Annotated in this window: 403 protein-coding genes, 8 pseudogenes and 1 other annotated feature (2 of these 412 cut by a window edge); of the genes and pseudogenes, 163 read left to right on the top strand and 248 right to left on the bottom strand. The window is 60.8% G+C overall.

Features of this window, described 5'->3' with window-relative positions; all coding sequences use genetic code 11:
- Positions 1-738: the 5' portion of a citrate synthase gene (locus tag J3R84_RS34185; protein WP_203528715.1), read on the bottom strand. Its footprint begins 390 nt before the window's first position; 738 of the gene's 1,128 nt are visible here — the first part of the coding sequence; its start codon is at positions 736-738; the stop codon falls past the left edge of the window.
- A 73-nt stretch (positions 739-811) separates the two neighbouring features.
- On the opposite strand from J3R84_RS34185, the gene J3R84_RS34190 reads away from it, so the two are divergent.
- A complete protein-coding gene (locus J3R84_RS34190; RefSeq protein ID WP_203528717.1) occupies positions 812-1,900 on the top strand; it encodes a citrate synthase/methylcitrate synthase in 1,089 nt (362 codons plus the stop codon).
- A 132-nt stretch (positions 1,901-2,032) separates the two neighbouring features.
- Here J3R84_RS34190 and J3R84_RS34195 read toward each other — a convergent pair whose 3' ends face one another.
- From J3R84_RS34195 to pdxR (J3R84_RS34240), 10 genes are all read right to left on the bottom strand, one after another.
- Positions 2,033-2,854, bottom strand: coding sequence for an alpha/beta fold hydrolase (locus J3R84_RS34195; protein WP_203528737.1), 822 nt, complete (start codon positions 2,852-2,854; stop codon positions 2,033-2,035).
- A 137-nt stretch (positions 2,855-2,991) separates the two neighbouring features.
- A complete protein-coding gene (locus tag J3R84_RS34200; protein WP_025430079.1) occupies positions 2,992-4,629 on the bottom strand; it encodes an MFS transporter in 1,638 nt (545 codons plus the stop codon).
- Positions 4,626-5,087, bottom strand: a complete 462-nt coding sequence (locus J3R84_RS34205; protein ID WP_192435251.1) for a DoxX family protein — start codon at positions 5,085-5,087, stop codon at positions 4,626-4,628. Before J3R84_RS34205 ends, J3R84_RS34200 begins: the two co-directional genes overlap by 4 nt.
- 13 nt (positions 5,088-5,100) lie before the next feature.
- Entirely contained in the window at positions 5,101-7,086 is a 1,986-nt protein-coding gene (locus J3R84_RS34210; protein WP_156408088.1) for an amidohydrolase, read from the bottom strand.
- A complete protein-coding gene (locus tag J3R84_RS34215; RefSeq protein WP_025430081.1) occupies positions 7,086-7,373 on the bottom strand; it encodes a DUF1427 family protein in 288 nt (95 codons plus the stop codon). The genes J3R84_RS34210 and J3R84_RS34215 overlap by 1 nt, the downstream gene beginning before the upstream one ends.
- Before the next feature lie 79 nt (positions 7,374-7,452).
- Entirely contained in the window at positions 7,453-8,109 is a 657-nt protein-coding gene (locus J3R84_RS34220; protein ID WP_057210453.1) for a hydrolase, read from the bottom strand.
- 213 nt (positions 8,110-8,322) lie between these two features.
- Positions 8,323-9,243: an AraC family transcriptional regulator gene (locus J3R84_RS34225; protein WP_057217638.1), complete on the bottom strand. Its 921-nt coding sequence runs from the start codon at positions 9,241-9,243 to the stop codon at positions 8,323-8,325.
- A gap of 179 nt (positions 9,244-9,422) precedes the next feature.
- Positions 9,423-10,391, bottom strand: coding sequence for a helix-turn-helix domain-containing protein (locus J3R84_RS34230; protein WP_225906389.1), 969 nt, complete (start codon positions 10,389-10,391; stop codon positions 9,423-9,425).
- Between the two features lie 19 nt (positions 10,392-10,410).
- Positions 10,411-11,049, bottom strand: coding sequence for a helix-turn-helix transcriptional regulator (locus J3R84_RS34235; RefSeq protein ID WP_203528719.1), 639 nt, complete (start codon positions 11,047-11,049; stop codon positions 10,411-10,413).
- Between the two features lie 629 nt (positions 11,050-11,678).
- Positions 11,679-13,187, bottom strand: a complete 1,509-nt coding sequence (gene pdxR / locus J3R84_RS34240; RefSeq protein WP_082555668.1) for a MocR-like pyridoxine biosynthesis transcription factor PdxR — start codon at positions 13,185-13,187, stop codon at positions 11,679-11,681.
- A 214-nt stretch (positions 13,188-13,401) separates the two neighbouring features.
- Between pdxR (J3R84_RS34240) and J3R84_RS34245 the strand changes: the two genes are divergently transcribed.
- Complete coding sequence (locus tag J3R84_RS34245) at positions 13,402-14,478, top strand: D-alanine--D-alanine ligase family protein (protein ID WP_057220004.1); 1,077 nt, start codon at positions 13,402-13,404, stop codon at positions 14,476-14,478.
- Between the two features lie 104 nt (positions 14,479-14,582).
- On the opposite strand, the gene J3R84_RS34250 is transcribed toward J3R84_RS34245, so the two are convergent.
- Positions 14,583-15,164 carry a dienelactone hydrolase family protein gene (locus J3R84_RS34250; protein ID WP_203528721.1) on the bottom strand — a complete coding sequence of 194 codons (582 nt, stop codon included), beginning with the start codon at positions 15,162-15,164 and terminating at the stop codon, positions 14,583-14,585.
- Positions 15,165-15,267: 103 nt separating this feature from the next.
- On the bottom strand, positions 15,268-15,495 hold the full coding sequence (locus J3R84_RS34255) for an amidohydrolase family protein (protein ID WP_025430089.1): 228 nt from the start codon (positions 15,493-15,495) through the stop codon (positions 15,268-15,270).
- Between the two features lie 128 nt (positions 15,496-15,623).
- Between J3R84_RS34255 and J3R84_RS34260 the strand changes: the two genes are divergently transcribed.
- Positions 15,624-16,625 carry a hypothetical protein gene (locus tag J3R84_RS34260; RefSeq protein ID WP_025430090.1) on the top strand — a complete coding sequence of 334 codons (1,002 nt, stop codon included), beginning with the start codon at positions 15,624-15,626 and terminating at the stop codon, positions 16,623-16,625.
- Between the two features lie 71 nt (positions 16,626-16,696).
- Here J3R84_RS34260 and J3R84_RS34265 read toward each other — a convergent pair whose 3' ends face one another.
- The 4 genes from J3R84_RS34265 to J3R84_RS34280 all read right to left on the bottom strand — a co-directional run bounded on the left by J3R84_RS34265 (position 16,697) and on the right by J3R84_RS34280 (position 22,420).
- A complete protein-coding gene (locus J3R84_RS34265) occupies positions 16,697-18,307 on the bottom strand; it encodes a GMC family oxidoreductase (protein ID WP_203528722.1) in 1,611 nt (536 codons plus the stop codon).
- 7 nt (positions 18,308-18,314) lie between these two features.
- Entirely contained in the window at positions 18,315-19,535 is a 1,221-nt protein-coding gene (locus J3R84_RS34270) for a mandelate racemase/muconate lactonizing enzyme family protein (protein ID WP_203528723.1), read from the bottom strand.
- Positions 19,536-19,561: 26 nt separating this feature from the next.
- Entirely contained in the window at positions 19,562-20,980 is a 1,419-nt protein-coding gene (locus J3R84_RS34275) for an aldehyde dehydrogenase family protein (RefSeq protein ID WP_025430093.1), read from the bottom strand.
- 381 nt (positions 20,981-21,361) lie between these two features.
- Complete coding sequence (locus tag J3R84_RS34280; RefSeq protein ID WP_203528724.1) at positions 21,362-22,420, bottom strand: adenylate/guanylate cyclase domain-containing protein; 1,059 nt, start codon at positions 22,418-22,420, stop codon at positions 21,362-21,364.
- A 153-nt stretch (positions 22,421-22,573) separates the two neighbouring features.
- On the opposite strand from J3R84_RS34280, the gene J3R84_RS34285 reads away from it, so the two are divergent.
- Positions 22,574-23,032, top strand: coding sequence for an SRPBCC family protein (locus J3R84_RS34285; protein WP_057217652.1), 459 nt, complete (start codon positions 22,574-22,576; stop codon positions 23,030-23,032).
- 72 nt (positions 23,033-23,104) lie between these two features.
- Here the strand turns inward: J3R84_RS34285 and J3R84_RS34290 are convergent, their stop codons facing one another.
- From J3R84_RS34290 to J3R84_RS34340, 11 genes are all read right to left on the bottom strand, one after another.
- Positions 23,105-23,698 (bottom strand): histidine phosphatase family protein, encoded by a 594-nt coding sequence (locus tag J3R84_RS34290; RefSeq protein ID WP_203528738.1) that lies wholly within the window; start codon positions 23,696-23,698, stop codon positions 23,105-23,107.
- A gap of 407 nt (positions 23,699-24,105) precedes the next feature.
- A complete protein-coding gene (gene leuB, locus J3R84_RS34295) occupies positions 24,106-25,218 on the bottom strand; it encodes a 3-isopropylmalate dehydrogenase (RefSeq protein ID WP_207932871.1) in 1,113 nt (370 codons plus the stop codon).
- Between the two features lie 45 nt (positions 25,219-25,263).
- Positions 25,264-26,655 carry an amidase gene (locus tag J3R84_RS34300; protein ID WP_057217155.1) on the bottom strand — a complete coding sequence of 464 codons (1,392 nt, stop codon included), beginning with the start codon at positions 26,653-26,655 and terminating at the stop codon, positions 25,264-25,266.
- A 57-nt stretch (positions 26,656-26,712) separates the two neighbouring features.
- Positions 26,713-27,687, bottom strand: coding sequence for an ABC transporter ATP-binding protein (locus J3R84_RS34305; protein ID WP_082557397.1), 975 nt, complete (start codon positions 27,685-27,687; stop codon positions 26,713-26,715).
- The gene (locus J3R84_RS34310; RefSeq protein WP_057217153.1) at positions 27,684-28,697 is read right to left on the bottom strand and encodes an ABC transporter ATP-binding protein; all 1,014 of its coding nucleotides are present in this window, start codon (positions 28,695-28,697) and stop codon (positions 27,684-27,686) included. Before J3R84_RS34310 ends, J3R84_RS34305 begins: the two co-directional genes overlap by 4 nt.
- The gene (locus J3R84_RS34315; protein ID WP_025430101.1) at positions 28,694-29,554 is read right to left on the bottom strand and encodes an ABC transporter permease; all 861 of its coding nucleotides are present in this window, start codon (positions 29,552-29,554) and stop codon (positions 28,694-28,696) included. Before J3R84_RS34315 ends, J3R84_RS34310 begins: the two co-directional genes overlap by 4 nt.
- Positions 29,554-30,504, bottom strand: a complete 951-nt coding sequence (locus J3R84_RS34320; RefSeq protein ID WP_025430102.1) for an ABC transporter permease — start codon at positions 30,502-30,504, stop codon at positions 29,554-29,556. Before J3R84_RS34320 ends, J3R84_RS34315 begins: the two co-directional genes overlap by 1 nt.
- 158 nt (positions 30,505-30,662) lie before the next feature.
- Positions 30,663-32,138, bottom strand: coding sequence for an ABC transporter substrate-binding protein (locus tag J3R84_RS34325; RefSeq protein ID WP_025430103.1), 1,476 nt, complete (start codon positions 32,136-32,138; stop codon positions 30,663-30,665).
- Positions 32,139-32,276: 138 nt separating this feature from the next.
- Positions 32,277-33,023, bottom strand: coding sequence for an SDR family oxidoreductase (locus tag J3R84_RS34330; protein WP_025430104.1), 747 nt, complete (start codon positions 33,021-33,023; stop codon positions 32,277-32,279).
- A 20-nt stretch (positions 33,024-33,043) separates the two neighbouring features.
- Positions 33,044-34,483 carry an aldehyde dehydrogenase family protein gene (locus J3R84_RS34335; RefSeq protein ID WP_203527580.1) on the bottom strand — a complete coding sequence of 480 codons (1,440 nt, stop codon included), beginning with the start codon at positions 34,481-34,483 and terminating at the stop codon, positions 33,044-33,046.
- A 1-nt stretch (position 34,484) separates the two neighbouring features.
- On the bottom strand, positions 34,485-35,168 hold the full coding sequence (locus tag J3R84_RS34340; protein WP_025430106.1) for a GntR family transcriptional regulator: 684 nt from the start codon (positions 35,166-35,168) through the stop codon (positions 34,485-34,487).
- A gap of 211 nt (positions 35,169-35,379) precedes the next feature.
- Here J3R84_RS34340 and J3R84_RS34345 point away from each other — a divergent pair, with 211 nt between their 5' ends.
- The 8 genes from J3R84_RS34345 (at position 35,380) to J3R84_RS34380 (ending at position 45,175) form a co-directional block, all read left to right on the top strand.
- Positions 35,380-36,162, top strand: a complete 783-nt coding sequence (locus J3R84_RS34345) for a GntR family transcriptional regulator (RefSeq protein WP_025430107.1) — start codon at positions 35,380-35,382, stop codon at positions 36,160-36,162.
- Between the two features lie 27 nt (positions 36,163-36,189).
- Positions 36,190-37,302: an ABC transporter ATP-binding protein gene (locus J3R84_RS34350; RefSeq protein ID WP_025430108.1), complete on the top strand. Its 1,113-nt coding sequence runs from the start codon at positions 36,190-36,192 to the stop codon at positions 37,300-37,302.
- Between the two features lie 8 nt (positions 37,303-37,310).
- Positions 37,311-38,240: an ABC transporter permease gene (locus J3R84_RS34355; protein ID WP_025430109.1), complete on the top strand. Its 930-nt coding sequence runs from the start codon at positions 37,311-37,313 to the stop codon at positions 38,238-38,240.
- 5 nt (positions 38,241-38,245) lie between these two features.
- On the top strand, positions 38,246-39,127 hold the full coding sequence (locus tag J3R84_RS34360; protein ID WP_025430110.1) for a carbohydrate ABC transporter permease: 882 nt from the start codon (positions 38,246-38,248) through the stop codon (positions 39,125-39,127).
- Between the two features lie 31 nt (positions 39,128-39,158).
- Positions 39,159-40,727 (top strand): extracellular solute-binding protein, encoded by a 1,569-nt coding sequence (locus J3R84_RS34365; RefSeq protein WP_025430111.1) that lies wholly within the window; start codon positions 39,159-39,161, stop codon positions 40,725-40,727.
- Positions 40,728-40,792: 65 nt separating this feature from the next.
- Positions 40,793-43,117, top strand: coding sequence for a heparinase II/III domain-containing protein (locus tag J3R84_RS34370; protein WP_084813984.1), 2,325 nt, complete (start codon positions 40,793-40,795; stop codon positions 43,115-43,117).
- 18 nt (positions 43,118-43,135) lie between these two features.
- Positions 43,136-43,885: an SDR family NAD(P)-dependent oxidoreductase gene (locus tag J3R84_RS34375; protein ID WP_025430113.1), complete on the top strand. Its 750-nt coding sequence runs from the start codon at positions 43,136-43,138 to the stop codon at positions 43,883-43,885.
- A gap of 9 nt (positions 43,886-43,894) precedes the next feature.
- Positions 43,895-45,175 carry an SGNH/GDSL hydrolase family protein gene (locus tag J3R84_RS34380; protein WP_025430114.1) on the top strand — a complete coding sequence of 427 codons (1,281 nt, stop codon included), beginning with the start codon at positions 43,895-43,897 and terminating at the stop codon, positions 45,173-45,175.
- A 214-nt stretch (positions 45,176-45,389) separates the two neighbouring features.
- On the opposite strand, the gene J3R84_RS34385 is transcribed toward J3R84_RS34380, so the two are convergent.
- Positions 45,390-46,052: a phytochelatin synthase family protein gene (locus J3R84_RS34385; protein WP_025430115.1), complete on the bottom strand. Its 663-nt coding sequence runs from the start codon at positions 46,050-46,052 to the stop codon at positions 45,390-45,392.
- A gap of 58 nt (positions 46,053-46,110) precedes the next feature.
- Positions 46,111-48,105 (bottom strand): transcriptional regulator, encoded by a 1,995-nt coding sequence (locus tag J3R84_RS34390; protein WP_128090364.1) that lies wholly within the window; start codon positions 48,103-48,105, stop codon positions 46,111-46,113.
- Between the two features lie 135 nt (positions 48,106-48,240).
- Here J3R84_RS34390 and J3R84_RS34395 point away from each other — a divergent pair, with 135 nt between their 5' ends.
- The 8 genes from J3R84_RS34395 (at position 48,241) to J3R84_RS34430 (ending at position 55,016) form a co-directional block, all read left to right on the top strand.
- Positions 48,241-49,086: a class I SAM-dependent methyltransferase gene (locus J3R84_RS34395; RefSeq protein ID WP_057225794.1), complete on the top strand. Its 846-nt coding sequence runs from the start codon at positions 48,241-48,243 to the stop codon at positions 49,084-49,086.
- A gap of 325 nt (positions 49,087-49,411) precedes the next feature.
- Positions 49,412-50,338 (top strand): amino acid ABC transporter permease, encoded by a 927-nt coding sequence (locus tag J3R84_RS34400; RefSeq protein ID WP_025430118.1) that lies wholly within the window; start codon positions 49,412-49,414, stop codon positions 50,336-50,338.
- On the top strand, positions 50,335-51,099 hold the full coding sequence (locus J3R84_RS34405; protein ID WP_025430119.1) for an amino acid ABC transporter ATP-binding protein: 765 nt from the start codon (positions 50,335-50,337) through the stop codon (positions 51,097-51,099). The genes J3R84_RS34400 and J3R84_RS34405 overlap by 4 nt, the downstream gene beginning before the upstream one ends.
- 32 nt (positions 51,100-51,131) lie before the next feature.
- Positions 51,132-51,995 (top strand): ABC transporter substrate-binding protein, encoded by an 864-nt coding sequence (locus J3R84_RS34410; RefSeq protein WP_025430120.1) that lies wholly within the window; start codon positions 51,132-51,134, stop codon positions 51,993-51,995.
- Between the two features lie 21 nt (positions 51,996-52,016).
- Positions 52,017-52,790: a GntR family transcriptional regulator gene (locus J3R84_RS34415; RefSeq protein WP_128090338.1), complete on the top strand. Its 774-nt coding sequence runs from the start codon at positions 52,017-52,019 to the stop codon at positions 52,788-52,790.
- A gap of 26 nt (positions 52,791-52,816) precedes the next feature.
- Positions 52,817-53,557, top strand: a complete 741-nt coding sequence (locus J3R84_RS34420; protein ID WP_025430122.1) for a BtpA/SgcQ family protein — start codon at positions 52,817-52,819, stop codon at positions 53,555-53,557.
- Positions 53,554-54,072, top strand: coding sequence for an ureidoglycolate lyase (locus J3R84_RS34425; RefSeq protein ID WP_025430123.1), 519 nt, complete (start codon positions 53,554-53,556; stop codon positions 54,070-54,072). The genes J3R84_RS34420 and J3R84_RS34425 overlap by 4 nt, the downstream gene beginning before the upstream one ends.
- A complete protein-coding gene (locus J3R84_RS34430) occupies positions 54,069-55,016 on the top strand; it encodes a carbohydrate kinase family protein (protein ID WP_025430124.1) in 948 nt (315 codons plus the stop codon). Before J3R84_RS34425 ends, J3R84_RS34430 begins: the two co-directional genes overlap by 4 nt.
- 111 nt (positions 55,017-55,127) lie before the next feature.
- On the opposite strand, the gene J3R84_RS34435 is transcribed toward J3R84_RS34430, so the two are convergent.
- On the bottom strand, positions 55,128-55,643 hold the full coding sequence (locus J3R84_RS34435; RefSeq protein WP_025430125.1) for a BA14K family protein: 516 nt from the start codon (positions 55,641-55,643) through the stop codon (positions 55,128-55,130).
- 392 nt (positions 55,644-56,035) lie between these two features.
- On the opposite strand from J3R84_RS34435, the pseudogene J3R84_RS39200 reads away from it, so the two are divergent.
- The 5 genes and pseudogenes from J3R84_RS39200 to J3R84_RS34450 form a co-directional block, all read left to right on the top strand.
- Positions 56,036-56,554, top strand: a pseudogene (locus J3R84_RS39200) (GAF domain-containing protein); the annotation flags it as partial.
- A gap of 537 nt (positions 56,555-57,091) precedes the next feature.
- Positions 57,092-57,715 (top strand): annotated as a pseudogene (locus J3R84_RS39260) (sigma-54-dependent Fis family transcriptional regulator); the annotation flags it as partial.
- Between the two features lie 114 nt (positions 57,716-57,829).
- Positions 57,830-57,940, top strand: coding sequence for a helix-turn-helix domain-containing protein (locus J3R84_RS39210; protein ID WP_371412240.1), 111 nt, complete (start codon positions 57,830-57,832; stop codon positions 57,938-57,940).
- Between the two features lie 161 nt (positions 57,941-58,101).
- Positions 58,102-59,178 carry a 2,3-butanediol dehydrogenase gene (locus J3R84_RS34445; protein ID WP_025430127.1) on the top strand — a complete coding sequence of 359 codons (1,077 nt, stop codon included), beginning with the start codon at positions 58,102-58,104 and terminating at the stop codon, positions 59,176-59,178.
- 77 nt (positions 59,179-59,255) lie between these two features.
- Positions 59,256-61,058, top strand: a complete 1,803-nt coding sequence (locus J3R84_RS34450) for an NAD(P)/FAD-dependent oxidoreductase (RefSeq protein ID WP_057225800.1) — start codon at positions 59,256-59,258, stop codon at positions 61,056-61,058.
- A 116-nt stretch (positions 61,059-61,174) separates the two neighbouring features.
- On the opposite strand, the gene J3R84_RS34455 is transcribed toward J3R84_RS34450, so the two are convergent.
- From J3R84_RS34455 to J3R84_RS34465, 3 genes are all read right to left on the bottom strand, one after another.
- Positions 61,175-62,569, bottom strand: coding sequence for an NAD(P)/FAD-dependent oxidoreductase (locus J3R84_RS34455; RefSeq protein WP_156408065.1), 1,395 nt, complete (start codon positions 62,567-62,569; stop codon positions 61,175-61,177).
- Between the two features lie 15 nt (positions 62,570-62,584).
- Positions 62,585-62,962, bottom strand: coding sequence for a cupin domain-containing protein (locus tag J3R84_RS34460; RefSeq protein WP_158268916.1), 378 nt, complete (start codon positions 62,960-62,962; stop codon positions 62,585-62,587).
- 76 nt (positions 62,963-63,038) lie between these two features.
- Positions 63,039-64,760: an amidohydrolase gene (locus tag J3R84_RS34465; RefSeq protein ID WP_203527576.1), complete on the bottom strand. Its 1,722-nt coding sequence runs from the start codon at positions 64,758-64,760 to the stop codon at positions 63,039-63,041.
- Positions 64,761-64,961: 201 nt separating this feature from the next.
- Here J3R84_RS34465 and J3R84_RS34470 point away from each other — a divergent pair, with 201 nt between their 5' ends.
- The gene (locus tag J3R84_RS34470; protein ID WP_203527574.1) at positions 64,962-65,858 is read left to right on the top strand and encodes a response regulator transcription factor; all 897 of its coding nucleotides are present in this window, start codon (positions 64,962-64,964) and stop codon (positions 65,856-65,858) included.
- 65 nt (positions 65,859-65,923) lie between these two features.
- Here J3R84_RS34470 and J3R84_RS34475 read toward each other — a convergent pair whose 3' ends face one another.
- The 9 genes from J3R84_RS34475 to J3R84_RS34515 form a co-directional block, all read right to left on the bottom strand.
- The gene (locus J3R84_RS34475) at positions 65,924-66,718 is read right to left on the bottom strand and encodes an ABC transporter permease (protein WP_057217113.1); all 795 of its coding nucleotides are present in this window, start codon (positions 66,716-66,718) and stop codon (positions 65,924-65,926) included.
- Positions 66,719-66,727: 9 nt separating this feature from the next.
- A complete protein-coding gene (locus J3R84_RS34480; RefSeq protein ID WP_057217111.1) occupies positions 66,728-67,612 on the bottom strand; it encodes an ABC transporter permease subunit in 885 nt (294 codons plus the stop codon).
- Positions 67,613-67,624: 12 nt separating this feature from the next.
- Positions 67,625-68,695, bottom strand: a complete 1,071-nt coding sequence (locus tag J3R84_RS34485; protein WP_203527572.1) for an ABC transporter ATP-binding protein — start codon at positions 68,693-68,695, stop codon at positions 67,625-67,627.
- Positions 68,696-68,731: 36 nt separating this feature from the next.
- The gene (locus J3R84_RS34490) at positions 68,732-69,838 is read right to left on the bottom strand and encodes a polyamine ABC transporter substrate-binding protein (protein ID WP_203527570.1); all 1,107 of its coding nucleotides are present in this window, start codon (positions 69,836-69,838) and stop codon (positions 68,732-68,734) included.
- 388 nt (positions 69,839-70,226) lie between these two features.
- Positions 70,227-71,213, bottom strand: coding sequence for a carbohydrate kinase family protein (locus J3R84_RS34495; RefSeq protein ID WP_057217106.1), 987 nt, complete (start codon positions 71,211-71,213; stop codon positions 70,227-70,229).
- A gap of 10 nt (positions 71,214-71,223) precedes the next feature.
- Positions 71,224-72,426 (bottom strand): trans-sulfuration enzyme family protein, encoded by a 1,203-nt coding sequence (locus J3R84_RS34500; protein WP_025430136.1) that lies wholly within the window; start codon positions 72,424-72,426, stop codon positions 71,224-71,226.
- A 47-nt stretch (positions 72,427-72,473) separates the two neighbouring features.
- Positions 72,474-73,310: a carbohydrate ABC transporter permease gene (locus J3R84_RS34505; protein ID WP_025430137.1), complete on the bottom strand. Its 837-nt coding sequence runs from the start codon at positions 73,308-73,310 to the stop codon at positions 72,474-72,476.
- Between the two features lie 3 nt (positions 73,311-73,313).
- Positions 73,314-74,216 (bottom strand): carbohydrate ABC transporter permease, encoded by a 903-nt coding sequence (locus J3R84_RS34510; protein ID WP_025430138.1) that lies wholly within the window; start codon positions 74,214-74,216, stop codon positions 73,314-73,316.
- Positions 74,217-74,273: 57 nt separating this feature from the next.
- Positions 74,274-75,527: an ABC transporter substrate-binding protein gene (locus J3R84_RS34515; RefSeq protein ID WP_203527569.1), complete on the bottom strand. Its 1,254-nt coding sequence runs from the start codon at positions 75,525-75,527 to the stop codon at positions 74,274-74,276.
- Between the two features lie 148 nt (positions 75,528-75,675).
- Between J3R84_RS34515 and J3R84_RS34520 the strand changes: the two genes are divergently transcribed.
- The 3 genes from J3R84_RS34520 to J3R84_RS34530 all read left to right on the top strand — a co-directional run bounded on the left by J3R84_RS34520 (position 75,676) and on the right by J3R84_RS34530 (position 77,970).
- Positions 75,676-76,533 (top strand): MurR/RpiR family transcriptional regulator, encoded by an 858-nt coding sequence (locus J3R84_RS34520; protein ID WP_082523560.1) that lies wholly within the window; start codon positions 75,676-75,678, stop codon positions 76,531-76,533.
- A gap of 19 nt (positions 76,534-76,552) precedes the next feature.
- Positions 76,553-77,230, top strand: a complete 678-nt coding sequence (locus J3R84_RS34525) for a phosphoribosylanthranilate isomerase (RefSeq protein WP_057217101.1) — start codon at positions 76,553-76,555, stop codon at positions 77,228-77,230.
- A gap of 506 nt (positions 77,231-77,736) precedes the next feature.
- On the top strand, positions 77,737-77,970 hold the full coding sequence (locus tag J3R84_RS34530) for a BrnA antitoxin family protein (protein WP_057217099.1): 234 nt from the start codon (positions 77,737-77,739) through the stop codon (positions 77,968-77,970).
- Between the two features lie 192 nt (positions 77,971-78,162).
- On the opposite strand, the gene J3R84_RS34535 is transcribed toward J3R84_RS34530, so the two are convergent.
- The 7 genes from J3R84_RS34535 to J3R84_RS34565 all read right to left on the bottom strand — a co-directional run bounded on the left by J3R84_RS34535 (position 78,163) and on the right by J3R84_RS34565 (position 85,735).
- Complete coding sequence (locus J3R84_RS34535; protein WP_025430142.1) at positions 78,163-79,329, bottom strand: AI-2E family transporter; 1,167 nt, start codon at positions 79,327-79,329, stop codon at positions 78,163-78,165.
- 73 nt (positions 79,330-79,402) lie between these two features.
- On the bottom strand, positions 79,403-79,903 hold the full coding sequence (locus J3R84_RS34540) for a hypothetical protein (RefSeq protein WP_371412234.1): 501 nt from the start codon (positions 79,901-79,903) through the stop codon (positions 79,403-79,405).
- A gap of 69 nt (positions 79,904-79,972) precedes the next feature.
- Complete coding sequence (gene ppk2, locus J3R84_RS34545) at positions 79,973-80,812, bottom strand: polyphosphate kinase 2 (RefSeq protein WP_057207266.1); 840 nt, start codon at positions 80,810-80,812, stop codon at positions 79,973-79,975.
- Between the two features lie 671 nt (positions 80,813-81,483).
- A complete protein-coding gene (locus J3R84_RS34550) occupies positions 81,484-81,894 on the bottom strand; it encodes a type II toxin-antitoxin system VapC family toxin (RefSeq protein WP_107026926.1) in 411 nt (136 codons plus the stop codon).
- Positions 81,891-82,124, bottom strand: a complete 234-nt coding sequence (locus J3R84_RS34555; protein ID WP_107026927.1) for an AbrB/MazE/SpoVT family DNA-binding domain-containing protein — start codon at positions 82,122-82,124, stop codon at positions 81,891-81,893. Before J3R84_RS34555 ends, J3R84_RS34550 begins: the two co-directional genes overlap by 4 nt.
- A 294-nt stretch (positions 82,125-82,418) precedes the next feature.
- Complete coding sequence (locus J3R84_RS34560) at positions 82,419-84,869, bottom strand: GcvT family protein (RefSeq protein WP_057225814.1); 2,451 nt, start codon at positions 84,867-84,869, stop codon at positions 82,419-82,421.
- Between the two features lie 83 nt (positions 84,870-84,952).
- A complete protein-coding gene (locus J3R84_RS34565) occupies positions 84,953-85,735 on the bottom strand; it encodes a DeoR/GlpR family DNA-binding transcription regulator (RefSeq protein WP_057207335.1) in 783 nt (260 codons plus the stop codon).
- Positions 85,736-85,948: 213 nt separating this feature from the next.
- Between J3R84_RS34565 and J3R84_RS34570 the strand changes: the two genes are divergently transcribed.
- Entirely contained in the window at positions 85,949-86,998 is a 1,050-nt protein-coding gene (locus J3R84_RS34570) for a GlxA family transcriptional regulator (protein ID WP_057217089.1), read from the top strand.
- Positions 86,999-87,076: 78 nt separating this feature from the next.
- Here the strand turns inward: J3R84_RS34570 and J3R84_RS34575 are convergent, their stop codons facing one another.
- The 3 genes from J3R84_RS34575 to J3R84_RS34585 all read right to left on the bottom strand — a co-directional run bounded on the left by J3R84_RS34575 (position 87,077) and on the right by J3R84_RS34585 (position 91,452).
- Positions 87,077-89,083: a putative 2-aminoethylphosphonate ABC transporter permease subunit gene (locus tag J3R84_RS34575; RefSeq protein ID WP_057217087.1), complete on the bottom strand. Its 2,007-nt coding sequence runs from the start codon at positions 89,081-89,083 to the stop codon at positions 87,077-87,079.
- Positions 89,084-89,085: 2 nt separating this feature from the next.
- The gene (locus tag J3R84_RS34580; RefSeq protein ID WP_373688506.1) at positions 89,086-90,249 is read right to left on the bottom strand and encodes a putative 2-aminoethylphosphonate ABC transporter ATP-binding protein; all 1,164 of its coding nucleotides are present in this window, start codon (positions 90,247-90,249) and stop codon (positions 89,086-89,088) included.
- Between the two features lie 180 nt (positions 90,250-90,429).
- Complete coding sequence (locus J3R84_RS34585) at positions 90,430-91,452, bottom strand: putative 2-aminoethylphosphonate ABC transporter substrate-binding protein (protein ID WP_057220021.1); 1,023 nt, start codon at positions 91,450-91,452, stop codon at positions 90,430-90,432.
- On the opposite strand from J3R84_RS34585, the gene J3R84_RS34590 reads away from it, so the two are divergent.
- On the top strand, positions 91,451-91,786 hold the full coding sequence (locus J3R84_RS34590) for a hypothetical protein (RefSeq protein ID WP_203527568.1): 336 nt from the start codon (positions 91,451-91,453) through the stop codon (positions 91,784-91,786). The genes J3R84_RS34585 and J3R84_RS34590 overlap by 2 nt on opposite strands.
- Here J3R84_RS34590 and phnY read toward each other — a convergent pair whose 3' ends face one another.
- The 4 genes from phnY to J3R84_RS34610 form a co-directional block, all read right to left on the bottom strand.
- Entirely contained in the window at positions 91,787-93,241 is a 1,455-nt protein-coding gene (phnY, locus tag J3R84_RS34595; RefSeq protein ID WP_057220022.1) for a phosphonoacetaldehyde dehydrogenase, read from the bottom strand.
- Between the two features lie 10 nt (positions 93,242-93,251).
- Positions 93,252-94,520, bottom strand: a complete 1,269-nt coding sequence (gene phnA / locus J3R84_RS34600; RefSeq protein WP_057220080.1) for a phosphonoacetate hydrolase — start codon at positions 94,518-94,520, stop codon at positions 93,252-93,254.
- A gap of 21 nt (positions 94,521-94,541) precedes the next feature.
- Entirely contained in the window at positions 94,542-95,744 is a 1,203-nt protein-coding gene (locus tag J3R84_RS34605) for a 2-aminoethylphosphonate--pyruvate transaminase (protein ID WP_057217082.1), read from the bottom strand.
- Positions 95,745-95,845: 101 nt separating this feature from the next.
- Positions 95,846-97,504, bottom strand: a complete 1,659-nt coding sequence (locus J3R84_RS34610) for a Na/Pi cotransporter family protein (RefSeq protein WP_057217080.1) — start codon at positions 97,502-97,504, stop codon at positions 95,846-95,848.
- A gap of 112 nt (positions 97,505-97,616) precedes the next feature.
- On the opposite strand from J3R84_RS34610, the gene J3R84_RS34615 reads away from it, so the two are divergent.
- A complete protein-coding gene (locus J3R84_RS34615) occupies positions 97,617-98,540 on the top strand; it encodes a LysR substrate-binding domain-containing protein (RefSeq protein WP_025430158.1) in 924 nt (307 codons plus the stop codon).
- Positions 98,541-98,740: 200 nt separating this feature from the next.
- Here J3R84_RS34615 and J3R84_RS34620 read toward each other — a convergent pair whose 3' ends face one another.
- The 8 genes from J3R84_RS34620 to J3R84_RS34655 all read right to left on the bottom strand — a co-directional run bounded on the left by J3R84_RS34620 (position 98,741) and on the right by J3R84_RS34655 (position 112,038).
- Positions 98,741-98,953 carry a hypothetical protein gene (locus tag J3R84_RS34620; protein WP_025430159.1) on the bottom strand — a complete coding sequence of 71 codons (213 nt, stop codon included), beginning with the start codon at positions 98,951-98,953 and terminating at the stop codon, positions 98,741-98,743.
- Positions 98,950-100,185 carry a DUF2092 domain-containing protein gene (locus J3R84_RS34625; RefSeq protein ID WP_225906223.1) on the bottom strand — a complete coding sequence of 412 codons (1,236 nt, stop codon included), beginning with the start codon at positions 100,183-100,185 and terminating at the stop codon, positions 98,950-98,952. The genes J3R84_RS34620 and J3R84_RS34625 overlap by 4 nt, the downstream gene beginning before the upstream one ends.
- 224 nt (positions 100,186-100,409) lie before the next feature.
- A complete protein-coding gene (locus J3R84_RS34630) occupies positions 100,410-102,014 on the bottom strand; it encodes a bifunctional aspartate transaminase/aspartate 4-decarboxylase (RefSeq protein WP_025430161.1) in 1,605 nt (534 codons plus the stop codon).
- Positions 102,015-102,129: 115 nt separating this feature from the next.
- Positions 102,130-103,311, bottom strand: a complete 1,182-nt coding sequence (locus tag J3R84_RS34635; RefSeq protein WP_025430162.1) for a porin — start codon at positions 103,309-103,311, stop codon at positions 102,130-102,132.
- A gap of 133 nt (positions 103,312-103,444) precedes the next feature.
- Entirely contained in the window at positions 103,445-105,136 is a 1,692-nt protein-coding gene (gene aspT, locus J3R84_RS34640) for an aspartate-alanine antiporter (protein WP_025430163.1), read from the bottom strand.
- 225 nt (positions 105,137-105,361) lie between these two features.
- Positions 105,362-108,088 (bottom strand): aminotransferase class I/II-fold pyridoxal phosphate-dependent enzyme, encoded by a 2,727-nt coding sequence (locus J3R84_RS34645; protein ID WP_025430164.1) that lies wholly within the window; start codon positions 108,086-108,088, stop codon positions 105,362-105,364.
- Positions 108,089-108,328: 240 nt separating this feature from the next.
- A complete protein-coding gene (gene aspT / locus J3R84_RS34650; RefSeq protein ID WP_025430165.1) occupies positions 108,329-110,020 on the bottom strand; it encodes an aspartate-alanine antiporter in 1,692 nt (563 codons plus the stop codon).
- Between the two features lie 323 nt (positions 110,021-110,343).
- Positions 110,344-112,038: a SulP family inorganic anion transporter gene (locus J3R84_RS34655; protein ID WP_025430166.1), complete on the bottom strand. Its 1,695-nt coding sequence runs from the start codon at positions 112,036-112,038 to the stop codon at positions 110,344-110,346.
- Positions 112,039-112,509: 471 nt separating this feature from the next.
- Here J3R84_RS34655 and J3R84_RS34660 point away from each other — a divergent pair, with 471 nt between their 5' ends.
- Entirely contained in the window at positions 112,510-112,647 is a 138-nt protein-coding gene (locus J3R84_RS34660) for a hypothetical protein (RefSeq protein ID WP_156408444.1), read from the top strand.
- Positions 112,648-112,658: 11 nt separating this feature from the next.
- Here J3R84_RS34660 and J3R84_RS34665 read toward each other — a convergent pair whose 3' ends face one another.
- The gene (locus tag J3R84_RS34665; protein WP_025430167.1) at positions 112,659-113,753 is read right to left on the bottom strand and encodes a YihY/virulence factor BrkB family protein; all 1,095 of its coding nucleotides are present in this window, start codon (positions 113,751-113,753) and stop codon (positions 112,659-112,661) included.
- A 181-nt stretch (positions 113,754-113,934) separates the two neighbouring features.
- Here J3R84_RS34665 and J3R84_RS34670 point away from each other — a divergent pair, with 181 nt between their 5' ends.
- Both J3R84_RS34670 and nadE read left to right on the top strand, forming a co-directional pair.
- Positions 113,935-114,339 carry a GFA family protein gene (locus J3R84_RS34670; RefSeq protein ID WP_203527567.1) on the top strand — a complete coding sequence of 135 codons (405 nt, stop codon included), beginning with the start codon at positions 113,935-113,937 and terminating at the stop codon, positions 114,337-114,339.
- Between the two features lie 45 nt (positions 114,340-114,384).
- Positions 114,385-115,227, top strand: a complete 843-nt coding sequence (gene nadE / locus J3R84_RS34675) for an NAD(+) synthase (RefSeq protein ID WP_239637611.1) — start codon at positions 114,385-114,387, stop codon at positions 115,225-115,227.
- 199 nt (positions 115,228-115,426) lie between these two features.
- On the opposite strand, the pseudogene cysG reads toward nadE, so the two are convergent.
- The 9 genes and pseudogenes from cysG to J3R84_RS34720 form a co-directional block, all read right to left on the bottom strand.
- A pseudogene (gene cysG / locus J3R84_RS34680) lies at positions 115,427-116,569 on the bottom strand (siroheme synthase CysG); the annotation flags it as partial.
- On the bottom strand, positions 116,541-119,198 hold the full coding sequence (locus J3R84_RS34685; RefSeq protein WP_057220026.1) for a nitrate reductase: 2,658 nt from the start codon (positions 119,196-119,198) through the stop codon (positions 116,541-116,543). The gene J3R84_RS34685 and the pseudogene cysG, both read right to left, overlap by 29 nt.
- A 2-nt stretch (positions 119,199-119,200) precedes the next feature.
- Positions 119,201-119,536, bottom strand: coding sequence for a nitrite reductase small subunit NirD (gene nirD, locus J3R84_RS34690; protein WP_025430172.1), 336 nt, complete (start codon positions 119,534-119,536; stop codon positions 119,201-119,203).
- 4 nt (positions 119,537-119,540) lie between these two features.
- Positions 119,541-122,003 carry a nitrite reductase large subunit NirB gene (nirB, locus tag J3R84_RS34695; RefSeq protein ID WP_203527566.1) on the bottom strand — a complete coding sequence of 821 codons (2,463 nt, stop codon included), beginning with the start codon at positions 122,001-122,003 and terminating at the stop codon, positions 119,541-119,543.
- Between the two features lie 6 nt (positions 122,004-122,009).
- A complete protein-coding gene (locus J3R84_RS34700; RefSeq protein ID WP_025430174.1) occupies positions 122,010-122,810 on the bottom strand; it encodes an ABC transporter ATP-binding protein in 801 nt (266 codons plus the stop codon).
- 14 nt (positions 122,811-122,824) lie between these two features.
- Entirely contained in the window at positions 122,825-123,718 is an 894-nt protein-coding gene (gene ntrB, locus J3R84_RS34705) for a nitrate ABC transporter permease (protein ID WP_057207243.1), read from the bottom strand.
- Positions 123,719-123,776: 58 nt separating this feature from the next.
- Positions 123,777-125,069 (bottom strand): CmpA/NrtA family ABC transporter substrate-binding protein, encoded by a 1,293-nt coding sequence (locus tag J3R84_RS34710; protein ID WP_057220027.1) that lies wholly within the window; start codon positions 125,067-125,069, stop codon positions 123,777-123,779.
- Between the two features lie 354 nt (positions 125,070-125,423).
- Positions 125,424-126,650: a CmpA/NrtA family ABC transporter substrate-binding protein gene (locus tag J3R84_RS34715; protein ID WP_373688510.1), complete on the bottom strand. Its 1,227-nt coding sequence runs from the start codon at positions 126,648-126,650 to the stop codon at positions 125,424-125,426.
- Between the two features lie 121 nt (positions 126,651-126,771).
- Positions 126,772-127,359: an ANTAR domain-containing response regulator gene (locus tag J3R84_RS34720; RefSeq protein WP_025430178.1), complete on the bottom strand. Its 588-nt coding sequence runs from the start codon at positions 127,357-127,359 to the stop codon at positions 126,772-126,774.
- A gap of 400 nt (positions 127,360-127,759) precedes the next feature.
- Between J3R84_RS34720 and J3R84_RS34725 the strand changes: the two are divergent.
- Positions 127,760-128,409, top strand: a pseudogene (locus tag J3R84_RS34725) (glutathione S-transferase family protein).
- A 178-nt stretch (positions 128,410-128,587) separates the two neighbouring features.
- On the opposite strand, the gene J3R84_RS34730 reads toward J3R84_RS34725, so the two are convergent.
- From J3R84_RS34730 to J3R84_RS34745, 4 genes are all read right to left on the bottom strand, one after another.
- Positions 128,588-130,441, bottom strand: coding sequence for an ABC transporter ATP-binding protein (locus tag J3R84_RS34730; RefSeq protein WP_057220029.1), 1,854 nt, complete (start codon positions 130,439-130,441; stop codon positions 128,588-128,590).
- A 303-nt stretch (positions 130,442-130,744) separates the two neighbouring features.
- Positions 130,745-131,251 (bottom strand): peptide-methionine (S)-S-oxide reductase MsrA, encoded by a 507-nt coding sequence (gene msrA / locus J3R84_RS34735; protein WP_057220030.1) that lies wholly within the window; start codon positions 131,249-131,251, stop codon positions 130,745-130,747.
- Entirely contained in the window at positions 131,248-131,694 is a 447-nt protein-coding gene (gene msrB, locus J3R84_RS34740) for a peptide-methionine (R)-S-oxide reductase MsrB (RefSeq protein WP_057220082.1), read from the bottom strand. Before msrB ends, msrA begins: the two co-directional genes overlap by 4 nt.
- Before the next feature lie 110 nt (positions 131,695-131,804).
- On the bottom strand, positions 131,805-132,680 hold the full coding sequence (locus tag J3R84_RS34745; protein ID WP_082555591.1) for a LysR family transcriptional regulator: 876 nt from the start codon (positions 132,678-132,680) through the stop codon (positions 131,805-131,807).
- Positions 132,681-132,872: 192 nt separating this feature from the next.
- Between J3R84_RS34745 and J3R84_RS34750 the strand changes: the two genes are divergently transcribed.
- Complete coding sequence (locus J3R84_RS34750) at positions 132,873-134,111, top strand: bifunctional alpha/beta hydrolase/OsmC family protein (protein WP_057220031.1); 1,239 nt, start codon at positions 132,873-132,875, stop codon at positions 134,109-134,111.
- Positions 134,112-134,425: 314 nt separating this feature from the next.
- Complete coding sequence (locus J3R84_RS34755; RefSeq protein WP_025430185.1) at positions 134,426-134,638, top strand: hypothetical protein; 213 nt, start codon at positions 134,426-134,428, stop codon at positions 134,636-134,638.
- A gap of 210 nt (positions 134,639-134,848) precedes the next feature.
- Here J3R84_RS34755 and pdxR (J3R84_RS34760) read toward each other — a convergent pair whose 3' ends face one another.
- The gene (gene pdxR / locus J3R84_RS34760) at positions 134,849-136,270 is read right to left on the bottom strand and encodes a MocR-like pyridoxine biosynthesis transcription factor PdxR (RefSeq protein ID WP_057220032.1); all 1,422 of its coding nucleotides are present in this window, start codon (positions 136,268-136,270) and stop codon (positions 134,849-134,851) included.
- Positions 136,271-136,378: 108 nt separating this feature from the next.
- On the opposite strand from pdxR (J3R84_RS34760), the gene J3R84_RS34765 reads away from it, so the two are divergent.
- From J3R84_RS34765 to J3R84_RS34775, 3 genes are all read left to right on the top strand, one after another.
- Positions 136,379-136,804 (top strand): cupin domain-containing protein, encoded by a 426-nt coding sequence (locus J3R84_RS34765; RefSeq protein ID WP_057220033.1) that lies wholly within the window; start codon positions 136,379-136,381, stop codon positions 136,802-136,804.
- Positions 136,805-136,808: 4 nt separating this feature from the next.
- Complete coding sequence (locus J3R84_RS34770) at positions 136,809-137,264, top strand: carboxymuconolactone decarboxylase family protein (RefSeq protein WP_025430188.1); 456 nt, start codon at positions 136,809-136,811, stop codon at positions 137,262-137,264.
- Positions 137,265-137,350: 86 nt separating this feature from the next.
- A complete protein-coding gene (locus J3R84_RS34775) occupies positions 137,351-138,316 on the top strand; it encodes an NADP-dependent oxidoreductase (protein WP_203527565.1) in 966 nt (321 codons plus the stop codon).
- A 45-nt stretch (positions 138,317-138,361) separates the two neighbouring features.
- Here the strand turns inward: J3R84_RS34775 and J3R84_RS34780 are convergent, their stop codons facing one another.
- From J3R84_RS34780 to J3R84_RS34790, 3 genes are all read right to left on the bottom strand, one after another.
- Positions 138,362-139,303 carry a DMT family transporter gene (locus J3R84_RS34780; RefSeq protein ID WP_025430190.1) on the bottom strand — a complete coding sequence of 314 codons (942 nt, stop codon included), beginning with the start codon at positions 139,301-139,303 and terminating at the stop codon, positions 138,362-138,364.
- Between the two features lie 174 nt (positions 139,304-139,477).
- A complete protein-coding gene (locus tag J3R84_RS34785) occupies positions 139,478-140,257 on the bottom strand; it encodes an SDR family NAD(P)-dependent oxidoreductase (protein ID WP_203527563.1) in 780 nt (259 codons plus the stop codon).
- A gap of 79 nt (positions 140,258-140,336) precedes the next feature.
- Positions 140,337-141,128, bottom strand: a complete 792-nt coding sequence (locus tag J3R84_RS34790; protein ID WP_057220035.1) for an SDR family NAD(P)-dependent oxidoreductase — start codon at positions 141,126-141,128, stop codon at positions 140,337-140,339.
- A gap of 196 nt (positions 141,129-141,324) precedes the next feature.
- Between J3R84_RS34790 and J3R84_RS34795 the strand changes: the two genes are divergently transcribed.
- Complete coding sequence (locus tag J3R84_RS34795) at positions 141,325-141,546, top strand: DUF2798 domain-containing protein (protein WP_025430193.1); 222 nt, start codon at positions 141,325-141,327, stop codon at positions 141,544-141,546.
- A gap of 26 nt (positions 141,547-141,572) precedes the next feature.
- On the top strand, positions 141,573-142,523 hold the full coding sequence (locus J3R84_RS34800; protein ID WP_057220036.1) for an alpha/beta fold hydrolase: 951 nt from the start codon (positions 141,573-141,575) through the stop codon (positions 142,521-142,523).
- Positions 142,524-142,536: 13 nt separating this feature from the next.
- On the opposite strand, the gene J3R84_RS34805 is transcribed toward J3R84_RS34800, so the two are convergent.
- From J3R84_RS34805 to nirK, 4 genes are all read right to left on the bottom strand, one after another.
- Positions 142,537-143,442, bottom strand: a complete 906-nt coding sequence (locus J3R84_RS34805; protein ID WP_203527561.1) for a LysR family transcriptional regulator — start codon at positions 143,440-143,442, stop codon at positions 142,537-142,539.
- A 328-nt stretch (positions 143,443-143,770) separates the two neighbouring features.
- The gene (locus J3R84_RS34810; protein ID WP_025430196.1) at positions 143,771-144,472 is read right to left on the bottom strand and encodes a Crp/Fnr family transcriptional regulator; all 702 of its coding nucleotides are present in this window, start codon (positions 144,470-144,472) and stop codon (positions 143,771-143,773) included.
- A 120-nt stretch (positions 144,473-144,592) separates the two neighbouring features.
- Complete coding sequence (locus tag J3R84_RS34815) at positions 144,593-145,510, bottom strand: SUMF1/EgtB/PvdO family nonheme iron enzyme (RefSeq protein ID WP_203527559.1); 918 nt, start codon at positions 145,508-145,510, stop codon at positions 144,593-144,595.
- Positions 145,511-145,620: 110 nt separating this feature from the next.
- A complete protein-coding gene (gene nirK, locus J3R84_RS34820) occupies positions 145,621-146,763 on the bottom strand; it encodes a copper-containing nitrite reductase (protein ID WP_057217232.1) in 1,143 nt (380 codons plus the stop codon).
- A gap of 335 nt (positions 146,764-147,098) precedes the next feature.
- On the opposite strand from nirK, the gene J3R84_RS34825 reads away from it, so the two are divergent.
- A complete protein-coding gene (locus J3R84_RS34825) occupies positions 147,099-148,322 on the top strand; it encodes an NnrS family protein (RefSeq protein ID WP_057217023.1) in 1,224 nt (407 codons plus the stop codon).
- Between the two features lie 339 nt (positions 148,323-148,661).
- On the opposite strand, the gene J3R84_RS34830 is transcribed toward J3R84_RS34825, so the two are convergent.
- The 5 genes from J3R84_RS34830 to J3R84_RS34850 form a co-directional block, all read right to left on the bottom strand.
- Positions 148,662-149,513 carry a DUF1214 domain-containing protein gene (locus J3R84_RS34830; RefSeq protein WP_244494261.1) on the bottom strand — a complete coding sequence of 284 codons (852 nt, stop codon included), beginning with the start codon at positions 149,511-149,513 and terminating at the stop codon, positions 148,662-148,664.
- A 126-nt stretch (positions 149,514-149,639) separates the two neighbouring features.
- On the bottom strand, positions 149,640-149,948 hold the full coding sequence (locus tag J3R84_RS34835; RefSeq protein ID WP_025430202.1) for a metal-sulfur cluster assembly factor: 309 nt from the start codon (positions 149,946-149,948) through the stop codon (positions 149,640-149,642).
- Positions 149,935-150,471 carry a DUF2249 domain-containing protein gene (locus J3R84_RS34840; protein WP_057220038.1) on the bottom strand — a complete coding sequence of 179 codons (537 nt, stop codon included), beginning with the start codon at positions 150,469-150,471 and terminating at the stop codon, positions 149,935-149,937. Before J3R84_RS34840 ends, J3R84_RS34835 begins: the two co-directional genes overlap by 14 nt.
- A complete protein-coding gene (locus J3R84_RS34845; protein WP_057217020.1) occupies positions 150,468-151,832 on the bottom strand; it encodes a hypothetical protein in 1,365 nt (454 codons plus the stop codon). Before J3R84_RS34845 ends, J3R84_RS34840 begins: the two co-directional genes overlap by 4 nt.
- A 135-nt stretch (positions 151,833-151,967) precedes the next feature.
- The gene (locus J3R84_RS34850; protein WP_057220039.1) at positions 151,968-152,258 is read right to left on the bottom strand and encodes a DUF2249 domain-containing protein; all 291 of its coding nucleotides are present in this window, start codon (positions 152,256-152,258) and stop codon (positions 151,968-151,970) included.
- A gap of 226 nt (positions 152,259-152,484) precedes the next feature.
- Between J3R84_RS34850 and hemN the strand changes: the two genes are divergently transcribed.
- Positions 152,485-153,837 (top strand): oxygen-independent coproporphyrinogen III oxidase, encoded by a 1,353-nt coding sequence (gene hemN, locus J3R84_RS34855; RefSeq protein ID WP_057220040.1) that lies wholly within the window; start codon positions 152,485-152,487, stop codon positions 153,835-153,837.
- A gap of 69 nt (positions 153,838-153,906) precedes the next feature.
- On the opposite strand, the gene J3R84_RS34860 is transcribed toward hemN, so the two are convergent.
- From J3R84_RS34860 to J3R84_RS34885, 6 genes are all read right to left on the bottom strand, one after another.
- On the bottom strand, positions 153,907-155,808 hold the full coding sequence (locus J3R84_RS34860; protein WP_057217016.1) for a nitric oxide reductase activation protein NorD: 1,902 nt from the start codon (positions 155,806-155,808) through the stop codon (positions 153,907-153,909).
- A 10-nt stretch (positions 155,809-155,818) separates the two neighbouring features.
- The gene (locus J3R84_RS34865) at positions 155,819-156,631 is read right to left on the bottom strand and encodes a CbbQ/NirQ/NorQ/GpvN family protein (protein ID WP_025430208.1); all 813 of its coding nucleotides are present in this window, start codon (positions 156,629-156,631) and stop codon (positions 155,819-155,821) included.
- 67 nt (positions 156,632-156,698) lie between these two features.
- Entirely contained in the window at positions 156,699-158,045 is a 1,347-nt protein-coding gene (locus J3R84_RS34870; protein WP_025430209.1) for a nitric-oxide reductase large subunit, read from the bottom strand.
- Between the two features lie 24 nt (positions 158,046-158,069).
- The gene (locus tag J3R84_RS34875) at positions 158,070-158,522 is read right to left on the bottom strand and encodes a c-type cytochrome (protein ID WP_025430210.1); all 453 of its coding nucleotides are present in this window, start codon (positions 158,520-158,522) and stop codon (positions 158,070-158,072) included.
- 172 nt (positions 158,523-158,694) lie between these two features.
- Positions 158,695-158,973 carry a cytochrome C oxidase subunit IV family protein gene (locus J3R84_RS34880; protein WP_057217014.1) on the bottom strand — a complete coding sequence of 93 codons (279 nt, stop codon included), beginning with the start codon at positions 158,971-158,973 and terminating at the stop codon, positions 158,695-158,697.
- A 4-nt stretch (positions 158,974-158,977) separates the two neighbouring features.
- Positions 158,978-159,535: a cytochrome c oxidase subunit 3 gene (locus tag J3R84_RS34885; RefSeq protein ID WP_025430212.1), complete on the bottom strand. Its 558-nt coding sequence runs from the start codon at positions 159,533-159,535 to the stop codon at positions 158,978-158,980.
- Between the two features lie 123 nt (positions 159,536-159,658).
- Between J3R84_RS34885 and J3R84_RS34890 the strand changes: the two genes are divergently transcribed.
- From J3R84_RS34890 to J3R84_RS34900, 3 genes are all read left to right on the top strand, one after another.
- Positions 159,659-159,820: a hypothetical protein gene (locus tag J3R84_RS34890; RefSeq protein WP_164474911.1), complete on the top strand. Its 162-nt coding sequence runs from the start codon at positions 159,659-159,661 to the stop codon at positions 159,818-159,820.
- 120 nt (positions 159,821-159,940) lie between these two features.
- Positions 159,941-160,357 carry a hemerythrin domain-containing protein gene (locus J3R84_RS34895; protein ID WP_057247457.1) on the top strand — a complete coding sequence of 139 codons (417 nt, stop codon included), beginning with the start codon at positions 159,941-159,943 and terminating at the stop codon, positions 160,355-160,357.
- Positions 160,358-160,366: 9 nt separating this feature from the next.
- Positions 160,367-161,059, top strand: coding sequence for an NnrU family protein (locus J3R84_RS34900; RefSeq protein ID WP_057220042.1), 693 nt, complete (start codon positions 160,367-160,369; stop codon positions 161,057-161,059).
- Here the strand turns inward: J3R84_RS34900 and J3R84_RS34905 are convergent.
- Positions 161,008-161,634 carry a UbiX family flavin prenyltransferase gene (locus J3R84_RS34905; RefSeq protein WP_057220043.1) on the bottom strand — a complete coding sequence of 209 codons (627 nt, stop codon included), beginning with the start codon at positions 161,632-161,634 and terminating at the stop codon, positions 161,008-161,010. The two genes, J3R84_RS34900 and J3R84_RS34905, sit on opposite strands and share 52 nt — an antisense overlap.
- The gene (locus tag J3R84_RS34910; protein ID WP_057217006.1) at positions 161,631-163,142 is read right to left on the bottom strand and encodes a UbiD family decarboxylase; all 1,512 of its coding nucleotides are present in this window, start codon (positions 163,140-163,142) and stop codon (positions 161,631-161,633) included. Before J3R84_RS34910 ends, J3R84_RS34905 begins: the two co-directional genes overlap by 4 nt.
- A 113-nt stretch (positions 163,143-163,255) precedes the next feature.
- On the opposite strand from J3R84_RS34910, the gene ubiT reads away from it, so the two are divergent.
- From ubiT to ubiV, 3 genes are read left to right on the top strand one after another with little or no spacing between them, the layout of a single operon-like run.
- Entirely contained in the window at positions 163,256-163,762 is a 507-nt protein-coding gene (ubiT, locus tag J3R84_RS34915; protein WP_057220044.1) for a ubiquinone anaerobic biosynthesis accessory factor UbiT, read from the top strand.
- Positions 163,753-164,730 carry a ubiquinone anaerobic biosynthesis protein UbiU gene (gene ubiU / locus J3R84_RS34920; RefSeq protein WP_057217002.1) on the top strand — a complete coding sequence of 326 codons (978 nt, stop codon included), beginning with the start codon at positions 163,753-163,755 and terminating at the stop codon, positions 164,728-164,730. Before ubiT ends, ubiU begins: the two co-directional genes overlap by 10 nt.
- A gap of 4 nt (positions 164,731-164,734) precedes the next feature.
- Complete coding sequence (gene ubiV / locus J3R84_RS34925) at positions 164,735-165,658, top strand: ubiquinone anaerobic biosynthesis protein UbiV (protein WP_057220045.1); 924 nt, start codon at positions 164,735-164,737, stop codon at positions 165,656-165,658.
- A gap of 244 nt (positions 165,659-165,902) precedes the next feature.
- On the opposite strand, the gene J3R84_RS34930 is transcribed toward ubiV, so the two are convergent.
- From J3R84_RS34930 to J3R84_RS34945, 3 genes are all read right to left on the bottom strand, one after another.
- Positions 165,903-166,088: a twin-arginine translocase TatA/TatE family subunit gene (locus J3R84_RS34930; RefSeq protein ID WP_025430220.1), complete on the bottom strand. Its 186-nt coding sequence runs from the start codon at positions 166,086-166,088 to the stop codon at positions 165,903-165,905.
- A 367-nt stretch (positions 166,089-166,455) separates the two neighbouring features.
- Complete coding sequence (eglC, locus tag J3R84_RS34935) at positions 166,456-167,889, bottom strand: endo-1,3-1,4-beta-glycanase EglC (RefSeq protein WP_057207209.1); 1,434 nt, start codon at positions 167,887-167,889, stop codon at positions 166,456-166,458.
- A gap of 1,057 nt (positions 167,890-168,946) precedes the next feature.
- Entirely contained in the window at positions 168,947-170,335 is a 1,389-nt protein-coding gene (locus tag J3R84_RS34945; RefSeq protein WP_057216991.1) for an FAD-binding oxidoreductase, read from the bottom strand.
- Between the two features lie 88 nt (positions 170,336-170,423).
- On the opposite strand from J3R84_RS34945, the gene J3R84_RS34950 reads away from it, so the two are divergent.
- The 4 genes from J3R84_RS34950 (at position 170,424) to J3R84_RS34965 (ending at position 173,723) form a co-directional block, all read left to right on the top strand.
- Entirely contained in the window at positions 170,424-171,455 is a 1,032-nt protein-coding gene (locus tag J3R84_RS34950; protein ID WP_057207207.1) for a GlxA family transcriptional regulator, read from the top strand.
- A 153-nt stretch (positions 171,456-171,608) separates the two neighbouring features.
- Positions 171,609-172,541: a LysR family transcriptional regulator gene (locus tag J3R84_RS34955; protein ID WP_203527551.1), complete on the top strand. Its 933-nt coding sequence runs from the start codon at positions 171,609-171,611 to the stop codon at positions 172,539-172,541.
- Positions 172,542-172,683: 142 nt separating this feature from the next.
- Positions 172,684-173,397: an SDR family NAD(P)-dependent oxidoreductase gene (locus J3R84_RS34960; RefSeq protein ID WP_057207205.1), complete on the top strand. Its 714-nt coding sequence runs from the start codon at positions 172,684-172,686 to the stop codon at positions 173,395-173,397.
- A gap of 86 nt (positions 173,398-173,483) precedes the next feature.
- On the top strand, positions 173,484-173,723 hold the full coding sequence (locus J3R84_RS34965; RefSeq protein ID WP_057207204.1) for a tautomerase family protein: 240 nt from the start codon (positions 173,484-173,486) through the stop codon (positions 173,721-173,723).
- 238 nt (positions 173,724-173,961) lie between these two features.
- On the opposite strand, the gene J3R84_RS34970 is transcribed toward J3R84_RS34965, so the two are convergent.
- The gene (locus J3R84_RS34970; RefSeq protein WP_057207203.1) at positions 173,962-174,387 is read right to left on the bottom strand and encodes a LysR substrate-binding domain-containing protein; all 426 of its coding nucleotides are present in this window, start codon (positions 174,385-174,387) and stop codon (positions 173,962-173,964) included.
- 108 nt (positions 174,388-174,495) lie between these two features.
- On the opposite strand from J3R84_RS34970, the gene cmoA reads away from it, so the two are divergent.
- The 5 genes from cmoA to J3R84_RS34995 all read left to right on the top strand — a co-directional run bounded on the left by cmoA (position 174,496) and on the right by J3R84_RS34995 (position 178,958).
- A complete protein-coding gene (cmoA, locus tag J3R84_RS34975) occupies positions 174,496-175,257 on the top strand; it encodes a carboxy-S-adenosyl-L-methionine synthase CmoA (protein WP_057207202.1) in 762 nt (253 codons plus the stop codon).
- Positions 175,258-175,278: 21 nt separating this feature from the next.
- Positions 175,279-176,016, top strand: coding sequence for a methyltransferase family protein (locus tag J3R84_RS34980; protein WP_225968651.1), 738 nt, complete (start codon positions 175,279-175,281; stop codon positions 176,014-176,016).
- Positions 176,017-176,241: 225 nt separating this feature from the next.
- The gene (locus J3R84_RS34985; protein WP_057207331.1) at positions 176,242-176,895 is read left to right on the top strand and encodes a response regulator; all 654 of its coding nucleotides are present in this window, start codon (positions 176,242-176,244) and stop codon (positions 176,893-176,895) included.
- A 6-nt stretch (positions 176,896-176,901) separates the two neighbouring features.
- Positions 176,902-178,224, top strand: coding sequence for a histidine kinase dimerization/phospho-acceptor domain-containing protein (locus tag J3R84_RS34990; RefSeq protein ID WP_057207200.1), 1,323 nt, complete (start codon positions 176,902-176,904; stop codon positions 178,222-178,224).
- Positions 178,225-178,283: 59 nt separating this feature from the next.
- Entirely contained in the window at positions 178,284-178,958 is a 675-nt protein-coding gene (locus J3R84_RS34995) for a phosphatase PAP2 family protein (protein ID WP_051509367.1), read from the top strand.
- A 98-nt stretch (positions 178,959-179,056) separates the two neighbouring features.
- Here the strand turns inward: J3R84_RS34995 and J3R84_RS35000 are convergent, their stop codons facing one another.
- The 3 genes from J3R84_RS35000 to J3R84_RS35010 all read right to left on the bottom strand — a co-directional run bounded on the left by J3R84_RS35000 (position 179,057) and on the right by J3R84_RS35010 (position 181,264).
- Positions 179,057-179,623, bottom strand: coding sequence for a tyrosine-protein phosphatase (locus J3R84_RS35000; RefSeq protein WP_057207199.1), 567 nt, complete (start codon positions 179,621-179,623; stop codon positions 179,057-179,059).
- 64 nt (positions 179,624-179,687) lie between these two features.
- On the bottom strand, positions 179,688-179,840 hold the full coding sequence (locus tag J3R84_RS35005) for a hypothetical protein (RefSeq protein ID WP_203527547.1): 153 nt from the start codon (positions 179,838-179,840) through the stop codon (positions 179,688-179,690).
- 8 nt (positions 179,841-179,848) lie between these two features.
- Positions 179,849-181,264, bottom strand: a complete 1,416-nt coding sequence (locus J3R84_RS35010; protein ID WP_203527545.1) for an aldehyde dehydrogenase family protein — start codon at positions 181,262-181,264, stop codon at positions 179,849-179,851.
- 92 nt (positions 181,265-181,356) lie between these two features.
- On the opposite strand from J3R84_RS35010, the gene J3R84_RS35015 reads away from it, so the two are divergent.
- The 5 genes from J3R84_RS35015 to J3R84_RS35035 all read left to right on the top strand — a co-directional run bounded on the left by J3R84_RS35015 (position 181,357) and on the right by J3R84_RS35035 (position 186,969).
- A complete protein-coding gene (locus tag J3R84_RS35015) occupies positions 181,357-182,250 on the top strand; it encodes a LysR family transcriptional regulator (RefSeq protein ID WP_057207197.1) in 894 nt (297 codons plus the stop codon).
- A 192-nt stretch (positions 182,251-182,442) separates the two neighbouring features.
- Positions 182,443-182,910, top strand: coding sequence for a hypothetical protein (locus tag J3R84_RS35020; protein WP_146160872.1), 468 nt, complete (start codon positions 182,443-182,445; stop codon positions 182,908-182,910).
- 91 nt (positions 182,911-183,001) lie between these two features.
- The gene (locus J3R84_RS35025) at positions 183,002-184,489 is read left to right on the top strand and encodes a nucleobase:cation symporter-2 family protein (RefSeq protein ID WP_107026964.1); all 1,488 of its coding nucleotides are present in this window, start codon (positions 183,002-183,004) and stop codon (positions 184,487-184,489) included.
- 85 nt (positions 184,490-184,574) lie between these two features.
- Positions 184,575-185,180: a nucleoside deaminase gene (locus J3R84_RS35030; RefSeq protein ID WP_057207196.1), complete on the top strand. Its 606-nt coding sequence runs from the start codon at positions 184,575-184,577 to the stop codon at positions 185,178-185,180.
- 439 nt (positions 185,181-185,619) lie between these two features.
- Positions 185,620-186,969 carry a DUF2778 domain-containing protein gene (locus J3R84_RS35035; RefSeq protein WP_225906221.1) on the top strand — a complete coding sequence of 450 codons (1,350 nt, stop codon included), beginning with the start codon at positions 185,620-185,622 and terminating at the stop codon, positions 186,967-186,969.
- A gap of 200 nt (positions 186,970-187,169) precedes the next feature.
- On the opposite strand, the gene J3R84_RS35040 is transcribed toward J3R84_RS35035, so the two are convergent.
- The 10 genes from J3R84_RS35040 to J3R84_RS35085 form a co-directional block, all read right to left on the bottom strand.
- Positions 187,170-189,302 (bottom strand): adenylate/guanylate cyclase domain-containing protein, encoded by a 2,133-nt coding sequence (locus J3R84_RS35040; RefSeq protein ID WP_225906220.1) that lies wholly within the window; start codon positions 189,300-189,302, stop codon positions 187,170-187,172.
- A 167-nt stretch (positions 189,303-189,469) separates the two neighbouring features.
- The gene (locus J3R84_RS39215; protein ID WP_435526103.1) at positions 189,470-189,778 is read right to left on the bottom strand and encodes a hypothetical protein; all 309 of its coding nucleotides are present in this window, start codon (positions 189,776-189,778) and stop codon (positions 189,470-189,472) included.
- Between the two features lie 28 nt (positions 189,779-189,806).
- Positions 189,807-190,571 (bottom strand): 2-dehydro-3-deoxy-D-gluconate 5-dehydrogenase KduD, encoded by a 765-nt coding sequence (kduD, locus tag J3R84_RS35050; RefSeq protein ID WP_025430245.1) that lies wholly within the window; start codon positions 190,569-190,571, stop codon positions 189,807-189,809.
- The gene (gene kduI, locus J3R84_RS35055) at positions 190,568-191,407 is read right to left on the bottom strand and encodes a 5-dehydro-4-deoxy-D-glucuronate isomerase (protein ID WP_057220084.1); all 840 of its coding nucleotides are present in this window, start codon (positions 191,405-191,407) and stop codon (positions 190,568-190,570) included. The genes kduD (J3R84_RS35050) and kduI (J3R84_RS35055) overlap by 4 nt, the downstream gene beginning before the upstream one ends.
- Positions 191,408-191,453: 46 nt before the next feature.
- Positions 191,454-193,328: a DUF2264 domain-containing protein gene (locus tag J3R84_RS35060; RefSeq protein ID WP_057216976.1), complete on the bottom strand. Its 1,875-nt coding sequence runs from the start codon at positions 193,326-193,328 to the stop codon at positions 191,454-191,456.
- Positions 193,329-193,387: 59 nt separating this feature from the next.
- The gene (locus J3R84_RS35065; RefSeq protein WP_063978356.1) at positions 193,388-194,674 is read right to left on the bottom strand and encodes an ABC transporter substrate-binding protein; all 1,287 of its coding nucleotides are present in this window, start codon (positions 194,672-194,674) and stop codon (positions 193,388-193,390) included.
- Positions 194,675-194,785: 111 nt separating this feature from the next.
- Positions 194,786-196,072 carry an ABC transporter substrate-binding protein gene (locus J3R84_RS35070; protein ID WP_057220054.1) on the bottom strand — a complete coding sequence of 429 codons (1,287 nt, stop codon included), beginning with the start codon at positions 196,070-196,072 and terminating at the stop codon, positions 194,786-194,788.
- Between the two features lie 34 nt (positions 196,073-196,106).
- Positions 196,107-197,189, bottom strand: a complete 1,083-nt coding sequence (locus J3R84_RS35075) for an ABC transporter ATP-binding protein (RefSeq protein ID WP_057207189.1) — start codon at positions 197,187-197,189, stop codon at positions 196,107-196,109.
- 47 nt (positions 197,190-197,236) lie between these two features.
- Positions 197,237-198,085, bottom strand: a complete 849-nt coding sequence (locus J3R84_RS35080; protein ID WP_057207328.1) for a carbohydrate ABC transporter permease — start codon at positions 198,083-198,085, stop codon at positions 197,237-197,239.
- Positions 198,086-198,122: 37 nt separating this feature from the next.
- Entirely contained in the window at positions 198,123-198,965 is an 843-nt protein-coding gene (locus tag J3R84_RS35085; RefSeq protein WP_225906239.1) for a carbohydrate ABC transporter permease, read from the bottom strand.
- A gap of 237 nt (positions 198,966-199,202) precedes the next feature.
- Between J3R84_RS35085 and J3R84_RS35090 the strand changes: the two genes are divergently transcribed.
- From J3R84_RS35090 to J3R84_RS35100, 3 genes are all read left to right on the top strand, one after another.
- Positions 199,203-200,393, top strand: coding sequence for a glycoside hydrolase family 88 protein (locus J3R84_RS35090; protein ID WP_057207188.1), 1,191 nt, complete (start codon positions 199,203-199,205; stop codon positions 200,391-200,393).
- Positions 200,394-200,457: 64 nt separating this feature from the next.
- Positions 200,458-201,516, top strand: coding sequence for a LacI family DNA-binding transcriptional regulator (locus J3R84_RS35095; RefSeq protein WP_057220055.1), 1,059 nt, complete (start codon positions 200,458-200,460; stop codon positions 201,514-201,516).
- 139 nt (positions 201,517-201,655) lie between these two features.
- Positions 201,656-203,101 carry a sulfatase family protein gene (locus tag J3R84_RS35100; protein WP_057220056.1) on the top strand — a complete coding sequence of 482 codons (1,446 nt, stop codon included), beginning with the start codon at positions 201,656-201,658 and terminating at the stop codon, positions 203,099-203,101.
- Positions 203,102-203,400: 299 nt separating this feature from the next.
- Here J3R84_RS35100 and J3R84_RS35105 read toward each other — a convergent pair whose 3' ends face one another.
- Both J3R84_RS35105 and oiaX read right to left on the bottom strand, forming a co-directional pair.
- Positions 203,401-204,702 (bottom strand): four-carbon acid sugar kinase family protein, encoded by a 1,302-nt coding sequence (locus J3R84_RS35105; RefSeq protein WP_057216967.1) that lies wholly within the window; start codon positions 204,700-204,702, stop codon positions 203,401-203,403.
- A gap of 3 nt (positions 204,703-204,705) precedes the next feature.
- Positions 204,706-205,962, bottom strand: a complete 1,257-nt coding sequence (oiaX, locus tag J3R84_RS35110) for a 3-oxo-isoapionate-4-phosphate decarboxylase OiaX (protein WP_057216965.1) — start codon at positions 205,960-205,962, stop codon at positions 204,706-204,708.
- Between the two features lie 150 nt (positions 205,963-206,112).
- Between oiaX and J3R84_RS35115 the strand changes: the two genes are divergently transcribed.
- Positions 206,113-206,829, top strand: a complete 717-nt coding sequence (locus J3R84_RS35115; RefSeq protein ID WP_057220057.1) for a transcriptional regulator NanR — start codon at positions 206,113-206,115, stop codon at positions 206,827-206,829.
- 24 nt (positions 206,830-206,853) lie between these two features.
- On the opposite strand, the gene apnL is transcribed toward J3R84_RS35115, so the two are convergent.
- The 13 genes from apnL to J3R84_RS35180 form a co-directional block, all read right to left on the bottom strand.
- The gene (gene apnL / locus J3R84_RS35120; RefSeq protein WP_063978357.1) at positions 206,854-208,719 is read right to left on the bottom strand and encodes a D-apionate lactonase; all 1,866 of its coding nucleotides are present in this window, start codon (positions 208,717-208,719) and stop codon (positions 206,854-206,856) included.
- On the bottom strand, positions 208,716-209,750 hold the full coding sequence (locus J3R84_RS35125) for a Gfo/Idh/MocA family protein (RefSeq protein ID WP_057220058.1): 1,035 nt from the start codon (positions 209,748-209,750) through the stop codon (positions 208,716-208,718). The genes apnL and J3R84_RS35125 overlap by 4 nt, the downstream gene beginning before the upstream one ends.
- Positions 209,751-209,752: 2 nt before the next feature.
- On the bottom strand, positions 209,753-210,820 hold the full coding sequence (locus J3R84_RS35130) for an ABC transporter permease (RefSeq protein ID WP_057220059.1): 1,068 nt from the start codon (positions 210,818-210,820) through the stop codon (positions 209,753-209,755).
- Positions 210,820-212,364, bottom strand: coding sequence for a sugar ABC transporter ATP-binding protein (locus J3R84_RS35135; RefSeq protein WP_057220060.1), 1,545 nt, complete (start codon positions 212,362-212,364; stop codon positions 210,820-210,822). Before J3R84_RS35135 ends, J3R84_RS35130 begins: the two co-directional genes overlap by 1 nt.
- A 2-nt stretch (positions 212,365-212,366) precedes the next feature.
- Positions 212,367-213,005 (bottom strand): DUF2291 family protein, encoded by a 639-nt coding sequence (locus tag J3R84_RS35140; protein ID WP_057220061.1) that lies wholly within the window; start codon positions 213,003-213,005, stop codon positions 212,367-212,369.
- Between the two features lie 69 nt (positions 213,006-213,074).
- Positions 213,075-214,016, bottom strand: a complete 942-nt coding sequence (locus J3R84_RS35145) for a D-ribose ABC transporter substrate-binding protein (RefSeq protein WP_057220062.1) — start codon at positions 214,014-214,016, stop codon at positions 213,075-213,077.
- 117 nt (positions 214,017-214,133) lie between these two features.
- Positions 214,134-214,961: a phosphogluconate dehydrogenase C-terminal domain-containing protein gene (locus tag J3R84_RS35150; protein ID WP_057220063.1), complete on the bottom strand. Its 828-nt coding sequence runs from the start codon at positions 214,959-214,961 to the stop codon at positions 214,134-214,136.
- 633 nt (positions 214,962-215,594) lie between these two features.
- Entirely contained in the window at positions 215,595-216,719 is a 1,125-nt protein-coding gene (locus J3R84_RS35155; protein WP_192433894.1) for an ABC transporter substrate-binding protein, read from the bottom strand.
- A 62-nt stretch (positions 216,720-216,781) separates the two neighbouring features.
- Positions 216,782-217,783 (bottom strand): ABC transporter permease, encoded by a 1,002-nt coding sequence (locus tag J3R84_RS35160; protein WP_057207177.1) that lies wholly within the window; start codon positions 217,781-217,783, stop codon positions 216,782-216,784.
- The gene (locus tag J3R84_RS35165; RefSeq protein WP_057207176.1) at positions 217,780-218,760 is read right to left on the bottom strand and encodes an ABC transporter permease; all 981 of its coding nucleotides are present in this window, start codon (positions 218,758-218,760) and stop codon (positions 217,780-217,782) included. Before J3R84_RS35165 ends, J3R84_RS35160 begins: the two co-directional genes overlap by 4 nt.
- Positions 218,757-220,271 (bottom strand): sugar ABC transporter ATP-binding protein, encoded by a 1,515-nt coding sequence (locus J3R84_RS35170; protein WP_057207326.1) that lies wholly within the window; start codon positions 220,269-220,271, stop codon positions 218,757-218,759. The genes J3R84_RS35165 and J3R84_RS35170 overlap by 4 nt, the downstream gene beginning before the upstream one ends.
- Positions 220,268-221,116 (bottom strand): sugar phosphate isomerase/epimerase family protein, encoded by an 849-nt coding sequence (locus tag J3R84_RS35175; RefSeq protein ID WP_057207175.1) that lies wholly within the window; start codon positions 221,114-221,116, stop codon positions 220,268-220,270. The genes J3R84_RS35170 and J3R84_RS35175 overlap by 4 nt, the downstream gene beginning before the upstream one ends.
- A 7-nt stretch (positions 221,117-221,123) precedes the next feature.
- Positions 221,124-221,990: a sugar phosphate isomerase/epimerase family protein gene (locus tag J3R84_RS35180; RefSeq protein ID WP_158071660.1), complete on the bottom strand. Its 867-nt coding sequence runs from the start codon at positions 221,988-221,990 to the stop codon at positions 221,124-221,126.
- A 162-nt stretch (positions 221,991-222,152) separates the two neighbouring features.
- On the opposite strand from J3R84_RS35180, the gene J3R84_RS35185 reads away from it, so the two are divergent.
- On the top strand, positions 222,153-223,187 hold the full coding sequence (locus J3R84_RS35185) for an AraC family transcriptional regulator (RefSeq protein WP_203527543.1): 1,035 nt from the start codon (positions 222,153-222,155) through the stop codon (positions 223,185-223,187).
- Positions 223,188-224,190: 1,003 nt separating this feature from the next.
- Here J3R84_RS35185 and J3R84_RS35190 read toward each other — a convergent pair.
- The gene (locus J3R84_RS35190) at positions 224,191-224,436 is read right to left on the bottom strand and encodes a hypothetical protein (protein WP_084814252.1); all 246 of its coding nucleotides are present in this window, start codon (positions 224,434-224,436) and stop codon (positions 224,191-224,193) included.
- 510 nt (positions 224,437-224,946) lie between these two features.
- On the opposite strand from J3R84_RS35190, the gene J3R84_RS35195 reads away from it, so the two are divergent.
- The 3 genes from J3R84_RS35195 to J3R84_RS35205 all read left to right on the top strand — a co-directional run bounded on the left by J3R84_RS35195 (position 224,947) and on the right by J3R84_RS35205 (position 227,582).
- Positions 224,947-225,195 (top strand): hypothetical protein, encoded by a 249-nt coding sequence (locus J3R84_RS35195; RefSeq protein ID WP_203527541.1) that lies wholly within the window; start codon positions 224,947-224,949, stop codon positions 225,193-225,195.
- A gap of 181 nt (positions 225,196-225,376) precedes the next feature.
- Positions 225,377-225,673, top strand: coding sequence for a PRC-barrel domain-containing protein (locus tag J3R84_RS35200; protein WP_082523550.1), 297 nt, complete (start codon positions 225,377-225,379; stop codon positions 225,671-225,673).
- A 316-nt stretch (positions 225,674-225,989) separates the two neighbouring features.
- Positions 225,990-226,045, top strand: a sequence feature (sul1 is cis-regulatory element that is thought to sense ions involved in sulfur or methionine metabolism; They are found in Alphaproteobacteria).
- Positions 226,046-226,115: 70 nt separating this feature from the next.
- On the top strand, positions 226,116-227,582 hold the full coding sequence (locus J3R84_RS35205) for a SulP family inorganic anion transporter (RefSeq protein ID WP_203527539.1): 1,467 nt from the start codon (positions 226,116-226,118) through the stop codon (positions 227,580-227,582).
- Between the two features lie 158 nt (positions 227,583-227,740).
- On the opposite strand, the gene J3R84_RS35210 is transcribed toward J3R84_RS35205, so the two are convergent.
- The 3 genes from J3R84_RS35210 to J3R84_RS35220 are packed head-to-tail and all read right to left on the bottom strand — an operon-like array spanning position 227,741 to position 230,319.
- The gene (locus J3R84_RS35210) at positions 227,741-228,148 is read right to left on the bottom strand and encodes a flavodoxin (protein WP_225906236.1); all 408 of its coding nucleotides are present in this window, start codon (positions 228,146-228,148) and stop codon (positions 227,741-227,743) included.
- On the bottom strand, positions 228,048-229,151 hold the full coding sequence (locus J3R84_RS35215) for an aldo/keto reductase (protein ID WP_203527537.1): 1,104 nt from the start codon (positions 229,149-229,151) through the stop codon (positions 228,048-228,050). Before J3R84_RS35215 ends, J3R84_RS35210 begins: the two co-directional genes overlap by 101 nt.
- Positions 229,152-229,161: 10 nt before the next feature.
- Positions 229,162-230,319 carry an aldo/keto reductase gene (locus J3R84_RS35220; protein ID WP_203527535.1) on the bottom strand — a complete coding sequence of 386 codons (1,158 nt, stop codon included), beginning with the start codon at positions 230,317-230,319 and terminating at the stop codon, positions 229,162-229,164.
- Positions 230,320-230,532: 213 nt separating this feature from the next.
- On the opposite strand from J3R84_RS35220, the gene J3R84_RS35225 reads away from it, so the two are divergent.
- Positions 230,533-231,423 carry a LysR family transcriptional regulator gene (locus J3R84_RS35225; RefSeq protein ID WP_025430281.1) on the top strand — a complete coding sequence of 297 codons (891 nt, stop codon included), beginning with the start codon at positions 230,533-230,535 and terminating at the stop codon, positions 231,421-231,423.
- A gap of 291 nt (positions 231,424-231,714) precedes the next feature.
- On the opposite strand, the gene J3R84_RS35230 is transcribed toward J3R84_RS35225, so the two are convergent.
- The 7 genes from J3R84_RS35230 to J3R84_RS35260 form a co-directional block, all read right to left on the bottom strand.
- Positions 231,715-233,334, bottom strand: a complete 1,620-nt coding sequence (locus J3R84_RS35230) for a dihydroxyacetone kinase subunit DhaK (RefSeq protein ID WP_203527533.1) — start codon at positions 233,332-233,334, stop codon at positions 231,715-231,717.
- A 12-nt stretch (positions 233,335-233,346) separates the two neighbouring features.
- Positions 233,347-234,342, bottom strand: a complete 996-nt coding sequence (locus J3R84_RS35235; protein WP_057220070.1) for an ABC transporter ATP-binding protein — start codon at positions 234,340-234,342, stop codon at positions 233,347-233,349.
- Positions 234,335-235,432: an ABC transporter ATP-binding protein gene (locus J3R84_RS35240; protein WP_057216945.1), complete on the bottom strand. Its 1,098-nt coding sequence runs from the start codon at positions 235,430-235,432 to the stop codon at positions 234,335-234,337. Before J3R84_RS35240 ends, J3R84_RS35235 begins: the two co-directional genes overlap by 8 nt.
- 3 nt (positions 235,433-235,435) lie before the next feature.
- The gene (locus J3R84_RS35245) at positions 235,436-235,624 is read right to left on the bottom strand and encodes a hypothetical protein (RefSeq protein ID WP_025430285.1); all 189 of its coding nucleotides are present in this window, start codon (positions 235,622-235,624) and stop codon (positions 235,436-235,438) included.
- Complete coding sequence (locus tag J3R84_RS35250) at positions 235,621-236,562, bottom strand: carbohydrate ABC transporter permease (RefSeq protein WP_025430286.1); 942 nt, start codon at positions 236,560-236,562, stop codon at positions 235,621-235,623. Before J3R84_RS35250 ends, J3R84_RS35245 begins: the two co-directional genes overlap by 4 nt.
- Complete coding sequence (locus tag J3R84_RS35255; RefSeq protein WP_025430287.1) at positions 236,559-237,506, bottom strand: carbohydrate ABC transporter permease; 948 nt, start codon at positions 237,504-237,506, stop codon at positions 236,559-236,561. The genes J3R84_RS35250 and J3R84_RS35255 overlap by 4 nt, the downstream gene beginning before the upstream one ends.
- Before the next feature lie 101 nt (positions 237,507-237,607).
- A complete protein-coding gene (locus J3R84_RS35260; protein ID WP_057220071.1) occupies positions 237,608-238,945 on the bottom strand; it encodes an ABC transporter substrate-binding protein in 1,338 nt (445 codons plus the stop codon).
- 275 nt (positions 238,946-239,220) lie between these two features.
- On the opposite strand from J3R84_RS35260, the gene J3R84_RS35265 reads away from it, so the two are divergent.
- Both J3R84_RS35265 and J3R84_RS38960 read left to right on the top strand, forming a co-directional pair.
- Complete coding sequence (locus J3R84_RS35265) at positions 239,221-240,243, top strand: LacI family DNA-binding transcriptional regulator (protein ID WP_057217224.1); 1,023 nt, start codon at positions 239,221-239,223, stop codon at positions 240,241-240,243.
- Positions 240,244-240,250: 7 nt separating this feature from the next.
- The gene (locus J3R84_RS38960) at positions 240,251-240,568 is read left to right on the top strand and encodes a hypothetical protein (RefSeq protein ID WP_347376836.1); all 318 of its coding nucleotides are present in this window, start codon (positions 240,251-240,253) and stop codon (positions 240,566-240,568) included.
- Here the strand turns inward: J3R84_RS38960 and J3R84_RS35270 are convergent.
- Positions 240,548-240,745 (bottom strand): hypothetical protein, encoded by a 198-nt coding sequence (locus J3R84_RS35270; RefSeq protein ID WP_156408447.1) that lies wholly within the window; start codon positions 240,743-240,745, stop codon positions 240,548-240,550. The genes J3R84_RS38960 and J3R84_RS35270 overlap by 21 nt on opposite strands.
- 21 nt (positions 240,746-240,766) lie before the next feature.
- Here J3R84_RS35270 and J3R84_RS35275 point away from each other — a divergent pair, with 21 nt between their 5' ends.
- Positions 240,767-241,141 (top strand): hypothetical protein, encoded by a 375-nt coding sequence (locus J3R84_RS35275; RefSeq protein ID WP_156408448.1) that lies wholly within the window; start codon positions 240,767-240,769, stop codon positions 241,139-241,141.
- Between the two features lie 276 nt (positions 241,142-241,417).
- On the opposite strand, the gene J3R84_RS35280 is transcribed toward J3R84_RS35275, so the two are convergent.
- The 6 genes from J3R84_RS35280 to J3R84_RS35305 all read right to left on the bottom strand — a co-directional run bounded on the left by J3R84_RS35280 (position 241,418) and on the right by J3R84_RS35305 (position 247,638).
- Positions 241,418-242,170 (bottom strand): ABC transporter ATP-binding protein, encoded by a 753-nt coding sequence (locus J3R84_RS35280; RefSeq protein ID WP_057207163.1) that lies wholly within the window; start codon positions 242,168-242,170, stop codon positions 241,418-241,420.
- On the bottom strand, positions 242,167-243,018 hold the full coding sequence (locus tag J3R84_RS35285) for an ABC transporter ATP-binding protein (RefSeq protein ID WP_057216941.1): 852 nt from the start codon (positions 243,016-243,018) through the stop codon (positions 242,167-242,169). Before J3R84_RS35285 ends, J3R84_RS35280 begins: the two co-directional genes overlap by 4 nt.
- A complete protein-coding gene (locus J3R84_RS35290) occupies positions 243,015-243,899 on the bottom strand; it encodes an ABC transporter permease (protein WP_203527531.1) in 885 nt (294 codons plus the stop codon). The genes J3R84_RS35285 and J3R84_RS35290 overlap by 4 nt, the downstream gene beginning before the upstream one ends.
- 9 nt (positions 243,900-243,908) lie before the next feature.
- Positions 243,909-244,958: an ABC transporter permease gene (locus tag J3R84_RS35295; RefSeq protein ID WP_057220072.1), complete on the bottom strand. Its 1,050-nt coding sequence runs from the start codon at positions 244,956-244,958 to the stop codon at positions 243,909-243,911.
- 87 nt (positions 244,959-245,045) lie between these two features.
- Complete coding sequence (locus J3R84_RS35300) at positions 245,046-246,632, bottom strand: ABC transporter substrate-binding protein (protein ID WP_057216937.1); 1,587 nt, start codon at positions 246,630-246,632, stop codon at positions 245,046-245,048.
- Positions 246,633-247,011: 379 nt separating this feature from the next.
- Entirely contained in the window at positions 247,012-247,638 is a 627-nt protein-coding gene (locus J3R84_RS35305; RefSeq protein ID WP_057216935.1) for a helix-turn-helix domain-containing protein, read from the bottom strand.
- 384 nt (positions 247,639-248,022) lie between these two features.
- Between J3R84_RS35305 and J3R84_RS35310 the strand changes: the two genes are divergently transcribed.
- From J3R84_RS35310 to J3R84_RS39220, 11 genes and pseudogenes are all read left to right on the top strand, one after another.
- The gene (locus J3R84_RS35310) at positions 248,023-249,552 is read left to right on the top strand and encodes an ABC transporter substrate-binding protein (protein WP_057220074.1); all 1,530 of its coding nucleotides are present in this window, start codon (positions 248,023-248,025) and stop codon (positions 249,550-249,552) included.
- Between the two features lie 64 nt (positions 249,553-249,616).
- Positions 249,617-250,555: an ABC transporter permease gene (locus J3R84_RS35315; protein WP_107026990.1), complete on the top strand. Its 939-nt coding sequence runs from the start codon at positions 249,617-249,619 to the stop codon at positions 250,553-250,555.
- A gap of 9 nt (positions 250,556-250,564) precedes the next feature.
- Entirely contained in the window at positions 250,565-251,416 is an 852-nt protein-coding gene (locus J3R84_RS35320) for an ABC transporter permease (RefSeq protein ID WP_082555597.1), read from the top strand.
- Entirely contained in the window at positions 251,413-253,068 is a 1,656-nt protein-coding gene (locus tag J3R84_RS35325; RefSeq protein WP_107026992.1) for a dipeptide ABC transporter ATP-binding protein, read from the top strand. Before J3R84_RS35320 ends, J3R84_RS35325 begins: the two co-directional genes overlap by 4 nt.
- Positions 253,055-254,515, top strand: a complete 1,461-nt coding sequence (locus J3R84_RS35330) for an amidase (RefSeq protein ID WP_057207156.1) — start codon at positions 253,055-253,057, stop codon at positions 254,513-254,515. Before J3R84_RS35325 ends, J3R84_RS35330 begins: the two co-directional genes overlap by 14 nt.
- 5 nt (positions 254,516-254,520) lie before the next feature.
- Positions 254,521-255,441 carry a MurR/RpiR family transcriptional regulator gene (locus J3R84_RS35335; protein WP_239637612.1) on the top strand — a complete coding sequence of 307 codons (921 nt, stop codon included), beginning with the start codon at positions 254,521-254,523 and terminating at the stop codon, positions 255,439-255,441.
- A 30-nt stretch (positions 255,442-255,471) separates the two neighbouring features.
- Positions 255,472-256,662 (top strand): serine hydrolase domain-containing protein, encoded by a 1,191-nt coding sequence (locus J3R84_RS35340; protein WP_057216928.1) that lies wholly within the window; start codon positions 255,472-255,474, stop codon positions 256,660-256,662.
- A gap of 360 nt (positions 256,663-257,022) precedes the next feature.
- Complete coding sequence (locus tag J3R84_RS35345; protein ID WP_156408058.1) at positions 257,023-258,906, top strand: patatin-like phospholipase family protein; 1,884 nt, start codon at positions 257,023-257,025, stop codon at positions 258,904-258,906.
- Between the two features lie 407 nt (positions 258,907-259,313).
- Positions 259,314-260,003 carry a helix-turn-helix domain-containing protein gene (locus J3R84_RS35350; RefSeq protein ID WP_225968652.1) on the top strand — a complete coding sequence of 230 codons (690 nt, stop codon included), beginning with the start codon at positions 259,314-259,316 and terminating at the stop codon, positions 260,001-260,003.
- Positions 260,004-260,197: 194 nt separating this feature from the next.
- A pseudogene (locus J3R84_RS35355) lies at positions 260,198-260,347 on the top strand (helix-turn-helix domain-containing protein); the annotation flags it as partial.
- Between the two features lie 175 nt (positions 260,348-260,522).
- Positions 260,523-260,720: pseudogene (locus J3R84_RS39220) on the top strand (hypothetical protein); the annotation flags it as partial.
- A 350-nt stretch (positions 260,721-261,070) separates the two neighbouring features.
- Here the strand turns inward: J3R84_RS39220 and J3R84_RS35365 are convergent.
- Positions 261,071-261,365, bottom strand: a pseudogene (locus J3R84_RS35365) (LysR family transcriptional regulator); the annotation flags it as partial.
- Positions 261,366-261,545: 180 nt separating this feature from the next.
- Here J3R84_RS35365 and J3R84_RS35370 point away from each other — a divergent pair.
- On the top strand, positions 261,546-262,238 hold the full coding sequence (locus J3R84_RS35370) for a hydrolase (RefSeq protein ID WP_203527529.1): 693 nt from the start codon (positions 261,546-261,548) through the stop codon (positions 262,236-262,238).
- Between the two features lie 256 nt (positions 262,239-262,494).
- Positions 262,495-263,169, top strand: a complete 675-nt coding sequence (locus tag J3R84_RS35375) for a DUF1275 family protein (protein ID WP_057216925.1) — start codon at positions 262,495-262,497, stop codon at positions 263,167-263,169.
- Positions 263,170-263,371: 202 nt separating this feature from the next.
- Here the strand turns inward: J3R84_RS35375 and J3R84_RS35380 are convergent, their stop codons facing one another.
- On the bottom strand, positions 263,372-264,199 hold the full coding sequence (locus J3R84_RS35380; RefSeq protein WP_057216924.1) for an NmrA family NAD(P)-binding protein: 828 nt from the start codon (positions 264,197-264,199) through the stop codon (positions 263,372-263,374).
- A gap of 61 nt (positions 264,200-264,260) precedes the next feature.
- The gene (locus tag J3R84_RS35385) at positions 264,261-264,863 is read right to left on the bottom strand and encodes an NADPH-dependent FMN reductase (protein WP_025430311.1); all 603 of its coding nucleotides are present in this window, start codon (positions 264,861-264,863) and stop codon (positions 264,261-264,263) included.
- Between the two features lie 136 nt (positions 264,864-264,999).
- Between J3R84_RS35385 and J3R84_RS35390 the strand changes: the two genes are divergently transcribed.
- The gene (locus tag J3R84_RS35390) at positions 265,000-265,962 is read left to right on the top strand and encodes a LysR family transcriptional regulator (protein WP_057216923.1); all 963 of its coding nucleotides are present in this window, start codon (positions 265,000-265,002) and stop codon (positions 265,960-265,962) included.
- 138 nt (positions 265,963-266,100) lie between these two features.
- On the opposite strand, the gene J3R84_RS35395 is transcribed toward J3R84_RS35390, so the two are convergent.
- Positions 266,101-266,973, bottom strand: a complete 873-nt coding sequence (locus J3R84_RS35395; protein ID WP_057216922.1) for an SDR family NAD(P)-dependent oxidoreductase — start codon at positions 266,971-266,973, stop codon at positions 266,101-266,103.
- A gap of 74 nt (positions 266,974-267,047) precedes the next feature.
- On the opposite strand from J3R84_RS35395, the gene J3R84_RS35400 reads away from it, so the two are divergent.
- Both J3R84_RS35400 and J3R84_RS35405 read left to right on the top strand, forming a co-directional pair.
- Positions 267,048-267,512: a MarR family winged helix-turn-helix transcriptional regulator gene (locus J3R84_RS35400; protein WP_057216920.1), complete on the top strand. Its 465-nt coding sequence runs from the start codon at positions 267,048-267,050 to the stop codon at positions 267,510-267,512.
- Between the two features lie 403 nt (positions 267,513-267,915).
- On the top strand, positions 267,916-268,284 hold the full coding sequence (locus J3R84_RS35405) for a hypothetical protein (protein WP_057207146.1): 369 nt from the start codon (positions 267,916-267,918) through the stop codon (positions 268,282-268,284).
- A 55-nt stretch (positions 268,285-268,339) separates the two neighbouring features.
- Here J3R84_RS35405 and J3R84_RS35410 read toward each other — a convergent pair whose 3' ends face one another.
- Both J3R84_RS35410 and J3R84_RS35415 read right to left on the bottom strand, forming a co-directional pair.
- Positions 268,340-268,690, bottom strand: coding sequence for a hypothetical protein (locus J3R84_RS35410; protein WP_057216916.1), 351 nt, complete (start codon positions 268,688-268,690; stop codon positions 268,340-268,342).
- A gap of 99 nt (positions 268,691-268,789) precedes the next feature.
- The gene (locus tag J3R84_RS35415; RefSeq protein WP_203527527.1) at positions 268,790-269,410 is read right to left on the bottom strand and encodes a hypothetical protein; all 621 of its coding nucleotides are present in this window, start codon (positions 269,408-269,410) and stop codon (positions 268,790-268,792) included.
- An 834-nt stretch (positions 269,411-270,244) separates the two neighbouring features.
- On the opposite strand from J3R84_RS35415, the gene J3R84_RS35420 reads away from it, so the two are divergent.
- The 4 genes from J3R84_RS35420 to J3R84_RS35435 all read left to right on the top strand — a co-directional run bounded on the left by J3R84_RS35420 (position 270,245) and on the right by J3R84_RS35435 (position 272,495).
- The gene (locus tag J3R84_RS35420) at positions 270,245-270,547 is read left to right on the top strand and encodes a DUF982 domain-containing protein (RefSeq protein ID WP_057207143.1); all 303 of its coding nucleotides are present in this window, start codon (positions 270,245-270,247) and stop codon (positions 270,545-270,547) included.
- Positions 270,548-270,673: 126 nt separating this feature from the next.
- Positions 270,674-270,919, top strand: coding sequence for a DUF982 domain-containing protein (locus J3R84_RS35425; RefSeq protein WP_025430319.1), 246 nt, complete (start codon positions 270,674-270,676; stop codon positions 270,917-270,919).
- Between the two features lie 186 nt (positions 270,920-271,105).
- Positions 271,106-271,297 carry a hypothetical protein gene (locus tag J3R84_RS35430; protein WP_057216906.1) on the top strand — a complete coding sequence of 64 codons (192 nt, stop codon included), beginning with the start codon at positions 271,106-271,108 and terminating at the stop codon, positions 271,295-271,297.
- Positions 271,298-271,625: 328 nt separating this feature from the next.
- Complete coding sequence (locus J3R84_RS35435) at positions 271,626-272,495, top strand: DMT family transporter (protein ID WP_057221071.1); 870 nt, start codon at positions 271,626-271,628, stop codon at positions 272,493-272,495.
- A gap of 204 nt (positions 272,496-272,699) precedes the next feature.
- On the opposite strand, the gene gcvA is transcribed toward J3R84_RS35435, so the two are convergent.
- Complete coding sequence (gene gcvA / locus J3R84_RS35440; RefSeq protein WP_203527525.1) at positions 272,700-273,629, bottom strand: transcriptional regulator GcvA; 930 nt, start codon at positions 273,627-273,629, stop codon at positions 272,700-272,702.
- A gap of 107 nt (positions 273,630-273,736) precedes the next feature.
- Here gcvA and J3R84_RS35445 point away from each other — a divergent pair, with 107 nt between their 5' ends.
- Together J3R84_RS35445 and J3R84_RS35450 are read left to right on the top strand one after the other, a co-directional pair.
- Positions 273,737-274,441, top strand: coding sequence for an SDR family oxidoreductase (locus tag J3R84_RS35445; protein ID WP_203527588.1), 705 nt, complete (start codon positions 273,737-273,739; stop codon positions 274,439-274,441).
- Positions 274,442-274,792: 351 nt separating this feature from the next.
- Positions 274,793-275,167 carry a VOC family protein gene (locus tag J3R84_RS35450; RefSeq protein ID WP_057207140.1) on the top strand — a complete coding sequence of 125 codons (375 nt, stop codon included), beginning with the start codon at positions 274,793-274,795 and terminating at the stop codon, positions 275,165-275,167.
- Between the two features lie 135 nt (positions 275,168-275,302).
- Here the strand turns inward: J3R84_RS35450 and J3R84_RS35455 are convergent, their stop codons facing one another.
- The 6 genes from J3R84_RS35455 to J3R84_RS35480 all read right to left on the bottom strand — a co-directional run bounded on the left by J3R84_RS35455 (position 275,303) and on the right by J3R84_RS35480 (position 281,070).
- The gene (locus J3R84_RS35455; RefSeq protein WP_203527523.1) at positions 275,303-276,094 is read right to left on the bottom strand and encodes an inositol monophosphatase family protein; all 792 of its coding nucleotides are present in this window, start codon (positions 276,092-276,094) and stop codon (positions 275,303-275,305) included.
- Positions 276,091-277,113, bottom strand: a complete 1,023-nt coding sequence (locus tag J3R84_RS35460; RefSeq protein WP_082523543.1) for a sugar phosphate isomerase/epimerase family protein — start codon at positions 277,111-277,113, stop codon at positions 276,091-276,093. Before J3R84_RS35460 ends, J3R84_RS35455 begins: the two co-directional genes overlap by 4 nt.
- A 63-nt stretch (positions 277,114-277,176) precedes the next feature.
- Positions 277,177-278,235 (bottom strand): ABC transporter ATP-binding protein, encoded by a 1,059-nt coding sequence (locus J3R84_RS35465; RefSeq protein WP_203527521.1) that lies wholly within the window; start codon positions 278,233-278,235, stop codon positions 277,177-277,179.
- A 2-nt stretch (positions 278,236-278,237) separates the two neighbouring features.
- On the bottom strand, positions 278,238-279,026 hold the full coding sequence (locus J3R84_RS35470) for an ABC transporter permease (protein ID WP_057207136.1): 789 nt from the start codon (positions 279,024-279,026) through the stop codon (positions 278,238-278,240).
- A complete protein-coding gene (locus tag J3R84_RS35475; RefSeq protein ID WP_025430329.1) occupies positions 279,023-279,907 on the bottom strand; it encodes an ABC transporter permease in 885 nt (294 codons plus the stop codon). Before J3R84_RS35475 ends, J3R84_RS35470 begins: the two co-directional genes overlap by 4 nt.
- Positions 279,908-279,951: 44 nt before the next feature.
- Complete coding sequence (locus J3R84_RS35480) at positions 279,952-281,070, bottom strand: ABC transporter substrate-binding protein (protein WP_057216896.1); 1,119 nt, start codon at positions 281,068-281,070, stop codon at positions 279,952-279,954.
- Positions 281,071-281,293: 223 nt separating this feature from the next.
- Here J3R84_RS35480 and pdxR (J3R84_RS35485) point away from each other — a divergent pair, with 223 nt between their 5' ends.
- Entirely contained in the window at positions 281,294-282,778 is a 1,485-nt protein-coding gene (gene pdxR, locus J3R84_RS35485) for a MocR-like pyridoxine biosynthesis transcription factor PdxR (RefSeq protein ID WP_203527519.1), read from the top strand.
- Between the two features lie 132 nt (positions 282,779-282,910).
- On the opposite strand, the gene betA is transcribed toward pdxR (J3R84_RS35485), so the two are convergent.
- The 5 genes from betA to speB form a co-directional block, all read right to left on the bottom strand.
- Positions 282,911-284,596 (bottom strand): choline dehydrogenase, encoded by a 1,686-nt coding sequence (gene betA, locus J3R84_RS35490; RefSeq protein WP_057207133.1) that lies wholly within the window; start codon positions 284,594-284,596, stop codon positions 282,911-282,913.
- 16 nt (positions 284,597-284,612) lie between these two features.
- Positions 284,613-286,076, bottom strand: coding sequence for a purine-cytosine permease family protein (locus J3R84_RS35495; protein ID WP_082523542.1), 1,464 nt, complete (start codon positions 286,074-286,076; stop codon positions 284,613-284,615).
- On the bottom strand, positions 286,073-286,249 hold the full coding sequence (locus J3R84_RS35500; RefSeq protein ID WP_203527517.1) for a hypothetical protein: 177 nt from the start codon (positions 286,247-286,249) through the stop codon (positions 286,073-286,075). The genes J3R84_RS35495 and J3R84_RS35500 overlap by 4 nt, the downstream gene beginning before the upstream one ends.
- A 120-nt stretch (positions 286,250-286,369) precedes the next feature.
- Complete coding sequence (locus J3R84_RS35505; protein WP_057207132.1) at positions 286,370-287,878, bottom strand: aldehyde dehydrogenase family protein; 1,509 nt, start codon at positions 287,876-287,878, stop codon at positions 286,370-286,372.
- A gap of 27 nt (positions 287,879-287,905) precedes the next feature.
- Complete coding sequence (gene speB / locus J3R84_RS35510; RefSeq protein WP_025430335.1) at positions 287,906-288,877, bottom strand: agmatinase; 972 nt, start codon at positions 288,875-288,877, stop codon at positions 287,906-287,908.
- Positions 288,878-288,968: 91 nt separating this feature from the next.
- On the opposite strand from speB, the gene J3R84_RS35515 reads away from it, so the two are divergent.
- Positions 288,969-289,901: a LysR family transcriptional regulator gene (locus J3R84_RS35515; protein ID WP_203527515.1), complete on the top strand. Its 933-nt coding sequence runs from the start codon at positions 288,969-288,971 to the stop codon at positions 289,899-289,901.
- Between the two features lie 178 nt (positions 289,902-290,079).
- Here J3R84_RS35515 and J3R84_RS35520 read toward each other — a convergent pair whose 3' ends face one another.
- From J3R84_RS35520 to J3R84_RS35570, 11 genes are all read right to left on the bottom strand, one after another.
- Positions 290,080-291,096, bottom strand: coding sequence for an ABC transporter ATP-binding protein (locus J3R84_RS35520; protein ID WP_025430337.1), 1,017 nt, complete (start codon positions 291,094-291,096; stop codon positions 290,080-290,082).
- Positions 291,093-292,088, bottom strand: a complete 996-nt coding sequence (locus J3R84_RS35525; RefSeq protein WP_203527513.1) for an ABC transporter ATP-binding protein — start codon at positions 292,086-292,088, stop codon at positions 291,093-291,095. The genes J3R84_RS35520 and J3R84_RS35525 overlap by 4 nt, the downstream gene beginning before the upstream one ends.
- A complete protein-coding gene (locus J3R84_RS35530; protein ID WP_203527511.1) occupies positions 292,081-292,989 on the bottom strand; it encodes an ABC transporter permease in 909 nt (302 codons plus the stop codon). The genes J3R84_RS35525 and J3R84_RS35530 overlap by 8 nt, the downstream gene beginning before the upstream one ends.
- Positions 292,980-293,915 carry an ABC transporter permease gene (locus J3R84_RS35535; RefSeq protein WP_025430340.1) on the bottom strand — a complete coding sequence of 312 codons (936 nt, stop codon included), beginning with the start codon at positions 293,913-293,915 and terminating at the stop codon, positions 292,980-292,982. The genes J3R84_RS35530 and J3R84_RS35535 overlap by 10 nt, the downstream gene beginning before the upstream one ends.
- Before the next feature lie 12 nt (positions 293,916-293,927).
- Positions 293,928-295,505, bottom strand: a complete 1,578-nt coding sequence (locus tag J3R84_RS35540) for a nickel ABC transporter substrate-binding protein (RefSeq protein WP_203527509.1) — start codon at positions 295,503-295,505, stop codon at positions 293,928-293,930.
- 552 nt (positions 295,506-296,057) lie between these two features.
- On the bottom strand, positions 296,058-297,455 hold the full coding sequence (locus J3R84_RS35545) for an amidohydrolase family protein (RefSeq protein ID WP_225906219.1): 1,398 nt from the start codon (positions 297,453-297,455) through the stop codon (positions 296,058-296,060).
- 102 nt (positions 297,456-297,557) lie between these two features.
- Positions 297,558-298,373: an aspartate/glutamate racemase family protein gene (locus J3R84_RS35550; protein WP_272502220.1), complete on the bottom strand. Its 816-nt coding sequence runs from the start codon at positions 298,371-298,373 to the stop codon at positions 297,558-297,560.
- A complete protein-coding gene (locus J3R84_RS35555; RefSeq protein ID WP_203527586.1) occupies positions 298,373-299,029 on the bottom strand; it encodes a flavin reductase family protein in 657 nt (218 codons plus the stop codon). Before J3R84_RS35555 ends, J3R84_RS35550 begins: the two co-directional genes overlap by 1 nt.
- Positions 299,030-299,790: 761 nt before the next feature.
- A complete protein-coding gene (locus tag J3R84_RS35560) occupies positions 299,791-300,507 on the bottom strand; it encodes a GntR family transcriptional regulator (protein WP_025430345.1) in 717 nt (238 codons plus the stop codon).
- Between the two features lie 214 nt (positions 300,508-300,721).
- Entirely contained in the window at positions 300,722-301,918 is a 1,197-nt protein-coding gene (locus J3R84_RS35565; protein WP_203527504.1) for an amidohydrolase, read from the bottom strand.
- A gap of 26 nt (positions 301,919-301,944) precedes the next feature.
- On the bottom strand, positions 301,945-303,321 hold the full coding sequence (locus J3R84_RS35570) for an amidohydrolase family protein (RefSeq protein ID WP_203527502.1): 1,377 nt from the start codon (positions 303,319-303,321) through the stop codon (positions 301,945-301,947).
- 164 nt (positions 303,322-303,485) lie between these two features.
- On the opposite strand from J3R84_RS35570, the gene J3R84_RS35575 reads away from it, so the two are divergent.
- From J3R84_RS35575 to J3R84_RS35605, 7 genes are all read left to right on the top strand, one after another.
- On the top strand, positions 303,486-305,060 hold the full coding sequence (locus tag J3R84_RS35575) for an ABC transporter substrate-binding protein (protein ID WP_203527500.1): 1,575 nt from the start codon (positions 303,486-303,488) through the stop codon (positions 305,058-305,060).
- A gap of 160 nt (positions 305,061-305,220) precedes the next feature.
- The gene (locus J3R84_RS35580) at positions 305,221-306,186 is read left to right on the top strand and encodes an ABC transporter permease (RefSeq protein WP_057221085.1); all 966 of its coding nucleotides are present in this window, start codon (positions 305,221-305,223) and stop codon (positions 306,184-306,186) included.
- Positions 306,186-307,082 carry an ABC transporter permease gene (locus J3R84_RS35585; RefSeq protein WP_025430350.1) on the top strand — a complete coding sequence of 299 codons (897 nt, stop codon included), beginning with the start codon at positions 306,186-306,188 and terminating at the stop codon, positions 307,080-307,082. Before J3R84_RS35580 ends, J3R84_RS35585 begins: the two co-directional genes overlap by 1 nt.
- Position 307,083: 1 nt before the next feature.
- The gene (locus J3R84_RS35590; protein WP_203527498.1) at positions 307,084-308,823 is read left to right on the top strand and encodes a dipeptide ABC transporter ATP-binding protein; all 1,740 of its coding nucleotides are present in this window, start codon (positions 307,084-307,086) and stop codon (positions 308,821-308,823) included.
- Complete coding sequence (locus J3R84_RS35595; protein ID WP_156408056.1) at positions 308,820-308,957, top strand: hypothetical protein; 138 nt, start codon at positions 308,820-308,822, stop codon at positions 308,955-308,957. The genes J3R84_RS35590 and J3R84_RS35595 overlap by 4 nt, the downstream gene beginning before the upstream one ends.
- A gap of 138 nt (positions 308,958-309,095) precedes the next feature.
- The gene (locus J3R84_RS35600) at positions 309,096-310,292 is read left to right on the top strand and encodes a cyanate transporter (RefSeq protein WP_203527497.1); all 1,197 of its coding nucleotides are present in this window, start codon (positions 309,096-309,098) and stop codon (positions 310,290-310,292) included.
- A gap of 188 nt (positions 310,293-310,480) precedes the next feature.
- Entirely contained in the window at positions 310,481-311,185 is a 705-nt protein-coding gene (locus J3R84_RS35605; protein ID WP_025430353.1) for a GntR family transcriptional regulator, read from the top strand.
- 464 nt (positions 311,186-311,649) lie between these two features.
- Here J3R84_RS35605 and J3R84_RS35610 read toward each other — a convergent pair whose 3' ends face one another.
- Genes J3R84_RS35610 through J3R84_RS35620 form a run of 3 tightly spaced genes read right to left on the bottom strand, consistent with a single transcriptional unit; the run spans position 311,650 to position 315,112 of the window.
- The gene (locus J3R84_RS35610) at positions 311,650-312,357 is read right to left on the bottom strand and encodes a sulfite exporter TauE/SafE family protein (protein ID WP_057216871.1); all 708 of its coding nucleotides are present in this window, start codon (positions 312,355-312,357) and stop codon (positions 311,650-311,652) included.
- Positions 312,354-313,754: an amidohydrolase gene (locus tag J3R84_RS35615; RefSeq protein WP_203527496.1), complete on the bottom strand. Its 1,401-nt coding sequence runs from the start codon at positions 313,752-313,754 to the stop codon at positions 312,354-312,356. Before J3R84_RS35615 ends, J3R84_RS35610 begins: the two co-directional genes overlap by 4 nt.
- Entirely contained in the window at positions 313,751-315,112 is a 1,362-nt protein-coding gene (locus J3R84_RS35620; RefSeq protein WP_225906218.1) for a uracil-xanthine permease family protein, read from the bottom strand. The genes J3R84_RS35615 and J3R84_RS35620 overlap by 4 nt, the downstream gene beginning before the upstream one ends.
- Before the next feature lie 136 nt (positions 315,113-315,248).
- Between J3R84_RS35620 and J3R84_RS35625 the strand changes: the two genes are divergently transcribed.
- The gene (locus J3R84_RS35625; RefSeq protein WP_025430357.1) at positions 315,249-316,253 is read left to right on the top strand and encodes a substrate-binding domain-containing protein; all 1,005 of its coding nucleotides are present in this window, start codon (positions 315,249-315,251) and stop codon (positions 316,251-316,253) included.
- Between the two features lie 43 nt (positions 316,254-316,296).
- Here the strand turns inward: J3R84_RS35625 and J3R84_RS35630 are convergent, their stop codons facing one another.
- From J3R84_RS35630 to J3R84_RS35675, 10 genes are all read right to left on the bottom strand, one after another.
- Positions 316,297-317,229 carry an XdhC family protein gene (locus J3R84_RS35630; RefSeq protein ID WP_203527494.1) on the bottom strand — a complete coding sequence of 311 codons (933 nt, stop codon included), beginning with the start codon at positions 317,227-317,229 and terminating at the stop codon, positions 316,297-316,299.
- Between the two features lies 1 nt (position 317,230).
- Positions 317,231-317,818: a UbiX family flavin prenyltransferase gene (locus tag J3R84_RS35635; protein WP_203527492.1), complete on the bottom strand. Its 588-nt coding sequence runs from the start codon at positions 317,816-317,818 to the stop codon at positions 317,231-317,233.
- A gap of 3 nt (positions 317,819-317,821) precedes the next feature.
- Entirely contained in the window at positions 317,822-319,195 is a 1,374-nt protein-coding gene (locus J3R84_RS35640; RefSeq protein WP_203527490.1) for a UbiD family decarboxylase, read from the bottom strand.
- 60 nt (positions 319,196-319,255) lie between these two features.
- Positions 319,256-320,200: an amidohydrolase family protein gene (locus J3R84_RS35645; RefSeq protein ID WP_025430361.1), complete on the bottom strand. Its 945-nt coding sequence runs from the start codon at positions 320,198-320,200 to the stop codon at positions 319,256-319,258.
- Positions 320,201-320,218: 18 nt separating this feature from the next.
- A complete protein-coding gene (locus J3R84_RS35650) occupies positions 320,219-321,142 on the bottom strand; it encodes an amidohydrolase family protein (RefSeq protein ID WP_025430362.1) in 924 nt (307 codons plus the stop codon).
- 400 nt (positions 321,143-321,542) lie between these two features.
- Positions 321,543-322,670, bottom strand: a complete 1,128-nt coding sequence (locus tag J3R84_RS35655) for a CobW family GTP-binding protein (RefSeq protein WP_373688509.1) — start codon at positions 322,668-322,670, stop codon at positions 321,543-321,545.
- Between the two features lie 2 nt (positions 322,671-322,672).
- Positions 322,673-324,979, bottom strand: a complete 2,307-nt coding sequence (locus J3R84_RS35660) for a xanthine dehydrogenase family protein molybdopterin-binding subunit (protein ID WP_203527486.1) — start codon at positions 324,977-324,979, stop codon at positions 322,673-322,675.
- Positions 324,976-325,458, bottom strand: a complete 483-nt coding sequence (locus tag J3R84_RS35665; protein ID WP_025430365.1) for a (2Fe-2S)-binding protein — start codon at positions 325,456-325,458, stop codon at positions 324,976-324,978. The genes J3R84_RS35660 and J3R84_RS35665 overlap by 4 nt, the downstream gene beginning before the upstream one ends.
- The gene (locus J3R84_RS35670) at positions 325,455-326,318 is read right to left on the bottom strand and encodes an FAD binding domain-containing protein (RefSeq protein WP_203527484.1); all 864 of its coding nucleotides are present in this window, start codon (positions 326,316-326,318) and stop codon (positions 325,455-325,457) included. Before J3R84_RS35670 ends, J3R84_RS35665 begins: the two co-directional genes overlap by 4 nt.
- A gap of 73 nt (positions 326,319-326,391) precedes the next feature.
- Positions 326,392-327,783, bottom strand: a complete 1,392-nt coding sequence (locus tag J3R84_RS35675) for a nucleobase:cation symporter-2 family protein (protein WP_057207097.1) — start codon at positions 327,781-327,783, stop codon at positions 326,392-326,394.
- Positions 327,784-327,943: 160 nt separating this feature from the next.
- On the opposite strand from J3R84_RS35675, the gene J3R84_RS35680 reads away from it, so the two are divergent.
- From J3R84_RS35680 to J3R84_RS35730, 11 genes are all read left to right on the top strand, one after another.
- Entirely contained in the window at positions 327,944-328,840 is an 897-nt protein-coding gene (locus J3R84_RS35680) for a LysR substrate-binding domain-containing protein (RefSeq protein WP_057207095.1), read from the top strand.
- Between the two features lie 327 nt (positions 328,841-329,167).
- Positions 329,168-329,968: an aldolase gene (locus J3R84_RS35685; protein WP_203527482.1), complete on the top strand. Its 801-nt coding sequence runs from the start codon at positions 329,168-329,170 to the stop codon at positions 329,966-329,968.
- Between the two features lie 176 nt (positions 329,969-330,144).
- Positions 330,145-331,455 carry an amidohydrolase family protein gene (locus J3R84_RS35690; protein WP_255569795.1) on the top strand — a complete coding sequence of 437 codons (1,311 nt, stop codon included), beginning with the start codon at positions 330,145-330,147 and terminating at the stop codon, positions 331,453-331,455.
- A gap of 52 nt (positions 331,456-331,507) precedes the next feature.
- Positions 331,508-332,500: a BMP family protein gene (locus tag J3R84_RS35695; RefSeq protein ID WP_082523540.1), complete on the top strand. Its 993-nt coding sequence runs from the start codon at positions 331,508-331,510 to the stop codon at positions 332,498-332,500.
- Between the two features lie 76 nt (positions 332,501-332,576).
- Positions 332,577-333,671 carry an ABC transporter permease gene (locus J3R84_RS35700; protein WP_057221097.1) on the top strand — a complete coding sequence of 365 codons (1,095 nt, stop codon included), beginning with the start codon at positions 332,577-332,579 and terminating at the stop codon, positions 333,669-333,671.
- 50 nt (positions 333,672-333,721) lie between these two features.
- Positions 333,722-334,654 carry an ABC transporter permease gene (locus J3R84_RS35705; RefSeq protein WP_057221098.1) on the top strand — a complete coding sequence of 311 codons (933 nt, stop codon included), beginning with the start codon at positions 333,722-333,724 and terminating at the stop codon, positions 334,652-334,654.
- 5 nt (positions 334,655-334,659) lie between these two features.
- A complete protein-coding gene (locus J3R84_RS35710; protein ID WP_203527480.1) occupies positions 334,660-336,204 on the top strand; it encodes an ABC transporter ATP-binding protein in 1,545 nt (514 codons plus the stop codon).
- A 70-nt stretch (positions 336,205-336,274) separates the two neighbouring features.
- The gene (locus tag J3R84_RS35715) at positions 336,275-337,189 is read left to right on the top strand and encodes a LysR family transcriptional regulator (RefSeq protein ID WP_025430374.1); all 915 of its coding nucleotides are present in this window, start codon (positions 336,275-336,277) and stop codon (positions 337,187-337,189) included.
- A 200-nt stretch (positions 337,190-337,389) separates the two neighbouring features.
- Positions 337,390-338,736: an adenylate/guanylate cyclase domain-containing protein gene (locus J3R84_RS35720; protein WP_203527479.1), complete on the top strand. Its 1,347-nt coding sequence runs from the start codon at positions 337,390-337,392 to the stop codon at positions 338,734-338,736.
- Between the two features lie 293 nt (positions 338,737-339,029).
- Complete coding sequence (locus J3R84_RS35725) at positions 339,030-340,058, top strand: four-carbon acid sugar kinase family protein (protein ID WP_203527478.1); 1,029 nt, start codon at positions 339,030-339,032, stop codon at positions 340,056-340,058.
- Positions 340,059-340,060: 2 nt separating this feature from the next.
- Positions 340,061-340,762 (top strand): FadR/GntR family transcriptional regulator, encoded by a 702-nt coding sequence (locus tag J3R84_RS35730; RefSeq protein WP_057207083.1) that lies wholly within the window; start codon positions 340,061-340,063, stop codon positions 340,760-340,762.
- A 175-nt stretch (positions 340,763-340,937) separates the two neighbouring features.
- On the opposite strand, the gene J3R84_RS35735 is transcribed toward J3R84_RS35730, so the two are convergent.
- The 3 genes from J3R84_RS35735 to J3R84_RS35745 are packed head-to-tail and all read right to left on the bottom strand — an operon-like array spanning position 340,938 to position 344,213.
- Positions 340,938-342,056, bottom strand: coding sequence for an iron-containing alcohol dehydrogenase (locus J3R84_RS35735; RefSeq protein ID WP_057226000.1), 1,119 nt, complete (start codon positions 342,054-342,056; stop codon positions 340,938-340,940).
- A gap of 7 nt (positions 342,057-342,063) precedes the next feature.
- Positions 342,064-343,020 (bottom strand): 4-hydroxythreonine-4-phosphate dehydrogenase PdxA, encoded by a 957-nt coding sequence (gene pdxA, locus J3R84_RS35740; protein ID WP_203527477.1) that lies wholly within the window; start codon positions 343,018-343,020, stop codon positions 342,064-342,066.
- Entirely contained in the window at positions 343,017-344,213 is a 1,197-nt protein-coding gene (locus J3R84_RS35745; protein ID WP_057226002.1) for a sialidase family protein, read from the bottom strand. Before J3R84_RS35745 ends, pdxA begins: the two co-directional genes overlap by 4 nt.
- Before the next feature lie 237 nt (positions 344,214-344,450).
- Here J3R84_RS35745 and J3R84_RS35750 point away from each other — a divergent pair, with 237 nt between their 5' ends.
- The 6 genes from J3R84_RS35750 (at position 344,451) to J3R84_RS35775 (ending at position 351,322) form a co-directional block, all read left to right on the top strand.
- Positions 344,451-345,335, top strand: coding sequence for a DMT family transporter (locus J3R84_RS35750; protein ID WP_084814069.1), 885 nt, complete (start codon positions 344,451-344,453; stop codon positions 345,333-345,335).
- Between the two features lie 27 nt (positions 345,336-345,362).
- A complete protein-coding gene (locus tag J3R84_RS35755; RefSeq protein WP_057207073.1) occupies positions 345,363-346,862 on the top strand; it encodes an ABC transporter substrate-binding protein in 1,500 nt (499 codons plus the stop codon).
- Between the two features lie 91 nt (positions 346,863-346,953).
- Positions 346,954-347,865: an ABC transporter permease gene (locus tag J3R84_RS35760; RefSeq protein ID WP_025430383.1), complete on the top strand. Its 912-nt coding sequence runs from the start codon at positions 346,954-346,956 to the stop codon at positions 347,863-347,865.
- Between the two features lie 11 nt (positions 347,866-347,876).
- Positions 347,877-348,800: an ABC transporter permease gene (locus J3R84_RS35765; RefSeq protein ID WP_025430384.1), complete on the top strand. Its 924-nt coding sequence runs from the start codon at positions 347,877-347,879 to the stop codon at positions 348,798-348,800.
- Complete coding sequence (locus tag J3R84_RS35770; RefSeq protein ID WP_203527475.1) at positions 348,793-350,412, top strand: ABC transporter ATP-binding protein; 1,620 nt, start codon at positions 348,793-348,795, stop codon at positions 350,410-350,412. The genes J3R84_RS35765 and J3R84_RS35770 overlap by 8 nt, the downstream gene beginning before the upstream one ends.
- A 28-nt stretch (positions 350,413-350,440) precedes the next feature.
- The gene (locus J3R84_RS35775) at positions 350,441-351,322 is read left to right on the top strand and encodes a dihydrodipicolinate synthase family protein (protein WP_057207066.1); all 882 of its coding nucleotides are present in this window, start codon (positions 350,441-350,443) and stop codon (positions 351,320-351,322) included.
- Positions 351,323-351,396: 74 nt separating this feature from the next.
- Here J3R84_RS35775 and J3R84_RS35780 read toward each other — a convergent pair whose 3' ends face one another.
- From J3R84_RS35780 to J3R84_RS35805, 6 genes are all read right to left on the bottom strand, one after another.
- Complete coding sequence (locus J3R84_RS35780) at positions 351,397-352,467, bottom strand: ABC transporter ATP-binding protein (RefSeq protein ID WP_203527473.1); 1,071 nt, start codon at positions 352,465-352,467, stop codon at positions 351,397-351,399.
- Positions 352,464-353,291: a carbohydrate ABC transporter permease gene (locus tag J3R84_RS35785; RefSeq protein ID WP_203527472.1), complete on the bottom strand. Its 828-nt coding sequence runs from the start codon at positions 353,289-353,291 to the stop codon at positions 352,464-352,466. Before J3R84_RS35785 ends, J3R84_RS35780 begins: the two co-directional genes overlap by 4 nt.
- On the bottom strand, positions 353,288-354,190 hold the full coding sequence (locus tag J3R84_RS35790) for a carbohydrate ABC transporter permease (protein WP_057221109.1): 903 nt from the start codon (positions 354,188-354,190) through the stop codon (positions 353,288-353,290). Before J3R84_RS35790 ends, J3R84_RS35785 begins: the two co-directional genes overlap by 4 nt.
- Before the next feature lie 306 nt (positions 354,191-354,496).
- A complete protein-coding gene (locus tag J3R84_RS35795; protein ID WP_025430390.1) occupies positions 354,497-355,729 on the bottom strand; it encodes an ABC transporter substrate-binding protein in 1,233 nt (410 codons plus the stop codon).
- A 59-nt stretch (positions 355,730-355,788) separates the two neighbouring features.
- Entirely contained in the window at positions 355,789-356,691 is a 903-nt protein-coding gene (locus J3R84_RS35800; RefSeq protein WP_203527471.1) for a sugar phosphate isomerase/epimerase family protein, read from the bottom strand.
- Positions 356,692-356,700: 9 nt separating this feature from the next.
- A complete protein-coding gene (locus J3R84_RS35805) occupies positions 356,701-357,735 on the bottom strand; it encodes a Gfo/Idh/MocA family protein (RefSeq protein WP_203527469.1) in 1,035 nt (344 codons plus the stop codon).
- Positions 357,736-357,871: 136 nt separating this feature from the next.
- Between J3R84_RS35805 and J3R84_RS35810 the strand changes: the two genes are divergently transcribed.
- Entirely contained in the window at positions 357,872-358,888 is a 1,017-nt protein-coding gene (locus J3R84_RS35810; protein WP_057216795.1) for a LacI family DNA-binding transcriptional regulator, read from the top strand.
- A 10-nt stretch (positions 358,889-358,898) separates the two neighbouring features.
- Here J3R84_RS35810 and J3R84_RS35815 read toward each other — a convergent pair whose 3' ends face one another.
- From J3R84_RS35815 to J3R84_RS35840, 6 genes are all read right to left on the bottom strand, one after another.
- Entirely contained in the window at positions 358,899-359,999 is a 1,101-nt protein-coding gene (locus J3R84_RS35815) for a glycoside hydrolase family 88/105 protein (RefSeq protein ID WP_203527467.1), read from the bottom strand.
- Positions 359,996-361,561, bottom strand: a complete 1,566-nt coding sequence (pglA, locus tag J3R84_RS35820) for a polygalacturonase PglA (RefSeq protein WP_203527465.1) — start codon at positions 361,559-361,561, stop codon at positions 359,996-359,998. The genes J3R84_RS35815 and pglA overlap by 4 nt, the downstream gene beginning before the upstream one ends.
- Before the next feature lie 73 nt (positions 361,562-361,634).
- Entirely contained in the window at positions 361,635-362,900 is a 1,266-nt protein-coding gene (locus J3R84_RS35825; protein ID WP_025430396.1) for an ABC transporter substrate-binding protein, read from the bottom strand.
- 40 nt (positions 362,901-362,940) lie between these two features.
- Entirely contained in the window at positions 362,941-364,035 is a 1,095-nt protein-coding gene (locus tag J3R84_RS35830; RefSeq protein ID WP_025430397.1) for an ABC transporter ATP-binding protein, read from the bottom strand.
- On the bottom strand, positions 364,028-364,921 hold the full coding sequence (locus J3R84_RS35835; RefSeq protein ID WP_225968628.1) for a carbohydrate ABC transporter permease: 894 nt from the start codon (positions 364,919-364,921) through the stop codon (positions 364,028-364,030). The genes J3R84_RS35830 and J3R84_RS35835 overlap by 8 nt, the downstream gene beginning before the upstream one ends.
- A 6-nt stretch (positions 364,922-364,927) precedes the next feature.
- Positions 364,928-365,809 (bottom strand): carbohydrate ABC transporter permease, encoded by an 882-nt coding sequence (locus J3R84_RS35840; RefSeq protein ID WP_057221118.1) that lies wholly within the window; start codon positions 365,807-365,809, stop codon positions 364,928-364,930.
- A gap of 202 nt (positions 365,810-366,011) precedes the next feature.
- On the opposite strand from J3R84_RS35840, the gene J3R84_RS35845 reads away from it, so the two are divergent.
- Complete coding sequence (locus J3R84_RS35845; protein WP_107027040.1) at positions 366,012-366,938, top strand: helix-turn-helix domain-containing protein; 927 nt, start codon at positions 366,012-366,014, stop codon at positions 366,936-366,938.
- Between the two features lie 143 nt (positions 366,939-367,081).
- Here J3R84_RS35845 and J3R84_RS35850 read toward each other — a convergent pair whose 3' ends face one another.
- The 4 genes from J3R84_RS35850 to kduI (J3R84_RS35865) all read right to left on the bottom strand — a co-directional run bounded on the left by J3R84_RS35850 (position 367,082) and on the right by kduI (J3R84_RS35865) (position 370,825).
- Positions 367,082-368,218: a mandelate racemase/muconate lactonizing enzyme family protein gene (locus J3R84_RS35850; protein ID WP_203527463.1), complete on the bottom strand. Its 1,137-nt coding sequence runs from the start codon at positions 368,216-368,218 to the stop codon at positions 367,082-367,084.
- A 23-nt stretch (positions 368,219-368,241) separates the two neighbouring features.
- Entirely contained in the window at positions 368,242-369,153 is a 912-nt protein-coding gene (gene kdgD, locus J3R84_RS35855) for a 5-dehydro-4-deoxyglucarate dehydratase (RefSeq protein ID WP_025430402.1), read from the bottom strand.
- 107 nt (positions 369,154-369,260) lie between these two features.
- Positions 369,261-370,004 carry a 2-dehydro-3-deoxy-D-gluconate 5-dehydrogenase KduD gene (gene kduD / locus J3R84_RS35860; protein ID WP_057207041.1) on the bottom strand — a complete coding sequence of 248 codons (744 nt, stop codon included), beginning with the start codon at positions 370,002-370,004 and terminating at the stop codon, positions 369,261-369,263.
- Positions 370,001-370,825 carry a 5-dehydro-4-deoxy-D-glucuronate isomerase gene (gene kduI / locus J3R84_RS35865; RefSeq protein ID WP_203527460.1) on the bottom strand — a complete coding sequence of 275 codons (825 nt, stop codon included), beginning with the start codon at positions 370,823-370,825 and terminating at the stop codon, positions 370,001-370,003. Before kduI (J3R84_RS35865) ends, kduD (J3R84_RS35860) begins: the two co-directional genes overlap by 4 nt.
- A 248-nt stretch (positions 370,826-371,073) precedes the next feature.
- Between kduI (J3R84_RS35865) and J3R84_RS35870 the strand changes: the two genes are divergently transcribed.
- The 9 genes and pseudogenes from J3R84_RS35870 (at position 371,074) to J3R84_RS35910 (ending at position 379,039) form a co-directional block, all read left to right on the top strand.
- Positions 371,074-371,868, top strand: coding sequence for an NAD-dependent epimerase/dehydratase family protein (locus tag J3R84_RS35870; protein ID WP_203527458.1), 795 nt, complete (start codon positions 371,074-371,076; stop codon positions 371,866-371,868).
- A 3-nt stretch (positions 371,869-371,871) separates the two neighbouring features.
- Positions 371,872-373,389: an aldehyde dehydrogenase (NADP(+)) gene (locus J3R84_RS35875; protein ID WP_057221122.1), complete on the top strand. Its 1,518-nt coding sequence runs from the start codon at positions 371,872-371,874 to the stop codon at positions 373,387-373,389.
- An 82-nt stretch (positions 373,390-373,471) separates the two neighbouring features.
- Positions 373,472-374,209 carry a FadR/GntR family transcriptional regulator gene (locus tag J3R84_RS35880; protein ID WP_203527457.1) on the top strand — a complete coding sequence of 246 codons (738 nt, stop codon included), beginning with the start codon at positions 373,472-373,474 and terminating at the stop codon, positions 374,207-374,209.
- A gap of 83 nt (positions 374,210-374,292) precedes the next feature.
- On the top strand, positions 374,293-375,042 hold the full coding sequence (locus tag J3R84_RS35885; protein ID WP_057207033.1) for a FadR/GntR family transcriptional regulator: 750 nt from the start codon (positions 374,293-374,295) through the stop codon (positions 375,040-375,042).
- 62 nt (positions 375,043-375,104) lie between these two features.
- On the top strand, positions 375,105-375,419 hold the full coding sequence (locus J3R84_RS35890; RefSeq protein ID WP_057207316.1) for a cupin domain-containing protein: 315 nt from the start codon (positions 375,105-375,107) through the stop codon (positions 375,417-375,419).
- 109 nt (positions 375,420-375,528) lie between these two features.
- A complete protein-coding gene (locus tag J3R84_RS35895; protein WP_025430410.1) occupies positions 375,529-376,551 on the top strand; it encodes an ABC transporter permease in 1,023 nt (340 codons plus the stop codon).
- A pseudogene (locus J3R84_RS35900) lies at positions 376,551-377,437 on the top strand (ABC transporter permease). The gene J3R84_RS35895 and the pseudogene J3R84_RS35900 overlap by 1 nt, the downstream one beginning before the upstream one ends.
- Before the next feature lie 4 nt (positions 377,438-377,441).
- Positions 377,442-378,278 carry an ABC transporter ATP-binding protein gene (locus tag J3R84_RS35905; protein WP_025430412.1) on the top strand — a complete coding sequence of 279 codons (837 nt, stop codon included), beginning with the start codon at positions 377,442-377,444 and terminating at the stop codon, positions 378,276-378,278.
- Positions 378,278-379,039 (top strand): ABC transporter ATP-binding protein, encoded by a 762-nt coding sequence (locus J3R84_RS35910; protein WP_057207032.1) that lies wholly within the window; start codon positions 378,278-378,280, stop codon positions 379,037-379,039. The genes J3R84_RS35905 and J3R84_RS35910 overlap by 1 nt, the downstream gene beginning before the upstream one ends.
- A gap of 306 nt (positions 379,040-379,345) precedes the next feature.
- Here J3R84_RS35910 and J3R84_RS35915 read toward each other — a convergent pair whose 3' ends face one another.
- The 6 genes from J3R84_RS35915 to J3R84_RS35940 all read right to left on the bottom strand — a co-directional run bounded on the left by J3R84_RS35915 (position 379,346) and on the right by J3R84_RS35940 (position 385,889).
- Complete coding sequence (locus J3R84_RS35915) at positions 379,346-379,705, bottom strand: VOC family protein (protein WP_057221123.1); 360 nt, start codon at positions 379,703-379,705, stop codon at positions 379,346-379,348.
- A gap of 381 nt (positions 379,706-380,086) precedes the next feature.
- The gene (locus J3R84_RS35920) at positions 380,087-381,685 is read right to left on the bottom strand and encodes an ABC transporter substrate-binding protein (RefSeq protein ID WP_203527455.1); all 1,599 of its coding nucleotides are present in this window, start codon (positions 381,683-381,685) and stop codon (positions 380,087-380,089) included.
- Positions 381,686-381,773: 88 nt separating this feature from the next.
- Positions 381,774-382,403 carry an SGNH/GDSL hydrolase family protein gene (locus J3R84_RS35925; protein ID WP_025430415.1) on the bottom strand — a complete coding sequence of 210 codons (630 nt, stop codon included), beginning with the start codon at positions 382,401-382,403 and terminating at the stop codon, positions 381,774-381,776.
- Positions 382,404-382,421: 18 nt separating this feature from the next.
- Positions 382,422-383,570: a mandelate racemase family protein gene (locus tag J3R84_RS35930; RefSeq protein ID WP_025430416.1), complete on the bottom strand. Its 1,149-nt coding sequence runs from the start codon at positions 383,568-383,570 to the stop codon at positions 382,422-382,424.
- A 688-nt stretch (positions 383,571-384,258) separates the two neighbouring features.
- The gene (locus J3R84_RS35935) at positions 384,259-384,930 is read right to left on the bottom strand and encodes a DUF542 domain-containing protein (protein ID WP_239637613.1); all 672 of its coding nucleotides are present in this window, start codon (positions 384,928-384,930) and stop codon (positions 384,259-384,261) included.
- Positions 384,931-385,028: 98 nt separating this feature from the next.
- Positions 385,029-385,889: a ferritin-like domain-containing protein gene (locus J3R84_RS35940; RefSeq protein ID WP_225906217.1), complete on the bottom strand. Its 861-nt coding sequence runs from the start codon at positions 385,887-385,889 to the stop codon at positions 385,029-385,031.
- A 242-nt stretch (positions 385,890-386,131) separates the two neighbouring features.
- On the opposite strand from J3R84_RS35940, the gene J3R84_RS35945 reads away from it, so the two are divergent.
- The 7 genes from J3R84_RS35945 to J3R84_RS35975 are packed head-to-tail and all read left to right on the top strand — an operon-like array spanning position 386,132 to position 394,938.
- Positions 386,132-388,345, top strand: coding sequence for a 4Fe-4S binding protein (locus J3R84_RS35945; RefSeq protein WP_373688508.1), 2,214 nt, complete (start codon positions 386,132-386,134; stop codon positions 388,343-388,345).
- 23 nt (positions 388,346-388,368) lie between these two features.
- Entirely contained in the window at positions 388,369-390,288 is a 1,920-nt protein-coding gene (gene nosZ / locus J3R84_RS35950; RefSeq protein WP_025430420.1) for a TAT-dependent nitrous-oxide reductase, read from the top strand.
- On the top strand, positions 390,288-391,658 hold the full coding sequence (locus J3R84_RS35955) for a nitrous oxide reductase family maturation protein NosD (protein WP_203527450.1): 1,371 nt from the start codon (positions 390,288-390,290) through the stop codon (positions 391,656-391,658). Before nosZ ends, J3R84_RS35955 begins: the two co-directional genes overlap by 1 nt.
- Positions 391,655-392,566 (top strand): ABC transporter ATP-binding protein, encoded by a 912-nt coding sequence (locus tag J3R84_RS35960; protein ID WP_025430422.1) that lies wholly within the window; start codon positions 391,655-391,657, stop codon positions 392,564-392,566. The genes J3R84_RS35955 and J3R84_RS35960 overlap by 4 nt, the downstream gene beginning before the upstream one ends.
- Positions 392,563-393,390, top strand: a complete 828-nt coding sequence (locus tag J3R84_RS35965) for an ABC transporter permease (RefSeq protein ID WP_057207023.1) — start codon at positions 392,563-392,565, stop codon at positions 393,388-393,390. The genes J3R84_RS35960 and J3R84_RS35965 overlap by 4 nt, the downstream gene beginning before the upstream one ends.
- Entirely contained in the window at positions 393,387-393,941 is a 555-nt protein-coding gene (locus J3R84_RS35970; RefSeq protein ID WP_057216768.1) for a nitrous oxide reductase accessory protein NosL, read from the top strand. Before J3R84_RS35965 ends, J3R84_RS35970 begins: the two co-directional genes overlap by 4 nt.
- The gene (locus J3R84_RS35975) at positions 393,934-394,938 is read left to right on the top strand and encodes an FAD:protein FMN transferase (protein WP_192433389.1); all 1,005 of its coding nucleotides are present in this window, start codon (positions 393,934-393,936) and stop codon (positions 394,936-394,938) included. Before J3R84_RS35970 ends, J3R84_RS35975 begins: the two co-directional genes overlap by 8 nt.
- Before the next feature lie 41 nt (positions 394,939-394,979).
- On the opposite strand, the gene J3R84_RS35980 is transcribed toward J3R84_RS35975, so the two are convergent.
- Both J3R84_RS35980 and J3R84_RS35985 read right to left on the bottom strand, forming a co-directional pair.
- On the bottom strand, positions 394,980-395,309 hold the full coding sequence (locus tag J3R84_RS35980; RefSeq protein ID WP_203527448.1) for a DUF6522 family protein: 330 nt from the start codon (positions 395,307-395,309) through the stop codon (positions 394,980-394,982).
- 145 nt (positions 395,310-395,454) lie between these two features.
- On the bottom strand, positions 395,455-395,661 hold the full coding sequence (locus J3R84_RS35985) for a hypothetical protein (protein WP_128090348.1): 207 nt from the start codon (positions 395,659-395,661) through the stop codon (positions 395,455-395,457).
- 296 nt (positions 395,662-395,957) lie between these two features.
- Here J3R84_RS35985 and J3R84_RS35990 point away from each other — a divergent pair, with 296 nt between their 5' ends.
- Entirely contained in the window at positions 395,958-396,407 is a 450-nt protein-coding gene (locus tag J3R84_RS35990) for a group III truncated hemoglobin (protein WP_225906216.1), read from the top strand.
- A 104-nt stretch (positions 396,408-396,511) separates the two neighbouring features.
- Here J3R84_RS35990 and J3R84_RS35995 read toward each other — a convergent pair whose 3' ends face one another.
- From J3R84_RS35995 to J3R84_RS36005, 3 genes are all read right to left on the bottom strand, one after another.
- Complete coding sequence (locus J3R84_RS35995) at positions 396,512-398,713, bottom strand: tetratricopeptide repeat protein (protein WP_082557400.1); 2,202 nt, start codon at positions 398,711-398,713, stop codon at positions 396,512-396,514.
- A 367-nt stretch (positions 398,714-399,080) separates the two neighbouring features.
- The gene (locus J3R84_RS36000) at positions 399,081-400,094 is read right to left on the bottom strand and encodes an HAD family hydrolase (RefSeq protein ID WP_057216761.1); all 1,014 of its coding nucleotides are present in this window, start codon (positions 400,092-400,094) and stop codon (positions 399,081-399,083) included.
- A gap of 85 nt (positions 400,095-400,179) precedes the next feature.
- Complete coding sequence (locus tag J3R84_RS36005) at positions 400,180-401,844, bottom strand: arylsulfatase (protein WP_057207015.1); 1,665 nt, start codon at positions 401,842-401,844, stop codon at positions 400,180-400,182.
- Between the two features lie 336 nt (positions 401,845-402,180).
- Between J3R84_RS36005 and J3R84_RS36010 the strand changes: the two genes are divergently transcribed.
- The 5 genes from J3R84_RS36010 to J3R84_RS36030 all read left to right on the top strand — a co-directional run bounded on the left by J3R84_RS36010 (position 402,181) and on the right by J3R84_RS36030 (position 406,887).
- Positions 402,181-404,064, top strand: a complete 1,884-nt coding sequence (locus tag J3R84_RS36010) for a sensor histidine kinase (RefSeq protein WP_057216758.1) — start codon at positions 402,181-402,183, stop codon at positions 404,062-404,064.
- 3 nt (positions 404,065-404,067) lie between these two features.
- Positions 404,068-404,700 carry a response regulator transcription factor gene (locus J3R84_RS36015; RefSeq protein ID WP_057216756.1) on the top strand — a complete coding sequence of 211 codons (633 nt, stop codon included), beginning with the start codon at positions 404,068-404,070 and terminating at the stop codon, positions 404,698-404,700.
- A gap of 73 nt (positions 404,701-404,773) precedes the next feature.
- Complete coding sequence (locus tag J3R84_RS36020; RefSeq protein ID WP_057216750.1) at positions 404,774-405,178, top strand: response regulator transcription factor; 405 nt, start codon at positions 404,774-404,776, stop codon at positions 405,176-405,178.
- A 201-nt stretch (positions 405,179-405,379) separates the two neighbouring features.
- Positions 405,380-406,720, top strand: coding sequence for an arylsulfatase (locus J3R84_RS36025; protein ID WP_225968629.1), 1,341 nt, complete (start codon positions 405,380-405,382; stop codon positions 406,718-406,720).
- Positions 406,717-406,887: a hypothetical protein gene (locus J3R84_RS36030; protein ID WP_225968630.1), complete on the top strand. Its 171-nt coding sequence runs from the start codon at positions 406,717-406,719 to the stop codon at positions 406,885-406,887. Before J3R84_RS36025 ends, J3R84_RS36030 begins: the two co-directional genes overlap by 4 nt.
- A gap of 153 nt (positions 406,888-407,040) precedes the next feature.
- Here J3R84_RS36030 and fabI read toward each other — a convergent pair whose 3' ends face one another.
- From fabI to J3R84_RS36065, 7 genes are all read right to left on the bottom strand, one after another.
- Complete coding sequence (gene fabI, locus J3R84_RS36035) at positions 407,041-407,826, bottom strand: enoyl-ACP reductase FabI (RefSeq protein WP_057216745.1); 786 nt, start codon at positions 407,824-407,826, stop codon at positions 407,041-407,043.
- A 140-nt stretch (positions 407,827-407,966) separates the two neighbouring features.
- Entirely contained in the window at positions 407,967-409,145 is a 1,179-nt protein-coding gene (locus J3R84_RS36040; protein ID WP_057216742.1) for an acetate/propionate family kinase, read from the bottom strand.
- Between the two features lie 3 nt (positions 409,146-409,148).
- Entirely contained in the window at positions 409,149-410,105 is a 957-nt protein-coding gene (locus J3R84_RS36045) for a phosphate acetyltransferase (protein ID WP_057216740.1), read from the bottom strand.
- 10 nt (positions 410,106-410,115) lie between these two features.
- On the bottom strand, positions 410,116-412,359 hold the full coding sequence (locus tag J3R84_RS36050) for a DUF3141 domain-containing protein (protein ID WP_203527446.1): 2,244 nt from the start codon (positions 412,357-412,359) through the stop codon (positions 410,116-410,118).
- A gap of 255 nt (positions 412,360-412,614) precedes the next feature.
- Positions 412,615-413,574 carry a DUF2950 domain-containing protein gene (locus J3R84_RS36055; RefSeq protein ID WP_025430439.1) on the bottom strand — a complete coding sequence of 320 codons (960 nt, stop codon included), beginning with the start codon at positions 413,572-413,574 and terminating at the stop codon, positions 412,615-412,617.
- Between the two features lie 21 nt (positions 413,575-413,595).
- A complete protein-coding gene (locus tag J3R84_RS36060) occupies positions 413,596-414,975 on the bottom strand; it encodes a DUF3300 domain-containing protein (protein ID WP_203527444.1) in 1,380 nt (459 codons plus the stop codon).
- Positions 414,976-415,932: 957 nt separating this feature from the next.
- Positions 415,933-417,654, bottom strand: coding sequence for a SulP family inorganic anion transporter (locus J3R84_RS36065; protein WP_373688504.1), 1,722 nt, complete (start codon positions 417,652-417,654; stop codon positions 415,933-415,935).
- 213 nt (positions 417,655-417,867) lie between these two features.
- On the opposite strand from J3R84_RS36065, the gene J3R84_RS36070 reads away from it, so the two are divergent.
- Genes J3R84_RS36070 through J3R84_RS36080 form a run of 3 tightly spaced genes read left to right on the top strand, consistent with a single transcriptional unit; the run spans position 417,868 to position 421,138 of the window.
- Positions 417,868-418,326: a (2Fe-2S)-binding protein gene (locus J3R84_RS36070; protein WP_025430442.1), complete on the top strand. Its 459-nt coding sequence runs from the start codon at positions 417,868-417,870 to the stop codon at positions 418,324-418,326.
- A gap of 3 nt (positions 418,327-418,329) precedes the next feature.
- The gene (locus J3R84_RS36075) at positions 418,330-420,483 is read left to right on the top strand and encodes a xanthine dehydrogenase family protein molybdopterin-binding subunit (protein ID WP_203527442.1); all 2,154 of its coding nucleotides are present in this window, start codon (positions 418,330-418,332) and stop codon (positions 420,481-420,483) included.
- A 13-nt stretch (positions 420,484-420,496) separates the two neighbouring features.
- Positions 420,497-421,138, top strand: coding sequence for a hypothetical protein (locus J3R84_RS36080; RefSeq protein ID WP_057206999.1), 642 nt, complete (start codon positions 420,497-420,499; stop codon positions 421,136-421,138).
- Positions 421,139-421,182: 44 nt separating this feature from the next.
- Here the strand turns inward: J3R84_RS36080 and J3R84_RS36085 are convergent, their stop codons facing one another.
- From J3R84_RS36085 to J3R84_RS36095, 3 genes are all read right to left on the bottom strand, one after another.
- Positions 421,183-423,156 (bottom strand): elongation factor G, encoded by a 1,974-nt coding sequence (locus tag J3R84_RS36085; protein WP_057206998.1) that lies wholly within the window; start codon positions 423,154-423,156, stop codon positions 421,183-421,185.
- 540 nt (positions 423,157-423,696) lie between these two features.
- Positions 423,697-424,260 carry an OmpA family protein gene (locus tag J3R84_RS36090; RefSeq protein WP_225906214.1) on the bottom strand — a complete coding sequence of 188 codons (564 nt, stop codon included), beginning with the start codon at positions 424,258-424,260 and terminating at the stop codon, positions 423,697-423,699.
- A gap of 32 nt (positions 424,261-424,292) precedes the next feature.
- The gene (locus J3R84_RS36095) at positions 424,293-424,793 is read right to left on the bottom strand and encodes a hypothetical protein (RefSeq protein WP_200951453.1); all 501 of its coding nucleotides are present in this window, start codon (positions 424,791-424,793) and stop codon (positions 424,293-424,295) included.
- A 423-nt stretch (positions 424,794-425,216) separates the two neighbouring features.
- On the opposite strand from J3R84_RS36095, the gene J3R84_RS36100 reads away from it, so the two are divergent.
- Complete coding sequence (locus tag J3R84_RS36100; RefSeq protein WP_113567885.1) at positions 425,217-425,444, top strand: hypothetical protein; 228 nt, start codon at positions 425,217-425,219, stop codon at positions 425,442-425,444.
- Positions 425,445-425,545: 101 nt separating this feature from the next.
- Here the strand turns inward: J3R84_RS36100 and xth are convergent, their stop codons facing one another.
- Positions 425,546-426,316: an exodeoxyribonuclease III gene (xth, locus tag J3R84_RS36105; protein WP_057221266.1), complete on the bottom strand. Its 771-nt coding sequence runs from the start codon at positions 426,314-426,316 to the stop codon at positions 425,546-425,548.
- Between the two features lie 269 nt (positions 426,317-426,585).
- Here xth and ku (J3R84_RS36110) point away from each other — a divergent pair, with 269 nt between their 5' ends.
- Positions 426,586-427,485: a non-homologous end joining protein Ku gene (gene ku, locus J3R84_RS36110; RefSeq protein ID WP_203527438.1), complete on the top strand. Its 900-nt coding sequence runs from the start codon at positions 426,586-426,588 to the stop codon at positions 427,483-427,485.
- Positions 427,486-427,500: 15 nt separating this feature from the next.
- Positions 427,501-428,307 (top strand): non-homologous end joining protein Ku, encoded by an 807-nt coding sequence (gene ku, locus J3R84_RS36115; RefSeq protein WP_057221151.1) that lies wholly within the window; start codon positions 427,501-427,503, stop codon positions 428,305-428,307.
- Positions 428,308-428,398: 91 nt separating this feature from the next.
- Here ku (J3R84_RS36115) and ligD read toward each other — a convergent pair whose 3' ends face one another.
- The 5 genes from ligD to J3R84_RS36140 all read right to left on the bottom strand — a co-directional run bounded on the left by ligD (position 428,399) and on the right by J3R84_RS36140 (position 444,539).
- Entirely contained in the window at positions 428,399-431,053 is a 2,655-nt protein-coding gene (ligD, locus tag J3R84_RS36120; protein WP_203527437.1) for a DNA ligase D, read from the bottom strand.
- Between the two features lie 568 nt (positions 431,054-431,621).
- Complete coding sequence (locus J3R84_RS36125) at positions 431,622-432,953, bottom strand: HlyD family type I secretion periplasmic adaptor subunit (protein ID WP_203527435.1); 1,332 nt, start codon at positions 432,951-432,953, stop codon at positions 431,622-431,624.
- A 19-nt stretch (positions 432,954-432,972) separates the two neighbouring features.
- Positions 432,973-435,474: a cadherin-like domain-containing protein gene (locus J3R84_RS36130; RefSeq protein ID WP_203527433.1), complete on the bottom strand. Its 2,502-nt coding sequence runs from the start codon at positions 435,472-435,474 to the stop codon at positions 432,973-432,975.
- Positions 435,471-437,222 (bottom strand): type I secretion system permease/ATPase, encoded by a 1,752-nt coding sequence (locus J3R84_RS36135; RefSeq protein ID WP_057221155.1) that lies wholly within the window; start codon positions 437,220-437,222, stop codon positions 435,471-435,473. Before J3R84_RS36135 ends, J3R84_RS36130 begins: the two co-directional genes overlap by 4 nt.
- 69 nt (positions 437,223-437,291) lie before the next feature.
- On the bottom strand, positions 437,292-444,539 hold the full coding sequence (locus J3R84_RS36140; RefSeq protein WP_203527431.1) for a peroxidase family protein: 7,248 nt from the start codon (positions 444,537-444,539) through the stop codon (positions 437,292-437,294).
- Between the two features lie 425 nt (positions 444,540-444,964).
- Here J3R84_RS36140 and J3R84_RS36145 point away from each other — a divergent pair, with 425 nt between their 5' ends.
- Together J3R84_RS36145 and J3R84_RS36150 are read left to right on the top strand one after the other, a co-directional pair.
- A complete protein-coding gene (locus J3R84_RS36145) occupies positions 444,965-445,627 on the top strand; it encodes a response regulator (protein ID WP_057221157.1) in 663 nt (220 codons plus the stop codon).
- A gap of 340 nt (positions 445,628-445,967) precedes the next feature.
- A complete protein-coding gene (locus J3R84_RS36150; RefSeq protein ID WP_203527429.1) occupies positions 445,968-446,309 on the top strand; it encodes a helix-turn-helix domain-containing protein in 342 nt (113 codons plus the stop codon).
- A gap of 257 nt (positions 446,310-446,566) precedes the next feature.
- On the opposite strand, the gene J3R84_RS36155 is transcribed toward J3R84_RS36150, so the two are convergent.
- Positions 446,567-447,067: a dihydrofolate reductase family protein gene (locus J3R84_RS36155; RefSeq protein ID WP_203527427.1), complete on the bottom strand. Its 501-nt coding sequence runs from the start codon at positions 447,065-447,067 to the stop codon at positions 446,567-446,569.
- Between the two features lie 270 nt (positions 447,068-447,337).
- Positions 447,338-448,024 (bottom strand): TetR/AcrR family transcriptional regulator, encoded by a 687-nt coding sequence (locus J3R84_RS36160; RefSeq protein WP_057221159.1) that lies wholly within the window; start codon positions 448,022-448,024, stop codon positions 447,338-447,340.
- A 143-nt stretch (positions 448,025-448,167) separates the two neighbouring features.
- Here J3R84_RS36160 and J3R84_RS36165 point away from each other — a divergent pair, with 143 nt between their 5' ends.
- The 3 genes from J3R84_RS36165 to J3R84_RS36175 are packed head-to-tail and all read left to right on the top strand — an operon-like array spanning position 448,168 to position 451,095.
- On the top strand, positions 448,168-449,178 hold the full coding sequence (locus tag J3R84_RS36165) for an efflux RND transporter periplasmic adaptor subunit (RefSeq protein ID WP_203527425.1): 1,011 nt from the start codon (positions 448,168-448,170) through the stop codon (positions 449,176-449,178).
- A gap of 7 nt (positions 449,179-449,185) precedes the next feature.
- Positions 449,186-450,427 carry an ABC transporter permease gene (locus J3R84_RS36170; protein WP_203527423.1) on the top strand — a complete coding sequence of 414 codons (1,242 nt, stop codon included), beginning with the start codon at positions 449,186-449,188 and terminating at the stop codon, positions 450,425-450,427.
- On the top strand, positions 450,424-451,095 hold the full coding sequence (locus tag J3R84_RS36175) for an ABC transporter ATP-binding protein (RefSeq protein ID WP_057221161.1): 672 nt from the start codon (positions 450,424-450,426) through the stop codon (positions 451,093-451,095). The genes J3R84_RS36170 and J3R84_RS36175 overlap by 4 nt, the downstream gene beginning before the upstream one ends.
- Positions 451,096-451,304: 209 nt before the next feature.
- Here the strand turns inward: J3R84_RS36175 and J3R84_RS36180 are convergent, their stop codons facing one another.
- The 4 genes from J3R84_RS36180 to J3R84_RS36195 form a co-directional block, all read right to left on the bottom strand.
- Complete coding sequence (locus J3R84_RS36180) at positions 451,305-452,108, bottom strand: hypothetical protein (protein ID WP_057221162.1); 804 nt, start codon at positions 452,106-452,108, stop codon at positions 451,305-451,307.
- 157 nt (positions 452,109-452,265) lie between these two features.
- The gene (locus tag J3R84_RS36185; RefSeq protein WP_057221163.1) at positions 452,266-453,057 is read right to left on the bottom strand and encodes a hypothetical protein; all 792 of its coding nucleotides are present in this window, start codon (positions 453,055-453,057) and stop codon (positions 452,266-452,268) included.
- 300 nt (positions 453,058-453,357) lie between these two features.
- Positions 453,358-454,791 carry a DUF1254 domain-containing protein gene (locus J3R84_RS36190; protein WP_057221164.1) on the bottom strand — a complete coding sequence of 478 codons (1,434 nt, stop codon included), beginning with the start codon at positions 454,789-454,791 and terminating at the stop codon, positions 453,358-453,360.
- 166 nt (positions 454,792-454,957) lie between these two features.
- Positions 454,958-455,479 (bottom strand): hypothetical protein, encoded by a 522-nt coding sequence (locus tag J3R84_RS36195; RefSeq protein WP_225906213.1) that lies wholly within the window; start codon positions 455,477-455,479, stop codon positions 454,958-454,960.
- 140 nt (positions 455,480-455,619) lie between these two features.
- On the opposite strand from J3R84_RS36195, the gene J3R84_RS36200 reads away from it, so the two are divergent.
- Positions 455,620-456,630 (top strand): AraC family transcriptional regulator, encoded by a 1,011-nt coding sequence (locus J3R84_RS36200; protein ID WP_057221165.1) that lies wholly within the window; start codon positions 455,620-455,622, stop codon positions 456,628-456,630.
- A 58-nt stretch (positions 456,631-456,688) separates the two neighbouring features.
- Here the strand turns inward: J3R84_RS36200 and J3R84_RS36205 are convergent, their stop codons facing one another.
- From J3R84_RS36205 to J3R84_RS36220, 4 genes are all read right to left on the bottom strand, one after another.
- Positions 456,689-457,141 (bottom strand): DUF2721 domain-containing protein, encoded by a 453-nt coding sequence (locus J3R84_RS36205; protein WP_025430469.1) that lies wholly within the window; start codon positions 457,139-457,141, stop codon positions 456,689-456,691.
- Positions 457,142-457,253: 112 nt separating this feature from the next.
- The gene (locus J3R84_RS38965) at positions 457,254-459,281 is read right to left on the bottom strand and encodes a mechanosensitive ion channel family protein (protein ID WP_203527421.1); all 2,028 of its coding nucleotides are present in this window, start codon (positions 459,279-459,281) and stop codon (positions 457,254-457,256) included.
- Between the two features lie 365 nt (positions 459,282-459,646).
- Positions 459,647-459,889, bottom strand: coding sequence for a hypothetical protein (locus J3R84_RS36215; protein ID WP_225968654.1), 243 nt, complete (start codon positions 459,887-459,889; stop codon positions 459,647-459,649).
- An 80-nt stretch (positions 459,890-459,969) separates the two neighbouring features.
- Complete coding sequence (locus J3R84_RS36220; protein WP_082555607.1) at positions 459,970-460,770, bottom strand: DUF2092 domain-containing protein; 801 nt, start codon at positions 460,768-460,770, stop codon at positions 459,970-459,972.
- A 209-nt stretch (positions 460,771-460,979) separates the two neighbouring features.
- Here J3R84_RS36220 and J3R84_RS36225 point away from each other — a divergent pair, with 209 nt between their 5' ends.
- A protein-coding gene (locus tag J3R84_RS36225; RefSeq protein WP_082555620.1) for an AraC family transcriptional regulator crosses the window boundary here: on the top strand, positions 460,980-461,373 show its beginning. Its footprint extends 536 nt past the window's final position; only the first 394 of its 930 coding nucleotides appear in the window; the start codon lies at positions 460,980-460,982; its stop codon lies off the right edge, out of view.

Consider the following 461,373-nt stretch of genomic DNA (forward strand, 5'->3'; position numbering starts at 1 on the left):
GCCATGGCGGGGGCCGGTCAGTGTTGCAAGTCCGGAGAGGACAGCCGCCGAAAGAGCCGCACCGGACGAGGCGGTCACGCGTGCTGCAAACGCGGAAACATTCAGTTCGTGCTCCGCCGCCAAGACAAGCGCTTTTCGGATGGGCTCGACCGCCGCAGGTCGTTTCCATCCGATTGCCAGCCGCTGATGCAACGGCAGCGGCTCGGGCCATGGCGCCAGTGCCGCCGCCACGGTCGACAACACATCAGCGGCCTCAATCCTCAAGATGGGCGAGGCACGACCAAGTGCCGGCAGGTCGTCAGCTACCCGCGCGGCAAGACTGATCAAGGCTGCGGCCAAACGAGGTCGATCCGCCAACACATAATTGGCTGCATGGACAGTGACCTTCGGTGTCTGCCAGAGCAGGGTCGCGACATCTTCCAGATCGGCTGTCAACGAAAGCTCAACCGCATCATGGCCACGATAAGACAGGCGTCCATCGGCAATACTGGAGATCGTCGTGGGTAGGACCGGGTCGCCCCAGCGGATCGCCTCGGCGGCGACGGCCGATGCGCGCGGGCGGCCCGCGTGACGTTCCGCCAGCCGCCTGACATCGTCAGCCTGATAAAGGCTGCGGCGCGAGTCGACTGGATCAGCCTTCGCGCGTATGCGCCCACGGCTCACATTCGCATAAAGCGTCTGCGGTTTGGTGCCGAGCTGACTGAGCGCCTCCTCAGCGGTGATCCAGAGCGTGTTCATATTGATCAAATTTATCAAGATTGACGTCAATACATCTTAGCCGGACCATTCTCCCGGTAAAGGAGAAACATCTATGAAAAACGGACTTGAAGATGTCATCGCCGCTGAAACGCAGCTCTCGGATGTGGATGGCGAGGCCGGTCGACTGGTCATTCGTGGTGTGTCGCTCGAACACCTCGTTGATGACGCCAGCTATGAGGATGTCGTTATCCTTCTGCTTGGTGGCCTGATCGAAGGAAATCTGCAGAAGGAGGAACTGCGCCGGCGTCTGGGGCACATGCGGACAGAGGTCTTCGCAGATATCCGGACCATCGACGACCATATACTGGAATTGCCACCCGTCGACATCATGCGCGCGCTCATCGCGCGGCTGCCTGATGGTGACGATCTCGAGGCAGCGCTCCGCCTGCTTGCTGCACCCGCCGTCTTCCTGCCGGCAATCCTGCGCCTGAAGAATGGCGACAAGCCGATTGCCCCATCGTCGTCGCTCTCCCAATCGGCAGACATTCTCGCGATGCTTGGCGGCGGGCTGCCGAGCGCGGAAAAGGTCAAAGCACTCGATGCCTATCTCGTGACGATTTCCGACCATGGCCTTAACGCTTCGACTTTCGCGTCAAGGGTGATCGCCTCCACCGGAGCCGGCCTCACCTCGTCCGTCCTCGGGGCGATCGGTGCCCTCAAGGGGCCACTTCATGGCGGCGCGCCCGGACCGGTGCTCGACATGCTCGATGCGATCGGAACGCAAGAGAACGCGAAAGCATGGCTCAATCAGGCGCTTGATCGCGGCGAACGGCTGATGGGGTTCGGCCACAGAGTGTACCGCGTCCGCGATCCACGCGCCGATGCGCTAAAACTTGCTCTGAAGCCACTGATCGACGTTGGGCAGGTCGATCGCGAACGCATCGAGCTCGCCAATGCCGTCGAACAGGCAGCACTCATGATATTGAAGGAGCGCAAGCCGGATCGCCCGCTCGACGTCAATGTCGAGTTTTATACAGCACTACTGCTCGATGCGTTGGGCTTCCCGAGAGATGCTTTCACCGGCGTCTTCGCCATCGGCCGCACCATCGGCTGGATCGCCCATGCACGCGAGCAGGCGCTCAAAGGTCGCCTGATCCGCCCGCGCTCCGTTTATGTCGGGCCGCTGCCACGGGCTGCCTAAGTCACTGACATGGCGCCTGCGGCAGGCAACCGCGCAGCCGCCACCCGCTTTGTTCAGCCTTTGCCGAAGAGCCGTTGGAGCCGGGTCGAAAAACCCGGCTCCAACGGCTGCATGACAAAGACACGCCCGATATCAAGCCTTGATGAAGGCCAGGACGTCGGCGTTGAACTTGTCGGGCTCGATCTGGGCCAGGCCATGTGCCCCACCCTTGTAAACGATGAGCTTGGCGTCCCTTACGATCTTGGCCGTCTTTGAGGCGGATGCGGCAAACGGAACGATCTGGTCGTCATCGCCGTGGATCACCAGCGTCGGGCGATCGATCTTCTTCAGGTCGTCGGTGTAGTCGACTTCGGAGAATTCGCGGATGCAATCATAGTGACCCTTGATCGAGCCGGCCATGCCCTGCAGCCAGAAGGATTCGCGAAGCCCGTCATTCATCTTCGCGCCTTCGAGGTTGAAGCCATAGAAGGGAAGAGTGAGTTCCTTGAAGAACTGCGAGCGATCGCCCGCGGTGCCCTTGCGAATGCCGTCGAAAACCTCAATCGGCGTTCCTTCTGGGTTCGCCGCAGTCTTCAGCATGAGCGGAGGGACCGCGCCGACGAGAACCACCTTGGCAACGCGCCCGCTGCCGTGACGGCCGATATAATGGGCTACTTCGCCGCCGCCGGTCGAATGCCCGATCAGGATCGCATCCTTGAGGTCGAGTTTCTCGATCAGTTCCGCCAGATCGTCGGCATACTGATCCATGTTGTTGCCGTCCCACGGCTGGTCCGAACGACCATGGCCGCGCCGATCGTGGGCGATGACGCGGTAGCCGTTCTGCCCGAAGAACAGCATCTGGGCTTCCCAGGCGTCGCCCGATAGCGGCCAGCCGTGGGAGAAGACGATCGGCTGTCCCTTGCCCCAATCCTTGTAGAAGATGTTGGTGCCGTCCTTGGTAGTGATGAAACTCATGGGGTTCTCTCCATCTGGTGTTGGGATCGGGTTCTGGGCGCCAAGGCCGAGGCCGGGCAGAAACAAGGTGGCGCCGACTGCGCCGGCGGTCCTGAGGACCGTTCGGCGGGCAACTGGAAAAAGCGCGTTCCAATCTGTCATGGCGTCTCCTTGATGTTGTCTCTCGCCTGCGTCAGGCGCTCCGGCCCGACAGTCAGCAGGTGGCGAACGAGCGGAGCTGCGTCGCCGCGATGGAATTTGCGCACCTCCTGCTGCAGGTCGGCATCGGCCTTGGAGACCCGTCGATGCTGGCGCAGATGCTCGGCCCAGGATTCGACGAAGAACCATTCGACCATGATCTCGGCATCAGCAGTGTCTTCCGTCACACCCCAGCCATAGGCACCGTCCCGCCGCCGTTCCGAAGAAAGCCTGTAGAGAGCGCTCGTGAATCCCTGTCGGTCGGCGGGATCGACGCGATATTCTATGGTGATCAGCACGGGGCCGCGGTCATTGTCGATCGGCGAGGCCGTCAACGGCTCGGGCCAGTGATTGGAGGCGACCAGATCAGCCTCACCGGCAGGCAGCTTCACGAGGTGAAACACCACGCCAACGACCACCAACCCGGCGGCGCCGACCAGAAGGGTCGCCGGAACGCCAAGGAGTTCCGCTATGGCACCCCAGGCCAGGCTTCCGGCGGTCATCGCGCCGTTGAACACCGTGAGGTAGACCGCAAGCGCCCTACCGCGCACCCAGTTCGGCAGGATCGCCTGAGCCGCGCCGTTGAGTGTCGTCAGCGCTGATATCCATGCGGCTCCGAGGCTCAGCAACAGGATGATCGCCACCCATTGCGGCGGTGCAGATGACAGGCCGGCCATGACGACGGCCGTGACCAGCGCGGCGGCGAGCAACAGCCCATCTGCACTGAGGAGCCTACGCAGCCGCGGCATGACGAGGGCGCCGCCAATCGCTCCGGCTCCGACGGCCCCGAGAAGGACCCCGTAAAAGCCGGCATCCCCGCCGAGCAGGTTGCGTGCAACGAGCGGCAGCAGCGCCCAGACGGCGCTCGAAAACGCGAAGAACACGGCAGCGCGCAGCAGCACCACGTGCAGTTCGCGGCTGGCGCGCGCATAGCGCAGACCCGCACGAAATGCGCCGGCGAACTTCTCCGACAAGCCATCGTCCGCACCGGGGGCGCGCCGCCACCAAAGCAGGGCCGCGATGACGAAGAGATAGCTCGCAACGTCGGTTGCATAGGTGATGGCCGCACCGAAGCTCGCAAGGATGAGCCCGCCGACCGCAGGGCCAATGGCACGCGAGATGTTGATGCCGAGCGAGTTCAGGGCGACGGCGCTCTTCAACTCCTGCCGCGTGACGAGTTCGGGAACGATCGATTGCCAGGTGGGTGCCATCAGCGCAGCACCTATACCACCGAGAAAGGTCAGCGCCACGAGCGAGCTGACGCTCTGCAATCCGGTCGCTGAAAGCAGCATGAGCCCGATGCTGACGGACGCCAGCAGAAGCTGGATGACGATCAGAAACCGGCGGCGATCGAGGATATCAGACAGAACGCCCGCAGGTATGGCGAGCAGGAAGATCGGCAGGGTCGCAGCCGCCTGAACCATGGCAACGGCCGCCGGAGCACCGGAGAGATCGGTCACCAGCCATGAACTGGCGACGTCGCGGATGAAACTGCCGGTATTGCCGATGACGGTGGCCACCCAAAGGACGGCAAAGACGGGCTGGCGCAGCGGTGCAAAACCGCCTGCGGCCGGCGGCGGCGTGACATTCTGGGTCATGGCAGCGGTTTGCCTCCCGCCTCGTTTCGACGGTCAAGATCGTACCACGCGACCAGCAGGAAGGCGCCGGCAAGGCCGAGATGCTCGAAGAAGGCGTTGGTCGCCATGAACCGTTCCTGGCCGGGGGCCAGCTCCCAGAAGCGCAAGGCGATGAAGGTTGCGGCGAGCGTGAACGCGGCGAGGCCGAGAGCGGCAAGCCAACGCAGAATGCCTGCGAGGATCATGGCCGAGGCGAGAAGTTCGAAGACGATCACCGCCACCGCGAACAGCGCGGCCGGCTGAAGTCCGAAATGGTTCATCTCGCCGAGAGCGGCATCAAAGTCGAGGATCTTCGTCAACGGCCCCTGGATATAGGCGGCGCAGAGCCCAAGATGGGCGATGAACCGAATAGCGGGCGTGGTCACAAACGGCTGGACACCGGCCGCCAGCCGCGACGCAATTGTGGAGGAATGTGTCATTGCGGCTCCCTCCTCACACCGCCCAGCAGGCGCAGCCGAGCGCGCCGAAGAAACCCTTGAGATCGGCGATCGGCAGGCGTGATGTCCAGGCGCCGGCATGGTCGTGGCCGTGGACATTGCAGTCGTTCAGGCATCCGCATGTGGAGATTGCGGTGCGGCGAAGGCTCCGTTTGCCGGCACCTTCCGGTTCGCCCCAGGCGGCATAGCCACCGAAGGTCCTGACCGGCGACCAGTCGGGCATGGCGGGCGGCACCGGGTTTTCGTCATGGGTGGCGAAGTCACCGGCGGCATAGACGACCTTGCCGCCGACCACCGTCAGCTCGGACGTCAGGAACGAGATCTCGTCCTCGGCACAGGCGAAGAAGTCCTTGTTCGGCACGATCAGGTCGGCGAACTGGCCGTTTTCGATCCGGCCTTTCTTGCCTTCCTCGTTGGAAAACCAGGTGACCTTTTCGGTCCACATCCGCAGCGCCGTCTCGCGATCGAGGCAATTGGCGCGGGGGTAGAGTTGCAGCCCGCCCACCGTCTTGCCGGTCACCATCCACGACAGCGAGACCCAGGGATTGTAGGAGGCGACACGGGTGGCATCGGTACCGGCGGAAACATTGACGCCCTTGTCGAGCATCCGTTTGATCGGCGGTGTCGCTTCGGCGACGCCGTGGCCGTAGCGCTCGACAAAATATTCGCCCTGATAGGCCATGCGATGCTGGGTTGCGATGCCGCCGCCAAGCGCCGCGATCCTGTCGATCGAGCGCTCGGAAATTGTCTCGGCATGGTCGAAGAACCAGTTCAGGCCTTCAAGCGGGATGTCCTTGTTGACCTTCTCGAAGACGTCGAGGGCGCGGGAGATCGTCTCGTCATAGGTGGCATGAAGACGCCAGGGCCAGCGGTTTTCGGCAAGGACCCGCACCACCTCTTCCAGTTCGCCTTCCATTTCCGGAGCCATCTCCGGGCGCGGCTGGCGGAAGTCTTCGAAGTCCGCAGCCGAAAACACCAGCATCTCACCGGCGCCGTTGTGGCGGAAATAGTCGTTGCCCTGCTTGTACTTCACCGATGATGTCCAGTTGAGGAAGTCCTGCTTTTCCTCCTTCGGCTTCTGGGTGAAGAGGTTGTAAGCCAGCCGCACGGTCATGTGCCCCTCATCGGCGAGCTTCTGGATGACCGCATAGTCGTCCGGATAGTTCTGGAAACCGCCGCCGGCATCGATCACGCCGGTGACGCCGAGCCGGTTGAGCTCGCGCATGAAATGCCGGGTCGAATTGACCTGGTATTCGAAGGGCAGCTTCGGCCCCTTGGCAAGGGTCGAATAGAGAATGCCGGCATTGGGCTTGGCCAGCAGCAGACCGGTCGGATTGCCCTGGGTGTCGCGGGTGATTTCGCCGCCCGGCGGGTTCGGCGTATCCTTCGTGTAGCCGACAGCCCTGAGCGCCGCACCGTTGAGGAGCGCACGGTCATAGAGATGCAACAGGAAGACCGGCGTGTCGGGCGCGACCGCGTTGATCTCGTCGATGGTCGGCAGGCGCTTTTCGGCAAACTGGTGTTCGGTGAAGCCGCCGACGACCCGCACCCATTGCGGCGCTGGCGTGATCGCCACCTGCCGCTTCAGCATATCCATCGCGTCGGCGAGCGAACGTACCCCGTCCCATCGCAGCTCCATGTTGAAGTTCAGACCGCCGCGAACGACGTGGGTGTGGTTGTCGATCAGCCCGGGCAGGACGCGCTTGCCCTTGAGATCGATGATCCTGGTGTCGGGACCGGCGAGCGCCATGATCTCCTGATCCTGGCCGACGGCGAGAAACCTGCCGTCCTTGATCGCGACCGCGCTGGCGTTGGGATTGGAGCGGTCAAGCGTGGTGACGAGCCCGTGATGCAGGATAATATCGGCGTCCATCGGATTGTCTCCCTTGGTCGAAACGGTGTCGGCGGCAAGCGCCGGCGAAAACAGCGAGGGGAAGGCGAGCGTCGAGGCTGCCCCCAGAAAACCGCGGCGTGTCGGCATCAGCCCACCTCCCCTTTCGAAGAACGGTCGCGCGTCGCCACGTCATGGTCGGTTCCCGTCGGCAGCGCGCCGAAAACGTGGGGCACGCAACGGCTGTTGAACCAGGAGACGGTGACCGGCGCGCCAGAGACCAGCCGCTTGACGAGCGGAACGGCCTGTTCGCCGACGAGGATGCCGAGCAGGCCAAGCAGGGCGATCACGGGCGGCGCCGGCGAGCGCACATTCAGCAGTCCGTAGATGACACCGACCAGCAGACCGACGCCGAGCGACAGAAGATACATTTTCATCGAGTTCTCCTCACGGGACGGGTTGCCCGCTTCTCCGTCCCGCCGACTGGCGAGACGGCAACCTTCGGAATGAGGACGATCAGTGGCCTTCGGAGGCGCCGAACATCGTCTTGGCGTAGATAATGCCGAGGCCGTAGGCGCCGCCGAACTTCTTGGCGATACCGGTCGTCATGTCGTAGGTCTCGGTGCGGGCCCAGTCGCGCTGGAGTTCCAGCATATATTGCAGCGACGTCATCGGCCGAACGCCAGCCTGGACCATGCGGTCCATCGCCCGATCGTGTGCCTCGTCCGAGACGTCACCGCAGGCATCGGCAATCACATAAACCTCGAAGCCCTGATCGAGCGCAGAGAGCGTCGGGCCGACGATGCAAACGCTGGTCCAGAGGCCGCAAAAGACCAGCCGCTTCTTGCCGATGGCGTTGACATTGTCGATGACGGCGGCGTCTTCCCAGGTGTTCATCGAGGTACGGTCGAGAAGGCCCTGGCCTGGAAAGGCATCGGTGATCTCTGAGAACATCGGGCCCGAGAAAGCCTTCTCCGCCACCGTCGTCAGAATGGTGGAAACGCCGAAGCCGGCGGCCGCATGCGCGACCAGCGCCGCATTGTTGCGCAGCAAGACAGCATCGATCGACTTCGTCGCAAAGGCCATCTGCGACTGGAAATCGATCATGATCAGCGTGTGGTCTTTCGGCGAAACCAGGAGGCTGCCGGGCGTCGGCGTGGCGTTTAAGGTCATGGTCATCATCTCCTCGATGTCCTGGATTCTGAAGATCCGCAGGGAATGACCCGACTATGCCCGAGCCGGGCTGCCCGTTCTTGTCGGATATGCTGATGTTTTGAACATTCTGCCCGAGATACATCGCAAGCAAGCGCAAAAGTCATATTGGAAGCAACGGCATAAGGATGGAGCGCGTGCCGCCGCAAGCAAGGCCCGCGCGCGGCCAGACCGCTAGGCCCTGCGACTGCGCCGCCAGGCGCCGGGGGATGCCCCCGTCGCCCGGGCAAAGACGCGCGTGAAGTGGCTCTGATCGGCAAAGCCGCTGGCGACCGCGATTTCACCGATCGTCAGCGACGAAAATTCCAGCATGTCGCGCGCCCTGTCCAACCGCTGCTGCAGGAACCATTGGAACGGCGTGATACCCAGTGTTTGGCGAAAGGCGCGCAGGAACGTGCCCTGTGACAGATGACAAGCCTCAGCGAGTTCCTCGATCGACAAATCGCCGCCAAGCCTGCTTCGCATTAGTTCCTGCACCATCGACAGGCTGCGCGCCGAGAGCCTGCGCCCCTTGATCGCTGCCCCCGACGTCGTGCGGTGGCTCGCACTGCCGTAGTGTTGAGCGACGTGGATTCCGATCGCCACCGACAATTGGTCGACGAACAAGGGGCTTCTCTCCAATTGGCCGTTCATGTCTGCAAACAGCGCCGCCATCAGCCCGCCCAACACTGGATCGGCTCGCTCGCCGACCGCACACAGTTCGCGGACGCCGCTCAGATCGGCGCAGTCGGCCATCCGCTCGATCGCGCTGTGCCCCACCTCGAGCAAAACAAAATCGAAGCTGCCGGAGAGATCCGCCTGATAGGGATCGTGAAAGTTTCGGAGGTAGACGGAGTTCTCGTCGAACTCATGCATTGTCTCGTGGTGTTCGTGAAGGATCCGCCGGCGATGGCCCCCCGACAGTGACAGGCCGAGCAGATAACCGCGGTTGTTGGCCGGCGTGTGCACGCGCTCGCGCGGTGCGGCCTGCGCTTTCTTGCGATAAAAAGTCAACCCGGCGCCGTCAATCCGCCGGTCTTCGTCGAGGCCAGCCACTGTACATCCGAAACTGTCGCGGGGTGGAGGTGCGATCGCGATCGAAGAAGCTGCTGTCATACCTCCGCCTCCGCACAACTTCGCTGCCTGTCCGCGACCACGAGGGTGCCGACTGCGGCGGTCTCAACTTTTGCACGACACCGCTTCGCCAGCGTGCTTGCGCAGCATTGCGTCCGAACATCACGATCATATGAACCGAATGGCTGTCTTGTCGATGGCATCGCGACTATTGTCTTCCGTCACAGGGGCGCTTTTTCCAGCTCCAGGCGTCGGGTACGCCGGAAGCGCGCTGGCGTTTCGCCGGCGATCGCCACGAATGTCTTAGTCATATGGCTCTGATCGGCAAAGCCGCAGGATATGGCAATCTCTGCGATCGGCACGTTCTTCAACAACAACTCCTTCGCACGGGTAACCCGATATTCGGCCAGCCACCGCAAAGGCGTACAGCCGAAGCTCACCTTGAATGCCTTGATGAAATAGCTTTTCGACAACGCACAGGCCTCGGCAAGCTCGCTGAGCGAGAACTGCCCATCGACATGGCCCGAGAGAAAGTCGAGCGCCCTTTTCTCCTGCCACGCAGCCAGCGTCCCCTTGCGCTCTTTGGGTAGATAGAGCCCGCCATAGGTCTGCATCAAATGCGTCAGAATCGCGAGGCTCACCTGGTCGAGAAAGAGCTGGCTTGCCTCTTGCGGTCTCTCGAAAGCTGGAAGCAATGCCTGCGCTAGCCCCAGCATGACGCCGTCATGCGTGCCCGGCGCACAGCGCAGACCGGTAAAGTCAGGCCGTCCCTGTTCAGTCGCAAAGGCGCGCATCTGCGAGAACGGTATCTGAAGGCGCACATTGTCAAAGGGCGACAGGTGATGGCAGCGCCATTCCTCGCGCAGGTCGGTGATGGCAAGCGCTCCCTTGCGATGCCCGCCCTCAAAGACAAGGGTGCCGCCCCGCCACAGCCGATGCAGGCGAAAATCACTGAGCTGGGTGATGATGTTGAACGCCTCCTCGCGCCTGTTGGCAACCGCCGGACCCAGGTCGCAGCCATCACTGCTCAACCGCGTCAGGGTTATGGGGGGAACACGCAGGATCGATCGGCGCAAGGCGCCCACTTCGCTGGCCGTTTCTGGACGAGACTCTAAATTCAACAAAATTCCCCGAAAGTGCACCAGGCATTCAAGCAATGCAGAATACGATACACTGCCGCCAACAATCAATTCCGTCCCGCGACCGGCGCTAATGCAGAGGTGCGCTCCGCCAGGCTTGTGGTGTCGTACCGGTCTCCCCCAGAAACACCGTCGTGAAATGGCTGAGGCTGCTGAAGCCGCAAAGGAACGCGATCGAGCCCAGAGGCAGTGAACTCGCGCGCAGAAGCTGCTTGGCCTGAACAACGCGCCGGCGCATCTGCAATTGATGGGGCGCCCGTGTCGCTTCCTGCCGAATGTGGAACGCCGTCGGATCATTGGATCCGTCGAAAGGATTTCCGCCGTCGTCGCCCTCCATCTCGGCCGAATGGTGGTGCAGAAGATGGGCGCAAACGGCCACGGCGACATGCTGCAGCAGCTCGGGTGGGCTGCTGTCCATACGTTCAAAAAGGGCCAGAAGCGCCAGTCCGAGACTGCAGAGTATCGAGTCCACTTCGCCACGCCGGCACACCAGCCGTTGTGGCTTGACCGTCGGTGACAGGGCGGCGACTTCCGCGATCAGCGTCTTGGGAAGGACGAAGGCAAGCGCGCTCAGGTCGCTATGGAGCGCGATCGAGGCCCCCTGGCGCAGATCGACGAGACATATCGAGCCGCGCACGTATCGGCGAACAGCAGACCTCTCGCCGTTTACCTTGATGTCCGCATGTTCGGCATCATCGAGGTAAAGCATCAGAAAATAGGCTTCACATGCGGGCAGAGCCACTTCTGGCCGCTGCGCCCGTGTCAAACGCCTTCGAATTCGGGTGACCGAAAAGACCGCTGCCTCCATCGGGATCGTCGTGAGGCACGGAGCGTCCGGCGTTCCAAAATAGCGCCCCACGCACCCCATTTCCGGACAAGGAGAAGTCAACTCTAGCCTCCCAACCGACGCACTGCGTCATGGCCAAAGCATTGCAAACATTTGATCAAAAACCTCGGTGCATCCGAGACTGGCATGCAAGACCCATCATGGCACGAGACCGTTTTTCGCGACCGCTCTGGCCTCATGGAATGTCTACCGGTTCATCTTTTGCCCACCGTAGGGGCAATCCGCGCGCAGCGACAAGGGCTTCGCGCGGATTCAGTCGGGAATGTTCAAAAAGGAAGACCGTCGTTCAATAAGATGGGATCCGCCTAGCCAAAAATCGCGCTGGGCCAGACGTTCATGGCTATCGCCAGAAGCGTTTCGCATCCACCAGATCGACACACAGACGTCTTCGGCCGCGTCAACAGGGCCCCTTCTTATTGCCCTTTGCGATCAGGACGCCGCTGCCGGAACCCCGGACAGTCTCGGACGTTGCATTGACCGGTCACGTAATTCTAACCAACATCGGGAGTTCTGCGAAAATCTCCGCGCTTGAAGACCTCCGCCAGGATCCTGGTCCCCATATCTGCTTCTTGTTCGGAGAGCCCCGAAAATCCAAGCAGCAACCTGGATGTGTCCGATGAAGCGACATTCATGCGGGAAAGGGGCATCACAACAACGCCTTTCTTTAGCGCAGCCTGTGAGACGGCGGTGTCGTTGCTCCAGGTCCCTGTGCTGCGCACGGTCAGATTGATGCCCTGATCCGGCAGCAAAATGCCGAGATGTTCGCTGGTACGATCTTTCAAGAGATTTGCAAGCAAATCGCGTGAGGCACGCAGACGCTCCCTGAGCCGGCGCAGATGCGCCGGAAAATATCCCTCATTGAAAAAGTCGCCGACGACACGCTGCTGAAACGTCGGGGGACAACGGTCAAGCGCGGGACGCACGGCCCTGAATACTGGTACCAGATCCATCGGAACCACGAGATAGCCGATGCGCAGGCTCGGCAGCAGGGCCTTGCTGAACGTCCCCGTATAAAGCACCCGGCCGGCCTGATCGAGGCCCTGAAGCGATGCGATCGGATGCCCATCGTAGCGAAACTCGCTGTCATAATCGTCCTCGACGATCCAGCAGCCATTCTCCCGCGCATAAGCGAGCAACTCCAGCCGCCGGGGCAGCGAGAGGACGGAACCGACGGGGTACTGGTTGGATGGCGTCACATAGAACAGCGTCGGTGGCGGGGAGCAGGCAGCCAACTTCTCCGTCATGATGCCGTCGGCATCAACGGGAAGACCGATGATTTTTACGCCATTCAGTGCCAGGCATTGTCTGGCCGGCGGATAACAGGGGTCTTCGACGACAGCCGTATCGCCCGGCGTCATCAGGACGCGGAACGCGAGATCAAGCGCTTGCTGTGTCCCGGCGGTGATAAATATCTGCTCGGCCGCGCAACGCACCCCGCGTGAAGCGGCCAGATGGGCCGCAATGGCGCTCCGCAGCTCGAATTCGCCCTGAATGTCGCCGTAGCCTTCAGCGGCATAGTTCATGTGCCGGCCAGCAATGCGGTTTAGCAATCTCGCTGTCCGATCGTCATGAGCGATGCGCCCCGTGACAAACGGCAAAACCTTCTGCGGTTCGAGGCTAGGCCCGGAGGTGAGAACTCTCGTGGCAGCGTCGGAGACAGCGCGGCGGGTCGAGTAGGCGATCGTCTCATTGCGATGGTCGATTCTGGACAGCCCGCCTGGAACGCCTGACGCAATATATGTACCGGACCCATGCCGGGCGACCGCAAAACCTTCCGCGACGAGGATTTCATAGGCTTCGGCAACCGAGCCGCGTGAAAGCTTCCATTCCTTTGCGGCCAGACGTGTCGATGGCAGCCGTTGCCCGGCATCCAGCCGACCGTCAGCAATTGCACCGCGCAGGGAAAGATAGAGCTGTCTCACCAAGGGTGCTGGCGAAGAGGTATCGATGCTTGGCCGAAAACCCACCGACGGGCTCTCTCTTCGCCGTTTCAGTGTCATGGGCGCCTTTCGTCAGAGTGGCTCATCAATCTCGCCAATAGTGGCTCTGTAATCTTCTCATATGTTGAATTTAAATCGAGCCACTTTCAAGCCGCCATCACAACGACGTCGGCCGGAAATTGAATTGCACCTGCGCCTACACGGGACACCGATACGGGAAATGGCATTGCCGTCAGTCTCTGGCCATTTACGCTCTGTCATTTTGGAGACTTTCATGACCCCTTCTTCGACCAGGCTGCGTATTGCCGTCCTCTTCGGCGGACGCTCGGCCGAACACGACGTTTCCGTACTTTCGGCTACCAATGTCATGCGCGCTCTGGAGCCTGCAAAATATGATGCCGTGCCGATTTTCGTGACGCGCGAAGGTCAATGGTTGTTGAGCCACTTCGACAATGGTGTGCTTGCCAAGCCTGCGAGCGGCACGCAGATCAGCCTTGTTCCCGGCGGGCACGGGCGGATGGTGGCGATTTCGGCCGAGGGAAAGATGAGCGATGCCGGCACCATCGACATTCTGTTTCCGGTCTTGCACGGCCTTCATGGTGAAGATGGCTCTGTGCAGGGGCTTGCAGAGGTGGCGCGCGTACCGCTCGCCGGTTGCGGGATTCTCGGCTCGGCGACCGCACTCGACAAGGATATTGCCAAGCCGCTTCTGAGGGCCGCCGGCCTCCCGGTCGCGCGCTCGGTGACGATCCACAAGGATGCGGCACCTGATCTCGCTGTGCTCGAAGGCGAACTCGGGCTGCCGCTGTTCATCAAACCCGCCCGGCAGGGGTCATCCGTTGGCGTTAGAAAGGTATCAGGCAGCCAGGAGTTCGCGCCGGCGTTGGTCGAAGGTTTCCAGCATGATGGCAAGCTGCTTGCCGAGGAATATGTCGCTGGGCGCGAGATTGAATTCAGCGTGCTGGAAGATCCGAAAGGTGGCCTTTTCGTCTCTCGTCCCGGCGAGATCATCCCGGCCGAATCCCACGGCTTTTACAGCTACAACGCAAAATATATCGACGAGGACGGCGCGGCGCTCAAGGTACCAGCGGAACTGCCGCCCGAAGTTGAGGCAGAGATGAGGGCGGCGGCGGCAAGGGCATTCAGGGCTTTGGGCTGCGATGCCATGGCGCGTGTCGACTTCTTTCTGACGACGGGCATGACGTTCGTTGTCAACGAAGTGAACACCATTCCCGGTTTTACCGACATCAGTATGTATTCCAAGGCGATGGCGGCAAGCGGCGTCAGTTATGCCGAAATCATTGAAAGGCTCATTGCCCATGGCCTGACACGTGCCGGCCGAAGCGTCTGAACATGCAAACACAGACCCGTCAGCCGAGCGGGCGGATCAAACGAATCCGCCCAAGGACGAGGCCCACTTTCGAAAATGAGCTCAAGCCAAGACGCCGGCATGGATCAGACGCGATCGAGGAACTCGAGCACTCGGATGGTGAGCAACGCGGTCGCATCCGCGTTGTACGACGGGAGCGAACTGTCGGCGAAGTAGTGCTGATCGCCGGGGTACAGGAACAGCTCTGCGTCCTCGACCTTCTCCACGATCTCGCGGGCCGCGTCGATGTCGCCCTCCCCGACGAAGATCGGGTCGTTGTCCATACCGTGGATCTGGACCGCCACGTCGTCCGGCCAAGGCCCGAGGGCCCACTCGCCGCTGATCGGCAGGCAAGAGTAGAAGAGCAGAGCTCCGCGGGCTCCGGGCCGCGTCTGTGCCAGCTTCTGTGCCGGCAGCACACCGAACGAGAACCCGGCGTAGACGAGTTCGGAAGGCAGTTCGTTCGCGACGCGGACCCCGCGCTCCCGCATTTCGTCGAATCCGACCTTGCCGATGTAGGCTAGCCCCTCGTCGATACTCTCGAACGTCCGTCCATCGAACAAGTCCGGCATGTGCACGATGTGACCGGCGGCCCGCAAGTCGTCGGCGAACGCCCGCACACCCGAGGTCAACCCCTGTGCGTGGTGGAACAACAGGACCTCAGCCATATGGAGCCTCCGGGTGTGATGGTCGGGCGCACGTTTCATCACTCTACAGCGACGTCGCCCGGCCCGGAAGAATGCGGACACGTTATAGAGATTTCGTCCCCAGCTAGTCTTGGCCGCTACCGAGTTCGTCGTGAACGACCCTGCCACCAAGCAGCGTCAGCACCGAGCGCAGCCTATGGATGTCGGATGCCGGCATTGTCAGATACGGCCTATCCAGGACGGCGATGTCAGCCAATTTTCCCGCCGACAAGCTGCCTCGCTCATTCTCGTCAAAGGCGATCCAAGCGGCATTGTTGGTGTAGAGCCTCAGCGCCTCATGTCGGTCGAGCAAGCATGGTTCGTTCCAGCCGCCAGCGGGTTTTCACTTTGCCCGTGATCGGTGGTTGCCACATCGGCTGCCAGGTTCTACCATAGGTTTCTCTGTCGGTTATCACTTGGGTATCTTTGATGAGGCCCCCGATGAAGATATTGCTGTCCACACTAGCGCTATCCGGCCACTTGATTTCTTCAGCCGTGGCCGAAGACGGGAAGATTCCAGCCTATTTCGTTCTGGATCAAACCTATGGAGGTGGCTTTGACACCGCCGCCTGGCAGGCCGCGATCGATGCCATCAAGGGTCATGGGAGGCTGGTGCATACTTACAATTTTGCTGGAGACAAACAGGTCGTCAGCCAAGCACAGCAGGACGTAGCCAAGGCAAACGCCCAAAAGCCGATCTACCTGGTGAATGAGAAAGTGGCCAAGGATTCCACCGAACTCCGGCAATCGCTGGCCACGTTCAAGGAGCAGTTGCGGAACGATACGAATTCCAAGGGATCGCAGGTAGTCGCCGAATGGCCGATGTGTGCGCTCGTCGAGCAAGGGTCGGAAGGTGCGGTCCGAGCCATGCAGGGCGGTGTGATCCTGTTGATCGACCACCCGCAGGCCGCAGCTCATTGCTACGCGATGGTACAATCATATTTCCTCACTCCGGCCGCCCCGGACGGCAAGCGGGCCGCGCCGGTCAGCGTCGACGCTACAACCGTCGCGATGCAGGCTAAGTTGCCGCCCATGAAGCTCGCCAGGCACATATTGGCCGATAAGGCGGCATCCAAACGGGGAGATTTTGTCGAGCGCCCGACAAACGTCTTTAAGCCGGGCGAAGAGATCTTCGTCTATGCCTATTTCGAGAATGTCGGGCGGATCAACGTCGGCACGCCGATGTCAAGCTACGAGATCGGGCTCGATATCGAGGTGCGGGACCCTGCTGGCAAGGTTCTCAGGACATTCCCCGACGCGCACGTGTTCAAGGCCGAATCTCCCCCGCCATTTCCGGTTTCCGCCAAGCATTTTACCAATTTCGCGACTGCCGGCATCGCCCTGCATGACCCGGGAGACTATGTCGTGGCATACATCTTCCACGACCGCTCGCGGCCAGAAACGCCGCCGGTGACCGCCGCGTTCGAGGTGACTGTCAAGTAGCAGCCCCAGTCATACGATGGCGCCGTGTTACTCAGTCGCTTCACAGCGTCGAGAGAATAACGAGATGCCGGCTAGCTTCCGGTGATGATCATAGTCGCGGCTTTTTCGGCGACCATCATCGTCGGGGCATTGATGTTTCCGGCCGTGATGTTGGGGAAGATCGAAGCGTCAACTATTCGCAAGCCATGCAACCCATGCACCTTTAGCGATGCATCGACGACTGCGGTGGAATCATCCGGGCCCATCGCTGCGGTGCCGCACAGGTGATAAATTGAACCGCTATGCTCCCGAAAATAGTCCAGGAGCTCGGCGTCGGTGGAAGCTTCTGCAGAAGGAGGCATTTCGCTTGCAGTAATCGATTGCAGTGCCGGTGCGCTCATGATTTTGCGCGCAAGCCGACTTGCCTGAAGCGCCTCCGCCTCGTCATGGGCAGTCGTCAGGTAGTTGGGGTTGATGCGCGGTGCAACGGTGACATCGGGCGACGCGACCGTGACACTGCCTCGGCTGGTGGGCCTGCATGCATTGAACGCCAACAGGAAACCGGAATAGGGCTCCGGCTTCAGACCGGCGCGCGGGTCGGACGGAATACGATAGGAAAGCGGGTTGAAATAGAGCTGGATGTTTGGCCTCTCCTCACCCGGCTCGCCGCGCAGGAAGCCTCCGGCCTGGTTGACGCTGAGAGCCAAGGGACCGCGTCTTGTCAGCACGTAGCGCAGCGCCTGCCGCGCCTGACCGAACAGGTTCCCCAGCTCGTCGTTCAGCGTCGGAACGCTTGAGCGGTAGTAGAAGCTCGCGCAAAGATGATCCTGAAGGTTTCTCCCAACCGCCGGCAGATGTCGGACGACGGGGATACCGAACGTTTGCAGCTCTCGGCCATCGCCGATACCGGAGAGCTGCAGCAGCTTCGGCGTATCGACCGCACCGGCACATAGGATCACCTCGTTCCGGGCGGAATAGATTACCATCCCATCGGGTGTGGCAACCTCCACGCCGGTCGCCCTTCCTTCCTCGACGACAACCCTTCTGGCATGGCTCCTGCGCAGGATGGAGAGATTGGGGCGGTTGAGAGCCGGCCGCAGATAGGCGAACGACGAGGACGAGCGCACGCCATTTCGCGTATTGATATCGTAAATCCCTGCGCCCTCGATCGACGCGCCATTGAAGTCGGTATTGAGCGGCAGTTGCAGTTCGGCACAGGCAGAAAGGAACCGCGCGGCAATCGGATGGGTCTGGCCGCGCATCGGCGTGACGTGGATGGGGCCGTCCCCGCCATGAAATTCGGACTGGCCATGCGCATGGGTTTCAAGTTTCTTGAAATAGGGCAGCACGTCCTCATGGGCCCAGCCGGGATTGCCGGCCTTAGCCCAGTCGTCGAAATCCGCCGCGGCGCCCCGCACGAAGATCATGGCGTTTATCGAACCCGAGCCACCTTGTACCTTGCCGCGCGGCGCATAGATGCGGCGATTGTTCAGGGCGGCTTCCGGCTCGGTCCAGTACATCCAGTTGACGTTCGGGTCATAGTAAGACCGCGCATAGCCGACCGGGATGCGAAACCACGGTGAACTGTCGTTGCCGCCCGCCTCGAGCAGCAGCACGCTGTGTTTGCCTGTCTCGCTCAGGCGCGCCGCAACGATACAGCCGGCGGATCCCGCCCCGACAATGATGTAGTCGTAAGTGGTCATGTGTTCCTCAACCGCGCGCCGGGGCAAATGCCTTGATGTCGGCGGGCTTGTCGTCCATCTGCAGGTGCAGACGCTTTCCTTCGTAGGGCGAGTGCTTTTCAACCACCTCGAGATTGAGCTCCACGCCGAGCCCCGGTTCGCAAGACGGGATGAGATAGCCATCGTCGAACTGCAATGGCGTCTTGAGAATCTCGGCGTAGAAGCCTGAGAAGTCGATGATCGCCTCGTGGATGAGGAAATTGGGGGTGGCCGCAGCGAGCTGGATGCTCGCCGCCGCCCCGATCGGTCCGTTGTAGAGGTGCGGTGCGATCTGCGCATAGTGCGCCTCGGCCATGCCGGCGATCTTCTTTGCCTCCAGCAAGCCGCCGCACCGCGCGACGTTCATCTGCAGGATCGAGGCTGCGCCCGTTTCAAGCACGCGCTGGAACTCGTATTTGGTCGTCAGCCGCTCGCCCGTGGCAATGGGGATAGAGGTTGCCTTGGCAACAGATGCCATCGCTGCCTCCTGACCAGGCGGCACCGGCTCCTCGAACCAGAGCGGATCGTATTTTTCGAGCCGTCGCGCAAGGCGAATGGCCGAGGACGGCACCATCTGGCCATGGGTGCCGAAGAGCAGGTCGGCTCGCCCGCCGACCGCGGCACGGACCTTGGCGCAGAATTCTTCGCACCGCTCCATGACGCCAAGCGAAAGCTGGTGGCCGGAATAGGCGGTGTAGGGGCCGGCCGGATCGAACTTGACGGCGGTGAACCCCTTCGTGTCGACCATTTCCGCCGCGAAGTCGGCGGCAAGCTCTGGATCGTTGTAATCATATTCGCCGGCTGCATTCTTGGGGTAGAGATAGGTGTAGGCACGCAGCTTTTCGTGCACGAGGCCGCCCAGCAGCTTGTGCACCGGTCGGCCGGCAGCCTTGCCGATGATGTCCCAGCAGGCGATTTCGAGACCGGAGACGACGCCCATGATCGTCGGGTCCGGGCGCTGCGTGAAGCCGCTCGAATAGGCCGAACGCCAGAAGCGCTCGATATCGTGCGGATCGTGGCCGAGGAGATGGCGCTCGAACACATCCTCGATCAGCGGCACCAACGCGTTCGGATGGAAGGCGGTCGCGTAGATTTCCCCGACCCCTTCGATGCCGCACTTCGTGGTGAGCCTGACGAAGATCCAGTACATCCCGCCGATATGGGGCGGTGGGACGGCAACGACATGAACGGCGAGCGAAGCGATCTGCATGTTGAAGTTCCTTCTGACGAATCCGATCAGTGCTTCAGCACCACGAGACGAGTTTGTGTGAATTCGAGCATGCCGTGCTTGCCGTCATCGCCCCCGAGGCCCGAGCGCTTCCAGCCTGCATGGAATCCCTGATAGGGATCCGCCGGGAAGCGGTTCACATAGAGTTCGCCGGCCTCGATGGTGTCGGCAAAGCGCATGACCGTGCTGTAGTTGTTGGTGAAGAGAACCGAACTCAGACCGAACTGGTGATCGTTGGCAAGCGCCAGGGCTTCCTCGACGCTGTCATAGGAAAGCACGGCGAGAACTGGGCCGAACACCTCTTCGGCGACGACGTCCATCTCCTGCCGGCAGTTGGAAAGCAGGGTTGGCGGGTAGTAGTTGCCCACGCCTTCCGGCAGTACGCCGCCAGCCTCTATGCGTGCCCCCTGCTCCACCGCATGGCGAACCATCGCGTGAACATTGGCCTGTGCCGATTTCGTTTCAAGTGGTCCCATACGCGTCGGATCGCTGGCGCGGTCGCCGAACGTCCTTGCCGCAAAGCCGGTGCGAAGCCGCTCGAGAAGTGCGTCGTGGATGGACGTATGCACATAGACCCGTTCTGGCGCCGTGCAGACCTGCCCGCAATGATTGGTCTTGGCGGCAACGAGCTGAGCGGCAACCGCATCGATATCCGCATCGGGTTCGACAATGACAGGTGTCTTGCCGCCGAGTTCCAGTGATGGCTTGGCGATATTCGCCTTGCAATATTCGAGAACGACGCGGCCGGCCTGCAGGCTACCGGTGAGCGTTATCATGCCGACCGACGGCTGGGTGCAAAGTGTCGCGGCGACGTCATGCGACATGGTCAAGATGTTGACCAGCCCGGCCGGAAGGTCCGCGTCGAGCGCCGCCTCGGCGATCTCGAAAGCGGAGGCAGGCGTCGAGTTGCTCGGCCGCACCACAACGGCGTTGCCAGCGATCAGTGCGGGGGCAATCTTGCGCACCAGCGTATAGACCGGAAAATTGAACGGGATGAGGCAGGCAACGACCCCGATCGGCTCGCGCTTCAGAAGCAAGGTCTCGCCCGGATTGTCGCTCTGGATCACTTCCCCTTCGATCCGGCGCGCCCACTCCGCATGATAGCGCATCAGCTCGACGCCATAGATCGCTTCTGCCGTGGCATCGGCGAGGCTCTTGCCGGACTCGAGGGCGAGCGCCGCGCCGATCTGGCCGGCGCGCGCCTCGATTGCCGCCGCGAAACGGCGCAAGGCATCCCCGCGAGCGATCGCCGGCAAGGCTTTCCACGTCTTCTGCGCTGCGGCTGCGTTTTCAACCGCTGCGATTGCCTCCAGCGCGCTCGCCGCGGGCACCCTCGCAATGACCTCTCCGTTTGAGGGATCGAGCACCGGGACCAGGTCCGATGCGGGCTGAAACGCGCCGGCGACAAAGTTGCGATAGTCGGTCAAGACGATATCCTTTTATGTTTCCACCATAGGACAGGCTTCAGAACGTGCTCCGGCCGGGAGCCGCATCGAGCAATGTTCTTGTGTAAGGGTGGCTCGGGTCAAGGAGCACTTTCGCTGCCCCGCCCCGTTCGACGATCTCGCTCGCTGAGGCACCAGAGATGAAGACGAATCGCGCTCGGCCCGCAGAGATTGTTTGCAGGTTCAGCCTGAAGGCTCGCCTTGACAAGACCGTATTCTGAACGAAAGCGCCGCGCGTCTTATCAGACACGCAAAGGTCGCTGCAGCACTTCGAAATGCTGCGAAAGCGCCCAACGTTGACTAGAACTGGCGATGGTTGCACCGAGACAATCCCGCCAACGATCGACTTCGGCCGCGAACCGCTCAGGTATCCGGCAACGTGAAGACTGCGCAAGGCGCCGCGATGCCGCGCAGCACGTGTTCGCCCAGCGACACCAGCGGCGTGACGGTCTCGGCGGCGACCGCGCCCGAGATCAGCACCGACCGGCCGAGCGGCCGGCAAAGGCCCTCCAGTCGGCTGACCAGGTTTACCGCGGGACCGATTGCGGTGAAGTCCAGCCGGTCGGCCGCGCCGATATTGCCCCACAGCATTTCACCGAGATGCAGCGCTGCGCCGAAGGGCAGCGGCGGCAGCCCCTCTGCCTGTCGCAGGGCATCGAGGTGGGCCATGCCTGCGCGGGCGGCGGCGACCGCTCGCAGCGCCGCTTCGCAGGCGTCAACCGGTGCACTGGCAACCGGGAAGATTGCCAGCACGCCATCGCCGACAAACTTCAGCACCTCACCACCGAAGGCGTGTATCGCACCGGCAACACGGTCGAACCAGGCGTCGAGGACAGCGATCATTGCCGCAGGTTCCGTCGCCTCGGACAGGGCGGTGAAGTTCCGCAGATCGGCGCAAAGCAGCACAGCGCGGATAGTTTCTCCGGTGCCGCGGTGCAGCGCGCCCGCCTGCACCCGGGCGGCACTGCGTCGGCCGAGATAGGCCTCGAGCAGCGTTGCAAGGGCCGCCCGCTCGGCCAAGGCAGCCAAAGGCGCGGTGGCGAAGCGCGCGGTCTGCCGCAGTCGGCCGATCTCAGCAGGGTCGAACAGACGCGCGCCGGCCCAGCCAAGCAACCGCCCGTCCGGCTCTGGGCCGACCGTGTCCTCCTGCACCGGGCCAAGCGCACTCAGCCAATCACCCCCAGCCTGGCTTTGCGGGCTGTCGGCAAAGCCCAGTGCTTCGATCACTGCTCCGGTCTCGGCTCGCCACAGCCACGTGCGGCGGGTAACGATCGGATGCGGCACTGCCAGTGTCAGGGTACCGCCGACCAACGGAAAGCCGTTAGCCAGCAGCCGGCCGCCGAGTTCGGCCAAGAACCGGTCGGGACCAGGCGAGGCGCTGGCCTCGTCCACCAGCCAGGCGAGGTGTGTGGGCAGATCCATGCACGATCATACCGTCAGGTCCCCCAACCTGTCATCCGTGCAGGTGGTAGCGCAGTTGGCCCAGCGGGCATATCATCGTGGAAGGAGCTGATCCGATAGCCGTCAATTCTGCGCCGCAGTCTGGGCAGATCATAGCAACCAAAGGGGAAGCCGATGCAAGAGGCCCTCATCGTCCGCCGTGAAGCACACATCCCGGCTCCGCCAGCCGCGGTGTTCGCTCTGCTGACCGATCCTGAGAAAATCCTGCGCTGGATGGGAACGGAGGCGCAGATCGAGCCGCAGCGCGGCGGGCTCTACCTCGTCAACGTCACCGGGGCCCGTTTCGCTCGTGGTTCCTTCCGCGAGGTGGTGCCAGTGCACCGCCTGGTATACAGCTTCGGCTGGGAAGACAGCGAAGTGGTGCCGCCGGCGTCAAGCCTTGTCGAGATCGACCTCGTCGAACAACCACCGGACGGAACGTTGCTTCGCCTCACCCACACTGGCCTGCCAAGTGCCGAGCAGTGCGCCGGCCACGAGGAAGGCTGGGCCCATTACCTAGACCGGTTGGCCGAGGTTGCCGCCGGGCGTGATCCGGGGCCGGACCCCTGGCACGGCCGCACTGGTAGGGAATGACTCCGCGGCCAGTATCTTGGCACCTGAGCCTGCCGGCCTGCATTGGCGCTCAGCGATCAAAGGATGAACCCGTTAGGCGAGCATGCTGGGTACGGGATCACTTACTATACTGAATTCACCGTCGCAAAGGCGGTAGAACCCGTCTTGAGGAACGGGCAACTCCAAAATTTCGCGCTTCGAAAGACCGGAATACACGCCGCGCACCAATCTACCAAACAGCCCATGAGAAACTGCTACGGTTGGTCCACGTATATCCGCGATCCAGTCCTTTGCCCGGGAGCACGCAGCATCGAAGCTCTCTCCGTCCGGAGATTTGAAATACCAGTCAAAAGCGTCGGAGCCATCCAGCATTCCCGGAAACTCGTTGTCGATCTCGAACCTAGTCATTCCGTCCCAATAGCCGACGGAGACCTCCATCAGGCGGGCTTCTTCGTGTGTTACCAGTGGCAGCACCCGCTTCACGCGTTCTGCAGTTTGTCGCGTTCGGCCTAGGGGGCTGACGTGCATTTGGAATGATTGCCTACTTTCCGAAATTTCCTTCTGAAGGAGTTTCGCGACGCGATCCGCCTGTTCGATGCCGCGCTCCGTAAGGGGCGAATCTTTCTGCCCCTGGAACCGACCCAAGGTGTTCCAAATGGTCTCGCCATGGCGAAGCAGGTAAATCATCAATGTTGCCCCAGACGAAGTCGTGCGTTGGATTAAGTGCGTTATTGGACCGAAGGGTCGGCCACTTGTCACGGCTAATTTGCGCGGCACATCGATGAAGATTGGCGGCCCTAACGTTTGGCGTAGATTGGTTGCATTTCCTACTTCAATTCGCGCTTCTTGAAAAACGTATTGTCGCTGCGAAAGAAGTTCGACAAGCACGACCGCCTCGTTCGGGTCGAGACCGATTTGAGCTTCATCGTTCGTTTTCTCCATACGGCCTCCGCTGGTGATGATGGATCGTTATGAGCATGACGAGTTCTACCAGCCGCCAAATTCAAGACAGTACAACGTAAAACACCTCCGGATTGCTCCGGAGGTGTTTTGAAGAATTGCGTGGCGCCGCCGACTAAGGGCGCTCTTGCAGATCAGGCAGACAGTGCCTTGAACTCGGAGAGGATGGCTTCGCCCATCTCGACGGTTCCGACCTGGCGTGCGCCTTCGGCCATGATGTCGCCGGTGCGGATGCCCTTGTCGAGCACGGCGGCGATCGCCTTCTCCAGGTTGTCGGCTTCCGTCACCAGGTTGAAGGAGTAGCGCAGGCACATGGCAAACGAGGCGATCATGGCGATCGGGTTGGCGATGCCCTTGCCGGCAATGTCAGGCGCCGAGCCATGCACCGGCTCGTAGAGCGCCTTGCGCTTGCCGGTGACACCATCCGGTGCACCGAGCGAGGCCGAAGGCAGCATGCCGAGCGAGCCGGTCAGCATCGCCGCCACGTCCGACAGCATGTCGCCGAACAGGTTGTCGGTGACGATGACGTCGAACTGCTTGGGCTGGCGCACCAGCTGCATGCCGCCGGCATCGGCCAGCATATGCTCGAGCTGGACATCGGAATATTTCGCCTTGTGGGTTTCGGTCACCACCTGGTTCCACAACACGCCCGACTTCATGACGTTGCGCTTTTCCATCGAGCAGACGCGGTTGTTGCGGGTGCGGGCCAGTTCGAAGGCAACGCCGGCGATGCGCTCGATCTCGTAGGTGTCGTAGACCTGGGTGTCGATGCCGCGCTTCTGGCCGTTGCCGAGATCGATGATTTCCTTCGGCTCGCCGAAATAGACACCGCCGGTCAACTCGCGCACGATCAGGATGTCGAGGCCTTCGACCAGTTCCGGCTTCAGCGACGATGCGGCGGAAAGCGCCGGATAGCAGATGGCCGGGCGCAGGTTGGCAAACAGCTGCAGGTCCTTGCGCAGGCGTAAGAGACCGGCTTCGGGACGGACCTCGTAAGGCACCGCATCCCACTTCGGACCGCCGACGGCACCAAACAGCACCGCGTCGGCGGCAAGCGCCTTTACCATGTCCCCTTCCGAAATCGCCTGGCCGTGGGCGTCATAGGCAGAACCGCCGACAAGGCCTTCGTCCGTCACGAAGCCGGCACCAAGCTCGGCATTCATGTAGGCGATGATTTTGCGGACTTCCGCCATGGCTTCCGGGCCGATGCCGTCGCCGGGAAGGATGAAAAGCTTACGATCGGCCATTTCGGCACTCCTGTCGTTTCAGTGTTTGTGTTGGTGCAGGGCGGCTCATGCGGTGACCTTCGGCCATGGCCGCTGTTGCGGACGCAGGGTCTCGAATGCTCGTGCAAGGCGCAAGACCCCGATATCGTCAAACTGCTGGCCGATGATCTGAAGCCCGATCGGCAAACCGCTGGCAGTATAGCCGCAATTGACCGAAATCGCGGGCTGTCCACCCATGTTCACCGCGACCGTAAAGGCGATGTGCTCGAACGGCTTCTGTGGGTCATTGATCGGCGAGGCCCATTCGGCGGGATAGGACGCGGTCGGTGCCGTTGGCGAGAGGATGAAATCAAAACCGGTCAACGCCGCATGGATGGCGTTGCGCATGGCGTCGATCTGGGCGAAGCCGGTATAGACGTCGCGGCCGGAAAAATCCTTGGCCGTCTCGATCCAGTTGAAGATGTAGGGCAGTATCTGCGCCTGCTGTTCCGGCGAAAGACGCGAGACGTCTTCCCAACCGCGCGCACGCCAGAAGCGATCGAGGCCATCGATCATCTCGCGGGTGAGGAAGGGCTCGACAGGCTCAATGATGACACCGGCGTCCGCGAAGAGTTTTGCCGCTTGGCTGACCGCCTGCTCGGTTTCCGCGCTAACCGCCTGGCCAAAGCCGGCATCGAGCCAGAGGCCGATCTTCAATCCCCTGACATCGCGTTTAAGGTCGAGCCAGGGGATATCGGCATAGGGCAACGACATGGTGTCGCGTGCATCCGGCTTCGACAAAACGGACATGTAAAGCGCCGTATCGGCGACAGTGCGGGTCATCGGCCCGGCGACGCGGCCGATGAACGGCGGATTGATCGGGATCCGGCCCGCCGAAGGCTTCAGACCAACGACGCCGCACCAGCCGGCCGGCAGGCGGACGGAACCGCCGATATCGGTGCCGATATGGAGCGGACCGTAGCCGGCGGCTGCGGCCGCACCTGCTCCGGCGCTCGAACCGCCGGGATTGGTCGACAGGTCCCAGGGATTGCGCGCCAGCTTGTGAAAACTGGAAAGGCCGGAAGACAGCATGCCGTAATCAGGCATGGTGGTCTTGGCCAGAATGACGCCACCCGCCTCGCGGGTGCGCGCCGCCGGCGGCGCATCGGTCAGGGCCGGCACCAGCGGCACGGCCGCGCAGCCAAGCGGCACAGCCGTTCCCTTTGTCGCAATGTTCTCCTTGATCGTCACCGGCACGCCATCGATCGCGCCCAGAGGCTCACCCTTGCCCCAACGTGCCTCGGACGCCTTCGCCGCCTTGCGCGCCTCGTCCGGATCGTAGGCCCAAAGCGCATTGAGTTTCGGCTCGGATGCATCGATGCGCGCGATGACAGCATCGACGACTTCGACGGGAGAGAGCTTTCGCAGGCGGTAAGCCTCGACAAGATCGACGGCGGTGAAATCGGCAAGATCGGACATGGGCAATAATTCCTGCAACAAGAGCAACTCCGGAGAATTGCAGAATTTCAAAGAGTTCTAGGCAAAGTGACAGCGGGCGGACCAGGCCGGCGTCACCGGCTTGGCCATGGGCGTTTGGGCGAGACAGATATCCTGCCTGCGCGGACAGACGGCGGCATAGGCGCAGCCCTCTGAGGTCGTGGCGGTATGGACAGGCGTTTGCGGCGGGGCGTTCGACCGGACCCGCTTGCGGCGTCCGGCAAAGGGTTTCGGCACGGCGGCGACAAGCGCCTGCGTGTAGGGGTGACGCGGGTTGTCGAACACCTCGTTGGTCGGTCCCTCCTCGACGATCCGCCCGAGATGCATGACGGCGACCCGGTCGGTGATGGCGCGAACCACGCCCAGATCGTGGCTGATAAACAGATAGGAGAGCCCGAGCCTCTCCTGCAGATCCATCATCAGGTTCAGCACCTGCGCCTGGATCGAGACGTCGAGCGCCGAAACCGGTTCGTCGGCAACAATCAGCGCCGGTCGGGTGATGAGTGCGCGCGCAATGGCAATACGCTGGCGCTGGCCACCGGAAAACTCGTGCGGATACTTGTCGACTGACGCCAAGGGCAAGCCGACCGCCTCCAGCACCTCCTCAACGCGCCGGTTGCGCTCAAGCGCGCTGGTTCCGCGTTCCAGTGAGACGATGGGTTCGCAGATGATGGTCCGCACCGTGTGGCGCGGATCGAGTGACCCGTAGGGATCCTGGAAGATCGCCTGAAATCCCTTGCGCGCCTCCCGCAACTCTGATCGGTCCAGCGAATAGATATCCTTGCCGGCAATGGTAACCTGCCCCGATTGCGGGCGTTCAAGCCCCATGACGGCGCGCGCAAGGGTCGATTTTCCCGAGCCGCTTTCGCCAACGATGCCGAGGCTCTTGCCGGCGCCAAGCTCGACGCTGACACCGTGCAGCACGCGCAAGCTGGTCTGCTTGGAAAAGATCGATGGGCGCGGCAACTGGTACTCGCGCACCAGATCGATGGTCCTCAGAATGACATCGCTCATGGTGCCACCATCCTTTCGCGTGGATGAAAGCAGGCGGCGCGATGCTCCACATTACTGTCGGTATCGATCAGATCCAGTGGCGGTATCGCCCGCCGACAGTCGGGCTGAACGAAGGCGCAACGCTCAGCAAAGGAACAATGAGCCGGCCGCGCAAAGGGATCGGGGACGATGCCCGGGATTGCGTTCAGCCTTGGCCTTCCTCCGGTCTGGCGCGGAGCAAGAGCAGCTCCGTGCGGAGACGCGGCGAACAGGCCCCTCGCATAGGGATGCGCCATGCGCGCGAATACGTCGTCGGTGCGCCCCGTTTCGATGACGCGCCCGGCATACATGACGGCGATACGGTCGGTCATTTCCGAGACGACACCGAGATCGTGGGTGATCAGCATCAGTGCCGTGCCGGTGTCTTCGATCAGGTCGTCGAGCAGATCGAGGATCTGTGCCTGCACCGTCACGTCGAGCGCGGTCGTCGGCTCGTCGGCAATCAACAGGTCCGGTTCGCAGGCGATCGCCATGGCGATCATCACGCGCTGCCGCTGGCCGCCGGAGAGTTGATGCGGGTAGAGGTCCAGATTGAAGCGCGGCGCCGGCAGACCAACCCTGTCCAGCAAGGATCGCGCCTTCTTTTCCGCATCGGCTCTGGTTTCGCCAAAATGAAGGCGTCGCCCTTCGGCGATCTGGGCGCCGATCGACTTGACCGGGTTGAGGGCGGTCATCGGCTCCTGAAAGATCATCGCAATGCGCCGGCCGCGATATCTGCAGAATTCGGCTTCGGGCAGATCTGCGAGGTTGCGGCCATCGAACATCAACTCGCCGCGCACCCGCATGCGCTGCGGCAGCAGTCCCATCACGGCGAGCGCCGTCATGGATTTGCCGCTGCCGGATTCTCCGACGATACCGAGGCGTTCGCCGCGATTGAGCTCAAGATCGACATCGCAAACGATATCGACCTGGGTCATGCCCGCTGACAGCTCGACCGACATTCCGACCATTCGTAGCAAGGGTGCCGTCATCTTTGTCGCCTCACGCGCGGATCGAGAATGTCGCGCAGGCCATCACCGAGGAGGTTGAGGCCGAGCACGGCGAACGTGATCGCAAGTCCCGGGAAGATGGCGAGCCATGGGGCCTGATAGATGAAGGTCTGGGCATCGTTCAGCATCTTGCCCCAGCTTGGCATCGGTGGCTGGGTGCCAAGACCGACATAGGAAAGCCCAGCTTCTGCAACGATTGCTAAGGCGAACTGGATCGTCACCTGGACCAGGAGCACGTGGTTGATGTTGGGCAGGATGTGCAGAAAGGTGATCGCCACGTCGCCGCGACCGGCGCAGCGGGCCGCCTGCACATATTCGCGCTTCCAAAGCCCCATCGAAGCGCCACGGGTCACGCGGGCAAAGACCGGAATGTTGAAGATGCCGATGGCGATCATGGCATTGGTCGCGCCGGGGCCGAAGATGGCCGTGATGATGACCGCCGTCAGCAGTGCAGGAAAGGCAAAGGCAAGATCGCTCATGCGCATGACCAGGCCATCGACCCAGCCGCCGCGGGCCGCAGCCCATGCACCGAGCGGCACGCCGATGCCGGCGCCGACGAGCACCGCGACGATCGAGACCGCGATCGAGTTGCGCGCCCCGGCCATGATCATCGACAGGATATCGCGGCCGAAATTGTCGGTGCCGAACCAATGGGCGAGGCTTGGTCCCTGAAGCTTGTCGCGGAAATTCATCGCCGTCGGCGAGAAGGGTGTCCAGACGGTGGAAACCACGGCCATCGCAATGAGGATGGCGGTGACCGTCAGGCCGAACATCAGGCTTCGGCTACCAAAAAGCTTGGCCAACAGGCCTGGTTCCGAAGTGATTGCCGAGGTGCTCATCAGTGGCCTCCCCTCGACAGGCGCGGATCCAGATAGCCGTAAACGAGATCCACGAGAAAATTGATGGTGATGACGGACGCGGCAAGCAGCGTCACGAGCGTCTGCACGGTCACCAGATCGCGCTGCGCGATCGCCTGAAAGACCAACCGGCCGACACCCGGCAGATTGAAGACGTTCTCGATGATGATCGTGCCGGCAAGCAGAAACGAAAACTGCAGGCCGATGATGGTGACGACGGGGATGAGTGCGTTCGGCACCGCATGCCTCCAAAGCGCACCAGCGCGCGAGAGGCCCTTGGCGCGGGCAGTGCGGATGAAATCCTCCCCGAGCGTTTCGATGACGGCCGAGCGGGTGACGCGTCCGAGAATGGCGGCGAGTGGCAGGCCGAGCGCAAAGGCTGGAAGAATGAGCGAGTGGAGGCCGCTCCAGATACCGTCCTGCCAGCCGGCAAAGCCCGAGGCCGGAAACCATGCAAGTTTCAGCGCGAACAGCAAAATGAACAGAAGCGCGAGCCAGAAATTGGGGATGGCGACGCCAACTTGCGCGATGCCCATGACGACCGTGTCGCCGGCCTTGCCGCGATTGGCCGCGGCATAGACGCCAATGGCGATCGCAACCACGACCGAGATCGCCATGGAGAGGAGAGCCAGGGGCAATGTCACCAGGATGCGGGGTCCGAGTAGTTCACGGATCGGCACCGAATAGGTGAGACTCATGCCGAAATCGCCGACGACAAAGCCACCGATCCACTGGAGGTAGCGGATCCAGATTGGCTGATCGAGGCCCAGCTGCCGGTGCAGCGCCGCGATCGCATCCGGGTCGGCGTTCATGCCGAGCATCAGCACTGCCGGGTCGCCGGGCAGCACCTGCATCAGCAGAAAGACGATGATAGAGGCGACCAGGGTCGTCAATATGAGCGACACAAGGCGACCGCCAACAAAGGAAATCACATCAACCTCCCGGAATGAGCGAGCGTTGACCGGCGCCGGGGACGGTCAACGGCTGATCTGCATCCGCCCCCATTTGTGGAGGGGCGGATGCTGGAGCGGGATGAGGAAAAGTGTGTGCGGTTTTCAGCCCGCATACCGCTCCACCTCATGAGAAGCGATCAATTCTCCCAGTAGGTCTGGGTCTGATCGTCCGCCGGCACCGGCATGTTCTTCCACAGACCCTTCACCTTCTTGTTCCAGACGCCGATCTTCGGAAGAGCGTAGAGGAAAACGTTCGGTTCATCGGCCGCCAGTTTACGCTGAAGCTGGCCGACGAGATCGAGCTGCTCAGCTTCCGTCGACGCGAGCGTGAAGGACTTGTAGAGCGCCTTGTAGTCCGGGTTCTGGTAGTTGAAATAGTATTTGTCGCGAGCGTAAATATCGAGATCGCGGGCTTCGGCGTGTGCGATGATCGTCGCGTCGAAATCCGAGTTCTTGAACACCTGGTCGAGCCATTGCGCGAACTCGATCGGAACGAGGTTCACCTTGACGCCGACTTCGCTGAGCATGGCCGCGATGATCTCGCCGCCGCGCCGGGCATAGGCGGGTGGCGGCAGCATGATGGTCATTTCCAGACCTTCGACACCGGCCTCCTGCAGCAGTTGCTGCGCTTTGCCCGGGTCATAGGGATAGGTTTCGTTCAGATCGACATAGCCGGGCTCCACCGGGGAATAATGCGAACCGATCGTCTCGCCGAAGCCCGAATAGGTGCCTTCGACCAGGGTCTTCCGGTCGATCGCATGGGCAAGCGCCTGACGAACCCTGACGTCGTCAAACGGCTTGCGCGCATTGTTCAGCGCAAGAACCACCTTGCCGGAGGTGCTGCCGACCTCGACCTGGAGGTTGGGATCGCTTTGGAACTGGCTGACGAGTTCGGCGGCCTGGAACATCGGGAACGCATCGACGTTGCCGGCAAGAACGGCGGCTGCGGCTGCGGATGGGTCGCTGATGAACTTGAAGGTGACTTCCGTCAGCTTGGCCGGTTCGCCCCAGTAATCGGCGTTCTTGTTCAGCACGACCTTGTCGCCCTTCGCCCATTCCTTGAACGCGTAGGGGCCAGTACCGACAGGCTTGGTCTTGTTGTCGGCGGCCGATGACGGCGCGATCATGACCGCGTCACCCCATGCCATGTTGAACAGGAAGTTGGATGCCGGGCGCTTCAGGGTCACGACTGCGGTTGCCGGATCCGGGCACTCGGTCTTTTCGATCGGCTCGAAGAGGCCCTTCTGCGCATTGGTAGAGTCCGCTGCGACGGCGCGCTCATAGGAGAATTTGACGATCGAGCAGTCGAAGGGCGTGCCGTCGTGGAACTTGACGCCCTGACGAAGCTTGAACGTGTAGCTCTTCTGATCGTCGGAGATAGCCCAGCTCTCGGCCAGGAGCGGCTTGACGGTGCCATCTTCAACCACGCGCACCAGACCTTCGAACAGGTTGCCGTAGGTGATGTAGCGGATCGGCGCGGCGGCGCCCGCGGTCGGGTCGAGGCCCGGCGGTTCCAGCACCTGGCCGACGGTAATCGTGTCCTTGGCCATGGCTGTGGTCAGCGATGCGGCGATGAAGCACGAAGCAAGTGCCCATTTCGTCAAGTTAAGCATGGTTCCCCTGCTTTGCGGTTTGGTTGTTTATGGTCCCACTGCATGTTTCCATTAATCGCATCCGATTGAAGGAAACCTGCAGTCAATCAAAGTGCCGCGACTTTCGTGCGCCCTAAGAGACGCGCGGCGCTGTCGTCATCAGATCGAACGCCCGCCATCGACGTCAAGTGCAACGCCGGTGATCATAGACGCCTGCGGCGATGCGACGAAGGCGGCGGCCTCGGCGAGATCCTCGGGCTTCAGCAACCGGCCCAACGGAATGGAATCGCGGAACTTCTGGCGAATTTCCTCGGTATCCTCGCCCATGAAGGTCGTCAAAAGCGGCGTCTCGCCGGCAACCGGATTGAGGGCAACGACGCGAATGTTGAACGGAGCAAGTTCGATCGCCAGCGCCTTGGTCGCGGAGACCACCCAGCCCTTCGTCGCATTGTACCAGGCAAGGTTCGGCCGCGGCCGGTTGGCGCCAGTCGAGGCGATATTGACGATCACGCCTGTCTTGTTCTGTTTCATGTGCGGCAGCAGCGCGCGCGTCATGAGATAGACGCCACGCACGTTGACGCCGAGGATCCTGTCGAACTCGTCCGGCTCCACCAGCTCGGCGTTTTGTGGCTTGTGGCCGATGCCGGCATTGTTGATGAGAATGTCGACGCGGCCGAACTTCTCGAGGCTCGCGGCAACGGCGGCGTCGACGTCCGATGATTTGGAGATGTCGCATACGACGGCAAACGCATTGCTGCCGAGTTGCTTGGCCACGCGCTCGGCCCCTGCGGCATCGCGGTCGACAACGACCACCTTGGCACCGCCGTCGATGAAACGCTTCGCAATGCCCTCGCCGAAACCGGAGCCTGCACCGGTGATGAGAGCGATCTTACCTTCTAGTGACACTTGTTCCTCCCGACGCTGAACTAGCCGTGGTAAACCGAGATGGTTTTCATGCTGGCGAAGCCGTAGAGGGCTTCGAAACCCTTCTCGCGGCCATGGCCCGATTTCTTGACGCCGCCGAAGGGCAGCTCGACGCCGCCGCCGGCGCCATAATTGTTGACGAAGACCTGACCGGCGTGGACGGCGCGCGCCATGCGCAGCTGCCTACCACCGTCGTTTGTCCATACCCCGCAGACGAGACCATAGGCGGTGCCGTTTGCGAGGCGAACGGCCTCCTCTTCGCTGTCGAACGGCATGATCACCTGGACCGGGCCGAAGATTTCGTCCTGTACCGTGCGGTGCTCGTGCGGCACGTCGCGTAGCAATGTCGGTGCGACATAGGCGCCGTCAGCGGGTGCGTCGGCGACGATCTCGCCCTCAGCCGCGATCTTCAGGCCATCCTTGGCGGCATCGGCAAGGAAGCCCTCGATGATCGCCTTTTGCCTATGCGAGACCACCGGGCCAAGCGACAGATCGGCGCTGGCCGGTCCGACCCTGAGCGCGCGATATCTTTCGCTCATCTGCGCCACGACGTCTTCGTAGATGGCGCGCTCGACGAGGATGCGTGACGAGGCCGAACAGGTCTGCCCGGCGTTCTGGATCCCGGCGTTGACCAGGAATGGCATGGCACGGTCGAGGTCCGCATCGGCAAAGACGATCTGCGCCGACTTGCCGCCGAGTTCGAGCGTCACCGGCACGGCATTCTTCGCCGCCGCCGCCTGCACCATCTCACCGGTGCGCACCGAACCGGTAAACGAGATGTGGTTGACATCAGGGTGTTCGGAAAGCGCGGCACCCGCCTCCGCGCCCAGCCCGGTGACGACGTTCAGCGCTCCGGGTGGCAGGCCCTCTTCTTCGGCAATGCGTGCAAATTCCAGGATTGTCAGGCACGCCTCCTCGGCCGGCTTGACCACGGCCGCATTGCCCATGGCAAGGGCTGCGCCGAGGCTGCGACCAAGGATCTGCATCGGATAGTTCCACGGGATGATATGACCCGTAACCCCATGCGGCTCGTAAATGGTCAGCACGGTAAAGCCGTTCTGATAGGGGATGGTGTCGCCATGCACCTTGTCGGCGGCGCCGCCATAGAACTCCAGATAGCGCGCGAGCGCGACGACGTCCGCCCGCGCCTGTGTCAGGGGCTTGCCGACATCCCGCGCTTCAAGCTCCGTCAAAAGGTCGATGTTGCGCAGCACTGCTGCCGAGATCCGGCTGAGCACCCGTCCGCGTTCGGTTGCCGTCATCTGCCCCCATTGGCCGCCAAGCGCCGAGCGCGCCGAGCGCACGGCCAGGTCGATGTCGTCCCGGTTTCCCCGGGCAATGCGCGCGAATATCTCACCGTTGGAGGGATCCCTGACGGCGATTTGCTCGCCGCCAATTGCGTCCTGCCACGTGTTCGCGATGAAATTGCCGTAAGTCTTCACATCATGCCTCGTTGTCAGTCTCGCCCTGCGGGAGGAGCGTTTTCAATCTCATGGCCGTCGCATGGATATGCGCGCGCGCCAGCTTCTCAGCCTGATCAGGGTCCCTTGCCGCTATCGCCTCGACAATGAGCCGATGCTCGGCAACGGCAGTGCTGGCGCGTTCGCTGGAAAGCGAAAAGGCCGGAGCGAAGACCTGCGATGTCATCCGCAGAAGCGGCCCCAGCGACGCCAGCGACGCATTGCGCGAAGCACTGACGATGGCCTCGTGAAAGACGACGTTGGACTGGGTGTAGGCGCCGGGATCCCAGCGCTCAACGACCTTCTGCTGCTGATCGATCTGTTTCGCGAGTGCTTTGATTTCGGATGCTGTGGCGCGCTCGGCGGCATTGCGCGCCGCCACGCCGTCCATCGCCTCGCGCACGGCATAGGCATCGAGAAGTTTCGGCAGGTCGGCGGTGGCCACCCTGACACCGCTGCCCGGTTTGTTCACAACGAGCCCGTCGCGCTCCAGCACCCGCAAGGCCTCGCGAAGCGGCGTACGGCTGATGCCGAATTCGGCAGCGATCCGCTCCTGACGCAACGTCGCTCCAGGCGCATAGACGCCGGCATAGATGCGCTCGCGAAGCGCCTGGGCAACTTCGTCGAGCAGGCGCGACTGGCTTCGCCATTCAAAGGTTTGACTCATCGATCCCTCCCAAGATCGAGGCAAATTGTATCCAGGATACAGACGATGTCAATTGCGATTGATGGACCAGCGAACCGCCACGCGGGATCGGGACCGGAAGAGGCGTGATTTTCCGACGCAGACCCCTCGCTCAACGACAAAATTATTTACGGTTGACAATCGCACTCTAAGACATCAATCTTGCAACTAAGATATCAGTTAGCGGATAGATATGTCTGAGATTGTCACCATACCGGCACTTCCACTTGACGAGCTCCTTCGGCCGTCCCTGATCGAGGGTGCGGGCAACACGACGTCAAAGGTCTATCGCCTGCTTCGGCAACTGATCGTCGAGGTGAGGTTGCTGCCTGGCCGCGCGTTGCCGGAAAAGGAGGTCGCCGCGATCCTCAACGTCAGCAAGACACCGGTTCGCGAAGCGATCATCCGCCTCTCGGAGGAAGGCCTGATCAAGGTCGTGCCGCAGGGCGGCACGTTTGTCGCGACGATCGAGGTCCAGCGCTATATCGAGGCGTGCTTCATTCGCTTTCGGTTGGAGGCCGGAGCGGCCGCAGAGGCGGCCAAGCGCCACACGTTCGAAGATCTCGGCCGCCTTGAACTCTGCCTCAACCAGCAGATTGCAGCCGTAGAGGGCGAGGATTACACGAATTTCTTCGAGCTCGACGAGAGCTTTCATAAAGCCATCTTCGCAGCCGCGCGTCTGAGCGGTGTGTGGACCTTCGTCAACCAGGCGAAGGGCGAGATCGATCGCATGCGCCATTTGAAGATGGTCTTCGGCGTTCGCCGCACTGCAGAAGTCATCGAGGAACATCGGGCGATCGTCGATGCCATTCGTGAAGCTTCGCCGGATGCGGCCGTGGCGGCAATGAGCCGACACCTCGGCTCGCTCGAAAGCAAGATTACCGAGCTCTCACGCGACCCGAAGCTGTGGAGCTACATTGAATCGATCAATGCGACAACGACAGAAAAACGGAGGCCGCGGCGCAACCTGACCTAAGGGGTTCGCGCCGGCGGGAGGAATCAAATGTCTGCAGTTGAACTGAACGACGTAGTGAAACGCTACGGCGCACTCGAAGTCGTGCACTCCATCAAGCTGTCGGTATCACCGGGAGAGTTCGTCGTTCTGGTCGGACCGTCGGGCTGCGGCAAGTCCACGACCCTGCGCATGGTGGCCGGGCTCGAAGACATTTCAGATGGCACGATCTCGATCGGTGGCCGCGTCGTCAACCGGGTCGCGCCGAAAGATCGCGACGTCGCCATGGTGTTCCAGAACTACGCGCTCTACCCGCACCTCAATGTCGCGGAAAACATCGCCTTTGGACTGCGCGTCCGTGGCGAGAAGAACGACGTCGTCGAAGCCGCTGTCAACGAGGCGGCCGCCATTCTCGATCTGATGCCCTATCTGAAGCGCAAGCCCGCGGACCTTTCGGGCGGCCAGCGACAGCGCGTGGCGATGGGTCGCGCGATTGTGCGAAAGCCACAGGTGTTTCTGTTCGACGAGCCGCTGTCCAATCTCGACGCCAAGCTGCGCACCCAGATGCGCGCGGAGATCAAGCGGCTGCACAAGCGCATGGACGTCACCAGCATCTACGTGACGCACGACCAGGTGGAGGCCATGACGCTTGCCGACCGCATCGTCGTCATGAATGGCGGACGCGTCGAACAGGTCGGCTCGCCCATGGAGCTTTTCCTCAATCCGGCCAATGCGTTTGTTGCGAGCTTCCTGGGATCGCCGCCCATGAACCTCGTGGCAGCGCGCGTGGAAGCGGCAAACGGCGCTGCCGTTGCCTGCGTCGACGGCAACGTTCCGGTCCAGTTCCGCATGCCGGCTGCAATCGCCGCCGGCATGCGCGCCGGCCAGAAAGTTCTCGTCGGCCTGCGTCCCGAACACCTCGATATCGAAGTCGGCCGCCCGGGGGCCGACACCCAGGAGATAGCGACGGCCGTGGACCTCGTCGAGCCTCTCGGTTCGGAAGCGCTGCTTCATTGCAGGATCGGCGGCCAGCCGGTCGTCGCCAAGGTCGATACGCCCGTGGACGGGAGAAGCCTGTCGGATGTCGCCAGGCTGGCGATCCCCACCGCCAGACTTCATGTCTTCGACGTGGAGACCGGCAAAGCCATCAACGGACAGGCGTGAGGCAGATGATGGGATCGAAGATCGCCCAGCATATCAAGGACCTGGCGGAGGATCTTCGCCGAGACTGGCAGCTTTATGTGTTGTTGTTGCCGATGCTCGTCTGGTTCCTGCTTTTCCTCTACAAGCCGATGGAAGGCTTGCAGATTGCCTTCAAGGACTTCAGCCCGTTCCGTGGCGTTGCCGGCAGTCCCTGGGTCGGGTTCGAAAATTTCCGGACGCTACTCAATGACCAGATCTTCATCCGCGCCTTCATCAATACGATCACCATCAGCGGCCTGGGGCTGATCTTCGCCTTCCCGGTGCCAATCATCCTGGCCTTGATGTTCAATGAGCTGCAGAGCGAAGTCGGCCGGCGTTTCTCACAGACCGTCGTCTACCTTCCACACTTCATTTCGGTGGTGATCGTTGCAGGCATCGTCATCAACCTGCTGTCGCCAACCACGGGCGTGGTCAACCTCGTGCTGTCCAGCCTCGGCTTCGATCCGATCTACTTCCTGACACAGCCGGAATGGTTCCGAACGGTGTTCATCGGCTCCAACGTCTGGAAGGAGGCAGGCTTCGAATCGATCGTCTATCTCGCTGCCATCGCCGGTATCAGCCCGACACTCTACGAATCCGCCCGGGTCGACGGCGCCTCGCGCTGGCAGATGATGTGGCGCATCACCCTGCCCTGCATTCTGCCGACGATCATCATCATGCTGATCATCCGCATCGGCAACCTGGTCGAGGTCGGTTTCGAATACATCATCCTACTCTACCAACCGGCCACCTACCGCACCGCCGACGTTGTCTCGACTTATGTCTACCGGACCGGCCTGCAGGGAACCCAGTACGACCTGGCGACTGCCGCCGGCCTGTTCAACGCGGTCATCGCGTTTGCCCTCGTCTTCACGGCCAACCGGATCAGCCGGAAGGTCTCATCAACCTCGCTCTGGTGAATGTCATGGCCACTTTCAGCCTATACTCGCGCGGCGATCGTATTTTCGGATATGCGAATGCGGCCCTGATCGGACTGTTCGTCCTGTCGACCCTCTATCCGTTCATCTATCTGCTGGCGGTATCGATCTCGTCAGGTGCGGCGGTCACCTCCGGGCAGGTCATTCTGTTTCCCAAGGACCTGACGCTTGCGGCCTATGAATTCGTGCTGTCCGACCGACTGTTCTGGATCGCCTACGGCAATACCTTCATCTACACGTTCGGCGGCACCGCGGTCAGCTTGGCGATCATGATCCCCGGCGCCTATGCGCTGTCACGCGCTAGGCTGCGCGGACGCAAATTCCTGAACCTGATGGTGGCATTCACCCTCTGGTTCAATGCCGGGATGATCCCCTTCTTCCTGAACATGCGCGACCTTGGCCTCCTGGATTCGCGTTTCGGCCTGATCATCGGCTTCGCCTGCAATGCCTTCAACGTCATCCTGCTGCGCAACTTCTTCGAGTCCGTGCCGAAATCCTTCGAGGAAGCAGCGAAGATGGACGGCGCCAGCGAATGGCAGCTGCTCTGGAAGGTATTTATTCCACTGTCCAAGCCGGCCATCATCACCGTCGGTCTGTTCTGCATCGTCTCGCGCTGGAACAGCTACTTCTGGGCCATGGTGCTGCTGCGCGGCGAGGAAAAGATCCCGCTCCAACTCTACCTGAAGCGCATCATCGTCGACCTCACCGCCAACGACGAGTTTGCCAGCAGCCTGCTGAGCTCGCGCTACTCATTCGAAACCGTCACAGCCGCGATCATGATCGCCTCGATCATTCCGGTGCTGCTGATTTATCCGAGCATCCAGAAATACTTCAACAAGGGCATCACCCTTGGTGGGGTCAAGGAATAACGGCCAGTTCTGTTCAAGGAGGAGAAATGGAATGAGACGTTTTGGGAAAAGGCTTTCGCTACTTGCCACCTGTGCGCTTCTGCAATTGGGCAGCGCCGCCGCCGAGGACGCGTCGACGAAGATTGTCGACGATCCGCTCGAACTGACGATCCACTTCCATTTCCGCGACAAGTACGTCTACACGGAGAACTGGCCCGTCGAGAAGAAAGCGGCGGAATGGACCGGAATCCACGTCAAGAACGTGGCCTCGCTTGCCACCAGCAACAGCCGCGACGCCTTCAACCTGTTGATGGCGTCTGGCGATCTGCCTGATATCGTGGGAGGAGATGTGACAGGCGGCCTCAAGGACGACTTTATCCGCTACGGGATGGAAGGCGCCTTCCTGCCGCTTGACGACCTGATCGCCGAAAACGCCCCCAACCTGAAGAAGTTCTTCGACGATCATCCCGTGGTGCGCCGCGCCATCAGCGCGCCCGATGGGCATATCTACTTCATCCCTTATGTTCCGGAGGGAGAGTATTCGCGCGCCTGGTTCATCCGCCGGGACTGGCTGGAGAAGCTCGGTCTCAAGGAACCGCAAAATGTCGACGAGCTCTACACTGTGCTCAAGGCATTTCGCGAGAAGGATCCCAACGGCAACGGCAAGAAGGACGAGGTTCCCTATTTCGCCCGCGAGCCGATCGAAGCCGTGCGGCTCATCAACATGTGGGATGCGCGCGTCTCGGGGTCGGAACGCTACGGCGACTTCATGGTCGAGGACGGCAAGATCGTCCACCCGTGGACGACGGCAAACTACAAGACCGGGATTTCAAAGGTTGCCCAGTGGTTTGGCGAAGGGCTCATCGACACGGAAGTCTTTACTCGCGGCGCACGCGTTCGCGAATACATGCTCGGTAACAATATCGGCGGCATGACCCATGACTGGTTCGCCAGCACCTCGAACTATACCGAGGCTCTGAAGGACAGCGTTCCCGGTATCAATTTCGCACCGATGCTGCCACCGAAAACGGTATCGGGAAAGCGCTTCGAGGACAGTCGGCGTGCGACCGTTCAGCCTGCCGGCTGGGCGATCTCCTACACCAATCAGCACCCCGCCGAGACGATCAAGTACTTCGACTTCTGGTTCTCCGAAAAGGGTCGCATTCTCTCCAACTGGGGTGTCGAGGGCGTCAACTACGACATGAAGGACGGCAAACCTGTCTACAAGGACAGCGTCCTCAAGAACCCAAAGCCGGTGAACGCCCAGATGTGGGAGATCGGCGCCGGCGTGCCGCGCGGCTACTGGGCCTCCTACCCGTCCGAACAGCAGTGGACCAACAAGATGGCCCTCGACGGGATCGCCATGTACGAGACGGAACCCGGCCTGCTGCAGCCCGAATTCACCGGCGTCTCGATGAGCGCCGAGGAACGGGCGGTCTACGACAAGTACTGGCCGAGCCTGCTCACATACATGACCGAGATGCAGCAGACCTTCGTGCTCGGCGCACAGAATGTCGACGCCTCCTGGGATGCCTATCAGGCTCGCCTCGAACAGCTCGGCCTGCCCGAGGTCATCAAGGTCATGCAGACGGCCTACGACCGCCAATACGCCAAGAACTGACACATCAGGGCGCGGCGCGGCCGCGCCCTATTCACTCCCCGACTTGTTAAAGGACGTCATTTTCGATGCCCAAAGCTGACGAAGCCCCACGACTGCATTATCTCGACGAGCCGAAACCCGGCACGCTGACGATCACCTATCAGCCGAACGGCTCCGCCATCCAGGAGAACCCGCCGCGTTTCAGCTGGCTGCCGGCGCTGGACGACAATGCCCGCTATGCCCTCAAGGTGTCCCGGAATCCATCCTTTCCACCGGCCGATACGCTGCTGTTCGAAGACCTTAATTGGAACTTCTTCACGCCGGACGTAACCTTCGAGCCCGGCGTCTATCACTGGGCCTTCGCGCTATGGGATGGCGCATCCAAAACCGTTGTGTCCGCCTGGAGCAGCGTTCGAATATTCGAGATCCTGCCCGGCTTGCCGGAAACACCGCTGCCGCGCGCGCAAGTCCGCTGGAAGGCTGCGGATCTACGCCATCCCCGACTTTGGCTCGGTCCGAGCGAAGTCGGTGATTTTCGCGAACGCCTGGAGGCAGATGCCGATCATTGCGGCTGGCAGGGTTTTTTCGACAAGTCTGTCGCGCCATGGCTCACGCGCGATTTCATCGCAGAGCCTGCCCTCTACCCCAACAACGTGCGCGTCGCGAAACTCTGGCGGCAGATGTACATCGATTGCCAGGAAGCCATCTACGCGGTGCGCCATCTGGCGATCGCCGGCGTAATTCTCGACGATCCCGCGTTGATCACCAGGGCGCGTGAATGGCTGCTGGCGATCGCGCGATGGGATCGTACGGGCGCCACCGCGCGTTCCTACAACGACGAGGCAGCCTTCCGCGTCGTCACCGCACTCGCCTGGGGCTACGACTGGCTGTGGGATCATCTCGACGACACGGAACGGACGGAGGTCCGCGACGTCCTGCTGGCGCGGACGCGCGAAGTTGCCGATCATGTCCTGTGGCGTGCGCGCATCCATGTCTTCCCCTATGACAGTCACGCCGTGCGCTCGCTATCGGCCGCATTGACGGCCGCCTGCATCGCTCTTGCTGGAGAAAGCGACGAGGCGGAAAGCTGGCTCGACTATACGATCGAATTCCTGTTCACACTCTACTCCCCATGGGGCGACGCGGATGGCGGGTGGGCCGAGGGTCCGCATTACTGGATGACAGGCATCGCCTACCTGACGGAGGCCGCCAACCTCATCAAGAACTTCCTGGACGTCGACCTCTACAAGAGGCCGTTCTTCCATAAGACCGGCGACTTCCCGCTCTACACCAAGGCACCGGGTACCCGTCGCGCCTGTTTCGGAGACGATTCCACCCTCGGCGACCCGCCGGGAGTAAAGGTCGGCTACAATGTCCGCCAGTTCGCAGGCGTCACCGGCAATCCTTACTACCAGTGGTACTACGAGCGCCTTAAGGCCGACGCCGCCGGAACCGAGATGGAGTTCTACAATTACGGCTGGTGGGATCTCAATTTCGACGATCTCGTCTATCGCCACGACTATCCGCAGATCACGGCCCAGGCGCCAAGCGACCTGCCACCAGTGAAATGGTTCAAGGATATCGGCTGGGTCGCCATCCAGAAATACATGGACGACCCTGCGCGGCATATCCAGTTTCTGTTCAAGAGCAGCACCTTCGGCTCGCTCAGCCACAGCCATGGCGACCAGAACGCTTTCCTGCTCTATGCCTTCGGCGAAGATCTGGCCATCCAGAGCGGCTACTATGTGGCCTTCAACTCCACCATGCACCGTAACTGGCGGCGCCAGACCATTTCCAAGAACGCCATCCTCATCGACGGCAAAGGTCAGTATGCCGACGGCGATAAGACGATTGCAAAAAAGGCCGGGGGGCGGATTGTCACCGTGCGCGAGGAGCCGTCCCATGTCTTCATCAGCGGCGATGCGACGGCGGCCTACCGGGCCGCAGATCCTGACGTGTTGCGCGCCGAACGCGACGTCTATTTCACCGCAAGCGATTTCGTTGTGCTCGTCGACCGCGTCGAGTGCTCCCGTCCAAAGCCCGTTCAATGGCTGTTTCATGCGACAAGACCGATGGACGTCGGCACCAACAGCTTCCGCCTGACCGGAGAGCGCGCCGGCCTTTACGGGCAGTTCGTCCACTCGACCTCCGGCCCGCCCAATGTTCGCCTGGTCGAAGGTTTCGAAGGGATCGATCCCGCCGACGTCGAGGGCATGGATACCCAATACCATATCGAGGCCAGCCTGCCGTCGGCGAGCAAGCACACCCTCGTCACCCTGCTCGTTCCCTATTCGCTCGATGAGCCGCGGCGGGTCTTTAACTTCATCGACGACCAGGGGTTCAGCGCCGACATCTACTTCACCGATGTCGACGACAACCAGTTGCGCATCGTCATCCCAAAGAACTTCTGATCACGAAAGGATATTTCCATGAACGGACTGAAAGACAAAGTCGTGCTGGTCACCGGCGGCGGACGCGACATCGGCAAGGCCTGCGCCGAGCGACTTGCCAAGGAAGGCGCAAAGGTCGTCGTCACCTATTTCGGCTCGGCATCAAGCGCTGAACAGAGCGTCGGCGCTATCAATGCGGCGGGCGGCAAGGCGGTCGCACTTAGAGCGGACATGACCAATGCGGCGGATGCCCAGGCCGCGGTCGACAAGGCCGTGTCGGAATTCGGCAGGCTTGATGGCCTCGTGCACGTCGCCGGCGGCATCATCGCCCGCAAGACGCTGTCCGAGATGGACGAGGCGTTCTTCCGTGAAGTGATCGACGTCAATCTGACGTCGTTGTTCAATGCAACCAAAGCCGCGGTGCCCGCCATGAATGAAGGAGGCTCGATCGTCACCTTCGCGTCCCAGGCCGGCCGTGACGGCGGCGGTCCCGGCGCCGTCGCCTACGCGACCTCCAAGGGGGCCGTGATGACGTTCACGCGTGGCCTGTCGAAGGAACTCGGCCCGAAGATCAGGGTGAACGCCGTCTGCCCCGGCATGATCTCCACGGCTTTCCACGACACCTTCACGAAACCGGAAGTGCGCGAGCGGGTTGCGGCAGCGACACCGCTCAAGCGCGAGGGACAATCGGCCGAGGTCGCAAGTCTGGTCGCGTTCCTCGTCTCCGACGAGGCTGCCTTCATCACCGGCGCCAGCTACGACGTCAATGGCGGCACGTTCTTCTCGTAGGACCAGAACATGACAGTCACATCTCCGATCCATGGGAGCAGGGTCGCCCTGCTCGGGACCTCGCTCGTCCAGCAGAACCACGATGCCGGCGAGCGGCATATCCGATCGTCGGCCAGGGGCTGGTCGACATGGGCGGAGGTGCTGACCCATGGCCAGCTCGATATCACCGTCTTCCACGACCCACGCGTACATCCTGGATGGGAGCCGAGCGGGCGGGTGGGTGACTCGCGCGGCTTCGGTGGCCTTAACGCCGGTGTCTCAGGCCAGAAGGCCCTAGATATCGCCAACCGGATCGACCAGGTCCTTGCGCTTGATTTCGACCTCATCATCGTTGACGCGGGAACCAACGACATGATGGTGGAGACCAAGGAAACCATTCAGGCGATCCGCGAGGCGATCGTGTCCCGCCTGCTCGATGCCGGCAAGCTGGTCATCCTGCTGCCGATCCTTGCCCGCGGGACGCAAAAATGGTCGGCCGGCGGATCGGAGCGTGCCAAGGCGCAATGGATCAACCAGAAGAGCCGTGCCTTCGCGGCCCGAAGACCCCGTTGCCACATCTTCGACTGGAACAGCGCCTGGGTCGACTGGCATAGCGCGGACGGCGTTCCACACGCCGGATTCTCCGATGACGGCACGCATTTTTCTGTGCCGGGCGGTCATGCCGTCGGCAAGGCGTTGGCCGAGTACCTCCGCGGGCTGCTTGCTCCGCACGTTCCCGAACGGTGGGCGCGGGACGATCGTTTCGACCCGGTTCACAATCCCCTCGGAAGTTTTGTTCCCGATCCGCTTCCGGGCAACGCAAAGACGTTTGCGGGGCCGCCGCCCGATTGCAACGTCACGGCCAGCCGTGCCGTAAGCAGCACCGGTCATCCGGCAGGCTGGCAAGAAATCAGTCTGGAAGGCGGCCATTGCGTCCTGGAGATCTTGCCGGAAGGTTTCATCAATCCGCTGCCGGCAGGCGCCTGGGTCCGGGCGAGCTGCGCGGTCGAGGTCGACGCGCATGATGGCTGGCGGGACATCTCCCTTGTGCTTGAAGACTGTGGCCCGGAAGGTCTGACGGCACAGGCGCTTGCACCTTTCGATCTCGGTGACGGCAACCTCGCGTCCTATCCGACCGAGGCATGGTCAGGCATGCTGAGGACACCGCCGATCAAAATCAAAACGCCATCCCAGAGGCTTCGGCTCGCGCTCAACCTGCGCATTGTCTCATCTGGGCGCCCGGCAACGATGCGTTTCTCCACGCCGCAACTACGCCAGGTCGACCCGCCCGCCCTGGGCTGGCACCGCTAAACCATCTGGGACACGCTTCCTGCCTTATGGTAAGCAATCAATGCTTGAGACTCTACATCGCAGAGTGACCTCCGCATATGGTCGTAACGCCCGCCTGCGGTCGAGCAGGCCGAACCGATTGACCGGTTCGCCGTCTGCAGGACATTCCCGGTGCCCCGAGGGACTTCGAAGACCTGCCTATCCAGACACGCCCGCTGCGAAAGCGACAACGCGGTCAGGGGCCGCCGATTTGAAGCAGGCCTCTTTTGCTATCACCGTCGAGAGTATCCATGGCGGCAAACAAACGATCGCGCTCGATGAGCCAGGGCTTGAACTGCTCATTCACGTCCAGGACGAACACCAGATCTTCGGCCTCCAGATATCCCGCCACGGGTGAGTGGTGTCCTGCTCCCGCTCCAAAAATCGTCCTACGATCGAAGTTGATGATGTAGCGACGGTCGGGATCGTTAGCGTGCGTCATGTGCTCACGGAACTGCTCGGCGGTCAGGTTCCGCAGCACGGTGACCTGGTGGCTCGTCTTCTTTCGCGCAAGCTCAGCCAGCTCGTCCAAAGTGAGCCCCATTATGCAGTACCCCGTCCAGCACGTACCTGTTCCGGACAGGACGTCGGCCTCGGTCGTTTCGTCCTCACCGATCGAGCGGAAGCTGTTTGCAAGGCTTGCAGGTCCACACCGCGAACCGTTCGACTGCCACGTGACGCGTTTGTCAAAGGCAGAAGCGACCGGGAGGCTCCAGGCTTTTTCGAGAAGATCTGAACTGCGAATGACAGATGTCTCGATCGCTATGGGAGCAACGGAGGTCCGAGAAGGCACGACGAATGTCGCCGCAACGAGCAAACCCAAGGCGGCCGCAAAGCCAAGCACGACCCGATGTTTCATTGTCTGATCCCCACAATGCAAGGACGATCAGAAACAATGAACCAGGGACAAGATGTCATCAATGGAGGCCGATCTGCCTTGCACCTTCGCGAAACAGCGTCTGCTGTTCGGGCCCCAGATGAAACGCGGTCAGAAAATCGCTCAGGCTGTAACCTGAAAACCGATGATGGATCGACGCCACGTAGCCACGCCCTTCGTCGAGCCGGCCGATGAGCGCCAGCGATAGCGCCGCGATCGCCAGAATGTGGGCATGGGCATTCGGCCGAGCCGCAGCCTTGATGGCCCAGCCGGCGGCCTCCTCAAAGCGTCCGAGGCGCACGAGTGCCAGCGCCCGGCTTGCCAGCATGCCGAAGAGCAGCGGATCAAATGGACTGAGTTTTCGCGAAAGATCAGCCGCCACAATAGCTGCCTGCGCATCGCCGGACTGAGCCTGGACGAAGGCGAGCGAATAATGACCAAGCGCAAAGCTGGGGCTGAGTTCGACCGCCTGTTCCAGCTCGCCGACGGATTGGTCATGCAGCCCCCGCAGCCAGAGCGCTCGGCCGATTGCCCAATGCGCGGCCGGGTCGCGGTCATCGGCCATCATGCTTTGGCTGGCTGCCCGATACGCGAGCTCGACCTCCACGTCCTGATCCGCCCAGTGCTGGAAGGCGCTTTGAAAATGGGTGAAGGAAAGGCCCGCGTGAGCGCGGGCGAATGTCGGATCGAGGTTTATCGCGGTCTCGAAGAAGTGTTGGGCCTGTTCATTGTTGCTCCTGGTGAAGCGATACATGTGCCAGAGCCCACGGTGATGCGCCTCCCACGCATCGAGAGAACTAGGTGGCTTCAGGATTGCCCGGTTGCTCTCAAGCGCTTCGACCTCACGCTCGATGGTGACGACGATCCGACTGCCGATCTCGTCAAGCAGAAGAAAGGTCTCCGCAGCATCGTACTCGAAGACCTCGGCCCAGACGATACGGGCGGTTTGCGCCTCCGTAAGTTCGACGCAGACGGTGATGCGCCTTCCGAGGCGCTGGAACGAGCCGTTGACGACATAGTCGACGCCGAGCATCCGGCCAGCCTCGTGCGGTGTGTACCGGCGGTCGCGCAGGGCGAACATGGTGCCCTGGGCGATCACGCTGAGGCTTCGCTGTCGGGCGAGCCGTGTGATGATGTCGTGAACGAGCGCATCCGACGACCCACCCGGAATGGCCATCGGCGACGTGTCATCGAAGGGCATGATGGCGATCGAGGCACGGCGATGCGTCTGAGGTGCTGCTGTTTCGCTCGGCGCCGTTTCGGCGACGGGCGCCGGATGCACTATGAACGTCTCGTCAGCCTGAGCCCTGGCCGTGCGCCAGATCTCTCGAAGAGGTTTGCTGTCAACGCCTTCACTATCGAAAAGCTTGGCAGTCGCTGCCAGGTGCTCCTCTCCTTCCCGAACGCGCCCGTCGGCAGCAAGGCTTTGCAGCAGCAGCTCGTGGGGACGAAGGTCAAAGGAGGCAAGGGCAATCCAGCGATCGAGATAGCTGCGCACTTCCTCATGGCCGGCGCGTTGTACGATGTGATCGAGGAGAGCCGCATGGGTATCGCGCAATCGGCGCCGTTGGAACGCCAGCCAGCTGTCAAATGCCGGGCAGCGCTCAATCGCAAGGCCGTCAAGAAAATCGCCGACAAAAAGATCGGCCAGGGATCGCAACTGTTCCGGTGCAAGCGTCCTAAAGCCGTGTCGATGGGCTGCGGTAACCTCGATCGCATCGACCGAGCAATCCGACAGATCGAGGGCGATCGTATCGCCCTTGGCACGGACGCGCTGCTCACCGATCAGCGACCGGATCTTGCTCAGACACCATCGCAGTTCACCGCGCGGATCGTCGGGAACATCCCACAGAAGGTCGCAAAGCTGAGCCCTTCCAGAGGGATGAGGCGAAAGCGCCAGATAGGCAAGAAGAGCACGCACCTTGCGCGATCCGGGCAACGGCACGTCCACGCCTTCACGGCGAATTGCCAATGGTCCGAGCAGTCGGAGCGTTAACGACGGCATGTCGATCTGCCTTCGCCCGTAAGGTTCCATGGTCATTACCACGCCGGCTCCCACGCCGGTTCCCACGCTCTCTGCCTAAACCAGAAGCCGCGGAAGATCAGATGCTCGAAACAGGCCTGTGACAGACGCACCATGACCCAATCAAACTGCCTTAAGGAGGAAAAAATGTCCACATCCGCAGCTCTAGCCGACCAGAACCACCAGCCTGCCGTCGACTTCGGCGCGCTCAAGGCCCGGCAGCAAAACGCGTGGTCTTCAGGCGATTACGCCGTCGTCGGCACGACCCTGCAAATTGTTGGCGAGAGCCTCTGTGAAGCGCTCGATCTGCGCGCCGGTTCCAAGGTGCTCGACGTCGCCGCTGGCAACGGCAACGGTGCGCTTGCCGCCGCCCGGCGCTGGTGCGACGTCACCGCGACGGATTACGTCCCTGCGCTCCTGGAGCGCGCTCGTGAGCGCGCCAAGGCAGACCGGCTCTCCATCACCTTCCAGGAGGCAGATGCAGAAAACCTGCCCTTCGCCGATCAGTCGTTCGACACTGTGCTCTCGATTTTCGGCGTGATGTTCACGCCCGATCAGGAGCGGGCTGCCGGCGAGCTCCTTCGTGTCTGCAAGCGCGGCGGCTCCATTGGCCTTGCGAACTGGACCCCCGATGGCTTCATCGGGCAGGTGTTCAAGACGATCGGTCGCCATGTCCCAACGCCGGCAGGTGCCCGCTCGCCGGCGCTCTGGGGATCGCGCCCGCGTCTCGAGGAACTGTTCCCGGCCACGTCCGCCTCGGTTGCGGCAATGCCGCGGCAGTTTGTGTTCCGCTACAAGTCGCCCGAGCATTGGCTTGAGGTCTTCCGGACCTTCTACGGCCCTGTTTTGAAGACCTTCGCCGCCCTCGAACCCGCGGGACAGGACGCGCTCGCTACCGATCTGCTGGCGCTCGTTGCACGCTTCAATCGCGCCGATGGCGGTACCATGGTGGTGCCGAGCGAGTATCAGGAAGTCGTTGTTACAAGGCTCTGAGTCAAGGCTATGTTGAACCATGTCACCGCCGCGCACGCGTCTCGATCCGTGCTCGGCGGTGTACATCGAAACGGTCCAACCTTTCGACGATATGTCATCGATGAACCTCCCAAGCGAGCGATCAACGTAACGCCGACGACACTCACCCTCTCACTGGATAGTCCAGCGCCACGAACTGGCTGCTGATCGCGGACGTGCACGCGACCTGTGATCACGTGCCCATTTTCCCGACAACGCGCTTGTTTTTCCTTCGGCGGTCGGCCCGCTTGACTCCGCTAAAGAACGCATCTAGTAAGTTGTAGGCCTAACCCTACATTTGGACATCATGACCCGATCAACCTCGAATGCAACTCCCACGCTGTCGCTGACAGACCTGCCAGGCCCGGACGTGCCCATTCGCCGTTTGAGCCACCCTTGGCGCTGGATAAGCGGTGGTGCCGTCATCCTGCTGCTGGCAGTGATCGGTCGCGCCTTTGCGGTTGGTCAAATCCAGTGGACGGTCGTCGGGCAGTTTCTAACGGCCGGCGTCATCATCACCGGTTTCGGCTGGACCCTTTTGATCTCGGCTTGCGCGCTTGCACTTGGCGTGGTCCTCGGCTTCGCCTTCGGGATCATGCGCCTTTCGGAAAATCCAATCCTGCGCTTTGCCGCCTGGCTTTACGTCTGGATATTTCGCGGCACGCCGGTGCTGCTCCAGCTTCTCATCTGGTTCAACATCGCACTCGTCTTTCCCCGTCTCTACATTCCGGGCCTGGTCGACGAGCGCATGGTTGATGTGGTGACGCCCTTTGTCGCTGCCGTTCTTGGTCTCGGCGTCAACGAGGGCTCTTATCTGACGGAAGTGGTGCGCGGCGGAATCTCGTCCGTCGATCGCGGCCAGAAGGAAGCGGCCCACACACTCGGCATGACGCCCGGCCAGACGATGCGGCGCATTATGCTGCCGCAGACCCTGCGGTTGATCCTGCCGGTTCTTGGCAACAGCGCCATCGGCATGCTGAAATTCTCCTCGCTCGCCGCCACGATCGCCATGGGCGAAATGCTGAACGCGGCCCAGCGGATCTACTTCATCAACGGCGCGGTCATCGAGCTGCTGTTCGTGTGCGCCGCCTGGTACCTCGCCGGAACGACGGTCCTTTCCATCGGTCAATATTATCTCGAACGCCATTTCGGCCGCGATGCCGCTGCCGCTGCCAGCAATCGAAGCTGGTTCAAAGGACGGGCGCGGCGTCTCGCCGCTGTGAGGGAAGCATGAGTCTCGCGGTCAAGGCGGTAGGTATCCGCAAGAGTTTCGGCAGCCACGAGGTATTGAAGAACCTCGACCTCGAAGTCGCCTATGGTGAAGTGCTGTGCATCCTCGGCCCCTCGGGCAGTGGTAAGAGCACGTTCCTTCGGTGCATCAACCATCTCGAAACGCCAAACGGCGGTTATGTCTGGGTCGATGGTGCGATCATGGGCTACGCGCTCCATCGCGGCGCCCTACAGGAGCTGCCCGTCAAGCGACTACGCGCACAGCAGAGTCAGCTCGGCATGGTGTTCCAACACTTCAATCTGTTCGCGCATCTGACGGTGCTCGGCAATGTCATCGAAGGGCCGATGGTCGTGCGCGGATTGCGCCGGGCCGAAGCCGAAGCCCGCGCCATGGATCTGCTGGAGCAGGTCGGCATGGCGGCCAAGGCCGAAAGCTATCCGTCGCAGCTTTCAGGCGGCCAGAAACAACGCGTGGCAATCGCCCGGGCGCTCGCCATGGAGCCACGGGTGATGCTGTTCGACGAACCGACCAGCGCGCTCGATCCGGAGCTTGTCGGCGAGGTGCTGGAGGTCATGCGCAATCTGGCGCGCGGCGGTACCACCATGATTGTCGTCACCCATGAGATCGGCTTTGCCCGCGAGGTGGCAGACCGCGTCGTGGTGATGATCGACGGAGAAATTCGCGAGACCGGCGCGCCGGAACAGGTCCTCAGCAACCCCGGTGATCCGCGCGTGCGCACATTCCTCAGCCGCGTTCTGGCCTGAGAAATTTCAGCTTAAAAATGGGAGAACAGAAAATGAAACGACTGCTGCCAATAGTTCTGGGACTTGCCTCCACCACATTCATCAGCCTGTGTGTAGCCGGAGGGGCCCATGCCGCGGCCGATGAGAAGCTGGCCGCCGCCCTGCCCGAAGCCGTGCGCGCCGCTGGCAAACTAAACGTCACCATCAGCCTTGCCTATCCGCCGATGGAATACAGCGATGCCGGCTCGACCGACCTGAAGGGTTTCGACATCGATCTCGCCAAGGCCGTCGCCGAGCGCCTCGGCCTGACGGCCGAGTTCCAGAACGTCGAATTCCCGCAGCTCATTCCTCAGGTCGTCACCGGCCGGTCCGACATGATCATGACCGCCTTCTCCGACAAGGTCGAACGCCAGACACAGCTCGATTTCATCGACTACTTCAAGACTGGCAACGTCTTTTATTCCACGGCCGATCAGCAGGGAGAGATCAAGGTTGAAACCGATCTCTGCGGCAAGACCGTGGCCGTGGCGACGGGCACCAGCTGGGTCACATGGGCGGAAAATGTCGGCAAGACCAATTGTGCTGCCGACAAGCCGATCACGGTCATCCAGATCCCCACACAGGCCGAGCACATCATGCAGATCCGCCAAGGCCGTGCACAGGCCTCGGTCATCGGCCTGGAGGGCCTGCTCGATCTGATGAAGCAGGAACCGGGCAAGTTCTACCAGATCGGCAAGGTCGACGAGATCAATTACTACGGCATCGCCTTTGCCAAGGCGAATGGCCCCTTGCGCGATGCGGTTCTTGCAGCGCTCGAGGCGCTGAAGGCGGATGGTACTTATGCACAGATCCTCGATCGTCATGGCTTGAAAGATGCTGCCGTGGAAGAGTTCAAGGTGAACGGAACCACGAAGTAACGGAGCCAAACGGAGCCCGCCTTGACCCATCCCTCCATGCCTGACGCCCCCATCGCCGCCGACGACAGATTGTCGAGATTGCGCCTCGATCTCTATTCGAGCGAGCAACTTTACCGGCAGCTCTACCGGGCGCTTCGAGCCGCAATCCTGAGCGGCGATTTTTCCGAAGGGGAAGCCATTCCCTCGGAAAACCAAATGCGTGACCAGTTCGGCATCGCCCGGACCACGGTGCGCAATGCGATGGCGCTTTTGGTGTCGGAGGGACTGGTCCAGCAGGTTCGCGGCCGGGGCACGATCGTTTCGCACCGGCCGATCAGCCACAATATCTGGAACTTCGGCAGCTTTACGGAACTCGCCCGCCGACAAGGCCAACGCCCGACGACGCGGGTACTGGAGCATCGGGTTGAGAACGGTGAACTGTTCCTGGTGCGCGCTCGCGGGCTTGCCAACGGCGAGACCGTCAACTGGCTGAACGTCGATACGTCGCAGCTCGATCTCGCCCTCTATCCAGGCATCGACCGCTACGATTTCGCGGCGCAATCACTCTACGAGGTATTGCGCCGCGACTATGACCGCAACCCCATTCGCTCGGAATTGCTTTTGACGGTTGTGCCGCCATCCGACCGTTTGCGGGAGGTGTTTGCTCCGGCACACGACGTGCCGGGCTATCTTTGCGCCAGCGGGGATGTGCTCGACGCCAACGATCGGTTGGTCGAACGCACGTCGATCGTCTACTCGCCGGCGGTCCAGATGAAATTCGCCACCCGTTGGGGGCGTGATACCGCGCCGGCCTGATGGCGGCGCGACGCAGGAGAACGAACATGAGCCGCTTCGGCGAGACCTTTACGACGCCAAAACCCATTCTCGGCATGTTGCACCTGGCAGGCGACAGCCCCGAGGGCAAACTCGCCCAAGCCGAGGAAGAAGCCCGCATTATGGCGGGTGAAGGTGTCGATGGATTGGTAGTTGAGAATTATTTCGGCCACGCCGAGGATGTGGAGCGGGTGCTGGAGCGGCTGTTCGGCCTTGATCTCGGCACGCGCATCGGCGTCAATGTGCTACGCGATGATGCGCGCGCATTTGAACTTGCCCGACACTATCCCGTCGCCTTCATCCAGGTCGATTCCGTTGCCGGTCATTTGCCGCCCGAGACGGATGCTCCCTTCGCCGCAGACCTTGCCACCCGCCGTGAAGGCGTCTCGGCGCTGCTGCTCGGGGGCGTGCGGTTCAAATATCAACTGGTCCTGTCCGGCAGGCCGGAAGCAGAGGACGTGCGCATCGGCGCCTCGCGTTGCGACGGCCTCGTGGTGACCTCCGATGCGACGGGCCGGCCGACCGACATGGACAAGGTGGCGCGTTTCCGTGCCGCAACCGGGGGCGGTGTACCGCTACTGATCGGAGCCGGCCTTACCGAGGCCAATGCCGCCGAACAGCTTGCCCACGCAGACGGCGCCGTCGTCGGAAGCTGGTTCAAGCACGACCATAAGGACACCGGCCGGGTTGAAGCGGCCCACGTCGCCGGCTTGATGCGCGTCGTGCGTGCTGCAAGGAGTGCCGCATGAGCGCTCCGGATGCCGTCCTCGCCCGGCCGGTGACCGCCGAAAACTTTTCGCGGTTCGGTACGACCTACAACCTGACTGACGATTCAGATCCCAAGGCGATATGGACGGCGGGCGACGGCTGGCGAGACGGGTTCACCACCGCACCGCTGATTGAGGGCTCTGGCCACCTTGGCATCACGCGCGGCGGCGGCGGACCATGGCTCTGCGCGGCAATGGAGCGGCACCTGGGAACCGAAGAGGCGCTGTTCTGCGCATCCCAACCGATCGTGCTGGCCGTCGCGCCCGCATCCGACGCAGAGGCACCGCATCGCGATGACCTTGAAGCATTCGTGATTGCGCCGGGGCAAGTGGTAGTGATGCATCGTGGCGTCTGGCACGACGCTTGCCGCGGCGTTTCGGGCCCTGCGCCCTACTATTGGATGGCGATATGTGGCTTCGGTGAAAGCCCCTGGGTGCCTGTGGCTGGCGGACCACGCCTGATCAAGGCGGCCAACCAGGAAGGACTGAGCGCATGACAACCTTTTTCATCGGTGACGTGGCGCTCGACGAATATTACACCGCCGATCGCTGGCCGGGTCGTGCGGACAAGGGCATGGTCGCCGAACTGCCGGCGGAAACCGGCGGCTCTATCGCCAACGCCGCTGTGGTACATGCGGCACTGGGCGGCCGAACGCAGTTCATCTCATTGCTCAACGACAGCCCGCTGTCAAAACGGCTGATTGCCGACCTCGTGGAGAACGGCGTCGGCGTCAGCCACATGCTGACCGACCCTGCTATTCCCGAATCGCGCAACCTGATCTTCCTGGTCGATGGCGAGCACATCGTGCTGACTGTTGAGATGGGCGAACAACCGATGTGGCTGTCACCGGACAGTTTGACGGCGCTGCGTCAGCCCGGATTGATGTATACGACCCTCTATCGTGTCCGCCGGCTGCACGTGCGGACGGAAAGCGGCATTCTGAAACAGGCCGGACTTCTGGCCGACCTGCGCCAGCACGGGCGCCGCGCCATCTTCGATCTCGACGTCGGCGGCTGCACGCCTGAGGACATGCCCTATCTCAAAGGTGCGGCGGTGGTCATCTTCAACCAGGTCGGCTTCCGTACCGCCTTCGGCCATGAAGACCTGTCGTGCATCGGAGACTGGATGCGCGATCATGACATCGACTGGGTGGTGCGCACGCTGGCGGCCGAGGGCGCAGAGGCGCGTAACGGTGACACGATACTGCGCGCTAGCGGGTTTCCCGTCGATGTCGTCGACGTGACTGGCGCTGGCGATACCTTTGGCGGCGTGCTGACCTGGTGTCTTGAACAGAACCAACCCTTTGCCGATGCCTTGAACTTCGCCGTGGCTGCCGCAGCCCGCTCAGTCACCGTCCATGGTCCCCGCGGCGGCAAGGCCAACGCCGACGAAATCCTTCGCTGGTGCGATGACAGAACCCGGCACCGGCCGCGCCATTGAGCGCGGATTTCGATGATATATCGTCCCGGGCGACGGTACAGATTGCTTGCCAGCAGTCCAAACCCGTCCAGATAGCGGATGAATCCGTTTAACGGCGTACCTCAACCGCGCTCAATAGTAAGGTGAGACGCACGCTTGTCGCGGACCGTAATAGGGCTGGAATGTATCGTCGTATGCCCTATAGGAACGGTAGCGCGCGTAGCACCAGCGCATATGTGCACTGCCGCCGCCGTAGACTTGGCGGTAGTAGCGTGGCGCATAATAGCGTGGCGCATAATAGCGCTGCCGGTAGTAGTTCCCGCCATAGTAGTTCCCGCCATAGTAGTTATTGCCGTAGTAGTTCCCGCCGTAGTAACCGGGGCCATAATATCTGGGTTGAGCCAGCAGCCCGCCGATAACGGCGCCGGCGGCAAGCCCACCCAGTGCCCAAGCCCAATCGTCACCACCACCGTTGTGATGATGTCCGTGGTTGTACCCGCCGTAGCCGCCGCGATATCGCCTGTACTGAACCAGCTGGGCTTGCGGCGCCTCAATCCCTGGCGCGGCAATTGTGGGAAATGCCATGACCGGCGGAGCGCTTGTCAGCGCAGTCGCAAGCGACAAGGCAACGATTGCAAACCTTTTCATTGGCTTCACCTTTCCTCTGCAGCGCCACACGTCGAATTCGGCGCGCAAAGGACACTGCAGTCCTTTAAATCGCGGCCTAATTCTACCCTAAAATCGAACTTGAGTTGAGGAATTATATATCGGCCGGAAAGCATCCCGTTCCGCTCACGGACGCTTGAATGAAATGCTTCGAATGCGGGAATGCCTGCCTTCTCCGCAAACCCTGGAAGGTGCCCCGCTTCAACAGCTACCGGTCGCGCTGAGACCCGTTCGCACGCAGTTTGTGTTTTCGACCAGGCGATCGCGCTCAAACTGAACGAAATGTCCGCCGGCCCTTTACAAAGCCGTTTCGCCATGGACACATTCGCGTTCGGAGGAATGGAGGAGCGTGGCAGCAATGCCATTGAAGTTCCATGGTTTCACATTCTGAACATGTCCGCGAGATCGAGCGGGTGGGACAGGGCCTGGCAACGGGACGCGACGACATTGTCGTCAAGTCGTGGCTGCGGTGCCTTGATCTGCACAAGCTGGATCCAGCGCAGACATGCGAAGCCTACATCCTGCCTGAACAGCGCCTTCGCGAGCATCGGCAGGAAGCCGAGGACCTTATCAGGATCGCGCGGTCAGGCCTTGAAAACCTCTACAACCAGGTCGCCGGACAGAACTACGTTCTGCTGCTCTCCGACAGGAAAGGCGTGACAGTCGAATTTCTGGGCGATCCTTCCTTCGACAACAACCTGCGCCGGGCCGGCCTCTACCTTGGATCCGACTGGGCCGAAGCGCGGGCGGGTACCTGCGCCGTCGGCGCCTGTCTCGAGACCGGAGAAGCCTTGACGATCCACCAGAGCGACCATTTCGACACAACGCATACGCCGCTCTCCTGCACCGCAGCGCCGATCTACGATACAGAAGGCGGGCTTTCGGCCGTTCTCGACATTTCTCTGCTCAGCTCTCCAATCCTGAAGGCAAGCCAAAACCTTGCGCGCCACCTTGTGGCCGCCACCGTGCGTCGTATCGAGCTCGCCAACCTGATGGCTCGGACGCGCCATGAATGGGTGCTGCGCTTTGCCCGCGCGCCCGAGTTTCTCGACGTCGATCCTGAGGCGGCGATCTCGATCGACGGCCGCGGCCACATCATCGGCATGACCCATGGCGGCGCACGGATCCTGGCGCGTTCGGCCGGGCTCGACTGGCGTGACCCGCAAAACCTCATCGGGCAACCGATGTCCCGTTTCTTCGATATCGGGGTTGATGGCCTGGTGGAGTTGACCCGTCGCAGGCCGACTGAGGAACGGCTTCTGACCGCGCGTGACGGAAATGCTCTCTTTGCCCACGCGATCGAACCGCAGTTTCCTGTCGGCCGGTCGGCCGGCAAGATCGCAACGGCCTCGCCCTCTCGACGGCTCGGCGGCCAGGTGCCGGTGATCGCAGCTCTTCAGGATCGGATCACCAAACTCGCGCCGACCGCATTGCCGGTCCTCATCCAGGGCGAGACCGGTTCGGGCAAGGAGCACCTCGCCCGAACAATCCATGACTGCAGCGGCCTCAAGGGTAAGTTCGTTGCGATCAATTGTGCCGCGTTGCCCGAGCATCTGATCGAGAGCGAACTCTTCGGCTATCTGCCCGGCGCCTTCACCGGGGCATCGCCCAAGGGGCGCAAGGGCCTGATAGAACAGGCCGACGGCGGAACCCTCTTCCTCGACGAGATCGGCGACATGCCCCTCACCCTGCAGACAAGATTGCTACGGGTCCTGGCGGAACGGGAGATCCTGCCGATTGGCGGGCAGGAACCGAAATCGGTGAACCTGCGCATCGTCTCGGCAACGCACCGGCCGCTGCAGCAACTGGTGCAGGAGGGGCGCTTCCGCGAAGACCTGTTCTATCGTCTGAATGCCGTCGTGTTCCATATGCCGCCGCTTCGCGATCGGGCGGATTTCGAATGGCTGCTCGCGACACTCCTCGAAAAACACCGCACCGAGGAGCGACCTTTGCACATCTCGTCGGACGCGCTGGCCGCGCTGAAGGCGCATGGCTGGCCCGGGAATATTCGCGAGCTGGATAACGTTCTCGCCGTCGCCGCTGCCGTCTGCGACGAAAACAGGATTGAACTCGGCGACCTGCCGGACCACCTCACAGCGACGCCGACAGGCAAGACTGAAGGTCCTTCCCCAATCGGAAAGACCGATGACGGCACGGCGCTCGAGATCATGCTCTCTTCCTGCGGCTGGAACATCTCCGAGGCGGCCCGGCGCCTGGGCGTCGATCGCTCCACCGTCCATCGTCAGATCAAGCGCCACCGGCTGCGCGCCAAGCACTAGCATGCAACAGGTGTGGCACCACACCTGTTGCATCCGCCTCAGGTGGACGATGCCCACCAGGTCGAGCTACGCCATTGATTAGCAACGATATTCAAACCTGACCCAGCCCTGGCACGCCCCTTGCTCCGTACTGTCGCAACAAAAGGCAGAACGGAGGAAACATGCGCGCACTCAGATTTCATGCAGCCAGGGATCTGCGGCTTGAACAGATCTCGCCACCCGATCGCAATCCGGGGCCAGGCCAGGTCCTCATCCGCAATCGCTTTGTCGGCATCTGTGGCACGGACCTGCACGAATACGCCTATGGCCCGATTTTCATTCCAAGCGAACCGCACCCGTTCACCGGCGCGCGGGCGCCACAGATTCTCGGGCACGAGTTCGGTGGCATCGTCGAGGCGATCGGCGACGGCGTAAACACCATTGCGGTCGGAGACAGGGTATCCGTTCAACCGCTGATCATGCCGCGATCCGGCGACTACTTTGCCGATCGCGGTCTTTACCACCTCAGCACCGACCTCGCCTTGGCGGGCCTCAGCTGGCAGTGGGGCGGGATGGCGGAACATGCCACGCTCAACGAATACAACGTCCAGAAGATCCCCGATGCGATGAGCGACGAGGAGGCAGCCCTTGTCGAACCGACTGCGGTTGCCGTCTATGCCTGCGATCGCGGTGGCGTGACGGCGGGAAGCAGCGTGCTCGTCACCGGTGCCGGACCGATCGGCATCCTGACACTGCTGGCGGCAAGGGCAGCCGGCGCAGCACAGCTGTTCGTCTCCGACATCAACGATGCGCGGCTCGATTTCGCAAGATCGATCCTGCCCGATCTGATCACGATCAATCCCAAACGGGACAATCCCGGCGACATCGTTCGGGCGACGTCGGAAGGCAAGGTCGGTTGCGATGTCGCGATCGAATGCGTCGGCAACGAACATGCGCTGAAAGCCTGCGTCGATGCCGTGCGCAAGCAGGGTGTCGTCGTGCAAACGGGTCTGCATCCGCACGAGAACCCGCTCGACTGGTTCCAGGTGACCTTCAAGGACATCGACCTGCGCGGATCCTGGGCCTACCCGACCCACTACTGGCCGCGCGTCATCCGGCTGATCGCATCGGGTCTGCTTCCGGCCGCCAAGGTTGTGACGAGCACCATCACGCTCGACCGGGCCGTTGCCCAAGGCTTCGACGCCTTGCTCGATCCGGCCGGCAAGCAACTGAAGATCCTGATCGACCTTACAAAATGATCATCCGGGCACGCCGGGGAAGGAGGAGCTTCCCCGGCGTTTGCCACCTGACACTCGAGCAACACGGAGGAGATACCATGCTTGAAGACAGCCCCAACACGAAGATAGACGCAGCCCTTGCCAAGCTCGGCAAGGCGCTGGAGCGCGGAGATGTCGAAGCCGCGGTCAACCTGTTCCAGGCTGACTGCTATTGGCGGGACCTGGTCACGTTCACCTGGAACCTGCGCACGATGGAGGGCCACGACCAGATCCGCGACATGCTGACAAGGCAACTGAAAACAATCAAACCATCGCGATTTCGCCAGGATGAGAAGGAACTGGCAAGCGACGGCGACGGCATCACGCAGGGCTGGTTCGAATTCGAAACGGATGTTGCGCGTGGCTATGGCCATATCCGTCTGAAGAATGGCCTGATCTGGACGCTATTGACGACGATGAGCGAGCTCAAGGGGCATGAGGAACCCAAGGGTCTGAAGCGACCGATGGGGGCGGAACACGGCCACGACCCCAATCGCAAGACCTGGAGCGAAAAACGCCAGGCGGAAGCCGCCGGACTTGGTTACGAGACGCAGCCCTACGTCGTCATCATCGGCGGCGGCCAGGGCGGCATTGCGCTCGGTGCGCGCCTGCGCCAACTCGGCGTACCTACGATCATCATCGAGAAGAACGAGCGACCCGGCGACAGCTGGCGCAAGCGATACAAGTCACTCTGCCTGCACGACCCCGTCTGGTACGACCACCTGCCCTACATCCCCTTCCCGGAGAACTGGCCGGTCTTTGCGCCGAAGGACAAGATCGGCGACTGGCTGGAGATGTACACCAAGGTGATGGAGCTCAACTACTGGAACTCGACCACCTGCAAATCCGCTTCCTATGATGAGGACAAGCAGGAATGGACCGTCGTTGTCGAGCGCGATGGCAAGGAAGTGGTGCTGAAGCCCAAACAACTTGTGCTCGCCACGGGCATGTCCGGCAAGGCCAACGTTCCCAAATTCATGGGACAGGAGATTTTCAGGGGCGAGCAGCAGCATTCCTCCCAACATCCGGGCCCCGACGCTTACAAGGGCAAGAAGGTGGTGGTGGTCGGGGCCAACAACTCGGCGCACGACATTTGCGCCGCACTGTGGGAGGCGGGCGCCGACGTCACCATGGTCCAGCGCTCCTCGACCCACATCGTACGATCGGATTCGCTGATGGAGATCGGGCTCGGCGACCTCTATTCCGAGCGGGCGGTTGCGGCCGGCATGACGACACGCAAGGCAGACCTCATCTTCGCCTCGCTGCCCTATAGGATCATGCACGAGTTCCAGATCCCGCTCTACGACAAGATGCGCGAGCGCGACGCCAAGTTCTACGCGGATCTCGAAAAGGCGGGCTTCATGCTCGACTGGGGCGCCGACGGCTCCGGCCTGTTCATGAAATACCTGCGCCGCGGCTCGGGATATTACATCGATGTCGGCGCCTGCGACCTCATCATCGACGGCTCGATCAAGCTGAAATCCGGTTCAGACGTTGATCACCTGACCGAAACGTCGGTGGTACTCAAGGACGGCACGGAGCTACCGGCGGATCTGGTCGTCTATGCCACCGGCTACGGCTCGATGAACGGCTGGGCGGCCGATCTCATCAGCCGCGAGGTGGCCGAAAAGGTCGGCAAATGCTGGGGTCTGGGCTCCGACACGCCAAAGGACCCCGGCCCGTGGGAAGGCGAGCAGCGCAACATGTGGAAGCCGACACAGCAGGAAGCCCTCTGGTTTCACGGCGGCAACCTGCATCAGTCACGGCACTATTCGCAGTACCTCTCCCTGCAATTGAAAGCCCGCCAGGCCGGCATCGAAACGCCGGTCTACGGCTTGCAGGAAAGCCATCACCGCGGCTGACGCCGTGAGGATTGGCCGGAGCCAGTCTTCGGCCAATCCCGTCCATCGCTTGCGCTACATAAAAATCAGGCAGGCCCAGGCGTTCGCGAGCTGAGCCCTATCTAGAGGATTGCCACTCAACTCAACGGAAAGCCCATTGCCGAAACCAGCCTGAGCCACGGCTTGCGCCATCCGCCCTTTTGGTCGGCCGTATCGAGCGCATACATCGTGACCTGGGCCCCGAGCCAGCGGAAGGGTTCCGGCGGCACGACGTTGGGCAGCTGCGTTGCGAAATCCAGCCTGCTCTCCGAAGTCTTCGAGCCGTCGAGAATGTCGAGCGCTATGCGTGCGCCGAACCTCGACGCGGAGACCCCAAAACCCGAGTAGCCGCCGGCATAAACCACCTTGCCTGCGTGGTATCTCTGGAAATGCACCGCCATGCGTGTGCTGAGATCGATCGGGCCGCTCCAGGCATGCGTGAAACGGTGGCCCTGCAACTGCGGAAACGTATCGAAGAACGCGGCCGCCAGCGGCTCATAGGTCTCGACGTCGCTATCCACGCTTGGCGACGTCGTGCCCGCGAAGGCATAGCCGAGCCTTCCCCCGAAGATGATCCGGTTGTCTTTCGTCAGGCGCATATAGTTCATCTGGGTCCGGGTATCGTAAACACCCTGCCGGTTCTTCCAGCCGACCGACGCCAGCTGTTGCTCAGACAACGGCTCGGTCGCGAGCACCCGATCTCTGACGGCGACAACACGGCGCTTGATGCCGGGATGGCCGGAAGCGAATGCGTTGGTGGCCAGCAGCACCTTTGGCGCGGTCACCGAGCCGAAGGGCGTCTTGACCTTGATCTTGGGCCCGACCTCATCGAGCGCCAGCAACTCCGTATTCTCAAAGATCTCAACGCCGAGAGAAAGGGCCGTTCGTTTCAAACCCCAGGCGAGCAAGGCCGGGTGCACCGTGCCGCTGATATCCTTTGACCAGATCCCCGCCTTGTAGCGCGGCGATCCGATCTGCGCCTGGACCGCGTCCTGATCTAGAAACACGGCCTGATGGCCATATTGAAGGTGCAGTTCATGCTCCCTGCGAAGAGCTTCGAGATGGTCTGCATCCACGGCAACGGTCAGTTCGCCGCCCCACTCGGCGTGGCAGTCGATACCATGGTCGAAAATGGTCTGCATGAACCCATGCATGTTTTTCTTGCCCAACCGCTCCAGCTCGGCGATGTCGTTGGGGAACACGCGCACCGCATTGGACAGGCCGTGCATCACCGACGTGGAGACGACGCCGCCCGGGCGACCGGAAGCGCCGTTTGCGACGGTGCTCTTTTCGATCAGCACCACATCGAGATCGGGTTGCGCCTGTTTGGCCTGGATTGCGCCCCAGAGGCCAGTGAAACCGCCACCGACGATCAGCAGATCAGCCTTTCGATGGGCCGTCAGCGGCGGCAGCGCCTCGGGAGCATCCGGCCGATCCAGCCAGAACGGCGACATCTTCACGTCGGCAAGCGACGCTACCGACGGTCGTTGCATTGGGTGTGCCATAGGTCACCCGTCAGTCTTTGCTGTATGCAAGACGTAGACTTTGCGCATCGTCTCCAGCACCTCGAACCGGACCTCAACCCCCTGCGGCAGCAGGTAGCTTTCGCCGGCTTGGAACGTCTCCACCGATCCGTCCGGGCTGGTGATCGAGACTTTTCCCGAGAGGATGACGCTGTACTCCACCCCGTCAGGGTAGGAGAGCATTTCGGCATAGGGCGTCGATTGCCATGTACCGACGACGATCGAGCCGTCGGCGCTCTCGAAGTGGACATCGCCCATCTCGTCGGCAAAACCCGATAGGATCGCTTCGACGGGCACGACGCTGCACTTTTCCAACTCGCGCAGGCCGACGCCATTGCGATCGATTTTCATTACCTTGGACATGTATGCTCCTGAATGCATGGTCAGTGGTTGGCGGGACGGGAGGCTGCCCGGCCCCGCCGGATGCGGTTTGGGGCTGCTATTTCGCCCGATAGACTTCCGTTCCGGCGACATAGGTCGCCTCGACATGCCGCTTGCGAATGGACCGGTCGACGGGGTCGGGAAGCTTGGCGTCGAGCACGACGAAGTCTGCCCATTTGCCGGTCGAAATCGAGCCGATCTCATTGGCCCACGGCGTCATGTTGGCGCCGGCCTGGGTGTAGGCGAACAGGGCCTCGTCAAAAGTGACCGCCTGCTCGGGGTGCCATGGACCATCGCCGAGCCCGAACGGGCTTTCGCGGAAAACGGCATCGTTGATCTGGGTCAGTGGGCTGAGCGGCGATGTCGCCCAGTCGGATCCGAACACGACGGGAACCTTGTGCTGCAGCATCGACTTCCAGACATAGGCATGGCTTTCGCGCTCATGGCCTACCCGCTCGGTGATGTATTTTCCGATCGTGCCGGTTGCGTGGTTCGGTTGCATCGACGCGACGATGCCGAGCTTCTTGAAACGCTCGATATCGGGCGGAGAGATGATTTCGATATGCTCGACGCGATTGGGGTATTTGCCGGGTGATTGTCCCTTTTCGAATGCGTTCAGCGTCATCTGCACGCCGGCATCGCCAATCGCGTGGACGGCGGTCGGGAAACCGTTGTCGTTGGCAGCCTTGATCAGTGCGCTGAGATCAGCCTCCGACTGGAAGGGCTCTCCCTTCCATCCCGTGCGATCCGAGTAGTTTTCAAGCAGGTAGGCCGTGTGGGTCGACAGCACCCCGTCGACGACCGACTTGGCGTAACCGACCGTCAGGAGTGGCCCCTTCACCATGGTCTCGCCGCTGGCAGCCACGCGGCTGTCGACGGTCTCACGATCCTTTGCCGCCGCCGGAATATTTGCAGCCTTGTCCTCGAAGAAACCGTACCAGACCCGCAATGACAGGTTCTTGTCCTCGACGAGTTTCAGATAGTCGTAGACAGCGGCGATGGACGACATGTCATGAACGCCGGTCAGGCCGACGCTGTTGGCAAACTTCACGGTCTGCAGCAGCGCTTCGGCGCGTTCCTTGTCGGAATAGGCCGGCTTCTTGTTGGTGATGAGGTCGCCAGCGCCTTCTAGCAGGATCCCGGTCGGATCTCCGGTCTTGGCGTCGACGACGATCTCGCCCCCGGCGGGCACCTCGGATTTCGCGGTGACGCCGCCGATTTCCAATGCCTTGGTGTTCACCCAGATCGAGTGGAAATCGATATCGCGCAGAACGACGGGGCGATCCTTGACCACGGCGTCGATGTCTTCCTTCGTCGGAAGCTCGCCCTCCTTCAGCGTATAGTCCCAACCGCCTCCGGTGATCCACACGCCTGGCGGCAGGCGTTCATCCGCCTCCTTGATCTTCTTCAGCCACGTTTCCTTGTCTGGGATGTAGGAGAGATCGACGCCAGTGACGTAGTCCGTGCCGCTTGTCAGATGCGTATGTCCATCGATGAAGCCGGGCGTGACAGTCTTACCGCCGAGATCGAGCACCGTGGTCTTGCCATCGGCGAGCGACCGGATCTCGGCGCTGGTGCCGACCGCCACGAACTTTCCGCCCTCGACGGCAAAGGCTTCCGCTCGAGGCGTATTCGGATCGACGGTCCGCACGTCGCCATTGACGGCGATAAGGTCGGCAGCTGCATTCGCAACCGTCGACGATGATCCGGCCGCAAGCGCGGCGAGCATGGTGCCAGCCAGAAGCTGGTGCAGCAGAACAGGTGATTTCTTGGTGCGCACGTCTTTCCCTCCCGAGGTCCGAACAGATGAAGCGGATGCATGGAGTAAGCGGCAATGCGGCCGGATGCGGAATACTCCAAAGGGCTAGGTTCGCCGATCGGCGGTTGGCGCGGGCGTTCCGACCATGTCCGCAACAGGCCATGGCCATGTCTTGCGGCCGTTTCGAAACTCACCTACGCTCGCGCGAGGGAGGACATTTTCATGAACGGGAGTATCGCGACGAGCGAGCCAGGCACGGTTACGCAGTCGCCTGCAATCAATGAACTGGCAATGTCACTGATCGGCAATATCGGTCGACTTGATTTCCAGGAGCGCTTGACTGAGGCACTGAAGCAGCACGTTTCCGTGGATGCGGGGCTGATCCTGCTCTATCGCGGCGACAGTGCGCCGAAGATACTCTTCAACGATTGGCAGACGCATCGCGGCCTGTCCGACATCCGGCATTACCTTCAGGGCCCCTACCGGCTCGATCCGTTCTATCAACTCGCTGTCGAGAACGAAGATGACGGGCTTTATCGCCTGAGCCAGATCGCGCCTTCGTTCGATCGAACCCAGTACTACCGCGAATACTACCAGCATTCCGGACTTCATGACGAGTTCAACTTCATCGTCAGCCTCGACGATGCCTCGAAGATCGCGATCTCTCTCGGCCGCAAGCGGTCGAGCATCGCGTTCAGCGCACAGGAAGTGCAACTGCTCGAGAGCCTCGCTCCGATCCTGCGCACGGCAGTCATCCGCCATTTCCGCGACCTCAGACCCGAGACGCTTGATGGCGAGGCTTCCGCGTTGCAGAAGGCGCTTGCCCAGGCGATAGGCAATTTCGGCCGCAGCGTCCTGACGGAGCGCGAATGCCAGGTCGCTCAGCTCGTTCTGCGCGGCTACTCCGTCAAAGGGGCTGCGGCGCGACTCGGCATCTCGCCGGCAACAGTGAAGCTCCACCGCCGAAATCTCTACTCGAAGCTGGATATCACGTCACAAACGGCGCTGTTTGCGTTGTTCATAGATGCAGTCTCTTCGGCCAGGAACGTCTACGAAGACCCGCTATCCGGCTACCTCGCCAAGCGCGGGCAGCTCACGGGCGAACTTGCCTGCAACTGACGGATGTCCGTTGCAGGCGACTGAGGCCTTATTAACGCTATGGGCTCCGCCACCGGACCGAACGCCTAAACGGCAAGACTGCTCTTTGCCGATGGCCTGGACACGATGCGTGACGCCACCAGGCCGAAGACGACGACACCAAGGATGATCGTCGAGATGGCGTTGACCTCAGGGGTCACGCCGAACTTGATCTGCGAATAGATCTTCATCGGCAAGGTCGAGGCTCCGGGCCCGGTCGTGAAACTCGATATCACGAGATCGTCGAGCGACAGCGTGAACGACAGCAGCCAGGCCGAGACGAAGGCCGGAACCATGTTCGGCACGGCCACCTTCACGAACGCCAGGAATGGCGGGCAGCCGAGATCTCTTGCGGCCTCCTCCAGCGACGGATCGAGTTCGGCCAGTCGGGATTGCATCACCACTGCCGCAAAGCACATGGTGAAGGTGGCATGGGCAAGCGTGATCGTTACAGGGCCGCGATCGATGCCCAACGTCACGAACATCAACAACATCGACACTCCCATTACCACCTCCGGCATCACCATCGGCGCCACCAGCATGCCGTTGAAGATATGATGGCCACGAAAGCGCCGAATTCTGACAGTCACGATCGCCGCAAGCGATCCGAGAACGGTCGCGAATGTTGCCGAGATCGCCGCCACGAGAAAGCTGATCTTGGCGCCCTCGACGATCGACTGATTGGTGATCGCGGCCGTGTACCACTGAGTGGAGAACCCGCCCCAGACGGTGACCAGCCGCGAGGCGTTGAAGCTGTAGGCAACCAGAACCACGATCGGCAGGTAGAGGAAGGTGAGCCCGGTGAAAATGGAAAGCCGGTTGAACCAGGATGGCTGGGGCATAGTCGCTCCTCACTTAGAGGTTCGAGACAAACGTGTCTGAAACAGGACGATGGGTATCACCAGGATGACGAGAAGCAGCACGGTGACGGCGGAGGCCACCGGCCAGTCCCGGTTGTTGAAGAACTCGATCCAGATCGTCCTGCCGATCATCTGTGTGTCCGCACCTCCAAGCAGGTCAGGCACGACGAATTCGCCGATGACCGGGATGAAGACCAGTGCACATCCTGCGGCAACACCCCTCAAACTGAGTGGAAAGGTGACGCGCCAGAATGCCGCCATGCGCGAGCAACCGAGATCGCGTGCCGCCTCGATCAAGGTACGGTCGCTGGCACTGAGATTGGCGTAGATCGGCAGCACCATGAACGGCAGGTAGGTGTAGACGATGCCGATATAGATCGCGGTCTCGGTGTTCATGATCCGCAGCGGCTCGGAGATGATGCCGAGGTTAAGGAGCAGCGAATTCAACAGCCCGTCGTTGCGCAGAATGCTCATCCAGGCATAGACGCGGATCAGCATCGAGCTCCAGAACGGCACGATCACGAGGAAGATGAGGAAGGAGCGCGACGCCGGCGCGCAACTGGCGATGCCGTAGGCTAGCGGATAGGCGATCGCCAGCATCAGTGCCGTCGAAATCGCCGCCACCTTCAGGCTCGTGAGATAGGCAAGGAGATAGGTGTTTTCACCCAGCACAAAAATGAAGTTCTCAAGATTGAGCCGAATGCTGAGCAGCGATCCCTGCCAGGCAAATAGCGGCTCATAGGGTGGCATGCCGAGGCGAACGGACGAGAGGCTGATCGCCAGCACGAGCAGAAACGGAATGAGAAAGAAGACGGCCAGCCAGCCGTAGGGCACGAGCACCAGTGCGCGCCGGCCGAGATCAGGTTTTGATTGCATCGTGTCGTTCCCCTAGTCGGCCAGCAGACGGGCGGCCTGCGGCATCCATGAGGCATAAACGGTGTCACCGACCGCCAGATCGTCCTCAGCGCCCAGATTGACGCGCAGCGCGTCCAGCGTTGCCCCGCTCTTCAGGCGCACCCGATAGTGGCGCCCTGCCCCGGCGTAGCTGAATTGCTCGATGACGCCCTCAAGACCGCTGGCCTGTTTGTTGAGCTCGACCCTCTCCGGCCGCACCGACACCCAGAAGCGGCCATTGGCGGAGATATGGTCACTGGCGGTGGCAAAGATCGAACCGCCTGCCTCAGCACTTTCGACCGTCAGCTCGTTGCCGGAACGTTTGGAAGTGCCGCCTTCGAACACATTCGCCTCACCCAGGAACTTTGCGACATAACGCGAAACCGGTGTTTCGTAGACTTCGGCCGGCGACCCGATCTGCAGTACCTTGCCCTGCCGCATGATCGCGATGCGCGACGACACGGTCATTGCCTCATGCTGGTCGTGGGTGACGATGATGAAGGTTAGCCCCAGCTCCCGCTGAAGCCTGACCAATTCGTGCTGGGTTTCGGTGCGCAGGTTCTTGTCAAGCGCACCGAGAGGTTCGTCCAGCAACAGCACCTTCGGCCGCTTGACCAGTGCCCGCGCCAACGCGACCCGTTGCCTTTGTCCTCCAGACAGCTGCTGCGGCTTGCGATCCAGCAGCGCCGTCAGTTGCAGCTTTTCGGCCACCTCGCCCACACGCTGCCGGATCTCAGCTCCTGCCAGCCGGTCCTGCTGCAGGCCGAAGGCGATATTCTTGCCCACTGACAGATGGGGAAACAGCGCGTAGGACTGGAACATCATGTTCGTTGGTCGGCGATGGGCCGAAACGTCCGTCACATCTTCCCCGTCGAGCCGGACGACCCCCGATGTCGGCGTTTCGAAACCGGCGATCATGCGCAGCAGGGTCGACTTGCCGCATCCGGATGGACCAAGAAGCGAGAAGAATTCCCCCTTCCCGATACCGATCGAGATATTGTCGACGGCGCTGAACAGACCGAAGGACTTGGAAAGATTCTCAATTGATACGTAAGATTGCAACACGGATGTCCTTCTGCTCCCGCTTTTCAGGCAAGACATTCAGTTGCCGGCCCTAAACGCAGTCCACACCCGGGTACGCTCGCGCGCCTGGCGTGGCGGCAGCGACTTGTCGACGAAGAGCTTGGCGCGAACTTCCGCGGGCGGATAGACGTTCGGGTCCGTGCGGATCACCTCGTCGACCAGCGGCGTGGCAGCAGCATTGGCGTTGGCGTAAAACACGTGATTGCTGATGTCGGCGACTGTCTTCGGCTCGAGAACGTAGTCGATGAAGGCCAGTGCCTGCTCCGGATCGGGCGCATCGCCGGGCACGGCCATGGTATCGAAGGAGATGATCGTGCCTTCCTTCGGGATTGAATAATTGACCGCGATGCCGTTGTTGGCTTCCTCGGCGCGCGCTGCAGCAATGCCCGCGTCACCGCTCCACATCATCGCCAGGCACAGCTGGCCGGATGCCATGTCCGCCACCAGTTGGCCGCTCTGCATGTGCCGGATGTAGGGGCGCAACGTCAGGAGCAGGTCCTTGGCCCTGTCAAGATCTTCCTGTTTTGTCGAATAAGGATCGAGCCCGAGATAGTTCAGAGCGATTGGAACCACCTCGTTCGGCGCATCGACGATGCCAATGCCGCAGTCCTGAAACTCTTTCGCCAGTTCCGGCTTGAAGAACATATCGAGGCTGTTTGTCGGGGCGTCGCCGACCCGCTCCTCAACGAGCTTCGGATTGTAGGCAATCCCTGTCGTCAGCCACATGTACGGGACGAGGTACTGATTGCCCGGGTCGTGTTCGGCAACGAGCTTCAGGAGATCCTTGTCCAGATTCTTATAGTTTTTGAGACTGGAAGCATCGATCGGCTTCAGTGCACCCGATTGGATGAGCCGCTCGCCGACAGTCGCGCTTGGAAAGGCAACATCGAAACCGCTTCCCCCTGCCAGCAAGCGTGTCTCCAGGACCTCCAGCGAATCGAAGAAATCGACACGCGCGTCCACGCCGCTACGCTTTGCGAAGTTAGAAACTGTGTCTTCGGCAAAATAGTCGGAGAAGTTATAGATAAACAGCTTCTCATCGGCCCTCGCTCCCCCCTGCCCATAGAGCAAGGCGATCGAAGCGATGGCAACCGAGTGCATCAGCGAACGGCACGAACCAGACATGTTCCCTCCCAAGGCAGAATGGCCTTCGTTTCGGGAAAAACTGCGGGGCCAGGCGCAATGGGTCAACACTCCCTTTGGCTAGGCTGGGCGGCTGTTCGATGCCGCTGCACATGATCTTCAGCTTTAAAAGCCCATGTTTCCAAGGGCTCAGCACGACTATGTCGCGCCGGATCCTGATGCTGTGTAGAGGAACGCAGGGAGTGATTTCAGCCGAAGCACAGATTGCCTGCGGCTCCGATTTGAGCGCGTTGCCGGCGACATTGCGCCAGCGGCGTCATTGGCCGAAGCCGCCAGAAAAGGTGACGGGCAAGGGCGCCTCGTCGAGCGAACAGAGACATACGCCTGCCAGCCCGTTTCGGTGTGAATCCTGCAGGACTTGGGCCGAGAGTTACTGTCGTCCCAATTGTTCGTCGGAGCCCGCTATGCCAGGTCTGTTGCCGTTACTGACGGAGATCAGCTTCATGACTTCCTCCAGCGCGGGCATCGACAACCCTGCTCCCTGCCGGGTCACCGCAACGGCGCCGAACGCATTTGCAAGCCGGCAGCATTCGGATCCAGGCAATCCCGACACGCGCCCGATTATATGTCCTGCCGCGAAGGCATCACCTGCCCCTGTCGTGTCGACCGTAGCGACGGAAAACCACGGCGCGCTTTCAGCCCCGGAGTTTTGGTAGAGAGACGAACCCGTGACATCATGCTTGAGCGCGATCCTTCGCACGCCCTGACGCAACAGGGACTTGATCGCCTCTTCAACAGGAATTTCGGAGCCTTCTCCCGCAAGCGGTGCAAGATCGGCCCTGCCGAGCATGATGGTATCGAGCTTCGGCAGCAGATTGCGCACATGCGGCGCGACCGACAACGCAACACCGGCCGGAATATCCAATGTCACCGGGATCCCGTGCCGCTGCGCAAGCTCGATCGCTCTATAAGCTGCGTCGGATTGCGGGTTTTGCAACAAGGCGTAGCCGGAGAGATGAAAGAGCGCTGCATCCTCGAACGGGGCGTCGACGATCGATGCCGGGGACAGGTGTGCGTTGGCCCCGCGATAGGCAAACATCGTTCGCTCACCGCTCTTGCCGACGGTCACGATGTTCGTTTGCGTGGGCTCCGACGGGTCCCGGCCGATCCACGCCGTCGAAACACCGATGTCCTCGAGCCACGACAGCGCCTGCTCTCCCAAGGCATCTTGCCCCACGCGCCCGATCAGCCGGCAGTCGTGGCCGGCGCGTGACAGCGCGATAGCGGTATTCGTGGCTGAGCCGCCCAGCATGTGCCGCTGGGCCGTTGCGATCGCCTCTCCTCCCTCGAGCGGATACTCGGGGATATCAAGCACGAGGTCGATATTGATATCGCCAAGGAGGACGATCGCTGCCATTGCGCAAACCCTAGAGATCGAGATGCATTTGTTCTATCGCCTGATCTACGTCGGCGATGATGTCGTCAACATGCTCGATACCGACCGAGAAGCGCACCAGGCCATCGACAACGCCCATCGCCTCCCGCTCCTGGCTGGGAATATCGAGAAAGGCCATGGTCGCCGGCATCTGCGTCGTGGTGCGCAGTCCGCCGAGGCTTGCCGCGAACGAACCGAGCTTCAGCCGCTTCAAGAGCCGTACGCCCGAAGCCTCGTCTTCGACGCAGAAGGAGAGCATGGCGCCACCGCCGCGCAACTGCTCGCTCGCCGAGGCATGGTTCGGATGCGAGGGCAGCCCCGGATAGAAGACACGTTTGACCTTGGGATGCGCTTCAAGATGTTTTGCAAGGGCAAGCGCATTGGCGCACTGCTTTTCCAGGCGCAACGCAAGCGTCTGTGCCCCGCGCAGCAACAGCCAGGCATTGAACGGCGACAGCGGCGCGCCAAGCTTGTTGAGCGTATTCCAGCGGACGTCCTCCAGCCAATCCGCAGGCAGGATGTCGGACTTCAGCGTGATCACCCCGCCGACCGCGTCGTTGTGGCCGCCGATGAATTTGGTGGCGCTTTCGACCACGACGTCGACGCCGAATTCGTGAGGCCGGCAAACGGCCGGAGACGCGAAGGTGTTGTCGCAAATGACCACGATGCCGCGCGAATGGGCGAGCTCCACCAGCGCTTTGAGCGGCGGCACCTTCATGGTTGGATTGGCGATCGCCTCGACATAGAGAACTTTGGTCTCATCGGTAAACGCGTTTTCGACCGCTCGGACATCGGTGCAATCGACAAGGCTCACTTTCAGCCCGAAATCGCCAGCGCGGTGATCGAAGAATTCGTGCGTGCTCGAATAGGTGGTGAGATCGGCAACGATGTGGTCGCCCGCTTTCAGGATGCCGAACAGCGCATGCGAGATCGCGGCCATTCCGGAAGCGGTCGCCAGGCATGCCGTGCCGCCTGTTAGCTGGGCGATATGTTCCTCGAACTTGTATTCGGTCGGGTTGCCGCAGCGCGAATAGATGTTCACTTCCTTGCGCGCACCGGCGACGATCTGGTCGTAGATGTCGCCGCCATACTGGAAATTCGCCGACATGTAGATCGGATAGCTGATCGACTGGGAATGCTCTTCGGGCGTGTAGAAGACTGCCCGGCTGGCAAAATCGAGCTCTTTAGGCGACATGAAACTTCTCCTGCATTGGACCCGGACTTGAGCCGGGTCATTAACGGCTATTCCTTGACGGCACCGCCGAGCAAAGCGGCGGTGATCTGGCGTTCGAAAAAGATGAAGAGAACCAGCGGCGCGATGGCGGCGATCAGGATGGCCGCCAGCATCACCGGATAATTGGTGATGTGCTCGCCGACGAAATCCGTGAGGCCCACGGGCAACGTCTTGCGCGCCGGATTGTTGATGAAGACGACCGGAAACAGGAAATCGTTCCAGACCCAGATCATGTTGACGATCGCCGCGGTGAACATCGCCGGGCGCGCGATCGGCAGCGCGACGCGGGCGAAGATGGACCACTCGGAAGCACCATCCATGCGCGCCGCATCGAAGAGTTCGCGCGGCAGCGTGTTGAAAAAGGCCTGCATGATGAAGATCGTGACCGGTACGTTGAAGGCGGCAGTCGGCAGCACGACACCCATATGCGTATCGAGCAGTCCGGCGCCACGAAGCATCACCACCAAGGGCACGAGCGCGACATAGGCGGGGATCGCCATGGCCGCCGTCAGGCTGAGTTCGACGGCAGGCATCCAGCGTGGCCGATAGACTGCCAGCGCGTAACCGGCGAGGGTTGACACCGCCACGGTGAGAACCGTCGCGCCGGCCATGATCAGCAGCGAGTTGACAGCGTAGCCGCCAAGCGCGCCGCCGCTCCAGGCGCCGACATAGGCGTCAAGCGAGAAGCTCGTGGGCAAAGACCAGACCGAGCGCATGAACTCCTTGTTGGTCTTGAAGGTGCTGTAGATCATCCAGATGAACGGGAAGACAACCAGAAGCACATGCAGCGTCAGGAGAACGAGGACCACCGTATTGGTGACTGTCCAGCGGCGAACGGCAGCCATGGCTCAAGTTCTCCCGCCGACGCCGGCTCTTTTCAGATACCGGAAGACGAGCCACGCGCCGACCGCCGTCAGCAGCATCTGCGTGAAGCCGATGGTTGCCGCATAGCCCATCTCGAAACTGCCGAAGCCCATCTTGTAGAGGTAGGTGGAGACCACCTCGCTTGCGTGGTTCGGGCCGCCATTGGTGAGCACAAAGACGAGCGAGAAGGTCTTGAGCGAACCGATGATCGCCAGCAGGGAATTGGCGCGAACCGCGTCGCCGACCATGGGGATGGTGATCGAGAAGAACTTGGTGAAATGGCCGGCCCCATCGATCTCGGCGGCCTCGTAGACGCTTTCGGGCACACTCCTGACCGCCGCCACGAATAGCAGGACATAAAGGCCGAGATAGGTGAAGCTCATCACCACCACTACGGCTGAGAAAGCCGTGCCGGATTCGCCGAGCCAACCGCGCTTCAGGCCATCCAGCCCAAGCGCACCGAATGCCGCGTTCACCAGACCGAAATAGGGATTGTACATGAAGCGCCAGAGCAGCCCGATGCAGATCTCGCTGACCATCACCGGCACGAGATAAAAGAACAGGAATATTCGGCTGAACGCAGGCACGATGCGCACCAGGCAATAGGCGATGCAGAGCGCAAGAAACACCTGAAAGACCATGGCCGAAAGCGCGACGAGAAGGTTGCGGCCAAGCGCCCGCCAGAAGATCGGGTCGCCGGCAAGACGGACGAAATTGCCCGCTCCCTGAAATACCGGCGCAGACGCTCCGTCCCAACTGAAGAGCGAGAGCCAACCGGCATAGACGACGGGATAGGCGACGAAGGCTGCAATGAGCAGGAATGCAGGCGACAGAAACAGGAGCGCCGCTCTGTTGTGGCTGTTGGCAAAGCCCTTGTTGGTACTCATCGTTCTTGGGCTCCATGGAGGGCTCGCGCGGCGAGCGGCTTGCCGCGCTGGCGCCAACTACTTGTCGGTCCGCAGCGCATCCTCGAGGCGCTTGGCCGCATCGGCCGGCGGCACCGAGCCGTCAAGCACACCCTGGAGCGACGTGTAGTAGATGTTGGTCGCAGCCGGCGGCATGGCGGTGTCATAGAAGGGATCGAGGTGGCCTGCCTTCGCCATCAGCTTGCCGCTGATATCGAACAGGACAGGTCCTGCGGCTGCCTCGGTCGTTGCGTCCTTCACCGTCACCATCGTCTTTCGAAGCTCGACATACTTCGTCATGACCTGGCTCGACGTCAGGAACTTGAGCAAGGTCACGGCATCGGCCTTGTTTTCCGCCTTCTGCGAAATGCCGAAGGTGGCGGCGACGCCGGCCAGGACGTCGGACTGGTCACCAGCCCCGTCCTTGACTGTCGGGAATGCGAAATAGCCGAGTTCGAAGCCTTCGGGCGCATCGGCGGACGCGCCGATCTGCCAGGTCCCGTTCAGCATCATGGCTGCCTGGCCGTTGAGGAAGAGCATGTTGGCTTCCTGGTCGCCCATGCCGTTGAAGCCGATCGGGAAATAGCCTTTGCTCGAAAGCGCGGCAACATGTTCCAGCGCCTTGGTCGCCTCGTCGCCGAGCGCGGCATTGGCATCCTTGTTGACGAAGGCGGAAACGACGCCGGATCCCTTGAGACGCATCTCGAGATACTGGAACCAGAACGTCGCCGGCCAGGCATCCTTGTTGCCAAGCGCAAACGGGACAATGCCCGCGCCCTTGATCGTCTCGGCCAATGCCAGAAGCTCATCGTAGCTCGACGGCACCGTCCAGCCGTTTTCCGCAAAAAGCGCCTTGTCGTACCAGAAGACGACGGAGTCGACATCGACGGGAACGGCGTAGGCGTGACCATCCTTGCTTGTCTGCGCGAGGGCGCTTTCGAGGAAACTGTCGCCCCAGCCGTCCTTGGCAAGGTCTGCGTCGAGCGCGTACATCTGCCCGCCATTGACGAAGGCATTCAGAAAGCCGCCGGGCAGCGTGTAGAATACGTCAGGCGGGTTGCCCGACGCCATGGCCGTGTTGAGCTTGGTCTTATAGGCCGACTGTTCGGCCGCAACGACATCCAGCTTGATGTCGGGATGCGCCTTGGCGAATTCGTCCAGGGCGAAATTGATGAAGTCGACCTTGTCCTGTTGGCCCGCATAGGCGTGCCAGAAGGACAGCTCACCGGCCGCGGCCGGAAGGGCGGTCAGCACCATGGCCGCACCAGCAATCAACAAACGCTTCAGTCCCATGACATCCTCCCAGAAGTCCAGCAGCGCATCTTCTCGCGTTGATGTAGTGATGCCACATCATATAAGTCGTGTCTATAGTGACACCACAACATGACTATGCTAGCCTCTTCGCCAAGGCGCACCGCCAACCCGAAAAAAGGCCCCGTCAATGGTCAATGATTTGCGAGGCAACAGCAGCATTCCGGCCAGCATCCGGCTGCGAAGTGTGTTGCCGAAATTGTCAGATTCCGAACGGCGCGTGGCGCTTTGGATGCTCGACAACAGCGACAGCGCAATCCGCCAGTCGATGTCGGCAATCGCCCAGGCGACGGATGTCAGTGATACGACCGTGCTGCGCATGTGCCGCACCGCGGGCTTTGAGGGATTCACCGATCTCAAGCTGGCGATGGCTCAGGAGCCGCGCATCGTTCAAGCCGAAATGTCGTCCGAGCCGCAGACAAGCGACCTGCAGGCCGCAAGCCGATTGTTTCGCGCAATTGGCCAGGCCCTGACCGATACGCTCGGTGTTCTCGATGAAAAGACCCTGGCTGCGGCGATCGATCTGATGGCCGGTGCCAAGCACATTTTGGTCGGCGGCGTGGGCGGGTCCGGCATCGTCGCGCAGGCATTTTATCAACGCTGTATCCGGCTGGGACTGCGATGCGATGCGCCAGTCGATTCCCAACTGCAGATCATGCATGCGGCGCTGACTGGGCCGGGCGATCTCGCCGTCGCCATTTCCTATTCCGGCATTACAAGCGATCCGGTTCTCGTGCTGCAGGAAGCCAAGGCGCGCGGCGCCTCAACGCTCTGCATCACCGGAAATAGCAGCTCGCCGCTAGCGCGACTCGCCGATGTCGTGCTCGTCAGCGTCTCGCATGAGCAGGGCAGCGAGCCGATGGCAGCGCAGATCGCGCAGATGACATTGGTCGATGCGCTCTATGCCGTTTTTGCCGCACGCAATGCCGAGCGGGTTCAACTCACCGAGGAGCGCATGGTCAAGGCGATCCTCCCGAAATCAATCTAGCCAAAACACGAGCAGGGCATTGAAAACACAAATCTATACCATGCAGACAGTTGCCGAGGCCCTGGCTGCGGCGAAAGTCGGCGTCGACTATCTCGGCCTCACGCCTTCGAACCGGGGCTTGCCCGGCGAGATCAGCTTCGCCACTGCGCGCGAGATCGCCGATGCCCTTAAGGGCAAGGCACAACGGGTGGCGCTGTCGGTGGAGAGTGATCTCGAGGCGATCGCCGAGATGGTGGACGCGGTGCAGCCTGATGTGCTGCATCTGTGTGGCGACATCGAGCTCGTGACCCCTGAGCACGTCAAGACGTTGCGCACGAAGCTGCTGGCAAAATACCCCGACCTGAAGATCCTCCAGGCCATACCGATGACCGGGCCGGAGGCGCTTGATCACGCAGCGCGCTTCGAGCCGTTTGCGGACATCTTCATCCTGGATTCCGTCGCTGCCCATATCGGCGGCATTGGCGCTGCCGGCGTCACCCATGACTGGTCGCTCAGCCGCGAGATCGTAAAACGCAGCAAACGGCCGGTGATCCTGGCGGGCGGCCTCAAGCCGGAGAACGTCGCAGCTGCGATCGAGGCTGTCCGGCCCTGGGCGGTGGACTCACTCACCCATACGAATCGCGCTCTTCCCGAAGGTGGCTTTCGCAAGGACATCGACAAGATTGCGACCTTCGTGGCTGCCGCGAAGCACGCCTGAAATGATACTTTCATCTCGATCTTCCGGTATGGCTTGACGAACCCGAGCACCTCGGCCGCCAGGCAGTTCGGGAGAGACGAGACTTGTCCTACTGCATGTTTCCTTAAATCGTCTTTGATTTAAGGATAAAAACATGCAGCAATTCAAAGTGCTACAGCGACCTTTGCGCGTCTAATAAGACGGGCGGCGCTGTAGCTTTCGCCGGCGTGGTCGTCTTGCAGGTCCACCAGCGCCCGCCGATCCGCCGCTGTCACCGCGCAATAGGGTGACCGGCACCCGATTGTATTGACGAACCTTGTGGGGGAACGCCCTGGCCGGCCGCTGCAATTTCGAACGCTTGGCACGCCGCTGCAGCAAGACCATCGAAACGGACAGAATACGGCGGGTCGCGCGCATATGGGTCTGTTTCAGTGGCGTGCCGGTCTGCCGCCTGTTACTGAAGCAATGTATCGCTTAGTTGAACGAGCGGGACGACAGGACCCCATCGGCCACGAAAGGAAGCGACCATGGCGACGACACCACGAAGACCATCCAATCCAAAAGATGCCGCCGAGGCGCTGTTCAGGCCGGCGAAGAAGGTGGCAGCTCCCGCCGTCGAAAGACCTGCGATCCCGAACACCAAGGAACTCGTATCGCTGAAGATCGACAGCGATGTGCTCGCCCATTTCCAGGCGGACGGGCCCGGCTGGCAGGATCGTATCAACGATACCTTGCGCGCCGCCATGAAACCGTCAGATTGATCGTCGGCGCTGAACGCGGCGTAATTTAGCGCGCCTTGAGCGTCATCGAACCGCAGATCTCTCACTCATCGCTGCGCGCTATTGCTGCCCCCCCGGCGCCTTTGGGAAGGCATCGCCCGTCCGCGAAGGCGCTTCGGGTAGCCGGACGCCCAAATAGCGAGGGGAGCGCGACGGCGCCAACGGCATCATAGGCTAGCCTTGAATACCGGTGTCAGAAACGACTCCGCCGCTTTGCCGGGCCGGGCGCTGATCTGGCTGCGCAGCTATCCTGTCTGAACGGATCCAGACGGCAAGAAGGTCATAAAAGACGCTGAGCACAATCGGGCCCAGAAACAGGCCGATCAATCCATAGGCAAGCGTACCGCCGAGCACCCCGACCAGGATGACGAGCATTGGTGTGGAAAGGCCACGAGCGACCAGAATGGGCTTCATAATGTTGTCGATCAACGCGATCGGAACGAGGAGAAGCGTCATGAGCAAGGCTGACTGGAACTCCATTGTCATCCATCCCCACACGATCAGGGGCAGGAAAACAGGAAACGGCCCGATTTGCACGATACACAGGATCATCACGACAAACGCGATCAACCCGGCTGCGGGCACCGCGAAGAGCTTCAGAACCAACGCGCACAATATCGTCTGAATGAAGGCCACGCCGATGACGCCTCTTGCGACGTTTCGGATCGTGGCGGTTGCAAGACGTACGAACCCTTGCCCTCGCTCTCCGGCGATCCTGTGCGCAAACACATTCAAGAACTCGGAGATCTTCAAGCCAGGGCGAAACAGAAAGCCGGTGACAATCACCGACGCAATGAAACCTACAAATCCCAACCCGATGCTGGCAAGAACGCCGATGGCCTTGCTGCCGGCTTGCAGCAGTGCCGGTTGGAACCGGTTAAGGGCGGCCGCCAGATTGTTTGAAGCAAGACTCCAGGCATTGTAGATCCGCTCTCCGATGATGGGCCAGTTCCGAACGGCCTCTGGCGGCGCCGGCATGATTGCCTCGCTACCCTTGAGCTTTTCGTACACCACTTGCGCGCCGTCGAGCGAACCGAAGATGAGAGCCGACAATGGGCCGATAATGAGGGAAAGGTTCACCAGCGTAATGAGCACGGCCGCGAGCTTTCCGCGACCACCAAGCATTTTTTCAAGCCTGCGATAAAGCGGATACTGCGCGACTGCCAGGATAGCGGCCCATATGCCGATAATGGCAAAGGGTACCACTAGCGTCAGCGACCAATAGGCAAACAGCCCAACAATACCGAACCGGACGAGGTCCGTGATCCGTGTTTCGATTGAGGCCGTCGCCACCGGAGCAGGCGCTAAACTATTGCTTTTACCAAGTCGATCGTCATCCATGACAGCGCCCCCGCCCCCTCGTAGGACGAACATATGGCAAGGCAGTTAGATCCTGCCCTGCCACCATTTCGAGCTAAGCTATTGGCGCTTCCCAGTTCAGGAAGAAGCCGATATCCCCGGGTATCCCTCCAGGGAACGTGACCACCATTGCCTTCAGCTTGTAGCCCTGAGGTTGCGCGGCAGCTTTAAATCGATCGTACAGTTCCTTGGCCTTGCCCTGCAGCGTCTCGGGCCATTGCGGATCGGCATTGTTGATTGCCCTGCCGTTGTCGGTGCAGAAATCGGAGGGAAACGTGTAGACGAGCGCCTCCATCTTTCCATCTGCAACAGCCCGCATGACCACCTTGCGGATGATTGCCCGCTCCGCTTCGCCGACGTGATCCTTGAAGAATTCATCGGCGAACTTCGCGCGTTCCTCACGCTCCCGATCCCTGATCTTGTCGTCGCGTTCCATTGCGGCGAGCTGTTTTTCGAGCAAGTTCTTGCGCAGATCGGCCGCGGTCGGAATGGCGGCGGGCTGTCCTGTATCTTTTTCCGCACTCATCGCTTTATCTCCAACAGATTGTTCGCTCATCGAGTGGTTCAGGCATCGAACGGGGAATGCAGGCGTCCCAGCACCATCGCTCCGTCGTTGCCTGCATTTCTAGTGACCGGCGGATCCCTGGATATCCGGCACCACATTACGCGGGCTCGTGTCTTCAATAAAGCCCGACGGCCGCTTCTGACGCTTACCGAGCTCGGGTTCTTCGAACTTCACGCGCTCGTAGGGTATCGATTTGAGGATGTGCGAGATGCAGTTGATGCGCGCGCGCTTTTTATTGTCCGAGGGAACAATCCACCAAGGCGCGAGTTGGCTATCCGTCATCCGGATCATCTCGTCATAGGCACGCGTATAATCCCACCAGCGGCGATAGGATTCCAGATCCATTGGGCTCAGTTTCCATTGCCTCAACGGGTCATCGATACGGCGGCGGAAGCGACGCTCTTGCTCATCCTCGCTCACTGTCAGGAAATACTTCAGCAAAGTGACGCCATTCTCGACGATCGCCGCTTCAAACCGCGGCAGCGCCTCGAGAAAGTGTCGCGCCTTCTTTTCCGTACAGAACCCCATGACGCGCTCGACCCCCGGCCTGTTGTACCAGCTGCGGTCGAAGATCACGACTTCCCCGGCGGCAGGCAGATGAGCAATGTAGCGCTGCATGTACATCTGGGACTTCTCCCGGTCCGTGGGTGCAGGCAGGGCGACCACACGGAAGACCCGTGGGCTCACCCACTGGGTTATGCGCTTGATGACGCCCCCCTTGCCGGCGGCATCACGTCCCTCGAAGATGATGACGATACGTGCTCCTGACTTTTGCACCCAGGACTGCAGATGCGACAACTCGACCTGCAACTTTACGAGGCGCTTTTCGTAACGGCGCGCCTCTTTCTTCGTTTTTTTTTCACTTTGTGCCTCAATGGGCCTATCGGTTATGTCGTCCATTTCTTTGTCCTCACGTTTCTCCACCCTTCGATTTATTGCCTTGTCGAAAGCACGTCGTTTGCCCGGCTCAACAGGCGCACACGAAGGGATCAGTTCGCGCGTCAATGGAACGCGTCCTGCCCGAAAGCCTTCTTGGCGACCGAATAAGACTTGCTGCGCTCGCCCTTGCCTGTGCGGGTTTCCTCAACGACACGAGTTGAGGGTTCCGCACCCGGTCCGGGGCATCGAATTCGGGGCTTGATTGCATACGGGTAAGCTGTGTTTCTAATTCAGCGTCGGTCGGCGTTGTCGCGCAAGCCGCCTCCGAGCCGCCTTCAATGCCAAAATCCATGTTCTTCCCCCCAAAGTCTTAAGGAGGGCGCACGAGCCAACACCGCCGGTATGCTCGCCGCGTGTTTGCGCTCGTGCCGCACAACGTCAGGCTACATTATTATCTATGCATATGCGAATGTTTTGTCCGGACAATAATGCCTATCATTAACGATCCACGTCGCTCCAAGCCGGAACACTTTGGCGGCACCTTTGACCGGAAGTTATTGCCGTGTCGGACATGGTGATGCGGGAGCCTCTGTGCCAACACGGACCATTCAGAGCGCACCCACGGCATCCAGTTCCAATAATCGCGACGGCTTGCCCGGCGCGCCCATTTTGAAGCGGAGCGCGCCGCGTCTCTACGTCGGCAAATGCGGCGCGATCAACGTCAAAGTGGGGAAATAGGTCCGATAGCGGCCGACATCACGCGTCAGCAACGGCAAGCCGCTGACGGCCGCGTGCGCGCCGATGAAAAAGTCGGGGAGCACGCCGGTCCTCGTCCCACCCGCCTTGCGATATCGGGTAAAGACCTTGCTAGCCAGAAAGAGAGCTTCGCGAGGCACCGATGTCAGTTCCAAGCCTGCCTGGTCGACGAACGTTTCGACATCTTCGATACGGTCGTAGCGAACGGAAAGCTCGGCATAGACGATGTCGTTGATCCACAGTTTCCCACGAAGACTTGCGTTTTCGAGCTGGGTTATGGACCAATCAGCCCATGTCGGATCGTCGGTGACAACGTCGAGAAGAACATTCGTGTCGACAAGTATCACGGTTCGCCACGCGTCAGGGCCATGATCGCGTCAGTATCCAGCCCTTTACCGGCGTGCCCTCGCAGCTTCGAGAAGCGGCTGGGCTGCTGCTTCTTGGCCGCATGTACCAGCACGATGCTTCCATCCGGGGCGCGCTGGAAATCAACCTTGCTTCCAGGCACGATACCCAAGAGGTCGCGCACTGCCTTCGGGATCGTAACCTGCCCCTTGGCTGTAACTGTCGTGGTCATTGTCGGTACCGTTGTAAGGAATGGTTTCATCAAGGTATTACTTCGCAGCCCGGCTTTCAAGAGGAGCGGCCGCACAGTGTCTGGTTGCGACACGCCTCCTCAGGCTAAAGGTCGGCCGACGCAATGGGACACACAATCTCAGCCCGGTGAGGTGCGTGGATTATCCAGACGCCGAGGCGGTGGCGGGTATACGCGTTCAAGTCGATACGCATTCCGGAGTGCAGCAGCACTGTGCACGGTTTTCAAACAAAATCGCTCGCGGATGATCGGGAAACCGCTCACCCGCGAATATCCTTACGCCTTGACGCGCAAACCCTTTGGATCATAGGCCGGGGACAGATGCGCGGTCACGGAGAACCGGTCACCAGCAAGCTCGACTTCGAATCTCCCGCCCTCCAGGAATTCCTTGTTGACGCCAGAGGAATGTTCGATCAGGCCAAGGGCGACGGAGCGGCCGAGCGTGTGGCCGTAGGCCGCCGAACGGACTTCGCCGACGGGCTTGCCATCGCGAAGAACCAGCTCACCGCCCCATAACATCGGCGACGGATCATCGACGGTGAACTGCACGATGCGCCGCGTGGGCACCCCCTTCTCCTTTGCGGCGATCAACGCGTCACGGCCGAGAAAGCCGTCCGGCTTGTCGAGCGAGAGCGCGAAAGCAAGGCCCGCCTCGTAAGGGTTGACATCCGGCGTCAGCTCGCGGCTCCAGGCGCGATAGCCCTTTTCCAGCCGGAGCGCCTCGAGCGCATAGTAGCCGCAATCGCTCAACCCGAAATCACGCCCGACCTCGTGCAGCGCCTCATAGACGCCGACGGCGAACTCCGTCGGCACAATCAGTTCCCAGCCGAGTTCACCGACATAGGTCATGCGGTTGGCATAGGCCGTGGCATAACCGATATCGATCTCCCGGATCGTCGCGAAGGGAAAGGCGGCATTGGAGAGATCGGCTGATGTCAACCGGGACAGGATATCCCGCGCGCGCGGACCCATGAGCGCCAGAACCGCGTAGGCAGAGGTGACGTCAGTCAGCGTCACATGCGCTTCGGCCGGCAGGTTCTTGCGGATCCAGTCGGCGTCGTGCACCGGCTGCGCCGAACCGGTGATGAGGAGGAAGCGGTCCGCCGCCAGCCGCAGCACGGTCAGGTCGCTTTCATAGCCGCCGCGCACATTAAGGAGCCCGGTATAGACGGAACGACCGATCGCAACGTCGATATCGGCGGCGCAGATGCGGTTGAGTGCTGCTGCAGCATCGCGCCCCTGGACAAGAAGCTTGGCGAAGGAGGTCTGGTCGAAGATGCCGGCCGCCTCGCGCGTTGCTTTCATCTCGCGCTTGACCGCCTCGTGCCAGTTCTGCCGGCCGAAGGCATAGTCCGTGACCGGCTTTTCGCCCTCGGCCGCAAACCAGTTGGCACGCTCCCAGCCCATTTTCGAGCCGAAGCAGGCGCCCTTTGCCGCAAGCCGATCATAGAGGGCTGAGCGGCGGAAAGGTCGCGCCGTGTCCAGCTCGCGATTGGGCCAGGGCATGGCATAGTGCAGCCCGAGCGTCTCCTTGACGCGGTCATGCAGCCAGCGCGGATTGTTGTTGAAGTTTGCAAAGCGACGGATGTCGACCGGCCAGAGGTCCATGGTCGGCGCGCCGTTGACGATCCATTCCGCCAGCGCACGCCCGGCGCCACCGGCGCTCGCAATGCCCATCGAGTTGAAGCCCGCGCCGACGTAGAAGTTCTTCAGTTCCGGCGCCTCGCCGAGCATGAAGTTGTTGTCGGGCGTGAAGCTTTCAGGACCGTTATAGAACTTCTTCACCTCTGATGTCGCCAGTTGCGGCACCCGTTGCAGGGCGCTTTGCATCAGGATTTCGAACTGGTCCCAGTCGTCAGGAAGCAAGGCGAATTCGAAATCATCCGGAATGCCCGCCATGCCCCACGGTTTTGCTTCCGGCTCGAAACCGCCCATGACCAGGCCACCCACCTCTTCCTTGAAGTAGATGTAGCCATCGGGGTCGCGCATGACCGGCAGATCCGGGTGAACGCCTTCAATCCTGCCGGTTACAATGTACATGTGTTCGGCCGAATGCAGCGGCACCGACACGCCGCACATCAGCCCGACCTTGCGCGCCCACTGGCCGGCGCAATTGACGACGATCTCGGCGGCGATCGTCCCTTGATCCGTTTCCACACCGGTAACCGCGCCATCGGCAGTGACAATGCCGGTGACGCGCACACGCTCGATGATGCGCGCGTCCCGATTGCGCGCGCCCTTCGCGAGCGACTGCGTCAGATCGGTCGGATTGGCCTTGCCGTCACCCGGCAGCCAGACGGCGCCCACCAGGTCGTCGATGGCCATCACCGGCCAGAGATCCTGGGCCTCTTTCGGCGAAATCACCTCGATGGCGACGCCCTGCGCGCGGGCTGACGCGGCCGTGCGCTTCAGCACCGTCATACGGTCGGCCGATCGAGCGACGGAAACGGAGCCGCAATTCTTCCAGCCGGTGGCGAGCCCGGTTTCAGCCTCCAGCTCGCTATAGAGCTGCGTCGAATATTTGATCAGGCTGGTCATGTTCGCATGGCTGCGCAGCTGGCCGACAAGGCCGGCTGCGTGCCAGGTGGTGCCGCCGCTCAATTGCCCTTGCTCCAAGAGCACGACGTCCGTCCAGCCGAGCTTGGTGAGGTGATAGGCGACCGAACAGCCGATAATGCCGCCGCCGATGATGACGACCTGTGCCTGCGTTGGAAAATTCTGAGCCATGAAACAGCCTCCCGAAGCCATGGAAGGCCACACCATAACAACGGAAGAGCAAATAACAAGACAATAAGTTACAAAATATTACATTACGTCGCGACAATCAGGCCTGGACCTCGGCGCTCCAGCGCTTCGCAGATCGCCTGCGGCGGTCGCGCATCGACGATTACCCCGGCTGCCAATTCGAAGCGCGGAATGCGCAGCGGCGTCAGCCGGCCGAACTTCGAGCTATCGAGAATGAAGTAGGCCTTCGCTGCCATCGCGATCATGCGCGAGCGCTGCTCGGCACCATTGCGGGTAAAGTCAGTCACCTCACCGTCCGGCGACAATCCGCCGCCGCCGAGGAAAGCCACATCCACCCGGAAATGGCTGATCGCCTCAAGTGCATCGATGCCGACAGCCGCCTCCTCTGCCGGATCGATCTCACCACCAAGCATATGCACCCGCACCAGCGGCTGGCGACACATCTGCAGCGCTATCGAAAGGGAAGTCGTACAAATCGTTAGGTTTTTTCGCTCTGACAGGGCATGGGCCACCGCAAGCGTCGTCGTGCCGGAATCGAGAAACACGACCATGCCGTCGCGCACGAGACCCGCTGCAGCCCTGCCAATCGATGCCTTCGCCGCAGCATTCTCACCACGCCTCTCCGTGAAGGCGGCCTCGGTCGGCTCGAACAGCGTCGCGCCGCCGTGAACGAGATCAAGTTGGCCTCGCTCCGCCAGGTGTTTCAAGTCACGACGGATCGTCTGGCGCGACACATCGAAAAAATCGGCAAGCTCGGTGATGCTGACCGTGCCATCGGCGGCTAGACGGCGGAGGATTTCGCCATGACGGCGGGGAGCAAGGGCACGAGCGCTTTGAGTATCTGACATGCGGATATCTGCGATCATTTTTGGTGTTTTGACAAGACGCGTCGCAAAACGCGTCACCGCAACCCAACTTCGCCTTCATTCTCCCGGTCTGAAGCGCATCAAACCACGGGCCCGCGCATAATCACGCATGAAAGATGTCTATTTATGTTGCATAATGTGACTCTTCTTTGCATCTTGATCTCAAGCACTCATTGACGCAAAGGGAGGCAGGCAGTGCAACAGGCATGCACACAAGGCCGTCGATTTACCTTCTACCTGCTCGACGGCTTCACGCAGCACGCATTCACCTCCGCGCTTGAAGCGCTTCGCCTCGCCAATGATGTCCTGGGCAGGCCTCACTATTGTTGGCGTACCGTGACACGCGACGGCCAGCCTGCGCTGTCAAGCTGCGGCATGCGCTTGATGGCCGACGCAGCGCTCACCTCTGAGCGGGACGGGCTGCAACAACCTGAGCGTCCCCACATGATCGTAGTCTGCGGCGGCCGCGCCATTCCCCCTGCCGACGGAAAGGCCGAAGGCTGGCTGCGGCTGTCCCGGCGGGGAAGCATTGCCATCGCTGGACTCGCAGGCGGCCTCTACAGCCTGGCACGGGCCGGCGTGCTCGATGGGCGTCGCTGCGCCGTGCATTGGGAGCACTTTCCGGACTTCTCCGAACGGTTCTTCACGACGAAAGCCCGCCAGACGGCCTTCGAGATCGACAGCGACCTCTATACCTGCGCCGGCGGCAATGCCCCGTTCGACATGTTCCTGCGCATTGTCGAAGATGATCTCGGACGGGACGTAGCAAATCGCGTTTGCGAGCTGGCTCTATCGGAACGGGTCCGCAGCGCCGGAGAGCGCCAGCGGCTGCCGCTTCAGACCCGCGTCGGCATCGATAACCGTCTGCTGATCGACATCATCGAGCAGATGGAGGCGAACCTCGCCGATCCATTGAAACTTGCCCACATAACTCCCACGACTGGATTGTCGCGCCGTCAGATAGAACGCCTGTTTCGGCGCGAGATGGGGCGCTCCCCCAAGCGCTACTATCTCCAGCTGCGGCTGGAGCGCGCGCACCTGCTTCTCGTCAATTCATCGCTTCCCGTCTTCGAGATCGCCGTGGCATGCGGATTTTCCTCGGCCTCGCATTTCTCCCGGACCTACAGGGAGACCTACGGCTGTACGCCGCAGCGCACGCGCCTGGCAGAACTGGCGCACCGCCGGCCTTCGCGATCGACCTCAGGAGAGCCTGGTCGTGTGCTGCCCGACATGAAGGTCGCCTAGGCGACCGGCGGGGCCTCAGCCCATTGCCAAGGGAGAAGCCCGGCAGCCGAACGCCACCCTGTCCCGACACCGTAAGGCCTACCGCCACGCCTGCGTGCGCGCGAGTAGCCCGCGTGTGACCCCCGCATGGATGAGCTTGGCGACGACATTGGTGTAGAAGATCATCATGCCCATGGCCGCAGCCGGCGCGATGTCGCCGGCATCATCCATGTTGAGCACGGCGACCGACGCAAGCTTGGTGTCGGTTGAATAGAGAAAGACCACGGCGGAAACCGTCGTCATGGCGTTGACGAAGAGATAGATGCCGATGTTGAGGATCGCCGGCAGGCAGACCGGCAAAGTGACCCGGAAGAACAGCCGGTGGAAGGGCTGCTTGAGCGACGCCCCGACGGATTCGAATTCCGGATCCATCTGCTTTAGCGCGGTCAGCGCCGTCAGGTGCGCCACAGTGTAGAAGTGCGTCACCGTGCAGACGACGAGGATCGTCATCGTGCCGTAAATGGAGCTGAGTGGATTGGCCGGGTTGTTGAAGAAGAAGATATAGGCCAGGCCCAGCACCATGCCCGGCACGGCCATCGGCATCATGGCGAGGAAATGAAAGACGCCCCTACCGAAGCGGAACCCGTCGGCCTTCTCGACCATGTAGGCGCCGGCAAAGACGATCACCGAGCCGAAGAATGCCGTCAGCAAGGCGAGCTTGATCGAATTGGCATAGGCCGCCCAACCGCCGCCATCCATCAGGTCGAAGGCGAAATTCTTCGTCGTCAACGTCAAGTCGTAGGGCCAGAACTTCACCAGTGCCGCGATCTGACACATGGCGATCATGCCGAGAATGTACAGGCTGACGAGGCACGAGAAGGCAAAGCAGAAGCCGTCCATGCGGACATTGCGCTTCGGCGCATAGGGCACCGCCCGCGCCGACAGCAGCGCCACCTGGCGCTTCTGCATCCTGCGGTCGACGGCAAAAGCGAGCACCGCCGGCACCAGAAGAATGACCGAGACGACAGCACCCATCTCGAAATTCTGCTGGCCGATCACCTGCTTGTAGATATCGACTGCCAGCATGCCGTATTGCCCGCCGATCACCTTGGGCAGTCCGAAATCGGTGATGACCAAAGTGAAGACGACGAAGGCGGCCGACACGAGGCCATAACGCGCGCCCGGCACCGTCACGGTGGTGAAAGTACGCCATTTGCTGGCCCTGAGCGATGCCGCGGCCTCGTAGTGGCGCGCATCGGCAACGGACAAGGCGGTCAGAATGATGAGGAAGGCATGCGGCAGCGTGAAGAACACCGAGCCGATGACGATGCCGATCGGACCGTAGATGGAATAGCCCAGCAGCCAGTCCTTGAAGACGCCCTGATTGCCGAAGAGATAGACCAGCGCAATGCCGGGCAAAAGCGACGGCACGAGGATCGGTATGGTGAGGATGCCCCGGAACAGCCCCTTGAGCGGCATGCAGCTGCGCGTCAACGCATAGGCGAGCGCAAACGCGATCGAAACCGTCACCACCGTGCTGATCGACGCCATCAGAACCGAGTTGTAGATCGAACGGGCGAGCGCCGGCGTCGAGAAATAGGTCTTGAAGTTTTCGACGCCGATGGTGCTGGCCGGGCGCAACACAACCCGGCGGAAGGTGGCGGAATCATATTCGCGCCACTCGGTGCCCTTCTCCAGCGTGGAGCCGGCGAGAAACGCCGTATCGTCCGTCATCCCACGAATGCGGTAATGGACGGGGCTGCGAAAATTGAACTGCGGGAAGAATTTCGTAGCGGCCAGGCGGCCGTCCGAATTTGTGGCCAGGTCCTTCTCGGTGGCAACGCCGAGTTCCCGGTTGAGCGCATCCGCAGTGACTGCCGTCGCCCAATTCTTCCCCGTCTCGTCGCTCACCTGAAATTCGAAGGCGCTCAGATCGAAGCGGTAGGTTGACATCGACTTCGACAGCATGACGAAAAGCGGCGCGCCCAGTGCGACGATCAGGTAGAGCCCGATGACGGCCATGAAGCCGAGTTTGACGAGGTCGTCGCGCGAGGCCTGCTGGCGCAGTCTTTTGCCCGGTGGGGCGTAGTCGATCGTTATGCTCATTGTCAGATGCCCCTCGGATAGAGCAATAGGCGTTCCCGCGGTATCTCGACCTGGATGACCCCGCCCGTTTCGATCCGCAGCCGGCGCACCGCATTGACCGAGAAATCGGCGACGAGGGGCCGATCTCCGAGCCGCGGCGCGGTCAGCCGCGTCCGCCAGAACATGCCGAGGAACTCCATCTCGTGCACTTCGGCATCGATCAGATTCTGCGGCGTCGCCGGCCGATCGAGCGAATGGACCGCGTGTGCGTCGGCGCCGTGCGGGATGATATCGACAGGGCGGACCACCGCCGTGGTCGGATCCCCGACGGCAAAGCCATCCGTTGGACAACAGAAGGCGGAATTCCCGATCTCGACCTGACCATCCGGCAGGACCTTTGCCTGGAACTGGTTGGTCTCGCCGATGAAGTCGGCAACGAACAGGGTCTTGGGATGACGATAGATTTCGGTCGGCGATCCGACCTGTTCGATGACGCCGTGGTTCATCACGACGATCCGGTCGGCCATGGCGAGCGCTTCTTCCTGATCGTGCGTCACCATGATGGTCGTGACACCGAGCTTCCTTTGCAGCGACTTGATCTCATGGCGCAGATGAACGCGCACCTTGGCGTCGAGGGCAGACAGCGGTTCGTCGAGCAGAAGCAGCCCAGGGGATATGGCGATGGCGCGGGCAAGAGCGATGCGCTGCTGCTGTCCGCCGGAAAGATGGGCGGGATATTTCTTGGCTTGCGCCGAAAGCCCAACCGTTTCAAGCAGTTCGGCAACACGTGCCGCGACGTCCGCCTTCGAGCGGCCGGTGTTTTCCAGGCCGAAGGCAATGTTCTGCTCGATGGTGAGGTTGGGAAAGAGCGCATAGGACTGGAAGACGATGCCGTAGTCGCGCTTCGACGCGGGCAGAACCGAAATGTCGCGGCCATCCTGCCGAATGACGCCGCGTGTCTGCAGATCGAGGCCGGCGATCGCCCGCAAAAGGGTCGTCTTGCCGCAGCCCGACGGGCCGAGGAAACAGACGAATTCACCCTTGCCGATATCGAGCGAGATGTCGCGCAGCGCCGTGAAATCGCCATAGCTCTTCCAGAGATCGCGGATTTCGAGACAGGGGGATGACGGTGTGGTCTCCTGGTCAGAGGCGCGGGGAATGCTCGTGGGTGTCGGTTCAATCGACATGGCATGTCTCATCTGCAAGCTCCGCTGGCTGTCAGGGATTTCTGCAGCGCCGCGCGTCATAAGGGACGCACTAAGGTCACTGTAGCACTTTGAATTGCTGCATGTTTTCATCCTTAAATCGAATGCGACCCAAGGAGAGAATGCGACAGGCGGAGCGCGCATGCGCTCCGCCTGGGCCGATCAGCTCTTCGGTTCCGACTTTGCGTCGTAGCGCTTCTGCCATTCCTTCAGAATGGAGGCGCGATTGTTCGCGGCCCACTCGAAGTCGTTGTCGATCATCTTTGAAGCGATGTCGGTGGGCAGATGCTCGACCGGCTTGGCGACACCCGGATAGGCGACCACGGCATAGCCGGCATTGTACATTTCGTTGGCTTCCTTGGTGACCGACCAGTCGACGAGGGTCTTGGCGGCTTCAAGGTTTGCCGTGCCGGCAATGATCGCCGTCGCCTCGGCTTCCCAGCCCGAGCCCTCGCTCGGGAAGATGATGTCGATCGGCGCGCCGGCGCTCTTGGCCTTGGCGCCGGGGAACTCGAAGGAAACGCCGATGACAGCCTCGCCAGCACCGGCCATCTTGCAGGGCTTCGAGCCGGAATGCGTGTAGGCCGAGATATTCTCATGAAGCTTGTCCATGAAGGACCAGGCCTTCTCCTCACCCCACATCTGCATCCAGCCGGAGACGTCGAGGAAGCCGGTGCCCGACGAGCTCGGGTTCGGCATGACGATGTGGCCCTTGTACTCAGGCTTCGTCAGGTCATCCCAGCTTGCAGGGGCCTTCAGCCCGAGCTTTGCGCCCTCGACCGTGTTGTAGCAGAGGGCCGCAACATAGGCGTCCATTCCCACCCAGCTCGGCGGTGTGTCACCGTCGACGAACTTCTTGTCGAGCGCCTCGACGCCCTTGGGCTGATACGCCTCCAGCATGCCCTCAGTCTTCAGGAGAAGCAGCGATGTGGCAGCAAGTCCCCAGACGACGTCCGCCTGCGGGTTGTCCTTTTCGGCGAGCAGTTTTGCCGTCATGACGCCGGTTGAATCCCGGACCCAGTTGATTGTGATATCGGGATGCGCCTTCTCGAAGGTTGCCTTGTAGCGATCAAGGTCGACAGCTTCGACAGCGGTGTAAACGGTGAGCTCGGTCTGGGCGGAAGCAATGACGGGAAGAGCCACGGACATGGCGCCGGCAAGCATAAAAAACACGTGTCTGTTCATGCTGAAAATCTCCTCTGGAGGCCTGGAAAAATCCGGAAAGCATGGCGGGCAATCTGTCGCTGCCCTTGTCTTGCACGCTTCAGGAGCCATTCTGCGTGGGTGCATTCAATTAGTAAAATTTATTATTCTTATCATTAGCAAAGTAGAATCTATAGGTCTTCTGCCGTCTCACTGGCATCTGCTGCCGATTGATGAAGAAGCGAACGCCTGCATCAGCGAGCGGCAGATGCAGACAATGCGGCTCGCAACAGGCCCCAAGAAAAAGGGAGCTGTCGGTCGACAACTCCCAGAAATGGTGGTCAGGCAGGGGACACCCGGATCACCAGGGCCCTGATCACCAGGGCAGGGAAAACGTCTTGACGTTGGTGAAGCTCTTCATCGCTTCGATCACACCTTCTTTGTAGCCATTGCCGGAATCCTTGATGCCGCCGAAAGGAGACATCTCGATGCGATAACCGGGCACTTCCCAGATGTTCACCGTACCGACCCTGAGACCGGCGATGTATTTCTGCATGCGGCGGAAGTCGTTGGTGCAGACGCCCGACGACAGGCCGAAGGCGGTCGAGTTGGACAGCGCAATCAGGGCATCGTCATCATCGGGTGCCCGCACGATCGGGATGATCGGCGCGAAGGTTTCCTCCATCACGAGTTCGCTCGAATGCGGCACGCGATCGACCACGATCGGCGGCAGCAGGGCGCCGCGGCGGCCGGGATCGTAGAGGATCTCCGCTCCCTCTTCGGCAGCCTTGTGCACGCGACGCTCGAAGGTTTCGGCGGCTCGGGCATGGACGACCGTGCCCAGTTCCGTTGCCCGATCCATCGGGTCACCGAAGCGCAGCTTCTTGGCCCGTTCCAGAACGAGCGGCACGAAGCGGTCGGCCACGCTTTCCTGGCACAGAATACGTTTGACGGCCGTGCAGCGCTGGCCCGAGTTCTTCGTCGCGCCGGCGACCGCCAGGTCCGCCGCCTTTGCCAGGTCGTCATCCGACAGATCATTGAGGATGATCAGCGGGTCGTTGCCGCCGAGTTCGAGGATCTGGCGCTTGTAGTGGGCGTTCGCCGCGATCAGCTTTCCGACTGGCACGCTGCCGGTAAAGGTGATGAGGTCGAAGTTTGGGTTGGTCATCATTTCCATCCCGATATCCGCCGGCCAGCCGGTCACCACCGACAGCATTTCCGGCGGCAATCCGGCCTCATAGAGAATGTCGGCGAAAATGAGCGCCGTCATCGGCGTCAGCTCCGTCGGCTTCAGCACCACGCAGTTGTTGGTGGCAATGGCCGGCGCAACCTTGTGCGCCACCATGTTGAGCGGGTGGTTGAAGGGGGTGATCGCCGAGATGGCGGTCAGCGGCTCGCGCATCGTGAAGATCTTGCGCGCCTTGCCGTGCGGGGTGAGATCGCAGGAGAAGATCTCACCGTCATCGCGAATGCACATCTGACCCGACAGCGTCAAAACGTCGAAGGCGCGGCCGACCTCGTAGAGCGAGTCCTGCTTCGATATGCCGAGCTCCAGCGTGATGACATCGGAGATCTCCTCCTTGCGGGCGACCAGCATTTCGGCCGCCTTTAGCAAGATGCGCTGGCGCTCGTAGCGTGTCAGCTTCGGCTGGTAGGCCGCCGCGATCTCGAAGGCCCTGCGAGCATGTTCGGCGTTGCCGGCTGGAACGGTGCCGATGACGGCATCGTTCCAGGGATAATGCACCTCGATCAGCCCTTCGGCATCGACGTGTCTGCCGGCGATACGCATCGGCTCATGGCGAATGGCGAATGTCGTTTCCACCTTGGTCATCGTCCGCTCCCTAGTTTGCCGGCTGCGCCGCCGCGACGAGCGCATAGTAGAAGGCGTCGAAGTTGCGCAGCGTGGCCGCGGAAACAAGTTCGGGCAACTTGCGGTTCGAGATGAAGGGCACCTCCTGCTCGGTGAGGCCGCCATGCGAGCGTAGCGGTTCGTTCAGCGCAGCAAGATCGTGGCGATGCTCGCTGGTGCCAAGCGTCTTGTTCTCCGACGAGATGATGACGATATCGCCGATGCGGTCATCCGGCAGTTCGAAACGAATGCAGGCTTCGGGCCGCGAAAGCACGAGGTCGATGCCGTCGATCGCTGCCAGCCGCTCGATGATCTCTTCCTTGTCGGCGCGTTCCGGCAGGTAGGCGGTCGCAAACGAACCAAGCGCACCATGGTGCACGACGTAGGGATCCGTGATCGGCAGGATGACGCGGGCAGCGTCCTTTCCGAGCCACTCGTCGAGTACGTCCTGCACGTAGATGACATCGGGAGAACCATCGGCCTTGTGCTTCGGCTTCATGCCGTGATCGGCCGTCACGATGATCGCCGCACCAAGCGCGTCGAGTTGGGTCAGGTACTTGTCGAACATCTCGTAGAAGGCGTTCGCCGCCGGGACGCCCGGCGCATATTTGTGCTGCACGTAGTCCGTGGTCGTCAGGTACATGACGTCAGGAGCGAATTCCTTCAGCAGTTTCACACCGGCTGCAAAGACGAATTCCGAAAGTTCCGCCGAATAGACCTCCGGCACCGGGCGCCCAAGCCAGGCCGAGGCATTATCGATGCCGTGTTCCGCCTTGGTCGACGTGTCGGACTTTTCGGACGAGAAGCAGACCGCCCTGCCCTCGTCGAACTTGAGGCCGTGACCGAGAAGCGCACGGAGCTTGTCCTTGGCGGTGACGACCGCGACCTTCGCGCCGGCATCGTAGAAGGCCTTGAAGATGGTCGGCGCGCGCAGGAAGCGGGGATCGTTCATCATCACTTCGTTGCCGGTCTGCGGTTCGTAGAGGTAGTTGCCGCAGATGCCGTGAATGGCCGGCGGACGGCCGGTCGCAATGGAGAGGTTGTTGGGGTTGGTGAAGCTCGGGATGACGCTGAGCGCGGTGCGCTCCGTGCCCGTCTGGCGCATGCGGGCAAGTGTCGGCATCAACCCGGCGTTGATGGCCTCGTCGAGATAGGCCGGCTCGCAGCCATCGAGGCAGATGGCGATGGCTGGGACGTTTGGCCAGGGATAGCTGCGCCGGTTCGCGGTGACGGCGACGTTGATCTTGGACATCTGGTTCATCGGGAAAATCCTATCGTTCATTCAGGCGGCGAGACGGCTGCGTTCGGCAAGGGCGATCGCCGGAGGCGCAGCATTGGCGACCCCCATTTCGGTGAGGGATGCGCGCGCGGCCTCGACCACGCGGCGCATCACATGTTCATCCATGCGGCCGATGCAGCCGACGCGGAAGCTGTCGACGACCGTCAGCTTGCCGGGATAGATGATGAACCCCTTCTCCTTCATCAGGTCGTAGAAGCGATCAAAGGCGAAAGCCGGATCGGCAGGGCTGAAGAAGGTAACGATGATCGGCGACAGCCACCGGTCGGCAAGCAGGGTCTCGAAGCCTGCCTCGCGCATGCCGGCGACCATGACGTCGCGGTTGCGGGCATAACGCGCGCCGCGGGCGGAGACTCCGCCTTCCTCGCGATGCAGCCGAAGGGCCTCCAGGAATGCAGCGACGACATGCGTCGGCGGCGTGTAGCGCCACTGACCGGTCTTGTTCATGTAGTCCCATTGCGCGTGCACGTCGAGGCTGAGCGAGTGGCTGCGGCCCTTGGCGGCCTCCAGTTCGCTTTTGCGGGCGATGACGAAGCCGAAGCCAGGCACGCCTTCGATGCATTTGTTGGCTGAGGAAACGATCGCCTCGTAGCGGAAGTCGGCAACGCCGGCCGGTACGGCACCGAAGGCGCTCATCGAGTCGACCAGCAGCTTGCGGCCTCTGGCATAGACGACCTCGGAGATTTCCTTCAGCGGATTGAGGATGCCGGAGCTGGTTTCGCAGTGGACGACGACCACGTGGGTAATGGCCGGATCCGCGTCGAGCGCAGCGGCAACCTCGGGTCCGCGTGGCGGCATGTAATCGCCCTTGTCGATCGTCACGTGGTCGCGGCCGAGATAGGCGAGCGTCTGGGCGATGCGCTTGCCATAGGCGCCGTTCATCAGCACCAGCACCTTGCCGTCGCGGGGAACGAAGCTGCCCAGCATCGCCTCGACCGAGAACGAACCGCTGCCCTGCATCGGAACGCAATCGAACTCGCCCTTGGCATCGCCGGCAATATCGAGAAGCTGGCGACGCAGGTCGGCAGTCATCGCACGGAAATCACCGTCCCATGATCCCCAGTCCCTAAGCATAGCCTCCTTGACTTCATAGGCCGTCGTCAGCGGACCGGGCGTCAGCAGATAGGGCTCGCCCAGTCTCGGCGTTTCCAGCGGTGCGATGGTTCTGTCAGAAGCGGTGTTTGGCATTGTCCGTCCTCACGTTGGCGTCTCCGGAACCGACAATGCGGTGGACGGATATATATGTAAAATCGTTCTTTTGTATGAATCTATAAGCCTCACTTATACATCTATGCCGCCGGAACGAGGCGGCTTTCGAGCAGATCCCCGGTCTCGCGAAGACGGGGATAGGCCATCGTCGTGACCAGTGAATTGAGCTCTTTCAGCGCACGCACGATCTCCAGATGCATGTCGCTGGATTGGATGCTGGCAGCAATTCCCTGCCTCAGCCGCTCAAGGTGGCTTTGACTGCTTTCCTGCACCAGCCGGCGCACGTGTTCCTTCTGGCGCACCATCTCGCGGGCAATCACCGGTTCGGGCGAGACCAGCAGATTGGCGGCAAGTTTCACGTTCGAAAACACTGCGTCATGCAGCGCCGTCAGTTCGTGCCAGCCGGCTTGCGAAAAGGCGCCCGCCCCTTCCAGCCGCTCCTCCGCCATGCGCAACAGGCTCTTCGACACCACGTCGCCGGCATATTCCAGATGAATGGCCGCCTCGGTGAGTTCGATGCCGCGCCGGGACTGCTCCTCCGTCAGCACACCTCTATTAACTGCGGCGATAAAGAGCTTGATCTCGCTATGTGCGCGATGGATGTCGCCGTCGATGCGGCGCAGCGCATCGACCGTCTCGGGCGTTGGCGACGCGATTACCCCCATGACCGGTTCGAGTAAACGCGTGATCAGGTTGCCCATATGGAGCACTTCGCGAGCGGCCGCCGCCAAAGCCTGCGCCGGCTTTTCGATCAGAGACCGGTCGAGCGCACTGACATGCGCTGCAAGACCGGCATCTTTTCCCCCAGCGTTGTCAGGCGTGAGAACGCGAACGATGCGCGCCATCAGACCACACGATATGAGACCCAGGAGCACCAGTGCAGCATTGAACAGCACGTGCAGATTGACGAGCTCGGCAGCGACCGTCGTGCCAGGCAGCCACGCAAAAGAGAGCTGCGCGGAAAACAGCGCAAAGACTGCGGCACTGAACAGCGCGCGAAAGACGAGATTGCCAAGCGGCAGCCGCCTGCCTTCCACCGGCAGGCCTCGGGTCAGCCACAGGGCGATCAGCCCACCACCAAGGTTGACGCCAAGGATCAGGGGAATGCCGACATCGAGCGGCAGCAGGCCCTTTGCGGCAAAGGTCAGGATCAAAAGGATGGCCGCGACGCTGGAATGCAGGCCCCAGGTGAAGACCGCAGCCACGATCATGACCGTGAGAGGGTCTTTGCTCAGCATGTCGATCGCTGCCGGCAGCAATGGGCTTTGACCAAGCGGAAGGGTCGCATGGCCGATCATCTGCAGCGACAGGAGCAACAGGCCGATCCCGAGAACCGCACGCCCGGCCTCGACCGGCTTGCGAGCGCACGCCTTGAGATGCAGGAGGCCGCCGGCGGCAATCAGCAATGGCGCCAGCCAGTGCAAATCAAAACTCAAGATCTTGACGACAAGGGCAGAGCCCAGGTCCGCGCCGAGAAGGACCGCCAGCCCGACTTCGAGGCTCAGAGCTCCGCTCACGGCAAAGCTGGCGGCGAGCATCGCAACCGCCGTCGAACTCTGCAGGGCAATTGCAATCAAACAGCCGTAGGCTGCCGCGCGGGGCCTGCCGCCAGCCCCTCCAACGGCACGGGTGACCACGTCGCCGCAGGCAGCTTCGACGCCCTTCTTGACGAGGCTGACGGCATAAAGCAGCAGGACTGTTGCGGCGGTAAGTTCAAGGGCGACAGCCGAAAGATTCATAGGCGCGCTCCGGAAAGGGTTAACTCCGGAAATTATCTTTTGCCCCTTTACATAAATCAAATCGTTCGTTCTGATGGTTCCATAGATAGAATTTATCTGTGGGGATGTTACCGTGCGCTATGTCCAGCTCCGTGCCTTTCACAATGTGGCCATCCACGGCGGCTTCTCGCGGGCAGCCGAGGCGCTCTTCCTGACGCAGCCCGCCGTCTCCGATCAGGTTCGCAAGTTGGAGGAGGAGTATGACGTCCTGCTCTTCAATCGAAACAAGAAGCAGGTGACGCTGACCCAGGCGGGCCAGCAGCTTCTCGAAGTCACCCGGCGCATGTTCGACGTCGAGCAACAGGCACTCGATCTTCTCTCGGAGTCGCGCGCATTAAGGGCTGGAAAGCTGCGGATCGTCGCGGATGCCGCACACCATCTGCTGCACATCCTGGCCGCCTTCCGGCGGGCCTACCCGACCGTGCAGGTTTCGATCGATGCGGGCAACACGGAAACCGTCATCACCAGCCTGCACGCCTATGAAGCGGATATCGGCGTTCTCGGCGAAGTCCCGCAGGCCGGCGACTTCGACGTTCTGAAGCTCAATTCGACGCCGATCGTCGCCTTCGCAAGCCGCGATTATCCTTTGGCGACATGTCAGAGCGCCACCTTCGCAGAGCTTGCAAAACATCCGCTCGTCATGCGCGAGCGAGGTTCCAAGACCCGCCAGAAGCTCGAGGCCATGGCCGCACAATGCGGCGTCACGCTGACGCCGCTGATCGAGGCCGAGGGCCGCGAGGCGGTTCGCGAGATCGTCGCTGCCGGCGGCGGCGTCGGTTTCGTCTCATCCGCCGAGTTCGGCCAGGACACGCGTCTCGTGCCGATCAAGATCGATGCCCCGGAAATGCTGATGGACGAAGCGCTCATCTGCCTGCGCGAACGCAGCAACGGGAAACTTGTCCATGCATTCTATGAAATAGCGCGCAAACTTACACAAAGTGCAGAAGACGTCACGGCAGGCGATGCCAAGCCGTCGGGCGCAGCAACTCGCGCCTGACCGGCGATAGACCGCAGTTTTAGGAGCAACGCCTTCGCAGCGGTTCACCACGCAATTGGAGGCATGCAGAAGACCCGCTCCAGCCTTGACGGCAAAAGTGTCGGAATGTGCTGGAGCCGAGATAGTGCGGGCCGAACAGCATCAACCGTCCGAATTCCTATCCGAAATCGGCCATGCCTGCCGAACGGCCACGCGCTCTTCTAGCAGTTATAAACGCCTGCGGCACAGCGCCGGGTCGTGCGCCGCGCGGCACCGGCCACACTGACCGGCGTCAACGGCCGGCCGACCACGGCAACGGCGTCAGAGGTAAAGGTGGGGATCGCGAGAACTGGCACATCCTTCGCCAGCTCGCCGATGCCAAACAGAACTGCCCAAACAAGGCAGATCATTGCTGCGCGCTTACGGAAGGTCATTTTTTATCTCCTACCTTGAAGTTCTCTGGCAATTCACCCAGGTTGTGCTGGAGGTCGTTCACATCGATCTTTTCGGCATTCGACGCATTCTTGAAGTCGAAATCACCCGGCGCAACGGCCGCCCCGGATTTCCAATCCCTGATCTGGATGCTGTATTCCGGCCCACCCTTCACCTGCCCGGAGGTTATGACCAGGCGGCAGGGATAGGGCTCTGCCCCGTGCGCGATCCAGATCTGGAAATCGACATCGTCTTTGCGGAAGGCGAGAGAATCGCACTCCACGCCATTGACGACGCCGCTTCCCAGATCCTTAGAATCATACACCCCTTGCATCAATTCGTCATATGCACCGGTCATCAACAGGTCGGCGGCCGGCAAAGGCAAGTTGTACTTGTCCTTCAGCTCGTCGATCAGATGATCGACTGTCCCGGGTATTTCGACCTGCGTGTATTTGTTGAGGTTCTTGCCCAGGAGTGTCAGCGTCTTTCCATCGAACAGCGCCTCGCTGTCGACAAAGCCGCCCGAACGGGTCGTGTGTACCTTGTCGGGCCGACTGAGGGTCACTGTCCCCGAGCTTGCCAGTCCGAGTTTCTGATCACTGTTGGTGACGACCTGGAAGGTGGAATCATAGCCGAACGACAGGGCATTCTGAGCCGCCAGGTAGTCGGTCATGGCCTTGAGCAGTTTCTTGGCTTCGGCCGAGTCGGTGACCCGGACGAGCTCGACGCGGCGGTTGAGAGCCCGGCCATCGGCCGTATCGTTGCTGGCAATCGGCTGGGCCTGTCCGACGCCTCCCGTCGTCAGCCTGGCGGCATCGATTCCGCGTTCGACGAGAGCCGCCTTGATGACCTCTGCACGCTCGGCGGAAAGGCGCAGGTTGGTCTCCTCATTACCGCTGGTATCGGTATGGCCGACAATTCTCAGGCCCCATTCAGGGAAGTTCTTGAGCGCCGCAGCGATGTCGTCAAGAAGTCCTTCCGCTCCAGGTCGCAATGTCGCTTCCGACATTGCGAAGCGCAGACCGTGAACGTCGTACTGTTCCCTGGTCTCTAGTGCCTGTTGCATCTCTTCCTTGCTGTATTGCTTGGAAGGCTCCTGCATGTTCTGGGCCAAGGTGGGGGCGGCCGCCAAAAGGGCGACCGTCACGAGCAGTCGTCTGATCAACCCGCGATGCCGCGATGTGATCCCGCCGGCTCTCTGTCCGATACCTTTGTGTTCCTTGTAGTCGAGCATCGTTGTGGATGTGCTTAGCATCGAATGACTCCTTCTCACTGACGTGTGAATTTGACTATCGCGCACTGCTTGCTGGTACGAACAACATCTACCTCTGACGGTAGATACCTCGTCGGACGTCTTGCGCCGCAGCGAGCCGAGGCCGTGACTCGCGCAGCGAGAGCGGTTCGCAGTAATTTGCGAACCGCTGTTGGAAAATCTGCCGGCATGCCGGAAGGGGAGTGTTACTTCCCTTTCAGCGCGTTGAACGTATCCACATAACCGCGCCCGACTGCACGGACCCCGCGGCCGATGTCGTCGTAGACATCGTCTGGAAGATTGGCGAAGGAGACTCGGACGCTCCAGTTCGGCGCATCGAAGCCGCCGCCATTGAGCAGCACGATCGAATGATCCTCCGCCAGCCGGTAGACCAGATCGAGCGGATGCACATTCGCTTTCAGCCAGGCCACCATCTCCTCGCCGACATATTTGCGCAGCCAGAACTCGAAATCGATCGTTCCATAGTAGCCGGCAAAGTTTGCATTCGGCTGCAGGTCGAGCGGCAGTCCCTCGAGCAGCATGTTCACCCGGTCGGTGCAGATCGCCATGCAGGCCTTCTGGTAAACCTTGTCCGTGTCCATCAGTTCGCTGATCGAGAACATGGTCATCATCACCTGTTGCGGTAACGAGAGCCCCGCGGTGTGATTGAGCGCGACGTCGCGGCTATCGGCAACGATGCGATCGATCATCTTGAGCTTGCGCGGTTCGAGCGTGATCGAGCGGTATCGATTGTCCAGCGCCTCCAGTTCCTTGGCCGGGAGCTTGGTCAAGAGATCGTCGAGAATGTTTTTCTCGTTGATGCCGATGACGCCGAGACGCCATCCCGTGCAGCCGAAATACTTCGAATAGGAATAGACGCAGATGGTGTTGTAGGGCAGCTCGCACATCAGCGAGCGGAAGTTCGGCACGAACGTCCCGTAGACGTCATCGGTCAGAAGGATGAGGTCCGGCCGCTTGGTATTGACCAGATCGACCAGCTTTTTCATCGTCTGCGGATCGATTGCCATCGACGTCGGATTGCCCGGATTGACGACGAAGAATGCCTTGATCTTCGGGTCCTCGAGCTTGCGGATCTCCTCGTCGGAATACTGGAAGCGGTGCTCCTGCGTCGCTCTGACATGGACGGCCTTGAACGCATAGTCCTCGAGTTCCGCAATCTCGATATAGGGGGTAAAAATCGGCGTGCCCATCGCGATCGTGTCGCCCTTCTTGAGGATGCGATTGGCGATCAGCGACTTGAAGATGTAGCACATCGCCGCCGTTCCCCCTTCAACGGCGTAGAGATCGAACTTGCCGATCGGCGCATTTGCGCCCATTGCCCACATCAGGTAGCGATGCGCGACTTGCTCGGCATGCACCAGCATCCGGTCCGGGACGGGATAGTTGTCGCCGATTATCGAGTCCGTCAGTTCGAAAACGAAGGCGTCGGCATCGAAACCGAACATCTTGACGCCGTGCTCGACCATCCTCGACAGGAAGTCGGCGCCCGGGTCCTCGGCATGTTTTGCCAGCCACGCGTCGAAGCGCGCCGCGATACCCTTCATCTGGGGCATGCCACCGAGGCCCGCCGCCGGGTTGTCCATGGTCCGCCGGCTTTCGGTCAGGGCGAACTGGCCGAAGAGGAAGAACCCCTCGCGCGGGGTCGTTGCGATCCAGTTTGGATTTCCACGGCCGGCATTGAGCAGAGCATTCGTCGATTTCTGTGCGCTGCGCTTGGCAAGCTTCATGAGGCCGTCCTTGATTTCGAACGGGCTCATCTTCTCGTATTCGCGATAGTCGATGTCTGCCATGAGTCATTCCTCCCTGTGAACTGCAAGGTCCGCCGAAGCGGCCAAGTCGAAACAATAGTGAACGAATGCACGATGATCGTGTGGCACGGCCGGCAGCACGCTGCCGACTGTTGCTTCAGAACTTTATTCTGGCGCCGCCCAGAACAGCGAAGCTATCCTGGAGGTCGGCGGTCTCTTGATCTAAGGAGTAGGTCCGGGCTCCAAGATAGAGTTCCGTCTGCAGATAGTCGAGATTCTGGACAATCTGTGCCCCGAAGGAATCGCTGTTGCTGCCCTTGCCCGCAATGTCCTTGCCGAAATAGGCGTCGACCGAAAACGCGGTTTTGCCGACGTCGAAAATATCAGTCTGATAGCCGACCTTCACGTAGCCATAGTGTCCATCGACGGTTTCCTTGTCGGAATAGGCCGCGGCAAGGGTGAGGCTGAGACCGGTATCGATATGCAAGACGGAAACGGACGCGTCGTAAATCGAGTTGCCGTCGCCTGGCCTCGAAAAGGCAACTGCGGCACCGACCTTGAAGGCATCATAGGTCTCATCGTATCGAACCGCCATGTCCCACACGGTAACGTCGGTTTCTTCGGGCACGACCTGTGTGCCGACCGAACTCGCAAAGCTGAATCCGCCATACGAAGGCGTGTCATATCGGGCGCGGAACTTGCGACCGAGACCATCATAGTTGGTGAACGCGTCCTTGACCTTGACCGTCGAAAGCGTCCCGTCATCGTTGCGGAAAAACGGTCCCCCGGCCATATCAGAAACAAGCGAATAGCCTACCACGCCCGTGCCGGACAGATCGACCTCGGCCGTCGAGTCCGACGCCATGCTGCCCTGGCCGAGCCAGAACTTGCCGTATTCCTTCGAGTCGAGGTAAATTTCCGCCTTGCGCAGCAGGTCAGTCCCCCAATCATAGTGGTCCTTGTTCAACTGGTTGACGTTGGTTGTCGAATAAGGGTTCCATTCCCATTCGAGATTGGCGCCGAACGACCAACCCTTTTCCATGAGGGTGTATGCGCGAAAGCCCGCCCGCGTGGACGAGTTGCCGTTGTCGACCGGAAAGTAGTTATCCGTTGCCCCGCCGTCATCGTAGACCAGCAGGCCCTTGTTGATCTGGCCGTAGAATTCAAAATAGGCATTGTCGTCGCCGACCCGCAGCTTGGGAATCCAGTGTTCCGGAGCCTTGCTGGCCTCCGTGGGCTGCACCGCCGGTTTTACCGCCTCCTGCGCCGACACAGGCTCTGCGGCCGCCAGTGCAGCGATGAGAAGTGCGGGCGGAACAATGTATAGTGTCTGTCGCATCAAAAGCACCTTTCAGATCATTGGCGATTCGCATCGTCGATTCGCATTCAGTATTCGTCTTTTTACTGTGAAAGTCTGTTGCGAATTCTAGCATGCAGCAGCGTCGCCGCTGATTGATTAAACCTGCCTATTTTCATCCCGCGACGATACCGACAATGACCGTTCCCCAAGTCGTGAGCAGGATATGGCCGATGGGGACCGCCGGCGTGTAGCCAAGGACGGCAACGGTGCTTCCCGACCTGTCCTGAACGGCCGCCATGCCGGCTGTCATGGTCTGCGCCCCTGCGAGCCCGCCCAGCAGCAATATCGGGTTCATGCCAAGCACGTAGCGCCCGAAGTACAGACCAACGATCAGCGGTATCATGGTAACGATCATACCGCCGAACAGAAGACCGATACCCGCTTCGGCGATGGCGGAGGCAAACACGGGTCCGGCATGAAGGCCGGTCATCGCGACAAAGGCGGCAAGACCAAGCGAGGTCATGAGCGACACGGCGGCATCCGGTATTCGGCCGAAGAGCGGGAAGCGCGTGCGCAGATGCCCCACCGTTAACCCAGCCAGGAGCGTGCCCACACTGGTGCTGAGCGAAATCCGCATGTCACCGATGGGAAAAGTGACGAGAACGCCGACAAGCCCACCAAGGAATATCGCAAAACCAAGGACCAGGAAGTCTGTCGCCGTCGTCGGCGCGACCACAACGCCAATGCGCTTGGCGGCGCTCGACACGACGGCTTCCGGCCCCACCAGGCGCAGGATATCACCACGCTCCACCGTAATCCCCGGCGCGATAGGAATATCCTGCCCCCCGCGCGTAATGGCGCGCAGGTAGAGGCTGCGTGTCCAGCTTTCCTTAGCGACATCCGCGATGCTTTTCCCCTTGAGATCAGGGCTTGTCAGCAGCACATCGGAAACCGATACCGGGACATCGAGCAGTTCACGGTCCTCGATCTCCTCGGCGCGCGGCCCAAGGACGCTGACCAGCGCCTCCCTCGTCCCGGATACAGCGACGATATCACCGGGGTTGATCACGACCTCCGGGGCCGCCTCGATGATTGCGCCCCTCCGACGCAGGCGCTGAATGAAGAGCCTGTGCTCTGGATACGTCGCCTCGGCGGCGGCTATTGACAGGCCAGCGACTGGCGCGGCGTCCACGATCTGGTAAGCGCGAATTTCGAACCTGTGCCAGGCGGAGGAGACACCGGCCACCTTGCGGGTAATTCCGTACTCCTTCTCCAGTTTCAGCGCCTCGGCAACGAGGTCGATGCCAAGCAGCCTGGGGCCGACGACACTGCAAAACAGAATGACGCCAACCGCGCCGAAGACGTAGCAAACAGCGTCAGCCACAGCGATATGCGCCACAAACCGCGCGCGATCCGCCTCGGGCAGCGGCAACGCATTGATCGCTTCGGTTGCCGTGCCCATAGCCGGGCTTTCGGTGAGGGAGCCGGACAGAAGCCCGGCTGCAAAGCCGGGATCGAGACCAAGGATTTTGGCGACCACGACAGACATGAGCAGCCCGGTCACACAGACGACGACCGCAAGGAGTACGGGCTTCATCCCGTCCCGCTTCAGGGCTTGCAGGAACTGCGGTCCGACCGAGTAGCCGATGCCGAAGAGGAACAAGAGAAAGAGCAGCGATTTCGCCATCCCGGCAATCGGCACATGGGCGAACTGCCCGATCAGGATGCCCGCAAACAGCGAGCCGGTAACGGGTCCGAGGCTGAAGCCACCGAACTTGAGACCGCCGATCAGATATCCAATGCTGATAGCAAGGAATACGGCAAGCTCGGGATATTTGATCAGGAATTGCTCGACCCAAACCATGTCCAGATTAGCTCCCCCCTCGCCCCGATCCGGGGCTACGACGCCTTCACTGCCGACCCCAAACGCTCATGCAAAAAGTTAAGCCATAAAAAAGCGACCACGACGCACCGGGTCGTAATCACCCAGCCAACCGCTGTAGCTGGCTGCCGCTCCGGTCGCCCGTGCGCGCTGGATCGCCACGAGAATGACCAAATCGAAACAATTGAGCGCCGATATATCCCGGCGCTACCGTGCTTTTGATTGACGCTTCGCCTTGGTGGCGACTGCGTCTGGCTTGACCAGCTTCAGTCCGCGCGCCTTCTCGTAGCCATGGATCTCCTTCACATCCAGTTTGCGCATGAAGTCGATCGTCTCCTGCGTCAGTACCTGACCCGGCACCATGATCGGAAATCCGGGCGGATAGGGAATGACGAAGTTGGCGGAGACCATTTCCGGCCCGTCCTTCAGGCGCCGATCGCATTCGGCACCGATGAGCGGCACATATTCGCACACAGACGCGTCATAGGCGTTGAAGAAGGCGGCTCGCATATCGCCCTCCGGCGTCGTTCGCCCTGCATCGCTGCGATACACTTCGTGGAAGTGGCTGAAATTGGGAAGGTCGGGCACATCGGTCATCAGCGACTTTACCCGTGCCGCGAAAGCCGCACGCTCGCCCTCCCCGCCGTCGGCCAGGCGCTTCTCGATGCCACGGCAGATCTCGACCAGAACACGGATTAGATGCGCAATATCGCTGCGGGTATTGTTGATGTTGGACTGTAGCAGCACACTGTTGCGCGACGTCTTGTTCAGCTGGATATCATATTCGTTCGCCAACAATCCCTTGAACTGCGTTCCATCAAAACCAGCCGTCCCGCACACCAGCGTCATGCGCGTGGGATCGAGGTAGAACTCGTCCTCGTTCATCGCCTTGACCGCTGTGGCCCAGGTCGAGCCGGGCGCCAGATAGTCCTTGAATCCTGATTGCCGGTACTCCGCCGGGATCATCTCATCGGCACCAAGAACACGGAAGTATTTCGAAATCAGCGGGTGCTCGTTGATCGCCCGGCGGATCTTGAGCGCGATCTCGATCGCGTTCATCACCAGTCCGTAACCGTCGAGTTCCATCTGCCTGCGTGCAATGTCGAGGCTGGCGATCAACTGCTGGTTCGGACTGGTCGAGGCATGGGTGAATACCGCCTCGTGGAACTGGGCCTCGACGTTGTGAAAATCGACATCCTTGACCAGCAACATTGAGCCCTGCCGGATCGCCGACATTGATTTGTGCGTCGAGTTGGTCTGGTAGACCCGAAGGCGGACAAGGCGCGGATCTGGGATCAGGCGAGCGGCGAGCAGTGCTTCATCGGAGGGATCCTTGCCGAGGTCGGCGCGCTGCTTTTCATAAGCGTCGACCGAGGCCGGATCGCGCAGCCAATCCTCGATATCGGCTGCCGCCCCCATGGCCGTGCGTGGACGCAGGAAGGGCGAAAACCGGGCAAACCCGGACCACGCCTCGTCCCAGAGGAAGATAAGGTCTGGCTTGATGGCTAGGCATTCCTCCATCACCCGCCTGACATTGTACATATGTCCGTCGAAAGTGCAGTTGGTGAGGTCAAGCAGCTTCAGCCGGTCGAGGCGCCCTTCCGCCCGCAAGGCCAGCAGCGCGCGCTTGATGGTGGCGAGCGGCACGGCGCCATACATCGAATACTCCGTCATCGGGAAAGCTTCGACGTAATAGGGCTGTGCGCCGGTCAGGACCATGCCGTAATGGTGCGACTTGTGGCAGTTGCGATCGACAACCGCGATGTCGCCGGGCGCCAGAAGCGCCTGCACCGCCATCTTGTTGGAGGTGGACGTGCCATTCGTCACGAAGAAGACGTGGTCAGCGCCGAAGGCGCGTGCGGCCAACTCCTGAGAGCGCTTGATCGTGCCGGTAGGCTCCAGGAGACTATCAAGGCCGCCTGTCGTCGCGCTACTTTCCGCCAGGAACAGGTTGAGCCCATAGAACTCGCCCATGTCGCGGATCCAGTCCGACTTGAAGACGGACTTGCCGCGGGCGATGGGCAGGGCATGAAATGTGCCGATAGGCCGCCGCGCATATTTCTTCAGATTGTCGAAGAAGGGCGTTTCGTAGCGCGCCTGCACGCCTTCAAGGATGGCGAGATGCATCTCCAGCGGTTCCTCGACCGCGTAGAACACACGCCGAACCGCATCTGCGGCCGGATCGCCGGCGATCTTTTCCACCTGACGGTCAGACAGCAGATAGACGTCGAGCTCCGGCCGGATCCGCTTCAACCCGCGCGCCAGACGCAGCGCCGACATGTCCGGTCCCTCGGCTTCTCCAAGCGGATCAAGCACGGAGCGGAGCACCGGCGCGTCGTGACGCGAGCGATAGGGAAAACCCTCGGCGAGCACGACGGCAATGATGGCCGGGTTCAATGCGGCCGCACAGAACGCATCCTCAAAGGATCCCACCAGAACAGGCTCGTAGATGAAGCCATCCTCGGGCCGGCGTAGCCTGCGGATCTCGGCTGCGAACGCCTCCCACCGCACGGCCGGCTGGCTGTTGACGAACAGAACTTCGAAGTATGGCCGGCGGCCGCCCGCTTCCCCGGTTCCGGGAGGCATGATATCGGGCACGTCTGTCACGGACATCTCGTCATGGACATCCCACTCGCTCGGGCGCCCGCGATAGGAATGGGAAAGAAGCCCGTTGGAGATGCGCCGCGCGAGTTTCGCCGCCCCGCCGGCATCGTTGGTGGCGATGCGCTCGGCCAGCGCCGAAAGCAATCGCCCACCCGGATAGGCGTGGTACTCCTCGGCCGGTGCCACTTCGGCGATCGCCGCCTCCAGCGCTGTCCGCTCACCCCGGTTAGCGGCCCAGGCATCGGCCAATGTCGTGATCTCGCGCCAATTATCGGCCCGTGCCGAATGGATGAGCAGAAACTGATCTACATGTGTGGTTTTGCTTGGCATAACGCGCTCCCAACTCTGTTCTGAATCGGCTGTCCACTGTCACCAGTCCGCGGCTCTCACTCAGTGGCAGCTACAATTCCGGTCGCAAAATGAGACTTATGCACTTCGAAAGACGATCCCTTACGGTCCGAAACAGGTCGCTAGAGCGTTTCCGATTTAAACGGAGTCGCAAACGCACTATCTCTTTGTCTTTACGCATTTCCTGACAGAAGACCGCTTCGCACTGTTCCTCGAAAAGCTCTAGGTCATCATCATCACAAGCACCATGCCCCAGATCGTCAGCAGGGTGTTGCCGACGGCATAGGTAACGGTATAGCCGAGCCCGGGGATCTGGCTCTTGGCGCGATCGTTGATCATGCCGAGGGAGGCAGTCGTCGTGCGCGCGCCGGAGCAGCACCCCAAGAGAATGGCGGGGTGGAACCGGAACACATATTTCCCGACATACATTGCCAGTACCAACGGCACGGTCGTTGCGAAAATGCCCCAAAGGAACAGGCTGAAACCAAGCTGCTGCAGGCCTGCAACAAAGCCTGGCCCTGACGATATGCCGACCACGGCGATGAAGACATTGAGGCCGACTGAATTCATGAACCAGACCGTCGATGTCGGTATGCGTCCGAACTTCGGCCGCACGGAGCGCAGCCAACCGAAGAAGAGCCCGGAGATCAACGCCCCCCCTGATGTGGACAGCGTAAATGGCACATCGCCGACCTTATAGACGAGTGCGCCGATCAAAGCGCCGATTGTAATCGCAGCGCCGATGAACGCGACGTCGGCAACGTCGCTCGGACGGTCGGCCACCCCGAGTGCCTTGGCGGCCGCGGCAGTATCTTGCGTCCGTCCGACGATCGTCAGAATGTCCCCGCGATGGATCTGGGTGTTCGGAAGGATCGGAATTTCCGTCGCCGTGGCACCACGCGCGATCCGGCGCAGGAACACGCCACGCGATGACGGCCATTGCGCCAATTCGGCCAGCGTCTTCCCGTTCGCTTCTTTGGTCGTGACAAGGACATCGACACCTTCCACAGGAACGGCCAGCAACTCGCGATCGTCGACTTCTTCTGCAGCATGACCGATCAGGCTCACCAGCACTTCGCGTCGGCCTGCCACGGCAACGACATCGCCCGCCTGGATGACCGTGTCCGCCGTTGCATCCTCGATCTTCGATCCTCGGCGGATACGCTCGATGAAAACCCGCTGCTCGGGGATCAAGGATTCGGCTTCACGTGCCGTCTTGCCGACGACCGGCCCTCCCTCCCGAACGCGATAGGCGCGCAACTCGTAGTGATGCCAAGCGGTTCCCGCCCCGCCAACTTCCTTCTTGCCGCCCTGTTCCGCCTCGTAGCGCTTGCATTCCGCCTCCAGATCGATACCCAGAAGCGCGGGGCCGATCAGGGCCAGCACAATAGCCGACCCCACCGTGCCGAAAATATAGGTGACGGCATAGGCGACCGGCATCGCGTCCAGCAGCCGCTTGGCTTCTTCCGGTGCCAGACCAAGACGATTGATTGCGTCCGTTCCCAAACCCATCGACGCGGAGATTGTCTGCGAACCGGCATAGAGCCCCAGCGCGGAACCGACATCATAACCGGCTATCTTGGCGGCAATAAAGGGCGCCCCGAGGCAAAAGACGCACACAACCACGGCGAACAATGCCTGCGGGATGCCATCCTTGGCAATGCCGCGCACGAATTGCGGCCCGACACCGTAGCCGATCGCGAACAGGAACATCAGAAAGAACGTAGCCTTGAGCGGTGGCGATATGGTGATCCCGATCTGCCCGATGATGACGGCAGCAACGAGCGTGGCGGTCACTGCACCAAGGCCCAGGCCCTTGTAGGTGAACGAACCGAAGTAGTATCCAAGCGCCAAAGAGAGAAATATTGCAATTTCGGGATAAGTGCGAAGCGTATTTACAAACCAGTCAATCATAGAGCTTCCCCTGTTACTCGGAAATCGGGAACCAAATCTGACTAAATCCTCATCGCTATTTCTGCGAGAATACACCCTTACACACTCGTTTCAAGGCGTTATTCAGAATAAAAATAGTATGATATCCGAAACTTTCAAATACGGCGCCAAACCAAGGAACACACAGTGTTTTGGTTCTTTTCTGGCCCTTGAACTGATTGATGCGTCATTACTTCCCGAGTTTGGTCGGAAGGCGCATCCACGCCTTGGAACTATGCTCCAGGAGGAGCGGCCGAAAACAAACACAGCGAAGCGCGAAAGCCGGATCCCGGTGCGCCGACACGTCAGGTCGTTGCCGCACCGGGCTGTGACGGCGCGACCGTGAGGCTGTCCTGGTGGTGGCGGATACCAGAGCGGGTATTGAAGAACATGCGGTCAGGGCCAAGCTGGTCGGCAAACCCCGATGCCCTGATATAGGCGAGCACATCCGGGTTGAGGCCTGCGAGCCAGAGTTCGATGCCCCCGCGCGCAAGGCTTCGCTCGCCATCAATGATCATCTGGAGTGCCGAGTATTCGATGTCGAAAACGCGACTAAGGTCCAGCATCAGAACGCGCGGCTTTTGTTCATTGGCCAGCGTACGAATACGGTCGCCGACCTGCTGGGCGTTCACGAAGAAGAGCCTCCCCTCCGGGCGCACGATCAGCATTCCCTCGAAGGTTTCGTCGTCTGGATGCTCGGCCGAAAGCGGCCGCAAGACGTCTGCGCCGCGTTTGCGGCCTACGACATGGACGCGCGGGTTTGCCGCCTGGCCCGAGAGACCGACGAGCGACAGAGTGATAGCGACCAGAATGCCCTGGAGCGTGCCGAACAAGAGCACGCCGAGGAAGGCGGCGAGTGCCCAGCGAAACTCCATCCGGCGAACCTTGCGTATCGAGACGAACTCGGTGGGTTTGATGAGACCGACGGAGTAGACGATGACGATGGCCGCGAGCACGGCCTGCGGCAAGAGGCCGAGCAACGGTGCAAGAACGAGCATCGTCGCCGCTGCCGCCGCTGCCGTGACCAGCGAGGCCTTTTGTGTGCGCCCACCGACGGCGCGCACCACCGCCGTCTGCGATGTGCCGCCGCCTGCCGGCATCGCGCCGAACAGCCCGCCGGCCAGATTGGCAGCGCCCGTCGCCATCAGTTCGCGGTTTGGCTGGATCGGAGGCTCACCCGCGACCGAGAAGGCTCGCCCGGCAGCAATCGTCTCGGTGAAGCTCATCAATGCGATGCCGCACGCCCCAGGGATGAGCTGCAGGACCAGGTCGATATTCGGCAGTACCAATGAAGGCAGAGCCTGCGGAATGTGCCCGACTGTGGCGACGCCTGCCGGTCCAAGGCCCGCCAACCACGAGATCGCTATCCCGGCCGCGACTATAGCGAGCGGAGCCGGAGAATGCGGCCAACGGCCTTCCATGACCAGCAGGAGCACCAGCGCCGTGGCACCGACTGCGAATGTAACGAGCGACGTCTCGGGCAAATGGTGGACGAGGCTCAGAATATCCCGGAAGAACCCCTCCTTGGTAAAATGCAGCCCGAACAGTTTTGGCACCTGGTCCAACACGATGACGAGGCCGATCCCGGCCTTGAAACCCGTGAGCACCGGCGACGAAATGAAATTTGCCACGAAACCCAAACGAAGCGCCGAAGCCGCGATCAAAAGCAGTCCCGTGAGCGCCGTCAGCGTTGCGGTCGCTGTGAGCAATCGTTCAGGGTTCCCATCCGGTACGACGAGCGCAAGCTGGCTCGCGGTCAGGATCGCGAGCGTGGTCGTCGAACTGACGCTGAGCACGCGCGAGGTGCCGAGCAGGGCATAGACGATCATCGGTACAAAGGCGGTGTAGAGCCCGACGCTGACAGGAAGGCCGGCAACGGTCGCATAGGCCATGGCCTTCGGCAGCACCACGGCAGCCGCCGTCAGGCCCGCGATCATGTCCGGGCGCAGGGTACCGGCCGATGAATGGGCGGATTGGTCGGCATGCGGTAACGGGACCATTATCTTGCCCTCTTATGGCTATGTGCCAGGTCAAAACGACCATCACTTGCCACGACAGCGCAGAATCATCCGCTCGCCACCCCGGAGATCCCCACGCGCAACAATCTGAACACGATCACGATCGCTCGCCAAGCCCTCTTAGATTTGACGAGGATAAATTTCGGGTTTCGCATTGTGAGCACCGGCGTGCAGGAGGCGGCAGCCAGTTTTGCTCGCCACAAACAATGCATGCTTCAGACGAGAACGTGCGCCTAAATGCAGAACCGTCGGTGCATCGAGGCAAGGCTCGACCAGGCCGGTAACGCGGGTATCCGCTGGCAAACATGAAGGGTATCCCGCGCTCCGTCAGGCGGTATGCCACGGGGGATGATTGTTTGCCGGCCAGGTTGATGTCCAGGATGGCGAAATCGAAGTCTTCATTGTCCGCGGCAGCCAAGGCGACTTCTACCGCATCGCCGGCCCAATGATCTGATGGCCAAGATCGCTGACCGTATCTTCAATGAGCGTGGCAACGAGTATTTCGTCCTCAACAATAAGTATCCGCGCGATTTAGACACCGCCCGCCGCCGGCTTGTAGGCGAACCGACAGATTGCACCGCGCCGCATTGATCTGGCGCTTACTAGTTGACGATCCTGCCAATGTTGTCGGCCATGTACGCTCCACGCGCTCCCATCGGCAGTGGAGCGCCAGTCGTAGTGTCTCGAGATGTCTGGTGCTCGAGTTCGGCATTGAGTTCGGCCCCGACGATCAGAATGCATACCGATAACCAGATCCACATCATAAACCCAACGAGACCGCCTAAAGCGCCGTAGGTTGCATTGTAGTCGGCGAACTTGTCGAGGTACCAGGAAAAGCACAGGGTCATGACTACCCAGGCCAAGGTGGAGAAGAGCGCGCCCCAGGTCAGCCACCTAAGCCTGGCGGGCTGCCGGCTGGGCCCGAAGCGGTATACGGCGGTCATCGCCAGCAACGATACGAGCATGAGGATGGGCCAGCGAACAAGCAACGCCAGCGTTTCCTTCCATGGCTCGAGCCAGACAAGTTGCAGGATCGCAGGCAGTAGCGCCATTACGCCTATCAGGAAGACTGCGGCGAGTATTGCGCAGAACGTAAACGCAAGCGCTATCAGGTTCAATTTGACGAAGCGACGCTTCTCGTTTTCCTCATAGGCCACATTCATTGCGTCAAACACAGCCAAAGTGCCGTTGTGCGTGCTCCAGACAGCGATCATGAGCCCAACGAGGAACGCTATCCCGAGGGTGGTGTCTCGCCGCTCGACAAGGGCATGGAGTTGCTCCGAGAAAACTTCGAACGTTCCGGGTGGAAGCATGCCTGCCAGGTCGCGGAGATGGTCGGAAATAACGGCCGGATCTGCCATCAACCCATAGAGCGATACGAGAGCAGCAAGCGCTGGAAACAAGGCGAGCAGCAAGTAGAAGGTCACTCCGGCCGCAACGAAAGCCACCCGATCTTCAGCAACCTCATGCACGACTCGCCAAAACACATCGCGCAAACCTCGCGCTGGCAATTGTTCCGGCACCGATGCATAGCGTCCGTGCTCATCCTCCACAATCGAATGCTGGTCATTGGACATCGATACTCCTCGCGCGCGTATCGCTGTCTGCCGGGATAAAAGGAAACTGACGGCGACCATCGCTACCGCAACTACGGCTATTGCCGCCGCAGGATCCGTTGTGATGCGTTTCGGTAACATCAGACGCTCCGATGATTTCAAGGCGTCAACGTTTGACCCTCCATTTGGATGCATTGGGCTTGGCAAATACTACCGGCTTTGGCTCCCTTCATTTTCGAGGCCCAGCAATGGCAATCTGGATCCCGGTGAGTCATTGATGATCGAACCAGCCCCCGCCTGTGGAGGAACCGGAGCCACAACCATGACGAAGAGATCAGGTAGCTGCCTCTGCGGGCAGGTCAAATACGAGTTGAAAGGCGAACCCATCCGAGTTGGTATCTGTCACTGCGCCAATTGCCGTCGGGAGAGCGGATCGGCATTCACATTCTACGCCATTTGGGCCAGAGACGATTTCGCCGCTAGCGGGGAGACGACGCTTGCCCATAACGGACAGCGTTTCTGCACACGCTGCAGCTCCCACATGTTTGCCTATGACGAAGATGAAGCCGAGGTCCAGCTTGGCACCTTGAACGATGCACCGACCAAACTGGTTCCGACCTATGAATTGTGGGTGAAGAGACGTGAGCCCTGGCTTGCCCCAGTGCCGGGCGCCGAGCAACATTGGGAAGACCGCCACACAAGACGAACAGGCGATGACAGCGCTTGACGCGGACGCGTCGAATGGGAGGCAGATTTGACCGGAAATTGGTCAGTGGATGAGCAATTCGAGATCATTCGGGCACTCGGCGTGCCAGGTGCGTTCGATGCAGAGAGGGAAGCAAGAGAGCGGATTGCTTTTTTGGCCGGCTATTTGCGACAGGCAAATGCCCGGGCCTATGTATTGGGTATAAGCGGTGGGGTCGATTCCCTGACTGCCGGCTTGCTTGCACAGGCCGCCGTCCGGGCGTTGCGCGAGGACGGCTATCTCGCGCAGTTCATCGCCGTTCGGCTGCCCTATGGGACACAGGCTGACGAAGCGGCCGCTCGCGAATGTCTGGCGGTGATCAACCCCGATCTTGGCCTGGAAGCAAATGTCAAAACGGCTGCCGACGCTTTGTTCACTGAGGTTCGAAAATCCGCTGGCGATCTTTTTGGCACGGCGCGCGACGACTTCCACCTCGGCAATGTGAAGGCGCGTCAGCGGATGATCTACCAGTACGCGATCGCCGGTGCCGCAAACGGGCTGGTGATTGGAACGGACCATGCCGCCGAGGCCCTGATGGGCTTCTTCACCAAGCACGGAGACGGCGCCGCAGATGTCGTCCCTCTCAGTGGGCTGAACAAGAGACGGGTACGCGCCATCGCCACTTACATGGGCGCACCGTCCGATCTCGTCTCCAAGGTCCCCACAGCCGATCTGGAGACAGACGCCCCGCTGAAGCCCGATGAAGAGGTCTATGGAATTGGCTATGACGCGATCGATGACTTCCTCGAAGGAAAGACCATAAGCAAGTCGGCCGCCGAGCGAATTCTTGCTGCGTATCGGGGGAGCGGACATAAACGTGCGCTGCCGATCGGCCCTGCTTTCGTCGCGGATCCCGCAGCGGCGCCTTGATCAGAGTTCATGGTGGCGCTTCGCCCAGGGCGAATGACAGAGATGCTGCAGCGGCCGGTCCCAGAGGAAGTGACGACGCTACTGGCGGTTTGCTGCCTATAGAACCACAGCGCGAAATGCGCATCTAAGATGCGTCCCTCAACTGTCGCCTTGCGATCGTTGTCAATAAAGGCGGTCCGCGTCGTCACGCCCAACGGGAGATGGGATCGCTATGATCCCGGTCTCCAACCGGGACGCACACGCGTGCCGCCATGGCGCTCGCCGCCGCGATGCCCGGGACGACATCGACCGCAATGCCCCTTTCTTCCAACCGGGCGATCTCCTCGCGGCTACGGCCGACAATCGCCGGGTCACCGGATTGCAGCCGGACAACCCGTTTGCCGGCGCGTGCCCAGGATACCATCATGTCGTTGAGGTCTTCGTGGCTGCAGTTCGCGCGCCCACCACGTTTGCCCACCAGCAGACGCTTGGCTTCGCGACGGGCAAGCTCCAGCACCTCATCGGAAACGAGACCGTCGAAAAGGATGACATCGGCCGCTTGCAGGGCACGCACCGCCTTCAGCGTCAGGTGCTCCGCGTCGCCCGGCCCGGCGCCGACGAGCGTGACGCGGCCGGTGTCGGTCCGGTTCGCCGCGAGGCGATCCATCTCCGCCACCAGCCGCATCTCGACACCCTCCTCCGGTGTCTCCTGAAAGGCACGATCGACAAAACGCTCCCAAAAGGCGCGGCGTGCCGCGCCGGGCTTGAGGCGCGCATTGACCTTGTCGCGGATCGCCTGTGCCAGCGACGCCCAATCCTTCAGGACCGGCGGCAGCAAGGTCTCGATGCGCCGGCGGATCGCTTGGGCAAGAATGGGCGCGGCGCCGTCAGTCGATATGGCGACAATGACCGGCGAGCGATTGACGATGGAGCCGAACTGAAACTGGCAATAGACCGGTTTGTCGATAATGTTGACCGGCACGCCAGCCGCATTGGCCGCCTCGAAGAAGGACCGCGCGTCCTCATCGCCCTCGCAGTCGGCAATCGCAAGCGCCGCACCAGCGAACGCTTCCTTTGTCCAGGCCTCGCGGTGATGGGTGAACCTGCCGCCTGGGTGAGAGGAACCGGCCTCGAAAAGGCGGGCGCAGGCCTCTCCGATTTCCTCAGGCGGTGCATAGACATGCACCTCGGCACCGCAGGCCGCCAACAGTTCCGCCTTCCAGGCGCAGGCGTCGGAGCCGCCGGCCACAACGACACGGCGGCCTTCGAGCGCAAAGAACACGGGCAGCTTCGCTAAAGGCATCATGCGCGGCGGGTCCACGCGCAGGCGCCTTTCATTCCGCGGCAGCAGCAAGGCATCCATCGACGATCCCCCTGATCTCGGCGCGGCACGAGCCGCAATTGGTTCCGGCATTCAGCGTCTGGCCGATAGCTTCGACCGAGCGGCAGCCGCCACGGACGGCAGCAACGATCTGGTTGATCCCGACATTGAAACAGGAGCAGACGGTTGCTCCCGGATCGGGCTTATCCGCACCCGGTCGGCCGGCCACGAGCGCAAAGCGAAGTCGCAGATCGGCATGCGAGGCGCCGAGCTGCTCGACCACCCAACTGCGGGCAACGGCGACGGGTTCTGGCGCGAGATAAAGCGCCAGCAACAGCTTGGCGCCATCGAAGAAGGCGAGCCGGCGATGGCCGGACGGCCCGTCGGCATAGCCGATCGGCTCGATATCCACCGGGATATCGAAGATGCGTCGGCACCACGCGACCCAATCATCAGGCTCGGTCTGCGATGCCAGTTCGAGCCGCCACCCGGCCCTTGCCTTGGCCAGCGCCCAATAGGCGCAATCAAGCCCTTCCGGCCTTGCGGCACTGACTGCAAATCCATAGGTGGAGGCTGCGAAACGGCGGGCGGAAACGGCAACGTTCTTGGAGGCGGGCTGGCCCGAAACAGGATCGGTGATCGGCGGCACCAAGGCATCGATGCGCGCCTTAGCCGCGAACTGGTCGTTCCAATGCATGGGCACGAAGAGATTGCCGCGCGCCTGGCGGTCGGTGATCAGTGCTCGGACGACCGCCGCACCAAAGGGGCTTTCCAGCACCACGAGATCAGCCGGCGAAAGATCAAGCTCCATCGCATCGCGGGGGTGGATCTCGACGAAGGGTTCGCCGATATGAGCGGAGAGCCGCGCGCTCTTTCCCGTCCGGGTCATCGTGTGCCAGTGGTCGCGAACGCGGCCGGTATTGAGGGTGAAGGGGAAGGCATCGCTCACGCGCTTGGCAATCTGGCTTGTGGTCGCGATGAAGCGCGCGCGACCATCCGGATGGTAGAATCCGCCATCGGCGAAGAAGCGCGTCACAGTACTTGCCTTACCGCGCGGCTGCGGCCATTGGAACGGCATGAGTGCATCATAGCCGGCACCATCGATTTCGGCATAAGCGCCGACATCGAAATCGCGCCGGCCATCGTTCTCGAAACCGGAAAGACCGGCATGTTCGGCAAAGATTTCGGATGCCGATGCGTAGGCAAAGGCGCCGGCAAAACCCATGAGGCTGCCGACTTCGGCAAGTTGCCACCAGTCCGCCCGGGCTTCACCAGGAGCCGTCAGGAAACTGCGCTGGCGGGAGATGCGGCGCTCGGAGTTCGTAACGGTGCCATCCTTCTCGCCCCAACCAAGCGAAGGTAACAGCACATGCGCATGACGGGTCGTATCTGTTTGCCTGATGACATCGGAGACCACGACGAAGGGACAGGCCCTGAGCGCCGCCTCGATCGCATCGGCATCCGGCATCGACACGACCGGATTGGTCGCCATGATCCAGATCGCCTTGATGCGCCCGTCGGCGACAGCGCGAAACATGTCGACGGCCTTGAGGCCCGGTCTTGCGGCGATGGCCGGCGCGCCCCAGAAACGTCTGACCTGATCGCGGTCTCCCGCCTTCTCGATGTCCATATGGGCGGCCAGCATATTGGCAAGACCGCCGACCTCGCGGCCGCCCATGGCGTTGGGTTGGCCCGTCAGGGAGAACGGTCCCATGCCGGGTCGGCCGATGCGGCCGGTCGCCAGGTGACAGTTGATGATGGCATTGACCTTGTCGGTGCCGGAGACCGATTGGTTGACCCCCTGGCTGTAGCAGGTGACAACCTTTTCGCTGCTCTCGAAAAGTTGGAAGAAGGCGGCTAGTTCCTGTTCGGCGAGCCCAGTTAGTCGCGCCAGTGTGGCTTGATCGAAGGCGCTTGCTGCGGCGAAGGCCTCGGCGAATCCGCTGGTGTGCGGCGAAATGTAGCCCTGATCAAAAGCCGGGCTGGAGGCCAGGTGCGCAAATAGACCATTGAAGAGCGCGACGTCGCCATCCGGCCGGATCGCCAGATGCATGTCGGCGATATCGGCCGTCATGGTGCGGCGCGGGTCGATGACGACGACCTGCATTTGCGGCCGTGCAGCCTTGGCAGCAACGAGGCGCTGGTAGAGTACCGGATGGCACCAGGCGAGGTTGGAGCCCGTCAGCACCACGAGATCGGCAAGCTCCAGATCCTCGTAGCAACCTGGAACGGTGTCCGATCCGAAGGCGCGGCGATGACCCGCCACCGATGAAGACATGCAAAGGCGCGAGTTGGTGTCGATATTCCCCGAACCGATGAACCCCTTCATCAGTTTGTTGGCGACATAGTAGTCCTCGGTCAGCAACTGACCGGAGACATAGAAGGCGACAGAATCTGGCCCGTGCTCGGCAATCGCCTGCGAAAAGCGATCGGCGACGAGGTCGAGCGCCTCATCCCACTCCGCGGCCTGTCCACCGATCTCGGGATAGAGCAGCCGCCCGTCGAGATCGAGCGTCTCGCCAAGCGCTGCCCCCTTGGAGCAAAGCCGGCCGAAGTTGGCCGGATGATCCGGGTCGCCTTTCACACCGATGCCGCCGTCATCGCCAACCGTCGCGACCACGCCGCAGCCGACACCGCAATAGGGACACGTGGTTTTGACTTCGGTTGCCATGACTACTCCGCCGCGATCATCAGGCTTTCGAGTGCGATAAAAAGCGCACCGCCATCGTTGCGCACTGGGATGGTGCGCACGCCCCCCTCGTCTGCACCCAGCGCCTTGCCGGTTTCGAGCGAGATCACCCAGTTGTGCAGCGGGCAAGTGACGGCCGTCCCGTGGACGATGCCCTGCGACAGCGGCCCGCCCTTGTGCGGGCAATGGTCTTCGATCGCAAAGACCTCGTTTTCGGCGGTGCGGAAGACGGCGATCTTGCCCTCGGGCGTGCGCACGCAGCGTGCGCCGCGAAGCGGGATGTCGGAGATGTCACCGATTGAGATCCAGTTCATGTCCATCCCCTCACTCCGCTGCTTCTGAAAATCCGACCGTCGCCATCGGCCGGAACTCGTGCTTGTCCTTGCCGGAGACACGCTCCGACCATGGGTCGACCTGGGCGAATTTCTGGCTGAAGACGAAGCGGTCGAAGAGCGCCTTGCGCCGTTCGGCATCGTCCATGATCTGCCGGCGGATTTCTTCAAGACCGATGCGCTTGGCCCACTTGTAGATGCGCTCGAGATAACGGGCCTGCTCGCGATACATCTGCGTCAGCGCCACGATATGTTCGAGGGCGTCGTCCGCGGTCCTCACCAGACCAAGAACCTCGGTGCCCTTGATGTCGAGCCCGGCTGCACCGGCGAAGTGGATCTCGAAGCCGCTGTCGACGCAGATGACACCGATATCCTTGCAGGTGGCTTCTGCGCAGTTTCTCGGACAGCCGGAGACGGCCAATTTCAGCTTGGCCGGCGTCCAGGACCCCCACATGAATTTCTCGATGCGGATGCCGAGGCCGGTGGAATCCTGGGTGCCGAAGCGGCACCAGTCGGAACCAACGCAGGTCTTCACCGTGCGCAGGCCCTTGGCATAAGCCTGGCCCGACACGAAGCCGGCTTTGCCGAGATCGGCCCAGACGGCCGGCAGGTCTTCCTTCTCGATGCCGAGCAGGTCGATACGCTGACCGCCGGTGACCTTGACCATCGGGATCTCGAACTTGTCGACGACGTCGGCAATCGCGCGCAATTCCCCAGAGTTTGTGACGCCGCCCCACATGCGCGGAACGACGGAGTAGGTGCCGTCCTTCTGGATATTGGCGTGCACACGCTCGTTGATGAAGCGCGACTGGTAGTCGTCGGCATATTCGTCCGGCCAGTCGCAGACGAGGTAGTAGTTGAGCGCCGGGCGGCATTTGGCGCAGCCGCAGGATGTCTTCCACTCCAGTTCCTGCATCACGGCGGGAATGGTCTTCAGGCCCTTGGCCTTGATCAGGCGGCGGACATCGTCGTGGCCAAGCTCGGTGCAGGTGCACATCGGCTGGACGGCGGCGGGATTGTAGGTTTCGCCAAGCGTCAGCGACATCACCTGCTCAACGAGCCCGGTGCACGAACCGCAGGAAGCGGACGCCTTCGTATGCGCCCTGACATCGTCGAGCGACGTCAGTCCCTTGCCCTGGATCGTCGCCACGATCTTGCCCTTGCACACGCCGTTGCAGCCGCAGATTTCTGCATCATCCGGCAAGGCTGCAACGGCCGCCATAGGGTCCAGCGGGGACCCTCCCTGATAGGCCTGGCCGAAAATGAGCGTTTCGCGCATTTCCGAGATATCGGTGGCTTTCTTCTTCAGATCGTTGAACCAGGCGCCATCGGCGGTTTCGCCATAAAGCACTGTGCCGATGATGCGGTTGTCCTTCAGCACCAGCCGCTTGTAGACGCCGCCGGCTGCATCGCGCAGCACGATCTCCTCGCGATCGTCGCCTTCGGCAAAGTCTCCGAGGGAGAACAGGTTGATGCCGGTGACTTTGAGCTTCGTCGGCGTGTCGGAATGCACGAAGGCGGGCGAGCGATCGCCCGCCAGATGCGATGCGGCGATGCGCGCCATTTCGTAGAGTGGTGCGACGAGGCCGTAGACCATGCCGCACACCTCGGCGCATTCGCCAAGCGCCAGGATATCGCCATCGGAGGTCTGCATGCCGTCGTCGACGACGATGCCGCGATTGACCGCTAGGCCGGCTTCCTTGGCGATGCCCGCGTTCGGCCGGATGCCGACAGCCATGACGACGAGTGTCGCGGGAATGATCGTGCCGTTGTCGAGCTCGATGCCCTCGACCTTGCCATCGCCGATGATTGCCTTGGTATTGGCCCTGCAGATGACCTTGATGCCGCGCTCCTCGACGGCTTTCTGCAAGAGATAACCAGCCGCCGGATCGAGTTGGCGCTCCATCAGAGTTGGCATCACGTGCAGTACGGTCACATCCATACCTCGCGAGGCAAGTCCGGCGGCCGCTTCAAGCCCGAGCAGGCCACCGCCAATGACGACAGCCTTTTCGCGCGACTGCGCGGCAAGCAACATTGCCTGCACGTCATCGAGGTCGCGGTAGGTAATAACACCGGGCAGATCTTTGCCGGGAACCGGGATGATGAAGGGCACTGAGCCTGTTGCGATGACAAGCTTGTCGTAGCTTTCGGTCACACCGTGATCAGAGGTCACAGTCTTCTTCGCGCGGTCGATCGCCACGACCTTGTGGCCTTTGTAGAGCGTGATCCCGTGCTTGATGTACCAACCATCGCCGTGGATGATGATCTGCTCGTAGTCTTTTTCGCCGGAAAGGACCGGCGAAAGCATGATGCGGTCGTAGTTGACGCGCGGTTCGGCGTTGAAGATCGTGACCTGATATTGCCCCGGCGCCTGTTCGAACAGGTGCTCCAGCATGCGTCCGGGCGCCATGCCATTGCCGATGATGACGAGTTTTTCGGGCGTTTGGTGAGCCATGGGAAATTACTCCGCAGCTTCGACGAAACGGTGGCGCTCGTAGAGGAACTTGAGCACCGCTTCGCGGCATTTGAGGTAGGTTCGGTCGGCCGCCAGTTCGATGCGCCGGCGCGGGCGGGCTAGCGGCACATCCAGGATTTCACCGATGCGCGCCGAAGGTCCATTGGTCATCATGACGATGCGGTCGGAAAGCAGCACCGCCTCGTCGACATCATGGGTGATCATCAGCACCGTATTGCCGAGCTCGGCGTGGATCTGCATCACCTGGTCCTGCAGATGGGCGCGGGTCAGGGCGTCGAGCGCGCCGAACGGCTCGTCGAGCAGAAGAACCTTCGGTTCCATGGCCAGCGCCCGGGCGATGCCGACGCGCTGCTTCATGCCGCCGGAAACCTCGGACGGACGCTTGTCGGCGGCATGCGCCATCTGCACCAGCTCGAGATTGCGCATGGTCCATTCGTGACGTTCGGCCTTGCCCTTGGTCGCGCGGAAGACCTTGTCGACGCCGAGGCGGACGTTTTCGTAAACCGTCAACCAGGGCAGCAGGGAATGGTTCTGGAAGACGACGGCGCGGTCCGGTCCCGGCTCGTCGGCAACGCGGCCATCGAGGAGCACGACGCCGGTGGTCGCCTGCGTCAGGCCGGCGACGATATTGAGCAGCGTCGACTTTCCGCAGCCGGAATGGCCGATGATCGAGATGAATTCGCCCTTGTCGACGGAAAGCGAAACCTGCTTCAGAACGTCCGTCCTGACGCCGCCGCGTTCGAAGCTCTTGTCGATAAGCTCAAGCGAGAGATAGCTCTTGGTCATGGTCTTTGCCTTTCTCACGCAGTTGCCGTGCCGCGGGTGACGACGCGGCCGATGAGGGCGATGAGACGATCGAGGAGGAAGCCGACGATGCCGACGTAGATGAGCGCAACGATGATGTCGCTGATCAGCGACGAGTTCCACGCATCCCAGATGAAGAAACCGATGCCGACGCCGCCGATCAGCATCTCGGCGGCAACGATCGCCAACCAGGAAAGACCGATGCCGATGCGAAGGCCAGTGAAGATGTAAGGGGCAGCAGCCGGCAGCATGATCTTGCCGAAATATTCGAAGGCATTGAGCCGCAGCACCTTGGCGACGTTCTGGTAGTCCTGCGGAATGTTGCGGATGCCGACCGCGGTGTTGATGATGATCGGCCAGATCGCGGTGATGAAGATCACGAAGATCGCCGAGGGGGTGCCGTCCTGGAAGGCGGCGAGCGACAGCGGCAGCCAGGCGAGCGGCGGCACGGTGCGCAGCACCTGGAAGATCGGATCGAGCCCGCGCATGGCAAGGGCGCTCTGGCCAACGAGTGCGCCGAGCGCGATACCGACGACAGCGGCGAGCGCATAACCGATCGCGACGCGCTGAAGGCTGGCCGAGATATGCCAGAACAGGCCTTGATCGACGCCCTGTCCGACATAGAACGGATGCGCGATCAGCTCCCAGCTTTCCTCCAGAACACGTGTCGGCGCCGGCAGGCTCGAGTCGGGCGCAGAACAGATCACCTGCCAGGCGACGAGGATAAAGCTCAGGGTCACCACCAGCGGGACGAGGTTGGTCAAGGCTGTGGCGAGTGCTGCCGGCAACCGGCGGCTACCGCCGGGCTTCGTCGCACGGGTAAAGGCGATGACCCGGGCCACGGGCCGCTGAGCAGCCTCCTGGGGAAGCTTGAGATTGGTGACGGACATACCGTTCTCCTAAAGGTTCAAGTCGAGCGGCGGCGGGCTCGCCCGCCGCCACGAAGGCTCAGGCGACGCGCGAAATGCTCAGGCTCTTCAGGTAAGCCTGCGGATCTGCCGGATCGAACACCTTGCCGTCGAAGAATTTCTCGATGCCGCGTGAGGTCGAGGTCGGGATGTCGGAGACGCCGAGCTCCTTTGCCGCATCGCGCCAGATATCCTCGCGGTTGACCTTGGCAACGAGCGCCTTGATGTCGGTGTCGGGAGCAAACTTGCCCCAGCGGATGTTCTCCGTCAGGAACCAGCTGTCATGGCTCTGGAAGGGATAGGAGGCGTGGTTGCGCCAGAACTTCATGAAGTGCGGGCTGTCCTCGACGAGCTTGCCGTTGCCGTAGTCGTATTCGCCCTTCAGCCGGTCGACGATGTCCTTCGGCGGCACGTTGAACCAGCTGCGTTTGCCGACGATCTTCGCCAGCTCTTCCTTGTTGGCCATGTCGTCGCACCATTGCGCCGCTTCCTGGATGGCCATGGTGAGCGCCCTTGCGGCGCGCGGGTTCTTCTCCACCCAGTCAGCCCGCATGGCGAAGGATTTTTCCGGATGCTCGTTCCAGATTTCGGCGGTGTTGACGGCGGTGTAGCCGATCTTCTGGTTGACGAGCTGCTCGTTCCAGGGCTCGCCGACGCAGAAACAGTCCATGGTGCCGACCTTCATGTTGGCGACCATCTGCGGCGGCGGCACGACGATGGTCTCGACATCGGAATCCGGATCGATACCGCCAGCGGCAAGCCAATAGCGCAGCCACAGGTCATGCGTGCCGCCGGGGAAGGTCATCGCCACCTTGGCGGCAGCGCCTTCAGCCTTCTTCTTGGCAAAGGCTTGCTTCAGCGCCGATGCATCGAGGCCGACCTTGAGATCGGCATAGGCGCCACCGACCGAGATTGCCTGCGCGTCGAGATTGAGGCGCGCGAGGATCGCCATCGGCAGAGGCTGGTTGTTCTGCGTCACCTTGCCGGTCGAGATCAGGTAAGGCATCGGCGTCAGGATATGGGCGCCATCAATACCGGCGCCGGCCGAACCGAGCACGAGGTTGTCACGTGTGGTGCCCCAGGAGGCCTGCTTGACCACGTCGACTTCGGTCATGCCGTATTTGTCGAACAAGCCCTTTTCCTTGGCGACGATCAGCGGCGCGGAGTCTGTCAGAGCAATGAAACCGAGAACCGCCTTGGTAGTCTCGGGACCGGTCGACTGTGCAAAGGCGCCGGTCGGGAAGGCCGTCTTGGCGGCACCGAGTAGAGCGGCCGTCGCTGTGGTTTTCAGCAGGCCGCGGCGGGTCAGTCCGCCAGTCGAAAACTTGATCATGCGCAGGTTCCTCTGCTGCTGCCGGGCAAAACCGGACATAAAAAAACGCCGCTTGGAGATTGCGTCCGGGATCAGGAGGATTCCTCGGGAAACAAAAACCGTGCGACGTCAGTGTCTCTGGCAAACGCGATCTGGCGTTTGAACTCGCTTCAATCGCCGTTGACCGAAGCAATTTCTTAAAAGCAAGAGCCGTGCCAGTTCGACAAGCCAGGAACTAATAGTTTGATATCGAATGATAAAAATACGAACGAGCGTAATTGCCCAGCAAAACAGCTATTGTAGAATCTGCTGAATTATTGTGCGCTGCACACAGCCGGCTCGGCCGCTCTGCCCAAACAAGCAGCGGCCGAACCATCAGTTGTCAGCGCCAGATGCGGTCGCGCCGCCCTCTGCACGCACAGGAAACGCCTCGACATAGGCCTCAATCGCGGCAGGATCGAAAACATGGCCGTCCATGAAGCGATCCTCAGCGGATGCGCCCTCGATCCTGATATCGGCTTCCGCCGGTGCCGCATCGGCCCCGAGCGCAAGCCGATAAAGGTCAGGGCGATAGGCCGAAGCTGCCGCCGTCGTCGCTTCCGGGCCCAAGTCGGCCTGTCCCCAGCGCGCCATCTGGCTGTAGATCCAGAGTGCATGGCTGGGGCGGGGATAGTTGGCGAAGTTGCGGTGGAAGACGAAATAGTCGTCGATGACCCGACGCTGTCCTTGAGCGTCGATGGTGAACTCACCGGAAAGCACGCGGCGGATGATTTCGACCGGGGCGCCGACATAGCGCTGGTCGGCGAGCGCTTCGGACAAGGCGTCGCGATTTTGCGGATCGTCGCACCAACGGGCGGCAGCATCCAGCGCCACGATCAACCGCGAAACCGTTTCTGGATTGGCTTCGGCCCACTCGGGGCGCATGCCGATGACCTTTTCGGGCGCCGACGGCCAGATATCCTGCTTGGCGGCGACAATACGTCCGACGCCGCGCTCGGATGCAACCATGTTCCAGGGCGCGCCGACGCAGAAACCATCGATCGCGCCGGCTTCGAGCGCGTCTGTTGTCATCGGCGGCGGCACGACGACAAGCTTGACGTCACGATCCGGATCAACGCCGCCGGCAGCCAGCCAGTACCGGAATTCGTAATTGTGCGAGGAGAACGGATAGGTGACGCCCAAGGTCGGCGGCGCATCGCCATTCGCTTTCATGCGACCAAGTACGGCGGCGAACGCTTGCGCATTGGCAAGCGCGTTCTCGGCGCCTTCAAGCCCCCCCTCCTCCACCATACGGGCAAAGAGCCGATTGGACAGCGTGATGGCATTACCGCCACGCCCGAGCGAGAAGGGCGTGATCGTCGGCGAAGGATTGGAGCCAAGCCCAAGCATGGCCGCAACCGGCATGGGGGAAAGCATGTGGGCAATATCGAACTGGCGGAACGCCAAACGGTCGCGGACATTGGCCCAGGAGACATCCTTGACCAGATCGAGTGTCAGACCTTCGCTGCGGGCAAAACCGAACTCGCAAGCGGCGATCAGGACCGATGCATCGACGAGCGGGATGAAGCCGGCACGAAGCGTGCGGGCGCCCTCGCTGCGCATCTTTTGCGGCGCCGGTAAACCATGACCGGACGAGGTGAGGCCGCTGCCGATATCGCCGAGATTGGCCATGCTGTTCACTCCACCTACTCCTTGCGACAAAGCCGGTACGCGGCGCCCGCCATCACATCAGCAGGCCGGCGGCCGTCACCACGCTTTGCGCGATTTCAGACATCTTCTTCTTTTCGTTCATCGCCGTCTGCCGCAGCAGGGCAAAGGCTTCCTCTTCCGAGAGACCACGGATCTTCATCAGAATGCCCTTGGCGCGCTCGATGACCTTGCGCTCCTCGAGCGCGGACCTGGCATCGGCCAGTTCCCGTTGCAATCGGCTGAAGGCGTTGAAACGACTGACGGCCATGTCGAGGATCGGCTTGACGCGCTCCTTCTTGAGACCATCGACGATATAGGCGGACACGCCTGCCTCGACCGCTGCCTCGATCGAAGCGGTGTCGGAGCGATCCACGAACATCGCGATCGGCCGCCCCACCGTGCGCGTCAGCTGGAACAGATGCTCCATCATATCGCGATTGGGGTTTTCGATATCGATGACGATGACATCGGGCCTAAGACTGTCGATGACGCGCGCGACACCCTGCACCTCATGGATGACAGTCACCTTGCGATGCCCGGCCTCATGCAATCCTTCCTCGATGATCGAGGCACGAATGGCGTTCTCGTCGATGACGAGAATGGTGAGGTCGCGGTTTGTCATGAGGCGATCATGATGCAGCGCAGCAAATTCCGCAACAGAATTGCCTATTTTCTTAACAAATTCTTCGTTGCTTATTTTTTAATCGATTCCGCAGCATTTGCAAGGTCGGAACTTTGCTCCAGACAGCGCTTCCTGACCCGAAGCCGCAAACTTCTTTAGATTGCTCGCAAGACCATAAAATCCGGCAAGATCACGGGGCATTCTGCGATCGACTGGCCTCTCAGTAGTCAGGTAGTGGCGAGGCGCCATGCAATTGCTGCCAAGTCTGATCTTCGCCGATATGATGCCCGCAGGGCATAGGCCAGAATTGCAGTAATACCCCCCGAGCAATCGCGAGCACGGAGCGTCGGAATCTCGCTTAGTCAATCGTCTTCAAGACAGACAAGCTAGGAGAACAGCGATGACTATCACCATTACCGCATTTGAACGATCGCCCGATCGCGGCAGGGGCATGGCGCGTGACATGCGCGTTCGCTGGGCGCTCGAAGAAGTGGGCCAGCCTTACGACGTTCGTCTTGTTTCGTTCAAAACGATGAAGGAACCCGCGCATTTAGCGCTTCATCCTTTCGGACAGATCCCGACCTATGAAGAAGGCGATCTAGCCCTGTTCGAGTCCGGGGCCATCGTGTTCCATATCGCCGAACGCCGTTCGGGCCTGCTGCCACACGATGCGAATGCCCGGGCGCGATCACATGGATGTTTGCCGCGCTCAACACGATGGAGCCGCCGATCGTGGATCGCGAAATCGCCAGGTATCTGGAAGGCGATGAGACCTGGTACGAGCAGCGGATGTCTGCCGTCGAGGGCCGCATCCGTAAACGGCTGAGCGAACTTTCCGGGAGGCTTGGCAATGCCGATTGGCTCGACGGCGAGTTCAGCGCCGGTGACCTTCTTATGGTGACGGTGCTGCGCAGATTGGCAGGATCAGGCATATTGGACGAATATCCGAACCTCGCCGCCTATATCACCCGCGGCGAAGCGCGACCCGCCTACCAGCGTGCTTTCGACGCTCAATTAGCGGTTTTCACCGCTGCATCAACAGGCCGATAAAGGTCCGCTACGATGGGCGTTCCAGACGGAAATCTTTACCGGCCGCCTTCAGCCGGAGCATTTGCGTGAACATGGACGCAACGGCGGAAAACGATTGAACACACGGCAGGCTTCCAGGTGACGGTATGTTGGAAACCGCTCCGATGGCCCATCTCGCCACCAACTGCCTGTCTCAGGGCTAGCCTATCTCTTCAGGAATGAAGCCGCCGGTCTGGCGTTTCCACAGACGGGCAAACAGGCCATCCTGTTCAACCAGTTCTTCCGGCCTGCCTTCTTCCACGATGCGCCCCTGATCGAGTACGATTATCCGGTCCATCATGGCGATGGTCGAAAGGCGATGTGCTATGGCAATCACCGTCTTTCCCTCCATCACCAGGTTGAGTTTTTCTTGGATGGCAGCCTCAGATTCGCTGTCGAGAGCGGAGGTCGCTTCGTCCAGCACGAGGATCGGCGCATCCTTCAGCAGAACGCGGGCGATCGCCACGCGCTGCCGTTGACCGCCCGAGAGCTTGATGCCGCGGTCGCCGACGAAGGCGCAATAGCCCTTACGGCCTTCGCCATCAGCAAGATCGGCGATGAACACATCGGCCCTTGCCGTTTTGGCCGCCTCTTCGACCTCTTCCTGCGTCGCCTCCGGTCGGCCGTAACGGATATTGTCGCCGACCGAACGGTGCAGTAGCGCGACGTCTTGCGCGATGACCCCGATGTTGCGGCGAAGACTTGTCTGTGTGACATCGCGGATGTCCTGCCCGTCGATCAGGATCGCGCCTTCGTTGATGTCGTAGAAGCGCAGCAGCAGGCTCACCAGCGTGGTCTTGCCGGCCCCGGAGAGGCCGACCAGCCCCACCTTCTCCCCCGGCCGCATCGTCAGCGATAGGTTGGCGATGACGGGCTTGCCGGACTTGTATGCGAAGCAGACGTCTTGGAAGCGGATCTCGCCGTTGTTGACCACGAGGGTCGTCGCGTCAGGCCGATCTGTTATGGTCGGCGGCGTCGTCATCACGGGCATCGCATCCTTGATCGTCCCGATCGCCTGGAAGATCTGCTGGCCCATCTGCAGGAAGGTGAAGGTGTGCCCGGACAGCCTTTGGAGGATATAGACCGCCCCGACGAACTCGCCGACCGTGAGAAAGGCGTTGACGAGGCCCGAAAAACCAATCGAAAGCATCGCCAGCCAAAGTGCCATGTTCAGCGCCACGACAATGAGTTCGGACGTGCGATAGATGCGCTGTTCCCTGTGCTGCGTCTGTATGGTTTTGTGAATGATGCGACGGATCGCGCCGGCCTCGCTGTCTTCGGCAGCGAACTGCTTGATCATTTGCATGTTGGTGTAAAGGTCGGTGATGGCGCCTGACACCAAGCTTCGCTGCTTGGCAGTGCTGCGCGAGCGTTCCACGAAAATCGGCGCCATCTTGACGGCGAGTGCCACATTGAGCCCTATCCAGACGATGACGGGCAAGGCGAGCTGCCAGGATAGGGCGCTCAGCAAAACGACGGAACCGACCATCTGCAGCAGGAAACGTGGAATGGACTGGAAGGCGGCGATGATCTGCTGCTGAACGGCGGATGATACTTGTGACAGGCGCGAAGCGACCTGTCCGGCAAAAAGATCGTGGAAAAACGCCAGATCCTGCCGCTCGACCGCCTTGTGACCCTGCCATTGGATTGCGGCCGGCATGCCGACGCCGAGCGTATGCGAGTTGAGTGTGTTCAATAGAAACGAGGCGACCGGCATGGCCGGAAAGATCAGCAGCCCGAGAAAAGTCAGGAGGGGCCATTCGCTGTGCAAGAAGGCGGATGCACCGTTCTGCGATACGCCATCGACGATGACAGAAAGCCCCCAGACGATAGTCAGGTTGATGGCCTCAATCGCCATGGAGGAAAGCGCGAGCGCGATCAGCACGCCACGGAACATTGATATGAAATGCAGAAGGACGGTTGCGGGCCCCTTGGACGGCAGCGGTCGGTAAGGAATATCCAGGGGTCGGATCAAGGTTTCGAACGGACGGTAGATCGCATCTGAAATCGACATGGGCCACTCGGTCAAATAGCGGATGGGAAAGTCAGCGACGCAGATCGCACCTTACCACCCTCTTCCTGCAATCTTAATTAGAATATTTTGGTAAAATTCGGGACTTTTGCAACTACTGGGAGGGAGCGAAGACCTCGTATATGTGTTCCCAGACCCGGCGTCTTTACCAACCACGCACGGTTGCCGAAAAGCGACCGCGGGCATATGTGCTCGCGATCGCATCCGTGTACTGAGGCATCCCAGTGTTCCGGCAAATCACCAGAACGCTGGGATGCCATTCTCTTGAAGCTGACGTACCGGCAGTTACGCGGCCGCTTCCCGCTTGGGCAGCACCCAGTTCGCGCGCGGAAAATGGCAGGTGTAGCCGTTAGGATAGCGCTCCAGGTAGTCCTGGTGCTCCGGTTCCGCTTCCCAGAAATCTCCGGCCTGCTCGACTGACGTCACGGCTTTTCCTGGCCAAAGTCCCGACGCGTCGACGTCGGCGATGGTGTCTTCAGCTATTCTTCTTTGCTCATCGCCAAGAACGTAGATCGCAGATCGGTACGAACTGCCGATGTCGTTGCCCTGCCGGTCGACCGTCGTTGGGTCGTGAATCTGGAAGAAATACTCCAGAATCCGGCGATAGCTGATCGTCTCGGGGTCAAACACGATCTCAATACCTTCGGCGTGGGTGCCGTGATTGCGATAGGTCGCATTCGGTACATCGCCGCCGGTATAACCCACCCGGGTCTTGATGACGCCGGGCAACGCTCGGATTAGATCCTGCATGCCCCAGAAGCAGCCACCGGCCAAAACAGCTTTCTCGGTCATTTGATAGTCTCCACTTGGTTGAGATAGGCACCATAGCCCTCGGCCTGCATTTCGCCGAGCGGAATGAACCGCAGTGCCGCGGAGTTGATGCAATAACGCAATCCACCCCGATCTGCCGGACCGTCGGTGAACACGTGGCCGAGGTGACTATCGGCATGAGCTGAGCGCACTTCGGTGCGGATCATGCCATGAGTACCATCAGACAATTCGCGAACATTTGCATGTACGATCGGCTTCGTAAAACTCGGCCAGCCGCAACCGGATTCGAACTTGTCGGCAGAGGCAAACAGAGGTTCGCCTGAAACGATGTCGACGTAGATGCCCGGTTCCTTGTTGTCATTGTACGACCCGGTAAAGGGCCGTTCCGTCGCATTTTTCTGGGTCACTTGGTACTGAATCGACGTCAGCCTGGCGATCGCGTCATCGGTCTTCGTGTACTTCAAAGCCATTACTCCTATTGGACTTGCTGCCAGAATATGGCGCTGGGTCGGCGATTTTCCCAATAGAGGGCGTGCATAGATTCAATAGCGATGCCATGCGGCGTTTCAGCGCCTCAGGCCCAATCGTGACGGGCTGCCATCTGGGCGATCTTGCGCATCTCAAGTGGCGTGCCGGAACCGGAAACGGATGCCAATACCACCTCTCGTTCCAATGACATGCCTTCGATCCTGCGGGTCACTATCCCCTCAACCACGACCGAACGCTCGGGCATAATGCAGATCGCGCGGCCTTCCGCCACCAGTTGCTGGACCCAGTCCTCACGATCGGCACTGAAACGTGGCTGCATCACCGCGTTGTGGTTCATCAGGTGCTCTGTCATCTGGGTATGGAACTCGCAAGCGAGCCGGTCGACATATGGATACGAGGCGAGGGCCTTGACGCTGACGACGTCATTTTCAGCAAGTGGGTGCCCATCAGCGCAGGCGAGGAGAAATCGCTCACGAAACAGCGGCACGATGTTGAGCTTGGGGTTGAAACGCGGCGCTTCCGGAAGGATGCAGGCATGATACTTGCCCGACAGCACCTCCAGCGCACCCTCGCCGGCCGACAACTGATGCATGTTGAGGTTTACGGCAGGGAGTTGGCTGAGCACTTTGTCAAAGAATGCCGTGAACTTGGCGGGGCCGATCGTCGGGGCAACGGCAATGTCGAGAATACGGCGGCGGCCGTGGACCGTGCTTTCTGAATGTTCGCGCACGTTTCGAAGAGCGAGTTCCACCCGCATGAATTCAGCCTGGACGTCGCGACCAAGCGCCGTCAGGCGGCTGTCCTTGCCATCGCGGTAGATCAGTGGACTGCCCAGTTCTTCTTCGAGGCGCTGAATTGCGCGCGTCAAGCTCGGTTGCGACACGCCGCTTCGACGCGCGGCTTCCGTGAAGTTCAACGTTTCAGCCAGATTGAGGAAGTATCCGACCTGATTGATATCCATGTCTGATGCTCCACGTTGGTTGCCTGGCTGCAGTCGCAAAGTTGGCGCGCTTGTCACCCGCGAGAACGCAGCTTGCCGCAACGCTTGGCTCAGGTGAAGGGCACGAGCAGAATGGGTCCGGAACGAATCCGGGTAGCCGGTCGTCGCTGCTCATATAGACTGCGCACGTCCCAGCAGCGAAGGAGCATTCCTATGGCTTTCAGTTCGCAACGGCTTCAATTTGCCGGCCATTCCGGAGCAACTCTTGCCGCCCGGCTCGACTTCCCCAGCGGGCCCCTGCGCGCCTACGCTCTGTTTGCCCATTGTTTCACCTGTTCCAAGGACCTGGCGTCGGCGCGCCGGATCGCAGCGGAACTGGCCCGAGAGGGTATCGCTGTCCTACGTTTCGACTTCACGGGGTTGGGATCGAGTGAAGGCGAATTCGCATCGACGAATTTCTCCTCGAATGTTGCCGACCTTGTCTCGGCGGCCGACTATCTACGTCATCACTTCCAGGCACCCTCGTTGCTGGTCGGTCATTCGCTCGGCGGGGCCGCAGTGCTCGCGGCGGCCAAGGACATTGCTGAAGTCCGCGCGGTTGCAACGATTGGCGCACCGGCCGATGTCGGCCACGTGTTGAAGAACTTGGGCGCGAGCCTCAAGGAGATCGAGACGTCCGGTTCGGCGGAAGTGGATCTCGCCGGACGCAAGTTTCTCGTCAACATGCAATTTGTCGAGGATGCGCGTGCGCACCGCATCAAGGACGCCGTCGCGTCGCTGAAAAAGCCGCTGCTCATTTTGCATAGCCCCTTGGACGAAACCGTCGGCATCGAGAACGCTACCGAAATCTTCGGCGCAGCCAGACATCCCAAAAGCTTCATATCGCTGGACAAGGCAGACCACCTGCTCACAAATCTTGAGGACGCGGCCTTTGCCGGACGGGTCATTTCAGGATGGATGACGCGCTATCTCGCTGCCGATACGCCGCAAGGCGCGGAGCCGGTAGAGCATGTGCGGGTGACGGAGACAGGCGGCGGCAAATTTCAGAACACCGCCCAGGCCGGCAGCCATCGTCTTTTCGCCGATGAACCCAAGGCAATGGGCGGCCTCGATTCCGGCCCGTCACCCTATGACTTCCTGTCCATGGCGCTCGGCGCCTGCACGTCGATGACGCTGCGCCAATACGCCGAATACAAGAATCTGCCGCTCGGACGCATCGGCGTTGATGTCTCCCACACGAAGATCCATGCCAGGGATTGTGTGGAATGCACGGAATCTGAGCGCAGCACTGGCGGCAGGATTGATCGCTTCGAACGCGTCATATCAATCGACGGCGAGGTCTCAGAGGAGCTTCGAGGCAAGATCGCTGAAATCGCCGACAAATGTCCGGTCCATCGTACGCTGGAGGGTGTCGCAAGGATAGAAACGGTCGTGAAAGCGCCGTTGCGATAACCGCTCTCGATAGAGGCGCCGCCGCAATCCGCCTGCGCGGATACAAATGATTACAGAAACGCCCCTAGGCAGACATATCCGGTATACGCGATCGCAGGAAGATGGGTTCGTTGGCATCAGATACAAACGCTTGAGAAATCAAGGTTACGTCTACATGCGCAACGAATACCAGTGTTCCAGGTGCGTTATCGATCTGTGTCAAGGCGTCGAGACTTGCCTGCAGGCCATGTGGTTTGACGGTAAATGGTCGGGGCAAGCAGTACCTGGAACACTGGCCGCGGATTGGGCGCCAATATCAAAGCAAGGCACGTGAAATGTCCGGCATCATCAACCTTTTCCTTGCCTTCTGCGTCGCCGCAGCGGCCTCCCTGTTTTACTCGGGCGATTTCAAGAGGGCACCGTTCGTGCCAATCAGTCGGTCCAGTGCCGGTCTCCTCGCCACAACTGAGGCACACGGAACGCTCGCTCCGCCTTTTCATTTCGAGGATCTCGATGAGGAGTTCTCACCCAGAACCCCGCGCCTCTAGCTAACAAGCACCGGCTGCGATCGATCTCGACCACCCCTTCCTCCTATACGCTGCCTCCCTTGCTGGCCTCAGGTCTCGTTCTATCGCCCCTGTGCGCACGAGTGGCGGAGTATGTTGACGCTACCTTCGAAGGTGCCACCACCTTGATTGGCGCATTGGATCCGTGATCAGGCTGTCAGAAAAGACCGACGGATTGGGCCGGTGCCTTCCTCATCGCGACGATGTGCAGCGATGAATAATTTCGAGAAGGCGGTCACAAGACCGCTCGACATATTGCTGAGGACACGTGGCAACGCCCAAAAGCAGACCGGGTTTCGCGAAGGCCGGCGACGCGTGCCATACCGACAAGGGTGCCGGTGCCAGGCCGAACGGTAGCGTTTCGCGCACGATGGAAACATCCGGCGCGCCATCGGGGAGGCGCAACAGAACGGCCAGACCCGCCGTATCAACGATTATCCCGTCTGCGCGCGCCTCCAGACACCGCAGCAATGCGTCTCGGCGTGCCGTGTATGCGCGTTTCGTGCGCCGCAGATGCCGCAAGAAATGCCCCTCGCAAATAAACTCCGCGGTGGCGAGTTGTACGGATGGCCCGGGCGGAGGCGCCAAACATGCCGCCACCTCGGCGAAGCGGGCTTCCAGAGACCGCGGCACGAGGACAAAGCCGAGGCGCAATGTCGGACTTATGGTCTTGCTGAACGAGCCGATATGGATGACCCGGCCTGCACGATCAATCGAGGCGAGTGCCGGCGCGGCGCGGCCTGTCAGTTGCAACTCGCCCAAATAATCATCCTCGATTACCCAAGCTCCCGCCTGATCCGCCCAATCAAGAAGATGCAGCCGTCGCCCGAGCGAAAGCGTCATTCCAGTTGGAGCCTGCTGTCCAGGTGTCACAACGACTAGCCCCGCGTCCGGAGCGATGCGAAGGCCGTAGTCGACATCGATGCCGTCGGCGTCAACCGGGACAGGGACAGGCAACAATCTCGCCAACTCAAGCCCGCGCCGCGTGAACGGAAATCCAGGATCCTCCATCCATGCCTTGCGTCCTTCGAGCCCAAGCGCGTGGAGGGTCAATCCAAGGCCGCTGGCAAAACCGCAAGTGATGAGGATCTGAGAGGGCAAACACTCGATCCCGCGCGCAATGGCAAGATAGGCGGCGATCTCTCGCCGCAGCTCGAGTTCGCCGCGTGGGTCCGGATACATCGCCGGTGCGCTCGCCTCGGCGCGCACACTTTGGGACCGGATCCTGGCGAAGAGTTTTGCGGGAAAGGTCTCCTTCGCCGGCACGCCCATCTGGAAGATTGCCGGGCCCGCGATCATCTCCTGATACCGCTCCATGAAGGAGCCAGGCTCCGGTGGGGAATCCTGTCGCCGGGATAGGATCGGTCGCTCCGTTACACGCGTTCCCGTTGCGCGAGATGCAACGATAAGCTGAGCCGCCGCCAGTTTATCGTAGGCCAGCCGAACGGTGCCACGGGCGACGCCAAGTTGGGCCGCCAAGTCTATCCAGGAGGGTAGGCGCGCGCCTGATGCCAATACGCCACTGTCGATCGCGGCAGTGATGCCCATGCAGATCTGGTCCGCCAGCGGGGTCTTCGCAGTGCGATCAATCTGCAGCTCAAGCGGTTTAGCCATTCCGTCCCGTGGTACAAGATTTTCGTGCGTTCCTGGTGCTTAATACAGGACCAGTCGAGGGGTATTTATAGCGAGTAGATGAACAGGCCACAAAGGAGAAATGTCATCATGAATGCACGATCCATCATCGGTGCAGCCTGCGCCGCAGTCGCCATGGCCGTTGCGATGCCCGTCGCCGCGCATGATCCCCTCGAAACAGTTACGCCGGCCTTCGAGCAGAATATTCCGAACATTCCCGGCAAGTCGGTTCGCGCCGTGGTCGTCGATTACGGTCCAGGCGGAGCGTCACTGCCACATGTCCATGCAAAATCGGCGTTCATTTTTGCCTATGTTCTGTCGGGAGAAATCGAGTCACAGGTGAACGATGAGCCCAAGAGGACCTATCGTCCCGGCGAAAGCTTCTACGAGACCCCTGGCTCCAGCCACCTCGTAAGCCGCAACGCGAGCAAGACCGAACCCGCGAAGCTTCTGGCTGTCTTTGTCGTCGACACCGACGACAAGGAACTGACCACCACAGCCAAAGCAAAGGAATGAACCGATGTCAGCCCGTCTGGACTATAACCAAATCGCTCCTGCCGGCGCGAAAGCGCTGGGCGGTGTCTACGGTTACGTCATGCAAAGCGGCCTCCCATCCGTTTTGCTCGAGCTGGTCTATCTGCGTGTTTCCCAGATCAACAACTGTGCCTATTGTCTCGACATGCACACGCGGGATCTTTTGAAGAAGGGGCAGCAGATCGAGAAGATCGCGTTGCTTCAAGCCTGGCGGGAAGCCGGCCCTCTCTTCGACGAGCGCGAGCGTGCGGCGCTCGCATGGGCCGAAACAGTGACGCGCGTGGCAGAGACGGGTGTGCCTAGTGACGCCTATGACGCTGTCAGCGCCGTCTTCAGCGAACGCGAACGCGTCGATCTCACGATCGCGATCAGCCTCATGAACGCCTACAATCGGATGGCCATAAGCTTCAGGAATGTGCCCCACGCGGCGATTGGCAGATAGCCTCGAAACAGCGCTCGCGGTGGAGCCCGGGCTGTTTCACTGTGAGCAGCGCGCTCGTCACTGCACTAACATCGAGAGGAAAACACATGCCGGATGTCTCAAAGACCTTCTCAGGAAAGGCATGGCGCGTCCATCAGTTCGGGCCGCCAGATGTAATGCAGTTGGAGCGCGTGGACACTCCAGAGCCAGGGATGAACGAGGTCATCGTCAAGGTCCATGCGGCTGGTGTTGGCCCTTGGGATGGGTGGATTCGCGCCGGCAACAGCGCCCTGCCCCAGCCTCTCCCGCTCATTCTCGGTTCGGACATCTCAGGCGAGGTCGTCGCGGTCGGCGCTGGGGTCCCGCGGTTCAAGGTTGGAGATGATGTCTATGGCGTCACCAACAAGCGCTTTTGTGGTGGATACGCGCAATACGCAGTCGCCAGTGCTTCCATGCTCGATCACAAACCAGTGCTGATTGACCACGTCGCTGCGGCATCGCTGCCCGTGATCGCGGTGACAGCATGGCAGGCACTTTTCGATCAGGCTGGTTTGGAAAGGGGCCAAACTGTGCTGATCCACGGTTCGGCGGGAAACGTCGGCGCCTATGCCGTGCAATTCGCCAGAGAAGCGGGCCTTCGGACAGTGTGCACCGCCGCGTCAGGTGACATCGAAAGCGTTGTTGCTCTCGGTGGCGAAACGGTCATCGACTATACAAAAACCAGATTTGAGGACGAAATTCGCGATGTCGATGCCGTCATCGATCTGGTGGGCGGAGAAACCCAAACGCGATCGTTCCGGGTGCTGAAAAAGGGAGGGCGATTGATTTCGGCCGTTTCGGTTCCGGACCAGGCTCTGGCCGCACAGCACCAGGTCCTGTCCAAATTTTTTCTCGTCGACGTATCGACCGAAAGCCTTGCCCGCATCTCCTCTCTCGTCTCCCGAGGTGCCCTCCGGATGAATGTCGGGGCGACATTACGGTTTGAGCAAGCGAAGGACGCGCACTTGATGCTCGAAGGCGAGCTGCCGAGACCGAAGGGAAAAATCGTCCTGGCAATGGGTGAAGCCAACTGACGAAAATCGCGCCAGGCTACCGGAGAAATGGAATGATGGGTCGCTTCAACAGGCCCTTCTTCCGTGGAACACACGGATCGCCAGAACGACCCCGGCGATCAGTATCGCAACGCCGGCGCCTTCCAAAACCGTCGGTATTCGAGCATGGACAATGAGCCCACCAATGACGCCGAAGGCCGTTTCTGAAACGATCAATTGAGCCGCCAGCGCGACCGGCAGGCTGCGCGCGGCCACATTCCAGGTCCAGACGCCGCCAACTGTCGCCACCAGAGCGAGCGACACACCCCACAGGTACAATGGTGCAGCGGTGCCCCATCCGAAACCAAGCTTGGGAAGCTGGAACAGCCCCATCGCTGCGCCAATCGGGTAGAAAACCAGCATCAAAATGCCGCCGCCGATGAGGATGAGAGCCGACCACACACCTGAAGGCATGCCCGGTCTGGCGGCCAGTGCTGCCTGGTTAGCAATGGCAAACCATACCCACAACACGACGGCTGCGATAGAAAGTGGAACCCCAATCCAGAGTGAACGCACAGAATCCAATCCGACCTCGGTGAACGCGGCGCTGTTGACAAGAACAAGACCGAACAACACCAGCATGAGCGGCATCATCAAAAATCGCCACGGCAGGGATCCCTGCCGCCGATTGCCGATGAGGGCCAGAACGATCGGGACAAGTCCGAGGAATGCGGGCGCAATCACCGGCCCGGCATAGATGGCCGCGCCCGTAACCGTGAGGAAATAGCCGACATAGCCGATGAAGGCGAGCCACGTGGCGATGAGCCAGTTGCCGGGGGTAAGGTACTGCGCCACCCCCTTGGTGATCACCAAGATATACACGCCAACCACCGCCGAAACGACATGGCGGATCAGAGCAAAATCGAAGGTAGAGTAATCGCCGATGACGAACGGCACGATGAAGTTGAGGGAAAAGGCGAATGCGGCAAAAATCGCCGCGAAAACGCCGATATAAAACTGCCTGTCCATAACTGGCCCCGATCTGCCAAGCCAAGCGAGGCGGTCCCGCCGTCTGCTCGTTCCATGGCCAATGTTTCTCTATGCTACACAGCGATAGAGCCTTCGCGCTTCCCTTGATCTAAGACGTTCGTTCGAGGGCACTGCCGGGCGTCGACGTTGTCGCCCGTGTGCCCTCAATGGTGGTCAGTTGGCCAGGTAGCGGTCGGCGGGTTTGTTCGTAGACAGATTGTCGGCCATCGCCTGGCGGGCAGCCTCGAAGGTGTCCCACTGGCCGACATCGTGAAGGCTGGGGATCGTAACGAATTCGTTGCGGGCGAGACCCATGAGCGCGGCGTCGACCAAGGCATCGGCCGGCATGACGATTTCCTGGGGCAAGTGCTGCACGGGCAAGCCGGCGATATCCCAGAAGTCGGTCGCAGTGGCGCCTGGCAACACGACCTGCACATGAACGTTGCTGTCGGCGAGCTCCTGACGCAGGCTCTGGCTGAAGGCGAGAACAAAGGCCTTCGTGCCGCCGTAGACGCCATTCAGTCTCTCAGGTGCAACCGCCACGATCGAAGCGATATTGATGATGGTGCCCCTGTTCCGCTCGACGAAGGCAGGCACTGCGGCATAGGTGAGGCGCATCAGAGCGTCGACGTTGAGTGCGATCATCGCGCTCATGGCGTGAGCGTTAGATTGGAGCAGAGGCGCAGTTGCGCCGACGCCGGCATTATTGACCAGCATGGTTATCCGCGGATCACCGGCGATCTGCGCCGCGACCCGCGCCACATCGTCCGCGACCGTCAGGTCGGCCGTGACCGTTTCAACCGTGCGGCCCGTCTGCTCGTGAATGGTTGCAGCAGCTCGCCGCAGCCGATCGCCGTTTCGCGCGACGAGGATCAGATCATAACCCTTCCGAGCCAGGCGATCAGCGTAAAGCGCACCGATACCGCTCGCTGGCGAGCTTCGGTCTCTGCTCATGCCCTTTAGATTAGGCTGGACACCCAGCGACCGGTACTGAGGGGAAATGAGAGCCAGCCTCTCGTTTCGTAGTCTCGGGTCAGACAAGGCGCCGATATCGCGGCGCCAACTCGCCATTCACGAGATCATCGAGCAGCGTCTTGCGCGCGTGTTCGTACCGCGCCCATTGGCTTGCCTTCGCCAGAGAGGGAATGGTCAGCGGCTCGCGACGGTCGAATCCGACCAATGCGGCATCCACCACGTCGGCGGCACTCATCATTCCGGGCAGAAGTTCGGCTTCACATCCCGCAAATGGCCAGACATCGGTGCGGATTGCGGCGGTCAGAACCAATTGTACATAAACGCCGTGATGTCCCAGTTCGTGTTGCATCGTGCGGGCCAGGGCGATCAGGAAGGCCTTGCTCGCGCCATAGACGCCGGTTGCAGTTTCGGGTGCGATGCCGACGGCCGACGCCACGTTGATAATCGCACCGTGGCGCCGAAGGGCCATGCTCCGGGCGGCGGCCGCCGAAATGCGCGTGTATGCCCTCACATTCGTGCCAATCAGGCGGTCGAGATCTGCCGCAGAAGCTTCGGCCAGTGACTTGCCGGGAGGCAGGCCGAGATTATTGACGACGACGTCAAAGCCGGTTCCTCGCGCGAAACTGGCTTCCACGTCATCCAGGCCGCGATCGGTGCAAAGGTTTGGAGTGATGATCTCGACCGCCGCATCGGTTTCGGCTTGCAGAATACGCGCAAGCGCGGCTGGTCGATCAGCACCATTTGCAAGCATCACAACATCGTATCCGCGGCGCGCCAGCCGATCGGCATAAAGGAGACCGATCGCGCATGACGCGTAGGTCACAAGGGCCTTCGGGTGCGTTCGCGACATGACATTTCGTCCTTTCGCGACCGGTGTATGTCATTCCGCCCCGTTTGGGACTTGCCGACATCAAGAGGCTGCCTCTCGCATTCTTGCTCTACCGGCCGCGGGCGTGGCGCTCAATTCTTATGCCAGGTCCTGAGCGCGTCGCTGACGACAAGCAGGCTGATTGAGCCACTATTTCCGAGCCTTCTGGGAGAAAGACATGCACATACATCTGAAACGGAAAATCGCATTCGCCCTGTCGATGGGCGTCGTGACGACGGGGATCATCTCCTTCTCGCTTCTCGCCTTCAATCTGGGCTTTTCGAATGGATTTGTCCTGACGTGGCTGCGTTCCTGGGGGATCGGCTACGTGATCGTCATTCCCGCAATCCTCCTGATCGGCCCTCGCCTTCAGGCGCAAGTCGATCGCCTGGTCTACTGATCTGACGCTACATTGAGGAAACTGACATGCCAAAATCATCCATTCGGACGTTGTTTGCAGCCGCCGCGGTGCTTTGCTCGGCCATCGCACCGGCAAGCGCCGAAGACACCCGGCAACCAAAGGCCAACATCGACTTCCTGAAGATCGATGCAGACATCACGCTTAGAAGAATGGTGGTGCACAACCCGAGACCGAAAGGGACCGTTCTCTTCCTGCATGGGTTTCCGGAGACCCTCTATGCCTGGAAAGATGTTTCGCTCGCCCTTGGCAATGACTACGAGGTTCATGCTTTCGACTGGCCAGGCTACGGCCTCTCATCAAGGCCAGCGGTCGACAGATTTTCCTATGCACCCAAGGACTACGCGCGCGTCTTGAACGAATACGTGGCGAAGGCGGATATCGACACATCGAAGCTGACGATCTACGCAACCGACATCGGAGCCCTGCCGGCGCTTCTCCTGGCGTTGGAAAACCCTGATATCGCCAGGACGATCATTGTCGGTGACTTCGCTCCCTTCAACAGGCCCCAATACATGTACGAGAGCCTGCAAAGCCTGAAGGTGGCGGGAGCGACCGGTCAGGCGCGTGCCCAGCTGAACAAGAATCGCGCGGATATCCTCGAGAACGCCTTCAGACGAGGCCTGCCCAAGGAAGCGCAGTTCGAGGTTTCGCAGGAATTCAAGGACGACATGGCCAACGGCTGGAACCACGGCGCTATGACGACGGCAGACGCTTTCTCATACTACTATTCTCACTTCACGCGGGACCAGGACTATTTTGAATCGCAATTGGCCCGGTTCAAAACACCCGTAAATGTGGTTTGGGGTGAGAACGACCTCTACATCAAGAAGGAAATGGGGCTCGAACTCGCCTCAAGGCTCCCCGCAAAACTCAATCTTCTTGCCGGCGTTGGGCATTACCCTCATCTGCAGAGCCCGAAGCAAACGATCGAAGAGGTTCGAGCTTCATTTCGGTGACGGGGCGTAGCTGTCAGGCCGCCGATCCATACCCACTGCAAGTCGTACGGAGCCGCGGCAGGGCCCAGTCGATGAAGGCGCGCACCTTCAATGCGAGTAGCCCTTGACGCGAATAAACGATGTGGATCGGTTTCGCCTCGCCGCCATAACCTTGCAGGATCGGCACAAGCGCGCCGGTGGAGAGCTCCTCTGGCACCTGGTAGTCAAAGACCCTGGAGATGCCGACTCCACCTAACGCTGCGGCAACACAATTTGCCGCCGTGTTGACTTCGAGCCGGGTGACCGGAAGAGCTTCGATCAGTTTACCGTCGACGTCAAATCCCCAGAAGAACGAGCGGTTGTTGAACATGATGCCGTCATGCTTCGGCAGGTCGCTCGGATGCTCAGGCACGCCATGCCGCTTGAGATAAGCTGGACTGGCAACCGTCAGAAGGCGAAACTCGCCAGCCTTGACTGCGTAAAGAGAGCTGTCGGCAAGTTCCCCGAGACGAATGGCAACATCCACCTGCTCGTTGACGAGATTGACTGAGCGGTCCAACGACAAGATGTTCAAGGAGACTTCCGGGTGCTTGTCCATGAAGTCCAATGCAATCGGCAGCACGTAGCGGCTTCCGAACTCCACCGGCATCGTGATCGTCAACGTTCCGCGCGGTGTTTGATATTCACCCGAGGCGCGTCGCTCGGCTTCCTCCAGGTCGGCCACGATCTTCCGCGCCGCTTCGACATAATCACGACCGGCATCAGTAAGTTGCAGGTTTCGGCTTGTGCGAATGATTAGGTTTGCACCGAGGTGCCGCTCGAGATCAGCGACTTTGCGGCTGACACTCGGCAAGGGAGCATTCAGCTTGCGGCTGCCAGCCGACAAACTTCCGGCGTCGACCACCGCAAGCAGTACCCGCATAGCATCAAGTCGATCCATTGGACCCCGCGACTAGAGCATCCCCTTTCAAGTAGAATCACCGAAAGCGGATAAGATGCTCTAGAATCAAAGTGCTAGAGCGTCCTTTGTGCGTTCATCTGAACGCACGGCGCTCTAAAGTTTGCCCATAGGTACTGCATTCGTCCGAAGGTGACTACAGCGCCGCGCGTCTTATTAGACGCGCAAAGATCGCTGCAGCACTTTGAATTACTGCATGTTTCCTTAAATCGAATAGGATTTAAGGAAACATGCAGTAGGGATTGCAGCCGGCCACCGGCCCTGACCGGACGTCTGGAAGCAACACACCTCGTGGAGGGGCAGTCATTCCTTAGCTCTTCTCGACTTGTTCAGCGAGACGTCGCAGCCCTGGCAAATCGCAAAGGAGCAGCTTCTGTCGTCCGCCCTGCACCAGTCCCCGCCCCTCCCACGCGCTGAGAATGCGCGAGACGGTGTGGAGCGTCGTGCCGGTCATTTCGGCTATGTCCTGCCGGGAAATGGGAAAATCGATGCGCACGCCAAGCTCTTCGCGCTTACCCGCCTGTTCGGCCAGCCGCAGAACCGCGTGCGCGACGCGGCGTTCGACTTCCTCGGTCGACATCTCGCGGATGCGGGTATGGGCCTCGTCGAGCCGCTGGCCGATCGTGTGCATCGCATTGATGGCCAGATGCGGATTGCTCTCGACGAACACGTTCCAGAGCTCGGTCGGCCAGGCGAGGACGAGGCTTTCCGTTGCCGTCATCGCCGTTCCCGGATAGTCGCTGCGCTGCAGCGCGCGGGCAAAGCCGAACAGATCGCCCGGATTGACGACACGGACGATGATCTGCTGGCCGTCGCGGGTGACCTGGGTGACCTTAAGGCGTCCGTGCAGGAGCAGGTAGAACGAATCCGCCGCAGCCCCCTGCTCGAAGACGGCCTCATTCTGGGGCACGCGCCGCACGGTCGCGTGCGCCAGGAGCTTGTCCAGCTCCTGATCGCTCATCTTCTGAAACAGCGGGAGTGATTTGACGAGTGTTCGGTCCAGTGCAGCCACGTCGTTTCCTGTCTCCTGCGGATCGGCGATGCGGGCTGCTATATCACGTGCGATAGGGAGGAAGAAGCGGACAACACCCTTTCGCCGCCCTTAAGCGGCGATAATCAAGGCCCCGCGCTGTTACACCGCACCGGGAAAACGGCGCTCGAAGGCGTACAGCATGTCCGCATACCAACGATCGTCGCGAACCAGGCGGAAGCCGAGATTGTCCGGCGGCACGCCGACCGCGCAACCGCCGCTCTTCGGATCGCGAATGAAAAAGCTCATCGACGCACGGTGCTTGCCGTCGACGACGTAGATCCCGCAGGCTGGCGATATCTTCAGCACTTCGCCATCGACGCCGATCGTCACGCGACGGTGGCAGGTCTGCGTCCATTCCCAGACATTGCCGTCGAGATCGGCGACGCCGAATTCGTTTTCGCCGAACGTGCCCGACGGTTGCGGCATTGGGTTCTTCGACTTCTGCCGTGTCGATTCGCGCTCGTAGTCGGCAAGCCATCTCAGCGCCGGGTTGTCCTTGCTGCCGTCAATGCCGAGCGCGTCGTCGGGAAATTTCCGGCCGGCCGCAAAGGCCCATTGCCGATCGGTCGGCAGACGCCAGACCTGCCCCGTCTTTTCCGTCAGCCAGGCGGCATAGTTGCTGGCGTCGGTGTAGTTGACGCCGGTCATCGGGGTATCATTGCCGAGGCTTGCCGCCGGCTCACCCTTCTCGCAGGCGCCGTCTTCGACGCAACGCTGATAGTCCGTGCGGCTAACCTGGTACTTCATGATCCTGAACGGTTTCGCGAGCGTCGCATCAACCAGCGGTGCATCGACGGCAAAGCCATTCTTGATGAAGTGGCCTTCGGCCCGGTATTCCATGCGGCGCGGCTCGATCGTCACTGTCACTGGCGCTTCGATGCGGGTGTCGACCGTTGCGTCGAGGTCATCCAGCAGCCCGACCTTGGCCGAAAGCACCCCGCCGATGGCAACCAGCAGCAAAGCTGGAACGGCGACGGAAAACACCGAAACCGAATTCTTGTGACGTCTATCGCGCATGTTCTTCCCCTCCTATTGGCATGCGCCGATGGATCCGGCGCATGCCTTTGTCGCTGCCTCGCGCTGCCCAAAGACCTCTTCGGGCAACGCGGCCGATTGTCATATCGGGGTTACATCGAAGCCGGCTTGACGACCGAGGTCATCAGATCGTCGTTCCACTCGCCGGTGACCTTGAAGTGTCCGGCCGCGCCCAGTTCGAAGGCCTCGATCAGGTTGTGGTTGACGTAGGCATAGATGCCCGGCTGCCGGAATGTGTAGAAGGCCGCGCCGGCCGTGCCGCCCGGAATGAACCAGGTTTCCTGATCGAGCTCGGGCGGATTACGGAATTTGCCGGTTGCCCAGACATAGTCGCCGTGTCCACCGATCAGGTGTGGCCGTGTATCGCGGTTGGCCTGCGAGTGGATGACGAGCACATGTTCGCCAACGGCCGCTGTCAGCGCCTTCTCGCCGGTCAGCGCTCCGACCGCGCCATTGAAGACGACGTGGGTCGGGGTCAGCGTGCGCATCACCTTGACGGTATCTTCATAGGCTTCGCCGGGCGTTTCGTATTTCTTGTAGTTGCCGGCTTCGTCGCGCGGGATGTAGAAATCCTGCTCGCCCACGTAGTAGACCTTGTCATAAGTCAGCGGCTGTCCCTTCTCATCCTTAAGCCCGTCACGCGGCAGCACCATGATGGCGCCGTTCATGCCCGACGTGACGTGCCAGGGCACCATGCCTTCCGGCGCGCAATGGTAGACGAAGACGCCAGGCTTGGTCGCCTTGAAGCGCAAGGTCGTCTCCTCGCCGGGATTGACCTGCGTCAGGCCGCCACCGCCCAAGGCCCCCGTTGCTGCGTGAAAGTCGATATTGTGCAGCAGCGTGTTGGTGGCGGGGTTGATCAATCTGAGTTCGACATAGTCGTTCTCGTGGACGACCATCAGCGGACCGGGAACCGAGCCATTGAAGGTCATGGCGTGCACTTCGGTGCCGTCGCCGTCAATGACCAGCTTCTTTTCTTCGATGGTCATGGTGAACTCGACCACGCGCGGGCCGGTCTTGGCGACCTGATCGTGAGCATGAACGAAGGGCGGAGCGACGAGGTCGACCTTGACCCGTTCAATTGTCGCAATGTCGACCGGCGCCGTGTCCGCTGCCGCGGGAGCGGCGGCCGTTGCGGCCTGGGTCGAGGTCGCCGTCAGGATCGGCGTCAGCGCGCCAGCGAAGGCGGCGCCGGCCAGAATCGTCCGGCGAGTCATCTGCAGCTGTTCTGTCATCATTGCTCTCCTTGGGCATGACCGCGCGACCGGAGTGGCCGTCCGAAAATCATGCCGAAATTCAACGTGTTACGGTGTCCTCTGCCGTCCCTGGCGGGCTCACCTCAGGTTTTGACCACCGGTTTTTCAGTAGTCATGCCTCAAGTAGAACCGAGAGCGAATGACGTCTTTGTCTTGGAACAAATCGCCCCGGAAAGTGGATGTTTTTCTGCAAATCTTCGCGGGGGCGGCGTTCGCCAGGCTCTATAATTGCGTTTTCGCAAAGATGCCTCGGCAAGCCCCGGATAAATCGATCCCATCCACCCGTCCGCTCGACGAAAGAACAGGATCGAACAATGTTTAGTTACTTCAGCAAACCAAGGCCCAGCGGAGGAATCCCGCGCGGAATCGCCACCACCGGTCCCGTTCTCTTTTCCTATGGCTTCAGACCCTTCTTCCTCGGCGCCAGTCTCTGGGCGATCTTCGCCATGGCCGGATGGATTGCCGCCCTTACCACGGGTATCGACATTGCCGGCGAATATGGCCCTGCCCATTGGCACGCACACGAGATGCTCTTCGGGTTCTCATCCGCCGTACTCGCAGGCTTCCTTTTGACCGCTGTTCCGAACTGGACCGGCAGGCTGCCAGTTTCTGGCAGGCCGCTCGCCTACCTGTTCGCCCTGTGGGTTGCCGGGCGGCTGGCGCTGCTTGCAACCGATGTTATCGGATTGAAGTTCGCAGTGATCATCGAGGCCGCCTTCATGCCGGCGTTGCTCGCGATCTGCGCGCGCGAAATCATCGTCGGTCGGAAGTGGAAAGATCTGAAAATCGTCGGCGGTCTGGTTCTTCTTTCAGCCGCCAATGCGTGGTTCCATATCTCCGTCGTCCGTGAGCTCGACGTCGACGCGGCGGCACGGCTGGCGATCGGCGCTTATGTCATGCTGATCATGATTGTCGGCGGCAGAATTCTGCCAAGCTTCACCCGCAACTGGCTGAACAAGTTCGGCCGGACCGACTTTCCGGTTCCCTATAACCGCTTTGACACAGTGACGATTCTCGTCGGCGTCGCTGCTCTTGTCTGCTGGACCTTCGCGCCGCAACACATCGTCACGGCTACGGTAGCGTCCGCCGCCTCGTTGCTGCAGGCGGCCCGGCTTATCCGCTGGCGCGGGTGGACCACGTGGCCGGACAAGATCGTGTTCGTCCTGCACGCGGCCTATGCCTTCGTTCCACTCGGCTTTGCCGCCGTTGCGGCAGGCGCGGTCAGCGCTCTCGACGCGTACCCCGTCATGCATGTGATGACCGTTGGGGTCATAGCCTGCATGATGCTGGCCGTCATGACGCGCGCAAGCCGCGGACACACCGGACGGCCATTGGCTGCATCGAACCTCAGCTGCGCCTCTTACATCGCCATCATCGGCGCGGCGCTGGCGCGCCCCTTCGCCGAGATCCTGCCGGCGCACTATCATCACCTGCTCGCGCTATCGGGAGCACTCTGGATCACAGCCTTTGCGCTGTTCTGCATCGAATACGGTCCGATGCTGGTTCGCGCCCGGCGCGCGCCACGGGGTGCTGCCTAGCGCCCCGAGTAAGTTGGTTCTGCATAACCAAAAAAGAAGGTTGCCTCCGCTGCGGCAACCTTCCGACGAGGCCATGTACTCATAAAGACGCCGCCCCGCAGGATCGAAGCTTGTGCCTCCGACAGCGGACGTGAGGCGAACCTCTCGAAAATCGCTAGCGCAGCCAATAACCGGTCATTGGCTGCGCTGAAAAAAGCGATGGGGGCAGAAACACTTGCCACGGCGGCAGACGCAAGAAATCTAGCACTCATGCAGTGCCTGTGGTTCATTTCTTCGGTGACTTCCCAGCGGGGCGGGTGTCGGACCGTATGCAAAACATCCGGAACCCGCGGCGCGTGTTCAATCAACCCTCTCGAAGTCGCCTGGCTTCCAACTCTTGTCGAACCATGGCTCCAATGGAGCATACAGCCGCAACAGCGAATTCCAGCCCTTGCCGGGTATGGTTTGAACCCAGTTTCCCTCTTGTCCCGACGGAGCCTCTGGAGAGAACCAGACTGTCACCGAACCGTCCTCGTTCTTCTTGATGCCCGGCTGATTGCTGTCGATGCCTGCGAGCTTCTGGTCAGTCTCCAGCATTGATCTGGTCTGATTGTCATACACCGTGAACGACCAGAACTGTCCGACCGGAACGGGGGCAGGCAAGGTGATTTTGTATGTCTTGCTGCCGTCGAGATAGGTTCCGGTCGAGTCCCTGACCGCAAACGCGTAGGCTGAGCCGGTGCCGGGCTTCGCATCTGCCATCGCAGGTGTGATCCCCGTCGCCGCGTAGTGGAACATCGTGCGCGCGTCGAGCATGCGTTCGCCGTCGTTCAGGAACTGATAGCTGTTGCCGATGAAGCCATTGTTCCATTGACGGTCGGGGTAAAATTTCGCGCGTTCATCGCGGGGAGCAAAGACCATGGACCGGGCCGTCGCATTGCCGACCGCAACAGCCTCGGTGAGGATTGCCCTCATGCGGGTATCAGGCGCGAACGGCTTGCCCTTCTTTATGCCAATAGATGCGAACAGGCCGACAATTTCGGGATCGAATGCATCGCCCGGCTCGGTCTGGATGACGCTGTTCAGCTCCTCGTAGAAATGGAAGTCATTGGCATGGACCGTATTCATCTGCTTGCCTGAGATGTTGATAAAGGTGGTTTCCGGCGGCTCCTTGCCCGCCGACAGCCGATAGACACGCGCATGGTCCTTCACGCTCCTGACTGCCGCAGCGATGTCGCCGTAGAGCGATCTCGAACCTGAACGGTGCTGTGGTTCAGATGATTGACAGCACAGTGCGCACCAGCACGCTACATGCCTGCAAGTTTACACGTCCACGACCTAATACCTGGCAGATGCCTCGCGCATCATTTCCGGGGTCCATGGCGGCTCGTAGGTCAGCCGCACTTCGGCATATTCGACGCCGGGAACGTACCAGACGCAGTTCTGCACGGCTTCCTTGAGAAAGGCCGTGGCGGGGCAGGCCTTTATCGTCGTGGTCATCGTTACGCGGACGATGCCGCCATCCTGGACAGCAATGTCGTAGATCAAACCGAGATCCACGACATTGGACCCCATTTCCGGATCGACAATCATCCGCAGGGCGCTGCGTATGCTTTCGACCAGCTCTTCGCGTTCAGTCGGCTGCATTTTCGTGCCCCTTGTGTCCACCGACGCGGATCAGGATGCGATAGGTCTCGCCCGCCGCGTCGAAGTTCCCGGCCCATTTGTGGCCGCGCATGGCAAGTTCGGGATAGAGAAACAACGGTTCACGCGCGAGAAGTGCGAAAAGCACCTCGCCTGCCTGCATCTTTTCCACCACGGCGAGGATGCGAACCATCGGCTCGGGCGGGTCCAGATCCGTCAGGTCGAGCTGGCGCGCGGGATCCGGCCAGGCGTCCAGATCCGTGTCGCCGGCGGAGACCCTGATCTCGTCGACCTGTTCCTCCGGCGTGAATAGAACCTCCCAGTCACCGTTGCCGAGCGGCTGGTCCTGGTGGGCAAAGCCGCGGCCGGCCATGACGCTGAAAAGCGGCACCGGCCTGAACGTTGCAATCAGTTTGAGCGGTTGTCCGGGTGCCAGACCGTCGACGGCGCGCATGATGGCCTGGAACGGATCGCTACCGCTTTTGAGAAGCGGCCGGACGTCGAGTTCGTAGGGGTCTTTGATCATGGTTGTCTCCGTGACTGAAACGATGGGAAGAAGAGATGCGGACGGGCGAAGCCGCCAGGAAGCTGAAGATTGCCGGGCACGTTGCTGAGCCTTCGTGTTGCCACGAATTCCCAAAGCAACGCATTGACCGCAATCAACTGGCCAAGGCTGCTCGCCCGAAACAGCAATGCGTTGTCGAAATAGAGCGCTGTCGAGGCAACGATCACGGTGAGATAGTAGAGGCGAAACCAGAACGCCGCACGCGTTTCGACGACCAGATCCTGAACGCGCGGCGTCGGCATGCGTCCAAGCAGCGCGCCGTAACATTCGAGCCAGGTGATGAAGGGAACGATCTTGTAGAGCTGTGCCAGCCCCATGCCCGTCAGCCAGCCAAAAGTGACGAGATAGACGAGCGGACCGACGCCTTCTTCGATGCGGCCGCTCAAGACCGAAGCTACAAGGAATACGGTCGCGACAATCAGCGCCACGAAAGCGCCGATGCCGGCGCGGCTGTTCAATTCGATGAGCTTGCGTTTGCGCTCGCGGTAGATCCGCACGATGTCCGCCATGTAAATTCCAATGGCGATCACACCGGCGAGCGCCGCACCGACGAGCAGGATCGTCCGCCCGTCCGAACCGGAAAGGATCATCGGCACAATGCAGACGATCATTCCGAGGGCAACAGCACCCAGCGCCCAGACGATCCTGCTGCTATGCCGTTCGCGGTCCGGCGACAGCATGAACATGGTCAAAAGACGGTAGCTGACCCCCATGGTCGTAAAACTCAGCCAGCCGCCCAGCCCCAACGTGGCATGGAGCGAAACACCTTCGAGCGTCAGATCGATCGCGGCCGGCGCATCGGCAAGTCCGGCAAGGACGAATGCGTAGATGCCACCGAGAATGAAGGTCATGACCAGCGAGCCAAGACCAACGGCGACAAACCGCGCGGGCAAGGGCAGCGGTCGCGCCTGCCAAAGCGTCGATGCAAAGATGATGATGAGCAGGCCGAAACCGGCGATCGTCACAGTCGCCCCGAACGGCAGAAGGAGCGGTGAAAGGCTGACGGCGCCTGCGAGGCTGGCAAAACCAAGCACCAGGCTGGTTATGCCGACAACCAGCAGCGCCAGAGCCGGAAAAGCCAGGTTGGGAAACGAAAGCGGCCGACCAACGAGAACAGGCACGAACTGCAGCAGTGCCCCCGCCATCAGCAGGCTGAGCCATCCGAGCGCAATGGTATGGACGAGCGCCAGCGTCTCAGGTGCCTCGATGGAGGAAACCGGATATCCGAAGCCGAGGACCATCATGATCTCGCTGGTGGCAAGAAAGATCAGCGCGGCCGCGAAATAGGACATCGTCCAGCGGGAAAGCGTGGCTCCGAACATCGCGGTTCATCCAGAAGAGTGCATTTCCAGGAAAAGTGCGAAGCGGTTTTCCGGCCGGAAATGCGTAAACACAAAGAGATAGAGCGTTCCTGCGGCTCTGCCTAAACTGGAAACGCCCTAACCGGGACCCTCGTATCAGTGGCCGCTGCTGCTGCCGCAGCAGCAATCGCAGCCGGAGGCCTGTTGCCGGCCGATTTCGACCCGCCAGACATCCGGTCCCTTTTCGAGGTAATCCCAGGTGAATTCGCCGGGGTAGCGGCTTTCCAGCTGATAGTGCAGCGGACGCGGATCATGGTCGTTGACGATGATGAAGGAGCCGCCCTCGGCCAGCGCATTGAGCATGCCGAAGATCTTCGGATGGCGCTCCACCGGCGGGATGGTGCGCACGTCGATGAAGGGCTTGGTTTCTGTTTCTGCAGTGGTCATCTCAGTCCGTTCAGGGCGCCGTTGTTGCCTCGGTTTCCGGGAAACGCCGGCGCAAACGGCCCGGATTTGCAAAGGCTAATGCCGACGGCAACGCGACATTTTGTCGAAGCGCAAACAAATCCCGCTTTGCGCCTTCATGCTCGGTTACTTGGCATTTCGCAAAGAACGACGGGGGCACGAGGCCTAGAAACGGGTCGATTGTTTCGACAAGCCGATAGGAACCGCCATGCAGTCCACCGCCCTTTTGAAATATGCCGAGATGCGCTTGCCGCGTTACACCAGCTACCCGACCGCACCGCGCTTTTCCGCCGATGTCGATCGCAAGACCTACGCCGATTGGCTCGGCGCGGTTCCCGCGGATCGCGATGTGTCTCTTTATCTGCACATCCCCTTCTGTCGATCGATGTGCTGGTATTGCGGTTGCCACACCACGATTACCCGGCAGGACGAACCGATCCTCGATTACCTCAACGTGCTGAGGCAGGAGATCGGCATGGTGGCCGATCATGTGTCCGCGCCGCTGCCGATCGGCGAGGTCCATTTCGGCGGCGGGACGCCGACGATCATCGAGCCGGAAGAGTTCCTTTCCCTGATGGCCCTCCTGCGCGAACGCTACCTGTTTGGTCAAAAGACAGGCGTGGCTGTCGAAATCGATCCCCGACGCCTGACCGCAGCCATGGCGCAAGCGCTTGGCGAGGGGGGCGTTGGACGCGCCAGCCTCGGCGTGCAGAGCTTTGACCCGGTCGTCCAGAAGGCGATCAACCGCATTCAGACAGAACAGCAGACGGCGGATGCAGTGGCGCATCTTCGCAAAGCCGGTGTCACCGGAATCAATTTCGACCTGATCTATGGATTGCCGCACCAGACGGTTCGCTCCTGCGTCGAGACGGTCCAGGCGGCAGTGGCGATGCGGCCGGAGCGATTTGCCGTCTTCGGCTACGCGCATGTGCCGTCGTTCAAGAAACACCAGCGCATGATCGACGAGAACGTGCTGCCCGACGCTTCGGCGCGCACCGATCAGGCGCTCGCCATCAGCGAGGCGCTCTGTGAAGCGGGTTACCGCCAGATCGGGCTCGACCACTTCGCCCTGCCCGACGACGATCTCGTGCTCGCGCAATCCTCCGGCACGCTTCGGCGGAATTTTCAGGGCTATACTACGGACAATTGTGAAACGCTGATAGGCTTCGGCGCCTCGGCAATCGGCCGGTCACAAGCCGGCTACGTGCAGAACGAGGTTCCCCCAGGACTTTATGCAAGCCACATCGCGTCTGGACGGCTGGCAACGACCAAAGGCTATCGTTTGACCGATGAGGATCGCCTGCGTGCCGCGATCATCGAGAGACTGATGTGCGACTTCACGGTCGACATCAAGGCAATCGCCACCGCACACGGACGCGACCCGAAGGTCCTTCTCGGTGGCAATGCACGGCTGACGACGATGGCCAATGACGGCGTGCTGGATATCGCCGACGGCGTCATAACGGTAAGCCAGGATCATCGCTTCGTGATCCGCGCCGTGGCCGCAGCATTCGATGCCTATATCGACGACGCGCAACGCACGCACAGCAAGGCGGCCTGAACCTCGGTTGACCACAAACACGAAAAGGCCCGGTCGAGACCGGGCCTTTTCGTGTTGTACCTGACCGTTCTATCCCGCCAGGCTTCGGTAGATCGCCGGCAATGCCGCCGGCAGCCGGGTGATATTGCCGACCAGCGCATAACCGTTCTGGCCGAACATGGCAGGCACATAGGACCTCGCCTCGCGGTCGACGGTGACGGCAAAAGCGCTGATGCCGCTGCGGCGCGCTTCCATCACCGCCCTGCGGCTGTCCTCCAGCGCGAAGCGTCCCTCATAGTGATCGACGTCGTTCGGCTTGCCGTCGGTCAGGACCAAAAGCAGCTTCTTGCGGTTGGGCTGCCTCTGGAGCTCTGATGTGGCATGGCGGATAGCCGCACCGATGCGGGTGTAATATCCCGGCTTCAATGCGGCGATACGGGATTCGACCAGCGGGCCCATCGGCTCGTCGAAAGCTTTGACGCTTTCCACTTTCACCCAGTCGCGCCGCCGCGAGGTGAAAGTGAGGATCGAATGATTGTCGCCGCAGGCCGAAAGGCCATGGGCGAGAATGAGCAGCGCCTCCTTTTCGACGTCCAGCACCCGGCGATTGTCGGACCAGGCATCGGTTGAAAGCGAGACGTCGACCAGGATGGTGACGGCGAGGTCGTGAACCTGCGGGCGGCTCATCAGATGGATGCGATCGCTCCCCTGCCCGCCGGCCGCCAGATCGGTGCGAGCCCGCACCACGGCATCGAGATCGAGATCGGCGCCGTCGATCTGCGCGCGCAGGATCTCGTTGCGCGGACGCAGCACTTCGAACTGGCGCCGTACCCGCCGGATCAGGCTCCTGGTTTCCGGTGTGAGTTCAGCCCGGTCCTCCATGCCCGAGGCTGGGCTGGCCAGCACCCGGCAATGGTCTTTCAGATAGCTCGACGTCCTGTAGTTCCATTCGGGATAGGTCAGTTCTGATGTCAGCGGTGTCGGGTCGACGGCTTCCGGCGGCAGGTCGAGATCAAAGCGGAAACGCGCAGACGGGCGGCCCTTCCGCTCGCCGAGCGTCATCTCGTCAAGATCCTGTGCGGCCTTGTTGTCGTGTTCGTCGCTGTCGTCGGACGGCCGGTCGACATTGACCATCTCGGCCATCGCCAGAATTTTTTCGAAGCGGTTGAGGATGAAGGGGCTACGATCGCCCTTGCGGTTCTCCGGGTTTTCCCTGACGGCCACGTGCCGTTCGGTCTCGGCGATCTGGCTGGAGGCGGCACCTGTTGCCGCCACATCGTCATCGCGTTCGGTAATGGTCTCGGGTCGCAGCAAGGTATCGGGCCACAGCGGCACCGGCAGCAGCGGCAAATATCCCGGCGGCGCGCGATGCGGGAAGATTACCGGCAAAGTCGTATCCGGCTGTCCGGCCGCCTTGCGCAACAGCCGCAGGACACGGTTTTCGACATGCTGCTCTACCGACGGGAGTGAACCGCGCTGGCGCTCGACGAGAACGGCTTCAGCCAGGCGGCAGTATTTATGGCGCATGCCCGGAAATCGCTGAAAGACCTCCGCCACGGTTTCCTGCGCCCGCGACAGATACGTAAGGTCGGCCTGTAACGGGTCGGCCTCATCACGCGGGGCAAGCGGCATGGTCGCCATATAGGCGACCAGCCAGAGATAGAGGTCAATGTTGAGTTTCCGGTCGGGAAAGATGTCGATCTCGCCCGGCAGCATCAACGAGGCGTGATCCCGGCCAGGCTGAACGAGCTTTTCCTCGCCGAGACCCATTTTCTGTCGCCACTTCAGACGGTGGCCAGAGGTGCGGCCGCGTGCGGGAACGATCTGGACCGCGGTCTCGCCGCCGTGTCCCCGAAAGCTGATCGCCAGCATCGGCATCATGTCGGCCAGTTTGACAGCCTGTTCGGGATAACGTCGCCAGGTGCCGGTGTTGCCAATGAACCGGTGCCAGGCGCGCCCGACGGTTTCTTCGAGTTCTAGGAAATCCAGCATGGGCCTGTCCTCAGGCGATCAAGGAGGCGGCGACTTCGAGAAGGGCTGCCCGCACGTCCGGCTCGTCGGTCAGCGGCTCGATCATCGCAGCGCGCACCGCGTCCCTGATCGGCATTCCGGCATCGATCAGGCAGGCGCAATAGACAAGCAGCCGCGTCGAGACGCCCTCCTCGAGATCATGCCCTTTGAGTGCGCGCAGGCGCTGAGCGAGGTTGACGAGTGGCGCGACCTGGCTTGCGGCCAGTCCGCTCTCGCGCGAGACCACTTCGATCTCCTGGTTGCGTGGCAGGAAATCGAACTCGATCGCGACGAAGCGCTGTCGGGTGCTCGGCTTCAGGCTCTTGAGCAGGTTCTGGTAGCCGGGATTGTAGGAGACGACCAGCATGAACGCTGAAGGCGCTTCGAGCAGCTCGCCGGTCCGCTCCAGCGGCAACATGCGGCGGTCGTCTGTCAGCGGATGCAGCACGACGGTGACATCCTTGCGTGCCTCGACGATCTCGTCGAGGTAGCAGATCCCGCCTTCACGCACGGCGCGCGTCAGGGGGCCATCGACCCAGATCGTATCTCCGCCCTTCAACAGGTAGCGTCCGGTCAGATCCGCTGCGGCCAGATCGTCATGGCAGGAGACGGTGGAAAGCGGCAGGCCGAGCTTTGCTGCCATATGGCTGACGAAACGCGTCTTGCCGCAACCGGTCGGCCCCTTGAGCAGAAGCGGCAATTGCCGGACCCAGGCATTCTCGAACAGCGCGCATTCATTGCCGGAGGGGCTATAGGCCGGAATGTCGATCGATACCGGTACCAGGCTTGGTTGAACAATGCTCATGGCATGACTCCGTAAAAAAGGAGGAAGGAGATTGGCCGGTCCGGGTAACCCGGACCGGCACGTTCATTCATTCTGCGGGCTGCATCGATGCGCTCAGCGTCTTGCTGCGTTCCCGGCCGGGGACGAGGATTGCCCAGACGAACATCAGTGCCGAGATCAGCACGAAGACGCCGGAGCCAAGGCGGATCCAGTAGAACAGCGCGAGCTGGTCCTGGACGTCCATGTAGCTTTCACCGAGCACGCGCTGCAGATGGGCCTGCAGCACACCGGCGAAGGTGAGCGCGAAGGTCATCACGGACATGGCCGTGCACATGATCCAGAAGCTGACCATCGAAAGCATCTGGTTATAGGGCGCCCGCCCGCGGATTTCGGGGATCGCATAGGCCATGACCGCAAGGTTGAGCATGACATAGGCACCGAAGAAGGCGAGGTGCCCGTGAGCGGCGGTCACCTGTGTGCCGTGGGTGTAGTAGTTCACCGACGACAGCGTGTGCAGGAAGCCCCAGACGCCGGCGCCGAAGAAGGCCATCACCGAGCAGCCGATCGACCACAGCAGCGCTGCCCTGTTCGGATGCTTGCGACCGGCCTTCCAGGTCATCACGAAGGTGAAGATCACCATGGTGAAGAACGGTGCGACCTCGAGCGTCGAGAACAGCGAACCGATCCACTGCCAGTAGCCCGGCGCGCCGATCCAGTAGTAGTGGTGGCCAGTGCCGAGGATGCCTGAAAACAGTGCCAGGCCGACGATGACATAGAGCCACTTTTCGACGACTTCCCGGTCGATGCCGTTGAGCTTGATCATCAGGAAGGCGAGCACCGAAGCCATGATCAGTTCCCAGACGCCTTCGACCCAGAGATGAACCACGTACCACCAGTACATCTTGTCGAGCGCGAGATTGATCGGATTGTAGAAGGCAAAGAGGAAGAAGATCGCCACACCCCAGAGCCCGAAGATCAGGATGTTGGTGACGGTCGTCTTGCGGCCCTTAAGGACCGTCAGCGTGATGTTATAGAGGAACATCAGAGCGACGATGACGATGCCGACCTTGATCGCGAAGGGTTGTTCGAGAAACTCTCGGCCTTCGTGGATGTGCAGGAGATAGCCGACGACGGCAATCGCAGCCGCGATCAGGAAGATCCAGAACTGCGCGATTGCGATCTTCGTGCTGTAAAGCTCGGTCTCCGCCTCTTCCGGCAGGAGATAATAGGTGGCCCCCATGAAGCCCATCAGCAGCCAGACGATGAGCGCGTTGGTGTGCACCATGCGAACGATGTTGAAAGGCAACAGTTCGGACAAGGTATTGGGAAGGACGTAGATGGTGCCGGCAAGGACGCCGAACAGCACCTGGGCGAGGAACAGGCCGATTGCTCCGTAGAAGTAGAGCATTGCGACCTTCTGGGTCTGGTATTTCATGATTTCACACTCCAATCGCAACGCTTAGCCGGCCTCGTTCGGCGGCCAGTTCTGGGTCTTGATGCGGCTCGTCCACTCCAGGAAATCGGCGAGGTCGTTGAGTTCCTGTTCGGTCAGGTTGAACTGCGGCATCTGGCGGCGCCCTTCGATGCCGCTCGGCTGGGCCGCCATCCAGGCCTTCATCGTCTCGCGCGCACCTTCCGGATCGGTCTCGCCGCCCCAGCGTTTCCAGACATTGCCGAGCTCGGGCGCGAAATAGGCGCCTTCACCGAGAAGCGTGTGGCAGTTGATACAGGCGTTCTTTTCCCAGACGTGCTTGCCGCGGGCGACGGCGTCCGTCAGGGTCGACTCATCGGTCGAAACAGTCCGCATGTAGTAGTGACTGTGGGCGGTAAGCCCGACAAAGATTGCAAAAAAGAAAAAGGACCCGCCGTAAAAGACGTTTCGGGCCCCGGTCTTGGTGAGGCGTTCTGCCATCACGTCATCCTTTCGACTTCGGCCGGCCGCAAACACCGTGGCCGGCTTATCTGATCCCCTCCCCGCTTGGCGCCGCGACGTGCGGCACCGACGAACTGTCGGGGCGCGACCCATGTCTAGGGATTTCCGAAGGGCCTTCTTTGCGTTTTGGCAAACAAGACAGAGAGTGGTTTCAAGCGGATAGCACCACGTCCATCGCAAGCTTGGCCAGGGCCAGAAGCGCAAGCATCATCGGCCAGGCCAAGAGGCCAAACCGCAGGCCAGCCGGCGCCTGACCAAGGCCCATGAAATCGAGGGCAACAAGCCGGCATTTGATCACCGCCAGCACCAGCAGGGCCGCGATCACGAAAGCCGTGCCGCCGCAAATCGTCATGATGGCCATGCCCGAAAGCACGATCGCGATCAGCACGGCAAAGGTATTGCGAAGTCGGCGCGCATTGTGATGGGTCATGGCGTCACGCGAGATAGATGATCGGGAACATCACGATCCAGACAAGGTCGATGACGTGCCAGAGCGTGGTGATCAGAGCGATGTTTCCCGGGCTTGGGCGCCAGGCGACCAACAGCAGAATCACGCTGCCGAAGGCGACATGCAGCAGGTGGAAGCCAGTGATGAGGAAATAGAGCTCGAAGAAGGCGCCGAACTTCGGCAACCCGGCGACGGCGACTTCGGTCGAATATTCGAACAGCTTGATGGCCACGAAGGCGAAACCGAAGAGCGCGGCAAGAACGAGCGCGCGCCGGCGCGTCGGCGTCGAAGCTGCCGGACGCGTCGCCAGAGCCGCCTGCCAGCCGCTGGTCAGAAGAACGAGCGTATTGATACCTGCGAGCAACGGGTTGAGATGTGAACGGGCGGCGGCAAACGCGTCCGCCTGGATGACACCGACCACGAGAAAACCTACGAGCAGGATGCCGAAGGCGGCCAACTCGCTCCACACCAGCACCCAAAGCAGAAGGTCATCCGCGGATGCGTTCTCGTCTGCGTCTTGAACCGGGAGTGCCCGTCCGTCCATGCGCCAACTCCTTTGCCGGAACCGGCCGACACCTAGGCAGGCGGGGATGACCTGTCTTTGCGATTACGCAAAGAGGCCTGGCAACTGGGCTGATAGCAGCAGGATCATTCCAGGAGTTTTTCGATGACAGATGCTCAAATCGGCCTTTCCGTCGCAACCCCGATCATTGTCGGGTTCGCCATCCTTCTCTATCGCATGGGGGTCCTGCAGCGTGCGGCAACGCTGTCGGCTATCCTGTTTTCCGTCGCGATCGCCGTCGTGCTCTTCCTCGACCCGTCGCAATAGCCATGTCGCGGATGTCTCCTCACCAGGCGGTCACCATCCAGTTTGCGAAATGTCAAAGATCGCCCTTTCGATTGCGCCTAGACGTTTGAGGGATGACAAATCTCGCTGACGGAGCTGCCCATGCCCGGACGGACTGCCTTGGAAGAAGGCTATCAGAGCCTACTCGGATTGTGTGATCGCCTCGAGGCGATTGCCGACTCCCTGCCGCGCCGCATCGATGCGGCCGCTTGCAGCGAGATTGCAGAGAAGTTGCCATCGACGCTGCTGGCCGTGCACAGGCTTGAGGATCAGATCCTGTTTCCAGCCATCATGGCGGCAAGAAGCCCCAACGACGGACAGAGGCTGATCGAGCGTTTGCGCGACGAGCACCGGCATGACGGAAAACTGGCCGAGCAAGTCGCCCGCGTCCTCCATGAACTGCTTCACGCGCGCTGCCCGCACAGCTGGGAGGCGATCGGCTACATGCTGCGCGCCTTTTTCGAAACCGTCCGGCGCCATATCGCGACAGAACGGTTGCTCCTTGCTGAGAGGATCTGAGGCCCAGTGATGTACAATTTTCTCGCGGCATTCGCAGTTTTCCTTGCCCTTCATATGGTGCCGGCATTGCCGACGCTGCGTCAGCGGCTGATCACACTATTGGGGCGGCGGACCTATTTCACCGTCTATTCGCTGCTGTCGATCGTCGCGCTCATCTGGGTTTTTCAGGCAGCGCTTGCGCTCGATTTCATCCCGCTCTGGGAGCCGGCCCCGTGGCAGGCGTGGACGACATTCGTCCTCGCGCCACTCGGGCTCTTCCTCGTTCTCGCCGGCCTGTTCAGTGAGAACCCGTTGTCGATCTCCATTTACCAGAGCAACGCCCGGAAGGGAGCGATCGTCAGCGTCACACGTCACCCGGTGCTTTGTGGCTTCCTTCTGTGGGCTCTTGGCCATGTCGTCGCCAATGGCGATCTGCGCTCCCTAGTGCTCTTCGGCGGCTTCGCGCTGTTTGCGCTCGGCGGTTTCCTCATGGTGGAAAAGCGTGTGCGGCGCCGCCTGGCGGACAATTGGTCGATTGCCCAGCAAGGCACCTCGATTTGGCCCTTTGTCGCGATATTGAAAGGTCAGGCGTGCCTGCGCCTCGATCCGGTGATGATCCTGTCAGCCTTCGCGACCGCGGCGATCACGTTCTGGCTGCTCGCCGGTGGCCACTACGTTATGTTCGGGGCAGATCCGCTGTTGCAGGCGTTGCCTTTCGACTGAACCTCCCCCTGCCAGGCGGTCGCAAGCGGGCCGATCGGCAGCGCGAGGAGATCGATCGCCCTTGCGGCGAGATGATCGATGATTGCCTCGACGCTATCAGGCCGATTGTAGAACGCCGGCACCGGCGGCATGACGATCGCTCCCATCTCGGTCACCGCACACATGTTGCGCAAGTGGCCGAGATGCAGCGGCGTTTCGCGCGCCATCAGCACCAGACGACGGCGTTCCTTCAGGTGCACGTCCGCGGCGCGAACGATGAGATTGTCGGCAAGCCCGTTGGCGATCGCAGCAAGCGTGCGCATCGAACAGGGCGCGACGATCATGCCGGCGGTCGGAAACGACCCGCTGGCGATCGCAGCGCCGATATCGTCATGCTCATAGGTCCGGTCCGTCTTCTCCAGCAACCGCAACAGCGCATGTCCGCCAACCTCATGGGCAAGTGTGCGATGGGCCGACGGCGATAGCACCAGATGCATCTCCACTTCCTCGATCTGTGCAAGCCGCTCGGCAATGCGCAACGGTATGGCAGCGCCCGACGCACCGGTGATGCCGACGACAATTCGGTGCCTGCTCATGATGCTTTCCTTTCAAGCCCAAGATCGGCCCAGATGGCATCCACCTGGCGGACGACATCCGGCGTCATGTCGAGCACTCGCCCCCATTCCCGATCGGTCTCGGAACCGATCTTGGTGGTGGCATCCAGCCCGAGCTTGCCGCCGAGACCGGAGCGCGGCGACGCAAAATCGAGATAGTCGATCGGGGTGTCGGCAATGATGGTGACATCGCGGCTGGCATCGAAGCGGGTCGCCAGCGCCCACATGACGTCGGGCCAGTGGCGGACATTGATATCCGGATCGACCGCGATGATCAGCTTGGTGTAGCTGAACTGCGGCAGCATCGACCACAGACCCATCATCAGGCGTTTCGCCTGTCCGGGATAACGCTTGTCGATCGCGACCACCATGGCGCGATACGAACAGGCTTCCGGCGGCAGCCAGAGATCGGTGATCTCGGGGAACTGCTTCTTGGCGAGCGGAATGAACAATGTGTTCATCGCCTCGCCGAGCCGCGAAGGCTCGTCTGGCGGGCGGCCGGTGTAGGTGGAGAGGTAATAGGGGGCACGGCGCGTGGTGATGGCAGAAAGCGTCATGACCGGAAACGGCTCGACCGAATTGTAGTAGCCGGTATGGTCACCATAGGGGCCCTCGTCGGCGGTCTCGGTTGCCGACACCGTTCCCTCAAGCACGATCTCGGCATTTGCCGGCACGGCCAGCGGCACCGATGTGGCGGCGACTAATTGCGTTCGGCTGCGCCGCAGCAATCCGGCAAAGTTGAGCTCGCTCAGCCCCTCCGGCAGCGGCATGACCGAAGCGAGGATCGTCGCAGGATCGGCGCCGATTGCTACGGCAACCGGCATGTCGCGCCCCTGGCGCTGCCACAGGCGATGGTGTCGCGCGCCGCCGCGATGGGCAAGCCAGCGCAGGATCACTCGATCCCGGCCAAGCACCTGCATACGATAGATGCCGACATTGACATCACGCGGATCGTCCGGTGCGCGGGTGATCACCAGTGGCCAGGTGATCAGCGGTGCGGGTTCGCCCGGCCAGCACCATTGGATCGGCAATCGAGCAAGGTCGATGTCCGTACCGCGCCAGACGATGTCTTGGCACGGTGCTGATGTCACATGTTTCGGCCGCATGAAGAGCGCCGAGCGCAACAGCGGCAGCCGGTCCCAGGCGTCGCGCAGCGACCCCGGCGCCCGCGGGTCCCGCAGCTCTGCCAGGTCTCGCGCAAGCGCGGTCAGTCCGCCGTTCTGCAGGCCGAAACCACGTTCGATCCGACGCTCGGTGCCAAAGAGATTGGCCAAGAGCGGGATGTTGTGGATGCGTCCAGACGCATCGACCGGCCGCTCGAAGAGCAAAGCCGGGCCATGATCCGCCAGAATGCGCCGGTGGATCTCCGTCACCTCGTGCACCAGCGACACGGGACGGGAGATACGCTTCAGCTCCCCCTCACGCTCCAGTGCGCAGGCAAAATCCTGAAGCGAGACGAAACCCTTGGCGGGACGGAAGCTCTTGTTCATACCGCCTCTTACGGGCGGCAAATGCCCGATGTCTTTGACGTGGGACAAACAGCGGCGGCGACGCGCCGACTAGCATGCGGCCATTCTTTGCTCCGTTTTCATGCAGGCAGCCCATGACCTTACCCTTTGCGATGACCGCGCCGCTCCGGATCGTGCCAATCCCCCTCTTAGAACACGCCGCGCGGCTCGTCTTTGCCCAGGTCGTCGAGCAGCATCCGGATCTTTTTGACCGGCTCGGGGAGCACGCCGGCAAACGCTATGCGTTCATCCCGACGGACCTTCCGGTAAGCTTTCTGGTCGAGCCGGCCGCCCGGCGCATCTCTGTTCACCGCGCTGCCCATCTGCCGGCCGCTGACGCCTGCATGGGCGGCAAGTTCGTGCTGCTTCTGGCGTTGCTCGAGGGCCAGATCGACGGCGATGCCGTGTTCTTTTCCAGAAGCCTGACGATAACGGGCGACATGGAAGCCATGTTGGCGCTGCGCAACGCGCTCGACGACTGCAATATCGACCTGCCCGCAGATATCGCCCGCATGAGCGGGCCGTTCGCGCCTTTGGTTCTGCGCGCGGCATCTGAGATCAGGACACGCGCATTGTCCGGGGAGGCAGCCAGATGGAACTGATCTGTCCGGCAGGCACGCCGGCTGCCTTTCGCGAGGCCGTCGATGCCGGTGCCGATGCGGTCTATTGCGGCTTTCGCGACGAGACCAATGCACGCAACTTTCCCGGCCTGAACTTTTCGCGCGACGAGCTGAAGACGGCGATCGCCTATGCGCGCCGGCACAAGGTGATGACCTTCGTTGCCATCAACACCTTCATGCGGGCTGGCCACGAAAAGCTCTGGCATGACGCCGTCGACGATGCCGTGCGTCTGGGGGCCGATGCCGTGATCCTCGCCGACTTCGGATTGATGGCCTACACCGCCGAGCGCCACCCTCAGCAGCGGCTACACGTCTCGGTCCAGGCTTCCGCCTCCAACGCCGATGCCGTCAAATTCCTGGTCGAAACCTTCGGAGCGAAGCGCGTCGTGCTTCCGCGTATTCTGACCATTCCGGATATTGCCCGCCTTGCACGGCAGATCAGCTGCGAGATCGAGGTCTTTGTTTTCGGCGGGCTTTGCGTGATGGCAGAAGGCCGCTGCTCGCTGTCGTCCTATGCCACTGGCAAATCGCCCAACATGAACGGAGTCTGCTCGCCGGCAAGCCACGTTCGTTACCGCGAGGATGGCAGCGAACTGGTGTCGGAGCTGGGCGACTACACCATCAACCGATTTCCGGCCGGCGAGGCTGCCGGCTATCCGACGCTCTGCAAGGGACGTTTCGACATTGCCGAGGAGCGTGGCTACGCCTTCGAGGATCCGGTTTCTCTCGATGTCATGGATCATATCGATGCCTTGCGCGATGCCGGCGTCGGCGCACTGAAGATCGAGGGTCGCCAGCGCGGCAAGGCCTATGTCGCCGAGGTTGTTTCAATCATGCGCCGCGCCGTCGCTGCCGATGCGGCCGAAAGGCCCGCCTTGTTGTCACGACTTAGGCGGCTCAGCGAAGGACAGAAGACGACGTCGGGCGCCTATGAAAAGCGGTGGAGGTAACGACATGTCCGCAACAACCCACCCCTCGCTCAGCCTCGGCCCGGTGCTTTACCTCTGGGACGGACCCAAATGGCGCGACTTCTATTTCCGTATCGCCGACGAAGCCCCGGTTGATCATGTCACCCTCGGCGAGGCGGTCTGCTCGAAGCGCCTGCATTTCATCGAGCCGCATGTCGCGGAAGTAATCGAACGGCTGGAAGGCGCCGGCAAGAAGGTCAGCCTTGCCTCGCTTGCACTCGTCACCCTGGAGCGCGAGAGCCAACTCGTGCGCGGTCTGGTGCGCGACAGCATCCACCCGATCGAGGCCAACGATCTGTCCGCGCTCGGGCTCCTTGCCGGCAAACCGCATTCGATCGGACCTCTGATCAACGTCTACAACGGTGCCACCGCGAGACTGCTGGCGTCACGCGGTGCGACCAGCATCTGCCTGCCGCCGGAGTTGCCCATGGCATCAGTGCGCGACATCGTTCGCGATGCGCCTGATGTCGAATTTGAAATCTTCGGCTTTGGCCGCGTGCCGCTGGCAATCTCGGCGCGCTGCGCCCACGCCCGCTCCAAGGGGCTGGTCAAGGACAACTGCCAGTTCATCTGCGGCGAAGACAGCGACGGCCTCATTGTCGAGACGCTCGATCGCCAGCCGTTCCTCACGCTCAATGGGGTCCAGACCCTGTCGCACACCTGCCAGAGCCTGTTGCAGGAGCTTGCCGAACTGGCGGCCGTCGGCGTCAGCCGAATCCGGCTGTCGCCGCAGGACTGCGACATGGTGACGGTCGCCCGTATCTATGAGGACGTTGCAACCGGGCGGATCTCGGCCACAGAGGGGCTCGAACGGCTGGCTATCGCCTATCCCGGCGTGCCGTTGTCGAACGGCTTTCACCATGGCCGATCCGGCGCGTCGTGGATCTCAGCCCCGACCGCCTCACCCTAGGGAGACGCGCATTGGCGGATGCGTTGATCCACGCGGCCATGGTGCCGACACACGATGCCAACATCGCTGACTTCGTCGGCAGCATCCGCGTCTGATCGATCACGCCACGCTCGTTTGAATTTGCCGGAAGAAAATCGATCAATTGCTCCAGCAGGTCGTGAGGCTTCCTCCGACCGACTGCCTGAGCGAGCCGGTTGACGATCGGCATGCTCAGGCTGATTGGTCGTGGGCTCGGCGCAACCGATTACTCTCCCGATCCCGTTTCTATCCGCTTCTCGGCGGGCGCTGCGGTCTCGTCGCTCAAGCCGTTCTTGAAGCTGCGAATGCCCTTGGCGACGTCGCCCATCAACTCCGGGATCTTGCCGCGCCCGAACAACAGCAACACGACTGCCAGCACGATCACCCAATGCCAGACACTAAAAGATCCCATATCGTTGTTTCCCTGATCCAATGAACCGTTACAATGCCGCGCGGCGATGGCGCCGCTGGCGACAATCGGGAAGCTAGCGGGCCATGAGGCACCGGTCTTTGTCAGGTCGCAAACATTCAAAGCGCGCGGCGCTCGTTCACCAGTCAGTCCGATCTGGTGGTCATTGGCGCTAAACCGCTACCAGAGATTGCCGGCCCGGTGGCATCCTTGTGTCGCCGACGGCGCATCCCGACGAGAAGCGAGCCAAGGCACTGCGCGCAATCGCCGGACTGTTCGACGCGGGGCAACTTCGGACGGATGTCGGAACTGTCCAACCGCTCAAGGAGGCACGGGCTGAGCATTGGTCGGCGCGCGCCCAAGTGAAGAATCAGGATAACCAGTCGTCCATCGGCTGCGCTTCGCCAGTCGCCGACTGCACTTCATCCAGAGCATAGGCATGAATATAGTCGATCTGCATTTCCGCTCCGTCGCCGAAGTCTGCGTTCGGTTCCCCCGCTGCCCCTCCCACCGCCAGATTGACCACCATGTACATGGGGTCGTGCATGTCCGCGGGCGTATCGGCACGCGCCACGGCGACGTCGTCGTAATACCAAACGATTTCATCCTCTTCCCATAGCACGCCGTAGGTGTGAAACCCTTCGGTACTGGCGACCTTGACTGCGGTCGTCTCGCTTGTCTGTTCGCCGGTCTCGTTGCTGTGAACGGTTACGTTGACAATGTTCGGTTGCTGCCCCCGCATCTCGACAACATCGAGTTCGGGGGGCCAGGAGCCATCTGCCGGCAACAGCCAGAACGCCGGCCAAGTGCCGGTTTCGGTCGGCATGTCCGCTCTGATTTCGAAATAGCCGTAGGTCTGCGCAAAGGTCGAGTACGTCGTCAGCATTCCGGACGTGTATTCGTACCCATCGATCTCTGATTCCAGTGCATCCGGCGTCGGCTCTGCCTTAATCGTCAGCACGCCATCTTCGACCGAAAATGGATTGATGGCAGCGGTCTCCGCATGGTCAGGATTGATGTACCACTGCAGTTCGCCGTTGCTGGCCAAGGTTCCGCCTTTTTCAGGCGCCCACCAGAACTTTGCATCCCATACGCCCTGATCGCCATCATGAAGGGAGAGGCTGTCAAACTCGTCGGCAAAACTCAGCGCAAGGTTTGAGCGATCGAGACTAAGCTGAAATTGCTCCGGCGCGAGATCGGCCACGGTCGTGTCAGCAAACAGCAAGCTCTCGCCGTCGCCGAGGTTCAGCCTCAAATCCGTGCCTTCCTGTGTCGCAAGGCTGGTGACCTGCTGGAAGCTTGTGAGATCGTAACCATTCAGCCGGACCGTATCGGAACTGTCGAAGTCGGCAATCAGATCGCTGCCGCCACCTCGGCCGACGACGAAGATGTCCGCGCCGCTGCCGCCGACCAGAATGTCGTTGCCGCCGCCGCCGTCGATCGTCTGGCTACCGGAAGCCCCCGAGATAATATTGTCGGCGTTGTTGCCGAAAGCATGCCGGCCGCTGCCGGTGACGGTCAGGTTTTCGAAATTCTCAGGCAAGGTATAGCTCATCCAGGTGTTGATGGTATCAACACCAGCTCCAGCCGTCTCCATGGCACGGTTGATGCCCGAATAGAGGTAGTAAATGTCGTCACCCTTCCCGCCCGCCATGGTGACATCGACGGAGCCATCGCCCCAGATCGAGTCGTTTGCCTCAGTGCCGTAAAGCACAGGCCCCGATCCCGTCGCAGAGAACCACGCAGTCGATGCTCCACTGTAAAAAAGCGGGGTGCCTACGGCGTTGACGATCGATTTTGGCATATGGTCAGCTCCTTCGTTTCCTCCCGAAGGCAAGCTAACATCGCTCGGCAGACGGTGGCACCGCCTGCATTTATGGGTTTTTGATGTGAATTGCGGCGCTGGAAAACGCAGGTGATCGGGATGATCTCGACGCTTTGCCGCAGTAAATGACACGACCCAGGTCACATCGCTGCAAACAGAATTTTGTCGCGTATTGAAAGGCTTAGAGGGAAATCCTGCCACATCCTCAGAGATCTTGCATGAACGCAAAGGTGTGTTCCGGCGTGCATGTGTGGATGCTCCCGGTTACGCAAGTAGGCTTCGAAGCATGCTGCCGAAATTGTCCGATTCGGAACCGCACGTGGCGCCTTGGATGCTCGGCAACGGCGACGGCGCCATCCGAAAAGCGGCACCGAAGCACCGGTTCGGGTGTGCTGGAGAACGAATTTCCGTTCGTGACGATCGCAAGCAACTCGTATCGTTGCCGCCGCCTACTGCATATTTTTATCCTTAAATCGCCTTCGATTTAAGGATAAAAATATGCAGCAATTCAAAGTCCTACAGCGATCTTTGCACGTCTAATAAGAACGCGCGGTGGGCGGCCGCGCGTAGACGATCTTGTCGCCTCGCTAAACAGCTGGTCGCGAAACTACCTTGGACGATGAGGCACTTGACCGCTCCGGAAACTCATTCACGTCGATATGGATGCGTTCTGGGCCTCAGTCGAAGAGCAAGACAATCCGGGACTGCGTCGCAAACCTGCGGCCGCCTGCTTTAAAGCAGCAGAAAACACGTCAGGTGCGATACCATCGGCGCGCAAAACCTGCCTGATAAGCGGATCTCTCAAAACCTCGGATATGGTCATGTCTGTCGCCATCACGTTTCTCCTCCACAGATCCGCGGATGAAATTTACCTCATCGGCGTCAGCTCGAATGTTCCACTGGTAACAGGAGAGAGCGGGACAACGTCGCGATCTAAATGGCGTACCACTCCGGCGTGACGCGCGCTTGGATCCACAGGTCGATCCGCCCCATCGGCAGAGTGCAGCCCTTGCCGACTGCCGCGACCGCTCATTGGTCAAGACAATCGAACGTCCGGCGCAATGTTCTGGTTCAAGTGGAAGATGTTCTCCGGGTCGTAGACGCGTTTGATCTTCTGAAGTCTCGAATAGGTTTCAGCGCCGAGAGCATTGCGAACCAGGTTGTCACCCTCGCCGAGCCCGGGAAAATTCAGGTAGAGGCGACCCGTGGAATGTGGCTGCATGTCCTGCCATGCATTGCGAACCCAACTGATGTTCGCGTCATCATCTGACGGATCGGACCAGATCGCATCAAGGCTCAACATGTAAGGTATGTTGCGATCGCCGAAGGCAGTGGCATCGGAAGCAACGCGCTGCATGGCTCCGCCAAATTTCCAGATCGACGCGTAGGTCATCTCGGAGGGTCGTTTAATCAGGCGCTCGATGATCGCGCCGATGACATCGTCACCAAGGCCCGAAAGGTAGGTCGATTTCCAGTAGCAGCGGTCACGCCCCTTGGGGAACAATCCGTCATAAATGGACTGGAGCTCGCGATAGGGCATCTGACCACTGAAATCGAGCAACGGCTCACCAAGAGCGCGCAACGGCTGCATGACGCGCTCCCCTTTTTCAGCGGGACCGTCATAAACAGTGGCAAGCGTTATCACTCGCCTGCCCCATGTCTGTTCCGGATAGGCCTGATCACTCGGTATGGTGGAGAATTCGGCGAGACCACTGACTTCGTCAGGGGCTGAAGCCATATGGTCGCGCCACTGTGGGATGACGTCGACGGCGTGCTCTTCCGGATAGGCAGGCGCGCAGAACATCACCGGATCGGCGATTTCGTGAAGACGAAGCTCGAAGTTCACGACGATGCCAAAATTCCCGCCGCCGCCCTTTAGCGCCCAAAGCAAGTCGATATTCTCGACTTCGCTGGCGCGGATGAGCCTGCCATCACCGGTGACCACATCGGCAGCAATGAGATTGTCGCAGCTCAGGCCATGGGTGCCGCGCAACCAGCCAATGCCGCCCGAAAGAGTGAGCCCGGCCACGCCTGTCATCGAAATCAGTCCGCCCGGCGTGGCCCGCCGAAAAGGCGTGGTCGCCGCATCGACATCGCCCCATGTCGCCCCGCCTTCGATCAGCACACGGTCGAGCCCAGGCGCGATGTGGACGGCATTCATGGGCGACATATCGATCATCAGACCATCATCGCAAACGGCGTAGCCGGCGACATTGTGCCCGCCGCTGCGAACGGCGATGGTGAGCCGATGCGTCCGCGCATGGTTTACCGCTGCGATGACGTCGGCAGCATTGCGGCATCTGGCAATCAAGGCAGGCCGCCGATCGATCAGCCCGTTCCAAACCACTCGAGCAGCGTCATAAGCCGAAGTTCCGGGCTCGAGCAGCTCGCCACGCAGTACACTGCGGAGCACATCATGGGACATGTCGAGACCTCCTCTTGGCTGAAAGAGCCTAGTCGCGTTCGACGCTTGGTACTAAAGTCGAAAATGCTGGAAGGCGGTCATTTCTGCCATGCTTGATCAGGACAGCCCTATCAATGTAGCACTTCTCGCGGTGCCCGAAGTCACGGCCTCCGCCTTGTTCGGCATGTTCGATCTGTTTTCATCTCCCGGCCGCGACTGGCCGTTCATCGTCAAGGGTGAAGCGGGACAACAGCGCATGCGCCCCTATGTCGTTGCCCGTTCACACAGTGGTTTTCGCGCCGCCAACGGCATTTGGGTCAAACCAGACTTCGCATTCGGCGACTGCCCTCCACCGCAGATCGTGTGCATTCCGGATTTTTTCATCAATCCGGGCGACAGCGTCGCAGGGCTGTATGAGCCTGAAGCAAGATGGCTAAGGCGAACGCATGAGGATGGCGCGTTGCTGGCCAGTGCCTGTTCCGGTGCCGTCCTGCTCGGCGAGGCGGGACTGCTCATCAATTGCGAAGCGACGATCCACTGGGGCTATGTCACGACCCTTTCCAACAATTACCCTGGTGTCAGGGTGCGCCTGGATCGGTCACTGGTCCTGAGTGGTGAGGCGCAGCGCATCGTTATGGCGGGGGGCGGGTCAAGCTGGCAGGATCTCGCTCTCTACCTCATTGCGCGGTTCGTCGGCCTCAAGGAGGCGATGGAAGTGGCCAAGGTCTACATGCTGCAATGGCATGACCTGGGGCAGCAGCCATTTGCGTCACTCATGAGCCTCCGCCAGACGGTCGACGCGGTGATCAACTCCTGCCAAAAGTGGCTCGCGCTGAACTACAAGACCCGCGCGCCCGTCGCCGCAATGGTGGCTCTTTCCGGGCTGTCGGAACGCTCGTTCATCCGCCGCTTCACCAAAGCGACAGGTATGACGCCGCTGGCCTACGCACACGCGCTTCGTATCGAAGAAGCAAAGCAGATGCTGGAAACAACCGACCTGACGATCGAGGCGATCGCCAACGAAACAGGCTATGAGGACGCAAGCTTCTTCAGCCGCCTGTTCCACCGTGAAACGGGCCTGACCGCCGCGCATTATCGCCTCAGATTTGGCTCGCTGCGCCAAGCCTTGAAACATACCTGATTGGAGCCGCGTTTCGGCACAGCCGGCGACGATCGCCGATATCGATCTCGACCGAGAGGAACCGAAGGTGCCTTCGGTTCGCATATTTACCTATTGCCAGTTTCGGGCGAATACTTGCCTGCTGATAGCACTACACCGGAGATCGGCAGAATAATGGATCGCATTGATGCAATGAAAGTGTTCGTGACCGCGATCGACGAGGGCAGCCTCGCAGGTGCTGCCCGTCGGCTGAAGCGCTCCCCGACGGCGGTCAGTCGCGCGCTGAGCTTCCTGGAAGCGCATGTGGGTGCCGAACTGCTGCATCGCACGACCCGCACACTCAAGCTCAGCGAGGCCGGCCAACGCTACGCGACTGCCTGTCGGCGGGTGCTGATCGATCTCGAGGAGGCCGACATGCTCGCCGGCGGTGAGCGTGCGGCTCCGCGTGGAACGCTGACCATTTCCGTGCCGCCGATCATAGGGGACGAGGTTATGCGTCCGATCCTGGATGATTTCCTCGACGTCCACCCGGCTGTTTCTGCCCGGCTGCTGCTGCTCGATCGGTTCGTCAACCTGGTGGACGAAGGCGTCGACATTGCGTTGCGTATTGGCCATCTGGCGGATTCGTCACATATTTCCACGCGATTGGGCGGTGATGTCAGGCGCGTGGTGGTCGCTTCTCCCCGCTATCTCGCCAATCATCCCGTCATCGAGGTGCCAGCCGACCTCACAAAGCACCAGATCATCGCCTTTACCAATTTCGGTCTCGATTCCTGGAACTTCACACCGGCAGAAGACTCGACCATTCCGCGGACGGTTCACTTCACGCCGAGATTGATCGTCAACAGCGTTCGGGCCGCCGCTGCTTCGGCCGTCGCGGGTAGAGGCGTAGCCAGGCTCTATTCCTATCATGTCGCTGAACATGTCAAAGACGGGCGACTGAAGATCGTCCTCGCCGACGCCGAGCACCCACCCCTGCCCGTTCATTTGCTCGCACCCCAGGGGCGCATGTCCGTGCCCAAGGTTCGAGCCTTTGTCGATTTCGCCACGCCACGTCTGCGCTCCGAATTTGCCCGACTGACTGCAGAAGCAGGTACGCTCCCTTGATTATGCCGATATTCGAATGACTGACGTCCAACTTCTGACCATTCTCCCGATCTCAGGATAGATCTAAATCAATAGCACCAACGCCGAGGGCGTCGGGCGGGCGTCGATCAGACGGTCGCTGCCATTGAGAAAGGATCACATCATGAATACCGAACAGAAGGTCGTCATTATCACCGGCGCGTCACAAGGCATCGGCGCCGCCCTGGTTCGCGCCTACCGTGACCGAAACTTTCGCGTCATAGCCAGTTCCAGGTCGATCGCGGCCACGGCCGACCCGGACATTCTCGCCGTGCCCGGCGACATCAGCAGGCCGGAGACCGCCGAACGGATCGTCCGCGAAGGTATGGAGCGCTTCGGTCGCATCGACTCGCTGGTGAACAACGCCGGCGTGTTTCTTGCCAAGCCGTTCATTGAAATGACCCAGGAAGACTATGATCACAACCTCGGGGTCAATGTCGCCGGATTCTTCCACATTACCCAGCGTGCCGCGGCCGAAATGTTGAAGCAGGGCTCGGGCCACATTGTCAGCATCACCACAAGCCTGGTCAATCAGCCGATCGTCGGCCTGCCTTCAGCGCTTGCTTCCCTGACCAAGGGTGGGCTGAACGCGGTCACCCAGTCGCTTGCCATGGAATTCTCGAAGAGCGGGGTTCGCGTCAACGCGGTATCTCCAGGGGTTATCAAGACCCCCATGCACGCGCCCGAGACACACGCGGCCCTCTCTGCGCTGCATCCGGTTGGCCGGATGGGCGAAATCCGCGATATCGTCGACGCCGTACTCTATCTGGAGAACGCGAGCTTCGTCACCGGCGAGATCCTCCATGTCGATGGCGGCCAGAACGCCGGGCGCTGGTAACCTCATGGTGCTGGCTCGGGACGATCCCCGCGCCGGCCCACCAAATCCGATGATTTACCGAACCAACTCTCGGCAAGGAGACTGCAATGCCTATTGTCACCGTACAGGTTACCCGCGAAGGAACCACGCCCGGCCGCAATTCGGTGTCGGCGGAGGAAAAGGCGGCCATCATCAAGGGCGTCAGCGAGGTGCTGCTCAATGTTCTGCACAAGCCGCTTGAATCGACCTATGTCGTGATCGAAGAGGTCGATCTTGATAACTGGGGCTGGGGTGGGCTTCCGACGGCACAATACCGCACACTGCGTGCTGCCGCCGCCAAGTCCTGAAGCAGTTGGCCAACCGATTTCAACGGTCTCTGCCCAAACGTGTGGGCAGAGACCGTTGCGATAGTGGAAACGCCGGATTTCGTAGCGCAAAGCATGAACGTCGAATCTCTGTCAATCAACCTCGACGTTCGTCCATTTCTCCAACCATTTCAGGAAAACGCCTGCCATGCCGAATTCGACGGGCCTTGAGGTCTCGTAAGCACCGACCACCGGCAACACCGACGCCGCCAAGGCTAAGCTAACCCGATCTCAGCTCGTGTTCGATAAACAGCGGGCTTGCCTGTCCTACTCCCAATCCCGAGATACAAGCGTCGATCGACGCCTCGTCGGTATCGAAAGCGATGCTTCCGCCCCGAGGCTCGAACGTGAGCGCCGCAGAACTGCACCAGCACCGCCAAGACCATGCGTCTGCCGTGTCCAGCAAGATGGGCAAATCGAGGATGTCACTGGCCTCGAGCTGCCCCCTGCTTCCGGCTATCAATTTCGGCGAGCAGACCGCCATCGTCCTATCCAGCAGGAACGCCGATGACACTTCGCGAGCGTCGGCGCTTCGCCGATATGTGATGGTTAGGTCGGGCCTCTCAAGCGAGCCCAGCGCGAGCGATTGGATGACAAGATCGGCGGTCGGATTCTCCTGCCGGAACGATCCGATGAGTGGGATCAACCGTCGTTCAGGTTCATGTCAGGTTCGAATGGCCTGTTGCGAATGTCGGTAGACCTTCATCGCCTGCGATGAAGGTCATGACGCAAGGTATCAATCGGATTGCGACCCATGGCCAACAAGGCACAACACCTGCATCTTCGCTCCAGCGGGAAGGACGAAGTCTTTGCCCGCGACGACCAACAGGTCGGGGATTTCGCCTTCAACGCAACGGTTGCGGATGTGTTCGACGACATGGTCGGCCGCTCCGTTCCTTACTACGAGGAAATGCAGCGCATGGTGTGCGAGCTTGCGCGTGATTTCGCGCAACCCGACACCAACGTCTATGACATCGGCTGCTCCACAGCCACGACCCTTCTAAGCCTCGACGGCGTCATCGAGCCGAGCGTTCGCTTCGTCGGCATCGACAATGCGCCCGACATGCTCGACAAGGCGCGCCAGAAGATAGACGCATCGGCACCCCGCAGGCAGATCGACCTCAAGGTCGCCGACCTCCATCAGGGCGTGGACATGGACAATGCGAGCGTCGTCACCATGTTGCTGACGCTGCAGTTCATTCGTCCGCTCTACCGCGAACGCGTTATGCGCATGATGTATCAAGCTCTCAACGATCGAGGCTGCCTGCTTCTCGTCGAGAAGCTGACGGGTGAAGATACGACCTTCAACCGGCTCTTCATCCAGCACTACTACGATTTCAAGCGGCGCAACGGCTACTCCGAGATCGAGATATCCAAGAAGCGCGAAGCCCTGGAGAATGTCTTGATCCCCTATCGCCTGGAGGAAAACCTGCAACTGCTGAAAGAAGTGGGCTTCCGCAGCGTCGAAGTCTTTTTCCGCTGGTACAATTTCTGCGGCATCGTCGCAGTCAAGTAGGGCGCCGACATGAAGACGCTAATGATACAGCTCGGTAATTTCTTCTTCCGGTACCGCAACCAGTTCTTCCCGGCCATCATCCTGGCACTATTCATCCTGGTGCCGCCGTCAACCGAAATGTGGGGCAGCGGGACAGCGAACCTGCTGAAGACCGCGGCCGCCATTGCTGTTGTTCTCGCCGGGCTGGCATTACGCACGGTCGTGGTGGGCTACGCCTACATTAAGCGCGGCGGGTTGAACAAGAGGGTCTACGCAAAGGACCTGGTCACCGAAGGCATGTTCGGCGTCTGCCGAAACCCGCTCTATGTGGGCAACATGCTCGTCTATACCGGCATTTTCCTGCTGCACGGCAATCCGCTGGTCATTGCGATTGGCGTTGGCCTGTTTGCCTTCATGTACCAATGCATCGTCTATGCCGAGGAAGTTTTCCTGGAGCAGAATTTCGGCGAAGCCTATCGCGCCTATTGTCGAGACGTGCCGCGCTGGGCGCTGCGGCTTGAGAACTTCCGTCACTCGATCGACGGGATGTCATTCAATTTCAAACGCGTCGTCGCCAAGGATTATTCGACTGTCTCAGCCGCTCTGCTCGCCATCCTCGCAACGGAAATGTATCGGTTCGCCATCGCCGAGAACCTTGAGCACCAGCGATCCTATCTGCTTGTTCTCGCTGCCCTGATGGCGCTTGTCGGCATGGCGACCGCATTGGTCAGCCACTTCAAGAAGCACGGTGCGTTTCGCGAACCGAAGACATCGCTCTAAGGGCGCCGTCTGCCGTGGCACCCTGCCGGAGACGACGGCTTCCATCGCCTCCGCGCCTCTCAGGTTCATGTCAGAAATCCCGCAGCCTACGATCCACAACTCGGCGCCGTTTCGGCCTGAAAGGGAGCCATGGCTCATGAGCAATCCGACCGATCGAAAAACAATCGACTTGACGCATGCCTATGGGCGACAATAGGCAGAGGTTGTTTGGTGGCGGATGGTAGCTTGCGCGTTCTGCTTGTGGAAGACGATCAGGTCCTGGGGGAGGCGCTGCGTGATCACGTCGCCGCCGCGGGCCATGCCGTAGACTGGTTCTTAAGCGTCGTTGATGCGATGTCGGCAACGGGGACGGTCGAATACGGGCTTATCCTTCTCGACCTGAGATTGCCGGATGGAGATGGACTGTCATTGCTCCGGTCTTTACGCTCACGTCAGGATGCAACGCCGGTCATCATCCTGACAGCGCACGATCAAGTATCCGATCGGATCGAGGGACTTAACAGCGGGGCAGACGACTATCTCGTCAAACCCTTCGACCTCGACGAATTGACTGCGCGCATGCTGGCGGTATCGAGGCGCTATGCGGGCAAGCCAACCTCGACCATTCGCCTACCCGGGATCGAGATAGACCAGATCAACCGAAACGTGGTGGTAGACAATGAGGTCCAGCTCTTGAGCGCCCGCGAATGGGCCGTCCTGGACAAACTGGCGGCCAGACCCGGAGCAATTGTGTCCAAGGCACAGCTTCACGAGGAGCTTTACGCCTTCGGCGCCGAGATCGAAAGTAACACGGTCGAGGTCTACATCAGCCGGCTGCGAAAAAAGATCGGCCATGACCGCATCGAAACTGTTCGGGGTGTGGGCTACTGCATCAAGTGAGTGACCATGTTCCAGAAACCAAGCATGACCCGCAAGCTCGTCGTCGCGATCACAAGTGTCGTCGCGGTTTTCTGGCTCGTCGCCATGGGATTTGGCATCCTCATCATGCAGGACGAGTTTTCCGAGATTTTCGATAGCGGCATTCAGGAAACCGCCGAACGCCTGCTTCCGATCGTCATCGACGATCTGGCCGGGCGGGATGCGGGCGATGCGCTACGACGCCCGGCAGAAAAAGCAGCCAGCAACCGCGAATATCTTGTCTACCAGGTTCGCGGTCGGGACGGGCAGATCCTGTTGAAATCGAGGGATGCGCCTGCCGAGCCCTTCCCGGCCCCCCTCGAGGTCGGCTTCTCGCAGAACGATACGCACCGGATATACACGGCCGGGACCGCGGACGGCTCATTCTACATCCAAGTGGCGGACTCCCTCGACAATAGGCGCGAGGCTGCAATCGAGGGGGGAATGGCCCTCTTTTTCCCGATCCTGGCACTCATTCCCGCCAGCATCATTGCCATCATCCTCGTCGTCCGTATGACCCTGTCTCCAATTGAAGGGCTGCGCGACGATATCGGCACCAAGGATGGTGGCAACATGGTGCCGGTGGATGAAGCCGGGCTCCCGGTCGAGCTTCGCCCGATCGCCCGCTCCGTCAACTTGCTGCTGGATCGACTGCGGGCCGTTCTCGAATCCGAGCGGGAATTCACCGCCAACAGCGCACACGAGTTGCGCACACCGATTGCCGGCGCGCTGGCGCAGACCCAACGGCTGCTCGCGGAGGTGCCGCCTTCGCTGTCTGCCCGTGTCGGACAGATCGAACGATCGCTTCAACATCTGGGGCGGCTGGCGGAAAAACTGCTGCAGATGTCGCGCGCTGAAGCAGGCATCGGCGTGTCGGACGAAAAAACGGACCTCTTCCCGGTCCTGCAGGTTGTCATCGAAGACATCGGGCGATCTGCGTTGGGCGCGGGGCGCATCGTGCTTCATGCGCCAGATGAGGCGCGCCTCGAGCGGCAAATCCGCCCGGATGCCTTCGCGATCGTCGTGCGCAACCTGCTTGAGAATGCACTGGTCCACAGCCCGTCGGGCAGTGTCGTCGATGTCTATTTCGGCACTGATGGCATCCGCGTCGTCAATGAAAGCGCCGTCCTCGATCAACCGACATTGGCGGGCCTGACGAGACGGTTCACGCGCGGACCAACGCAAGCGGCCGGCTCTGGACTTGGGCTGTCGATCGTCAAGCGCTTCGTCGAGCAGATGAACGGCAGCCTGGCACTCCAATCTCCTGCGACCGGGAGGTTGGGCGGCTTCGAGGCCGCCGTGCGCCTTTAACCCAGCGGGAGCCCGCCTTGTCCAAGATCGCCGCGCTAACCGAACGGTTTTACAGACGCATGAGGGCGTATGGGCCGCTAGGCATCGCCGCCTTTGCACTGGCATCCGGAGGCGCCTTTGTCTTCATTAGGCTGACGAGCGAGGTGGTCGAGGGAGAAACGCGCGCGTTCGATGAGGCGATCCTGCGCGCGCTGCGCCAGCCCGGCAACCTCTCCGCTCCCATCGGGCCCGGATGGTTGACGCATGTGGTCACCGACATCACCAGCCTCGGTGGCACCACCGTACTGACCCTCGTCACTATCGTTACAGTCGGCTATCTGGTTCTCGCATCGCGTCGCGCCACCGGTATGTTCGTACTGCTCTCGGTTCTGGGTGGATGGTTGCTGAGCACGCTTCTGAAAATCGGGGTTGCGAGACCTCGACCCGACATCGTGCCCCACCTGGTCGATGTGCATGATCTCAGCTTTCCAAGCGGGCATGCGATGCTGTCTGCGGTTACCTATCTGACGTTGGGCCTGCTTCTCTCGCGGGTCCAATCGAACCGCGCCACGCGTCTCTACGTCATCGCCGTGGCCCTGGCGCTGACTTTGATGGTCGGATTGAGCCGGATATACCTCGGCGTTCACTATCCGACAGATGTATTTGGCGGTTGGTGTGCGGGTGCGACATGGGCAACGATCTGCTGGATGATCGCCAGGCGTTATCTGCCCCGCCCCGAGGAGAGTGCCGGTTAGAGCGCTTCCGATTTAAGCGGTGTGAAAGAAATGCTCCATCTCTTTGTTTCCAAACATTTCCTCACGGAAGGTCGCTTGGCACTTTTCCTGGAAATGCCCTAACCGGCGAGGCCGAAGACCTTCTCCAACATCTCCCAGTTCTCATCCATTGCGTAGCTGGGGGAAAGGTAGGGGATCCCGATGTGCCCGAAGCGTATCGACAGCTGTTTTTCGGCGGTCTCTTCGTCGGCCTTGGCGATTTGCTGGAGATAGATGACCGAAGCAAGCCCCGTGCGGTCGGCGCCTGACCGGCAGTGAATGAGGGCCGGTTTGGGAACATCGCGCAGCAGCAATACGAGGTTCAAGGATTGATCGAGTGTCATCTCGTGGCTCGCGGACATCCTGAAGTCCACATGTTTCAGACCGAGCGCTGCGGCAGTTGCGACCTCATCGCGATACCAAGCCGCGCCGTTGTCGACACCACGAAGATTGACGATCGACCTAATGCCAAATCGCTTGGCGTAGTCGGCGATCTGCGCCGACGTCGGCTGGTTCGAACGGTAGAGCTCGCCCGGAACAACCTCGTGGAAGTTCCCGGAAAGCTGGATACCGCCGAGGTACCCTCCGATGATCAATGCGGCCGCGAGTGTCGCCCACAGGATTGGTCTTATGGATCCAAATTTCATCCAACGTGCTCCTTTTCGAGCACCATGGATGCAAACGCTGACATGAAGCTGAACGCCAATGTTGTCAATGTTCGCCTGCTGCGGCTGACCATTGGAAGCTGGAGACGGCGACATCGCCGCTTGCGAAGAAATCCGTTCCGGCGTCTTCCGAAAGATCGGCGTCCAGCAGGACGATCAGGGGTCTCTCGAGGTCGAGACAGACCTCGAGAGACGCCATCGATTGCCTCAGCCAAGGATCGCCTTGGGCTCAAGATGAGCCTCCAGGCCCACGACGCCGCGTTCGCGGCCAATTCCCGACTGTTTGAACCCACCGAAGGGTGCCAGGGGCTCGTGGGGTGCTCCGTTGATGACGACTCGCCCGGCCTCCAGGCGCGCGGCAACCCGTCGCGCCCGCACGGGATCTGACGACAGGACATAGGATTGCAAGCCGTAGGTCGTGTCGTTGGCGATGGCGATAGCGTCTTCCTCCGTGGCGTAGCCGATCACGCTCAGCACAGGTCCGAAGATTTCCTCGCGCGCGATCCGCATGTCGTTGGTGACGTTGGCAAAGACGGTCGGCTGCACGAACCAGCCGCGCTCAAGGCCTTCAGGTCGGCCCTCGCCGCCGACCAGCAGCGTCGCGCCTTCCTCCTGTCCAAGCTTCAGATAGGATTGCACCCGGTCCCACTGCTTCCGGCTGACCATTGGGCCAACGGACACTTCGGGGTTGGTCGGATCGCCGGCGCGGACCGCCTCGACCTCGGCCTTCAGCCTCGCCAGGGTCTCTGCCATTCTGCGTTCCGGGACGAGAACCCGCGTCCCCGCTACGCAAGCCTGGCCGCTGTTCATGAAACCGGACGCCACCACCACTGGGATCGCCTCATCGAGATCGGCATCGTCCAGAATGATTTGCGGCCCCTTGCCACCGAGCTCCAGCGTCACGCGTTTCATCGTCTCTGCGGCCGACCGCAGGATCGACCGTCCAACTGCTGTCGAACCGGTGAACGTCACCTTGGCGACGTCGGGGTGAGAGGCGAACTCCGCACCGACGACATCACCCCGTCCGGTGACGATGTTGAACAGACCTGCAGGAGCACCCGCCTCATGCAGCGCCTCGGTGACGATCCGGGTCTGGATTGCGCTCATTTCGCTGGGTTTGATCACGATGGTGCAGCCGGCGGCGATAGCCATCGCCATCTTGCCGCAGATGAAGGAGGCATTGCTGTTCCAGGGCGTGATGGCGGCGACGACGCCCAAGGGCATCATGCGCACGTCCGCACGGCCGATGGTCTGGTTGAAATCATAAGCCTCAAGCGTTTCCGCCGCCTCCAGAAAGGCAGTGGCCGCCATGTTCACCATCCAACCGGCGCGGCTCTTCGGCGCGCCGTATTCCTCGACGATAGCGTCGAGCTGATCGTCGAACCGGGCGGCGACCACGTCATGGAAACGGCGCAACAGGACGATCCGCTCCTCCTTGCTGGTCTGCGACCACGCCGGCAGCGCGCGTTTCGCAGCAGCAATTGCGGCGCGGGCGTCCTCGACGTCGCCCAGGCGCACCGCGCCGATCGCTTGTTCGGTAGTCGGGTTGAAAAGCTGGAACCGCTCAGACCCGTGCGGCGTGACGAAGGCGCCATCGATGTAGATTTCGTTGATATCGCGCATAGTCGTTCTCCTGTTGAAACCAGGATGTAGCGCCTTCCGATTGCGTGTATAAGACCGTGAAAGAGACGCAAACTGTCCCGGAAACCAGCGCAATGAATCGCAGCGGCCTGATTGAACTGGAAGCCGTGGTGGCGGTGGCCCGACGCGGTGGATTTCGCGCCGCCGCCCGCGACCTTGGCATGTCCTCCTCAGCCCTCAGTCACGCGGTCGCGGGTCTCGAGGCGCGGCTTGGCGTACGCCTGTTCGATCGCACCACCCGCAGCGTTTCGCTGTCGGCGGCGGGCGAGCAGTTCATCGCGGAGGTCGCTCCGGCCCTTTCGCAAATCCACGCCGCCATCGAGAATGTCGATCAGCACCGCGAGCGCCCTTCCGGCACGCTGCGGCTGAACACCTCGCTCGGCGCAGCGCGGATGATCCTGTCGCCGCTGATCCTCGAATATCTCCGGCGCTATCCGGAGATGAAGGTCGAGCTGGTGACCGACAATCGGCTGATCGATCTTGTGGAGGAAGGATTTGATGCCGGCTTCCGCCTTCAGGAGAGCCTACCGGCGGACATGATCGCCGTGCCGTTCAGCCGGACGATCCGTTCCATCGTCGTCGGGTCGCCCGCCTATTTTGCGGGCCGCGAACAGCCGCGCGTGCCCGCCGACCTGCTGCGCCATGTCTGCATCCGCATGCGCATGTCCTCCGGTTCGATCTATCGCTGGGAATTCGAGAAGCGCGGCGAGACGGTGGAGATTGACGTTCCCGGCGTCCTGACGCTCGACGAAACCGCATTGATGCACGAGGCGGTTCTCGCCGGCGTCGGCCTGTTGCTGATCACGGAAGACCTGGTCGCCGAGGATCTGGCGGCGAGACGGCTGATCCAGGTGCTGGATGACTGGACCCCGGCCTATCCCGGCCTCAGCCTCTACTACCCCGGGCGCCGGCACGCGCCCGCCAAACTACGCGCCTTCATCGATCTCGTGAAGGAACGATCTCGATAAGCGATAACGTCTCCTTGGCCCCCTTGACAGTATCTGTAAAAACATTGCATCGTTAATTGAAGCGTAGGCCTGTGCCTCGCAAGAATTGCCCCGTTCAACCCACGTTGATGACGATCCGGAGTTCGCACCTCCTGGAACAGGGTCCTAGCGAAACTGGCCAATTGCCAGTTCAACTATGGAGCTGGTGGGGGCATGGAAACCGAACTTCCCTTTGGTAATATTTTTTGCTTTGAGCATGATTGGAAGACCTCAACCGCTGGTCGGTTAGTCTATGGCTTTCATTGCGTTATCTGCCGCAATACGCGCCAGTCTGACGCCCGTCGCAAGTCCCCTGCCAAGAGCGACGTGGTCGCATCAGAGCTGGTCGACGTCCACTCGAAGCGTTTCACAGTCATTGCTCGGTCCCAGGGTATCCATAAAATTATCGGCAGCCTCGATTTCGTTCGCGGAATCAGGATCCGTTCGATCGAGGGTGGCGAAACTGCCTTGCCGCTCGGTCTCTTCGATGATCCGGTTCACCTCTTAGAGCGCGCAGCGCCGCCGGGCACCGCTCCTGAAATTCGGTTCGGACACCCTGCCCCTGTTGCACGACGACACGTCTCTCGTGCGCGTTCCAGCAACGTCGACGATAAGCGGCAACGATCTCTCATTCAGGCATGAGCCCATGCTCGGCATAGGCCTGTGCCCCGATGGCTATGCCGACGTGTCTGACCGAAATGGGGTTCAACTCAAAACGCAACTCAGCAAAGGTATGGAGGAGTTTACCTTGGCAATTATAAAAGAGGGAAGTGCATCAAGCAGGCGCCCGGAAGACGAAAAACTCAGCATCGGCGCCAATATCGCATATGGATTACAGCACGTTCTGACGATGTACGGCGGCATAGTCGCCGTACCCCTTATTGTCGGACAGGCGGCGGGGCTTAGCCCAAGTGACATCGGCCTCCTGGTGACGGCGTCGCTTTTTGCCGGTGGTCTGGCCACCATCCTGCAAACATTGGGATTGCCATTCTTCGGGAGCCGTCTGCCGCTTGTACAGGGCGTTTCGTTCTCGGGGGTTGCGACAATGGTGGCGATTTCCGGCAATGGGGGAATACCGTCTATTCTCGGCGCCGTTATCGCGGCGTCGTTGATCGGGCTATTGATTACGCCCGTATTCTCACGGATTACCCGTTTCTTCCCACCCCTAGTCACCGGTATCGTCATCACCACCATTGGACTAACGCTGATGCCGGTCGCCGCGTTCTGGGCAATGGGCGGCAACAACAGTTCCCCCGATTTCGGAAGCCCGGCAAATATCCAGCTGGCCGCCACAACGCTCGCCATCGTTCTCCTGCTCAGCAAGCTTGGAAGCGCATCGGTTTCAAGGCTCTCCATCCTGCTTGCGCTCGTGATCGGAACGGGCATCGCCTATGCCGTTGGCATGACCGACTTTTCGCAAGTCGGAAATGGCCCCCTCTTCGCCCTGCCGACAATATTCCATTTCGGCTATCCCACCTTCGAGATCGCCGCCATCGTCTCGATGCTGATCGTCATCATCGTGACGCTCGTGGAGACATCAGCCGACATTCTCGCCGTTGGCGAGATCGTCGAAACGAAGGTTGATTCTCACCGCCTGGGCGATGGGCTTCGGGCCGACATGCTGTCGAGTATTCTCGCGCCGATCTTCGGTTCGTTCACACAGAGTGCCTTTGCCCAGAACGTCGGGCTTGTCGCCGTAACCGGCGTGAAGAGCCGCTATGTGGTGGCGACCGGCGGTCTTTTTCTCGTCGCCCTCGGCCTTCTGCCGGTCATGGGACGCGTTGTTGCAGCCGTGCCAAGTTCCGTTCTCGGTGGGGCCGGCATCGTCCTTTTCGGTACGGTCGCGGCAAGTGGCATACGCACGCTCTCCAAGGTCGACTACCACAACAACATGAACTTGATCATCGTCGCGACGTCGATCGGTTTCGGCATGATCCCCATCGCGTCACCGGGATTCTACGAGCACTTCCCGGCCTGGGTCGCGACGATCTTTCATTCCGGCATCAGTTCCGCTGCGTTGATGGCGATCGTCCTCAACCTGCTGTTCAACCATTTCAAAGCAGGAAATGCCGATCAGCAGTCAGTGTTCGTGGCGGGGACAGAACGGACGATCCGCTACAAGGACATCGTGCGGCTTCGCGATGGCGACTACTTCCTCAACGGCAAGCTCTATGACGAAAAAGGCATCGAAATACCGATGATCCCTGAGGGCGCTCACTGAGCATTGCTTTGAAATCACTGTCCGGATCGAAATCTAAACTTTGGTCCGGACAAAACTTTTTCCCGACATTTCAAGGAGATGAAGAATGTCAGAAGAAATCGAAACGACGCGTCTGCTCGACGCCCTGCTGACAGCCATGGAGGCTGGCATCATCCCCGCCACGGAGGTCGGCGTCGCGGCCGGCAACAAGATCTTCGGAGCGGCGCTGCTGCGGAAATCGGACCTTTCCACTGTGCTCGTCGAAACCAACAACGAAACCGAGAACCCGTTATGGCACGGGGAGGTTCACACCCTGAAGCGCTTCTATGAGATGACCGGATCCGAGCGGCCGGATACGACGGACCTCATCTTCCTGTCGACCCATGAGCCGTGCTCGATGTGCCTTTCGGCGATCACCTGGGCAGGCTTCGACAACTTCTTTTACTTCTTCAGCCACGAGGATTCCCGGGATGCGTTTTCCATTCCGCACGATTTGAAGATCCTGAAGGAAGTCTTCACGCTGGAGCCCGGGGGCTACAATCGGACGAATTCATTCTGGAAAGGACAGTCGATCATGGGGCTGATCGACGGAGTTCCGGAACCGCAGCATTCGCTTTTGAAGGAAAGAGCAACTGCAATCGGCCGCAAATACGACGATCTCTCTTCTGTCTATCAAGCCAGCAAGGGGGATAATGCAATTCCCCTCAACTAACGCGCCGATCCGTCCCTTCACGTCGGTCTCGATAGAAACCGTCGCCTACAGCATGTTTCCTCAAATCGCATTCGATTTAAGGACGAAAACATGCAGCAATTCAAAGTGCTACAGCGACCTTTGCGCGTCGAATAGGACGCGCGGCGCTGTAGGCTGATTGAAGAGTACGCATCGGGTGTAGTCCTTGCTGGGGCTACACCCGGCATCCTACCCACTTCAGAAACCAGCCGCCGATCATCCGGCAAACCCATTCGACGGCCGAGAACGGACGCCTTGATGCCAGTTTTAATCTAGTGAGATTCATGGAAAGCAAAATTTAACCATACTTGTTCATTCTTTGTCGATCCGTCGTCAAAAAGGGGACAATCCGGGAAATTGCGCAGCGGTGGTCGCTCGTCGGCCCGAGAGCGTTTGCGAGATTTACTGGCTTGAGATGCGTTTGAGTAAGGTCGTTCGTTCACAGTCTTTGCGCCGTCTGTTGCGTCCACTGCTGATCACCTGTTGCGGCATCGCCCTTGCCGGCGCGGCCGCGGGATCCGTCGTGGGTGCAGTCGCGATGGGCAGCTATTTCGGTCACGGTTCGGGCAACCTCCTGCCCAAACCACAACTCTATGCGGCGCAGCACAAAAAAGAGCGCCCGTGGGTCAAGCAGGCAAGGGTCGAACAGACGCCGAGGCTGGTCGCCGTGGCCGAGCCCGTCGTGCTCGCAAGCCTTAGCGGCGCCGAAGGGAAACTCCCCCGCAGGGCCGATATCTTTGGAGATGCCGAGACGAGTGGCAAGGCTGCACGCTTCAGTTCCGGTGCGAAGCAGGCTGCATTGACATCCGAGCAGCTCGCCAGCCACTTCAGGGCCTCTCATTCCGTCACGCCAGGCCGCGCGATCGCCAGTCTTGACGCGCCTGCGCCGGAACGGTTCGGGCCGCCGCGCGCCGTAGCAACCGACAAGCCCTTGGTCTCGTTGGCCTATGCGGGCCCCTCTCAGAGCGCAACGGACAGCGCTGTGTTTTCGGCGTTGCTGACAGTACCAATGGAGGACGACCTCGCGGCCTCGCCGGACCCGAACGCCGAAGATGAGGCCGTTGCCCTGCCAGACTACGAGGACACGCCGTCTTCGGGACCGCTGCCACAGGTCCGTCCCGGTGGCCGTCAAGTTCAGAAGCCTGTCGTTGAAGCCGAAAAGCCAGAGATCAGGCAGGTCCAAGACGGGACGGCACCGAAAGCCGATGAAATCAAGAGGACCGAAGAACGCGAAACGCCAAGGCAGCAACAGCTTGCCTTTGTGCGGCCGAACAATCCGGCGGACAATCGATCCGGTGGCGGCCTCGGCGCGCTCCGCAACCTATTCGGCGGCGGTGCCCGCGCAGGAAATGGCGTCGCGGTCTACGACATCACCGCCGCGAAGGTCTACATGCCCGACGGCAGCGTGCTCGAGGCCCATTCCGGCATCGGCAAGATGGCCGACAATCCGCGTTACGTGAACGTCAAGATGACCGGACCGACCCCACCGCACACCTACAATCTCAAGATGCGCGAAACGCGCTTCCATGGGGTCGAGGCGGTCCGCATGCTGCCTGTCGACGGAAAGAACAAGCACGGCCGAGACGGTTTCCTGACCCACAGCTACCTGCTGCGCAGCGGCCGGGCGGAATCGCATGGCTGCGTCGCCTTCAAGGACTACAAGCGTTTCCTCACAGCGTTCAAAGAAGGCAAGGTCAGGCAGATCGTCGTGGTTCCGAGCGGCGGACGCGCGGCCGGCATACAGATGGCATCGAACGGAAAGAAGGGCTGACGGACAACATCCCGGCAGTCGCGGTAGTGATGTCCGCCAAGGCGTTTCGCCAACGCGACTGAGAAGGACGCGGGTTGGAGTATTCCAGCTACATCATCTCCGCGCGGTTGAGACGTAGACGTTCATGCCGGCGAGAAATTGCGGACGCGTTCCCGTATCGCTTCCACCTGATCGACAGGCCGGATATGGCCGGTCCGGCATTACAACCTCAACAGCCAGGCCTCTACCTTGCCCTTGCCCTTGACTTCGATAGGGCCGCGCGGCTCGAAGACGAAGTGGTCTTTGAGCTTTTCGTAGACAGGGCGCGTCACCTGAACCGCGTCGGGCACGCCGCCTGATTCCATCCTGCTGGCAAGGTTCACCGTATCGCCCCACAGGTCGTAGATGTACTTGCTCTTGCCGATGATGCCGGCCACGACCGGCCCGGTATTGACGCCAACCCTGAGCTTCATCGAGACGTTGTTTTCCATCGCGTGCTCTCGGGTAATGTGAACCATGCGGATAGCCATGCGCACCATCCGCTCGGAGTGGTTAGCCACCGGCTCGGGCAAGCCACACACCGCCATATAGGCGTCACCAAGCGTCTTGATCTTCTCGATTCCGAGTTCATTGGCGGCGACATCGAAGCGCGTGAATAGCCCATTGAGAAACGTGACGACCTCGTGTGGCGGCATCTCCGATGACAGAGCCGTGAAGCCAACCAGATCCGCGAAGGCGACGGTCACCTCGGCGAAGCCGTCGGCGATCCCAGCCTCGCCACCGCGCAACCGGTTGGCGATCGGAGCCGGCAGCACGTTGAGGAGCAGTTCCTCGTTCTCACGATTCTTGTTCTCGATCACGACATTTTTTTCGTGCAGCGTCTCGACCATGCCGTTGAAGGCTGAGCAGAGTTGGCCCACCTCGTCGCGCGTGCGAACTGGCACACTGGCTCCATAGTCGCCGGCCGCGAAGCGCTTTACTCCGGCAGTGAGTTCACGCAGCGGTCCGAGCAGTGCGCGCGAAAGCCATGCGGCCGTCACGGCCACCGCCAACAGCGCCAATCCCCCGACGATCAGCAGCTCCTGGCGGAGCTGGGCGATCGGCGCGAAGGCCTCGGCGCTGTCAATTTTAGCGACGAGCGCCCACCTGACGCCGGGTATCTCGAGCGGGCCCCACGAGGCGAGTGTCGGCACGCCACGGTACCCGATGATCTCGCCGGTGTTTTCGACACCGGCAAGTGCTGCCCGAGATGCTTCGGTGTCGATGCGCTGATGCATCACCGGCGTCCCGTAACGCTGAATGGCGGCGATCTCCTCGTCCGAGGCACCGACAGACTTGAGTTCGGCGAAGTACGCCTCCCGGTTCTCGTAGAATGTCCGCGGTCCAGAGCGCACCAGATAGTCGGGTCCAATTAAATATGCCTCGCCCGTGTCGCCGAACCCTTCCTGTCGCCACCGGCGACCACCAGTGACGACGTTGTCGATCTCCTCGTTCGACAGTTGCGCCACCAGCACCCCGATGACGACACCCTTATCAATCACCGGTGCTCCCATGAAGGCAATTGGCGCTCCACCGGTCGGTGCATATGGAGCGAAATCCTCCAGGCAGATGGCCGATTGTCCGGCGGGCTCTGCGCAGCGCGCGACAGCGGATGCGACGTTGGAGCGGCGGTAGGGACCGAATTGCAGGGATGTGGTAAAATCGAGTTCCTTCTGGACTGTGTAGATCAGTCGACCCGATTTGGGATCGGCGATCATGAAATCGAAGAAACCGACCATCGAGGCGGCTGCGCGCATCAATGGATGATAGGTGGCATGCAGCCTGGTGTATTCGCTGCCATCACCGGCATCATCGAGAAGCTTGCGTCGCTCCGCCGGGTTCGGATTTTCCACGATGTAGTGATACTGCAGATAGTACGGAGCGCCACCAACCGGCAGATAGTCGGACAGCTCCGGTTGCCTTCCCAGGATACTCGTCATCTGCGGGATGAAGTTCTCAGCGTACCAATCTTGGACCTTCTGCCGAAGGTCAGGCTGTACGCCTGCGCGATCGAGCTGGTCGACTGCAATCCGGAATTCGCGCGTCGCATCAACCACCATCTTGGAGGCGGCGAGCAGGCGCAGTTCCGCTGCGATGGTGCGAAAATAGGTTTCGACTTGACGCGTCTTGTTCTGACGGGCGGCCGTGAGTTGGTCGAAAACCGCTTTTTCGATGGCGTCACGGGCACGGAAGTAACCGAGTACACCGGTCACCAAGATCGCGGCGGCGCCAAGCAGGACGAGCGTCGTAAACAGCTTTGCGGCCAACCCCCAGCGCGGGGGTCGGGATATTCCGGTCATATCTGGCGAACGCATGAATCAACTCCCACCAATAACGCGAAGTGCCGGGCAAATACCGTCAATGGTGATGATCCGAACGTCGCACCTCTGCTACAGCAGACTGTTCAATGTGGAACGGTCATCTGCTGCCTGTTGGGCAGTGCCAACCTCGGCGTATAGCAGATGCCATCTTATGCCAGAAATCACTCGACGGCCAACGCTCGTATTCGATTTAAGGATGAAAGCATGCAGCAATTCAAAGTGCTACAGCGACCTTTGCGCGTCTTATAAGACGCGCGGCGCTGTAGCGAGAAGGTGTCGTCGCAGCTGTAAGTGACGTTCGTCGAAAGATCGTACTCCTCGAACTTCTCGGAGCGCTCCGTGTAAGACAGGTTCTGGCGCGAGAACGAGATGATTTTCTCACCCTTCAGATCCTCTGATGCCGATCTCGCCTCGGGTGAAGCAATGCGCTCTTTTTCTCCACTGCCACCCCCAAACTGCACGCTCGACATAGCGACTGTCCTAACGATCGAAGTGCCATCACCGCGCGAGCCATCCTCCATCCACCGGAATGATAGCTCCAGTCACATAGGATGCATGCGGACTTGCCAGAAACAGGACCGCGGTCGCCAGATCTTCAGGAACGCCCCATCGCCCGACGGGAATACGTTCGAGGATTTGCCTCTGTCGCTCCGGATCCGCTCGCAGGGCCGCGGTGTTGTCAGTTTCCATATAGCCGGGCGCGATTGCGTTGACGGTGACACCGGATGCAGCCAACTCGTTTGCCATCAGCTTCGTCAGCCCCGCCACCGCATGCTTGGAGGCGGTATAGGCCGGAACCCGGATGCCCCCCTGGAAGGAGAGCAGCGATGCGATGTTGATAATGCGACCGAAGCGGCGTGAAACCATGCCGCGCGCAATGGCCTGGCTCAGGAAGAACAGGCTCTTTTCGTTGACGTTCGTCACCACGTCCCAATCAGCCTCGGAGTAGTCGAGCAGATCGGCACGCCTGATCGTTCCGGCATTGTTGACCAGGATATCGATGGGCCCGGCTTGCTCTTCGATCTCGCCGACGAGAGAGCGAAAATCGTTGGGTTGCGAAAGATCCGCCTGGATGCCGAGGAATCGGCGTCCGGCAGCTTCGATCAGCTGGCCTGTTTCCGGCATCGGCGTCGAGCCGAGGCCGACGATGTCGGCCCCGGCTTTCGCGAGCGCCAAAGCCATCGCCTGTCCCAGCCCTCCCCGGGCGCCTGTGACCAGCGCCCACTTGCCGGAAAGACTGAACAGATCCCCAATCTCGGTCATCGCAGGGTCTCCATTGCCACAAAATCCATGTCGGCGAAGGACTGGTTATCGCCTGCCATTGCCCACACGAAGGCATAGGAGCCCGTGCCGCTGCCACTGTGGATCGACCACGGGGGCGAAATGACCGCCTGCTCGTTGCGAACGATCAGGTGACGCGTCGCCTCGGGCCGCCCCATGAGATGGACGACCATACGATCTTCCGGCATGTCGAAATAGAGGTAGGCTTCCATGCGCCGATCGTGAAGGTGCGCAGGCATGGTGTTCCAGACGCTTCCCGGCTCGAACCGCGTGATGCCGAGCATGAGCTGGCAGGTCGGCAACAGGCCATCATGGACATATTTGTAGATGGTGCGCTTGTTGGCGGCCTCGCTCGTCCCGAGCGCCTGGGGAGACGCTTCATCCTGGGTGATCTTATGGGTGGGGTGGCTGGCATGCGCGGGCGCCGAGACGCCATAGAGTTTTGGAGGCGATGCCTCGTCCACGGCGGCAAAGGACACGCCTTTCGCACCCTTGCCGATGTAGAGCGCCTCAAAAGGCGCAATGACATGATCCACGGCATCGACGGATATTCTCGCCGCGCCGCCGCCAAGGTTAACGACGGCCAGTTCCCGCCGCTCGAGAAAATCGGCAACGCCAGCGGATTTCGCGAGCTCGGCGCTGAAGGCGAGCGGTGCAGCTTCCGGCCGGATGCCGAGCAGAACCAGGCGGTCATAGTGGCTGTAGGCGGCGCGTATTTCGCCGGCTGCGAAGAGATCCTCGACGAGGAAATGGCGGCGCAGCCCCTCGGTGTCGAGCGTCTCGGCCTGTTCGAAATGTATAGCTTGGCGAATATCCATCAGTTCTTGTCCTCGACTTGCAAAATAGGCCGGCGTCAACAGCCGGTCAGGCACTCGTATTTCTGCTCATAAGGGTGACCGGCCGGCCGTTTGCCTTGATCAGGGCTTCAAGCGCTGGCAGGTCGGGGGCCGGCGGCAAGCGCGTCAGCGTGCTGCGCCCGGCGGCCGGATCGGCGCTCGCCAGGACGGCTGCAAAAAGTGTGCTCGTTCCCCGGGGAATCTCTGCCGTCAACTGCGGCACCAGCGTCCTTCCGGCAATCAGGTTGGTGTTCGGCTGGGCGATATGCGCTTTGCCGGCACGGATGACCGACGAGCCGAGATCGACGATCGCCGACAGGTCGTGCGGAGTTGCAACAACAGCGTTGCCAGCTTCACCTTCCAGTGCATCGGCAAGCCGATCGCTTCGGGCGATCGCAAAGCCGCCTTCCTTGGTTAGGACCGCTCGCTCGGCCCAGACGCGATGGGTGCGGACATGGAAATCGCCATGACAGTAGAGCCAGGTTTCGACCAGGATGTCGCCATTGGGCCGCCAGCGCGCGTAGAGGACGTCATCGGCGATCAGCACTTGCTCGTTGGCCTGGCGGACATGGAACTGGAGACCGTCGCTGCTGAATCCGATCATGCCGTCCAGGACAGCGTCGGCGAAACGGTTGGGGTCACTTTCCACGCTGAAACCGTAGCGGGCGGAATAGACGAACTTGCTGTATTTCTCGGCACCGAACCGTGCCCAGGTGTTTTGCGGACCCGTTTGCTGGCCACCGCAAAGCGCGATGGCATCACCAGGAGGGTTCCTGATGATCATGCCCGTGTGCACGTGCACGGCGACGTCGGCGCGCGGTGGGCAATCCGCCTCTTCAGCGCTCCAGAAGGGGTGTTGCTCCGGTAAGGCCAGCGGCAGAAACGCCTTCAAGGCCCAATAGGGCGACTGCGGTGAGTTGTAGGTCTCGCACATCAGAAGGTTCGGGTAAGCGTAACCAACCGGCAGGATGCCGTCTCTCGACGCCATCGGCTGCTTGGCCCACCAGCGCAGATTGCGCAGATAGAAGCCCTTCAGTTGCCCCCACGGCAGCGCCTCCTCGCCGGCGAATGCCAGAGCGCCGAAGAAACCGGCGATGGCAAAGCGATAGGTCATCGACCGGCCAAACGCCAATGCGGCGCCATCATCGGCAAACCAACGCGTCATATCGCCGGCGGCGAGACGCGCACGCTCGCGATAGGGCTGCGTGTAGGCGCGGCCGTCGAGCACGGCAAGAATGAGCCCGTAGAAATGAAAGGCGAAGGGAATGTAGTGGTCGGCGCGGCGCGCGTCACCGTCGCTGTACCAGCCATCACCGAAATAGAAGGTCTCGATTTCGTCGATATAGGCCTGGTCCAAACCCTGATCGTGATCGGCGCCGACGGAATCCAGCCCCAGGCTGATGAGCAGCCGGAAGAACTTCCAGTTGTTCTCAGAAAACCGGCAGGCATGCCCTGACTTGAGATAGGCGACGACGTTCTCGCGCTCATCTGGCTCAAGAGGAGCCCAGAGTTTGTCCGGCACGAGACGCAACGCAAAGCCGATTGCCGCGAGCTCGACGAGGCGCTGGTTGCGATCCGTCGGCTGCCCCCAATATTCCGGATGGTGCGGATCCGTGCCACACGCAAGACCGCGTGCGATCGGCTTCCAGTCGATCCAGTCGGCACCGCCGACCTGCGCCGGCACCAGCCCCCACAACAACCGCGAGAAGCCCTCGAGATCGGCTGCCGCCTGATCGAAATGCGCAGCGGTCGCGTCGAACCGCAACCGCGCGCCACCGGCCGACCGGTAGGATTCGGCCGGGTCGCAGAGCGATTTCAGCGCGCGCTCGACATCGGCCCGCGTGCGCAGTTCATTGCCCGACCACGGATGGAACAGGCTGTCGGGGTATATGCCATCTGTCATTGGCCATTCCTGTCTTGGGAGGCTTATGGTGCAGGGCCCAGGGCGAGCCGTTGGAAACGTCAGCTCCTGAGGATGCGGTTTGCCTGCGCGACCAGCTCCTCGCCGGCTGCAGCGACCGTCAGCTGGCCGAAGGCAACCTGGTCGGCGATCGGTCGGAACACGCGTTCCTCCAGCTCGGAGGCCCCGATCGGAACCTGGGGCGGAAAGGCGCCCACCCGTCCCGCTATCGAGGAAATGTAGTCCACCGATCGTTTCGAGACATCGTCGACAAGAGGCGTCACTGCCTCCCTGACATCAAGGTTGATCGGCACGCCGCGTTCCACGCCGAGAATTTTGCCGGCCGCGAGGTCGTTGATGAAGAAATCGAGGAACCGGGCTGCAAGCTCCGGCTGCCTCGAGGTGCTGGCAATCCCGAAATGCAGGCTCGCCTTGTAGAACAGGCCGGAAGGTCCCGCCGCGTCGGCGATCGGTAGCGAGGTGATCCCCAGCCTGTTCTTAGCGAGCGCCTGATAGCCGAGCAACTGGTTGGAAAAGGCGATCGCCATCACCGCGTGACCGGTTGAAAGCGGATTGGAATCGATCTGAAGCTTGTCCATTGCCTGGACCTCGGCCGACACGCAGCCGCCGTTCTTCGCCAGACTTTCCCAATAGCCGTACCAGTCGCTGGCATCGGTGGCATCGAAGCCGATCCGGCCATCTTCGCCGTACAGTCGCTTGCCGCGCTGAACGAGAAACGCCTCAAAGGCATAGCTGTAGCGCGCGCCGTTGCCGACCGCCCAGACATTCTTCCGGCCGATCGCCTTGGTGATGTCGATGCAGAGCCTGGCAAAATCGTCCCAGGTCGTCGTCGGTCCGGGCGGCGCAATGGCGGCCTCGTCGAAGGCGACACTGTCGTAAAGCAGAGCAAACGCATTCAACGACAGGGGCATGCCGACGACCTTGCCGTCGACCGCCCCGAGATCGAGGACGCCGGGCATCAACTTGTCGGTACGGATTACGCTTCCCAGGTAATCGCCGAGCGGAAGCAGGGTGTTGCGGCGGGCGTAGTCGGCAAAGCGGCTTGGCGCGAGCTGGAAAATATCGGGCGCATTGCCACCGGCCAGCATCGTCGCCAGCTTCGACCAATAGTCGTTGCCGCCAACCTCGCCATTGATCTTCACGCCGGGATTTGCGGCCTCGAACAACCTGGCAACACCAAGCGTGCGCTCGGCGCGTGCGGGAGAACCGAACCAGAAGAGGCGCATCGTTGCGCTATCCGCCAGTGCCGAGCGCAACGGCGATTGCAAAAACGTTGCCGCGCCCCCGAACAACAACCCCAATTGCAAAAATTCGCGTCTGCCAAGCATGGTCCTCTCCCGAAAGCTTCGATTTCTGTGCGCCGCCGACCTCCTTCGGCGGCGCACTTGGGCGCATAGGCGATTTCGACAAGCGAAGCGGCCACTATCGTCGCGAGACGATCAGCCCTTGAGAATTCGGCCGCCTTCCCCAACCAACTGATCAGCCGCTTCTGCGGGCGTCACTTGGCCAAAGGCCACCTTGTCTGCCAGCGGCCGGAAGGCGCGTGTGTCGAATTCGGAGGCGCCGACCGGCACTGGCGGAGGATAGGCGCCGACCCGGCCGGCAATCGACGAGATGTAGTCGACCGTCCGTTTCGACACGTCGTCGATCAGCGGAACGACCGCGCCCTTGACGTCGGTGTTGACGGGAACGCCGCGCTCGACGCCGAGAACCTTGCCGGCAGCCATATCGTTGACGAAGAAGTCAATGAACCGGGCAGCAAGTTCCGGATTTTCGCAGGTGCTTGCAATGCCGAAATGCAGACCCGGCCGGTAGAACAGGCCGGACGGTCCTGATGGATCCGTCACCGGCAAGGTGGTGATCCCTAGCGGGTTCTTCATCGCCGACTGGTAGCCGAGAAGCTGGTTCGAAAACGCGATGGCCATAGCGGCCTTGCCGGTTGCCAGCGGGTTTGAATCGACCTGGATCTGGTCCATCGACTGAACTTCGGCCGACACGCAGCCGCCGTTCTTGGCGAGGCTCTCCCAGTAGCCATACCAGTCTTTGGCATCGTTGACATCGAAACCGATCTTGCCGTCCTCGCCGTACAATCGCTTGCCGCGCTGGTTCAAGAATGCATCAAAGGCATAGGTGTAACGTGATGCGTTGCCGACCGCCCAAACGTTCTTGCGGTCGATCGCCTTGGTCAGTTCGACACAAAGTTTGGCGAACTCGTCCCACGTGGTCGCGGCCCCCGGCGGATTGAGCCCGGCCTGCTTGAAGGCTTCCGTGTCATAGAACAATGCGAACGCGTTGAGCGACAGCGGCATGCCCGCCACCTTGCCGTCAACGGTTCCAAGCTCCAGCACACCCGGCGCGAGCTTGTCGGTGCGAATGGACTTGCCGAGGAAATCGTTGAGCGGAAGCGTGGTGTTACGGCGCGCATAGTCGGCAAATCGGCCAGGCTCGAGCTGGAAAATATCAGGGGCATTGCCGCCAACAAGCATCGTCGTCAGTTTCGACCAATAGTCGTTGCCGCCGACTTCGCCGTTGATCTTGACATCCGGATTGGCGGCTTCAAACAGCCGGGCGACGCCAAGGGTGCGCTCGGCGCGCGCAGGCGTGCCCCACCAGTAGAGCCGCATCGTGGCGCTGTCGGCAAATGCGGTCCGCAGCGGAAGCTGCGAAAATGCAGCCGCTCCGCCGAGCAGCAGGCCGTTGCGTAGAAGTTCGCGTCGATTGATCATGAATTCCTCCCTTTGGTTCCGTTTTTGCCTGAGCCTAGTCGGCAAGCCTGCGCCCTTCGGCGTCGAAGAGATGGCAATGTTCCGGCGCGATGCTGACGCTCAGCGTTTCGCCCGTGCCAAGCAGTGTCTGGCCTTCCATGGCGACGATGAGCGCCTGCTTGTCGGGCAGACGCCCATAGACGATGGTCTGGCCGCCGAGATGCTCGATATGGGTGATCGTCAATGTCCCCAGATGGATGCCGCCCGCGCTGTTGGCCCTGATATGCTCCGGGCGAACGCCAAGACTGAGGGTCGCCCCGATCTCGGCTCTCTCGACCAGCGGCACCGCGACATCGGCACCGGCAAGACCGATGACAACACCGTCGTCGCGGCGCCCCACCACGGAAACATCCAGGAAATTCATCTTGGGCGAACCGATGAAGCCGGCGACAAAGCGGTTGACCGGCCTGTTGTAGATTTCGAGCGGCGTTCCCTGCTGCTCGATCCGGCCGGCGCGTAGCACGACGATCCGGTCAGCCAGTGTCATGGCTTCGACCTGGTCATGGGTGACGTAGATCATCGTGGCGCCGATATCGGCGTGGAGCTTTGCAATCTCGACACGGGTCTGCACGCGAAGCTCGGCATCCAAGTTGGACAAGGGTTCGTCGAACAGGAAGATTTTCGGATCACGCACGATGGCGCGGCCGATGGCGACGCGTTGACGCTGGCCGCCCGACAGCTGCTTTGGCTTGCGTTCGAGCAGCTGCGTGATCTGCAGGATTTCGGCGGCCTTGCGCACCCGCTGATCGATCTCGGGCTTTGGCATGCGCATGGTTTCAAGGCCGAACGACATGTTCTTGTAGACACTCATATGCGGATAGAGGGCATAGGACTGAAAGACCATGGCGATGCCGCGCTCGGAGGCTGCCTTCTCATTCATCCTGGCGCCGCCAATCGCCAGCTCGCCGCCGGAGATGGGCTCCAGCCCGGCAATCATGCGCAAGAGCGTGGACTTGCCGCACCCCGACGGGCCGACGAAAACGACGAACTCGCCGCTGCCGATCTGGAGGTCGACGCCGCGGATGACCTCGACGGCACCGTAGCGCTTCTGGACTTGCTTCAAAGCGAGCGTCGTCATGGGGCTCCCCTTTCCTATTGCTTGTTCTGTGGTTTTTGTTCGCGGCACTACCGCTTCATGCCCGTCGTCGCGATGCCTTCGATCAGCAGCCGCTGGAACAGGAGGAAGAGGATGAAGATCGGCAATACGGTCAAAGTCGACATCGCAAGCAGAGCGCCCCAATCCGATTGCGCCGTGGCATCGACGAAGGTTCGAAGGCCAAGCTGGGCCGTGTATTTCTCGATGTCGTTCAGATAGATCAGCGGCGCGAAGAAATCGTCCCAGGTCCAGATGAAGGAGAAGACTGCGGCGGTCGCCAGGACAGGCGTCGAAAGCGGCAGGATCACCTTGAGGAAGATGCGCAACGGCCCGGCGCCGTCCATGATGGCCGCCTCGTCGAGTTCGCGCGGGATGCCGCGGAAGAACTGAACCATCAGGAAGATGAAGAAGGCATCGATGGCGAAGAACTTCGGCACGACAAGCGGCATGATCGTGTTGACCCAGCCGAACTTGAGAAACATCAGATATTGCGGGATCAGCACCGCATGCTGCGGCATCATCAGGGTTCCGAGCATGAGCGCGAACCAGAACCCGCGTCCCTTGAACTGCAGCCGCGTGAAGGCATAGGCGGCCATCGAGCACGATATCAGGTTGCCGATGACGACCAGGACCGAGATCAGCAGCGAGTTGAGGAACAGGTGGCCGAAGCTGACGCTCAGGCCATTCCAACCGCGTCGGTAGGCATCGAGCGTAAACTCCTGCGGTATTAGCGATGTCGTCGCGAAGATCTCGTTTTCTGGCTTGAAGGAGCTCGAGACCATCCACAGCAACGGATAGAGCATGATGAAGCTCACGGCGGTCAGGAGCGCGTAGACCAACGCCCGCTTCAGCGGCGAGGATTTGGCTCCGTCGGGCATGGCAGCTGCCTCGACGACGTTCGACGCGTAGACGGTATCAGTCATCGTAGTGCACCCAATATTTGGCCGACATGAAGGACAGCGTCGTGAAAATGGCGATGATGACCACCAGCACCCAGGCAAGGGCTGATGCGTATCCGAAACGGAAGTTGGTGAAGGCTTCCTGGTAGAGGTAGAGCGTGTAGAACAGCGTCGTATCGATCGGACCACCGCTGCCGTCGCTGACGACGAAAGCCGAGGTGAAAGCCTTGAACGCGTCGATCGTCAGGATCACCGCATTGAAAAAGATCACCGGCGTCAAAAGCGGCAGCGTGATCTTGAAGAACTGGCGGGAGCGGCTTGCCCCGTCGATGCTGGCAGCCTCATACATATCCTGCGGGATCTGGCGCAGACCGGCGAGAAAGATGATCATCGACGAGCCGAACTGCCAGGCCGCGAGCAGAACCAGGGTGTAGAGCGACGTGGACGGGTTCGAGATCCAGCTCGGGCCTTCGTAGCCGAAAAGCGCCGCCAGAACCTGGTTCAGCACCCCGTCGCCGGCAAACACCTGCCGCCAGAGCACCGCGATCGCAACGCTGCCGCCGACCAGCGACGGAAGATAGAAGATCGCCCGAAAGACCGTCAGGCCGCGCAGCCCCTTGTTCAGCGCCACGGCGATCGCCAACGCGAACATCAGCTTGAGAGGAACCGACAGGAGAACGAATGTGAAAGTCACCCGCATCGCCGTCCAGAAACGGGGGTCGTCGCTGGCAATCCGCACATAGTTCTCGGCGCCGACCCAGTTGGCCGGCCCCATCAGGCCGAAGTCGGTGAGCGAGAGATAGAACGACGAAACGGCCGGCCCCAAGGTCAGCACGACAAACCCCAGCAGCCAGGGCATCAGGAAGCCGTAGCCGCCCAACTGGCTGCGCAGTCGCACGCTCAGAGGCGGCCCTGCATTCGATGCGTCCGTAATGGACATTCCCTCACCCTCCCTTATCGGCGCCGTGGACGTCACGAAGGACGCCCAGACTAGACATAAGAATGAAACCGAAAACATTCTTCGTCAAGCGAAAGTTTCGCTATTGACGAAAATTGCGTAATGAGCAAAAAGATTTCCACACTCAGGAGCACTCACATGAAAATCGAAACCAGTAGCTACTTTGCAGCCTCCGTGCCGGCAGCCGCCACCTCTCATGTTGATCGCCACCAGGCAGCGCTCGTACGCAGCATCGAAAAATTGCGCACGACCATGCCGATCATCGGCATTCGCAACCCGAAGATCGGCTTGAGCGACAATAGCTGGGCCTATTGCAGCCCCTACGACTGGGTCGTGAGCTTTCATGCCGGCCAATTATGGCTTGCCTCGCAGCTAACAGGAGATCCGACATTCCTGAACGCAGCGCGCGCCCGCCGCTCGATCTTTCGGGGCATTCTGGCGCATCGCCGCGCTCAGGACCATGATCTTGGCTTCCAGTTCTCGCTCAGCTGCGTCGCCGAATGGCTGATGACCGGCGAGAAGGAGCCGCGCGCGCTCGCTCTTGAAGCCGCCAATCTGCTGCTCGGCCGGTACCGACCGGAGGGGCGCTATCTTCAGGCGTGGAACGCGCAACCGGCGCATGGCTCCATGCGCGCAGATTTCGCCAACGGGCGGATCATCGCCGATACGATGCAGAACCTCGCCCTCCTCTACTGGGCCTACGGCGAAACCGGACGCGCCGACTTTCGCGAGGCCGCCGACGGCCATGCCGACACCACATTGAAACATCTGGTGCGCGACGACGATACCAGCTTCCACACCTTCCTGTTCGACCCGAGCACCGGCGAGGCACTGCGCGGAGAAACCCACCAGGGCCATGCCGACGGATCATGCTGGTCACGCGGCCAGGCCTGGCTGATCCACGGTTTTGCGCAATGCGCGCGCGTCACCGGCAACAGGACCTATCTGGATGCGGCCCGCAGGCTCGCCGCCAAGGCCGAGCAGCTGATGGGCAGCGACCTCGTGCCCGTGTGGGACTATGACGTCCCCAACCCGAAGAACGCGCCGCGCGACAGTTCGGCCGGCGCCATCATGGCAGCCGGCATCTACATGCTCGCCGACCAGTGCGACGTCGACGAGGCTCAAGCCTGGCGCGGGTTTGCCGACCGCTTGATCGCTGGCTTGCTCGACACCTGCGACCTGACCGAAGATCCAACGGCACTCGGCCTTCTCGCCCATGGCGCGGCCCATGTCGGATCAGGCTATTCCGACACCATGCTTCCCTATGGAGACTACTATTTCATGGAGGCCTTGATGCGGTCGCTCGGGCATACACAATTCTTCTGGTAAGCAGACAAAATGCCAGTCGCTGCGACTCCCAAAAAGCGCAGGAATCTGATGGAGTGGGTTTCCAATGACCGATGATCAACTCGCCACACTGACACTGCGCGACATCGCCGATGCAGCCGGCGTTTCGGTCGCATCCGTGTCGAAGGTGCTGAACAATCGCGGCGGCGTCAGCGGTGAGAGCCGCAAGAAGATTTTGGCTCTTGCCGAAGAACTCGGCTACCTCGGGCGCAACGCCCGATCGCTTCACAAGGCTGGCATCGGAAGCACCGCGTTGATCGTGCCGGCCGAGTACTACTCCGGGTCGCAGTTCTACGAGGATGTGATCCGCGGCGCACTGGACGAGGCAGCGGCGCATTCGCTGAAAGTCGACGTGCAGCTGCTGACGCTCGACACCAAACAGAACACCGCGGAGATCGACGAATACCTGCGTGGCGCGGAGCCGAGCACAGTCATCGCGGTCGGCCTGGACGACCGGGCCGCGATCGACCGGCTCGCCGCAAGTGGTGTGCCGACCGTTCTGATAAACGGCATGGATCGTTCGATGCGCATGGACAGTGTTCTGCCCGACAACTGGTCGGCGGGCTGGCTAGCGACGCGCCGCCTGCTGGAGGCCGGGCACCGAGACATCATGCATGTGACGCTGCCACGGCGACTGTCCATGCAGCGTCGCCTTGAAGGATTTCGCCTGGCGCTGGAGGAAGCTGGAATTGTCTTCGATCCGGACAAGCACCTCATTGATCTCGGCAAGATGGGTTTCCTGGAAACCCAGGCGCAATTGGCCACGCGCCAAGCGCTCGAGAGCGGCAGGCTGGACAAGGCAACGGCGCTTTTCTGCAGCATGGACGTGGTGGCGCTCGGCGTCATGCAGGCGCTTCAGAGCCAGGGGCTTTCGGTGCCCGACGACTATTCGATCATCGGGCTCGACGACGTAGCGATTGCCATGCACAGCCGGCCGCCGCTGACGACGATCAGCATCGATCGCATCGAGCTCGGCCGGATCGGCGTTCAACTCCTGATGAAGCGAATAGCCAACGCCGAAGAAAGCATCACGCGCGTCAACATGGGCGTCAAACTGATCGAAAGGGCGACCGTCGGTCCGCCCAGGGAACGTCCCGCCCGCTGACGACGACGAAACCTACAGGCCTTCACCGACGCCTGCTCACCCCTTGCAGACGGCATGCCACCGCCGATGTCTGACTGACCGGGCTGCCACGGCGAACGCATTGCGCTGCCTTTTTTCCTTGGCTTAGCGAGGATAATCCATGAAGAAACCGAACGTCGTCGTCATCATGGCCGACCAGCTTCGCTACGATTTCATCGGCACATCCTACATGCCGCATCTGCAGGCGCTTCTGGCCGACAGTTGCCTTTTCCCGAACGCCTATTGCGCTTCCCCGCTCTGTGTTCCCTCGCGCGGCGCGTTTTTCACCGGGCGATATCCCAATTCGACCGGTTGTCTGATCAACCCCTGGGTCGAGGTGGACAAACAGCATGGCTTCATAGGTGACGACTTCGCCAACCTGTACGGACTGCTGTCTGCCGATTGGGACGGATGGCACGCGGGAAAGCAGCATCTGATGTACCAGCCACCGCTCGAGATGCGCGAAGGCACGGCGGTCAGGTGGCATGCACTTGAAGAGAATTACGGCGCGTTTCTCGATGCGAGGGGGCACCGTCCACCTGGAGGCCAACGCTTCCGCGGCATCGTTCCGGAACTGACTTCAGGCACCGTTACCTCGGTCGGAGACTATTCGACGCCGGCGACCGGCTGCTATGAGCCGGGGTTCGACAGCTTCTTCGACGGCTATATCCTGCAATCGTCGCTCGGCGCCATCGAGAACCGCGACAGATCGCGGCCACTTTTCCTGAGCGCCATGTTCCTGGCGCCGCATCCCCCCTTCGATGTGCCCGAGCCGTGGTATTCGTTGGCGCGAGAGGTCGAGCCGCCTGACAATGTCGGCCAATGGTTCTCCGGCCAAAGTCCGCTGCAGCTCTACAATCTACCCGGCTTCCTCGGCACCCGTTACAGCCGCGACGATTGGAAAGAGATTTGGCGCGTCTATGCCGGGCTGGTGGCTCTTCTCGACCATTGCATCGGAGCGATCGTTTCCAAGCTGAAGGCTGAAGGCATTTACGACGAAACACTGATCGTGTTTACGAGCGATCATGGCGAGATGCTCGGCTCGCATCGCCTCTGGCAGAAGATGTGCATGTACGAGGAGGCGATCCGCACACCTCTCCTGTTCAAGATGCCGGCGCCCATGGCCGGCATCGGGGTCTGCGACCAAGCGGTCAGTCACATCGACGTCTTGCCAACGATTTGCGACATCGTGAACGTCGAGAAACCCAAAGACCTTCCCGGCCGCTCCCTGATGCCGTCGATCAACGCCGGGACGCCTTGCGAGCATAAGGATATCTTTGTTCAGTTCGACGGCAATGGCGCCCTGGGCAACTTCTCGCGGTGTATCATCCACCAATCGCACAAGCTCATCGTCGACATCTTCAAGGACGAGGTCTTCTTTGAGCTTTACGCGCTGGCAAGCGACCCGCAGGAAACGACCAACCTGGTCGTGGAGCGCGAAGATCTGGCCGCATACTTGTTTTCCAAACTGACCGAGCACATGCGGCTAACAGGAGACCACATCGCGCTTGGCCCTGATGCGCTCCAGCAGTTCATACTGCGCAGGAAAGCCTTGGCCTTCCCTTAAGCTCCGGTCATTACCCGCCCTACGGCTACTGGTGGACAGCTTCGAGGCCGCCACAGCGAACAAGTCGTCGCTCTGAGGTTTACCGACATCTTCGCCGATCAAGCGCACCCGATCTCATCTTGGAGATCATGCCGGCGCTGTCCGCTGGCTGAAGGTCGACCTTCGAATATGAGCATTTCGAAGAATGATCCGGCAGCTCGCCCGGGCGGCCCAGTCGCACGTCTGCGTTAAACGGAGGCGCGGAAACGCTCTATCTCTTTATTTCCAGCCTAACGTTGGTGTGCCGCTCACCGCCCGAGTTATACTTTGCCCGCTCTGATCATGGAAAAATAGTCGTCGCCGCCAACCTGCCCGCCCTTCAGCGCGATCTGCAAGCCATCCACCGCACCGCCATGAGCGATGCAAAGCGGCGAGCCCGGCGTCTGCGGCAGGGGCATCTTTAGCGTCAGTGCCAAAATGCCCATCTGACCGAGCGCGTGGCTTGACGTATCGCCGCCGGCCACCACGGCGCGCGAGATCCCGGCGCGCTGGACAAGCGCCGACTGAATTTGGCCGAGCGCGCGGCCGAGGCGATGACGAGCGCCTGTCGATGAATCGAGTTCGCCGCCCCGATCGGCAGATGGACCAAGCGCCGTGTAAAGCACGACACTGTCGCCGCCTTCCAGCACCTTGAGGCCGGCTTCGATCGCCACGGCAATTGCAGCTCCGGCCTCGTCGCCGGAAAGTGCAAGAGGATCAAGCGTGACGCCGCCAAAACCGTTTGCGAGCGCATGGCGAATTTGCCGCTCCGTGGTGGGAGAAACGCTGCCGGACACGACCGCGATGCGATCCACCGGACCGGCCTCGGCAAAGACAGGTTTGTCGCCGATCAGACCCTCGTTCCGCCATGCGGGGATCAAGGCATATTCGACACCGGAGGATCCGCAAATGAAGCCGCTTCTGGGATGCAGCGCGTTCCAGACCAAGGCACCGGCGGCGGCCTGGGTCAACGCGTCGAGCACGTCGATGAGCAGGATGTCGGCGTCTTCAAGCGCCGACCGGCCCAGCAGCGCGACATTATCGATGAGTGCCGAAGAGAGCTTTGTCTGGCGCGCGAGATGCATCAGCAGATTGGACTCGTCCATCGGCGTGACCGGATGGCGCGACATGACCGGATGACGATCGATGCGGTAGTTGCGGCCTTGATAGGCGGCGAAGAGCTCTCCGAAGGCCGTATATCGGCGGATCTGGGGCGCGCCGACGATGAGTGGCACGGTCGCTTCGCCGAAGACCGTGCGGCCGATCTCGATCGCCCGGCCGATATTGCCGACATGCGGCGCGGAATCGAAGGTCGAGCAGACCTTATAGTGGCAGAGTTCGGCGTCGAGCGTCTTCAGCCAGCCGAAGGCTTCGCGAAGGTGCACGTCCATCCACTCAGGCGTTTCGCTGCGGCTCGTGCCGGCAAGGCCGAAGGCGCGCGCGCCGTCGAAGCGCGACAACAGGTCCGCGTCCGGCACTTTCAGGAAAAGCACCGTTTCGACACCGTTCGAGGCGAGCGCCTCCATGACGTCGGTTGAGCCGGTGAAGTCGTCGCCATAATAGCTGATCAGCGGTCGTGTCATGGCTCAGGCCGCCTTGCCATCGGCAAATTTCTCGATGGATTGCGCGAGTTCCGGATGATCCTGCGCGTAAGCGTCCAGCGGCACGCCCGCGACCGCCGCCTCCCATGCCTGCTTGACCGCCTTCACGCCCGCTCCCGGCCCGCCCGGATGGCTGACGATGCCGCCGCCGCAGAGGTAGAGAAGCGCTGTCGATCCACCGGTCGCCGCGATCGTATCGGGCGCCTGCCCGCCCCACTGGCCCGAGCAGACCACCGGCAGCGCCCTGTCGTCTTCCGAAAACAACGGCGTGCTGATGGCCTTGTAGGATTGTACGAAACTTTCGTCCGGCTCCCAGTATTTCACGCGGATGCCGTTGATCTGGAATTGGTCGATGCCGAGCAGGCGCCAGAACTGCTGCCAGACGGAAAACTCGAAGCCGAGGCCGGCATGGCGCGTGAGGATATCCCAACCATTGCGGTGGGCATGCAGCACGAGGCTAGAGCGCTTGCGCAGGAAGGCGAGACCACCAAAACCGATCGAATTGATGTTGACCACGGCGCAATTGCCGCCGGCCTCAAGGACCATATCGTGGTTGCGCATCATCTCGTCGGGGTCGGCGTGACTGATGCCGAAGGCGTACATGACCTTCTTGCCGGTCTTCTGCTCGTGGGCGAGGATTTTCGGCATGATCGCCGCGACACGATCCTTCAGCGGCGAATAGGCCGGGCTCATCAGCTTCTCGTCGTCCTTGATGAAATCGACGCCCGCCTCGATCAACTCGCCGACCATATCAGCTGTTTCATGCGGCCTGAGGCCGAGCGCCGGCTTGACGATGGTGCCGATGATCGGGCGATGCTTCACACCGGTCAACGCGAAGCTTCCCGCCACGCCGAACTGCGGCCCGAGATGGGCCGCCGCAAATTCCCGCGGCAGCTTCATATCGACGATACGGATACCTGTGAGCCCTTTGATGGAAAACACGCCGCCGATGGCGATGGTCATCAGCGCGGAGAGATCCGTGCCCACCGCGTCCATCGGGAAGTCGATGTCGACATCCGCACGGTTGAACTGTTTGGCGCCACCCGCTTCGTCAGAGAAGGAGGCCTGGTGCGTGGGCGGCAGCGGACGGACGGCGACGACGCGCGCCGCCACGCGCGCCTTCAGCTCTTCCGTCTCCCCCGGCAACGCCACGAAGGTGCCTGTCGACTGGTCGCTGGCGATCTTCGACGCCATCGCTTCTACAGATCCGGGCGTCTCTATCCGATAGGTCAGACGGATCACGTTCTCTCCTCCCGCATCCCGTGCGGCACGCTTGTTAACGGCTACAAACTGGTATAATGAGTATTTATGTTATTGCAAGCCGGCTGCGGCGAAACCTGTTGCAGCATGGGAACTTGATGCATAATCAAACCTGTCGAAACCAGGTGACTCATGAACGTTGTTTCCGAACCGATCGTCCGCAAGAAACTCTCCGATGAAGTGTTTTCGCGACTGAAGCTCATGATCGAGACCGGCGAGCTGAAGGCCGGCGACGACATGCCGTCCGAACGCGAACTGATGGAACGCTACGGCGTCGGGCGCCCGGCCATCCGCGAAGCGATGCAGGCGCTCGCCGGCAAGGGCCTCGTCGAGATTTCCCAAGGCGAGCGCGCCAAAGTTTTGCGCATAACCGCGGAATCCATCTTCCGGCAGGTCGATCTGCCGGCAAAGCTGATGCTTTCCGGCTCTTCGGACTCGCTGGAACACCTCAAGAGCGCCCGCATCTTCTTCGAGCGCGGCATGGTCCGCGAGGCGGCAGCCAAGGTAAGCCCGGCACAGATCGCCGAACTGCGCGGGCTGCTCGAAAAGCAGAAACAGAGTCTCGGCGATGCGGATGCCTTCATCGATGCCGACATGGAATTCCACCACGCGATCGCCCGGATTTCGGGCAACCCGATCTTTGCGGCCGTCAGCGGCGCGATGCTGGGATGGCTGAAGTCCTACCATACGGAAATGCTCATATGGACGGGCCGCGAGGACTTCACACTTGCAGAACACGCGGAAATCATCCGCGCGATCGAAAAGGGTGACGCCGATTTTGCCGAACAGGCGATGGTAAAACACCTGGAGCGCTCCCGCGCACTCTATGCCCTCAAGAGCCAGAAGTAGTATCAACGTAGGTTGGTATAACGCTCAGATGAAGATCTCGACGCAGCCATAGGCTGGTAGAGTGACGTGCTGTCCTGACGCCAGGACTTTCTCACCGCTCGCAATTTCCACGACCTTTCGCGGCGTAGCAGTGAGCAACACTGTCTGCGGCGCAGGCGTTATGTTTGCCAGAAGCAACCGCTCCCGGGACGCCAGCCCCAGCACCGCATCCGGCCGTGAGGTCTCGACCGCGACAACCTCTTCGCCTGCGAGTGCCCCGAGACGCGCCAGCACATGTGCAAGCGGCCGCAACTCGCCTTTCGCGGTCGTCTCCCCCTCACCGGCGACAAGCCCGAAAGGGCCTGCAAGCGTCGAAAGCGTCAGGACTTCCAGTCCTGCAGAGGCCACGGTTGCGGCATAGGCCAGCGCCCAGGCGGCGCCGAAACGTCCATTGTGCCGAGGGTCGACACTGGCCATCGGGATGCGGCCGCCGGCCGGATTGTCCTTCGTGGCATTGCCATAGGGATTCTGGCGCATGGCGATGGTGGAAGGGCCGATGCGATAGGGCTTGTCGCCATAGATTGCCCGCGTGGAACGCACGACATCGCAAAGGGCCTCGAAGGTCTGCATGACGGAAAGGTCATCAGCCGCATGCACGATCGGGTTGGTGCAATGGCTGACATAGTCTATCCGATCACCGGGCACGTGCTTGCGATTGAGCTCGGTGAAATAGCTCATCATGCCGCCGCCGAGCCGAACGCCGGGAAAGGCTGCCCGCGCCGCGGCATAGACATCCGCGAGCGGCGGGCACTGCGGCCACTGACTGCCGGGCGGCGTTGACTGACGGTCCACTGACGGGCAAACGAACAGCGTATCGAGCGCCAGACCAGCCTTTTCGATGAACGTGGCGAGTTCGGCCATTTCCTCGTCAAGCGGGCGCTTGCATGGCAGGGCAAGTTCCAGTGTCACCTTGAGGCCGGACCGCTCAGCGATATCCGCGTATCCTTCCAGCGCTGCGATCCCATGTCCGGCGCCAGGATCGAAATGGGCGATCAGATGGCGCGCGTCGATCGTTTTGAGGACGGCAAGCGAGGCGAGTTCGTCGGCGAAGCATTCCGGCCGCAAGCCGACGCCGAGCTCCGGAAAGCGAAGTGCCGTCGGCGCCAGCACAAGCGTGACCAGATCCGACGCCACCGCGAATGCCGCGCCCTCTTCCGCCCGGATGCCTACGGTAATCCGCTGGCCGAACGCTTCGCCCTTCGGCACGCGGTAGGGCCAGGGTAGCGCCAGTGGCCGCACATAGGTCTTATAGGATCCGTCGGTCCAGTTGCGCTGGTCCTCCATCTCGAAGACGTCGCCACCGAACTGCGTTGTTGCCTCGATGCCCGGCGCAACGCGATGCGTGATCGCCGCGATATCCTTGAAAGGTTGCCAGGGCTCAATCTGCTCCGGCCAATGCGCCTGCTCGATACTGCCATCGCCATGCCGGACTTCCACTGGCTGGCCCGCGACGCCGACGACCGGGTGCAGCACGGCGAAGCCGGCACGGGCCGTCTCGAAGTCAGCGTCGCTGATGCAGTCTGCGGAAAAGCTCACCGTCCGCTCGGATCCGGAAATCGCGACCGCGCAATCGAGATTGGCGCCCGAAGGCGCGGTGAAGCGGGCGCTGTAAGTGACGGAGAAACCCTGTTCTTTCTCTTCGACGGCAAGGGCACTGATCATGGCATTGCAGGTGCCCCAATCCCCGTCGCGCACCAGGAAGGCGATCGCGCGCAACACCTCATAGCCGCGGAACCGAAGGCTGCGAAGATTACCGTCCTGAAGCGCCACGCTCAAATCGCCGGCGATGAGCGTGTGGCTTTCGGGCTCACGCTCCCGGGTCCCGTAGAGCAGCAGCGCGTCTTTGTTCATCCCAGCAGATCCACAAGCGAAACGGTCTCGCCGCGCCTGGCGCTAAGATAGGCGGCTTCGACAAGGGCGAAGGTTTGCAGATTGTCGCGGCCGGAGGTGTCCGGTTCCTGCCGCGCGGCCAGCCGCTCGACCCAGTGCTTCTGGATCAGCGCCACGCTCTCCTGAATGTTGTGCCATGGCCGCGAGGCCCAGGGGAGCAGCTTCGGCGCGACGAGGCTTTCCGTCGTGCCCTCTGGCCCATGGACGGTGAGCTTGTAGTCCTTGCCGAGACGGAGCGTGCCCGTGCTGCCGTCGATCTCGACGAAGGTCTGCGGGAACGGTTCTTCCGGTAGCTTGCTCGCATAGCTGACATCGACGATCGAGGTGATGCCGTTGTCGTGGCCGAGCAGCATGGTCGCCACATCCTCACCGGCAATGTCAGGATTGATGCGCGCCGTGCGGGCAGTCATTCGGTGCGCATCACCGAAGAGAAAACGGGCGATGTCGAGCGAATGGATGCCGAGGTCCTCGATGATGAAGCGCTTGCCCTTGGCGAGATAGGGTTGGCCTGAAAAGACATCGAAGCCGGAACGGAAGGAGATGCGGCCCCAGAAGGGCGTGCCGATCGTGCCACGGTCCAAAACCGCCTTCACTGCGAGGATCGGCGTTTGCCAGCGGAAGTTCTCATGGATCATCAGCGGAATGCCAGCCCCGTCGGCAGCAACCACCATGGCCTTGGCATCCTCAAGGGTCGGCGCGAACGGCTTCTGGCAGATCGCTGGCACCTTATGGCTGGCGGCAAGCTCCACCAGTGCCCGATGGCTGCCGACCGTCGTGGCGATATCGACGAAATCGAAGCCGCCATCGGCAAACGTCGCCTCTGCCGACTGGTAGCGCCGCGCGACGCCGAACTGGTCGCCGACGATACGCAACCGCTCCGGATCGCGGTCGCAGATCGCCACGATCTCCACATTGGCAATATCCTGCCAGCCATGCATCTGGTTGACGGCGAAGAAACCGCAGCCGATCAGCGCGCCCTTGATCTTGGCCATGCTCAGCCTGCCTTTGCCATCTGCATCAGGGCCACGCGCTGCTGCAGGCGGCGCTGTGCCTGGTCCACCACCACGGCGACAATGATCACCAGGCCCTTGATCACCATCTGCCAGAACGAACTCACGCCCATCATCACCAACCCGTCCGACAGAACGCCGATCACGAAGGCGCCGATGATCGTTCCACCGATCGTGCCGCGCCCACCGGACATGGATGTACCACCGAGAACTGCCGCTGCAATAGCGTTGAGCTCGAGATTGGTGCCGGTCGCGGGATGCGAGGCCATCAGTTCCGAGGAGATGACGAGGCCGACGATCGCCGCGCAGAAACCGGAGAACATGTAGACGAACATCTTGACGCGGTTGACACGGATGCCCGACATGCGGGAGGCGCGCTCATTGCCGCCGACGGCGAAGATGTGCCGGCCGAGCGGCACGAAGCGGGCGAAGTAGGCCGCACCCAACGCCACGACGATGAGGATCCAGACGGAGACCGGAAGGCCGAGGATCGAGCCGGAGCCGAGATAGCTGAAGCCCTGGTTGCCGAGGTCTTCCCGCCCGTTGAGATTGGGCAGGGTCTGGCCATCGGAATAGAGCAGCGCCATGCCGCGTGCGACATAGAGTGTGCCGAGCGTCGCAATGAAGGGCGCAACGTTCAGCCGTGTGATCAGCAGACCGTTGACCGCACCGATGAGGATGCCGACTGCCATCACGATGATCGCGACCTCGACGATATTGAAATAGACCGTGTAGCCGAGCGGCAGCGCCACGCCGTACATGATCAACCCGCCCGCAATCATGCCGCAGAGCCCGACGATCGAGCCGACGGACAGGTCGATGCCACCGGTGATGATGACAAAGGTCATGCCGATGGCGAGAAAGGCGTTCTGCGTCGCGTGCTTCGACATCAGGATCATGTTCGCGGTCGACAGAAAATTCGGCGCGAAGATCGAGAAGAAGATGATCACCGCGAAGAGCGCGATGAACGTCCTCAGCTTCATGAGCGTGAGCAGGGCCGCCCCAGTGGAGAGGCTGTTGCCAGCGGCGGCAGTTTGCGTTGCTGTCGTCATCACGCATGCATCCTTTTGGTTTTATGTCCCTCTGCGGAGGCCGAGATGACCATCTCCTCAGTGGCATCCTTGCGGTCGACCACCGTAACCAGGCGGCCGTTGCTCATCACCGCGATGCGATCGGAAAGGGCCATGACCTCTTCCAGGTCGGAGGTGGAGAACAGGATGGCGAGCCCCTCGCCCGCCAGGCGCCGCATGGTGCGGAAAACGTCCGCCTTGGCGCCGACATCGATGCCGCGGCTCGGCTCGTCCATCAGCAGCACTTTCGGCCCGGTCATCAGCGCCTTGCCGATGACGACCTTCTGCTGATTGCCGCCCGACATCGAGGTGACGTCGAAGTCCGGGTTCTTCGCCTTGATCGAAAGATTGCGGATCGCGTCCAGGATCGCCTTCTTCTCAAGCTTGAGATCGATGTGGAAGCCACCCTTCAGGAACTGGCCGAGGCTTGCCATGGAAAGGTTGTCAGCAATCGACATGGACTGCACGAGGCCCTCGCGTTGGCGGTCTTCCGGGATCAGCGCCAGGCCCTCGCGGATGCGGCGGGTCGTGTCACGCCCCTTCAGCTCCTCGCCCTCGACGAAGATTTTCCCCGTATAGTGCTCGTGGCGGCCCATGATGCATTCGAAAAGCTCGGAGCGCCCAGCGCCCATGAGACCGTAGATCCCCAGGATCTCGCCCTTGCGAACGCCGATCGACACATGGTCAACGGCATAGCCGCCCTGCGCGCGCGGCAGGCAGATGTTTTCGATGCGAAAGACCTCTTCGCCCGGCTCGTGCTCGACCTGCTTGGCAAAATCCTTGGCATCCGATCCGATCATCGAGCGCACGATCCAGCGCGTATCGATGTCCTTGACCATGGCATGGCCAGTGATCTCGCCGTCCTTCAGCACCGTGATGTAGTCGCCGATGCGCATCAGCTCTTCCAGCCGGTGCGAGATGTAGACGATCGCAACACCGCGCGCTTTCAGGTCCGCAATCACGCGGAAGAGTACGTCGACTTCGGCGGCGCTGAGCGCCGAGGTGGGCTCGTCCATGATAAGGATGCGGGTGTCGAGCGATACGGCGCGAGCGATCTCGACGAGCTGTTGCTGGCCGATCGGCAGGTCTTCTGCAAGCGTTTCGGCGGAGATGCCTGCTTCCAGGCGATTGAGGAATTCGTTGGCTTTTTCCACCTGCGCCTTGTGGTCGATGCCGCGGGGGCCACGTGTGATCTCGCGGGTGGCAAAGATGTTCTCCGCAACCGAGAGATTGCCGAAGAGGTTCAGTTCCTGGAAGACGATACCGATGCCGTGGCGCACCGCGTCGGCGGGACTGTTCAGGTGGATGCGTTCGCCATCCATCCAGATCTCGCCGAGCGTCGGGCGCTCCACGCCGGCGATGATGCGCATCATCGTCGACTTGCCGGCACCATTTTCGCCGACGAGCACATTCACGGCACCGCGGCGAAGCTTCAGGTCCGCCTTCTTCAGCGCCACGATACCGGAATAGGCCTTGGTGATGTCCTTCAGTTCGAGAATGACGTCGCCGTCGTCGAGATTGGCCATCGTCAACCTCCCACGGTGATGGTGGCAGGCACGAATTGCGGCAACTGACCCTTGGCCGGCAACGGATAGGCGCCGGTCGCTTTGAGCGTCTTGCCGGTGAGCCCCTCGCGCGAAAGCTTTTCAAGCAAGGCGCGGTTCACGTGGGTGTTGAAGGCCTTTCCGTACTGCGCCCATTCGATCTGGTTCTTGAACTCGTTGAAGTTCACGAATTTCAGGCTGTCGCGCAACGCCGTGCCGCGGATGGCCGGGCCGATCGAGACGCGCACGTCCGCCTTCGTGTCGCCGTCCACGTCCACATCAACGTAGGCCGCGCGTGATTTCGTCTCCTCAGCGACGATCACGCCGTCGACCTTGGCGGCAAAGGTCCATGGCGCGTTGCCCTGCTTTTCCTTGTGGCCGTATTTTTCCGCCGCCGCGTCCAGATTGTTTGCGGCAAGAGCGGTGACATCCTTGAACGCGCCTGCACGCTCGACGAGATAGGGTACGACCTTCGCGTCCCAAATGTCGGCGACCAGCCTGTCGGGATTGAAGGCGCCTGCCGCCGCTTGCTTCTGTTCGTCCTCGGTCTTGACGAATTTGCAGCCGCTAAGCGCAAGCGCGCCGGCAAGCATGAGTGTACAGGCAGCCTGAAACCTCAGCATTCCCATTCTCCGTCATAAACAGCAAACGCGAGGCAGGGTTTTCCCCTGCCTCGCGCCATTGCGAGAGGATTATTCGGAGAGCGCGAAGGTTTCGAGCTTGCCGGCGTTGTCCGCTGTGATCAGCACGCAGTCCATCAGCTGCTTTTCTTCGGCCGGCGCCTTGCCGGTCGTGATGTACTCATGCGCCTGGGTGACGGCGAGCTGTGCCTGGGCATAGGCTGGCTGCATGACAGTTGCCTTGATGCCGCCCGCCTTGATCGAGTCGCGCACATCGTTCGACCCGTCGAAACCGACGACGATAACGTCCTTGCGACCGGCAGCCTGCAGAGCCGCGATCGCGCCCATTGCCATCGTGTCGTTGCCGGCGATCACGCCCTGGATGTCCGGATTGGCCTGAAGGATGGTCTCCATCTTGGAGTAGCCTTCGGTCTGGCTCCAGTTGGCCGACTGCTGGGCGACCATCTTCATGTCCGTATATTCGTCCATGACGTCGTGATAGCCCTTGGAGCGGATGCCGGCATTGAGGTCGGCTTCGCGGCCGAGCAGCTCGACATAGTTACCCTTCTCGCCCATCAGCTTGACGAACTCTTCGGCACCAAGCTGCGCGCCCTGGTAGTTGTTCGAGACGATCTGGGAAACAGCGACGCCCGTGGCGTTGATTTCACGGTCGATCAGGAAGGAGGGGATGCCCGCATCCTTGGCCTTCTTTACGGCGGCGATCGAGGCTTCCGAGCCGGCATTGTCGAGGATGATCGCCTTGGCGCCGCGGCCGATTGCCGTATCGATGAGTTGCGACTGCTTGTTGGCGTCGTCGTCATGAACGAGAACCAGTGTCTCGTAGCCGAGCTCCTTGGCCTTGGCTTCCGCGCCTACGGCTTCCGCCTTGAAGAACGGGTTGTCGTGGCTCGGCGTGATGATCGCGATGAGATCGGCAGCAAACGACGGCATGGCAACGCCAGCCGCCATGACGGCAGCAAAACCGAGTGTGATCAGTCTACGGGTAATGTTCATGTTTCTCCTCCCAGTTAGCCCCGGTCTCCTTCGGCCATCCCCCCATTGAAAATGGCCTCCCGGTGCGATTCTTTGCCGGCGCGTGGCGCCGTCAGCGCGGACCAAGCCCGCCGTAAATCAGGTGATGCGCTGGATGCTCGCGGCGATTTCCGCGGGCTCGAACACGCGCTTCCAGTCGTCCTTCATGAGCACGGGCTTTCCGAACTCGATCGCCTTGTTGCAGGCATCGGAGAAGACGCCCGGTGTCTCCTCGAAGATCACGGCGCCGAGCACGTTCATGTGGCCGAGCAGGAAGTCGCGGGCAGCCTCCTTGGCAACGCCGCGGCGCACGCATTCGTCCATTGCTTCGCGCATAACGACGAGCAGCGAAGCGCAGACCGTTTCGGACAGGCCCGGCTCCAGCAGCGCCATCTGCTCGACGGTGACGCGGTGCGAGCGCATGACCGGCGCCCAGATGACCTTGGCGATCTCTTCGCCGAGCGCATAGGCACTTTCCGGACCCTGCATCAGAGCGGAAACGATGTGCTGCTTGGCCGCGATGCCGCCAAAGAAATCGCGCTTGGCCGCTGGATCCGTCTCGTCATTGAAGATCGGCGGATGGCAGGGATGCGTGACGAAATAGGTAAGGTCCGCGCGCTCGGGCAAATGGCCGGCAAATGGGGCCGCGGCATCGAGCGCCACGACCATCATGCCCGGCTTCAGCCTGCCGGCAATGCCGGCCGCGACCTTGCCGATCGCAGTATCCGGAACCGCAAGAATGACGACATCGGCACCATCTAGGCCCTCATCGGCGGAAACGCAGGCGATGCCGAGATCCTTCGAAAGGCGCGCCTTGCCGGCGTCGCTCACTTCGACATGCCGGACATCGAAGCGCGAACCCTTCAGATTCTTGGCGAGCCGATAGCCCATTTTGCCACCGGCACCGAACAGCGCGATCGATGTCATCGAAGACCTCCCTAAATGCAAGTGACCGGAGCCAATCTCGTCCAGCCGAAACGTTCCTCCGCCGATCCCGGCGTAGGTCTATATTTCTCAACTGGTATAACATGTCAACAGGTATCATAAGATACATGTTATCGAGATCTGCGAAACCGCGCCGGCAATAGGACGGCTCGATTGCAAGCCGGATAGAGGCATCTGCCTGCACAAGGCCTGCCCACAAGAGGAGCCGCATCACAGACGTTCGACTACCAAAGCACTGAAACCCTCTGGGCTGATCCGCAACTGCTCACCGAAGAACGCAGGCGTACTCGGCGGCCGTCGCCTGGCGGAGCGTGGCTTGACCTGAAACAGCTGGGACAAGTCGTCGTGAGGACGGACGCAACCAACGTGGCATCGGCCTTCGGCGACGCGGAGGTTATAGCAAAGGGGCTGGCGTTAGTGACATTGACAGGCTGGGCGCAAAAGGCGTCACCTTTTCGCTCTGTAACCGGCCAGCGCTATGATGGTATGGCCGCGTTCAGATTTCCGGTCGGCCTGTACCCGGCAATTCGCGGGCCGAGGAACGTCGTCTCTATGGACCGGTCCAGCGAGGGAGACGACGGAAGGGGCCGCGCTGTCGCGCAGCCCCTCTTCTTCTTACTGACCACCCCATGCTGCCGGATAGTCGGGCAGCTTTTCGCAGCCGCACATGGCATGATGTAGCGGCGGCATCTTGTCGTTGACGTACTGGTCGAGCGTCTCGGCTGTGATCGCCGGCTGCGGCATCACCCATTCCGGACCCGGGACCGGTTCACCCTTCAGCACGTTCACGGCCGCAATGATGGGCGTGCGCCACTGATAGGTCGGGTAGGTCGGCGCAATCGCCTTGAAGCCTTCGGCCTTCCATTTCATCAGAAAGTCCTGCTGGTCCTCCCCGGTGATAACAGGCAGGGGCAGACCGGAATCTTCGAAAGCCTCCAGCGCTGCAACGGCGGTGGCGCCGGCATCCATCCAGACCGCGTCGATCGTGCCGCGCTGCAGATAGTCCTCGACGATCGACTTGGTCTTGGCGTTGTCGCCCTCGGTGAACTCCTCGCCGATGACGTTCAGCCCCTTTTCCTTGAAGATGTGCTTGGCGGCGGACGCACGGGTCTCCAGTACGTCGACGCCGGGCACGATGCGCAGCATCAGCACGTTGGCGCCGGCCGGCGCATTGGCCGCCACGAATTCGCCTGCCTGGATGCCGAAGCCATAACCGCCGACCGGGTGGATGAAGGTGACCGGGCATTTTGTGTTGACGCCGCGATCGAAGACGATGACGGGCAACTTGGCACAGGCCTTCTCGACGGCCGGGGTCAGCGCCGCGGTTGTATTCGGCGAGACGATCAGAGCCGAGCATTTGCCGCCATTGATCAGATCGTCGATGTCGGAGATTTGCTTGTCGTCGGAGCCTTCGGCATCGACATGGATGAGCTCCTTGATTTCCGGATGGAGCTTCACTTCAGCCTGCATGTTCGTCCAGCCGGTCACGCGCCAGGCATTGTTGACCCCGGCGTTCGAGAAGCAGATCGTGTAGGGACCTTCCTTCTTGAACTTTGCGGTGTCGGCCATTTGGTCACCGTAATGTTGCGCCCAAGGCTCCCCGTCCGGGCCATTGGCCTTGGCTGTCAGTAACTCGCGCTGCCTGGCGAATTCGGCAGGGTCATCGAAGTTCAGTTGTTGGGCCTGCGCGGTGCTGGCGATGAGTGCAGCCGAAAGGGCGGCGGTCAGCAATCTTTTCATGTCTCACTCCCATTTGATCATGATTTTTCAGTTCCTCCCGACGGCCCTTCGGCCGACGAAACTCAGGTCCCGCCGGCGCGGTTGCGCCGATAGGTGGCAAGCACGACGGCGACGATCAGGATCACGCCCTGCACGACATCGCGCACCGGTTTCGGCAAGCCAATGAAATTGAGCAGCGTGAAGATCGCAGTCAGCGTCAACGCGCCGGCGATCGACGCGGGCACCGAGCCACGCCCGCCGAGAAGCTGCGCACCACCGATGACGCAAGCCGTGATCGCCTGCAGCTCGTAGCCGACGCCGACATCTGTCGAGACGCCCGCAAAACCGCCGAGCAGAATGCCGGCCGTCACCGCGCTCAGCGACGACACGACGAAGGCGGTGATGCGAACCCGCTCGAGCGGGACGCCCGACATCTGCGCCGCCCGCGGATTGTCGCCGATCGCATGCAGCATGCGGCCGAGATTGGTGCGATGCATGAGCCAGAACAGGCATATGCCGACCGAAAGCAGCACCAGCAGCGCAACCGGCAGGAACTGAATGAGCGGAATGCCCTGGATATTGACGCGCCCGAAGAAGCGGAAAGTCTCGGGCAGGTAGCCGCGCGGCGATCCGCTCGACCACATGAAGGCTGCACCGTTCAGAGTAATCATCATGCCGAGTGTGGCAATCAGCGAGGGGACCCTCAGAAAGCTGACGACGAGACCGTTGATCACGCCGACAGCGAGCCCGACAGCGTACATGACCGGGATCACCCACCATGTCGCATCGGCATTGTTGTTGAGCAGCATCGATGAACCGACCACTGTCAGCGTGATCAGCGAGCCGACTGAGAGATCGAATCCACCAGAGACGATGACGTAGATCTGGCCGGCGGCGAGGATCGCCAGCGGCGCGGCACGCTTCAGGAAATTCATGTATCCGGGGGGCTCGACGAAGTTCGGGTTCGACAGCGTGATGGCGACGAGCAGGGCTGCAAGCACGAAGAAGACGGGATTGATCTTCGGGAAGCGGCCGCTTCTCGAGGTGCCGGGCGTCTCTGCCGAGCCGATGGTTTGCTGAATCATGCCACTATCCTCTTCGAACGCACGGCGTAGAAGGCGACGGCTGCGACAATGATGATGCCGCGCATCACCTGCTTGGCGAAGGCGTCGACGCCGGCGAGATTAAAGATGGAGTCGATCAGCGAGAAGATGATGACGCCCGCGACGGTGCCCCAGATCCCGCCCTTGCCGCCGGAGAGGATCGTCCCGCCGATGACCACGACGGCGATCGATTCCAGGTCGTATGCACCCTCCGTGCCGATCCAGGGCGAACCGGACTTCAGGCGACTTGCGAGATAAAGACCCGCCAGTGACGCACACAGGCTGCAGATGATATGGCTCGCCATCACCACGCGGCCCGTCTTGATGCCCGCTGCACGCGCGGTGTCGCGATTGCCGCCGACTGAGTAGATGTTGGACCCGAAGCGAGTGAACCGCAGCAGGACCCAGGCAGCAAGAACGACCAGCGCCAGCATGATGAGGCTGAATGGCAATCCCAGCACAGTGCCATAGGCGAAGAACTGGAACGCATCCGGGACCGAACCTGCGAACTTGCCGTGGAAGGAAGCAAGGCAACCCTGAATGATGAGCGCCATGCCCAGCGTCGCGATGAGCGGATTGACCTCCAGCCTGATAATCAGCAGCCCGTTCAACGTGCCGACCAGAACACCCATCAGCAGCACCGCGAGGACGGCAGGCACCATCATCGCCGGATCACCGTTCATGATCGCCGACGAGACCACCGCCGACGCGGAAATGAGATGCGCCACCGACAGGTCTATCGAGCCGACGAGAATGGCGAAGGTCTGGCCGACAGCGGTCATGCCGAGCGCGATGGAGCGGTTGAGGATGGAGATCGCCGCTTCCGGTGTCAGGAACCGCGTCAAACCAAGGCTGAGCGCGATAGCGATGTAGATCAGAAGCGCGGCAGCGAGCAGCAGGGCCGGCGAATAGCGCTCAATGCGCGAAGTGGGGCGTTTGGTGAAGATCGCCGTGTTCATGCCGCCACCGCCTCTTCGCCGGTTGCAGCGAGCATGACATCGGCTTCCGACACGCCGCGCTGGAACGCTGCCACCAGTTCGCCGGCGCGCATAACGAGGATGCGGTCGGCAGCACCGAGCACCTCCGGCAGGTCGGACGAAATCATCATGATCGCCGTACCCTTGCGGGCGAGATCGCGCATGAGGTGGTAGATGCCGGCCTTGGCATTGACGTCGATGCCGCGCGTCGGCTCGATGAAGATCAGCAAGCGTGGCGCCAGAGCCAGCCAGCGCGCGACAATTGCCTTCTGCTGGTTTCCGCCGGAGAGCGCCTTGATTTCCTGGGAAAAGCTGCCCGCGCGCACGTCGAGGTCCTGCAGCAGCCTATCCATCTCCTCAGTGGAGGCGAACGCGGTCGCATCAGCCTTGCCCGCGAGAGCCGACAGCGCCCTTGCCGTCAGCATGCCATTGTCCGTGACCGACTGCATGAGCACCAGCCCTTCGGCCTTGCGATCGCCCGGCAAAAGGCCGATGCCTGCGCGGATGGCGTCGCGCGGGTTGGTGAACCGCGCCGGCTTGCCGGCAAGCAGCACCTCGCCCCTGATGAAGGGCGAAAAGCCGAAAATCGCCTGGGCGAGCGCAACGCGCCCTGCCCCCTGCAATCCGGCAAAACCGACGATCTCGCCGGCGCGAAGTTCGAAGGAAATGTTCTTCAGCCGCTCGTTGCCGGCATTGCGCACGGAGAGCACGGCATCACCAATCTCCTGCGACGTCGCCGGCGCCGCATAGAAATCGCCGATATCGCGGCCGACCATGGCGCGTACGATCACATCGGGCTCCGGCACTTCGTCGAAGCTCGCGGCCGTTTCGCCGTCCTTCAGCACAGTCACCCGATCGGCAAGCCGCGTGATCTCGCGCATGCGGTGCGTGATATAGACGATCGCCACACCCCTCATCTTCAGCGTGTCAACGAGGCCGAACAGCACCTCGCATTCCGCCTCGTTGAGGGCGGCAGTCGGCTCGTCCATCACGATCACCCGTGCATCGAGCGACACCGCCTTGGCGATCTCGACCAGTTGCTGGCTTGCGACATCGAGGTCGGCGACAACCGTGTCGGGTTCGATCCGATGCGACGAGCCGAACAGCGAGAGCACGCGTCGCGCCTCCTGGTTCATCGCCCCGTGGTCGACGAGGCCGAACCGCGTCGGCTCGCGGCCGAGAAAGATGTTCTGCGCCACGGTGCGCTCGGGTAGTAGCGAGAATTCCTGGTAGATCACCGCGATGCCGGCGCGGATCGCATCGAGCGGATGAGTGAAATGTCGCTCCTCTCCGCCCACGACGACGGCGCCGCCATCCAGTCGGTAGACGCCGGAGAGGATCTTCATCAGCGTAGACTTGCCGGCGCCGTTCTCGCCGGCCAGTGCGTGGACCTCACCCGGATAGGCAACGAAGCTCACACCTTTCAGCGCTTTGACGCCGGGAAAATTCTTGGTGATGCCGCGCATCTCGATTGCGGGAGAAGGAATGGTCATGCTTGTGCCCATGTCTTGCGAATGAACGTCGCGCTTTCGGAAAAGAGCGTCTCGAAATCGGGAAACAGCGGCCGCCAGACGCGGGTTGCCGTCGCGATTGCTGGAAGTCCGGCGCCGAATGCTTCAAGGGTCAGCCAGCCGTCATAACCGATCTCCTTCAAGATCTTGAACATTGCGGCGAAGTCTATGTGTCCCCGTCCCGGGATGCCACGATCGTTCTCGGAGACGTGAAAGACGCCGATGTCGCTGCCGATCAGGCGAATGGCCGCCTCCGGCCGACGCTCTTCGACGTTGGCATGAAAGGTGTCGTACATGATTTTGAAGGCTGGATGCCCAACCCGGTCCACATAGGAGCGGGCCTGCTCCATGGTGTTCAGGTAATAGGTCTCGAAGCGATTGAGGGGCTCGAGGCTCAGATGCATACCGTTTGCCGCAGCCCGCTCCGCCAGTGCCCGATGTGCGTCGGCGCCGTATTTGAGCTCGTCCTCGCTGGCCCCGGCCCCGGTGAAGAACCCGATCGGTGCATGGAAGGGCCCACCCATACTTTCGGCCCCAAGGGCGATGGCGCAATCCAGGGCCCAGTCGAGATGGGCAAGGCCGCGCGCTCGTACGTCCGCGTCACAACTGACCGGGTTGGCGTCCGGCGTCGGAACGATCGACGTGGTCGATCGGCCGATGCCGAGCGTGTCGAGCTCCTTGCCCAGGCGCTCATAGTGGCTGACGGCACCTTTAAGGACCGGGACCTCGACCCCGTCATAACCGAGGTCGCGCAGCCGTCCGATGCTGGCCAAGTGCCTGTCCTCGACGAAGTCAGTCAGACAGAGAAGGTTGATGCCTAGGTTCATGGCGCGCTCAGTGCAGCTTGATGCCGAGGTCGCGGCAGGTCGCGCGAATCCAAGACAGGGATTTCTCGATCATCGGGCCGGCGGCTCCCTCGCATTCCAGGCTGAGCACGCCGTCGTAGCCGTGATCGCGCAGTATCGCGAGGCAGGCCTTGATGTTGTCGGCATTGACACCATCGCCGAGCGCGCAATGGCTGACCGCGATGCCGGTCTGCCCGCCACGAACCGCAGCGGCGAGCGATTGCGAAACATCCTTGACGTGAACGTGGCTGACCTTGTCGACGAAGCGCGGCAGAAACTCCGTCGGCTCCTGACCGGCGATGAAGGTGTTGCCGGTGTCCATGTTCATGCGCAGCCATCGGGAATCGACGAAGGCAAGCATGCGCTCCATGAATTCGGGGCGCGTGGTGAAATGCCCGTGCGGCTCGATATTGACGATGATTTCGTGCGCTTCCGCGACCTCGATGATCTTCTCGTAGCTGCGCTTCATGAGCGCCATCGATTCTTCTTCGCTCAGCCCCGGCGGCATATGGAGCCCGTCGGTCGTGTCGACGCAAGGGCTGCCGGCCTGCGCGGCCCAGGCAATCGATTTCAGCACGTAAGGCACGCCGCGCAACGGGCCATCTTCGCCGGAAAGCGGATAGGCGGCATCGACCTGGGAGAAGCGCACGCCGTAGCGATCCATCTTCCGACGCAGCAGTGCGGGATCCTCGTAAAGCGCGACATGCGGCTGGTAGCCGAGCCCATGAATCCAGCTGACCCCGTCTATCAGGCCACACTCGATGAAGTGCACATCGTTGTCGCTCGCCCACTGCAAGCATTTTTCGAACGACCAATAGGCCGAGTTGAACGCGTCCGTGTGGAAACCTATCCGCACCGGCAAATCCTCCCTGATTCTCCTCCATGCCGTTGAGTTTCAACGACAAATCACGAAGCGCCTCCGTTTGCCGCTTGATGATGACGCAGCATTGCGCAATAAAGGAGCGTCCGCGTTCGAAATAGAGGACTGGTAAATTTTGAACATCGGCGGGGGAGAACGATGAGCAAAGTCAACAATGAGCGAGCCGTCGGCCGGCCGGCGGTTTTCCGTGAGCCGGGTGCCCTGCTCTATGCCGGGAACTGCCAGGACCTGATGAAGGCGTCTCTTGCCGGACAGGTCTCACTCAACGCATGGACGCGACGCGGCTATCCGGGCATCGACCTCGGCCACGCCCTACCGCAGGTCTGTTCCGTCGGCGGTTGGGATGCGACGAACCCGCAGGACTGGGGTCTGCGCGAACATTGCAACGAAGGCGTCAAGATCGCCTATCTCGCACGCGGCTCTCTCACCATTACGATGGACGGCCGCAAGACCACGCTCAGCGAAGGCCAGATGTTCGTCGTCCGGCCGTGGCAATTGCATGCGCTCGGCGACCCCAATATCGGCGCAAGCCATATCGTCTGGGTGCTGATGGACATGGGCGTGCGCCGCCCGCATGAAACCTGGCTCTGGCCCGATTGGATCGGCTGGCCGGAACGGGATCGCAGGCGGCTGAGCGAGCTTCTGTCCAAGAACGAGCAGATCTCCTATCTCGCCTCGCGCGAAGTCGCGCGCACCTTCATGGATATTCACGAGGTGGTGGCGAGCCGTGACATCCATGGCGGCGAAGCGCGCCTGCGCCTGCTGATCTCGATGATGCTGCTCCAGTTCCGCCAAATGCTGGAAAGCCAGGCGCCGGTGCTGGATCTGGCACTCGCAAGTTCCAAGCGCACGGTCGAGATTTTCCTCAAGCGCTTGAGGCATGCCCTCGACGAAGACTGGACCCTGGAGAACATGGCTGTCGAATGCAATCTCTCGCGCACCCAGTTCACCCAGCATTGCCAGGTGCTGACCAACATGACGCCTGTGCGCTACTTGCAGATGTTGCGCCTGAACGCGGCGCGCCAACTGCTCGAAAATGGCCAGCAATCCGTCACCAACGTTGCTTATGACTGCGGCTTCTCCTCGAGCCAATATTTTGCCACCTGCTACAAGAAGCGCTTCGGCTTCTCGCCCATTGAGACGCCGCGACAGCAGACGATGATGACCAGCTGAGCTTCCGTCAGGAGGCATCCCCTACCGAACGAAGATCTGGTTGGCACAGGGCTTCCCGTTGCCGCGCCGATCCAGATGCACGAGTTTGGTCAGGTCGTAGCTTTGACTGCCTGCGAGCTGACGACAACGTCAAATTCCGCCTCAACTGCCTTGCGACGACGGCGGCCTATCGAAGCAATCGAGTGTCTGCACTAGGTAGATCCTTATCAGGCCAGGATACTTCGGATTGCCCGCTGGTCTGCAAAGGATTCAAGGTCAGCCGTGCAAGAGCCTGGGCCCTGCGGTACTCGAACTCAAATCGAAGGAGGAGACGTTGGAAGACGCTGAAATTGAAAGACGTGCCAGACAGCTATGGGTTAGAGAGAACCCTAATCGACCATGGCTCCCGCTATCTCAAAGGGCCGAACTCGGACAGGACATGTCGGCTAGTGCGTCCGAGGAAGACAGGAAGCGCTATATTGAACGGGTTCGAAGTGGCGAGTAGGCTCAAGCCACTAAGCTTGGGAGGTCAAAACATGGGTCGTCGTCATCATCCTTGCAATTGTCTTCCTGCTTCCGGGAAAGACGACGACTGAAACAGCGAAGCCGCCAGCGACCACCACCGAACCGACGAGTGCGCAGCCCTCGACAACGGCGCCCGCTCAATAGAGACGCATGCGTCGGAGTAAATATAAGCATCGAGCCCAACAAAAAAGGCCGGGGCGCGCTGGCTCCGACCTTCTTTCATTGTCGCTTCCAAGACTAATGCCAGTACATCCGTGGTCAAGAGTCGAAAGCAGTGCGCGATTGCCAGCGTGGAGTTATCTCATGCTCGACAGATGCGCGTATACCAGTTTTATAGGACGACGGGTTTTCCGAAACAAGCTGTCCGTTTGGGCTATGACCTACGCCATATGCAGCCAAATAGGGATCAGATACTCATCCTCGACCACCAAAATGAGTGGCAGGAGACAACGAGGAAAAGCCCCATCCGCAACCCGGTGAACCCTAAAAAACACGACGATTACCTTCCCTCGGCCGCAGGCCAATCGTTTGAAGGTTCATCAATAGTGGTCTTCGCTGTGTCGTCGTCTGCGGGGTCTGGATCGCGGATCAAGGCGCTGCGCAGACCATCGACATCCTCAAGGATGGCGGCGAAAACATCTTCCTGCTGAATGCCCGCCACGACGAACAGGTCTACCAACCCCTCAAGTCGCAGTCGAAGATCCTCGCGCCATGCCTGCGGATCTTCCTCAATCGCAATCGTCATTTTCGACCTTTCTTGCGGCTCGTCGGCCATTGAGAAAAAGCGCATTCTCTAATCGGTCGGGTATGCGGCCCTTGGCAATGTGACGCCGCCGGCCTCTAGCTCTGTTTCTTCTCCCACCGCGGCAAGTCGGGCACTGGTTGCGTCCAAAACAGCCGTCAGAAATTCTACACGGCCCCATCCGACCAAGTGGGCTTCTTCGACAAGGAGCTGCACCGCGTAGTCAACGGCCTGGTCGAGCTCGACCTTCCGCTCGGATGTGCCTGGGGGCTGATTTGGAGGATCAATCATTGCATTCCTCAAACCGAAGATGGTGACGTCATAGAACGCCTGAAATATGAACCCCGTGTTCGGAAAATCGTTCCAAAACTTCTCAATCGAAAATCCGGCTTTTCGGGTGCTCCGCAGCCCTACGCAGACGAGGCACCGCCATTGATAACGGCCGGTCGGCCATTTTTGGAACCTCCCCACCCCATTGTCAGTTCCTCCTTCACACCAACAAGGAGAAACTCCATGGCAAAGAATGACCTTACAGCCGGCTTCACTGGCACACCCACCGAACAACCTACTGGCGTTCGCAAAGTAGCAAAGACAGCGGGAGATGTGGTGAAGCGCGAAACCAGTGCTGTGGCTGCTGCGGCCGCGGACCACCCACATACCGCAACGGGTTTGGTGCTTACGATCGGCGCCCTTGCCTTCGCGATCGGCTACATTATGGGGCGATCGTCGATCGACGACACTAGGCAGGGCTATTGGCGGTAGGAGGCGCGCTGGCGCTTGGAACGCTGTAGTGGATAACAGCGTCTGTTTGCCGCTGTCCGCCCGTCTCGGCGGGTTAAGCGCGGCACGCCATCGCACTCAGACGCCGAGTACCAATCGCGCTCGAATGGAACACTTTCCTTCCAATTAGGTTTCACCAGTTCATTTCAAAGGAGAAACGAAGATGGATCACACTAATCACGTCCGCCTCGCAGCCACAGAACTCACGCCCGCAGTCCTGGAAGGTGCGACAGTTTACGGAGCGGATGACCATAAGGTTGGCAAAGTTGATCATGTGCATGGAGCGGGCGCCGGCAGCAGCGTTATCATTGACGTCGGCGGCTTCCTCGGCATAGGCGCCAAGCCGGTCGCGGTTCCCCTTACCGATCTCGATTTCATGCGGGATGAGGACGGCGACGTCCACGCTATCACGACATGGACCAAGGATCAGCTTAAGGAGATGCCCGAGCATCGCCATTAGCCACTGTAGCCCGGCCTATGTGCCGGGCTTCCTCCGACTGTGGTCAAAAGCACCGCAGACGGCGAATATCTCCGATCTGATCACATTCGTTCAACGTGCGCACATTGGCGGACTCCCTCACGGAGCTACGGTAAGTCCGCTACGAAGATAGCCGGATGCAACGTATGTCGCCGACCGCCACAAAACTCACGCCTTGAGCGGCGATGAACCAGAGGTCTCGACAGCCAGCATGGTCGGCAGCTCCCAAATCGATGCGCGGCAGGCTCCGTTGCATGTTGCATTGCGAAATAAATGAGGTCATAAAAAAATCACTCACCACGGACCCGGTGAAACTCCGGGTGGCTCTTCTGGCCGCCGATCCGCCAGACCACGCAAAACCTGCATGCCAACTTCAGAACCGCTCGATCGAGCGCGTTCGCCATGCTTTGCGAGAACACATCAGATGCAATTTTCCTCCATCCGCCGGGATTGGTCCGCCGCCCCTATGCGCGAAATGCTCGCCGGGGCCGTCGCGACGTTCGCCTTGATCCCCGAGGTCATCGCCTTTTCTTTCGTCGCCGGCGTCGATCCTCAGGTCGGCCTATTCGCCTCCTTCATCATCGGCATTGTCATCGCTTTCACCGGCGGGCGTCCTGCCATGATTTCCGCTGCTGCAGGATCGGTCGCGCTCGTCGCAGCACCCCTCGTCCACGCGCATGGGCTGCCCTATCTCTTTGCCGCCGGATTGCTCGCGGGCATCTTCCAGATACTGTTTGGGCTCCTTCGGCTCGGCGTTCTCATGCGTTTCGTTTCGAAATCTGTCCGCACAGGCTTCGTGAACGCGCTTGCGATCCTGATCTTTGGAGCCCAGCTACCGCACATCATTGGCGGCGACTGGCTTGCCTACAGTATGCTGGCGGCAGGACTTGCGGTCATCTACCTTGCCCCAACGGTCACCACGGCGATCCCATCGCCGTTGATCTGTATTTTGGTTCTGACCCTGGTATCGATCTCGTTACAACTCCCGGTGATGACCATTGCCGATCTCGGCAAGTTGCCTGACTCTCTTCCGATCTTTGGCTGGCCCACCGTTCCCCTGACACTGGAAACGCTGAGGATTATCGCAGGGCCGGCGCTCGCCATCGCCATGGTCGGCCTGCTTGAATCTATGATGACGGCCAGTGTGGTGGATGATCTGACGGGAACACCGAGTTCGAAGAACAGGGAGTGCACGGGACTCGGCATTGCAAATGCCGCGGCAAGCCTGTTCGGCGGGATCGCAGGCTGCGGCATGATCGGCCAGACCATCAGCAACGTGAAGTACGGCGGACGCGGCCGACTATCCACGCTGTTTGCGGGGGCCTTCCTGCTGGTGCTGATGGTGTTGCTGAAGCCATGGGTGTCTCAGGTTCCGGTCGCAGCACTGGTGGCCATCATGGTAATGGTGTCGATCGACACGTTCGATTGGTCTTCATTGCGCAGTGTGATCGTTCACCCCAAGGTGTCGAGCGCGGTCATGATCGCGACCGTCCTCGTCACGGTGTTTACCTCGAACCTGGCACTCGGCGTGGCAGTGGGCGTCCTTCTAAGTGGCGTTTTCTTCACATTCAAAGTCGCCCGCCTCTTGCGGGTTGAAACCGCGGTCGACGCTGCTGCCGGACGTTTGACATATCGCGTGTCGGGCCAGGTGTTCTTCGCGTCGGCCGACATCTTCGTCGAGGCATTCGATATAGAAGAGGCAAGTGGCATGGCTGTTCTGATCGACGTATCACAGGCACACTTCTGGGACATCACCGCCGTCGATGCTCTGGATAAGGTGGTGGGACGTTACAAGGCGCATGGTATCGCCGTGGATATATTGGGCCTGAACGAGGCGAGTGCCACGTTGATCGGGAGCCTGAATGGAGCGATGAAGCTTAAAGAGGTCTGATCCAGATTATTTGATCCTCAACAAGAGCTGGCCATGAACGCCAAGGACCATGGCCCTCTTTGTTAAGGTTCTGTCGGCCAACAGCGGCCATCACAATCGTCACGCTTTTGTGGCCGAAGCCGACCTGGGCGGCCGGTACCAAAAGCAGTATCCCGACCTCACTGGGGGGCACCCAAGCGGTCGAGCCAGTCTGTCACCCTTTCAATCGTCTGTCGTTCCTGCGGCGCCTGCATGGAGAAGCCCTCGACCAGGTTCACGGTCGGCGCGTGCGTTGCGAGGACCGACAGGCTATCGCCAAGCCCGTAACCGCCATGGGTGATGAGTGGCACAATGGTTTTGCCCGATAGGTCATGCGCGGAAAGAAACGACCGTATCACCGGAGGCGCCGTCATGCCCCAGATCGGAAAACCGAGGACGATCGTGGCATAGCTGGCGACGTTGTCCACCGTCGCCCTCAAGGGCGGCTTATAGCCTTGGTCGCGTTCCGATTGCGCCTGCGCGACCGTCTCGAAATAGTCGTCGGGATACGGTTGTTCCGGCTCGATCTCGAATAGATCTGCGCCCAGGGCACGGCGGACCTGCCGGGCGACAACCCGCGTGTTTCCGCTGCGGAAGACGCTCGCCACGGACCTCGATTTTGGAGACCTCGGCATCAATCTCGGCAAGATCATTAGGCGTCATTTCCAGATCGGCACTTTCAAGGTTTTCTTCCAACCGATGGAGCTTGGTGGTGCCGGGAATCGGGACGATCCAGGGCTTTTTCGCCAACAGCCAGGCGAGCGCGACTTGCGCCCGCGTAGCACCTTTGCGATCGGCCACTGCCTTGACCACGCTCACCAGCGCCATGTTCGCCTTGCGGGCTTCGGGTGTGAACCGCGGCACATGGTTGCGGAAGTCCGTCGGATCAAAGGCCGTGTGCTCGTCGATCTTGCCGGTGAGGAAACCGGCGCCGAGCGGGCTGAAGGGAACAAAGCCGATGCCAAGTTGCTCGAGCGCCGGCAGAAGTTCGGCCTCCGGTGCGCGCCAGAAGAGCGAAAATTCGCTCTGCACCGCGGTCACGGGCTGGACTGCATGGGCGCGGCGGATGGTCTGGACGCCGGCCTCCGAGAGACCGAAGTGCTTGACCTTGCCTTCGGCGATAAGCTGCTTGACGGCGCCGGCCACGTCTTCGATCGGCACGGCCGGATCGACACGGTGCTGATAGAAGAGGTCGATGCGATCTGTTTTCAGCCGCTTCAACGCGGCCTCCGCCACCGCCTTGACATGTTCGGGACGGCTGTTGGTGCCGCCGCTGCGCGCGCCGGTCTCAAGGTCTATGTCGAAGCCGAACTTCGTGGCAATGACGACCTTGTCGCGGATCGGTCGAAGCGCCTCCCCCAGCAACTCCTCGTTGGCGAAAGGTCCATAGGCTTCTGCCGTGTCGAAAAGCGTCACGCCCAGGTCGTGCGCGTCGTGGATGAGCTGGATCATCTCACTCCTATCCCCAGCGGAGCCGTAGACGCCCGTCATACCCATGCAGCCAAGGCCTAGGGCCGACACTTCAAGATTTCCGAGATATCTGTGTTTCATTGTTTATCCCTTACTTCTTCTCAGGTGCCTCGACGGCCGAGTAGGCCAGAACGGCATCGGGCAAGCGCTGGCCGCGCACCTTTATGGCAGAGACTGCGGCATTGAGTTCTGTGGTCTCTTCGGCGCTGAAGCTGATCGACGTGGCGCCGATATTCTCAAGCAGGTGCGGCATCTGTGTCGTCCCAGGGATCGGTACGATCCACGGCTTTTGCGCCAACAGCCACGCAAGTGCAATTTGAGCCCGGGTCGCCTGCTTCCGGTCAGCCCAGTTATTCAACAATGTCACAAGCGCCAGGTTCGCCGGCAGGTTTTCCGGCGAGAAACGCGATTCGATCCCGCGGATGTCGCCCTGGGCAAAACGCGTCCGCGCGTCGATTGCACCCGTCAAGAAACCGACACCAAGCGGGCTCCATGGAACGAAACCGATGCCGAGTTCCTCGCAGACCGAAAGCACTTTATCTTCAGGCCCACGCCACAGCATCGAATACTCGCTCTGGACGGCCGACACGGGAAGTGCGGCGTGAGCGCGGCGCAATGTGTTAATCCCCATTTCGGAAAGGCCCCAATGCAGGACCTTGCCCTGGTCCATGAGGTCCTTGACTACATCAGCGACATCCTCGATCGGAACGTTCGGATCGACGCGGTGCTGGTAGAGAAGGTCGATGCGGTCCGTGCGCAGACGCTTGAGCATGCCGTCAACCACAAGCTGGATGTGATCCGGACGACTGTTGAGGCCGGGACGGCGCTCGCCGGTTTGGAGGTCGATGTTCCATCCGAATTTCGAGGTGATCACGACGGTATCTCGGAACGGTTCGATGGCTTCGCCAAGAATCCGCTCGCACTCATGCGGGCCATAGGCCTCGGCGGTATCAAAAAAGGTGACGCCGCGCTCGTGGGCCGCACGGATGATGTTGATCATCTCCAGCCGGGACGGGATCGTCGTCTGATAGGTCCGGCCCATGTTCTGAACACCAAGGCCGACGCTTGAGACTTCCAGCGTTCCAAGCTTTCGCCGATCGCTCGACTGGACTGAGGCAGAACTGTCCGCGGTCCCTGCCTGTGCAAAGGCCGGCGAACTCGCACTGGCGAGCAGGGGAGCCACCGCAAGACTTCCCGCCGCGCCGAGGAAGCCTCGACGGCCGATTGTCGTTGTGTCCTCATTCGTCATGTCTTTCGTCCTTCCCTGTGATCGGTTTGCAGACCGTTACCCATCGACCGTCGTGTTTCGGGGCCGAGTGCGTTGCGAACGCAGCCGGAAAAAGCTGGAAGAGATCCGAGTGTCCGGCTGCCCGCACCATTGAGTTCCAAGGTAGCGCGTGACGCCGATGGCGATTAGATGCCATAATCCGCATGAACCTTTTAGATGAGCTAACAAATCCAGATGGAAAACTTCAACGATCTCGCCGCCTTTGCGGTTATCGCCAGGGAGAAAAGCTTCACGCGGGCTGCTGCAAAACTTGGCGTATCGCCGTCGGCACTCAGCCAGACCATGCGCAATCTCGAGGAGCGACTGGGTCTGCGGCTTTTGACCCGCACGACGCGCAGCGTCTCGTCGACGGAAGCCGGCGAGCGCCTGCTGCGAACGGTTGCGCCGCGCTTCGAAGAGATCGAAGCCGAATTGGTCGCTTTGGGTGAGCTTCGGGACAAGCCGGCCGGGACGGTTCGCCTCACGGCCGGTGAACATCCCGCGATCTCGATCCTTCAGCCCGCGCTCAAACGATTTCTCCCTGATTATCCCGACATCGCGGTGGAAATCATCGTCGACTACGGCCTCACCGATATCGTCGCCGAAGGCTATGATGCCGGGGTGCGCATGGGCGAGCAGGTCGCCAAGGATATGATTGCAGTGCGCATCGGCCCCAATATGCGCATGGCGGTCGTGGCGTCGCCAGCCTATTTCGAGCGGCATCCGCTTCCACAAACCCCGCAGGACCTGACCGCCCACACCTGCATCAACATCCGTCTCCCGACCTATGGCGGGCTATTCCCTTGGGGTCTGGAAAAGGACGGACGCGAGGTGAAAGTGCGTGGAGAGGGGCAACTCGTGTTCAATAGCCTGAGCATGCGATTGTCCTCGGCCTTGGACGGACTTGGCGTCGCCTATATGCCCGAAGACCAAGTACTCGCTCATGTTGCCGAGGGGCGGCTGGTGCGCGTTTTGGAGGATTGGTGCCCCTCCTTCCCCGGCTATCATCTGTATTATCCGAGCCGTCGGCAGCAATCGCCTGCTCTCGCATTGCTGGTGGACGTTCTGCGGTATCGCGGCAGCTGAACGGACTGCGCTTGATGCCTTGAGCCCACGTCACAATGTAGTGCGTCAGGCACATGCGGAGCCCGGCAATGGCGAGGCAGTGAACGAAGAAGCCCGCGACAGAGTAGCAAAGGTAAGTGGCCCGGTGCGGCGCACCAAGGCCTTTCCGGTGCACGATCCACCGTCGCTCGGCACTCAGCCGGCAAGGATTTGGTTGCCATCAAGGGCGATATCTCCGCTGCCAAGGCGGCGCAGTACCGCCTCGGCATGGATCTGGGCGAGCGCAACCTGCAATGCAGATGCGCTCGAGCATCACGCCGCCAGGTGTTCGAACAGCCGGGCGACGGCCTCCGCGCCCGGATCGACATGGCCCTCAAGTTGTCGCGCGTTGATATAAGCTGCGCGACCGGCATTGGCCTTGAGGAGCGTCGCCGTCAGGTTTGCTCCTTCCCGAGCCGCCAGGGCGGCCGAACGGACCCCGTCGCCGAGTGCGTCGAGAGCGGGGGAAAGCGCATCGACCATAGTTCGGTCGCCGAGACGCGCACCGCCGATTTCCTGCATCCGGGCAAGTCCTGCCTTCAGCGCATCGCGCATGGGAAGGCCGCTTGACGCAGCGTCGCCGGCTGCGGCGAAGAAGATCGCCAGCAGCACGCCCGACGATCCGCCCATCGTCTGGCTGAGTTCCTGGCCAATCGCCCGGTAGAGTTGGGTATGATCGGAGAGCGGCAGCCGGTCGATCGCATTGATCAGGGCGCGTGCGGCGCCAGCCAGTGTCGAGCCGGTATCGCCATCGCCCGACTTGGCATCCAGCGCATTCAGGTCTTCCTCGGCTGCAACCAGGATCCGGCAGCATTTGACAATGAACTCGCGTGTCTCCCTGTGTTCGGACGACAGCGGCGCAATTGGCGTCAAGCCGTCGGGCAGCATATTGACGATGACCGGTTTGACCGTTGACACGCCGGGCCATGCCGCCATGGAAACCGGTGCGCTCAGCGCCGCTATTTCCGCTTCGTCAGCTGGATAGACGGACACCGAAAAACCATGCATGTCGAGAGAGGTCATCATCGACGCGGGACCGACGATGTGCGAAATCCGCGCTCCAATCGAAGACGTAATCAGTTCGTGCGCTAGTACCGACATTTCCAGCGTTGAGGTGCCGCCGAGATTGTTGATGAGCGCCACATAGGATCTATCCTCCATGGCCGCTGCAAGTTTGCTTACGGCTGCTTCCATGGCCAGTCGAGCGTCGATGAAGTCGACTTGCTCGACACCGGCCTCCCCATGGATGCCAAGCCCAAGTTCGGCCATGTGGGCCGGAATGCGGTCCTCCTTTGGGGATCCAGGAACCGTACATGTATCGAGGGACATCCCTATGCTCTTCGATCCGGCGGCCACGCGCCGGGCGGCCGCCGTCACCGTTTCCAGATCCACACCGGCCTCGGCCAACGCTCCTGCGATCTTGTGAACGAAGAGAGTGCCTGCGACACCGCGTGCCTGCGGCAACTCGGGTAATGCCACGTCATCGCCGATGATGACCATGCTGACATTGAGGCCGAAGGCACGGGCGCGTTCGGCGGCGAGACCGAAGTTCAGTCGGTCGCCGGTATAATTCTTGACGATCAGCAGGCAGCCGGCTGGACCGGTGACCGCGAGAATGCCGGCAAGAACGGCGTCGACACTGGGTGAGGCAAAGACGTCGCCGCAGACGGCAGCGGTCAACATGCCCGCCCCGACGAAGCCCGCATGCGCAGGCTCGTGCCCTGCCCCGCCGCCGGAGACCAGCGCCACCTTGGACTTGTCCCAATCATTGCGCAGAACCACTCGAATATGCGGGTAGCCGTCGAGCCGTGCCAGCGAGCCGCCGCTTATCGCCAGCAGGCCGTCGATCGCCTCGGTGACGACGTCTTCCCTCTTGTTGATGAATTGTGCCATGTGATCCTTCCTCTAAGCTAAGCGCATGCCGGCCGCGTCGAAATAGAGCGGCTTGTCCGGCTGAATTTTCACGGTGTCGCCACTTTTCAGCCTGGTGTGGGCGTCGGTGACGGTGATGAGGTCGTTTTTCTTGAAGGACAGATGAAGACGGGTCTGGTCACCAAGATGCTCGACCCGCCGGACCAATGCCTCCTGGCCGCTGCCCTGTGTAATGTGCTCGGGCCGCAAGCCGATGTGCGCCGCTCTGGATGGTGCGCCGGGAAAAGTGTCGGCGGGAATAATGTTGATGCGGGGCTGGCCGAGCTTTGTTGCCGCATAGATGCTCACCGGATGCTCGTAGACTTCACGCGGGGCGCCGAACTGCACCAGCCGGCCTTCGTGAAGCACGCCGATATGCGTTGCCATTGTCATTGCCTCGATCTGATCGTGGGTGACATAAAGCAGCGTGGCGCCGGACTTGGCCTGGATATTCTTCAGCTCGACGCGCAAATCGGCCCTGAGCTTGGCGTCGAGCGAGCTCAAAGGCTCGTCCATGAGATAGATCTGCGGCGTGCGAACGAGCGCGCGGCCAATGGAGACACGCTGCATTTCGCCGCCCGAGAGCGCCGTCGCCATGTTGTCGAGTTTGTGGGAGATCTGCAGAACCTCGGCGATCGCATTGACCTTGCGGTCAATCGCGTCGCGTGGCGTCTTCAATAGCGGCGATTTCAACGGGAATTCAAGGTTCTGCCGCACCGTCAGATGCGGATAGAGCGAATACTGCTGAAACACCATGGCGACGTTGCGCTGCGCCGGTGAATGTCCCTCGACTGAGTGGCCGCCGAAATAGATATTGCCGCTATCGGGGCGATCGAGACCGGACACCATGCGCAGCGTCGTGGTTTTTCCGGCGCCCGTCGGCCCGAGGAGAACGACGAAGGAACCGTTCGGTATCGTCAGCGACACGTTGTCGAGCGCTGTATGATTGCCAAACTTCTTCGTCACGTTTTCAAGAACGACGTCAGCCATGGCGCAACACTCCCTCATTGGCTTCGGACAGAAGCGCCTGCCCTTTCACGCCCTCAAATATCGTCAGGGTGGCGGGATCGAACTCAAGACCGATGACTTCCCCGGATCTGACAGCCTGCCTCGAGGACGCACGCGCCTTGACCTCGCCGTTCGGCGTCGCCAGCGTAATGATCTGCGTGGTGCCGAGATATTCCGTGGCAAGCACTCTGCCGCGATACTCAGAGGAATCGGAAAAGCGGATGTGCTCGGGCCTCACCCCAATTGTCAGCTTGCCCTTGGCCCCTTGCCGCGATGACGGAACATCGACCTTCTTCCCCGAAAGCTCGACGACAGTGCCGCCGGCATCGATCATGCCGTCAAAATCGAAGAAGTTCATGGCCGGAGAACCGATGAATTTTGCCACGAATTTGGTTGCCGGCCAGTCATAGATTTCCTGCGGTTTGCCGAACTGCTCAACGACGCCGTGGTTCATCACCACGATCTTGTCGCCCATCTGCATGGCTTCCAGCTGGTCGTGGGTGACGTAGACAGTGGTCGCACCGATCCGGTCGTGAAGTGCACGCAGTTCCTCGGCCATATGCTCGCGGAACTCCGCATCGAGCGCGCCAAGAGGCTCGTCCATGAAAAACGCCTTTGGGCGGCGCACGATAGCACGGCCGAGGGCGACACGCTGGCGGTCGCCGCCCGACAATCCGCCGACCGGGCGGTCAAGGATCGTCTCGATCTTGAGGATGCGCGCCACATCTTCCACGCGTGCCTTGACCTCGGCCCGCGGCATGCCCTGGCTCAGCAGAGGGTAGGAAATGTTCTTGCGTACATTCATATGCGGATAGAGGGCGAACATCTGGAAGACGAAGGCGATGTCGCGCTGGCTTGCCGGCTTCATGCCGACTTCTTCGCCATCGATGAAGATTTCACCGCTGGTCGGCAGTTCCAGACCGGCCATCATTCGCAACGTTGTCGTCTTGCCGCAACCCGATGGTCCCAGCAGCATGAAGAATTCGCCGTCCTCCACTGTGAACGAGGAGGACTCGACGGCAGTGAATGCTCCGAACTCCTTGCGCACATTCTGAATTCTGATCTGTGCCATGGGTTACTCCGGAAAATGGCTGACGATGATGAACATGACAGTGCCCACCAGGGTCACGATGAACGAGTAGGAAAACATCGACAGTGCGAACGGCTGCATCAGCATGAACACCCCGAGCGCGATGAGGATCGAAGCGACCATCTCCCATGCGCCGCGCCGGAACCCGCGCAACCCCTTGATAAATTCGGTCATTTGCGAACAGCTCCGAATGTGATGCCACGCAACAGGTGTTTGCGAAGGACAATCGTGAAAATCATGACGGGAACGAGAAACAACGTTGCACCCGCAGCCACGGCCGGCCAGTCCTGGCCGCCGACGCCGATGATCGTGGGAATGAAGGGTGGTGCCGTCTGGGCTGTGCCGGAGGTCAAAAGAACGGCGAAGGCATATTCGTTCCAGGCGAAGATCAGGCAGAAGATCGCTGTCGAGGCAATGCCGGTCATGGCTTGCGGAAGGACGACCTTGTAAAAGGCCTGAAAGCGGGTGTAGCCATCGATCAGCGCCGCTTCCTCGTATTCGATCGGGATTTCGTCGATAAAGCCCTTGAGCAGCCAGACCGCCAGCGACAGGTTGACCGCCGTGTAGAGCAGGATCATGCCGAGATGGGTATCGTTGAGGCCAAGCGAGCGGAACATCAGGAAGATCGGGATCGCCACGGCAATCGGTGGCATCATGCGCGTCGACAGGATGAAGAACAGCAGGTCATCCTTGAGCGGTACCTTGAAGCGGGAGAAGGCGTAGGCGGCGGCAGTGCCCAAGACAATGCACAGCACGGTCGAACCGAAGCCGATGATGATCGAATTCCAGAACCGTTCCATGAAGCGCGACGGGCCGGCGATGATAAAGCCATCCTTGCGCACGATGCGGTCGTACCAGGTCGTCGGTTCCCCAAGGGCTTTGACGTCCTCCTCCGTTGCCCGCGTGCGGGTGGTGAAGAGGTTCACATATCCTTCGAGGGTTGGCGAAAAGAACGTTTTGGGCGGATAGGCGATGGCATCGGAGGGCGACTTGAAGCTTGTTCCGATGATCCACAGGAGCGGCAGGATCGTGATCAGGGCGTAAAGGACCACAAGCGTTCCCGCGAACAATTTCTGGCGACCCGAAGGTTCTGTTACGGAATAGCTGCTCATCTCTGTTTCACCTTGTTCAGGGCTTTGACGTAGATCGATGCGAGACCGAAGACCGTCACGAAGAGGATGACCGCGTAGGCGGAGGCATAGCCCGTGCGCCATTTTTCGAAGGCTTCGCGTTTCAGGTTGATGGACGTCAGCTCAGTGGTCGACCCGGGACCGCCGCCGGTCAGCTGCACCACGAGGTCGAACATCTTGAAGTTTTCAATGCCGCGGAAGAGGATCGCCAGCATCAGAAACGGCAGGACCAGAGGAATTGTGATCGTCCAGAACTGCCGCCATTTGCTGGCCCGGTCGCATTCCGCCGCTTCATAGATGCTGCCAGGGATGGACCGAAGCCCCGCCAGGCAAATCAGCATGACGAAAGGCGTCCACATCCAGGTATCGACGATTACGATGGCCCATGGTGCCAGCGGCACGTCGCCGATCATCGAAAAGGCGGACGGGTCGGCTCCGGTCAAGAACCCCACGGCGTAATTGAACAGGCCGATCTGCGGCTGGTAGAGAAATGTCCAGAAGTTGCCGACAACCGCCGGGCTCAACATCATCGGCAGCACGATGATCGTCGTCCACATGTCGTTGCCGCGAAATTTCTTGTTGATCAGATAGGCCAGCGCGAAGCCAATCAGAACCTGGAGGACGATCGTCCAGATCAGGAAATGGGCCGTTGCCTGCATCGTCAGCCAGACGTCCGAGTCTGTCAGGATATTGATGTAGTTCTTGAGGCCGACGAAACTGACCTCGGCATTCGGCCGATTGACCCGAAAATTGGTAAAACTCAGCCGGATTGTCCATATCAACGGAAAGATGTTGACGGCGAGCAACAGGAAGATCGACGGTGCCACGAAAAGCCAGGCAATGGCCCGATCCGAGAGCCCTTGGATGCGTTTGGCAACGACTGGTGGCGTTGCGCGTGCCGCCCGTTCGATCGATGAATCGAGCATAGTAGTCCCCTAATTCATAAGCAGATTGGTTCGCAGGACCGGCTAAAGAGCGCCGGTCCTGCACAGACATCTGAAGCCGCGAGGAGGTACGCGGTCAGCGTCTAGTATTTGCCTTCGTCGTCGAAGATCTCGGTCCAATCGGCAGCCAGGCCGTCAAGCGCTTCCTTGGCCGTGCCCTGACCGGCGACGACGTAGTTGTGGAAGCGTTTTTGCGAGGCCTGTAGGAGCGAGGCGTAGGACGGTTCCGCCCAGAAGTCCTTCACGATTGCCATGGAATCCAGAAAGGTCTGCGCGTAAGGCTGGCTCGTGGCAAAGCCGGGGTCTTCAACGACCGCGCGCAATGCGGAATAGCCCCCCAGCTGCCACCATTTGGCCTGGATATCGGGCTGAGCGAACCATTTGATATATTCAAGGGCAGCATCTTGCTTGTCTGATGCTGCGACCACGGAGATGCCCTGGCCGCCCAACTGCGCGAACTGCACGCCGTCGGGGCCGGCCGGATTCGCGAAATAACCAGACTTGTCGCCACCGACTTTGGGATCGGCATGGATGCCGGGCCAGGTGAAGGCGAAGTTCATTTGCAGGGCAACCTGGCCGGACTTGTAAGCATCGATGTTCTCGGACATGTAGGCGTCGGACGATCCGGGAGGAGCGCAGCAATTGTAAAGCTCCTTGTAGAATTCCAGACCTTTCACGGACTTGTCTGAATTGACATACCCTTCGAGCTCATAGGGCTTGTCCGGATTCTGATATTCGAAGCCGAAGCTGTAGAGCACGTCCATCGCGCCCATTGTGATGCCCTCGGATCCGCGCTCGGTATAGATCGCGGCGCCGTAAACCTTGTTGCCGTCGATCTCGCGATTCTGGAAAAACGCGGCGATATCTTTGAGTTCTGCGAACGTCTTCGGCACGGCAAGATCGCGGCCGTATTTCTGCTTGAATTCCGCCTGCAGTTCAGGGCGAGAGAACCAATCCTTGCGATAGCTCCAGCCAACGACGTCACCGAAGGCAGGCAGCGCCCAGTAGTTCGGCGAACCCTTCGGCCACTCGGCATAACCTGTAACGGTCGCCGGGATGAAATCGCTCATCTTGATGCCTTCCTTGCCAAAGAAGTCATTGAGCTTGACGTATTGGCCGTTTTCCGCCGCGCCGCCGATCCACTGGCTATCGCCGATCATCAGGTCGCAGAGCTTGCCGCCGGAATTCAGCTCATTGAGCATACGGTCGGCGAAGTTCGGCCACGGCACGAATTCGAAACTCATCTTGTGGCCGGACTTGGCCTCGAAGTCCTTGCTGAGCGCAACAAGCGCATTGGCCGGATCCCAGGAAGCCCAGCACAGCGTCAAATCCTCGGCCTGCGCCGGCGCGGTTGCGCCCAGCGTCAAAAATGCGGTTGCAACACCGGCGCCAAACGCCGACTTCAAATATGAAACTGTCATGGAAATCTCCTCCAGCGTGACACTCCGACCTCCATCGGTACGTGCCTCGCGCTCTCAACGAGTTGCGACAGACTCGAAGATTCGCCCTCCTTGGAGCGACCCTCCCCTCCAGCGTCGGCGCACTCCTCTGGCCGCTGCTGTTGTCAATCATATAACTGAGGTGCGCACCTCAGTGCAAGTTTTTTTTGAGGTGCGCACCTCAATTTCTTGCTTTTTCGCTTGTGCTGTTGGAAAAGAGGCGGTGGGCGGCAACAGGAGGATGGTGAAAAAAGATGATGCGACCGACGGCGAAAGACCTGGCGGAAGCAGCCGGATTGAGTTTGGCGACAGTCGATCGCGTTTTGAACGACCGGCCGAATGTCAGTGCTGGAGCCGTACGAAAAGTGAACGAAGCCATTGAACGAATTGGTTTTTTTCGCAATCCGGCGGCTGTTGTCCTGGCTCGCAACAAGCTCTACCGCTTTCGCTTCGTTCTCCCAAGCAAAGGCGATCAATATCTTCTGGAGCTGCTGCAACGTGTTCGGGAGGCAAGTCAAACGCTCAAATCCGAGTTGACGGAAATAACCGTCGATCAAATTCCAACGGACGATCCGCATCAGCTTTCACGGCATCTGGCCTCGATCGAACACGAAGAGGTGGATGGCGTCGCCGTCATGGCGCCTGAGTCACCACAGGTGCGCGACGCGCTCAGCCGGCTGATGCTGCGCGGCATTCATCTGGTCCAGTTTTTGTCCGGACAGGAAAAGTTGGAAACTGCAGACTTTGTTGGCGTTGACAACTTCGCAGCCGGTGCAACAGCGGGCAAGATCATTGGCCGGTTCCTCGGCCGGGAAGTCGGCAAGATCATGATCGTCGCGGAAACCATGGTGGCGCGCGACAGTATCGAGCGCCGCCGCGGCTTTGACAGCATCATCAATCAGCAGTTCCCTCACCTGACGAACCTGCCGTCGCTCGAGACCTATGGGGATGAACGGCGGGCGGCGGCGATTATACGGCAAGTCATGGAACATAATCCGGATATCAGGGCCGCTTATGTCATGAGCCCGGAAAGCCGCGTGCCTGTTACGGCGATCAGGCAGCGTATGGACGCGCAAAAGATCGTCATCGTTGTCCACGAACGCACGCCCTTCAGCGAAGAAGCTCTCCGCAACGACCAGATCGATACCATTATTGCACAGGACCCCGGGCACGCGGTGCGCAGCGCCATCCGCATCATGCGCGCTCGCACCGATGAGCGCGAGCCGATCGCGTCGCAGGAAAAGATCCGTATTGAGGTCTTACTCAAGGAGAATTTGTGATCGAGGGATGCGAGGGTGCCACTCTCTTGTGGCGTCGAACATCGCAACGCGACAGGTAGCATCCGCCTATCTGAAGACGATCGCCGAACAAGGATTGCTTCAAGAAATAGAGGTCGGCCGCGAAAATCTCAATGTTAAGCCGGCCTTGCTTTCGCTCCTGTCGAAATGCCCAGCTGATCTTTGCCCGGACCGGACGCAGGGAGCAGTCGCCCGGCGACAAAGGTCGCCAATCGACGCCAAGAACTGGGCTGGACGACGCTTCCTGGTGAGTTTCTGCTTGAAACCCGTGGGCCGGGCTTGGTCCCTAGCCGCGCTGAACCGCTAGGAAAACAGCTATAATCAAGAGCAGGAACAGCCCGGCTGCGGCCGCCGCTATGCCCAGGACAGCGAACCATGTCTGCGCGCTAAGAAGGCTTGGTCGCTGGCCGTCAGCCTTCTTCGTGCCGAGAAACGCCAAAGTTCCGAGGAGAACCGGCGTGCCTCCTCCAACGACCATCGCCATTGCGCCTTCCGGAGCAGTGGTTTGCCAGATCATTCCGAACAGGTAAATGCCGGCAATCGTCCCAACGATGAGGGCGCCAAAAATCAGAAGAATGCGCATTGCGACCCTTTCGACGACCAGACTTTGAAAGAGTCTACGCGAAAAAGATTTGGAGCGGCACTGTCGGTGTGGACCGCGATTTTCGCGGCGCTTCTGCTGGTCATATTGTCCAGCTTTGCACCGCAGCAGATTGACACCCGTGTCAGGATCAAGACAGGATCCTCTATCTCTTCAAAGGCCCACTTGCGCGGCGAGAGTCTGCCCGCGCATAACGCTTCAGGGTTGACCGGGCATTCGAAGTTGACGTCAATGGTGGCCACGGGTGACGAAGGTGCCGGAACGAATTCACTGGTTTGAGATACCCAAAGACACCTGGTACGCGGCAATTTTTGCACTGAGAGACCAAGGATGGTCTCTCGATATGGGTGGCGGTCTCGACCATTCATGGGCGGTGCTTGAACGAGACGGCATTCGCATAGAGATGGAATACGATATCTGGAGCGAGGGAGAGATGGTCGTAGCCGCCGGTGACCTAGTGAAATTGAGAGCCAATTTTCCAACGACCGTACTTGTGGAATTGGGATTGATTTGAGGGAGGCGCGGAAGGAGCCGTGGCCCAAGGAGCTCGCCTCCTCATTCGTTGGCTAGCGCACCTTGCGCCCTGTGGTGGCTCGCCCGGAACAGCGTTCGGGTATAGTCGTGCTGCATATCGCCGGAGCGCAATTGCGCGCGGGTCAGCGTTTCGACCGGGCGGGCGTTCTGCATCACCATCAGCCGGTCGCACATGTAGGAGATGACCGCAAGGTCGTGGCTGACGATCACGAAAGTCAGGTTCAGCTCCCGGCGGAGCCGGTTCAGGAGGTTGAGGATTTCGGCCTGGACCGAAACGTCGAGCGCCGAGGTCGGTTCGTCGAGCAGGAGCAAGCGGGGGGAGAGCGACAGAGCGCGGGCGATCGCCACGCGCTGCCGCTGGCCGCCGGACAGCTCGTGCGGGAAGCGGAAACGGTGCGCAGCCGTCAGGCCGATCATTTCCAGGAGCTCGACTGTGCGGGCGTCGACGTCCGACATGCGGTTGATCCACATCGGCTCGGCGATCGCCCGGCCGATTGTGTAGCGGGGATGGAGTGAGGCGTAGGGATCCTGGAACACCATCTGCGCCACGTGCACCAGATCTCGCCGTCGCCCCTTGCGCGGGTCGATGCCCCCTATGCGGATATCGCCGGTCCAGCGGGGCGTAAGGCCCATGAGGGTGCGCAGCACGGTCGACTTGCCCGATCCGCTTTCGCCGACGAGGCCGAAGCTCTCGCCGGCTGCCACCGACAGGCTGAGGTCTTGGACGGCCACCGCGCTGCCGAAATGGACGCTGAGATTGTCGATCCGGATCATGCACGCACCTCGTTCCAGCTTGCGTCCCGCTCCAGGGTTGGCAACGGCGTCAGCGGCCCGTCGATGGCCGGCAGGCAGGCGATAAGCCCCCGCGTATAAGGATGCTTCGCTTCGTGCATCCGTCGCGCATCCAATGTTTCGACGACCTGACCGGCATACATGACCAGCACCCGGTCGCAGAAGCGCGAGACGAGGTTGAGGTCGTGACTGATGAAGATCAACCCCATCCCGCGGCGTTGGACAAGCTCCTCCATGATCTCCAGCACCTGGGCCTGCACCGTCACATCGAGGGCGGACGTGGGCTCGTCGGCGATCAGCAGCTCCGGTTCGCGCACCACCATCATCGCGATCATCACGCGTTGGCCCATGCCGCCGGAAAGCTCGTGCGGGTAGAGATCGAACACCCGCTCCGGCGCACGGATGTGCACGGCTTCCAGCACCTCCAGCACCTTCCTGCGTATCGCCGCGCGGGGCAGCGAACGATCGCCGAGCCGGATGGCTTCCGCGATCTGCTTGCCGACGCGCATGACCGGATTGAGCGAGAATTTCGGGTCCTGCAGGATCATTCCCATGCGACTGCCGCGCAAGTGACGGCGCAGCCGCGGCGTGGCCGCCAGGAGATCGATGCCGGCAAAGGACATGGCCTCGGCCGACACCCGCGCATGGCCGGGTAGCACGCCCATCAACGCCCGACTGGAAAGGCTCTTACCGGAACCGCTTTCGCCGACGATGCCGAGCTTCTCCCGGCCGACACTGAATGACACGCCCTTGACCGCTTCGATGATCCCCCCACCCTCGCCGACAAAACCGACGCGCAGGTTTTCTACGTTCACAAGTGTCTCGCTCATGCGCGCCTCCTGAGGTGTGGATCAAGCAGGTCGCGCATGGCGTCCCCCAGAAGATTGAACCCGAGGCTGACGACGAAGATCGCAAAGCCGGGCATTGTCGCCACCCACCACTGGTCGAAGATGAACTTGCGACCGGTCGAGATCATCGCGCCCCATTCCGGTAGCGGCGGCTGCGCGCCAAGACCGATGAAGCCGAGCCCCGCCGCCGTCAGGATGATGCCGGCCATGTCCAGAGTCATGCGTACGATGACCGACGAAAGGCACATGGGAATGACGTGGCAGAAGACGATGCGGAATTCGGACCCTCCGGCAAGCCGCACGGCATTGACATAATCACTGTCGCGCACGACGAGCGCTTCCGCCCGCGCCAGCCGCGCATAGGGCGGCCAGGCGGTGAGCGTGATCGCGAGCGCCGCATTGACGATGCCGGGGCCGAGCGCGGCGACGAAGGCGAGCGCCAACAGCAGCTTGGGAACCGCCAGGAACACATCGGTTATGCGCATGAAGACCGCATCGACCCAGCCGCCGGACGTTCCCGCCACCGCGCCGATGACGAGGCCGACGACCAGCCCGACGATCAGAAGGGTCAGGCGCGCACCAAAAAGGACGCGGGAGAAGATGTCGCGCCCCAGCTCGTCCGTGCCGAGCCAGTTCTCGCCGCTTGGCGGCGAGAGACGCCGCACGAGATCGGGCAGGTAGGGATCGTGCGAGGCGAGGAGCGGAGCGAAGACGGCGCTCAGCACCAGCACACCGAGGATGGCGAGGCCGAGCATGCCGAGCGGATTGCCCGCAAAGCGACGGGCGAACTGCCAGAATTCGCCGACGCGGGCCCGCCGCAGTTGGCGCCGGCTGTCGGCAAGGGCGAGGTTCGTTGCGGTCATGGTGGCCTCCTACCGGCGACGAAGGTTGGAGCGCGGATCGAGCATCTGGTACAGCACGTCCGAGATCATGTTGAGCAGGATGAAGACGGTGCCGACAAGCACCGTGCCGCCGAGAACGGCGTTGACATCAGCCCGGAAGAGCGACGAGGCGATGTAGTTGCCGATGCCCGGCCAGGCGAAGACCGTCTCGACGAGCACCGAACCCTCGAGAAGGCCGCCATAGGAGAGCGCGATGACCGTCACGAGCGGGATCGCGGCATTGCGCAGCGCATGGAGCATGACGGTCCGATACTCCGTCGCCCCCTTGAGACGGGCCGTCAGCACATATTCCCGCGATAACTGGTCGAGCATCATGGAACGCGTCATGCGCGAGATATAAGCGAGGCTGTAATAGCCGAGCAGCACGGCCGGCAGCACGATATGGCTCCACGCATTGGCGAAGACCTCCCATTCGCCGGCAATCAGCGAGTCGATCAGCAACGAGCCCGTAACCGGCTTGACGATCCCCTGGAAGAAGATGTCGATCTGCCCTGGTCCCGACACCCAGTCGAGCCTGGAATAGAAGACGAAGAGGCCGACCAGCCCGAGCCAGAAGATCGGCACGGAATAGCCGATAAGGCCGACGAAGCGTATGAGATAGTCCGGCCATCGGTCATGCCAGTAGGCGGCGGCGACCCCCACGGGTACGCCGACCAGCGTGCCGATCAGCAAACCGAGCGTCGCCAGCTCCAGCGTTGCCGGGAAGAAGCCGGCAAGGTCAGACAGCACGGGCCGATTGGTGACGAACGACGTACCGAAATCGCCTTGCGCGAGCTTGCTGGCATAGACAAGGAATTGCTGCCAGAGGGGCTTGTCCAGCCCCATTTCGAGGAAGACGCGCTGGTAGACTTCCTCGCTCGCCTTCTGGCCGACCACCGAGAGGACCGGATCGATCGGCACCATGCGGCCGATGCAGAAGGTGAGCGCCACGAGGCCGAGCAGGGTGATGCCCACGGTCACGAACAGGAAGAGTATCCGGCCGGTGAAGCCGAGAACCCGGTTGAAGAGAACTGCCGGCACGACCCACTCCGGTTTGATTGTTTGCGATCGACGCTCGGCCGCGAACCGGGACCGAATCCCATTCGCGGCCGAGTCCTGTTCGGACGTTTACTTGCTCACGTTCCAGTAGCGGTCGTCGGAAAAGGTCTGCCCCAGGACGAGGCCCTTGACCGAGCTGCGCACCCCGACCTTGCGGACTTGCTGGAACATGTAGAGGAAGGGCGAAGTGTCGGTATGGGCCTTCTGCATGACCTGATACATGGCCTGCCGCTTCTCCGTATCCTGCTCGCGAACAGCCGCCATCGCATCTTGCGACAGTTTTCCGGCATCCCAGCCGAAACGGTCGGCGAGACCGGTGGAGCCATCCGGCGCGTCCTTCTTGTTGACGGCGAAAGCCTTGGCGTTGGAATGCGGGTCGGGATAGTCAGGTCCCCATAGGCCGAACCAGATGTCGAGGCTTGCCGAGCGGTAGCGCTCCAGCCATTGCTGGCCATCGACCACCTCCAGATTGAGCTTGACGCCGGCCTGCGCCATGGTCGCCTGGATGGCCTGTGCGAAGTCCGTGTAGGGCGGCGTGTTCCAGACGACGGAATCCAGCGTGAACTCGCCGGAAACGCCGGCCTCGCCGAGCAGCTTCTTGGCCTTCTCGATGTCCGGCTTGTAGGGGTTGTAGTCGATCGCACCGAGGAATCCCTTCGGCACCAGCGTCTGGTGCACCTCCATCGTGCCGCGTGAGATCGTGTCGACGATACCCTGATAGTCGACGAGATACTTCAGTGCCTCGACGACCTTGGGTTTGGCCAGATACTCGTTCCGCACATTCAGGCCCATGTAGTAGATCGTGCCCGAACGGCCGTCGACGAAGCCGACATCCGCATTGTCCTCCAGCGCGCCGAAATCATCGGGGCCGAGCTTGTTGGCGATGTCGATGTCACCCTTTTCGAGCAGCAGGCGCTGGGCCGCGCTTTCCGGAATGTGCTGGAGGAAGATGCGCTCCAGCCCACCGGTTTCGCCGGCATAGTTCGGGTTGCGGGTCAGTAGGATCGATTGCTTCGGCTCCCAGCGCGTCAGCACATAGGGGCCAGAGCCGGCGGAATTTTCGGCCTTCAGCCATGCATTGCCGAAGTCGCCGCTGACCTCGTGCTCCTGCACAAGCTTGGAATCGACGATGCCGCCCACATAGGAAGACAGGCAGTAGTAGAGGAACGAGGGTGCATAGGTGTCGCCGATCTCGATGACCAGCGTCATGTCGTCGGTCGCCTTGATGCGTTCGTTGGCGTTTTCCGGCGTGAAGCCGAACTGGGTAAGGATGAAAGCTGAGCGCGACTTCATCTGGACCACGCGGCGCAGCGAATATTCCGCATCCTTCGCCGTCACCGGATTGCCGGAGGCGAACTTCAGCCCCGGGCGCATCTTGAACGTATAGGTCTTGCCGTCGGGCGAGGCCGTCCACGTTTCGGCGAGCACGCCGATGATCTTGCTGGAATCGTCGGGCGCGACGCTCACCAGCGGCTGATAAATCTGGTTCGCGGCGAGAACGCCGCCGAGTTCCGATACTTCACCAGGATCGAGCGTGATGATGTCGTCGATGGTGTCGGCCACGACGAGCGTGTTCTTCGGCGTTTCGGCCAGCGCATGAGTCGTCGCCAGCGCCAGCGCCACCATCGCTCCGCTTACCAGTCTTTGTACGCGCATGTTTCCTCCTTCAGCCGGCCAGGATTTCACCTGGTGCCGTCTGCTCCCGTGTTATTGTTCTGGAATTGCATTCCCGCGCAGCTGCACGGGCCTTGATCGTCCCACCTTGCGGGCTGGCCCTGTCACGAGGCATGAACCGGCAAGGCGGCGTTCACCGGATCGGGCGACCTCCACCTCCCGCTCCGGTACTTTAGTCACGCTAAAGTTTATGATGGTCGGTTGTCAATCGCCTTCGTGAGAATTTCGTCTGAAACAATCTCGAAACGACCACCTACAGCGCCGCGCGTCTTATTAGAGGCGCAAAGGTCGCTGTAGCACTTTGAATTGCCGCATGTTTTTAAATCGAACAGGATTTCAGGAAACATGCAGTAAGGGCCAGTCACCGCTCCGGTATGATCCGCGTCGTTCCGACCCATAGTTCCCTCGCCTCGCCGGGACCGACATTGCAGGCGCGATGCGGCAGCGAGGCGGGAAAGTGCAGCGTGTCCCCCGCCGTCAGTCGGTATTGCCTGTCACCGATCTCGTAGAGCATCTCGCCCTCGATCAGATACAGGAAATCCTCACCTTCGTGACGCGTCAACTCGGAGACATAGCCGGGTGGCATGTGCGTGATGCAGCTGTTGAGCCGAGCATCGGGAAAGCCGCGCTGCAACAGTTGATATACCCGCTCCTCCGCCTCGATGCTGTAACCGTGCCGTTCGCTGGCATGCGAGACCATGGAATAGGTGGGATGTGGTACCTGCTGCAGAAAGGCCTCCACGCTGGCGCCGAGGGCAGAGGCAAGGTTGTAGAGCGAAATCAGCGACGGCGTCGAAAGACCGCGCTCGATCTGGCTGATGAAGCCCTCGCTGAGCCCAACCTCAAACGCGACCTGTCGCATCGTCTTGCCGATCTCCTTGCGCCTTTGCCGAAGCGCGCGGCCAAGTGAAACGGCGGGCGGAAATTGTGGAGAAATGAGGAACTGCCCGTCGCCCTTCTGCCGCGTCACCCGTTCGTCGAAGCTCATATCGTCTTTCCGCTTTTTCCTGATTTGAGGAAAAACTTTAGCTTCACTAAAGTCACCTGCGCAAGCCAAAACGACATGTGGCCGCATTCGACAATCATTCACGCGGGATTTCGCGCAGGTTTCATGCCAACAAGACAGGCGCCTGGGCTAACAGCCGATCACTCCCCGCGACCCATGCGCGCGCGCCGTAACAGCCTTTGCTCAGCGGCTTTGGGCGGTGGAACGGTCCCAACACTCGCTCTCGTTCAGTCTACTGAATGCCTGTTCATCGCAAGATTTGATATTTTTTTATCGTTCATATTGACCAATGTTGGATTACTAACATACTCTCACCCGAACAAGCCCGACTACCACCAAAAACAATCGACGCTGGGAGGCGCGGAAATGGGAACAGCAACAAGACTACCGCTCGTTGCGGCAACTTTATATCTAGGCGCTTCGGTCTTGGCCGTTCATCCGGCGTCGGCTTCCGAACTCATCAGGATCGTATCCCCGTACAAGACCACGACGCTCGACCCGTTGCGCTCTGCCGCGGCGGGCAACATCGAGACATACGGCCAACTCTATGCGCGCCTTGTGCAGCGCAACACCGCAAACGGCGAACTTGAAGCAGGACTGGCTGAAAGCTGGGATATTTCGGAGGATGGCCGCACTTATACATTTCGCTTGCGGGACGCAAAGTTCTCGAATGGCACAACCATCACGGCCGATGACGTCGTGTTCAGTCTGTCGCGCATCCACGATGACAAGCAGTCAGCCTATCCCGCCCCGCTCGGTGCAGTGGTGACCATCACGGCATCTGACCCCAAGACGGTGGTGATTAGACTGAAGTCTGCGTTCGCACCATTCCTGGGCAATCTCGAAATTTGGAACATGGGGATTGTTTCCAAGGCTGACGTCGAGGCTCAGGGCGCGGAGAAGGCTTTCAGCAGCGCGCCAGTGACATCGGGCCCGTACGCCGTCAAGGAATGGAAGCCGAATGATAAGCTCGTGCTGCAACCCAATGAGCACTATTGGCGCAGCGGCTATCCAAAATCGGACGCGATCGTCGAACTGAAAGAAGTTGCCTCTCCTGAGACGCGAGCGGCGATGTTGAAGGCCGGCGAGGCTGAAGTGGTGCGCGCAGTACCGTGGGCGCAGATTGATGACCTGAAGGCAACGGACAGCATTGATATGCGGCTCGAACCTTCGACCACGATCTATATGACGTTGATGAACCACAAGCGCGAGCCGTTTTCAAACATGAAGGCAAGGCAGGCCGCAGCCTATGCGATTGACAACAAAGCAATGGCAAAAGCGATCACGCGGGGTTACGCAGAACCCGCCAACACGACCCTGCCAGGCAGTATCGATTTCCACGACAAGGACAACCCTGGCATCCCCTTTGATTCTGCGAAGGCAAAGCAGTTACTGATTGAGTCTGGAATGTCCGGACACGAGGTGAAGATCCTCGCCACATCGGGCGCGACCGAGCAGCAGATGGCGTTGCTGTTGCAGGCACAGTGGCAGGCCATCGGACTGAAGCCAGTCATTGTAAACGTTGACTCCGGCGCTTGGTGGGATGCAACCGCCAAGGGCGACTACGATGCGGCGGCAAACTGGTGGTATAACGAGACGCCCGATCCCGATCTGGCTGTTCGCTGGGCAGTCTGCGGCACTTGCGGCTCCAACTCCTACAACACCTTCTACGCCAACCCGAAGGTCGACGAGTTGGTTGCGCAGGGCACCATGGAGACCGATCTCCAGAAGCGAGCGGAGATCTATAAGGAGATCCAGAGGATCACGACCGAAGAGGTGTCTCAGATTCCTCTGTTCTATGCGCCGAACGCGGTCGCCTACTCGAAGAACCTCGAAGGCATCAAGCTTACCCCCTCCCTCCAGTGGACCCTCGAAGATACGACGGTCGCCAAGTAGATGAGATCAGGCGGGGCGGCGGCGCTTTGGTGTGCTGCCCTTCCCTCTCACCGGAGGAACCAGATTGAACTTTCTGTCACTCATATCGCGGCGCATGCTGCAGTTGCTTGCCGTGATGGTCGGGATCAGCATCGTCACCTTCCTGCTGCTGCACCTCGCGCCCGGCGATCCCGCCCGTCTCCTTGCAGGCGACCGTGCGAGCCCCGAAACGATCGCGGCCATTCGTTCGCACTATGGTTTGGATCAGCCACTCTGGCGGCAGTACCTGACCTACACCATCAATCTACTTGGAGGTGACATCGGTCAATCATTGCGATTCCAGCGGCCGGTAAGCGAACTCATTTTGCAGTTCATGTGGCCAACCTTGTTCCTTACGGGTTACGTCGTGACACTGGCCGTTCCGCCAACAATTGCGTTGGCGATCGCCAGCGCCCGCGAACCAGGAGGTGCCGCCGACCAGACCATTCGGATCATCGGCATCATCGGCCTCACCATTCCGGTTTTCTGGCTGGGTATCATGATGTCGCGCTTCTTCGGTGTTTCGTTGGGATGGTTTCCTGTTTCAGGCTACGGCGAGACCTTTGCCGAGCATCTGCACCATTTGTTTCTGCCTGCGATGTCGACGGCGATCTGGCTTGTTCCGGTGCTGACCCAGAGTCTCCGCGCTGCGCTGATCGAAAAGACCACGGCCGACTTCGTAACCGCGGCGCGTGCTCAAGGTGCAAGCGAGCGGGAGATCTTCTGGAAAACCATCCTGCCCAACGCCGTTCTTCCGACGCTCAACCTTCTGGGCGTTATGGTCGCCTTCATGATCGGCGGAGCCATCATCGTTGAAACGGTCTACGCTATACCTGGCCTCGGCTCGCTGATGGTCGGCGCACTCCTCGGCCGTGACTACTATGTGGTGCAAGGGCTCACGCTCGTTTTTGCCTTCTCCACCGTATTCATAACGCTAGCCGTCGATCTTGTTTCGGCTTTGATCGATCCCCGAATCCGGCTCTGAGGTACCACAATGTTGAAATCACCTGCTTTATCAGGGATCGTTGCATTCACAACGCAGCTCTCACCGATGATGGTGCTGGCGATCGCCATTCTTGGCGGCTGGTTGTTCATCGCCTTGGCCGCTCCCCTGATCGCGCCATACGACCCGGACACGATCGACATCGCCAGTATGCTGACAGCGCCCAGTGCAGATCATTGGTTTGGAACCGATCAGGTAGGTCGCGACGTTTTCTCCCGTGTCATTTACGCAGCGCGCGTGGACCTGTTTCTTTGTGTCATCGGCGTCCTGCCTCCGCTTGTAATCGGCACCATCGTCGGGCTCTTCAGCGGTTACTTCGGAGGCATGGTCGATAGCGTCTTCATGCGGGTCTATGACCTTACGGTCGCCTTTCCATTTTTTGTCTTGGTTCTGGCTATCGTCGGCGTGATCGGACCGGGCCTCGTCAATTTTATCATCGCACTGACGATCGTCGGCTGGGTCAGCTACGCGCGTCTTGTCAGAGCTGAAGTCCTGACGGTTCGCGAAAGCGAATTCGTCCGCGCCGCCGAATGCCTCGGCTACCCGAGACGAGCGGTCCTTTTCCAACACGTTCTGCCGAACGCAATCGGGCCAGTCATTGCCTATGCCGTGAGCGACGCCGTACTTGTCATGCTGGCCGGGGCGAGCTTTGGCTATCTCGGCATGGGCGCTCAGCCGCCGCTCGCAGAATGGGGCGTCATCATTGCCGACGGACAGGCGTTCATCCAGCAAGCATGGTGGATCTGCCTCTTCCCAGGTCTCGCGGCAATTTCACTCGGACTGGGCTTCGCCTTTCTCGGAGACGGTCTCGGTCAATGGCAGCGTCGAGAGGTGGCCGCATGAGCATGGCAAGCAAGCTCTCACCATTGATGGAGGTTGAAAACCTGTCGATCTCCTTCGGATCCCTCGAGACTGTGAAAGGAGTGTCGTTTAGTGTCAATGCTGGCGAAATCCTCGGCATCGTCGGGGAAAGCGGGTCTGGGAAGTCCCTCACGTGCCGCGCGCTCATGGGCATTCTTCCCAGAACAGCAACAACAATGGGCGCTGTCCGGTTGGAGGGGCGAAGCCTCCTCGAACTTGGCGAGCCTGACTGGTGCTCGATCCGCGGCCGCGAACTCGGTATGATCTTCCAGAACCCCGCTTCACATCTCGACCCGCTCCGTCGCATCGGCAAGCAAGTCGCAGCACCGATGGTGCGGCATCTGGGAATATCGAAGCGCGAAGGAGAGCGGCGGACAATCCAACTGCTTGAGGATGTTGGCATCCAAGATGCGCACGCGCGATCGCGTTCTTATCCGCACGAATTCTCCGGCGGAATGAAACAGCGGGCCATGATCGCCGCTGCAATCGGCTGTGGACCGAAGCTACTGATCGCCGACGAGCCGACCACAGCACTAGACGTTACTGTCCAGGCGCGCATCCTTAAGCTTCTGCGCGATCTGAACCGAAATCGCGGCTTGTCGATCATCCTGATTTCTCATGATCTGGCCGCAATCGCCAGCACCTGCTCGCGCGTGATCGTCATGCGCAACGGAGAAATTGTTGAACAGGGCCCGACTGAGGAGATCATTAACCGCCCCAAAAGCAGCTACACACAGCTCCTGATCGCGTCGCAGCCAAACGGCTGGAGCAACACCGGTGATCCAGCGCCTGCATCGCGGTCCATCCCCCTGATCAGCGTTGACAAGCTTTCCGTGTCGTTCGTGCCGCGAGGCAATCTCCTAACCGGTTCGGCATCCAAACGAATCCCATTCCTTGCCCTGAACGAAGTCGATCTTCAGGTCAGCGCCGGAGAAACGGTGGGCATCGTCGGCGAAAGCGGATCGGGCAAGAGCACGCTCGCGCGGGCGATTGTACGGCAGAACAAGCCGAGCAATGGCGCGATCAGTTTCGATGGCAGCGATGTGCATGAGTTGAGCGGCGCGGAGCTCATGCGTTTCCAACGGCGCGTGCAAATGGTTTTCCAGAATCCGTACGACTCCCTCAACCCCCGAATGAGTGTCCGGGACGCCGTCGCCGAGCCGATATGGAGGCACGGCCTGTCAGACCGACGCTCGGCTCTAATGCGCGCAGACGACCTTCTGGAGATGGTCGAGCTGCCGAGGGCGTTGCGAGAGCGTCGCCCCCGACAGCTATCTGGCGGCCAATGCCAGCGTGTCGGCTTGGCCAGGGCACTCTCGCTAGAGCCAGAATTGTTGATCGCAGACGAAATCACGTCCGCTTTGGACGTGACAACACAGGCACAAATCCTGGAACTCCTGGGCAGACTTCAGCGCGAGCGGCAACTCGCATTGCTCTACATTTCCCACGATCTCGGCGTCGTCAACAGCATTTGCCAACGGGTCTATGTCTTTAAGGGAGGCAGGATCGTTGAGAGCGGCCCGACACAACAGGTCCTGAACAAGCCACAAGATAGCTACACCCGCGAGCTTGTCGGTTCAGTCACCCACCTAAAGCCCCATGCAAGACAAGGAATGTGCCATGCGCCTCGATGAGTACGTCACCTACGATGGCGTCGGCCTTGCGCAACTCTTGGCAAAGGGTGACGTAAGCCCGAGAGATTTGGGGCGGTGCATTACGAGCTCGGTGGCGGCAGTGAACTCAAAGATCAATGCCGTCATAGAACTGTACTCCGACGCCTTGGATTGCCTTCCGGAGAAGCCGGGCCCGGGCCCGTTCTACGGGATCCCGACACTGACAAAGGACTTTCCGGTCGAGGCGGGGCGCCCTGCCGAGTTCGGCAGTCGGCTTGCTGAGGGAAACCGGGCGACGCAGGACGCCGTTTATTGGGAACGACTTAGAAACGCGGGCCTGGTCAATGTCGGCCGTACGACCAGCTCGGAGTTCGGCGTGGCCGCAACGACAGAAACGCTGCTCTACGGCAACACCTCTAATCCATGGGATCCCAAGCGCGGCGTCGCGGGGTCAAGCGGCGGTGCGGCCGCGGCAGTTGCAGCGGGCATTGTGCCATTCGCGCAGGGCAGCGACGGTGGCGGATCGATCCGCAATCCCGCCTCCTTCTGTGGACTGATCGGGCTCAAACCCTCACGCGGGCGCATTACCGGATCTCCACGCGCCAACGCTCCGCTTCTGGGACTCGCCACGGCATTCATGTTGACAAGATCAATTCGCGACACGGCCCTCCTGCTGGATCTATCCAATGGCCCTGACGCTGGGGATGGATACGAGATTTGCAGGCCGACCAGCAGCTATAGCGAGACAATTCAGCGTCCGCCGAAGGGCTTGCGCATCGCACTCTGCACAGACTCCTGGTCGGGGTTCCAATGTGATCCCGAAGTCGTGAACGCTGTAAGAATGACGGCGGGACTGTTAGCTGCCCTTGGTCATCACGTCGTGGAAGCGCGGCCAGAATTCGACTACGCCGCGTTTCTCCATGCACAGAAAATCATCTGGGCAGCCGATAGCGCTTCGGGATTGTCGAAAATTGCAGAACACATGCAAAGGAAGCTCGGCCCTGAAACTGTTGGCACCACTGTCCTGGCCTTGCATCGCTACGGAACGACGCTTAGCGGCGCGGAACTGATCGGTGCGCTTGCCACTTATGACGATGTGACGCGCCAAATCGGCCGCTTCTTCAATCAATACGATCTCCTCTTGACGCCGACCAGCGCCATTCTGCCGGAGATCGTGGGGACATTTGACCCCGCGCGGCCGGAAATCGATGCGGACGATGTCTTCGCCGACCTCGAACCGAAGGAAACGTTTACAGCTCTTTTCAATGGCACTGGTCAGCCAGCAATCTCGCTTCCGACGGGAACATCCTCAGGCGGAATCCCTATCGGCAGCCAGCTGGTGGCCCGGTTCGGGCGCGAGGACTTGCTGCTTGCTGTCGGACGCCAGCTCGAAGAAGGTCTGGATCGTAACAACGGCATATGGGGGCAAGGATTTCCCCCTGTCTTTGCAGGTAGCATGCGGGAGTGATGACAGTGACATTTGCCAATGACGAAAGCTCGAACGAGGCTGGTGCGGAGAAGATCGACATTGAAGCGATCCTCCGCGCGCGCATGAACGAATTCTCTCCCTCGGAGCAGAGCCTCGCTGTCTACATGCTCGATAATGTTCAATTGTTGCCCTTTGAGACGGGCAGCACCATCGCGCGCGCAGTAGGCGTGAGCGAGATGACGGTGACGCGTTTCGTACGATCTCTTGGCTTTGAAAATCTTCGCGATCTGAAGAACCGGATGCGCAGCTCTGTTGTAGAGAGAGACGGAGAAGTCGATGACTACATGGCGCGTTTCCAGGTCCGCAACAGCCGACAACAGGAACTCCAAGAGAGCTTGAAACTCGAGCTGGACGCGATCGTGAAGGCGTATGGGCTGACTGCGACTGAACAATGGGATGAGGCCGCAACGCTTCTTGCCAAGACCCGCCACGTCTATGTCGTCGGATTCCAGGCGTCCAAAGGTTTGGCGATGGATTTCTCGAGCCGTCTGCTATGGGCGCGCCCAAACGTTCTCTTCGCCGACAACGCTACAGGCACCTTTGGCGAAGTCCTCTCAAGCGACCCCAAACAGAGCGTGGTTGTACTGGTTGATACTGCGGCCTATGCCGCCCGAGGGATCAAGTTGGCTGACAAGCTCAAGGCATTCGGAATTCCACTCATCATTGTGACCGACCGCTACAGTCATTGGGGCTTCACCTACACGCCGCTTGTCTTTGAGGGGCACACACACGTGAAAACCTTCTGGGACTCGACGGCGAGCCTTGGAGTGATCCTCAACCTCATGATCGACTCTGTGGCGGTGAAGCTCGGCCCCAAGGCGAAGCGCAATTTTGCGACAATGAGCGAGATGGGTCAGTTGTTCGGCGAGTTCGTCGGCGGATCGTACCTAAGGCGAAAAGACTAGTATTATCAAGGAAATGCGAAAGAAGTACTGATGACATCGAGCTCTACGCTAACCTTCCGTGATCCCAACAAACCCGGCGCACCCCTTGTCCCGCGGGCGGAGTGGGATCGCGCGCCGTGGAATCGCTGGACCTTCCAGAACGTGCGTTCGATCGTGCCCACAGCACAGGTCTGGCGAGGTCAGGGTGGACCAACGGAAATGCTCAGTGCGCATCAGGATATTGATCGCGTTGAGTTCGAGCTGGACGGGACCCGCCGGACGGTCGCTAACTTCATGCAAGCGCAGTATACCGACGCGTTTCTCGTTCTGCACCGCGGGAAAGTGGTCGCGGAGAGATATCTCAGCGGCATGACCGCCAGGACGCCGCACCTCTCGCAATCGGTGGCCAAATCCATTGTCGGCACCGTGGCAGGCATTCTTATCGAACGCGGTGAAATCGATCCGGCCGCTCCACTCACCCAGTATCTCCCCGAACTCGAAACCACAGCGTACCGGGGTGCTACCGTTCAGCATGTGCTGGATATGACCAGTGGCGTGGTATTCGACGAAACCTACACTGCCCACGATTCCCACATGGCGCAGTTGGATGTCGCAAGCGGTTGGAAAGACGGACATCAGCCAGACTGGCCGAAGAACGTTTGGGAATTGATCCTCACGCTAAAGGAGGCCGAATGCCCGCACGGGGCTTCGTTCCGCTATCGCTCTATCGAAACAGACGCACTCGCCTTCGTTCTTCAGCGGGTAAGCGGTCTGATGCTATCTGAGCTCGTAAGCCGCGAATTGTGGTCGCGTATGGGGGCTGAGGAAGATGCCTATTTCACTGTGGATCCCGCAGGCTATGCGCTTGGTGACGGCGGTTTCAATGCCACGCTGCGTGACTACGGACGCTTCGCATTGTTGCACCTCGGGCAAGGCAACATTGGTGGTCGGCAGGTTGTTCCCTCAAGATGGATCGAAGAAACTCGCCACGGAAAATCGTACCCACTTGGAGACAACTATTGCCAGACCTTACCGCGCGGCAGTTATCATAACCAGTTTTGGATCGAGGACCAGAAAAGACGCGCCTATATGGCACGCGGCGTGTTCGGTCAGTTGATCTATATCGACCCGGAAGGCGACTTCGCCGCTGTGATCCTCTCAAGTTGGCCACAGTTCCTCAGCACGGATCGGACGCGGACGGCACTAAGTGCGATACATGCCATCCGTGATGCCTTGAATTAAGTGCTCTCGGACGAGGGCAGCCCCGGCCGCATGGTAAGCGTTCTGATGGCCTTGGTCATCGTGCCCTTCGCGACGGCAAGCACGACTGTAGCGGCGGCTTCTTGCGCCGATTGTGTGCAACTCCACGATCGGCATCTTCATCACATTGCCAGCAGTCTCCCCTCGGCCGACGACGTCATTCGTCCATCAATCACGAGGCTGACATCCACGATCGACCCGTCTGCTTTGCGGTAGGGCGGATTACAAACTTGGCTGCCACAGGGGTGGCATCGCTTTTTTTGAGCCACTGCGCCTTGAAGCGCATTTGAGCGAAACGCATTATTGTTGGTGGGAGCGATCGCGTCTCGAGGAGTGGTGCAAATGTCTTCCGTCGAGTCCCTTGCGGCGAGATTATTGTCGGCGACATTGATGTTCGATCGGGCGTCTTTGGCGGCACTCGAGGCTTTGGCTGCCGAATCCGACAGGCGGATATTGCGACGTGGGGAGGCTCTGGTTCGCGAAGGTGAGCCATCGGATCGGTTCTTTATCGTGCTATCGGGCCGCTTTACGGTGCACAAGGAAGACTATGCTGGCGCGGTCGCCGAGATCGGCCAGGGCGAGCTCGTCGGTGAGGTCGGTTTTTTTGCAGGGCTGCCCCGCATGGCGACCGTGCTGGCTGCCCGCGATTCGATCGTCCTTGAAATCCGCGGCAGCCAGTTCGAGAAGGCGGCCAAAGCTTTGCCAAGCCTGCGGCAGGCGGTCACCACGTTTCTCGCGCGCCGGTTCGCCATGCAGTCTCCGAATTCGTCGCGCCCAAAGGAACCTGCCAAGATCCGAACGCTTGCGATCATTCCAGCTGGCGGAAGTCGCATTTCACCAGTTTTCATCCGTCACCTGCGAGCGGCGTTCGCGGCGGGAATGCGCGCTGAGTTCCTTGCCCGGCCTGACATTGAAGCGCGGTTCGCCGGTCGTCCGATCGACGATCAGTCGGTTCTCAACTGGTTGAACGAACTCGAGGCCAAGACCGAGATCATCGTCTATGTCGCCGATGAAGAGCCCAGTGAATGGACACGGGTCTGCATTCGCCAGGCGGATAGCGTCCTGCTGCTCGCCGACGCGTCCTGCTCGCCCCGCCTGAACCGGTCCGAGGAATTGGCGCTATCGGTTCATTCACCCTCGACCGCGCGGCTCATCCTCATTCACGACAAACGCTCGGCAACGGTTTCTGGTACGGCGAAATGGCTAAACGAGCGTCCTCATGTTGGCCATCATCACCATGTTGCACTGGGGGACGGGTCTGACATCCAACGCCTGGTTCGATTCTTTTCCGGCAAGGCAAGGGGCTTCGTAGCGGCGGGGGGCGGGTCCCTCGGCTGTACGCATCTTGGTGTTTGCAAGGCCTTCGTCGAGGCGGGCGCTTGCTTCGACTATCTCGGTGGGACAAGTTCCGGAGCGGCAATGATGGCCGGTTTCGCCAGAGGGCTGAATGCCGATGAGATAGACCAAGGCACGCACAACATATTCATCAAGGGCAGAGCGTTTCGCCGTCCCACCCTGCCGCATTTCGCTCTCCTGGATCACAAGGTGTTCGATCAGGCCCTTCAGGCCGAGTACGGCGACGTTCTGATTGAGGATCTGTGGCTTCCGTTCTTTGCGCTTTCGACCAATCTCAGCACTCGTCAGCCTCATGTTCATCGCCGCGGAAAGCTCTGGCAGGCGGTTCGCGCGTCAGGCTCGATCCCCGGTGTCCTGCCGCCATTCTTTACGGGTGACGGCGATATGCTCGTGGATGGCGCGATCATGAACAATCTGCCGCTCGAACAGATGAAGGAACTCAAGACCGGGCCCAATGTCGTCGCGAGCTTGGAGTCAGGTGGTCCACAGAAATACCACATCGACTATGACCGCATCCCCGGAGCTTCCGAGTTGGCGCTCGCCTGGCTAAACCCTTTCGGTCGCGCCAGCTTGCCAAAGGTGCCCAGCATGATTCAGGTGATTGCTGCGAGCATGCTGGCACACCGGCCGCAGGACATTGCCATTGGCCCAGAGGATGTCTTGGTTTGTCCGCCGGGTTCGAGCGCGGTGAGCTTCATGGATTGGAGCCGGCATTCCGAATTGTTTGCCGGGGCCCACGATTGGGCCATCCGATGGATCGACGAACGCCTGCGCCAGAACGACCCGGCACTCCACGCGGTGCTGGGCACCTCAGCTCAGAAGGGCCCGATCCAAGTCCGTGGCGACAGCATGGACAAGTCCACCACGTAGCGCGATCCGCCACGTTGCGCCACCAGCGAGCAGTCACTTCATGGCAGATTGAGGTACGCCCGACTCTCGACCCACGGCCGAGCACGAGGAATAGGAGTACGTATGCGATCCGCTACGGCAGCACGGTTGCGCCGACTGTCGCCGAGCTTGAAAGCCGCATTTGGGAGCGCTCGTGTGAAACCCGCAGAATGCGAATCCGATTCGCGTTCACGTTGCACGCGAACACAGGCTGGAATAAAGTCTAGGAATAGATCCGGCCTTGTTTCGGTAGGTTCGTTCCATAGAAGTCGCGAAGAGATTGTCGTTTGAGCTTATATAGTAAAGACATGGCATGCGTGGGCGTCTGCTTCGGGACGCCTGAAGCCCCGTGCCTGACCACCGTACCAATCCGCGCCGCGAGCTTTTCCGTGACCAGCATTTGCCGGGAGCTTTGGGCGGGTGACGCAAACGACGTTCGACTTCCGGCCTGCGAGTCCTACTTTCTCATGCTCTATCTAGAGGACGCCGAACACGCAGACATCCGGTCAGACGGCTCCTGCGCTCCGGTTCGCCGCTTTGGGCGTGGCACGATCTGCATCGTCGATCTCGGGGACGGGGCGGCCATTCGCCTCAACAGTCGACTGCGCTCGCTGGCCTTCGTGCTACCCAAGGCCCTGTTCGGCGAGACGGCGGAGCTATCGCCGGACACCGGACCACGCCGCCTGGTGTGCCGTCGTGGCGAACCGGATTCGGTGCTCTGCAATCTCGGTACGGCGCTGCTGGCATTTTTCGCCGGTAGCGGAAAAGCGCCTTCACCGGCGCCCCTGGGGCCTGTAGCAGTCGCTATCTGCGCCCACCTCCTGCACCGGTATGGCGAGCCGATTGAGGCGAGCGGTGGAAAGGCGGCAAGGGTGTTCCTGCGGGAAGATCTCGGCACCCCGCTGTTGCCAATCGCCACACGGATCGACAGGGCCAAGGCGTACCTCGCCAATCATACCCTCTCGCTGGAGGACATTGCCTGCGCGTGCGGATTCGGCAGCCTTGAACATTTCGCAAAGGCATTTGTCGGCGAAACGGGCGTTACGCCTTCGGTCTGGCGGCGGGGGTGCCTCCATTAGTCCAATTGCTTGAACGAAGAACTTGGCCAGTCTTTCGTTCGCCTGTTAGTTGGGAGTCGTACGATAGGGAGGCCGCCCCGGAAAGCACCCAGGAGCCGAACGCCATTCGCCGATCGATCGTCGGCGCATCCACAATCTCCATCATACGGAGATCCGATCGCGAAGGCTTGGCACCGTGCCCGGCCAACGCGCGCGATAAGGCTCGCGACCTGCTCGTCTCCTCACCGCTGCCAATCGCCGAGATTGCAATGGCGTGTGGCTTTGCCGACCAAAGCCACTTCACGCGCGCCTTCTCGCGTGTGGTCGGCACCACGCCGGAATGCCGGCAGCGCCATCAGCGTTGAGCGCAATCACCGTTATGTGAACGATGTATCCCTGCCGTCCGCCGAGTTTCCCTTCGTTGCGGGTAAACGGGAGAATCTTCAAAAAGCAGACATTCCGGACAAGAACCTGCAGCGGGATAGAAGCAATATCGGGGAACCACTTCCGCAACCGGCAATTACTCGGGGAGAAGCCGATGATCCTGACAGTCACGCCGCCGTCATGCCCGACTGGTCACCGGTCAGGACCTTCGGTGGCTATGCCGCCTGGGGCGGTCCGGAAGGCGCCGGCGCCTGGACATCACGCCTGCCGATCGCCGATCTCAAGGGCTTCTTCGGCGCGCTCGGCTGCGCCTGCAGGGCCGTTCAGCGACAGAGGAACGCACGGCATCGTTAGTTAAACTCCCGCAAAGGATCAAAGAATGAAAAACATGGCCGGACCTGCCGCAATAGCGGCAGTCTCAATCTTGATCTGTTCATCTGTCGCTCTCGGCGATGACCGTGCCCCAGCAACGGGCAAGGCCCGCCCCTCTTGGGCGAAGGTCGTTGTGAACCATCCGACGCCGAAGCGTGGCGCCTATTACAAGGGGATATCCTCGACCGCGTTCGCAGCTTCGAATGGCAGCAGATCCGATGAGGGTGGTGGCACTCGCCCCACGTTAAGATGATGACCGCCAGAGAAGGAGGGTTGGCTGCCCATGAGTTTGCGTGGCTTACTGCAGCGTCGCCACGAAGGCAGGCACATACTGTTGCCAAACCAGGTCGGCGCGCTGATGCGAAGCCGCCCCTGATCCGCCTTGTGGGCGTCGATCACGTCATTGCGCGCCGTTTCGAGCGCCGGCATGGCGGGCTGGACCTGTGCGGCGAAGATCGCCCCGTCCGTCGTCAGCGACACCTGCCGCGTCGTGCGCACGAAAAGCTGGATGCCGAGATCGTCTTCCAGAGTGGAAATGGCCCGTGTGATCGCGGCGGGCGCCAAGTTGAGCTCCCGCGCTACCTGGGCAAAATTTCGTTTTTCGGCGGCAAGCAGGAAGATGCGCAGGGCCTTCTAGTCGTTCATCTTGATTATTTCCAAAAACGCAATTCATTCGCAATTTTTATTGCAATTACTCGACGCAATCAACGGGACTACACCTATTCTCACCAAACAAGTTTACCGCAGAAACCGGCGAAGGCGGCGGCAGACGCCCTGCTTCCCACCAACTCAAAGAGGAGATAACCCATGTCCAGCAAACTCGAAGTCCTGACCCCGCAAAACAGCCAGCTCATCTTCATCGACCAGCAGCCGCAGATGGCTTTCGGCGTGCAGTCGATCGACCGCCAGGTGCTGAAGAACAATGTCGTGGGCCTCGCCAAGGCCGCCAAGGTCTTCGATATTCCGACGACGATCACCACCGTCGAGACCGAATCCTTCTCCGGCCACACCTATCCCGAACTGCTCGCCGTCTTCCCGGAAAACGACATCCTCGAGCGCACTTCGATGAACTCCTGGGACGATCAGAACGTCCGCGATGCGCTGGCGAAGAATGCTGCGAACGGCCGCAAGAAGATTGTCGTGTCAGGTCTGTGGACCGAAGTCTGCAACACGACCTTCGCACTCTCGGCTCTCCGCGATGTTCCGGACTACGAAATCTACATGGTTGCCGACGCTTCCGGCGGCACTTCGGCCGACGCACACAAATACGCAATGGACCGCATGGTTCAAGCCGGCGTCATTCCGGTGACCTGGCAGCAGGTCCTCCTTGAGTGGCAGCGCGACTGGGCGCGGAAGGAAACCTATGACGCGGTTACCACACTGGTGAAGGAGCATTCCGGCGCCTACGGAATGGGCATCGATTATGCCTACACCATGGTCCACAAGGCCGCTGAACGCGTCACCCACGGCAAGCGGATTGGCCCGAACCCCGCAAAATAATCATCACCGGTCGCCTCCCTGGTTTGTCGTCGAGACGCACCAGGGAGGTGGAGGCCCTGACCACAGGGTTCGATTTCACTTTCGAGCACACGTTGGAGCACCGGACCGGTATTAAGGAGAAAGCACGCAGCACCTGAATAGCGTCGTTAAATCGCCTCACCCGGCCGTCGTCGGAGGACAAGCGTGGATCGCTTGCTGCGCCCGCTTTGCAAGAAGGGCCGGAATCAGTCTCAACCAATAGGGGTCACCGCAGACAATGCTGAATATACTTCGCGGGAAAAGCAATTCACTGGTACTGGCATTCGTCTCCGGATTCGCGGACGCGCTCTTCTTCATTCATTTGGGCGGCCTTTTCGTTGGACTGGTCACCGGCAATGTCGTGCTCCTCGGGCTGGGGCTGGTCGGTCACGAAAAAGGTGGTTTGCGTGGTCTTCAGATCATGTCATTCCCTCTCTTCATGGTGGGCGCGGGTTTGGCGGCGATCATGGTCACCTCGATCAAGCCTCTCGAACGCGCGACGTTCTGGACGCTCATGGTCGCCGCAGCCGCGTTCGCGATGTCCGCTCTTCTTGCAATCTTCGATGCCGGGCCGGTATCCGCCTGTGCACTTCTCGCCGTCGTCGCGATGGGGATGTTGACGGCCATCGAGCGTCTCGACACCAGGCTCGGCCCGCCGTTCTCGCTGATGACAGGCAACATCGCCGGGCTCGCCACCGCCGCTGCTCGTCGCCTCATCGGCTACACCGAGAAGCCGGAAGAGTGGGGGCAATCATTGACGTCGATCATCCTGGTGCTTGGCTTTGTGCTAGGGTGCGCCGCCGGCGCGTTTGCGCAAGTCACGGTTGGCGTTGCCGGCATGCTCTTGCCAGCCTCTTTGTTGCTCCTGATCGGCCTTTTCTATTCTCCTCAGAGCGCACAGAAGTCGAGCTAAGCGGATGGTCGCTGTCATTTTGTCGCCCGAAGGTGCGATCGCTGCGGCTCGACGGAGACCGCACGACCGCTCGTCGGGCAGACGTCTGGACCTACCCCCTATGCGAATGAGTGGCCTCACCATGTCGCTACTCTGTTGGATCTCTCAACGATGTCATCGACCGCGGTTGAAGGAATGACCTTCCGCAGACCCCTTGACGCACTTAGACATCCAAATCCGTTTGTGCGTAATTGAGGAAGTACCCCGTAAATACCGTCGCCCCCACGTAAGCAAACACGTCGGCTAGTTGCTCATCGCTCCAGCCGGCGAATTGAGCGGCCTTCCAGGTGACGTCGGCGACGTTTCCCGAATTGGCAGCCGCTTCCCTGGCCAGGCCGGCGAGCACATCGATTTTGACGTCGTTTGTCGAGGTGCCCGTTTTTAAGGCACCGACCTGCTCTTCGGTCCAGCCATTCATCTGGGCGAGCCGACTGGCGATACGGGTCATGTAGGCGTTGCCGACCCCGGCCGCAGCCGCGAGGGTGAGGGCCGCACCCACCTTCGGGTCGAAGGTAGTGTGCTCGGCAAGCACGGCGCGCAGGGACGTGTACGCTGTCAGGACCGTGGCACGCACGCCGATCTCGGCGATGTGCTTTTCGACCTCGTACTTGCTGTCGAAGTGCGGGACGCCCGTCTGTCGATTGGCAGAGCCGACCGAGTTGAAGACGAGGTGTACGCCTGCGGCCTTGGATGCGTCCGCGGCGGAGTTGCCCTGCCGCGTCTCGGCTTGCGGACCTCCTTCGAATGGCGTCGTCATCACGAAGAGAGAGGTCGCTCCTTCGAGCGCCTTGGTGAGCGTGGCCGTGGCTTCGAGTGAGGCGCGGAAGAGTGTGGCGCCAGCGTTTGCGAGCTTCCTTGCCTTCGCGGAGTCGGTATTGCGCGTGACGGCGCGAACCTCGTGGCCGCGCTCCAGCAGGTTCTTCGCGACAGCGCCGCCTTGTTGGCCTGTGGCTCCCGTGACGACGACAGCAAGCTTCCGACTGATGACCAATCCCCTTTCACTGGACCAGATTGGGCCGCCGCCGGTTGGGCCGAGCGGCGACCCAACGCGTTCAGCCGACTGAAGCCAGTGCGGATGTGGCCTGACGCCCTGTCTGCAGCGTGTGGCTCCACCAGGAAAAGTCATCCAACAGAACGCCCGCCGCCTGTTCGAGATGCGGAAAATCCGCGAAATCCTTGCCCTGCTGCCAGATGCCAAGGAACTCGGCCATGCCGATGTTCACGGACTTGGGGATCGGCGCCATCTGAAGTTCGACGGCAACCATGCGCAGTTGCTCGATGGCGCGTGCGGCCCCGACGCCGCCATACCCGACGAAGGCGGCCGGCTTGCGGTTGAATTGCTGGAAGGCATAGTCCAGCGCGTTCTTCAGCACTGCGCTGTATCCGTGATTGTATTCCGGCGTGACGAAGACGAACCCGTCCAACGCGGCCAGCTTCGCCGCCCAACGCTCTGCGACGTGATCCTTCGGCTGCATCCAGGCCGGCGATGCCGGCTCATCGAAGAATGGCATCGGGTAGTCGCGCAGGTCGACAATTTCGACGCTGAGATCGCTGCGCCGAGCGGCAATCTTGTGAAACCATGCGGCCGCCCGCTCGCTGAAGCGGCCCTCTCGCGTCGAGCCGACGACGATGCCGATATGTGGGTTCTTGGACATGTGGGTGCTTCCTTTCAGGCTTGTCGAACAATCGGGACTGCGTGCAATTCCCGCTGTCCCTAAAATGCTCGCCGCATATTTAATTGACTAGGCGGGGCTATTGGATTTAACTCCCCCATTTTTAGAAGGAATATCGATGCTCGACCTGAACGACATCGGCCTGTTCGTGCAGGTTGTTCGCTTTGGCAGTTTCGCGGAGGCCGGACGTCGTTTGGGGATCCCCGCCAATACGGTCAGCCGGCGCATTCAGGAATTGGAAGAGCAGCTCGGCGCCCGGCTCATGCAGCGATCCACCCGGAAGCTGAAACTCACCGATGCCGGACATGAACTCTACGATAATAGCGCTGCGGCCGTGGACGGACTGCAACAAGCGGGAGAGGATCTGATTGCCGGCGCGCGGGTGCCCAGGGGGCTGATACGTGTGGCGATGCCCGCCGACTTCTTCGACTTCTACAAAATGGAATGGATAGCCGAATTCCTGGCCTCGCACCCACAAGTGCGTATCGAGTTCGTGTTAAGCGACGCCACGGCTGACCTTATCGAAGAAGGCATCGATGTCGCCTTCCGAGGGAACGCAACCCGTGGTCCGAACTATGTTGTGCGCAAGATCCAAACCCGCTCGTTCGGACTTGTCGCCAGCCCCTCCTACCTTGCCGCGCGCGGGACGCCTGCCACATTGCAGGAGCTGACCCGTCATGACTGTCTGTTTATGCCACAGGCCCGGGACTATGCGACCTGGCGCCTTCAAGGTCCCGACGGACCCGAGGAGGAGGTGACCGTCACCGGCCGCGTGATGGCGAATACCGCACAGGCGATCCGAAAGGCGGCTATAGCAGGCCTCGGCATCGCGTTGACACCAATCCTGGGCACAGCCGATTTCGCGGCTGGCCGACTGGTGCCGGTGTTGCCCCAATACATGCGCCGCAATCTCGGCATGAGCGTCGTCTACCCCAACCGGGCTCACTTGCCACTGGCGGTTTCTGCTTTCATCGACTCCGTCGTCGGCAAGATACGTGCCGAATTGTTGAGCGCAGAAGGATCGCAGCAATTCGCGCCAATTGCCGATCCAACTTCAGAAGGGCCGGACCCACGGCTCTGATATAGCATCGGTAGGTCGGCAATAGACGTCAAAATGCCCCGGTTTTCCGGGCCTTTGTCAGTGTTCCGCTTCGTACGCGCTCCTGCAGGACTCCAGGCACGCTCGTCGGGTCCTTTCAGCCGCGAAGCCTCGTCCGCCTCAGGAAATCGCCCCAAGCACCTCGTGGGTTATGGCCCACAATGCCTGCCGCGCATTCGGGTCGTCGGCGGGCGAGACAGGCTCCAGCGGCGTTGCATCCTTCACCGAGAAATATCCGCCCGTAGCGGTCCCGAACTCAGCATCCATGGCGAGACGAACGATGATGCCCGCGCCTCGACGGGGATCGCCAATCTTCAGCCTCGTCAGGATCCGTTCGAGCATTGGCGCAAAGCTCAGCTCGCGCCCCAGACCAGTGACATTAAAACCTGGGTCCAGGCAGTTCACTGCCACGCCGGTTCCTTCCAGCTGCCGCGAAAGTTCGAGGGATAACATGATGTCAAGCAGTTTCGTCCGTCCGTAGATCCGTGAGGAGCCTAGCCGGGAAAACCGCGTGGGCGCGAACATATCGCCCGTCAGTTCGATCTTTCCGTGATGGCGGGACGCTTCCGATGCCGTGGTCACAATGCGCGAGGGTGCAGACCGGATCAGCGTCTCGCGCAGGGTGCTCGTGAGCAGCCAGGGTGCGAGATAATTGACCGCCATCATCTCGTCGTAGCCGTCGACCGTGGTGCGCGGCGCGAAGGCGTGAATGCCGGCATTGTTGATCAGCACATCGATCTTGTCATGTTCCCTCGCGATCGTCTGGCCGACTGCGGAGACTGTCTCCAATCGCGTCAAGTCCGCATAATGAATGTCGATCTGCGCCTGCGGCGCGACCGTCCTGATTGCATTACCGGTGGCTTCCGCATTGACCTCGGAGCGTGCAATCAGCACCAAATGCGCACCACGACTGGCCAGCTCGATCGCCGCCAGACGCCCGATTCCGCTCGTAGCGCCGGTCATGACGACGATGGGCGCGGAAATCTCGGACATGGACACCTCATAGATATAGTGGATATATATCCATCATATCGATAACGCCAAGGAATGGAAAGGGGAGCGACTGCATGGCGTCCCTCACCGAAGACGAAACAAATGAGACGCCCCTGCTGTGGCTATCGCTCGGCGAACAGCTCAATGCACTGCTGAGCGCGTCGCGCGCGGTTGCGACTGAAATGGCCGCCAGCTTCGACGCCGATTTGCAACCGGCCGCCTACCACATCATCCAGTGGCTTCACGCGTACGGGCCGGCTCAGGCGAGCCATGTTGCAGATGGTTTGGCTATGGACCGTAGCGCGACTAGCCGCCTGGTGCGACAGCTAAAGCAAGCCGGAATCGTCGAGTCTCGTCCCGATCCGGCCGATAAGCGTGGCGTAATACTGTCCCTGACAGACCAGGGCGTCACCAAGATACGCGCAGCGATCAAGTACAAGGGCGAGGTTTTTCGCCGTCGTCTCGACGGCTGGAGCGAGGCGGATCTACGCCTCTTTACGGCCCTGCTTCGTCGCTTCAACTCCGGCAAAGCAAACTAGGACCAGCCCCCGAAGGGCACAGACATGGTGGTCGGCCTTTGTGGAACGGTCATTTGGGAACGTCAGCCGGCCTTGTAGCACGCACCGTGTCGGTGATGGACAATCTCGTCATCCGGCCATGGGCGTGTCGGCCGCTGCAATAGACAGATGGCCTCCTTTCGAGGAGGCCATCCTGCACACGATCCAGAGGGATTAGGTTCGGGATCGCTTTTGCGCGTGCACTAATATAATGGCGAAAGCGCAGGATTGTTCCCATCCAACGATCGGCTCGCGAGGGCTTCTCGCCTACCGGCGTCAAACCCTCTGCCGACTTCTTCATGGCGGTCGAAATTTCGCGCAACGACCAATTGATATTATTGTTCCGCCTCTAGTTACCTACAAGGTAAAGCCCCGGAGGAACTACATGATACGGTATGTGCTTTTGCTGAACCTGGTCGCATCTCCAGCTTTCGCCCAGTCAGGGGATCTGGAAGCGATATGCGCCACGGTCGCAAAAAACTTCCTTCTGACCGATGTGTTGCATCTTGGAATTGTTCAGTCCTTCCCGGAACTGAAGCCGCCGGGCGTGCGGCTGACCTATTCGACGCGTGCCAACGTGGCAAAATCGGAAATGTCGGACACGTTTGAATGTGAATTCAGTAACGCGAAGCCGCCCTTTTCATTGGTCCGGTTTTGCCAATCGAACACCTGCTATTCGCCCCAGGAGGAGGACGCTGCGCGAAAAAGGCGGTTCGATGAGATGCGTATCCTTTTGGAGCGATCACAAAAATAGCCCGGCCCCCGGACGTCTGCGAAGAGAGACCGTTCCAAACTGATCCAATGCATCATCAGATGGCATGTGGCGTTTGCTGATGCTGAACGAGTTTCCAGTCGTTCTCGCAAGCATGATAGGTCGACGTACAATAGGCGTGATAAGCCTCCGTTTCGCGCCTATTCGCTAACGCACGATAGGCCAAGACCATGACGTCGTCCGACGGCTGCGCAAAACACTTTTCCGTCATCCTGATCCAATCCCAACGCGGCGACTGTCGAATGCTTTCGATGATTTCGGACCCTTGAAGAATGCCGAGAGGCGCCACGAAAACCATAATGCAGCCGGGGTGCACAAGATCCCTGTAGGCACTCTCGCCTTCACACCAGAGACGCTCTTCCATTGTCCAGGCGTCATTGTCGATCATAACCACCTCCTGAGTGCAATGAGCAGCAAAATACTGCCTGCCCGATTTCGGTTCCCTTGCATGCCCGCCCAGTGCTTCGCTTAAGAAACTTCAGAACGCTCAGACGAAACTTCCTTGAAGATTAGGGTTTGCTGATGTGACAGTGAAAAGAGTTTCGCAATGGCCCTGATCGCGCCCGATGGTGGCAGACTTCATGGATGTAGCGCAGACGCAGCCGCGCTCCTGGCTTCTATACGCTGGCTGAGGAGATTGCCGTAACCGAGCGCGTGATCGTCCGCATTGGTTGCCCGCTGGATCTACCCGAAGCCAAGGGATGCCAGTCGTGCACCACAATGCCGGCGATTTTCCCTTGGGACATGGATCGGCGGCCCGCATTTGTTCGTTTGGCTCAAAGGGCTTGGGATTTTCAACGTGATCTCCTTCAACGGTCATCTCGGGCCAAAGCCGCTTCACAATTTCGTCGATCACACTTGGGTCTATCAAATCCTCGGCAATCATGATCAAAGCCGTCGCCAGTGCACCGAGACCAAAAGATGCACCGAAAGCGTAGATCTGCAACCCGAACGCAAGCGGATCAAGACTTTGGCCGTGCCCGAGGGCGACCGGAGCGATTTTTACGATCAGAGCAGCGCTGCCCCAAGCAAAAACCCCACGCTCACGTTCAAAATAACGAACCGGATCGGCGTCGGCATAATGAACCTCATGGACCTCGCGACCCATCCTAACCTCAAAATCGACTATCGGTCGATCGCTCAGAAGAAATCGATCACGAATGTGGCAACGAATGAGCGGAACAAACGACAGGAGCGACCGTTCGCAGACCGGCGACATTCAGGTCTGACTTCCGGTTCCCAATGGCGACAAAAGACTGCGTCGTGTCTCTTGCAGACGCCGCCCGCGGAGATCCTTCCGTGACCAATACAACCGTCTTTAGTCACGTCCGTGGCGGTCCCGGAACCTTCAGTCTTGTCAATCGGTTCTTCTCATTGAACCTGGAGTACTGGACATGTCCAAGAAGACTGCTGCCCCACCCAAGAGGGTCGACCCTAGAGCACAGCCAATCCGCCGTCCCGACAACAAGGAAGCGCCATCGGAGCCCGACGACCGCAAACATCCCGCGCGAGATATAAGAGAGATGCCAGCGCCGAACCCAAACGGTGACCCTGCAGACGGGAGTTAGCCCCGTCCACCGCTGCACATGATGGTGATGTGAGAATCTCTTAATTTCGCCAGGCACCGTCACCCGCTATCGGCCGGAGCTTAATTCAAGATGGATTTCAAAGGGGCAAGGTCACGGACGCTAGATGTTTATGCGCGCGAGGGATATCTGGAGCAGCCCGGTGCGAGGTCAGCAAGTTCGGAACAATTCGCCAGCGCCCGCGTTTTATGGACACCCCATGACAGCTGGCAGTCCCCCCGCAACAGCTGTCGTTCTCTCGGCCCCTCCCGCAGGGGCCTTTTCTTTGCGGGCGTCAATTGCCCGCTTGAACATCCATTCGCGGCACCTAATTTAACCTGTCTTTCTTCATCCACTTGCATGTGAAGGAGGAACCCATGTTCATTGCGGAAATGCCATGGTCTGTGCCGCTCTTGGTAAAGTTTCAGAACGGCACGCATCACGTCTTCTCGTCCGTCTATGAGGCTCTTGATTTCCTGGAAAATGAGTGGCCGCTTCGTCGAGGACAGCGCTACGAGCGCGCGGTCAGGACTTGCCGCGGTGCACTTCAGCGGGCGACACCAGTCGCCGTCGCGCGCGAAGCGTTCATCGCAGCCTGTCTTGAAGCCGGTTTGCCGGCCACAGCGGCATTTGAACAGGTGAAGGTGCCCGGAGGCAGTAATCCTCAAAGGGCCGCCTAAGGTTACACTGGCGATCACGGAACGACCTCCGGCGATCCACGCAAACCGGGGCCCTGCTTCTGCCGGGACCGCTTCGGAACGAAGGCTGCATCCGATCGTTATCCCTGCGAAGAAAAGGACAGGGCGATGATCGAAACTTGGAACGAATGCGTCATCATCCAGCTTCCCGACCTCGACGGCGTGCAGATGGTTTGGACGCCCGCGCGGGCAGCTACTTTGCTTAACGACAGCTGGCCGGTAGACTATGGTGTCGCCTTCACCGACGCCCTCAACAAGTGCACGGACGCAATGCTTGGTACCTACCCTTGGGAACAAGCCCGCGAGGCGTTTGTGGAGGCAATTGCCGAGGCTAAGATTACAAAACTGCACTGACATCACGCTGTCGCCCCGCGCTCGCACCGCGATCGACCATGTCCCACACATGTCCGCAGGTTCAATTGGAATGCGGGGCCCGATGCGACCAGCCCTGGCGGCCGAGGCGTTGGCGAGGCGTCGAAAGCGGCCGCCCGCAGGGAACTTGTCTGCCCGTCCCGGCGTTATTTGGCCGGAGGTACGATCATGTCCAAACATATTAACGATCAAAAGCTGAATTCACAGCCCCACCAACCTGTGTTCGACGTCGTGGAGCATTGTATCCGCCACAGCATAAGCAGCAAGGATCAGGGCAAGCTCCTTTCCCTGTTGGGCAAGTTCGCGAGCAGGCATGAGCTCGAAACCAACGCCCCGCCCAAACGACCGCGCTTCCGTTAACCCAACTGCTGTGCAGATCGTCTGGCTACAGCGCCGCTAGTCTAATAAGACGGCAAAGTTCGCTGTAGCACTTTGAATTGCTGCATGTTTTTATCGTTGGATTTAGGGAAACAGGCAGTAGTGTGAAAAGTGGTCCGCGACGCCTCCCCTCGAACCTTATGCGAGAAAAGGGAGGGCTTGGCGTCGACCGGCGCGGCCGCACGCGACCGAGTGACGATTGCAAACCTTGGCTTCATCACCGCGCCGTCGACAACATGCCGGCTTGCACCGGACTTTGACCCAAGGACTATGCTACTCAGGATCGTCAACGATTCTGAGTGTATGTGAGATGAGCTCCAAGACCCGCGGCTACCTCTTCGCCTTTCTGGCGATCTGCATTTTCGCCGCCCAGGACGCCATCACCAAGTACCTTGGTGATCGTTACCCGGCGCTTTTCATAACCATGATACGGTTCTGGGCGTTTGCGCTCTTCGTATTCTGTTTCGCCGCATCGTCACCGGGCGGATATCGCCGCGCCGTTCAGACGCGTCATCCTTGGTTACAGATCGCACGCGGACTTTTGCTCGTCGCGGAAATCGTCATCATCGTCTTTTCCTACGTTCATGCCGGGCTCGCGATGAGCCAGTCGATCTTCCAGGCAACGCCGCTGATCGTCACGGTCCTGTCAATTCCGCTGCTGGGAGAGACGGTAGGATGGCGGCGCGGGACCGCGGTACTGGTTGGGCTGATTGGCGTTTTGGTGATCATAAATCCCGTAGATGTTCACTTCGACATGTCGCTTCTTCTGCCGCTTGCAGCATCCGTGCTGTTTGCGCTCTACAGCATCGCCACCCGCGCGGTCAGCCATGAGGATTCGGCAGTCACAAGCCTTTTTTATGCCGGGGTCGTCGGAGCTCTGGCGATTTCGCTCATTGGCCCCTTCTATTGGACCGAAGTCCAGACTTTCGACTGGCTTGCGCTGGCAGCGCTTTGCGTCTGCGGTACGCTCAGTCACTACTTCCTGATCAGGGCGTATGGGCTGCTGCCTGCCGCCGAAGTTCAGCCTGTCACCTATTTTCAGCTGGTTCTCAATGTCATTGTAGCTGTGATGTTGTTCGACGAGAATTTAACGCACAACATGATCGCAGGCGCTCTCATCGTCGTCGGCGCGGGCCTTTTCACCATCTGGCGAGAACATCAATTGACGAAGCGGTCGTAGTCAGGATTGTGGGCGCCATCCGCGTCCAAAGGCCAGTGCCTCGCGGCGGGTGACTTCGACGTTGGTATGTTTTCATTCGAGTTATACCTTTTTCCAAGAAAGGCATAACAACGAGAGGAGCGGAGCAAGAGAGACAATCGGCGGCGGCAAAAGTCCCTGTGCCGCGACGTTGCAAAACGTCCAACCGCGATGGCGGGAACACAATCACATAACCGCTGTGATCGATCCGATGTCGCAGCCCATCCTACCCGCCTTGGCCGCGCTCATCCATTCTCGAACCTCCAGAACAGCGGCCGGGTGGCGCGGCTTGCGAGGCGAGACCAGATAGAAGTCCGCTCCAACGCGCAATTCTGGCGTGAACGGGCGGACAAGACGACGGGAACCCAGATCGTCCGTCACGAAGAACAGGCTGGCGAGAGCGAGGCCCTGCCCGGCCGCCGCTGCCTCGATCGCGAGCGAGGTTTGGTTGAACCGGATGTTCTTGCCCGAGGTGGCGACCCCTGCGGGAAAGGCAAGATCCAGAAACTGGGGCCAGAAATCATGGGCATCATGTAGCAACGCATAATGCCTGAGATTTTCGGGCTGTGTTGGCGGTCCCAGCTTCTCGATCAATAGAGGGCTTGCGACAGCAACGATCACGTTTTCGTACAGGAGGTCGGCGATCAGACCCGGTCCGAAGGGCGGACGCCCGTAGCGCACCGCTAAGTCCACGGCGTCGGTTTGGAAATTGGAGATCCGGTCGGTCGCCAGAATGCGCAGGCCGATGTCGGGATGCATCTCCGTGAAGTCCGGCAACCGTGGGATCAGCCAGCGCGATGCGAAAGTGGGCGTCACGCTGATGGTCAGATGGCGTGGTTCGGGTTTCAGGGCTTCCGTCGCATCGGAAATCAGTTCGAAGGCGCGGCTGATATTGCCCACATAGCTGCGCCCAACGTCGGTGAGCGCAAGCGTCCGCGTATGGCGCTCGAACAGCTTCAGGCCGAGGGAGGTTTCCAAACCGCGCACCTGCTGCGCGACTGCACCCTGCGTCACTCCCAACTCTTCAGCGGCGAGGCGGAAGTTCAGATGTCGCGATGCGGCCTCGAAGGCACGCAATGCGTTCAGCGGCGGAAGTCGCCGATTACCGTCAGCCATGCGATAGTTTTTCTACTGGATGATAAGTGTTGTTCTGGTTCGTGAGCCTAGACGAAAGATGCTATCACTGTGGTCAATTAACGCAAATCCCGATGAAGGAAACGAATATGTCAGCAGAAAAAGTGGCGATCGTCGTGGCGGGTGGTTCTGGTATGGGTGCGGCCTCGGCCCGGCGTCTGGCCGCTGACGGGTTCAAGGTGGCCATCCTGTCGTCCTCGGGCAAGGGAGAGGCGCTGGCGCAGGAACTCGGCGGATTTGGCCTCACCGGATCGAACCAATCCAACGATGACCTGAAGCGCCTGGTGAATGGTACGGTGGACCGTTGGGGCCGGATCGACGTGCTGGTGAACAGCGCCGGGCATGGGCCGAGGAAGCCGATCCTTGAGATTACGGATGAGGACTGGCACACCGGAATCGACGTCTACTTCCTGAATGCCGTGCGACCGACACGGCTGGTAACGCCCATAATGCAAGGCCAGAAATCCGGCTCGATCATAAACATCTCCACCGCGTGGGCATTCGAACCAAGCGCCATGTTTCCGACCTCGGCGGTGGCGCGCGCGGGTCTTGCATCCTTCACGAAGGTGTTTGCCGACACCTATGCGGCCGAGAATATCCGCATGAACAATATCCTGCCCGGCTGGATCGACAGCCTTCCGGCCACCGAGGAACGGCGCGAGGGCGTGCCTATGAAAAGGTATGGCACCAGCGACGAAATCGCCGCAACGGTGGCATTTCTTGCCTCCGATGGTGCGGCCTACATCACGGGCCAGAACATTCGTGTTGACGGCGGCATCACGCGCTCCGTGTGATCGCTGCTGTCGGATCGTCATGTGAGAAGGTTGGGGTCAACGATTGTTGGGTGGGATCCAGATTTCCTCCATCCAGGCCTGAGAGACCGGCATCTTACCGGCCCGGTCTACGGGCCTGTACAACCTCAATGGCCGGCTCAGTCTGCGTGCCCTGCGGGCTCACTCATTGGGGCGCTACCCTTCTGGGCACCCCGCCCCTGTTCCTTGCCATTGATGGCTGAGACATGCCATTAAGCTCTGACCCGCAAAACGGCCGCGAAGGACCGCTTTGCAGCGCAAGCGCAAGGCGCAGCAAGCGGCACGCTCCGGCTGCTTCTCCGTGAGGCAGGCCGACACATTTCAGGAGAACTCATGTTTGACCACGTCAAATTCGGAGTGAGCGACTATGCAGCGAGCAAAGCGTTCTTCCTGAGCGCACTCGAGCCGCTCGGTGTAGCTGTCGTCGCGGAGGGACCGCCGACATACGGTGTCGAGCTTAGCCCAAAGGGTAAGGCTTCACTGTGCCTGTACCAAACCGAGGAGAAGCCGGCGCATCTTCATTTGGCGTTCACGGCCGACAATCGCCAGCAAGTCGAAGCTTTCTATCGCGCGGCTCTGCAGGCCGGTGGCAAAGACAACGGTGCGCCCGGTCTGCGCCCGCACTACCACGCGAACTACTATGCAGCTTTCGTCATTGGCCCCGACGGGCACAATATCGAAGTGGTTTGCCACGAACCGGGGGCCTAACCCCTCCATCGCGGCGACGTCCACAAGCGGGCTTCCCCCACCGGCCGCCACCGCTCATGCCAAGCGTTGACCGTCTGCTTCCAGACCCAAAAACCGAGACCGGATCAACGCCTTGGCTGGGTTCCGCGTCGGACATCACGCTCGACAAAGAGCCTCCAGCGCTGCCCGATGGATTTTTTCGTTCGCCGCCATCAGCACCGCATCATATCGGCGCGCGTCCGCTAGTGGTCTGCCTTCCCAATCCGTCACAATGCCGCCGGCGCCGAGCACGATCGGGATCTGCGGCAAAATATCGTAGTCGAAGACATTGCTTTCGAGGAGGAGATCGATGCCGCCTAGGGCCAGGAGGCCGGCAGCGTAGCAGTCGTGCGAAAACCGGGTGAAGTGGACCTTTGCGGCCAACACGGCGAATTGGCCGTGGCGCTCGCGGTCGAACTGTTCCAGAGCAGAGGTGTAGAGAACCGCCTGATCGATAGCCGCTCGATCGCCGGTGCGGATCGGGTCCCCGTTGAGGGTCGCCGGCGTGCCGGACAGGCCAAGCCAGCGTTCGCCCGTGATCGGCTGATTGATCATGCCGAGTACGGGTTCACCGCGATAAAGAAGGGCGATCTGCGTGCCGAAGGCGAGCGAGCCGGAGACGAAGGATTTCGTGCCGTCGATGGGATCAAGCACCCAGATCCATTCGGCATCCGTCCGGCAGGCGCCGAACTCCTCGCCCCTGATGCCGTGATCGGGGAAATGGACCTCGATCAGTTGCCGCATCGCTGCTTCCGCATCGCGGTCGGCGATGGTTACGGGACTGGCATCGGCCTTGGCGTCGATGGCAAGGCGCTGGCGGAAATACGGGCGGATGACATCGGCGGCAGCGTCCGCCATGGCGTGGGCGAGCGCCAGAAAGGCCGGCGGGCAGGTCTGTGCAGGCGTCATGCTTGGTTCCTTTCGGCTTCGGTCGCGATCTCGCGCAACAGGGTTCTGACGGTCTCGACCTGTCTTTGGGCGGCGGCGGCCTCCTGCCGCAGACGCGCCGTCAGGTTGCCTGGCCCGATATCGGTGAAGCTCGCCGGGCGGGCGGCAATGAACGGGTCCGGCTCATCCGAAGGCAACCGCAGGGCGGGCGCGAAATACCCTTCTTCCTCCTCCAGCCCGAAGGCCAGAACCTGCGGTCGGTCTTCGCCCAGAAGCAGCAATTCCACAAACATCGCCGCCATCGGCAGATGCCCTTCGCCGGACAGGCAGGCAAGATGAGCCCAGCCGCCACGATCCGGTTGGACGAGGCAATCCTTCACATGCACTTCGGCAATGTAGGGCGCCTGCAGCGCCAGCGCCGGCAGCGGCAATTCGTAGGCGTTGATCATGTTGCCGAAATCGAACAGCAGGCCGAGGCGCGGGTTGTCGACGGCCCGCAGGATACGGATCAGCTCCCCGGATGTCAGGTCCTCGTGCTGTTCGAGCGTGTAGCGCAGCCGTGCCTGCGGATCGAAGTCGACAAGGCGCCGCAGGTCTGCGATCGTCCACTCGACGATCTCCGAAATGCGACCCTCGTAACGCGGATAGCAGCGCAGCGAGGTGGCGCCGGCGGCAAGCGCGATGCGCACGGCATCCGAAAGCCCGGCCGCTTCCGTCGTGCTGGTCTCGACATGCAGTTCCAGCCCGTGGCGCCCGACAGCCCCCGCAAAGGCTTGCAGAGCCGCGTCCGGCATCCGGCTCAGGCTTGCCTCTTCGCCGTCCTCAATATGGATCTTGATGCCGCAAAGCTGCTGCGCATGGGCGAATTCGATGAGATGCAGCGGCGTCATGCCGCCGAAGCGCATGTTGAGATGAAAGGCATAGGCATGCGCAAACAGCGGGGCGCTCCTCGCCCGCGCGGCAAGTCGGCCGCGGCTTTCAGCGGCAAGGGCTGCAATTCTCGCCCGCCAGTCCGGGCGCGGCATGGCGTTCCATGGCATATCCGTCACGGTGCCGGTTCCTCCGCAAGATAATCGTGTTGGTTGAAGGGCGATCCGCCGTCGTCAGGCGGCCAGCACCAGCAGGTCGCGATCCGAAACGCTGACCTCGACTGGCGCGCCGATCGCCGGCGGCGGCCTGTCGGGCTGGTTGAACGTATCGAGCGAGAGGAGCTGGCCGGCAACCGCGACGCGGACGCGGATCACCGAACCGAGGAAATGCACCTCGGCGATATGGCCGGAGAGAACGACATTGCCGTCCTCCTTGCGCCCCAACGCCACCGTTTCCGGCCTGAGCGCCAGGCTGATGCGGTCGCCGGAACGCCCCGCCAGCGTCCGGTTCAGCGCCACCGGCACGTCGCCCAGCCGGATCCGGCCGGCAGCGGCGTCCGTGAGCTCGGCGTCGATGAGGTTCAGCGTGCCGACGAACTCGGCTACGAAGCGCGTTGTCGGCCGGTTGTAGATCTCGAACGGGGTTCCGACCTGGTCGGCCACGCCCTGATGCATGACCACGACGCGATCCGACATGGAGAGCGCCTCTTCCTGGTCGTGCGTGACGAAGATGGTGGTGATGCCGAGGTCGCGCTGGATGCGGCGGATCTCTTCGCGCAAGCTGACGCGGATTTTCGCGTCGAGCGCCGAGAGCGGCTCGTCGAGAAGCAACACCTGCGGGCGCACGGCAAGCGCGCGGCCCAGCGCCACGCGCTGCTGCTGGCCGCCGGACAGCTGGAAGGGATAGCGGCCGCCCAGCTGCGGCAGGCCAATCAGCTCAAGCATCTCGGCGACCCGGGTGCGGATCGCGGCCTTGCCCTCGCCCGCCACCTTGAGGCCGAAGCCGATATTGTCGGCCACCGTCAGGTTGGGGAACAACGCGTAGGCCTGGAACACCATGCCGATGTTGCGCCGGTTGGCGGCAATGCGCGTCACGTCCCGCCCGTCGATGCGGATCGAACCGGAAGTCGGCGTTTCGAACCCCCCCACCATGCGCAGCACCGTGGTCTTGCCGCAGCCGGAAGGACCGAGGAAGGAGACGAACTCGCCTTTTTCGATGCCAAGATTGAAATCCTTGACGACGCGCGCCGCGCCGAAGGATTTTTCCAGATGATGAATGTCGAGAAAGGCCATGGTCAGCGCCTCGCGGTGGAGAATTTGGAAAAGCGGGTGAAAAGCTGCATCAATCCCATGCAGGCCCAGGTGATGGCGAAGGCGACCACGGCGAGTGCCGAGGGCTCGTATGCCCGGTTGCCGCCCATCCAGACCATGTAGGGACCGAAGGAATTGACGTTGAGGAGTGCTGCGAAGACGTATTCGCCGATGACGATGGCGAAGGTCAGGAACGCCCCCGACATGACCGAGACGAAGACGTTCGGCAGGATGACGGCAGCGAGGATGCGCGCCCAGCCTGCCCCGAGGCTTTGCGCCGCCTCGGTGAGGCTCGCGATGTCGATGGTGCGAAGACCGGTGTCCACCGAGCGGTACATATAGGGCAGCGACAGCGTCGCGTAGCCGAACAGCAGCAGGATGTTCGTGCCCCACCAGCTTCCGGTCAGCGGCAGGATCGAGGAGGTGTTGTAGATGCGGATATAGCCGAAGACGATGACGATCGGCGGAATGACCAGCGGCAGCAGCGTGATGAATTCCACGACCGGGCGCAGGCCCGGTAGGCGCAGCCTGACGAAATAGGCCGTCGGCACGACGATCAGGATGCCGAGCACGATGGTCAGGAGCGCCAGTACGACCGAATAGCCGAAGGTCTGCTGGAACTGCGGATCGGCCAGCACGACACGGTAGGCCTCGAAACTGTATTCGCCGCGCGTCATGCGCATCGAGAAATCGAACATGCCGAGCAGCGGCAGCAGGAAATAGAGCCCGCCGAGAGCAACGGCGAGCCAGGACCAGAGGCGTTTTCCCGTCATTTTACCCACCGTTCGGCGCGCATGCGCAGGAGGATGTAGATGCCGTTGGCGATGCCGGTCAAAACGATCATGGCAAAGGCGATGGCATAACCGAGGTGCGGATCGTTGAGCACGTCGCCGCGGATCTGAGCGAAGAGCACGATGGGCGCGATGGAGAGCGACGAGCCGGTGAGCGCGATGGCGGTTGCAACGGCGCCGAAGGCATTGGCGAAGAGCAGGGCCAGCGTGCCGAGCAGCGACGGCCAGAGCACCGGCAGCGCCACCAGGCGCCAATACTGGAAGCCGCTCGCTCCGAGGCTTTCGGCCGCCTCGCGCCATTCGCGCCGCAACCCGTCCAGCGCCGGCGTGATGATCAGCACCATCAGCGGGATCTGGAAATAGAGATAAGTGAGTGCCAGGCCGAGGAACGAGACGATGTTGAAGCCGGAGCCGTAGAGGTTGATGCCGAACCAGTTGCGCAGCAGCATCGTCACGAAACCGAGGCGACCGAGTGTGGCGATGAAGGCAAAGGCGAGCGGCACGCCGGCGAAATTCGAGGCGACGCCGGAAAAGGTGAGTATCCCGTTGCGCAGTGGGCGCGGCAGGTCGCCGAGCGAGATGGCGGCGGCTATGAGGAAACCGATCACGCAGCCGAGCACCGCCGTCAGCAGGCTGAGTTCGATGGAGATCCAGAAGGCTCCCCGGATCGACGGCGAGAAGAGCTTGCCGATGTTTTCCAGCGTTGCCTGCCCGTCCGTGTTGCGGAACGCGCCGACGACGATGTTGAACGTCGGCAGGATCAGGAAAAGCAGAGCGAAGATGAAGAAGGGGGCAACCCCGAACCAATTGCGAACCTGCCGCGGCCTGAGGGCGGCCGGCAGGGATGCGGCGCTTGTCGTCATCGGATTTTTCCCTGAGGGTGGAGCCTCTGTAGCAAACGCGAACCCTATTTCACGTTGGCGCCGACGACCTTGTCCCAGCCTTCGACGATGGCGGTCTTGTTGGCGGAGAGCTCCTCGACGCTCGGGAAGATGGCCTTCTCATAGGCTTCCGCCGGCGGCAGCTTGTCCAGAAGCGCCTGGGGGAACTTGCCGGCCTTCAGCATGGCGTTGAAGCGCGCCGGGTGGCAGTAGCCCTTCAGCCAGCCGATCTGGCCCTCGTCGGAATAGAGATACTCCATCCAGAGCTTGGCGGCGTTGGGGTGCGGCGCATAGGCCGAGATCGCCTGCACATAGACACCGGCCACCACGCCGCTTGCCGGAACGACCACATCCATTGGCGGGTTGCCCTTCAGGCCGTCGCGCCAGGCGAGCAGGTTGTAGTCCCAGGCCGCGACGATCGGGGTCTGGCCTTGCGCGATGGTGCCGGCCTTTCCGAGTACCGGCACGAAGTTGCCAGCCTTGTTCAGCTCCGCGAAGAGTTCCAGCCCCTTGGCGCCGGAATCGGCACCGGGCTTGGCACCGCGCGAAACGCCCGCCGACATCAGCGCGAGGATCGCCTGCGCCGAGGAGCGCGGATCGCCCGTCAGCGCCACGGCGCCGGAGTATTCGGACTTGGCGAGATCCGACCAGTCGGCCGGCGCAGTTGCAAGCAGGTCCTTGTTCACGCCGAAGGCCATGACGCCGTAGTAGTCGCCGTACCAATAGCCCTTTTCGTCCTTGATGTTGGCCGGGATCTCGTCCCAGGTCGCCACCATGTAGGGCTGAAGCAGGCCCTCTGCAGCGGCGGCCGGCGCGAAGGCGAGGCCGAGGTCGACGACATCGGGCGCCTGCGAACCGGTATTGCCCTTGTTGGCCCGGATCGCTTCCAACTCATCGGCTGTGCCGGCGTCGGGGTTCAGCTCGTTGACGGTGATGCCCGGATACTTGGCTTTGAAGCCGGTAATGACTTCGCCGTAATTGCACCAGTCATGTGGCAGCGCGATCACCGTCAGCATGCCTTCCTTGGTGGCGGCATCCACGAGGTCCTGCGGGGCTTCCGCACGGGCAAGCCCCGGTAGCGCGACCGCAAGGGCAAGCGTGGAGACGAACGCGCGGCTCGCGGCGCGGGATACGTAGCGTTTCATGGAGTCCTCCTGTTGACCGTCTGTGACGGTTCGTGGGCGATGGCTGCGTGCTGTCATTGCATCCGGTCGTCGGCGTCGCCGCCCGTCCGGTTCCCCTTGCACCTGTCTGCGTCCTCGGGAGCTGCATCGGTGCGTTTTTATGTAAGGGCAGGATGTAACAATTGGACAACAATCAAACGTCCATTATGGTGCATTTGACTGTACCAATTTTCGGAGGCACGCCTTGGCCAAACAGTTCGAAGGCCCGATCCTGCCCTTCCTTCGCCTCGACGCTGCAAGCGCCCTGCCGAAATTCCGCCAGGTGCAGGACCAATTGCGCATGGCGATCCTGCGCGGGCACCTGCGCGCGGGGACGCGCCTGCCGGCAAGCCGCATCCTTGCCGAGGAACTGGACCTGTCGCGCCAGACCCTGGTGCGCGTGCTGGAGAACCTGAGGGCGGAGGGATATCTGGAAGCGCGGCAGGGCGCCGGCACCTTCGTCTCGGCGGCCCTGCCGCGCCAACTGACGAAACCGCGCCTCACACCTGTCCGTGGCGACGCATCGGATATCGCAGCGCCCCGGCTGTCGCGGATCGGCGAACTGTCGCGCGAGGTGTCGGCCGAAATCGGCCAGATGGAGCATAAGCCCTTCCTGCCCAACCAACCGGCGCTCGACCGCTTTCCCTTCGCCGTTTGGCGCAAGTGCTGGAATGCGGTAACGCGCAGCGGCAAGGCGGTGGCCATGGGCTATGGCGATATCGCCGGCGAGCTGGTGCTGCGCCAGAGGATCGCCGAATATCTGGCGCTTCACCGGCGCGACCCTTGCGATCCGGAACAGATCGTCATCACCCCTGGCGGGCATGCCGCCTTCACGCTCGCTGCGCTCGCGCTGGCCGATCCCGGCGACGGCATCTGGTTCGAGGATCCCGGCCCGGTGACGACCAGCAACCTGTTTCGAACGCTCGGGCTGCGCCTCTGCCCTGCCGATGTCGACGCCGACGGCATGGACATCGCGGGCGCCATGGCGCGCCATCCCGACGCGCGTCTCGCCTTCGTCATGCCGTCGCGTCACCACCCGCTCGGGGTGACGCTGTCGCTGCCGCGCCGGCTCACGCTCCTGGAATGGGCACGAACGAACGACACCTGGATCATCGAGGACGATTATGACAGCGAATTCCGCTACGACGGCGCACCGCTGCCCTCCATGCGGTCCATCGACAGCCATGACCGGGTCATCTATGCGGGCAGTTTCAGCAAGGCGCTCTATCCCGGCATTCGCGTCGGGTATCTCGTGCTGCCGCCGCAGCTCGTCGGCTCCTTCCGCAGCCTTTCGGGACTGATCCACCGCAGCGTCCCGGTGGAAACCCAGCTCGCCCTTGCCGAATTCATCGGCGGCGGCCACTTTGCCAGCCACCTGCGCCGCATGCGCGGCCTCTATGCGGAGCGCCGCGCGGTGTTCGTGGAGGCCGGACGGGCGACGCTCGCCGGCCTCGCGCGCATCGACTGCTCCGACAGCGGGCTCAACGCGCTTGCCTGGCTGGAGGATGGCCGGAACGACCGGGCCGTGCACGCCGCCGTCCGCGATGCCGGGCTGCAATGTTACCCACTGTCCGACTATACGATCGCAACACCCCGGCCGGGCGCCCTCATCCTCGGCTATGCGGGCGTTCCGACAGACCGCATGAAGCCTCACCTTCTTCGCCTCGCCGAGGCGATCGCCCGCACATGACGGCGCAACGGGCGACCAAGCGGCTCAGGAACGCCTCGATGGCGATAGCCCAATCCTGCGGCTCCGCTGGGTCATCGCAATCCCGCCGGGCAATGACATAGCCTATGCCGCGCAACATCTCCGCCCCCGATCTCAGTGCCGGACGGCGCGCACGGGCGTACCGCTGCGCTGGGTCACCCCGACGCCGGGCGCAATACCCACGTCCGCATTGGAGGCGGCGAGCATCGGCTTGCCGCGCACGATGTCGGAGGCGCGCTCGGCCAGCATGATCGTCGGCGCGTTGAGATTGGCGTTCGGCTCCGTGGGGAAGACGGAACTGTCAATGACCCGCAGTCCCGCGATGCCGCGCACCTTCAGGTCGCTGTCGACCACCGCCATGGCATCCTCGCCCATGCGGCAGGAGCCGCAGGGGTGATAGGTGCTTTCCATCGTCTCGCGCACCCAGGCGTCGATCTCGTCATTGCTGCGCACATTGGTGCCGGGAGCGATCTCCTCGCCACGGAAGCGGTCGAAGGCCGGCTGGGCGATGATTTCGCGCGTCAGTCGCAGGCAGCGGCGGAAGCCTTCGCGGTCCTCCTCGCGGTCGAGATAATTGAAGAGGATGTCCGGCTGCTCGTGCGCCTCCGGCGAACGCAGACGGACATGGCCCCGGCTCTTCGGCTTGTTCGGCCCGGTGAGCACCATGAAGCCGTGGCCCTCGAGCGGCTTCTTGCCGTCGTAGCGCATGGCGGCGGGCAGGAAATGAAACTGGATGTCCGGCCATTCGAGCGCGACATCGGAACGGATGAAACCGCCGCTCTCGAAATGGTTGGAGACTGAAAGTCCCTTCTTGAACAGCAGCCATTCCGCACCGATCAGGGCACGGCTGAGAAGGCCCATCTTGCCGTTGAGCGTGATCGGCTCCTTGCAGGCATATTGGATATAGACCTCGGAATGGTCCTGCAGGTTTTCGCCGACGCCCGGCAGATCGTGCAGCACCGCGACACCCGCCTTTCGCAGCACCGCCGCCGGCCCGATGCCAGAGCGTTGCAGCAGGTGCGGAGAGCCGATCGGACCGGAGGAGATCAGCACCTCGCGGCTGGCCTTCGCCACGACGCGCGTGCCGCCAAACTCATATTCGACACCGACGGCGCGTTTCCCCTCAAGGATCACGCGACGCGTCATGGCGTGGGTTATGACCGTGAGGTTCGGCCGGCTCATCGCCGGCTTCAGATAGGCGTTGGCTGTCGACCAGCGCACGCCGTCCTTCACCGTCATGTGCATCGGCCCGAAGCCTTCCTGCATATGGCCGTTCGGGTCGTCGGTGGCGATGTAGCCGGCCTCGCGGCCGGCATCGACGAAGGCGCGGTAGAGCGGGTTCTGCATGCGGTTGCCGGCGTTGGTGGCGAGCGGACCGGAAGCGCCGCGATAGGCGTCGCCCCCGTCCTGCCAGCTTTCGGCACGCTGGAAATAGGGCAGGCAATTGGCATAGCGCCAGCCGCGCGCGCCGCGCTCCTCCCACTCGTCGAAGTCGCGGGCGTGACCGCGCATGTAAACGAGCCCGTTGATCGAGGACGAACCGCCGATGACTTTCCCGCGCGGGCAGTGTACCCGGCGACCGTCGAGGCCGGGTTCCGGCAGGGTCATGTATTTCCAGTTGTACTTCGTGCCATTCATCGGGATGGAGAGCGCCGTCGGCATCTGGATGAAGATCGACTTGTCGCTGCCGCCGTATTCCAGCACGAGGACCTTCGTGGCCGGGTCTTCCGAGAGCCGGTTGGCGAGCACGCAGCCAGCCGAACCGGCACCGATGATGATGTAGTCGTATGTGTCGGTCATGACGGTTTTCCCAAGGTTACGGATACTGGCCCCAGCCGCGCCCGCGGGCGAAGAGCCGGGTCAGGACGTAGTGGACCGCACCTGCAGCGACACAGGCGGGTATGGAGGCGGTCAGGTACTTGAAGGCCGGCAGGCTCGCGAGCGTCTGCGGATTGAAGATGACGACGTAGACGATGCAGCCGACGGCAAGGGCGAGGAGCCCAATGGGATTGAAGCCGGCCCAGAAGCGGTAGGGACCGTTTTGCTGGGGGCCATGCAGGCTGCGCATGTCGAGCTTCTGGCCGCGCAGGAAGAAGTAATCGACGATGCCGATGCCGGCGAGCGCAGAGTTGAGCGCCGAGGTCCAGACGAGGAAAATGAAGAAGCCGTCGTACATCTGCGGATAGAACACCACCAGGCCGAGCGGGATGAGGCAGAACAGGAAGAGGACGGTGCCCCAGGGAATGCGGCGCACTGACGCCGTGCCGACCTGGCGCAGCCCGACGATGGAGGTGTAGAGGATGTTCGCCATCGAGGTCATGTTGGCGAAGGCGACGAAGAGCAGGGCAATGATGCCGATGACCGGGCCGGCGATCTTGGTCATCCAGATCGTCGGATCGCTTTCGCCGAGTGAGACGGCCGCAAGCAGACCGACGATTTCGCCAAGGGCAGCCGCCCCGAAGATGCCGAGGATGTTCGGCCAGAAGGCGGTGCGTTCGTTCTTGGTGAGGCGCGCCAGGTTGCCGATATAGGGCCACCAGGAGAAGCCGGCGGCCAGATTGACCTCCACCGCGACGATGAAGTTCAGCGTGTTGTCCTCGAAGGGCGGATCGAGCGCCGGCAGCGCCAGAAGCTCGCTGAAAGACCGCTGACTGAGGATGAGGTAGAGCATCACGCCCATCAGGATCACCAGGGCCGGTGACACGACCATGTTGAAGAACTTGATCGAGGTTGGGCCCTTGGCGACGATGAACCAGGTGACGAGGATGGCGCCGATCGCGGCAATGACCATCTTGACGCCAGTCGGGTTGGCCGCCTCACCGGCGCTGAGGGCCATCAGGCCGTCGATCGAGCGGCCGAACATCATGGCGAGCACCGCCAGCCAGCCCATGGTGAGCAGCACCACGGCCAGAACGTAGACAACACGGCTACCGTTGTAGCCGAACTGGCTGCGCAGCGCGATGAACTGTTCGACACCGTAGCGCCCGGACATGCAGGTGGTAGCGAGCGACGTCAGCACCACGCCAACGATGTTGCCGATGACGATCGCGGCGATACCTTCCTTCGGCCCGACGAACAGGCCAATCGCGCCGCCAATGAGGAAGGCCCAAGTGGCGATGGCAAGCGCCGAATTGGCATAGGTGAATTCCCAGAAGCCCCAGAGCCTTTCGGAGGGCAGGAGCGGCGCATCACCGCGCTCGGCAGCGGCGCTGTGGCGGGCGGCGTCCTCGCGTTCGATTTCTGCGGCCGAGAGACCGCCACGGGCGACATGATCGGTCATCTCAGGCCCCCCCAGATCCAGAAGGCGGCGACGAGCACGACCGTCAACACGGTCATGCCGGTATAGTCGAGCACAGTCATCGTGCCCTCGAAGCGGTGCCCCGCCTCGATATCCTCATAGATGCGGGCGCGGCGCGCCAGCTCGTTTTGCCAGGCGGTATCGTTGTCTTCCATTGTCGTTCCCCTTGTCGCGTCGCGCCTTCTGGCGTCTTTCCGCGAGAAATGCGGCTCCATCAGCCGCCGATCCTTGGAACCGGCCGCCCATGGGCGACGGCCGGGCGATGGGTCAGGGCCTCATGGCAGCGTGATCCAGACAGCCTTCGTTTCCATCAGGTAATCCAGCTGCTCCGGCCCCAGATCCTTGCCGAAGCCCGATGCCTTGAAGCCGCCGAACGGCATGGAGGGATCGATGGTGCTGTGGGCGTTGACGTAGATCGAGCCGGCGTTAAGGCGCGGAATAAGCCCATGCACACGGGACAAGTCGTTCGAGTAGATGGCGGCGGCGAGGCCGAAAGCGGAGTCGTTCGCCAGCGCGACCGCGTCGTCCAGTTCGTCGAAGGCATCGGTTACAAGCACCGGGCCAAAAATCTCCTCCCGCACGATGCTCATCTCGGGTTTGCAGCGGGCGAAGATGGCGGGCTCGATGAAATGGCCCGGCCGATCGGGGCTGCCGCCCCCATGGATCAGTTCGGCGCCTTCGCGGCGGCCGGCCTCGATATACGCAGAAACGACCTTCTTCTGCTGCGCCGACACCAGGGGGCCGATATAGCAGTCGCGGTCCAGTCCGGGCGCGACCTTCAGCGTGCGGGTGACGGCGACCAATTCGTCGAGGAAGGCGTCATGGACCGAGCGCTGGACATAGACGCGCGTGCCGGCGTCGCAGACCTGTCCGGAGTTGAAGAATACGCCGTTGACCACCGCGCGGGCCGCACTTGCCAGATCCGCATCGTCGAGCACCAGGACGGGGGATTTGCCGCCCAGTTCCAGCGTCACATGCTTGAGATGCCCGACGGCCGTGCGCCCGACCTCCTGGCCGACCGGCGTCGAGCCGGTGAACGTGACCTTGTCGATGCCGGGGTGGGCCGACATGGCCGCGCCGATCACGCTGCCCCGGCCCGTTACAATGTTGACCACACCGTCCGGAATGCCGGCTTCCTGCACCAGTTCGCCGAAGCGCAGGGTCGCAAGCGAGGTCAGCTCGGCCGGCTTGACGATAGTGGTGCAGCCGACTGCAAGGGCAGCTGCAAGCTTCCAGGCCATGGTCTGGAGCGGGAAATTCCACGGCACGATGGCCGCGACGACGCCCAGGGGCTCCTTGCGGGTATAGGCCAGGTAATTGCCCGGCAGGGACGGCTCGACCGTGCGCCCATGCAACTTGGAGGCCCAGCCGGCGAAATATCGGAAGGTATCGATCGTGCCCTGAACGTCGACCTCTCTGGCGAATGTCACCGACTTGCCCATGTCGATGGCTTCGATCTCCGCCAGTTCGTCGGCGTGCGCTTCGATCAGGTCTGCGAGGCGGTGGATCAGGCGCTCGCGTTCGAGCGGCTTGAGGCGGCGCCAGGCGCCCCCATCGAACTGGCGGCGCGCGGCCTTGACGGCGCGGTCGAGATCCTCGGTCGTGCCTGACGGCACCCGGGTTACCAGGCCGCTCGTGGAAGGTTCGAAAACGTCGAAGGTTGCACCGTTGCCGCTGTCGACCCAGGCTCCGTCGATGAACATCTTCTGGGGCTTCGCCAGAAACCGCCGGGTCGCGTCGCTGACGCCGTATTGATCCAGATAATTGCGGACGTTTTCGTCCATGTCGTGTCCTCCTCGTGGGCCTGGGCCTCACGTTCCCCTTGCATGCATGACGCGACCGATGAGGTTCATGAGCACCTGTGCGGCCAAAGTGGATGTTGAACCGGAATGATCGTAGTCCGGTGCAACCTCTACGAGATCGATGCCGACGACCGTGCCGCGCTTGACAAGCGCGGCGAGAATTTCCAGCACTTCGTAGTAGATGAATCCGCCATGCGACGGCGTGCCGGTGCCCGGCGCGATCGACGGATCGAAGCCGTCGATGTCGATGGTGACGTAGTAGCGTGCGCCGGGCGGCACCCGTTCGGCCACCGCATCCGTGCCGAGCGCGCGGATCTGGCGCACCGAGAGGATGTCGGAGCCCATCTTGCGGGCATCCTCGTAGCCTTCCCTGGCGGTGGAGGAGACATTGCGGATGCCGAACTGCGACAGACCGCTGACATAGGGCTTTTCGGCGGCGCGGCGCATCGGGTTGCCGTGGCCGTAGCGCACGCCATGGCGCTCGTCGACGAAATCGAGATGGGCGTCGATCTGGACGATGTGGATCGGGCCGTTCTTTTCGCAGTCCTCGGCAAAGGCATTGATACAGGGGATGTTGACGGAATGGTCGCCGCCCAGCACCACCGGCAGCGCGCCGGCAGCCAGGATCTTGCGCACGCCGAATTCGATATTGGCGTGGCTCTTCATCGTGTCGGTGTGGACGATGTCAGCATCGCCGATATCGACGATCGAGACCTCACCGCTCGGCAGATAGGTGACGTCGTCCTCGTGATCGTAGGCGCCGCCGTGGCCGAAGGAAAACAGCGTCGAAGCTTCGCGGATCGAGCGTGGACCGAAGCGGGTGCCCGCCCGCCACTGCGTGCCGCAGTCGAACGGCGCGCCGAGGATCGCCACATCGGCGTCGATGGCGTCCCAGTCCGGCTGATAGGGATATTTGCCGAACGTGCAGATGCCGACGAACGGCAGGTTCAAACGTCCGGTTTCGTAGGAATTGCTGGCCATGTCACCCCTCCATAGGTGGAAGGAGTGTGCCGGAGGGAGATACATTTAAAAGCATCTATGATTGCATGTTCACTTGTGCATTAATCAATGAATGATCAACAAGGTCCGCCACCGCGTCCTCCATCTCTCGCTCGGCGATGCCGAGCTTCGGCTCCTGCGGGTCTTCGCTTCGGTCGTGCAGCACGGCGGTTTTTCCGCCGCGCAATCAGCGCTGGGCATGACGCAGGCGACGATCTCCACCCATATGCGCCATCTGGAAGAACGTCTCGGCCTGCGCCTGTGCAGCCGTGGACGCGGCGGCTTCCTGCTCACCGACGAGGGGCGGCTCGTCTACGAAGCGGCCCTCGAACTCTTCGGCTCGCTGGAAAAATTCCAGGGCCGTATCGGCGAGGCGCAGGGAGAGCTTACCGGCAGCCTCAGCTTCGGCACCGTGGACGCCATGATCACCAACCGCAACCTCGACCTCCAGGGCGCGCTCGCCGCCTTTCATGCCAAGGCGCCGCGGGTGCACCTGGAAATCGACGTCGCCGCGCCGCAGGTACTGCATCAGGGCCTGCTGAACGGCACCTACCAGATCGTGCTCATGCCGTCCGTCGGCCGCGTCACGCCGCATTTCCGCAGCCAGCCGGCGTTTTCCGAGATGCAGAAGCTCTACTGCGCCGAGGGGCATCCGCTCTTCGCGACACCCGATGGCGACCTAACCGACGCCGTTCTGGAGACACAATCCTTCGCCGGGCGCACCTACATGCTGAACGAGACGATCTGCGGCGTGAACTTCACCTGGGCGGCCGCGACCCCGCATATGGAAGGGACCCTGCTGCTGCTCCTATCCGGCGCCTATATCGGCTTCCTGCCCGACCACTACGCAGACGAATGGGTGCGCGATGGCCGCCTGCGGCTGCTCGCCCCCGAGCGCATGAGCTTCGAAGACCTCTTCCACATCGCCTACCCGCGCAACAAACCCTCCCGGGCAGCCGAGACCATGGCGCAGGCGATTACCGAAAGCGTGCGTAAGCCGAGCTGACACCGATGACGTTCTGGGAAATGGCGGATCTGGATTGAGCGATTGTCGGACAAAAAAAAGCCCCGCCTGATGGCGGGGCAGGCGCGCGTCCTGATCAGGGGGACGCGAGGGAATGGCAACTTCTAAAGTCGCAGAAAGAGCCGCCGACCACGCTTCGTCGGCGAGCAGCCCTCGCGCTTCACGCGACCGATGCCTCGGGCTGAAGGAGCGCCGATCGCTTGCCTCGATGAAGATCCCGCGCAAAAATGCAGGCGGCGCTGTGGCCCGGCGAAAGGCCATGGGACGGCGGTATAGCCTTGGCACAGTCGTCCACCGCCAGGGGGCAGCGCGTTCGGAACCGGCAGCCGGACGGTGGGTTTGTCGGACTGGGGACTTCGCCAATCATCAACGGCCCCTTGCGGAGCTTCTCGACACGCGGATCCACCTCCGGTGCTGACGCCAGCAGCATCTGCGAATAGGGGTGGCCCGGATGGTCGTAAAGTTCCTGGGACGGACCATGCTCGACGATCTTGCCGAGATACATCACATAGACCCGCGAAGCCGCCTGCCGCACCAATGCAAGATCATGGGCGATGAACAGGCATGCCACGCCCAGATCCTTCTGCAGGCGCAGGAACAGGTTCATCACCTGCGCACGAATGGAAAGATCAAGTGCGCTCACCGGCTCGTCGCAGATCAGCACTCGCGGGTTGACGGCGAGCGATCTGGCGATTGCCACGCGCTGGCGCTGACCACCCGAGAGCTCGCGCGTGTGACGGTCCCTGACCGCGGACGCCAGACCGACCTGATCCAGAAGCTCCTTCGTGCGACGATCCCGCTCCTCGGGCGATCTGGTGCCGGCGATGACAAGCGCTTCATCGATGGCCTCCCCCACCGTCTGGCGATCGTTCAAGGACGAATAGGGATCCTGGAAGACGTATTGCAGTGCCCTACGGCTATCGCGCAGGGCCGCGCCTGAAAGGCCGCTGAGGTCGACGCCGTCGAGCAACACCCGTCCGCTGCTCGCCTTCTCGAGCCCGACAATGGTGCGCCCGAGCGTCGACTTGCCACAGCCGGATTCACCGACCAGCCCGACGATCTCACCGGGATAGAGTTCGATCGAGACATCGTCGACGGCATGGACAAATTTGCCCCGCTGAACGCTCTTGAAGCGCGTCTGGAGATTTTCGACTTTAAGAACCGGTGCGTGTGTCATGCGGCAGCCTTTCCTTGATTGACGACGGGGCAAGCCACGAGAACCGCACCGTCGTCCGACCGGACCAAAGGGCGGCGGCTATTGCTGCAGGCGGGGACGGCAAGCTCGCAACGCGGCGCAAGGGCGCAGCCCTTGATCGGCGCGCCGAGCGTCGGCGGAATGCCGGGGAGCCCTCGAAACTCCGACCCAATTGGATCCTCCCGCCTCGGTATCGCGTTGATCAGCCCCCTGGTGTAGGGGTGACGCGGGCTGACGAGGACCTTGTCCACCGGACCGCATTCGGCGGCACGCGCCGCGTACATGACGACGATGTTGTCGGCGGCACCCGCGACCACCCCCATGTCGTGCGTGATCAGCACCATCGCCATGTTGAGACGACGCTGCACGTCCTTCAGCAGCCGCAAGATTTGCGCCTGAACCGTCACGTCGAGAGCTGTCGTCGGCTCGTCGGCGATCAGCAGCTTCGGCTCGCCCGCAAGGGCAATGGCGATGACGATGCGTTGCCTCAACCCGCCCGAAAGCTCGTGCGGGTATTGCCGGAGCCGGGCCACGGGATCGGAGATCCCGACAAGCTTCACGAGCTCGAGGGCACGTGCCTCGGCTGCCCTCGGCGTCATGTCGAGATGCAATTCGGCCATCTCGGCAATCTGCCGCCCGATCCGGCGCACCGGGTTGAGAGCGCTCATCGGATCCTGGAAGATAAAGCCGACGGACTTGCCGCGAAGCTTCTGGATCTCGGGCTCGGGCAGGCCGATCAATTCGCGCCCCTCCAGCTTGACGGAGCCGGAGAGCATCGTCGACACGCCCGTCGGCATCAGGCCAAGCGGTGCGAAGTTCATCACCGTCTTGCCGCTGCCGCTTTCGCCGACGATGGCGAGACATTCACCCTGCCGGACCGAATAGCTGACACCGTCGACGGGGCGGACCGCCGATTTCGCGGTTAGGAGGTCGACCGTCAGATTGCTGACGTTCAGGAGCGGCTCGTCACGCATCGGAATTCTCCTTGCCCCAGCTTGCGACCTCAAGCCGACGCGCTGCGAGCATGCGCCGAGTGAGCGGTTTTGGAATGCGGTTGAGAGCGATGGACTCCCCGAGGGTGTTGAAGCCGATGACGGCGGCCGTGAGGGCAAGCCCCGGCAGCAGAACCTGACGCGGGTCGGATTCGAGATAGGGCAACGCGTCGACGAGCATCTGGCCCCATTCCGGCGTTGGCGGCTGAATGCCGAGGCCAAGGAAGCTCAGCGTCGCAACCGCCAGAGCGGCAGTGCCGGCGTCTGCCGTCGCATAGACCATCACCGAACCGATCGTACCGGGGAGGAGATGGCCGAAATAGATGCGCCAGGGACTGGCTCCCAGCACCCGCAGCGCCTCGATATGAGGCTTACTCATGATGCTGACTGCCACGGCGCGGCTGATACGCCCACTCATGGGCCACCAGGCAAGTGCCAGCGCCAGCACCATCGTCCAGTATCCGGGACCGACGATCCCGATCACGGCCAGCGAGATGATCAGGCTCGGTACGGACAGGCCCACATCAACGATGCGCATCAGGAGGTCGTCCACCCAGCCCCGGTGGTAACCAGCGATCGTTCCGAGCACGATACCGATGGTCATGGCGATACCGAGAACCGAGCCGACGCTCACCAGCGACGTGTTCGCAGCGATAATCAGACGGCTAAACGTATCACGACCGAGGTGATCGGTTCCGAGCCAGTGTGCGGCCGTTGGCCCGAGACCGGCCTCCAGCAGGTTTTGGGCGCTCGAGTCCTGGGGCGCCAGCCAGGGCGCGAAAGTACCCAGAGCAACGAATAGGCCGATGGTAATCAAGGTCGCCCGCGGCATCTTGTTCAATCGGGCCAGGATAGGATTGGGCATGTTCATGATCAGCTCCATTGGCGGCGAATGCGCGGATCGGTCAAAAGAACCGCTAGATCGACGATCAGATTCACCACGATAAAGAAGGTCAGGAAGATGAGCAGGCATGCCTGCACCACCATGAAGTCGCGAAAGCGGACGCCGGCGAGGAAGTAATCCCCAAGACCCTGCCAGGCGAAAAGCGGTTCGACGATGATCGCAGTGGCCGTCATCAGCCCGACCTGGGTGCCGAGGGCGTTGATGAAGAGGGGCGTGATGTTGGGCAACGCCTCACGGAGCAATATGGCCGTGCGACCAAGACCCTTGCTCTTGGCGGTCAGAACGAAGGGGCTCGTCATCGCTTCCTCCAGACCGACCCGCACGACGCGGCTGAGGACGGCGGCCGGCAGAACGGCGACGGTGAGCCATGGCAGGATCCAGCTTTTGGGGCCGTTGAAACCGAACGACGGTAGAAGCTGGAAGGTGACGGAAAAGCCATAGATCATCAGCGCCCCGACGAAGAACGTCGGCGTCGATGCGCCGAGGAGCGCCAGACCGCGCGATACGCGGTCCGGCAGTTTGTAGGGCCAGAAGGCCCCGAGGAAACCCAAAGCCAGGCTGATGAGGGCGGCGATCACAGCCGAGCCTGCAATCAGGAGCCCGGTCACGAGCATCCGGTTCGCCAGGTCTGCGCTGACGTCCTGTCCTGTTCTGTAGGAAATGCCGAAGTCGCCGCGAACAGCATCGCCAAGCCAATCCACGTAGCGCATCAGCAGTGGCTTGTGCAGTCCTATCTCTTCGGCGACCTGTTCGACATAGCCCGGTGTAGCGACCGCCCCGCGAAGCTCCGCGATCAGAACCGCAACATTGCCGGGTGCCGACACCACGAGTGTGAAGCAAACCAGGGACGCCATGAACAGAAGGACCAGGGAATGCTTCAGCCGCTTGCTGATGAAGTGGATCAAAGTACCCTCCTCCTACTCGGCCAGCAGAATGTTTTCGTAGGGCATGTCGTATTCGGTGACCGGGCTGCTGAAGCCATGGAGCCGCTTGGAATGCGCCCAGATGCTCGGCACGTAGACCAGCGGCGCAATCGCGTCGTTGTCCCGCAGCCAGTCATAGACCTTCTGAATGGTCGGCTGGATCTGATCGCCGGTCGCGGCCATCGCCGCATTGATCAACGGATCGAGGTTGACCGGATCGGTGACCAGCTTGCCCTCGACGTCGTTGTGGAAGGTCGACAGGCACAGTCCGACGATCGAGCCGAACGGATCGTAAGGTGCGCCATAGGTCAGGAAGAAGCCGAGATCGTACTTCTGTTCGAGCATGTCCGTGTGCTTGGAGGCATGGTCAACCGAGCGGATGACGAGGTCGATACCGATCTCCTTCATCTCGGACTGGATGACCTCGGCAATCACACGTGATCCCGGCACGGCGTCCGGGCTGACGACCAATTCGAGCGTCAGCGGCTTGCCGTTCTTGGATCGGATGGGGCTTCCCGTCCAGCCGGCCTTTTCGAGCAGCGCCGATGCGGCCGCAGCATCCCGGACAGGTGCATCACTTTGCGTTCCGGCATAAGGCAAGGCGCCCGAGAACATGTTGCCGGCGGGCTTGGCGTAGCCATGGTAAAGCACCTTGGAAATCGCGGCGCGATCGATGCCGATGCTGACGGCCTTGCGCACTTGCGGATCCTTGAGCGCCTCAGCACGGTCGGGATTATAGGCCATCACCAGCGTGACGTTGCCCGGATCGACGACGACGTTGAAACCGGCCGCCTCAAGCTGCTTGCCCTCTTCCGGGGTCAAGGGCGCGATCCAGAACCCGCCGATCAGGTCGAGTTCCTCGGCACGCAATGCCGCAACCCGCGAACGGGCATCAGGGATAACCTTGGCTTCAAGGCGTTCATAGGACGGCAATTCGCCCCAGTAGCCTTCGTGATGCTCGAAGACGCTCTGGGTGTCGTCCGCGCTGATCTGACGCCACGGCCCGGTACCCACAGGCTCCTTGAACTTGCCGTCGGCACCTACGGATTTAGGCGACAGGAAGCGCGTCGGCCGCGTGTAGGAAAGTTCCTGCATGAGCGCGAGCACCGGCTCCTTGAAATGCAGGGTGACGTGGTAGTCGTCGACCACGTCGAGCGACTGGAAGTGCTTTGAGCAATTCATCCAGCTGAACTGGTCGATGCCCATCCAGCGCTCGAGATTCCATTTGCACGCGGCAGCGTCGAACTTGGTGCCGTCCTGGAATGTCACGCCCTCGCGCAACGTCAGATGCAGCGTCTTGCCGCCGTCTTCGATCTTCCAGTCGGTTGCCAGGCAAGGTTCGATCTGACCGCCCTTGCCGTATTTCACGAGCGGCTCGAACATGAGGTCCTGAATGGCCCAGATCGCGTAGTGACTCTGCGGATCGAGATTGCCGGCAGGCTTGGCGATGGCAACCCTGAGCGTGCCGGCGGCACCTTGCGCATAAACGATTTTCGACAAAGCACCCTGCGCCATGGCCAAGCCGATAGCGCCGGCCGTCCCTTGCAGGAACGTACGTCTATTTACTGACATGAGTTTTTTCTCCTCTTTGGCGCTCCCTGCGCCCGCCTAGACACCGCGGCCTCCACGCCGTTTTGTATAGACAAATTGACTGTGTCATGTATACAATCTTGCGTCAAGATCGCATTTTAGATTGTCGACATTTTAGCCGACAAAGCGGTATGCAGACGAGAATTGGGATGAGAATGCGCTGGCACAACCGACGTTATCGTCGCGTTTCGCCCGCGACGAAACGCTGTTGGCGCGAATCCTGGCAGCTGCGACGCCATTCCACCTCAACAATATCGGCAGAACTTGTATACAATGCGAGTGGAGTTGAATGCTGACGAGACCATCGGCTTCCGGAAGAAGGAGGCCGCACAATAAGGTGCGCTGATCGGCGTTGCCCGCCCGATAGGCAGGCCCAAGATAAATGCGCGGGCCGAGTTCGGTCGCCGCAATCGTTCATGTGTGGTTTTGGATGGAATCTCGACAACGGCGGCCTGCGTATGCGGCCGCCGTTGGTATCATCAAGCGTATCGTAGCCGTTGCAGGAATGGGAGCGCTCGCAACGGCGGGTCGGCCTCAGGCTTTGCCGATACTGCCGAACACCAGACGCCCCTGGTGGAAGGTGGCGGTGCGCGCCGGCACGCGAGCCACCGCCTCCGCGGAGCAACTCGCACCGACAAGCGTGAAGGCGGCGTCATCTCCGGCAATTGGCCAGGCGCGTTTGCCTTCATCATCCAACGGCAAAACGCCGCCGGTGGCGATGGCCATGGCCCGTGACAAGTGGAACTCATCCGACCCGCGATAAAGCTGCGCGTAGAAATAGGCCTTTTCCAGCATGTCGCCGCTGCCGAACGGCGACCAGTGATCGATGACACTATCCGTTCCGGTCATCACGAACACGCCCGCCTTGCTCAATTGTGGCAATGGCATCATCAGAGCACCAAGCGGGACCGTCGAGGCGATCGTCATCTGATTTTCCGCCAGGCGGGAGGCAGTCTCCTCCAATGCTTCAGGAGCCAGTGTAGTCAGGGCAAAGGCATGACTGATGGTTACCTTGCCACGCAGCGCGGGATTCTTCTCCGTGGTCTCGATCATGTAGTTGATCGCCGCCATCCCCGCCGGACTGGTTTCATGCAGGTGGATGTCTACCCCTTTGCCGGTATCGAGGGCAATCTGGAACATGGCGTCGAGTGACTTCTCCATCGCCCCATCGACATTGGTCGGATCGAGCCCGCCGACATAGTGCACGCCCATCTGCATCGCTTCGCGCATCAAGCCGTCGACCTTGGAATGCAACAAACCGTGTTGTGGGAAGGCGACAATCTCGCAGACGAAGTCATCGCGGTGATTTTCCAGCGCGCGCTGCAGGTGTTCAAGGCTTTTCAGGCCACTGACCGGATCGATGTTGCAATGGCTCCGCGCGACGGTGCTCCCCTTGGATTGAAGCAGCGCGATCAGGCCCTCGGCTCGCTGCTGCGAGGTGGGCAATAATTGGGGGATCAGCTTTTCTTCCAGCGCAATCATGTCCATGATGGTCTTGCCTTGGCGCGGCCGCGGCGCCTGCCAGGGACCACCGTAAAAGGTCTTGTCCAAATGGATGTGCATATCGCGCATGGCCGGCAGCATCAGTTGGCCATGCGCCTGATAGCGCGCGACACCGCTGGGCAGCGTTGCGTTCGCGGGATGAAGCGCGGCGATCTTGCCGTCCTTGATCTCGACGGTGTACAGCGCGGTGCGGGTGCCGATGACGGTGTCGCCGTCATATTCGAAACCTTCTTCCAGCCGCACGTCAGCCAGCAGGTAGTGACGATCCGTCAGCATGTTTGCTCCAATCTCGGCAACAGGTTCGGCCGTATTCGCAGATACCTCGTGAGCCAGTCCGCCAGTCAGCCCGACGACCGCGCAAGCGGTGGTCAGCTTCCCCGTTTGGCCGAGAAATGCCCGGCGGCTTTGCGACAGTGTCTGTTCCAACATCGTTCCCTCATCATGGGTTTGGAGTTTGCGTAATGATGACAATTCGATTTGCACGGACAGCCTGTAGCTGTCGCATCTTGCCGAGCTATGGGACAAGATGTGCTACGGTTGCAGACTGCAAAACGTTGCCGTTTCGGCCGAATTGATCACTTCTTGGGAAATGGGCGTGAGAACCATCCGTTGATCAATGATGGGGTGGCACGCCGATACGAGATCACCGGACTTGTCGCGGGGATAAGCGTAGGCGCCAGCCTTCGAGGTCCGAAAGCCACCGCTCACCAATGCCTCGGCGAGCTTGACGGCTGCCGCCACGCCGTCGATGACGGGGACCCCCGTTTCGCGCGATAGCCAATTGCACAATTCTGCCATGCCGGCGCACCCAAGGACGATGGCATCGACACCATCCTCGCGTATCGCAGCGCGCGCCTCATCGAGGAGTTTCGCGCGCGCGATTGCCGGGTCGGTTTCGAGTGCTAGTACCGGCAGGTCGACCGAGCGCACACGGCGGCAGCGCGAGGCAGCGCCGTAGTGCGCCACAAGATCCTCAATCACCGGCACCGACCTCGGCAGCGTGGTGATCACTGTGAAGCGGGTCGCTACGGTTACTGCGACCTGCACCGCCGCCTGGCAGATACCGATGACGGGACCGGAGGCAACCTCGCGCGCAGCGGCAAGGCCGGGATCATCAAAGCAGGCTATCACGTGCACCGATGCGCCCCGCTTCTCGGCGGCACGGATCGCGGCCAGCATCGCAGGCACGGCCATCGCCTCGTCCGCGTAGCCTTCGATCGAGGCGGGCGTGTCCGTTGCGGTCTCCGCCTCGATGACTGTGCCCTCCGATCGCGCTGCCTCGGCCGCACGTGCGATTTGGTCGGTCATTGAGGATGTCGAATTCGGATTGATGACGTGTATGCGGATCATCGGGTGGCTCTCTCTGGCCTGGGGTTCACTTGTGCAAACTCGAAGCGCAGTAGCTCTTCCGGCTTTTTAAGTTCGAACTGGCGATCTGAAGTGATGTAGTTGTCGGCATGCAGCCTGGCGATCGGCTGGTAGGTCTCCGGATTCGCATAGCGCCCCTCGGCATCAAGGCACCGATCCTGGATATGCATGTGCACGACTTTGCCGATGACGAGCACGCGCTTGTGATAGTCGAGGATGCGGTCGACCTTGCATTCGAAGCTGCAGGGACTTTCGGCGATGCGGGCGACGTCGATCTGGTCACACGGCACCGGTGTCAGACCGGCAAAATCCAGTTCATCCACTTCTGAAGCGAAGTTGACACCACAGACGATCATCGCCTCGGCGAGCGCCATGTCGACCATGTTGACAACGAACTCGCCGGTTCGGCGGATGTTCGAGACAGTGTCCTTCTCATCACCATTGCCGCGGTTCTGGATGCCGAGCACAACCAAAGGCGGCTCGTGGGCAAACACGTTGAAGAAGCTCATTGGCGCCGCATTGTTGTGTCCGGCCGGCGACCGGGTTCCAACAAGCGCGATGGGGCGCGGACCAATGAAATTGGTCAGCAATCGATAACGATCGGGAGGGGGTAGCATGGTGAAATCGATATTCATGTCCGGTTCTCCTCCATGACCGTTCAAACGCTTATCACTGCGCCGACGCACGGCGCGTCGACCGGCTGGGACGCCCGAGCGTGCAGCCGCAGGCACGGCAAACACCCACGCACAGGAGAACCTCGCCGAGCTTTTCGCACGGAAACCGGTGTATCTGGCACGTTGCTCTCCCGGCGTCGCCGAATACCGTCTTTGATTTATATCGCATCCATTTTTGTGTCAATATTGCATCCAATTAATGCATACAATATTATGAGTCAATCTCAGAGGCGTGCCTGCGCCACATTGCCGGCGCGAACCGCTGGCACAAAGGAATGCTTGGGAAGACGTTTTAACTAATGCGCTGCCGCGAAAAGGTCACAACGATGTTGCCAATCACCGACTGCGTGTTTCGTTAAATCGCATTCGATGTAAAAACATGCAGCAATTCAGAGTGCTACAGCGACCTTTGCGCGTCTAATAAGACGCGCGGCGCTGTAGGTGCGTTGCTCGACGCGAGGGTATAAGCGAGAGTGACATACGGCGCGCGCCGAAATCTGCTCACCTACCGTCCAATCTGAAGAGGCAAATTGTATACTATATATGCATAATATTGTATTATGTTATGAGTGCAGCCGTCAAAGCTCTACAGCGACCTTTGCGCGGCCAATAAGACGCGCGGCGCTGTAGGAGTCCTGACTTTCGTCCGCGCATGGAAAACGGGCATTGACGTCCAGCAGGGAGCGCCAGTGATCACGCTGGTCACAAGGCAGCAAAACGGTCTAAAGGCCCTCTTCTTTTGCGTAGGCAGCCAGGAGATCCGGCAAGTCGTTTTCCGAGTTGCTTTTCAGCAGAGCGCGCGTTGTGATGGCCCCGATGTGATGGTCCATCAATTTGCACGCCTTTTCGCGATCGTTCCGTGCAAGTGCGGCAATCAACTCGCGGTGCTCCGACACGGCGCAATCGGACGAATGAGGGCGACCATAGAGCGACAAAATCATGGACGAGCGCGAGACGAGCTCGGTAACGTATCGCGATAGGATGGCGTTCTCCGTCAGCTGTGCGAGCAGGACGTGAAACTCACCGGCGAGTTGGATCGAGGCCGACGGATTGTCGAGCCTTGCCTTGTCTTCGGCGTCGACGTGCGCTTCAAGCTCCTTGATCTTCGGGGCCGTCAGACTGCCGATCAGGCTATCGACGACCAACGTCTCCAACGCTCGGCGCACGGCAAAGATATTATGCCCTTCCTCCAGACTGGGGTGGCTGACGCATGCTCCCTTGTTCGGCCGCAATTCGATCAGACCCTCACCGTTCAGTCGCGCCAGAGCCTGCCGCACGATCGTGCGGCTGACGCCCAGCCGCTCACCGATCGAATCCTCGGGAAGTTTCGTGCCCGCAGCGAATGCTTGGTCGAGGATGGCACGCTTCAAGATACGATAGACCGCATCTGACTTGGGGACCGCCGATCTTGCATTGCTGTCGCTGGGTTTGGGAGTCATGATTTTCCTCGAAAATAGCCAAAGCGTGCGATTGATACCGATTGCCAAGCGTTGGATCGCAAACAACTATCACCACGCAAGCCGAACCGTAAAGCCGCGGTCGGCGGCCCGCTGAACCGGCAGGTTAGGCCGTTGCATAGTGACGGCTCGACCGATCGCGGCCCGCCACTGCGAACACCAAATTCCCGACTTTTCGCCTTTCATCGAAAAAGCTTCATTCGATGGCCGGCAAATCGCCAGCCAATTCGCCGCCATTCACAACCACGCGGCCGCGCCGGATGACGGTGCGCCTATGCGGCGTCAGGGCAACGGCTTCCGCCAACGTGCGCGCGGGCACCAGCACCAGGTCGCCGAAGCAGCCTTCAGAGAGACCGTAACCGCCGAGACCGATACCTTCAGCACCACCGAAAGTGCAGATGCGGGCGGATTCTTCGAGATCAACATCGTTGGTCATACCGTTGCGTTGCGCCAGGTACTTCGCCCGCTCCAGCATGTCACCATTTCCAAACGGCTCCCAGGTCCCCTGAATGCCGTCAGAACCGGAGGCAACCGTGAGACCGCATTGGCGCATCAGTCGCAATGGCAATGCCGGGGCAGAGGGACTGCCGACGGTCATCACCGCGATGCGTTCTGCAGCGAGCTGGCCGATTAACGCGCTTTGCCGTGGGGCGTCGAGCGTCCCGAGGCAATAGGCGTGGCTCACCATCACCTGCCCCTGCAGCGACAAGGCGCGGGTCCGTTCGACGATGAGTTCAAGACAATAGGCACCGAGGTCGCCCGGTTCATGCAGATGAATGTCGACAGGTTTTCCGTGACGATCCGCGAGCGCGAAGATTGCATCGAGATGACGCACCGGATCGCGCTCGATCGTGGCGGGGTCGATGCCGCCGACGATATCGGCGCCGGCCTTCAAGGCCGCATCCATCAACTCAAGCGTCCCCTCGCGCGGCAGCATGCCGCTTTGCGGGAAAGCCACAATCTGTACATCGACCAGATCGCGCATTGCCTCGCGTGTTTCCAGCACGCCTTCGACATTGGCGATGCCGATCTCGGTGTCGACATCAACGTGGCTGCGAATGCTCAAAACGCCATGGGCGAGCGTCTGAAGGATCTGACGGGCCGATTGCCGGCGGGCGTTGATGCCAAGCTCGCGCTTGGCATTGCGGTCGGCCAGGATTCGGTCGTTGCGGGTCGGACCGACCCGGTTCTCGAACCAGTCCATGCCGACAAGTGTCTTGTCGAGATGCGTATGTGCCTCGACAAGCCCTGGCAAGGCGACATGTCCGGTCGCGTCGATCTCGGCCACCGGACGGGGACAATCTGCCGCAACAAACCGACCGTCTCGGATGAGAAGGTCCTTAACAGGCCCACCGAAGGGGCGGGCATTACGGATAAGAAGGTCTGCAGTCATTGTAGATCCTCAATTGTCCAAGCGCCTTACGTGCGATCACTAAGTCCGGCCCGCGCCATCGCCAGCCGAAAAGCGCGCAGGGCACGGTCGAGGATCGCGTCTTCGTCCTGGCCGACGAGGCGTCGCCCGCGCATCAGAACACGCCCGCCGACGATGGTGGTGTCCACGTCCGCCCCATTGGCGAAGCGAGCAAGGCGCTGCACCGGATCGTGCGGTGGCCAGAGATGGGGCTGACGCATATTCACAAGGACGATATCGGCGCGCTTGCCGGTTTCAAGCGAGCCGAGTTCATCATCCATCATCAGGGCGCGCGCGCCGTCGATCGTCGCCATCTCCAGCAGCCGCAGCGGCGGCAGCACGGTATCATCTGAGAAATGGCGCGCGTGGTAGCGATGGGCCTGGAACATGTTGCGGAACATGTCGAAGGACCGATCGGGCGCCGCGGCATCGGTGCCGAGCGAAACCACTATGCCGTCCTCCATCAGCTCCGGTGCCGGGCAGCGGCCATAGACCGACATCAGCGCACTCGGATTGTGCGCAACCTTGGCACCGGTCCGCTTCAGGACCGCCCGGTCGGCCTCGGTCAGGTCTATGCAATGGGCAAGGAGCGACCGCTCGTCAAAGAGACCAAGTCGCGCATCGTTGGCGGCGATGGATCCGTCGCGATGACCGTCCTGCACCAGAAGGCTTCGCCTCTCACGCGCGCGGTCGCGGACCTTGCATGCAATCCTGTATACCGTTTCCCCGCGCAGTTCCTGCTCATCGAAAACCGGTAGCGAAAACACGACCTGCAACCGGTCGTCGCGTCCAACCCAGGCATCGACCAACTCGGTGGCCACGTCTATCTGCCGGTCTGGGGAGACGACGATGTCGTTGTGGGACGTCGGCGTATACTGGCGATACACGTGATTTTGCCCGGACCGGTTCGGCCCCACGGCCAGAACCTCACGCACTCCCATGGCGGCAACCGAAGCGAGATGCGCCTCCGCCGCCTCCGGTGCCTCGGTGCGCATGATATCCGGGCCGCCGCCGAACAGCAGCGCCGCAGTCGTCGTGCCGCACTTGATCCTCTCTGCCGCCGACAGCGCCGCTTCCGCTGCCCAGAACTCAGGGTCGGTCGCAGTCGCGTAAATGCGGCCGGTCACGTCCATCCAGTCCTCGGCTGCACTGCCCAACCCTTTGGTCAGCATATGTCCGGCATGAGCGTGTGTGTCGATCAGCCCAGGCATCGCGACCATGCCGGCAGCCTCGATGCGCTCGGCCTGCCATTCTCCGGCAAAGCTTCCCTCGCCGATGGCGCCGATGCGCCCGTCCTCGACCAGAACATGGCCGCGCTCAAGAACGCGACGGTCCGCGTCCATGGTAACGATCGTGGCGTTTTCAATCAGCAGTGCATTCGTCATCGGAAGTTCCCTTTCCGGCTGTCGGGCCTGGCGTTCTTTTTTGAGAAGCGTCGCCAAAACCACTTTTGCCATCTTGATATTGTTTGCATCAGATGTACACTATTACTGGGAACATTCGTATCCAATAACACAGATATTATGTATACGCTAAACGGGAGAAACCAGTGAAAACCTCTTTGAAGACCCTCTTGGCGGGTCTCGCCCTTGTGGCGCCGCTTTCCGCCCCCGCCCTCGCCGAGACACTGCGCTGGGCTTCATCCGGCGATGTCATTTCCTACGACCCCAACGCACAGGTCGACAGCTTTACCCAAAGCGTACACCATATGGTTTTCGACCCTCTGGTGCGCCGTAACAAGGACCTGAAGCTCGAGCCGGCGCTCGCCACCTCCTGGGAGGTCATCGAGCCGACCCGCTGGCGCTTCAAGCTGCGCCAGGGCGTGAAATTCCATGAGGGCCAGCCCTTCAACGCCGACGACGTCGTGGCGACCATCCAGCGCCAGATCGACCCCGGCGCGCGCAACCGCGAGAACCTTTCAACCGTCGTCGGCGTCGAGAAGGTCGATGAATACACTGTCGACCTCATCCTGCGCGGACCCTATCCGCTGCTCCTCAACGACCTTGCCGCCATCTACATCATGAGCAAGCCCTGGATGGAGGAGCACGACGCGCTCAAGCCGGGCAATGCTTCGACCGGAGTCGTCACCTATGCCAACAACCATGCCAACGGCACGGGTGCCTTCAAGCTGAAGACCTACGAACCGGATTCGCGCTCGGTCTTCGAAGTGAACAAGGACTGGTGGGATAAGCCGCAGCACAATCTGGACGAGGTCGAGTTCCGTCCGATCGCCTCCGACGCGACCCGCGTCGCGGCGCTGCTATCGGGTGAAGTCGACATGATTGCGCCCGTTCCGTTGCAGGACGTCGACCGCATCGCCGCCACCGATGGGCTGAAGGTCGTCGAGAACCCGTCGCTGCGCACCATATTCTTCATTTTCAGCTACCGGCCGGAACTTCATGCGACCCCCGGCAAGCCCAATCCGCTGCTCGATGTGCGGGTGCGCCAGGCCCTGTGGCACGCGATCGATACCAACACGATCCAGAAGCGCCTGATGCGCGGCAAGTCGCGTACGGCCGGGATGCTCGTCGCACCGGCGGTGACCGGCTACGACGAAACCATCGACGTGCCGCTTCCCTATGATGTCGACAAGGCCAAGGCGCTGCTGGCCGAGGCCGGTTATCCGGATGGTTTCAAAACGGGGCTCGCCTGCCCCAATGACCGCTACATCGCCGACGAGCAGATCTGCCTTGCGGTCGCCTCCATGTGGGCGCAGATCGGCGTCCAGGCCAATGTGAGTGTCGAGAGCAAGACGACCTATTTCCCGCGTACGGACAAGGGTGAGTTCGACGTCTATCTTCTCGGCTGGGCTTCGCTGCCGCCGATGGACGGCTTCAGCCCGTTGCAAGCGCTGCTGGCGAGCAATGACGGCACCTTCGGCGGCAGCAACGCCGATGGGCTCTCCAATCCCGAGATCGACAAGCTGGCCTATGCCGCAGCCGTTGAACTCGACGAAACCAAACGCGTCGAGATGCTGAAGCAAGCCTTCCGCATCACCCATGATCAGGTATTCTACCTGCCGCTGCACCAGCAGCCGGTCGCCTGGGCGATGAGCAGCAAGCTCGACATGCCGCAGTTCCCGGACGAGTACGTGCGTCCGTGGTTCGCACAGATGAAGAAGTAGTCGGGATTCTCCCAAGGCGCAGTCCCGGCAAGCGAAGCCTGCCGGGACTGCGCTCAAACCGGGTCAACCCTTCCGCGTCGCTGGCGGCGCGGAGGACGCGGGAGCGCAACAGCCCGGTTTTCGCCCCTTCGGGCAAGATCGCTCCCTCAAGGACTATCCGATGATCAGACTCTTTTCAGTCAGGTTGCTTCAGGCCATCCTCGTGATGGTCGCAGTGACTGCCATTGCCTTCGTCATGTTCCGCTTCGTCGGCGATCCCGTCGCCTCGATGGTGCGCGAAGGCGCAACCCAGGCAGAAAAGGACGCGGTCCGTGTCGCTCTCGGCCTCGACAGGCCGGTCGTGGTGCAGTTCGTCGATTTCGTCGGCCATGTGCTGACCGGCGATCTCGGCACGAGCTACCGCTACCAGCAGCCTGTGACCAGCCTGTTGCTCAGCCGTCTTCCGGCCACGCTGGAACTGGTTGTCGTCGCCACCGTGCTGGCCCTGTCGCTCGGCATTCCGCTCGGAGTGCTCTGCGCGCTAAAACCGCGTTCCCTTCTCTCCCGGCTGACCCAGTCTGCGACACTGGTCGGCATTTCGATGCCCACCTTCGTCACCGGCCTGCTGCTGATCCTGGTTTTCGCAGTGAACCTGCGCTGGTTGCCGTCCTCCGGACGCGGAGACCTCGTCGATATCGGTTTTTGGGAGACCGGCTTCCTCACCCTTTCGGGCCTGAAGTCGCTGATCCTGCCGTCGATCACGCTGGCGCTGTTCCAGCTCACGCTGATCATGCGGCTGGTGCGCTCGGAGATGATCGACGTGCTGTCGTCGGACTATATCCGCTTCGCCTTCGCCCGTGGCCTGCCGCGCACCTATATCTACGGGCGGCTCGCTCTACGCAACGCGCTGATGCCGGTCGTCACCGTTACGGGCCTGCAGATCGGCCAGCTCATCGCCTTCGCCATCGTCACCGAGACAGTGTTCCAGTGGCCGGGCATGGGCCTGCTCTTCACGAATGCCGTCGGCTATCCCGACGTGCCGGTGTTGGCTGCCTACCTTCTGTTCGTCGGCTTCCTGTTCGTCATGATCAACATGATCGTCGACATTCTCTACACCTTCATCGATCCGCGCCTGAGGACACGATAATGGCTACGCAATCCCTGATGCGCCGGCTTCCGCCGGTTTCCGTGATGATCGCCAGCCTGGTGCTCTTCATCATGCTGACCCTCGTCATCTTCGCCCCGCTGATCGCGCCGATGGATCCTCGCGACGTCTCATCCTATTCGCTGATCGACATGGAAATCCCCCCGGCGTTCATGGAGGGTGGTGATCCCCGCTTCCTGCTCGGCACCGACAACCAGGGCCGCGACCTCGTCTCGGTCATCCTGTTCGGGCTCAGGATCTCCGTCGTCATCGGCGTCGGCGCGGTGGTCTTCGCGGCCGTGGTCGGCGTCGTGCTCGGTCTCGTCGCCGGCTTCTTCGGCGGCGTGATCGATGGCATCGTTATGCGCATTGCCGATGTCTTCGTCAGTTTCCCCACCATCCTCGTCGCGCTGCTCATCAGCGGCATCGCCCGTGCGCAGCTCAGCGCCGAAACGATGCTTGCCTGGGCGCCGCTGGTGTTGATCTTCTCCATTGCCGTCAACGAATGGGTGCAATATGCCCGAACCGTGCGCGCCTCGACCATGGTGGAAGTCGCGCGCGACTACGTGCGCGCCGCCAAGGTCATCGGCCTGCCATCCGGCCGCATCATGGGCCGCCACATTCTACCAAACATCATGAGTTCGGTGATGGTCATCGCCACCATCAACCTTGCGGGCGCGATCCTGACGGAGGCGACGCTCTCCTTCCTCGGCGCCGGCATGCCGCCGACCTATCCCTCGCTCGGTACGTTGATCCGCATCGGCAATCAGTTCCTGTTCTCCGGCCTCTGGTGGATTGCGGTGATGCCGGCGACTGTACTGGTCGTCCTTGTGCTGGCCGTCAACGTGATCGGCGACTATTTGCGCGACCACTTCAACCCGAAACTGATGGTTCGCTGAGATGACCGAAACCACGCTCCCCGTCCTCGACATCCGCAATCTCTGCGTCGAGTATCCGCTGGCCAACGGCAGCACGCTTAAGGCCGTCAAGAACACCGATCTCATGATCCGGCCCGGCGAAATCCACGCCCTCGTCGGTGAATCCGGCGCCGGCAAGACCACTGTCGGCAACGCGCTGATGGGTCTCTTGCAGGCCCCCGGCAGAATCGCATCCGGCTCCATCGTCATCGCCGGTAAGCAGATCGACCTACGCACCGGCCGCACCGAAGGCATTGTGCCCGGACGCGATGTCGGCGCGATCTTCCAGGATCCGATGACGAGCCTCAACCCGCTCTTCACGGTGGAAAGCCAGCTCTGCGAAGGCATGCTCACCCATCTAAAGCTTTCGTCCAAGGAGGCGAAGGCCCGCGCGCTGGAACTGATGAAGGCCGTCGGTATTCCGGAGCCCGAACGCCGGCTCAACAGCTATCCGCACCAGCTTTCCGGCGGACAGCGCCAGCGCGTGGTCATCGCCACCGCACTCGCATGCAATCCGCAGCTTATCGTCGCCGACGAGCCGACGACGGCGCTGGACGTCTCGGTGCAGGCCCAGATCCTCAAGCTCATCCGCGATCTTGCGGACGAGCGCGGCGTCGGCATTCTGCTCGTCACGCATAATATGGGTGTCGTCGCCGAGATCGCCGACCGCGTCACCATCATGCAGAACGGCGCGGTGGTGGAAAGCGGGCCGACGCGCGAGGTGCTGACCGCGCCGAAGGCGCCCTATGCCCGCACGCTGATCGCCGCCGTGCCGCCCATCGAAACACGCCTTGAGCGTCTACCGGTCCCAAGTGAGGAAACGCAGGTGTCGCTCGACGCCCGCGCCACCGTGCGCCGCAAGAGTGCAAAGAGCGAGGCGGGCAGCCGTGACGACGTGGTACTCTCCGTGCGCGACCTTGCTGTGGAGTATGGCAGCCGCTCGTTGATCCCCGGCCGCAAGGCGTCGGTCTTCAAGGCGGTCAAGGGCGTCTCGTTCGACGTCCGGCGCGGCGAGATTTTCGGCCTCGTCGGCGAATCCGGCTGCGGCAAGACCACCGTCGCCAACTCCATAGCCGGCCTCGTCACCCAGAGTTCGGGCACCATCGATTTTCAGGGAACGGCGCTCGGCGCCCGACGTGAAAAATCGGTGCGCCAGTCCCTGCAGATGGTGTTCCAGGACCCCTATTCGGCACTCAACCCGCGCCTGCGTATCAACTCCGCGATTGCGGAGCCCATCCTGTTCTACAAGCTCGCCTCCAATGCGCAGGAAGCCCGGCAGGACGCCACGACGCTGCTCGAAGCTGTCGGCCTTCCCGCCGACGCCGGCGCGCGCTTCTCGCACGCTTTCTCCGGCGGTCAGCGCCAGCGGATCGCCATTGCGCGCGCTCTCGGGCCGCGCCCTTCGCTGCTCATCTGCGACGAGCCGACCTCCGCGCTCGACGTCTCGGTGCAGGCGCAGCTCCTCAACCTCCTGAAAGATCTGCGCGACCTCGCCGGCCTCTCCATGCTGTTCATCAGCCACGACCTCGCGGTGATCCGTCAGATGTGCGACCGCGTGGCCGTCATGAAGTCAGGGCAGATTGTCGAGCTTGCCGATACCGAAACGCTCTTCACCGCGCCGCAACACGAATATACCCGTGAGCTTCTTCGCCTTGCCCCGTCACTTGAGCGCATCCTGGGCGCGAACTCGCCTCGGCCTGGCCGTGGATGGCAAAACGGATGAGAATCTCCCCTTGCCGGCACGCCGTTCTCGATGCCGCCCAGCTTGAAGCCGATCTCATGATCGACTGGTCAGGTTTGCGCGATACGCTGGAAACGCCGCGCGTCTTCCGCGTCACAGCCGAGATACGGATTTGATTGAATGAATCCCGTGCACGGCGTGGCTTTGCTGCTGTGCCGAAGTTATTGCACGTCGCGAACGAATTGGTGCACCACTGCGCGCATGCCTTTTCGGGTCACCGCAATAAAAAGAAGACGTAAAGGAAACACCCGATCATGCCGAAATCAACCCAGCCCGCGACGGGCCGGCAATGGATGCTGCTCATCCTCGTCTTGCTGGTTGCTGTCAATTTGCGGCCGTTTCTCACCGCACCGGGGCCCGTGCTGTCCGAGATCGTCGCCGAAACCGGAATGGGATATGGCAGTCTGGCCTTGCTGACGCTGCTGCCGATGATGCTGATGGGCGTCGGCGCCTTCGTGTCGCCCTCGCTGCAGGCCAGGATCGGCACGCGCCGCGGTATTCTCATCGCCCTGCTTGTGCTAGGCGCCGGCTCCCTGCTGCGGCTCGTCGCGCCCGGCGGCGCAGCGTTGGTGACAACCGCCGCCCTTTGTGGCGCCGGCGCCGCCTTCATCCAGGCGGCCTTTCCCGGCATCATCAAGGCGGAATTTCCCCAAAGCATCCCGGTTGTCACTGGACTCTATTCCGCGTTCCTGATGGGTGGCGGGGCCTTAGGCGCGCGGCTGACGCCACTTCTCGTCAATCACGGTTACGGCTGGCGCCCAGCGCTGGCCTGGCTCGCGGCGCCCGCACTTGTCGCTCTCTGCGCCGCATGTTTCATCCTGTCGGACTCGCGCAGCGACCGTCCAGACAAAGCGCTCACCGGCAGATTGCTCCGCCGGCCTCGTACATGGACGCTTATCGTCGCCTTCGGGTTGGTCAACGCCGGTTACTCCTCCGCCGTCGCCTGGCTGGCCTCCTATTACCAATCTCTTGGCTGGAGCAGCGGCGACAGCGGCAATCTCGTGGCATTGATGGCAATCTGTCAGGCAGCGGCGGCCCTCGCCCTGCCGGTTCTTGCCCGCCGCAGCATCGACCGGCGAGCGTTCCTCCGCATGACGCTGGCGATGCAGGCAGTCGGCTTTGCCGGTTTCGCTTTCATGCCGCAGGCAGCGCCCGCCGTCTGGGCAGCCTTGTGCGGCGCCGGCCTCGGCAGCAGCTTCTCGTTGGCGATCGTCACCGCCCTCGATCACCTGCCGCGGCCGGAGGAGGCGGGCGTGCTGGTGGCGTTGATGCAGGGTGGCGGTTTCCTGATCGCGTCCCTCGGCCCCTTCGCCACCGCATTCCTGCACGACGTCAGCGGCAGCTTCGCCCCTGGCTGGGTGATGCATCTTCTCTGCGTCGCCAGCGTGTTCTTCCTTTACATGCGCTTCAACCCATCACGCTATGCGCAAGCGATGCAATCACCGATCTGAGCGAAAATGATTTGCTCTGAATCGGCGGTGGCACTTTGGCCTCGTCACGTTCGGTCGACGTTGATGCCTCGGACCTCGCACAGGACGGGTGTCGAAACAGCTTGCCTCTCGAGATACCAAGGCACTGGACATGCCGCCATTTTGTATGCAATTCGAGGTGACAATCACCAGGATTTGGAGAAATCAGAATGGCAAAGAAAGAGAGCGATGTAGGCGGTGGCCGCGCTCAGGCCGTTCATCGTGTCCTGAAACGCGCAATCCTCGACCAGGCGCTTTCGCCAGGATCAAAACTGCCGGAAGATTCTATCGGCGAACGGCTTGGTGTCAGCCGAACCCTGGTCCGCGAGGCGCTGGTTCGCCTTAGCCAGGAGGGATTGGTCGAGTTACGCCCGAACAAGGGGGCGATGGTTTCACGGCCGACGCTCGAAGAAGGGCGCAATCTGTTCCTTACTCGGATGGCGCTGGAACGGCTCGTGGTGGAAACACTTTCGGGCAAATTGACCAGCGAGCAAATCGACGTGCTTTCCACGCATATTTCGCTCGAGGAAGCCGCTAAGAAGGAGCGGGCTCCGTCGATCCGGCTGGCGGGCGAGTTCCATACCCTCCTTGCGCAGATGACGAACAACACGAGCCTAATTCGTTACGTGAACGAACTGGTCGCCCGAAGTTCCCTGATCCTCGCGCTCTATGGCCGACCGCATTCTTCGGAATGCGCCGTATCGGAACACCGGGACCTTCTGGACAACTTGATTGCTGGCAAGACCGACGAGGCGACCACCCTTATGGGGCATCACCTCGAGTCGGTTACGACACGCGCACTCCTTCCCACGGATGGCGACAGAAACATCAAGGAGGTGCTGTCCGCCTACGCAGCGGCGGAGGGCCTTGCCTAGAGCATTTCCAGGAAAAGTGCGAAGCGGTTTTCCGCCAGGAAATGCGTAAAAACAAAGAGTTATGGCGTTTGTGCGGTTCCGTCTGAAGCGGAAGCGCACTAGACGAAACAGGGTGAGACGGGTGACGACCTCGTATCCCTGAGCGCTGCGCTCCGACACGTCAGGATCGCCGGATCACCCAGACTGAGCCGCAAGAGCAGGAAGACGACGAGGATGACCGGCACCACGCCAAGCATCCTCCTTGCAACGTAGCCTGGCGTGCAACTCCAACCAGATTGAATGCATTTCTCCTATAATCTTGTATTCAATCCGCACAAAGCCACCGAAAAGTACGGAACTCTCCGCCGAAACAGCCAATACCCTAACCTTTCCCGGACGGCCTGTAGCCAATGAAGAGCATGCTGCAAGACCCAGCGGGCGCCTTCCGGCCCCCATGCGCGTGTGGAATTTCGTCCCTCCTTGCCTCAGCGCACAATGAGAAACACTCCGCTGACGATGGCAAAACTCAGAACGGCAACGCGAAGACCGCGTCCGCCGATACGATGATGCGCCAACCTGGAGACCGCGCTTCCAAGCAGGACGGCGGGTGTCAAATAGAGTGCCGCAAGCAGCTGCTCAAAACCCAGTCGTCCGGAGATAGCCAGCACGACCAGCGACATCACCTCCCCGACGAGAAAGCAAAAGGCGACCGTTGCACGCAAGACCGGTGCCTTGGCATGCTGGTAGAGCAAGGCGAGAGGTGGGCCGCCGATGCCGGTGGCGGTTTCGGTGACCCCCGTGAACAGGCCGACACCGAGGGCGCTCGGTTTGTTCGGCGTAAACGGTGGGGCAACAAGAGCGGCGGCGGCGGCAATCACCGTGAAAATACCGACCGCAAGGTCCAGCTGGTCGAGTGAAAGCGCGGCCAGCAACCAGAGACCGGCGAACGTTCCAGCAAACCGGCCAACGGTGATCCAGGTCGCGCCCGACCAGTCGACGTGCGCGCGCTCGCGCAGCGCGACATGCAGATTGAGCGGCAGCATCAACAGGAGCAGTGTCACTGGAAGCAGTTCAGGCTTCAACATCCCGACGACCGGCGCGACAATCAGGGCAAAGCCGATCCCGAGTGCGCCCTGGATGAACGCGGAGACGAACGTCACGATGGCCAGAATGGCGATAAGGCTCATGCTCATTGATAGTGCCCAAGACCGCGATGCGTTTCGGAGAGCGGGTGAATTCTCTGGATCGGCGCTGCCGCGATAGCAGTAGCGGCCGCGCCCCTTATCTCCGCCAACAATGCCCGGGCATCCCAGTCGATGGGCCAGCCTTGCCAAAGCCTGAGGCGCCCGCCGGTGAAGACGGCATCGATCTGGTCGCGATTGCCGTAGCGGACAAGCTCCCACATGAGATCGTGCGAGGGGGTAAACTCCGGGCGGTCGAGATCGACGAGCAGGAAGTCGGCGGCAAGGCCTTCGACAATTGAACCGGTTACCGCCGATAGGCCCACGACGTTCGCAGCGCCGGATGTCGCACGATCCAGCCAGAGTGAGCCGCCACCGCAGGACGAATCTCCCGTAGCAAGGCCAATGCCCGCGCGCTGCAAGCCTTCGCCCGCATCCATGAGCCGAAACCCGTCGGCGCGGGTACCGTCGGTGCCCAGCCCGAAGCGGATGCCGAGGGCTGCCATATGCAGCGCTGGCGCCACCGCATTGCCCTTCCACAGACTTGCCACTGGATTGTAGGCGACGGCGGTGTCGGTTTTCCGCAAGAGGTTGAGTTCATGCGGTGTGACGAGCGTTGAATGCGCCAGCAGAACCTGGGGGCCGAGGGCCCCCAGGTGGTCCAGGTGTTCGATTGGCCGGCGGCCCCTCGCCACCAGCGAACGTTCCACGGCAACGAGATGTTCGTTGACATGGGTCTGGAACACGACCCCGGCCGCGGCCGCCATGTCGGAAACCGCCTTCAACATCGCATCGCTGGCGGCTTCCGGAATGGATATCGCCAGAGAGGGATGGATCAGCGGATCACTGCCAAAGGTCGACAGGTGCTCCTCGGCCTGTTGCAGGATGACGTCTGGTTCAGGGATGTGCGCGGCGCCGCCAAGATCATTGCAGATAAAGCCGACGACGCTGCGAAGCCCGACTTCGCGCGCGGCGCGCACGAGCGCGCCGATATGGCCCTGCGAACGGGTGCCGGCATCGACGGCGGTGGTGAACCCACCGCGCAGACACTCCAGTGCGGCGAGCTTGGCAGAGAGATAGACCATTCGCTCGTCCAGACTGCCTTCCAGCGGCACCCAGATCCGCCGAAAGATCTCGGACGGCTCCCCGAATACCAGGGCTTTGCCGAGTGACTGGGTCAGGTGCGTATGGGTGTCGACGAAGCCGGGCATCAGCAGATGACCCGGCAGGTCGGTCGGCGCGAGCTCCGGATAGTCCCTGGTTATCGCCTGCGCCGTGTCGACCCTGTGAAATTTGCCGGCGCGTATGACGACGGCCATACCGGCCCGTGGCCCTTCCGGCAGCAGGATGTAACCTGGACGCAGAAGCAAATCATCGGTTGTCGACAGTTTTGGGCGGATTGCGGTCACTCGTTTGCTCCCTGGGCAGTGGATTGCAGTGATGGCGCCGATGCCGCAGTGCCGGCGCCATAGTGGGAAAAGAAGGCGTTGACGACGACGGCCGTGATGGTGCCAGCGGCAAGCCCGTTGCCGAGGACCATCTGCGTCCATTGCGGAAACTGGCTGTAGACGCCCGGCACCAGGATCGGCAGAAGGCCGATCGACAGGGCTGAGGCCAGGGTGAACATCGGACCGTGTTCGCGCAGATCGACACGACGCAAAAGGTCGATCCCGATGACGCCGATAATCGAGAAGACGATGACCGCCGTGCCGCCGACGACAGCACCAGGCAACGCCGTGGCCATGCGTCCGACCGGCGCGACGAGAGCGATCAGGACGAGAATTGCGCCCGCCATGGCGGTTACGTAGCGCGACTTGACATTGGTGGCGCGCACGATGCCGACGTTCTCGCCGCTGGTGATGATCAAGGACGTGCCGAACAGGCCGCCGACGAGAGACATCAACGCATCGCCGCGAATGGTTGCCGGAACGATCGCATGCACATCTCCCCTACGCCCGACGATCTCGGCGGTGGCGATGGTCTGACCGGTCGCCTCCGCCATCGAAATGATCGAGAAGACGATGAGAGGCACGGCGGCGATAAGATCGAACTTCGGCATGCCGAACGGAAACAGCTGCGGAACGGCGACGACCGGGCCGACGAGGACGCCGGACAAATCCATATGGCCGAGGGTGAGAGCGACGAGTGAACCGCCTACCAGACCGAGCATGACGGCAAGCCGCTGAAGCGTACCGCGAAAGACGCGCGCAGCGACGACCGTCAGAATGATGGTGATCAGGGCCAGACCAACCTCGATCGGCGCCGCGAAGCCTTCAGTTCCGGGCTTGCCGGTGATCGTCACGCCATAGATGCGCACGAGATTGACAGAGACCAAGAGCAGCATCGTTCCGACGACGATTGGCGGAAAGTAGCGCAGCAGCCGGCGAAAGACGGGCAGCGCGAGAAAATAGAAGATGGCCGTCACAATGACAGCGCCCACCGCCGTCTGGACATCGGTCTGCTGCGCAATCACCAGGAAGATGGCGATCGGCGCGCCGCCCGGTACCATGACAAAGGGCAAGCGCGCGCCAAAACCCTTCGGACCAAAGCTCTGGAGCATCGAACCGAGGCCGCAGACAAAAAAGGTTGCGCTGATGAGCGAGACCGTCACCGCCTCGGAAAAGCCAAGAGCCTTGCTCACCAGAAAAACGGCGGTGATAGGAGACGCCGCCATCACCAGGACGTGCTGAACGCCAAACAAGACCAGGCTGCGCAATGGCAGCCTTTCATCGGCCGGATCGACCACTCCATTCATTTCATTTTGCATCATTTCCTCCTCCCGGCCTCCTCAAGCCGTCATGCAAATCGTTTTGCATGACGCGACTCGTACCATGGAATCTCGGGAATGCAAATCGTTTTGCAGAGTGCCGGCGACATGCTAAGACGGGCAAACTGGAGGCATCATGGGAAAACCTACTATCGCCGACCTAGCCAAGGCGGCGGGCGTGTCTGTCACCACCGTGTCGCACGCGTTTAGCGGGCGCCGCTATGTTGAGCCGGAAACACGCAAGCGCATCGAGGCACTCGCACACGCAATTGGCTACAGGCCCAACCACCGTGCGCAACGCTTGCGAACCGGAAGGGCCGGATCGATCGCGCTCGTCTCATCGATGCCATTCGCGGTTGCTGCTGGTCCCTCGCGCCTGGGTTTCCTGATGGAGATCGCCGCGGCCGCCGCCGTCGCAGCCTTTTCGCGCGGCATCGCGCTGTGCCTCGTGCCTCCACTTGGTCCGAGCGACAGCCTGGACGCGCTTGAAGTGGATGGCGCCATCGTCGTCGAGCCGGAACTCAATGATCCGGTGCTGGATTTCTTCTTCGATCGGGGCGTGGATGTCGTCTCCATCGGACGCGCGCCCGGTCGGGACGACCTTCCCTTCGTGGATCTGCAGAGTGGGGCAACGGCCCACCTAATGCTCGATCACCTGCTCGCAGGCGGCGGTCGCGTCGGGCTGATAACCGGCGTGCAAAGACGCAATTCCTATATCGAGATGGAAACCATCTATGCGGAGCGCATGGCGAAAGCCGGGCTCTCACCCCTTGCCGTTCGCGTTGACGAACGGGGGGGCGAACAGGCCGCGGCCGTGGCCGCCGAAGCTCTCCTGCGGGCGGACCCCACCATTTCTGCCCTATGCGTGCCGGTCGACGCCTTTGCGACCGGCGTTCTGGACGCGGCACGCTCCGTCGGACGCAAGGTCCCCCAGGACCTCCGCCTTGCGACCCGTTATGACGGCATGCGTGCCAAGTTGGCCACCCCGCCCCTCACGGCGGTTAATCTTCATCTCGATCAGGTGGCGGCGGCGGCAGTCGATCTGCTCCTGGCCCGTCTGGGCCACCACGACCACGAACCAGGCGTTGTGTCGCCACCAACGCTGGTGCCGCGAGCTTCGTCGGGGGCGTCACCGGTGTAGGTTTGTACATTGCAATCCTGGAGGGCACCGGACATTTCCCTGATTACTCGGACGCCGTGCGTGATTTCGCGACATCTGCAACGACCGAAAGGGCAAGCGAATTCGCGTCCCTTGCCTTGTCGAAGATTCCGATTGGAGCCCTGATGCGGGCAAGGTCGGCCTCGCCGTAACCGCGCTGCCGTAGGACCGTACAGCGCTTGGCATGGGTGCGCCGGCTTCCGAGCGCTCCGATGTAGAAGACCGACGATGCCAAGGCACGCTCGAGCAATGCCAATTCCCGGTCGATATCGTGGAACAGGAGCGCGACGGCCGTATCCCCGTCCAATTGATCCTGCGGAAGCATCCGGCCCCACTCGGCGGCCATGATCTCGTAGCCGGACGCGGCTGCGACGCGTGCCACGGCGCCGGCTTCCATCGGCGTACCGGCGACGAGAAGCCTCTGCCGTGGGCGGTAGGCGCGCACGAAGCAATCCCCTTGCCAACCGGTCGCCCCCTCGCCCGGCTCGAAGACGAGCGTCCGTTCGCGGGGATGGTAGCGCAGGCGAACGGGCGTGCGCTTCTGTAAGGCCGCAAGTGTCCGGAGCAGAGCGGCTGCATCGCGGATGACGTGGATCGCGAGCGTGATGCCACCGCCGCAGGGCAGCACGATGTCGAGGAAGGGCGAACCTTCGCCGAACCGGAGATTTCGGTCCGTGCCATTTTGCAGGGCGATCACCGCCTCAGTCGCGACCGCCGCCTCGGTGCAGCCGCCGGAAACAAACCCGCAATAGAGGCCGTCTTGCCGCACCGCCATTTGCGCGCCGATGGCGCGGGCCGCTCCGCCATGGATTTGAACGAGCGTAACCAGGGCGGCAACGTAGCCGTCTTCAAGAGACTTTGCGGCAAAGCGCAGGATGTCGATCGCATCGTCCGACAGGAAGGCGGCGCGGGGGACGTGCGCGATCGGTTCCAGGTCGGGAGCAATGCGGGCGGTCATGCTATTCGGCCCCTGCCTGCGTTCCCTGCCAGCGCCGCACGATGCCAGGGTCGAGGTCGAAAAGGTCGAGCACGCGGCCAACCGTATGGTCGACCATCTCGTCGAGACTTTGGGGCTTGGCGTAGAAGGCCGGCACCGGCGGATAGATGATGCCGCCCATCTCCGTGACCTGCGCCATGTTACGGATGTGGCCGAGATGGAGCGGCGTCTCGCGCAGCATCAGCACGAGGCGGCGGCGCTCCTTCAGCACCACGTCGGCGGCGCGCGAGAGCAGGTTGTCGGTCGTGCCGGTCGCGATCTCTGCCAGCGTCTTTACCGAACAGGGCGCGACGATCATGCCGAGCGTCTTGTAGGAGCCGGAGGAACAGACGGCCCCGATATCCTTGTTGGAATGGGTGGTCGTGGCGAGCGCCTCGAGATCCTGCTTCGAAAAATCCGCCTCGGCCGCAAGCGTGATGCAGGCCGCGCGCGACATGATCAGGTGCGTTTCGATGTCGAGGTCGCGCAGCACTTCGAGGATGCGCTTGCCGTAGACCACGCCGGAAGCACCCGAAATACCGACGATCATGCGTCTGGGCCGCGTTGTCATCGCCTATCCCACACTTTCGAGGAGTGCCGCTGCGCGGGCGGATGCCTCGTCGCTGATGCGGGCGCGCACGCCGTGGAAATTCGGCCCGCGCGTGGCATCGAGGCCCATGCGCGAGGTCGTGCCAATGCCGCTTGCCGAGGGATCGAGCGCATTGCCCGGCAGGCCCTCGATGATGACGACGTCATTGTGGGGCTGGAAATGGGTGGCGAGCGCCCAGAGCACTTCGCTGTCGCGGGTGATGTCTACATCCGCATCCACGACGACGACAGTCTTCAGATACTGGTCCCAGCCGAGGAGACCGAGCATCACCTGTCGGGCCTCGCCCTCGCGCATCTGGTTCATCGCGATATAGGCATGGAAATGGGTACCCGAGGACGGGTAGTGCACTGCCGTGATCGAAGGGAAGCGAGCCCTCAGCTTTTCCACCACCTCCGCCTCACGCGGCACACGGCCGAGATTGAGGTGTTCGGCGGAATTGCCGCCCGCAACGCTGACGAGGATGGCATCACGCCGACGCATAATGGTTTCGACGGTGAAGAGATTGTTCGTCGAGCGGTCGGAGGAATAGCCGGTAAACTCGCCGAACGGCCCCTCCTCCACATGGGCTTCCGGATCCAGCACACCTTCCAGCACGATTTCGGCATGGGCGGGAACGCGGATTCCATATTTCGGCGTGCGGACCACCTGCAGGGGTTCGCCCATCAGGCCGCCCGCCACATCGCGCTCATCCTCGCCAAAGGCAAGACGGGCAGAGGCGGCGAGCATGAAGAGCGGATGGCCGCCGATCACCATGGCGACCGGCATGGGCTCGCCCCTCTCCTTCGCCATGTTCATCAACCGCCAGAGATGGCCACGTGAATGCAGCGAGGTCGCGAGCGAATTCTTCGAATGGATCATCGCGCGGTGGTAGCTGAGATTGCCGGCACCGGTCTTGGGATGCTCGCCGATGATGATACCGCTGGTGATGTATTTCGCGCGGTCCGTGTCGAAGTGCTTGAGCATGGGCAGCGCGTGGAGATCGACGGCATCACCGGAAATGATCTCGTCAGTGACCGGGCCACTTTCCAGAAGCTCAGGTGTGAACGGCCGGTTGGCGCGCGCCTGATAGGCTTCATGCAGGGTGTCGGCGGTCGAGCCCAGAAGACGGGCGATGCGGTCACGCGAGGCGAAGATGTTCGAGAGCACTTCAGCTCCGATGCCGCTGACATTCGTGAGGTGCAGCATCGGATGCTGGCCCTTGTTGGCAAGGGTCCAGATCAGCGCTGTCACGTCCTGATCGTCCGAGACGGGCCGGTCGATGGTGATGACGTCCTGGCCATGGTCTTCCCGGTAGTCGACCAGGAAACGGCGAACGTCTTGCTTGTGATACTTGGTCATGTCTCGGCCTCGATGCTGCGGATGGGTGGCGGCGCCCCAAAGGGCGCCGCTGTCGTCAAATCAGGCGAATTCCAGATGCCGGCCGGTGGCACGATCGACACCGGCATAACTATCCTTCAGGCGCGCCTGGGCGTCCCTCAGGTCGCGTGGCGGCGGCGATGGGTCGATGCCGACGAGCTTTGCAATATTGTTGCCGAGATAACCTTCCAGATCGTCCTCGGAGAGGTTGATGCCGTGCGGCGGGTCCTTGCAAAGCACCTCGAGTTCGCGCAGCCACATGCCCGGATCGTTCGGTGGGCTGTCCGTGCCGAAGACAATCTTGTTCTTCGGCAGTTGCTGGGCAAACTCGACGATGCGCGACTGGAAGCACCAGCCGGATTCGCAATAAACATTGGGCGTGTCCATGGCCATCCAGAACGACTCGAACGAATAGTTGCCGCCCGTCTGAATTCCGAAATGGCCGATGATGAAGTTGACCATCGGGAATTCGCGGATGATCGGGTAGAACATCGTGGGGATCGTATAGGGCCCGTCGCCGGTGTGGATCAGCACGACCACGCCGAGTTCGGCGCACTTCTTCATTGCTGGACGCAGCCAATCGAGCGCGCGGTCGGGACGATAGCCGTGCATGTTGGCGTGCAGCTTCAGCATCTTGAAGCCGTATTCCTTGACATGGAATTCCAGCTCCGCCGCGCCGTTTTCAGGCCCCCAGCGCGGGTTGTAGTTGAAGTTGCCGATGAAACGGTCCGGGTATTTCTGGCAAAGCTCGGCGCAATAGGCCATGTAGTCGCGAATGCCGTCGCGGCCCTTGCGGTTGCCGTCGCGGTAGCCGGTATTACCCGGCGGCGGCTGGATGAAGCCCATGTCGATCCGGCGCGGCTTGCCGTTGATCATATAGGGGCCGTCCATCAGCTTGAGCATGCGCTCGCCAGTGAAGGGCTCGCCCGTGTGACGCCACGCCTCGTCGACGAGGTTGGTCGGGTGAAGATGGGTATCGATGATCATTGTTCACTCCGTTCAAATTTACGCGGCAAGTGCTACGCCGTGCTGGCGCAGATACGCCTCGGCTTCCTCGACGGTGGCCGGTGGTTTCGTCGCTTCCAGCCCGATCATCCGGGCGACGTTGTTGCCGAGATAATCTTCGAGCGTATCCTCATCGAGGTTGAGGCCCTGCGGCGGTTCGTGGCACAGCACTTCCAGAAGGTTGATCCACATGCCCGGCTCGTTCGGCGGTGTGTCGGAGCCGAAGAGGATCTTGTGCTTGGGCAGGACCTTGGCGAATTCGACGATACGCGACTGAAGGCACCAGCCGGATTCCACGTAGACGCTCGGCGTGTCGAGCGCCATCTGCATCGGCTCGAACACATAGACGCCGCCCGTCTGCACGCCAAAATGCGCCAGGATGAAGTTCACTTCCGGGAACTCACGGATGATCGGGTAGAACTCCGTGGGGATCGAATAGGGACCGTCGCCGGTGTGCACCTTCACCATCAGGCCGAGATCGGCGCATTTCTTCATGGCCGGCCGTAACCAGTCGAGCGCGCGGTCCGGGCGGTAGGCGTGCATGTTCGCCTGGAGCTGCACCATCTTGAAATCGAACTCCTTGGCGTAGCGTTCGATCTCTTCGGCACCATTTGCCGTGCCGTAGCGCGGGTTGTAGACGAAGCAGCCGAGGAAACGGTCGGGATGCTCCGTCACCATCTTTTCCGTATAGGCCATGTACTGGCGGATGGCGGCCTTGCCTTCCAGGTCCATGACCTCGTGGGTGTAAATGGTGTTGCCCTGCGGCGGTTGGATGAAGGCCTTGTCGATACGGCGCGGCTTGCCGTTGACGTAATAGGGGCCGTCCATCATCTGCAGCAGCCGCTCACCGGTGAACGGCGCCCCGTCGTGGCGCCAAGCCAGGTCCACCAGGTCGGTGGGGTAGCAGCTTAGGTCAATTATCATTGCGTTCTCCTGTCGTAGAGGGTCCGGTCGATGCGGGGCCGCGCAGTGAACCAGGCCGGCCGAAGCGGGCGTGGATCCGCGATCTCAGGAAATGCCGATGACGGGGAAGGAAAGCTGGTGCGGATGCCGCAGGGCGGCTGCAACCAACGGGTATTCCATTCTTCGTGAGCATCGACATCGCGGCCTCATCTTCCAACAGACGGTGAGCAATTGTCGGTGCTTCTACTCGCTGTCGAGGAAACCACGGGACGGGCTTTATGTCAATAAAAAAATTAATCTAACATATTGTTTTTAAATGATTTTTTCGACAACGGCAGCGACCGCCCGCGCGCTGGAGGGCGCGCGGGCGGTTCAGACAGAGGGACTTGCGCAAGCGGTGTTCGCGGCGGGAGAAGTGCCGCTAGATCGCCAGGCATGCACGCAAGTTTCTGTCTATGCCGTCACGGTCGAGATTGCGGCCGATGAAGACGAATTTCGACTTCCGCTTGTCCTCGCCCCATGCGTGGTCCGGGCGGAAATCGACCAGCTTGTGCACCGCCTGGAGGACGAAGAAGCGATCATCATCGGCGACCGAAACGATGCCCTTGGTGCGGAAGATGTCGTCGCCGTGCGCACCGAGATAGCCCTTCAGAAAGGTCGCAAGCTTTTCGCGGTCGAAGGGGTCCGGATAGACGAAGGAATGGGATTTCACCGTCGCGTCGTGCTGGTGCGGGCGGCGAACGGGCTCGTGCGCATGGCCATGATCATGGTGGTGGTGGTGGTGGTCATGGTCGGGGTGGTCGCAGGCTGGATCGTGGCAGTCCGCGTGGATGTGGTGATGCGCGTCGTGGTCTTCGTCCAGGTCGATGTCGAGGATTTCCGCACGCTCGCGCACATAGGACGGCCGGAAGCCGTTGATGCCGAGGATGTTGGAGAGTTCGACGACGCCGTAGCTCGACCGCAGGATCGGCGCCGTCTGGTTGAGCTTGCGCAGCGAGCCCTCCAGCGAACCAAGCGCCTCTTCGCCGGCAAGGTCGATCTTGTTGACGATGATCCGATCGGCCGCGACAATCTGGTTGACCGCCTGGTTGTCGCTGCCGTCCAGCACCGGATCGTAGAGGTGCTGGTCGATATGTTTGGCATCCACCAGCGTCACCACCGCATCCAGCTCCACCTCGTCGGCGACGGTGCGGTCAACGAAGAAGGCGGTGGCCACAGGCGTCGGATCGGCAAGTCCGGAGGTTTCGACGATGATGTGGTCGAACTTGTCCTTGTGGCTGAGGAGCTTCTTCATCACGTCGATCAGGTCGTTGCGCACGTCGACGAAGCAGCAGATGCAGCCGTTCTGCATCTGGAAAATTTCCTCGTCCGAGGCAAGCACCAGGTCACTGTCGACGTCCACCTCGCCGAATTCGTTCTCGATCACCGCGATGCGGTGGCCGTGCCGTTCGGTGAGGATGTAGTTGAGCAGCGTCGTCTTTCCCGATCCCAGGAACCCTGTCAGGATCGTGATCGGGAGCTTCTGCTGGTTCGCAGCTTCGATATGGATGTTCATGCGCCCTTCTCCCTCAAGGCTTTCAGGATGTCTTCCGGAGTGATCGGATAGTGGCGGAAGCGAACGCCGATGGCGTCATGGATGGCGTTGGCGATGGCCGGACCGATCGCGATGATCGGGTCCTCGCCGACGCCCTTTGCCCCCCACGGGCCGCCCGGATCAGGGGCCGCCTCGAGGATGATCGTCTCGATCTCCGGCATGTCCATCGACAGCGGCATCTTGTAGTCGACGAGGCCGGCGTTAAGGGACCGGCCGGTCGTCTTGTCGATCACGTAGTCCTCAGTGAGCGTATGGCCGATACCCTGCTGGATGCCGCCCTCGATCTGACCTTGCGCGGCGATGGGGTGGATGACGCGACCGACGTCATGCACCGGCACGACACGTTTGACCTCGACGATGCCAGTATCGGTATCCACGTCCACTTCGGTGAAATGCGCGGCGAAGGAGTAGGATTTGGTCGGCTCATAGGTACCGTTTGCAACGATATTGGCTGCAGGAATGCCGCGCGAGGGACCCATCGCCTCGGCCACTGTCATAACGCTGGTGGGATCCGTGATCGGGAAGACCTTACCTTCACTGAGATCGACGTCGGCGGGCAAAACCTGCAGCTTCATTGCCGCCCGCTCCAGAACAGCAGCGCGGACCTTGCTGGCGGCCATCTTCGCAGCTGTGCCGACGAGATAGGTCGTGTGACTGGCAAACGCGCCGATATCCCACGGCACCACGTCGGTATCGCCGTGGATGATGCCGACATCCTCGAAGCGCACGCCAAGTTCCTCCGCGACAATCTGTGCCAGCGCGGTATGGGCACCGGTGCCAAGGCCTGCAGCGCCGGTCAGGAGGGTCACGGTCCCGTCCTCGTTGACCTTCACGGTGGCATTGCCCTGTTCCTTGATGCCCGGGTATGCAGACGACCCGTGCATCTCGCAACCGATGCCCCAGCCCTTGCGGATGTGCGGGCGCTTCGGGTCCGGCGTGCGGTCGCGATTGCGCAATGCTTTCCAGTCGACCACGTCGACGCCGTGCTTGATGCACATTTCCAGCCCGTGGCCGATGATCGGGTGGCCGGAGGGCGCAATGTCGCCCGCACGCACCGCGTTTTTCAGCTTCAGCTCGGCCGGGTCCAGGCCCAGACGCTCGGCCGCCTCGTCCATCTGGATGTCGAGCGCATAATAGCTCTGCACAACGCCATAGCCGCGAAAGGCGCCGTTGATCGGCGTGTTGGTGTAGACGCAACGTCCCTCCAGCCGCACATTCTCGCAGCGATAGAGCGAGGTGGCAGCAGTGGTGCCGACGATTGTCACTCCCGGCCCGTGCGAGCCGTAGGCGCCGGAGTCGTAGACGAGCTTCATGTCGCGCGCAACGATGGTGCCGTCGTTACGGAAACCCTGTTTCAGCCAGATCTTGCAGGGATGGCGGGCGCGGCCGGCAACGAAGGTCTCGTGCCGGGTAAATTCCATCTTCACCGGCCTGCGCGTTTCCTTGGCGAGCAGCGCGCAGAGGAATTCGTGCTGGAAGAGGTCCTGCTTGGCGCCGAAGCCGCCGCCCATATGGTCGACGATGACGCGCACCTTGGTGAGCGGCAGGCCGAGGACTTCGGCAAGAATGCCGCGCACCATGAACGAGGTCTGCGTCGAGGTCCAGAAGGTGAGCTTGTTCGAACCGTCCCAGTCGGCAATGCAGACATTGGGCTCCATGTAGGCCGGATGTGGTCGCCCGCCGGAAAAGACGCCTTCGAGCACGAAATCCGCCTCGGCAAAACCGGCTTCCACATCGCCGCGGCTGACGCGCACCGGATCGAGCACCAGGTTACCGCCAGGCCCGACCTCGTGGATCAGTGGCGCGCCAGGCTGTGCGGCCTCCTCTGGCTCGAACACCGCCGGCAACGGCTCGTATTCGACTTCGATCAGGTCCAGCGCCTCGTCAGCGATCTCCTCGCTGATCGCGGCGACGGCGGCGACGCCCTCGCCCCAGAACCGCACACGGTCGTCGAGGATATACTGGTCCTTGGTGCAGGAGGCCGAACGCGGGTGTGGCGAGCCGTAATGCAGAACGCGCGGCACGGTCTCATGCGTCAACACCGCCTTGACACCGGGATAGGCGAGCGCCTTGCTGATATCGATGCTCTTGATGCGAGCATGGGCGATTGCCGCACGCTTGATCTTGCCGTGCAGCATGCCGGGCAGTTTGACGTCGCCGGTATACTGCGCCTCGCCCGTCACTTTTTCGAGCACGTCGTCGCGGCGAACACTCTTGCCGACGATCTTGAAGTCGCGCTTTTCGATTGGGGTCGTCATGTTCATGATCTTGCTGCCTCCATCTCGCGCGCGGCGGATTTGATCGCGTCGAAAATCTTGGTGTAGCCGGTGCAGCGGCAGATATTGCCGCTGAGCCCGAAGCGTATGTCTTCGTCGGTGGGCCGCGGATTGTCGTCGAGCAGCTTCTTGGCCATCATCAGGATGCCCGGTGTGCAGAAGCCGCATTGCGAGGCTCCGTGCCGCATGAAGGCATCCTGCAGGGGATGCAGCGTATCGACGCCCGGCTGAAGCCCCTCGACCGTCTCGATCGCGCGGCCCTCCGCTTCGACGGCAAGCATCAAGCAGGCGTTGACCGGCTCGCCGTCTACGAGCACGGTGCAGGCGCCACAGTCGCCGACGTCGCAGCCCTTCTTGGTGCCGGTGAGACCGACGTCGTCGCGAAGCGCGTCCAGGAGCGAGCGGCAGGGATCAACCGCCATGTCGCGCGGCTCGCCGTTGATGGTGAGTTCGACGATCCGTTTCATGCGAAAGCCTCCAATGCCTGTTTGATGGCGCGGCCGGTCAGCACGCCGACCATGTCGCGGCGGTAATCGGCGCTGGCGCGCACATTGCTGATCGGCGTGCACTCCTCCATCGCCTTCGCGGCGGCACTCTTGACTGTTGCAGCGTCGAGCGCCGTGCCGCGCAGCACGCTTTCGGCCTGTCGCGCACGCAGTACCGTTGCACCCACGGCACCAAGCGCGATGCGGATGTCGTTGCACACGCCATCCTCCATGGTCAGGCTGACGGCGACGCCGACCGTGGAGAGCTCCATCGCTTTTCGGCGGCCGTGTTTCAGATAGGCCTTGCCGCTGTTTTCGAGCGCCGGCGGCACGGTAATGCCGGTGACGATCTCGCCCTTGGCGAGCACGCTCTTGCCAGGGCCTGTAAAAAATTCCGAAAGCGGGATCACACGCATGTTCGTGCGGCTGTAGATGTGCACGAAGGCCCCGTCGGCGATTAGCGGCGGAATCGTATCTGCCGAGGGTGAGGCGCGACAGATATTGCCGACAACAGTGGCGCGGTTGCGCACCTGGATGGAGCCCAGCGAAGCGAACGCGGCCCTAAGGTTCGGATAGCGCGCGCCCACCAACGGCAGACGCTCGAGGCGACCGACCGTCACCAGCGCGCCGAAGGTCAGGCCCCGCGTTTCGTCATAGGTGATTTCGGAAAGGCCGGGGATATGCTTGATATCGACGACATTGCGCACGCGCCGCAGCCTCTCCCTGATCTCAACCAGAAGGTCCGTACCGCCGGCGAACAAAAAGCTGTCGTCGCCGAGCTCGGCGAGTAGACGAGCGGCATGCTCCAGCGTTTCCGCCCGATGGTATTCAAAGCGTCTCATGGGATTTCCCTTCGTTCGGGGTTCCGGCGGGGTTCCGGCGACGCGATGCCGCCGGACATGTGTCGGGTGCTCTTCAAATCGCGTCGGGCGCGGGCGCAGCGTTCTTAAGTTCAGGCTCCTCCGGCTCCTTGGCGGGAATGCCGTTGAAGAGGATGTTGAGAAGTGCCGCGGCAAAGGTGCCGACGAGAACACCGCTATGCAGGAACTTTTCGAGCGCCTGCGGCAGCTGGTCGAAGATCTTGTCGGCGACCACGGGCACCATGGCGAGACCGACGCTGACCGCCACGATATAGAGATTGCGCCGGTTGTTGGTGAAATCCACCTTGCTCAGGATCTTGACGCCGGTGGCCGAAACCATGCCGAACATCACGATAGCCGCACCGCCCACCACATAACTCGGGATGGATGCGCTGATGAAGGCGACCTTGGGCAGCGAGCCGAGCAGGATCAGGATGACGCCGCCCGTCGCCACCACCCAGCGGCTCATGACGCCGGTGATCTGCAACAAGCCGACATTCTGCGCGTAGGTCGTATAGGTGAAGGTGTTGAGGATGCCGCCGATGATGTTGCCGACACCATCTGTCCTCAGGCCGCGCGCCAGATCCGCCTGGGAAATCTTGCGGCCCGTCATGTCGCCGACCGCAAGGATCTGCCCGGTCGATTCGACCATCATCACCGTCATGACCGCACAGAGCGAGAAGATCGACCAGAACTCGAATATTGGCCAGCCGAATGCGAGCGGATGAATGATCCGGACCCAATCGGCATCCCCCACACCGCTGAAGCTGACCTTGCCGGCGGCAATCGCGATGGCGAAACCGACGCCGATGCCGAGCAGCACGGCGAGATTGGACAGGAAGCCCTTGAGATACCGCGTCATGAGCAGGATCGCGACGAGCACGATCGTTGCGACGGCTAGCGCGAAAGGCGCACCGTAGGCCGGGTTGGGGATCATTCCGTCCGGCCCCTTGATCATCGGCTGCCCGCCGGCCGCCCAGTTCACGCCGACGCGCATCAGCGACAGCCCGATGATCAGCATGACCGTTCCGGTGACGATCGGCGGGAAGAACCGCACCCATCGACCGAAATAGGGTGCTGCCAGAAGCGTGAAGACGCCGGATCCAATCACGGCGCCGATGACGCCGGGCATTCCGAGCTCCGGGTTGGTACCCGTCGCGATGATCGAGGGAACCGCGGTAAAAGCGATGCCCATCATGATCGGCAGGCGAATGCCGACATTGCCGATGCCGACAGCCTGGATGATGGTTACCAGACCGCAACAGAACAGGTCTGCGCTGACCAGCATGGCGATCTGTTCCTTCGGCAGATGCAAGGCGCTGCCGATGATGAGCGGCACGGCAACTGCGCCGGCATACATGACGAGAACGTGTTGCAGGCCCAGAGCAAAAAGGCTCGGGATCGGATACATCTTTTCGACGGGATCCGTCGTTGCAGGATTGGACATTCGCTTTCCTCCCAGCGAATAGCTTCCGGCGCGGTGGGGCTTCGTGGCCTCGTGGTTATGTCACCGCACGCCGTACGAGGAGGATCATGCGGCTGGCCAAATCAGCAAACAATCGGCATAATTATATTTATTCATCTAGTAACTGAATGAATGAGGCGGCATGGACATTACGCTGAAGCAGCTTCGGGCTTTCGTCACGGTGGCCAATCTCGGGCAGTTCACGCTGGCCGCCGACAAGCTTGGCTCATCACAGTCGGCCGTCAGCACGTTGGTGCGGCAACTGGAAACCAATCTCAATCTCCGCCTCTTCGACCGACATACCCGTCTCCTGCGCCTCACCCAGGCCGGCATCGACATCCTGCCGGTCGCGTCGCGCGCCGTGGCGGACATCGAGGGCATGGTGGAAAGCTCGCGGGAGCTGAACGCGCTTCGACGGGGCAAGGTCTCGATTGCGGCGGGTACCGTGCAGGCCGCGCTGCTGCTGCCCCCGCTGATCAATGCCTTCAGCAAGCTCTACCCCGAAATCACCGTCGCCCTGCATGACGTTGCCGAAAAGGCGGTACTGGACTATGTCGCCAACGGAACTGCCGACCTCGGCGTCGGCACGGTGCCGGAGGAAGACACCGACCTGGTCGGCACCCGGCTGACGACTGACGAATTCCTGGTGGTACTGCATTGCGACGATGCGCTGGTGAAACTCCCGGAGCTTCGCTGGACCGACCTTGCCGAGCGCAAGCTGATCGGCCCGCAACGCGGCAACCCCATTCGCGACCGTCTGGAAAGCGAGTTGGCGCGTAACGGCATCGTGCTGCCGCTCGACAAGACGATGCAGGAGGTGGCGCTGCCGTTGACCATTATCGGCATGGTCGAAGCCGGCCTCGGCGTCGCGATCATGACCTCGGCGGTCGTGCGGCTGGCGACATCGATGGGGCTGATCGTGCGCACGCCAACCGAACCACTCATCCGGCGCGAAGTCAGCCTCATCCAGAAACAGGCCCGCTCGCTCTCGCCTGCCGCCCGACGCTTCCGCGACTTCCTTCTGAAGGCCGTGCACTAAAGCGCGTCGCGATCTTTCAGATTCGCTTTCTGCGCTTTAGGCTCTTGTTTTTGCGCATGTCGTTATCGCAAAACCGCTGCACACTTTTGCGCGACATGCTTGAAGCAAATCCATTGGAGTAAGCAGCAATTCATCATCTGGCGCGGCGCAAGTACCGTGGTTGACCGGACAAAATATTCAGCGCTATCTGGTATCGCTGCTGGACTGCGTATTGCGCGGGCAGGCAGGGCGCAGAGGGCCTTGTGGTCTTTTTCTGCGCGCGGTGTCCGGCGCACCATCGTGCCCCGGCCAGCCGCCGCTCCCAGCCACACCAGATCAGGAGCACCCATGGCCCACTCCCTGAAAGACCGTGCCGACCATTCTGAGGCCTCCGGCCGACCGAACCGCCCCGACCTTTCCACAGACACCATCCGAACCGCCAGGGAAGAGCTCGCCGCCTGTTTCCGCATGGCGGCGCGCAATGGGTTTGAGGAAGGCATCTGCAACCACTTTTCTGCAGTTGTCCCGGGGCACGACGATCTCTTCATCGTCAACCCCTATGGCTACGCCTTCCGCGAGCTGACCGCCTCGAAACTCTTGATCTGCGATCTAAATGGCACCGTCGTCGAGGGTGAAGGCGAGCCGGAGGCTACGGCCTTCTACATCCACGCCGAGATCCACCGGCGCCTGCCGCGCGCCAAGGTCGTCTTCCACACGCACATGCCCTATGCGACGGCTCTGTCGATGACGGACGGTCCGCCGCTGATCTGGGCGGGGCAGACGGCATTGAAGTTTTATGGCCGCACCGCCGTCGACGAAAATTACAACGGCCTTGCGCTCGATCACCGCGAAGGCGCTCGCATTGCCGGAACATTGGGCGATGCGGACATCCTGTTCATGAAACATCACGGCGTGCTGGTGCTCGCACCGACCATCGCCGAGGCCTGGGATGACCTTTACTACCTCGAACGGGCGGCGCAAGCGCAGGTCCTTGCGATGTCCACGGGCCGCACGGTCTGCCCCGTCGATCCGGCAATCGCTGAAGCCGCTTATCGGCAGATACGGGAGGGAGATGCCGCCTCCGCGCGTGCGCATCTCGCCGCCATCCGTCGACAGCTCAACGCGGAAGAACCGCAATATCGACATTGAACATCGGACGTCGCACGTCTTGGCCTGGATAGATGGGCGTGCGACCCCGACCGCGAAGCGAACGGGCAAGGCGCCCCCGATTGTTACGAATTATTCATTAAAACATTGAAATAATGAATTTGTTTAAATTAACGGTGCGTGTTTAGTTTCGCCTCACAACAAAAAGGTGGGGACGAATGGCACGGGACAATTCAATTGCGTCGCTCGCAAACCTGGCCGCCGGTCAGTCCTTTGCGCTCACTGGCGGCACCATCATCCATGACGATGGCACGCAATCGATCAGCGACATCATCGTGGGCGCCGACGGGCGGTTCGTTGTCGTCGAACCCTTTCTCAACACGATCTCTTGCAGCGCCTGCGTCGACATCAGCGGTATGCTGGTTTCGCCGGGCTTCGTCGATGCGCACCAGCATCTCGACAAGACCGGCGTGCTGCGGTTCACGCCCAATCCATCAGGAACGCTCCAGGGCGCCCGCGAGGCTTTTGCCAAGTATGCCCGCACCGCCGGTCCCGACGACATTTACAAGCGGGCAACGCGCACGGTTGAGCGATGCCTGTCCCGCGGCACGACGGCCATTCGCAGCCATATCAACGTCGACAAGGATGCCGGTTTCGACGGCATCGAGACGCTGGCGGGCATCCGCGATGGCGCGAAAGACCGCATCACCCTCCAGCTCGTTGCGTTCATGACGCCGCACCCGGGCCAGGACTTCGACTGGCTGGGCCAAAACATCGACGGCGCGGTGGCGCTCGCCGATGCCGTCGGCGGAACGCCGGCCGTTTCCGAGGACCCGCCACGTTATCTCGACATCCTGTTTTCGGCCGCCGTCAAGGCGGGCAAGCCGGTTGATCTGCATCTCGACGAGCACCTCAACGCCAGTGTCCACCTCATTGATGCCGCCCTCGACCGGGTGGAGCGCTTCGGCATGCAAGGACGCACCGTGTTCAGCCATGTCTCGGTCTTGAGCGCCCTGCCTCGCCGGAAATTCGAAAGCATCGTCGAGCGCATCCTTGCCCTCGACGTCGGTGTCGTTACCCTTCCGGCCGCAAACCTCTACCTGCAGGGGCGTGATTACGAGATGCTGCCGCCGCGCGGGCTGACCCGGGTCGCCGAACTGCATCGCGCCGGTATCACAATCGCCACGGCCTCGGACAATATCCAGGATCCGTTCGTGCCGACCGGCTCGGGCGACATGCTCGAAATCGCCCGCTGGACGCTGCTTGCGGGGCACCTGCGCGGCGACGAGCTTGCCGCGGCCCACCGCATGATCACCACGGCGCCAGCCCGTTTGATGGGGCTAGGCAAGGACTATGGGCTGCGCGCAGGCGCCCGGGCCGACTTCGTGGTCACAGATTGCCTCGACACCGACACGCTGATTGCCGGCGGGCCGGATCAGGCCTTTGTCTTCTCAAGGGGACGCCTTGTCTCAGAAACGACGACCGCGCTCATGCGCGTCGAAAACAGCCGATTGAAGGAGGACGCATAACCGATCGGCGACTCCGGGGGGATTGAAACGACAATCTAATGGGAGGAATGAAATGAAGAAAACTGCATTTTCACGTCGCTCGCTGCTTGCGTCCATTTTCGGATTGGCCCTCGCCGGAATGATCCGGCCGGACATTGCGCATGCCGAAGACTTCAAGATGGGCCTTCTCGTGCCCGGTAGCGTTTCGGAAGAGGGATGGAACCGGATCGGCTACAATGCGCTGAAGGGCGTTGAAGACCAGCTCGGCGCCAAGATCAGCTATGTCGAGTTGCAACAGAATCCGGCATCCTTCGAAAAGGCCTTTCGCGACTACGCGAGCCAGGGCTACAAGGTAATCCTGGGCCACGGATTTGAATTCCAGGACGCAGCACTCGAAGTCGCACTCGATTATCCGGACACCTATTTCCTGATCTCGTCGAGCAGTATCCATGAAGGCAATGTCATCGGCCTCAACACCGATACGAGCCAGCCCTTCTACCTTATGGGCGTCATCGCCGCGAAGATGGGCCAAAAAGCGGGCCTCGTCGGCGGCATGGAGATCCCACCGATCCAGCAGGCCTTCGCCGGCTTTAAAAACGGCGCCAGGAGTGTGAACCCGGACTTCCCGATCAGCGAGGCCTATATCGGTAACTTCACCGATACGACGGCCGCCAAGGAGGCCGCGCTTAGCATGATCTCGCAGGGTGCCGATTTCGTCGTGCCGAACGCCTCGGGAGCCACCGTCGGCGGCTACCAGGCGATTTCGGAATCCGGGCCGGACGTGCGCTCTTTCTCGATCTTCAGCGACTTTACCGAAGTTGCGCCCAACAACATTCTCGGCCTCTACGTCGCCGATTATGCGCAGGGCGTGGTGGAAGTTGTGCGCTCTATTCACGACGGCAGCCCGCCCACGCAAAACGTCGTCTTCGGGCTGAAGGACCCGAAGGTCATCTCCTTCACCTTCCGCGATGACGGCCCAGTCTCGGTGCCGGAAGACATCCGCGCTGAAGTGAAAGCGATCAGCGCCAAGATCGCCGCCGGAGAGATCAAGACAGACACTCAGTGACGGGCCTTTCGCTGCGACCGGCCATGCCTGGTCGCAGCGAACCATTTCAATGCCACACCATTATCGGGACCGATCCATGGAACAGGTAAACCAGGGAGCGCGTGATCACGTGTATCCTCAAGCAGCCCACGCTCTCTACCGGACGCTCTCGCAGGCGGTTATCAGCGCTGCGACCCCGATCGCCGCGGTCCTTGTCGCCCTTTCGTTCGGCGCGGCGCTTTTGTGGCTGAACGGCTTCACTGGGACCGACGTGGTTACGGTGATGATCATGGGCTCCTTCCAGGATGCGCGCTCGATCGGCGAAATCCTGCTGAAGGCGACGCCGCTCATCCTGATCGGCGCAGGGCTTTGTGTCGCCTTCCGGTGCAGCATCTGGAACATCGGCGCTGAGGGGCAGCTTTATGTCGGTGCGATCGCCGCCACCTTCGTCGGCACCAGCATCGATGGCCTCTCTGTCTGGATCCATGCCCCGCTCGTCATGCTGGCGGGCGCGTTGGCCGGCGCCGCCTGGGCCGGCATCGCCGGCTATCTCAAGGTACGCTTCCAGGCGAGCGAGATCGTCACCACGATCATGCTCAACTACATCGCCCTCATCCTGACGAGCTATCTCGTCACCGGGCCGATGAGGGACGCAAGCGCCGCCTATCCGCAATCGGCCCGGCTGGTGCGCGAGGCCTGGACGCCGCGCATCGTCTCGGACATGCGCCTCCATATCGGTATCCTCGTCGCCATCGTGCTGGCGGTCGCACTCTATATTTTCCTGCAACGCAGCAGCCGCGGTTTTGCCTTGCGCGTCGTCGGCCTCAACCCGGATGCGGCGCGTTATGCAGGCATGGACGTCCGCCGCAACGTGATGATCGCCATCTGTATCAGCGGCGCGATGGCCGGGCTTGCCGGCGCCTTCGAGGTCGCGGGTGTCACCCACCGGCTCTATCAGAACATCTCACCGGGCTACGGCTTCGAAGGCATCGCCGTGGCGTTGCTCGCCAACAACAATCCCCTGGCCGCGATCCTGTCGGGCGGGCTCTTCGCGATGCTCCGGTCCGGCTCTGAGGTCCTCCAGATTACATCGCAGGTCCCGCAGGTTCTCGTCCTCGTCATTCAGGGCATCGTCATCCTGTCAGTCGTGGCCTTCGCCAAGTTCCGCGGTGTGCTGACGAGCCTGCGTTAGCCAAACCGCTCCCCGCAAGGGATGAAGATGATCAAGAGAGGTCCGCAACCATGGACGACATGATGTTTTTCACCTTCCTCGCGGCGCTGATGGGCGCGGCCTGGAGGCTCGCGACGCCCCTCATCTTCGCCTCGATCGGTGAGGTCTTTTCCGAACGGGCGGGGGTGCTCAACATCGGGTTGGAAGGCACGATGCTGGTCGGCGCGTTCTGCGGTTTCGCGGCCGCCTTCGCCACCGGCAGCATCCCGCTCGGCCTTCTTGCCGGCGTCGGCGGCGGCATGCTGTTCGGGCTGGTTTTCGCCTTCTTCACAATTACCATCAAGGCAGACCAGATCGTGGTAGGCGCGGCACTCAACCTGCTTGGCATGGGCCTCACCGCCTTCCTGTTCCGCACCTATTATGTCTCGACCGGCAAGGGCATCGAGATCGCCCAGCCGGTCCATATCCCCTGGCTCAGCGATCTGCCCTTCCTGGGAGAAGCCTTCTTCCGGCAGAACTTCATCGTCTACAGCACGATCCTTGTCGCAATCCTCGCCACCCTCGTGCTCAATCGAACCTCCTTCGGACTGACACTGCGTGCTGTGGGTGAACACCCCAAGGCCGTCGACGTCGCCGGCCGCAACGTCGCGACCTACCGGTACGCCGCAGTGATGGTCGGCACAGGTCTTGCAGGTCTCGGCGGCGCATTCCTGACGCTCGGTCATTCCAACCAGTTCGTCGAGGGCATCACCTCCGGGCGCGGCTTCATCGCGCTTGCCGTCGTGGTCTTTGCGAGGTGGTCGCCAATGGGGGCCTTCTTTGTCTCGCTGCTGTTTGGCCTCTTCTATGCCCTGCAACTGATGCTCCAGGCACAGGCGTCAATCGTGGTGCCTTACCAGGTCCTGCAAGCCCTTCCCTACATCATGACGATCATCACGCTGGTCGTGGTTCGCGGCAAGGGCGCCGCGCCGAGCAAGCTCGGCCAGCCCTACGAGATGAGGTAACGGACATGTCCCACAAACCATTCCTGCGCATCGATAATATCCACAAGCGATTCGGCCCCATCATCGCCAGCGACGGCGTGTCGCTGCAAATCGAGGAGGGTGAGATCCACGCGCTGCTCGGTGAAAACGGCGCCGGCAAGAGCGTGCTGATGAGTATGATCTGCGGCATGGTGCGACCCGACGCGGGCGAGATCGTCTACAAAGGCGCGCCCGTTCGCTTCAACAGCCCGCGCGAGGCGATCCGCCAGCGCATCGGCATGGTACACCAGCACTTCATGCTCGTGCCGAACCTCACCGTCGCGGAAAACTATATCCTCGGCCAGGGATCAGCGTTCCGGATCATCAACGACATGGACAAGATCCATGCGAAAATCCGCGAGCTCAGCGATCGCTATGCGCTCGACGTCCGCCCTGACGCCCTCATCGAAGATCTCTCCGTCGGCGAGCAGCAGCGCGTCGAAATCCTGAAGGCTCTGTTCAACGGCATCGATCTCCTCATCCTCGACGAGCCCACCGCTGTGCTGACGCCGCAGGAGACCGACCGCCTGCTTGGCCTGATGCGTGACCTGGCCGCCGACGGGAAGACTGTCGTCTTCATCTCGCACAAGCTCGACGAGGTGATGCGGGTCAGCGACCGTATCAGCGTCATGCGCGACGGGCGCGTGGTCAATACCGTCGGCGTCGACGACACGGATGCGCGAGGCCTTGCCCGCATGATGGTGGGGCGCGACGTTGGCATGGAGCTGGTCCGCGACGCTGCCGCCCCCGGTCGGCTCGTGCTGTCGGTCGAAAACCTCAGCTGTCGTAGCGAAACCGGGCTTCCGGCCGTGCGCGGCATCAGCCTTGATGTGCACGCCGGCGAGATCGTCGGCATCGCCGGCGTTTCCGGTAACGGCCAGAGCGAATTGTCACTGGCGCTTGCGGGCCTGTTGCCGGTGGATTCGGGCCGCGTCGTACTCAACGGCAAGGACATTACCGGCCTGGACCCCGCCCGCATCAATGCTTGTGGGTTTTCCCACATCCCGGAAGATCGGCACAAGCATGGCATCGTGCTTTCGCTCTCGCTCAGCGAGAACACCATCCTCCAGCGATACGACCAACCGCCCTTTGCCGCCCGCGGCATGCTCAATCGGCGCACGATCGGCACGCATACCCGCGATCTCATCAAGCGCTTCCGCATCAAGTCCCGCGATGAGAACCAGCGGATCGGCGACCTTTCCGGCGGCAACCAGCAGAAGCTGGTGGTCGCGCGTGAGCTGGCGCGCAATCCCGATTTTATTCTCGTCAACCAGCTCGCCCGTGGCATCGACATCGGCGCGATGGAATTCGTCATGGAGGAGATGCTGAAGCAGCGCGACAGCGGCAGAGCGATCCTGCTGATCTCGACGGAACTCGAAGAACTCTTCGCGATCTGCGATCGGATCCTCGTGATGTGCCACGGCGAAATCCTTGGGGAACTGCCGCCGGACCGTTCTCGCCTCGAGGAGCTGGGACTGCTGATGGCAGGTAAAGCTGCGGATCGCCTTGAGCAACCGACACCTGCGGGCTAGACAGGAGAGGCCGCGCCATCGTTTGATGTAAACCGCACAACCGGCATGTTCGAAGGAGGGCGTCGCGTCCATGAATATAACCCTGCGGCAACTCAGGGCCTTCATCGCGGTGGCCGAACTCGGCCAGTTCAACATCGCCGCAAGGAACCTTCACCTCACCCAGTCGGCGGTCAGCATCCTCATCCGGGACCTGGAGTCGGAAATCGGTGTGCGCCTGTTCGACCGCCACACGCGCATGGTGTCGCTGACGCTCGTCGGGCAGGAATTCCTGCCGCAGGCCCGCAAAATATTGAAGGACCTGGAGCTCGCCGTCGGCGACGTGCGCGACAATGCCTCGCTGAAGCGCGGCCAGGTCACCGTCGCTGCGGCCATCGTGCTCGCCGCAACCATCGTGCCGCCGATCATCGCCCGGTTCCTGCGCATGTATCCGGAGATTTCCGTCAGCATCCGCGACATGCCCGAGGAGGCGATCAGCCCGGCGCTCAAGCGCAACGAGGTCGACATCGCCGTTGGCACACTGTCTGAAGAGGATCCGGAGATCACGGCCACCCCGCTTTTGCGCGACAAGCTGATGCTTGTGTGCCGGGAGGACCACCGTTTCGCCAAACGGAAGTCCGTGCGGTGGGAGGAGATGAAAGACGAATCGCTTATCACGCTGGCCGCCGCCAACCCATTGCGCAGCATCGTTGAGCATAACCTCATCCGCGTCGCTCCGAATTTCCGGCCGAAGTACGAAGTGCGCTTCTCAACGACCGCCATCAGCATGATCGCCGCCGGCATGGGCGTCGCCGTCCTGCCGGAGAATTCCAGCCAACTCGCATCCGCCGTACACGTCACGACCATCGACCTGATCGAACCGGACGTGATGCGAGATGTCTCGCTATTGCAGCGGCGCCAGCACAGCCTTTCGCCCGCGGCCGAGCATCTCAAAGCGGCCTTCGTCGCTTGGGCTGCTGACCGTACTGGATCCTCTGTCCGCGATTGAAACCACGGCAAGTCTCCCAACCCGCAATGCAATGCATGCGCACGACAGATGCAAAGCCCCTAGCGCGATCCCACAAGCTCTTGACCTTACCATCGTTGGAAGCCCCATAAGGGTCGCGTTACCCTTCATGGTACCGAGAGCATGCGAGCTCGGCTGACCGTGAGAGGTCCCGAAGCCTGCCCGCATGTCCAGAGGAAAACATGAGATCTTCACTCAGCGCTGACTGGGACTTCGAGCGGGAAACCCGTTCAATCCTTCTGCGGTTCGTCGCCTTCGCCATACTTCTCGCTAATCTCTTGCTGGGCGGGGGTGCAGAGGCTGAAGGGACCCATTTCGCCGTCATTATTTGCTATCTGGTTATCAGCATCGCATCTGTGATGAGCGCCCGCTTCCTGCCCGGACGATCCTGGCTGAAAACGCTATTTGTCGTTCTTGACGCACTGCTGGTCGCGTTGATCCTCTATGCCCATATCCTTGGCGGCCCGGTCACAGAGAACCACAATGTTACGACGAGCAGCCTCGTCGTCGCTTTCATTCTCCTCAATCATGTTGGCCTCAAGCTTGACCGTCGGCTGGTTCTTGTCTTTTCAGGCATCGTCCTTGTTGCCTGGATCGGCATGCTCGCGGTTACCGGCGCCAGGCATCACACGGCTGACGCTGTCTCGTTCGTTGCTTACTTTTTCAATCAGGATCTTGGTCTGACGGTGAGTTATGGCTTCACCGCCTTTGCAATTTATCTCCTCGCCAAGGATCACGATAAGACGCGGAAGGAGGCTCTGTTGGCAGACAGGCGACGCCTCAATCTGTCGCGGTTCTTCTCGCCACTCGTTGTCGCCGACCTTCAGGAAGGAAGTTCGGCTCTCGAACTCGAACGGCGCAATGCCGTGATCATGTTTGTCGACCTGCGTGACTTCACCAGTTTTGCCGAGACAGCACCCGCTCGCCAATTGGCAGCGGTGCTGGCTCAATACCGTCATCTCGTTTCGGGGATCATTTTCGACCACGGCGGAACCGTCGACAAGTTCATCGGAGACGGCGTGATGGCCGTGTTCGGCCAACCTACAGCAATGAAGGATGACGCAGACCGTGCGCTCGCTTGCGCTCTCGACCTGGTCGATGCGTTGAATGACTGGAAGCACCAGAATTTGGTTGGCGGGTATCCTGCCCTAAGCGCTGGCATAGGCTTGCACTATGGCTCCGTCGTCGGTGGCGTCCTGGACAGCGGGTGTCATAGCGAATTCACAGTCATAGGAGATGCGGTCAATGTCGCCCAGCGACTTGAAGCCCTTACGAAGGTTCTGGGCTCACCGCTTGTTGTCTCATCGGCGCTGGTCAAACAATTGCGCAAACCTGCGCCATCTGCACTGTGGACGGTACAGAATGAGGTTGCGCTCGCTGGCCGGCGGTTGCCGATTGACATCTGGTACTTGCAGACCGAGGTGGATAGCAGTGTCCCTTCCCCCGTAGCCGGCGGTGCAAAGACACCCCTCCAGAGGCCTTCCCTCCAGTCCTCGCCGTTTACAGCGCCAGACGTCGGGATTGGATAGTCAATCCCTCTCGCGGTGGTCCTGACAAGCTCATCTATCGTTCGGGCAAAGACTCGCCAAAGATCGATTGGCACGCGCCACTGCCGGCCACTGCATTCTTGATCTGGGTTCCATCTGGACCGCGATCACCTGACGAACGCTGCTTTAGATTTCGTGTCACCGCGTCATTCCTCGACGGCCTTCAAACTGCCGGGTCCATCAGGAACTATTTGTAATTAGCAAGCCAAAACTCCTTGACATTTCAATCAAAAACGAAGGAATTAAGATAACAACAAATTCTTGGAGCTTGTTTCATGCTGGCCATTGTCGCCGATGATCTGACCGGCGCCCTGGATGCAGCCGCCCCATTCGCCAGCAGGGGCCTGCATACTGAGATTGCGCTTACCGTCGAAGCCATCCCCGGGGCGTTGAGCGAGCACCCGCAGGTCATGTCCGTCAATATTGGCTCGCGGGAAATGGATGTCGTATCAGCGCAGCAAGCAACTGCTGCGGCGCTTGCCGCGTTGCCGCCGGGCTCGCGCCTTTTCAAGAAGATCGACTCGCGCCTCAAGGGCCACATCGCTGCCGAGCTCGACATTATCCCTTTTCGCTCAGCGCTGGTTGCTCCCGCCATTCCGGATTTCGGACGGATGGTAAGGGCCGGCCATGTACAGGGCTTTGGGGTGGATACGCCGATATCGATTGCCGAAAAACTTGGCAGGCACGCGGGGAACATGACGATCCCGGATATCGCGACCGCGGAAGAAATGAGCCGCTCGCTTCAATCGGCCCAGGAATCGGGAGTGGACCTGCTGATCGGTGCGCGCGGATTGGCCGAGGCACTGGCACGCCAAATGACCGGCGACGCAAAGGCGCTAGCTGCCGAGATCCCAGAAGGGCCCGGACTTTTTGTCATCGGCTCGCGTGATCCGATCACGCTAGCGCAGATTGAAGAATTGCGTGCCACGCTCGAGCCGCGTTATCTGCCGGCACCAAATGGCCGCCTGAGCGACACGTCTTCGGATGGCAGCTTGATCACTCTTGTGCAGGCAGTTGACGGAGATGTCGCAATTACCTCCCAGGAAGTCTCCCGTCTTCTAGCGGAAAGCGTCTTTCCAGCTTTGACACAGGCCGCCTCGACGTTGCTTCTTTCCGGTGGTGCCACTGCACAAGCCGTGCTGGACAAGATGGGGATTAAACGTTTCCGGCTAATGGGTGAGTGCATGCCAGGTCTGGGCTTGGCCTTCGCCAACGGACATTGCATCATCGCGAAATCCGGAGGATTCGGTCACGCGGGGACGCTGAGGGAGATTGCGGGCAGAATGCTCCGCGACATGGGATGACAATGGGACTGGAGAACGGAACGACACGCAAGAGCCTGGCCGACCTCGTCTTCGAGCGGATGCATCGCGCCATTAAATCGGGGGCCTACAAGCCCGATGAACGCTTGCCGACGGAGCACGACCTCGCCGCCGAATTCGAGGTGTCCCGACCGGTCATCCGCGAGGCGCTTCGCCGCATCCGTGACCAGGGCCTGATCTATTCTCGCCGGGGCGCTGGCAGCTTTGTTCGTGCTGTCGGCATGAAGGAGCCACTTGGCTTCGGACAGCTAGAGAACGTCGCGGATCTGCTGAACTGCTACGAGTTCCGGCTGACGGTCGAGCCGGCAGCAGCAGCCGCAGCAGCGGCACGCCATGATGACGCCAGTCTTGGCGCCATTCGCCAGGCGCTGGAGTTGATGCGGGACGCGACCAACCGACAGTCGCATCGCGAGGACGCGGACTTCCAATTCCATCTGGCGATCGCGCGCGCTGCCCAGAACAGCTATTTCTCGACCGCGATGGAAGCCCTCAAGGACCATATTGCCGTCGGCATGAAATTCCATGGCGCGTCAGTCAAGCGCGAGACAACCGGCCTCACGCGTGTTTTCGCCGAGCACGAAGCAATCTGCGATGCGATCGCTGCCGGTGACGGCACGAAGGCAAAGCAGTTGATGCACGATCACTTGACCGGCTCGCGCGAGCGGTTGTTTCAGACGACCCGGTAAATCGGCGACACTCGCAACGCGAAGCGCCCCGACCTTTGGCCGAGGCGCTTGAAATTGGGCGATGGCCCAAGGCGCCTAAAGCGCAGTAGCCTCTCAGGTTCGCCTACTGCGCGTTAGGCACTTGTTTGTTGCGCATGTTCTCGCAAAACCGCTGCGCACATTTCCGCGACATGCGTTAGAAAGCCGCCCTGTAGACCTCCAGCACCTCGTCGACACTCATATCAACAGGATTGTTGTCCATCAGGCGACGGTTGGCATGCGCCTCGCTGGCATAGAGCGGCAGATCGTTCGACGTCGCGCCGTGGGCTGAAAGCGACATCTCGATGCCGAGATCACTGCAAAATCCGCGAGCAGCGCTCAGAAGTTCCGGCGCCGAAAGAGCCTCGCCCAGTCCCAGCGCCTGTGCGACCTCATCCGTCTTTTCTGCTGCAACGGAACGATTGAAGGCAAGTACATGTGGGAAGATGATGGCGTTGGCCAGCCCGTGCGGCAGGCGGAGCCTGGTTCCCAGCGGATAGGCGATGGCGTGGCCGGCAGCCGTGTTCACCGGGCCAAGGCATATGCCGCCATAATAGGAGGCGAGCATCAACCCTTCGCGGGCCTCGGTATCTGTCCCGTCCTTGACCGCGCGTGCCAGATATTTGCCGACAAGATGGAAGCCCATTCGCGCAAAGCCATCGATCATCGGATGCGCCCGACGATTGGTGAAGGCCTCGACACAATGGGCCATCGCATCGACACCCGTCGCCGCCGTGACGGCCGGCGGCACGGAATAGGTCAACTCCGGATCGAGAACGGCAAAGTCCGCGATCATGTACGGGCTTTCCACTGCGATCTTGTTACCTTTGCCGGGATCGGTAATCAGCGAGCGAATGCCCGCTTCAGAGCCGGTTCCAGCCGTCGTCGCGACTTGAACCAGGCGAGTGTTGCGGCCGGCGACGCGATTGGGGCCCGCGACATCGACGAGCGTTTGATCCGAATCCCAAAGCGCGGCAACCAGCTTTGCGACGTCGAGTACTGATCCGCCGCCAAGACCGACAATCAGGTCCGGCTTGCACCGCCTTGCGGCCTCGAGCGCTGCGTCCAGCGTTGCGATGTCTGGCTCTCCGGGTATCGCATCGAATACAGTGACGCGGCCGGAAAGCCGCAATCGATCTGCAAAGCCTGCCGTGATCGGCGTTGCGATCACGAGTGCTGAGCCGGCTTCGGCAGCCCAGGCACCGACCTCGCCGACTGTGCCTGCGCCGACTATTAGCCGGCGTGGTTGATGAAGGGTGATTTGAGCAATTGTCATGGCCTGGTCATCCTTGCTTGGCGCTGCCAACCACGAGCTTGCGCGCGTAGGCGATGGCGGAGTTCATATTGCCGTGGTCGGCGATGCCCTTTCCGGCGATGTCGAAGGCGGTACCATGGTCAACCGAGGTACGATCGATCGGCAGATCGACCGAGACGTTGACCGCGGTATCGAAGGCGACCAGCTTGATCGGGATGTGTCCCTGGTCGTGATATTGCGCGACGATCAGATCAAAAGCGCCGGAATAGGCGCGGTAGAAAACCGTGTCCGCCGAAATCGGCCCATAGGCGTCGATACCCTCGGCGCGCGCGGCTGCAACCGCAGGCGCAATCTGGTCGTCATCCTCAGTGCCGAACAGGCCATTTTCGCCGCAATGCGGATTGATGCCGGCAACAGCGATCCTGGGCGCGGCATAGCCGGTGCGCTTGAGATGCGCGTCCCCGGCCCTGATCGTTGCCAGAACTCGCTCTGTCGTCGCCCTTCTGATTGCCTCCTGCAGCGAGACATGCGTCGACACATGGATAACTTTCAGTCGTTCGGAAGCGAGCAGCATGTAGGCAGCCTTCGACCCGGTGAGGCTACGCAGCATGCCGGTATGGCCATCATAGTGATGGCCTGCGAGGTTCAGCGCTTCCTTGTTGATCGGTGCGGTGACGATGCAGCCGATCGCACCGGATTCGGCGTCGCGCACCGCTTTCTCGATGAAACGAAAGGCAGCATCGCCGGCGACCGGGCTCAGTTGGCCCCAGGGCAGCGGCGCGCCCTCGATCGGCAGATCAACGACATGAGGGCTGAGGTCGATGTCCAGGCCGAGCGCAGACCGAGCGGCCTCAAGCGTCGCCAGATTGCCATAGATGCGCGTCTGTGCGCGATCTGCACTGGACATTTCAGCCAGGGCCCGCACCGAGATCTCGGGGCCGACCCCACAGGGATCGCCCATGGTTATGCCAATGATATTGCTCATGAAACACTCCGTCGAGCCGCACTGTCCCAACCGGGAGCCAAGCGGACATATTTGATCGCGCGCCGATGATAGGTGTAGGCGAGATGCATTGCGCCGTCGGGACCTTCAAGCAGCCAGGGATAGGACATTTCCTGGTTGCGGCCATCGGTCGAGTCATTGGACAGGCAGGTTCCCGGGCCATCTTCGATCGACTGGCGAAGCGCAAAGGAATGCCCACCGTCGTTGGAGAGGCAAAGTGCAACGGGTGCGCGCGGCACCCCCCAGACGGGAACGCAGCCTCCGCTTGGATCCGCATCGGGCCGGCCATCATCTTCGCCCAATTCGTCATAGAGTGAGGCGCGTCGGTCGGACGACAGAAGCGCGTTCACCGGGTTGCAGATCATGGCGATGCGGCCGTCGCGCAGGCGGATTGCCGCTAGCGACGAATTGTTGTTCGGCACTTCCGTGGCATGAGGCACGGACCAGGACCGCCCCCCGTCGACGCTCTCGCTCCGGTAGACAAAGTCGGCCTGACGACGCCGGAAGAAGGCGGCGTAGCGCTCCCCTCCGAGTGCGACCGGCGACATGTGCACACAGCCGGTGGACTGTTCAATATCTTCGAGCCGCCACGTCCTGCCTGCATCATGGGAGACACCCACTGCGGCCGTGTCATGGCTGCCGTTCCATTTCTGGCCGGGGCGTTGCACGCATCGGAAAATCGGCAGCAGCCACGCACCATCGTCGCGCACGACGACAGGGGCGCGGACAAAACACCCGCGCGGCAGGTCGAGGTAGCGCCCCTTTGGCGCTGCGAGCTTCAGTGGGTCGGCGGGATCGCGCACCACCTCAGTCATGCGGATCCGGCATTCATCCTGATTTCCTGATGGTTGGGAGGTATGAAACAGCCAGAGAGTGCCGTCCGGCGCGGAAAACAACACCGGGTTCTGTTCCGAATGTGAAGGATCGTCACTCAGTCGCTGCGGCGGTCCCCAGGCGGTCGAGGCTTGCGTCAGTACAGACGCGAAGATCGAGATATCCGACTTGCCCTCCAGCGTGCCGCCGAACCAGGTGCAAACGAGCGCACCGTCATCGAGCAAGTGCAGGAATGCCGCATGGTTCTGGATCATTGGCGAAGGCAACAAGGCTTCGCCGCGCCCCGGGGACACGGATCGAAGCACGCCGTTCATGTTGCGAGCGATTTCATCGGGATGCATTTAGGCCCTCCTGTCAGGTTCGAAAATCATCAAAATTCCAAAGTTGTCAAGTTCTTTAATGTCATTTAATTTCTCACATTAACCATGCTATCATACACAACTACTTGATATTGCTTGTTATTTGTAAACAATATCCGCGATCAATAATTTTACATAGGAAAACGATTTGACAAACTTTGCCGAAAGATAGATGGTCATGACAACACGGCGCAAGGATGCCGGGGACGGAGGACCTTCATGTACAGCGCCAGCAGTCGCCACCAGGCCACGACGGCCGTCGTCTTTGCAGCAGGAGCAGCAACGCTCGCCGCGACAGATGCCGTGATCGTGCGTGCGCTGAGCGGCGCCGTGCACCCGTTCGTCATCGGATTTTTCCGGGCGTTCTTCGGCGCACTCATCCTTCTTCCCTGGATTGCGCTTCGCCCATCCGTTCTTCGCACCACGCATCCGGTGCGCCAGCACGCCCTGCGCGCCGGCTTCAAACTATTGGCGATGATCGCGCTGTTCGCCGCCTTCAGTTGGGGACCGCTCGCCGACGTCACCGCCATCGCCTTCACCTCTCCGATTTTTGTCGTGCTGGGTGCAGCGTTGACGTTGGGCGAACGTCCGGGCCCGGCGATGATTGCAGCGGTCGCCCTTGGTTTTGCCGGAGCCATGCTGGTGATCGGCCCGTCCGCGACGGGCTTCACGCTGGCGATCTCGCTGGCGCTTGCGGGCGCCGTGCTTCAATCAGCGATCCAGCTGATTTTGAAATCCATGTCGAAAGGCGACGCCACGTCGACGCTCGTCGTGTGGAACCTTCTCTTGACCGTGCCGATCGCCCTGCTGCTCGCCATCCCGTTTTTCGCCATTCCTGGCCCAAGGGAAATGGGGTTGCTTGCGCTTCAGGGCGTGGTCGGCACCGCATGCATGGGGCTGATGACCCATGCCTTTTCGCTGGCGCCGGCGACTGTCGTGGCACCGGTTGACTTTCTACGCCTGCCGCTTGTGGCCTTCGGCGGATTTGCCCTGTTCGGCGAAACCGTCGCGCTGACCACCATCGGCGGCGGCGCACTCATATGCTGCGCCGCATTGATCGCCGCGCGTTCCGGAAAATTCAGGTCTGGCAAGACGCCGGACTGAACGAGACTTTCTAGGGAGGAAAATGCAATGAAGAAAACGCTTATCCTGGGGGCGCTCCTGTTGGGCTCCGCCATGTCGCCTGCTTTTGCCGCATCGGGACCGATCAAGATCGTGCTGGCCGAGGAGGCCGATCTGCTCGAGCCCTGCATGGCAACCCGCTCGAACATCGGCCGCGTCATCATGCAGAATGTCAGCGAGACCCTGACCGAGCTCGACGTTCGCGGCGACAAGGGCGTCGTGCCGCGCCTTGCCGAAAAGTGGGAGCAGAATGAAGACGGAAGCTGGCGTTTCCATCTTCGCCAGGGGGTGAAATTCTCTGATGGCACGACCTTTGACGCCAAGGACGTCAAGCACAGCTTCGACCGCATCATGAGCGACAAGAATGCCTGTGAGTCTCGTCGATACTTCGGCGGGATGACGGTTACTGCCAATGTCGTCGACGATCACACGATCGATTTCAGCGCGGATCCGGTTCAGCCGATCCTGCCGCTGCTGATGTCGCTCGTCACGATCGTTCCGGAAGAAACGCCACTTGAGTTCATCCGCGAGCCGATCGGCACCGGCCCCTACAAACTGACCAACTGGACGCCGGGCCAGCAGATCGTCCTGACAGGGCGCGATGACTATTGGGGCCAGAAGCCGCAGGTCACGGAAGCAACCTACCTGTTCCGCGCAGATCCGTCAGTCCGAGCCGCAATGGTTCAGGCCGGCGAAGCCGATCTCTCGCCCTCGATCTCGCAGCTCGACGCAACCAACCCGAAGACCGACTTCTCCTATCTCGACAGCGAGACCGTCTATCTGCGCATCGATCACAACATCGAGCCTCTGAACGACGTGCGCGTCCGTCGTGCGCTCAACATGGCCATCGATCGCCAGGCGTTCCTGGGTACTCTGGTGCCCGACAGCGCGCTGCTTGCCACCGCGATCGTGCCGCCCCCGACGCTCGGCTGGAACCCTGACGTGAAGGTTTTCCCCTTCGACCCGGAGGCCGCGAAAAAACTTCTGGAGGAGGCCAAGGCCGCAGGCGTGAAGGTCGATACGCCGATCACCATCATCGCGCGCTCGGCAAACTTCCCGAACGTGACGGAGATCATGGAAGCCATCCAGGCACAGTTGCAGGAAGTCGGCTTCAAGATCGATCTCAAGTTCGTCGAAGTGGCCGAACATGAAGGCTACTATTCCAAGCCGTTCAAGGAAGGTCGCGGGCCGCAGCTCGTTGCTGCCATGCACGACAACTCCAAGGGTGACCCGTCCTTCTCGATGTTCTTCAAATACGCAACCGATGGCACGCAGTCGGGCTTTTCAGACCCGAAGGTCGACGATCTGATCAAGCGCGCCTCGGCGGCTGTCGGCGAAGAACGCGCCAAGCTCTGGTCTGAAACCATTGCCTATGTGCATGATGAAGTGGTGGCTGACGTGCTGCTCTTCCACATGGTTGGCTTCTCGCGCGTTTCCGAACGCCTGGACTTCAAGCCCACCATGGCGACCAACTCGATGCTTCAGCTCTCGGAGATCGGCATCAAGTGATCCGTTCTGGCGATGATGAAATCCGCCAGTGACAGACGCAATCAAGGCGGCGGGAGGATCCCGCCGCCCTATGCAATCGAGAGGCACAAAGATGAGCTTCATTCGCAAACGGGCCCTGGCCAGCCTGATTTCCCTTATCGGGCTGATCGTGATGGTCTTTTTCCTCTCGCGCCTGACGGGAGATCCCGCCGCCCTGTTCCTTCCCGTCGAAGCCTCGGCGGAAATGAAGGACCAGTTTCGCGAGATCCACGGCCTTAACGATCCGATCATGGTTCAGTTTGCCCGCTATGTCGGTGACGTCGTAACCGGCGATTTCGGCGAGTCGCTGCGCAAGGCACGGCCGGCACTCGATGTGGTTCTGGAAGCTTTCGTGTGGACGCTCTGGCTTGCCACTATCACCATGTCGCTGGTGACGGGCGCTGCCATCGTCGTCGGCTCACTGGCCGCGTTCCGCGCCGGCGGTTTTTTCGATCGCCTCTCCTCGGTGATATCGCTGATCGGCGCGGCCGTCCCGGACTTCTGGCTCGCCATTGTCGCGATCGTCGTCTTCTCGGTGAACCTTGCCTGGCTTCCGACATCCGGCACCGGCTCGCTCCTGCACTGGATTTTGCCCATCAGCGTGCTGTTCGTCCGCCCGTTCGGGATCATCGTCCAGGTCGTTCGCGGTTCGATGATCAGCGCGCTTTCGTCTGCCTACGTGAAGACGGCACGCGCCAAGGGCGTGAAGTCCGGACCGATCATCTTCATCCACGCGCTGCGAAACGCCATGCTTCCCGTCATCACCGTCATCGGCGACCAGGCCGCCAGCCTGCTCAACGGCGCGGTCATCGTCGAAACCATCTTTGGTTTTCCCGGCGTCGGCAAGCTGATGATCGACAGCATCCTGCAGCGTGACTTCAACGTCGTTTTGGCCGCCATTCTCGTGACCGCGCTGGCGATTTTCGTCATGAACCTGTTGATCGACCTTGCCTATACGCTTCTCGATCCACGCATCCGTCATTGAAGAGTTCAGCCATGACCTTACAGACGACAGATACGGCGATAACCCAGGAACCGACCTTTGCTGTTCGCATGGCGCGCATGCTGTGGGCGGACAAGTTCGCCCTGTGCGCTGCAATCTTTCTGATCACAGTCCTCATTCTGGCGATCGTCGGGCCGAGCTGGCTTGGCGACCTTGCGACGAAGCAAAACCTGCGCGGCCGAAATGCAGCGCCGTTCGAATGGGAACGCGGCTGGGTCTGGTGGATGGGGGCGGATGCGCTTGGACGTCCGCTGTTTGCCCGCATCATTGTGGCAACGCAAAACACGCTGATGGTTGCCGCAGGCGCCGTCGCGATCTCCGCGATCGTCGGCACCACGCTTGGCCTGATCGCAGGTTTTTCCTCCGAGCGCGTCAACCAGGTCATCATGCGGCTGGCCGACGTCATCATGTCGTTCCCGTCGCTGCTGATCGCGGTCATCGTGCTCTATGTCCTCGGCTCGTCGATCCTGAACCTGATGCTGGTTCTGGCGATCACCCGCATTCCGGTCTATCTGCGCACCACCCGCGCGGAGGTGCTGGAGATCCGCGAGCGCATGTTCGTGCAAGCTGCGCGCGTCATGGGCGCCTCCAGCAAGCGCATCCTGTTCCGGCACATCCTGCCCGTGGTCCTGCCAACGCTGACGACGCTGGCGACCCTCGACTTTGCCTATGTGATGCTGGCGGAAAGCGCGCTTTCCTTCCTCGGCATCGGCATTCAGCCGCCCGAAATCACCTGGGGTCTGATGATTTCTCAAGGTAGGCAATATCTCACCAATGCCTGGTGGCTGTCCTTCTGGCCCGGCCTTGCAATCATCCTGACGACCATGTCGCTCAACTTGCTTTCGAACTGGATGCGCATCGCCCTTGATCCCGTCCAGCGCTGGCGCCTGGAAATGAAAGGTCGCAAGAATGGCTGACCATCTGCTGGAAGTCCGCAACCTCTCGGTCGAGTTTCACACCGTGATGGGCGTCGTCAAAGCGGTCCGCAACATCTCGTATCACCTCGATCGCGGCGAGACGCTGGCGATCCTGGGGGAAAGCGGTTCAGGAAAGTCCGTATCGTCGTCGGCGATCATGAACCTGATCGACATGCCGCCCGGCCGTATCAGCTCGGGCGAGATCCTGCTTGACGGCGTCGACCTCTTGACGATGCCGACACACAAGCGTCGGGAAGTGAACGGTCGCCGCATCGCGATGATCTTTCAGGATCCGCTCAGCCACCTGAACCCGGTTTATTCGGTCGGCTGGCAGATCCGCGAGGCACTGACGACCCACGGCACGGGAAGCACCGAGGCACAGGCGGAAGCTCTGCGGCTGTTGACCCGCGTCGGCATTCCCGACCCGGAGAAATCGCTCGACAAATATCCGCACGAGTTCTCCGGCGGTCAGCGCCAGCGCGTCATGATCGCCATGGCGCTTGCACTCCGCCCCGATCTGCTGATCGCCGACGAGCCGACGACGGCGCTCGACGTGACTGTTCAGGCCGAGGTGCTGGCGCTTCTGGAGGAGTTGCAGCAGGAAACCGGCATGGCAGTCCTGATCATCACGCATGACCTTGGCGTCGTCGCCGAGGTTGCCGACCGCGTCGTGGTGATGGAAAAGGGCGAACTGGTCGAGGCGGGAACGGTTCGCGATGTCTACAAGAACCCGCAACATCCCTACACCCGCAAGCTGATCGCCGCCGCCCCCGGAAAAGGCAAGATGCACTCGCCAGGCGCGCGCGGCGAGCCGGTCCTGTCGGTTCGCGACGTCCGCAAACATTATGGCAGCTTCGAAGCCCTGAAAGGCATCTCGTTCGACCTCATGCCTGGCGAGACCATGGCTGTCGTCGGCGAAAGCGGCTCGGGAAAATCCACGCTCGCCCGCATCCTGCTCAGGCTGGACGAGCCCGACAGCGGCAGCGCGCTATGGAAGGGCCGTGACCTTTTCCAGCTGTCGCCGGCGGAACTCTACAAATTGCGGCGCGACCTGCAGATGGTGTTTCAGGACCCCACCCAGTCGCTCAATCCGCGCATGACCGTCTACCAGCTGATCTCCGAGGCATGGGTGATCCATCCGGACATCCTGCCCAAGGCGAAATGGCGCGAGCGCGTCGCCGAGCTTCTGGTTCAGGTCGGCCTTGGCCCGGAACATATGGGGCGATATCCACATCAGTTTTCCGGCGGTCAGCGCCAGCGCATCGCCATTGCCCGAGCGCTGGCGCTCGAGCCGCAATTGATCATCTGCGACGAGGCCGTCTCGGCGCTCGATGTCTCGGTCCAGGCTCAGGTCATTGCCCTTCTGGACAAGCTTCGCAAGGACATGGGCATTGCCTTCATCTTCATCGCCCACGATCTTCCGGTCGTTCGCGACTTCGCCGACCACGTCATGGTGATGCAGAAGGGCAATGTCGTCGAACTCGGCACCGTGCGTGAGGTCTTCGAGACCCCACGCCGAGACTATACGCGCGCGCTTCTGGCTGCCGGACTTGATCCGGATCCCGACGTCCAGGCGGCCAATCGCGCTGCCCGCCTCGAATGCGCCTCTTGAGAGAGCGCTCCCATCACTGGAGATAACAATGTCCAAGCAAGCCTTTGTCGCGCTCGTTACCTGCTTCAACGACGATGAGACGATCAACTACGACGCGACGCGCGCTCAGGTCCGCCGACAGGTGGACGCCGGCAACAACATCATGTGCGCCGGTACGAACGGTGATTTCAGCGCCCTGACCTACGACGAGAAAGTGCGCCTGACCGAGGAGGTCGTCGATGAGGTCGCCGGCCGCGTCAAGGTCATCGTCAATGCCGGCATGCCCGCAACCTTCGAAACGCTGAAACTCGCGCGCGAATTCGATCGCATCGGCGTCGATGGTATTGCCGTGATAACCCCGTTCTTCATCGCCTGCACCCAGGATGGTCTGATCCGTCACTTCTCGACCGTTGCGGACGCGGTCGAAACCCCGATCTATCTCTACGATATTCCGGCCCGCACCCAGAACCATATCGAGCCGGAGACCGCGCGCAGGCTTTCCGGGCACGGCAACATCGCCGGCATCAAGGATTCGGGCGGAGCGAAAGAGACGCTTGAAGCCTATCTCGAGGTAGCCAGAGACGTTGAGGGTTTCGAAGTCTACTCAGGCCCCGATCATCTGGTGCTGTGGGCGCTGCAAAACGGTGCGGCCGGCTGCATATCGGGCCTCGGCAATGCCATGCCGCACGTGCTGGCGGGAATTTTAAACGCCTTCAATTCAGGCGACATTGCCGAAGCCGAAAGACAGCAGGCGATTTATTCGGCTTTCCGCACGGATCTCTACGCGCTTGGCTTCGCGCCTGCGATGGTCAAGCGATCGCTCTTTCTACAGGACAGCTCCGTTGGCGCCAGCCGCGAGCCGGCCTTGCTGCCCAACAAGACCCAGGACGACCAGATCGAGGAGATCCTGCACCGGTATGGGCTCCTTTGAAGCGGGTGCCGAAACAGCACCACACGCATAGCGTTTCCCCCGAGCGGCCGGAGCCATGCCTCGCCGCATAGGCGCTAGAGCAACCGCCGTTCGGTTTGCGCGTCGAAGAGGTGAATGTTGGCGGGCGCGAAGGTCAGGCCGACCTTGTCGCCTGCAGTCACACTCGATCGACCATTGAAGACCACCGAGAGCTCCGGCGTCGTTGCCATCGTCAGGAAACACGTCGCGCCTGTCGATTCGAGCAGCGCGACCGGTACAGAGAGAGCGCCTTTATCGGGCTCGGCAATCTCGATGTGCTCCGGACGCAGTCCAACAGTGAGGGCCTGCCCCGGCTGCACGGCTCGATCGAGGACGATCGCCTGTTTGACACCGACGTCGAGGATGACCGAGCGTCCATCCTGGCCGCCCACGGCGGGTATGAAATTCATTGCCGGGGATCCGATGAACCCGGCGACGAATTTGTTGACCGGCCGATCGTAGAGTTCAAGCGGGCTCCCCTGTTGTTCGATGACGCCATCGCGCATGATGACGACGTGGTCAGCCATCGTCATGGCCTCGATCTGGTCATGGGTGACGTAGACGGATGTGGCGCCCAACCGATCGTGCAGCGCACGGATTTCCTTGCGCATATGAACGCGCAGTGCTGCATCGAGGTTCGAAAGCGGCTCGTCGAACAGAAACGCCTTGGGATGGCGGATGATTGCCCGGCTCATCGCCACGCGCTGGCGCTGGCCGCCCGAGAGCTCCCGCGGATAGCGCCCGAGCAGATGGGTGAGCCCGGTGACGGCTGCAACTTCGTTTGCAGCCTTCTTGCGTTCGGCCTTCGCAACCCCCCTGATGCGCAGGCTGTAGGTCAGGTTCTCCTCGACCGTCATATGCGGATAGAGCGCGTAGGACTGAAACACCATCGCCACATCGCGCTTGCGCGGCGGCACGGCGTTCATCACCTCGCCGGCGATCCTCAAGGTGCCGGACGATATGCTCTCGAGCCCTGCGAGGGACCGCAGCAGCGTCGACTTTCCGCAGCCAGATGGACCGACCAGCGCTGTAAAGCTGCCCTTGCGGATCGAAAGCTCGATGTCCTTCAGCGCGTGGTAGGCACCATAGTATTTGTTGACGTTGGTCAGTTCGATCTGGGCGGTCATTTGAGCGCTCCCGAGGTAAGGCCAGAGACGATGCGGCGTTGCAGAAGGACGAAGATGGCGAGGATCGGGGTCACGTAGATCGCCGCATAGGCCATGATGTTGTTCCATTCGTTGGTGTTCGGCCCCATGAACGAATTCAGCCCGACGCTTGCCGGCTGCAGTTCGACAGCCTGGATCATGGATTTCGAATAGACGAACTCACCGAAGGCCTGCATGAAGATCAGGATGGCGCTGACGAGAATGCCATTGCGCGCGAGCGGCAGGACGATGTTGAAGAAGGCACCGACGCGCGAATTGCCGTCGACAAGCGCGGCCTCCTCCAGTTCCTGCGGCACGCTCATGAAGGTCGCGCGCACCAGCACCACGAAAAACGGCATGCTCTTGGCGGCAATCGCCAGGATGACCGCGAGCCTGGGGTAGTTGAGTAGTCCGATCTGGGAAAAGCCGACGAAGATCGGCGTCACCATCAGCGATGCCGGAAGCACCTGTAGCATGAGGACAAGGAAGAGGCCGATATCGACCCATATGTTGCGATAGCGCGCCAGGACATAGGCACAGCCGATACCGAGCACGGTGATGACCCCGACGGCGCCGCAGGCGATGACCAGCGAATTCCAGATATAGCGGCCCATGCTCCGGCTTTGCCAGACGTCGCCGAAAATGTGCCATTGAGGATCCGTCGGCCAAAAGGTTGGCGGGGTGGCGAACATCTCTGAACCGGATTTGATCGTGGTGATGTACATCCAGTAGAGCGGGAACAGGTAGACACCGGCGAGAACGATTGCGATTGCCAGCATCAACCGGTCGCGGGATACGGTATTCATCCGCGCACCTCATGCCGTGTCGAGCGCACGTAGACGACCGAGGCGATCATTACGAAGACGATCATGATCACCGAAATGGTCGCGCCCTTGGCGAAGTCGTACTGCCGGAAAGAGAGGTCCCAGGCCCAATATTGCGTGACGTTCGAGGCATTGTTCGGCCCTCCCGAGGTGATTGCCGCGAAAAGATCGAACTGCTGCAGCGTGAAAATCAGCCCCAGCGCGATGATCGCGCCAATGGACGAACGCATCATCGGCAGCGTGATCGTCCAGAAGCGTTGCCAGACATTGGCACCATCGAGTTCGGACGCCTCGTAGAGATCGCGCGGAATTGCCGAAAGGCCAACGGACATCAGGATCATGTTGAACGAGGTGCCGAGCCAGATATTGGCGATGATCACTGCCCAGAGGGAAAAATCGGGGTCCGAGCGCCAGAAGATATTGCCACTGATGAGACCGGTTTCACGCAGGATGAAGTTGAGGACGCCGAAGTCGCCGGAGAGGATCCAGTTCCAGATCGCGCCAACGACAAGTCCCGGCATCACCCACGAGACCAGAAAGAGGCCGCGCAGCCACGAGGCGCCCGGAAAGTTCGTCCAGAAGAACAATGCCAGGCCAAATCCGACGAGGAACTGGCCGGCAATCGAGGCGATGACGAAGGTCGCCGTGTTGGCAAGGATCGGCCAAGTTTCCGGCTGGGCGAACAAATCCCGGTAGTTCTTGAGGCCGACGAAAGGGCGCCAGAAACTGCCAAGGCTGAACATGTCGACTTCCTGGAAGCTCATGACGATATTGTAGAGCAGCGGCAGCCCGGACAGAGTGAGCAGGAACGCAAGCGGCAGGCTGACGAGGCCGATATCGAAACCGCGACCGTCGATCATGCTGGACAAAAATCGTTTCATGGGCTCCTCCGCCGCCGAGATGGCAGCCGACATCGGCGGCACGCGTCTCGACCTGCAAAACTAGAACGACCGAACTGATGCCGACAGCCGGCACAAATTTCCTGGCTTTCCGCTCCAGCGCCTAAGTACGATGGAGCATTGCTTGATCGGGGTGGCGAACGCCCTTCAAGGCACGCCCAGAAGCACGTTCGCCCCATTCAAGAGGTTAGAGCGTTTCCGGCTTTGACGCGCCACAGAACCGCTCCAGCTCTTTGTTTTCACGCATTCCCCGACGGAAAACCGCTTCGCACTTTTCCTGGATATGCTTTAACCAAGCACCGCCTTTATTTTTTCGGCCGCCTGATCGAGTGCTTCCTTCGGCGCCATCTGCCCGGTCAGGGCCGCCTGGATCGCATCCTGGATCGCCTTGGAAATCTTCGGCCATTCCGGGTGCGGACCGCGCGGCTTTGCGTATTTGAGCTGCTCGTTGAACACCTTGAGGGCGGCGTCCTTGAGCGGCACGCCGGTTTCAGGAATGGCGATGTCGGAGCGGGCCGGCAGCTGCCCGAAGTCCTTGAACATTCGGTTATCCTGGGAGGCGAAATATTCGAGCACCTTGAAGGCTTCGGCCGGATGTTGCGTGTTGGAGAAAATCGCCCAGTTGAAGTCGCCCATGGCCGAAGAGCGCTCCGCACCGACTTCAGGGACCGGTAGCAGTGCCACGCCCCAATCGAACTTCGCTTCGCTCACCATGCGGTCGAGCTCCCATGGCCCGGAGATCGCCATGGCGGCGTTGCCTGAATTGAAGGTGCCGGTCGAATCCCATTGGCCGCGCGTCAACGTATCCGGCGAGGCCAGTTTCTCGGTGATGATCGTCTTCCAGACCTCGAGCGCCTTGACCGCGCCGTCCGAGTTGATGTGCTCGTAGCTGCCGCCAGCCATCTGCGCCCAGGGCAGGAACTGGAATGTCCCTTCCTCGTTCGCCTTGGCCGAGAAGGCGAGACCATAGACGTTGGCAGCGGGATCCGTCAGCTTGCGCGCCGCATCGACCAATTCGTCCCAGGTCTGGGGCGGCTTGTCCGGATCAAGGCCTTTCGCCTTGAACATGTCCTTGTTGTAGTAGAGCGCAATCGTATTGGTTGCCTTCGGCAGGCCGTAGTTCTTGCCGTCCCACATGGTGGAAGCGAGCGGCCCGGGGAAATAGTTCGACGTCTTCACCACCGTCGACTTGGCGATCATGTCGGTGAGATCAAGGAAGGCGCCGCGCGACGAAAACAGCGCATGCTCGGGATTATCGATGGCGATGATGTCCGGCGCCTGGCCGGTCGAATAGGCTCGCATCGCCTCGCTGACGACATCATCGAACTGGATCTGGCGATATTCGACCTTGATGCCGGCGTTCAACTTGTTGAAGTCCGATATCAGGTTCGGTGCCGGCTGGATGTCGCGATCAAGCGACCAGACGTTGATCGTGACGTCTTCGGCTTTGGCCGAGAGTCCGAACAAAGAGACACCTGCAAGGGCGAGAACGCCCAGGATTGCGGATCCGCGGATAGCCATTTTCTCCTCCTTTGGTTATCCCGCAGCCGGCATCCTCCATGCCGGCCGATATGCACACCTCAGACCGGATCGGCGACGAAGTCGCCGCCCCGGCAAGCCTTGAGATAGTTCAGGCCATGGACCTGGCCGGTCATCTCCAATGCGTCGCGGTAGACCGGATCGTGCCAGCCCTCGATGTCGATCGAGCCGGACCAGCCGGCCAGCCGAAGCTCGGAAATCACGTCGGTCCAATTGGTGTCGCCGAAGCCCGGCGTGCGCATGAAGACGAATTTCTCCTTGCCGAAGATGCCGTGTTCGCGGATGACATCCCAGCGAATGGTCGCGTCCTTGCCGTGCACGTGGAAGATCTTTGTCGCCCATTTGCGGATCTGCGGCAGTGGATCGATCAGATAGACCATCTGATGGCAGGGCTCCCACTCGATCCCGATGTGGTCGTCCGGCGTCTCGTTGAAGATCAGTTCCCAAGCATCCGGATTATGGGCGATGTTCCAGTCACCGGTCTGCCAGTTGCCGTCCATGGCGCAATTCTCGAAGGCAATCTTCACACCCTTGTCGGCCGCGCGTTTTGACAGCTCGGACCAGATTTCCCTGTAGCGCGGCAGACTGTCGGTCAACGGCTTGCCGCGGATGCGGCCGGTGAAACCGGCAACGCAAGTAGCGCCGAAATGATGGGCATTGTCGATGCAGTCTCGCCAACCCTGCAATGTCTCTTCGTCGATCGCGGTCGTCTCAAGCGGATTTCCAAACATGCCGAGCGTCGAGATGGTGATATCGCGGCCGCCGATCGCCTCCACGCACCGTTTGCCGAGCTCGGCAAGGTCCTGACCATTGGTCGTCTGCCAGAAGAACGGTTCGAAGCTTTCGAAGCCCATTTCGGCGATCTGGTCGATGCGTTTGTCGGCGCCACCCTTGGTGGCCGAGATCATGGTGCCGATGCGGATGGATTTTGCAGGGTTCGTCAAGATAGGCTCCTAGGCTGCAATGGTGACGCGTTTGCCATCACGGGCGCTGTCGATCGCGCCGAAGACCATGGCAAGGCTCTTGATGTTGTCGCTACCGTCCGTTTCCGGCACGGTTCCCGTGTCGATCGCGCCGATGAAGCGCTCGATGACGCTTACATGGCCGTGCGTGTCGGCACCGTCTTCAGCCTCGGGAACCGTGATCGGCTCGACCGCCCGCAGGAAACCTTCGCGACCGCTGACGACATTGGCTTCGAAGCGTTCGCCGCCATCCCAGATGAGCGTTCCCTTGGAGCCGGTGATCCGCCACGCACTTTCCCAGCTGGTATTGGCGCCCTGCGCGCACCAGGATCCGCGATAGGTGAAGGCGACATTGTCGGAGAATTCAAAGATCGCATTGGCTGCAGCACCGTGGCGGTACCAGGAGCCTTGCGGATTGTATTCGTGGCAATAGACGGCAAGGGGATCCTTGCCTGACATGAAGCGCGCAGCGTCGAAGGTGTGGATGGCCATGTCGAGCAGCAGGACGTTGTCCATCTGCTCGCGGAAGCCGCCGAAGTGTGGACCGAGGAAGAAATCGCAATGCAGCGCCGTCAGTTCACCGAGGCTGCCGGATTGGATGAGGCGGCGGATCCGGCGAACGCCGTCGATGAAGCGGCGGTTCTGGACGATCGCGTGAATACGTGAAGCGTCGACTGCGAGACGGCGCAGTTCGCGCGCATCATCGAGCGTGGCGGCCATCGGTTTTTCGCTGAGCACGTGGCAACCATGGGCCAGACCGGCCGCCACGACCGCGCGCCGAGCGGCCGGAACGACGACGTCAAACAGCAGATCGGCCCTACTCTGGCGCAGGACTGCCGGCAGGTCTGTACCGATGATGATGTCGTGAAGCTTGAACTCGGCAGCGAGCGCTTGCGCGGTCGCCTGATCGAGATCGACGAGGCCCACGACCTCCACCTTCTCCCTCAGAAAGTCGCTCTCCGTCAGAGCCTTCAGCCAGCCTTTGGCCATAGCTCCGCACCCGCACAAAACGGCCCTGTGTCTCACGTGATTTCCTCCAGGAACGAAAGCCGAAACTCCTCAGTTGGCTTCCGTAAACGTTTACGATACTATGCGGCAAAGGGTTTTTGTGTCAAGAGGTGTGAAAATGGCCAGTCGCGGGTCTGGGGAGGAACGCGGAAAAATGAAGGGGATTCGCCAACTTGCCGAACACCTCGATATCTCGATCGGCACGGTCTCCCGCGCGCTGAACGGCAAACCCGACGTCAACGAAGAGACGCGAAAAAGAGTCCTCGAAGCGGCGGAATCCCTCGGGTATGTCGCCAACCAATCGGGCCGTGCGCTGAGGAAGGGGACGACCGGCGTCATCGGCTTCATGATGCAGACGGGGTCCGAAATCACCGGCCAGGGCGACACCTTCTTCATGAGCGTCTTCGACGGCGTTCAGACCGTCTTTGCTCGTCACAAGCTCGATCTGGTCGCCTTGCTCTGCTCCTCGCAAGAGGACCCGAACGACTATCTGAAGCGCGTCGTCGCCCGCGGCTTTGCCGACGGCATCATCCTGTCGGCCACCCGGCGCCACGATGCCCGCTTCGAACTGCTGGCAAAGCGCAAGATCCCCTTCATCACGCTCGGACGAAGCCTGACCGATGTCGGCCAGCCCTGGCTGGATCTCGATTTCGAAGGCATGGCCGAGGCATCTATCGACCGGCTGGTTGCGCGCGGACACAAGCATATCGCCGTTACCCGTCCGCACGACGACATGAACCTTGGCTATGTGTTCGAGGACCAGTGCCGCGCCACCCTCGCCCGGCACGGCCTTAATCTCGACGCGCGTCACGTCTTCCGCTCGACGCCCAACGAGGCCGGGGGGTACCAGATCGCCCGGGAACTGAGCGCGCTTGAGACACGTCCGACGGCAATCGTCCTCATCAACGAGGCCATTACCGTCGGGCTTTATCGCGGACTGGTCGAAGCCGGAATAAAACCCGGGCGCGACCTGGCGATCATCGGGCGTCAAAGCCCGCATTCGCAGTTTCTGTCGCCACGACTGACATCGTTCAGCCTGTCGCTACGCGACCTTGGCATTGCACTTGCCGAATCCCTGCTCGCGACGATGCCGGCCTTTGCCGAGATCTACCGCGAGCGATCCGCGCGATGCCTGTGGCCCATGGATCTCGTTCCTGGTGAAAGCGACTGATCAAGCGGCTTCACGAAGCGGCCATCAGGCTTTCCGCATATGCCATCATCAAGGGCCCCACACCTTTGGCGTCATCCGAAACGATGGGTTCGGTGAGATAGTAGCTCGGTGAACCGTCGCGATAGCTGCCCTCGAAACCTCCAAGACCGGCGACATGGACAATGGTCGTGAAGCGGGTGGTCCCTTCGGCATCGGCAACGAGCCGGGTATTCAACAGCGCGTCAAGGGCGCGCTGCCCGGCCGCAGCCGCTCCCGCAGCAGTGTCCGCTTCGACTAGACCAAGACGAGCGGCGCGCAAGAGCGAATAGGCAAACATGACCGAGGCAGAGCTTTCGAGGTAGTTGCCCTTCAGATCCGGCGCGTCGAGCACTTGATACCAGAGGCCGGACGAGGCTGCCTGACGGGCCATGATCTCCTTTAGCAGCAAGCGGGCGCGCTGGCGCAACGACGCGGTCGCCTGGTCAACAGGAAGTGTCGCCAGAGCATCGACCACTGCCATTGCCAGCCAGCCCACGGCCCGGGCCCAGACAGCGGGAGACTTGCCTGTCACAGGGTCAGCCCAGCGCTGCTGGCGGCTGTCATCATAGCCATGAACATAGAGGCCGCGTGTAGTCGCCGTGAGTGCCAAAGCCGTTGAAAACTGCTGCAACGCATCGGCGATCAGGTCCTTGCGGCCGGTCATCGTCGCATATTCGATCTGGAAGGGCAGTCCCATATACAGCCCGTCCAACCAGACCTGGTGCGGATAGCGCTTCTTGTGCCAGTAATTGCCGGCGGGAATGCGGGGGTGCGTCTCCAGCTGCCCGGCCAGCCGATCGGCGGCCAACCGGTAGCGCACATCATCGGCACCTTCAGCCAGCGGGAACAAGGCGCGCCCGGCCAGGATATTGTCGATATTGTATTCCTGGGGGTCGTAGCCCGAAAGTGCGCCATCGGCCGCGATCTGCTGATCGGCGAGACGATGAAGATGCGCCTTCCAGCGCGTTTCGCCTGTCGCATCAAAAAGAAGACTGAGGCCGCGATAGACGCAACCATCCTCGTAGCACCAGCTACCGCCCTTGTAGTGGTTATAACGCTTGGCGAATTCGTCGAAATATTCTGTCGGGTTCACGAGAGCATCTCATCGAAAGGAAGGGACACGGGGGCAGCGCTCAACAAGGAGGGATCGTCGCAATCGACCTCTGCCCGCTCGCTGACAATCGTCTCATGACGCATGGCTCGCACGCGATCGGCCATGATGGGTGGCGTTGCGACTGCCGCGGGATTGCTCGAGGTGATTTTAAGGCGGCGGATACGAACGTTGCGGATCGGGGCTTCAGGCAGTCCGAGAAATGCGCCCGCCGCATGGGCGAGCCCGCGGATCTCGACGTCTTCAATGATGACGCCGTCGATGAGCGGCGTTCCAGAATTGACGACCGCCGGCTCACGGCACTGCACCCAGTCATCGTGGCCATCCGCGTCGCAATGATAGTGAGCGTTGGCCGACAGCGCCGTTTCGACGCCATCGAGCAATACGCGGCGCATTACGATATTGGTGATCGACCCGCCGCGACCGCGACGGGTCTTCAGCCGCAGGCCGCGATCGGTGCCGATCATCTCGCAATCCTCGACGGAGACGTCAACGACGCCGCCGGACATCTCCGAGCCAATTACCAGGCCGCCGTGGCCACGCTCCATCAGGCAGTGACTGACACGGACGCCGCGCGTTTCGGCAAGGTGATCAGCCTCGCCGTTCGGGCCGCGTTTTCCTGCCTTGACGGCAATGCAATCGTCGCCGACTGAAAAGCGCACGCCCGCAATCACGACCTCACGACAGCTCTCAGGGTTGAACCCATCGGTGTTCGGGCTGTCAGCTGGGGCAACGATGGTTAGTCCGGCAGCGGTCAGCCGAGCGCAGCCTTGCGGATGGATCGTCCAGGACGGTGCATTGCGGATCGTAAAACCGAGCAGTGCCACATCACGGCAGTTGATAAGATGCAGGCCACGCGGGCGACGCGCACCATCACGCGTCTCTTTCGGCCAACTCCACCAATCGCCCCTGTCGCCAGATCCGTCGAAGACGCCCCTGCCCTCGATCACCAGGTTATCCGCCTGCACCGCGTTTACCGGGGCATTAAAGCAGGCCGCCGGCAGACCTTCCCAACTTCCAAGCATCCTACCGTTGTGATCGTGGGAAGGGAGAACAGGCCAGCCCGCGCGCACCGAAGGCGCTTGGAGCGTCGCCCCTTCAGCGAGATGCAAGGTCATTTGACTTTTGAGCCTAAGTGGAAAGGACGTCCACAGGCCCGGACCGAGATGGAGCGTGCCTCCGGTTGGAACGGCTGCGACCGCTTCGCAAAGGGCCGCAGCATTGCTGCGCGCGCCTTCAATATCGTCAGGCGCAATATCGGCGACGAGTCCGAAATCGGTTGCTTCCACGACACCTGCGCAGGGCGCAGTCTGAAACGACAGCGGCTGAAATCCCTCCACCTCGAAAAGATAACGGGTAGCCGGACGAAGCTCGTGCAGAAGGGTGACGACCGTTTGGGCTTCTCCGTGTTGCAGAACGCCGGTCTCATCCGGGGATGAAAGCCGCCAGACCGTCCTCGATTTCAAACGGTAGAGGGCTCCGGGCTGCGGCAGGCATAGCGCCGCCGTTCGCGCCGAGTGCGCGATGATGGAAGGTCGGGTCATGTCGTGCCTCGTGTTGCGTGCCGCCAAGGGACGGAGGACCCGCCGCGGCATCCGCGGCGGGCAGTATCAATGGTCAGTCGAACTCGGCCAGAACGTCGTTCACCGTGTCGATGATCTGTTTGGCGCCATCTTCTGCGCTGATCTGGCCATAGGCGTACTCCTCAAGCGTATCGATGAAAGCGGCACGAATTTCTGGGTGTTCATTGAAGGGCGAAACCATCGGCCCCGTGGCGGCCATGACGATCGCATTGGCGGCGCGAACCTCGGGTTCGCCCTTGTCGCCCAACCTGGCAGCGGCCGCTTTCGACGCGGGAAGACCGCGCGAGGTGCCTAGAGCATCGATGCCTTCCGGCTCGTTCAGGAGGCAGTTGACGATCTGCGCCGCCGCATCCTGGTTCTTCGAGTTCTTGGAGATCGAAAACACCATGGAAGGCTTGCGATAGACGCCTTCGGTAACCGCATCCGAAAGCTTCAGCATTGGTACAGGCTTGAGAACCTGACCATCCTTCAACGGGTCGGCATACTTGGAGTAAGTTGAATCCCATTCGTAGGAGCCGGCGACCTTGCCTTCGGCCCAGGAGGGCTTTTCAAACAGATTGACGTTGCCGTCGGCGGCCTCCTCCTTCTGCGAGCGGATCGCGCCGGTTTCCACCAGCTTGCCGAGGAAGGAGATGCCTTCGGCGAGTTCCTCTGGCGTCCATGCTACGCGGTTGCTCGTCTGATCGACGAGATCCTTGCCAGTCTTCTGCACGACGGCAAGGGTCACCAGCAATTGGGCAGTCTCCTTCACCGCGTTGAAGGTGTAGTGGTCCTTGCCGAGCTTGTCCTTGATGGTCGCGGTTGCGGCGAAGAACTCGTCCCAGGTCTTCGGAATTTCGACGCCTGCCTTTTCGAAGGTCGTCGCGTTGAAGAAGAAGACACGACCCGTCGTCGAGACGGATAGCCCCTGCAGGACCCCATTCATCGAACCGGCCGCGAGATCGCCTTCCGTCCAGTTGGACAGGTCGATTGCCTTCAGCGTGCGAAGGTCGGCGAACCCCTCGCCATTCTTGGAAAACAGCGGCAGCCACGGCCAGTTGACCTGAACGATATCAGCTTCGGTCCTGCCGGCCATTTGCGTCGTCAGTTTTTCGAGGTAGCCGTCGAAGCCGGTGAACTCGCCCTTGACCGTGTGGCCGTATTTCTGGCCGCAGGCAGCTGTCGCCTTTTGAGTGGCTACGTGACGACTATCACCGCCCCACCACGCCATGCGCAGTTCGGCGGCGCCAGCGGTGGCACCGAACGTGAGCGCGCCATAGGCGACGCCGGTCAATGCAAGCAAGGTTTTCGCAGTCTTCATGGTTCTCCTCCTTCTTGGTGTATGGGCCAACGCCGCCTCCTCAAAGCGACACGTTGCGACCGTCAGTCTTGTCGAAAATGTGCAATCGTTCCGGATCGGGACGAAGGCGGATGATCTCCGACCCTCCCAGTGCCTCGAACTCGGCTGCGCCGACGACGCTCACCACCTTGCGACCTTCGAGATCAGCGTGGAGATAGACCTCGTGCCCCATGAACTCAGCATTAGTGAGCTTCGCGGTGAGCGCCGGCCCGTCCGCCGCCAGCGATAGATGCTGTGGTCGGGTGCCGATCACGGCTTCTGTCGGGCGGGCCGAAAGCCGGCCTTCAAGGTGTGGTCCGAGCGGCAAGGTCTGGCTGCCGATCGAAAAGGACGATCCGTCGAGCCGGGCGTCGACAAGGTTCATTTCCGGACTGCCGATGAAGCCGGCCACGAACAGGTTCGCCGGGCGATCGTAGAGTTCCTTGGGCGTGGCCACCTGCATGATGTGACCGGCCTGCATAACGCATATGCGATCCCCCATCGTCATGGCCTCGGTCTGATCATGCGTCACGTAGATGACCGTCGACGACAAGCCCTCCGCTTTGAGCTGGCGATGCAGGTCGGTTATGCGGACGCGCATCGAGGCTCGCAACTTGGCGTCGAGATTGGATAGTGGCTCATCGAACAGGAAGACGCCCGGCTTCTTGATGAGCGCGCGACCGAGAGCCACGCGCTGGGCCTGACCGCCTGAAAGCTGCTTGGGAAGGCGGTCGAGAAGCGGCTCGATCTCAAGGATCTCGGCCACTTGCTTGATCGCGGCCTCGATCTCCGCCTTCGGCTTGCCGGCGATCTTGAGCCCGAAGGCCAGGTTGCCGCGAACCTTCATATGAGGGTAGAGAGCGTAGTTCTGGAAGACCATGGCAATTGAGCGCTTGCCCGGCGGCAGATCGTTGACGCGCCGGTCCCCAATGAGGACTTCCCCGCCGGAAATCTCCTCAAGCCCCGCCACCATGCGCAGCGTCGTCGATTTGGCGCAGCCCGACGGGCCGACGAAAACCATGAACTCGCCGTCGTTGATGTCGAGATTGATGCCATGGACCGCCTTGAAGGCGTTGCCATAGACCTTTTCGAGATTTTTCAGTTGAACCTTAGCCATGTTCAGCCCTTGATCCCCCGGAGGAGATCCCTTCAATGAAGTAACGTTGCGCAGCGAAGAACACGATCAGCGCAGGGGCGATCGTGAGCACCGACATCGCGAGGATGCGGTTCCATTCGAAAGCTTCGGTCGTGTCGATCGAAAGCTTGAGGGCGAGGCTGACCGGATACTTGTCCACCGAGGACAGATAGATCAGCGGCCCGAGGAAATCGTTCATGGTCCACATGAACTGGAACAGGCACACCGAAATCAGTGCCGGGGCGAGCATCGGGACCACGATATAGATCAGCGTCTGGATGCTATTGGCACCATCCACCCGTGCCGCCTCCTCCATGTCTGTTGGCAATGAGCGCAGGAATTGCACCAACATGAAAACGAAGAAGGCGTCGCCAGCGAGTGCCGACGGCACCCAGAGCGGCAGAAAACTGTCGAGCCAGCCAAGATCACGGAACAGGAGATATTGAGGAATGCGGGTAACGACATTGGGCAACAGCAGGATTGCGATGACCGAGCCGAAGAGGATCTTCTTGAACGGGAAATCGAACCGGGCGAACGCATAGGCCGCCAAGGTGCAGGAGATGGCCGTCCCGATCACCTTTGGCAGGATGATCAGGAAGGAATTCCAGAAGAACCGGCCGAACGTATAGGGTGTCGATGTCTGCCAGCCCTTGATGTAACCTTCGGCAGTCGGGTTCTCCGGCAGGAAGCCCGCACCTGCGAAGATTTCGGAATTTGTCTTGAAGCTCGCGCCAACCAGCCAGATGAGCGGATAGAGCATGACGAAGCCGACTGCAAAGAGCAGGACATAACGGACCGCCGTCGAGACGAGACGTAGCCTTGCCCTGCGGGCGGCCTGGAGATCGTTGAAGGTTGCAAGATCGGTCATTTGCGGTCAGCTCCTCTTGTCGCCTGCGTAAAAGACCCATTTCTTCGATGACCAGAAGGCAACGAGGGTCAGGGCGGTGACGATGGTGAAGAGCACCCATGCTATGGCCGAGGCATAGCCCATGTTGAACTTCTTGAAGGCCTCGTCGTAGATGTAGAGCGGCAGCAGATACGTCGCCTTCAGCGGACCACCCTGCGTGATGATGTAAGGTCCGTTGAACTCCTGGAAGGCTTGAACCATCTGCATGATGAGGTTGAAGAAAATGACGGGAGTCAGCAGTGGCAACGTGATGAAGAAGAAGGTGCGCACCTTGCCCGCGCCGTCGATGGCTGCTGCCTCGTAAAGCGACTTGTCTATCGACTGCAGGGCGGCGAGGAAGATCACCATGGCTGATCCGAACTGCCAGCATCGCAATAGCGTAATCGTGAACAGCGCGTTCGTCGGATCACCAAACCAGTCAATCGGAGAAAAACCGACCGTCGTCAGCGCCATGTTGGCAAGTCCCTCCGTGGCGAAGATGTAGCGCCACAGGACGGCAATGGCGATCGAGCCGCCGAGGATGGAGGGAACGTAGAAGGCGGTTCGAAAGAGACCGATGAACATCAGCTTGTAATTTAGGATCGCGGCGATGAAGAGCGCGAAGGCAAGCTTCAACGGTACCGTCAGGAACACATAAAGCAGTGTGACGTTCAGCGACTTCGTGAAGGTGCGATCGCGTGTGAAGAGCCGTTCATAATTGGCAATCCCCGTCCACCGAGGTTCGCTCATAAGGTCATAGCTGGTAAAGCTCAGGTACAGCGACCCGATGAAAGGGATCGCCGTGAAGACCAGAAGACCAATGATATACGGGGCGAGATAGCCCAGCCCCATAAGGCGCTGCATCTTCATGACATCCCTCCCGGGCAGCCCTTGAGCGCAGCCTGCATAGATGCAATTTTGTACAAATCTGGCTCCCAATTCGGTGCAGGAAGAATGGGCGGAACGCCACGTTTCTATACCACGAACCGATCTCCTCCCCAGAAGACACGGTTTATTCGGTGACATTGGGCTATTTTCAGATCAGAATGAATTCACAAAGGGAAGGAAAAAGATGGACGAAATCGAAGGTGGCATTCTATCGGCGATTCCCGCCGCGGCGTTGACGCTCAACCTGACGCGCGCGGCGATCCGCATGGAGCATTCGCAAACCTGGCGGATCGACAAATCCAATCCGGTCGACGATCTCGTCATTTGCCTTGAGGGCCGCGGTCATTATCTGATCGACGGCGAACCACGTGTGATGGAGCGGGGCGACGCCATGCTGATCAGCGGCGGCCAACACTTCATCGGCTGGAATGAAGGGCGCGAAACCTATATCGGCGTGGCGCAGCACTTTACGCTCGACATCTATGGTCGTCACAATCTCATCGAGCAGATGCAACTGAGGCCCAAACTGCATCTGAGCCGCTGGCCGTTTCTGGAACCGATTGCCCGTCACTATCGTCAGAGCGCGCCCCCTTCCTCGGTATCGCTCGGCCAGCACCATCTTTTCATGGTCCTTCTCATCGCCTTCATCGAGGATGCGTTTCTCGGGTGGCGCGACCACGCGACCTACCAGCCGGAGGGCGCGGATGCGATTGACCTTGCGGTGATGAAGGCAGCAACGATGATCTCGGCCAACCCGCTCGAAAACGACATCGCCGTGAGGGCGGTCGATGCTGCACCCTACAACTACGATTATTTTCTGCGCGAATTCCAGAAGCGCGTGGGTCGCACGCCACGCAAATACCAGGAGCTCAAGCGAATGGAGCGCGCGATGCATTTTCTGGAAGGAGGGCTCTCGGTTGCGGCTGCGGCTGCGGAGGTCGGCTATGCAGACCCCTATTATTTCTCGCGCATGTTCAAGCGCACACTTGGGCTCAGCCCCCGCGACCACCTGAACAAGGTTCATCAGAGCCGCCATGGCGACTTGATGCAACTCGACGAACCGGAGCAGGAAATCCGCCTTGCAACCGCCCGCACGATCGAGAAGCGATAAACGGACGATCGAAATTATGAAGCTAGCGGGCCAGGACCCCTTAGATCCATGGGAGTCAGCCTAGTTCACGGGCACGCTGCGTCTAAAGCGCCGCTTTGCAAACGCGGTACGCGTGGCTCCCTGGAAGACTGCGCTCGTTCGTTTCAAGATTGGAGCATCTTGAATTCGACGAGGGCATCACGATTGATCTCGATCCCCAGACCTGGACCATCTGGAATAGCGACGACGCCATTGACCGCCTCCAGTGGTGTCTTAAGCACCGCCTGTCGGAATGGATTCTCCGTTCGGTCGAATTCCAGGATCGGCTCGATCGGATTGGCGCGGACCGGATCGGGCACCATCGCTGCCATGAATTGCAGTGCCGCGGCGATCTGCACGCCTGTCCCCCAGACATGTGGCACGACGCGGATACCATGAAGTGTCGCCAGGCTTGCGATCTTCTGCGCTTCGGAAAAGCCGCCGCAGCCGCAGAGATCGGGCTGGAGAATGTCGACCGCACGGGCATCCAGCGCCTGCCACATGCCGAACCTTGTATGCCAGGTCTCGCCACCCGCAACGGGGATCGGTTGACATGTGCGAACCTCCAGGTAGGCCGACAGCTGTTCGGGCACCACCGGCTCCTCGAACCAGTCGATATCATACTCCGCTGCTGCTTTGCCGAGCCGGATCGCTTCGGTGACGGTGTAACCGTGATTGGCGTCGATCATCAGGCGCATTTCGGAGCCTATCGCCTCGCGAACAGCGCGGATGACGCGTAGATCCTCGTCGACGCCAAAACCAATTTTAATCTTGCAGGCGTGGAACCCCTGTGTGCGGCGCTCCGCCATTTCGTTGGCGTTGTCTGCAACCCGATCGACGCCGTCGCGCTTGAAGCTACCCGTGGCATAGGCGCGCACGCTTTGCCGCCAGCGTCCACCAAGCAGCATGGAGATCGAGGCGCCGTAGTGCTTGCCTTTGATGTCCCACAACGCGATGTCGATGCCCGACAGTGCGGTGACGGTGAGACCACGCTGTCCCTGATCGCGCAGTGCATTGTAGAGCACGGCCCAGATTTTCTCGGTTGAGCGCGGGTCCTGACCGATCAGCCAGGGCGAAAAGGCTGCGACCACCGCCGCGTTGGGTTTTGCCGGACCGAGACATTCGCCCCAGCCGATCGTTCCATCATCGCATTCTATCTCCACCAGGACGTGAGCACGGCGGTCAAAGCGCATCGAGGCGCTTTCGAACGGCGTGTCTAGCCGGTGTTCCAAGAGATGCGTGCGAACGGCGGTGATCTTCATGCATTCCTCCGGAAGTCGCGGTATCAGACCTTGCGTTTCTGCCCGCCGATGAGCTTGTCGAGCATGCCCAGTTCCTCATCCGTCAGGTCCACCAGCGGCGCGCGCACCGGTCCGGCGTCGAAGCCCTGTAGCCGCACGCCGGCCTTGATCGCCGAGACGGCGTAGCCCTTCACCCGGTTGCGGATCGCCATGAACGGATAGAAGAAATCCACCAGGATGCGCTCGCAAGTAGAGCGGTCGCCGGCGCGCAGTGCCACGTAGAACTCGTTGGCAAGGCCCGGTACGAAGTTGAACACGGCGGATGAATAGGTCGTGACGCCGGCGCCGAGATAGGCTTCGGCAAAAAGTTCGGCCGTCGGCATGCCGCCCAGATACATCAGGCGATCGCCCATCTTTGCGGTAACCTGGCGCAGAAGCCCGATGTCACCCGTGCCGTCCTTGAAGCCGATCAGGTTCGGGCATTCGTCGCACAGCCGGGCAAGCGTATCGGCCTGCAGCACCGAATTGTCACGGTTATAGACCATGACGCCGATACCGACCGACTGGCAGACTTTCTTAATGTGGGCATAGAGCCCTTCCTGAGGCGCATCGATAAGATAGTGCGGCAGTAGCAGGATGCCGTCGGCCCCAGCCTTCTCGACCGATCGGGCGATATCGACAGCGATTTCGGTGCCGTAGCCACAACCCGACACGATGGCGGTTTCGCCTGCAGCCTCCTTGGCGGATGCGACGATGCCTGGGATTTCATCTGGCCGCAACGAGAAGAACTCCCCCGTGCCACCGGCTGCGAAAAGCACCGGGGCCTTGTAACCCGCGAGCCACTCGACATGCGCCTTGTAGCTTTCTGGCGCAAAGCGGCCTTGCGCATCGAAATGCGTGACCGGGAAGGAAAGAAGGCCGGAGCCAAGAGCAACCTTGATTTGTTCGGGGGTCATTTCAGTATTCCTCTGTGCATTCAACTGACCGTAGCCATAGCTAGACATCATACATATGTCAATTAGTCATCATACAAGTTAAATGACAAATTGCCACGAGCCGACGATTAACGCGCCAACCAGCCGCCGTCGACATTGAGGACCGCACCGTGGACGTAATTCGCCGCTGGCGAGGAGAGGAAGACCACCGCCCCTGCGATGTCCTCGGGGCGACCCCAACGATTGGCAGGGATGCGATCGAGGATTGCCTTGTTGCGGGCGGCATCGGCGCGTAGCGCCTCGGTATTGTTGGTCTCAATGTAGCCGGGGGCAACTGCGTTTACATTGATGCCCTTCGCCGCCCATTCGTTGGCAAGCAATTTGGTGAGACCGGCGACGCCGTGTTTTGCGGCCGTGTAGGAGGGAACGCGGATACCGCCCTGGAAGGAAAGAAGCGAAGCGATATTGACCACGTTTCCAGACCGCTCCTTGGCCAACAACTCCTTTGCGAACGCCTGGGTCGTGAAAAACAATGCCTTCAGGTTCACATCGACGACCGCGTCCCAATCCTCCTCGGTGAAATCGACCGCATCCGCCCGTCGGATGATGCCGGCGTTGTTGACGAGGATATCGATGTCCCGACCGACAAATATGTCTCGTGCCGCCATGGGATCCTTGAAGTCGAGCTGCATGCCGCTCGCCTTGCCGCCGGCCCTGCCAATTAAATCCAGAGTTTCGTCGGGCGAGCGGCGGGCCGCGCAGATAACCTCGGCGCCTGCGGCAGCAAGTCCTGCCGCAATCGCTTGACCAAGTCCGGTATTCGATCCCGTGACAAGAGCTTTACGCCCTTGAAGCGAAAAGGAATTTATCATTTCAGATCCTCCGGCTGGATGAAGTCCATGTCGGTATAGTCGACGTTGTCGCCAGCCATGGCCCAGATGAATGTGTAAGAGCCGATGCCCGCGCCGGAGTGGATGGACCAGGGTGGGGAAAGCGCGCCTTGCTCATTCGAAATGAACAGGTGGCGGGTCTCCTGGGGCTCGCCCATCAGATGAAGCACCCGGGATTTTTGATCCATACCAAAATAGAGATAGGCCTCCATGCGACGGTCATGGATATGCGAAGGGATGGTGTTCCAGACGGAACCGTCCTCCAACGTGGTATAGCCGAGCACCAGTTGGCAGCTTTCCATCACGAGCGGATGGATGAACTGATTGATGGTGCGCTTGTTGGAGGTTTCCGATGCGCCCATCTTCACTTCCTTGCTTTCGGCGGCCGTGATGAGGCGCGCCGGCAGGCTGCGATGAGCCGGGCAGGACGTGATATAGAACCGGCCCTTGCCAGCAAAGGTGACCGCCCCCGATCCGGCACCGAGATAAAGCACATCGCCCCGGTTCAAGGTATAGGTCTGCGCGCCGGCGGCGACAGTACCGGTCTCGCCAATGTTGACGATGCCCATTTCACGGCGATCGAGAAACAGCGGGGTCTTCGTTTCCTCCACCTTGTCAAGCGTTAGGGGCGCATCACCCGGCACCGCTCCACCCATCACGAAACGATCGTAGTGGGTGTAGACCAGTCGGATCTCTCCGACCCTGAACATATCCTCGGCCAAGAAATGCTTCCGAAGTCCGGATGTATCGAGTGTTTTGGCGTATTCCGGGTTGACCGCCTGCCTTGTTTCAACAGTCAGCATAAATTCCTCCTTCAAGTTGTCGACAACATATAATATGTGTTACCGTTATTGTATGATATGTCATCGGAGGTCAAGGTGCCCGCAGGAATGACGCGAGACCGAATGTGGTTTCGAGTGAAACGATGGCAGCTTTTTCGGGCACGAAGACCGCTAGAAGGTTGAGGCTCTGCCGGTTCACGCCATTGGCAGGTCGAAATGGCTGCGGTGCCGTGCCTGGCAATGCGGCAATGCGCAAAGGAATACCCCAAATGAGACGCCTTTTGATCACCGGCGCGGCGGGCCAGCTGGGCCGGGTCATGCGCAAACGGCTTGCGCCTCTCGCCGATACAATTCGCCTTGCGGATCTTGCTCGGCTTGACCCGCCCGAGCGCGATGAGGAGTGCATGTCCTGCGATCTTTCTGACGCAGCAGCAGTCCATGAGATGGTCGCCGGCTGCGACGGCATCGTCCACCTTGGCGGCGTTTCCGTCGAACGGCCCTTCGACCAGATCCTTGGCGGCAATATTGTCGGCCTCTACAACCTTTATGAAGCTGCACGCGCTCACGGTCAGCCGCGCATCGTCTTTGCGAGTTCCAACCACACGATCGGCTACTATCCGCAGACCGAACGGCTCGGGCCAGACGCCCCATACCGCCCGGACGGACTCTATGGGGTCTCCAAATGCTTCGGCGAGGCCCTCGCTCGCCTGTACTTCGACAAATTTGGCCAAGAAACCGCCCTGGTACGCATCGGCTCCTGTACGCCCGAGCCAACGAACTATCGAATGCTGTCGACCTGGTTCTCGCACGACGATTTCGCTTCGATGATCGAGGCAATTTTCCGCGTGTCGACCCTTGGCTGCCCGGTCATCTGGGGCAGCTCGGCCAACGACGCCGGCTGGTGGGACAACTCGCATCTTGGCTGGCTGGGCTGGAAGCCCAAAGACAATGCCGAGGCCCATCGCATCCACATTGAGGCCCTCACCCCGAGACCCGACCCCAGCGACCCGACGTCCCGCTTCCAGGGCGGCGACTTCGTAAACAATCCGATATTCAAGGAGTAAGACATGACCTATGAGCCACATGGCAAACACCTGATCGCCGGCGAATGGCGCGCAGCGCAGATCAAATTCCGCAGCGAGCCCGCCCACGGCGATGCCTTTGACTTTTCCGTCGGCACCGTCGAACTGGTGAACACGGCGGCCGAATCCGCCGAGGAAGCCTTCTGGTCCTACGGTTATTCGTCCCGCGAGACGCGCGCTGCCTTCCTCGACACCATTGCCGACGAAATCGAGGTCCGTGGCGCCAAGATCACTGAGATCGGCGCCTCGGAAACCGGCTTGCCCGCCGCCCGCCTCGAAGGCGAGCGCGGCCGCACCACCGGTCAGCTGCGCCTCTTCGCTTCCCACATCCGCAAGGGCGAACATCTGGACAGGCGCCATGACGAGGCGCTGCCGAACCGCACCCCCCTGCCCCGACCGGATATTCGTTTGATGCAGCGCCCAATCGGCCCGGTCGCCGTGTTCGGCGCTTCCAACTTCCCGCTTGCCTTCTCGACGATGGGCGGCGACACCGCCTCTGCGCTTGCCGCCGGGTGTCCGGTCATCGTCAAGGGTCACTCCGCCCATCCCGGCACAAGTGAGATCGTGGCGGAAGCCGCCGATGCCGCCATCAGGAGACTTGGCCTCCACCCGGGCGTCTTCTCTTTGATCCAAGGCGGTCGTCGCGATGTCGGCACCGCACTCGTCACGCATCCGCTCGTCAAAGCGGTCGGCTTTACCGGTTCGCTTGCCGGCGGTCGCGCTCTCTTCGATCTCTGCGTCTCACGTCCCGAACCCATTCCCTTCTTCGGCGAACTGGGCTCGGTGAACCCGATGTTCATCCTGCCGGAAGCGCTGAAAGCCCGCGGCGCGGAAATCGCAAAAGGGTGGGCGAGTTCGCTGACGATCGGCGCCGGGCAATTCTGCACCAATCCGGGCATCGCCATTATCCTTTCCGATCAGGTCGACACGTTCGCCGAAGCGACCCGTTCCGCGCTCTCAGGGGTTGGTCCGCAGGTGATGCTGAATGACGGCATGGCCAAAGCCTATCGCGAGGGAAGCATGCGCATCGCTGCCGGTGCCGGTGTGCGCGCGGTCTTGACCACCACCTGCGACCAGCGCGACGCCACACCCTTCCTCTTCCGCGTTTCCGCCGAGGACTGGCTCTCCAACCATCTACTTTCCGAAGAAGTGTTTGGTCCGCTCGGCCTTATTGTGACGGTCGAGACTATCGAGGAGATGATTGCCGTAGCAAAGAGCTTCAATGGCCAGCTTACCGCCACGTTGCATCTTGATGCGGGCGACACGCAAGTTGCACGCAGCCTGTTGGCGATCCTGGAGCGCAAGGCGGGGCGTGTTCTGGCAAATGGTTACCCGACCGGGGTCGAAGTCTGCGATGCCATGGTCCACGGCGGCCCCTATCCGGCATCCACAAACTTCGGCGCAACGTCCGTTGGAACCCTTTCCATCCGAAGGTTCCTCAGGCCCGTCTGCTACCAGAACCTGCCTGAGGAGCTGCAGCCGGACGACCTCAAATCGATCTAGGCACGGATTGCGCCGTTGTGGGGCAATGGCGTATCCACAATCAACGGCGGATTCCCGCCTTATTCACCGAATGGCGGCACGCATGACGAAAGTGACCACCCACGAACCGGCTCCGCTGCCAACCACGACGCTGGTGGTCAAGGTTGCAGACGCGCTTCGCGCACGAATGTCCAAGGGTCATCACAAGCCGGGTGATCGGCTGCCCTCCGAAGCCCAACTGACGCAGGAATTCGGCGTCAGCCGCACGGTCGTGCGCGAAGCAATTGCAGCACTTCGTTCCGACGGACTGGTGGAGCCACGCCAAGGAGCGGGCGTCTTTGTTCTCGATCCAACGCTTGCCACCCGCCGTCCGTTTCAAAACGTCGATCTGGCGCGCGTATCTTCGCTGATCGAGATGCTCGAACTTCGCACCGCCGTAGAAGGAGATGCTGCAGCCCTTGCCGCGCTTCGCCGCTCGCCCGGACAGGAGGAAAAGATCATCGAGGCCCTCGATGCTTTCCGCACGAGTTCCGCGGAGGGCCGACCGAGCGCAGAGACCGATTTTGCCTTCCACCTCGCGATTGCTCAGGCCACCAACAACCCGCGCTTCGCAGAATTCCTGCAGATGCTCGGTCCAACGCTTATTCCGCGCCGGGCGGTGACCGAGAACGGCGTGGAGACGGCGCTGCCCTTGGCCGATATCGAGCGGCTCGTGGACGAACATGAAGCGATCCTCGTCGCCATTCAAAATGGCGACGAAACACTGGCTCGCTCAGCCATGCGCGCTCACCTGAAGAACAGTCAGGCGCGGTACCGCGCCATGCTACGAGTGCTTCGCTGAGGTACAGGTTTAGACAGCCTGCCCTTGCATTCGGACAGATAACCGATAACATGCCAGACAGGTTCAATGCAGGTGAAGCAGCAATGGAAGCCCAAAACAATCACGCGAGAGGCACGTCGCTGGCGGCAAAGATCAGCGCCGATCTGCGTCGCGACCTGACCGAAGGCGTCTTCCAGCCCGGCGACCGGCTTCCGAGCGAAAGTGCGCTCACACGCGAATATTCCGTGAGCCGCACCGTAGTGCGCGAAGCAATTGCAATCCTTCGCGCCGACGGCCTGGTGGAAGCGCGCAAGGGCGCCGGCATCTTCGCGCTGCAGACGCTCGAAGACAAGAAACAACCATTCAAGGACCTGACCACCGAGCGAATTTCCTCGGTCATAGAGCTTTTGGAGCTTAGGACAGTCTTTGAGGTGGAGTCCGCCGGGCTTGCGGCCTCGCGCCGTTCTGCTGCACAGATCGAGGCGATCCTCGAGGCCCATCACCACGTTGGCGAATGCCTCGCCACCGGGAGCCCCACCCGTGACGCCGATTTCGAACTGCATCTCGCCATCGCGGAGGCTACGCAGAACCGTCGCTTTCCCGAATTCCTGCAGCTCATCCGGTCCGGCATCATTCCTCGAGGCGAACTGCAAGGCTCCGCTCCCGGCTCGCGCCCGAAGGACTATAACCTTCACCTTCAGGAAGAGCACGGCCTGATCGTGGATGCCATTATCGAAGGCAATAGCGACACTGCGCGCGAGCGCATGCGCGCCCATCTTCGCGGCAGCCTGGATCGCTACAAGGTATTGCTGCGCTCGCGCACACTGGCCCCCGAAGAGGTCAACCTGTCTTAGCTTGTCATACAGCCTGCAATGCATGTATGTTGGAGATGTCGTACATCATCAACGAGGCATCCATGACCCTTCCCACCTATCCCGCGATCTCGACCGATACTGGCGTTACCCGGCAAGTTCTTTCGCACTCACCGGAGATCATGGTCGTATCTTTCCGCTTCGAAAGCGGCGCTAGCGGCCGACTACATAGCCATCCGCACGTTCAATCCACCTACGTCTCGCGTGGCCGTTTCCGCTTTTTCCGTGACGGCGAAGCCCATGAATTGAAGGCCGGCGATAGTCTCGTCATCCCCTCAAACACTGAGCATGGGTGCCAATGCCTGGAGACCGGCGAACTTATTGACTGCTTCACACCCCGCCGAGACGACTTCCTGTGAGCAGATTAGCTTGACAGTACCCATAACCTGTGACAGATTTCCTTAAGTTGTCATACAGGACGGGAGCCTGTACCGCCTCACCTTCCGGCGGATGACAAACGGAGGATTCATGTCTTTACGTCGCATACGCTTCTACGGAGCGGCCGGGCAGATCGGGACCATTGCGGTCACGCTTCTCGGCCTGCTTCTCCTGACTTTTTTCATTGGCCGGCTCATGCCCGCTGATCCGGTGCGGGCCATAGTCGGAGAAGATGCGACCCGCGAGACCTATGAACAGGTCTACAACGCGCTCGGCCTGGACCGTCCTCTTTGGGAACAGTTCATATATTACCTAGGCGATGTCTTCACCGGCAATTTCGGTACCTCTATTCGCACCGGTCAGCCGGTCATACAGGACATCCTTCATGTCATGCCGGCGACGATCGAACTGGCCACTTTCGCAATCCTTATTGGAGCAGGCCTGGGTGTGCCGCTTGGCGTCTTTGCCGCCGTCAACAAGGATCGTTGGCCGGATCATGTGGTGCGTGTCTTCAGCCTTTTCGGCCATTCGATGCCGATCTTCTGGACAGGTATGATTGCGCTCATCGTCTTTTACGCCCATCTCGGGCTGGTCGGCGGCAGCGGGCGGATGGACCAGTTCTACATCGGTCTCGTCGAAGAGCGTACCGGCTTTCTCTTGATCGACAGCCTGATCGCCGGCGAGATGGACGTCTTCTGGTCCGCGGTGAACCACATCATCCTGCCAGCGGCGCTACTTGGCTATTCCTCCTCCGCCTACATCACCCGCATGACCCGCAGTTTCATGCTCGATCAACTCGGGCAGGAATATGTGACGACCGCGAGAGTGAAGGGGCTTTCGCGCAATCAGACGATCTGGCAGCACGCCTTCGTCAATATCCGGGTTCAGCTCGTCACCATCATCGCGCTCGCCTACGGTTCACTGCTCGAAGGAGCGGTCCTTATCGAGACCGTCTTTGCCTGGCCGGGCTTTGGTCAGTATCTCACCAACAATCTCATCACCGGCGACATGAATGCCGTCATGACCTGCGTATTGATCGTCGGCGTCATCTTCATCGGGCTCAATCTACTGTCCGACGTTCTCTACCGCATCTTCGATCCAAGGACACGCTGATGTCTACCCGCACCGAACCTACGTTCCGCCTGCCGGCTCCGTTGCACGCATTGAAGAACATCGTGCTGTTCCTTTTGAAAAGCCCGACCTCGACATTCGGCCTCGCCGTCCTGGTGCTGCTCATTCTGGTAGCTGCCTTTGCACCTTTGATCGCCACGCACGACCCCTATGTGCAGGATCTTGCCAAAACGCTGCAGCCGCCGGGCAACGGGCATGTCTTCGGTACCGACGAGCTTGGCCGCGACATTTTCAGCCGCCTTGTCTGGGGTGCCCGCATCACGCTGACAATCATCTTCCTCGTGTCGATCGTCGTCGGCCCCATCGGCCTCATCATCGGTACGACCGCCGGCTATCTCGGTGGCAAGATCGATACGGTGATGATGCGCATCACCGACATTTTCCTGTCGTTTCCGAGCCTCATTCTCTCGCTCGCCTTCGTCGCGGCGCTAGGCCCAAGCCTCAACAACGCCATTGTCGCCATCGCGCTGACCTCCTGGCCACCGATCGCTCGGCTTGCCCGCGCCGAGGCAATGACCTTCCGCAAGGCAGATTACATTTCTGCCGCAAGACTTCAGGGGCATCGCCGGCGCGCATCATCTTCAAGTCGATCATGCCCATGTGCCTGCCTTCGGTCCTCATCCGCCTGACCCTCAACATGGCGACCGTCATCCTCACGGCTGCCGGCCTCGGTTTCCTCGGCCTCGGCGCCCAGCCGCCGCTGCCCGAATGGGGCGCGATGATCGCAACCGGCCGCCGGTACATGCTGGACAGCTGGTGGCTCGTCACCTTCCCGGGCATCTCGATCCTGTCTGTCAGCCTCGCATTCAACCTGCTCGGCGATGGATTGCGCGATGCGCTCGATCCCAAGCAGATAAATCGGAGGTAGCCCCGTGGAAAAATCCATACTCGAGGTCGAAAATCTCCGCATTCGCTATGGCGGCGCGCCGGCAGAGGCCGTGCGTGGGGTTTCCTTCACGCTTGGCCGGGAACGGTTGGGGATCGTCGGAGAATCCGGTTCAGGCAAGTCCACGGTTGGACGCGCTCTTTTGCGTCTTCTGCCCGGCGCGACAATCACGGCCGACACGTTGCGCTTTGGGAACCTCGACCTCCTGACGCTCTCCGAAAAAGAGATGCTGAAGGTTCGTGGCCGGCGGATGTCAATGATCCTCCAGGATCCCAAATTCTCGCTCAACCCGATCCGGCGTGTTGGCGACCAGGTGGCAGAGACCTATCTGCGCCACTTCAGATGCTCGAAGGCAGAGGCCCGTGACAAGGCGCTCACCATGCTGGAAGCCGTCAAGATTCGTGACCCGAAGCGGGTCTATGATCAATACCCGCATGAAATATCCGGCGGCATGGGTCAGCGTGTAATGATCGCGATGATGCTTTTGGCAGACCCAGATCTCGTCATCGCCGACGAACCCACCTCCGCGCTCGACGTTACCGTCCGGCTTCAAGTGTTGAATATCCTCGACGGCCTCGTGCGCGACCGCGGCATTGGCCTCATCATGATCAGTCACGACCTGAACCTTGTGCGCAATTTCTGCGACCGCGTTCTCATCATGTATGCCGGTCGCGTGGTTGAAACACTCGCCGCCCGCGACCTCGACAGGGCCGAACACCCCTATACTCGCGGCCTGTTGGCAGCCCAACCAAGGATCGGTGGCGGGCGTGCGCCTCTGGCCGTGCTCGACCGCCAACCCGAATGGCTGGAGGAGAAAGCCTGATGTCCGTTTCCGTCGAAACCCGCGATGTGTCCATCACCTTCGGCGCTGGACCAACCGCCACCAAAGTCTTGCCGAGTGTCAGTTTCTCGGTAAGCCCGGGCGAGTGCTTCGGCCTCGTCGGAGAAAGCGGCTCGGGCAAATCCACCGTGTTGCGCTGCATCTCGATGCTGACCGATATCTGGACGGGCGACATCCTCATCGGCGGCAAGCCTGTGCGCGAGATGCCGCTTATCGAGCGCTGCCGCACGCTGCAGATGGTGTTTCAGGATCCGTACGGCTCGCTGCATCCGCGCCAGTCGGTACGCACCGTGCTCAGCGAGCCACTCGTCATTCACAAGCTCGGCGATCGCGAGGATCGCATGCGCAAGGCCATTGCCGATGTCGGCCTGCCCGTTTCCTTCCTCGACCGCTTTCCACACCAGCTCTCCGGTGGCCAGCGGCAGCGGGTGGCGATTGCCCGCGCGCTCATCCTGGAGCCCTCTTTGTTGCTACTGGACGAACCCACGTCGGCGCTCGATGTCTCCGTTCAGGCGGAGATCCTGAACCTGCTGCAGCGCCTGCGCGAGGAGCGCGGTTTCACCTACATCATGGTCACGCACGATCTCGCGGTGGTCGACCACATGTGCGATCGTTTTGCCGTCATGCTGCATGGAGAGATCACCGAGGTGCTTCCACGCGATGCGATCCCCGGAAACGGAGCGACCCACCCCTATGCCCGAGAACTCATCGGCGCCTCACTCGAATACGAAAGCGCGCACTGAGCTCGACTAATTGAAGCTCGGGCACTCCGTCTGAAATTGCCCTCGACGTGCCAGCTCCCCGGTCACGCGAAAGTGGCATAAGCAAGCCCAGAGCGCTGCCGATCGGCAGCAGCCCAATTCTTCACATGACAACCCACAACGGCCCGTGGCTTAGCGCAAGCCGTGGGCAACACAGGCCGACGGGATGAGATGCCAGCGCGTGAAGCTCCGTGGCATCCACGCGCCACAAGCAGTCACGGCAGCAGGCCCTGGTCAAAATCAAACGTCAGGACACTCACCGAGCATGGAATGGCGGGTTGTTCGCCATCACTCCTTCGTTGGTTCCCAGAGCTCGATCGGATTGCCCTCGGGATCGTGGATCCGGGCAAAGCGACCGACTTCCGAGTTCCACTCGGCTCGCGTTTCCACCGCGATCCCGCTCGCCGTGAGGTTTGAAATGAGCCCTTCCAGATCATCTACCCTGAAATTGATCATCCATTGTTGTTCTCTTCGTCCCAAATAGTCGGTGTTCTCAGAGAAGGGCCCAAAAATTGTCATTCCTGCCTCTTGCTGCCACACGGACTTGTGCAGGTCATCAACACCAAGATGCCTCTCATACCATTCGGCCAGCCCAGCCGGGTCCGCTGCCCTGAAGAACACACCGCCTATTCCAACGACCTTTGGCATGAGCCCCCCTTGGCTTGAGAGAGGACAATGCCGGCGAAGGGGCTCACATGCAACCTGAAGGTCAAGCTCGACGTGACGTCCGCAAGGTTGCAGAACATCGGTTACCTTTTAGTACTGCTGAGTCTGGAACATCGCCTCGGATGGAAAAGCGTGTCCTGGCGTCATTGCTTGCCGATAGATGTCGGGCGGCTCCCGACAGGTAAAAAGGCGCCCCATCGGGCCACTCCGGCCCGTGGGAAATCCACTTGCATGGGGGAGATGCTTGCCGTCGAGCAACGCCACGCCTCTGGGGCCATTATGGGGCCAAACCTCATTGAAACGCGAGAAAGGCGCGTGCCAGCACGCGCCTTTTGGTTTTGGAGAATGAGACGGGTGGTGGTATCAGCGCTCCTTGGTCACGCCCTCGAAACGTGAAAGCCATGGGCTTACGATCATACCCTTGACGTCGCTGCGATACGCCGCAGTGTCGACAACTTCGGAGAAGGGCTGGATCGACATCACCGCCTCATCCATGTAGGCCTGCACGCCTTCATAGAGCTTGGCCTGCTTGGCGGGATCGCGCTCGACAAGTGCTTCCTCGATCAGCTTGTTCAGCTTCTCGTCGTAGAAGCTGGTGCGCCAGCTCTGGTAGTTGGTCAGCTTCGCCTCGTCGGAATTGTCAGGATTGTAGGCGATGGAGCGCAGGTTGTTGTCCGGATGCGGCTGCTGACCACCGCCGCCGCGGCCGACCAGCAATTCGAAGTTTCTCTCCCGCATTGCGCCGTAAATCTGGTCACCCGAACCGCTGATGAGCTCCGCCTGGATGCCGGCCTGGCCGAGCGTGTTCTGGATCGCCGTCGCCGCCTTCATGAACGGATCTTCGGACAGGACCCGCAGCGTGGTGCTGAAACCGTTCGGATAGCCGGCTTCGGCGAGCAACGCCTTTGCCTTTTCCACGTCCAACTTGTAGCCCTCGTCCGGAAGGGCGCCGAGCACGCCGGACGACAACGGACGCTGATGCAGCTTGCCGTAATAGGGCATGACCGCCTTGTCGAGGCCTTCATAATCGATGAGGTAGCGCAGCGCCTCGCGGACCTTCTTGTTGGCAAAACGCTCATCTTTCATCGAAACGCTGAGGTAGTAGAAACCTGAACCCGGCGTCGATTCGATGGCAATCGCCTTGTCGGCCTCCAGTGACTTGAGGTCCGGTGCCTGCAGGGAGTAGGCGACGTCTATGTCGCCTTTTTCCAACAGCAGCCGCTGCGACTGGGATTCCGGCAAGTGGCGCATCAACACGCGCTTCATCGCGGCCTTTTCACCCCAATAGTCATCGTTGCGTGTGAGGATGATGTATTCGTTCGACTTCCACTGCGTCAGTGTAAAGGGACCTGAACCAGCGGAATTCAGCGTCAGCCAACCAGCACCGAGGTCGCCGTCCTTCTCGTTCTCGAGCGCGACCTTGCTGTCCAGAATGGAGCCAGGGCCATTCTGCGCAAGGATCATCAGCAACAGGTTCGGGTCGTCGGGCTTCTGCAGATGAATCACGAAGGTGTGGTCGTCTTCAGCGACCAACGCCTTGTCGGCATTCTCAAGCGTGAAGCCACGCGACTTGAGGAAAGATGACTGCGCCAGGTTGCGGGCAAGCAGCCGCTTCAGGCTCCAGGCGACGTCGCCGGCCGTGACAGGATTGCCCGAAGCAAATTTTGCATCGCCGCGCAGGTGGAAGCGGATCGACTTGCGATCCTCGGCGATCTCCCAGCGTTCGGCGAGGCGAGGCTGAACGCTACGGTCTTGCGGCGAAAGGACGACCAAAGTGTCATAGATGTTGTTGAGCACCTGTACGGTCTCGCGGCCGGTAATGGCAGCGGGATCCAGCGTCAGGATGTTGCTCATGGTCGTGGCGACGACCAATTGGTCGGCCGGTGTCTCGGCGAACACGCCAATCGGCGAGGCTGTGGTGAGCAGCACGCCGAGGGCGGCCGTTGCAAAAAAGTGTCTCATGCTTCCTCCTTTTGCGGCCGTCCATGCGGATTTCGGCCTACCAGTTTCATGATCCGCCTGCCTGCTCCTCCGCAGGTGTTGGGACGGATCAGCCAAGAATTGCGCCGACGGGCGCGGCGAGCGCCCGGCCAACGGCTGCGGTCGCCGCGGCTTCCAGATGCACACCATCGACCTGTGATCCACGGGCAACCGCGCCGGCATCGAAGAACGCGTGCCCGAGTTCGCAGGCGAGTTTGTGGTAAAGCGGGGCAAGCCGCTCGGATTCTGCTACGCTTCTGCCAGCCGCCGGGTGTCCATCTGGACCGGGCGAACAGGGTGGTGGCGCAACGATCAGAAGCTTCGGTTTCGCGCCACTCGGCTTGTACGGAAATGTGTCCACGATCTGCGCCAGGCGGCGCATGCCGGAAACCGCACCCTCCGCACGACCTCCGTGCACCGGCTTGATATCATTGGTCCCAAGCATGATGATCACGAGATCGAGCGGCATATGGCTGGCAAGCGCCACTTCCAACGCCTTGGCGCCATTGCGGCAAGCGGGCCCGGCATGATCGTCATAGCAGGTGGTGCGGCCACCGAGCCCTTCCGATATGATCGCCGCCGCGTCACCAAGTTCCCGGTCGAGAACCTCGGGCCAGCGGCCCTCGGGCGGATGACGCAGCCCAGTTGCAGGGTCCGCCCCCCAGGTCAGGCTGTCGCCAAAGGCGAGAACTGTCTTCATTGCCCAATCACCTCACTGTCATCGCGCGCGGTTGTTGTCGATGAAGTCGAAATCGATATCCTCGCCGAGCCCGGGGCGATCAGGCACGTGGACGTAGCCGTCCCCATCCATCGGGTCGGAAAGTGACTTCAGATAATCGTGGCCATCATCATATTCGAGGAACGGGTGCAGCAGGCCGCGTTCGTACCAGCGGCAGTTTTTGGTGGCGGCGACCACATGCAGGTTCATCGCAGTGTTGCCGTGCACCTCGCATTCCATGCCGAAAGCTTCAGCGAGATGCATGGTCTTGAGCGCAGGGGTTATGCCGCCGACGTCGTTGACGCCGGTGCGAAGTATGTCGCAGGCACCGGCCTTGATCCACTCGGCGCGATGCCAATGCTTGCCCGCGGCACTTTCCGGCCCGACCACAGGAATGTCGAGATTGTCGGCAAGCCACTTGTAGGAAGACAGCGACTGCTCGTCCATCGGCTCCTCGATCCAGTCGAAGCCGAGCTTTTCCAAGCCCCGCCCAAGTTCGAGCGCATCCGTACGGGAATACCAGTGGAAGGCGTCGATCATCAGACGGATATCCGGACCCACCGCTTCGCGCACGGCAGCACAGGCCTTGATATCCATCTTAACATCCGGCGCCCAACTGACCGGCGGCATCCAGGTGTGTAGTTTGATGCCCTTGTAGCCGCGCTTGACCAGCGTTTCGCCAAAACGGCCGTAATCGTCCGGCGTCGCCAGGCCGCCGTCCAGTTCATCGCCGCACATGATGGAGCCATAGGCCAGTACCTTGTCGCGGTAAGCGCCGATCAACTTGTATACAGGTTGGTTGAGCGTCCTGCCTGCAAGATCCCACAGCGCACAATCGACAGCCGCAAGCGTGCGATCGGTGAGCTGCGCGGCTGAGCCCCGCTGCCAGTGGGCGAGGTCCTGCCACAGCTTTTCTCGATCACGATGGTCCTTGCCGATAAGAACCTTCTTCACGAACTTATCGATCAGGTGCGGACGAACAATTTCCGGCGCGGTGAAGGAGTGCCCTTCATGGCCGTCTTCCGTGCGAATGGTCAGAATTGCCTGCTCCACCTGATGCGGCCGGCCTGGATGCGCGTGGCCAGCACTGTCCGAATGGCGGCGCGTGGTCGTGCGGAAGACTCGCACATCGACGTCGGTGATGATCATTGTTCCTCCGGTATGCGAAAGTGGCCGGCTCCCCGCACCATTCTGTATGACACATATTTAGACAGATCATCACAGCTTTGTCAAATCTGTATGACAGATTATTAAAAATGACGGACAGGTTCGCCCGATGCCGTACGGCCAGCGGCGAGAATACTGGCCCCCGGCGGCAAGTTCGCAACGAACGTTGGCCATTTGAGACGAGGCTCAAATGATCCGAGTTCAGTTGCAGTTGTGAGAGAGTTCGGTCCGGTAGCCGGTAGAAGAGATATCTCAAAGAAAGCGGAAGAAAACCGAGACGTAATCGGTCGAGCGACCCAAAGGTATTGCGATCACCAGCTGTTTTCGCAATTTACGCCGCTCAATGCCGGCAACCCCTGCTTCAAAGATCGCTCATGCTGCCGTTTCCAGCAGATCCATTTTGCGCGTTTGATACAGTCATCCCGACCGCGGAGAATTGCACTTGGCGAGCTTGTGAAACAATACACCGAGCCCTGCCAGTTGCCTGGAATTTAATGCAACGGGAGCCAGAGGAAACCAAAGTCTCCGGTTCGTTAGGACCGGTCCACCCGACACCTCAACCAGAACTGCCGCCCCGCCCGGTAGAGCGAGGCAGAGCGACAACGAATTCGCAACGATAACAGCGCCACGCCGATATCGGTCGCGACCATCTGTCCACCGATGGAAGATGTCATGACGGAGACGCTACGTCCTCAACGCTGGAAAAGCGCGGAAACAAAATCTTGTTTTCCAGATGCATATGCGTGACCAAGTCCTCGGAAAACTTTTGAAGACCGACGTAAAGAGCCGTCCAGGATCGGCAGGCGCCGTCTGGAAGTGCAAACCCGTGGGTGAGATGCTCGATGGTGGCTAGGCTTTGGCCTTCGCACGCATGATCGTCTCGCATTCTGCCTATCAAGTGCTCGATATCGGGGTCCGGCTCGTGGCGCATCATCGGAAAGAGGGCGAGTTCCTCGCGGGCCATGTGGGGGATCAGTTGGTCTTGAAGGTCGACAAGCGCCTTCGCAAGGCCCATCGGCGCGCTGCTATGGGCGGCGTGAACGTGTTCCACTTTCTGCGCAAGCGGGATCAGCCATTCGAGGTCGTTTCGGTGTGTCTGGTGATATCGCTCCAGAATATGAGCGATAAGCTCGTTGGTGCCGTCCGGCGCATCGCGCCTTGCGGCTTGCTCGAGTGCCCGAAGGCGGTCAAGCAGGTCGCTCGCCACAACTCCGGCATCGGCCGCCGCATCACCAAGCGAGACATCGCCATCGCAGCAAAAACCGATTCCAAGCTGTCTGAAGAGTTCGGCTGCACCCGGAAGTTCGCATGCAATCGTCCCGACGGTGGCGTCCAAGTTCAAGTTCAATTCCGTCAATGTGCTCTCCTCAATGCCCGGAAGGTTATGTCAGGAGAGACGTTGCGGTAGTTCGGCCGATCGTTCTTTGTCGAAACGCAAGTTCATTGTGGCGAGGTCGCAAGCGTTGCCGCATTCTTCTTCGCTCTGCCACGGAGGGCCTGCAAACAATCGATCGTGGCTGCTGCAAAGGTCTGCGCGCGTTGCCGCAGACCATCGTCGCCCTCACGCTCGGACAGGTCGAGATAACGCTCAAGCAGGAACTCGCAGAGCACCATCGCCGAAATCGTGCCCCCCTCAGGCAGTGGCGCTAAACCCAAGGGGGCGGCGAAGGGAACATCGATCATCTGGCGGGCTCTTTGCCGGGCATCAGTTGAAAGGGACGACCATGACGCGGTGCCCTCTGCCCTTGCATCGCCTGCGTTCATTTCCAGCCAATCGGCAAGCTGCGTTTCAACCGCCGCCAGGTCGTCAGCAACGATTAATCGATGGCTCCGCAGGTCGTGAAACGCTGTTCGCCTGGCTTTGCGCAGGATGCGGACATGGCCGAGTTCCTCCAGCGCCATGCGTTCTGCTGCCTGTCTGATTTCGGTGGAAGCCGCATCCGCCGCCACATAGCTCCAAAGCATGAACGCCTGCTCCTCGTTGCGCACGGCGACTGAAAAAGCCCTGTAGGCGTTGAGCAGTTCCGGGGCCACGATAAGCGCATCCCCATCGTCAAACATACCTGCATTGTCTGTCGCGGCGAAAATCCGTGCCGGACCTACAGGTGGGTTCGCCTCTTCAATCCAAGCGGAAACCATATCGAGATGTCCGCGCTCATCAGCTGCAAGCCCTTCGAACAGATCCGCTAGATCGGCTCGATTTTCGCGGCGCATGCGTTTTGCGAGCATGACGTAGCCGTCGATGGCTTCGCGCTCAAGCCTGACGGCAAGTTCAAGAAGTTCCCCAAGCGTTGCGACCAACGGCGGATCGATCCTGAGTGTCGGCATGACGGCTCCTTCGCTTGCGCTATGCGACTGTTTTACAGGAACAAACGCACCTCCGTTTGTTGCAGCGCAAAGAAGGTGATCGGACTTTGCGTAGGTTGCCGGTCAATTCGCCGGAAACAAGGATGCCCGCCAAACCGAGCAGCCAGTCTGTCGGGACGGAACGACAAGAAATGCGCAACAACAACAAAAACCGCCACCGTCTCCGCTTGCTCTGCATGATGCTCGCGACGCTCCTTGTTTTGCTTGGAGCACACGGCTCCTATGCCGCCGGCGGGCTCGATGACTATCTTTCAAAGATAGTGCCCGCCGAGCTCTTTGCGGGTGCAGATCGCTTCGGCGCCACTGTCGGCGAACCACCGATCGCGCCGGTGTTTCGGGGTACCGAACTGCTCGGCTATGCCTATCTCAACTCGGATTTCACCAGCGCTATAGGCTACTCCGGCAAGCCCATTCACATCGCCGTCGGCATCGATCCAAACGGCATCGTCAAGGGGATCAAACTTGTCGATCACAAGGAACCGATCGTCCTGATCGGCATTCCGGAACGCAAGGTCGTCGCCGCCTTGAACGCCATCATCGGCCGCGACCTCGGTCGCGTTGCGAGGGGACAGGAGCGACCGCCACAGGTCGATATCGTCAGCGGCGCGACCGTCACGGTTCTGGTCATGGGCGACAGTGTTGTTCGTTCGGCCGTTCGCCTGATCCGCAGCAATCGCCTTGGTACCAAGGCGAGCGTCGCCCAAGAGCCTGCGCCTCCCGTCCGCAAGCTCGATCCGGCAATGAACGAGACGGCCGACTGGCAGAGCCTGCTCGGCGACGGCTCGATCCGCAGCCTTAGAATGACGGTCGGCGAAGTGTCGGATGCATTTCGCCAGGCCAATCAAACGACAGCGGCAGAACGGCCGGAAACGGTAACGCCCAACGACCGCTTCATCGACCTTTACACAGCGCCCGTGAGCGTTCCGGCCATCGGCAAAAGCCTGCTCGGTGAGGAAGGCTACGGTCGCCTTGTCAAACGCCTTAAACCCGGTCAGAGCGCATTGCTCGTCGCGGGCGATGGAGCCTACTCCTTCAAGGGTTCGGGCTATGTGCGCGGCGGCATCTTCGATCGGATTGAATTGCTCCAGGACGGCCAGGGCATGCGGTTTCGCGACCGCGACCACACGCGCCTGACATCGCTTGCAGCGCAAGGTGCGCCTCATCTTCGCGAGATCGCCCTTTTTGTCGTGTCGCCCGACTTCGCCTTCGATGTCACGGCACCATGGGAGGTACAACTTCTGGTGCAGCGAAGCGCCGGTGGGCGAGACAAGGCGACATTGCCTTTCAACCTCGGCTATGCCCTGCCACAGAAGTATCTGGTTGCCGACACGCACCCGCTCGAGGTCAGCCCTTCTGACGGCACAGCGCCAATTGTTGGCGAGGAAGCAGACGGCCAACCACTGTGGGTCAGCATCTGGCAGATGAACCGTGTCTCGGTCGCCCTCACCGCAACGGCACTTGTGTTTCTGACTGCGATCTTCTTCTTCCAGGACTGGCTCGTCCGACGCCCCATTCTGTTTGCCTGGATCCGCCGCGGTTTCCTTGTCTATGCACTTGTCTGGCTCGGCTGGTACGCCAATGCGCAGCTTTCAGTGGTCAATGTCCTGACGTTCACAAACGCCTTGATCACCGGTTTCCGCTGGGAGTTCTTCCTGTCGGCACCCCTCATCTTTTTGCTGTGGGCCGCCGTGGCGGCAGGACTTCTATTTTGGGGGCGTGGTCCGTTTTGCGGCTGGCTGTGCCCCTTCGGCGCCCTTCAGGAACTGACCAACGACATCGCGAAGTGGCTCAAGGTACCGCAGATCAAGGTTCGTTGGGGCCTTCACGAGCGTCTCTGGCCGATCAAGTACATCGTTTTTCTCGGCCTTTTCGGTCTGTCCTTCTATTCACTGGCGCTCGCCGAAGTCTTTGCCGAAGTCGAGCCCTTCAAGACCGCGATCGTCCTTAAGTTCGCCCGTGAATGGCCCTTCGTCGTCTTTGCACTGACGCTGTTGGCGGCCGGTCTTTTTATCGAGCGCTTCTACTGCCGTTACCTTTGCCCGCTGGGGGCAGCCCTCGCCATTCCAGGACGCATCCGCATGTTCGAATGGCTAAAGCGTTGGCCCGAATGCGGCTCGCCCTGCCAGCGCTGTGCCAAGGAATGTCCGGTTCAGTCGATCCACCCTGAAGGGCAGATCAATGTCAACGAGTGCATCTACTGCATGCACTGCCAGGAACTCTACCAGGACGATACGCGCTGTCCGCACATGATCCAGGTCCGGCTCAAGAGAGAAAAGTTTCAGGCCCTTTCGACCCCCACATCGCGAGGCGAAGCGCCAAGCAGGACGGCGGTTACGCACAAGGGAAAACCGATCGTGCGCGACGAGCCGCCGCCAGCCACACCCATCTGAAATCCACACAAGGAGAAATCGAAATGGCAACAGAAGACAAAGCAGTGCGCCTCAATCGACGTCAGCTTCTCGGCACGACAGCCGCGGCGGCCGTCGCCGGGGCGGCAGGTGTTGGTGGGGCGCTTGCCCTGTCCGGCACAACCGCATCACCGGCATTCGCTCAAGGCACAGGCGGCTTGCCCTTCGAGGTAAAGCCAGGCGAGCTCGATGAATACTATGTCTTCTTCTCCGGCGGACACAGCGGCGAACTGCGCATTCTCGGATTGCCATCCATGCGCGAGCTGATGCGTATCCCGGTCTTCAATCGCGACAGCGCCACCGGCTGGGGCCAGACCAATGAAAGCCGCAAGGTGCTCACCGAAGGACTTTTGCCCGAAACGAAAGCATATCTGGAAGACAAGGGCGGCATCTATCTCAATGGCGACCTGCATCATCCGCACCCCTCATTCACGGAGGGAACCTATGACGGGCGCTACCTGTTTGCCAACGACAAGGCAAATACCCGCGTCTGCCGCATTCGCCTCGACGTGATGCGCTGCGACAAGATCATCCAATTGCCGAACCAGCATACGGTTCACGGTCTGCGCGTACAGAAATATCCCAAGACGGGCTATGTCTTCTGCAACGGTGAGGACCGTGTACCAGTGCCGAACGACGGCTCGGTTCTCGACGATCACAAGCAGTATCACGCCATATTCACCGCCGTGGACGGCGAGACCATGAAGGTCGCCTGGCAGGTCATGATCGACGGCAACCTCGACAATGTCGATGCCGACTACCAGGGCAAATATGCCTTCGCCACCTGCTACAATTCCGAAGAGGGCGTCAATCTTGCGGAGATGATGGCCAAGGACCAGGATTGGGTGGTTGTCTTTGACCTCAAGCGGATCGAGGAGGCCGTCGCAAAGGGCGAATTCAAGGAGATGGGCGGCGTCCCCGTCCTCGATGGTCGCCACGGCTCACCCTATACGCGCTACATCCCCGTATCGAACGGACCGCATGGAATGAACACTGCGCCTGACGGTATTCACATCGTCGCCAACGGCAAGCTCTCGCCCACTGTTACGGTCATGGATGTGCGCAAATTCGACGACCTTTTCGCCGACAAGATCAAGCCGAGGGACACCGTTGTTGCCGAGCCGGAGCTTGGTCTCGGGCCGCTGCACACGGCCTATGACGGCAAGGGCAATGCCTATACCACGCTGTTCATCGACAGCCAGATCTGCAAGTGGAACATCGACGACGCCAAACGAGCCTTTGCCGGCGAAAAGGTAGACCCGATCCGCCAGAAGCTTGATGTCCACTACCAGCCCGGACACAACCACACGTCCATGGGACAGACAAAAGACGCCGATGGCAAATGGCTGATCTCGCTGAACAAGTTCTCCAAGGACCGCTATTTGAACGTCGGTCCGTTGAAGCCGGAAAACGATCAGCTGATCGACATTTCGGGCGACCAGATGGTTCTGGTGCACGATAATCCGACCTTCGCCGAGCCGCATGACGCGACGATCGTCCACAATTCCAAGATCAATCCGGTGAGCGTCTGGAGCCGGGACGATGTCTTCTTTGCCGATGCCGTGGCTCAGGCAAAGAAGGACGGTATCGATCTTTTGATTGATTCCGAAGTCATTCGGGATGGCGACAAAGTGCGTGTCTACATGACTTCGGCCGCACCGGCCTTTGGCCTCGAAAGCTTCACGGTCAAGCAGGGCGACGAAGTGACCGTCTACATCACCAACATCGATGAGGTGGAGGATCTGACGCACGGCTTCTCGATCATCAACTATGGCATCAACATGGAAGTGGCGCCCCAGGCGACAGCCTCCGTCACATTCCGCGCCGATAAGCCCGGCGTGTGGTGGTATTACTGCTCCTGGTTCTGCCATGCGATGCACATGGAAATGAAGGGCCGCATGCTCGTCGAGCCGAAGAAGGCCTGATGCACGCGCGCACTCTCATGCTCGGTGTTTCGATGGCGGCGCTCTGCGCCGCCATCGGCACCGCTTGCGCTGCGACGATCCGTGTCGACGCTGATGCCAGGCTGCAAGATGTCATCGAAGCCGCAACGCCCGGCGACACGCTCATATTGCCACCGGCGCGCTTTCTGGGGCCAGTTACGATCGACAGCGCGATCTCGCTGATCGGCGAGCCTGGCGCGACCATTCTCGGTAGTGGCAAGGGCAGCGTCGTCACCATCAACGCCGCTGACACGATCCTGCGCGGGCTTCGGATCGAGGGTTCGGGCAGCAACCTTGAAACCATGGACTCCGGTGTTTTCGTTGCCGCGACGGCAAAAGGTGCATCCGTTGAAGACAACGAGATCATCGGCAATCTCTATGGCATCTACCTGCATGGCGCCGCCCGATCCCTGGCGCGCGGCAATCGCATTGTCGGGACGAAGGACAGGCGCTTCAGCGAAACCGGCAACGGCGTCACGGTCTGGAACGCTCCCGGGGCACGTGTCATCGACAACACTATCAGCTTCGGACGCGATGGGATCGCGACCAACGCCAGCAAACGCAACGTGTTCAACGGGAACAGGTTTGAGAACCTGCGCTTTGCCATCCACTACATGTACACCAACGACAGCGAGATCAGCGGCAACATCTCCACCGGCAATTCTGTCGGCTACGCCATCATGTTTTCAAGCCGCCTGAAGATCATCGGAAATGTCTCGGACGGCGATCGCGATCACGGCCTGCTCCTCAACTACGCCAACAGCTCCAAGATCACCGGAAACGTCGTACGCGGGCGGCTTCAGAATTCCGACCGGTGGCTGGCGAGCGGTGGCGCCAAGGAAAAACCCGAACACGGGCTGCCCGCCGCGCAAGACACGTTTGCCGAGGGGACGACCGTCCGATTGGGGCCGGAAAAATGCGTCTTCATCTACAACGCCAACAAGAACCGCTTCCGCGGCAATGTCTTTGAGGGTTGCTCGATCGGCATTCACTTCACGGCGGGCTCGGAGGGCAATGCACTGTCCGACAATGCCTTCATCAACAATCGAAACCAGGTCAAATATGTCGGCGCCCGGTATCTCGACTGGTCCGAAAATGGCCGCGGCAATTACTGGAGCGACAATCCGGCCTTCGATCTCAACGGTGACGGGGTCGGCGACAATCCCTACCGGCCGAACGACCTGATCGACCGGGTACTTTGGACCGCACCGCAGGCCAAGGTTCTGATCACAAGCCCAGCCGTTCAAGTCATTCGCTTTGCCCAGTCGCGCTTTCCGGCGCTGTTGCCGGGCGGCGTAATCGACAGCCATCCCCTGATGATGCGTCCGGACGACGAGGACCAGCAACCATGACACCTACGGTGAGCGTCACCAATGCAGGCAAGAACTATGGCAAGACGGAGGCTCTTCGAGACGTCTCGTTTGAGCTGGGTGCCGGTGAAACTATCGCCCTTGTCGGCCATAACGGCGCTGGCAAGACAACCTTGATCAAACTGATGCTCGGCCTTATCCGACCGACGACGGGCCGGGTCAGCGTCCTTGGCGAAGACCCGGCCTCAGGCGATTTCGGCGTTCGCGCAAGACTTGGCTATCTGCCTGAGAGCGTGTCCTTTCACCTCGCCCTGACCGGTCGGGAAACGCTTGCCTTTTATGCCCGCCTGAAGCGCGCTGACACGACCACTGCGACCGAACTTTTCGATCGCGTCGGCCTTTCCAGGGCGGCAGTTGACCGGCCGGTGCGAACCTATTCGAAGGGGATGCGCCAGCGTCTCGGCTTGGCCCAGGCTCTGCTTGGCGACCCACATGTCCTGCTTCTCGACGAACCCACGAGCGGGCTTGACCCGGCGCTGAGGCACAATTTTTACGAACTCATCGAGGCCTTGCGCGCCAAGGGAACGACGATCCTGCTTTCGTCGCACGCGCTGACGGAACTCGAGGGACGTGCCGATCGCGTCATCATCGTCAACGGTGGCAACAAGATCGCAGACGGCACCCTCGATGATCTTCGCAAGCTTGCAAGGCTGCCAACCCGCATTCGCGTGACCACCAAGGCTGGAAAGTCGCTTGAGGAGGAAATCGCGGGCCAGGTCGTCAAACACCACGACGGCGATCTCGAAATAGAGGTCAGGCAGGAGGACAAGCTCGCCGTCCTGCACCGTTTGAGCGCCGCCGCATTGGGGATTGCAAACCTCGTCGTCCTGGAGCCGACCCTCGACGAACTCTACGCACACTTCCTTCAGGGTCAAAAGGATAGCCGATGAACAACATCATGATCATTGCGCGCAAGGAGATCCAGGAGGGCATGCGCAACCGCTGGGTCGTGGCGACGACCCTTCTGCTGGCGGCTCTGGCGCTCACCTTGTCGTTCCTCGGTAGTGTGCCGACAGGCAATGTCGGTGCCAGCCGGCTTGATATTGTCGTCGTCAGCCTCTCGAGCCTGACCATTTTTCTTGTTCCGCTCATCGCGCTCCTGCTCTCGCACGATGCGATCGTCGGCGAAACCGAGCGTGGCACGATGTTGTTGTTGCTCAGTTATCCCATCGGCCGCAGGCAGATTCTCATTGGGAAGTTTACAGGTCACCTGACGATCCTGCTGTTTGCAACGCTTTGCGGCTATGGCGCTGCCGCCGTTGCACTTGCAGTCGTCGATGGCAACATAGCGCGCTCAAGCTGGCTTGCTTTCGCCTCCATGATCGGCTCGTCCGTCCTGTTGGGCGCGGTCTTCATCGCGATCGGCTACCTCGCAAGCACCGTTGCCAGCGAACGCAGCACTGCTGGCGGCATCGCAATCGCGGTGTGGCTGTTTTTCGTTCTGATCTATGACATGGCCCTGCTCGGGGCGCTTGTGGCAGGGCAAGGCCAGGCACTGCCGGCGGGCCTGCTCGATACCTTGCTGCTGCTCAATCCGACCGACGCCTATCGACTGCTCAATCTGGGCTCGGGCGACGCAGCGTCGCTGTCGGGGATGGGTGGCGTGGCCGAGCAATCGGCACTCGGCAAGACCGGGCTCATCCTGGCGCTGGTGTCATGGACATTTGCGCCGCTTGCGGTAGCCACTGCGATATTCTCAAGGAGAGAGCTATGAAAACGCGCAACCTCGTCGCCGTGGCGATGAGTGCCTTCGTGCTGGTTGGATGTGCCGCCGAAGAAGCAGACAGCCCGCCTCTTCCATATTCACTGACCGACGACGCCATGGGGCGCTATTGCGGCATGAACGTGCTCGAACATCCCGGCCCCAAGGGTCAGGTCATCCTCAAGCAGATACCCGAACCGATCTGGTTTTCGTCGGCCCGCGACACAGTCGCCTTCACCTTGCTGCCAGAAGAACCAAAGGAGATCGCCGCTATCTACGTGTCTGACATGGGCAAGGCGCCGACCTGGGAGAAGCCCGGAGCGGACAACTGGATCGACGCCAAAAGCGCCTTTTATGTCGTCGGCAGCAGATTGCGTGGCGGCATGGGGGCAGCCGAGGCCGTTCCCTTCTCCTCAAGGCAAGATGCGCTCAGCTTCACCGAAAGGCATGGCGGCCAAATCGTCGGCTTTGGCAACATACCGCAAGACTATGTGCTGGGAGCAGATGGGGCATCGCCTGCGTTGACATCATTTTCCGAACCGACGGAGGCTAGTCATGACTAGGATTATCGGGCGGCGGCGTGCAATCGCTATCATCGGGGCGACCATAGGCCTGCCTCTGCTGCCATTACCCGGCGCAGCCAGAGCGGCCCTGCGTCCGGTCACGTGGAGTGGCCAGGCGCTTGGGGCATCGGCAACACTGATCCTTAATCATGAAGACGAAGCAGTGGCACGCCGACTGCTGGACAGAGTCGTGGTCGAAATTGACCGTCTGGAGGCGATATTCAGCCTCTACCGCAGTGATTCAGCCCTTTCGGTCTTGAACAGGATGGGCGCGCTCGTCGCCCCGCCGGCGGAACTGGTACATCTTCTTGAAATCTGCGCGTCCTTTCACAAAATGACCGGCGGCACATTCGATCCGACGGTTCAACCGCTCTGGACGCTCTATGCCGATCATTTCGCCAAACCGTCCTCCGATCAGCGCGGTCCGTCGGCACGCGCAATCCGACAGGCACTGGCTTACGTCGACCTCACCCGTGTCCGGTTCAATGGCGACCGGATCGCGTTTGCAATGCCTGACATGGCTCTGACTCTGAACGGCATAGCACAGGGCTACATTACCGATCGCATCGTCGATCTGCTTCGTCAAAACGGCGTGGCGAGCAGCCTGGTCCATATGGGGGAAAGCCGGACGATCGGGGCCCGCGCAGATGGCAGCCCATGGCAGGTTGGGCTGGCGGCAAGCGACGTGGACGCTGCCTCAGACATCGTTTTACCGCTCGTCGACAGGGCGGTCGCGACGTCTGGCATTGCAGGCTTCAGTTTTGATGAGGCGGGACGGCTGTCGCATATTCTCGATCCCCGCACCGGCTTGACGATGCAGTCTTATCGGCGCGTGAGCGTTGTCGCCGATGACGCGGTCACAGCGGATGCGCTGTCGACAGCCTTCAGCCTCATGGAGCCGCAAGAGATAAAGGCCCTGATCGATACCCGGACCGATCTTGGCGCGGATCTTTTGAGCCGGGCAGGCACTCGGAGGCGCTTTGGTCTCGGCGCGTAACGAGGCCGACGCACCCGATGCCAAGACAAACCTGGCGCCTGTCAGCGACGCTGGCTTGCGTCCAGGTGACGCCGGCGCCAGTTCGCCAAGCGCTCGCGATCAAACGAAAAGACTTCGTCGATGACCGTTCCGTCCGCAAACACCGTCGCAGTCCAGCAGCGACCGCCACATCGCAGCGTTAGCCTGAACGTTCCAACGTGCTCGCCCTGACCGACCTCGACCTGGCTCTTGACCTCGCCTCGGCTCAGGCGGTTTTTCAACTCCGCCGGGGGCAGGCGGAGTGCCGATGACATCGTTGGCGCCGGCACGGAAAAATCGCCCTCGGGGTCGCGTTCGACGCGGATAACCCGCCTATTGGTCAATGTCAGCATTGAACGGATCTCTCTGAGGACCAGGTTTTCGTCATGAAGGATAGAGCGCCATTCGCAAATATCTCAAGCCGGGGCCCGACATTGACGGCGTGTCGAGACGTTCTGGTATGCAAACAGCATCTAGCGATGATCTCAATGGCCACCCTCAAACGAGTGTCGTCGAGGTCGACAGGCGCGCGTCCGGCATGGTTCTCGCCCGTTCCGAGCGGTCGCGTATTCTCTCGAGGCGGTGCGCCAGAAGATCGAGTAACTGCCCGGCCTCAGCATTATACCCCGGCATGCAGGCGAACCACTCGGCGACCTCGATCGTGCAATCGCACAATGTCTCATCCCTCATCCCAAACTCGATCATGTCCTGCATCTCCGCCTAGTCCGTGAAGACGGTTTCTCCACGCGAGCTCGTCCACGTCCTTGGTAGGCGCAAAGCGGTGGAGCCTCTTTGCGCTGACGCAAGCGATCATCGTTCGACCACCCGAACGGCCTATGTCAGGACGACACCATGCCGCATGGCCGCGGATTTACAGCGCCGACCTCGTGGCCTACTGCATGTTTCCTTAAATCCTATTCGATTTAAGGATAAAACATGCAGCCATTCAAAGTGCTACAACGACCTTTGCGCGCCTAATAAGACGCGCGGCGCTGTAGGGAATGGTGAACCACAAAGCATCGGTGAAGACCATGTGTGCGACACTGCTTCCAGCCAGCATGTCCGAAGAACTGATAAGGGCGGTCGTTCACGACTTCTACGGCCGCATCCGCCACGATCCCATGCTCGGGCCGATCTTCAACGCCCGCATTGGCGAACATTGGGATCTGCACCTTTCAACGCTGGTCGACTTCTGGTCGTCGATAGCCCTGAAAACGGGACACTATGGCGGGAAGCCCCATGTCGCCCACCAGGGTCTCGATCTTGTTCCCGAGCATTTCAATCACTGGCTGGAAATTTTCGAAGGGACTGTCGGCAAACATTGCAAGGGCGAGGCCGCTGCCTTCTTTCTCGACCGAGCGAGGCGCATCGCCGACAGCCTGCAGATTGGCCTGAACATCGGACCGCATGCCATCAAGCTGCCGCTAGCCCACACCACCGGGCAGGTTTAGAGAGCAAGCTGCCAATCCGCGACCAATCCAAGCCTGGCCGGCATCCCGTCACGTCGTAAGAAGGCTAGCGCACGATCCGACCGCCACGAATGCAAACTCAGAGTTTATCGACCATGCTCAACTGCATCCTTTAATTGCCTGATGAGTTCTGCAATCTGTAAATTGTCCGGCTGCAGACGGGCCAAGGCCTGTGCAAATTGGAGCGTATCGGCATAACGGCGGAGTTTGAGACCGATCTGAATTGCCGTGCCGAGCAGACTGGCGTCCGTTGCTCCGCTTAAGGCAGCAGCATCGAAGAGCGCAAACGCCTGCTCCGTTCGCCCGACTGAATCCAGGGCAATCGCCGCTGTCGTCCTGTATCTGGAATTGACGGGATCCAGGCGAACGGCCGCGTTCAGTTCTTCTGTCGCCTCCTCCATTGCCTTCTGACGCACAAGCGACAAGCCATGCCCGTAGCGAAGGTCGGCTCGATCCGGATCGGTTGCCACGGCTTCAGCGTAGGTCTGTTCGGATTTCTCGCCCTCCCCTGTTGCGCGGTAGAGTTCGGCGAGGTTGATGCGCGCGCCCGCAAGGGTTGGATCGAGATGGATCGCCTGACGGAGCGCCTTCTCCGCTTCCTCTGGACGTCCTTGTTCAAGCAGAAACGTTCCATAACTGCTTTGTGTCTCGGCAACGTGCGCGTTCGCTTGAACATACGTTTTCAAATCGGCCACCGCACGGTCGAAATCACGACGTCGATCACCGAGCAAGTCCAGCGACTGCGTGCTTCCTAGTGCCCTGGCAGCAGCCACCCGCACTGCGCGTACGTCGTCGCTGACAAGTCCGCCGATGGCATCAAGCCGATACTCCCGCGGCAGGTTGGCAGCAGCCTCGGCTGCCCCCAGACGCACCAGCGGATCGGGGCTCTCCGCCGCCGCCTTCACGTCTGCGGCGACGTCAGCTCCAGCGAGCCTGCTCATCTCGGCAATGGCGCTTCCTGTGACTATTCCAGCTTGTTTTTCGTCCCCGACGAATGCCCGCAAGGCCTCGATCGAGGCAGCGTCGTTTTTCGCCGCGGCGGCGAACGCATGTGCGATCGTCGGGCGCTTGCGCCAGCCTGCACCAAACCAAGTATCCAGGGTCTCCGATGCCCACTTGTTCGACCTACCGTCGTGGCACGACGTACAGGCGTTCGGCGTTCCGTACATGTCGGAAAGGTCTGGGCGCGGAATCACGAAAGAATGGTCACGCCGACGATCGACCTTCATGTATGTCCGCTCGGGCATATGGCAGTTGGCGCAGAGCGCGCCAGCGGAGCCTTCCGGATGATGCGTATGGGCTGGAGTGTCGAAAGCGCCGCCCGGATCGGTGCTGGCAAAGCGCTTTGGCGCATCCTGGGTGTGGCATTGGGTGCATAGCGCGTTTCCAACGGCCTTGACGCTGCCCTCATGCGGACGGTGGCAGTCGAAACACGTCACACCTGCTCTTGCCATCTTGCTCTGCTGGAACGATCCGTATTCGAAGACCTCATCCAGAATCTGTCCGTCCGGAAAGTAGAGATCGCTACGCAGCAACGCCGGGGAAAAATTGTCGAGAAAGGAGCCTCCCGGCTGATAGCCATCGACAAGCCGGGCGCGCCGCGCGTGGCAGGCGAAGCAAGTGTTCGCATCGACCTTCGACAGGCCGAGGCCCGCAATTGCTGCCGTTTGAGCATTCCCGACCTTGGCTCTCGCCCATTCGACATGTTTTGCACCGCCGCCGTGGCAGGACTGGCAGCCGATGCTGGTCGCGACATAGGATGATTGATACTCGTCCGTCTGCGGCTGGAAGTTGGTCTGGGGATCGGTGGAATGACAGTCGATGCAGGTGCGGTTCCATCGATAGAACGGGCCTGTCCAGTGAAACGTCGAGCCAGGTTTCGCCGAGGAGCCTTCGCCGAGCCAGAACCATTTTTGCTTTTGCGTGTCCCAGGCGATGTCGAGAGCCTGCAGCTTGCCACCCCCAATATCGACCAGGTACTGCTGCAGAGGCTCGTAGGCAAACGTGTACTTCACCTCGAAGTCCGCCGGTTTGCCGTCAGGCCCTTCGGTGCTAACGAAGAAGCGGCCATCCCGGCGGGAAAAAACTGCCTTGACGCTGTTCCATTCGAACTGGGTATTGTTGAAATCGGCGAGCACCGTCTTCTCGTTGGCAAGAGCCATCGCCTTTGCATGGTGGGATTTCGCGAATGCGGCGGCTTGACCAGCGTGGCAGGAAGCACACGCCTTCTCATCTACGAAGCTATCGTGAATTTCGATCTGCGGGTCCGCGGCAGGCGGCACAGCCATTTCCGCCGTAGCGGCGGCGGCGAACACCGATAATCCGCAAGTCAGCAGTGCCGTCCGAGAAACAGCCGCTAGACAGAATGCAATCTTCAATCTCACGCCTCCCACTACTCCAAAAATGATCAGGACGCACGGAGCGGCGCAGCCGAAGCATCGGCAAAGGAACGAACCGAGGTAGCCTTGGTCAGCGATGCTTGGCACGTTTCTCGGGACCAATTGCTCTTCTGTTTACTGGAATAGGCTTCCGGCTAGTAGAAGGGAGGAAGGGGGAGACGACACAGCCTATCAAACCCGCGATGCGATTGATCCTCATTGTGATTTCTCCTCCCCATTGGAAATATCGGCGATGCCGCGTGCGAAACGCTCGGCTTCATTTCGCGGGAAAGATCTGCTTCCAGTCTGCCTTCATGTCGACCACCGTCCAATTGTTGTCGGCCGCGGCATCCAGTGCCTTGTCGAGGCGGCCGAACGGGCTGTCGCGGTCATATGCGTATTCGCGCTCCGCATCGGTATGATGGACGATCAGGCCGAAGCGAGTGGTCGTGCCGCCCAACGTGGTCCATTGGAGCATTTCGAGGTCGCCGTCAGAATTTCCGAAGGCGGCGATCGGCCGGCGGCCAATAAACTGGTTGATCGCAACAGGCTTGCCGGCCTTGTCATCGATAAAGTCGATCTGTGGCAGGCGAAACAAGGTCGACACGCCCTCACGCATCTCGAACTGCGTTTTGATGGTCGACCCGATGACTTGCTCAGGTGGGACCCCGTAGACCTGCTCGGCCCAGGGGCGAATGAACTCCACGCCTCCACCGGAGACGATGAACGTCTTGAAGCCGTTTTCACGCAGATAGGCGAGCAGTTCGAGCATTGGCTGATAGACCAGCTCGGTATAGGGTTTATTGAACCTCGGTTGGCGCGCCGTGGCGATCCAGTCGGAGGCGATCTTCTGGAATTCCTCCGTTGTCATCCCGCTATGGGTCGCCAGGACCAACTCCACAAGTCCCTTTTCTCCCGTTGCGGCAAGGGCTTTCATATCGTTGTCGAGCACGGCCTTGAACGGCTGCGTGTCCTTCCATTCCGGGTGGGTGGCAGCTTCCGTCTTGACACGATCAAGTGCGAAGGCGAGTTGCACGTACATCGGCTGCTCGGTCCACAGTGTGCCGTCATTGTCAAAGACCGCGATGCGTTCGACCTCGGGCACATAACCAGGCGTATCTTCCGCGGTTACCCTGTCCACAAAGGCAACGATGGCCGCCTTGGCCCCGGTGTTGTTCCACGAGGGCAATGGATCTGTCTGGGCGAGCACGGATGTCGTGACAAACAGGCAGGCTGCCATGCCGAGCAGCACGGTGCGGGTGAATTTAAAGAAAATACATGTTGCAATCATCAGAGCCTCCGTCGACTAACTGTGTGCAATCTCAGACCGTTAAAGAAACGGCGGCCCCCGAACGAACGGAGCCGCCGCGCCAAGGTCAGTTGCCGGTTGGCATCGGAATACTAACACCCTCCTTCGCCAAGGAGTCCCGCACCCATTGGAAACGCTCATAGTTTGAAAGCGTAATCGGGCCCGTATATCCCATGCTCTGCAGCTTGCGTGGAGGATATTTCACGTATGTCGCCATGATCTTCTTCAGTTCTTCCCCCATGACAACGCCCATCCAAGTCCGCTCAGTGAAGTTGTTCATGAAGATATCGTAGCGTTCCTGAGGGTCCTGCCAAAGGTCAAACACCTGAGGTACGGTGGCCACGTATTTCTCCGCGCCCTTCCATCCAAGGTTTGAGTCAACGGCCAGTCCGCCGGTCTGGGCTCCATCGTCGCCGCGAAGATTGAACGCGAACTTGTAGTTGTTTACGCGGATTGCGCCGGGTGAAAGTTCGTTCTCCGTGAAGTAGAACCAGGATTTGCGTGGCGATGGGCCGCTACCCGTCAGGACCGGTGTCATATCGTAGCTGTCGAAAATGATTGGCTTGTCTTCACGATCATTTTCGGGCAGTGGGACACCGCCGACCGAAGCGAACGTCGCCATGAGATCGAGACCGCCGATGAGTTCGTGGTTCCTGGTATCGGGCTTGATCTTGCCCGGCCAAACTGCGATTGCGGGAACACGATTTCCACCCTCGCGCAATGTGCCCTTGGTGCCGCGAAACGGAGTGTATCCCGCGTCCGGATAGACGTCTTGCCAAGCGCCGTTGTCGGTTGTGTAGAACACCAGCGTGTTCCGGTCCATTCCGGTTTCGCGCAGCTTGTCCATGATCCGGCCGATACGGGTGTCGAGCTCCACGACCGAGTCGGCATATTTCGACTTGGACATCGATTTGTGCTCGAACTCCGGTGCCGGCATGTTCGGCTGATGCACCTTCATGAAGTTGACATTGATGAAGAACGGCTCATCCGGCTTCTTTGCAGCCTCATCGAGGAATTCGATGGCCGCTTTCTCGACATAGCCGTCGAAGAACGGAATGCCGACAACGCCTTCCTTGCCGTCGATCACCGGAGTATCGACATACTGGCCGTTGATCTTGAAGTCTTCCTTCGCCTCGCCGCCGGCCTTGCCCGAAAGCGCGCCTTTCGTCACCTTCTGGAACATAGCCCGCAGTGCCGGGTCCATGTCAGGGAACCAGGTCGGATCCGCATAGGTATAGGCGTTGAGATGGTAAAGGCCGACATATTTCATCTCGTCATAGCCCTGGGCGATCGGAAGCGCATAGTCCGCCTCGCCGAGATGCCACTTTCCGGTGAAGTACGTATGATAGCCGCCGCGCTTCAGCACTGACGCCAGCGTCCACTCCGCTGCCGGCAGACCACCACCCTGCCCCTGGAAAGCCACGGTCGTCATGCCGCTCCGGTTCGGAATGCGCCCGGTCTGCATTGCAGCCCGGCCTGGCGTGCAGCTCGGCTGGGCATAGAAGGAGAAGAAGGTCATGCCTTCATCGGCCAGCTTGTCGATGTTCGGCGTCGGCATGCCGCGTCCTTGGCCGCCGCCATAGGGGCCCAGATCGCCATAGCCCGTGTCGTCGGAAACGATAAAGAGAATGTTGGGTTTTGACGGCGACTGGGCTTGCACTTGGGATGCGGCCCCAACGAGAAATGTCGAAGCCGCCAAGGCTCCGACAGAGCACATGAAGCGAAAATTCATATTGACTACTCCTCCGAAGGCTTGGGCGGATCGGGTTCACCAAACGCACGAGTTCTGATGCGTTTAAGGGGATCCGCCGCCTGTCCTTGCTGTATCGAAACGAAGCAAATTGAAGCAATGCTGTAGCCTGAACGCCCTCGATCGAGGGCCTCTCGTCTGGATGCCTGTGGCCAGCGCGAGGCCACCCACGACGGTGAAACTATCGGACGTCTTGCGGCGGGGATATTGTACCATCGGGCAAAACCGCACTTCGTTAGCTTGCGCTTGAATTCTAAAGCTCTGGTTGTATTAGCAAGTTCGCCTTGGTAGATTGCGCCTATCTGTCGGGGGAAAGTCATGGGCGTTCTGGGTAACCGGACCAGGCAATCGCACTGGCTGATCAGGGGTGTGGTTCCGGGCCTGTGTGCATTCCTGGCGACTGCGTCAGCGGCGACGGCCGGTCAGGCAGTTGTTGACAGTGTGCCGCGTGTGCTGGTGCTCTATCCTTATGACGAGCGGATCGCGGCGACCACCGCAGCCGGGGAGGCCGTCAGGTCGCGGCTTCTCGACGCAACCAAAGGCCGGATCGATCTTTTCTCCGAATTTCTCGACCTTTCGCGATTTCCTGAGCCGAAGCACATGCGCCGTATGGCTGAATATCTTACGGCCAAGTACGGCGATCGCCGCCCTGACGTGGTGATTGCGCTCGGCGAGGAGTCGGCTCGGTTCATCTCTGCCAACCGCAAGGAAATCTCGGGCGATGCAAGGATAATCGTCGCGGGCTTCAGCAGTTCCGCTGCCGAAGCAATGGACTTGCCCAGCGACGTGATCGGAGCTTTCAGCGAATTTGACATCGTAAAGACCGCTGAGATGGCCCGCGGTCTCCAGCCTGATGCGCGGCATCTCTTCATAGTTGGAGGATCATCCGAATTCGACCGTTCATGGCTTGCTACCGCGCGAGCCGATCTTGCGGTTTTCTCAAGAACGTTTGAAACGACATACTTGGAAGACCTGACGATCGAAGAGTTCACCAAGCGAGCCGCCGAGCTACCTCCCGACAGCATTGTACTGGCGCTGACGATTTTCAAGGACGTTACCGGGCGCAATTTCGTTCCGCGCGAAGCGATCAAGCAAATATCGAAGACTGCCAGTGCGCCGATCTACGGCCCGTACCCGACCTACATCGACTATGGCATTGTTGGAGGCAACGTGGTCACGTTTGGGTCACTGGGCAAAACGGCGGCCGACCTTGCGCTCGATGCCATCGCTGGCAAGCCAATCTCCAGTCTCCGGTCGCCCCAAACATATGTCGCCGACGTGAGGCAGCTCCGACGCTGGGGGTTGTCGGAAAAGGATCTTCCTGCAGGCACGGTCCAGATGTTCAAAGAGCCCACTTTCTGGGAACAATACTGGTTCGCGACCGTCGTCGCCCTTGCCATTGTTGCTCTGCAAGGCACAGTCATTGCCGGACTTCTTGTCGAACGCCGTCGCCGCCAGGCGGCGGAGGTCGAATCGCGCCTCCGTCTGCTCGAAGTGGTTCACCTCAATCAATCCGCAACAGCCGGCGCGCTTTCAGCCTCAATCGCGCACGAGCTTAACCAGCCGCTGGGTGCAATCCGCAGCAACGCCGAGGCGGCGGAGGCAATTCTGATGTCCGAGAGGCCCGATCTCGAGCTGATCAAGCAGATCCTCATAGACATTCAAGACGACGATCAGCGTGCCCATGACGTCATTTCGCGGATGCGAGGCCTACTTAAGAAGCGAGGAGAGATCGACTGGCAGGAGTTCGACCTCAATGAGGTCATCACAAGTGCGATCAGGATTCTCCGCGGCGAAGCCGAGCAGAGGGGCGTCGTCGTGAGTTCCAATTGGGCCCGGCGGGAACTGCCGGTCCGAGCCGACCGGGTCCACGTCCAGCAGATCATTCTCAATCTGGCAACCAATGCAATGGATGCAATGCTCGACGTGGTCGCGACCGAGCGGAGGCTTATGCTTGAGACAACACTGACGAAGGATTCCAAGGTCGAGCTGTCGATTTCGGACACCGGTCGTGGAATACCAAACGAACAGCTCGCCAGCATTTTCGAGCCGTTCTATACTACAAAGCCCTCCGGAACGGGGCTTGGCCTTTCCATCGTGCGCGCAATAGTCGAAACCTACGGCGGCACGATCTGGGCCGCCAACCGCCCAGAAGGCGGAGCAGTTTTCAGAGTTTTACTGCCTCTCGCGCAAACTGGATGAACCATGGAACCAATCGTTCACATCGTCGATGATGATCGATCCTTCCGCACCGCAGTCGGGCGGCTGCTTTCGGCATCCGGGTACCGCGTGTCTCTCTATGAATCAGGCGATCAGTTTCTGGCGCAGTTTCCGCATGACGAACCTGGCTGTGTCCTCCTTGACCTTGATTTACCTGGGCTGAGCGGTCTGGAGCTACAGAACAGGGTCACTGAGCGAGCGCCGCTTCTGCCTGTCGTGTTTCTCACGGGACGTGGCAACGTCAAAGCCAGCGTTCAGGCGATGAAAGCGGGCGCCGAGGATTTCTTGGAAAAGCCGGCGCCCAGGGGGGCACTGCTGGAGGCCGTCGAGCGGGCGTTGCGCCGGTGCGAGACGCAGCGTGTCGAGCAGGATCGTATCCAAGCCCTTAGGGCGCGCATTGCGCACCTGACACCACGTGAGTTCGAGGTTTTCGGCTTCATCGTCCGCGGCAAGCTCAACAAGCAGATCGCTCATGCTCTCGGCACATCCGAACGGACGGTCAAGGCGCACCGCCACAACGTCATGGAAAAGCTTGAAGCCCGGTCCCTGGCCGAGACCGTGTCGATCGCCGAGAGATTGCGCCTTTTCGATCCAGCCTCGGATGCGCTCCCACGATAACTTGGAACGCGGCGCTTCACCAAAGGTCAATAGCCAGCCTCCAATGTTGGTCCTACGTTCGTCGTGATCGGGGCTGCTCCTGTTCTTGGCTCCAGAAAGGCCTCAAGTGGAAAGCCCACAACGCACAGTGGCCGTTGTCGAGAACGACGCAAGCGTGCGCCGGAGCGTCGTGCGACTGTTGAACGCAAATGGTTTTGCAACCGAAGCATTTGCATCTGCCGAGGCCTTTTTAAGCCATGCCGACGCAAGTCAGTTTGGCTGTATCGTCCTCGATATTCATTTGGGTGGCATTTCAGGCATCGAACTATGGCACCGCTTAAAGGCATCGGGCAGCGAACTCCCGGTTATCTTCATCACCGCCGTTGAGGATGAGGCGCTTCACGTGGAGGCGGTTAAGGCGGGCTGCATCGCGTATCTACGCAAGCCGTTCCCCGCCGCCTTGTTGATCAATGCTGTCGACAGGGCATTGGGGCTTTGAATGCATTGCGATCCCGCTTCCCCGAAGGACAATAGGCAGGGTTCTGTTTTTGGCGCACAAACGAAACAGCGGATCGGGAGGCCAGCGGGCGATCATTTTGGAGCGGCGAGCAGACGCAGCGGTATTGAAAGATGTTCCCGTCCGCAGCAGGAGCACCCGGCGTCCGCCTGCCCGGATTTGGAAACAGTGGAGAGACGCAGCATGACTTGGCTCAAACTGTGGCCGTGGACGCGCGACGCACTTGCGATCGGAGCGTCTCTCATTGCTCAATCGTTGTTTGTCGGAGCGGCATTTGCGCAGCAATCGACGCCAAACATCCTGTTCATTCTGGCTGATAACATCGGCTATGGCGACATTGGCGCCTATGGCGGCGGGGAGCTGCGCGGCTCACCGACGCCGCGCATCGACCAACTTGCTGCGGAAGGGCTGCGGCTGACGCAGTTCCTAGTCGAGCCGTCTTGTACGCCATCGCGCGCCGCGTTGATGACAGGACGCTACTCCATACGGTCCGGGCTTTCGTTGGTGGCGGTGGCTGGCACATCTATCTCGCTGCCAGCCGACGAGATTACCATGGCAGAGATGCTACGCGACGCCGGCTACGCCACGGCGATCTTCGGCAAGTGGCACCTTGGCGGACAAATCTACAGTCAGCCGCAGAACCAGGGCTTCGACGAATTTTATGGAATCCCGCCCAGCGACACCTGGGACGCGTTCGGCATGATCCGCCAAGGTCTCCAGACCAAGTCCGTCGACATCTCGCTCGAAAATGGACCGCACATCGTTGAAGCTAAACGTGGAGAGCCGCTAACGCTGGTCAAACCCTACACGGAGGAAGTGCGTCGCGGGATCGACTGGGAACTGGTGGACCACGGCATCGATTTCATGACGCGCCAAAAGGCAGCAGGAAAGGCGTTCTTCCTGTATTTGCCGATCTCTCGCACGCACTTTCCCAATCTGCCTTCGAAGCGTTTCGAGGGAGCTTCACGCATCGGCCAGTTCGGGGACTCGCTGATGGAGGGCGATGCAATCGTCGGCACAGTACTCGATGCATTGAAAGCGCTTGGCCTTGAGGAAAACACGATTGTCGTTTTCGCATCCGACAATGGGCCAGACGGCCCTGGAGCGAGCCGGTTCGGCGCTGACATGCCCGACATGGGAACGACGGGCCCCTATCGTGGCGCGCTGGGCGATGTCAGCGAGGGCGCGATCCGCACCGCCGCCGTGATCCGCTGGCCGCAAATGATCAAGCCGCGCTCCTCCTATGCGATGTTCTCAATCATGGATTTCTTCCCGACCTTCGCACGTCTTGCCGGCGGCAAGGTCCCCAGCGATCGGCCAATTGACGGAATCGACCAAAGCGACCTGCTGCTCGGCAAGAATGACACCGGACGGCGAGAGCATCTGCTGACCTTCGTCGGGTCTGATCTCGTCTCCGTCCGCTGGAAGCAATTCCGGGCGTATTTCGTCGACGTAGGGCCTGGCCGCAGCGGCCCTGGCGGCATGATGCCAATGGGGGAGTGGGATCCAGCGCCGCGCCGATGAATGGTTACCCAAAGGTGTTCAACGTCGAGTCGGACCCGCAGGAAGAGCACAATATCGGCGAAATGTACAACTGGGTTCTTGGGCCATTGCTGAAGGCAGTGGAGGAATACAAGACAACTCTGGTGCGGTCACCCAACCCGCCCGGTGCGAACATGACGAAGTTCTGAAAGCGCTGGCCGTCAGAGCCGAAGAAAGCTCAGCTTGAGCTGCCAATAACGACCGGAACCGGAATAACTATCCCCCGGCAACCCGCACCGCTTTGTTAAGGAGGCGCACCCGAAGCAAACACGCGGTACATACCCCACCTGCTCTCGGCTCGATCAATCAATGATGTGATAGCCGCCATCGACATAGAGCACCTGCCCTGTCATCAGGCGCGCGGCATCGTGGGCAAGAAAGGCGGTGGCGACACCTACGTCGTCAATACTGACGAGTTCGCGGGCTGGAGACTTCCGGATGGTCTTTTCCAGTAGTTCGTCGAATTCCGGAATGCCCGACGCAGCACGCGTCGCTACCGCTCCCGGCGAAATCGCGTGGACGCGAATTCCCTTCGGCCCGAGTTCTGCGGCAAGGTATCGAACAGCACTTTCGAGTGCCGCCTTCGCCACACCCATGATGTTGTAGTTCTCGACGACCATCTGCGAACCGTAATAGGTCATCGTGAACAGTGTGCCTCCGTTTTTCATCAACGGTTCGGCGAGGCGAGCCATGTGGATAAAAGACCAGCAAGAGATATCCATGGTCGTGAGAAAACCATCGCGCGGCACGTCGACGACCCGACCACCGAGCGTGTCCTTTGGCGAAAAGGCAATTGAGTGGACGACGAAATCGAGCTCACCCCAGGTCCTTTCAATCCGATCGAACACAGCTTCGATTTGCCCGGGAATGGCCAGATCCACCGGCATCAAGATCGACGCCCCGACCTCATGCGCGAGAGGCTCCACATAGGGCTTGGCCTTATCGTTCAGATAGGTGACGGCCAGCTCGGCACCAAAGGCGCGAAAGGCCCGCGCGCAACCCCATGCAATGGAACGATCGTTCGCGATACCGACAATCAGCCCCTTTTTCCCTTTGAGAAGCTCCGCTTTGACGACCGGGCTGGACATTGATTGCTGCTCCTGTGAGATCTGGTTTCAGGGCGTACTGCATGTTTCCTTAAATCGTATTCGATCTAAGGAAACATGCAGCCACTCAAAGTGCTACAGCGACCTTGGCGCGTCTAATAAGACGCGCGGCGCTGTAGTGGTCAGGGCCTGGTGATAAGCGCATGAACGTGGCGCGCGATCATCAACTCCTCATCCGTCGGCAAGACATAGAGCGCTACGCGGCTCGTCTGCGTCGATATACGGGTTTTACCCGCGTTGTTTGCTGCGTCATCAAGCTCAACCCCGAGCCAAGAAAGGCGCTCACTGATACGCGCGCGAATTGGCGCCGAATTCTCACCAACCCCGCCCGTGAAGACGAACGCGTCGAGACCTTCGAGGGCGGCGGCAAGCATGCCCACGCTGAGCGCGCAACGATGGACGAAATGATCGATCGCGAACGCGGCGCGCGGATCATCGCTAGCCAGAAGATCACGCATATCGCCGGAGATGCCTGAAAGACCTTTGAGACCAGACGCACGGTAAAGAAGATCTGTAACCTCTCCCGTTGTCATTCCTTTCTGATCGATCAAGTAGAGCACGACGCCCGGATCCATCTGCCCTGGCCTGGTGCCCATCGGCACACCATCAAGTGCTGTAAAGCCCATCGTCGTCTCGACGCTGCGCCCTGCCTTCATTGCGCACATGGAAGCGCCGCTGCCGAGATGAGCAACCACGACCCTTCCTTGGCCGACATCGGGCGCTAGGTTGCCGATCCGGTCTGCGATGTACTCGTAAGACAACCCGTGGAAGCCATATCTTCGTACACCTTCCTCGTAGAAAGCCATCGGCAAGGCGTAGCAGTCCGTATGAGGAGCATGGCCGCGGTGGAAAGCCGTGTCGAAACAGGCGACCTGCGGAACCAGCGGATTAATCTCCATGGCAAGCCGGATCGGCGCGAGGTTGTTCGGCTGGTGCAATGGCGCAAGTTCTTGGAACGTGGCGAGCTTATCGAGGATGTCGTGATCGAGCAGGATCGGTTGCGCATAGTTGGGTCCGCCATGGACGACGCGGTGGCCAATCGCCCGTAGGACGAAACCATCAAGTGACCGCAGCCAGTCACCTGCTTCAGCGATGGCAGCGGGCAGATCGCCCATCGCGGCCTGCTCGTAACTGCGATCGACGAGGACCTCGCCCGAAGCGGTCGCCGCACGCAAGCGGGGCCGCGCCCCGATCCCGTCGATCTGACCACGGATGCGCCGCTCCAACTCTTTGCCCACGATCTCGAAAATCTGGAACTTGAGGCTGGATGAGCCGGCGTTGACGACAAGGATCGCGTCCACGCTTCAAGCCGCCACTTGTGTAGAGCGACGGCGGGCCGTCGCATAAAGGGTTGCAACTGCGCATGATGCCAGGCGACTGCGCACTGTGTCTGCCCGCGAGGTAAGAATAATGGGAACGCGCGCACCAAGCACGATCCCCGCGGCGTCCGCATGGGCCAGGAACGTCAGGTTCTTGGCAAGCATGTTGCCGGCTTCAAGATCTGGCACGACGATGATCTGCGCCCTGCCGGCTACGGGCGAGTTGAGCCCTTTGATACGGGCGGCCTCCGGGCTTATCGCGTTGTCGAACGCAAGCGGGCCGTCGAGCAGGCCGCCGGTGATCTGACCGCGCTCTGCCATCTTGCACAATGCCGCTGCATCAAGGGTCGAAGGGATCTTGGTCGTCACTGTCTCGACTGCTGACACGATCGCGACGCGGGGTTCGCCGAGGCCAATGGTGACCCAGAGGTCGATCGCGTTCTGCACGATGTCGCGCTTGACATCGAGGTCGGGAAAAATGTTGATCGCCGCATCGGTGATGAACAGCGTGTCCGCGTGACCAGGAACGTCCATCACGAACACATGGCTGATGCGGCGTTCCGTTCTAAGACCGGTGGCAGAAGCGGTTACTTCCCGCATCAATTCGTCAGTGTGCAGGCTACCCTTCATCAAGAGCTCGCCTTTCCCCTCGCGAATGAGTGCCACGGCTTTCGCCGCTGCGGCGTGGCTGTGTGGCGCATCGATAATCTCGCATGCCTTGAGATCAAGTTCGGCCTCGGCTGCGACTTTGCGGAGCTTCGCCTCGGGCCCAATCAGAACCGGAACAATCAGCCGGTGCTGGGCTGCTTCCAAGGCACCACGCAGTGAGGTCTCGTCGCAGGGATGCGCTACGATGGTGATTGCGGGAGGAACCTCTTGTGCAGCCGCAATCAGGCGGTCGTATTTTGATGGCTCCAGAGTTGTCGCGCTAGAGAAAGCCACTGATAATCTCCTACAATCTTGATCGCACGGCGCCGCGGTTGCGCGCGGCAGGTCTAACAGCCATCGGCGTCGGCTTGACGCCCACGCGCCCCTTATCCAGGCTGAAAAGCTCGGTCACGTAGGCAAAGCGCTCCGCCGCAGCTTCCGTCAACGCGCCGGAGGCCTCGAGCACGCCCCGCAGGCTCTGCAAGGCGGCCTGACGCTGTTCAAGCTCGTTCGGCAGCATCGCTGGAATGGCTGCGAGCGCTGCCGCCTCATCGACAAGCAGGATGTAGTATTGATCCCGAACCAGCGCCTTGAACTCCGAAAGGTTCAGTTGCCGAGCATCTCGATGGCCACGCCGAAGCACGCGAATGGCCTGAAACCCGCGTTCGTCGGCCCCGCCACGGGCCATCCCCACGAACAGCAGCGATCGAACGAGAGCCTCCAGGAGACCGCCAACGGATATTCTTTCCTTCAACGCCGCAGTGCGAGCTTCGACAAGCGCGTTGATCAGCTTGCTCTTCGGCGCCTTACGTGGTGGCAGATTTGACTTTGGATCGACGCCAAGGGCGGCCTGAAGCGCAGACGAGCCATAGATCGCACCGAAGGTTTGCTCGGCCAGCCGTTCCGTCATTTTACGCCAGGACTCCAGCCCTTCGACGATTTGGCCGGAAACCTGCTCTTGGAGGGCGCTGAAGGGATTGTCCGTCCATGTGGGGCGACGGTCGGCGCGAACGCGCTCTGCTGCCTGGGGAACCCAGTCGAGAAAAGGATTGGAGGGGCCGAAAATCTCGTAACCCAGGCGGAGGGGGTGAAGTCGTCGCATTGTCTCTGCCGATGAAGGGGTCACGGCAGCGCGCACCCAAGGTTGGGCAAACGCACGGTAAAGTGCAAGATTGACCTCCGAAAGCTGAGCCGCCGCCGCAAATCGCTTCTCATCGTCAAGATCGTTACCGCCGAGAGCACGAATATCGTCGAGGGTCCGTGCCTCGCAACGCATGATCCACTCCCCGGTGACCAGTTCCGGATGATCGAGCGCATCTGCTTTCGGCTCGAGAACCGCTTCATAAAGGCCAGGTGGCAGCACATCGATCAGATCGATGTTTGACGCGAATTCATCATGCTCCTTACGAGCAACCCCGGCGGAGACAAAAATCCCCAGATGGCCGACGCTTTCGTGGACGACATAGACAATCGTCTGGCCAAGCGCGCGAATTTCATCGACGCTGTCGTAAATGTCGAGAATCCAGTCGAGGGCCTGCTGAGGCGGTGTTATGTTGTCCCCCTTGGAGCAGAAGACCACAATCGGCGAACGGATCGTGCGAAGGTCGATGGCCATGCCATCAGATGTGCGGATCTCCCCTGCTGCGAGCTTGTTGCCGACGAACAGGTCATCGACGATGAACTGCATTTCATCCGCCGTCAGAGTGACGTGTCCACCCCACCAACGCTCAAAACCGAGATAGCGTTCGGCTTCCGTATCCACCTTTGCGTAGAGATTATACTGCTTGGTCCACAGAGTGTTGGCTGGGTTCTGGTTCTCGAAATTCTGGACAAGCCAGGCGCCGTCGAATTTTCCCGCGCCAAGATCGCTGACCAATGCTGTCAGCCAACTTCCACCGAGAAGTCCTCCCGAATAACGCATCGGATTTTGCCCGTGGACACCCGCCCAGTAGGCAAGCGGTGAACCGGCGATGATAATAGGCCCGAAAAGCTCGGGCCTGAGCGCGGCCAGCATCATCACTGCCCATCCCGCTTGGCAGTTGCCGATGACGCAGGGCTTGCCATCCGCTTCTGGGTGGCGGGAAATGACCGTCTCCAGGAACTGCGCTTCCGCGTACAGGACCTTCTCGATCGTCTGTCCGGGCACTGGTTCCGGCAGGAAACCGACAAAATAGCAGGTATGACCGGCCTTCATGGCCACGCCGATTTCGCTGTCGGCCTTGAAGCCACCGATGCCTGGCCCATGCCCTGCCCGTGGATCCACAACGATGAATGGACGCTTGAGAGGATCTATCGTGCAGTCGGCGGGAGGTATGATGCGCACGAGAGCGTAGTTGACCGGCTCTTTCAGGGTCCTGCCGTCTAAGATGAGCTCGGCTTCATAGTCCAGCACATGAGGCGCGCTGCGTGCAGCGTGTTCCTCATATTGCTCGCCGCGCCTGCGCATTACATCAAGGAACAGGACCCACCGTTGCCACGCATCCACGGAGTACTCCGTCAATGCATTGCCAGGCATGGGTAAGGCCGGAAGACTGGAAAGCTTGGACATCGCACCCACTCCGTTAGACGGTTCAAGGGATTAGTTCTTGACGCTGCCAGTAACGACTGCCTGCCGTCGTGACCGAAGCCCTGCGGGGCTCACGCGCAAGGGCGAGGTTTTTGTGCAGTCAGAAGAAATTGCAGCATACCGCTCGATCGTGTCACTGGTGTAACCTTATAGGGCCACCATCCGTTAGCAACGTTGATTTCGATCAAACGGCCGCCTATGCGACAGACCGGAAGAACATCCTCGCGTTTCTGGCAACTAATCCAGGACGACACTCCACTTGTCATCCGGATTGAAGCGGTCGATAAACGGCACGATCGCTTCGGTGCTCGTACCCAAATCCGCTTCATAGACAATGCCCTGTTGGTTGACGACGAAAGTCTTCACACCGGTTTCAGCATATTTCACCGGCCAGGCGATCAACCCGAAGCCTCCGATCATATTGTCATTGATGATGAAGTCGTATTTCCCGCCGGCAATATTATCGCCTTGTGACGTCAGAATGCGGAAGCGATAGCCGAAATAACCCTCTCCAGCCTTCGCCTTCTCCAGAGCTGCTTCGCTGATCTCGTCGCCGACCGGGCTCTCACCATCGCCCTGCTCGGCCGGCCAGTACAATCCATCGGTCTGGCCTGGGCTGCTGATCAGCTTCTGGGCATATTCGAGCACGCCGTCGGCGTCGCGGTCCTGCGAGGCATAATCCTTCTGTGCTTCGACATAGGCGCGCACGGTCTCTATCGCCTCAAGTTCGTTCTCCCCGACGCGGCGGTTCACGATCTCCTCAAGCCCGACATAGGTGTCGAAAGCCCACTTGCCGTCCCGACCCTTTGTGATCGGAAACGGCAGCGGCCAGAGCCGATCACCGATTTCGAGAATCTTGCTTTCGCCGAGGTCGCGCACCACGACATTGCGTGCCACACCTTCGCGAATAAGCGCGAAGGTTTCCATCGTCCCTTCGCCCGTTTTCAGCTTTGCGGCGTCAAGGCCCAGAAGCTTTGCAAGACCATCGAGGTCGTTGGCGGCGAGCGCCGACTTGAACATTTCCACCGCCTTGGCCGGGTCGTCGAACAGCGGCGGATCCTCCGCCGCGGCATAGTTCTCGATGTCGCCGGCGTCTGGTACCGCCTGGGCACGGGCCCCGTCGACAGCGAGCGGAAATGCAGCAACGGAGAAGGAAATGGCCGATGCCAGAAGAAGAGTCTGAGAAAGCTTGCTCATGATCGTGCTCCTGTCGCTCCGTTAACGCCTGCCACCGCCACGGCCGCCACCGCCACGGCCCCCGCCACCCGATGGCCTTCCACCGCCACTTCTCATCTGAGGCCGCCCGCCGCCGCGATGACCGCCGCCCATACTCTGTCCGCCACGCTTCGAAGAGGCGACCTCGCGACGACCCGAGTTGACGTTGCCGAGGCCGGACGGCTTCTTGGGCCGGTTCTGTGCCTTGGCGGCCATCTTCTTCTTGCCGGCGGGTCGGTTTGCCTGCGAGGGCTTGTTGCCTTTGGGCCTGTTCACGCTCGGCTTCGAGCCGCCTGGCCTGGCCTTCGCTACCGCCTGACCGCCGCCTGGGCGTGCCGCCGGTCGCTGCTGCGCCTTCAGCCCATCGAGCGTGCTCTTGCGCACGTCGTTGAGCTGACCGCCACCTGCACCGCCCGGTCGCGCCTGCGGCCGGTCGCGATTGATCTCGGCGGCGCGGTTACGAATGTTGTTGTTGCCGTTGGCCTTGATGTTGTTCTTGATGTTGGTGCGATCAAACTTCTGCAACTGATTGCGGTCGAAGTTGATCTTGCTGCGATCGACATTCTTCCAGTCGACGTCGTTCCATTTCATCTTGCCGTCGAAGTCGATGTTGTTGAAACAGTTATTGCAATCGACATCGATGTCGCCGCCCCAATTGCCACCCCAGACGCCCCAGTCATCCCAGTCGACGATGGCCGCGAAGGCCGCGCCGGTGACTGCTCCGGCGAAAAAGGCGGCGCCCGGGTACCAATAGGCAGGATAGGGATCGTCATAATAGCCGATCGGTACCGGCGCATAATCGGGCTGGTAGAGCATTTCCGGCGCATACTGCGGCACATAGATCGTTTCGGGATTTGCCGACTGGATGACGACGTTGTCACCCTCCTCGACGACTTTAATCTTGTCGTCGGTCTTGATTATATCCTTGGCAACGGCTTCGTCACGCAGCTGCTGTATCGCTATGAGAACATCTTTCTGTTGGTTGGCGATCGCCTCGCCGAAGCTTTGCGTCCACTCGAGGTCGGTGCTCATCATCTTGACGATCTCGGGATAGTTGAGCAGCGAAACGATGCTGCCGTCCCAGCTTTCCTTCGGCTTCAGATCGCGATTTTTTGAACTCTCCTGAAGAAAACGTTCGGCCTCGACCACCTGCAAAGGATAGAGCGATGCAGCGGAGATGAGCGCGACCAACTCGTCGGGATAAAGCGCGATCCGGGCAACGAGGATCTCGAGCTCATCGTCGCTTAGCGGTTCTGGAGCCGCCTCCGCGGGCGTGGAAGGCGCTGTGGCGGTCTGCTGGGCCAGCACAACCCCAGAGGGCACAAGCATCGACAAAACGATCACCGTCGCGCGGAAAAACGTAAACACCCGCTCAATCGCCATTTCTTCCTCCAAAAGAGGCTGGAAGGCCTCTTGCTCAAAACACTTGCGGGCGCAGGATCAACGCACCAGTTTCTGAACCGGGTCCCGATCGAGCACTTGAAGCTGTCGTCCCCATAACGGATGCTGTGGCGAGGCAATGTTGCGCGCACCCCAGAATCCGAACTTGATAGAGCGTTTCGACACTAGAGTAGACACGCGCCAATGAGCTCGTGTGCCATTTATATAGCTGCGATTTCTGTCGGCGTCCTTCGCCGTCATTACCAGAACAGTTGTCTGCCAAAGATAAAGGACAGGTATGTGAGCCTTGCGGTAGAATAAACTAGCACAGAGATCAGAATAGTCCATTTTCAATTCATTGCGTTCAGTTTTTTCCACTCACTGGCTTTTGATTGCCGCCTAGCGTTCGCTGGTCCGTCCGAAGTAAGGACCGCAAAGACACCGCCACGCCATCTGCCAGGGCGGCCCCGATTGTTTTTGCTCCGGGGTCGTTTTGTGATGGCGAGCCTTGCCGGGCGAGCGACACAACAATCGACCTCACCCCATTGATCGACTTCTTCTTGGCGTTCGAGCAACGCCGCAATACATTTCGCGGCTTCTCCGATGAAATTCGGCCTATTATTTGCGTAGCGCAGTTAACTTCCCTGAAAACTGTTGTGTAGATTTGCAAATACGGTACGAATGCACCCTGAAAATGTTGATTTGCGCATCATACAAATAAGTCTTAACGTATTGTTCGAAACCTCAGTGTGGAGGAGGACGACTTTGCCTAATATCTCCCTGGTTATCGCAATGCTGGCGCTTATGGCGATCTCGGGCTGTGCAACGAGTGGAGGAGGCAATACCACCTACGCTCAATGGCAGGGTTCTTACCCCGATCCAAGCTTCGCCGCGATCCGGTCAGGCGGCGTCAATCCGGGGTATTAACGATGTCGTTGAAAGGCGAGGAGCCGTAGCCTTCTAGGCTGCGGTCTTGGCGTTGCCAGCTTCGAAAGCGGCGATCGCGTCCTCCAGGTCGTCGAAGATCATGCCGTTGCCGATCTTGTCGATGACGCCCGAGCGCAGCAAGGTTTCTCGAGGTTCGCTATGGAGCTCGACAATGCCGAACTTCAAGCCGCGCCCCTCGACGAAATCCCGTAGATCATCGAGCATCGCCGCTGCGGTGCTGTCGATCTGCGCTGCCGCGCCAGCATCAAAAATGAACCATCGCGTATCGGCAGGCAGGTTCTTGACGATCTCTTCCACGCGGCCGCGCACATGGTCGGCATTGAAAAACAACAGACTGCCTTGCAGAAGATAGATGGCAACGCCAGGGATCGGTCTTACGTCCTTGTAGCGATGCAGCTTGTAGAAGCCTTCGCGTCCGGGAATGCGGCCGAGAAGCGCATCGCGCGGCGTCAGCCCCTTCATCAGGATGTAGAGCAACGTCGCTCCGATAGCGAAAATCACGCCATGCAGCACCCCAAGGGTCAACACGCCGGTGATGCTGATGAGTGCGAAGACGAATTCGATCGGGCTGATGCGCCACAATTCTCGCAGAGCGCGCAGATCGATAAGGCCGATGGCTGCAGACGCCAGGATGGCGCCGAGCGCGGGGGTCGGCAGCAAGGACAGAGCGCCGGTGAGAAACAGCACCGTCAACGCCAGGGCGATAGCCGAGAAAATACCGGCCAGTTGAGTCTTGCCGCCCATGGAATCATTTATAGCCGTGCGCGAATCCGATGCTGTGACGGCAAAGCCCCCGAACAACCCGGAGGCGATGTTTGCTGCGCCGAAGCCCAGCAGTTCTCGGTTGGCGTCGACCGGATATTTGTTCTTCGCACCGAAGCTGCGAGCTGTCACGATGCCCGCGCCGAAACTGACGATCAACACGGCGACAGCGCCCAAGAAGAGATCACCGATCGAGACCCCGGTGGTGATAGGTAGCATCGGCGTCGGCAGGCGCGACGGGATCTCACCGACCACACGAATGCCCGCGGCGGAAAAATTGAAGGCGGCCGACATGGCCGTTGCAATCGCCACGGCCACCAGAGGTCCAGGAATGCCGGGTCGCCAGGTGTTGAGCAAACGCAGGAGGATGAAAAGGCCAACGCCGAGGGTGAGCGACGGCCAGTGGATCTGGTCGGCCTTGTCCAACAGTTCCATGATCGGTCGAAGCACGCCTTCGCTTTCGATCTTCACGCCCGTCAGGCGCCCGATCTGACCTATCAGGATCGATAGGGAAATACCGGTCATGAAGCCGGTCAGGATCGGCCGCGATAAAAAGTTTGCTATGAAGCCCAGCCGTAGCGCGTAAGCGGCAAAGCACAACCCGCCGACGATGACAGCGATTGCTGCGGTCGCGACGAGCCGATCTTCTGCGGTCGGAAGATTGAGCGACAATAGCACGGCGGCCAGCACCGTAACCGTTCCGGCGTCTGGGCCGACGATGAGTTGTCGCGAAGATCCGAGGAGAGCGTAGCCCAGAAGCGGCAATATGCTGGAATAAAGGCCCACCTCCGGCGGCAACCCGGCAATGGCCGGATAGGCGATGGCGCTCGGCAACCCGACCGCTGCAATCGCTAGACCCGACGTCAGATCATAGCGAAGCCACTCGGCGCGGTACTCTTTCAAACTCGCGATTAACGGCAAGGTCGGCATGGCCCAATTATACCTCATGATCGGATCTTCGCCATCGCTCATGGCAGGATCCCCTACAGCAACCATCGGAAGGGACCCGGTGGATCGCCCAACCCGCTGGTCGTCACGTCACAGGCAATTGATTTGATCAACCGATACCTGTCCGGTTGACTGGCTTAATCGCCTATTTTGCCCAGTCTCTTTCCATCCTCGACTGGTGCCATAAGTCTTGGTTATGAGCCTGCCCCAGCGGCTCCATGAGAAGGATGCATGGACATGGTGACTTTCACGCTCAATGGTAAAAATCGGACGTTCGACGGCGACCCCGATACGCCTCTCCTTTGGGTGATCCGAGATTTCGAAAAGCTGACCGGCACAAAATACGGATGCGGCATCGCGCAATGCGGCGCCTGTACGGTGCATCTGGACGGCATGCCGCGACGGTCCTGCATCACACCGATTGCCATGATCGATGGTTCCGACGTGGTAACGATCGAGGGCATTGCCGGCAAGGAAGCCGAGGCTGTCCAGACGGCATGGGCGGGGCTGGATGTGCCGCAATGCGGCTACTGCCAGTCCGGCCAGATCATGTCGGCGGTGGCGCTGCTGCAGATGGTGCCCAAGCCGACGGACGACGAGATCGATGGCGCCATGACCGGCAATCTCTGTCGGTGCGCCACCTATCATCGCATTCGAGCAGCGATCCACAACGCTGCCAATTCGATGGAGGGCTGAGCAATGACGATCCATGACATCAAAACCAGCCGTCGTGGCTTCCTCGCCGGCACCGGCCTGATCATTGGCGTGGCGATCGCGCCGAAATTCCTCTCGGCGGCACAGACCGGGGTGCCGGCCGGCGGGAGCGGCGAACTCCGGCCGCTGAACGCCTTCGTCAAGATCGGTACGGATGACACCGTCACCGTGCTTTCCAAGCACATCGAGTTCGGCCAGGGGCCTTTCACCGGCCTTGCCACTCTGGTTGCCGAAGAACTCGATGCGGACTGGAGCCAGATGCGCGCCGTCCACTCGCCGACTGACAACAAGATCTACGCCAATCTCGCTTTCGGCCTGCAGGGCACCGGCGGGTCGAGTTCGATTGCCAACGCCTACGAGCAGATGCGCAAGGCCGGCGCCACCGCAAGGGCCATGCTGGTTGCTGCGGCTGCCGAAGAATGGAAGGTACCGGTCGCCGAAATCACCGTCGAAAAGGGCCGCGTAAAGCATGCGTCTTCCGGCAAGGAGAGCGGCTTCGGCGCGCTGGCGGACAGTGCCGCACGGCAAACTCCGCCTGCAGATGTCAAACTCAAGGATCCGAAGGACTTCGTGCTGATCGGAACCGAGCTTCCAAAGCTCGACACCCAGGGCAAGATCAACGGAACGGCGATTTTCACGCTCGATATCACGCCGGACAATCTGCTGGTTGCCGTGGTCGCCCATCCGAAGCATTTCGGCGCCACCGTGAAAACCTTCGATGACAGCGAGGCGCGCAAGGTCATGGGTGTGGTCGATGTCAAACAGATCCCTCAAGGCGTCGCGGTCTACGCGGACAACACGTTCGCGGCACTGAAGGGCCGCGAAGCCCTCAAGGTCGAATGGGATCTTGCAAAGGCGGAAACCCGCTCATCACAGGAGCTCGCTGCCGAATACATCAGACATTTTGACGAGCCGGGCCTCGAGGCGGCGAATACCGGGAATGTCGACGAGGCTTTCCGGAAAGAAGGCCTCCAGACGGTCGAGGCGGAGATCGTTTTCCCGTTTCTCGCACACGCCCCGATGGAGCCGCTCGACGCGGTTTTCATCAAGGCCGCCGACGGCTCCGTCGACATTTACAACGGTGCGCAGTTCCCGGGCTTCGACCAGCAGGTGGCGGCCAAGATTCTCGGCCTCGACGAAAAGAAAGTCCGCGTGAATACCCAGCTCGCCGGCGGCAGCTTCGGCCGTAAGGCGCAATTCGGCTCGCCCTATATGCAGGAGGCGGCAACGACCTATGCTGCAATCGGCGGCGATCGACCACTCAAGCACATGTGGACGCGCGAGGACGACATCCAGGGCGGCTTCTATCGGCCGATGTATGCCCACAAGATGCGTGGGGCGATCGATGCCGAGGGCCATATCACCGCCTGGGAACAGATCATTGTCGGACAGTCGATCATGGCCAAGGCGGACCTGGATCAGACATCGGTGGAGGGCGCATCCAACCTTCCCTATCAGATCCCCAATCTCAAGGTCACGTCACACAACATCGTGCTTCCGATCCCGCCTTTGTGGTGGCGCTCGGTCGGCCACACCCATACCGGCTTTGCGGTCGAAACCTTTGTCGACGAACTGCTGGCCCGCGTCGGTCGGGACCCGGTCGAAGGACGGCTTGCGCTGCTTGACAAGGGGTCGCGTCACGCCGGCGTCCTGCGCAAGGCATCGGAAATGGCGGACTGGGGATCAACACCTCCTGACGGGCGCGCCCGTGGTGTCGCCGTCGTCGAAAGCTTCGGCTCGTTCGTCGGTCAGGTCGCGGAAGTTTCGGTCGGCTCCGATGGCGCCCCGCGTGTCCATAAAGTCTGGTGTGCGGTCGATTGCGGCGTCGCGGTCAATCCCAACATCATCAAGGCACAGATGGAGGGCGGCATCGGCTATGGGCTCGGTGCCGTTCTGTTCGACGCCGTTACTCTCGGCCAAGGCGGACGGATCGTGCAGTCGAATTTCCACGACTACCGCTCGATCCGCATCAATGAAATGCCCGATGTGGCAGTGGAGATCATCAGATCTGCGGAAAAACCGACTGGCGTCGGCGAGCCCGGCGTGCCGCCCATAGGGCCGGCGGTCGCCAATGCGTGGCGAAAGCTGACCGGCACCCCCGTGCGGCAGCTTCCCATCGTCAGTGTCATCTCATCGTGAGGGATATCGTCAGATGACAATCAAGCTCCTGTTTGCAGGCATAGCAGTGCAGTGTCTTATCGTCGGGGCGGGCGTGATGCTCGCCCCGACGTCCGTGGCCCAGAACGCCAACGCACTACGCTCTGCAGAGTCGTTCCAGTCGATTTCCGACAAGCAGGCGCGCTCGGTCGCCCTCTTCGAAGAAGCCGGAAAGGTCATCCAGCATCCGCGATGCGTCAACTGTCACCCGGCGACGGAACGCCCATTGCAAGGAATGTCGATGCATCCGCATCAACCGCCGGTGTTCCGCGGCGATGGCGGCATGGGTCTCGTGGGCATGCAGTGCAACACCTGCCACAGCGAAAAAAACACGCCGGTCATCGGCCAGGCGGACACACTGAAGAGTATTCCAGGCAATCCCGCCTGGCATCTCGCCCCGATCGAAATGGCCTGGGAGGGCAAGACCCTTGCCCAGATCTGCGAACAATTGAAGGACCCGGCTCGCAACGGCGACAAGACCATGGCTGAAATGGTGGAACACATGGCGCATGACGAGCTGGTTGGGTGGGGGTGGCACCCCGGCGATGGCCGCGAACCGGTGCCCGGCACACAGGAAGAATTCGGCAAGATCATTCAAGCCTGGGTGGATGCCGGGGCTGCTTGTCCGTCGGGCTGAAGGTCGACCTTCAGCCCGAGGCAAGGGAAACGACATTCTGCGGCTCAAATTTCATCCCGAGTTTTCGCACGGTCTGCAGGTCGGGACAATCGGAGTAGATATTCGCGGCCGTTGAATGGATCGACACCGGAACGCTTGCGCGAACGCTGCGGGTCGGCTGCCGGGGCATAGTGGTGGAAGGAGGTTTCCATGGTCCCCATGCCGCTTGTCAGTCCCGGCAATTGCTGCTGAATGCCTTGAACCCTCTCGGAGGCGACATGCCCTTCCAGCCGCGCTACGCCATCGGCCACAATCGATTCCTTGGTGACAGCGCCCGACTTGGCAAGCAGGGTCAGCAAGCCACCCAAAGTCTGCGAAGGTGCTTCGAGGTAAAATTGGTCGATCGGCTCACAGACGACCGTTTTTGCCGTTGATAAAGCCGTTGCGAGGACCCACGGCGTCAACTGCCGAAAGTCTGCAGCGGTGCTCGACGGGGAACTGTGCCGCGCAGCGGTCATGGCAACGTGGCAATCGATGACTTGCCAGCCGAAGATGCCCTGCCTAAGCGTCTCGAATACGGTTTCCTCGACTGCCCGGTAGAGGCTTGCCGGCATCTGGCCAACGTCCACTTCCAGCGTGAAGCTGTTGCCCGCCCCTTCCGGTCGCGGTTCGACGCGCAAACCAACGGTCGCCAGGAATGGATTCGGCTCCTTGAAGATGACCTGAAGGCCTGTGCCGATTCCGGCGAGCCTCTCGGCGCAGATGACTGTACTATCCTCAAACGTTACTTCGAGACCGAAATCCGTCAACAGTGTCGACTGGATCACCTCCTTCTGCACCTCGCCATAGAGAGACACGAAGATGTCGTTCGTGTCCTCGTTCTTGCGCAGGTCAATCAGCGGGTCCTGTTCGGCCAACTGGTTTAGCGCCAGCCAGAGCGCCGCACGCTCGGAGGGACGCTGCGCTTGGGCCCGGGATTCCAACGTTGGAGGCGCAAAATGGTGCGGGACGTCTGCGAGGCGGGTGGTGCCGACCACGTCGCCGATGCGGGCGCTGCCAAGGCCGCTGACCCGAGCAATCTGGCCTGCCTTGAAGCTGTTTGCGCTGTGAATTTTGCCGGCGTCGAAAAGTTGGATTCCGGTCACCCTTGCCGACCCCTGAGGCAGGTCGAGATATTCCCGCACGCGGACCGTGCCAGATGAGAGATAGAGATAGGAGAGCTTCTCACCGCCCCATCCACGCTCGATCTTGAAGATCCTGCCGGTGACAGCAGCATCAGGATCGAGGTCGCGGCAGGGCAGTAGGGTCGCAATTGCCGATGTCAGAGCTGGCAGGCCAACGCCGGTTACCGCCGCGCCAGCAAATGCCGGCTGCAACAGACCGCGAGAAACCTGATCCCGCAGCGAGCGGTCAAGTCTTTCGTCGGTAAGACGATCCGGCGCTTGCAGATAATCGCGCAGCAGCTCGTCATCGTTTTCCGCCAGGGTCTCGCACAGCGCGGTGAAAAGCGGCTCGCTTCCCGGATCGAACGCCTTTACCTGAGCGAGTTTACTACCGGCATCAATGACGGCCGACATGGCGATGGGTCGAACCGGTAGTTGGCCGGCAATGGCTTGCAGCACTTCGTCGTAGCGCGCACCGAGACGATCGACCTTGTTGATGAAGAATAGGAAGGGAACCCCAACACGCTGCAACGCCCGCACCAGCACTCGCGTCTGCGCTTGCACGCCTTCGACTGCAGAAACAACGACGACTGCAGCGTCCAGCAACCCAAGCACGCGCTCGATCTCGGCGATGAAGTCGGGGTGACCGGGCGTATCAATGAGGTTCACCACCGTGTCGCCGATCGTGAATGAAACGACGGCAGCTCGGATGGTGATGCCACGCTGCCGCTCCAGAGCGAGGCTATCTGTCTGTGTATTGCCGGCGTCGACGCTGCCTAGCTTGTCGATGACACTGGCGTCAAAAAGGAGTCGTTCGGTAAGGCTAGTTTTGCCTGCATCCACATGGGCCAGGACGCCCAGATTTAAGGTGCGCATGAATCCTCAACTTCTCAGAAATTCCAACGTGATTTTCGTGAGAAGGGACTCGGCGCATTGGGACCTCTAAGAGCTGATGCCGCATGTTTTGATCCTTGAATCGGATAGGATTTAAGGAACCATGCAGTAGGGTTTCCGCACAACTCTGCTGCTTTGCAGAGCCGCTCAACAAACTTAAAAGCCGTATCTGAATACATGTCAAGAACCGCCATACCTCCCGTTGTGTCGGCAATTCACAGACAACGGTTGATTATCCGAATGCCGGATGGATGCGCGCTTGCTGTGTTTGCCGCCGGCGGCTTTGCGTAGTCGTGCCTCGGCGGTCCGTCGATCTGTTCGTCGTTGAAGACACCGCCTGATGGTGCACTGGTTACTTGTGGGCCAAACACTCCACAAGGGCGACCTCGGGCTCGGTCAGGCGCATACGTCACCGTACGGATAGCGTCGGCCGGTCGGGCCAACAGCAAACGCCATAGCGGTCGCACGTCGGCCCTAAGTAGCCGGCGTGCGTCAATTCATCGGCCCGCAGGACCCATTTTTCTACCGCTTTGGAAAAACGAACTCGACGCGCCGGTTGAGAGCGCGCCCTTGGGGATTGTCCGCTCCGTTTTTCGTATTGGGTTCGATCGGACGGCTATCACCTAGCCCTTCGACCGATAGCCGCGCTTTATCTGCTCCATGTTTCACAAGCCATTGCATGACGGCACTAGCTCGCTGAAGGGACAGTTCCTTATTGTACTGAGCCGACCCTTTGGAATCGGTATGACCCTCGATGATGATCGTGCCGGCGGGGACGGATGTGATGAGACGCGCGATGTCCATGAGTGTCGGTTCGGCCGCCGATTGGATGTCGGCCTTGTCGAAATCGAACAGCACATCGCCCGTCATGGACACCCTGACGGTCGTTGCGTCTTGTCGTACGGAAAGACCACCGTGCTGAGCGGTAAGCCCATCGGCTTTCGCAGACAGATCAAACACGGCGCTGTTCAGATCGGAGGGTAGCCCCTTCAAATCAAGAACCGTGGCCTTAAGATCACGTATTTCGCGATGGTAAGGTGACACCTGCGCATAAGAACCGCTGGCCGCTATCATGATCACGACCATCGCGAGGGAACATTTCGCTGGACCAGCCATGGCTATCGGTCGGTAAGTTTGATCGCGTCGAGTGTCTCGACGCCCGGGATCGTCAGTGACACCTCGGTGACGTCCTTTGGCGGAGCAGGGAACCTACCATGCCAGGAACCCGCGATCAGAGAATCCTTGTTAGCTTTGATAACGAGGTTTGGATTTGTCAGCGGCTTATCACTGCTGTCCGTAAGCAGCAGGTATTTCTTATTGCCAGCAAGAACGTAGAAGCTGTTTTCATACGCGTCCTGGCTAATCGAATCATATATTCGTTCCAGCTGGTTCGTCGCGAGCGGCTTGAAGCGGAGTTTGATTGTTAAAACGTCCCCGGCGCGGACAGCTTCGACGACCTGCGCTTCCGCGGCCCCGCCATCGGTCAAGCCTGTGGCTAAGGGTGCGACAGAAGTGGTTTCAGCCTGAGTTTGGGCGAAGGCCGTTTGAGCCAATCCAGTTGTTGCTAGGAGGGCACCAAGAGCACAGACAGTCGTGGCAATTCTGGTCACTTTTACCATATCAATCCTCGATTTTTACAAAATTGCAGGCAGTGCATACGAATCACAAAACAACCTCCAGTAACTTTCTCGCATGGGAGAAATGTGGCGAAGTCTTGAAATTCCCACATTTTCGCCCCGCTTTCATTCGCTGCAGGACCGAGGGCCTGTTCTCTTTCACTGATGAACTGTTGCGATCCCACACAGTTTCCCTGCAATTCGGTGATGTCATCGCTGGTCTGTCAAACCGCTTACGCAATTGTGATTGGAACCATTACTTTTCCCTGCGGTTGGTCAATCAACCAAGGGAGTTGCGCAGAGTTCGTTCGTTGAAGTGCAGCGCTACTCTGTCCCGGTGTCAGGCTCACAGGCACCAGGTGATCGTATTGGCTGTTCTCACAGCTGCGCACGCGACCCTGGCGCACAATGGAGAAAACCATGTCCATAACCGCGATCCTGATCGGTGCTGCCCTCGTGATCGCCGGTGTACTCGATTTGTTTTGGGGTGCGCTCAGGCGTCGACCTCTCAGCGATCCTCACCGATCCATTTCAGATGCCAAGCCGACCCTGGAGCCCAGAGGACAGGGGCTTAGATTTCTTGGTTTGGTGAGGAACTGGCTCGGTATAGGCATGATCGCGATCGGCATGGCAATATTGATCGCCTACACATAGGATTTGACCTGCAACGGAGAGTTTCCTCCGAAATGAGACGGCCCATAGAAGGACGGATCGATAAAAGAATAGAGGTTTACGGCAGAGCAGATCGTTGCGGGTTAAAGTAGCTCGATCCAAACCGGCGCGTGGTCACTCGTGTGATCCCAAGCTCGCACTGACTTGTCCACCTTGGCCCGCTTGAGATCGCCAGCAAGCGCCGGGCTTAACAGGAAATGATCGATGCGAAGCCCGGCGTCTCGGGCAAATGCGTTTCGGAAATACTTCCAGAATGTATAGATCCGCTCATTCGGATGGAGATGCCTCACCGCATCCGTCCAGCCCTGATCAAGAAGTGCGGCGTAGGCCGCCTTCACCTCCGGTCTGAAGAGCGCATCGTCTCGCCACCGCTCCGGCTTGTAAACATCCAGATCGGTTGGCATGACATTGAAGTCGCCAGCCAAGACAACCGGGATCTCCAGGTCTATCAGTTGCGCCGCATAGTGCTGCAGCCGGTCAAACCAACGCAGCTTGTAGTCAAACCTGGGTCCAGGGGCGGGATTGCCATTCGGCAGATAAAGGCATCCGACGATTATTCCCTCGATTGCCGCCTCGATGTAGCGGCTGTGACTGTCATCAGGATCGCCCGGCAAACCGCGACGCGTCTCCATTGGGGTCCGTCCTCGAGCCAGGATGGCCACCCCATTCCATGATTTCTGTCCGTGCCAGATCGCGCCATAGCCGGCTTTCTCGATTTCCCGATGAGGAAACCTGCTGTCGGGCGCTTTCAGTTCCTGCAGGCACACGACGTGGGGCTGCCTCTCCTCGAGCCACCGCAGCAGCACGTCGAGGCGACCGTTGATGCCGTTGACATTGTAGGTGGCGAGTTTCACCAGAATGATCTGCGCTGCCGGCATGCGATGGGCAGCGACGACGAAGCTTCGTTGCCCTTCTTGGACTCGCGATCCTCCTCGCGCCGCCGACGGCGTTCACCGCTGCCGGTATCGATTGGCTCGCGCATTCTCATGGCAGACCTCCCTTGTGATTTTCCCCTCCACAAACGCGGCTGCGGCGCAAAAGATGCATTCGATTGAGAACGGTCGGGAACGAAACGCCGGCTGAGCGGTTGAGTTCCGTTGGCCGCGTCAGGAGAACTTGTATCATGGTTGCCCCAAGAGCGAATTGGAAAGGCTACATCAAGTTCGGCGAGGTGACCTGTCCCGTGGCGCTCTATACGGCGGCATCAACTTCTGACCGCATCGCCTTCAACACTCTCAATCGCAAGACGGGAAACCGAGTCAAACGCGAATTCGTCGATGGCGAGACGGGAGATACGGTTGAGCGTGACGACCAGGTCAAAGGCTATGAGATGGAGAATGGCCAGTACGTCGTCCTGGAACCCGAGGAAATGGCCGAAGCCGTTCCCGAGAGCGACAAGACCCTGAAGATAGAGGCCTTCATCCCCTGCTCCCAGATCGACACAATCTACTTCGACAAGCCCTATTATCTCGCTCCCGACAAGCTGGGCACCGATGCCTTCGTGCTGCTGCGCGACGGGATGAAACAGGAAAAGGTCGCCGCGATTGCGCGAACGGTACTGTTCCGACGGGTGCGCACCGTCCTTATCCGAGTGCATGGCAAGGGGCTGATCGCCTCCACGCTCAACTTTGATTACGAGGTCCGTTCGGCCGACAAGGCTTTCGAGGATCTCCCCGACCTCAAGATCGAAGGCGAGATGCTGGATCTTGCCGAACATATCATCGAAACCAAGATGGGTAGCTTCGACGCCAGCAGCTTCGACGATCGATATGAGGCTGCGGTGGCCGAACTGGTCAAAGCCAAAATCGAAGGACGCTCGCTTCCCAAAAGGAAGGCGCCCGCTGCGTCGAAGCCTGGAGATCTGCTGCTGGCACTGCGCGAAAGTGCGGGCATGGCTGCGAAGAAAACAAAAGCAAAGCGCACCGCAGCGAATGTCAACAAGGGCGCCGCTCGCAAGCCAGCTGCAAAATCTGCAACTGCCAAATCCAAGCCCGCTACCGCGCAAAAACGGCGCGCCAGCTAGTCGGAGGACGCTTTCATGGCCGTTCGGCCCTACTGGAAAGGTTATCTCAAGCTGTCGCTGGTCACCTGCCCCGTGCAGATGATGCCGGCAACGTCCGACGAAGAAAAGGTCCGTTTTCATACGCTCAACCGCGCGACACAGAACCGTGTTATCAGCCACTACGTCGATGCGGTCACCGGGCACGAAGTCAAGGAGGACGACCAGGTCAAGGGCTATCAACGCGCCGAAGACGAGTACGTCATGCTGGAGGACGACGAGCTCGAAAATGTCGCGCTGGACAGCACCAAAACCATCGACATATCCACCTTCGCACCCCGCGACAGCGTCGAATGGATCTGGTTCGATACCCCGTACTTTCTCTCCCCGAACGACCCTGTCGGTCAGGAAGCCTTTTCCGTCATTCGTGAAGCGATGGAGGCCAAGCGGGTGGTTGGCATTTCGCGACTGGTCATCTCGCGTCGCGAACGCGCCGTCTTGCTGGAGCCGCGTGGTAAAGGCATCATCCTGTGGACTTTGCGCTACGGGGATGAGGTCAGGGACGAGAAAGCCTATTTTGAGGATATCGGCAACGAGAAAGCGGATTCCGACATGATGCCGCTCGTCCAGCAATTGATCGAAAAGAAGACCCAGGACTGGAACCCGAAGATAGTCGTCGACCCGGTCCAGGATCGGCTGCTCGACATCATCAACGCGAGAAAGAAACAGCTGAAAAAACCCCAGAAGGGCAAAGCGAAATCGCCAGCGTCGGAACCGAGCAATGTCATCAACATCATGGATGCGCTGCGCAAATCTGTGGCCGCCGAAACCCGACCCCGTAAATGAGCCGCGCACCATTGCCGAGGCTTCCGGTCCGCTACAGCCATCGCCCACGATCCATGTCGGGGTGAAAAGCATCCGCAATTTCGGCGGATGACTACGCCGCAGCCCTGTTCGTTTTGCTCAGGCGCTTGATCGCCTGCTCCAGCGAGCGCTGGCCTTCACAATAATCCTGCCAAGCGGTCCCCGCTCTCAGAAGCTCTGGCACGGTCCGGATCGTGAAGCGTTTGGGATCGAGACCCTTTTTGACCTGCGTCCAGTTGAGCGGCATCGACACCGGGGCGCCGGGGCGCGCCCGCGGCGACAGGGGCGCAACAGCGGTCGACATCCTGTCGTTGCGCAAGTAGTCGAGGAAGATGCGGCCCTCGCGCTGGCTCTTCGCCATCCTGATCAGGTAAAGATCTGGATTGTCGCGGGCCATCCGCTGACAGACATCATGGGCAAAAGCCTTCGCCTCTTCCCAACTCAATTTCTTCCGTCGCGACACGGCAAGCGGCGTTACGACGTGCAGTCCCTTGCCACCCGTCGTCTTGCAGAAGCTTACCAGCCCGAGTTCTGCCAACCGGTCGCGAATTTCCCGCGCCGCGTCAATGACGGTGGAAAACTCGACTTCGGGGCCCGGGTCCAGATCGAACACCAGGCGGCCGGGCACCTCCGGTTTCCCGGGCTCGCAATTCCAGGGATGCAGTTCGACACCACCGATCTGGGCGATCGCCGCAAGCCCCTCGACGCGGTCGATCTGCAGGTAGGGCTTCTTGTCCCCGAATACGGTGACCAGCTCGAGCAGGTTCGATGTTCCCGGCATGGCATGTCGCTGGAAGAATTGCTCGCCGCCAATCCCGTCGGGAGTGCGAATGATCGAACAGGGCCGCCCTTTGATATGATCGATCAGCCAGGACCCGACCGCCTCATAATATTGGGCAAGCTCAACCTTGGTCACCGGCTTCCCATCGCCACCATCCGGCCATAGAGGTTTTTCCGGGCTGGAAATCAGCACGTCCATGACCTCGGCCTTCCCGCCCTTGCGAATACGATTTGGTACTGGCTTTACCGTCGAAGGATCGGACACGGCAGCCTTTGACGGTGACGCCGGTTTTTCCGCTTTCACCTCGCCCGCGGGTTTGTCTTCCCTCAAGCCCTTGAATGCGGCCTGCCGCACCTGGCCATCGGCCGTCCAGCCGGCGAACTCGATCTCGGCAACGAGATCCGGCTTGAGCCAAACGATATTCCGATCCTTCTTTGGCGCCCCGTTACCAGTGAAGGGTGACTTGGAGGCCTCTAGCTTTTGCAGCTTCGGCAACAGCGTTTGGACGGTCTTTGCGCCATAGCCTGTCCCGACCCGGCCGACATAGACGAAATGCTCGCCACGATTGACGCCAACAAGGAGAGAACGGAACTTGCCGTTGGTCGTTGCATAGGCGCCGATGACGACTTCATGACCTGCGCGGCATTTGGATTTCGCCCATGTGTCGGAGCGGCCGGACTGGTACGGCGCATCCGCTTTCTTGGAAACGATGCCCTCAAGGGAAAGACGGCGGGCAGATCGCAGCACGGCATCACCGTCGGTTTCAAAATGCTCGGCGAAGCGCAGATGCGGATCGTCGCCCGCATCCTCCAGGATCGCTGCGAGCCGTTCTTTCCGCTGTGTCAGCGCGAACTCTCGCAGGTCCTCATCGCCGGTAAACAGGAGATCGAATGCAAAGTAGACCAAGGCATCGGTCTCGCCTTCGGAAAGTGCTGCCTGAAGGGCAGCAAAATCGGGTGCTCCTTTTTCGTCAAGAGCACAGATCTCACCATCGATGATGGCATCAGGCAGAGCTGCTGCCGACTTGGCGATGGCGGCAAATTTGGCTGCCCAGTCGAGACCTTTGCGGGTCTTCAAAGTCGCCTTGCCATTCTCGACCCGCATCTGAATGCGATAGCCATCAAATTTGATCTCATGGATCCAGCCACCGCCGTTCGGAGGGCGCTCCAGTGTTTCGCATAACTGCGGTGGGATGAAATCAGGCATTCTGGATTTCGGGCGTCTGGCGGACACAGACTTTTTTCGGCTCCCCGCTCCCGCCTGGCGTTCCTCGGCGGCAAGACCGTGGTTGCTGTCCCACACCGCGTCGGCCCCAATAGCGCCGCCCTCCACCATGAAGGGCTTTGGCTTTCTGCCTTTGCCCGACGCGATCGCGTCCATCGAGCGTCCGGAGGCGACTGAGGTGTCGTTTTCCTCAAGGACAGCCGCTCCGTTCTCATCGACCGAAAAATCGTCACGATGTTTGATCAGGAGCCAATTCGTTCGTTTTCCACCATCGCGATCATGACGCATGCGCACGAGCACAAAGCTGCCGTGGAGCCGTTTGCCCTCAAGGGTGAACTTGAAATCACCTTTGGCCAGCGCCTCTTCCGGCGTCCGATTTCCTTCCGGCTCCCAATAACCGCGATCCCACAGCATGACAGTGCCCCCGCCATACTGGCCTTTCGGAATGGTGCCTTCGAAATCGCCATAGTCGAGCGGGTGATCCTCGACCTCCACCGCAAGGCGCTTGTCTTGCGGATCGAGCGATGGCCCCTTGGTCACAGCCCAGGATTTGAAGACACCGTCGAGCTCCAAACGAAGATCGTAGTGCAGCTGGGTGGCGTCATGTTTCTGAATGACGAAGCGACGTCGATTGGAAGGGCTGAGCTTGCCCGCTCCGCTTGGTTCCTTGGTGACCTTGAAATCGCGCTTCTGTTTGTAGGTCGAAAGCTTGTCGCTGGCCATCGCTGTCCCCGGTCTCGTCCGCCATCCCCACCGACTTCCTTGAATGCAGATCAGATGCGTGCAGGCTCGCCTGCCAATCGTTGCTCATGGCAACACAAGGATTACGCGCCCGTGTTCACCGTGCTGTCACGTCTTGGAACGGCTCGCATCCTCGCGAGACAAAAACATTTTCGGGCGCGTTTGGTTCCTCTCGCGGTTAATGTCGGCGGGTGGAGGGAAGCTGCGGAGTATCGATCTTCAGCAAGCCGCTACCCTGTCAGCCGGACTTTGCACACTGCCCGAACGTCCGACAGCAGGTCTGGATAACGATCAAGATGCAGAGCAGCTTTACCAGTGGCACTGGCGGCTTCGCCCTGCGTGTTTGAGGAGGAACTTCGATGTTGCGGTGGCCACTTTGGAGTTTCTTAAGCGTCGAGAATGATCCGTGCGCGTCCGAAACGAATGCGTTCGCTCGGTCATGACCGTCCGGCGACAGACGGCCATCCCAAGGATGTCGCGGAAACAGCCCTGGGATGGCCAGTTCCCGCACGAGGCACATCATGTCTCTGTGCGGAAGATGCGAATTTGTTCACTGTTCTCGAAAGGCCCGGCTGAATTGGTCGGTAAGCGGCTTCGATAGGAACGACAGTGCCGTTCTTTGCTCCGTTGAAACGAAGACCTCCACCGGCATGCCGGGCAAGAGTTTATTGTCACCAAGCTTGGCCAACTCCGCTTGGGCAACCCCGATATCCGCCAAGTAGTATGTCTCACCGGAACTTGGGTCGTTGCTCGTAGCGGCCGACACATAGGTGACGTGTCCGGAGAGCTCGGGAGTAGTGCGTTGATTGAAAGCCGAAAAGCGAAGCTTCGCCACCTGACCGGAGAACACCTGATCGATATCGGTGGGAGAAAGCCGGGCCTGGATCTTAAGTGCAGCGTCGGTAGGGACAAGCGTGACCAGCTTTTCCGCCGGCGTGATCACCCCACCAATCGTGTGGACGAAAAGCTCGTTCACGGTTCCCGACAAAGGGGCGCGTATATCGGTGCGTTGCAATCGATCTTCGACAGCCACCTTTCGTTCACTCAACTCCGAGATCTTCTGTTCGACGGTCGTTAGATCACGCTGTGCTTCGGTCCGAGCGGCCTCGTCGATGGCGATGATCTGAAGCTCGATTTCGCTGGTTCTGGCCTTGGAGCGCGCGATGTTGGCTTGTATCTCGCCGTACTCGCCGGTGATCTTCGCCATTTCGCGATCAATGATGTACTTGCGGGAGGTCTCGAGCAGGTTCTTGTCGGTGAGGCGCTTGATCTTCTTGTGCTCGGTTTTGATCAGCGCCAGTTCGTCCTGCTTTGCGGTGAGCTGAACCTTCAAGCCATTGACCTCCTCTTCCAATTGGGAAATTCCCAATTGGAGCTGTTGCTTCTGGCTTTCCCGGTTCTGGCGGTTCCCGTAGAAAAGCCGCGCCTCGCCCATGAAGACCGTCGGAACCACACTCATTGCCTCACTGAGGTCTGCTCCAAACTGCAATTCCGCCGCGTTGTCCCGTTCGGCGACAAGCCTCGTTTTTCGCGCCGCCAGTTCGACGAGCTGGTTCTTGACGATGGACAGTTCCGCTCGGGTTTGCACGTCGTCAAGCCGCAGCATGATGTCGCCTTTTCTGACGGCGTCGCCTTCCTTGACCAGGATCTCGCTGACGATGCCGCCGTCACGATGCTGGATTGCCTTCAGGTTCTGATCGACCTTGACCATTCCCGCCGCAACGATCGCGCCCGTAAGCTGGGCCGTGGCAGCCCATCCGCCGGCGCCGGCAAAAAGCAGAACGCCAAGCATGGCGCCGACGATAACCCGGAAGGTTACCGGGAACGCGGCGTCTGCCTCATCGTCGCCGATGGCTGGAGGATTTCGTTGTGATTTGAGCATTTTATTTTTCCCCCCGGGATTATATTTGAGCGGTCTCGACGACCACCAACATGTGATGACCGCTCAAAGTGACAGCCACCTCGTATTCCTGGTCGTTGTTGGTATCGAATTCGATCCGCGTTACGCCATGTTCCTCTGTCCCCTCATGCCGCATTCTGATGGGAAGCGCGTCTTCATCGACATCTTCGCCATAGACAGCCTCGAAATGGTCCTCGAGGTTATCGACGATCTCCTCGAAGATCTGATACCTCGACATCTCGATGCGGTCCCCGACCATGAAATCGAGGATGTGATGGATGGCGTCGCTGGTCGATGAACCCGCCGGCATATTGAAACGGAAGACGTCATCGCCGCTGCCTCCCTCGAGGATCAACGCGGTTTGACCGACGTGGAAGACGTCCGCCTGGGCGCTGCCCACGATCTGTTCAAAGCTCGTGACAATGTCGGTTCCGATATCGACACCGGTCGCGATGCCGGTCTCAAGGTCGATGACAACCCCCTGCGTTGCCGCAGAATAATCCAGGGTGTCCAGACCCGATTGGCCATCATAATGGTCATCGGCGCTGTCCGCCGCGGCCATGACGGTATCGTTTCCCGCTCCGGCCGAAACGACATCCGCGCCTGCTCCGTCGTGAATGGTATCGTTGCCGGCCCCCGTGACGATCGTCTCGGCGTTGTCGCTGCCGATCACGCTGTCATCGCCTTGACCGGTCAGGACCACCTCGAAATTCGCGACGGTGTCCTCGCCGATTTCTGCGCCCGAGGCTTGGCCTTCGCTGAGGTCGATCTCGATCGACCGTGACAAGCTGGAATAATCGAGCGTGTCGGTGCCATCTCCGCCATCGTAAAGATCGGGGAGAAGATCCCCTCCTGCATCTTTAACCGTATCGTCGCCGGCTCCGGTGGCGATTGTCTCGGCCCCAAGGCTGGCGGTCACGCTGTCATCCCCCTGACCGGTCAGGACCACCTCAAAATTCGAGATGGTATCTTCGCCGATCTCTTCGCCGGCGGCGTTGCCTTCGCCTAAATCGATGATGATTGATTGTGACACGCTGGAATAATCGAGCGTGTCCAAACCGTCGCCGCCGTCATATTGGTCCGAGACGAGATCCCCTTCGCCCGCAATCGTGTCGTTACCAGCACCTCCCATGACGATATCCTCGTCGCCGCCCCCCACCAGAACATCCGCGCCTTCGTCCCCGACAAGATGATCCTTGCCCGCTTGCCCGAGCAGAGTATCGTTGCCGCTACCGCCGGACAGGCGATCGTCGCCGCTGCCGCCGTCGATGGCGTCGTTGCCTTCATCGCCGGCAACCAAATCGTTGCCGTCGCCGCCGAAGGCCAGATCGTCGTCAGCGCCTCCATGCAGGGCGTCGTCTCCCTCGTCCCCAGACAGAATATCGCGCCCCTCCTCGCCAAACAGACGGTCGTTGCCGCTGCCGCCGTGAATCTGATCGTCGCCTGTGCCGCCGAAGACGACATCGTTTCCGATCCCTGCGAAAATGATGTCGTTGCCCCCGCCCGCGACGATGTTGTCGTTGCCGTCGCCACCATCCACCGTATCGGCACCACCGCGGGCATCGATGCTGTCATCGCCTGCCCTGCCGTCGATGGCATCGCTGCAATTGGTGCCGAGCAGCAGATCGTCACCCAGGGTCCCGACAATCGGCGGGGCGCTGACCACGGAAAAATACGCAGTCTGGGTAATCGAAAGCTGGCCATCTGTGATCTGGTAGGTAATCGTGACCGGACCAAGCTCGGTCCAATCGTAGAGCCAACCTTCTGCGGTCCTAGTGATTGTGCCGGATGTCACCGTGATATCCCTGACGGAAAGCAAGTTGCCGTCCGGGTCGGACGCACCGCGCAATAGATCGGAAAGGCCGATGACGACCGCAGCACAACCGGAAGCATCCTTCAGCGTGACTGAGCCGTTCACGCGCGGTGCGCGGTTAACGGGGTCGTTATCTTCGTTGTCGTCATCATCGTCATCGTCATCACCACCACCCGGCTTGTCGTCTTCCCCATCCTTTACCGGGAAAGATTTGACGGGAGAGCCGGCAACAGACGGCGCCGACGCGACATTGTCGTTCGACGCCCTCAAGACGGGCGACGGGCTTTCCAGCTCCCACCGTTCAGACATCGAGGTCGAGAAATCATCCGGCCGGAATGAGGGCGATCGAATATCAACGGCATCCATTTCTTCGTTCTGGCTACTGTAGTTTCGCATGGCGCCGCCAGCCTTCTTTTTGGCAGGCGCTTCCTCTTCCTTGACTTCTTCCGGCTTGTTCTCCGCCACCAACTGCAAGGGGGCCATATCTTCCTGCGGCTCCCTTGCTTGCGGAGGCTGCTCCTCCGCCGGCTCCGACGCCGTGCTGAAGGCGCTCTTCAGATAAAGCGCAAAGCCCGTCAAAAACATCGCGATAACAGCCGGTGCTCTTGACGGCGCTTCCTCGTTTTTCAGGCTGTAGCGCTGGTGCGGGTCTTCCTCTTTGACCGTTTTTGTTCCCTTCGCCTCGATCATTCCGACACCTTTGACGTCATGCGCGCGGGCAGTGCGGGTCGGCCACCGGCGTCCCCTATCGCGGCTGGTTTCAGGATTTCGTTCTTGGGCCCAAACGCGACCAGCTTGCCGCCTTGAACCACGGCAATCAGGTCGCAGGCGGTAAGCGCGCTCGGGCGATGGGCAATGACAATGGCGATGCCATTGCGGGCGCGAACGGCTTGTATGGCCTGCGTCAGTGCGGACTCGCCCTCGCCGTCGAGATTGGAGTTGGGCTCGTCCATGACGACGATGAACGGATTGCGGTACAACGCCCGTGCAAGCGCGATCCGCTGCCTCTGACCGGCAGACAGGGATGCCCCCTGAGGCCCGAGCGCCGTACGGTAACCGTCCGGCAGACGCACGATCATTTCGTGAATGCCGGTGGTTTGTGCCGCTTCCACGATTGCCCGTGCGTCGACATCAGGATCAAGGCGGGAAATGTTTTCCTCGACCGTGGCATCCAGGAGTGCCACGTCCTGCGGGAGATATCCGATGTGCTGTCCGAGACAGCTGTCTGACCATTGCGTCAGCTCAGCATCATCCAATCGAACACCACCGCGAAGCGGCGGCCAGATCCCGGTCAGCGCGCGCGCAAGTGTTGTCTTGCCGCCGCCGCTTGGACCGATAATGCCCAGAACCTGTCCGGCTTCGATGTCGAAACTGACATCGCTCAGAAGAACCCGGCCGGAACCGGGGGCTGCAACCGTGAGCTTTTCGACCTTCAAGCTCTTAGCGGGCGCAGGAAGGTCCATCGGCGCAACGGTACTCGTCAATGCGACCACCGTTTCCTTGAGGCGAGCGAAGGCGGTTCGTGCCGTGACGAAACTCTTCCAGTTGCCGACAGCAAGATCGACCGGGGCAAGAGCACGCGCCGAAGCAACGGATGCAGCGATGATGGCGCCGGCAGACATTTCCCCCTGGATCGTCAGCCACGCTCCCAGACCCAGAACCGCAGACTGCAACACCATCCGAAGCACCCGGGAGATCGCCCCAAAGGTGCCGCTGATGTCGTTGGTCCGGGTTTGAAGCGCCAGGTGCTCCTTGTTGGCAACATTGAACCGGCTGACCGCACGCGGCGCAAAGCCCATGGCCTTCAACACCTCGGCATTGCGGGTGTTTGAATCGGCAATGGCATTTCGCTCAATACCGGCCTTGTGGGTGGCGGCGGCCCATCTGCGCGTCATCACCTCGGTCAGGATCGCGAGAATCGTGAGGACAAAGGCGCCGCCAAATGTCAGGGCGCCGAGATAGGGATGCAGCATGTAGACGAAGATCAGGTAGAGCGGCATCCAGGGAAGGTCGAAAAAGGCGATCGGCCCCTGGCTGCCGAGAAATCCCCTGACCGTATCGACGTCGCGGCCGCGCTCGAGGGCCTCTGCCGTGGAGAAGCCGAAACGGGGCATGTCGATCGCAACTTCATGCGCCAGAGGGGCGATCTTTGCATCCAGCCTTGCGCCGACGCGCACCAGTATCTGTGAGCGGATGATGTCGAAGAGCCCCTGGAACAGATAGAGCCCGATCGCCAGGATCGAGAGCCCGAGCAGGGTCGGGATGCTGCCGCTGGTCAAAGCCCGGTCGTAGATCTGCAGCATGTAGAAGGAGCCGGTCAGCGCCAGAATGTTGATTATTCCGGAGGTGATGAAAAGAAAGAGGAATATTCCTTTAAATCTCTGCGTAAGCTTCTCAGCGTTCTTACGTTTCGTGCCAGTCAGTGGGGTCTTGCGCATGATACTCACCAATCCGCGTTTGATGGAGTAAGGCCGGCGCGCCTTGGTCGGCGCGCCGGAAAACGCTGGTTACAAGTTGAAGTCAGAACCGGTGAGGTTGTGGTTCCCCTTGAGGTTCAGGCGGAACTCTGCGGCTCCGTCACTGTCGACGCTACCCGAGACGACGGTGTAATCGCCATCGGCCCTGGTTTCATGGGTCACGGCGAGTTGTGCCGGGCCACTCAGGCTCGATCCCGAGACCAGGGTGAAGGATTGATTTCCCGCCACCCCATTATTGGCATCGGTACCGCTGAGGTCGATCTTGTCACCGGCCTGGAAGCTGGTGATCGTATCGCCATCAGCATTGGCTTCGGACTGGAACCGGAACGTATCGTTGCCGGCTCCGCCTTCGATGACGTTGACGAAGGCATTGGCGACAATCGTGTCATTGCCCGAGCCGGTCACGACATTTTCGATCCCCCACAGGGTATCCTGCCCGGTCTGACTGCTGGACACGCTCCCCTGGTTCATGAACCCGGAGCCGATATCAACGGTCAGATTGGCGGTTATGGCCGACATGTCCAAAGTGTCGTTGCCGGCATCGCCGTAGTAGATGTCGTCACCATCATCCTTGGCGGCGACAATGATATCGTCGCCGGATCCCCCGGATACGAAGTCGCTGCCGGCACCGGTCTGGATCATGTCATTGCCGGCATCGGCAAAGATACGGTCCGATCCGGCATCGCCGTAGAGCATGTCGTTGCCCTCACCGCCGAGAATGTCGTCGTTGCCATCGCCGCCGAAGACCAGGTCGTTGCCGCCACCGGACGTGATGAAGTCGTTGCCGTCATCACCTCTGATGACGTCTGCACCCTCGCCACCGATGACGGTGTCATTGCCCCCAAGGGCAACGATCGTTTCGGCATTTGCCGTACCAAGCAGGACGTCTGCACTGGCTGTGCCGGCGATCGGCGATCCAGCGGACGGAGCAGGAGTGTTCGGCGTTTCACCGGTATCGTCGTCCGTCCCGGTAATCTGCGGTCCGCCGCCTTCGTATTTCTTGAACGTGACGGAGTTCGTGCCGTTGCTGACCGTGACGTTGCCGTTAGCCTCGGTGGTCACGAAGTCCGTCAGCGTGCCCCCGAGCTCGATCACGTCCTGGGGACGCAGTTGGCCGACAAGCGTGTCGTTACCGCCATTGGACCTGAAGACGATCCGATGCTCGGAGCTGAGCCCAGTTATGTCGACCGTGTCGTCGCCGGTGTTGCCGTCGATGGTGATCGTGCTGAAGTTGAGGCTTGTGAACGGCGCATTGAAATCGCCGAACACCTGGATCGTGTCACCAACGATGGGGCCGCCGCCGTCAGGCTGGTTCGGGTTGTTGCCGTTGTTCGCGGTCGTATTGAAGGCGTTGACCGTGATTTCTTCGATGTTGTCCAGTTCGGCGATAACAGTGGTGTTCAGCCCGACTGTACGGGTGATGACGATCTCGGTATCCGTTCCGGTGACAGGAACCCCTGCGGCAATGGCAGCTGCCTTAGCATAGATACGGAACGTTTCTGCTTCACCATTGCCAGTGAGCTGGAAGGTGTCGGTGCCGGCGTCGCCATCAACACGGTCAAACCCTTCGGTGGAACTCATGTTGATGGTGTCGTTGCCGGTACCTGCGTCGATAATGTCATTGCCGGTGCCGCCGTTGATCGTGTCTCCACCGTCGCCGGCATCGATATTGTCATTGCCGCCACCGCCGGTGATCGTCGTTCCCGCGGTATTGCCGATGATGATTTCAGCAGCCGCGCCGCCGGTGATGTTGCCGATCACGCGGTTGATGTTGACCTGGGCCGTATCCGTCAGGCCGCCATCGGTAGCGGTGTAGACGAACGAGCCGCCTGCTCCGCCTGTGTCATTCAAGGTGAGGATGCCCGCCCCGATCACCGGAGTAGTGACGCCATCCGGGCTGCTGACGGCTGTGAGCGTAAGGGCACCGCCTTCCGGGTCGGTATCGTTGGCGAGCAGGGCAGCGTGCGAGATGGTGAAGTTCACCCCTTGCGCAACGTTGGTGATGACGGTGTCGGTGTTGACGGACGGAGCATCGTTTATGGCGTTCACTGTCACGGTCGTGGTCGCGACTGCGCTGGTCAAAAGCCCGTCATTGACGGTGACCTGAATGCTGCGGGCGGCCGTGCTCGGGTTCTCCGAGGTGTTGGCGTAGCGCACCTGCTGGATCGCCGTGCGATAGTTTGCAATCGAGGTTGTGCCGGAGAGCGTCAGGGTAATCTGACCCGCAACGGAATTGTCTACCGCTGCGGTAATGCCTCCCGGCAAGCCGCCCTGCACCGTCAGGGCATCGCCGGCGCTGGCATTGGTTAGAACCACCCGGGCAGAAGCCAGGGACGTACTATCGTCGGTAATGACAGGGCCAAGCGCAATGGCAACGGCAGGGGCATTTTCGGTATAGCTGGTCTGGTAGTTATTGCCGGGCGCGCCAGGCACAGGCGTGATGGTATCGACCTCGGTCTGGATATTGACGTTGTCGATGTAGAGGTTTTCACCACCCTCGAAAGTCCCCGCCGCTCTGAAGCGGATTTGAGTATTCGCGCCGATCAAGCCTTGGGGGATTGGTGCCGTGAAGACGTTCGTTTGATTGCCGCCGACGGTTCCAAGCGAAGTCCAGCCGCCGTTGGTTGTGTTACGAACTTCGACCACGACATTCTCGCCGAAATCCAGTTCGTCTGCGACGTAGTTGAAGCTTAGCGTCGCCCTGGTAATGCCTGTCAAATTGACAGCACGCGCAAGGGTCTCATTGCCATCGGTGCCTTCGATGAATTGCAGTCTGCCAGCGGCGAGACTGACACTGACATCACCCCCTGTGGCGCCGCCGGTATCGTTATCTTCGACCCATGGGCCTCCCCAGTTCGAAGCGCCGTTGTTATTGGTATAGGTGGCTGCGGTGAACGTATCGCGATAGGCCTGCGCGACTGTCGCTGTCGCCGTGGAGGTCGAGGGGCCATGCAGATCCAGCGTCGGCGCCTGCAGTGAGATATCCTGGTCGGTGAAATCCAGGATTTCGACGTTGCGGATGGTGTCCGTGCCGTCGGTCGCCAAGCCACCGACATGGGCCACCGTGACCGTACCGTCGACATTAAAGTCAATGTCGTATTCCGCACGGGCACCCGAGAACACCGCCCTGTCGATATCTGCAATCCCATCGCTATCAGCTTGGTCGTTGCTATCGCGGATGGTTCGCACGATTGCCAGCTGGCCCGGATTGATGGTGCCGTTGAACATGGCGGCGGCAAGCGTCGTCATGCTGTTGTGCAGAACAGGCGTGCCCGTATGTTCAGGATCGTTGGCGGCATAGACGCCGATCTGTACGTCGAGCCATTTGTCGCCGTCGATGATGTCGTCACCGGCGTTGCCGATAATACGGTCGCTGCCGTCGCCGCCGAGGATAATGTCTCCGCCGTCGAAGGAGGTGACGCCAGCGCCAAGCAACGCCTGCAGGCCATTGACAAGCGCGATACCTTCAGCGTCGAGCGCGCTCCCGAGATACCCTGTGGTCCCGCCTTGGGTCAGAGGCGCCCTATCGGCCGCCACGTCTTCGGTGCCGGCCAACACGTCGTTGAACCTCGTCCCGGAGAGACCTTCCATGGATTCGTACTCGTCGAGTGCAGCGTTCTCTGGAAGCACCGGAGCTTCGTCGAACACGATCGGGATCGACAGGTCGGCATTTACCCCAAGGGCGTTGTCCTTGTAGGTCGCCCAGTCGAAGCCGGACATGCCCACCATTTTTCCGCGGCCGGCGCTGCCGACCATGATGTCGTCGCCACCCTCGCCGATGAACTCGTCAAAGCCGCCATCGCCGAGGAACACGTCATGTCCGTCAACGCCGTCATGGGCAAAGACTTCATCGAAGTTATCGCCAGGCGCACCGTCAAATGTACCGGTTTCGATCCAGTCGTTGCCTTCGTTGCCGAGGATGCGTTCGGCGTTCTTGTTGCCGTAGATGAAGTCGTTGCCGGTTCCGGCGAAGACCTCCGATCCCATGTCGGTGCCGAGGAAGATGAAGTCCTGGCCGTCATTGCCCATGACCAGGTCGAGGCCGGGTCCTGCATGGACGACGTCATTGCCCGCACCAGCCTTGATGTTGTCGTCGCCGCCGGAGTCGACGATGATATCGTCGCCTGCGCCGGCATTGATGATATCGTTGCCGAACCCACCTTCCAGCCGGTCATTGCCGCCGTCGCCATAAAGGGTGTCGTCACCGATCCCGGCGATCAGGATATCGTTCTGCTCGGTGCCGCCAAGGACCACGTGGTCGCCGCCGGTATATTTGAGATAATTGGTATCCGCGCCCGGTGTCGCCGGGTTGTTGCGTTGGACGAGTGGTGTGAGAATACCACCGCCGAGGGGGTCATTGCCCAGATTGTCGGCACTTTCGTCGACGCCGGTCCCGGGATTGTCATCCATGATGCCGTCTGCGCCGGCCGTCTCGCCGAGACCGGGATTATACTGCTTTGTCCGGTCGACCTCGAGAATGAGGCCGGGTGTCGAGAAGACGTCGGACGGCAGGTGCGTCGCGTCGGTATTGCGCATGATCATGGCTGCGAAGGAGTTGTTCTCCATCTCGCCAAAGAGGTGCAGGCCGTCGAGACGCTGCAGGTAATAGAAGCGGTCGCCGCTCTGCAGTTTTTCCATCTGGGTTTCGAAGACGAAGTTGAAGGTCGAGCCGAGCATGCCGCCGAAGGGCATGATCTGTTCGGCAAGGCCGCCGATCCATAGATCGACATCGTTGAGACCACCAAGCGATCCTCCGGCAAAGCCGCCGGTGGCATTGAGAAAGTCCTCGGCGTTCGCCTGTACCGCCAGTCCGCCGAAGGACTGGTTGAAGATCAGGGTCATCGCGGCGTCGCGCTTGCCTTCGATCGTCGTCTGGCCGGTGATCAGCGGATGCGTGCCGTAGGCGGCGATGAAGTTGATGATCGAGGCTTCGTGTTTGAGATGGCTAGCGAAGTCGACCCAGCTCTCATAGGGCTTGAGCAGGGCATCCTGGTTGGTCGCCGCATAGAACTGAGCGCGCGCTTCATTCAAGGTCGGCACACCCGTGTCACGACCGCGAGCCAGGTTGATGGTCGCCAGATCGAGCGGCAGCCCCAAGAGATTGTTGCGAAGCGCGCTCGTCACGAACTCGTCGATCTCGTTGCCCACCTGCCGGGTCATGCCACGGATAATGGCGCCGGCGGCGACATCGGCATCAACCACACCGGCCGTACCATTGTTCTTGAACTGGATCGGATTGAGGAAGCCCTCGATCAAGCCGATATGGTCGGCATTGAAGCTTTCGTCGAAGCGGTCGATGGACTCAGTCAACATCGAGTGACCGAAGCGATAGACCACGTGGGCGAATTCCGCCACGATCGACGGGTCGATGGTGACGTCGAAACCGTCCGGCACCAGGAACACGTTGATGTTGGGCTGGATCTTGCGTGCAAATTCTTCAAAAACAAGATGCTGATACTGCATTTCGGTGCCGAACTTGGCCGCCTGGAACAGGCGTTCGCCGTCCCAGATGAGCCCAGTTGCGCTTGCCGGAACTTCCGTGACGTCAACAGCCAGCCATTCGTTCAGAAATGCGACCGCCTCCGCCTGCGAAGCACCATTGGTGAGCATGGCAGCGGCGTCGGCCAACACCACGTCCTTGGTGTGCTGCACCAGGCGATTGTGTTCGGAGTGGAAGACGTGGTGGACGGCTGTCAGGCCGATATTCTCGTTTGCACGGCCGTCACCGGCGATAAAGTGGGCGTCAAGCAACTCGTTGTCATACTGACCATCGGTCGGCGTTTGGTCCGGATTGCCGAGCCCGATTTCTAGATCGCCGTCGGCAAGACCCGTAGGGACCGCATTGTGGGCGATGTCGGCCAGGAAAGCGTGACCGGTCCGCACGGCCAGATGCTGTACATCGGGAAGCGTATCGGCGTCGGGACCGTCTGCGACAAGATTAAACAGGCTGAGTGGATCGGTTGGCGTGCCCGATTGCAGTGACTGCGGTGGCCCAGCCATGACAACCTGCGGGAAGCCCGTTGTCGGGTTGGGGATGAAGTTGCCATAGGCGTCGGTCGCCAGTAGCGGCAGGTTGCCGACATGAAAGTCGGTCAATTCGATGCCGAGGATCGTTCTTGCCTGGGCCTTGACGTCGGCCCAGGTGGCCATCCCGCCATTGACGCCTTCAATCAGCCGTCCGGTTGCAACCGGAACGCCATCCGCATTGAGCACATATTGGCGCAGGAATACCTGATGGGAGGGATGCGAGGTATAGGTCTGGTTCTGGTCGACGAATGAGGTCGTGTTGTTGACCGGACGATCCGTATCGTCTGCGGTCCCCATCACACCATCGGCGCCCGGCCCGGCCAAAGTCGCGCGGGTCAGCACCATGAAGTTGGTCGTACCCCCTGGCACATAAAGCGGGTCGTCGGGCATCAGCGGTATGAACACGGTGCCGTTGCCGCCCTTGGCGACAAGATCAAGACCGTGGTCGAAGAACTGGCCAAAGAGCGTGAACCAGGAGTTGAATGAGGCCGACAAGCCTTCGTCCGGCGCCAGGTTGGTGATTTTGACGTTCGCGCCTTCAAGTTCGATGCCGTTGTCTGTGAGAAGAGTCATCAGACCATCGTCGACAGCATCAAGTGCTGCGCGTGCCGCGTCCAGTTCCGCAAGCGCATCGGCTGCCGCCTGTTGCAAGGCTGCGTTGCCGGGACTGGCCGATGCCGCCGCCGCCGCTTCCGCATATTCGCGCTCTTCGGTCGCGACAGCTCTGAACTGCGGGATCAGCGGTGCATAGGCCGCCGAAATCGCTGCTGTGACGGCCATCTGCTGTTCCGGAGGAACGATGCCTGCCCTCTGCAGGCCGGTCAAAATTGCCGACGGATTGCCAAGTGTCTGGTCGACGAGCAGGTTGGAAATGGTACGCACATAGGGGTCGAACACGTCACCGGGGCCGGCTGTTCCGGGGCCGTCATTGTCGATGCCTGGCTGGTAGGTGACGGGGACCATCGGGGCCGGACCGGGACCGTCGGGGTCGACCATGATTGTGCGGAAATCGGTACCCAAAGGCTCTGGGAATTCATTGTCGGCCGCACCCCATTCCGGGTGAAGCGGGTTGTTATAGGTGCCGTCAACCGTTCGCAGGCCCCAAGAAACATTGTAGCTTGGAATCGAACCGTTCGGGCCGAACAGCGACTTGCCCTGAGTGCCACCCGACTGCTCGAAGAGCGCGTGATCCTCTGCGATTTTGATCTGCTTCAAGATGAAATCGAGGTCAGAACGAATATAGGCAACCATTTCTACTCTCCCCTTAAAGCCGGCAAATGCGGCTTGGCCTGACCGGTGAAATATTATTGATGACGTCGATCGTCCCGCTGCGCGGGGTGTTGCCCGCACATCGTCGACAGAAACATTCGTTTTATCTAATTTGCTAATAATCAACTGGTCCGATGCCTCTTGGCCAGTTGCCTAAGTCCAGTCATTTTTCAGACTTTGGTGCCTAAAGCGCGCATGACATTGGTCGCCTAACCCCCGGGACCAAGGTCTTAATCACAGCGCGCAGCAGCATTGCTGTTCTGGAGGTCAAACGGTTCAGGCGATGGTTTGCCCAACAGACGGCTCCAGACCGTTGGGGCACTACAGATTTAGGCTTACCTACATAAGCGCATGGACAGGAAATGGGCGCAGGCGTATATCTCCCGTCAGAGGGTGGGAGATCAAATATGAGATCAATTGCGCTGGCTCTGGCCGATGATCATCCATTGATGCTCGCGGGTCTTGTAGATCTGTTTAGATCCAAGGAAGAATTTGTAGTCGTCGCGACTGGGTCTTCCGCCGAAGAAGTACTTGAGATCGGACTACAAGCAGCGCCGGATGTTTTCATCGTCGACATTATGATGCCTGGCAACATCTTCAATACTATCCTGGACCTGATGAAACGGGGTTGCAGGACGAGGTTCCTGGCGTTCAGCGCTATGTCGAAATCTGACATCGCAGTCAATGCGCTCAAGGCCGGCGCCAGTGGCTACGTCGTCAAGGGGACCAGTCCACAGGAGCTCATTGATGCGGTTAAGGCCGTTCAGCGAGGTGAAATCTTCATAAGCCGGGATCTCGCCTGCAAGTTGATTGAACACCACAGAATGGCGTCGCTCCGTGCCGCAGCCGGGCCACCCGTCAAGTTCAGCCTCAGGGAAGGCCAAATCATCGCAATGCTGACGCGGGGATGCACCAACCGCCAGATCGCCGTGGAATTGAAGATTGGCGAAAAAACCGTTAAGAATCATATGACTGCGCTCATGCAAAAGTTAAATGTCCGCAATCGCCTCGAAGTGCTGATTGCGACACAGAAACTTGATCGGGACGAGCTGTCCGCTCCACGCCACTGATGGTGATATCACAAAGCCTTGCCTGATCTGATACGCGCCTGCCATTAACGGCCTCAATTAATAGCTGTATTTCGAAACGTTTCTGAGGCGCTAACTCGCTCTATCTCTCCAACGGATTCACCTGATCCGGAAAGACACCACGCTCACCGATTGCGCGCGCTGGAAGCGTCGGGTCTCACTCCGCCCTACCACTATTGACGAATGCGAAGTCAGAGCAGCTCACCGCAAGTCGCACACAGCAGCCGATCGTTTGAGGATTGTACCGCAAATGGACGGATTGCAGAGAATTGTGCGCAACAGCACGCTCAATTCAGACATTCGTCGCTGGAGGTGCAGTGCCATGCCAACACGCGTCAACGCAACAGCTGCGCTTGCGGAAGAACTTGGCGAACGCCTACGGGCCGTGCGGCTTGATCACCGGTTCTCGCGGGATAGGCTTGCCGCCGCGCTTGGCGTCACGCTCCACCAAGTCCAGAAATATGAGAATGGCAAGAGCAATATCTCCGTGCCGATGCTTATTCTCATGTGCGAGGCGCTCGGCGCTCATCCAATGGAGTTGATCGGCACGATGGTTGAGGCTCGAGTGACCGTTTGCAAGACACAGGATATCGCGCACGAGCGTCTCGTCATGGCCCAGCTGAAACTCGAGGAGATCTGCAGGGAGATCGCCGCAGGGACGTGATCGGTCATGTCGCCGGCCTGCTCACCGCCGCGACGGCTCAAAGATCGAAAGACTGGCAAGCCTGCCGATCAGAGACTATTGGGAATGATAGTTGAACATGGTTCGTTCAGCGTTCGCATCTCGGCCAGAAACTTGGCCGGCGATCTCTCGGACCTTGGCGAAGAGTTCTACATGATCGAGGCGCTGAGCGTCGATCTCGTCTAACTGCCGACCCTCGACTACGACGTTGTGATAGCACCCCAGCAAGACAAAGTTGCCTACCTCCTTGTTTCCGTCGATTCCATCGTGGCCGTTCGATACTGCGGACGCCCGGTGGGACGGTAGGCTTGGATGATCACCCCGCCGGCAGTGGACCGCGATGCGACCAGTTCGAGTGCCCTGTCCGGGCCGGTTTCGGGAAAGAGCCGCATGCCCTGGCCGAGGATCAGCGGGCAGGTGAAAAGGTTGATCTCATCGACCAGATCGTTGTCGAGCAACCAGCGGATGAACGTGGTGCCGCCCTGCACTTGCAACTCGCCGCCCGGCGTGGACTTCAGGTCGCGGATTGCGGTCGCGACGTCGCCCGAAAGGACAGTGGTATTCGCCCATTTCGGGTTCCTGAGCGTGTTCGATGCCACGTATTTGGGCCGCGTGTTCAAGGCGAGTGCGACGGGGTTGTCACGCGGGATCTCCTTGACCGCTCCCCAGGAGCCGGCAAAGACCTCGTACGTCCACCGGCCGAACAGAAACGCGTCGGCGCGCGCGTAGATCTGGCCCAATGCGGCCCCCGCCTCTTCGTCGAAGAGCGGCGCAATCCATCCGCCGCGCTCGAAGCCACCGCGACAGACCTCGTCGAGCCGAGCCCTTGGATGACTCCATCAAGGGAGACATTCGTCATGGTAATCAATTTCATGATCGTCGTTCCTTCCGGTTGGTCACCGCACGCGCCTTCACTGCATAGACGAACGGCTGATCCGGAATTCGACAAACCATTCAAGAAATCTTTTCGGCCGCCGTCAATCTTGCCCGCATACCGCCAGGCCGACGGGTCAGGCTTGCAGGAAGGTGCGCGCAAAGCCGGGTTCCGTTACCTCGATCGACCCCTCCGGAAGCTTCAAAAAACGCTCGATCGCGGTGCCATAGGTTCGCATCCAGCTGTCCAGCATCGCCGCTGCCCCGTCGAGGTCACCGGCCTCCGAAAGTTGCAACGCCTTGTGCATCATCTTGGCGACGCTCAATCGCAATTGCAGAAGCATCATCGCGGCAGTTTCCGGATCAGGTGCGTCCAGCGCTCCCTGCGCATGACCGCGCCGCAGTATCTCCGTGATAATTGGCAGACTGGCTGCCTGGAGAGCCTCGTCGATGCGGTGATACAGCACGACGTTTTCCGGCTTGAACAGGGCGTTGAAGGTATTCTTCAGCTGCGGCGCCATTTCAAGTTTTAGTCGCCGCGAGCCGGCGAAAAGCGCATTCAACTGTCCAACGGCATCAAGCGAAGGGTCTTCGGCGAGGAGCTGCAGTTCCTCGAGATTCCTCTTCGCCAGTCGGGTCGCGACCGCCTCGAGGAGCGCCTCCTTCGAAACGAAGTAGTGATAGAAAGCACCCTTCGAGACATCGGCCTCACGGATGACGTCGTTGACCGTCGTATCCTCGTATCCATGCTGAAAGAACAGCCGTTCGGCGCAATCGATCAGCTCCTTCGATCGGACCTCGGGCGATTTCTTTATTCTAGCCATAAGTGCTCCGAGAACTGCGCCTTAGCACGGTTTGCAATGTGTTCCACGATGCCCACGATAGGCAAGGTGGTGTTCACCCTTGAAACAAACCGACCGTCGGTCTATTTTTACTGCATGGATTGGAAGGTTTCAAGGAGCGTTTCGTGCAGCTAGCTCGTTATGCAATCGCTGCTGCCACCATAGCCGGCATCGGCGCGGTGGCCACCTGGTATTTGTTTCGTGCAGTTCCCGTATCCGTTGTTGCCCCCAAGCGTGGCGATGCGGCAGAAATCGTTTACGCGGACGGTGTCGTGGAGCCGCGCACCTGGGCGAAGGTCACGCCGACCGTGGCCGAGCGGATCGTCGAACAATGCGACTGTGAAGGCGAACGCGTCGCCAAGGGACAGGTGCTCGCCCGCCTCGACGACACGGAGGCGCGCGCAGCGCTCAGCGAACTCCAGGCGCGCCTGACGCTGGCGCAGGAAGAATATCGGCGTAAGCTGACGCTGGCCGAAAAGCGCACGATCAGCGAACAGGAGGTCGACCAAGCGCGCAGCGAACTGGGCCAGCTCGAAGCTTTGGTGGCGGGTCGTCAGGCGCGGCTTGCGACCTACGTATTGCGAGCACCGAGCAACGGCCAGGTGCTGCGGCAGGATGGCGAGATCGGCGAAGTCGCCGGACTCGGCACGGTGCTCTTTTGGGTCGGGGAACCGAAACCGCTGATCATCACGGCCGACGTCAACGAAGAGGACATTTCGCGCGTCGACGTCGGGCAGCGGGCGCTATTGAGATCGGATGCTTTTCCCGATCGCAAGCTCGAGGCGACTGTCGACAGCATCACGCCAAAAGGCGACCCGGTGACAAAGACCTATCGTGTCCGCTTCCGCCTGCCCGACGACACGCCGCTGCGCATCGGCATGTCGACGGACGTCAACGTCATCGTGCGGGTATCGCATGGCGCCTTGATCATTCCAACCGTGGCTCTGGAAGGGACAAAGGTCGCTCTGCTCGACGGCGGGCGTATCAAGATACAAACCCTGAAGACGGGCATACGTGGCGCCGAAGGCGTCGAGATCCTGTCGGGTCTCGAAGGCGACGCCCGTATCGTCTCGCCGTTCCCGACCGACCTTGCCGACGGTGCTCGCGTCAAGGCCGCGGCCGAGCCGGAGAAATGAGTTCGCCATGCGCCTCATCCTCGACATCGCGCTGACCCACATTTCCGGCCGGGGACGGCAGACGGTCGTCGCGATGCTGGGAGTTGCCGTTGGCGTCGGCTTTTCCATTGCCATGGCGGCCCTGATGCAGGGCGGCCAGGATGATTTCGTCCGTCAGCTCGTCGACACCATGCCGCATGTGCAGGTGACCGACGAGCAGCGCACGGCCCGGCGGCAACCGGCAGAGGACCAGTTCGATGCCGCCGCCATTTTCGGGCTCAGGCCGCGAGACGACCGCCGCGGCATCATCAACCCAACCGCAGCCCTCGCCTGGCTCAACGCCTGGATCCCGGGGCGCATTGCAGCGACGCTGAATGCACAAGGGGTCATTCGCTATTCCGGCCAGGAGGTCGGCGCTGCAGTCCTCGGTATCGACCCGCAAGCTGAGCCCCGCGTCTCTCCGATCATCGAGGATTTCAAGGCGGGAAGCTTCGCGCCCCTCGCCGCCGGCGGCAACAACGTGGTCATCGGCGATACCATGGCCTCACGGCTCGGCGCTGGCCTCGGCGATACGATTACCGCGGTCTCGTCGGAAGGTCTTAGCCGCCGCTTCAAAATCGTCGGGCTGTTCCATACGGGCACCACCGCGCGTGACGAAGGAGAAGCCTACGTGCTGCAGAAGAACGCACAAATCCTCTCCGCGCGGCCGAATGCGATCAACCAGATCAATATCAAACTCGACGACCCGAACGCCGCGCCTGCGGTGGCGCGCCGCGTCGAAGCGGAGCTTGGCTACAAGGCGATTGCCTGGCAGGAGGCGAACGAGTCGATCCTGGAAGCGCTCGTCGTTCGCAATGTCATCATGTACACCGTCGTCGCCGCGATCATGTTGGTTGCAGGTTTCGGCATCTTCAACATCATCTCTACGATCACACACGAGAAGGCGCGAGACATCGCCATCATGAAGTCGTTGGGTTTCACCGAGTCCGACATGCGCATTCTCTTCGTGCTCGAAGGTGTGGCCATCGCCACGGCCGGCACGCTGCTCGGCTGGGCGCTCGGCTTTGCGATGGTTTATGCGCTTTCCCTGGTGCGCTTCGAGATATCCGCAACCGGGCAAGAAATGACCCGGCTGCCGATCGCCTGGAGCATGCTTCACTATCTCATCGCCGCGGCCTTCGCACTCGGCTCGGCCGCCGTTGCCGGCTACCTGCCCGCAAGGCGCGCGTCCCGCGCAAATCCGGTCGACATCATCAGGGGCGCGACATGAGTTCACTCATCGAAGCCAAGGATCTCACGCGCATCCTCCAGGAAACGGTGCCGGTCACACTGGTCAAGGAGGTGACAGCGACGATCGCCGAACGGGAATTCGTCGCAGTCACCGGCCCGTCCGGCTCTGGCAAGTCGTCGCTTCTCTATCTGCTTGGCTTGCTCGATCGGCCGACCACCGGCACGCTGATGATCCGCGGCCGGGACACCGATCTCATGGATGAACAGGAGCGGGCCGCCACGCGCCTGGAGAATATCGGCTTCGTCTTCCAGTTTCACTTCCTGTTGCCGGAGTTCACTGCGCGCGAGAACGTCGAGATCCCGATGCGTAAGCTTGGCCGTCTCGCCCGAGCTGAGATGCGCCAAAGAGCAAGCGATTTGCTCGACGCACTGGGCCTTTCCGATCATCTCGACAAGCGTCCCGATCAGCTTTCGGGCGGCCAGCGTCAGCGCGTGGCGGTGGCAAGGGCACTCGCCAACGATCCACCACTGATCCTCGCCGACGAGCCGACCGGCAGCCTCGATAGCAAGAGCTCTGAACAAGTCTTCACCATCCTGGAAACGCTGGTTCGCAAGCAGGGCAAGACGGTGGTCGCCGTGACGCACGATCTAGACATGGCCGCGCGCATGGACCGGCGCCTCAATCTTGTCGATGGGCGATTGCATTGAGCGATCGCTTCGCTTGACTCGCCGCAACAACCTTTGCCCACCGGATCGAAAGCCGGAGCGCATTTTCAAGCCGAGATTGCGAAAGTTGGTTGTCCCAGTTCCAGCGACAAGTTCCACTCAGCGCCTGCAACCAAACAGTATATGCCAGAACATACCGAGACCACCGGCTTCCCGGCGGATAGATTCATCGCCAAAACGGGCCCTAATCGTCACTTCGGGAACAGGAACGTTACTGCCGCTCTGAAACCCCATCCTTGCGGCCCGTTTTCAGGTGCCTGTGCCCAGTACCGCGCACCCGCTGTGAAGCTCACGGGCTGCTCACCGAATTTCACCAACTTTGACACCTGAAAATTGACCGGAACCGACCACTCGTCCTGGATCCAATCGTACGTGCTTTCAGTATTCAGCGAATAAGTCCATGCATCGGGCGTAGTATAGGAAACAAAAGGCTGCAGATACGTCGAACTGACATCCTCCCGGTCACTCTGGCCGGCGAAAGACCAGATGTGGTTGGCCAGTATCCCGTATGTCCAAGGTCCTTCCTGTTTCAAGGCGACAGCCGTAGGACCAGCTCCCCATTTTCCACTCCCAAGTAGCTCATCGGTCGCCGTTGGGATCAGGAAGACCGGCCCAGCGCCCCAGATGATCCCGCCCGGGCCGGGTTGCTTGGGGGAAACGAAAAGGCTCTGAGTGATATCGCCGAGACCGAACTGGTGGCCGGATTGCCCGGCTATGTCATTTTGCGAGATCACCGGCAAGATTGTGCGCGAGATGATGTTCCAGTCTTCGTTCAGCGAGATTGGGATGACTGGTTGGATATTGAGGACTTCGCGATTGCCATTCTCAGGGCCGTAACCGCGATCATAGTTGAACTGAAAGGGCACGCTGATGAGCGAAGCAATCGGATTGCTGAGCTTCTTGGCGAGCTCAGCGCCGGACTCTTGAGCAACAGCTGACCCGACGGTAGCCATGAAAGAGACAGTCAAACAAATAATTCTGTAGTGCGGCTTCATATTGTGACCTCGGCCCCTGGATTCGAAGGTTTTCTGTGCTGCTTTACCTCAAGACGGCAGTGGTGCAGCTCGCATTACGGCACAGTGAGCGGACCACGATCGGTCCGCTCGTTGTCTATAAACGTCCGCTGAACGTGGCGAACGGCACATCAGCATCCTAAAACCGTACGACCAGGCCGAGGATGGGGCCCTGCTGAACGGTGTCGAACACGAACCCATCATCGCTGTAGTCGACGCCCAAAGCGCGGTAACCGGCCACTGCCGAAATCGTGTCGCTAAACCGGTAGCCAATCGTCGCAGCGACGTCCCAGTCGAGATCGGCACCACCTGCCCCAATGAACCCCCACCCTGTCAGATAGATTTCGGGAGTGAGCGAATAGGTGCCGCGAAGGCCGGCTAAACCGTCCACCCACGTTGCACCATCGCTTCTGGAACGCCCATCGAGAATGCCACCGCTGAACGAAAGCTCGCTTTCGACGGACCAGACGCGCAGACCGCCGACGATTTCGAGCCGCGCGCTGTTGTCCTCAAAAACCGAATACCCCGCACCAAGCATTCCGGCGAAGGTCTCGGATTTGAGCTCGGCGTCTGTGGCAAGGATGCCTCTTGGCGTACCGGCCTGCCCCGAAATCTTGGTATACATGACATCGCCGAAGATGCTGTAAGGTCCATTACGGGCCTCGCCCATCGCCATGGCGCCGAAATCGAGGTGATCGAAGATGTCGCTGAAACTGGCGTCGACGTCCACGGCAGGCAAGCCGAATTGCCCGAGTTCCCCCGACAAACCAGCTGCCCAGAAATAAGGCGCAAAAGTAAAGGTCCAGCCACTCTCCGTGGTCGTCTGCCGAGCCTCTGGCGTCATCGGCGAATAGATGTCCGCAGCCATTGCTCCATTACTAACGAGACATGTTCCGATCGCCGCCAGAGCGCGAAGTAGGTATAATTTCATGCTAGCCCCTAATAGCGGCCGCCGATGCGGCCAACTCGATTTGCGTCCGCGATTCAGACCCAGACGGAGATCGCTGTTTAACCCGTTGCTGTTTTCGTGAAGGTCGGTCTCGTTCGACCCGACGCGCGGGCGTCTAATAAGACACGCGGCGCTGTAGAAGAGATACTTGGCGCAGCCCAATGGCAAACGCCCAGCGAGAACGCACCGCCTATGCAAATGCCGGCTGCCGCCTACTGTCCTCGGTCAGAGGACCACAAGAAGCAGAGGCGCCAGCCGAGCATCAGCACAATGGGGGGAGAACTATTCGGCCACAGTGATGCCGGGCGGCTGCCACGTCCCTTCGCCCGCCGGCAAGATCGAAGGCGCTTCCGTCTTCGGCCAGTACAGGCGCATCACGAGGTAGATTTTGTCATCCGGCGCCGGAAGCCAATTGGATTCCTTGTCCGCACCGGGGCTGTCCTTTTGGAGGTACAGCGTCAGCGAGCCGTCCGCGTCCTTTTTCATCTCCGGCAACATCGGAGAGTTGATCAGGTAGCGATTGATCGGATTCTTGACCAGGAGCTGGCTCTTGCCGTCGTACATGGTAACGGACCAGAACGCATTTACTGGTGGCAACTGGCCGGCCGGGAAGGTCAGCGTGTAGTTGTGCTTGCTGCCGTCGAGCGGCGCACCGGCCGCGTCCGTTCGGGTATAGGGGTACATGGCTTCGACGGCATCATTGCCCAAGAGACCGCCCTTGGCGGCGCCTGCCCGCATCACCCAATCGCCATTGTAAAAGGCCTCGTCGCCAAAGAACGAGCCAACGTTCCAGCCGTTGATGTCCTTATTTCCGCTGGCCAGCCATTTGTCGACTTTGTCATTTCCCTGCTTCATGGCCACCAGGATTTCGGCTTTATGTTCGAGCGATAATTCCTTGAAGTCGAAGGTCTTGCCGGGACCGATGCCAATCCTCGCAAGTTTCGCGCGAATCTCCTTGTCCCTTGCCGTCTCAGGGACGAACTGCAGGGCTGCGTCGAGATATTGGAAGAAGTTGTCCTTGATCCCGGCGGTGGTGGCAGGAAGGAACTCGATCGTGGCCGCGGCTGGCGGGGCCGGAGTTTTAAGAAAACCAGATAGCGGCTGGGCCTTGTAGCCGGCCTGAATCTTCTCGACGTTCGGCATGTCGTCGGGGTTGAAGAGCTGCGTGCGGATAAGCGCGAGCGTGAACGGCGTCGTCGATTGGAAAACCTTCTTGATCCCGGAGGGCGTTTCACCCTTCCAGTCTGGGCCAACGACCAGATAATCGCCTGGCTCGGTCCCCGTGGCGCGCGTGCCGATGTAGCCGTAGTTGTAGGTGTTGCAATCGATCAATTGGACCGAGTAGTAGCGGTCCTTTTCGATCACCGGCACCGAGATGACCATCGGCTCAGCGCGCAAATCCAGCCAGATGAACGAGTAAGGCGTGTCGCTGTTCGGCGTAATGACTGCCGTGTCAGCCGGGCTGGCGACATGGTGCATGTTGTTGATTTCGTTGAACGGCGCCTTGAATTGCCCCGAGTTTTTGTCAACGGCGAACTCTTGCATAACCGCATAAATCATCACCAGCGGCAGGCCGTAGATGAAGCCTTCCTCGGCGATGTCTTTTGCCTCGATAATGCCCGGGTGGCTTTGCGCCATCAGCAGGCTTGGCCTCGCGATCACGGCGCTAGCGGCGATCGCCGCGGTGGATCGAAGTAGATCTCTCTTCGTCAGCATTTGCCGTACTCCTTGTATTATTCGATGAGTTATCGAAACGGCGCGAGCTGTGGGGCAGCTCCGGAACCCTGGACGGAATCGTCCGGTTGCATTGGCTGTTGGTGAGGTATTCGCAAGACCTGATGCGGCTGCAGTCAGGATAATACCGAGCCGCAACCGGCAGGTGCTAATATAGAAAGGCCCGCCGGTAGCCGCGCCTGGCCACGCCCGCATAGGAGAGCGGCGTCAACGGCATGCCGATGATGTCGATGAACACAGAGACCTCGGAGCCCTTCTCCGGCATTTCGCCGCCAACAACCTTGACTGTGTAGGTCAAGTTATTGTCGTTCAGCTCCGGATTCTCTAGGACGACGACGACCTGCTTCAGCTTGTCCCCTTCGAGGATCGACAGGTCGGCATTCGGCGGATCGGAAAGGAAGCTGTCCTTGCCCTTGCTCCAGAACGGCACGAAAGCGGCCGTCTCCATGTTCCCGGCAATGCGCTCGGGGCGGTCAGAGAAAAACAACGTGGCGCCGCCAACACCTTCGAGCGTCAGCTTGCTCGACGCCTTGTCAAATTTCATAGCACTTGCCGTTTGAACGAACAGGAAGTCGGCGACTTCTTCGGTTGCCTGCGCCAGTCGCGGCATGAACGGCACTGTCGTCGCCGCGACAGAGGCTGCCAGCAGTAGGTTCCGTCTGGTTGTCATAGTCGCACCCCTCCTATAGGTCGCAAAACATGTGGGTCTCTACTTGTGCTACTCACATGTTTTACGGCACTAAACAGTATTCGCAATACGAAACCACTCATTTTGCGCCACGGTTGTCTTATTTCTGGAGTGTTGCATACATGGCTGAAATCCCGGTCATTTCCAATCGCATCCTGTCTGGCATGCCGGCCTTCATCCGGCGTGAAATGGGGCAAAAGGCGCTGCTGCAGGCCAATCGTGCCATCGGCTTCGATTTCGAACTGACCGAGGGAGAGAACTGCTTCATCCCGCACGCGGCGGTAATCGGCTTCGTCGAAGCGGCCGCACGCGTTGCCGGTGAGGCCAACTTCGGAATCCTGATCACGCCGATGATGAACGTCGCCAACTATGGCAGCTTCGGACACTATGTGTTTGGCGCCGACACCCTGGGGCAGGCCATCGAGCGCAGCATTGCTGGCCTTCGTTATCATAGTACGGTTGATAGGATGTCAGTCGCAGTGGTTGGCGATGAGGTTCGGTACAGCTATGTGTTCGCTTTGGCCGGCCACTCAGGATATGCCAGCATTGTCTGTGCCGCCGCGGGTGTCCTGCTCAGCCTCTTCAAGGCTTATCTGCCCCCTGACTGGCGACCGCTGCGCGTCGAGCTTGATACCGACAGACCGCGCCAGGCAGGCCTTATTGAAGACGTCTTCCAGTGTCCGGTTCTTTTCAACGCACCCGCGACAAGCATCGTCACGGATCGCCATCATCTTTCCGCTGCTCCGAGGCCCGCTTCCTGGCCAATGGTCACCATCGAGGATGTAGCGCGTGACCGGCGAGGCGGCGCTCCACGGGATCTGCTCGAAGTCATCATGGAGCAGGTCCGGGTCCAAGTTCTCACCGGCAGCGTGTCGATCGATGGTGCCGCGCAATCGTTGGACACCAGCGTCCGGACCCTGCAACGGGAGCTGAACAGGGCCGGCACCGATTTTCGCGGGCTGGCGGGCGCGGCAAGGGTTCAGCGAGCCATTGAACTGCTGTGGCACACGAACGGCTCGATCACGCGCGTTTCGGCGGAGTTAGGGTATTCATCCCCAGCCAATTTCGCCCGGGCCTTCCGAAAGGCAACCGGCAACGGACCGCGGGAGTTTCGCTCGAATATCTCGCGTTGAAGTTACGGCGGTTTGCCGTTCAGCAGCGCGAACGGCGACCAAGATCAGAAGTACCTGGTCAGTCTTGCTCCATGGGAAATTGGTCCATTCGTATTTGCCGCAACAAGTTCCGTCCGGCGATCAGCAATTCAGACAAGAATGCGACAAGCGATCCGATGAGCGAGACTATGGCACCACCAAAAAACCAGAAGAGATTTTCTTGGCGCAGTCCGATGGCAAGCGCACCAGCAAGTAGATTTAGGATTGCGCCGCCCGTGCAAATGCCGGCCATCACCCCAAGCACGACCGCAACTTCCAGAGCAAGTGCCCTTCGCCGCAGATACGCGAGCTGCATGCGAAACAATTTGCCCTGCTTACCCCTTTCCGCGACCTCGTTCAGCCGGTCCGATACTCTCCCGAGGCGAGTGGTGTAGATACTGACAAAGCCTGCGGTACCAGCCAACAAAAACACCGGCGCAAGGGATGTTTGTATGACAGAGGCAAGGTCGTTGACGATCGGCGGTGTGTCCATAATTCCTCTTAGAGAATTTCCAGGAAAAGCGCGAAGCGGTTTTCCGTCGGTAAATACGCAAAAACAAAGAGATAGAGCGTTTCCCGGCGCTCCGTTTAAACCGGAACCGCTCTTAAGAAGCTGGCCCATTCGGTCCCGGTAGAGCAGTGGTGCCTTGAAGTTGCCGCGTGGCGTGAGCCGCAGCAGCTGAACCTTTGTCATCTCCGCTCACCTGGACGACAGGCTGAGCGAAATCGATCCCGTTGTCGCCAAACACCTGCATAAGCATCGTATATGCCTTGCGGCGGATCGCGGTTTGATCGCCAGGCTTACAGGTGAAGCCAACGCCGAGTTCGATGCCGTACTCGCCAATTTGCTCGACGCCCTTGAGCTTGAGTGGCTCGATGAATGACGAGCCGAGCTCCGGATCGGCCTGCAATTCCCCGCCGATTGCCTTGATGAGCTTGCGGACCTTGTCAAGATCGGTTTTGAAGGGGACACGGATGCGGAACTTATCAACCGACCAGTCACGGCTCAAGTTCTTGATGGCGCCAAGCGAACCGAAGGGCACCGTGAATATCGGTCCGCGATGGTGCCGCAGCCGGACCGATCGCAAACTGAAGGACTCGACTGTGCCTGTGTAACTTCCCGCCTCAATATACTCCCCGACGCGAAACGCATCGTCTAAAAGATAAAAAACACCGCTGACGATGTCCTTGACGAGCGTCTGTGAGCCGAACCCGATGGCCACGCCGACCACGCCCGCACCGGCGATGAGCGGGCCTATCTGAACCCCCATCTGCGAGAGGACCGTAAGCGCGGCCACACTAAGAAGCCCCGCGGCCAACGCGTTGCGGAATACAGGCAGCAAGGTGCGAAGCCGGCCTTGGCGGGCGATCTCATTCGGTGTGAGTGCTCTTCCATCGCCAACGCGGCCGAGCTGACGGCCAATGTAAGCATTCCCCAACTGCCAAACGAGGTCGATGACCAGCAAGATGACGACGCTGTTGAAGGCGCCGGTTATGATTGTCTTGGCGAGCGCCAGCTGACCAGTAATGGGCTGGAAATTGTGACGCCAAACGAATGCGATCCAATCCACTGCGATGATGATGATGATCGCTCGCGCGCCTCGTACAAGCAGCACTGTCTTCGGATCCGTCGCATCACCGTCATTCCAGCGTGAAGCCGCAAACGCGTGGGTCAACTTGTCAGCGATTGACAGGACACGGGGCACAACGACAAACATAATGCCGAGCCAAAATAGCGCCAGGAAACCACCGCACCAGAGCAGCCAGAGCGTTACGGCGCCGGCAATGCCGGTTGTCCGAGGCACGCGTCGGCCCAAAAGCTGTGCATCATCGCTGGAGCGGTTGCGGCCGATAGCTTCGATCGCGATCAGAAGAAGCAGGCCCGAAAATCCAATGGCAATCAAGGAACAGACGTCCTCGGCAACGGCGAGCCGCTCGCATATGGCCGAGAATGCCATCGCCGCTGCTAGCACCGCGACGAACAGCCGGACACGGGGATATGCCTTAGCCATCGGCACGGAAACGGTCATCGCCAGCCGGCAAAGCGCCAGCACGCTTCGGTAGGCGACTGTCGCGACGAGCGAATAAAGCACGACCACACGCATGAGCGGCGGCCAAGGAAAGATGAGAAAGACGAAGGCAACCGTCGCCGTGAAAATCAAGAGTGGCGCAAACTCCGTCTGCATCTGCGACAAGAGTTGATTGGGCAAGGTCACGGCTGGCACTGAACGACGAAGGAACCATTCCGTGCAAAAGCCAATGCCCGCGATGATGCCAATCATCAGGATCCCGGGGGCAAATCCACTATCGTGCGCCTCTTGCCGGACCGACGAGGCTGCGCGGTAGAGTTCGCTGCCTACACGTGGCACGGCAGACAAAAGGACGTTGAGGCGGGTACGCGAGCGGGCCTCTAAGTCGTCGATGACCCGCGCTACCTCGGCGGCCCCTTTTTCGGGAACTGCTGCTTGCCTTTGCGCCAGCCATGTCTTCACGTCCGCGTCTTCGAGAAGACGCAGCAGCTCGGCCACCTTTGGCGGTTCTGCTGTGCTCGTTGCCGGCGCCTGCGCGTACGACAGGGAAACAACCGACAGGCAGATGAGCAGGCTCAGTAACAGGAAGCGAATGATGAACATGTAACCCCGTCGCAGCCACCGCGCTGACCGTTCTCAAATACGGCGGTAAATAACCCCGAACTGATGCTGATCCGACAGAATCAGTCGGATCAGCTTGGCAGGCGGAACCAACCGGAAAACACCTTTGTTGCGATCAGTCCATCGAAAATATTCTGTATTCACTCGGCCAGCCCGACTTCACCTGGCTTCCAGGACTTATCGAACCACGGCTCGAGCGGCCTGCAGGCGCAGAAGGAAATTCCACCCTTTGCAGGCAACTGGCCGTGCCCAGTCGGCGCTACTGTCGCTCGGAACATCGCGGGCGACGCACGAAGTGGGAAAAAGGGTGAAGATTTAAATCGAACTGGTGCAAACAAGCTCTGGCATCAGTCGATGTAGACCACGACGTAGCGCCCACCATAGGGCTGGTAATAGACCCCGCCGCAGCGCCAAATCACAACGCCGTTGACACTGGTCCTGACACAGCCGGTGGGCAGCGCGGCGACGTAGACAGTGGAGCGGCGGATTACGCGGCGGGTGGTGCGACGCGCAACACCGGCAACGCTGCCCGGGGTCGCGGGGTGCCCAACGACCGCCTGGGCCTCCGATACGAACGAGCCGAACGGCATCGGTACAAGATGGTCGCCGACGAGCAGGGCGAGGCCGACGACTGTGGCGCAAAGGATCTTTCCGTACATCTTGCGCATCTTCATTCTCCCACCTCCAGCGATATGTCGCCGGTGACGTCTGCATGTATCTGTTCGAGTTTCCTAGCGTTCGCTGGCGGCGTGAATTTAAACTGAGCGCCGCCGATGGCGCCTGCCTTCCAGTCGCTGAGCCGGAGCGAGTATTCCGGCGCTCCGGTTACCCATTTGGTCGTGATGACATATTTGAGCGGCAACGGTTTGTTGCCCTTGCTGACCCAGATCTGCCAGTCGACAATATCTGTTCTGAAGGCGAGGTGATCGCACTCGACCCCGCCAAGGAATGCCGACCCCACGTGAGTACCCTTGGTAACCCCGTCGGTAAGGACGGTATAGGGGTCGCTTGCGAGCAGGTCGGCTCCCGGTGCATCGAGTCCAGTAGCGGCGCGAAGTTCATCTGCTGCCTCTTCAACACTTGGTCCCGAACTTTGCAGCTGCGCGTAGACGTTCATGCCTTTGCTGTGGAGCGAGATCGTGCTGCCGTCGAACACCACCTCCGCATCGGCGAATGGCCCTTGGCGCGTCAACAGAAAACCCTTGGTGCGATCGAGCGCAATAGTACCCGATGCGCTGTACTGGATCTTCTGTCCCTCAAGGTCGACGATTTCCTGGTCTGCGTCATAGGTGACGCTAAGAGACGGCATCGATTTGAGATTGTCGCTCATCGCAGCGAGAATCTTGGCAGCTTCGGGTTCTATCGCGTCCTGGGCCGAAGCGGACCACGCCGCCGCACAGGCGGCCGCCGCTATGATCAACGTATACGGGCGCCAGGTTGCATCAGGCCATTTCAGTTTCAATTTTCTCATCCGCTATCCTCAGACATCGCTCCTCCGACTTGGCACGTCCACCAACGGCCGTTTCGGGTCTCGCTTCCAAAACGCCTTCCGACCGAAAGCATTCCAAATCAATAATATACTGCTATAGCAACGCTTCTTACGTCTTGCCTTTTCACGCCAATTTAGCGTTGTGAGTGTTGAATACTGCACCTTCGATCAGGATCAGGACGTTCTTGGCCATCGCGCCGTATCTGGCGAAGCACGATGTCTCGGCGATTGAGTTCTGCAAACGCCTCGGCATTTCGCCAAACGTGTTCCAGAATGCCGATGGCTGGCTTGCGCGCGCGCAGTGCTTTCGCTTGGGCAATGAGCTGGCGGCTGTCGCGGGGGACCCGTTCGCTGGCGCGCATATCGGCTCGTCGACCGACCTGCGTGAGTTCGGCGGGTGGGGACAATCCGTTCTGGCAGCGAGGGATGTGGCCCACGCTTGCGCGCTCGCGTCCGACAATGTGTCCTCGATCCACCGCGGTTCGGATGTACGCTTCCTGGTGGAGGGCAAAACCGCGCGAATCGTCTTTCGCTTCACGGACCGTTGCGAATTCGATCCCAGGCAGTTCATCTTCGGCAGTCTCG

It is taken from the genome of Ensifer canadensis (assembly GCF_017488845.2).
GTDB classification, from domain to species: domain Bacteria; phylum Pseudomonadota; class Alphaproteobacteria; order Rhizobiales; family Rhizobiaceae; genus Ensifer; species Ensifer canadensis.

Bases quoted from the DNA above. Each gene is read 5' to 3' on its own strand.
- J3R84_RS34850 (WP_057220039.1), bottom strand. From the start codon at position 152,258: ATGACCACTGCAGAAACAGAAACCAAGCCCTTCATCGACGTGCGCACC.
- J3R84_RS36010 (WP_057216758.1), top strand. From the start codon at position 402,181: ATGGGCGTTCTGGGTAACCGGACCAGGCAATCGCACTGGCTGATCAGG.
- J3R84_RS34430 (WP_025430124.1), top strand. From the start codon at position 54,069: ATGACAACCTTTTTCATCGGTGACGTGGCGCTCGACGAATATTACACC.
- J3R84_RS35475 (WP_025430329.1), bottom strand. From the start codon at position 279,907: ATGACGACAAGCGCCGCATCCCTGCCGGCCGCCCTCAGGCCGCGGCAG.
- J3R84_RS35725 (WP_203527478.1), top strand. From the start codon at position 339,030: ATGCTGGCCATTGTCGCCGATGATCTGACCGGCGCCCTGGATGCAGCC.
- J3R84_RS35005 (WP_203527547.1), bottom strand. From the start codon at position 179,840: ATGGCGTCTCTCGAGGTCTGTCTCGACCTCGAGAGACCCCTGATCGTC.
- J3R84_RS34775 (WP_203527565.1), top strand. From the start codon at position 137,351: ATGCCGGATGTCTCAAAGACCTTCTCAGGAAAGGCATGGCGCGTCCAT.
- J3R84_RS34980 (WP_225968651.1), top strand. From the start codon at position 175,279: ATGATACAGCTCGGTAATTTCTTCTTCCGGTACCGCAACCAGTTCTTC.
- J3R84_RS34195 (WP_203528737.1), bottom strand. From the start codon at position 2,854: ATGAGTTTCATCACTACCAAGGACGGCACCAACATCTTCTACAAGGAT.
- J3R84_RS34790 (WP_057220035.1), bottom strand. From the start codon at position 141,128: ATGTCGCGAACGCACCCGAAGGCCCTTGTGACCTACGCGTCATGCGCG.
- J3R84_RS35425 (WP_025430319.1), top strand. From the start codon at position 270,674: ATGATCGAAACTTGGAACGAATGCGTCATCATCCAGCTTCCCGACCTC.
- kduD (WP_057207041.1), bottom strand. From the start codon at position 370,004: ATGATAAATTCCTTTTCGCTTCAAGGGCGTAAAGCTCTTGTCACGGGA.
- J3R84_RS34620 (WP_025430159.1), bottom strand. From the start codon at position 98,953: ATGACCTTCCGTAAGCGCGCAGCAATGATCTGCCTTGTTTGGGCAGTT.
- J3R84_RS34490 (WP_203527570.1), bottom strand. From the start codon at position 69,838: ATGTCTGGTTCGTGCCGTTCGCTGATGCACTCGGTTGCCATCGCTTCG.
- J3R84_RS34365 (WP_025430111.1), top strand. From the start codon at position 39,159: ATGAGACGTTTTGGGAAAAGGCTTTCGCTACTTGCCACCTGTGCGCTT.
- J3R84_RS35030 (WP_057207196.1), top strand. From the start codon at position 184,575: ATGTCAGAAGAAATCGAAACGACGCGTCTGCTCGACGCCCTGCTGACA.
- J3R84_RS34515 (WP_203527569.1), bottom strand. From the start codon at position 75,527: ATGGGACTGAAGCGTTTGTTGATTGCTGGTGCGGCCATGGTGCTGACC.
- J3R84_RS35660 (WP_203527486.1), bottom strand. From the start codon at position 324,979: ATGAACATGACGACCCCAATCGAAAAGCGCGACTTCAAGATCGTCGGC.
- J3R84_RS35570 (WP_203527502.1), bottom strand. From the start codon at position 303,321: ATGACGAATGCACTGCTGATTGAAAACGCCACGATCGTTACCATGGAC.
- aspT (WP_025430165.1), bottom strand. From the start codon at position 110,020: ATGATTGACTGGTTTGTAAATACGCTTCGCACTTATCCCGAAATTGCA.
- J3R84_RS36220 (WP_082555607.1), bottom strand. From the start codon at position 460,770: ATGAGAAAATTGAAACTGAAATGGCCTGATGCAACCTGGCGCCCGTAT.
- J3R84_RS35080 (WP_057207328.1), bottom strand. From the start codon at position 198,085: ATGCCCGACGGAGCCAAATCCTCGCCGCTGAAGCGGGCGTTGGTCTAC.
- J3R84_RS35885 (WP_057207033.1), top strand. From the start codon at position 374,293: ATGGAAGCCCAAAACAATCACGCGAGAGGCACGTCGCTGGCGGCAAAG.
- J3R84_RS35310 (WP_057220074.1), top strand. From the start codon at position 248,023: ATGGGAACAGCAACAAGACTACCGCTCGTTGCGGCAACTTTATATCTA.
- J3R84_RS36025 (WP_225968629.1), top strand. From the start codon at position 405,380: ATGACTTGGCTCAAACTGTGGCCGTGGACGCGCGACGCACTTGCGATC.
- J3R84_RS35470 (WP_057207136.1), bottom strand. From the start codon at position 279,026: ATGACGGGAAAACGCCTCTGGTCCTGGCTCGCCGTTGCTCTCGGCGGG.
- J3R84_RS36030 (WP_225968630.1), top strand. From the start codon at position 406,717: ATGAATGGTTACCCAAAGGTGTTCAACGTCGAGTCGGACCCGCAGGAA.
- pdxR (WP_082555668.1), bottom strand. From the start codon at position 13,187: ATGACACTGAAACGGCGAAGAGAGAGCCCGTCGGTGGGTTTTCGGCCA.
- J3R84_RS35245 (WP_025430285.1), bottom strand. From the start codon at position 235,624: ATGACCGAATTTATCAAGGGGTTGCGCGGGTTCCGGCGCGGCGCATGG.
- J3R84_RS34870 (WP_025430209.1), bottom strand. From the start codon at position 158,045: ATGAAATACCAGACCCAGAAGGTCGCAATGCTCTACTTCTACGGAGCA.
- ku (WP_057221151.1), top strand. From the start codon at position 427,501: ATGGCCGTTCGGCCCTACTGGAAAGGTTATCTCAAGCTGTCGCTGGTC.
- J3R84_RS35680 (WP_057207095.1), top strand. From the start codon at position 327,944: ATGGACATTACGCTGAAGCAGCTTCGGGCTTTCGTCACGGTGGCCAAT.
- J3R84_RS34325 (WP_025430103.1), bottom strand. From the start codon at position 32,138: ATGCTTAACTTGACGAAATGGGCACTTGCTTCGTGCTTCATCGCCGCA.
- J3R84_RS34710 (WP_057220027.1), bottom strand. From the start codon at position 125,069: ATGATCAAGTTTTCGACTGGCGGACTGACCCGCCGCGGCCTGCTGAAA.
- J3R84_RS35340 (WP_057216928.1), top strand. From the start codon at position 255,472: ATGACATCGAGCTCTACGCTAACCTTCCGTGATCCCAACAAACCCGGC.
- J3R84_RS35620 (WP_225906218.1), bottom strand. From the start codon at position 315,112: ATGCAAAATGAAATGAATGGAGTGGTCGATCCGGCCGATGAAAGGCTG.
- J3R84_RS36095 (WP_200951453.1), bottom strand. From the start codon at position 424,793: ATGGTAAAAGTGACCAGAATTGCCACGACTGTCTGTGCTCTTGGTGCC.
- J3R84_RS34260 (WP_025430090.1), top strand. From the start codon at position 15,624: ATGAAGATATTGCTGTCCACACTAGCGCTATCCGGCCACTTGATTTCT.
- J3R84_RS35255 (WP_025430287.1), bottom strand. From the start codon at position 237,506: ATGCTCGATTCATCGATCGAACGGGCGGCACGCGCAACGCCACCAGTC.
- J3R84_RS35320 (WP_082555597.1), top strand. From the start codon at position 250,565: ATGTTGAAATCACCTGCTTTATCAGGGATCGTTGCATTCACAACGCAG.
- J3R84_RS35280 (WP_057207163.1), bottom strand. From the start codon at position 242,170: ATGATCCGGATCGACAATCTCAGCGTCCATTTCGGCAGCGCGGTGGCC.
- J3R84_RS34785 (WP_203527563.1), bottom strand. From the start codon at position 140,257: ATGAGCAGAGACCGAAGCTCGCCAGCGAGCGGTATCGGTGCGCTTTAC.
- J3R84_RS35685 (WP_203527482.1), top strand. From the start codon at position 329,168: ATGGCCCACTCCCTGAAAGACCGTGCCGACCATTCTGAGGCCTCCGGC.
- J3R84_RS35065 (WP_063978356.1), bottom strand. From the start codon at position 194,674: ATGCTTGGCAGACGCGAATTTTTGCAATTGGGGTTGTTGTTCGGGGGC.
- J3R84_RS35205 (WP_203527539.1), top strand. From the start codon at position 226,116: ATGCAATTTTCCTCCATCCGCCGGGATTGGTCCGCCGCCCCTATGCGC.
- J3R84_RS35965 (WP_057207023.1), top strand. From the start codon at position 392,563: ATGAACAACATCATGATCATTGCGCGCAAGGAGATCCAGGAGGGCATG.
- J3R84_RS36055 (WP_025430439.1), bottom strand. From the start codon at position 413,574: ATGAGCAAGCTTTCTCAGACTCTTCTTCTGGCATCGGCCATTTCCTTC.
- J3R84_RS36070 (WP_025430442.1), top strand. From the start codon at position 417,868: ATGGTGACTTTCACGCTCAATGGTAAAAATCGGACGTTCGACGGCGAC.
- J3R84_RS35960 (WP_025430422.1), top strand. From the start codon at position 391,655: ATGACACCTACGGTGAGCGTCACCAATGCAGGCAAGAACTATGGCAAG.
- J3R84_RS35250 (WP_025430286.1), bottom strand. From the start codon at position 236,562: ATGAGCAGCTATTCCGTAACAGAACCTTCGGGTCGCCAGAAATTGTTC.
- J3R84_RS34780 (WP_025430190.1), bottom strand. From the start codon at position 139,303: ATGGACAGGCAGTTTTATATCGGCGTTTTCGCGGCGATTTTTGCCGCA.
- J3R84_RS35825 (WP_025430396.1), bottom strand. From the start codon at position 362,900: ATGAAGACTGCGAAAACCTTGCTTGCATTGACCGGCGTCGCCTATGGC.
- J3R84_RS36060 (WP_203527444.1), bottom strand. From the start codon at position 414,975: ATGGCGATTGAGCGGGTGTTTACGTTTTTCCGCGCGACGGTGATCGTT.
- J3R84_RS35455 (WP_203527523.1), bottom strand. From the start codon at position 276,094: ATGACGCCTGCACAGACCTGCCCGCCGGCCTTTCTGGCGCTCGCCCAC.
- J3R84_RS34825 (WP_057217023.1), top strand. From the start codon at position 147,099: ATGTTTAGTTACTTCAGCAAACCAAGGCCCAGCGGAGGAATCCCGCGC.
- J3R84_RS34865 (WP_025430208.1), bottom strand. From the start codon at position 156,631: ATGAGCATTGTTCAACCAAGCCTGGTACCGGTATCGATCGACATTCCG.
- J3R84_RS35410 (WP_057216916.1), bottom strand. From the start codon at position 268,690: ATGATCGACAATGACGCCTGGACAATGGAAGAGCGTCTCTGGTGTGAA.
- betA (WP_057207133.1), bottom strand. From the start codon at position 284,596: ATGACCGACACATACGACTACATCATCATCGGTGCCGGTTCGGCTGGC.
- J3R84_RS35460 (WP_082523543.1), bottom strand. From the start codon at position 277,113: ATGCCATGGAACGCCATGCCGCGCCCGGACTGGCGGGCGAGAATTGCA.
- J3R84_RS35715 (WP_025430374.1), top strand. From the start codon at position 336,275: ATGAATATAACCCTGCGGCAACTCAGGGCCTTCATCGCGGTGGCCGAA.
- J3R84_RS35220 (WP_203527535.1), bottom strand. From the start codon at position 230,319: ATGACGAATGAGGACACAACGACAATCGGCCGTCGAGGCTTCCTCGGC.
- J3R84_RS34350 (WP_025430108.1), top strand. From the start codon at position 36,190: ATGTCTGCAGTTGAACTGAACGACGTAGTGAAACGCTACGGCGCACTC.
- J3R84_RS35290 (WP_203527531.1), bottom strand. From the start codon at position 243,899: ATGACCGCAACGAACCTCGCCCTTGCCGACAGCCGGCGCCAACTGCGG.
- J3R84_RS34480 (WP_057217111.1), bottom strand. From the start codon at position 67,612: ATGCAATCAAAACCTGATCTCGGCCGGCGCGCACTGGTGCTCGTGCCC.
- J3R84_RS34460 (WP_158268916.1), bottom strand. From the start codon at position 62,962: ATGTCCAAGGTAATGAAAATCGATCGCAATGGCGTCGGCCTGCGCGAG.
- J3R84_RS34390 (WP_128090364.1), bottom strand. From the start codon at position 48,105: ATGGAACCTTACGGGCGAAGGCAGATCGACATGCCGTCGTTAACGCTC.
- J3R84_RS34435 (WP_025430125.1), bottom strand. From the start codon at position 55,643: ATGAAAAGGTTTGCAATCGTTGCCTTGTCGCTTGCGACTGCGCTGACA.
- J3R84_RS35920 (WP_203527455.1), bottom strand. From the start codon at position 381,685: ATGAGACACTTTTTTGCAACGGCCGCCCTCGGCGTGCTGCTCACCACA.
- J3R84_RS36200 (WP_057221165.1), top strand. From the start codon at position 455,620: ATGGCTGAAATCCCGGTCATTTCCAATCGCATCCTGTCTGGCATGCCG.
- J3R84_RS34505 (WP_025430137.1), bottom strand. From the start codon at position 73,310: ATGGCTGCCGTTCGCCGCTGGACAGTCACCAATACGGTGGTCCTCGTT.
- J3R84_RS34895 (WP_057247457.1), top strand. From the start codon at position 159,941: ATGCCCGGACGGACTGCCTTGGAAGAAGGCTATCAGAGCCTACTCGGA.
- J3R84_RS35580 (WP_057221085.1), top strand. From the start codon at position 305,221: ATGATCAGACTCTTTTCAGTCAGGTTGCTTCAGGCCATCCTCGTGATG.
- apnL (WP_063978357.1), bottom strand. From the start codon at position 208,719: ATGAACAAAGACGCGCTGCTGCTCTACGGGACCCGGGAGCGTGAGCCC.
- J3R84_RS35130 (WP_057220059.1), bottom strand. From the start codon at position 210,820: ATGACGACAGCAACGCAAACTGCCGCCGCTGGCAACAGCCTCTCCACT.
- J3R84_RS34660 (WP_156408444.1), top strand. From the start codon at position 112,510: ATGGCCAAGATCGCTGACCGTATCTTCAATGAGCGTGGCAACGAGTAT.
- J3R84_RS36080 (WP_057206999.1), top strand. From the start codon at position 420,497: ATGACAATCAAGCTCCTGTTTGCAGGCATAGCAGTGCAGTGTCTTATC.
- J3R84_RS35135 (WP_057220060.1), bottom strand. From the start codon at position 212,364: ATGGCCAATCTCGACGACGGCGACGTCATTCTCGAACTGAAGGACATC.
- J3R84_RS39210 (WP_371412240.1), top strand. From the start codon at position 57,830: ATGCTCTCTTCCTGCGGCTGGAACATCTCCGAGGCGGCCCGGCGCCTG.
- J3R84_RS36050 (WP_203527446.1), bottom strand. From the start codon at position 412,359: ATGTCCAAGCTTTCCAGTCTTCCGGCCTTACCCATGCCTGGCAATGCA.
- J3R84_RS35390 (WP_057216923.1), top strand. From the start codon at position 265,000: ATGCTCGACCTGAACGACATCGGCCTGTTCGTGCAGGTTGTTCGCTTT.
- J3R84_RS34235 (WP_203528719.1), bottom strand. From the start codon at position 11,049: ATGCTTTACCTCGATGATGCCGAACATGCGGACATCAAGGTAAACGGC.
- J3R84_RS35325 (WP_107026992.1), top strand. From the start codon at position 251,413: ATGAGCATGGCAAGCAAGCTCTCACCATTGATGGAGGTTGAAAACCTG.
- J3R84_RS34630 (WP_025430161.1), bottom strand. From the start codon at position 102,014: ATGGCAGACATCGACTATCGCGAATACGAGAAGATGAGCCCGTTCGAA.
- msrA (WP_057220030.1), bottom strand. From the start codon at position 131,251: ATGACCGAGAAAGCTGTTTTGGCCGGTGGCTGCTTCTGGGGCATGCAG.
- J3R84_RS35200 (WP_082523550.1), top strand. From the start codon at position 225,377: ATGGATCACACTAATCACGTCCGCCTCGCAGCCACAGAACTCACGCCC.
- J3R84_RS36150 (WP_203527429.1), top strand. From the start codon at position 445,968: ATGCCAACACGCGTCAACGCAACAGCTGCGCTTGCGGAAGAACTTGGC.
- aspT (WP_025430163.1), bottom strand. From the start codon at position 105,136: ATGGTTTGGGTCGAGCAATTCCTGATCAAATATCCCGAGCTTGCCGTA.
- J3R84_RS35880 (WP_203527457.1), top strand. From the start codon at position 373,472: ATGACGAAAGTGACCACCCACGAACCGGCTCCGCTGCCAACCACGACG.
- J3R84_RS35015 (WP_057207197.1), top strand. From the start codon at position 181,357: ATGAATCGCAGCGGCCTGATTGAACTGGAAGCCGTGGTGGCGGTGGCC.
- J3R84_RS34795 (WP_025430193.1), top strand. From the start codon at position 141,325: ATGCACATACATCTGAAACGGAAAATCGCATTCGCCCTGTCGATGGGC.
- J3R84_RS34840 (WP_057220038.1), bottom strand. From the start codon at position 150,471: ATGATCAAAGACCCCTACGAACTCGACGTCCGGCCGCTTCTCAAAAGC.
- J3R84_RS34715 (WP_373688510.1), bottom strand. From the start codon at position 126,650: ATGCGCAGCGAGGGCGCCCGCACGCTTCGTGCCGGCTTCATCCCGCTC.
- J3R84_RS35795 (WP_025430390.1), bottom strand. From the start codon at position 355,729: ATGGCTATCCGCGGATCCGCAATCCTGGGCGTTCTCGCCCTTGCAGGT.
- J3R84_RS35635 (WP_203527492.1), bottom strand. From the start codon at position 317,818: ATGACAACGCGGCCCAGACGCATGATCGTCGGTATTTCGGGTGCTTCC.
- J3R84_RS35450 (WP_057207140.1), top strand. From the start codon at position 274,793: ATGTTTGACCACGTCAAATTCGGAGTGAGCGACTATGCAGCGAGCAAA.
- J3R84_RS35540 (WP_203527509.1), bottom strand. From the start codon at position 295,505: ATGTCAGTAAATAGACGTACGTTCCTGCAAGGGACGGCCGGCGCTATC.
- J3R84_RS35690 (WP_255569795.1), top strand. From the start codon at position 330,145: ATGGCACGGGACAATTCAATTGCGTCGCTCGCAAACCTGGCCGCCGGT.
- J3R84_RS34510 (WP_025430138.1), bottom strand. From the start codon at position 74,216: ATGAGTACCAACAAGGGCTTTGCCAACAGCCACAACAGAGCGGCGCTC.
- J3R84_RS34400 (WP_025430118.1), top strand. From the start codon at position 49,412: ATGACCCGATCAACCTCGAATGCAACTCCCACGCTGTCGCTGACAGAC.
- J3R84_RS34800 (WP_057220036.1), top strand. From the start codon at position 141,573: ATGCCAAAATCATCCATTCGGACGTTGTTTGCAGCCGCCGCGGTGCTT.
- J3R84_RS34665 (WP_025430167.1), bottom strand. From the start codon at position 113,753: ATGTTACCGAAACGCATCACAACGGATCCTGCGGCGGCAATAGCCGTA.
- pdxR (WP_057220032.1), bottom strand. From the start codon at position 136,270: ATGGCTAAACCGCTTGAGCTGCAGATTGATCGCACTGCGAAGACCCCG.
- ntrB (WP_057207243.1), bottom strand. From the start codon at position 123,718: ATGTCCGTCACCAATCTCAAGCTTCCCCAGGAGGCTGCTCAGCGGCCC.
- J3R84_RS35890 (WP_057207316.1), top strand. From the start codon at position 375,105: ATGACCCTTCCCACCTATCCCGCGATCTCGACCGATACTGGCGTTACC.
- J3R84_RS36205 (WP_025430469.1), bottom strand. From the start codon at position 457,141: ATGGACACACCGCCGATCGTCAACGACCTTGCCTCTGTCATACAAACA.
- J3R84_RS34375 (WP_025430113.1), top strand. From the start codon at position 43,136: ATGAACGGACTGAAAGACAAAGTCGTGCTGGTCACCGGCGGCGGACGC.
- ppk2 (WP_057207266.1), bottom strand. From the start codon at position 80,812: ATGGACGACATAACCGATAGGCCCATTGAGGCACAAAGTGAAAAAAAA.
- J3R84_RS34385 (WP_025430115.1), bottom strand. From the start codon at position 46,052: ATGAAACATCGGGTCGTGCTTGGCTTTGCGGCCGCCTTGGGTTTGCTC.
- J3R84_RS35970 (WP_057216768.1), top strand. From the start codon at position 393,387: ATGAAAACGCGCAACCTCGTCGCCGTGGCGATGAGTGCCTTCGTGCTG.
- J3R84_RS35150 (WP_057220063.1), bottom strand. From the start codon at position 214,961: ATGACATCGATCGCGCTGTTCGGTGCCGGTGGCAAAATGGGCTATCGG.
- J3R84_RS34410 (WP_025430120.1), top strand. From the start codon at position 51,132: ATGAAACGACTGCTGCCAATAGTTCTGGGACTTGCCTCCACCACATTC.
- ubiT (WP_057220044.1), top strand. From the start codon at position 163,256: ATGACCTTACCCTTTGCGATGACCGCGCCGCTCCGGATCGTGCCAATC.
- J3R84_RS35215 (WP_203527537.1), bottom strand. From the start codon at position 229,151: ATGAAACACAGATATCTCGGAAATCTTGAAGTGTCGGCCCTAGGCCTT.
- nosZ (WP_025430420.1), top strand. From the start codon at position 388,369: ATGGCAACAGAAGACAAAGCAGTGCGCCTCAATCGACGTCAGCTTCTC.
- J3R84_RS35405 (WP_057207146.1), top strand. From the start codon at position 267,916: ATGATACGGTATGTGCTTTTGCTGAACCTGGTCGCATCTCCAGCTTTC.
- J3R84_RS34270 (WP_203528723.1), bottom strand. From the start codon at position 19,535: ATGCAGATCGCTTCGCTCGCCGTTCATGTCGTTGCCGTCCCACCGCCC.
- speB (WP_025430335.1), bottom strand. From the start codon at position 288,877: ATGGCCAGCAATTCCTACGAAACCGGACGTTTGAACCTGCCGTTCGTC.
- J3R84_RS34890 (WP_164474911.1), top strand. From the start codon at position 159,659: ATGACAGATGCTCAAATCGGCCTTTCCGTCGCAACCCCGATCATTGTC.
- J3R84_RS35415 (WP_203527527.1), bottom strand. From the start codon at position 269,410: ATGGGTCGCGAGGTCCATGAGGTTCATTATGCCGACGCCGATCCGGTT.
- J3R84_RS35755 (WP_057207073.1), top strand. From the start codon at position 345,363: ATGAAGAAAACGCTTATCCTGGGGGCGCTCCTGTTGGGCTCCGCCATG.
- J3R84_RS35645 (WP_025430361.1), bottom strand. From the start codon at position 320,200: ATGATCATCGATACCCATCTTCACCCGACCAACCTCGTCGACGAGGCG.
- J3R84_RS35515 (WP_203527515.1), top strand. From the start codon at position 288,969: ATGATCAACAAGGTCCGCCACCGCGTCCTCCATCTCTCGCTCGGCGAT.
- J3R84_RS36175 (WP_057221161.1), top strand. From the start codon at position 450,424: ATGAGTTCACTCATCGAAGCCAAGGATCTCACGCGCATCCTCCAGGAA.
- J3R84_RS35600 (WP_203527497.1), top strand. From the start codon at position 309,096: ATGCCGAAATCAACCCAGCCCGCGACGGGCCGGCAATGGATGCTGCTC.
- J3R84_RS35145 (WP_057220062.1), bottom strand. From the start codon at position 214,016: ATGAACATTACCCGTAGACTGATCACACTCGGTTTTGCTGCCGTCATG.
- J3R84_RS34960 (WP_057207205.1), top strand. From the start codon at position 172,684: ATGAATACCGAACAGAAGGTCGTCATTATCACCGGCGCGTCACAAGGC.
- J3R84_RS35845 (WP_107027040.1), top strand. From the start codon at position 366,012: ATGGACGAAATCGAAGGTGGCATTCTATCGGCGATTCCCGCCGCGGCG.
- J3R84_RS35020 (WP_146160872.1), top strand. From the start codon at position 182,443: ATGGAAACCGAACTTCCCTTTGGTAATATTTTTTGCTTTGAGCATGAT.
- J3R84_RS34610 (WP_057217080.1), bottom strand. From the start codon at position 97,504: ATGAATCTTTCGGCTGTCGCCCTTGAACTTACCGCCGCAACAGTCCTG.
- J3R84_RS34565 (WP_057207335.1), bottom strand. From the start codon at position 85,735: ATGTCAGATACTCAAAGCGCTCGTGCCCTTGCTCCCCGCCGTCATGGC.
- J3R84_RS35710 (WP_203527480.1), top strand. From the start codon at position 334,660: ATGTCCCACAAACCATTCCTGCGCATCGATAATATCCACAAGCGATTC.
- eglC (WP_057207209.1), bottom strand. From the start codon at position 167,889: ATGCCAAAATCGATCGTCAACGCCGTAGGCACCCCGCTTTTTTACAGT.
- J3R84_RS35955 (WP_203527450.1), top strand. From the start codon at position 390,288: ATGCACGCGCGCACTCTCATGCTCGGTGTTTCGATGGCGGCGCTCTGC.
- J3R84_RS34215 (WP_025430081.1), bottom strand. From the start codon at position 7,373: ATGAAAATGTATCTTCTGTCGCTCGGCGTCGGTCTGCTGGTCGGTGTC.
- J3R84_RS35070 (WP_057220054.1), bottom strand. From the start codon at position 196,072: ATGATCAATCGACGCGAACTTCTACGCAACGGCCTGCTGCTCGGCGGA.
- cmoA (WP_057207202.1), top strand. From the start codon at position 174,496: ATGGCCAACAAGGCACAACACCTGCATCTTCGCTCCAGCGGGAAGGAC.
- J3R84_RS35780 (WP_203527473.1), bottom strand. From the start codon at position 352,467: ATGACCGCCCAGATCGAACTGACCAACGTCAACAAATACTATGGTGCC.
- phnY (WP_057220022.1), bottom strand. From the start codon at position 93,241: ATGACCAAGGTGGAAACGACATTCGCCATTCGCCATGAGCCGATGCGT.
- nirB (WP_203527566.1), bottom strand. From the start codon at position 122,003: ATGGCTCACCAAACGCCCGAAAAACTCGTCATCATCGGCAATGGCATG.
- J3R84_RS35000 (WP_057207199.1), bottom strand. From the start codon at position 179,623: ATGAAATTTGGATCCATAAGACCAATCCTGTGGGCGACACTCGCGGCC.
- J3R84_RS34995 (WP_051509367.1), top strand. From the start codon at position 178,284: ATGAGGGCGTATGGGCCGCTAGGCATCGCCGCCTTTGCACTGGCATCC.
- J3R84_RS35165 (WP_057207176.1), bottom strand. From the start codon at position 218,760: ATGAACACGGCGATCTTCACCAAACGCCCCACTTCGCGCATTGAGCGC.
- J3R84_RS35330 (WP_057207156.1), top strand. From the start codon at position 253,055: ATGCGCCTCGATGAGTACGTCACCTACGATGGCGTCGGCCTTGCGCAA.
- J3R84_RS35870 (WP_203527458.1), top strand. From the start codon at position 371,074: ATGAGACGCCTTTTGATCACCGGCGCGGCGGGCCAGCTGGGCCGGGTC.
- J3R84_RS34345 (WP_025430107.1), top strand. From the start codon at position 35,380: ATGTCTGAGATTGTCACCATACCGGCACTTCCACTTGACGAGCTCCTT.
- J3R84_RS35505 (WP_057207132.1), bottom strand. From the start codon at position 287,878: ATGGACGAAAACGTCCGCAATTATCTGGATCAATACGGCGTCAGCGAC.
- J3R84_RS35300 (WP_057216937.1), bottom strand. From the start codon at position 246,632: ATGCGCGTACAAAGACTGGTAAGCGGAGCGATGGTGGCGCTGGCGCTG.
- J3R84_RS35930 (WP_025430416.1), bottom strand. From the start codon at position 383,570: ATGATCATCACCGACGTCGATGTGCGAGTCTTCCGCACGACCACGCGC.
- J3R84_RS35235 (WP_057220070.1), bottom strand. From the start codon at position 234,342: ATGGCTGACGTCGTTCTTGAAAACGTGACGAAGAAGTTTGGCAATCAT.
- J3R84_RS34580 (WP_373688506.1), bottom strand. From the start codon at position 90,249: ATGTCGATTGAACCGACACCCACGAGCATTCCCCGCGCCTCTGACCAG.
- J3R84_RS36160 (WP_057221159.1), bottom strand. From the start codon at position 448,024: ATGGCTAGAATAAAGAAATCGCCCGAGGTCCGATCGAAGGAGCTGATC.
- J3R84_RS35720 (WP_203527479.1), top strand. From the start codon at position 337,390: ATGAGATCTTCACTCAGCGCTGACTGGGACTTCGAGCGGGAAACCCGT.
- J3R84_RS35060 (WP_057216976.1), bottom strand. From the start codon at position 193,328: ATGACAGATGGCATATACCCCGACAGCCTGTTCCATCCGTGGTCGGGC.
- J3R84_RS35225 (WP_025430281.1), top strand. From the start codon at position 230,533: ATGGAAAACTTCAACGATCTCGCCGCCTTTGCGGTTATCGCCAGGGAG.
- J3R84_RS35785 (WP_203527472.1), bottom strand. From the start codon at position 353,291: ATGAATACCGTATCCCGCGACCGGTTGATGCTGGCAATCGCAATCGTT.
- J3R84_RS35840 (WP_057221118.1), bottom strand. From the start codon at position 365,809: ATGAAGATGCAGCGCCTTATGGGGCTGGGCTATCTCGCCCCGTATATC.
- J3R84_RS34540 (WP_371412234.1), bottom strand. From the start codon at position 79,903: ATGAGCGAACAATCTGTTGGAGATAAAGCGATGAGTGCGGAAAAAGAT.
- nirD (WP_025430172.1), bottom strand. From the start codon at position 119,536: ATGGACATGAACTGGATCTCAATCGGTGACATCTCCGACATCCCGCTT.
- J3R84_RS35705 (WP_057221098.1), top strand. From the start codon at position 333,722: ATGGACGACATGATGTTTTTCACCTTCCTCGCGGCGCTGATGGGCGCG.
- J3R84_RS35095 (WP_057220055.1), top strand. From the start codon at position 200,458: ATGACCGATGATCAACTCGCCACACTGACACTGCGCGACATCGCCGAT.
- J3R84_RS36130 (WP_203527433.1), bottom strand. From the start codon at position 435,474: ATGATCGAGGCGAAGGGAACAAAAACGGTCAAAGAGGAAGACCCGCAC.
- J3R84_RS36190 (WP_057221164.1), bottom strand. From the start codon at position 454,791: ATGCTGACGAAGAGAGATCTACTTCGATCCACCGCGGCGATCGCCGCT.
- J3R84_RS34815 (WP_203527559.1), bottom strand. From the start codon at position 145,510: ATGCGCGATAGACGTCACAAGAATTCGGTTTCGGTGTTTTCCGTCGCC.
- J3R84_RS35105 (WP_057216967.1), bottom strand. From the start codon at position 204,702: ATGACACGACCGCTGATCAGCTATTATGGCGACGACTTCACCGGCTCA.
- J3R84_RS35520 (WP_025430337.1), bottom strand. From the start codon at position 291,096: ATGACACACGCACCGGTTCTTAAAGTCGAAAATCTCCAGACGCGCTTC.
- J3R84_RS35400 (WP_057216920.1), top strand. From the start codon at position 267,048: ATGGCGTCCCTCACCGAAGACGAAACAAATGAGACGCCCCTGCTGTGG.
- J3R84_RS35790 (WP_057221109.1), bottom strand. From the start codon at position 354,190: ATGAAACGATTTTTGTCCAGCATGATCGACGGTCGCGGTTTCGATATC.
- J3R84_RS34765 (WP_057220033.1), top strand. From the start codon at position 136,379: ATGAATGCACGATCCATCATCGGTGCAGCCTGCGCCGCAGTCGCCATG.
- J3R84_RS34655 (WP_025430166.1), bottom strand. From the start codon at position 112,038: ATGGTCCCGTTACCGCATGCCGACCAATCCGCCCATTCATCGGCCGGT.
- J3R84_RS34300 (WP_057217155.1), bottom strand. From the start codon at position 26,655: ATGTCCGATCTTGCCGATTTCACCGCCGTCGATCTTGTCGAGGCTTAC.
- J3R84_RS35990 (WP_225906216.1), top strand. From the start codon at position 395,958: ATGGTGAACCACAAAGCATCGGTGAAGACCATGTGTGCGACACTGCTT.
- J3R84_RS34420 (WP_025430122.1), top strand. From the start codon at position 52,817: ATGAGCCGCTTCGGCGAGACCTTTACGACGCCAAAACCCATTCTCGGC.
- ku (WP_203527438.1), top strand. From the start codon at position 426,586: ATGGTTGCCCCAAGAGCGAATTGGAAAGGCTACATCAAGTTCGGCGAG.
- J3R84_RS36170 (WP_203527423.1), top strand. From the start codon at position 449,186: ATGCGCCTCATCCTCGACATCGCGCTGACCCACATTTCCGGCCGGGGA.
- J3R84_RS34405 (WP_025430119.1), top strand. From the start codon at position 50,335: ATGAGTCTCGCGGTCAAGGCGGTAGGTATCCGCAAGAGTTTCGGCAGC.
- fabI (WP_057216745.1), bottom strand. From the start codon at position 407,826: ATGTCCAGCCCGGTCGTCAAAGCGGAGCTTCTCAAAGGGAAAAAGGGG.
- J3R84_RS34445 (WP_025430127.1), top strand. From the start codon at position 58,102: ATGCGCGCACTCAGATTTCATGCAGCCAGGGATCTGCGGCTTGAACAG.
- J3R84_RS35075 (WP_057207189.1), bottom strand. From the start codon at position 197,189: ATGACGACGCTCGCTTTGAAGCAAGTCCAGAAGCGCTACGGTGCCGTC.
- J3R84_RS35830 (WP_025430397.1), bottom strand. From the start codon at position 364,035: ATGGCTAAGGTTCAACTGAAAAATCTCGAAAAGGTCTATGGCAACGCC.
- J3R84_RS35585 (WP_025430350.1), top strand. From the start codon at position 306,186: ATGGCTACGCAATCCCTGATGCGCCGGCTTCCGCCGGTTTCCGTGATG.
- J3R84_RS35375 (WP_057216925.1), top strand. From the start codon at position 262,495: ATGCTGAATATACTTCGCGGGAAAAGCAATTCACTGGTACTGGCATTC.
- J3R84_RS35395 (WP_057216922.1), bottom strand. From the start codon at position 266,973: ATGTCCGAGATTTCCGCGCCCATCGTCGTCATGACCGGCGCTACGAGC.
- J3R84_RS36090 (WP_225906214.1), bottom strand. From the start codon at position 424,260: ATGGTCGTGATCATGATAGCGGCCAGCGGTTCTTATGCGCAGGTGTCA.
- J3R84_RS34875 (WP_025430210.1), bottom strand. From the start codon at position 158,522: ATGGCAGAACGCCTCACCAAGACCGGGGCCCGAAACGTCTTTTACGGC.
- J3R84_RS35185 (WP_203527543.1), top strand. From the start codon at position 222,153: ATGAGCAAAGTCAACAATGAGCGAGCCGTCGGCCGGCCGGCGGTTTTC.
- J3R84_RS34250 (WP_203528721.1), bottom strand. From the start codon at position 15,164: ATGGCTGAGGTCCTGTTGTTCCACCACGCACAGGGGTTGACCTCGGGT.
- J3R84_RS35085 (WP_225906239.1), bottom strand. From the start codon at position 198,965: ATGCCCTGGCTGCTGGGGTTTGTCGTGCTGACCTTGGGGCCGGCCGTT.
- J3R84_RS38960 (WP_347376836.1), top strand. From the start codon at position 240,251: ATGCGAGGGTGCCACTCTCTTGTGGCGTCGAACATCGCAACGCGACAG.
- J3R84_RS34245 (WP_057220004.1), top strand. From the start codon at position 13,402: ATGACCCCTTCTTCGACCAGGCTGCGTATTGCCGTCCTCTTCGGCGGA.
- J3R84_RS34355 (WP_025430109.1), top strand. From the start codon at position 37,311: ATGGGATCGAAGATCGCCCAGCATATCAAGGACCTGGCGGAGGATCTT.
- J3R84_RS38965 (WP_203527421.1), bottom strand. From the start codon at position 459,281: ATGTTCATCATTCGCTTCCTGTTACTGAGCCTGCTCATCTGCCTGTCG.
- J3R84_RS35910 (WP_057207032.1), top strand. From the start codon at position 378,278: ATGTCCGTTTCCGTCGAAACCCGCGATGTGTCCATCACCTTCGGCGCT.
- J3R84_RS36185 (WP_057221163.1), bottom strand. From the start codon at position 453,057: ATGAAATTATACCTACTTCGCGCTCTGGCGGCGATCGGAACATGTCTC.
- J3R84_RS34905 (WP_057220043.1), bottom strand. From the start codon at position 161,634: ATGAGCAGGCACCGAATTGTCGTCGGCATCACCGGTGCGTCGGGCGCT.
- J3R84_RS35945 (WP_373688508.1), top strand. From the start codon at position 386,132: ATGATGCTCGCGACGCTCCTTGTTTTGCTTGGAGCACACGGCTCCTAT.
- J3R84_RS34590 (WP_203527568.1), top strand. From the start codon at position 91,451: ATGCTGAAAATCTCCTCTGGAGGCCTGGAAAAATCCGGAAAGCATGGC.
- kduI (WP_057220084.1), bottom strand. From the start codon at position 191,407: ATGGATATTCGCCAAGCTATACATTTCGAACAGGCCGAGACGCTCGAC.
- J3R84_RS36000 (WP_057216761.1), bottom strand. From the start codon at position 400,094: ATGATTGCAACATGTATTTTCTTTAAATTCACCCGCACCGTGCTGCTC.
- J3R84_RS35100 (WP_057220056.1), top strand. From the start codon at position 201,656: ATGAAGAAACCGAACGTCGTCGTCATCATGGCCGACCAGCTTCGCTAC.
- J3R84_RS34205 (WP_192435251.1), bottom strand. From the start codon at position 5,087: ATGACACATTCCTCCACAATTGCGTCGCGGCTGGCGGCCGGTGTCCAG.
- J3R84_RS34910 (WP_057217006.1), bottom strand. From the start codon at position 163,142: ATGAACAAGAGCTTCCGTCCCGCCAAGGGTTTCGTCTCGCTTCAGGAT.
- J3R84_RS35665 (WP_025430365.1), bottom strand. From the start codon at position 325,458: ATGAAACGGATCGTCGAACTCACCATCAACGGCGAGCCGCGCGACATG.
- J3R84_RS35915 (WP_057221123.1), bottom strand. From the start codon at position 379,705: ATGCCAAAGGTCGTTGGAATAGGCGGTGTGTTCTTCAGGGCAGCGGAC.
- J3R84_RS35230 (WP_203527533.1), bottom strand. From the start codon at position 233,334: ATGGCACAATTCATCAACAAGAGGGAAGACGTCGTCACCGAGGCGATC.
- J3R84_RS35025 (WP_107026964.1), top strand. From the start codon at position 183,002: ATGGAGGAGTTTACCTTGGCAATTATAAAAGAGGGAAGTGCATCAAGC.
- J3R84_RS34930 (WP_025430220.1), bottom strand. From the start codon at position 166,088: ATGGGATCTTTTAGTGTCTGGCATTGGGTGATCGTGCTGGCAGTCGTG.
- J3R84_RS34880 (WP_057217014.1), bottom strand. From the start codon at position 158,973: ATGACCCATCACAATGCGCGCCGACTTCGCAATACCTTTGCCGTGCTG.
- J3R84_RS34210 (WP_156408088.1), bottom strand. From the start codon at position 7,086: ATGCCGACACGCCGCGGTTTTCTGGGGGCAGCCTCGACGCTCGCCTTC.
- J3R84_RS34945 (WP_057216991.1), bottom strand. From the start codon at position 170,335: ATGTCCCATGATGTGCTCCGCAGTGTACTGCGTGGCGAGCTGCTCGAG.
- J3R84_RS35500 (WP_203527517.1), bottom strand. From the start codon at position 286,249: ATGGAAGACAACGATACCGCCTGGCAAAACGAGCTGGCGCGCCGCGCC.
- J3R84_RS35285 (WP_057216941.1), bottom strand. From the start codon at position 243,018: ATGAGCGAGACACTTGTGAACGTAGAAAACCTGCGCGTCGGTTTTGTC.
- J3R84_RS34370 (WP_084813984.1), top strand. From the start codon at position 40,793: ATGCCCAAAGCTGACGAAGCCCCACGACTGCATTATCTCGACGAGCCG.
- J3R84_RS34310 (WP_057217153.1), bottom strand. From the start codon at position 28,697: ATGACGGCACCCTTGCTACGAATGGTCGGAATGTCGGTCGAGCTGTCA.
- J3R84_RS35125 (WP_057220058.1), bottom strand. From the start codon at position 209,750: ATGGCCAAGATCAAGGGCGCGCTGATCGGCTGCGGTTTCTTCGCCGTC.
- J3R84_RS35765 (WP_025430384.1), top strand. From the start codon at position 347,877: ATGACCTTACAGACGACAGATACGGCGATAACCCAGGAACCGACCTTT.
- J3R84_RS34500 (WP_025430136.1), bottom strand. From the start codon at position 72,426: ATGTCGCCTAAAGAGCTCGATTTTGCCAGCCGGGCAGTCTTCTACACG.
- J3R84_RS35610 (WP_057216871.1), bottom strand. From the start codon at position 312,357: ATGAGCATGAGCCTTATCGCCATTCTGGCCATCGTGACGTTCGTCTCC.
- J3R84_RS34470 (WP_203527574.1), top strand. From the start codon at position 64,962: ATGAACGGGAGTATCGCGACGAGCGAGCCAGGCACGGTTACGCAGTCG.
- J3R84_RS35995 (WP_082557400.1), bottom strand. From the start codon at position 398,713: ATGGCTGTGCCGCCTGCCGCGGACCCGCAGATCGAAATTCACGATAGC.
- J3R84_RS35750 (WP_084814069.1), top strand. From the start codon at position 344,451: ATGTACAGCGCCAGCAGTCGCCACCAGGCCACGACGGCCGTCGTCTTT.
- J3R84_RS35560 (WP_025430345.1), bottom strand. From the start codon at position 300,507: ATGACTCCCAAACCCAGCGACAGCAATGCAAGATCGGCGGTCCCCAAG.
- J3R84_RS35745 (WP_057226002.1), bottom strand. From the start codon at position 344,213: ATGCATCCCGATGAAATCGCTCGCAACATGAACGGCGTGCTTCGATCC.
- J3R84_RS35480 (WP_057216896.1), bottom strand. From the start codon at position 281,070: ATGAAACGCTACGTATCCCGCGCCGCGAGCCGCGCGTTCGTCTCCACG.
- J3R84_RS34425 (WP_025430123.1), top strand. From the start codon at position 53,554: ATGAGCGCTCCGGATGCCGTCCTCGCCCGGCCGGTGACCGCCGAAAAC.
- J3R84_RS35925 (WP_025430415.1), bottom strand. From the start codon at position 382,403: ATGAAGACAGTTCTCGCCTTTGGCGACAGCCTGACCTGGGGGGCGGAC.
- J3R84_RS34700 (WP_025430174.1), bottom strand. From the start codon at position 122,810: ATGACCAAGAGCTATCTCTCGCTTGAGCTTATCGACAAGAGCTTCGAA.
- J3R84_RS34360 (WP_025430110.1), top strand. From the start codon at position 38,246: ATGGCCACTTTCAGCCTATACTCGCGCGGCGATCGTATTTTCGGATAT.
- J3R84_RS35175 (WP_057207175.1), bottom strand. From the start codon at position 221,116: ATGAACCTAGGCATCAACCTTCTCTGTCTGACTGACTTCGTCGAGGAC.
- J3R84_RS35730 (WP_057207083.1), top strand. From the start codon at position 340,061: ATGGGACTGGAGAACGGAACGACACGCAAGAGCCTGGCCGACCTCGTC.
- J3R84_RS34190 (WP_203528717.1), top strand. From the start codon at position 812: ATGAAAAACGGACTTGAAGATGTCATCGCCGCTGAAACGCAGCTCTCG.
- J3R84_RS34635 (WP_025430162.1), bottom strand. From the start codon at position 103,311: ATGCGACAGACACTATACATTGTTCCGCCCGCACTTCTCATCGCTGCA.
- J3R84_RS35260 (WP_057220071.1), bottom strand. From the start codon at position 238,945: ATGACAGTTTCATATTTGAAGTCGGCGTTTGGCGCCGGTGTTGCAACC.
- J3R84_RS34225 (WP_057217638.1), bottom strand. From the start codon at position 9,243: ATGACAGCAGCTTCTTCGATCGCGATCGCACCTCCACCCCGCGACAGT.
- J3R84_RS34625 (WP_225906223.1), bottom strand. From the start codon at position 100,185: ATGCTCGACTACAAGGAACACAAAGGTATCGGACAGAGAGCCGGCGGG.
- J3R84_RS35170 (WP_057207326.1), bottom strand. From the start codon at position 220,271: ATGACCATTCCTTCTCCCGCAATCGAGATGCGCGGCATCACCAAGAAT.
- J3R84_RS35140 (WP_057220061.1), bottom strand. From the start codon at position 213,005: ATGCTGAGGTTTCAGGCTGCCTGTACACTCATGCTTGCCGGCGCGCTT.
- J3R84_RS35385 (WP_025430311.1), bottom strand. From the start codon at position 264,863: ATGTCCAAGAACCCACATATCGGCATCGTCGTCGGCTCGACGCGAGAG.
- J3R84_RS36015 (WP_057216756.1), top strand. From the start codon at position 404,068: ATGGAACCAATCGTTCACATCGTCGATGATGATCGATCCTTCCGCACC.
- J3R84_RS35850 (WP_203527463.1), bottom strand. From the start codon at position 368,218: ATGAAGATCACCGCCGTTCGCACGCATCTCTTGGAACACCGGCTAGAC.
- J3R84_RS35835 (WP_225968628.1), bottom strand. From the start codon at position 364,921: ATGACCGATCTTGCAACCTTCAACGATCTCCAGGCCGCCCGCAGGGCA.
- J3R84_RS35565 (WP_203527504.1), bottom strand. From the start codon at position 301,918: ATGACTGCAGACCTTCTTATCCGTAATGCCCGCCCCTTCGGTGGGCCT.
- J3R84_RS34860 (WP_057217016.1), bottom strand. From the start codon at position 155,808: ATGCTGGATTTCCTAGAACTCGAAGAAACCGTCGGGCGCGCCTGGCAC.
- J3R84_RS35980 (WP_203527448.1), bottom strand. From the start codon at position 395,309: ATGCTGACATTGACCAATAGGCGGGTTATCCGCGTCGAACGCGACCCC.
- J3R84_RS34585 (WP_057220021.1), bottom strand. From the start codon at position 91,452: ATGAACAGACACGTGTTTTTTATGCTTGCCGGCGCCATGTCCGTGGCT.
- J3R84_RS34305 (WP_082557397.1), bottom strand. From the start codon at position 27,687: ATGAGCGATGTCATTCTGAGGACCATCGATCTGGTGCGCGAGTACCAG.
- J3R84_RS36140 (WP_203527431.1), bottom strand. From the start codon at position 444,539: ATGGTTGCCTATATTCGTTCTGACCTCGATTTCATCTTGAAGCAGATC.
- J3R84_RS35370 (WP_203527529.1), top strand. From the start codon at position 261,546: ATGTCCAGCAAACTCGAAGTCCTGACCCCGCAAAACAGCCAGCTCATC.
- J3R84_RS35630 (WP_203527494.1), bottom strand. From the start codon at position 317,229: ATGACCGCCCGCATTGCTCCCGACCTGGAACCGATCGCGCACGTCCCC.
- J3R84_RS35530 (WP_203527511.1), bottom strand. From the start codon at position 292,989: ATGGAGCTGATCATGAACATGCCCAATCCTATCCTGGCCCGATTGAAC.
- J3R84_RS34340 (WP_025430106.1), bottom strand. From the start codon at position 35,168: ATGAGTCAAACCTTTGAATGGCGAAGCCAGTCGCGCCTGCTCGACGAA.
- J3R84_RS35195 (WP_203527541.1), top strand. From the start codon at position 224,947: ATGGCAAAGAATGACCTTACAGCCGGCTTCACTGGCACACCCACCGAA.
- J3R84_RS35525 (WP_203527513.1), bottom strand. From the start codon at position 292,088: ATGCGTGACGAGCCGCTCCTGAACGTCAGCAATCTGACGGTCGACCTC.
- J3R84_RS35590 (WP_203527498.1), top strand. From the start codon at position 307,084: ATGACCGAAACCACGCTCCCCGTCCTCGACATCCGCAATCTCTGCGTC.
- J3R84_RS35670 (WP_203527484.1), bottom strand. From the start codon at position 326,318: ATGAGACGCTTTGAATACCATCGGGCGGAAACGCTGGAGCATGCCGCT.
- J3R84_RS35240 (WP_057216945.1), bottom strand. From the start codon at position 235,432: ATGGCACAGATCAGAATTCAGAATGTGCGCAAGGAGTTCGGAGCATTC.
- J3R84_RS35010 (WP_203527545.1), bottom strand. From the start codon at position 181,264: ATGCGCGATATCAACGAAATCTACATCGATGGCGCCTTCGTCACGCCG.
- kduD (WP_025430245.1), bottom strand. From the start codon at position 190,571: ATGACCGAGATTGGGGATCTGTTCAGTCTTTCCGGCAAGTGGGCGCTG.
- J3R84_RS36085 (WP_057206998.1), bottom strand. From the start codon at position 423,156: ATGCGCACCTTAAATCTGGGCGTCCTGGCCCATGTGGATGCAGGCAAA.
- J3R84_RS35115 (WP_057220057.1), top strand. From the start codon at position 206,113: ATGAACGTTGTTTCCGAACCGATCGTCCGCAAGAAACTCTCCGATGAA.
- J3R84_RS34555 (WP_107026927.1), bottom strand. From the start codon at position 82,124: ATGACCACGACAGTTACAGCCAAGGGGCAGGTTACGATCCCGAAGGCA.
- J3R84_RS34200 (WP_025430079.1), bottom strand. From the start codon at position 4,629: ATGACCCAGAATGTCACGCCGCCGCCGGCCGCAGGCGGTTTTGCACCG.
- ligD (WP_203527437.1), bottom strand. From the start codon at position 431,053: ATGGCCAGCGACAAGCTTTCGACCTACAAACAGAAGCGCGATTTCAAG.
- J3R84_RS34745 (WP_082555591.1), bottom strand. From the start codon at position 132,680: ATGGATATCAATCAGGTCGGATACTTCCTCAATCTGGCTGAAACGTTG.
- pglA (WP_203527465.1), bottom strand. From the start codon at position 361,561: ATGACCCGACCTTCCATCATCGCGCACTCGGCGCGAACGGCGGCGCTA.
- J3R84_RS35465 (WP_203527521.1), bottom strand. From the start codon at position 278,235: ATGGCCTTTCTCGACATTCATCATCTGGAAAAATCCTTCGGCGCGGCG.
- J3R84_RS34900 (WP_057220042.1), top strand. From the start codon at position 160,367: ATGTACAATTTTCTCGCGGCATTCGCAGTTTTCCTTGCCCTTCATATG.
- J3R84_RS34885 (WP_025430212.1), bottom strand. From the start codon at position 159,535: ATGGACGGACGGGCACTCCCGGTTCAAGACGCAGACGAGAACGCATCC.
- J3R84_RS36135 (WP_057221155.1), bottom strand. From the start codon at position 437,222: ATGCGCAAGACCCCACTGACTGGCACGAAACGTAAGAACGCTGAGAAG.
- J3R84_RS36145 (WP_057221157.1), top strand. From the start codon at position 444,965: ATGAGATCAATTGCGCTGGCTCTGGCCGATGATCATCCATTGATGCTC.
- J3R84_RS35605 (WP_025430353.1), top strand. From the start codon at position 310,481: ATGGCAAAGAAAGAGAGCGATGTAGGCGGTGGCCGCGCTCAGGCCGTT.
- J3R84_RS36065 (WP_373688504.1), bottom strand. From the start codon at position 417,654: ATGAGCGATGGCGAAGATCCGATCATGAGGTATAATTGGGCCATGCCG.
- J3R84_RS35265 (WP_057217224.1), top strand. From the start codon at position 239,221: ATGCGACCGACGGCGAAAGACCTGGCGGAAGCAGCCGGATTGAGTTTG.
- J3R84_RS36075 (WP_203527442.1), top strand. From the start codon at position 418,330: ATGACGATCCATGACATCAAAACCAGCCGTCGTGGCTTCCTCGCCGGC.
- J3R84_RS35545 (WP_225906219.1), bottom strand. From the start codon at position 297,455: ATGTTGGAACAGACACTGTCGCAAAGCCGCCGGGCATTTCTCGGCCAA.
- J3R84_RS35160 (WP_057207177.1), bottom strand. From the start codon at position 217,783: ATGATTCAGCAAACCATCGGCTCGGCAGAGACGCCCGGCACCTCGAGA.
- J3R84_RS34450 (WP_057225800.1), top strand. From the start codon at position 59,256: ATGCTTGAAGACAGCCCCAACACGAAGATAGACGCAGCCCTTGCCAAG.
- ubiV (WP_057220045.1), top strand. From the start codon at position 164,735: ATGTCCGCAACAACCCACCCCTCGCTCAGCCTCGGCCCGGTGCTTTAC.
- J3R84_RS35700 (WP_057221097.1), top strand. From the start codon at position 332,577: ATGGAACAGGTAAACCAGGGAGCGCGTGATCACGTGTATCCTCAAGCA.
- J3R84_RS35430 (WP_057216906.1), top strand. From the start codon at position 271,106: ATGTCCAAACATATTAACGATCAAAAGCTGAATTCACAGCCCCACCAA.
- J3R84_RS34685 (WP_057220026.1), bottom strand. From the start codon at position 119,198: ATGGCAACCGAAGTCAAAACCACGTGTCCCTATTGCGGTGTCGGCTGC.
- J3R84_RS34575 (WP_057217087.1), bottom strand. From the start codon at position 89,083: ATGAGCATAACGATCGACTACGCCCCACCGGGCAAAAGACTGCGCCAG.
- J3R84_RS34315 (WP_025430101.1), bottom strand. From the start codon at position 29,554: ATGAGCACCTCGGCAATCACTTCGGAACCAGGCCTGTTGGCCAAGCTT.
- J3R84_RS34645 (WP_025430164.1), bottom strand. From the start codon at position 108,088: ATGCCAAGCAAAACCACACATGTAGATCAGTTTCTGCTCATCCATTCG.
- J3R84_RS34605 (WP_057217082.1), bottom strand. From the start codon at position 95,744: ATGCCAAACACCGCTTCTGACAGAACCATCGCACCGCTGGAAACGCCG.
- J3R84_RS34755 (WP_025430185.1), top strand. From the start codon at position 134,426: ATGTCCGGCATCATCAACCTTTTCCTTGCCTTCTGCGTCGCCGCAGCG.
- J3R84_RS35305 (WP_057216935.1), bottom strand. From the start codon at position 247,638: ATGAGCTTCGACGAACGGGTGACGCGGCAGAAGGGCGACGGGCAGTTC.
- pdxA (WP_203527477.1), bottom strand. From the start codon at position 343,020: ATGAGCAATATCATTGGCATAACCATGGGCGATCCCTGTGGGGTCGGC.
- kdgD (WP_025430402.1), bottom strand. From the start codon at position 369,153: ATGACCCCCGAACAAATCAAGGTTGCTCTTGGCTCCGGCCTTCTTTCC.
- J3R84_RS34950 (WP_057207207.1), top strand. From the start codon at position 170,424: ATGCTTGATCAGGACAGCCCTATCAATGTAGCACTTCTCGCGGTGCCC.
- J3R84_RS35775 (WP_057207066.1), top strand. From the start codon at position 350,441: ATGTCCAAGCAAGCCTTTGTCGCGCTCGTTACCTGCTTCAACGACGAT.
- J3R84_RS34990 (WP_057207200.1), top strand. From the start codon at position 176,902: ATGTTCCAGAAACCAAGCATGACCCGCAAGCTCGTCGTCGCGATCACA.
- J3R84_RS35675 (WP_057207097.1), bottom strand. From the start codon at position 327,783: ATGTCCAATCCTGCAACGACGGATCCCGTCGAAAAGATGTATCCGATC.
- hemN (WP_057220040.1), top strand. From the start codon at position 152,485: ATGCAGTCCACCGCCCTTTTGAAATATGCCGAGATGCGCTTGCCGCGT.
- J3R84_RS34535 (WP_025430142.1), bottom strand. From the start codon at position 79,329: ATGGATGACGATCGACTTGGTAAAAGCAATAGTTTAGCGCCTGCTCCG.
- nirK (WP_057217232.1), bottom strand. From the start codon at position 146,763: ATGACAGAACAGCTGCAGATGACTCGCCGGACGATTCTGGCCGGCGCC.
- J3R84_RS34965 (WP_057207204.1), top strand. From the start codon at position 173,484: ATGCCTATTGTCACCGTACAGGTTACCCGCGAAGGAACCACGCCCGGC.
- J3R84_RS34670 (WP_203527567.1), top strand. From the start codon at position 113,935: ATGACGAAGAGATCAGGTAGCTGCCTCTGCGGGCAGGTCAAATACGAG.
- J3R84_RS36125 (WP_203527435.1), bottom strand. From the start codon at position 432,953: ATGCTCAAATCACAACGAAATCCTCCAGCCATCGGCGACGATGAGGCA.
- J3R84_RS34475 (WP_057217113.1), bottom strand. From the start codon at position 66,718: ATGCCCCAGCCATCCTGGTTCAACCGGCTTTCCATTTTCACCGGGCTC.
- J3R84_RS36005 (WP_057207015.1), bottom strand. From the start codon at position 401,844: ATGAATTTTCGCTTCATGTGCTCTGTCGGAGCCTTGGCGGCTTCGACA.
- J3R84_RS35445 (WP_203527588.1), top strand. From the start codon at position 273,737: ATGTCAGCAGAAAAAGTGGCGATCGTCGTGGCGGGTGGTTCTGGTATG.
- J3R84_RS34265 (WP_203528722.1), bottom strand. From the start codon at position 18,307: ATGACCACTTACGACTACATCATTGTCGGGGCGGGATCCGCCGGCTGT.
- J3R84_RS35595 (WP_156408056.1), top strand. From the start codon at position 308,820: ATGAGAATCTCCCCTTGCCGGCACGCCGTTCTCGATGCCGCCCAGCTT.
- J3R84_RS36195 (WP_225906213.1), bottom strand. From the start codon at position 455,479: ATGACAACCAGACGGAACCTACTGCTGGCAGCCTCTGTCGCGGCGACG.
- J3R84_RS34730 (WP_057220029.1), bottom strand. From the start codon at position 130,441: ATGTCGATTTCAGATGCGATCTACCGTCCGTTCGAAACCTTGATCCGA.
- J3R84_RS35695 (WP_082523540.1), top strand. From the start codon at position 331,508: ATGAAGAAAACTGCATTTTCACGTCGCTCGCTGCTTGCGTCCATTTTC.
- gcvA (WP_203527525.1), bottom strand. From the start codon at position 273,629: ATGGCTGACGGTAATCGGCGACTTCCGCCGCTGAACGCATTGCGTGCC.
- J3R84_RS34955 (WP_203527551.1), top strand. From the start codon at position 171,609: ATGGATCGCATTGATGCAATGAAAGTGTTCGTGACCGCGATCGACGAG.
- J3R84_RS35650 (WP_025430362.1), bottom strand. From the start codon at position 321,142: ATGATAATTGACCTAAGCTGCTACCCCACCGACCTGGTGGACCTGGCT.
- J3R84_RS34495 (WP_057217106.1), bottom strand. From the start codon at position 71,213: ATGGCAGCGATCGTCCTCCTTGGCGATATCAATATCGACCTCGTGCTT.
- J3R84_RS35495 (WP_082523542.1), bottom strand. From the start codon at position 286,076: ATGACCGATCATGTCGCCCGTGGCGGTCTCTCGGCCGCAGAAATCGAA.
- J3R84_RS34380 (WP_025430114.1), top strand. From the start codon at position 43,895: ATGACAGTCACATCTCCGATCCATGGGAGCAGGGTCGCCCTGCTCGGG.
- J3R84_RS35875 (WP_057221122.1), top strand. From the start codon at position 371,872: ATGACCTATGAGCCACATGGCAAACACCTGATCGCCGGCGAATGGCGC.
- ubiU (WP_057217002.1), top strand. From the start codon at position 163,753: ATGGAACTGATCTGTCCGGCAGGCACGCCGGCTGCCTTTCGCGAGGCC.
- J3R84_RS34285 (WP_057217652.1), top strand. From the start codon at position 22,574: ATGCAAGAGGCCCTCATCGTCCGCCGTGAAGCACACATCCCGGCTCCG.
- J3R84_RS34520 (WP_082523560.1), top strand. From the start codon at position 75,676: ATGGTCAATGATTTGCGAGGCAACAGCAGCATTCCGGCCAGCATCCGG.
- J3R84_RS36180 (WP_057221162.1), bottom strand. From the start codon at position 452,108: ATGAAGCCGCACTACAGAATTATTTGTTTGACTGTCTCTTTCATGGCT.
- J3R84_RS35345 (WP_156408058.1), top strand. From the start codon at position 257,023: ATGTCTTCCGTCGAGTCCCTTGCGGCGAGATTATTGTCGGCGACATTG.
- J3R84_RS36215 (WP_225968654.1), bottom strand. From the start codon at position 459,889: ATGCCGTTCGGCTCGTTCGTATCGGAGGCCCAGGCGGTCGTTGGGCAC.
- J3R84_RS39215 (WP_435526103.1), bottom strand. From the start codon at position 189,778: ATGTCGAGCGTGCAGTTTGGGGGTGGCAGTGGAGAAAAAGAGCGCATT.
- J3R84_RS35640 (WP_203527490.1), bottom strand. From the start codon at position 319,195: ATGACCAAGTATCACAAGCAAGACGTTCGCCGTTTCCTGGTCGACTAC.
- J3R84_RS35625 (WP_025430357.1), top strand. From the start codon at position 315,249: ATGGGAAAACCTACTATCGCCGACCTAGCCAAGGCGGCGGGCGTGTCT.
- J3R84_RS35770 (WP_203527475.1), top strand. From the start codon at position 348,793: ATGGCTGACCATCTGCTGGAAGTCCGCAACCTCTCGGTCGAGTTTCAC.
- J3R84_RS35190 (WP_084814252.1), bottom strand. From the start codon at position 224,436: ATGACGATTGCGATTGAGGAAGATCCGCAGGCATGGCGCGAGGATCTT.
- J3R84_RS35420 (WP_057207143.1), top strand. From the start codon at position 270,245: ATGTTCATTGCGGAAATGCCATGGTCTGTGCCGCTCTTGGTAAAGTTT.
- J3R84_RS34530 (WP_057217099.1), top strand. From the start codon at position 77,737: ATGGCGACGACACCACGAAGACCATCCAATCCAAAAGATGCCGCCGAG.
- J3R84_RS34805 (WP_203527561.1), bottom strand. From the start codon at position 143,442: ATGGATCGACTTGATGCTATGCGGGTACTGCTTGCGGTGGTCGACGCC.
- J3R84_RS35810 (WP_057216795.1), top strand. From the start codon at position 357,872: ATGAAGGGGATTCGCCAACTTGCCGAACACCTCGATATCTCGATCGGC.
- J3R84_RS35040 (WP_225906220.1), bottom strand. From the start codon at position 189,302: ATGCGTTCGCCAGATATGACCGGAATATCCCGACCCCCGCGCTGGGGG.
- leuB (WP_207932871.1), bottom strand. From the start codon at position 25,218: ATGGCCGATCGTAAGCTTTTCATCCTTCCCGGCGACGGCATCGGCCCG.
- J3R84_RS34835 (WP_025430202.1), bottom strand. From the start codon at position 149,948: ATGCAGCCGACTGAACGCGAAGAGCTGGTCGAAAGCATACGCAGCGCC.
- J3R84_RS35735 (WP_057226000.1), bottom strand. From the start codon at position 342,056: ATGACAATTGCTCAAATCACCCTTCATCAACCACGCCGGCTAATAGTC.
- J3R84_RS35760 (WP_025430383.1), top strand. From the start codon at position 346,954: ATGAGCTTCATTCGCAAACGGGCCCTGGCCAGCCTGATTTCCCTTATC.
- J3R84_RS34770 (WP_025430188.1), top strand. From the start codon at position 136,809: ATGTCAGCCCGTCTGGACTATAACCAAATCGCTCCTGCCGGCGCGAAA.
- J3R84_RS34220 (WP_057210453.1), bottom strand. From the start codon at position 8,109: ATGACCTTAAACGCCACGCCGACGCCCGGCAGCCTCCTGGTTTCGCCG.
- J3R84_RS34560 (WP_057225814.1), bottom strand. From the start codon at position 84,869: ATGGCTCAGAATTTTCCAACGCAGGCACAGGTCGTCATCATCGGCGGC.
- J3R84_RS34455 (WP_156408065.1), bottom strand. From the start codon at position 62,569: ATGCAACGACCGTCGGTAGCGTCGCTTGCCGACGTGAAGATGTCGCCG.
- J3R84_RS34280 (WP_203528724.1), bottom strand. From the start codon at position 22,420: ATGGATCTGCCCACACACCTCGCCTGGCTGGTGGACGAGGCCAGCGCC.
- J3R84_RS34750 (WP_057220031.1), top strand. From the start codon at position 132,873: ATGGCTTTCAGTTCGCAACGGCTTCAATTTGCCGGCCATTCCGGAGCA.
- J3R84_RS34395 (WP_057225794.1), top strand. From the start codon at position 48,241: ATGTCCACATCCGCAGCTCTAGCCGACCAGAACCACCAGCCTGCCGTC.
- J3R84_RS35270 (WP_156408447.1), bottom strand. From the start codon at position 240,745: ATGGCGATGGTCGTTGGAGGAGGCACGCCGGTTCTCCTCGGAACTTTG.
- J3R84_RS35090 (WP_057207188.1), top strand. From the start codon at position 199,203: ATGAAAATCGAAACCAGTAGCTACTTTGCAGCCTCCGTGCCGGCAGCC.
- J3R84_RS34720 (WP_025430178.1), bottom strand. From the start codon at position 127,359: ATGACAAACCGCGACCTCACCATTCTCGTCATCGACGAGAACGCCATT.
- J3R84_RS35155 (WP_192433894.1), bottom strand. From the start codon at position 216,719: ATGAAAAGATTGCTGACCGCCGCCCTTTCGGCTGCACTCATCGCCAGC.
- J3R84_RS35975 (WP_192433389.1), top strand. From the start codon at position 393,934: ATGACTAGGATTATCGGGCGGCGGCGTGCAATCGCTATCATCGGGGCG.
- J3R84_RS34290 (WP_203528738.1), bottom strand. From the start codon at position 23,698: ATGATTTACCTGCTTCGCCATGGCGAGACCATTTGGAACACCTTGGGT.
- J3R84_RS35555 (WP_203527586.1), bottom strand. From the start codon at position 299,029: ATGAATATCGATTTCACCATGCTACCCCCTCCCGATCGTTATCGATTG.
- J3R84_RS34845 (WP_057217020.1), bottom strand. From the start codon at position 151,832: ATGTTCGGAGCCACGCTTTCCCGCTGGACGATGTCCTATTTCGCGGCC.
- J3R84_RS35895 (WP_025430410.1), top strand. From the start codon at position 375,529: ATGTCTTTACGTCGCATACGCTTCTACGGAGCGGCCGGGCAGATCGGG.
- J3R84_RS35985 (WP_128090348.1), bottom strand. From the start codon at position 395,661: ATGATCGAGTTTGGGATGAGGGATGAGACATTGTGCGATTGCACGATC.
- phnA (WP_057220080.1), bottom strand. From the start codon at position 94,520: ATGAACCAGATGTCCAAGATCAACGTCGCCGTCACCGCGAACCGGCGC.
- J3R84_RS35435 (WP_057221071.1), top strand. From the start codon at position 271,626: ATGAGCTCCAAGACCCGCGGCTACCTCTTCGCCTTTCTGGCGATCTGC.
- kduI (WP_203527460.1), bottom strand. From the start codon at position 370,825: ATGCTGACTGTTGAAACAAGGCAGGCGGTCAACCCGGAATACGCCAAA.